Source organism: Pseudomonas sp. BIGb0164, from assembly GCF_024810135.1.
Taxonomy (GTDB): Bacteria; Pseudomonadota; Gammaproteobacteria; order Pseudomonadales; family Pseudomonadaceae; genus Aquipseudomonas.
This window is the reverse complement of sequence record NZ_JANUEA010000007.1, coordinates 56,983-439,239: the sequence shown is the minus strand read 5'-3', so window position 1 is coordinate 439,239 and position 382,257 is coordinate 56,983. Positions and strand designations below refer to the sequence as shown.

General features: G+C 61.3%; 332 protein-coding genes, 10 tRNA genes, 1 pseudogene and 1 riboswitch (1 of these 344 only partly in view). Of the genes and pseudogenes, 218 read left to right on the top strand and 125 right to left on the bottom strand.

Annotated elements, in window-relative coordinates; genetic code table 11:
* The 50 genes from M2394_RS20725 to yegS all read left to right on the top strand — a co-directional run.
* Positions 1 to 350 (top strand): hypothetical protein (locus tag M2394_RS20725; protein ID WP_259174345.1); only part of this gene is annotated, 350 nt, incomplete at its 5' end.
* A 619-nt stretch (positions 351 to 969) separates the two neighbouring features.
* Positions 970 to 1,710, top strand: coding sequence for a flagellar basal body rod protein FlgF (locus M2394_RS20720; protein WP_178919803.1), 741 nt, complete (start codon positions 970 to 972; stop codon positions 1,708 to 1,710).
* 68 nt (positions 1,711 to 1,778) lie between these two features.
* Positions 1,779 to 2,564, top strand: coding sequence for a flagellar basal-body rod protein FlgG (gene flgG / locus M2394_RS20715; protein ID WP_176996204.1), 786 nt, complete (start codon positions 1,779 to 1,781; stop codon positions 2,562 to 2,564).
* Positions 2,565 to 2,617: 53 nt separating this feature from the next.
* Positions 2,618 to 3,313, top strand: coding sequence for a flagellar basal body L-ring protein FlgH (flgH, locus tag M2394_RS20710; protein WP_176996203.1), 696 nt, complete (start codon positions 2,618 to 2,620; stop codon positions 3,311 to 3,313).
* A gap of 27 nt (positions 3,314 to 3,340) precedes the next feature.
* A complete protein-coding gene (locus tag M2394_RS20705) occupies positions 3,341 to 4,429 on the top strand; it encodes a flagellar basal body P-ring protein FlgI (protein WP_176996377.1) in 1,089 nt (362 codons plus the stop codon).
* A gap of 4 nt (positions 4,430 to 4,433) precedes the next feature.
* Entirely contained in the window at positions 4,434 to 5,702 is a 1,269-nt protein-coding gene (gene flgJ, locus M2394_RS20700; protein WP_178919802.1) for a flagellar assembly peptidoglycan hydrolase FlgJ, read from the top strand.
* 10 nt (positions 5,703 to 5,712) lie between these two features.
* Positions 5,713 to 7,749: a flagellar hook-associated protein FlgK gene (gene flgK / locus M2394_RS20695; RefSeq protein ID WP_178919801.1), complete on the top strand. Its 2,037-nt coding sequence runs from the start codon at positions 5,713 to 5,715 to the stop codon at positions 7,747 to 7,749.
* A gap of 14 nt (positions 7,750 to 7,763) precedes the next feature.
* Entirely contained in the window at positions 7,764 to 9,347 is a 1,584-nt protein-coding gene (locus M2394_RS20690; RefSeq protein ID WP_259174337.1) for a flagellar hook-associated protein 3, read from the top strand.
* A gap of 277 nt (positions 9,348 to 9,624) precedes the next feature.
* Positions 9,625 to 10,554, top strand: a complete 930-nt coding sequence (locus M2394_RS20685; protein ID WP_178919799.1) for a ketoacyl-ACP synthase III — start codon at positions 9,625 to 9,627, stop codon at positions 10,552 to 10,554.
* A gap of 267 nt (positions 10,555 to 10,821) precedes the next feature.
* Positions 10,822 to 12,267 carry a flagellin gene (locus M2394_RS20680; RefSeq protein ID WP_176996198.1) on the top strand — a complete coding sequence of 482 codons (1,446 nt, stop codon included), beginning with the start codon at positions 10,822 to 10,824 and terminating at the stop codon, positions 12,265 to 12,267.
* Positions 12,268 to 12,342: 75 nt separating this feature from the next.
* The gene (locus M2394_RS20675; RefSeq protein WP_178919798.1) at positions 12,343 to 12,702 is read left to right on the top strand and encodes a flagellar protein FlaG; all 360 of its coding nucleotides are present in this window, start codon (positions 12,343 to 12,345) and stop codon (positions 12,700 to 12,702) included.
* Positions 12,703 to 12,783: 81 nt separating this feature from the next.
* Positions 12,784 to 14,187 carry a flagellar filament capping protein FliD gene (gene fliD / locus M2394_RS20670; protein ID WP_259174333.1) on the top strand — a complete coding sequence of 468 codons (1,404 nt, stop codon included), beginning with the start codon at positions 12,784 to 12,786 and terminating at the stop codon, positions 14,185 to 14,187.
* A 137-nt stretch (positions 14,188 to 14,324) separates the two neighbouring features.
* Positions 14,325 to 14,714 carry a flagellar export chaperone FliS gene (fliS, locus tag M2394_RS20665; RefSeq protein ID WP_176996195.1) on the top strand — a complete coding sequence of 130 codons (390 nt, stop codon included), beginning with the start codon at positions 14,325 to 14,327 and terminating at the stop codon, positions 14,712 to 14,714.
* A 24-nt stretch (positions 14,715 to 14,738) separates the two neighbouring features.
* Positions 14,739 to 15,035 (top strand): flagellar protein FliT, encoded by a 297-nt coding sequence (locus M2394_RS20660; protein ID WP_176996194.1) that lies wholly within the window; start codon positions 14,739 to 14,741, stop codon positions 15,033 to 15,035.
* Between the two features lie 169 nt (positions 15,036 to 15,204).
* On the top strand, positions 15,205 to 16,680 hold the full coding sequence (locus M2394_RS20655) for a sigma-54 dependent transcriptional regulator (RefSeq protein ID WP_135310053.1): 1,476 nt from the start codon (positions 15,205 to 15,207) through the stop codon (positions 16,678 to 16,680).
* 110 nt (positions 16,681 to 16,790) lie between these two features.
* Positions 16,791 to 18,002, top strand: a complete 1,212-nt coding sequence (locus M2394_RS20650; RefSeq protein WP_218646972.1) for a PAS domain-containing sensor histidine kinase — start codon at positions 16,791 to 16,793, stop codon at positions 18,000 to 18,002.
* A 6-nt stretch (positions 18,003 to 18,008) separates the two neighbouring features.
* A complete protein-coding gene (locus M2394_RS20645) occupies positions 18,009 to 19,385 on the top strand; it encodes a sigma-54 dependent transcriptional regulator (protein ID WP_178919796.1) in 1,377 nt (458 codons plus the stop codon).
* 130 nt (positions 19,386 to 19,515) lie between these two features.
* A complete protein-coding gene (fliE, locus tag M2394_RS20640; protein ID WP_017134937.1) occupies positions 19,516 to 19,845 on the top strand; it encodes a flagellar hook-basal body complex protein FliE in 330 nt (109 codons plus the stop codon).
* Positions 19,846 to 19,861: 16 nt separating this feature from the next.
* Positions 19,862 to 21,637: a flagellar basal-body MS-ring/collar protein FliF gene (gene fliF, locus M2394_RS20635; protein WP_178919795.1), complete on the top strand. Its 1,776-nt coding sequence runs from the start codon at positions 19,862 to 19,864 to the stop codon at positions 21,635 to 21,637.
* Positions 21,630 to 22,649: a flagellar motor switch protein FliG gene (gene fliG, locus M2394_RS20630; protein WP_016972027.1), complete on the top strand. Its 1,020-nt coding sequence runs from the start codon at positions 21,630 to 21,632 to the stop codon at positions 22,647 to 22,649. The genes fliF and fliG overlap by 8 nt, the downstream gene beginning before the upstream one ends.
* A 10-nt stretch (positions 22,650 to 22,659) precedes the next feature.
* On the top strand, positions 22,660 to 23,424 hold the full coding sequence (fliH, locus tag M2394_RS20625; RefSeq protein ID WP_259174315.1) for a flagellar assembly protein FliH: 765 nt from the start codon (positions 22,660 to 22,662) through the stop codon (positions 23,422 to 23,424).
* The gene (gene fliI / locus M2394_RS20620) at positions 23,414 to 24,772 is read left to right on the top strand and encodes a flagellar protein export ATPase FliI (RefSeq protein ID WP_178919793.1); all 1,359 of its coding nucleotides are present in this window, start codon (positions 23,414 to 23,416) and stop codon (positions 24,770 to 24,772) included. Before fliH ends, fliI begins: the two co-directional genes overlap by 11 nt.
* Before the next feature lie 3 nt (positions 24,773 to 24,775).
* Positions 24,776 to 25,225 (top strand): flagellar export protein FliJ, encoded by a 450-nt coding sequence (gene fliJ, locus M2394_RS20615; RefSeq protein WP_065909807.1) that lies wholly within the window; start codon positions 24,776 to 24,778, stop codon positions 25,223 to 25,225.
* 182 nt (positions 25,226 to 25,407) lie between these two features.
* Entirely contained in the window at positions 25,408 to 25,713 is a 306-nt protein-coding gene (locus tag M2394_RS20610; protein WP_178919792.1) for an STAS domain-containing protein, read from the top strand.
* A complete protein-coding gene (locus M2394_RS20605; protein ID WP_259174306.1) occupies positions 25,710 to 27,428 on the top strand; it encodes a fused response regulator/phosphatase in 1,719 nt (572 codons plus the stop codon). The genes M2394_RS20610 and M2394_RS20605 overlap by 4 nt, the downstream gene beginning before the upstream one ends.
* A 30-nt stretch (positions 27,429 to 27,458) precedes the next feature.
* Positions 27,459 to 27,803 (top strand): Hpt domain-containing protein, encoded by a 345-nt coding sequence (locus M2394_RS20600; protein ID WP_259174303.1) that lies wholly within the window; start codon positions 27,459 to 27,461, stop codon positions 27,801 to 27,803.
* A gap of 950 nt (positions 27,804 to 28,753) precedes the next feature.
* Positions 28,754 to 30,109: a flagellar hook-length control protein FliK gene (locus M2394_RS20595; RefSeq protein ID WP_259174298.1), complete on the top strand. Its 1,356-nt coding sequence runs from the start codon at positions 28,754 to 28,756 to the stop codon at positions 30,107 to 30,109.
* 222 nt (positions 30,110 to 30,331) lie between these two features.
* Positions 30,332 to 30,832 carry a flagellar basal body-associated protein FliL gene (gene fliL, locus M2394_RS20590; RefSeq protein ID WP_178925707.1) on the top strand — a complete coding sequence of 167 codons (501 nt, stop codon included), beginning with the start codon at positions 30,332 to 30,334 and terminating at the stop codon, positions 30,830 to 30,832.
* Positions 30,833 to 30,841: 9 nt separating this feature from the next.
* Positions 30,842 to 31,810 carry a flagellar motor switch protein FliM gene (fliM, locus tag M2394_RS20585; protein WP_105523143.1) on the top strand — a complete coding sequence of 323 codons (969 nt, stop codon included), beginning with the start codon at positions 30,842 to 30,844 and terminating at the stop codon, positions 31,808 to 31,810.
* Between the two features lie 46 nt (positions 31,811 to 31,856).
* Positions 31,857 to 32,324 (top strand): flagellar motor switch protein FliN, encoded by a 468-nt coding sequence (gene fliN, locus M2394_RS20580; protein WP_003192941.1) that lies wholly within the window; start codon positions 31,857 to 31,859, stop codon positions 32,322 to 32,324.
* 1 nt (position 32,325) lies between these two features.
* Positions 32,326 to 32,769 carry a flagellar biosynthetic protein FliO gene (gene fliO, locus M2394_RS20575; protein WP_178925708.1) on the top strand — a complete coding sequence of 148 codons (444 nt, stop codon included), beginning with the start codon at positions 32,326 to 32,328 and terminating at the stop codon, positions 32,767 to 32,769.
* On the top strand, positions 32,769 to 33,512 hold the full coding sequence (gene fliP, locus M2394_RS20570) for a flagellar type III secretion system pore protein FliP (protein ID WP_259174277.1): 744 nt from the start codon (positions 32,769 to 32,771) through the stop codon (positions 33,510 to 33,512). Before fliO ends, fliP begins: the two co-directional genes overlap by 1 nt.
* A 4-nt stretch (positions 33,513 to 33,516) precedes the next feature.
* Positions 33,517 to 33,786 (top strand): flagellar biosynthesis protein FliQ, encoded by a 270-nt coding sequence (gene fliQ / locus M2394_RS20565; protein WP_003214552.1) that lies wholly within the window; start codon positions 33,517 to 33,519, stop codon positions 33,784 to 33,786.
* A 4-nt stretch (positions 33,787 to 33,790) separates the two neighbouring features.
* A complete protein-coding gene (gene fliR / locus M2394_RS20560; RefSeq protein WP_176999080.1) occupies positions 33,791 to 34,576 on the top strand; it encodes a flagellar biosynthetic protein FliR in 786 nt (261 codons plus the stop codon).
* A gap of 3 nt (positions 34,577 to 34,579) precedes the next feature.
* Entirely contained in the window at positions 34,580 to 35,716 is a 1,137-nt protein-coding gene (gene flhB / locus M2394_RS20555) for a flagellar biosynthesis protein FlhB (protein WP_176999079.1), read from the top strand.
* 321 nt (positions 35,717 to 36,037) lie between these two features.
* Positions 36,038 to 38,152, top strand: coding sequence for a flagellar biosynthesis protein FlhA (gene flhA / locus M2394_RS20550; RefSeq protein WP_218172831.1), 2,115 nt, complete (start codon positions 36,038 to 36,040; stop codon positions 38,150 to 38,152).
* A 12-nt stretch (positions 38,153 to 38,164) separates the two neighbouring features.
* Positions 38,165 to 39,481 carry a flagellar biosynthesis protein FlhF gene (gene flhF / locus M2394_RS20545; RefSeq protein ID WP_178925710.1) on the top strand — a complete coding sequence of 439 codons (1,317 nt, stop codon included), beginning with the start codon at positions 38,165 to 38,167 and terminating at the stop codon, positions 39,479 to 39,481.
* 106 nt (positions 39,482 to 39,587) lie between these two features.
* Positions 39,588 to 40,421 carry a flagellar synthesis regulator FleN gene (gene fleN, locus M2394_RS20540; RefSeq protein WP_003192912.1) on the top strand — a complete coding sequence of 278 codons (834 nt, stop codon included), beginning with the start codon at positions 39,588 to 39,590 and terminating at the stop codon, positions 40,419 to 40,421.
* Complete coding sequence (gene fliA / locus M2394_RS20535) at positions 40,418 to 41,158, top strand: RNA polymerase sigma factor FliA (protein WP_135292003.1); 741 nt, start codon at positions 40,418 to 40,420, stop codon at positions 41,156 to 41,158. The genes fleN and fliA overlap by 4 nt, the downstream gene beginning before the upstream one ends.
* Before the next feature lie 167 nt (positions 41,159 to 41,325).
* Positions 41,326 to 41,700 (top strand): chemotaxis response regulator CheY, encoded by a 375-nt coding sequence (locus M2394_RS20530; RefSeq protein WP_005790040.1) that lies wholly within the window; start codon positions 41,326 to 41,328, stop codon positions 41,698 to 41,700.
* An 18-nt stretch (positions 41,701 to 41,718) separates the two neighbouring features.
* Positions 41,719 to 42,507: a protein phosphatase CheZ gene (locus M2394_RS20525; protein WP_176999075.1), complete on the top strand. Its 789-nt coding sequence runs from the start codon at positions 41,719 to 41,721 to the stop codon at positions 42,505 to 42,507.
* A gap of 11 nt (positions 42,508 to 42,518) precedes the next feature.
* Positions 42,519 to 44,741, top strand: coding sequence for a chemotaxis protein CheA (locus M2394_RS20520; protein ID WP_259174251.1), 2,223 nt, complete (start codon positions 42,519 to 42,521; stop codon positions 44,739 to 44,741).
* Positions 44,742 to 44,789: 48 nt separating this feature from the next.
* Entirely contained in the window at positions 44,790 to 45,920 is a 1,131-nt protein-coding gene (locus tag M2394_RS20515; protein ID WP_178925712.1) for a chemotaxis response regulator protein-glutamate methylesterase, read from the top strand.
* Positions 45,920 to 46,660, top strand: a complete 741-nt coding sequence (locus tag M2394_RS20510; protein WP_010208778.1) for a flagellar motor protein — start codon at positions 45,920 to 45,922, stop codon at positions 46,658 to 46,660. The genes M2394_RS20515 and M2394_RS20510 overlap by 1 nt, the downstream gene beginning before the upstream one ends.
* Before the next feature lie 15 nt (positions 46,661 to 46,675).
* Positions 46,676 to 47,563: a flagellar motor protein MotD gene (gene motD / locus M2394_RS20505; protein WP_178925713.1), complete on the top strand. Its 888-nt coding sequence runs from the start codon at positions 46,676 to 46,678 to the stop codon at positions 47,561 to 47,563.
* A gap of 51 nt (positions 47,564 to 47,614) precedes the next feature.
* Positions 47,615 to 48,403: a ParA family protein gene (locus tag M2394_RS20500; protein WP_016976611.1), complete on the top strand. Its 789-nt coding sequence runs from the start codon at positions 47,615 to 47,617 to the stop codon at positions 48,401 to 48,403.
* Positions 48,403 to 49,203, top strand: coding sequence for a CheW domain-containing protein (locus tag M2394_RS20495; protein ID WP_178925714.1), 801 nt, complete (start codon positions 48,403 to 48,405; stop codon positions 49,201 to 49,203). The genes M2394_RS20500 and M2394_RS20495 overlap by 1 nt, the downstream gene beginning before the upstream one ends.
* Before the next feature lie 80 nt (positions 49,204 to 49,283).
* Positions 49,284 to 49,766 (top strand): chemotaxis protein CheW, encoded by a 483-nt coding sequence (locus M2394_RS20490; RefSeq protein WP_010564003.1) that lies wholly within the window; start codon positions 49,284 to 49,286, stop codon positions 49,764 to 49,766.
* Positions 49,767 to 50,159 carry a DUF2802 domain-containing protein gene (locus M2394_RS20485; protein WP_178925715.1) on the top strand — a complete coding sequence of 131 codons (393 nt, stop codon included), beginning with the start codon at positions 49,767 to 49,769 and terminating at the stop codon, positions 50,157 to 50,159. It begins immediately after the preceding gene.
* An 882-nt stretch (positions 50,160 to 51,041) separates the two neighbouring features.
* A complete protein-coding gene (gene yegS / locus M2394_RS20480; protein WP_259174228.1) occupies positions 51,042 to 51,962 on the top strand; it encodes a lipid kinase YegS in 921 nt (306 codons plus the stop codon).
* Here the strand turns inward: yegS and M2394_RS20475 are convergent.
* The 3 genes from M2394_RS20475 to M2394_RS20465 all read right to left on the bottom strand — a co-directional run bounded on the left by M2394_RS20475 (position 51,921) and on the right by M2394_RS20465 (position 54,288).
* Positions 51,921 to 52,580: a response regulator transcription factor gene (locus M2394_RS20475; protein ID WP_178925920.1), complete on the bottom strand. Its 660-nt coding sequence runs from the start codon at positions 52,578 to 52,580 to the stop codon at positions 51,921 to 51,923. The two genes, yegS and M2394_RS20475, sit on opposite strands and share 42 nt — an antisense overlap.
* Complete coding sequence (locus tag M2394_RS20470; protein WP_259174365.1) at positions 52,577 to 53,470, bottom strand: sensor histidine kinase; 894 nt, start codon at positions 53,468 to 53,470, stop codon at positions 52,577 to 52,579. The genes M2394_RS20475 and M2394_RS20470 overlap by 4 nt, the downstream gene beginning before the upstream one ends.
* A gap of 368 nt (positions 53,471 to 53,838) precedes the next feature.
* Positions 53,839 to 54,288: a hypothetical protein gene (locus M2394_RS20465; protein WP_178925919.1), complete on the bottom strand. Its 450-nt coding sequence runs from the start codon at positions 54,286 to 54,288 to the stop codon at positions 53,839 to 53,841.
* 553 nt (positions 54,289 to 54,841) lie between these two features.
* Here M2394_RS20465 and M2394_RS20460 point away from each other — a divergent pair.
* Positions 54,842 to 55,777, top strand: coding sequence for a chemotaxis protein CheV (locus tag M2394_RS20460; protein WP_178925918.1), 936 nt, complete (start codon positions 54,842 to 54,844; stop codon positions 55,775 to 55,777).
* Positions 55,778 to 55,940: 163 nt separating this feature from the next.
* On the top strand, positions 55,941 to 56,747 hold the full coding sequence (locus M2394_RS20455; RefSeq protein WP_259174219.1) for an MOSC domain-containing protein: 807 nt from the start codon (positions 55,941 to 55,943) through the stop codon (positions 56,745 to 56,747).
* Positions 56,748 to 56,797: 50 nt separating this feature from the next.
* Here the strand turns inward: M2394_RS20455 and M2394_RS20450 are convergent, their stop codons facing one another.
* The 8 genes from M2394_RS20450 to M2394_RS20415 all read right to left on the bottom strand — a co-directional run bounded on the left by M2394_RS20450 (position 56,798) and on the right by M2394_RS20415 (position 66,134).
* On the bottom strand, positions 56,798 to 57,082 hold the full coding sequence (locus M2394_RS20450) for a pyrimidine/purine nucleoside phosphorylase (RefSeq protein WP_176998029.1): 285 nt from the start codon (positions 57,080 to 57,082) through the stop codon (positions 56,798 to 56,800).
* Between the two features lie 222 nt (positions 57,083 to 57,304).
* A complete protein-coding gene (locus M2394_RS20445) occupies positions 57,305 to 57,847 on the bottom strand; it encodes an exonuclease domain-containing protein (protein ID WP_178925916.1) in 543 nt (180 codons plus the stop codon).
* Positions 57,848 to 57,920: 73 nt separating this feature from the next.
* Positions 57,921 to 59,804, bottom strand: a complete 1,884-nt coding sequence (locus M2394_RS20440) for an acetyl/propionyl/methylcrotonyl-CoA carboxylase subunit alpha (protein WP_259174216.1) — start codon at positions 59,802 to 59,804, stop codon at positions 57,921 to 57,923.
* Positions 59,805 to 59,921: 117 nt separating this feature from the next.
* Positions 59,922 to 60,683, bottom strand: a complete 762-nt coding sequence (locus M2394_RS20435) for an enoyl-CoA hydratase/isomerase family protein (protein WP_259174214.1) — start codon at positions 60,681 to 60,683, stop codon at positions 59,922 to 59,924.
* Positions 60,680 to 61,837 carry a citronellyl-CoA dehydrogenase gene (gene atuD / locus M2394_RS20430; RefSeq protein ID WP_259174213.1) on the bottom strand — a complete coding sequence of 386 codons (1,158 nt, stop codon included), beginning with the start codon at positions 61,835 to 61,837 and terminating at the stop codon, positions 60,680 to 60,682. Before atuD ends, M2394_RS20435 begins: the two co-directional genes overlap by 4 nt.
* Before the next feature lie 13 nt (positions 61,838 to 61,850).
* Positions 61,851 to 63,467 carry a geranyl-CoA carboxylase subunit beta gene (gene atuC, locus M2394_RS20425; protein ID WP_259174210.1) on the bottom strand — a complete coding sequence of 539 codons (1,617 nt, stop codon included), beginning with the start codon at positions 63,465 to 63,467 and terminating at the stop codon, positions 61,851 to 61,853.
* A gap of 3 nt (positions 63,468 to 63,470) precedes the next feature.
* Complete coding sequence (locus M2394_RS20420; RefSeq protein WP_259174207.1) at positions 63,471 to 64,343, bottom strand: SDR family oxidoreductase; 873 nt, start codon at positions 64,341 to 64,343, stop codon at positions 63,471 to 63,473.
* Between the two features lie 12 nt (positions 64,344 to 64,355).
* Positions 64,356 to 66,134: an acyclic terpene utilization AtuA family protein gene (locus M2394_RS20415; RefSeq protein ID WP_259174204.1), complete on the bottom strand. Its 1,779-nt coding sequence runs from the start codon at positions 66,132 to 66,134 to the stop codon at positions 64,356 to 64,358.
* A gap of 154 nt (positions 66,135 to 66,288) precedes the next feature.
* Here M2394_RS20415 and M2394_RS20410 point away from each other — a divergent pair, with 154 nt between their 5' ends.
* Both M2394_RS20410 and M2394_RS20405 read left to right on the top strand, forming a co-directional pair.
* Entirely contained in the window at positions 66,289 to 66,912 is a 624-nt protein-coding gene (locus M2394_RS20410) for a TetR/AcrR family transcriptional regulator (RefSeq protein ID WP_178921290.1), read from the top strand.
* Positions 66,913 to 67,005: 93 nt separating this feature from the next.
* Positions 67,006 to 67,794, top strand: coding sequence for an ABC transporter substrate-binding protein (locus M2394_RS20405; RefSeq protein ID WP_259174203.1), 789 nt, complete (start codon positions 67,006 to 67,008; stop codon positions 67,792 to 67,794).
* Positions 67,795 to 67,964: 170 nt separating this feature from the next.
* Here M2394_RS20405 and M2394_RS20400 read toward each other — a convergent pair whose 3' ends face one another.
* Entirely contained in the window at positions 67,965 to 68,516 is a 552-nt protein-coding gene (locus tag M2394_RS20400) for an RNA polymerase factor sigma-70 (protein WP_176998039.1), read from the bottom strand.
* A gap of 302 nt (positions 68,517 to 68,818) precedes the next feature.
* On the opposite strand from M2394_RS20400, the gene M2394_RS20395 reads away from it, so the two are divergent.
* The 3 genes from M2394_RS20395 to M2394_RS20385 all read left to right on the top strand — a co-directional run bounded on the left by M2394_RS20395 (position 68,819) and on the right by M2394_RS20385 (position 85,358).
* Positions 68,819 to 69,571, top strand: coding sequence for a thioesterase II family protein (locus tag M2394_RS20395; RefSeq protein WP_259174195.1), 753 nt, complete (start codon positions 68,819 to 68,821; stop codon positions 69,569 to 69,571).
* A 54-nt stretch (positions 69,572 to 69,625) separates the two neighbouring features.
* On the top strand, positions 69,626 to 82,504 hold the full coding sequence (locus M2394_RS20390) for a non-ribosomal peptide synthetase (RefSeq protein WP_259174191.1): 12,879 nt from the start codon (positions 69,626 to 69,628) through the stop codon (positions 82,502 to 82,504).
* 151 nt (positions 82,505 to 82,655) lie between these two features.
* A complete protein-coding gene (locus M2394_RS20385) occupies positions 82,656 to 85,358 on the top strand; it encodes a hypothetical protein (protein ID WP_259174187.1) in 2,703 nt (900 codons plus the stop codon).
* A 95-nt stretch (positions 85,359 to 85,453) separates the two neighbouring features.
* On the opposite strand, the gene dsbG is transcribed toward M2394_RS20385, so the two are convergent.
* From dsbG to dsbD, 3 genes are read right to left on the bottom strand one after another with little or no spacing between them, the layout of a single operon-like run.
* Positions 85,454 to 86,215, bottom strand: a complete 762-nt coding sequence (gene dsbG / locus M2394_RS20380; RefSeq protein ID WP_178921306.1) for a thiol:disulfide interchange protein DsbG — start codon at positions 86,213 to 86,215, stop codon at positions 85,454 to 85,456.
* Complete coding sequence (locus M2394_RS20375) at positions 86,191 to 87,033, bottom strand: TlpA disulfide reductase family protein (RefSeq protein ID WP_259174180.1); 843 nt, start codon at positions 87,031 to 87,033, stop codon at positions 86,191 to 86,193. Before M2394_RS20375 ends, dsbG begins: the two co-directional genes overlap by 25 nt.
* Positions 87,033 to 88,760 (bottom strand): protein-disulfide reductase DsbD, encoded by a 1,728-nt coding sequence (dsbD, locus tag M2394_RS20370; protein ID WP_259174178.1) that lies wholly within the window; start codon positions 88,758 to 88,760, stop codon positions 87,033 to 87,035. Before dsbD ends, M2394_RS20375 begins: the two co-directional genes overlap by 1 nt.
* A 174-nt stretch (positions 88,761 to 88,934) precedes the next feature.
* On the opposite strand from dsbD, the gene M2394_RS20365 reads away from it, so the two are divergent.
* The 5 genes from M2394_RS20365 to M2394_RS20345 all read left to right on the top strand — a co-directional run bounded on the left by M2394_RS20365 (position 88,935) and on the right by M2394_RS20345 (position 93,776).
* Positions 88,935 to 89,618, top strand: coding sequence for a response regulator (locus M2394_RS20365; protein ID WP_176998046.1), 684 nt, complete (start codon positions 88,935 to 88,937; stop codon positions 89,616 to 89,618).
* The gene (locus tag M2394_RS20360) at positions 89,615 to 90,937 is read left to right on the top strand and encodes an ATP-binding protein (RefSeq protein ID WP_259174171.1); all 1,323 of its coding nucleotides are present in this window, start codon (positions 89,615 to 89,617) and stop codon (positions 90,935 to 90,937) included. The genes M2394_RS20365 and M2394_RS20360 overlap by 4 nt, the downstream gene beginning before the upstream one ends.
* Positions 90,938 to 91,062: 125 nt before the next feature.
* Positions 91,063 to 91,830 (top strand): N-acetylmuramoyl-L-alanine amidase, encoded by a 768-nt coding sequence (locus M2394_RS20355; protein ID WP_259174165.1) that lies wholly within the window; start codon positions 91,063 to 91,065, stop codon positions 91,828 to 91,830.
* Between the two features lie 247 nt (positions 91,831 to 92,077).
* A complete protein-coding gene (locus tag M2394_RS20350; protein ID WP_259174163.1) occupies positions 92,078 to 93,472 on the top strand; it encodes an aspartate aminotransferase family protein in 1,395 nt (464 codons plus the stop codon).
* A gap of 82 nt (positions 93,473 to 93,554) precedes the next feature.
* Positions 93,555 to 93,776 carry an MbtH family protein gene (locus tag M2394_RS20345; RefSeq protein WP_135292242.1) on the top strand — a complete coding sequence of 74 codons (222 nt, stop codon included), beginning with the start codon at positions 93,555 to 93,557 and terminating at the stop codon, positions 93,774 to 93,776.
* A gap of 122 nt (positions 93,777 to 93,898) precedes the next feature.
* On the opposite strand, the gene M2394_RS20340 is transcribed toward M2394_RS20345, so the two are convergent.
* The 7 genes from M2394_RS20340 to minC form a co-directional block, all read right to left on the bottom strand.
* A complete protein-coding gene (locus M2394_RS20340; RefSeq protein ID WP_259174161.1) occupies positions 93,899 to 96,067 on the bottom strand; it encodes a mechanosensitive ion channel family protein in 2,169 nt (722 codons plus the stop codon).
* Between the two features lie 72 nt (positions 96,068 to 96,139).
* Positions 96,140 to 96,316, bottom strand: a complete 177-nt coding sequence (locus M2394_RS20335) for a hypothetical protein (RefSeq protein WP_176998052.1) — start codon at positions 96,314 to 96,316, stop codon at positions 96,140 to 96,142.
* Between the two features lie 209 nt (positions 96,317 to 96,525).
* Positions 96,526 to 97,815, bottom strand: coding sequence for a M18 family aminopeptidase (locus M2394_RS20330; protein WP_176998053.1), 1,290 nt, complete (start codon positions 97,813 to 97,815; stop codon positions 96,526 to 96,528).
* A gap of 195 nt (positions 97,816 to 98,010) precedes the next feature.
* On the bottom strand, positions 98,011 to 98,646 hold the full coding sequence (locus M2394_RS20325; protein WP_259174158.1) for an RluA family pseudouridine synthase: 636 nt from the start codon (positions 98,644 to 98,646) through the stop codon (positions 98,011 to 98,013).
* Between the two features lie 93 nt (positions 98,647 to 98,739).
* The gene (gene minE / locus M2394_RS20320; protein ID WP_010208824.1) at positions 98,740 to 98,994 is read right to left on the bottom strand and encodes a cell division topological specificity factor MinE; all 255 of its coding nucleotides are present in this window, start codon (positions 98,992 to 98,994) and stop codon (positions 98,740 to 98,742) included.
* 3 nt (positions 98,995 to 98,997) lie between these two features.
* Positions 98,998 to 99,810 (bottom strand): septum site-determining protein MinD, encoded by an 813-nt coding sequence (gene minD, locus M2394_RS20315; RefSeq protein ID WP_016970146.1) that lies wholly within the window; start codon positions 99,808 to 99,810, stop codon positions 98,998 to 99,000.
* A 165-nt stretch (positions 99,811 to 99,975) separates the two neighbouring features.
* Complete coding sequence (minC, locus tag M2394_RS20310; protein ID WP_034117002.1) at positions 99,976 to 100,713, bottom strand: septum site-determining protein MinC; 738 nt, start codon at positions 100,711 to 100,713, stop codon at positions 99,976 to 99,978.
* 119 nt (positions 100,714 to 100,832) lie between these two features.
* On the opposite strand from minC, the gene M2394_RS20305 reads away from it, so the two are divergent.
* Positions 100,833 to 101,768 carry a lipid A biosynthesis lauroyl acyltransferase gene (locus M2394_RS20305; RefSeq protein WP_176998054.1) on the top strand — a complete coding sequence of 312 codons (936 nt, stop codon included), beginning with the start codon at positions 100,833 to 100,835 and terminating at the stop codon, positions 101,766 to 101,768.
* 97 nt (positions 101,769 to 101,865) lie between these two features.
* Complete coding sequence (locus M2394_RS20300; RefSeq protein ID WP_259174121.1) at positions 101,866 to 102,996, top strand: patatin-like phospholipase family protein; 1,131 nt, start codon at positions 101,866 to 101,868, stop codon at positions 102,994 to 102,996.
* Positions 102,997 to 103,106: 110 nt separating this feature from the next.
* On the opposite strand, the gene M2394_RS20295 is transcribed toward M2394_RS20300, so the two are convergent.
* From M2394_RS20295 to puuE, 8 genes are all read right to left on the bottom strand, one after another.
* Entirely contained in the window at positions 103,107 to 103,892 is a 786-nt protein-coding gene (locus tag M2394_RS20295) for an outer membrane protein OmpK (protein WP_178921322.1), read from the bottom strand.
* A gap of 23 nt (positions 103,893 to 103,915) precedes the next feature.
* Complete coding sequence (locus tag M2394_RS20290; protein ID WP_178921324.1) at positions 103,916 to 104,284, bottom strand: hypothetical protein; 369 nt, start codon at positions 104,282 to 104,284, stop codon at positions 103,916 to 103,918.
* Positions 104,285 to 104,328: 44 nt separating this feature from the next.
* The gene (locus M2394_RS20285; protein WP_178921326.1) at positions 104,329 to 105,675 is read right to left on the bottom strand and encodes a nucleobase:cation symporter-2 family protein; all 1,347 of its coding nucleotides are present in this window, start codon (positions 105,673 to 105,675) and stop codon (positions 104,329 to 104,331) included.
* A 142-nt stretch (positions 105,676 to 105,817) separates the two neighbouring features.
* Positions 105,818 to 107,122 (bottom strand): urate hydroxylase PuuD, encoded by a 1,305-nt coding sequence (locus M2394_RS20280; protein ID WP_259174115.1) that lies wholly within the window; start codon positions 107,120 to 107,122, stop codon positions 105,818 to 105,820.
* Positions 107,123 to 107,173: 51 nt separating this feature from the next.
* On the bottom strand, positions 107,174 to 107,677 hold the full coding sequence (locus M2394_RS20275) for an ureidoglycolate lyase (RefSeq protein WP_016976354.1): 504 nt from the start codon (positions 107,675 to 107,677) through the stop codon (positions 107,174 to 107,176).
* Between the two features lie 120 nt (positions 107,678 to 107,797).
* On the bottom strand, positions 107,798 to 108,793 hold the full coding sequence (gene alc / locus M2394_RS20270; protein ID WP_178921328.1) for an allantoicase: 996 nt from the start codon (positions 108,791 to 108,793) through the stop codon (positions 107,798 to 107,800).
* Positions 108,794 to 108,873: 80 nt separating this feature from the next.
* Positions 108,874 to 109,389, bottom strand: coding sequence for a 2-oxo-4-hydroxy-4-carboxy-5-ureidoimidazoline decarboxylase (gene uraD / locus M2394_RS20265; RefSeq protein ID WP_178921331.1), 516 nt, complete (start codon positions 109,387 to 109,389; stop codon positions 108,874 to 108,876).
* Positions 109,386 to 110,312 (bottom strand): allantoinase PuuE, encoded by a 927-nt coding sequence (puuE, locus tag M2394_RS20260; RefSeq protein ID WP_178921333.1) that lies wholly within the window; start codon positions 110,310 to 110,312, stop codon positions 109,386 to 109,388. Before puuE ends, uraD begins: the two co-directional genes overlap by 4 nt.
* 429 nt (positions 110,313 to 110,741) lie before the next feature.
* Here puuE and uraH point away from each other — a divergent pair, with 429 nt between their 5' ends.
* Positions 110,742 to 111,095: a hydroxyisourate hydrolase gene (uraH, locus tag M2394_RS20255; protein ID WP_259174101.1), complete on the top strand. Its 354-nt coding sequence runs from the start codon at positions 110,742 to 110,744 to the stop codon at positions 111,093 to 111,095.
* 144 nt (positions 111,096 to 111,239) lie between these two features.
* Positions 111,240 to 116,402, top strand: coding sequence for a dermonecrotic toxin domain-containing protein (locus tag M2394_RS20250; protein WP_259174100.1), 5,163 nt, complete (start codon positions 111,240 to 111,242; stop codon positions 116,400 to 116,402).
* Here the strand turns inward: M2394_RS20250 and M2394_RS20245 are convergent.
* The 3 genes from M2394_RS20245 to M2394_RS20235 form a co-directional block, all read right to left on the bottom strand.
* Complete coding sequence (locus M2394_RS20245) at positions 116,341 to 116,967, bottom strand: LysE family translocator (RefSeq protein ID WP_259174098.1); 627 nt, start codon at positions 116,965 to 116,967, stop codon at positions 116,341 to 116,343. The two genes, M2394_RS20250 and M2394_RS20245, sit on opposite strands and share 62 nt — an antisense overlap.
* Before the next feature lie 11 nt (positions 116,968 to 116,978).
* Positions 116,979 to 118,325 (bottom strand): NCS2 family permease, encoded by a 1,347-nt coding sequence (locus tag M2394_RS20240; protein ID WP_178921341.1) that lies wholly within the window; start codon positions 118,323 to 118,325, stop codon positions 116,979 to 116,981.
* 241 nt (positions 118,326 to 118,566) lie between these two features.
* Positions 118,567 to 119,007, bottom strand: a complete 441-nt coding sequence (locus M2394_RS20235) for a MarR family winged helix-turn-helix transcriptional regulator (RefSeq protein ID WP_259174096.1) — start codon at positions 119,005 to 119,007, stop codon at positions 118,567 to 118,569.
* An 81-nt stretch (positions 119,008 to 119,088) separates the two neighbouring features.
* Between M2394_RS20235 and M2394_RS20230 the strand changes: the two genes are divergently transcribed.
* Both M2394_RS20230 and M2394_RS20225 read left to right on the top strand, forming a co-directional pair.
* The gene (locus M2394_RS20230) at positions 119,089 to 120,255 is read left to right on the top strand and encodes a PLP-dependent aminotransferase family protein (protein ID WP_178921345.1); all 1,167 of its coding nucleotides are present in this window, start codon (positions 119,089 to 119,091) and stop codon (positions 120,253 to 120,255) included.
* Between the two features lie 11 nt (positions 120,256 to 120,266).
* Complete coding sequence (locus M2394_RS20225; protein ID WP_178921346.1) at positions 120,267 to 120,869, top strand: glutathione S-transferase family protein; 603 nt, start codon at positions 120,267 to 120,269, stop codon at positions 120,867 to 120,869.
* Between the two features lie 118 nt (positions 120,870 to 120,987).
* Here M2394_RS20225 and M2394_RS20220 read toward each other — a convergent pair whose 3' ends face one another.
* Positions 120,988 to 121,884, bottom strand: coding sequence for a LysR family transcriptional regulator (locus M2394_RS20220; protein WP_259174095.1), 897 nt, complete (start codon positions 121,882 to 121,884; stop codon positions 120,988 to 120,990).
* 111 nt (positions 121,885 to 121,995) lie between these two features.
* On the opposite strand from M2394_RS20220, the gene M2394_RS20215 reads away from it, so the two are divergent.
* From M2394_RS20215 to M2394_RS20205, 3 genes are read left to right on the top strand one after another with little or no spacing between them, the layout of a single operon-like run.
* On the top strand, positions 121,996 to 123,288 hold the full coding sequence (locus M2394_RS20215) for a CitMHS family transporter (RefSeq protein ID WP_259174094.1): 1,293 nt from the start codon (positions 121,996 to 121,998) through the stop codon (positions 123,286 to 123,288).
* A gap of 1 nt (position 123,289) precedes the next feature.
* On the top strand, positions 123,290 to 124,615 hold the full coding sequence (locus M2394_RS20210; RefSeq protein ID WP_259174091.1) for an acyclic terpene utilization AtuA family protein: 1,326 nt from the start codon (positions 123,290 to 123,292) through the stop codon (positions 124,613 to 124,615).
* Complete coding sequence (locus M2394_RS20205; protein WP_259174090.1) at positions 124,612 to 124,932, top strand: hypothetical protein; 321 nt, start codon at positions 124,612 to 124,614, stop codon at positions 124,930 to 124,932. Before M2394_RS20210 ends, M2394_RS20205 begins: the two co-directional genes overlap by 4 nt.
* Before the next feature lie 108 nt (positions 124,933 to 125,040).
* Here the strand turns inward: M2394_RS20205 and M2394_RS20200 are convergent, their stop codons facing one another.
* The 5 genes from M2394_RS20200 to M2394_RS20180 form a co-directional block, all read right to left on the bottom strand.
* Positions 125,041 to 125,412, bottom strand: a complete 372-nt coding sequence (locus tag M2394_RS20200) for a glutathione S-transferase N-terminal domain-containing protein (protein WP_259174089.1) — start codon at positions 125,410 to 125,412, stop codon at positions 125,041 to 125,043.
* Positions 125,413 to 125,514: 102 nt separating this feature from the next.
* Entirely contained in the window at positions 125,515 to 126,060 is a 546-nt protein-coding gene (folE, locus tag M2394_RS20195) for a GTP cyclohydrolase I FolE (protein WP_003204506.1), read from the bottom strand.
* A gap of 78 nt (positions 126,061 to 126,138) precedes the next feature.
* Complete coding sequence (locus M2394_RS20190) at positions 126,139 to 126,696, bottom strand: Smr/MutS family protein (RefSeq protein WP_259174068.1); 558 nt, start codon at positions 126,694 to 126,696, stop codon at positions 126,139 to 126,141.
* A 75-nt stretch (positions 126,697 to 126,771) separates the two neighbouring features.
* Positions 126,772 to 127,092 carry a hypothetical protein gene (locus M2394_RS20185; protein WP_178921360.1) on the bottom strand — a complete coding sequence of 107 codons (321 nt, stop codon included), beginning with the start codon at positions 127,090 to 127,092 and terminating at the stop codon, positions 126,772 to 126,774.
* A gap of 141 nt (positions 127,093 to 127,233) precedes the next feature.
* The gene (locus M2394_RS20180; RefSeq protein WP_259174067.1) at positions 127,234 to 127,824 is read right to left on the bottom strand and encodes a cysteine hydrolase family protein; all 591 of its coding nucleotides are present in this window, start codon (positions 127,822 to 127,824) and stop codon (positions 127,234 to 127,236) included.
* A 239-nt stretch (positions 127,825 to 128,063) separates the two neighbouring features.
* Between M2394_RS20180 and prmB the strand changes: the two genes are divergently transcribed.
* The gene (prmB, locus tag M2394_RS20175) at positions 128,064 to 128,972 is read left to right on the top strand and encodes a 50S ribosomal protein L3 N(5)-glutamine methyltransferase (protein WP_259174066.1); all 909 of its coding nucleotides are present in this window, start codon (positions 128,064 to 128,066) and stop codon (positions 128,970 to 128,972) included.
* 123 nt (positions 128,973 to 129,095) lie between these two features.
* Here prmB and M2394_RS20170 read toward each other — a convergent pair whose 3' ends face one another.
* Both M2394_RS20170 and M2394_RS20165 read right to left on the bottom strand, forming a co-directional pair.
* Positions 129,096 to 129,902 carry a hypothetical protein gene (locus M2394_RS20170; protein WP_176998079.1) on the bottom strand — a complete coding sequence of 269 codons (807 nt, stop codon included), beginning with the start codon at positions 129,900 to 129,902 and terminating at the stop codon, positions 129,096 to 129,098.
* Positions 129,903 to 130,001: 99 nt separating this feature from the next.
* A complete protein-coding gene (locus M2394_RS20165; RefSeq protein ID WP_178921366.1) occupies positions 130,002 to 130,964 on the bottom strand; it encodes an alpha/beta hydrolase in 963 nt (320 codons plus the stop codon).
* A 143-nt stretch (positions 130,965 to 131,107) separates the two neighbouring features.
* Between M2394_RS20165 and aroC the strand changes: the two genes are divergently transcribed.
* The 4 genes from aroC to M2394_RS20145 all read left to right on the top strand — a co-directional run bounded on the left by aroC (position 131,108) and on the right by M2394_RS20145 (position 134,448).
* Positions 131,108 to 132,199, top strand: a complete 1,092-nt coding sequence (aroC, locus tag M2394_RS20160) for a chorismate synthase (RefSeq protein ID WP_016976377.1) — start codon at positions 131,108 to 131,110, stop codon at positions 132,197 to 132,199.
* A 79-nt stretch (positions 132,200 to 132,278) separates the two neighbouring features.
* On the top strand, positions 132,279 to 133,442 hold the full coding sequence (locus M2394_RS20155; protein ID WP_259174048.1) for an MFS transporter: 1,164 nt from the start codon (positions 132,279 to 132,281) through the stop codon (positions 133,440 to 133,442).
* Positions 133,439 to 133,969 carry an acireductone dioxygenase gene (locus M2394_RS20150; RefSeq protein ID WP_259174045.1) on the top strand — a complete coding sequence of 177 codons (531 nt, stop codon included), beginning with the start codon at positions 133,439 to 133,441 and terminating at the stop codon, positions 133,967 to 133,969. Before M2394_RS20155 ends, M2394_RS20150 begins: the two co-directional genes overlap by 4 nt.
* Before the next feature lie 209 nt (positions 133,970 to 134,178).
* Positions 134,179 to 134,448 carry a response regulator transcription factor gene (locus tag M2394_RS20145; protein WP_178921372.1) on the top strand — a complete coding sequence of 90 codons (270 nt, stop codon included), beginning with the start codon at positions 134,179 to 134,181 and terminating at the stop codon, positions 134,446 to 134,448.
* A 56-nt stretch (positions 134,449 to 134,504) separates the two neighbouring features.
* On the opposite strand, the gene M2394_RS20140 is transcribed toward M2394_RS20145, so the two are convergent.
* A complete protein-coding gene (locus tag M2394_RS20140) occupies positions 134,505 to 134,783 on the bottom strand; it encodes a DUF3509 domain-containing protein (RefSeq protein WP_016970113.1) in 279 nt (92 codons plus the stop codon).
* A 406-nt stretch (positions 134,784 to 135,189) separates the two neighbouring features.
* Between M2394_RS20140 and M2394_RS20135 the strand changes: the two genes are divergently transcribed.
* From M2394_RS20135 to M2394_RS20115, 5 genes are all read left to right on the top strand, one after another.
* On the top strand, positions 135,190 to 137,016 hold the full coding sequence (locus M2394_RS20135; RefSeq protein ID WP_259174042.1) for a long-chain-acyl-CoA synthetase: 1,827 nt from the start codon (positions 135,190 to 135,192) through the stop codon (positions 137,014 to 137,016).
* Positions 137,017 to 137,126: 110 nt separating this feature from the next.
* On the top strand, positions 137,127 to 137,642 hold the full coding sequence (locus M2394_RS20130) for an ankyrin repeat domain-containing protein (RefSeq protein ID WP_259174037.1): 516 nt from the start codon (positions 137,127 to 137,129) through the stop codon (positions 137,640 to 137,642).
* Positions 137,643 to 137,683: 41 nt separating this feature from the next.
* Positions 137,684 to 138,214: a hypothetical protein gene (locus M2394_RS20125; protein ID WP_178921377.1), complete on the top strand. Its 531-nt coding sequence runs from the start codon at positions 137,684 to 137,686 to the stop codon at positions 138,212 to 138,214.
* A gap of 68 nt (positions 138,215 to 138,282) precedes the next feature.
* Positions 138,283 to 138,474 (top strand): PLDc N-terminal domain-containing protein, encoded by a 192-nt coding sequence (locus M2394_RS20120; RefSeq protein WP_003192770.1) that lies wholly within the window; start codon positions 138,283 to 138,285, stop codon positions 138,472 to 138,474.
* A 423-nt stretch (positions 138,475 to 138,897) separates the two neighbouring features.
* Complete coding sequence (locus tag M2394_RS20115) at positions 138,898 to 140,988, top strand: LTA synthase family protein (protein ID WP_178921379.1); 2,091 nt, start codon at positions 138,898 to 138,900, stop codon at positions 140,986 to 140,988.
* Positions 140,989 to 141,042: 54 nt separating this feature from the next.
* Here the strand turns inward: M2394_RS20115 and M2394_RS20110 are convergent, their stop codons facing one another.
* Entirely contained in the window at positions 141,043 to 141,195 is a 153-nt protein-coding gene (locus M2394_RS20110) for a DUF3309 family protein (RefSeq protein WP_015885095.1), read from the bottom strand.
* A 326-nt stretch (positions 141,196 to 141,521) separates the two neighbouring features.
* Between M2394_RS20110 and M2394_RS20105 the strand changes: the two genes are divergently transcribed.
* The gene (locus tag M2394_RS20105) at positions 141,522 to 142,337 is read left to right on the top strand and encodes an SDR family oxidoreductase (protein WP_178921381.1); all 816 of its coding nucleotides are present in this window, start codon (positions 141,522 to 141,524) and stop codon (positions 142,335 to 142,337) included.
* Positions 142,338 to 142,465: 128 nt separating this feature from the next.
* Positions 142,466 to 142,663 carry a carbon storage regulator CsrA gene (gene csrA / locus M2394_RS20100; RefSeq protein WP_178921383.1) on the top strand — a complete coding sequence of 66 codons (198 nt, stop codon included), beginning with the start codon at positions 142,466 to 142,468 and terminating at the stop codon, positions 142,661 to 142,663.
* Between the two features lie 7 nt (positions 142,664 to 142,670).
* On the opposite strand, the gene M2394_RS20095 is transcribed toward csrA (M2394_RS20100), so the two are convergent.
* The 4 genes from M2394_RS20095 to M2394_RS20080 form a co-directional block, all read right to left on the bottom strand.
* The gene (locus M2394_RS20095; protein WP_064453367.1) at positions 142,671 to 142,898 is read right to left on the bottom strand and encodes a YheU family protein; all 228 of its coding nucleotides are present in this window, start codon (positions 142,896 to 142,898) and stop codon (positions 142,671 to 142,673) included.
* 69 nt (positions 142,899 to 142,967) lie between these two features.
* A complete protein-coding gene (locus M2394_RS20090; RefSeq protein WP_178921385.1) occupies positions 142,968 to 144,152 on the bottom strand; it encodes an osmoprotectant NAGGN system M42 family peptidase in 1,185 nt (394 codons plus the stop codon).
* A gap of 148 nt (positions 144,153 to 144,300) precedes the next feature.
* Entirely contained in the window at positions 144,301 to 146,034 is a 1,734-nt protein-coding gene (gene ngg / locus M2394_RS20085) for an N-acetylglutaminylglutamine synthetase (protein ID WP_178921387.1), read from the bottom strand.
* A gap of 3 nt (positions 146,035 to 146,037) precedes the next feature.
* On the bottom strand, positions 146,038 to 147,810 hold the full coding sequence (locus M2394_RS20080; RefSeq protein ID WP_259174006.1) for an N-acetylglutaminylglutamine amidotransferase: 1,773 nt from the start codon (positions 147,808 to 147,810) through the stop codon (positions 146,038 to 146,040).
* Positions 147,811 to 148,118: 308 nt separating this feature from the next.
* On the opposite strand from M2394_RS20080, the gene M2394_RS20075 reads away from it, so the two are divergent.
* Positions 148,119 to 152,969 (top strand): NEL-type E3 ubiquitin ligase domain-containing protein, encoded by a 4,851-nt coding sequence (locus M2394_RS20075; RefSeq protein WP_259173998.1) that lies wholly within the window; start codon positions 148,119 to 148,121, stop codon positions 152,967 to 152,969.
* Here the strand turns inward: M2394_RS20075 and mnmC are convergent, their stop codons facing one another.
* Positions 152,970 to 154,958 (bottom strand): bifunctional tRNA (5-methylaminomethyl-2-thiouridine)(34)-methyltransferase MnmD/FAD-dependent 5-carboxymethylaminomethyl-2-thiouridine(34) oxidoreductase MnmC, encoded by a 1,989-nt coding sequence (mnmC, locus tag M2394_RS20070; RefSeq protein WP_259173994.1) that lies wholly within the window; start codon positions 154,956 to 154,958, stop codon positions 152,970 to 152,972.
* A 141-nt stretch (positions 154,959 to 155,099) separates the two neighbouring features.
* Between mnmC and pap the strand changes: the two genes are divergently transcribed.
* The 3 genes from pap to M2394_RS20055 all read left to right on the top strand — a co-directional run bounded on the left by pap (position 155,100) and on the right by M2394_RS20055 (position 159,064).
* Positions 155,100 to 156,614: a polyphosphate:AMP phosphotransferase gene (gene pap / locus M2394_RS20065; RefSeq protein ID WP_259173993.1), complete on the top strand. Its 1,515-nt coding sequence runs from the start codon at positions 155,100 to 155,102 to the stop codon at positions 156,612 to 156,614.
* Positions 156,615 to 156,727: 113 nt separating this feature from the next.
* Entirely contained in the window at positions 156,728 to 157,912 is a 1,185-nt protein-coding gene (locus M2394_RS20060) for a thiolase family protein (protein ID WP_178921395.1), read from the top strand.
* 195 nt (positions 157,913 to 158,107) lie between these two features.
* Complete coding sequence (locus tag M2394_RS20055; RefSeq protein WP_178921397.1) at positions 158,108 to 159,064, top strand: DMT family transporter; 957 nt, start codon at positions 158,108 to 158,110, stop codon at positions 159,062 to 159,064.
* Here the strand turns inward: M2394_RS20055 and M2394_RS20050 are convergent.
* On the bottom strand, positions 159,061 to 160,443 hold the full coding sequence (locus M2394_RS20050) for a class II fumarate hydratase (protein WP_178921399.1): 1,383 nt from the start codon (positions 160,441 to 160,443) through the stop codon (positions 159,061 to 159,063). The genes M2394_RS20055 and M2394_RS20050 overlap by 4 nt on opposite strands.
* A gap of 181 nt (positions 160,444 to 160,624) precedes the next feature.
* Here M2394_RS20050 and M2394_RS20045 point away from each other — a divergent pair, with 181 nt between their 5' ends.
* From M2394_RS20045 to M2394_RS20015, 7 genes are all read left to right on the top strand, one after another.
* Positions 160,625 to 161,143 (top strand): DUF2059 domain-containing protein, encoded by a 519-nt coding sequence (locus M2394_RS20045; RefSeq protein WP_010567461.1) that lies wholly within the window; start codon positions 160,625 to 160,627, stop codon positions 161,141 to 161,143.
* Positions 161,144 to 161,149: 6 nt separating this feature from the next.
* Complete coding sequence (locus tag M2394_RS20040) at positions 161,150 to 161,446, top strand: BolA family transcriptional regulator (RefSeq protein ID WP_178921403.1); 297 nt, start codon at positions 161,150 to 161,152, stop codon at positions 161,444 to 161,446.
* A gap of 118 nt (positions 161,447 to 161,564) precedes the next feature.
* On the top strand, positions 161,565 to 162,506 hold the full coding sequence (locus M2394_RS20035; protein ID WP_178921405.1) for a rhodanese-related sulfurtransferase: 942 nt from the start codon (positions 161,565 to 161,567) through the stop codon (positions 162,504 to 162,506).
* A 36-nt stretch (positions 162,507 to 162,542) separates the two neighbouring features.
* A complete protein-coding gene (locus tag M2394_RS20030; protein WP_178921482.1) occupies positions 162,543 to 163,145 on the top strand; it encodes a DsbA family protein in 603 nt (200 codons plus the stop codon).
* On the top strand, positions 163,138 to 164,958 hold the full coding sequence (locus M2394_RS20025; RefSeq protein ID WP_259173984.1) for an ABC transporter ATP-binding protein: 1,821 nt from the start codon (positions 163,138 to 163,140) through the stop codon (positions 164,956 to 164,958). Before M2394_RS20030 ends, M2394_RS20025 begins: the two co-directional genes overlap by 8 nt.
* 198 nt (positions 164,959 to 165,156) lie before the next feature.
* Positions 165,157 to 167,631: an EAL domain-containing protein gene (locus tag M2394_RS20020; protein ID WP_259173983.1), complete on the top strand. Its 2,475-nt coding sequence runs from the start codon at positions 165,157 to 165,159 to the stop codon at positions 167,629 to 167,631.
* A gap of 78 nt (positions 167,632 to 167,709) precedes the next feature.
* On the top strand, positions 167,710 to 168,483 hold the full coding sequence (locus tag M2394_RS20015) for a TenA family transcriptional regulator (protein ID WP_218647053.1): 774 nt from the start codon (positions 167,710 to 167,712) through the stop codon (positions 168,481 to 168,483).
* Between the two features lie 22 nt (positions 168,484 to 168,505).
* On the opposite strand, the gene M2394_RS20010 is transcribed toward M2394_RS20015, so the two are convergent.
* The 4 genes from M2394_RS20010 to M2394_RS19995 all read right to left on the bottom strand — a co-directional run bounded on the left by M2394_RS20010 (position 168,506) and on the right by M2394_RS19995 (position 173,154).
* Positions 168,506 to 169,435, bottom strand: coding sequence for a GGDEF domain-containing protein (locus tag M2394_RS20010; protein WP_259173981.1), 930 nt, complete (start codon positions 169,433 to 169,435; stop codon positions 168,506 to 168,508).
* 307 nt (positions 169,436 to 169,742) lie between these two features.
* Positions 169,743 to 171,017 (bottom strand): MFS transporter, encoded by a 1,275-nt coding sequence (locus M2394_RS20005; protein ID WP_259173976.1) that lies wholly within the window; start codon positions 171,015 to 171,017, stop codon positions 169,743 to 169,745.
* A 55-nt stretch (positions 171,018 to 171,072) separates the two neighbouring features.
* Entirely contained in the window at positions 171,073 to 172,227 is a 1,155-nt protein-coding gene (locus M2394_RS20000) for an acyl-CoA dehydrogenase family protein (RefSeq protein ID WP_178921417.1), read from the bottom strand.
* Between the two features lie 69 nt (positions 172,228 to 172,296).
* A complete protein-coding gene (locus M2394_RS19995) occupies positions 172,297 to 173,154 on the bottom strand; it encodes an IclR family transcriptional regulator (protein ID WP_259173970.1) in 858 nt (285 codons plus the stop codon).
* A 262-nt stretch (positions 173,155 to 173,416) separates the two neighbouring features.
* Here M2394_RS19995 and M2394_RS19990 point away from each other — a divergent pair, with 262 nt between their 5' ends.
* The 3 genes from M2394_RS19990 to M2394_RS19980 are packed head-to-tail and all read left to right on the top strand — an operon-like array spanning position 173,417 to position 176,993.
* Positions 173,417 to 174,202, top strand: coding sequence for an enoyl-CoA hydratase (locus tag M2394_RS19990; RefSeq protein WP_259173967.1), 786 nt, complete (start codon positions 173,417 to 173,419; stop codon positions 174,200 to 174,202).
* A gap of 2 nt (positions 174,203 to 174,204) precedes the next feature.
* A complete protein-coding gene (locus M2394_RS19985; protein WP_259173966.1) occupies positions 174,205 to 175,734 on the top strand; it encodes a 3-hydroxyacyl-CoA dehydrogenase in 1,530 nt (509 codons plus the stop codon).
* A 26-nt stretch (positions 175,735 to 175,760) separates the two neighbouring features.
* Positions 175,761 to 176,993 carry a CaiB/BaiF CoA-transferase family protein gene (locus M2394_RS19980; protein ID WP_259173965.1) on the top strand — a complete coding sequence of 411 codons (1,233 nt, stop codon included), beginning with the start codon at positions 175,761 to 175,763 and terminating at the stop codon, positions 176,991 to 176,993.
* On the opposite strand, the gene lldD is transcribed toward M2394_RS19980, so the two are convergent.
* Positions 176,990 to 178,120 carry an FMN-dependent L-lactate dehydrogenase LldD gene (gene lldD, locus M2394_RS19975; protein WP_259173964.1) on the bottom strand — a complete coding sequence of 377 codons (1,131 nt, stop codon included), beginning with the start codon at positions 178,118 to 178,120 and terminating at the stop codon, positions 176,990 to 176,992. The two genes, M2394_RS19980 and lldD, sit on opposite strands and share 4 nt — an antisense overlap.
* A gap of 100 nt (positions 178,121 to 178,220) precedes the next feature.
* On the opposite strand from lldD, the gene M2394_RS19970 reads away from it, so the two are divergent.
* From M2394_RS19970 to M2394_RS19925, 10 genes are all read left to right on the top strand, one after another.
* The gene (locus M2394_RS19970) at positions 178,221 to 179,117 is read left to right on the top strand and encodes a LysR family transcriptional regulator (RefSeq protein ID WP_178921428.1); all 897 of its coding nucleotides are present in this window, start codon (positions 178,221 to 178,223) and stop codon (positions 179,115 to 179,117) included.
* 60 nt (positions 179,118 to 179,177) lie between these two features.
* Positions 179,178 to 179,253 (top strand) — tRNA-Asn (locus M2394_RS19965).
* 345 nt (positions 179,254 to 179,598) lie between these two features.
* On the top strand, positions 179,599 to 181,320 hold the full coding sequence (locus M2394_RS19960; RefSeq protein WP_259173958.1) for a ShlB/FhaC/HecB family hemolysin secretion/activation protein: 1,722 nt from the start codon (positions 179,599 to 179,601) through the stop codon (positions 181,318 to 181,320).
* 33 nt (positions 181,321 to 181,353) lie between these two features.
* Positions 181,354 to 188,436, top strand: a complete 7,083-nt coding sequence (locus tag M2394_RS19955) for a filamentous hemagglutinin N-terminal domain-containing protein (RefSeq protein ID WP_259173954.1) — start codon at positions 181,354 to 181,356, stop codon at positions 188,434 to 188,436.
* The gene (locus M2394_RS19950) at positions 188,433 to 188,861 is read left to right on the top strand and encodes a contact-dependent growth inhibition system immunity protein (RefSeq protein ID WP_258709673.1); all 429 of its coding nucleotides are present in this window, start codon (positions 188,433 to 188,435) and stop codon (positions 188,859 to 188,861) included. Before M2394_RS19955 ends, M2394_RS19950 begins: the two co-directional genes overlap by 4 nt.
* A 335-nt stretch (positions 188,862 to 189,196) precedes the next feature.
* A complete protein-coding gene (locus M2394_RS19945; protein WP_259173943.1) occupies positions 189,197 to 189,568 on the top strand; it encodes a hypothetical protein in 372 nt (123 codons plus the stop codon).
* A 266-nt stretch (positions 189,569 to 189,834) separates the two neighbouring features.
* Positions 189,835 to 190,161, top strand: coding sequence for a hypothetical protein (locus M2394_RS19940; protein WP_259173940.1), 327 nt, complete (start codon positions 189,835 to 189,837; stop codon positions 190,159 to 190,161).
* A 98-nt stretch (positions 190,162 to 190,259) separates the two neighbouring features.
* Positions 190,260 to 190,508: a hypothetical protein gene (locus M2394_RS19935; RefSeq protein ID WP_259173939.1), complete on the top strand. Its 249-nt coding sequence runs from the start codon at positions 190,260 to 190,262 to the stop codon at positions 190,506 to 190,508.
* A gap of 24 nt (positions 190,509 to 190,532) precedes the next feature.
* A complete protein-coding gene (locus tag M2394_RS19930; protein WP_178921455.1) occupies positions 190,533 to 190,835 on the top strand; it encodes a hypothetical protein in 303 nt (100 codons plus the stop codon).
* A gap of 18 nt (positions 190,836 to 190,853) precedes the next feature.
* Positions 190,854 to 191,096 carry a hypothetical protein gene (locus tag M2394_RS19925; RefSeq protein ID WP_176998600.1) on the top strand — a complete coding sequence of 81 codons (243 nt, stop codon included), beginning with the start codon at positions 190,854 to 190,856 and terminating at the stop codon, positions 191,094 to 191,096.
* Between the two features lie 155 nt (positions 191,097 to 191,251).
* On the opposite strand, the gene M2394_RS19920 is transcribed toward M2394_RS19925, so the two are convergent.
* Positions 191,252 to 192,151: a LysR substrate-binding domain-containing protein gene (locus M2394_RS19920; RefSeq protein ID WP_176998601.1), complete on the bottom strand. Its 900-nt coding sequence runs from the start codon at positions 192,149 to 192,151 to the stop codon at positions 191,252 to 191,254.
* 180 nt (positions 192,152 to 192,331) lie between these two features.
* On the opposite strand from M2394_RS19920, the gene M2394_RS19915 reads away from it, so the two are divergent.
* Both M2394_RS19915 and M2394_RS19910 read left to right on the top strand, forming a co-directional pair.
* The gene (locus M2394_RS19915) at positions 192,332 to 193,594 is read left to right on the top strand and encodes a dicarboxylate/amino acid:cation symporter (protein ID WP_259173930.1); all 1,263 of its coding nucleotides are present in this window, start codon (positions 192,332 to 192,334) and stop codon (positions 193,592 to 193,594) included.
* Positions 193,591 to 195,039, top strand: a complete 1,449-nt coding sequence (locus M2394_RS19910; RefSeq protein WP_259173926.1) for an amino acid racemase — start codon at positions 193,591 to 193,593, stop codon at positions 195,037 to 195,039. The genes M2394_RS19915 and M2394_RS19910 overlap by 4 nt, the downstream gene beginning before the upstream one ends.
* 11 nt (positions 195,040 to 195,050) lie before the next feature.
* Here the strand turns inward: M2394_RS19910 and M2394_RS19905 are convergent, their stop codons facing one another.
* From M2394_RS19905 to M2394_RS19895, 3 genes are all read right to left on the bottom strand, one after another.
* Positions 195,051 to 196,322: a cation:dicarboxylate symporter family transporter gene (locus M2394_RS19905; protein ID WP_259173923.1), complete on the bottom strand. Its 1,272-nt coding sequence runs from the start codon at positions 196,320 to 196,322 to the stop codon at positions 195,051 to 195,053.
* Positions 196,323 to 196,416: 94 nt separating this feature from the next.
* On the bottom strand, positions 196,417 to 197,625 hold the full coding sequence (locus M2394_RS19900) for a pyridoxal phosphate-dependent aminotransferase (protein ID WP_259173922.1): 1,209 nt from the start codon (positions 197,623 to 197,625) through the stop codon (positions 196,417 to 196,419).
* An 11-nt stretch (positions 197,626 to 197,636) separates the two neighbouring features.
* Entirely contained in the window at positions 197,637 to 198,302 is a 666-nt protein-coding gene (locus M2394_RS19895) for an RraA family protein (protein WP_176998606.1), read from the bottom strand.
* A 122-nt stretch (positions 198,303 to 198,424) separates the two neighbouring features.
* Between M2394_RS19895 and M2394_RS19890 the strand changes: the two genes are divergently transcribed.
* Positions 198,425 to 199,321 carry a LysR family transcriptional regulator gene (locus M2394_RS19890; protein WP_259173921.1) on the top strand — a complete coding sequence of 299 codons (897 nt, stop codon included), beginning with the start codon at positions 198,425 to 198,427 and terminating at the stop codon, positions 199,319 to 199,321.
* Here M2394_RS19890 and M2394_RS19885 read toward each other — a convergent pair.
* A complete protein-coding gene (locus M2394_RS19885; protein WP_259173918.1) occupies positions 199,318 to 200,211 on the bottom strand; it encodes a LysR family transcriptional regulator in 894 nt (297 codons plus the stop codon). The genes M2394_RS19890 and M2394_RS19885 overlap by 4 nt on opposite strands.
* Complete coding sequence (locus M2394_RS19880) at positions 200,208 to 201,113, bottom strand: LysR family transcriptional regulator (protein WP_259173916.1); 906 nt, start codon at positions 201,111 to 201,113, stop codon at positions 200,208 to 200,210. The genes M2394_RS19885 and M2394_RS19880 overlap by 4 nt, the downstream gene beginning before the upstream one ends.
* Before the next feature lie 154 nt (positions 201,114 to 201,267).
* Here M2394_RS19880 and M2394_RS19875 point away from each other — a divergent pair, with 154 nt between their 5' ends.
* The 7 genes from M2394_RS19875 (at position 201,268) to M2394_RS19845 (ending at position 213,732) form a co-directional block, all read left to right on the top strand.
* Positions 201,268 to 202,596: an MFS transporter gene (locus M2394_RS19875; RefSeq protein WP_259173914.1), complete on the top strand. Its 1,329-nt coding sequence runs from the start codon at positions 201,268 to 201,270 to the stop codon at positions 202,594 to 202,596.
* A gap of 8 nt (positions 202,597 to 202,604) precedes the next feature.
* On the top strand, positions 202,605 to 203,639 hold the full coding sequence (locus M2394_RS19870) for a hydroxyacid dehydrogenase (RefSeq protein ID WP_259173910.1): 1,035 nt from the start codon (positions 202,605 to 202,607) through the stop codon (positions 203,637 to 203,639).
* A 99-nt stretch (positions 203,640 to 203,738) separates the two neighbouring features.
* Positions 203,739 to 204,803 carry a hypothetical protein gene (locus M2394_RS19865; RefSeq protein ID WP_178921476.1) on the top strand — a complete coding sequence of 355 codons (1,065 nt, stop codon included), beginning with the start codon at positions 203,739 to 203,741 and terminating at the stop codon, positions 204,801 to 204,803.
* Positions 204,804 to 204,857: 54 nt separating this feature from the next.
* Positions 204,858 to 207,887 (top strand): porin, encoded by a 3,030-nt coding sequence (locus M2394_RS19860; RefSeq protein WP_259173909.1) that lies wholly within the window; start codon positions 204,858 to 204,860, stop codon positions 207,885 to 207,887.
* A gap of 10 nt (positions 207,888 to 207,897) precedes the next feature.
* Positions 207,898 to 210,819, top strand: a complete 2,922-nt coding sequence (locus tag M2394_RS19855) for a filamentous hemagglutinin N-terminal domain-containing protein (protein ID WP_259173908.1) — start codon at positions 207,898 to 207,900, stop codon at positions 210,817 to 210,819.
* The gene (locus M2394_RS19850; protein WP_259173903.1) at positions 210,816 to 212,735 is read left to right on the top strand and encodes a peptide transporter; all 1,920 of its coding nucleotides are present in this window, start codon (positions 210,816 to 210,818) and stop codon (positions 212,733 to 212,735) included. The genes M2394_RS19855 and M2394_RS19850 overlap by 4 nt, the downstream gene beginning before the upstream one ends.
* Before the next feature lie 73 nt (positions 212,736 to 212,808).
* A complete protein-coding gene (locus M2394_RS19845) occupies positions 212,809 to 213,732 on the top strand; it encodes a LysR family transcriptional regulator (protein ID WP_259173902.1) in 924 nt (307 codons plus the stop codon).
* On the opposite strand, the gene M2394_RS19840 is transcribed toward M2394_RS19845, so the two are convergent.
* The gene (locus M2394_RS19840; protein ID WP_259173900.1) at positions 213,635 to 214,339 is read right to left on the bottom strand and encodes a TetR/AcrR family transcriptional regulator; all 705 of its coding nucleotides are present in this window, start codon (positions 214,337 to 214,339) and stop codon (positions 213,635 to 213,637) included. The genes M2394_RS19845 and M2394_RS19840 overlap by 98 nt on opposite strands.
* Before the next feature lie 120 nt (positions 214,340 to 214,459).
* Between M2394_RS19840 and M2394_RS19835 the strand changes: the two genes are divergently transcribed.
* Positions 214,460 to 215,677: an MFS transporter gene (locus M2394_RS19835; protein WP_259173898.1), complete on the top strand. Its 1,218-nt coding sequence runs from the start codon at positions 214,460 to 214,462 to the stop codon at positions 215,675 to 215,677.
* Positions 215,678 to 215,771: 94 nt separating this feature from the next.
* Complete coding sequence (locus tag M2394_RS19830) at positions 215,772 to 216,563, top strand: DNA/RNA non-specific endonuclease (protein ID WP_259173894.1); 792 nt, start codon at positions 215,772 to 215,774, stop codon at positions 216,561 to 216,563.
* A gap of 3 nt (positions 216,564 to 216,566) precedes the next feature.
* Here M2394_RS19830 and M2394_RS19825 read toward each other — a convergent pair whose 3' ends face one another.
* The 4 genes from M2394_RS19825 to M2394_RS19810 form a co-directional block, all read right to left on the bottom strand.
* Positions 216,567 to 216,746, bottom strand: coding sequence for a DUF1289 domain-containing protein (locus M2394_RS19825; RefSeq protein WP_105695008.1), 180 nt, complete (start codon positions 216,744 to 216,746; stop codon positions 216,567 to 216,569).
* Between the two features lie 88 nt (positions 216,747 to 216,834).
* On the bottom strand, positions 216,835 to 218,103 hold the full coding sequence (locus tag M2394_RS19820) for an MFS transporter (RefSeq protein ID WP_259173885.1): 1,269 nt from the start codon (positions 218,101 to 218,103) through the stop codon (positions 216,835 to 216,837).
* Positions 218,100 to 218,429: a hypothetical protein gene (locus M2394_RS19815; protein ID WP_259173884.1), complete on the bottom strand. Its 330-nt coding sequence runs from the start codon at positions 218,427 to 218,429 to the stop codon at positions 218,100 to 218,102. Before M2394_RS19815 ends, M2394_RS19820 begins: the two co-directional genes overlap by 4 nt.
* A gap of 27 nt (positions 218,430 to 218,456) precedes the next feature.
* The gene (locus M2394_RS19810) at positions 218,457 to 218,906 is read right to left on the bottom strand and encodes a MarR family winged helix-turn-helix transcriptional regulator (RefSeq protein ID WP_178925622.1); all 450 of its coding nucleotides are present in this window, start codon (positions 218,904 to 218,906) and stop codon (positions 218,457 to 218,459) included.
* 167 nt (positions 218,907 to 219,073) lie between these two features.
* Here M2394_RS19810 and M2394_RS19805 point away from each other — a divergent pair, with 167 nt between their 5' ends.
* The 3 genes from M2394_RS19805 to M2394_RS19795 all read left to right on the top strand — a co-directional run bounded on the left by M2394_RS19805 (position 219,074) and on the right by M2394_RS19795 (position 221,720).
* Positions 219,074 to 220,285 carry a YeeE/YedE family protein gene (locus tag M2394_RS19805; RefSeq protein ID WP_178925623.1) on the top strand — a complete coding sequence of 404 codons (1,212 nt, stop codon included), beginning with the start codon at positions 219,074 to 219,076 and terminating at the stop codon, positions 220,283 to 220,285.
* Between the two features lie 23 nt (positions 220,286 to 220,308).
* Positions 220,309 to 221,184 (top strand): LysR family transcriptional regulator, encoded by an 876-nt coding sequence (locus M2394_RS19800; RefSeq protein WP_259173882.1) that lies wholly within the window; start codon positions 220,309 to 220,311, stop codon positions 221,182 to 221,184.
* Positions 221,185 to 221,294: 110 nt separating this feature from the next.
* Positions 221,295 to 221,720 carry a VOC family protein gene (locus M2394_RS19795; protein ID WP_178925625.1) on the top strand — a complete coding sequence of 142 codons (426 nt, stop codon included), beginning with the start codon at positions 221,295 to 221,297 and terminating at the stop codon, positions 221,718 to 221,720.
* Between the two features lie 41 nt (positions 221,721 to 221,761).
* Here M2394_RS19795 and M2394_RS19790 read toward each other — a convergent pair whose 3' ends face one another.
* Positions 221,762 to 221,929, bottom strand: coding sequence for a DUF2986 domain-containing protein (locus tag M2394_RS19790; protein ID WP_259173868.1), 168 nt, complete (start codon positions 221,927 to 221,929; stop codon positions 221,762 to 221,764).
* Positions 221,930 to 222,095: 166 nt separating this feature from the next.
* Between M2394_RS19790 and panB the strand changes: the two genes are divergently transcribed.
* Entirely contained in the window at positions 222,096 to 222,911 is an 816-nt protein-coding gene (gene panB / locus M2394_RS19785; RefSeq protein ID WP_259173866.1) for a 3-methyl-2-oxobutanoate hydroxymethyltransferase, read from the top strand.
* Here the strand turns inward: panB and M2394_RS19780 are convergent.
* Both M2394_RS19780 and M2394_RS19775 read right to left on the bottom strand, forming a co-directional pair.
* A complete protein-coding gene (locus tag M2394_RS19780) occupies positions 222,899 to 224,293 on the bottom strand; it encodes a PLP-dependent aminotransferase family protein (protein WP_259173853.1) in 1,395 nt (464 codons plus the stop codon). The two genes, panB and M2394_RS19780, sit on opposite strands and share 13 nt — an antisense overlap.
* Positions 224,294 to 224,392: 99 nt before the next feature.
* Complete coding sequence (locus tag M2394_RS19775; RefSeq protein WP_259173852.1) at positions 224,393 to 225,166, bottom strand: SDR family NAD(P)-dependent oxidoreductase; 774 nt, start codon at positions 225,164 to 225,166, stop codon at positions 224,393 to 224,395.
* 157 nt (positions 225,167 to 225,323) lie between these two features.
* On the opposite strand from M2394_RS19775, the gene gcvA reads away from it, so the two are divergent.
* Positions 225,324 to 226,247, top strand: a complete 924-nt coding sequence (gcvA, locus tag M2394_RS19770; protein ID WP_178925630.1) for a transcriptional regulator GcvA — start codon at positions 225,324 to 225,326, stop codon at positions 226,245 to 226,247.
* A 10-nt stretch (positions 226,248 to 226,257) separates the two neighbouring features.
* Here gcvA and cynR read toward each other — a convergent pair whose 3' ends face one another.
* On the bottom strand, positions 226,258 to 227,145 hold the full coding sequence (gene cynR / locus M2394_RS19765; protein WP_259173841.1) for a transcriptional regulator CynR: 888 nt from the start codon (positions 227,143 to 227,145) through the stop codon (positions 226,258 to 226,260).
* Between the two features lie 111 nt (positions 227,146 to 227,256).
* On the opposite strand from cynR, the gene M2394_RS19760 reads away from it, so the two are divergent.
* The gene (locus M2394_RS19760) at positions 227,257 to 227,898 is read left to right on the top strand and encodes a carbonic anhydrase (RefSeq protein WP_259173839.1); all 642 of its coding nucleotides are present in this window, start codon (positions 227,257 to 227,259) and stop codon (positions 227,896 to 227,898) included.
* A gap of 34 nt (positions 227,899 to 227,932) precedes the next feature.
* A complete protein-coding gene (cynS, locus tag M2394_RS19755) occupies positions 227,933 to 228,403 on the top strand; it encodes a cyanase (RefSeq protein WP_259173837.1) in 471 nt (156 codons plus the stop codon).
* Positions 228,404 to 228,458: 55 nt separating this feature from the next.
* Here the strand turns inward: cynS and M2394_RS19750 are convergent, their stop codons facing one another.
* The 3 genes from M2394_RS19750 to M2394_RS19740 all read right to left on the bottom strand — a co-directional run bounded on the left by M2394_RS19750 (position 228,459) and on the right by M2394_RS19740 (position 230,689).
* On the bottom strand, positions 228,459 to 229,085 hold the full coding sequence (locus M2394_RS19750) for a LysE family translocator (protein WP_259173832.1): 627 nt from the start codon (positions 229,083 to 229,085) through the stop codon (positions 228,459 to 228,461).
* Positions 229,086 to 229,163: 78 nt separating this feature from the next.
* The gene (locus M2394_RS19745) at positions 229,164 to 230,204 is read right to left on the bottom strand and encodes an alpha/beta fold hydrolase (protein WP_259173829.1); all 1,041 of its coding nucleotides are present in this window, start codon (positions 230,202 to 230,204) and stop codon (positions 229,164 to 229,166) included.
* Between the two features lie 101 nt (positions 230,205 to 230,305).
* On the bottom strand, positions 230,306 to 230,689 hold the full coding sequence (locus M2394_RS19740) for a RidA family protein (protein ID WP_259173824.1): 384 nt from the start codon (positions 230,687 to 230,689) through the stop codon (positions 230,306 to 230,308).
* A gap of 193 nt (positions 230,690 to 230,882) precedes the next feature.
* Here M2394_RS19740 and M2394_RS19735 point away from each other — a divergent pair, with 193 nt between their 5' ends.
* The 4 genes from M2394_RS19735 to M2394_RS19720 all read left to right on the top strand — a co-directional run bounded on the left by M2394_RS19735 (position 230,883) and on the right by M2394_RS19720 (position 234,652).
* Positions 230,883 to 231,797 (top strand): AraC family transcriptional regulator, encoded by a 915-nt coding sequence (locus tag M2394_RS19735; protein ID WP_259173815.1) that lies wholly within the window; start codon positions 230,883 to 230,885, stop codon positions 231,795 to 231,797.
* A 73-nt stretch (positions 231,798 to 231,870) separates the two neighbouring features.
* The gene (gene msrA / locus M2394_RS19730) at positions 231,871 to 232,377 is read left to right on the top strand and encodes a peptide-methionine (S)-S-oxide reductase MsrA (RefSeq protein WP_259173813.1); all 507 of its coding nucleotides are present in this window, start codon (positions 231,871 to 231,873) and stop codon (positions 232,375 to 232,377) included.
* 327 nt (positions 232,378 to 232,704) lie between these two features.
* Complete coding sequence (locus tag M2394_RS19725) at positions 232,705 to 233,211, top strand: hypothetical protein (RefSeq protein ID WP_259173808.1); 507 nt, start codon at positions 232,705 to 232,707, stop codon at positions 233,209 to 233,211.
* Positions 233,212 to 233,308: 97 nt separating this feature from the next.
* Positions 233,309 to 234,652, top strand: coding sequence for a hypothetical protein (locus M2394_RS19720; protein WP_259173807.1), 1,344 nt, complete (start codon positions 233,309 to 233,311; stop codon positions 234,650 to 234,652).
* On the opposite strand, the gene M2394_RS19715 is transcribed toward M2394_RS19720, so the two are convergent.
* The 3 genes from M2394_RS19715 to M2394_RS19705 form a co-directional block, all read right to left on the bottom strand.
* A complete protein-coding gene (locus M2394_RS19715; protein WP_178925635.1) occupies positions 234,649 to 235,899 on the bottom strand; it encodes an NAD(P)/FAD-dependent oxidoreductase in 1,251 nt (416 codons plus the stop codon). The genes M2394_RS19720 and M2394_RS19715 overlap by 4 nt on opposite strands.
* A gap of 152 nt (positions 235,900 to 236,051) precedes the next feature.
* On the bottom strand, positions 236,052 to 236,492 hold the full coding sequence (locus M2394_RS19710; RefSeq protein WP_259173805.1) for a type II 3-dehydroquinate dehydratase: 441 nt from the start codon (positions 236,490 to 236,492) through the stop codon (positions 236,052 to 236,054).
* A gap of 17 nt (positions 236,493 to 236,509) precedes the next feature.
* Positions 236,510 to 236,932 carry a RidA family protein gene (locus tag M2394_RS19705; RefSeq protein ID WP_259173802.1) on the bottom strand — a complete coding sequence of 141 codons (423 nt, stop codon included), beginning with the start codon at positions 236,930 to 236,932 and terminating at the stop codon, positions 236,510 to 236,512.
* A gap of 183 nt (positions 236,933 to 237,115) precedes the next feature.
* On the opposite strand from M2394_RS19705, the gene M2394_RS19700 reads away from it, so the two are divergent.
* The 8 genes and pseudogenes from M2394_RS19700 to M2394_RS19665 all read left to right on the top strand — a co-directional run.
* Positions 237,116 to 238,090, top strand: coding sequence for a LysR family transcriptional regulator (locus M2394_RS19700; RefSeq protein ID WP_178925638.1), 975 nt, complete (start codon positions 237,116 to 237,118; stop codon positions 238,088 to 238,090).
* 333 nt (positions 238,091 to 238,423) lie between these two features.
* Positions 238,424 to 239,941, top strand: a complete 1,518-nt coding sequence (locus tag M2394_RS19695; RefSeq protein ID WP_259173800.1) for an amino acid ABC transporter permease/ATP-binding protein — start codon at positions 238,424 to 238,426, stop codon at positions 239,939 to 239,941.
* A 27-nt stretch (positions 239,942 to 239,968) separates the two neighbouring features.
* On the top strand, positions 239,969 to 240,841 hold the full coding sequence (locus M2394_RS19690) for a phytanoyl-CoA dioxygenase family protein (RefSeq protein WP_178925640.1): 873 nt from the start codon (positions 239,969 to 239,971) through the stop codon (positions 240,839 to 240,841).
* A 29-nt stretch (positions 240,842 to 240,870) separates the two neighbouring features.
* Positions 240,871 to 241,701 (top strand): ABC transporter substrate-binding protein, encoded by an 831-nt coding sequence (locus tag M2394_RS19685; RefSeq protein ID WP_259173799.1) that lies wholly within the window; start codon positions 240,871 to 240,873, stop codon positions 241,699 to 241,701.
* 54 nt (positions 241,702 to 241,755) lie between these two features.
* Complete coding sequence (locus tag M2394_RS19680) at positions 241,756 to 242,487, top strand: class II aldolase and adducin N-terminal domain-containing protein (protein WP_259173797.1); 732 nt, start codon at positions 241,756 to 241,758, stop codon at positions 242,485 to 242,487.
* An 11-nt stretch (positions 242,488 to 242,498) separates the two neighbouring features.
* The gene (locus M2394_RS19675; protein WP_259173795.1) at positions 242,499 to 243,173 is read left to right on the top strand and encodes a DUF1028 domain-containing protein; all 675 of its coding nucleotides are present in this window, start codon (positions 242,499 to 242,501) and stop codon (positions 243,171 to 243,173) included.
* Entirely contained in the window at positions 243,170 to 244,327 is a 1,158-nt protein-coding gene (argE, locus tag M2394_RS19670) for an acetylornithine deacetylase (protein WP_259173794.1), read from the top strand. The genes M2394_RS19675 and argE overlap by 4 nt, the downstream gene beginning before the upstream one ends.
* Positions 244,328 to 244,452: 125 nt before the next feature.
* Positions 244,453 to 244,650, top strand: a pseudogene (locus tag M2394_RS19665) (DNA-binding protein); the annotation flags it as partial.
* A gap of 126 nt (positions 244,651 to 244,776) precedes the next feature.
* Here M2394_RS19665 and gudD read toward each other — a convergent pair.
* Positions 244,777 to 246,102 carry a glucarate dehydratase gene (gene gudD, locus M2394_RS19660; RefSeq protein ID WP_259173786.1) on the bottom strand — a complete coding sequence of 442 codons (1,326 nt, stop codon included), beginning with the start codon at positions 246,100 to 246,102 and terminating at the stop codon, positions 244,777 to 244,779.
* Positions 246,103 to 246,121: 19 nt separating this feature from the next.
* On the bottom strand, positions 246,122 to 247,483 hold the full coding sequence (locus M2394_RS19655; protein ID WP_259173777.1) for an MFS transporter: 1,362 nt from the start codon (positions 247,481 to 247,483) through the stop codon (positions 246,122 to 246,124).
* A 340-nt stretch (positions 247,484 to 247,823) separates the two neighbouring features.
* Here M2394_RS19655 and M2394_RS19650 point away from each other — a divergent pair, with 340 nt between their 5' ends.
* From M2394_RS19650 to M2394_RS19625, 6 genes are all read left to right on the top strand, one after another.
* Complete coding sequence (locus M2394_RS19650; protein ID WP_178925647.1) at positions 247,824 to 248,534, top strand: FadR/GntR family transcriptional regulator; 711 nt, start codon at positions 247,824 to 247,826, stop codon at positions 248,532 to 248,534.
* A gap of 6 nt (positions 248,535 to 248,540) precedes the next feature.
* Positions 248,541 to 249,239 (top strand): tRNA (adenine(22)-N(1))-methyltransferase TrmK, encoded by a 699-nt coding sequence (locus M2394_RS19645; protein ID WP_259173775.1) that lies wholly within the window; start codon positions 248,541 to 248,543, stop codon positions 249,237 to 249,239.
* A gap of 287 nt (positions 249,240 to 249,526) precedes the next feature.
* Positions 249,527 to 250,066, top strand: coding sequence for an ATP phosphoribosyltransferase regulatory subunit (locus M2394_RS19640; RefSeq protein WP_259174364.1), 540 nt, complete (start codon positions 249,527 to 249,529; stop codon positions 250,064 to 250,066).
* Between the two features lie 82 nt (positions 250,067 to 250,148).
* The gene (locus tag M2394_RS19635; RefSeq protein ID WP_178925649.1) at positions 250,149 to 250,442 is read left to right on the top strand and encodes a DUF3144 domain-containing protein; all 294 of its coding nucleotides are present in this window, start codon (positions 250,149 to 250,151) and stop codon (positions 250,440 to 250,442) included.
* A 284-nt stretch (positions 250,443 to 250,726) separates the two neighbouring features.
* Positions 250,727 to 252,784, top strand: coding sequence for a methyl-accepting chemotaxis protein (locus M2394_RS19630; RefSeq protein ID WP_259173769.1), 2,058 nt, complete (start codon positions 250,727 to 250,729; stop codon positions 252,782 to 252,784).
* Positions 252,785 to 252,934: 150 nt separating this feature from the next.
* Complete coding sequence (locus M2394_RS19625; protein ID WP_259173767.1) at positions 252,935 to 254,668, top strand: OPT family oligopeptide transporter; 1,734 nt, start codon at positions 252,935 to 252,937, stop codon at positions 254,666 to 254,668.
* Between the two features lie 38 nt (positions 254,669 to 254,706).
* Here the strand turns inward: M2394_RS19625 and M2394_RS19620 are convergent, their stop codons facing one another.
* Positions 254,707 to 255,147, bottom strand: coding sequence for a hotdog fold domain-containing protein (locus M2394_RS19620; RefSeq protein WP_178925652.1), 441 nt, complete (start codon positions 255,145 to 255,147; stop codon positions 254,707 to 254,709).
* 135 nt (positions 255,148 to 255,282) lie between these two features.
* Between M2394_RS19620 and M2394_RS19615 the strand changes: the two genes are divergently transcribed.
* Positions 255,283 to 255,906: a TetR/AcrR family transcriptional regulator gene (locus M2394_RS19615; RefSeq protein WP_259173766.1), complete on the top strand. Its 624-nt coding sequence runs from the start codon at positions 255,283 to 255,285 to the stop codon at positions 255,904 to 255,906.
* Here M2394_RS19615 and M2394_RS19610 read toward each other — a convergent pair.
* Entirely contained in the window at positions 255,887 to 256,342 is a 456-nt protein-coding gene (locus M2394_RS19610) for a VOC family protein (protein ID WP_259173764.1), read from the bottom strand. The two genes, M2394_RS19615 and M2394_RS19610, sit on opposite strands and share 20 nt — an antisense overlap.
* Before the next feature lie 127 nt (positions 256,343 to 256,469).
* Between M2394_RS19610 and M2394_RS19605 the strand changes: the two genes are divergently transcribed.
* Positions 256,470 to 257,096: a glutathione S-transferase family protein gene (locus tag M2394_RS19605; protein WP_178925655.1), complete on the top strand. Its 627-nt coding sequence runs from the start codon at positions 256,470 to 256,472 to the stop codon at positions 257,094 to 257,096.
* Between the two features lie 87 nt (positions 257,097 to 257,183).
* Positions 257,184 to 257,909, top strand: a complete 726-nt coding sequence (locus M2394_RS19600; protein ID WP_259173758.1) for a BPL-N domain-containing protein — start codon at positions 257,184 to 257,186, stop codon at positions 257,907 to 257,909.
* Positions 257,910 to 258,070: 161 nt separating this feature from the next.
* Here the strand turns inward: M2394_RS19600 and solA are convergent, their stop codons facing one another.
* Both solA and M2394_RS19590 read right to left on the bottom strand, forming a co-directional pair.
* Positions 258,071 to 259,240, bottom strand: coding sequence for an N-methyl-L-tryptophan oxidase (gene solA / locus M2394_RS19595; RefSeq protein WP_259173755.1), 1,170 nt, complete (start codon positions 259,238 to 259,240; stop codon positions 258,071 to 258,073).
* 68 nt (positions 259,241 to 259,308) lie between these two features.
* Positions 259,309 to 260,547 carry an epoxide hydrolase family protein gene (locus M2394_RS19590; RefSeq protein WP_259173753.1) on the bottom strand — a complete coding sequence of 413 codons (1,239 nt, stop codon included), beginning with the start codon at positions 260,545 to 260,547 and terminating at the stop codon, positions 259,309 to 259,311.
* A 106-nt stretch (positions 260,548 to 260,653) separates the two neighbouring features.
* Here M2394_RS19590 and M2394_RS19585 point away from each other — a divergent pair, with 106 nt between their 5' ends.
* Positions 260,654 to 261,241 (top strand): TetR/AcrR family transcriptional regulator, encoded by a 588-nt coding sequence (locus tag M2394_RS19585; RefSeq protein ID WP_259173752.1) that lies wholly within the window; start codon positions 260,654 to 260,656, stop codon positions 261,239 to 261,241.
* Here M2394_RS19585 and M2394_RS19580 read toward each other — a convergent pair whose 3' ends face one another.
* From M2394_RS19580 to M2394_RS19550, 7 genes are all read right to left on the bottom strand, one after another.
* The gene (locus M2394_RS19580; protein ID WP_259173750.1) at positions 261,242 to 262,498 is read right to left on the bottom strand and encodes a hypothetical protein; all 1,257 of its coding nucleotides are present in this window, start codon (positions 262,496 to 262,498) and stop codon (positions 261,242 to 261,244) included.
* A gap of 68 nt (positions 262,499 to 262,566) precedes the next feature.
* Positions 262,567 to 262,929: a hypothetical protein gene (locus tag M2394_RS19575; RefSeq protein ID WP_259173749.1), complete on the bottom strand. Its 363-nt coding sequence runs from the start codon at positions 262,927 to 262,929 to the stop codon at positions 262,567 to 262,569.
* A 163-nt stretch (positions 262,930 to 263,092) separates the two neighbouring features.
* Positions 263,093 to 263,557 carry a hypothetical protein gene (locus tag M2394_RS19570; protein ID WP_259173748.1) on the bottom strand — a complete coding sequence of 155 codons (465 nt, stop codon included), beginning with the start codon at positions 263,555 to 263,557 and terminating at the stop codon, positions 263,093 to 263,095.
* Between the two features lie 167 nt (positions 263,558 to 263,724).
* Positions 263,725 to 264,180 (bottom strand): SMI1/KNR4 family protein, encoded by a 456-nt coding sequence (locus M2394_RS19565; protein WP_259173745.1) that lies wholly within the window; start codon positions 264,178 to 264,180, stop codon positions 263,725 to 263,727.
* 231 nt (positions 264,181 to 264,411) lie between these two features.
* A complete protein-coding gene (locus M2394_RS19560; RefSeq protein ID WP_259173744.1) occupies positions 264,412 to 264,558 on the bottom strand; it encodes a hypothetical protein in 147 nt (48 codons plus the stop codon).
* A 16-nt stretch (positions 264,559 to 264,574) separates the two neighbouring features.
* Positions 264,575 to 265,111, bottom strand: a complete 537-nt coding sequence (locus tag M2394_RS19555) for a hypothetical protein (protein ID WP_259173742.1) — start codon at positions 265,109 to 265,111, stop codon at positions 264,575 to 264,577.
* A gap of 38 nt (positions 265,112 to 265,149) precedes the next feature.
* Complete coding sequence (locus M2394_RS19550) at positions 265,150 to 265,392, bottom strand: hypothetical protein (RefSeq protein WP_178925661.1); 243 nt, start codon at positions 265,390 to 265,392, stop codon at positions 265,150 to 265,152.
* Positions 265,393 to 265,556: 164 nt separating this feature from the next.
* Between M2394_RS19550 and M2394_RS19545 the strand changes: the two genes are divergently transcribed.
* Positions 265,557 to 267,395, top strand: coding sequence for an ATP-binding protein (locus M2394_RS19545; protein ID WP_259173741.1), 1,839 nt, complete (start codon positions 265,557 to 265,559; stop codon positions 267,393 to 267,395).
* A 187-nt stretch (positions 267,396 to 267,582) separates the two neighbouring features.
* A complete protein-coding gene (locus M2394_RS19540) occupies positions 267,583 to 269,343 on the top strand; it encodes a hypothetical protein (RefSeq protein ID WP_259173737.1) in 1,761 nt (586 codons plus the stop codon).
* Positions 269,344 to 269,538: 195 nt separating this feature from the next.
* On the opposite strand, the gene M2394_RS19535 is transcribed toward M2394_RS19540, so the two are convergent.
* The 4 genes from M2394_RS19535 to M2394_RS19520 all read right to left on the bottom strand — a co-directional run bounded on the left by M2394_RS19535 (position 269,539) and on the right by M2394_RS19520 (position 274,300).
* Positions 269,539 to 269,778 carry a DUF6124 family protein gene (locus M2394_RS19535; RefSeq protein WP_259173736.1) on the bottom strand — a complete coding sequence of 80 codons (240 nt, stop codon included), beginning with the start codon at positions 269,776 to 269,778 and terminating at the stop codon, positions 269,539 to 269,541.
* Positions 269,779 to 270,118: 340 nt separating this feature from the next.
* Complete coding sequence (locus M2394_RS19530) at positions 270,119 to 271,108, bottom strand: zinc-dependent alcohol dehydrogenase family protein (protein ID WP_259173732.1); 990 nt, start codon at positions 271,106 to 271,108, stop codon at positions 270,119 to 270,121.
* Positions 271,109 to 271,223: 115 nt separating this feature from the next.
* Positions 271,224 to 272,483 (bottom strand): serine hydrolase, encoded by a 1,260-nt coding sequence (locus tag M2394_RS19525; RefSeq protein WP_259173730.1) that lies wholly within the window; start codon positions 272,481 to 272,483, stop codon positions 271,224 to 271,226.
* Positions 272,484 to 272,599: 116 nt separating this feature from the next.
* Entirely contained in the window at positions 272,600 to 274,300 is a 1,701-nt protein-coding gene (locus M2394_RS19520; RefSeq protein WP_259173729.1) for a M24 family metallopeptidase, read from the bottom strand.
* Positions 274,301 to 274,377: 77 nt separating this feature from the next.
* On the opposite strand from M2394_RS19520, the gene M2394_RS19515 reads away from it, so the two are divergent.
* The 6 genes from M2394_RS19515 (at position 274,378) to M2394_RS19490 (ending at position 278,932) form a co-directional block, all read left to right on the top strand.
* Positions 274,378 to 275,868: a PLP-dependent aminotransferase family protein gene (locus tag M2394_RS19515; RefSeq protein ID WP_259173726.1), complete on the top strand. Its 1,491-nt coding sequence runs from the start codon at positions 274,378 to 274,380 to the stop codon at positions 275,866 to 275,868.
* A 90-nt stretch (positions 275,869 to 275,958) separates the two neighbouring features.
* Positions 275,959 to 276,192 carry a hypothetical protein gene (locus tag M2394_RS19510; protein ID WP_178924486.1) on the top strand — a complete coding sequence of 78 codons (234 nt, stop codon included), beginning with the start codon at positions 275,959 to 275,961 and terminating at the stop codon, positions 276,190 to 276,192.
* Between the two features lie 225 nt (positions 276,193 to 276,417).
* Entirely contained in the window at positions 276,418 to 276,987 is a 570-nt protein-coding gene (locus tag M2394_RS19505; protein WP_259173717.1) for a nucleotidyltransferase family protein, read from the top strand.
* A gap of 84 nt (positions 276,988 to 277,071) precedes the next feature.
* Entirely contained in the window at positions 277,072 to 277,512 is a 441-nt protein-coding gene (locus tag M2394_RS19500) for a tryptophan-rich sensory protein TspO (RefSeq protein ID WP_176998696.1), read from the top strand.
* Positions 277,512 to 278,450 (top strand): alpha/beta hydrolase, encoded by a 939-nt coding sequence (locus M2394_RS19495; protein WP_259173714.1) that lies wholly within the window; start codon positions 277,512 to 277,514, stop codon positions 278,448 to 278,450. Before M2394_RS19500 ends, M2394_RS19495 begins: the two co-directional genes overlap by 1 nt.
* Positions 278,447 to 278,932: a GNAT family N-acetyltransferase gene (locus M2394_RS19490; RefSeq protein ID WP_259173712.1), complete on the top strand. Its 486-nt coding sequence runs from the start codon at positions 278,447 to 278,449 to the stop codon at positions 278,930 to 278,932. The genes M2394_RS19495 and M2394_RS19490 overlap by 4 nt, the downstream gene beginning before the upstream one ends.
* Before the next feature lie 52 nt (positions 278,933 to 278,984).
* Here the strand turns inward: M2394_RS19490 and M2394_RS19485 are convergent, their stop codons facing one another.
* From M2394_RS19485 to M2394_RS19465, 5 genes are all read right to left on the bottom strand, one after another.
* Entirely contained in the window at positions 278,985 to 279,443 is a 459-nt protein-coding gene (locus tag M2394_RS19485) for a hypothetical protein (RefSeq protein ID WP_259173708.1), read from the bottom strand.
* Between the two features lie 177 nt (positions 279,444 to 279,620).
* Positions 279,621 to 280,385, bottom strand: coding sequence for an ABC transporter ATP-binding protein (locus M2394_RS19480; protein ID WP_259173707.1), 765 nt, complete (start codon positions 280,383 to 280,385; stop codon positions 279,621 to 279,623).
* Positions 280,382 to 281,386 (bottom strand): iron ABC transporter permease, encoded by a 1,005-nt coding sequence (locus tag M2394_RS19475; protein ID WP_259173706.1) that lies wholly within the window; start codon positions 281,384 to 281,386, stop codon positions 280,382 to 280,384. The genes M2394_RS19480 and M2394_RS19475 overlap by 4 nt, the downstream gene beginning before the upstream one ends.
* Positions 281,383 to 282,393: an ABC transporter substrate-binding protein gene (locus M2394_RS19470; protein WP_178924480.1), complete on the bottom strand. Its 1,011-nt coding sequence runs from the start codon at positions 282,391 to 282,393 to the stop codon at positions 281,383 to 281,385. The genes M2394_RS19475 and M2394_RS19470 overlap by 4 nt, the downstream gene beginning before the upstream one ends.
* Positions 282,394 to 282,507: 114 nt before the next feature.
* A riboswitch (cobalamin riboswitch) is annotated at positions 282,508 to 282,702 on the bottom strand.
* Between the two features lie 75 nt (positions 282,703 to 282,777).
* The gene (locus M2394_RS19465) at positions 282,778 to 284,160 is read right to left on the bottom strand and encodes an aldehyde dehydrogenase family protein (protein ID WP_259173704.1); all 1,383 of its coding nucleotides are present in this window, start codon (positions 284,158 to 284,160) and stop codon (positions 282,778 to 282,780) included.
* 103 nt (positions 284,161 to 284,263) lie between these two features.
* Between M2394_RS19465 and M2394_RS19460 the strand changes: the two genes are divergently transcribed.
* The gene (locus tag M2394_RS19460; RefSeq protein ID WP_259173702.1) at positions 284,264 to 285,136 is read left to right on the top strand and encodes a putrescine utilization regulator PtrR; all 873 of its coding nucleotides are present in this window, start codon (positions 284,264 to 284,266) and stop codon (positions 285,134 to 285,136) included.
* Between the two features lie 105 nt (positions 285,137 to 285,241).
* Here the strand turns inward: M2394_RS19460 and M2394_RS19455 are convergent, their stop codons facing one another.
* Positions 285,242 to 285,451 carry a hypothetical protein gene (locus tag M2394_RS19455; protein ID WP_259173700.1) on the bottom strand — a complete coding sequence of 70 codons (210 nt, stop codon included), beginning with the start codon at positions 285,449 to 285,451 and terminating at the stop codon, positions 285,242 to 285,244.
* Positions 285,452 to 285,550: 99 nt separating this feature from the next.
* Positions 285,551 to 286,747 (bottom strand): amino acid aminotransferase, encoded by a 1,197-nt coding sequence (locus tag M2394_RS19450; protein ID WP_259173698.1) that lies wholly within the window; start codon positions 286,745 to 286,747, stop codon positions 285,551 to 285,553.
* Between the two features lie 343 nt (positions 286,748 to 287,090).
* Between M2394_RS19450 and uvrB the strand changes: the two genes are divergently transcribed.
* From uvrB to M2394_RS19420, 6 genes are all read left to right on the top strand, one after another.
* Positions 287,091 to 289,106 (top strand): excinuclease ABC subunit UvrB, encoded by a 2,016-nt coding sequence (gene uvrB / locus M2394_RS19445; protein ID WP_176998708.1) that lies wholly within the window; start codon positions 287,091 to 287,093, stop codon positions 289,104 to 289,106.
* 199 nt (positions 289,107 to 289,305) lie between these two features.
* Positions 289,306 to 290,787 (top strand): glutamate--tRNA ligase, encoded by a 1,482-nt coding sequence (gene gltX, locus M2394_RS19440; protein WP_058427800.1) that lies wholly within the window; start codon positions 289,306 to 289,308, stop codon positions 290,785 to 290,787.
* Positions 290,788 to 290,934: 147 nt separating this feature from the next.
* Positions 290,935 to 291,010, top strand: a tRNA-Ala gene (locus M2394_RS19435).
* Between the two features lie 78 nt (positions 291,011 to 291,088).
* Positions 291,089 to 291,164, top strand: a tRNA-Glu gene (locus M2394_RS19430).
* A 50-nt stretch (positions 291,165 to 291,214) separates the two neighbouring features.
* Positions 291,215 to 291,290, top strand: a tRNA-Ala gene (locus M2394_RS19425).
* A gap of 79 nt (positions 291,291 to 291,369) precedes the next feature.
* Positions 291,370 to 291,445, top strand: a tRNA-Glu gene (locus M2394_RS19420).
* Between the two features lie 90 nt (positions 291,446 to 291,535).
* Here the strand turns inward: M2394_RS19420 and M2394_RS19415 are convergent.
* Positions 291,536 to 292,096: a hypothetical protein gene (locus M2394_RS19415; RefSeq protein ID WP_259173694.1), complete on the bottom strand. Its 561-nt coding sequence runs from the start codon at positions 292,094 to 292,096 to the stop codon at positions 291,536 to 291,538.
* A gap of 160 nt (positions 292,097 to 292,256) precedes the next feature.
* Here M2394_RS19415 and M2394_RS19410 point away from each other — a divergent pair, with 160 nt between their 5' ends.
* The 6 genes from M2394_RS19410 to M2394_RS19385 all read left to right on the top strand — a co-directional run bounded on the left by M2394_RS19410 (position 292,257) and on the right by M2394_RS19385 (position 296,536).
* Positions 292,257 to 292,796 (top strand): TetR/AcrR family transcriptional regulator, encoded by a 540-nt coding sequence (locus M2394_RS19410; RefSeq protein WP_178924469.1) that lies wholly within the window; start codon positions 292,257 to 292,259, stop codon positions 292,794 to 292,796.
* Positions 292,797 to 292,811: 15 nt separating this feature from the next.
* On the top strand, positions 292,812 to 293,645 hold the full coding sequence (locus M2394_RS19405) for an alpha/beta hydrolase (protein WP_178924467.1): 834 nt from the start codon (positions 292,812 to 292,814) through the stop codon (positions 293,643 to 293,645).
* Positions 293,646 to 293,684: 39 nt separating this feature from the next.
* Complete coding sequence (locus tag M2394_RS19400; RefSeq protein WP_259173690.1) at positions 293,685 to 294,116, top strand: thioesterase family protein; 432 nt, start codon at positions 293,685 to 293,687, stop codon at positions 294,114 to 294,116.
* Between the two features lie 66 nt (positions 294,117 to 294,182).
* The gene (locus M2394_RS19395) at positions 294,183 to 295,145 is read left to right on the top strand and encodes a tRNA-dihydrouridine synthase (RefSeq protein ID WP_178924463.1); all 963 of its coding nucleotides are present in this window, start codon (positions 294,183 to 294,185) and stop codon (positions 295,143 to 295,145) included.
* 120 nt (positions 295,146 to 295,265) lie between these two features.
* Positions 295,266 to 296,045: a hypothetical protein gene (locus M2394_RS19390; RefSeq protein ID WP_259173688.1), complete on the top strand. Its 780-nt coding sequence runs from the start codon at positions 295,266 to 295,268 to the stop codon at positions 296,043 to 296,045.
* Positions 296,021 to 296,536, top strand: a complete 516-nt coding sequence (locus M2394_RS19385) for a hypothetical protein (protein ID WP_259173686.1) — start codon at positions 296,021 to 296,023, stop codon at positions 296,534 to 296,536. Before M2394_RS19390 ends, M2394_RS19385 begins: the two co-directional genes overlap by 25 nt.
* Before the next feature lie 3 nt (positions 296,537 to 296,539).
* Here the strand turns inward: M2394_RS19385 and M2394_RS19380 are convergent, their stop codons facing one another.
* Positions 296,540 to 299,818, bottom strand: a complete 3,279-nt coding sequence (locus M2394_RS19380) for an EAL domain-containing protein (protein ID WP_259173684.1) — start codon at positions 299,816 to 299,818, stop codon at positions 296,540 to 296,542.
* Between the two features lie 66 nt (positions 299,819 to 299,884).
* Complete coding sequence (locus tag M2394_RS19375; protein ID WP_178924457.1) at positions 299,885 to 300,775, bottom strand: LysR family transcriptional regulator; 891 nt, start codon at positions 300,773 to 300,775, stop codon at positions 299,885 to 299,887.
* A gap of 140 nt (positions 300,776 to 300,915) precedes the next feature.
* Here M2394_RS19375 and leuC point away from each other — a divergent pair, with 140 nt between their 5' ends.
* The 19 genes from leuC (at position 300,916) to M2394_RS19280 (ending at position 319,998) form a co-directional block, all read left to right on the top strand.
* Positions 300,916 to 302,334 carry a 3-isopropylmalate dehydratase large subunit gene (leuC, locus tag M2394_RS19370; protein WP_178924455.1) on the top strand — a complete coding sequence of 473 codons (1,419 nt, stop codon included), beginning with the start codon at positions 300,916 to 300,918 and terminating at the stop codon, positions 302,332 to 302,334.
* A 10-nt stretch (positions 302,335 to 302,344) separates the two neighbouring features.
* The gene (gene leuD, locus M2394_RS19365; RefSeq protein ID WP_259173683.1) at positions 302,345 to 302,989 is read left to right on the top strand and encodes a 3-isopropylmalate dehydratase small subunit; all 645 of its coding nucleotides are present in this window, start codon (positions 302,345 to 302,347) and stop codon (positions 302,987 to 302,989) included.
* A gap of 131 nt (positions 302,990 to 303,120) precedes the next feature.
* Positions 303,121 to 303,885, top strand: a complete 765-nt coding sequence (locus M2394_RS19360; RefSeq protein WP_178924451.1) for a class I SAM-dependent methyltransferase — start codon at positions 303,121 to 303,123, stop codon at positions 303,883 to 303,885.
* Positions 303,886 to 303,938: 53 nt separating this feature from the next.
* A complete protein-coding gene (gene leuB, locus M2394_RS19355; protein ID WP_178924449.1) occupies positions 303,939 to 305,021 on the top strand; it encodes a 3-isopropylmalate dehydrogenase in 1,083 nt (360 codons plus the stop codon).
* Positions 305,022 to 305,085: 64 nt separating this feature from the next.
* Entirely contained in the window at positions 305,086 to 306,198 is a 1,113-nt protein-coding gene (asd, locus tag M2394_RS19350; RefSeq protein WP_178924447.1) for an aspartate-semialdehyde dehydrogenase, read from the top strand.
* Positions 306,199 to 306,452: 254 nt separating this feature from the next.
* Positions 306,453 to 307,463, top strand: a complete 1,011-nt coding sequence (locus M2394_RS19345; protein WP_259173665.1) for an aspartate-semialdehyde dehydrogenase — start codon at positions 306,453 to 306,455, stop codon at positions 307,461 to 307,463.
* Positions 307,464 to 307,625: 162 nt separating this feature from the next.
* Positions 307,626 to 310,217, top strand: a complete 2,592-nt coding sequence (locus M2394_RS19340) for a FimV/HubP family polar landmark protein (RefSeq protein ID WP_259173654.1) — start codon at positions 307,626 to 307,628, stop codon at positions 310,215 to 310,217.
* A 232-nt stretch (positions 310,218 to 310,449) separates the two neighbouring features.
* Complete coding sequence (gene truA, locus M2394_RS19335) at positions 310,450 to 311,274, top strand: tRNA pseudouridine(38-40) synthase TruA (RefSeq protein WP_178924501.1); 825 nt, start codon at positions 310,450 to 310,452, stop codon at positions 311,272 to 311,274.
* A gap of 64 nt (positions 311,275 to 311,338) precedes the next feature.
* Entirely contained in the window at positions 311,339 to 311,971 is a 633-nt protein-coding gene (locus tag M2394_RS19330; protein ID WP_259173650.1) for a phosphoribosylanthranilate isomerase, read from the top strand.
* A 244-nt stretch (positions 311,972 to 312,215) separates the two neighbouring features.
* Entirely contained in the window at positions 312,216 to 313,136 is a 921-nt protein-coding gene (gene accD, locus M2394_RS19325) for an acetyl-CoA carboxylase, carboxyltransferase subunit beta (protein ID WP_025856447.1), read from the top strand.
* Positions 313,133 to 314,440: a bifunctional tetrahydrofolate synthase/dihydrofolate synthase gene (folC, locus tag M2394_RS19320; RefSeq protein ID WP_259173635.1), complete on the top strand. Its 1,308-nt coding sequence runs from the start codon at positions 313,133 to 313,135 to the stop codon at positions 314,438 to 314,440. The genes accD and folC overlap by 4 nt, the downstream gene beginning before the upstream one ends.
* On the top strand, positions 314,424 to 315,086 hold the full coding sequence (locus M2394_RS19315) for an SPOR domain-containing protein (protein WP_178924438.1): 663 nt from the start codon (positions 314,424 to 314,426) through the stop codon (positions 315,084 to 315,086). The genes folC and M2394_RS19315 overlap by 17 nt, the downstream gene beginning before the upstream one ends.
* 257 nt (positions 315,087 to 315,343) lie before the next feature.
* The gene (locus tag M2394_RS19310; RefSeq protein WP_003212681.1) at positions 315,344 to 315,901 is read left to right on the top strand and encodes a CvpA family protein; all 558 of its coding nucleotides are present in this window, start codon (positions 315,344 to 315,346) and stop codon (positions 315,899 to 315,901) included.
* Positions 315,902 to 315,942: 41 nt separating this feature from the next.
* Complete coding sequence (purF, locus tag M2394_RS19305) at positions 315,943 to 317,448, top strand: amidophosphoribosyltransferase (protein ID WP_058426877.1); 1,506 nt, start codon at positions 315,943 to 315,945, stop codon at positions 317,446 to 317,448.
* A 65-nt stretch (positions 317,449 to 317,513) separates the two neighbouring features.
* Positions 317,514 to 318,725 (top strand): O-succinylhomoserine sulfhydrylase, encoded by a 1,212-nt coding sequence (locus tag M2394_RS19300; RefSeq protein WP_178924436.1) that lies wholly within the window; start codon positions 317,514 to 317,516, stop codon positions 318,723 to 318,725.
* Between the two features lie 11 nt (positions 318,726 to 318,736).
* On the top strand, positions 318,737 to 319,501 hold the full coding sequence (locus M2394_RS19295) for an SDR family oxidoreductase (protein WP_178924499.1): 765 nt from the start codon (positions 318,737 to 318,739) through the stop codon (positions 319,499 to 319,501).
* A gap of 107 nt (positions 319,502 to 319,608) precedes the next feature.
* A tRNA-Val gene (locus M2394_RS19290) sits at positions 319,609 to 319,684 on the top strand.
* Positions 319,685 to 319,739: 55 nt separating this feature from the next.
* A tRNA-Asp gene (locus M2394_RS19285) sits at positions 319,740 to 319,816 on the top strand.
* Between the two features lie 105 nt (positions 319,817 to 319,921).
* Positions 319,922 to 319,998 (top strand) — tRNA-Asp (locus M2394_RS19280).
* Between the two features lie 185 nt (positions 319,999 to 320,183).
* Here the strand turns inward: M2394_RS19280 and M2394_RS19275 are convergent.
* Positions 320,184 to 321,467: an FAD-binding oxidoreductase gene (locus tag M2394_RS19275; protein WP_259173617.1), complete on the bottom strand. Its 1,284-nt coding sequence runs from the start codon at positions 321,465 to 321,467 to the stop codon at positions 320,184 to 320,186.
* A gap of 184 nt (positions 321,468 to 321,651) precedes the next feature.
* Here M2394_RS19275 and M2394_RS19270 point away from each other — a divergent pair.
* The 3 genes from M2394_RS19270 (at position 321,652) to M2394_RS19260 (ending at position 323,532) form a co-directional block, all read left to right on the top strand.
* Positions 321,652 to 321,728, top strand: a tRNA-Val gene (locus M2394_RS19270).
* Between the two features lie 469 nt (positions 321,729 to 322,197).
* Positions 322,198 to 322,827, top strand: a complete 630-nt coding sequence (locus M2394_RS19265) for a flagellar biosynthesis protein (RefSeq protein WP_178924434.1) — start codon at positions 322,198 to 322,200, stop codon at positions 322,825 to 322,827.
* Between the two features lie 81 nt (positions 322,828 to 322,908).
* Positions 322,909 to 323,532 (top strand): DUF3969 family protein, encoded by a 624-nt coding sequence (locus M2394_RS19260; protein ID WP_259173615.1) that lies wholly within the window; start codon positions 322,909 to 322,911, stop codon positions 323,530 to 323,532.
* Positions 323,533 to 323,541: 9 nt separating this feature from the next.
* Here M2394_RS19260 and M2394_RS19255 read toward each other — a convergent pair whose 3' ends face one another.
* From M2394_RS19255 to M2394_RS19245, 3 genes are read right to left on the bottom strand one after another with little or no spacing between them, the layout of a single operon-like run.
* On the bottom strand, positions 323,542 to 324,573 hold the full coding sequence (locus tag M2394_RS19255) for an SIS domain-containing protein (protein ID WP_259173613.1): 1,032 nt from the start codon (positions 324,571 to 324,573) through the stop codon (positions 323,542 to 323,544).
* Between the two features lie 2 nt (positions 324,574 to 324,575).
* Complete coding sequence (locus M2394_RS19250) at positions 324,576 to 325,586, bottom strand: ROK family protein (protein ID WP_259173612.1); 1,011 nt, start codon at positions 325,584 to 325,586, stop codon at positions 324,576 to 324,578.
* Between the two features lie 8 nt (positions 325,587 to 325,594).
* The gene (locus M2394_RS19245; RefSeq protein WP_259173611.1) at positions 325,595 to 326,998 is read right to left on the bottom strand and encodes an APC family permease; all 1,404 of its coding nucleotides are present in this window, start codon (positions 326,996 to 326,998) and stop codon (positions 325,595 to 325,597) included.
* Positions 326,999 to 327,207: 209 nt separating this feature from the next.
* Between M2394_RS19245 and M2394_RS19240 the strand changes: the two genes are divergently transcribed.
* On the top strand, positions 327,208 to 328,410 hold the full coding sequence (locus M2394_RS19240; RefSeq protein WP_259173606.1) for an ROK family transcriptional regulator: 1,203 nt from the start codon (positions 327,208 to 327,210) through the stop codon (positions 328,408 to 328,410).
* A 57-nt stretch (positions 328,411 to 328,467) separates the two neighbouring features.
* Here the strand turns inward: M2394_RS19240 and M2394_RS19235 are convergent, their stop codons facing one another.
* Positions 328,468 to 329,013, bottom strand: a complete 546-nt coding sequence (locus M2394_RS19235) for a hypothetical protein (protein ID WP_259173604.1) — start codon at positions 329,011 to 329,013, stop codon at positions 328,468 to 328,470.
* Between the two features lie 331 nt (positions 329,014 to 329,344).
* On the opposite strand from M2394_RS19235, the gene M2394_RS19230 reads away from it, so the two are divergent.
* From M2394_RS19230 to pcp, 3 genes are read left to right on the top strand one after another with little or no spacing between them, the layout of a single operon-like run.
* Positions 329,345 to 330,061: a DUF969 domain-containing protein gene (locus M2394_RS19230; protein ID WP_178924420.1), complete on the top strand. Its 717-nt coding sequence runs from the start codon at positions 329,345 to 329,347 to the stop codon at positions 330,059 to 330,061.
* Positions 330,058 to 331,008, top strand: a complete 951-nt coding sequence (locus M2394_RS19225) for a DUF979 domain-containing protein (RefSeq protein ID WP_178924418.1) — start codon at positions 330,058 to 330,060, stop codon at positions 331,006 to 331,008. The genes M2394_RS19230 and M2394_RS19225 overlap by 4 nt, the downstream gene beginning before the upstream one ends.
* 8 nt (positions 331,009 to 331,016) lie before the next feature.
* Positions 331,017 to 331,658, top strand: a complete 642-nt coding sequence (gene pcp, locus M2394_RS19220; protein ID WP_259173603.1) for a pyroglutamyl-peptidase I — start codon at positions 331,017 to 331,019, stop codon at positions 331,656 to 331,658.
* A 14-nt stretch (positions 331,659 to 331,672) separates the two neighbouring features.
* On the opposite strand, the gene M2394_RS19215 is transcribed toward pcp, so the two are convergent.
* The 4 genes from M2394_RS19215 to M2394_RS19200 all read right to left on the bottom strand — a co-directional run bounded on the left by M2394_RS19215 (position 331,673) and on the right by M2394_RS19200 (position 334,926).
* On the bottom strand, positions 331,673 to 333,073 hold the full coding sequence (locus M2394_RS19215; protein WP_259173599.1) for a heavy metal sensor histidine kinase: 1,401 nt from the start codon (positions 333,071 to 333,073) through the stop codon (positions 331,673 to 331,675).
* On the bottom strand, positions 333,070 to 333,741 hold the full coding sequence (locus M2394_RS19210; protein WP_259173598.1) for a heavy metal response regulator transcription factor: 672 nt from the start codon (positions 333,739 to 333,741) through the stop codon (positions 333,070 to 333,072). Before M2394_RS19210 ends, M2394_RS19215 begins: the two co-directional genes overlap by 4 nt.
* A 42-nt stretch (positions 333,742 to 333,783) precedes the next feature.
* The gene (locus M2394_RS19205) at positions 333,784 to 334,044 is read right to left on the bottom strand and encodes a DUF2790 domain-containing protein (RefSeq protein ID WP_259173583.1); all 261 of its coding nucleotides are present in this window, start codon (positions 334,042 to 334,044) and stop codon (positions 333,784 to 333,786) included.
* A 111-nt stretch (positions 334,045 to 334,155) separates the two neighbouring features.
* A complete protein-coding gene (locus M2394_RS19200; protein ID WP_259173581.1) occupies positions 334,156 to 334,926 on the bottom strand; it encodes an alpha/beta fold hydrolase in 771 nt (256 codons plus the stop codon).
* A gap of 217 nt (positions 334,927 to 335,143) precedes the next feature.
* Here M2394_RS19200 and M2394_RS19195 point away from each other — a divergent pair, with 217 nt between their 5' ends.
* On the top strand, positions 335,144 to 335,821 hold the full coding sequence (locus M2394_RS19195; protein WP_259173574.1) for an HAD family hydrolase: 678 nt from the start codon (positions 335,144 to 335,146) through the stop codon (positions 335,819 to 335,821).
* A gap of 11 nt (positions 335,822 to 335,832) precedes the next feature.
* Here M2394_RS19195 and M2394_RS19190 read toward each other — a convergent pair whose 3' ends face one another.
* Positions 335,833 to 336,117, bottom strand: coding sequence for a hypothetical protein (locus M2394_RS19190; protein WP_259173573.1), 285 nt, complete (start codon positions 336,115 to 336,117; stop codon positions 335,833 to 335,835).
* Positions 336,118 to 336,685: 568 nt separating this feature from the next.
* Positions 336,686 to 336,880: a carbon storage regulator CsrA gene (gene csrA, locus M2394_RS19180; protein ID WP_003192511.1), complete on the bottom strand. Its 195-nt coding sequence runs from the start codon at positions 336,878 to 336,880 to the stop codon at positions 336,686 to 336,688.
* A 262-nt stretch (positions 336,881 to 337,142) separates the two neighbouring features.
* On the opposite strand from csrA (M2394_RS19180), the gene M2394_RS19175 reads away from it, so the two are divergent.
* Positions 337,143 to 337,508 carry an SPOR domain-containing protein gene (locus tag M2394_RS19175; protein WP_178924497.1) on the top strand — a complete coding sequence of 122 codons (366 nt, stop codon included), beginning with the start codon at positions 337,143 to 337,145 and terminating at the stop codon, positions 337,506 to 337,508.
* A gap of 31 nt (positions 337,509 to 337,539) precedes the next feature.
* Here M2394_RS19175 and M2394_RS19170 read toward each other — a convergent pair whose 3' ends face one another.
* From M2394_RS19170 to M2394_RS19160, 3 genes are all read right to left on the bottom strand, one after another.
* Positions 337,540 to 338,229 (bottom strand): endonuclease I family protein, encoded by a 690-nt coding sequence (locus tag M2394_RS19170; protein WP_259173558.1) that lies wholly within the window; start codon positions 338,227 to 338,229, stop codon positions 337,540 to 337,542.
* A gap of 4 nt (positions 338,230 to 338,233) precedes the next feature.
* Positions 338,234 to 338,485, bottom strand: coding sequence for a DUF1654 domain-containing protein (locus M2394_RS19165; protein WP_259173557.1), 252 nt, complete (start codon positions 338,483 to 338,485; stop codon positions 338,234 to 338,236).
* 173 nt (positions 338,486 to 338,658) lie between these two features.
* Complete coding sequence (locus M2394_RS19160) at positions 338,659 to 339,747, bottom strand: asparaginase (RefSeq protein ID WP_259173555.1); 1,089 nt, start codon at positions 339,745 to 339,747, stop codon at positions 338,659 to 338,661.
* A gap of 554 nt (positions 339,748 to 340,301) precedes the next feature.
* On the opposite strand from M2394_RS19160, the gene M2394_RS19155 reads away from it, so the two are divergent.
* The 7 genes from M2394_RS19155 to M2394_RS19125 are packed head-to-tail and all read left to right on the top strand — an operon-like array spanning position 340,302 to position 347,265.
* Entirely contained in the window at positions 340,302 to 341,258 is a 957-nt protein-coding gene (locus tag M2394_RS19155; RefSeq protein ID WP_259173554.1) for a sugar ABC transporter substrate-binding protein, read from the top strand.
* A gap of 57 nt (positions 341,259 to 341,315) precedes the next feature.
* Positions 341,316 to 342,869: a sugar ABC transporter ATP-binding protein gene (locus tag M2394_RS19150; protein ID WP_176998750.1), complete on the top strand. Its 1,554-nt coding sequence runs from the start codon at positions 341,316 to 341,318 to the stop codon at positions 342,867 to 342,869.
* Positions 342,866 to 343,843 carry an ABC transporter permease gene (locus tag M2394_RS19145; RefSeq protein ID WP_176998751.1) on the top strand — a complete coding sequence of 326 codons (978 nt, stop codon included), beginning with the start codon at positions 342,866 to 342,868 and terminating at the stop codon, positions 343,841 to 343,843. Before M2394_RS19150 ends, M2394_RS19145 begins: the two co-directional genes overlap by 4 nt.
* 3 nt (positions 343,844 to 343,846) lie before the next feature.
* Positions 343,847 to 344,869 (top strand): LacI family DNA-binding transcriptional regulator, encoded by a 1,023-nt coding sequence (locus M2394_RS19140; RefSeq protein WP_259173552.1) that lies wholly within the window; start codon positions 343,847 to 343,849, stop codon positions 344,867 to 344,869.
* Positions 344,870 to 344,892: 23 nt separating this feature from the next.
* Positions 344,893 to 345,810, top strand: a complete 918-nt coding sequence (gene rbsK, locus M2394_RS19135) for a ribokinase (RefSeq protein WP_259173551.1) — start codon at positions 344,893 to 344,895, stop codon at positions 345,808 to 345,810.
* Positions 345,807 to 346,211: a D-ribose pyranase gene (gene rbsD, locus M2394_RS19130; protein WP_176998754.1), complete on the top strand. Its 405-nt coding sequence runs from the start codon at positions 345,807 to 345,809 to the stop codon at positions 346,209 to 346,211. Before rbsK ends, rbsD begins: the two co-directional genes overlap by 4 nt.
* Positions 346,212 to 346,236: 25 nt before the next feature.
* A complete protein-coding gene (locus M2394_RS19125; protein WP_178925172.1) occupies positions 346,237 to 347,265 on the top strand; it encodes a nucleoside hydrolase in 1,029 nt (342 codons plus the stop codon).
* Positions 347,266 to 347,298: 33 nt separating this feature from the next.
* Here M2394_RS19125 and M2394_RS19120 read toward each other — a convergent pair whose 3' ends face one another.
* A complete protein-coding gene (locus tag M2394_RS19120; protein WP_176998756.1) occupies positions 347,299 to 347,511 on the bottom strand; it encodes a hypothetical protein in 213 nt (70 codons plus the stop codon).
* Between the two features lie 156 nt (positions 347,512 to 347,667).
* Here M2394_RS19120 and M2394_RS19115 point away from each other — a divergent pair, with 156 nt between their 5' ends.
* Both M2394_RS19115 and M2394_RS19110 read left to right on the top strand, forming a co-directional pair.
* Positions 347,668 to 347,976, top strand: coding sequence for a hypothetical protein (locus tag M2394_RS19115; protein WP_178925267.1), 309 nt, complete (start codon positions 347,668 to 347,670; stop codon positions 347,974 to 347,976).
* A 144-nt stretch (positions 347,977 to 348,120) separates the two neighbouring features.
* Positions 348,121 to 348,441, top strand: a complete 321-nt coding sequence (locus M2394_RS19110; protein WP_259173550.1) for an I78 family peptidase inhibitor — start codon at positions 348,121 to 348,123, stop codon at positions 348,439 to 348,441.
* Positions 348,442 to 348,514: 73 nt separating this feature from the next.
* Here the strand turns inward: M2394_RS19110 and M2394_RS19105 are convergent, their stop codons facing one another.
* Positions 348,515 to 348,727, bottom strand: a complete 213-nt coding sequence (locus M2394_RS19105; protein WP_003234260.1) for a cold-shock protein — start codon at positions 348,725 to 348,727, stop codon at positions 348,515 to 348,517.
* 292 nt (positions 348,728 to 349,019) lie between these two features.
* Positions 349,020 to 349,331, bottom strand: a complete 312-nt coding sequence (locus M2394_RS19100; protein WP_178925269.1) for a hypothetical protein — start codon at positions 349,329 to 349,331, stop codon at positions 349,020 to 349,022.
* Positions 349,332 to 349,696: 365 nt separating this feature from the next.
* On the opposite strand from M2394_RS19100, the gene thrS reads away from it, so the two are divergent.
* From thrS to M2394_RS19055, 9 genes are all read left to right on the top strand, one after another.
* The gene (thrS, locus tag M2394_RS19095) at positions 349,697 to 351,619 is read left to right on the top strand and encodes a threonine--tRNA ligase (RefSeq protein WP_178925176.1); all 1,923 of its coding nucleotides are present in this window, start codon (positions 349,697 to 349,699) and stop codon (positions 351,617 to 351,619) included.
* Positions 351,619 to 352,170 carry a translation initiation factor IF-3 gene (infC, locus tag M2394_RS19090; RefSeq protein ID WP_169850653.1) on the top strand — a complete coding sequence of 184 codons (552 nt, stop codon included), beginning with the start codon at positions 351,619 to 351,621 and terminating at the stop codon, positions 352,168 to 352,170. The genes thrS and infC overlap by 1 nt, the downstream gene beginning before the upstream one ends.
* 60 nt (positions 352,171 to 352,230) lie before the next feature.
* Positions 352,231 to 352,425, top strand: coding sequence for a 50S ribosomal protein L35 (gene rpmI, locus M2394_RS19085; RefSeq protein ID WP_002553160.1), 195 nt, complete (start codon positions 352,231 to 352,233; stop codon positions 352,423 to 352,425).
* 30 nt (positions 352,426 to 352,455) lie between these two features.
* On the top strand, positions 352,456 to 352,812 hold the full coding sequence (gene rplT, locus M2394_RS19080; protein ID WP_007913489.1) for a 50S ribosomal protein L20: 357 nt from the start codon (positions 352,456 to 352,458) through the stop codon (positions 352,810 to 352,812).
* 109 nt (positions 352,813 to 352,921) lie between these two features.
* Positions 352,922 to 353,938, top strand: a complete 1,017-nt coding sequence (gene pheS / locus M2394_RS19075; RefSeq protein ID WP_017737822.1) for a phenylalanine--tRNA ligase subunit alpha — start codon at positions 352,922 to 352,924, stop codon at positions 353,936 to 353,938.
* A 26-nt stretch (positions 353,939 to 353,964) separates the two neighbouring features.
* Positions 353,965 to 356,343: a phenylalanine--tRNA ligase subunit beta gene (gene pheT / locus M2394_RS19070; protein ID WP_259173548.1), complete on the top strand. Its 2,379-nt coding sequence runs from the start codon at positions 353,965 to 353,967 to the stop codon at positions 356,341 to 356,343.
* A 3-nt stretch (positions 356,344 to 356,346) separates the two neighbouring features.
* Entirely contained in the window at positions 356,347 to 356,649 is a 303-nt protein-coding gene (gene ihfA, locus M2394_RS19065; RefSeq protein ID WP_002553164.1) for an integration host factor subunit alpha, read from the top strand.
* Entirely contained in the window at positions 356,630 to 356,986 is a 357-nt protein-coding gene (locus M2394_RS19060) for a MerR family transcriptional regulator (protein ID WP_003174972.1), read from the top strand. The genes ihfA and M2394_RS19060 overlap by 20 nt, the downstream gene beginning before the upstream one ends.
* Positions 356,987 to 357,076: 90 nt before the next feature.
* Positions 357,077 to 357,153, top strand: a tRNA-Pro gene (locus M2394_RS19055).
* Between the two features lie 552 nt (positions 357,154 to 357,705).
* Here the strand turns inward: M2394_RS19055 and M2394_RS19050 are convergent.
* The 5 genes from M2394_RS19050 to M2394_RS19030 form a co-directional block, all read right to left on the bottom strand.
* Positions 357,706 to 362,811, bottom strand: a complete 5,106-nt coding sequence (locus tag M2394_RS19050) for a hypothetical protein (protein ID WP_259173547.1) — start codon at positions 362,809 to 362,811, stop codon at positions 357,706 to 357,708.
* Positions 362,812 to 362,814: 3 nt separating this feature from the next.
* Positions 362,815 to 367,065 (bottom strand): hypothetical protein, encoded by a 4,251-nt coding sequence (locus M2394_RS19045; protein WP_259173544.1) that lies wholly within the window; start codon positions 367,063 to 367,065, stop codon positions 362,815 to 362,817.
* A 24-nt stretch (positions 367,066 to 367,089) separates the two neighbouring features.
* On the bottom strand, positions 367,090 to 368,268 hold the full coding sequence (locus tag M2394_RS19040) for a hypothetical protein (RefSeq protein ID WP_259173543.1): 1,179 nt from the start codon (positions 368,266 to 368,268) through the stop codon (positions 367,090 to 367,092).
* Between the two features lie 312 nt (positions 368,269 to 368,580).
* A complete protein-coding gene (locus M2394_RS19035; RefSeq protein ID WP_259173540.1) occupies positions 368,581 to 368,976 on the bottom strand; it encodes a hypothetical protein in 396 nt (131 codons plus the stop codon).
* The gene (locus M2394_RS19030; RefSeq protein ID WP_259173539.1) at positions 368,963 to 369,424 is read right to left on the bottom strand and encodes a hypothetical protein; all 462 of its coding nucleotides are present in this window, start codon (positions 369,422 to 369,424) and stop codon (positions 368,963 to 368,965) included. The genes M2394_RS19035 and M2394_RS19030 overlap by 14 nt, the downstream gene beginning before the upstream one ends.
* A 537-nt stretch (positions 369,425 to 369,961) precedes the next feature.
* Between M2394_RS19030 and M2394_RS19025 the strand changes: the two genes are divergently transcribed.
* Together M2394_RS19025 and M2394_RS19020 are read left to right on the top strand one after the other, a co-directional pair.
* Complete coding sequence (locus M2394_RS19025) at positions 369,962 to 372,940, top strand: DEAD/DEAH box helicase (protein ID WP_259173538.1); 2,979 nt, start codon at positions 369,962 to 369,964, stop codon at positions 372,938 to 372,940.
* Between the two features lie 202 nt (positions 372,941 to 373,142).
* On the top strand, positions 373,143 to 377,366 hold the full coding sequence (locus M2394_RS19020; RefSeq protein WP_259173535.1) for a B12-binding domain-containing radical SAM protein: 4,224 nt from the start codon (positions 373,143 to 373,145) through the stop codon (positions 377,364 to 377,366).
* Positions 377,367 to 377,899: 533 nt separating this feature from the next.
* Here the strand turns inward: M2394_RS19020 and M2394_RS19015 are convergent.
* On the bottom strand, positions 377,900 to 381,163 hold the full coding sequence (locus M2394_RS19015; protein ID WP_259173534.1) for a hypothetical protein: 3,264 nt from the start codon (positions 381,161 to 381,163) through the stop codon (positions 377,900 to 377,902).
* A 301-nt stretch (positions 381,164 to 381,464) separates the two neighbouring features.
* On the opposite strand from M2394_RS19015, the gene M2394_RS19010 reads away from it, so the two are divergent.
* A protein-coding gene (locus M2394_RS19010) for a helicase-related protein (protein WP_310522024.1) crosses the window boundary here: on the top strand, positions 381,465 to 382,257 show its 5' portion. Its footprint extends 83 nt past the window's final position; only the first 793 of its 876 coding nucleotides appear in the window; the start codon lies at positions 381,465 to 381,467; its stop codon lies beyond the right edge, outside the window.

Sequence of the window (382,257 nt, the reverse complement as noted above, 5' to 3'; positions counted from 1 at the left end):
CGGTCAGGGCGGTAGTCCCGGTCATGACGGGTTTCGGGCAGTCGCCGGTCAGGGCGGTAGTCCCGGTCATGACGGGTTTCGGGCAGTCGCCGGTCGGGGCGGTAGTCCCGGTCATGACGGGTTTCGGGCAGGTGACGGTCGAAGCGGTGATCTCGGTCACGATAGGGGGCGGGGCGTTCACGGTCGTGGCGGTACCCGCGATCCGGTCCGAACTCCGGACGATCCCAGTTTGCATTGTGGTCGCGATCGCGGCGGTGGTAATGGGGTTCGGCAAGCGGGCGGTGAGTATCGTGCCGGCCGTAGTGCTGGTCGCGGTTGTTTGGGAAGTAAGGCTCCCTGAAATAGGTTGAGGGGGTGTCGTTGACTCTAAACATATTGTGGGCCTTGTGTAAGAGGATAAGTGTGTGTTGCGAAGTGAGCGGGTTGTTATTGGGTACCGCCGGTTAGGTGGCGAGCAAAAGTTACGCCGGGCGAGTAAGTGCAACAAGGGGGCTTTTTTGAGGAATTGTAAGTGTGTGTCGGGTGTGCCTGGGAAGTGTTGAACTTTATAAGTGATTTGCGGATTGCAAGTTAAAACACATGCTTTAACTATTTGCGCGAGTGTGGGTTGAGGGCAGTTTTAGCCGGGCGTGTAGTTTTTGAAATGATAAATACAGCGTGCTTGAAATTTATATCAATGAGTCTCGCTTGCGTTGAATCAATCAAGCCAGTTTTTTGCGGGGCGGGCTTGATGTGTGCTGGGGCGGCGTACTCTTTTTTGCGGGGATGGTCCTTGGCGCCGGTTTTTGCCGTTAGCGGCATAACTCCGCCGTTTTTTCGACTCGCTTGGCGGGCACGATCCTTGAGCAAAATCCGGAAACCCCTGTGTTCATTGGGTTTTTACGCCGTTTTGAAAGTTGGTTCGCAAATTGCTTAAGCCTCCTCAGTACAGCGGTGGGCGGCAAGCGTCCGTCAGAAAGAGGAAAGAGCGTGGACAAGTACCTTTATGTGGCAATGACCGGCGCCAGCCAGAATGCTCTGGCGCAAAAGGCCCATGCCAACAACCTGGCGAACATTTCCACCAACGGTTTTCAACGTGACCTGGAACAGGCGCGTTCGATGCCGGTGTTCGGTGACAGCTTTCCGGCGCGGGCGTTTGCCATGACCGAACGGCCGGCCACCGACTTTGCTCCTGGCGCGATGATCGAGACCGGCCGCGACCTGGATGTGGCGGTCAACGGCGATGGCTGGATGGCGGTACAAACCCCCGACGGCGGCGAAGCCTACGTGCGCAGTGCCAGCATGAACGTGGATGCGTTGGGTGTGCTGCGGGCCGGCAACGGCATGCCGGTCATGGGCAACGGTGGCCCGATTGCCGTGCCGCCCCAGCAGAAAATCGAAGTGGGCGCCGACGGTACCGTCAGCATTCGCGCCATGGGTGAAGGCCCGCGGGTGATGGCTGAGGTTGACCGTATCAAGCTGGTCCAGCCCGACCCCAAGAATCTGAACAAGGGCCTGGACGGCACCATCCACACCAAGGATGGCCAGCCTGCCCAAGCCGACGCGAACGTGCGGTTGACCTCGGGTTTCCTGCAGGCGAGCAACGTGAACGCGGTTGAAGAAATGACGGCGGTACTGGCGCTTTCCAAGCAATTCGAGCTGCACATCAAGATGATGAACAGCGCTAAAGAAGACGACCAGGCCATGACCCGCGTTCTGTCGATGAGCTGATTGCGGCCTCGTTGAACCACTAATTTTGCAGCGCAGCGCCAACAAACAGGCGCACGAAGGAGAACAGCATGCTTCCGGCTCTATGGGTTGCCAAAACCGGTCTGTCCGCCCAGGACACCAACCTGACCACCATTTCCAACAACTTGGCGAACGTGTCCACCACGGGCTTCAAACGTGACCGTGCCGAGTTCCAGGACTTGCTTTATCAGATCAAGAAGCAGCCGGGCGCCCAGTCGACCCAGGACAGCGAGCTGCCGTCGGGCCTGCAATTGGGTACCGGTGTGCAGATCGTCGGCACCCAGAAGAACTTCAGCGCCGGTAACCTGCAACAGACCGGCCAGCCGCTGGACATGGCCATCAACGGCAAGGGCTTCTTCCAGATCCTTCAGCCAGACGGCACCACCACTTACACCCGTGACGGCACCTTCCACCTGGACGCCAACGGCCAGGTCGTGACCGCCAACGGTTTTGCCCTGGAGCCGGCCATCGTCGTGCCGAACAACGCCCAGACTTTCACCGTCGGCAACGACGGCACCGTGTCCATCACCGTTGCTGGCAACCCGGCCTCGCAAGTGATCGGCAACCTGCAGACCGCCGACTTCATCAACCCGGCCGGCCTGCAAGCTATCGGTAACAACCTGTTCCTCGAAACCGCTTCCAGCGGCGCGCCGCAAATCGGCACCCCGGGGCTGAACGGTTTCGGCACGACCCTGCAAAGCACCCTGGAAACCTCCAACGTGAGCACGGTTGAGGAGATGGTCAACATGATCACCACCCAGCGCGCCTACGAGATGAACTCCAAGGTGATTTCCACCGCCGACCAGATGCTTTCGTTCGTAACGCAGAATCTGTAATCAAGTCTATGGGGCGCCTTTTCTGGCGCCTGCAACACCGTGAGGTAAGGGTCATGAATCGCTATGTTTCTGTTCTGGCATTGAGTGGGATCGCCGTGCTCGCGGGCTGTGTCGCCCCGACGCCGAAACCCAATGACCCGTACTACGCACCGGTGTTGCCACGCACGCCGTTGCCGGCAGCGGCCAACAATGGCTCGATCTACCAGGCCGGTTTCGAACAGAACCTGTACAGCGACCGCAAGGCATTCCGGGTGGGTGACATCATCACCATCACCCTGAACGAGAAGACCCAGGCCAGCAAGAACGCCAACTCGCAGATCGACAAGACCAGCAAGACCGGCATTGGCCTGACCTCGCTGTTTGGCGCCGTGCCCAATACCAACAACCCGTTGGGCAGCGGTGACCTGAGCCTGAGCGCCGGCTACAGCGGCGACCGCGCCACCAACGGCAAGAGCGCGGCGGCGCAGGGCAACACCTTGACCGGTTCGATCACCGTGACCGTGGCCGATGTATTGCCCAACGGCATCATCGCGGTGCGCGGGGAAAAGTGGATGACCCTCAACACCGGCGACGAGCTGGTGCGCATCGCCGGCATGGTCCGCGCCGATGACATCGCCACCGACAACACCGTGCCGTCCACGCGGATTGCCGATGCGCGCATTACCTACTCGGGTACGGGTTCGTTTGCAGATGCGAGTCAGCCGGGCTGGTTCGACCGTTTCTTCCTTAGCCCGCTGTTCCCTTTCTAGGTGATCATCTTGAACCTCAAACAGCTGATGGCAGCGGCATTGCTGTTGTCCCTGAGCGCAGTCGCCCAGGCCGAGCGCCTGAAAGACATCGCCAGCATCTCGGGCGTGCGCTCCAACCAGTTGATCGGCTACGGCCTGGTGGTGGGGCTCAACGGTACGGGTGACCAAACCACCCAGACCCCGTTCACCTTGCAGACCTTCAACAACATGTTGTCGCAGTTCGGTATCAAGGTGCCGCCAGGTTCGGGCAACGTGCAGTTGAAAAACGTCGCCGCGGTGTCGATCAGTGCCGACCTGCCTGCGTTCTCCAAACCGGGGCAGGTGGTGGACATTACTGTGTCGTCCATCGGTAACTCCAAGAGCCTGCGTGGCGGCACCTTGCTGATGACGCCGCTCAAGGGTATCGACGGCAACGTCTATGCCATTGCCCAGGGCAACCTGGTGGTGGGGGGCTTTGACGCCGAGGGCCGTGACGGCTCGAAGATCACCGTCAACGTGCCGTCGGCCGGTCGTATTCCGGGCGGCGCCACCGTTGAGCGCACCGTGCCGAGCGGATTCAACCAGGGCAACAGCCTGACCCTGAACCTCAACCGTTCGGACTTCACCACCGCCAAGCGTGTGGTCGACAAGATCAACGACATGCTCGGCCCTGGCGTGGCGCAAGCCATCGACGGCGGTTCGATCCGCGTGACAGCGCCGTTGGACCCAAGCCAGCGTGTCGACTACCTGTCGATCCTGGAAAACCTTGAGGTCGACCCGGGCCAGGCAGTGGCCAAGGTCATTATCAACTCGCGTACCGGCACCATCGTGATCGGCCAGAACGTCAAGGTATCGCCGGCGGCGGTGACCCACGGCAGCCTGACGGTGACCATCACCGAAGACCCGATCGTCAGCCAGCCTGGCCCATTGTCCAACGGCCAGACTGCTGTAGTACCGCGTTCGCGGGTCAACGCCCAGCAAGAAGCCAAGCCGATGTTCAAGTTCGGCCCCGGCACCACCCTGGATGAGATTGTCCGTGCGGTGAACCAGGTGGGCGCAGCGCCCGGCGACTTGATGGCGATCCTTGAAGCCTTGAAACAGGCCGGCGCCCTGCAAGCCGACCTGATCGTGATCTAAGGCCATGGCTATGGATATGCGCAAAAGCGGGCTGACCAGCACGGCGGACTCGGGGTCTTACTCAGACCTGAACCGGTTGAACCAGCTCAAGGTCGGTGCCGACAAGAACAGCGATGCGAACATGCGCAAGGTGGCGCAGGAGTTCGAATCGTTGTTCTTGAGCGAGATGCTCAAGTCAGCGCGCTCGGCCACCGAAGCGCTGGGCAAGGACAACCCGCTGAACACCCCAGCGGCCAAGCAGTACCAGGAAATGTACGACCAGCAACTGGCGGTCTCGATGTCACGCGAAGGCGGCGGCATCGGCCTGGCTGACGTGCTGATGCGCCAGATGCAGAAGAACAAACCGGTGGACCCTCAAGCGGCCACCTTGCAGGGCCCCGCAGCGGCGGAGCCGGCGAAGAAAGTCGACGTGCCGACCGCGATTGCCGCGGGCACCCAAGCCGAGGGCCCACTGGGCCGCTCCAACGGCCAGCGCCCGCTGTGGGCTTACCGCGTGGCGGTGCCCGAGGGTGGCGTGTCCCATTCCAACGATGTGGCGCTGATGAACCAGCGGCGTATCTCCTTGCCGAGCAAGCTGACCGATCGGCTGTTGGCCGGCATCGTGCCGAACACTGACGCCACCACGGTCAACAACGCCGCGCCGCTGCGTAACAGTGCGGCAGCCGACAACGTGATCAACAGTGCCGCGCGCGGGTTTGCCGTCGCGCCAAAAGGCCAGATGCAGGTCTACGGCCGCGCCATTGCCCAGCCACCGCTGGCACCGGCGAAGAAGGCGTTCAGTTCTCAGGACGAATTCGTCGCCACCATGTTGCCGATGGCCAAGGCTGCGGCGGCGCGTATCGGCGTCGATCCGAAGTACCTGGTGGCCCAGGCGGCCCTGGAAACCGGTTGGGGTAAATCGGTAATGCGTGCCGAAGATGGCAGCAGCAGCCACAACCTGTTCGGCATCAAGGCCGGGCAGAGCTGGCAGGGCGGTCAGGCGCGTGCGATCACCAGCGAGTTTCGCGATGGGGCGATGGTCAAGGAGACGGCGCAGTTCCGTTCCTACAACTCCTATCAGGACAGCTTCCACGACTTGGTGACGTTGCTGCAAAGCAATGATCGCTATAAAGAAGTTGTGAAATCGGCCGACAACCCGGAACAGTTTGTACGCGAGTTGCAAAAAGCCGGTTATGCAACCGACCCGGACTACGCCAGCAAGATTTCGCAGATCGCAAAAACGATGAACAGCTACCAGAACTACGCTGCCGCGGGCGCATCCACTCATTTATAAGGTCTGAATCATGAGTTTGCTCAATATCGGGATGTCGGGGCTCAACGCCGCTCAAGGATCGCTGTCGGTCCTGAGTAACAACATTGCCAACGTCAACACCCCGGGATACTCGCGTCAGCAGACCACCCAGAACACCAGTGCGTCGAACCAGTACGGCGGTGTCTACATCGGCAGCGGTACGACCCTGGCGGACGTGCGCCGCATTTATAACGATTTCCTCGGCGCTGCCTACCAGAGCAGCACCGCGCTCAACAGCGACGCCACCGCTTATGCGGGCCAGGCCGCTGCGGTCGACAAGACCCTGTCGGACAAGTCCACCGGCATGTCCCCGGCCCTCAGTGCGTTTTTCTCGGCGCTGCAAACGTCCGCCGCCAACCCTTCGGACATTTCCGCCCGGCAATTGCTGTTGACCAGCGCGCAGACCTTGAGCAACCGTTTTAACTCGATTTCCACGCAGTTGACCCAGCAGAAAGAAACGATCAACAGCCAACTCAAGACCATGAGCGATCAGGTCAACTCGCTGACGTCGTCGATTGCCTCGCTGAACAACCAGATCGCTCAGGCGAGCGGCACCTCCAACAGTGCGCCGAACAACTTGCTGGATGCGCGCAACGAAGCGGTGCGCTCGCTCAATGAGTTGATCGGCGTGACAGCCACCGAGAAAAACGGCCAACTGAGCATCACCACCGGTACCGGTCAGTCGCTGGTCGAGGGTGGCATTTCCAACCCGATTTCGGCGGTTCCGAGCAAGACCGACAACAGCCAGTACACCATTCAGCTGAACATGGGCGACACCGCAATGGACATCGGTTCGGTGGTCACCGGTGGCAGCATTGGCGGCCTGTTGCGTTATCGCAGTGACGTGCTGATGCCGGCGATCAACGACTTGGGCCGCATCGCCATTGCCACTGCTGACACCGTCAACCGCCAGTTGGGCCAGGGCCTGGACCTGAACAGTGACTTCGGCAGTTCGCTGTTCGGTGATATCAACAGTGCGGCAGCGATCTCCCAGCGCAGCCAGGCGGCCGCGGGTAACAGCGCAGGCTCCGGCAACCTGAATGTGACGATTGCCGACAGCAGCAAGCTGTCGACCTTTGACTACAAGGTCACCTTCACCAGCGCCAACCAGTACAACGTCGTGCGTTCCGACGGCAAGGCCATGGGCTCGTTCGACACCACCACCACGCCGCCACCGGTGATTGACGGTTTCACCCTGGCGCTCAACAGCGGCGGGCCTGTGGCAGCCGGTGACAGCTTCAAGGTCAGTCCGACGGCCACCGGGGCCAGCAATATCAGCGTTGAGCTCAAGGACCCGAACAAAATCGCGTACGCCGGGGCACTGGCCGGCAACGCCAGCAAGACCAACACCGGCACGGGCACGTTCACGCCGCCGACCTTGACGCTGCCGATCGATATCAACGGTGGCGCCGATACCGCGCAGTTGCGCACCGGGATCGAAAACTCGATGCCGGTGAAGATGGTCTACGGCGACGTGGCTGCCGATGGTACGCAGTCGTACAAGATCAGCGACGCCCAGGGCAACCCGATCGGTACCGGCAGCATCATCCCGGGGCAGGCCAACAAGATCACCATCAATGTGCCGATGCGTGATGCGTCCGGCGCGCTGATCCCGGGCAAGAGCTTCAGTTTCGATACCTCGGTGGGCGGTTCGCCGGCCAAGGACGACAGCACCACCTTCTCGTTCAACAGCGGCGCCACGTCCGATGGCCGTAACGCCCAGGAGTTGCTGGGGTTGCAGACCAAGGCGACCGTGGGCGCAGTGGATGGCAATGCGGGCATGAGCCTCGTCAGCGCCAACAGCCGACTGGTGTCGCAGGTGGGCTCCAAGGCGGCCCAGGCCAACACCGACAGCACGGCCACCGGCGCGTTGCTGGCGGCGAACAAGGCGGCCAGCAACTCCGTATCCCAGGTGAACCTGGATGAGGAGGCGGGCGACATGATCAAGTTCCAGCAGTACTACACCGCGTCGTCGCAGATCATCAAAGCCGCGCAAGAAACCTTCAGCACACTGATCAACGCCCTTTAAAGGAGTCTGGAACGATGCGTATCTCTACAGAGCAATATTTCAGCACCAGCTCCAGCGATTATCAGAAGAACTATTCTGGCGTGGTCGCGGCCCAGAACCAGGCGACGACCGGCGTGCGTGTACAGACCGCCGCGGACGATCCTGTGGCGGCCGCTCAGTTGCTGTTGCTGCAGCAGCAAAAAGACATGTTGGGCCAGTACACCGGCAACATCACCAGCCTGCAAAACTCGCTGACCAACGAAGAGAGCGTGCTGCAGAGCATCAATACCGCCATGCAGACTGCGCAGGGCCTGGCGTTGCAAGCCGGTAACATGCAGCTCAGCAATGATGACCGCAAGGCAATCGCCGCCCAGGTCGGCGCGATTGAGGATCAGGTGTTGGGCTTGCTCAACTCCAAGGATTCCAACGGCAACTACATGTTCTCGGGCACGAAGACCGATACGCCGCCGTACACCCGCAACAATGACGGCACCTACAGCTATCAGGGTGATGAGACGCCGCTGAGCCTGCAAGTGGGCAGCAACCTGTCGATCACCGCAGGCGACACCGGCAAGACGTTGCTGGAGAGTTCTACCAACGCCGGTCGCACCCAGGCGACGGTGATTCCGCCCACGGTCAATGACGGCAAGGTCTCGATCTCGGCGGGCCTGGTCACCTCCGGCACGGCCTACACCAAGAATTTTGCCGATGGCCAGCCTTACAAGCTGACCTTCGCCAGCAGCACCCAATACAGCGTCACCGACAAAGACGGCAACGACGTGACCTCCGAGATCACCGGCAACGGTACGTTCGATGCCACCAAAGAGGGCGCTTCCAGCGTCAACCTGCGTGGGGTCAAGTTCGATATCACCCTGAACCTGGGGGCGAATGTCTCGACGGGCGCGCCTTCCGATGCCTTGGTGGCGGGCAGGGAATTCACGCTGGAAAGCAAGCCGGACAGCTTCAGCGTCTCGCGCACGGCCAGCAATGCGTCGACGGCGCAGTTGACCGGTGGCAGCGTCACGGACCAGGCGGCGTACTCCAGCACCTTCCCGAACTCGGGCGCGGTCATCAAGTTCACCAGCGGCACCGATTACCAGGTGTTCGCCCAGCCCTACAGCGCCAACAGCAAAGCGATTGCCAGCGGCACCATCGCGGCGGGCGCGACGTCGATCACCACGGCCGGCGTCACCTTCGGCATCAGCGGCACGCCGGGGGCGGGCGACCAATTCTCGGTCAGCGCCACCAGCAACAAGAACATGAATGCCCTGGATACCCTGGGCAATTTGCGCAAAGCCCTGCTGACACCGGCCGATGGCGATCAGGTTGCCAAGAACAACCTCAAGGATGTGTTGAACACCTCCGTCGCCAACCTGGGTAACGCCACGGCGCAGATCGACCAGGTACGCGGCTCGATCGGGGCGCGGCAGAACGCCCTGGATGTCCAAAGCCAGGAGAACACCAGCCTGGGTCTGGCCAACACCTCCACCATGTCGTCACTGGCGAACGTGGACATGGGGCAGGCGGCTATCGACCTGACCTTGCAGCAAACCATGCTGCAAGCCTCGCAACTGGCCTTTGTGAAAATCTCCCAACTGAGCCTGTTCAGCCGCATGTAAAGGGCGCAAAACCAAACGGCCCACCCTGGCGACAGGGTGGGCCGTTGTCGTTTCTGGCGCCAGGAATGTTGCAGGGTTTTGCATAAAGCGCACAAAATTGAGTGACCTGTGAGTCATAAAGCGCATCTTCACTGTATCGTGTGAAAAGGATAAGTCGTCACAGGGTCCTTGCAGGGCGGCTTTCAGCGAGATTTTTACGGGGTTATCCCCTTTATTGTCAGCATCCCCGGCGTAGCCCGAGGGGTGTTCTCCAGCTATTTAGTATTGGGAAGCCACAATGATTGGCATAAAAAGCATCGCCAGTTACGTGCCGGCAGACGGGGTCGACAACTACGCCCAGGGTGCCAAATTCGCCAAGGATGAAGAATTCATCATCGGCAAGATCGGTTCGGCGTTCCTGCCGCGCAAGGATGCTGCGCAGGAAACCTCCGATCTGTGCGTCGAGGCGGTCAACGCCTTGTTTGCCAACAACCCGGAGTTGAAGCGCGAGTCCATCGACGCCGTGATCGTCGTGACCCAGAACGGTGATGAAGAAGGCTTGCCGCATACCGCTGCCATCGTTCAGGACAAGCTGGGCCTGCCGACCCACGTGGCCGCGTTCGACATCTCCCTGGGCTGCTCCGGCTACGTCTACGGGATCTACGCGATGAAGGGCTTCATGGAAGCCACCGGCCTGAAGAACGGCCTGCTGATCACCGCAGACCCGTATTCCAAGATCGTCGACCCGGAAGACCGCAACACCACCATGCTCTTTGGCGATGCCGCCACCGCCACCTGGATGGGCGAAGACGCGCCGTGGTTGCTCGGCAAGTCGAAGTTCGGCACCGACGGTTCCGGCGCGCCGCACTTGAAGGTCAGTGATGGCGTGTTTTTCATGAACGGCCGCCAGGTGTTCAACTTTGCCTTGCTCAAGGTGCCGGCACATTTGCACGAGCTGCTCAATGAGTCGGACCTCAAGGCCGATGAGATCGACGCGTTCTGCATCCATCAGGGCAGTGCGGCGATTGTCGACGCCGTGGCCCGGCGTTTTGAAGAAGCGCCGGTGGAGAAGTTCATCAAGGACATGGTCGAGACCGGCAACACCGTGTCGTCGAGCATTCCGCTGCTGCTGGAAAAGCACATGATGGATGCCGATTGGAAGCGCGTGGCAATCAGCGGATTTGGCGTGGGCCTGTCGTGGGGTTCGGCGATTCTCTATCGCCCGTGATGCCCAAAGCGTGCCGCATACAAAAACGCCCATGATTGAAAAATCATGGGCGTTTTTTATTTGGCGCCAGAAAACCCAGCAATTGCGGGGGTTTGGGCTATCGTAAATGCTTGAATTACAAGGGGTGGCACGGTGCTAGTAAAAATATTCAAAAAAGTCCTCAAGCAACGTGCATTCACGACGATAACTATTACGAAGGTTCTCTAGGCCACACCCGGCGGTTGCCAGGGCCGGAAGCCGCAGTACACCACCCACGAGGATTTCGTCATGGCATTAACAGTAAACACTAACCTTGCTTCGTTGACCGTTCAGAACAACCTGAACAAGGCCTCCGGCGCACTGCAAACTTCCATGCAGCGTCTGTCTTCCGGCCTGCGTATCAACAGCGCCAAAGACGATGCGGCCGGCCTGCAAATCTCCAACCGTCTGACCAGCCAGATCAACGGCCTGGGCGTTGCGATCAAAAACGCCAACGACGGTAGCTCGATTGCTCAGACCGCTGAAGGCGCCATGCAGCAGTCCACCAACATCCTGCAAAGCATGCGTACCCTGGCTCTGCAATCGGCCAACGGCTCGCCAAGCGCTGAAGACCGTAAGTCGAACCAAGCTCAATACGCAGCACTGACTGCTGAATTGACCCGTATCGCTACCACCACCACCTTCGGTGGCAAGAACCTGCTGGACGGTTCTTTCGGTACTACTTCCTTCCAGGTCGGCGCCAACGCCAACCAGACTATCGACATGAGCATCGGTAACGTTGCAGCCAACAACATTGGTTCGCAGCAACTGAAGAGCCAAGGCCTTACTCCAAGCGCAACGGGCGTTGCTGGCGGCGCGATCGCTGTTACCGGCGGTGGCCAATCGAAGAGCGTGACCATCGCTGCTGGCGCTTCGGCCAAGCAGATCGCTGCTCAGATGAACGGCGCTGTAGGCGGCCTGGCTGCTACCGCCAGCACCACTGCTCAGTTCACCGTTGACTCGGCTGCCATCGCTGCTGCAACCCCAGCAAGCGCCAACTTCACCCTGCAAGTCGGCAGCGGTACCGCAGTGCAGTTCACCGGCGTGACCAGCACTTCGGACCTGGCTGACCAGCTGAAGTCCAACGCTGCCAAACTGGGCATCAGCGTTAACTACGATTCGACCACTCAAGCGCTGTCGGTCAAGTCCGACACCGGTGAGAACCTGACCTTCAACGCTGGCGACGCCGGTGCTATCGCAGGCGTCAAGGTTGCTACTCTGGACGGTACTGGTACCGCGGGTACTGCTGTTGCTCTGGCTGCTACTGCCATCATCGCTACCGGTGCAGTTTCCCTGAACTCCTCCAGCAGCTACTCCCTGAGCGGCGCCGGTGTGACGGGCCTGTTCGCAGCAACTGGTACTGCTGCCAACTCCACCAAAACCACCGTTAACAACACCGACATCACCACTGCTGCCAACGCACAGAACTCGATCGACGTGATCACTCAAGCGATCTCCGACATCGACTCCCAGCGTGCTGGCCTGGGTGCTGTTCAAAACCGTTTCGACAACACCGTTGCCAACCTGCAGAGCATTGCAGACAACTCCAGCGCCGCTCGCGGTCAGATCCAGGACGTTGACTACGCTGCTGAAACTGCTCAGTTGACCAAGCAACAAACCCTGCAACAGGCTTCCACTGCGATCCTGTCCCAGGCCAACCAACTGCCGTCCGCTGTACTGAAGCTGCTTCAGTAATAGCCATCGGTAGATGAATGACGGAAGGGCGCGTTTACGTGCCCTTTTGTCTTTTGCGTGATGAGGAGATTGGACATGGACATGAGTGTGAAGTTGAACCTGTCTTATCCTGCAGTGGCGCCGCAGAGCGCACCTGCTCCCGTGAGCAATGACCCGCAGAAGGCCAAGGTCGATCCTGTGCCTGTGGCGGCTCAAACCCAGCAAGACTCGAAACCGTCCGACCTTGAACAGGCGGTCACGGATATTCGCAAATTCGTTCAGGCTGCCCAGCGCAACCTGGACTTTTCGATTGATGACTCCACCCATCAGGTGGTGGTCAAGGTGATTGCGACCGAAAGCGGCGAGGTGATCCGTCAGATCCCTTCGGAAACCGCATTGAAACTCGCACAAAGCCTTCATGATGCCAGCAGCTTGTTATTTGACGCCAAAGTCTGAGCTGGCATGAATTTTGTTGCTGTAGCTGCTTTAGGCGTCGTTCGTCAATAAAGCGCCAGCCCCGGATCAGGAGAAAACATCATGGGTGACATATCCATCAGCGGCCCGGTAACGGGCATTGATACCCAGTCGATCGTGACCGCCTTGGTGAACGCTGAGCAGGCGCCGAAGCAATCGCAGATCAACAAGCAGACGCAGACGCAGACCGCCCAGCTATCCTCGATCGGAAAGATTCAAGCGGCACTCGATGCGTTCCGCGGCGCCATGGACAACATGGCCAAGGACGCCAGTATTGGCGGCCTGACGGCGACGACTTCGGATAACAACGTTTCCACGGTTACTCTGGGCGCCGGCGCTTCGGCCGGTAGCTACCTGTTGGTCGTGAATCAGTTGGCAACGGCCTCAAAGATCTCCACCCAGAATTATCCCGCTGGAGCCAAGAGTGTCGTCAACAGCGGTACTACCGCAACGACCCTGGAAATTTCCCAGTCGGGTAAAAGCTACGGGGTCAGTGTTGCGCCGGGTGCCACGCTGCAACAGGTGCGTGACTCGATCAACGCGCAGTACAGCAGCGCAGGCCTGAGTGCCAACATCCTGACTGACTCCAACGGTTCACGTCTGGTTGTGACGTCGACCAACACTGGTGCCGGTACAGACATTACCCTGGGCGGCAACAGCGGCCTTCAAGCCAATACCTCGGTCGTCGGCGGCCCGCCGGTCAATGCCAAGTACACCATTGACGGTGCGGCGCAGGAATCCAAGAGCAATACCCTGAGCGACGCGATCTCCGGCGTGAGTATCAAGCTGACGGCGTTGTCGCCGTTGCCGTCGGGCGTTAATGACCCAAGTGCTGCTCGTACGGCCTCAACCATCACCGTCACCCGCAGTAACGACACGCTCAAAAGCTCGGTAAAAGGTTTTGTCGACACCTATAACGCCTTGATGACGGCGATCGGGACCGAGACCAAAGTCACCACAAACGCGGACGGCAGCACGACGCCCTCTGCACTGACCGGCGACGCCACCATGCGCTCGTTGCAGCAGGCGCTGCGCAGTGAGCTGAACGCAATGGGTGGTTCGGGCACGTTGAAGTCCCTGGCTCAATTTGGTGTGAACACCGACTCGACCACCGGCAAGCTGAGCATCGACGACAAAATATTTGGTGCCGCCATTCTCACCAACCCCACCGACATCGGCGGGATCTTCAACGGTGACACGGGCCTGTTGGCGCGCATGAAGTCGGCGACCGACAGCTACGCGTTGAGCAACACCGGCGTGCTGGCTTCGCGCTCGACGACGCTGACCAACAACCTCAAGGATCTGCAAACCCAGCAGGACGACCTGACCGCGCGCATGGCTGCTCTGAAAACCAGCCTGACCGCCAAATACACCACGATGAACAACCTGGTGGCTCAGCTCACCAACCAGCGCTCCAGCGTCATGACCACGCTCAACGCGCTGAACAAGAGCAATTCGGACAGTTGATCCGCCATGAAGCCGCCCGGTGATCCTGCGCCGGGCGCGGCCTTCAGCAGATCGACGGGTTAAAGTTTTTTGTGAGCCCGTCGACATATTAGTCAGAGCCCATCCAATTTTGCTGTTGCCTGTCACGAGGTAGAAACATGAATCCCATGCGAGCCCTTCGCCAATACCAGAAGGTCAATTCCCATGCCCAGGTCTCCGAGGCGAGCCCGCACCGTCTGGTCCAGATGTTGATGGAAGGCGCGCTGGATCGCATGGCGCAGGCCAAGGGCGCCATGGCTCGTGGTGATATCGCGCAAAAGGGTCTGCTGCTGGGCAAGGCGATCGACATCCTGATCGGCCTGCGCGACGGCCTCAACCCGGAAAAGACCGATGATCCGGCAGCGTTGCAGCAGTTGGATAACCTGTATGCCTACATGACCACGCGCCTGCTGGAAGCCAACAGCAAAAGCGATGTTGCCATGATCGACGAAGTAGCCGGCCTGATGATTACGCTCAAGGAAGGCTGGGACGGTATTGCACCACTGTAGGCCTGTCGGCCTGAGGATCATGTTATGAGCCACGCCCTGCAACGGATTGACGAGACCCGCGAAGCGTTGGTCGACGCCTTGGCCCAACGTAACTGGGATGCGATCGGCGAACTGGATATGGGCTGTCGTGCAGTGATCGACGAAGCACTGGCCAATGCGCCGGTGGACGAGGATGCCCTGCGGGAAAAGCTGGAAAGCCTGCTGGCGGTTTATCAGCAGTTGCTTGAAGTGACGACCGGCGAGCGCCAGGCGATTTTCGAAGAGATGTCGCAGATCAATCGAGCGGAAAGTGCGTCAAAGGTTTACCATCTGTTCGGCTGAACTGGCTCAGTTAATCCGAATGCGCGTCATAAATTTGACTGCGAGCGATTTTTTGACTTAACTAGTGCTGTTTTCAGATTTCAGACGGTTGTAACGCAGAAAATGCCTACGGCCATCTAGATTGCCCCTACTCGAGGGCATTTGAGTTAACTAGGGAAGTTGCTATTGCATGTGGCGTGAAACCAAAATTCTGCTGATTGATGACGATAGCGTCCGCCGCCGCGATTTAGCGGTGATTTTAAATTTTCTCGGTGAAGAAAATTTACCCTGCGGTAGCCATGATTGGCAGCAGGCGGTCAGCTCATTGTCGTCGAGCCGTGAAATCATTTGTGTGCTGATCGGGACGGTAAACGCTCCTGGCGCAGTTCTGGGCCTGTTAAAGACACTGTCGACCTGGGATGAGTTCCTTCCGGTGTTGCTGATGGGCGATATTTCTTCCATCGACCTGCCGGAAGACCAGCGCCGCCGCGTGCTTTCCACTCTGGAAATGCCGCCCAGCTACAGCAAATTGCTCGACTCCCTGCACCGTGCCCAGGTCTATCGCGAGATGTACGACCAGGCCCGCGAGCGTGGACGTCACCGCGAACCCAACCTGTTCCGCAGCCTTGTCGGCACCAGCCGTGCGATCCAGCACGTGCGCCAGATGATGCAGCAAGTGGCCGACACCGACGCCAGCGTGCTGATCCTCGGCGAGTCTGGCACCGGCAAGGAAGTGGTTGCGCGCAACCTGCACTACCACTCCAAGCGTCGCGACGGGCCTTTTGTGCCGGTCAACTGCGGCGCGATCCCGGCGGAGCTGCTCGAAAGCGAACTGTTCGGCCACGAGAAGGGCGCCTTCACCGGGGCGATCACCAGCCGTGCCGGGCGTTTCGAGCTGGCCAACGGCGGCACGCTGTTCCTTGATGAAATCGGCGACATGCCGCTGCCGATGCAGGTCAAGCTGTTGCGCGTGCTGCAAGAGCGTACCTTCGAGCGCGTGGGCAGCAACAAGACCCAGAGCGTCGACGTGCGCATCATCGCGGCCACCCACAAGAACCTCGAAAGCATGATCGAGGTGGGCAGTTTCCGCGAAGACCTGTACTACCGCCTCAACGTGTTCCCGATCGAAATGGCGCCGCTGCGTGAACGTGTCGAAGACATCCCGCTGCTGATGAACGAACTGATCTCGCGCATGGAACACGAAAAGCGCGGTTCGATCCGTTTCAACTCCGCCGCCATCATGTCCCTGTGCCGTCACGGCTGGCCGGGCAACGTCCGCGAGCTGGCCAACCTGGTGGAGCGCATGGCGATCATGCACCCCTACGGTGTGATCGGCGTGGTCGAGTTGCCGAAGAAATTCCGTTACGTCGACGACGAAGACGAGCAACTGGTCGACAGCCTGCGCAGCGACATGGAAGAGCGCGTGGCCATCAACGGCCATACGCCGGACTTCGGTTCCACCGCCATGCTGCCGCCCGAAGGCCTGGACCTGAAGGACTACCTCGGCAACCTGGAACAAGGCCTGATTCAACAGGCCCTGGACGACGCCAACGGCATTGTCGCCCGTGCCGCCGAGCGCCTGCGCATCCGTCGAACCACCTTGGTGGAGAAGATGCGCAAGTACGGCATGAGCCGCAAAGAAGGTGATGAACAGGCGGATGATTGACGCCTGTTTTCCAAACCGCTGATTCGTCAGCGGTTTTTTTTCGGCACAAGTATTGCTACAGCCCTCGCAACGTTCCGTTTAACTGACGGTCAGCCAAGCGAGAGAGCATGATGCCCCACGCCGCCCAACACTCTTCCAGCCCTGCTATCGCGGGGCTCGTTCCGTCCGTAGAGCAGCAAAGCCGGCAAGGCCTGGAACAGGCCTTTTCGCTGTTCAACCAGATGTCGAGCCAATTGACTGACTCCTACAGCCTGTTGGAAGCCCGGGTTTCCGAGCTCAAGGGTGAACTGGCGGTGGTCAGCGCCCAGCGCATGGAAGAGCTGGCCGAGAAAGAGCGCCTGGCCAACCGTCTGCAGAACCTGTTGTCGTTGTTGCCCGGTGGCGTGATTGTCATCGACGACCAAGGCCGTGTACGCGAAGCCAACCCGGCCGCCTGCGACATGCTTGGCCTGCCGCTGGAAGGCGAGCTGTGGCGCCACGTGATCGCACGCTGCTTTGCCCCGCGCGAAGACGACGGCCATGAAATCTCCCTCAAGGACGGGCGCCGCCTGTCTATAGCCACCCGTTCCCTGGACGCCGAGCCCGGCCAACTGGTGTTGCTCAACGACCTGACTGAAACCCGTCACCTCCAGGACCAGCTGGCGCGCCATGAGCGCTTGTCGTCGCTGGGCCGGATGGTCGCTTCTTTGGCGCATCAGATCCGCACGCCGCTGTCGGCCGCGTTGATCTACGCCAGTCATTTGACTGATGAGCAACTGCCGCCCGCCACCCACCAGCGCTTTGCCGGCCGCCTCAAGGAGCGCCTGCATGAGTTGGAGCATCAGGTGCGCGACATGCTGGTGTTTGCCCGAGGCGAATTGCCGCTGACCGATCGTGTCACCCCGGCCGAACTGATGCAGTCGTTGCAGGCCGCCGCCGCCACCCACATCCAGGAGGTCAGCGTGCGTTGGCAGTGCGACAGCCACCTCGGCGAACTGCTGTGCAATCGCGACACGTTGGTCGGCGCGCTGCTCAACCTGATCGAAAACGCCACCCAGGCCAGCGGCCCGGGCGCGCGCCTCAAGGTGCACCTGTATACCCGCGAGCAAACGCTGCGCCTGTGCATCAGTGACAGCGGCAGCGGCATTGATCCGGTGGTCCTGCAGCGCTTGGGCGAACCGTTTTTCACCACCAAGACCAACGGCACCGGCCTCGGCCTGACCGTGGTCAAGGCGGTGGCGCGTGCCCATCAGGGAGAATTGCAACTGCATTCCCGATTGGGGCGTGGCACCTGTGCATTGATGACCTTGCCGCTGTTTTCAGGCGCGGCAAGCGCGGAGTAAAGGAATATGGCTATCAAGGTTTTGTTGGTGGAAGATGATCGCGCCCTGCGTGAAGCATTGGCTGACACGCTGCTGTTGGCGGGCCATGACTACCGGGCGGTCGGTTCTGCCGAAGAAGCCTTGGAGGCTGTCGAGCAAGAGTCCTTCAGCTTGGTGGTCAGCGACGTGAACATGCCGGGCATGGACGGTCACCAGTTGCTCGGCCTGTTGCGGGCGCGCCAGCCACAGCTGCCGGTGTTGCTGATGACCGCCCACGGTGCGGTGGAGCGGGCAGTGGACGCCATGCGCCAAGGCGCCGCCGATTACCTGGTCAAGCCGTTCGAGCCCAAAGCCTTGATCGAGCTGGTAGCCCGCCACGCGCTCGGCGTGGTGCCGGCCGTCGAGGGCGAAGGCCCGATTGCTTTCGAACCGGCCAGTGCGCAACTGCTGGAGCTGGCGGCCCGCGTGGCCCGCAGTGATTCCACCGTGCTGATTTCCGGTGAGTCCGGCACCGGCAAGGAGGTGCTGGCGCGTTATATCCACCAGCAGTCCAGCCGCGCCAAACAACCGTTCATCGCGATCAACTGCGCGGCCATCCCCGACAACATGCTCGAAGCCACGCTATTCGGTCACGAGAAGGGCTCGTTCACCGGCGCCATCGCGGCCCAGGCCGGCAAGTTCGAACAGGCCGACGGCGGCACCATCCTGCTCGACGAAATTTCTGAAATGCCCCTGGGTCTGCAAGCCAAGCTGCTGCGCGTGTTGCAAGAGCGTGAAGTGGAGCGTGTGGGCGCGCGCAAGCCGATCCAGTTGGACATCCGCGTGGTCGCCACCACCAACCGCGATCTGGCGGGGGAAGTGGCGGCGGGGCGCTTCCGAGAAGATTTGTTCTACCGCCTCTCGGTATTTCCCCTGGCCTGGCGCCCGTTGCGCGAGCGTCCGGCCGATATCATTCCGTTGGCCGAGCGCCTGCTGAACAACCACGTCAAAAAAATGAAGCACGCCCAGGCGCGGCTGTCGGCCGAAGCCCAGGCATGCCTGATCGGCTACCCGTGGCCGGGCAACGTGCGCGAACTGGACAATGCGATCCAGCGTGCACTGATTCTGCAGCAGGGCGGGTTGATCCAGCCCCAGGACTTCTGCCTGGCCATGGGCAGTGGCGCTGCACCGTTGCCGAGCCTGGCGCCTGCGCCGGTCGTCGCCGAAGCCGAGTCTGCCGGTGCCTTGGGGGATGACCTGCGGCGCCGTGAATTCCAGATGATCATCGACACCCTGCGTTCCGAGCGCGGCCGCCGCAAAGAAGCGGCCGAACGCCTGGGCATCAGCCCGCGCACCTTGCGCTACAAGCTGGCGCAGATGCGCGATGCGGGGATGGACGTGGAGGCCTACCTTTTCGCCACCTGACAAAAAGTTAGGCCGACAGGGTTTGTCGCCTTTTCTTACGAGTCGCCACGGATCTGGCACCCTTGTTGCTACCACCCCAGTAACCGCTGCGTAGTGTCAAAAAATTGCGGGTCGTCGGAGAGAGAAGGTCATGAGCCAGGGTATTGAGTTCAATCGGTTGATGTTGGATATGCGCTCCATGCAAATGGATGCCATGGCTCAACCGAAATCCGTCGCGCCAGCGCCGGAATTGGGCCAAAGCAGTTTTGCCGACATGCTCGGTCAGGCAATCAACAAAGTCAGTGACACCCAGCAAGCTTCCAGTCAGTTGGCCACCGCCTTCGAGATCGGCAAGAGCGGCGTGGACCTCACCGATGTGATGGTCGCTTCGCAAAAGGCCAGCGTCTCCTTCCAGGCGTTGACGCAAGTGCGTAACAAGCTGGTTCAGGCTTATCAAGACATCATGCAGATGCCGGTTTAAGGACGAGATTTAAGTCATGGCAGAAGCAGTCGTGGACAACGCACCCGCCAAGGCAGACGGCAAGCCGCCGCTGTTTGGCCTGTCGTTCCTGGAAAACCTCTCCGAAATGACCATGTTGCGTCAGGTGGGCCTGATGGTCGGCCTGGCAGCCAGCGTGGCGATTGGTTTTGCCGTGGTGTTGTGGTCGCAACAACCCGATTACCGGCCGCTGTACGGCAGCCTGGCGGGCATGGATTCCAAGCAGATCATGGAAACCCTCGCCGCCGCCGACATCGCCTACACCGTAGAACCCAATTCTGGCGCGTTGCTGGTCAAGGCCGACGACGTGGCCCGTGCGCGCATGAAGCTGGCCGCTGCGGGCGTGACACCGTCCGATGCCAACATCGGCTTTGAAATCCTCGACAAGGACCAGGGCCTGGGGACCAGCCAGTTCATGGAAGCCACACGCTACCGTCGTGGCCTGGAAGGCGAACTGGCGCGCACCATCTCCAGCCTCAACAACGTCAAGGGCGCCCGCGTGCACCTGGCGATTCCGAAAAGCTCGGTGTTCGTGCGTGACGAACGCAAGCCAAGCGCCTCGGTGTTGGTCGAGCTGTTTGCCGGCCGCTCCCTGGAGCCTGGCCAGGTCCTGGCGATCATCAACCTGGTCGCCACCAGCGTACCGGAGTTGAGCAAGTCGCAAATTACCGTGGTGGACCAGAAGGGCAACCTGCTGTCCGACCAGGCCGAGAACTCTGCACTGACCCAGGCCGGCAAGCAGTTCGACTACAGCCGCCGCATGGAAAGCATGCTCACCCAGCGTGTGCACAACATCCTGCAACCGGTGCTGGGCAATGACCGCTACAAAGCCGAAGTGTCCGCCGACGTGGACTTCAGCGCGGTCGAGTCGACCTCTGAACAGTTCAACCCCGACCAGCCAGCCCTGCGCAGCGAGCAGTCGACCAACGAACAACGCACCGCCAGCAATGGCCCGCAAGGTGTGCCGGGCGCCCTGAGCAACCAGCCGCCGTCGCCGGCTTCGGCGCCGCAGACTACCGGTGGCGCCACCGCTTCGGCCGGTGCGGTACAGCCTGGCCAGCCACTGTTGGACGCCAACGGTCAGCAGATCATGGACCCGGCCACCGGCCAGCCAATGCTCGCGCCGTACCCGTCGGACAAGCGTAACCAGTCGACCAAGAACTTCGAACTCGACCGTTCCATCAGCCACACCAAGCAGCAACAGGGCCGTATCAATCGCCTGTCGGTGTCGGTGGTGGTCGATGACCAGGTCAAGGTCAACCCGGCTGACGGCGCTGTTACCCGTGCGCCGTGGAGTGCCGATGAATTGGCGCGCTTCACCCGCCTGGTGCAGGACGCCGTCGGTTTCGACGCCAGCCGTGGTGACAGCGTCAGCGTGATCAACATGCCGTTCTCCGCCGAGCGTGGCGAAGTGATCGCCGACCCGGCGTTCTACACCCAGCCGTGGTTCTGGGACATCGTCAAGCAAGTGCTGGGGGTGTTGTTCATCCTGGTGCTGGTGTTCGGTGTGCTGCGCCCGGTGCTCAACAACATCACCGGCAATGGCAAGAAACAGCTGGCCCTGGCAGGTGGCGACGTCGAGTTGGGTGGCATGGGCGGCCTGGATGGCGAACTGGCCAACGATCGCGTCAGCCTCGGCGGCCCGCAAAGCATCCTGTTGCCAAGCCCGAGCGAAGGCTATGACGCTCAGCTGAACGCAATCAAGAGTCTGGTGGCAGAAGACCCGGGCCGTGTGGCCCAGGTCGTGAAAGAGTGGATCAACGCAGATGAGTGATAATCGAGCCGCTGTTGCCAAGCTCACCAAGGTCGACAAAGCCGCTGTATTGCTGCTGTCCCTGGGTGAAACCGACGCCGCCCAAGTGCTGCGCCACATGGGCCCCAAAGAGGTTCAACGGGTGGGCGTGGCCATGGCGCAGATGCGCAATGTGCACCGCGAGCAAGTCGAGCAGGTGATGAGCGAGTTCGTCGAGATCGTCGGCGACCAGACCAGCCTGGGCGTCGGCTCCGACAGCTACATCCGCAAGATGCTCACCTCGGCCCTGGGTGAAGACAAGGCCAACGGCCTGATCGACCGCATTCTGCTGGGTGGCAACACCAGCGGCCTGGACAGCCTCAAGTGGATGGAACCGCGCGCCGTGGCCGACGTGATCCGCTACGAGCACCCGCAGATCCAGGCCATCGTGGTGGCATACCTCGACCCGGACCAGGCCGGCGAAGTGCTCGGCCATTTCGACCACAAGGTGCGCCTGGACATCATCCTGCGCGTCTCGTCGTTGAACACCGTGCAACCGGCGGCGCTGAAAGAACTGAACACGATTCTGGAGAAGCAGTTCTCCGGCAACTCGAACGCGTCGCGCACCACCTTGGGCGGTATCAAGCGTGCGGCCGACATCATGAACTTCCTCGACAGCTCGGTCGAAGGCCAGTTGATGGACTCGATCCGCGAGATCGACGACACCTTGTCCACCCAGATCGAAGACCTCATGTTCGTGTTCAACAACCTCTCCGACGTCGACGACCGTGGCATCCAGGCGTTGCTGCGCGAAGTGTCCTCGGACGTGCTGGTGCTGGCCCTCAAGGGGTCGGACGAAAACGTCAAAGAGAAGATCTTCAAGAACATGTCCAAGCGTGCCTCGGAACTGTTGCGCGACGACCTGGAAGCCAAAGGCCCGGTGCGCGTCAGCGACGTGGAAACCGCGCAGAAAGAAATCCTCACCATTGCCCGCCGTATGGCCGAAGCCGGAGAAATCGTTCTCGGCGGGAAGGGCGGCGAAGAAATGATCTAAGGCGCCCCTGATGTCGAACAAAGATGAGGCGCCCAGCGATCTGATTCGCGCGCGGGATGTCGGCGGGTTCGACATCTGGTCGTTGCCCAGCTTCGATCCCCATGTGCCCGAGCCTGAGCCGGAGCCGGAGCCAGAACTGCCGGTGGAGTCCGAGGAAGTGCCGCTGGACGAAGTCCAGCCACTGACCCTCGAAGAGGTGGAGGCCATCCGTCAGGAGGCTTACAACGAAGGCTTCGCTGCCGGTGAAAAGGACGGCTTTCGCAGCACCACCCTCAAGGTCCGCCAGGAAGCCGAGGCCGCGCTGAGCGTCAAGCTGGCCAGCCTGGAGTGCTTGATGGGCACGCTGTTCGACCCGATTGCCGAGCAGGATTCGCAGATCGAAAAAGCCATGGTCGGCTTGGTGGAGCATATTGCCCGCCAAGTCATCCAGCGCGAACTGGTGCTGGATTCCAGCCATATCGAAAGCGTGATGCGCGAAGCCCTCAAGCTGCTGCCCCTGGGGGTCGGCAATGTGCGCTTGTACATCAACCCCCAGGATTTCGAACAGGTCAAAGCCCTGCGCGAGCGCCATGAAGAAACCTGGCGCATCGTCGAAGACGCCTCGCTGCAGCCCGGTGGTTGCCGCGTCGAGACCGAGCACAGCCGCATCGATGCCACGGTGGAAACCCGCATCAGCCAGATCATGGCCAAGCTGTTCGATCAACTTCACGAACAGGCCCTGCACCCGGCCGAGCCTGACCTGAGCGTTGAGCTGGACGCCCCCGATGCGCCTTGATCGCACCAGTTTCGCCAAGCGCCTGGGCGGTTATGCCGAGGCCACCGAGCTGCCCGGCCAGCCGATCCTCGAAGGGCGCCTGTTGCGCATGGTCGGCCTGACCCTCGAAGCCGAGGGCCTGCGCGCCGCCATGGGCAGCCGCTGCATGGTGATCAACGACGACAGCTATCACCCGGTGCAAGTCGAAGCCGAGGTGATGGGTTTTTCCGGCAGCAAGATTTTCCTGATGCCCGTGGGCAGCCTGGCGGGCATTGCTCCCGGTGCGCGCGTGGTGCCCTTGGCTGACACCGGCCGCCTGCCCATGGGCATGAGCATGCTCGGCCGCGTGCTTGATGGCGCTGGCCGTGCGCTGGACGGCAAGGGCGGTATGAAGGCCGAAGACTGGGTGCCGATGGACGGCCCCACCATTAACCCGCTCAACCGCAACCCCATCAGCGTGCCGCTGGACGTGGGCATCCGCAGCATCAACGGATTGTTGACGGTCGGCCGTGGCCAGCGTTTGGGTCTGTTCGCCGGTACCGGCGTGGGTAAGTCGGTGTTGCTGGGCATGATGACCCGTTTTACCGAGGCCGACATCATTGTGGTGGGGCTGATCGGCGAGCGGGGTCGTGAGGTGAAGGAGTTCATCGAGCACAGCCTGGGTGAAGAAGGCCTCAAGCGCTCGGTGGTCGTGGCCTCACCAGCGGACGATGCGCCGCTGATGCGTCTGCGCGCGGCCATGTACTGCACGCGCATCGCCGAATATTTTCGCGACAAGGGCAAGAACGTCCTGTTGCTGATGGACTCGCTCACCCGTTTCGCCCAGGCCCAGCGGGAAATCGCCTTGGCCATCGGCGAGCCGCCTGCTACCAAGGGCTATCCACCGTCGGTCTTCGCCAAGCTGCCCAAGCTGGTGGAACGTGCCGGTAATGCCGAGGCCGGGGGCGGCTCGATCACCGCGTTCTATACCGTATTGTCTGAAGGCGACGACCAGCAGGACCCGATTGCCGACTCGGCGCGGGGCGTGTTGGACGGCCATATCGTGCTGTCGCGGCGCCTGGCTGAAGAAGGGCACTACCCGGCCATCGATATCGAAGCCTCCATCAGCCGGGTGATGCCGGCCGTGGTTACGCCGGAACACATGACCCGTGCCCAGCACTTCAAGCAATTGTGGTCGCGTTACCAGCAGAGCCGCGACTTGATCAGCGTCGGCGCCTACGTGGCCGGGGGGGATCGCGAGACCGACTTGGCGATTGCCCTGCAACCGCAGTTGGTGACCTACTTGCGCCAAGGCCTCAACGACAAGATCAGCATGGGCGAGAGCGAAGCGCACCTGGGTACGATCTTCGCCCCGGCGCCCGGCGGCTAAGCCATGGCCAGCACCCGTTCGTCGCGTCTGGCCCCGGTGGTGGACATGGCCGAAAAGGCCGAGAAAACCGCTGTGCAACGCCTGGGGTATTTCCAGGGGCAGGTCCGCCTGGCCGAAAGCAAGTTGGGCGACCTGGAGCGTTTTCGCAGCGAATACCAGCAGCAATGGATCGAGCGCGGCAGTAAGGGGGTGTCCGGCCAGTGGTTGATGGGCTACCAGGGCTTTCTCAACCAGCTGGAAACCGCCGTCGGCCAGCAGCGCCAAAGCCTGGCCTGGCACCAGAACAACCTCGATAAAGCCCGTGAAAGCTGGCAAGCCGCGTTCGCCCGCGTCGAGGGCCTGCGCAAATTGGTGCAGCGCTACATCGACGAAGCCCGCGCCATCGAAGACAAGCGCGAGCAGAAGCTGCTCGACGAACTCTCCCAGCGCCTCCCGCGCCAATCCCAATTCTGAACTCCACCCCCGCATAACTGTAGGCGCCGGCTTGCCGGCGATAACGGTTTACCAGGCGCTGATGAGCCCGCCGATAGACCGCCATCGCCGGTAAGCCGGCGCCTACAGTTGAGGTGGGGTGTTGCTCAGATGCGGTTCGCCTGCTAAACCTTGTGTCATTGCCAATGACAAGGAGCAGTCGCATGTCAGTCGAATCAGAAGTATCCCTGGACGGGAAGAAGTTGACGATCGCGATCAAGGGGCGGTTCGATTTCGGCAGCCACCAGACGTTTCGGGATGCCTACGAGCGCTTCTACAAAGTGCCGGAGCTGTACGTCGTCGACTTGAAAGAAACCACCTACATGGACAGCTCCGCGCTGGGCATGCTCCTGCTGCTGCGTGATCACGCGGGTGGCGATGAGTCGGAAGTGCGAGTGGTCAACAGCAATTCCGATGTGCGCAAGATCCTCGCCATTTCCAACTTCGACAAGCTGTTCGACATCAGTTGAGCACCCTGGCCCCCGTCCCGGAACCGCTCACGATCCTGATCGCCGAAGACAGCGCCACCGATCTGCTGTTGCTGTCGACGATTGTGCGGCGCCAGGGCCACCAGGTGCTCACGGCCACCAATGGCGCTGAAGCCGTCGAGGTCTTCACCCGTGAGCGCCCGCAACTGGTGTTGATGGATGCGCTGATGCCGGTGATGGACGGCTTCGAGGCGGCGCGCCGGATCAAGCAGTTGGCAGGCGAAGAGCTGGTGCCGCTGATTTTCCTGACCTCCCTGCGCGAAAGCGAAGCCCTGGCCCGTTGCCTGGATGCGGGGGGTGATGACTTCCTGCCCAAACCCTATAACCAGCTGATTCTCGCCGCGAAGATCAACGCCATGGACCGCCTGCGGCGGTTGCAAGCCACGGTCTTGCAGCAGCGCGACCTGATCGCCAAACACCATGACTATCTCCTGCACGAGCAGCGGGTGGCCAAGGCGGTGTTCGACAAGGTTGCGCACTCGGGCTGCATCAATGCGGCGCCCAACATCCGCTACCTGCAATCGCCCTATGCGCTGTTCAACGGTGACCTGTTGCTGGCGGCCTACACACCGTCCGGTGACATGCACGTATTGCTCGGCGACTTCACCGGCCACGGCTTGCCGGCAGCCGTCGGCGCCATGCCCTTGGCTGAAGTGTTCTACGGCATGACGGCCAAGGGTTACGGCCTGGCGCAGACCTTGCGGGAGATGAACGCCAAGCTCAAGCGCATCCTGCCGGTGGACATGTTCTGCTGCGCCACGCTGTTATGCCTGAGCACCCAGCGGCGGGTGGTGGAGGTATGGAACGGCGGCATGCCCGAAGGCTATGTGCATGAAGTCGCCACCGGCAAGCGTACGCCGCTTGAATCGAGGCATTTGCCGTTGGGGGTGTTGTCGGCGCAAGCGTTTGATGACAGCACCGAGGTGTGGCCCATGGCGTTGGGCGACCGGGTGTTTTTGCTGTCTGACGGCGTGCTGGATACCGCTGACGCCAATGACCAACTGTTTGGCGTCGAGCGCCTGCAACAGGTATTTGCCGCCAACCGCGAGCCCGACCGCCTGTTCGAAGACATCGAGCAGGCGTTGGCCGCGTTTCGCGGTGAAGTGCGCGATGACGTCAGTCTGGTCGAGATCACCTTGCAGCCCGGCCAGTCGTTGCGCACAGCGCAACCGCTGTATGCCGACAGCGGCCAGTCGTGCCCGCTGGACTGGTCGGTCAGTTTCGAATTCCGTGGGCAGACCCTCAAAAGCTACAACCCGTTGCCGTATTTGTTGCAACTGTTACTGGAGATTCATGGCTTGCGTGAGCAGAGCGGGGCGCTCTACAGCGTCATGGCCGAGCTGTACTCCAACGCGCTGGAGCATGGCGTGCTGGGCCTGGATTCGCGGCTCAAGCGTGATGCCGAGGGGTTCGCCCACTACTATCGCCAGCGCAACGAACGGCTGGCGCAACTGAGCAGCGGTTATGTGCGCGTGCATGTGCAGGTGGTGCCGACCGACACCGGTGGCAAGATGTTGTTGCGCCTCGAAGACAGCGGCCCCGGGTTCGACGTGGAAAAGATGCTGGCCCGGCCGTTGGACGTTGACCGTCTGTCTGGCCGGGGGTTGAGCCTGGTGCGTCAATTGAGCAGCAATGTACGCTGGTCTGACGGTGGGCGCAGTGTGTGCGTGGAGTTTTGCTGGGGGGCTCTGGCATAATCCGCCGATTCTTGATCAAGGAGCGAGCAAGTGGCTGAGATTCATCTGGACCCGGACGTGCTCTCGGGTTTGCAGGAAGTCATGGAAGGCGAGTACCCCAAGTTGCTCGATACCTTTCTCGATGATTCGCAAAAACGTGTCGAAGCGCTGCGCAAGGCGCGCGACGATGCCAAGGCGTTGGGGCGGATTGCCCATAGCTTCAAGGGCAGCAGCGGCAACCTTGGGGCGGTGCGGTTGGCGCAGTTGTGCCAGCGGCTGGAGGTTGAGTCGGCGGGGGCTGCGGCGGACCTTGGGGATTTGGTGGATCAGATTGATCATGAGTTTGCTTTGGTTCGGCCGCTTTATGAGTCGGAGCGGGGGCGGTTTGGGGTTTGATCTGGTTTGAGTTTGAGTACATATCCATTTCTACGGTAACGGCTGCTGGCGGTTCCGCTCTTACAGCGGGTCACTTTCGAAAAGCGCGAAAGTAACCAAAGCGCTCTTGCCCCAACACTCGGCACCTCGCCTAGGCTCGGTGTGCCCTCACTCCGGCTTTGGAGCGTGGGCCGCCGCGATGGGCCATCCTTGGCCCAGCGCGGCTAACCCGGCGTCCTGCCGGGTTACCCACGCTCCAAAGCCTGCGTTCGGCCAGCGTGTTTGACGGGGCGCCTCAGATCAAAATCAAAAGCAAGAGCACGGCGGCCTAGTAGCCGACCTGAGTGGTGAGGATCAAAGGCGAAGAACTATCGCTGGTTTGATTGGGTTTGTCGGGTGTATCAAGGTGTATGACGCGACGCCATCACTGTGGGAGCTGGCTTGCCTGCGATGGCATCTATGCGGTGTACCTGATTCACCGAGGTGTCTGCATCGCCGGCAAGCCAGCTCCTACACGTATCTGCTTTTGATCTAACCACTCAAGCCGGCTGTCAGGCCGCTGTGCTTTTGCTTTTGATCTTGATTTTGATTTTGATCTTAGGCGCCCCGTCAAACACGCTGGCCGGAATTCGGCAGGGATTTGGGGGGTAAGCCGGCAGGACGCCGGCTTAGCCGCCCCGCGCCATGGATGGCGCGTGGCGGCGGCCCCCCAAATCACTGTCGAATTACGGGTATGCCGAGCCTAAGCGAGGCACCGAGTGTTGGGGCAAGAGCCCTTTGGTTACTTTGGGCTGGGCCGGCATTCCGGCTTTTCCAAAGTGACCCGCCGTAAGGGCGGAACCCATACCAGCCATCACCCAAATAACGGATATGTACCCCGCAAACCCAACCAACCCCAAAACCTGGCCCGACTCTTGCTCTACCTCCCAATACTGCATCCCCGATCCCCAATGCAGTGGAGACCTTTACCTATGCCAGTCGCCCCGAACACCCTCCTTCAGGCTGCCCCCGCAGCCAAGCCTCAAGCGCCCGCCGCGACACCTCCGGCAGCGGCTGCGGCCCCACAGGACAAGGGCCCTGGCTTCGCTCAGGTGTTCGCCAGCCAAGGCGCCAAGCCGACGGTAAAGACCGACGACACCCCGTCCAAGCCTTCTCGTGACAAGACCTCCGACGCCAGCGCCAAGCCTGCTGACAACAGCAGCAAGCCTGCCGCCAGCACGCCAGCGGTTGCCGATAGCGGCAAACCCTTGCCTGCCACGCCGCCGGCCAAGTCCGATGACAGCGCCAGCAGCGACGACGACAAACCCACCGACCCGTCCCTGGTGCAGCAACCCCCGGTTGACCCCGTCGTCGACCCGGCGCTGATTGCCACCGTTACCCCTGTGGCCGTGCCGGTCCCTGTGCCGACGGTGACGCCGACGCCTGCCGCTGCGCCTGAAGAGCCCCAGCCGGTGGTGGCCGCTCCTGTGGCGGCCACCGACGAAGCCAAGCAACCCGCTTTCGACCCTTCCGCCGACCCGCTGGATTCGATGCCCGCCGTGCGCCTGGCGATGGAGCAGGGCGGTCACGTCTCCGCCAGCAGCCAGACGCCGCAAAAAGCCGCGCCTGCGCCGACTCAGGACCAGCCGACCGCCGCGCAAAACTTCGCCGCAGGCCTGGCCAACATGGTCGACCAGCAGGCCGCCAAGGACAGCACCGACACCGGTGGCGACAAGACCTTCAGCAGTCTCATCGACGGTGGCCTCAAGGACTTGAAGGACGCCAGCAGCGATACCCGTGTCGATGACTTCGCCAACCGTCTGGCGGCGCTGACCCAGGCCGCCACGCCGAAAACCGCGAACGCCTTGCCGCCCGTGGCCAACGCGCCGTTGGCCATGCACCAGAGCGGCTGGACCGAAGAAGTGGTCAACCGCGTGATGTACCTGTCCAGCGCCAACCTCAAGTCGGCCGAGATCCAGTTGCAGCCGGCCGAGCTGGGTCGCCTGGACATCAAGGTCAACATGGCGGCCGACCAGCAGGCCCAGGTCACCTTCATGAGTGGCCATGCGGTGGTGCGTGAAGCGCTGGAAAGCCAGTCCGGCCGCCTGCGTGAGATGTTCGCCCAGCAGGGTATGGGGCAGGTGGACGTCAACGTTTCCGACCAGTCCCGTGGCTGGCAGGGCCAGGGCCAGGAGCAGCAACAACAGCAGAACCAGGCCCGTGGCGTGAGTGGTAGCGGTGGCCGTGGTGATGGCGGTGATATGGCCGATCACGCCGAAGTCGCAGCGGCTGTCGCGCCGGTCACCTCCACCGTGATTGGCTCCAGCGCCGTCGATTACTACGCCTAATGTGAGCCCTGCAAAGATCTAAATGTGGGAGCGGGCTTGCTCGCGAAAGCACAGTGTCAGTCAACGGATTCGTCGATTGGCCCACCGCATTCGCGAGCAAGCCCGCTCTCACATTTGATTTGCGGCGTTCCTTCGTCCCCGATCACCAGACAACTCTGGCATAACACTTGCTCTTGCCTTTCCGTAGATCTATGAATCCCCGAATAGTGACGGATTATTGGCATGGCGAAGAGCGACGACGCAGCAAAACCCCCAGCAGCCAAAGGCAAGCTCAAGCTTATCTTGTTGATTGTGCTGGGCCTGGTCCTGGCCATCGGCGCGTCGGTGGGCGGCACCTGGTACATCATGCACAGCAGTGCCAGCAAACCGGCCCCTGCCGCCGAAACCGCCACCAACGTCAAGCAACCGGCAATCTTCGAGCCGATGCTTCCGGCCTTTGTCGCCAACTTCAATCAGAACGGTCGTCAACGCTACCTGCAGGTGAGCATCACCTTGCTGGCACGTAACCAGGCGGACCTGGATGCGCTCAAAGTGCACATGCCGGTGATCCGCAACAACCTGGTGATGCTGTTTTCCGGGCAGAGCTTCGACAGCCTGGCCACTCCGGTAGGCCAGGAAATGCTGCGCCAGAAGGTCACTGCCAGCGTGCAGGAAGTGGCCCAGAAAGAGCTCGGCAAAGTCGTGGTCGAGCAGGCGCTCTTCACTAACTTCGTATTGCAGTAGGATCACGACATGGCCGTGCAAGACCTGCTGTCCCAGGATGAAATCGACGCGCTGTTGCATGGCGTCGACGATGGTCTGGTACAGACCGAAATGGCTGCCGAGCCCGGCAGCGTCAAAAGTTATGACCTGACCAGCCAGGATCGCATCGTCCGTGGACGCATGCCGACCCTGGAAATGATCAACGAGCGTTTCGCCCGCTACACCCGTATCAGCATGTTCAACATGCTGCGCCGTTCGGCGGACGTGGCGGTGGGCGGCGTGCAGGTGATGAAGTTCGGTGAATACGTGCACTCGTTGTACGTGCCCACCAGCCTCAACCTGGTCAAGATCAAGCCGCTGCGCGGCACCGCGCTGTTCATTCTCGACGCCAAGCTGGTGTTCAAGCTGGTGGACAACTTCTTCGGCGGCGACGGCCGTCACGCCAAGATCGAAGGGCGTGAATTCACCCCGACCGAACTGCGTGTGGTGCGCATGGTGCTGGAGCAGGCCTTCATCGACTTGAAGGAAGCCTGGCAGGCGATCATGGAAGTCAATTTCGAGTACATCAACTCGGAAGTGAACCCGGCCATGGCCAACATCGTCGGCCCCAGCGAAGCCATTGTGGTGTCCACTTTCCACATCGAACTCGATGGCGGTGGCGGTGACCTGCACGTGACCATGCCGTACTCGATGATCGAGCCGGTGCGCGAAATGCTCGACGCCGGTTTCCAGTCCGACCTCGACGACCAGGACGAACGTTGGGTCAAGGCCCTGCGCGAAGACCTGCTGGACGTCGACGTGCCGCTGAGCGCCACCGTGGCCCGTCGCCAGTTGCGCCTGCGCGACATCCTGCACATGCAGCCGGGTGACGTGATCCCGGTGGAACTGCCGGAAGAACTGATCATGCGCGCCAACGGTGTGCCGTCGTTCAAGGTCAAGCTCGGTTCCCACAAGGGCAACCTGGCGTTGCAAGTGGTCGAGCCGATCAACCGTCGCTGATCCGCCCTAATTTTTTGATGAATTTTCGCTGCGCCGAGGACATGTAATGGCTACCGAACACGAAAACACTTCCGCCGAAGACCAGGCCCTGGCTGACGAATGGGCTGCGGCCCTGGAAGAAACCGGCGATGTCGGCCAAGACGACATCGACGCGCTGCTGGCCGCCGACGCTGCCACTGCACCGGCCGGCAACCGCCTGGCGATGGAAGAATTCGGCAGCGTGCCGAAGAACAACGACCCGGTGAGCCTCGATGGCCCGAACCTGGACGTGATCCTCGACATTCCGGTGTCGATCTCCATGGAAGTGGGCAGCACCGAAATCAACATCCGCAACCTGCTGCAACTGAACCAGGGTTCGGTGATCGAGCTCGATCGCCTGGCCGGTGAGCCGCTGGACGTGCTGGTCAACGGCACCCTGATCGCCCACGGCGAAGTGGTGGTGGTCAACGAGAAGTTCGGCATCCGCCTGACGGACGTGATCAGCCCAAGCGAACGCATCAAGAAGTTGCGCTGATATGAAGTATTCGATGGCGGGACTGTTTCTGGCGCTGCCATTGAGCGCCCTGGCGGCCGAGCCGGTGGCGCAGGCCACGACGGCGGCGGCGCCCGTGGTGAGCAGCGGCATCGGTGGGCAATTGACCCAGTTGGTGCTCGGCTTGCTGCTGGTGGTCGGCCTGATCTTCGTGTTGGCCTGGTTGATGCGCCGTGTGCAGCGTATCGGGCCGGGCAATGGCCAGGTCATCGAGATGATCGGCTCGCGCGCCCTCGGCCCGCGGGATCGCCTGGTGCTGGTGCAGGTGGGTGATGAGCAGATTCTGCTTGGCATCACGCCGGGCCGCATCACCCCGTTGCACGTGCTCAAGACGCCGGTGGAAGTGGCCCAGACCCAGGCCGCCACACCCGAATTCGCCCAGCGCCTGATGGAGTTGCTGGGCAAGGATCAGAAGGATAAGAAGTAATGCGCGTTTTATTGACGCTCATGCTGTTGCTGGCCGCGCCGATGGCGATGGCCGCCGACCCGTTGTCGATTCCGGCGATCACCCTGGGCACCAACGCGGCCGGGGCCCAGGAATATTCGGTCAGCCTGCAGATCCTGCTGATCATGACGGCGCTGAGCTTTATCCCGGCGTTCGTCATGCTGATGACCAGCTTCACGCGGATCATCATCGTGTTCTCGATCCTGCGCCAGGCCCTGGGCCTGCAGCAGACGCCGTCGAACCAGATCCTCACCGGCATGGCCTTGTTCCTGACGCTGTTCATCATGGCGCCGGTGTTCGACAAGGTGAACCAGCAAGCCCTGCAACCTTACCTGGCGGAAAAACTCACCGCCCAGGACGCCATCGACAAGGCCCAGGGCCCGATCAAGGACTTCATGCTGTCGCAGACCCGTTCCAGCGACCTTGAACTGTTCATGCGCCTGTCCAAGCGGACTGACATCGCCAGCCCGGACCAGGCGCCGCTAACGATCCTGGTGCCGGCGTTTGTCACCTCCGAGCTCAAGACCGCGTTCCAGATCGGCTTCATGATCTTCATCCCGTTCCTGATCATCGACCTGGTGGTGGCGAGCGTGCTGATGGCGATGGGTATGATGATGCTGTCGCCGCTGATCATTTCGTTGCCGTTCAAGATCATGCTGTTCGTGCTGGTGGACGGCTGGGCGCTGATCATCGGCACCCTGGCCAGCAGTTTCGGCGGGGTATAGCGCGATGACGCCAGAAGTTGCGGTCGACCTGTTCCGTGAAGCGCTGTGGCTGACCACTATGATGGTTGCCGTGCTGGTGGTGCCCAGCCTGTTGGTGGGCCTGCTGGTGGCGATGTTCCAGGCCGCGACCCAGATCAACGAACAGACCTTGAGTTTTCTGCCGCGTCTGTTGGTGATGCTGATCACTTTGATCGTTGCCGGCCCGTGGCTGGTGCAAACCTTTATGGAATACATCCTGCAGCTGTACGGCAGTATTCCGCAGTTGATCGGCTGAGCCCATGCAGTCTGTGCTGGCACTGACCGACACCCAGATCAGCACCTGGGTGGCGTCCTTCATCTTGCCGATGTTCCGTGTCACGGCCGTGCTGATGACCATGCCGGTGTTCGGCACCACCCTCGTGCCGCGCCGCATCCGCCTGTATTTCGCGTTCGCCATCACCGTGGTGATCGTGCCCGGGCTGCCGCCGATGCCGCCGGTGAATGCCTTGGACCTCAGTGCCCTATTGCTGATTGCCGAACAGATCCTGATCGGCGCGCTGCTGGGCTTTTCCCTCACGTTGTTTTTCCAGGCGTTCGTGATCGCCGGGCAGATCATCTCGATCCAGATGGGCATGGGCTTCGCGTCCATGGTCGACCCCACCAACGGTGTGTCGGTGGCGGTGATCGGGCAGTTCTTGACCATGCTGGTGACCTTGATCTTCCTGGCCATGAACGGCCACCTGGTGGTGTTCGAGGTGATGACCGAGAGCTTCACCACCTTGCCGGTGGGGTCCGGGCTGGTGGTGAGCCACTTCTGGGAGCTGGTCGGCCGACTCAGTTGGGTATTGGGGGCGTCATTGCTGCTGGTACTGCCGGCCATCACTGCGCTGCTGGTGGTCAACATCGCGTTTGGCGTGATGACCCGTGCGGCGCCGCAGTTGAACATCTTCTCTATCGGTTTCCCGTTGACCCTGGTGTTGGGCATGGGGATTTTCTGGATCGGCATGGCCGACATTCTCAATCAGTATCAACCGCTGGCGACCGACGCCTTGCAGTTCTTACGTGATCTGGCGCGGGCACGTTGAGCCATGGCCGAGAGCGAGAGTGGCCAGGACAAGACAGAAGACCCCACGGAGAAACGTAAAAAGGACTCCCGGGAAAAGGGCGAGATTGCCCGCTCCAAAGAGCTCAATACCCTGGCGGTGATGCTCGCCGGCGCCGGTGGCCTGCTGATCTACGGCGGTGGCCTGGCGCTGGACCTGATGGAGTTGATGAAGCTCAACTTCTCCCTGCCCCGCGAAGTGCTGCTGAGCCCCGGCGCCATGGGGCTGTACCTGTTGCACTCGGGGAAAATCGCGATTCTGGCGGTGCAACCGGTGCTGATTACGCTGCTGCTGGCGGCGCTGATCGGCCCGGTCTCCCTCGGCGGCTGGTTGTTTGCGCCCGGCAGCATGGCGCCCAAGTTCAGCCGCATGAACCCCGGGCCCGGGCTCAAGCGCATGTTCTCCAGCAAGGCGCTGGTGGAACTGCTCAAGGCCTTGGCCAAATTCATTCTGATCCTGTTTGTGGCGCTGACGGTGTTGTCGTCCGACATTGATGATTTGCTGCGCATCGCTCATGAACCGCTGGAGTCGGCGATCATTCACAGCGTGCAATTGGTGGGCTGGAGCTCGCTGTGGATGGCCTGCGGCCTGATCATCATTGCGGCGGTAGATGCGCCGATCCAGCTGTGGGAAAGCCACAAGAAGCTGCTGATGACCAAGCAGGAAGTGCGCGACGAACACAAGGATCAGGAAGGCCGCCCCGAGGTCAAGCAGCGTATTCGCCAGCTGCAGCGCGAAATGTCCCAGCGCAAGATGATGGCCGCGGTGCCCGACGCCGACGTGGTCATCACCAACCCGACCCACTACGCCGTGGCGCTCAAGTACGACCCGGAGAAGGGCGGCGCGCCGATGCTGCTGGCCAAGGGCAGTGACTTCACCGCGCTGAAGATCCGTGAAATTGCAGTGGCCAACGACATCCTGTTGCTGGAATCGCCCGAGCTGGCGCGGTCGATCTTCTACTCCACCGACCTCGATCAGGAAATCCCCGCCGGGCTGTACCTGGCCGTGGCGCAGGTATTGGCCTACGTCTATCAGATCCGCCAGTACCGCGCGGGCAAGGGCAAGCGCCCGGACCCGCTCAAAGACCTGCCTATCCCCCCAGAACTGCGCCGCGATTCCTGACAACCCGCTCACTACAAATTTACCGTTCGTCGGCGATTGCGGTTGACCTGTCAAAGTTGACAGGGGTTGTTGGCATGGCTTCGCGGTTTGATAGTGCTGCACGTTATCAAGCGGCAGTCGGGAGCACTGTGATGGCGACGGGTAGCGTCCCAAAGGGCTGCAAGCCGCGAATGTTTGTAGACGCTGAGTGACAAACGGTCTGGACTCGTACCTACCAAGCAAAAGTTGGAAGGCTTCTTGCAATACTGCCTGCAAGTCGCTTTTCGGCGTCAAAAGTTTGCTTCAAGGAAACGAGGAATACCGGTGGTGGATCGCTCTCAAATGCTCGGCACGGCCCGCAGCACCCTGACTGACCTTTCGCGAGGCAATCTGGGTGTGCCGTTGTTGTTGCTGGTGATGCTGGCAATGATGATGTTGCCGATGCCGCCGTTCCTCCTGGACGTGTTTTTCACCTTCAACATTGCGTTGTCGGTGGTGGTGCTGCTCGTCTGCGTCTACGCCTTGCGCCCTCTGGACTTTGCGGTCTTCCCGACCATCCTGCTGGTAGCGACCCTGCTGCGCCTGGCGTTGAACGTGGCGTCCACCCGGGTGGTCATGCTGCACGGCCAGGACGGCCACGCCGCCGCCGGTAAGGTGATCCAGGCCTTCGGTGAGGTGGTGATCGGCGGCAACTACGTGGTCGGTATCGTGGTGTTCGCGATCCTCATGATCATCAACTTCGTGGTGGTCACCAAGGGTGCCGGGCGGATCTCCGAGGTGAGCGCGCGGTTTACCCTCGACGCCATGCCCGGCAAACAGATGGCCATCGACGCCGACCTCAACGCCGGCCTGATCGATCAGAACCAAGCCAAGGCCCGCCGCCTGGAAGTGGCCCAAGAGGCCGAGTTCTACGGTTCGATGGACGGTGCCAGCAAATTCGTACGCGGGGACGCCATTGCCGGCCTGTTGATTCTGTTCATCAACCTGATCGGCGGTATGGCGGTCGGCATCTTCCAGCACGGCATGACCTTCGGCGATGCGGGCAAGGTGTACGCCTTGCTGACCATCGGTGACGGTTTAGTGGCGCAATTGCCATCACTGTTGTTATCCACAGCAGCGGCGATCATGGTGACCCGTGCTTCGGGCTCCGAAGACATGGGCAAGCAGATCAGCCGCCAGATGTTCGCCTCCCCCAAGGCGTTGGCCGTGGCGGCCGGCATCATGGCGATCATGGGCATCGTGCCGGGCATGCCCCACGTGTCGTTTCTCAGCATGGCGGCCATGGCCGCTGGTGGTGCTTACCTGTTCTGGCGCAAGCAAAACCAGGTCAAGGTGCTGGCCCAGCAGGAAATCGCCCGTCAGCAGGATTTGCTGCCTTCCCCGGCCCGCGCCCAGGAAACCAAAGAGTTGGGCTGGGATGACGTGACCCCGATCGACATGATCGGCCTGGAAGTGGGCTACCGCCTGATTCCGCTGGTGGACCGCAATCAGGGCGGCCAACTGCTTGCGCGGATCAAGGGCGTGCGCAAGAAGCTGTCGCAAGACCTGGGCTTTTTGATGCCCACCGTGCACATCCGCGACAACCTCGACCTGGCCCCCAGCGCCTACCGCTTGACCCTGATGGGGGTGATCCTCGCCGAAGCGGAGATCTACCCGGACCGCGAGTTGGCGATCAACCCCGGCCAGGTGTTCGGTTCGCTCAACGGCATCACCGCCAAAGATCCGGCTTTTGGCCTTGACGCGGTGTGGATCGAAGTCAGCCAGCGCAGCCAGGCCCAGTCCCTCGGTTATACCGTGGTAGACGCCAGCACGGTGGTCGCGACCCACCTCAACCAGATCCTCTACAAGCACTCCCACGAACTGATCGGCCACGAAGAAGTCCAGCAATTGATGGGGTTGCTGGGCAAAGCCTCGCCAAAACTCGCCGAAGAGCTGGTGCCGGGTGTGCTGTCGCTGTCGCAATTGCTCAAGGTGCTGCAGGCGCTGCTGGCCGAACAGGTGCCGGTGCGCGATATCCGCAGCATTGCCGAGGCCATCGCCAACAATGCCGCCAAGAGTCAAGATACTGCCGCCCTGGTGGCCGCAGTGCGCGTCGGATTGTCGCGTGCAATCGTGCAAAGCATTGTAGGGATTGACTCCGAGCTGCCTGTGATCACCTTGGAACCAAGGTTGGAACAAATATTGCTCAATAGTATTCAGAAGGCAGGACAAGGCCAGGAAGAGGGCGTTCTGCTGGAGCCAAGCATGGCTGAGAAGCTGCAGCGTTCGTTGATCGAAGCCGCGCAGCGCCAGGAGATGGCAGGCCAGCCGATCATTCTGCTGGTGGCCGGCCCCGTCCGCGCGATGTTGTCGCGATTTGGGCGCCTGGCAGTACCGAATTTGCACGTTTTGGCTTATCAGGAAATTCCTGACAACAAGCAAGTGACTATCGTCGCGACAGTAGGGCCCAACGGCTGAGGGTAGTGGGTTATGCAAGTGAAGCGTTTTTTCGCCGCCGATATGCGTCAGGCCATGAAACTGGTTCGTGATGAGCTGGGCGCCGACGCCGCGATTATCGGAAACCGCCGCATCGCCGGTGGTGTCGAGCTGACGGCTGCCCTGGATTACACCCCCCAGGCGCTGGCGCCGCGCGTGCCGAACATGGAACTCGAAGACGAGCTGCGCAAGACCGCCTCGCGCATTGTCTCGGCCCAGGCCGAGCTGAGCATGCGTGGCGACAGCGATGCCACCACCAACCGCCAGCTGTTCGCCGGCCTGCCGCTGACCGCTGCCGAGCCGCTGGTAGAGCCGACCTTCAAAGAGCCACCGCGTCCTGCTGCGCCAGCCCCGGCGCCGGCAGTCGACCCGCGTGTGTTTGACTCGATGCGTTTTGAACTCAATGGCCTGCGTGAGCTGCTGGAAGTCCAGCTGGGCTCCCTGGCCTGGACCCAGTTGCAAGGCAGCAAGCCGCAACAGGCCAACCTGTGGCGCCGCCTGCAACGTATCGGCTTGTCCGGCCCGTTGTCCCGCGACCTGCTGGCCCTGACCGCCGAAGTCGAAGAACCTCGCCAGGCCTGGCGCATGTTGCTGGCCCACCTGGCGCGCATGATCGTCACCCCGGAAATCGAGCCCCTGGAAGAGGGCGGTGTGATCGCCATGGTCGGCCCTGCCGGCATGGGCAAGACCACCACCCTGGCCAAACTGGCCGCGCGTTACGTGCTCAAGTACGGCGCGCAGAACATCGCGCTGGTGAGCATGGACAGCTACCGTATTGGTGCCCAGGAGCAGCTCAAGACCCTGGGGCGTATCCTCAATGTGTCGGTGACCCACGTCGACCCGGGCCAGTCCCTGGCCAACGCCCTCGACCCACTGCTGCGCAAGCGCGTGGTATTGATCGATACCGCTGGCCTGCAAGCCAGCGACCCGGCGTTGCGCATGCAGCTGGAAAGCCTGGCCGGGCGTGGCATCAAGTCGAAGAATTACCTGGTGCTTGCAACCACTAGCCAGAAACAGGTTCTTACCGCTGCGTATCATAGCTACAAGCGCTGCGGCCTGGCCGGTTGCATCCTGACTAAACTCGATGAAACGGCGAGTCTGGGCGAGGTGTTGAGCCTGGCCATCAGCCACGAATTGCCGGTTGCCTACCTGACCGACGGGCCGCGGATCCCGGATGATCTGCATCTGCCGCGCCGTCATCAGCTGGTCAGCCGTGCAGTCAGCGTGCAAATGCAAGAAGAGCCTAGCGAGGAAGCGATGGCCGATATGTTCGCTGACCTTTACCACAACCCGGCAAAACGGGTCGGTTGAGGGCAGCATGAACACCGTGAAATGTATCTACATCGATGGTCTGCAAGCGATTCACGCGGCCAAGCCATGTAGCCTGCGTCTAAGCAAGACAAGGTAAAGAAATAAAATGGGCAGCATGCATCCCGTACAGGTGATCGCGGTGACCGGCGGCAAAGGTGGCGTCGGGAAAACTAACGTGTCAGTGAATTTGTCCCTGGCCCTGGCAGAGCTTGGCCGTCGCGTCATGCTGCTGGATGCTGACCTGGGGTTGGCGAACGTCGACGTTCTGCTGGGGCTGACACCCAAACACACCCTCGCCGATGTGATCGAAGGCCGTTGTGAGCTGCGCGATGTGCTGCTCCAGGGCCCCGGTGGCATTCGGATCGTGCCGGCGGCCTCGGGCACCCAGAGCATGGTGCACCTGAGCCCGGCGCAGCATGCCGGCCTGATCCAGGCCTTCAGCGATATCGGCGACAACCTCGACGTGCTGGTGATCGACACCGCCGCCGGGATCGGCGAGTCCGTGGTCAGCTTCGTGCGCGCAGCGCAAGAAGTGCTGCTGGTGGTCTGCGACGAACCCACCTCGATCACCGACGCCTACGCCCTGATCAAACTGCTTAACCGTGACTACGGCATGAACCGCTTCCGCGTGCTGGCCAACATGGCCCAAAGCCCGCAGGAAGGGCGAAACCTGTTCGCCAAGTTGACCAAGGTCACGGATCGCTTCCTCGATGTCGCCTTACAATACGTCGGCGCAGTTCCTTATGACGAGTGTGTGCGCAAGGCCGTGCAAAAGCAGCGTGCGGTCTATGAAGCGTTCCCTCGTTCGAAGTGCGCACTGGCGTTCAAGGCCATTGCCCAGAAGGTCGATACCTGGCCGTTGCCCGCCAACCCACGGGGGCATCTGGAGTTTTTCGTCGAGCGATTGGTGCATCAGACGAGCGCAGGACCCGTGCTATGACAGCGACTGGCTACAACGCGTACAAGAAGTCTGCCCGTGACAGCCAGGGCGAGTTGATCGAGCGCTACGCGCCGTTGGTCAAGCGTATCGCCTATCACCTGCTGGCACGCCTGCCGGCCAGCGTCCAGGTCGAAGACCTGATCCAGGCCGGCATGATCGGCCTGCTCGAAGTGTCGACCAAATACGACGCGAGCAAGGGTGCAAGTTTCGAGACGTATGCGGGTATCCGTATTCGTGGCGCAATGCTCGATGAAGTGCGCAAAGGCGATTGGGCACCGCGTTCGGTGCACCGCAATACGCGCATGGTCAGTGATGCAATTCGCGCAATTGAAGCAAAAACCGGTCGTGACGCTAAAGATCATGAAGTTGCGGCCGAACTCCAATTGAGTCTCGATGATTACTACGGGATTTTGAACGATACCTTGGGCAGCCGCCTGTTCAGTTTCGACGACCTGTTGCAGGACGGCGAACACGAAGGGCTGCACGAGGACGGCGCGAGTGCACATCTGGAGCCGTCGCGTGACCTGGAAGATGAACGCTTCCAGGGTGCGTTGGCGGACGCGATCGCCAATTTGCCGGAGCGTGAGCGACTGGTGTTGGCGCTGTACTACGACGAAGAGCTGAACCTCAAGGAAATCGGTGAGGTCCTGGGGGTCAGCGAATCGCGTGTCAGCCAGCTGCACAGCCAGTGCGCAGCCCGCTTGCGGGGGCGATTGGGAGAGTGGCGCGCGCGCTGACAGGCAGTGTGGGGACACTGCAGACGCTACCGTGAAAGCCAACGCTTTCGCGGGTTCGTACCGTGGTGCCCTGGGCAGTCCTTTTTGTGTAACGCCTGTTGATTGAAATGGCGCGTCCAGGTGCTGGGCGCGTTTAAGACTGCTTGGAGGTCGAATTGGACAAGAACATGAAAATCCTCATCGTTGATGACTTCTCAACGATGCGGCGGATCATAAAAAACCTGTTGCGTGACCTTGGGTTCACAAACACGGTCGAGGCGGATGACGGCATTACAGCGATTCCGATCCTCAACAGCGGGAGCATCGACTTTCTGGTAACCGACTGGAACATGCCGGGCATGACCGGTATCGATTTGCTGCGCCACGTGCGTGCTGATGAAAAACTGCGCAGCCTGCCTGTGCTGATGGTGACCGCCGAAGCCAAGCGTGAGCAGATCATCGAAGCCGCCCAAGCCGGGGTGAACGGTTACGTGGTCAAGCCATTCACTGCGCTGGCCTTGAAAGAGAAGATCGAGAAAATCTTCGAACGCATCGGTCATTGATGCTGCCACGGGGGAGCTATGGAGCATAAAGAAACGTCACAGGGAGACTTCGAGTCGACCCTGAAAAAGCATGCTCACCAGTTGGTCGACAGCCTTGAAAAAGGCCAGTTCGGCGACGCGGTGCAGTTAATCCATGAGCTCAACCAGACCCGTGACCGCGGCCTGTACCAGGAAGTGGGCAAGCTCACGCGCGAGCTGCACAGTGCGATCGTCAATTTCCAGATTGACCCGCACATGCCCCAGGCCGAAGAGATTTCGCAAATCACCGATGCCACCGAACGCCTGTCCTACGTGGTCAGGCTGACCGAGGCGGCGGCCAACCGCACCATGGACCTGGTGGAGAACGCCACGCCCCTGGTCAATGGCATGGCCAATGAAGCCCAGGCCCTCAGCGTTGACTGGGGCCGCTTCATGCGTCGGGAAGTGGGCGCGGAGGAGTTTCGTGAATTGGCGCGTCGGGTCGACGGCTTTCTGTCGCGCAGCGAGCAGGAAAACCGCACGGTTTCCAGCAACCTCAACGACATTCTGCTGGCCCAGGATTACCAGGACCTCACCGGCCAGGTGATCAAGCGTGTGACCCAATTGGTCACCGAAGTGGAAAGCAACTTGCTCAAATTGGTGCTTATGGCAGGCCAGGTTGACCGCTTTGCCGGTATCGAACATGACCGCGCAGCGATCCTCTCGGAAAAAGATCCACAAAAACATCTCGCCAAGGGTGAAGGTCCGCAGATTCATGCCGATAAACGTGAAGACGTTGTATCGGGTCAAGATGATGTTGATGACCTGTTATCCAGTTTAGGCTTCTAAGGAGCACCCACATGAGCTTCGGCGCCGATGAAGAAATCCTTCAGGATTTCCTTGTAGAGGCCGGCGAAATTTTAGAGCAGTTGTCCGAGCAACTGGTCGAGCTGGAAAGCCGACCGGATGATGCGAACCTGCTCAATGCAATTTTTCGCGGTTTTCACACTGTAAAAGGGGGCGCCGGCTTCCTCCAGCTCCATGAGCTGGTGGAGTGCTGCCACATCGCCGAGAACGTGTTCGACATCCTGCGCAAGGGTGAGCGTCACGTTGACTCGGAATTGATGGACGTGATTCTCGAAGCACTGGATGCGGTCAACGGCATGTTCAGCGAAGTGCGCGACCGTGCACCGATCACTGCCGCCACCCCGGAACTGCTGGCAGCCCTGGCGCGCCTGGCAGAGCCTGCCGACACCTCGGCCGCACCCGTTGCGGCTGCGGCGCCCGAGCCTGTGGTGGAAGCCGAGCCGGATGTGACGGACAGCGAGTTCGAACAGCTGCTCAACTCCCTCAGTGCCGTCAAGGCCGAGGCTGAGGCCCCGGCTGCTCCGGCGGCTGAAGTCGCGGCACCGACCAGCGAAGACATCACCGACGCCGAGTTCGAGTCACTGCTCGACCAGTTGCACGGCAAAGGCCAGTTCGCCGCCGACGCCGTGGCGCCTGCCGCCGCGCCTGAAGCGCCGGCTGCGTCAGCCAACACCGACATTACCGACGACGAATTCGAAGCGTTGCTCGACCAACTGCACGGCAAGGGCACCTTTGTGGCCGACGCCTTGCCGGAAGTCGCCGCAACCGCCGCCGCGCCGGCCGCCAGTGCCGCGCCGGCCGCCAGTGCCGCGCCGGCCGACGACGGGCTGATTTCCGATCACGAATTCGAGTCTCTGCTCGACGAGTTGCACGGCAAAGGCAAGTTCTCCGAAGTGGCCCCGGCCGCTGCGGTGGCGACGGCTGCACCGGTGGCCGCCAAAGCCGCCGCGCCCGCCGCCAAGCCAGCCCCGGCCCCTGCAGCCGCTGCTGCACCAGCGCCTGCACGGGCGGCCGCCGCACCGGTGGCCGACAAGCCTGTCAGTGAAGCCGAAACCACCGTGCGGGTTGATACCGCGCGCCTGGACGACATCATGAACATGGTCGGCGAGCTGGTGCTGGTGCGTAACCGCCTGGTGCGTCTGGGCCTGAGCAGTGGCGATGAAGCCATGCAAAAGGCCGTGTCGAACCTTGATGTGGTCACCGCCGACCTGCAGACCGCCGTGATGAAGACGCGCATGCAGCCGATCAAGAAAGTCTTCGGCCGCTTCCCGCGTCTGGTTCGCGACCTGGCGCGCCAGCTCAAGAAAGAAATCAACCTGGAACTGGTGGGTGAAGAAACCGACCTCGACAAAAACCTGGTCGAGGCCCTGGCCGACCCGCTGGTCCACTTGGTGCGCAACGCTGTCGACCATGGCGTGGAAACCCCGGAAGAGCGCGAAGCCGCAGGCAAGTCGCGCAACGGCAAGGTGGTCCTGGCCGCCGAGCAGGAAGGCGACCACATCCTGCTGTCGATTACCGACGACGGCAAGGGCATGGACCCGACCATTTTGCGCAATATCGCGGTCAAGCGTGGCGTGATGGACAAGGACGCCGCCGACCGCCTGACCGACACCGAGTGCTACAACCTGATCTTCGCCCCGGGCTTCTCGACCAAGACCGAGATCTCCGACGTGTCCGGCCGTGGCGTGGGCATGGACGTGGTGAAGACCAAGATCAGCCAGCTCAATGGCTCGATCAACATTTACTCGACCAAGGGCCAGGGCTCGAAGATCGTGATCAAGGTGCCGTTGACCTTGGCGATCATGCCGACCCTGATGGTGATGCTGGGCAACCAGGCGTTCGCCTTCCCGCTGGTCAACGTCAACGAGATCTTCCACCTCGACCTGTCGCGCACCAACGTGGTGGACGGCCAGGAAGTGGTAATCGTGCGCGACAAGGCGTTGCCACTGTTCTACCTCAAGCGCTGGCTGGTGGCATCGGCCAAGCATGAAGAGCAGCGCGAAGGCCATGTGGTGATTCTCTCCGTGGGCACCCAGCGTATCGGCTTTGTGGTCGATCAACTGGTGGGCCAGGAAGAAGTGGTCATCAAGCCTTTGGGCAAAATGCTGCAGGGAACCCCGGGCATGTCGGGTGCGACCATCACCGGTGACGGCCGGATCGCGCTGATTCTCGATGTTCCGAGCATGCTCAAGCGTTACGCCGCTCGGCGTATTTGATTCTGGTGGGGCAGGGCGGTATTGCCCGCCCCGCCTAACGGAGTGTTTATGGCAGTCAAGGTCCTGGTGGTGGACGATTCGGGTTTCTTCCGCCGCCGCGTCTCGGAAATTCTTTCCGCCGATCCAACGATCCAGGTGGTCGGCACGGCCACCAACGGCAAAGAGGCGATTGATCAAGCCATTGCGTTGAAGCCGGACGTGATCACCATGGACTACGAGATGCCGATGATGGATGGCATCACCGCAGTCCGGCACATCATGCAGCGCTGCCCGACCCCGGTGTTGATGTTCTCCTCGCTGACCCACGAAGGCGCCCGGGTCACCCTGGATGCGCTGGACGCCGGCGCGGTGGACTTCCTGCCGAAGAACTTCGAAGACATCTCGCGCAACCCCGAGAAGGTCAAGCAGATGCTGTGCGAGAAGGTGCACAGCATTTCCCGCAGTAACCGTCGCAGCCTGTTCAGCACCCCGGCGCCAACGCCGACACCGGCTCCCGCAGCGGCCCCGACCAGTTCGTTCGGGCGTCCTGCGCCGGCACCGGTTGCGCGCCCTGTGGCGCCTGCGCCGGTGCGGGCTGCTGCGCCGGCTGCCGCTCATTCGCCTGCGCCCAAGCGCAAAGCCTACAAGCTGGTGGCCATCGGCACGTCCACGGGCGGCCCGGTTGCCCTGCAACGTGTGCTGACCCAACTGCCGGCCAACTTCCCGGCACCGATCGTGCTGGTGCAACACATGCCGGCTGCGTTCACCAAGGCCTTCGCCGAGCGCCTGGACAAGCTGTGCCGCATCAGCGTCAAGGAAGCCGAGGATGGCGACATCCTGCGTCCTGGCCTGGCGCTGCTGGCCCCGGGCGGCAAGCAGATGATGGTGGACGGCCGTGGCGCGATCAAAATCCTGCCAGGTGATGAGCGCCTCAACTACAAACCGTGCGTGGATATCACCTTCGGTTCGGCAGCCAAGTCCTACGGCGACAAAGTTCTGGCGGTGGTGCTCACCGGCATGGGCGCCGACGGCCGCGAAGGCGCGCGCCTGCTCAAGCAGGGCGGCAGCGCCATCTGGGCCCAGGACGAAGCCAGCTGCGTGATCTATGGCATGCCCATGGCCATCGTCAAGGCTGACCTGGCCGATGCGGTCTACAGTCTGGACGACATCGGCAAGCATCTGGTGGAGGCCTGCCTCTGATGGATGTCTTGAGCCTGATCGGCATCATCATGGCGTTCGTCGCGATCATCGGCGGCAACTACCTCGAAGGCGGCCACCTCGGCGCCTTGGCCAACGGCCCGGCCGCGCTGATCGTGATCGGCGGCACCGTGGGCGCGGCACTGTTGCAATCGCCCCTGAGCTCGTTCAAGCGCGCCATGCAGATCCTGGTGTGGATCATCTTCCCACCCCGCGTTGACCTGCCAGGCGGCATCGACCGCGTGGTCAACTGGAGCCTCACCGCGCGCAAGGAAGGCCTGCTGGGCCTCGAAGGCGTGGCCGATGCGGAGCCCGACAGCTACGCGCGCAAAGGCCTGCAGTTGCTGGTGGACGGCGCCGAACCGGAAGCGATCCGCAGCATCCTGGAAGTGGATTTCTACACCCAGGAAAGCCGCGACATCAACGCCGCCAAAGTCTTTGAAAGCATGGGCGGCTATGCGCCGACCATCGGCATCATCGGTGCAGTGATGGGCCTGATCCACGTGATGGGCAACCTGGCCGACCCTTCGCAACTGGGCAGTGGCATTGCCGTGGCGTTTGTCGCCACCATCTACGGTGTGGCCAGTGCCAACCTGGTGTTGTTGCCGGTGGCGAGCAAGCTCAAGTCGATTGCCATGCGCCAGTCGCGTTATCGCGAGATGTTGCTCGAAGGTATTTTGTCGATTGCCGAAGGTGAAAACCCGCGCTCCATCGAATTGAAGCTCCAGGGCTTCATGGATTGATGGGGGGTATCGACTATGAGCCGTCGCCGTCGCGAACCTGAAGAACACGTCAACCACGAGCGGTGGCTGGTGTCCTATGCGGACTTCATCACCTTGCTGTTCGCGTTTTTTGTGGTGATGTATTCCATTTCGTCGATTAACGAAGGCAAGTACAAAGTCATTTCCCAGGCGCTGATCGGCGTGTTCAACGATGCCGACCGCGCCCTCAAGCCGATACCCATTGGTGAAGAACGGCCCAAGACTGTGACCCCGGCCAAGCCGCTGGTCAACGACAGCGACGAAACCGCAGCCGGTGTGGGTGGCACCAGCGACCCGCTGAAAAGCATCGCCGATGACATCAGCGCCGCCTTTGGCGACCTGATCAGCTCCAACCAGATGACCGTGCGCGGCAATGAGTTGTGGGTGGAGATCGAACTCAATTCCAGCCTGTTGTTCGCCAGTGCCGACGCGATGCCCAGCGACCAGGCGTTCACCATCATCGACAAGGTGGCGGCGATCCTCAAGCCGTTCGAAAACCCGATCCATGTGGAAGGCTTTACCGACAATTTCCCCATCAACACCGCGCAGTACCCGACCAACTGGGAGCTGTCCTCGGCGCGTGCGGCAAGCATCGTGCGCATGCTCGCGATGCAGGGGGTGAACCCGGGGCGCCTGGCGTCGGTGGGCTATGGTGAGTTCCAGCCGGTGGCCAATAACGCCACGGCCGAGGGCCGTGCGAAGAACCGCCGCGTGGTGCTGGTGGTGTCGCGCAACCTGGATGTGCGCCGCAGTCTGACGGGCACGGGAACGGCAAATGCGACACCGGATGCGGCGTTGAAGCGGGCTGGCACACAAACTGCACCGGCCCCTGCAAAGCCGCCGGTTCGTTCGGGCAACGTCAATTCTCCGTCACCGGCTCAATAACCCTATGCAATGTCTCGGTCGCGCCTGTGCCCACCGGGAGGAACCAACCGAATGAGAGTCTGGGCAGTTGCCAATCAAAAAGGTGGGGTCGGCAAGACCACCACCTCCATCGCCTTAGCCGGCTTGCTGGCCGAGGCGGGCAAGCGTGTGGTTGTGGTCGACCTGGACCCCCACGGCTCCATGACCAGCTATTTCGGCTACGACCCGGATGCGCTGGAACACAGCAACTACGACCTGTTCCTGCACAAGGGCAGCGTACCGGCCGACTTGCCGGGGCAACTGCTGCTGCCCACCAGCAACGAAAGCATTTCCCTGCTGCCGTCCAGCACCGCCCTGGCCACCCTTGAGCGCCAGTCGCCGGGGCAGAGCGGCCTGGGCCTGGTGATCGCCAAGACCCTGGCGCAATTGTGGCAGGACTTCGACTACGCAATCATCGACAGCCCGCCGTTGCTGGGCGTGTTGATGGTCAACGCCTTGGCAGCCAGCCAGCAGTTGGTGATCCCGGTGCAGACCGAGCACCTGGCCGTCAAAGGCCTGGAACGCATGGTCAGCACCCTGGCGATGATCAACCGCTCGCGCAAGCAGGCGCTGCCGTTCAGCATCGTGCCGACCTTGTTCGACCGCCGCACCCAGGCGTCCCTCGGTACGCTGCGCGTGTTGCGCGATGCCTACCCGGACACCATCTGGAACGGCTACATCCCGGTGGACACGCGCCTGCGTGACGCCAGCCGCGCAGGCCTCGCGCCGTCGCAGTTCGACCCGAAAAGCCGTGGCGTGCTGGCCTACCGAGCGTTGCTCAAGCACCTGCTGTCCCAGCAGCTTGTGGCGCAGGTGGCGTGATGAACCGTCCCGTCGAACTCAAGACCCGGCCGCAACTGGCGCTGGAATCCTATCTGGATGCCTTGCTGCAGGATGCGACCGCGGAAGAACTGCCCGAACCGATCCTGGTGCTGGAGCCGGCCGTCGAACCAGACAGCACGTTGGATGAATTCCAGCTGGCCGTGCTGGAAGAACAAGCGCGTGACGCTCAGGTGGTTGTCGCCCCGGTCGTGGTGCCGATCGTCCCCGTGGTGGTGGCGCCGGTAGCGCCCGTGGTGGTCGAGCCCGTGGTCGAGGTGCACCTGCCGCCGAGCATCACACCGCCACCGGTGACGGGCGACGACCGACCGTCCTGGGCCGCCGAGCCGTTCGAGTGCCTGCTGTTCGATGTCGCGGGCCTGACCCTGGCCGTGCCGCTGGTGTGCCTGGGTTCGATCTATTCGCTGGAAGGCCAGGAACTGACACCGCTGTTCGGGCAACCGGAGTGGTTCCTTGGCATCCTGCCGAGCCAGGCGGGCAACTTGAAAGTCCTCGATACCGCGCGTTGGGTCATGCCCGACCGCTACCGCGATGACTTCCGCCAGGGCTTGCAGTACGTGATCTCGGTGCAGGGCTACGAGTGGGGGCTGGCGGTGCATCAAGTCAGCCGCTCGTTGCGCCTGGACCCGAACGAAATCAAATGGCGCAGCCACCGGGGCCAACGGCCGTGGCTGGCGGGCACCGTGATCGAACACATGTGCGCGTTGCTTGACGTCGCCGAGCTGGCCGAGCTGATCGCCAGCGGCGCCGTCAAGTCGATGCCACTGAACAAACACAGTTGATTGAACAATAAGGGTCGCATGCGAATGCGGCCAATGAAGCACACACGCCGTGTCATGCGGCATTTGAAGGGGTCAGGGGTATGAATAAATCAGCGTCCGCACAAGGTTTGGATGATCCGATCCTGCAATGGGTGACCTTCAAACTGGACAACGAGTCCTATGGCATCAACGTGATGCGCGTGCAGGAAGTGCTGCGCTACACCGAGATCGCGCCGGTACCGGGTGCCCCAAGCTACGTGCTGGGTATCATCAACCTGCGCGGCAACGTGGTGACGGTGATCGACACCCGCCAGCGCTTTGGCCTGGTGCCGACTGAAGTCAACGACAACACCCGTATCGTCATCATCGAAGCCGACAAGCAAGTGGTCGGGATCATGGTCGACAGCGTGGCCGAAGTGGTCTACCTGCGCCAATCGGAAGTGGAAACCGCGCCGAACGTGGGTAACGAAGAATCCGCCAAGTTTATCCAGGGCGTGTGCAACAAGAACGGCGAGCTGCTGATTCTGGTTGAGCTGGACAAGATGATGAGCGAAGAAGAATGGTCGGAACTGGAGAGCATCTGATTGTTCTTTGAGGCGGCGGTGATCGTCCTGGCCCTGTTGTGGGCCGGGACGCTGGCATTTGTGCTGCGTTATGTGCGTCAGCAGCGGGAATTGGCTTTGCAGCAGGCCGAGCGTGATGCCGTGCGAGACCGACGCCTGGTGGAGTTGGCCAAGCGGGTTGATCACTTCCAGCAGAGTGCGGTGAAGGTCGGGGACGAGGTGCACGAGTTGCGCGCGATCCTGGGGCCGTTGCCGGACAAGTTGGCGCAGTTGGAACAGCGTGATCCTTCCAGCCTTTCGTTTGCGCAGGCGGCGAAATTGGTGGGGATGGGGGCGACGGTGGATGAGTTGACGCAGTCTTGTGGGTTGACTCAGGCTGAGGCGCAACTGATGAGTAAGCTTCACAAGAGTTGACGGTGTACATATCCGTTATTTAGGTAACGGCGTCTTATGGTTCCGCTCTTACAGCGGCTCACTTTTGAAGAGCGCAAAAGTAAGCAAAACGCTCTTGCCCCAACACTCGGCACCTCGCCTAGGCTCGGTGTGCCCGAACGAAGGCTTTGGAGCGTGGGCCGCCGCGATGGGCCATCCTTGGCCCAGCGCGGCTAACCCGGCGTCCTGCCGGGTTACCCACGCTCCAAAGCCTGCGTTCGGCCAGCGTGTTTGACGGGGCGCCCCAGATCAAAATCAAAAGCAAGAGCACGGCGGCCTAGTAGCCGACCTGAGTGGTTGGATCAAAAGCAGATACGTGTAGGAGCTGGCTTGCCGGCGATGCAGACACCTCGGTGAATCAGGCATACCCGGTTGATGCCATCGCAGGCAAGCCAGCTCCCACAGTGATGGCGCTACACCCACAAACCCAATCAAACCAGCGATAGCTCTTCGCTCTTGATCTACACCACTCAAGCCGGCTGTCAGGCCGCTGTGCTTTTGATTTTGATCTGAAGCGCCCCGTCAAACACGCTGGCCGGAATTCGGCAGGGATTTGGGGGGTAAACCGGCAGGGATGCCGGTTTAGCCGCCCCGCGCCATGGATGGCGCGTGGCGGCGGCCCCCCAAATCACTGTCGGATTACGGGCACACCGAGCGTGAGCGAGGTGCCGAGTGTTGGGGCAAGAGCCCTTTGGTTACTTTGGGCTGGGCCGGCATTCCGGCTTTTCCAAAGTGACCCGCCGTAAGGGCGGAACCCATACCAGCCGTTACCTAAATAACGGATATACACCCGGTAAACCAAACCAATCCCCCTCCCCAAAGGTCCACATCCTCCAAGCACCTTCGAATCAGGAGATTCACCCCATGACCACCCCCAAAGCCCTACTCATCCTCCACGGCAAGCAAGCCCTGAACGAGGACGTACGCGCCGCCGTGCAAGCCCGGCGTGAACAAGGTTGGGAGCTGGCAGTACGGGTGACCTGGGAAGGCGGCGACGCCCAACGCCTGGTCAACGAAGCCCTGGAAGGCAACTACACCCATATCATCGCCGGCGGCGGCGACGGCACCCTGCGCGACGTGGCCGAAGCCATGGCCTTGGCCAAGACCGACGCCAGCCTGGTGATGATGCCCCTGGGTACCGCCAACGACTTCGCCAAAGCCGCCGGTGTACCCCTGGAGCCCGCCCAAGCACTGGCGCTGCTGGACGTGCCGCCCAGGGCGATCGACCTCGGCCAGGCCGGTGGGCAGATCTTCCTCAACATGGCCACCGGCGGCTTCGGCAGCCAGGTCACCGCCAACACCTCCGAAGACCTGAAAAAAGTCCTCGGCGGCGCCGCCTATCTGTTCACCGGCCTGACCCGCTTCAGCGAGTTAAAGGCGGCCTACGGTGAACTGGAAGGCCCGGGCTTCCATTGGAAGGGCGACCTGCTCGCGCTGGGCATCGGCAACGGCCGCCAGGCAGGCGGTGGGCATGTGCTGTGCCCGGGGGCGTTGGCCGATGACGGCCTGCTGGACATCAGCATCCTGCCGGCGCCTCAGGAGGTGGTCGGCACGCTGCTCACCCTGATGACCGATGGCTGGGGGTTGGACAACCTGTTTGTACGGGCGCGCCTGCCGTGGGTGGAGATCAAGGTGGCCGAAGGCTTGTACATCAACCTCGATGGCGAGCCGCTCAAGGGCGACGACCTGCGCTTCAGCGCCTTGCCCAAGGCGTTGCGCGTGCACCTGCCGGAGGGTTCGCCCCTAGTCGTCCAGGCTGATGATCTGCTCTCGCACGGCGAATAACACCAAACCCGCCACATCGAATATCTGCAGGCGTTTCATGATCTGCGAGCGGTGTGCTTCCACGGTCTTGATGCTCAGGCCCAGGCCGTGGGCGATCTCCCGGGTGGATTTGCCGCGCACGATCAAGCGCAGGATCTCCAGCTGGCGAGCGGTGAGGTTATGGCTGTGGGCGGCAGGGGAGGCCGGGCCCTGGCTGCGCACCAGCGCCTGGTTGATCACCGTGTGGGCGATGGCCGGGCTCAGGTAACGCTCGTTGTTGCGCAGGGCCGCCAGGGCGTGTTCCAGCTCGTTGGCGGTGGTGTCCTTGAGCAGGTAGCCATGGGCGCCGCATTCCAGCGCGCGCATGATCAGCTCGGGGTCGGTGTGCATCGACAGGATCAACACCTTGCTCTTGGGGTAGGCGGCCTTGAGCTGCTGCAGGGCGTCGAGGCCACCGGTGTGCTTCATCGACAGGTCCAGCAGCACAATATCAGGCTGCAGGGCGCTGAATTTTTCCAGCAATTGCGCGCCATCGCTGGCTTCGCCGATTACCGTATAGCCATCGATATCCTGGACCAGCGCGCGTACGCCGGCCCTGATCAGTGCGTGGTCATCCACCAGGAGTAATTTGCAGGTCACTCGAGAACCTTAGGGGAACTGGCCCGTTCGAGGGCGCGGGGCGCCCAGGGGAAAAGCGCGTCGATCCGTGTCCCTTTGCCTGGTTGGCTGCTGACGGTCAATGAGCCGCCAAGCTGATCGATCCGCTCTGACATGCCGGCCATGCCCCGTTGGCCTTCCAGGCCGGGGTTGATGGCGGGCGAAAAGCCCTGGCCGTCATCGCAGATACTCAGCGACAGGCCTTCGGGCAGGCGTTGCAGGCGTACCAACAGATTGCGCGCCTGGGCGTGGCGTAGCATGTTGGTCACCGCTTCCTGGGTGATACGAAAGGCCGCGACGGCCATTTCTTCCGGGATGCCGGTCAGCCGTTGCTGGCATTCCAGGCTCCAGTGAATCGAGGTGTTTTCCAGGGTCTTGAGCAGGTGCGCGCGCAGGCTCGCCTCCAACCCCAGGCTGGCCAGCTGCCGTGGGTTGAGGATGGCGGACACGTCGCGCACCTTGGCCAGGGTTTCATTGAGGGTGTTGCACAGCACGCTGCATTGGCTTTGCAGGTCTTCGGGCAGGCGACGCTTGAGCCATTCACTTTGCAGCTTGGCGGCGGTGAGCAACTGGCCGATGTCGTCATGCAGTTCGCGGCTGAGGCGATGGCGTTCGTTTTCCTGGACCTGCAGCAGGCGGTCGGCGAGTTCCTGCGGCTGGAACTTGATCGATTTGCGCGAGCTCCACTGTTGCAGGCCCACCACGATCAGGGTCGCCGCGTTGAGCAGCAGGATCAGCAACGGCAGCGGCGCCGAGCGCGCGTAGGCCCACACACTGACCAGCAGCGAACACAGGCACAGGGCAAGGACCATACGGCGTGCATTGCTGCGGGACACGGACCTTGCGATGAGTGACTTGAGGCTGGCGTACATAGCGGATGGAGCCAATGAAGGTTCGCTGCGGGAAGACCGGTCACGGCGGCTGACAGGGCTCTGTTTGGGATGCGGTGCCGAATCGTTTTTATACATGATGAAGTTGAGTCACTTCGAGCGGGGCATAGTACCACCACTATTACCGTTGGTCGCCTGGCGCCTCTCTTGGCCGGCTTAATTAACCACGCAGACGCCCTGGGCGGTAATCCCAGAGTTCTAAAGAGAGGGCAGTTGTATTTATAAAGTTGGTTTGTACCGTTATTGCGCTGATGGCTAATTGATATGTATTGCCCGCAATGACGTAGCGTCCGTTTAGGCTGACGGTCGTTTTTAGATAACTCGCCTATTAATTACGACCTGTTCGACACTCAAGACGCGTGGTGCATGCGCTGCTGCGGTTTATAACCGAAGTCTTTTTGTGGGATTTGCAAGGTGACAGTCGCAATCAGCGTTGTTTGCTCGGTTTCATCCAGCCCTAATTCTCCAGTGCGGATGTCGATCAACTCCAGTTGCCAGGCCAACAACCTCAAACAGTCCTGCAAGGCATCAAGCGCCTGGTCATGCAACTGCATGGGGCTTGCGGCATTGGCAATCAGGTACTGAATGTGACGCGAGAACTCGCTGATCGCCTGCAGGGCCAGGCCTTCGGCCTTTTCGGCCAGTTTGGCGAGGCTGGCTTTCATGCAGTCTATGGCGTCGCTGTCGTTGCGAATCAAGTGCAAATGGTTCAGGCACTCTTCCGACTTGGCCAGCAGCATTTCTGCTTCAAGCAAAAAATCGGGAAGTGCAGTTTGCCATTCGTTCGCGTTATTCATCATGCAAGTCTCCGCAACATTAGGTCCGGTGATGAGATGCCGCATCGGGTGAATGGCTTAAAACTACCGCTGAAATATGACTGAAATCTGTAGCCCGTTTCTGGGATTTCAGTAGGACGCTTATTTAAATGATCACGAAAGCCGTGCGCGGCCCTCATTATCAGGGGCGATTGCACAACTTCAGTTGCCGCCACGTGAATGTCTGGAAGACCCGTGGGCCGAGGGCTTGGGATGGCAAACAAAAGCCTGACTCCATTCATGCAATGAGAATGGCGTCACATTAATGGCTATTAGATATCGCGAATATCAGGTTGGGCCTGATTGTGTATAGGGGAATCCCTTACAGGGTGGAACCTCGCGTCGATTTGAATGTCGCGCGACGTCGCTGTGATGCCGTCTGGAGAGGCCGTTGCAGTAAAGCATGATGTCAGTGTGACATCAATGAATTTACGTGGCATTTTACGGGGGTCAAGGTCTGGCATTTGCCGCCGATAACAAACCTTAGTGAGCAGCACATTCTCTCAGCGCGGACCCACGCGCCCATCAGGAGCTTTTAATGGCCGGCATTCTCGACACGGTAGATCAACGCACGCAACTGGTGGGTGAGAATCGCCTGGAGATCCTCATGTTCCGCCTGTTCGGGCGCCAGCTGTTCGCGATCAACGTGTTCAAGGTGCAGGAAGTTCTGCAGTTGCCCAAGCTGACATTGATGCCCCAGCGCCACCCGTTCGTCTGCGGCGTGGTCAACCTGCGCGGCCAGACCCTGCCGGTGATCGACTTGTCCCAGGCCATCGGCATGCGCCCGCTGGTGCCGGGCCCGAACAGCACCATCATCGTCACCGAATACAACCGCTCGGTGCAGGCGTTCCTGGTGGGCGGCGTCGACCGCATCGTCAACATGAACTGGGAAGCCATCCTGCCGCCGCCGAGCAGTGCCGGCCGCCAGCATTACCTCACCGCCATCAGCAAGGTTGATGACCAACTGGTGGAAATCATCGACGTGGAAAAAGTCCTCGCCGAGATCGTGCCGTACAACGCCAAGGTTTCCCGCGAAAAACTCGAAGACCCGGTGCTCGAGCGCGCCCGTGGCCGCGAAGTGCTGCTGGTGGACGACTCCAACGTGGCCCTGTCGCAGTTGCGTGACACCCTTGGCCAACTGGGGGTGAAGATGCACATTGCCAGTGACGGCCTCAAGGCGCTGAACATGCTCAAGGCCTGGGCCGACAGCGGCCAGGTGATGACCGACAAGTTGCTGATGATCTTCACCGACGCCGAAATGCCCGAGATGGACGGTTACCGCCTCACCACCGAGATCCGCAACGACCCACGCCTGCGTGGGCTCTACGTGGTGCTCCACACCTCACTGTCGGGCAGCTTCAACGATTCGATGGTGAAGAAGGTCGGCTGCGACAACTTCCTGTCCAAGTTCCAGCCGGACAAACTGGTGGACGTGGTGCGCCAGCGCCTGATGCTCGACCACGCCCCTGCCTGACAGCCCGCACGGTAACTTGTAGTGAGCGGGCTCGCCCCGCGCGGCGTCGTGTCAGGCGGCCCAGCGTTAACTGGCACACCGCGGCGCGGGGTAAACCCGCTCACTACAAAGACGGGCGTGTTTGGGATAGGGTGGCGTTTTATTCTTGCAGGAAAGCAGGCCCATGCTTCGTCTCAGCGCGTTGTACCGTTACCCCTTGAAGTCCGGCAAGGCCGAAACCTTGCAGCAGATCGGCCTGGATAAACTGGGGTTGGACGGTGACCGACGCTGGATGCTGGTGGATGAAGCCAGCGGGCGTTTCCTCACCCAGCGCGCCGTGGCCAAGATGAGCCAGTTATCTGCCCTGTGGAACAGCAGCGGCGGCCTCACCCTGAGCACCCCGGGCCTGGCCTCGCTGGACGTGGCATTGCCCGGCAGCGAGGCCGAGTTGCGCGGCGTGACCATCTGGCGTGACACCCTGCGTGTACCGGACGCCGGCGATGAAGCCGCAGCCTGGGTCAGCGATTTCATCGGCAAACCCACACGCCTGGTGCAGGTGCCTTTGGAACGTGCACGCACCACCGAGGCCGGTTACGGCAAGGATGACGACCAGGTCGGGTTCGCCGATGGCTTCCCGCTGTTGCTGATCGGCCAGGCGTCGCTGGACGACCTTTCCCAACGCATCGGTCGCCCCATGGAAATGCTGCGCTTTCGTCCCAACCTGGTGATCGAGGGCAGCGAGGCGTTCGCCGAAGACACCTGGAAACGCGTGCGCATCGGCGACGTGGAGTTTCGCGTGGTCAAGTCCTGTTCGCGCTGCATCCTCACCACTATCGATCCGGCCAGCGGCGAACGCAGTGCCGACCGCGAGCCCTTGGCCACGCTCAAGACCTATCGCGAGCAGGGCGGTGACGTGATGTTCGGCCAGAACCTGGTCAACGACGGCATCGGCCAATTGGCCGTAGGCATGCCGGTGACGATCCTGGAATAAAAAATGCCCGTCTCGCGAGAGACGGGCATTTTTTTGACGGCCGGAGAAGGTTAGCCGCGGTATTCGCACAGGTAAGCGGTGTCGACGGCGACCTTCAGTTGGAACTTGCTGTTGGCCGGTACGTTGAACTGGCTGCCGGCGGCGAAGGTTTCCCAGTCGGCGGCGTCTGGCAGCTTGACGGTCAGGGCGCCGGACACCACGTGCATGATTTCACGCTGGGCGGTGCCGAACTCGTATTCACCCGGGGCCATCACGCCGATGGTCGCCGGACCTTCTGCGGTGCCGAAAGCGATCGACTTGACGGTGCCGTCGAAGTACTCGTTGACTTTGAACATGGGCGAATCCTCGGAAAATGGGTTAAGGCTTCCCGCCCCCCGTAGGAGCCGGCTTGCTGTGGCGAGGGAGCTTGCTCCCGTGGACTGCGTAGCAGTCTCCGGCTTTTGGGGGCGCTTCGCACCCCAGCGCAAGCAAGCTTGCTCGCCACAGTTTCCGGCTCCTACGGGTGAGCAGTATTTCGGAAAAAGGGCGGCCAGTATGCCCAAGCCAGCGGAGGCTGCCTAGACCGGCAAAATCAACGGCAGCAGGCGTGCGGTGTTGCGCGCGTCTTCCAGCGCCCGGTGTTGCTGGCCATGGAACTGCATGCCCGCCAATTGCAGCGCGCCGTTGAGCCCCAGCGGCTTGTCCAGGCGCCGGGCCTTGGCAAAGCGCTGCTTGAGGTTCACGTGGGGCGTATGGGCCAGCGCACTGGCCAGGCCATGGCGTTGCCACTCCAGCTCCAGCTGCGCGCGGTCGTAGTCGCCCCAGCTGGCCCAGCCTTCCAGGCGTGCCTGGTGCTGGCCCAGCCAGCGTTCGAACAACGGCCACACCTCGGTGATCGGCGCCGCAGCGTCGATGTTGGCCTGGGTGATGTGGGTCAGTTGGCGGCAGAAGGGCGTCAGCAATGGACGGCGCAACGGCCGCACAAAGCGCTGGAAGTGATCCAGCTCGCGGCCCTGGCGGTTCACCAGGCTCGCGCCGATCTCGATGACTTCCATCTCCGTCACGGGCCAGCCGCCTTCATCCGTTGTGGCTTCAAGGTCAATAATCAGCCAATGAGGCATCGCGCAGGTTCCCGTACTCATCCCTTCCTGATGGGGATAGAGCGTAGCCCGGTCGCGTAGTTCCGCCCAGGCCTTATTCGATCTCCAGCAACACCTGGCGATTGCGCACTTGGTCGCCCGTCACCACCTGCAGCGTCTTGACCACGCCATCGACCCCGGCAATCAGCGGGTGCTCCATTTTCATGGCTTCGAGCACCAGCAGCAGTTGGCCTTTGGTCACCCGGTCGCCATGGCTGACATGTACATCGACGATGGCACCGTCCATCGGCGCCTTGACCGTACCGCCGCTGGCATCGGCCTGGCGGCTGGCGACGTGCTGGGTGCGATTGATCACCGTAAGGCCGGGCAGCCACAGGTGGTTGCCGTCGAGGTGGTAGGCGATACGTCGACGTATGCCGTTGAGTATCAGGGTGGCGTGACGACCGTCGGTGCTCAATTGTAGCGGCTCTGCGGTGACGGTATGGATGTCGCCATGGGCTTCCAGGCGATAAGTGCTGGGGGCGCCAGCGTTGTTGCGCCATCCCGCAAGGCCCTGGGCATGCTGATTGGCGCCGTGCTGATAAAACAGCGCGGCGGCCAGGGCCAGTTGTTCGGCCGTCGCTTTCGGCTGGGTGATGTCACTGAAGTGCTCGGCGATAAATCCGGTGCTGAATTGACCGTCGATAAAGTCCGGGTGCTTGAGCAGGTCCACCAGCATCTGCTGGTTGGTGGTCACGCCCAGCAGCAACGTGTCTTCCACCGCCCGCAGCAGTTTGCGTCGCGCCTCTTCGCGGGTGCGGCCGTGGGCGATGATCTTGCCGAGCATGGCGTCGTAGAACGGGCTGATGCACTGGCCCTGGCTGACACCGTGATCAATACGGGCACCGGGGGCCGGCTCCCAGCGCAGCACTTCACCGGTTTGCGGCAGGAAACCCTGGGTCGGGTCTTCGGCGTACAGGCGCACTTCCATGGCATGGCCGTTCAGGGTCACCTCCTGCTGGGTCAGTGGCAACGCGTGGCCGGCAGCGATCTGCAACTGCCAGCCCACCAGGTCGAGGCCGGTGATCAGCTCGGTGACCGGGTGCTCCACCTGCAGGCGGGTGTTCATCTCCAGGAAGTAGAACTGGCCGCTGCGGTCGAGCATGAACTCCACGGTACCGGCGCCCACGTAGTTCACCGCGCGCCCGGCCTTGAGGGCGGCTTCACCCATGGCGTGGCGCAGTGGCGCGGTCATCACCGGGCAGGGCGCTTCCTCGATGACCTTCTGATGGCGACGCTGGACCGAGCAATCTCGCTCGCCAAGGTGGATCAGGTTGCCATGGCTGTCACCGAACACCTGGATTTCCACATGGCGCGGCTCGATCAACGCCTGTTCGAGGATCAGCTCGTCGCTGCCAAACGCGTTCCGGGCTTCGGAGCGCGCCGTGTGCAGGTTGTCCAGCAGGGCCTCGGCGCTGTGCACCAGGCGCATGCCACGCCCGCCGCCGCCGGCGCTGGCCTTGATCATCAGCGGGTAGCCGATGCGCTCGGCCTCGTGTTGCAACGTGGCGTCGTCTTGGGCGCTGCCTTGGTAACCGGCGATGCACGGCACCCCGGCGTCGAGCATGGCGAGTTTGGACAGGCGCTTGCTGCCCATCAGTTCGATCGCCTCGGCGCTGGGGCCGATAAAGGTCAGGCCGGCGTGCTGGCAGACGCGGGCGAATTCGGGGTTTTCCGAGAGGAAGCCGTAGCCCGGGTGGAGGGCGTCGGCGCCGGTGAGTGTGGCGGCGTTGAGGATGGCCTGAATGTTGAGGTAAGACTGTTGCACCGGGGCGGGGCCGATGCACACGGCTTCGTCGGCCATCTGCACGTGCGGGGCCTGGGCGTCGGCGTCGCTGTAGACGGCCACGGTGCGGTAGCCCAAGGCTTGGGCCGTGCGCTGGATGCGGCAGGCGATTTCGCCGCGGTTGGCGATGAGGATTTTGCTGAATGCGGGCATGGGGTTATCCCTTGGCTGGTGGGGTGTCGGGTTGGGCCTCATCGCCGGCAAGCCGGCTCCTACAGTTTGAATGTGTGAACACCTTTCTCTGTAGGAGCCGGCTTGCCGGCGATGGCGTCATCTGCACCACCTCGGCTTCCTTTTCTGCACAAACGCCTGTGTCCCCTCTATCCCTTCCTCACTCCTTACGGACTCGGCAAACCACTGCGCCCCGCGATCCAGCACAGCCTCCAGCGGCTCCTCCACGCTGGCCAGCAACAAGGCTTTGGTCCGCGCATTTGCTCCCGGTGCACATTTGAGCACCTGGCCCAATACCTCATCCAGCCGCTCCGCCAACGCCTGTGGATCGCGCTCGGTAAAGTGCACGACACCCAGCCGCTCGGCCTCCACCCCATCAAACCGCGCCGCCGTCAGCGCCAGCCGGCGAGCCTGGGTCAAACCAATCCTCTTCACCACAAACGGTGCAATCTGCGCTGGCAGCAACCCAAGGCTGGTCTCCGGCAAGCCGAACTGCGCCTGGTGGTCGGCAAGCGCAATATCACTCACACAGGCCAAGCCAAAACCACCCCCCAGCACCGCGCCTTGCAGCACCACGATGACGACCTGCGGCACGGCTTCGGCCTCTTGCAGCAAGGTGCCGAACGCGCGGTTCAGCGCTTCCAGTTGATTGCCTGCGGTGACCAGGTCCTTCACATCCGCCCCGGCACAGAAATGCCCGCCGGCGCCGCTGATCACCACCGCCCGGGTCTCACCGTCCAGCTGCGCCAGCACGCTGCGCAGCTCGTTGACCATCTCCAGGCTCATCGCATTGCGGCACTCAGGGCGGTTGAGGGTGATGTGCAGCACGCCGTTGTGAGGTTCGAGCAGCAGGGTGTTCATGATTTTTTCCCGGGCAGGGTGCCCATCAGTTTGCAGATGATGCCCAGCATGATCTCGTCGGCCCCGCCGCCAATCGACACCAAACGCACATCGCGATACGCCCGTGCCACCGGGTTGTCCCACATGAAACCCATGCCGCCCCAGTATTGCAGGCAGCTGTCGCTGACTTCGCGGCCCAGGCGCCCGGCCTTGAGCTTGGCCATGGAGGCCAGGCGGGTGACGTCCTGGCCCTTGATGTATTGCTCGGTGGCCTGATAGACCAAGGCGCGCAGGCATTCGATTTCGGTGGACAGTTCAGCCAGGCGAAAGTGGATGACCTGGTTGTCGATCAGCGCCTTGCCGAACGTCTGACGTTCCTTGCAGTAGTCGATGGTGCTGTCGATGCAATACTCCAGGCCCTTGATCATATTGGCCGCGCCAAACAGGCGTTCTTCCTGGAACTGCAGCATCTGCATCATGAAGCCTGCGCCTTCGTGGCCGATGCGGTTGCGCTGCGGCACGCGCACGCCGTCGAAGAACACTTGGGCGGTCTCCGAGCTGTGCATGCCGAGCTTTTCCAGGGGCGGGCTGACGCTGATGCCGGGGGTGTTCATCGGCACCATGATCAAGGATTTGTTGATGTGCGGCTTGTCGTCGGAGGTGTTGGCCAGCAAGCAGATAAAGTCGGCGCTGGGGGAGTTGGTGATCCACATCTTGCTGCCGTTGATGACGTAGTCGTCGCCGTCTTTGCGCGCATGGGTCTTCAACCCGGCCACATCGGAACCGGCCCCGGTTTCCGACACGCCGATGCAACCTACCTGCTCGCCGCTGATGGCCGGGCGCAGGAACTCCTCGCGCAGTTCATCGGAACCGAAGCGGGCGAGGGCGGGGGTGCACATGTCGGTCTGCACGCCGATGGACATGGGGATGCCGCCGCAGCGCACGGTGCCGAACTCTTCAGCGGCGACGATCGAATAGCTGTAGTCCAGGCCCATGCCGCCGAATTGCTCCGGCTTGGAAATGCCCAGCAGGCCGAGTTCGCCGGCCTTGCGGAAGATGTCGTGGATGGGAAAGCGCCCGGCTTTTTCCCATTCGTCCACGTAGGGGTTGATCTCGCGGTCGACGAAGGCACGCACGGTGCGGCGCAGTTCCTGGTGTTCCTGGGTAAAGATCATTTTTATTGTTCTCCTAAAAACGCGCTACACCGAAGGTATTGGCGTGCAACTCACGCACCTCGGCCTCGTGGCAGATATCCAACAAAAAGCCGAGCAAGGTGCGGGTGTCCCGAGGGTCAATCAGCCCGTCATCCCACAGGTTCGCGCTGCCATACAGTGCGGTGGACTGGCTGTCGAGCTTCTGCGCGGTGACCTGCTCCAGCATGTCCAGCACCTTGGGGTCGGGCACCAGGCCGTCTTTCAGCTGCTTGGACTCGGTGACGATGCGCAGCACCTTGCCCGCCTGCGCGCCACCCATCACCGCCGTGCGGCTGTTGGGCCAGGCGAAGATGAAGCGCGGGTCCAGGCCACGGCCACACATCGCGTAGTTGCCGGCGCCGTAGGAACCGCCAACCACCACCGTGAGTTTAGGCACCCGGGCGTTGGCCACCGCCTGGATCATCTTGGCGCCGTGCTTGATCACGCCTTGTTGCTCCGACTCGGTGCCCACCATGAAACCGGTGGTGTTGTGCAGGAACAGCAGCGGCGTGCGGCTCTGGTCGCACAGCTGGATAAACTGCGCGGCCTTGCTCGCGCCCTTGGGCGTGATGGGGCCGTTGTTGCCGATCACACCCACGGCGCGGCCCTGGATATGCAGATGGCCGCAGACGGTGTGGGCGTCGAACTCGCCCTTGAATTCGAGAAACTGCGAACCGTCGGCCAGGCGTGCGAGGATTTCGCGCACGTCGTAGGGTTTTTTCGGGTCGTCCGGGATCAGGCCCAGCAGCTCTTCGATGGGGTACAAAGGCGCTGCATAGGTCTTTTGGGGCGTCAGTGGCAAGCGATCATTCCAGGGCAACAGGCCCACGATCTCCCGGGCGATACGCACGCCGTCCGCATCGTTTTCCGCCAGGTATTCGGCGGTGCCGGCGATTTGCGCGTGCATCTCGGCGCCGCCCAGTGCCTCATCCGTGGCCACTTCGCCGGTGGCGGCTTTAAGCAGCGGCGGCCCGGCGAGAAACAGCTTGGCCTTGCCGCGCACCACCACCACGTAATCCGACAGCCCCGGCTGATAGGCGCCGCCCGCCGTGGCCGAGCCGTGCACCACGGTGATCTGCGGCAGGCCCATGGCCGACATGCGTGCCTGGTTGGCAAAACTGCGTGCGCCTTCGACAAAAATCTCGGCGGCGTAGTTGAGGTTGGCGCCGCCGCTTTCGGCGAGGGTCACCACCGGCAGTTGGTTTTCCATGGCGATCTGTTGCAGGCGCAGGGACTTTTTCAGGCCGGTGGGGGAAATGGTCCCGCCCTTGATTGCGCTGTTGTTGGCCACCACCAGCATGCGCACGCCGCTGACGTAGCCGATGCCGGCGATCAACCCGCCACCGGCGGCGCTGCCATCCTTGTCGTCGTGGAGTTTGTAGCCGGCCAGGCCTGCCAGCTCCAGGAAGGGCGCGCCGGGGTCGAGCAGCAAATTCAGGCGCTCGCGGGGCAACAGTTGGCCGCGCTTGTCGAACTTGGGCTTGGCCTCATCGGCCTTGGCCAGCAGGTCTTGTTCCAGCTGACGCAGGTGGGTGAGGGCGGCGAGCATGGCCTCGCGGTTTTGGGCGAACTGGGCGCTGTGGCTGTCGATCAGGGATTCAATCACCGGCATGGTTTATTGCTCCGCCTTGAGTACATCCGGCAGGTACGCACGGTGGAAGCCATTGAACGGCTCGCTCGGCGGCTGCGCCTTGTGCAGCGGCCAGGCGCGGTTGCCCAGGCTGGCGGCGCCGTCGATGCGCAGGGTGCTGCCGCTGATGAAGGCGGCGGCGGGGCTGAGCAGGAACACAATGGCCGCGCTGACTTCCGACTCAGTGCCGATACGCTTGAGCGGCACATGCTCCCGCAATGTCGGGATCACGGCCTTGAACGCGCCTTCGTAGGTGTCCATGCCGCTGGAAGCAATCCAGCCCGGCGCCACGGCGTTGACCCGTACCCCGGCATAACCCCACTCGAAGGCGGCGGTCTTGGTGAAGTTGTCCATGCCCGAACGTGCCGCGCCCGAGTGGCCCATGCCGGGCATGCCGCCCCACATGTCGGCGAGCATGTTGACGATGGCGCCGCCGTGTTTGCTCATCGACTGGTTGAACACCTCGCGCGCCATCAGGAAGCCGCCCACCAGGTTGGTGCGCAGCACGGTTTCAAAGCCCTTCTGGTTGATCGAGGCGAGCGGCGACGGGTACTGGCCACCCGCGTTATTCACCAGACCGTGGATCGGGCCATACTCGTGCAGGACCTGGCTGACCAGCGCCTTCACGGCGTCTTCGTCGCGAATATCGCACGCCAGCCAATAGGCCGTGCCGCCGTCTTCGCTGATTTCGGCGGCCACCTGCTGCAGCTTCTCGGGCTTGCGTCCCACCAGCATCACCGTGGCGCCGAGTGCCGCCAGTTCATGGGCGGTGCAGCGGCCAATGCCACTGCCGCCCCCGGTGACTATCACGGTTTGCCCCTGGAACAGGTCGGCTTTGAAGATCGAGTCGAAGGCCACGGTGACGGTCCTTTAGCGGAGTTGATCGGCGATGTGTTGCGGCACGGCGATGGGTATTTCCAGCAGTTGCTGGGCGAAGGCCTTGCCCTGGGGGTCGATGCGCAGGCTGGCGATACCGCCGCCGCCCAAGGCGTTTTCCAGCAGGAAGTTGAGGCTGTGGCTGCCGGGCAAATACCAGCGTTCGACGCGGCCCTGCACAGGGTCGAGCACGTGGCCCATCCAGTCGACGATCACTTCCGGGGTCAGCGCCTCGGCGATCCACGGCAGGTAGTCGGGGTGGCGGGCGATCACGCCGATGTTGCTGTGGTTGCCCTTGTCGCCGGAACGCGCCACCGCCAGTTTCACCAGCGGCACGCTGGCGTCGGCGGCGCCTTGGGGTTTGGGCGGATCAACCGGTGCGGCGAGCGGAGCGAGGGCGGTGTCGGCAGGCAATACGCAAACGTGGCGCGCACCTTGGAACTCGACTACGGGCTCGCAGTGGGTTTTGTCGATCAAGAAGGAAAACAGCCGAATCAGCGGGTACACCGTTGGCCGCCCGCCGACGATGCCCGTCAGCCCTGGCGCCATGCCGGTGGCCGCCTGGGCGATCTCGCGGGCGAACAGCACCAGCGCCTGCTTGTTCGGGTGACGCACCGCCAGTTTCACCACCACCTCGCGGCAGTCGCGGCGCAAGGCGTGGGCGCCGTAGGTGGCTTCACTGCCGAGCAGTTCGATATTCACTTCGGTGTAGGGCGCCCAGCCGCGCTGGCCGAACAGCTCCGAGGTCTTGTTGATGATCGCCTGGCTGACGCGCTCGGCCTTGGCCACGGCGTCGATCCCCGCCAGCAGGCAACTGGCGGTGCAGCGAAAACCATCCGGGTAAGTGGCGCTGACCTTGTAGTGAGCGGTGGGCGGCGAGCCCTTGGCGCCGTGCACGCGCACGCAATGGAGGCCGTGTTGCTGCAACTGGACCTGGCGGAAATCGCAGATCACGTCGGGCAGCAAATACGCACGCGGGTCGCCGATTTCATACAGCAGCTGCTCGGCCACACTCAATTCGCTGATCAGCCCGCCGGTGCCGTCGGCTTTGTTCACTGTGAACGTCCCGTCGGCGCTGACCTCGACGATGGGAAAACCGATGTGCTCGTAGTCGGGGACGTCGCGCCAATCGGTGAAATTGCCACCGGTGCACTGGGCGCCACATTCGATGATATGCCCGGCCAGCGCGGCGTGGGCGAGGCGGTCGTAGTCTTGCCAGGACCAGTTGAATTCATGCACCAGCGCTGCGCTGACCACGGCGCTGTCCACCACGCGGCCGGTGATCACGATGTCAGCGCCCAGTTCAAGCGCCTGGGCGATGCCGGGGGCGCCGAGGTAGGCGTTGGCCGAGACGCACATGGGTGGCAACGGCGCGCCGTTGAACATGTCGTGGATGCCGTGCAGGTGCTTGAGTTGGGGGTGCAGGTCGTCGCCCAGCAGCACGGCGATTTTCAGCGGGACTTGCGCCTTGTCGCAGGCAGCCTGGAGGGCGGCGGCGCATGCCTGGGGGTGAATGCCGCCCGCGTTGCTGATGACGCGAATGCCCTGGCGCTGGATATCGGCCAGCAGCGGTGTGAGCACCTCGACAAAGTCCGTGGCGTAGCCGGCCTGGGGATCTTTCATCCGGGCGCCGGCGAGGATCGACATCGTGACTTCCGCCAAGTAGTCGAACACCAGGTAATCCAGCGCGCCGCCGTGTACCAATTGGGCGGCGGCGGTGCAGGTGTCACCCCAGAACGCGCTGGCGCAGCCGATACGAACCGTCTTGCTCATGAGAAGTCCTTCTCCAGAGGGCTGGCGTCGAGACTACCAAGCAAGCGCTTGGTTTGTAAACTCTCGACACAAGTTTTGACCCAAGCGCTTGCTTGGTTGGCGACCACGGCCTAAATTGCCGGCCAAGACGTCAGTAGCAGTGAAGGAGAGAGACATGGATGAGCACAAAGCCCTGCGGGTGATGCGCACCATGGTCGACGAAGGCCGTTTGACCGACCCTGACAGTGCGCGGGGCAAGTTGCTGCAAACCGCGGCCCACTTGTTTCGCAACAAGGGCTTTGAGCGCACCACGGTGCGCGACCTGGCCAGTGCGGTGGGCATTCAGTCCGGCAGCATCTTTCATCACTTCAAGAGCAAGGACGAGATCCTGCGGGCGGTGATGGAAGAAACCATCCACTACAACACCGCGATGATGCGTGCCTCGCTGGAAGAGGCGAAAGACGTGCGCGAGCGCGTGCTGGCCCTGATTCGCTGCGAATTGCAGTCGATCATGGGCGGCAGCGGCGAGGCCATGGCGGTGCTGGTGTACGAGTGGCGTTCGTTGTCGGCCGAGGGCCAGGCGCAGGTGCTGGCATTGCGGGATGTGTACGAAGAGCTCTGGCTGCAGGTGCTGGGCGAAGCCAAGGCGGCGGGCTATATCAAGGGCGATGTATTTATTACTCGACGCTTCCTGACCGGCGCCCTGTCCTGGACCACCACCTGGTTCCGCGCCCAAGGCAGCTTGACACTCGAGGAGTTGGCCGAAGAAGCCCTGTTGCTGGTTCTGAAAGCCGACTGACGCGCAAGCTATTAATTTGGCGGTGGAAAGTTGTCTCGCCTGACAAAAACGCCTAGCTTATCGCCATCAATGTGTTGAACGGTGTGTGCCTCGATGTTTTCGCCATGGCGGCTGGCTGCAGGACTAACTCTATGGGCACTGGGTACCGCGGGGTGGATGCCGGCTTCGGCTGCGCAATTGGTGAGGATTGGGGCGGCGCATTTTCCGCCGTACACCGTACGCCCTGAACAAGGCGCCGACACCGGTTTGTTGCCGCAACTGGTGGAAGCCCTGAACGCCTTGCAAACCGACTACCAGTTCGTGCTGGTGCCCACTTCCATTCCGCGTCGCTTCCGTGATTTCGAACAGGGCCGGGTCGACATGGCCATCTTCGAAAATCCCGAATGGGGCTGGAAGGCGATTCCCCACACCAACGTCGACATGGGGCTGGAAGATGCCGAAATCTTTGTTGCCCAGCGTGCGACCGGTCGCGATCAGAGCTATTTCGCCGACCTGACCGGCAAGCGCCTGGCAGTGTTCAGCGGTTATCACTACGCCTTCGCCAACTTCAATCCCGACCCCAAGTACATGGCCGAGCACTTCAACGCCACGTTGACCTATTCCCATGACAGCAATTTGCTGATGGTGGCGCGCGGGCGGGCCGATATTGCGCTGGTCACGCGCTCGTACCTGAGTGATTTCATGGTGCGCAACGCGGACATGGCCGGGCAGTTCCTGGTGTCCGAGCGTATCGATCAGGTCTACCACCACTACGCGTTATTGCGACCGAAGGCGCCGATTACCGGCGAAGCGTTTTCCGCGTTGCTCAAGCGCTTGCGGGACAACGGGCAGATGCTGAAGATTTTCGAGCCGTATCGCATCGACGTGATGGCGACGCCCTGATAGGTACACCACATAACCAAATGTTGGGGCTGTTTTTTGTGGGAGCGGGCTTGCTCGCGAAAGCGGTGCGTCATTCAACCGATTAGTGACTGAACTACCGCATTCGCGAACAAGTCGAGTCGTCGCACCGCCGCTCCCACAAGCTGGCCCCTACAGGTTCCTGTGGCGTGTCAGACGCGGCGCGCAAACGTATCGCTATGGCTGCCCGACACCTTGCGGCAGTGCACCAGCGCATCGCGGATCATGAAGTTCACCAGCGTGGGCGAGACGCCCAGTTCCTTGGCGATGTCCTTTTGCGGTACGCCGTGCAGGCGGTACATCTCGAACGCGTAGCGGGTGCGTTGTGGCAGCTCCGTCAGGGCGTCGGCGATGTTTTCCAGGGTGTTGAAATTGATGTGGGAGGTTTCCGGTGAAGCGCCGTGAATGACCACATTCAAGCCTTCCTCTTCCGTCCCGGAGTACTTGAGCTCCAGGGCTTGCTTGCGGTAGTGATCGATCGCCAGGTTGCGCACGATCTGGAACAGGTAACTCAATTGGGCCTTGAACGATGAGGTGATCGTCGGCGCCGATTGCAGCCGGAAGTAGGCGTCCTGCACTACGTCTTCGGCACGGGAGCGGCACCCGGTGATGCGTGCCGCGATCTTCACCAGAATCAGTCGATTGTCGACGAATGCCTGGAGAAGCGGTGAGTCGCACCTGCCTGTGGTTACTTGTTCCGTCATGGAAATCACCTTGTCGCAAAAGAGGTTAGGGGAGGGCGTCCTTGCTGAGGCCTCCTACACATCGGGCAACAAATTATGCTTAATGATAATGATTGTCAAATGAGAAGGCGAACTAATCTTATGCTTTCTTGTTCGGTGTGAACCACGTCTCGCTCGTCCCCGGCGACTAATTATTTGTCGGGGCCGTCCGTTCTTCTGGGTGACAGGCCCGTTAGCCAAACGGCCAAGGATCCGTACCCGCAGGAGAACGAAATGGGTTTTTATCGTGCATACAGCGTGTTTCAGTTTGGAGTCGTCACGCGATGACTACGCCGACTCGACTGCGCCTGTTCTGCCTGCCCTATTCGGGCGCCAGCGCCATGGTGTATGCGCGCTGGCGTCGAGCCCTGCCTGACTGGTTGCAGGTGTGCCCGCTGGAATTGCCCGGCCGTGGCATGCGTATGGATGAGCCTTTGCAGCGCGATATCAAGGCCTTGGCCGCGCAACTCGCCGATGAAATCAGCCGCGACCTGGTCGGCCCTTATGCGCTGTTCGGCCATAGCCTCGGTGGCCTGCTGGCGTTCGAATTGGCGCACGCGCTGAACGCACGCAATGTTCCCGCACCACTGGCCTTGTTTGCGTCCGGCACTGCCGGCCCTGCGCGTCGCGACGTCAGCGAATACGCCATCGAAAAGACCGACGAACAACTGATCGCCCGCCTGCGCGAGCTGCAAGGCACCGCCGAAGAAGCCCTGGCCAACCCCGAACTGATGCAGTTGATGCTGCCGATCCTGCGCGCCGATTTCCTGCTGTGCGGCAGCTTCACCTATGGCGAACGTGCGCCGCTGGGCATGCCGATCCATGTGTTCGGCGGCAAGCAAGACAGCGTGCGCGCCGACCAGTTGCTCGACTGGCAGGCAGACGCCGCCAGTGGTTTCTCCCTCGACCTGTTCGACGGTCACCACTTCTTCCTCGTGCAGCACGAAAGCGCCGTGCTGCGCTGCATACGCCGTTATGCCGACGAACACCTGGCCCGCTGGCGCAATGGCGCAGCGCGGCAACGCGTAGCTGGCTGAACACGCCCCACGAATTCCCGATTTTCCCGTAAGCCGCTTTCAGGCAGGAACCCCATGATGGACGCCTTCGAACTCCCCCAAACGCTGGTCCAGTCCCTTCAACGTCGCGCCGCGCAGACCCCGGACCAGGTCGCCCTGCGCTTCCTCGCCGACGCTGCCGAGCACAACGTGGTGCTCAGCTACCGCGAGCTGGACCAACGCGCCCGCACCATCGCCGCCGCCTTGCAGGCCAATGCGGATTTGGGCGACCGTGCCGTGCTGTTGTTCCCCAGCGGTCCGGACTACGTCGCGGCGTTCTTTGGTTGCCTGTACGCGGGCGTGATCGCGGTGCCGGCGTATCCGCCGGAATCCACGCGCCGTCACCATCAGGAGCGCCTGCTGTCGATCATCAGCGACGCCGAGCCGCGCCTGCTGTTGACCATCGCAAGCCTCGCCGAGGGCTTGTCGCAGATTGAAAACGCACCTCCGGTCTTGAGCGTCGACAGCCTGGAAAATGACGGCGATTGGACGGCTCCCGACCTGCACCCCGACGACATCGCCTTCCTGCAATACACCTCCGGTTCCACTGCCTTGCCCAAAGGCGTGCAAGTCAGCCACGGCAACCTGGTGGCCAACGAAGTGCTGATCCGTCGCGGGTTTGGCATCGACCTCAATCCGGACGACGTGATTGTCAGCTGGCTGCCGCTGTACCACGACATGGGCTTGATCGGCGGCCTACTGCAACCGATCTTCAGCGGCGTGCCCTGCGTGCTGATGTCGCCGGCCTACTTCCTCGGCCGGCCGTTGCGCTGGCTTGAAGCGATCAGTGAATACGGCGGTACCATCAGCGGCGGCCCGGATTTCGCCTACCGCCTGTGCAGCGAGCGGGTCAGCGAATCGGCCCTGGAACGCCTGGACCTGAGCCAATGGCGCGTGGCCTATTCCGGCTCCGAGCCGATCCGCCTCGACACCCTGGAACGCTTCGCCGAGAAGTTCGCCACCTGTGGGTTCACCCCGAACAATTTCTTCGCCTCCTACGGCCTGGCCGAGGCGACGCTGTTTGTCGCCGGTGGCACCCGTGGCCACGGCATCCCGGCACTGCGTGTTGATGAGCAAGCCCTGGCCGCCAACCGCGCCGAACCGGGGCAGGGCAGTGCGATCATGAGCTGCGGCACCCGCCAGCCGGAACACGCGGTGCTGATCGTCGACCCGCACACCCTCTCAGAACTGGCCGACAACAGCGTCGGCGAACTCTGGGCCACCGGCCCGAGCATCGCCCACGGCTACTGGCGCAACCCCGAAGCCACCGCCAAGACCTTTGTGCAGCACGCCGGCCGTACCTGGCTGCGCACGGGCGACCTGGGTTTTATCCGCGACGGCGAGGTGTACATCACCGGTCGCCTCAAAGACCTGCTGATCGTGCGTGGCCACAACCTGTACCCGCAGGACATCGAGCAGACCATCGAGCGCGAAGTGGAAGTGGTGCGCAAGGGCCGTGTCGCGGCATTTGCCGTCAATGACCAGGGCCTGGAGGGCATCGGTATCGCCGCTGAAATCAGCCGCAGCGTGCAGAAAATCCTGCCACCCGAAGCGCTGATCAAGGCGATCCGCCAAGCCGTGGCCGAGGCCTATCAAGAGGCGCCAAGCGTGGTGGTGCTGCTCAACCCCGGCGCGCTGCCCAAAACCTCCAGCGGCAAGGTGCAACGTGCGGCCTGTGCCCTGCGCCACGCTGATGGCAGCCTCGACAGCTACGCACAATTCCCCGACCTGCAGGCGCACGCTGGTGACGCCGCGCTGGAATCCGAATTGCAGAGCCAGATCGCAGCGATCTGGTGCGAGCAACTGCAGGTTGCTACGGTCGCGGCGGATGATCACTTCTTCCTGCTCGGCGGTAACTCCATCACCGCCACCCAAGTCGTGGCGCGCCTGCGTGAGGCCCTCGGCCTGGAGCTGAACCTGCGCATGCTGTTCGAAGCGCCGACCCTGCAAGGTTTTGCCGCCAATATCGCGCAATTGCAGCAGGACGGTGGCGTCGCCCAAGGCGCGATTCATGCGTTGTCGCGCCAGGACGAGTTGCCCCAATCCCTGGCACAGAACCGCCTGTGGATCACCTGGCAACTGGACCCGCAGAGCAGCGCCTACACCATTCCCGGTGCCCTGCGTTTGCGTGGCGAACTGGACGAAGACGCGGTGCGCGCCAGCTTCCAGCAGCTGATCGAGCGCCATGAAGCCCTGCGCACCCGCTTCTACGAACGAGACGGGCAAGCCTGCCAGCGTGTCGACGCAACCACCGGGTTCGACCTGCACGTCATCGACCTCAGCGACCTGCCCGCCGCCGAGCGTGAGGCCCGCGCACAACAGATCCGCGAGGACGAAGCGCGCACCCAGTTCGACCTGGAAAAAGGCCCGCTGCTGTGGGTGACCCTGCTGCGCCTGGACGATGAAGAGCACCACCTGCTGGTGACGTTGCACCACATCATCGCCGATGGCTGGTCGCTGAACATCCTGATCGACGAATTCTCCCAGCTGTACGCCGCGGCCACCCAAGGCCAACGCCTGGAGTTGCCGGCACTGGCCCTGCAGTACGCCGACTACGGCAGTTGGCAGCGCCAATGGCTGGCTGAAGGCGAAGGCCAGCGCCAACTGGCGTACTGGAAAGCGCAATTGGGCGATGAGCATCCGACGCTCAGCCTGGCCACCGACCATCCGCGCTCGGCACAACACCGCCACACTGCCGCGCGCCACACGGTGCGCCTGGGCGCGAGCCTCAGCGAAGCCATTCGCCAGACCGCCCAGGCCAACGAATCCACGCCGTTCATGCTGTTGTTGGCCGCGTTCCAGAGCCTGCTCTATCGCTACAGCGGCCAGCGTGATATCCGCATCGGCGTGCCCAATGCCAACCGCCCACGCCAGGAAACCCAAGGCCTGGTCGGCTTCTTCATCAACACCCTGGTGTTGCGTGCTGCGCTGGATGGGCGCCTGCCGTTCACTGAACTGCTGACCGCAACCCGCCAAGCAGCGCTGGGTGCCCAGGCTCACCAGGACCTGCCGTTCGAACAGCTGCTGGAAGCCTTCCCCCAAGCCCGCGAGCAAGGCTTGTTCCAGGTCATGTTCAACCACCAGCAACGCGATTTGAGCGCCTTGCGCCGCCTGCCCGGCATGCTCGCCGACGAGTTGCCGTGGCACAGCCGCGAAGCCAAGTTCGACCTGCAACTGCACACCGAAGAGGACCGCAACGGGCGCCTGAGCCTGTCGTTCGACTACGCCGATGAGTTGTTCGAAAACGCGACCATCCAACGTCTGGCCGAGCACTACATCCACCTGTTGCAGGCCGTCTGCGAGCACCCCCAGCAAGCCATCGGCGACCTCGTGCTGATGCAGCATGATGAGCAGGCGCGTTACAGCGAGGCTCCCTGCGCGCCGGCCCAGCAGTGGTTGCCCGAACTGCTCAACCAGCAGGTCTCGGATAACACCGCCGTGGTCTGGGACGGCGGCAGCCTGACCTTCGCCCAACTGCACACCCAGGCCAACCGCCTGGCCCATTACCTGCGCGACAAAGGCGTCGGCCCGGACGTGTGCGTGGCCATCGCCGCCGAGCGTTCGCCGCAGTTGCTGATCGGCTTGCTGGCGATCATCAAGGCCGGTGGCGCCTACGTGCCGCTGGACCCGGATTACCCCGCCGACCGCCTGGCCTACATGCTCAAGGACAGCGGCGTACACCTGCTGTTGACCCAGACCGCGTTGCTGGAACACCTGCCGACGGCCGAGGGCGTGTGCGTCATCGCCATGGACAGCCTGCACCTCGATAGCTGGCCGACCCAGGCCCCCGGCCTGCACCTCGACGGCGATAACCTTGCCTACGTGATCTACACCTCCGGCTCCACTGGTCAACCCAAAGGCGTGGGCAACACCCATGGCGCCTTGGCCGAGCGTTTGCAGTGGATGCAAGCCACGTATCAACTCAACGACACCGACGTGCTGATGCAAAAGGCGCCGATCAGTTTCGACGTGTCGGTGTGGGAATGCTTCTGGCCACTGATCACCGGTTGCCGCCTGGTACTCGCTGGCCCGGGTGAACACCGTGATCCGCACCGCATCGCGCAATTGGTGCAAGAACATGGCGTGACCACGCTGCACTTTGTGCCGCCGCTGTTGCAGCTGTTTATCGATGAGCCGTTGGTAGCCGAATGCACCAGCCTGCGTCGCCTGTTCTCCGGTGGCGAAGCCTTGCCTGCCGAATTGCGCAACCGCGTGTTGGCGCAGTTGCCGGCGGTGCAATTGCACAACCGCTATGGCCCGACCGAAACCGCGATCAACGTGACCCATTGGCACTGCACCGCTGCCGATGGCGAGCGCTCGCCGATTGGCCGCCCGCTGGGCAATGTGATCTGCCGCGTGCTGGATGAACAGCTCAACCCCGTGCCGCTGGGTGTACCGGGCGAGTTGTGCATCGGCGGTATTGGCCTTGCCCGGGGTTACCTGGGGCGCGCCGGCTTGACCGCCGAGCGTTTTGTCGCCGACCACCGGGGTGCACGCCTGTATCGCACCGGTGACCGTGCCCGTTGGACGGCCGATGGGGTCATCGAGTACCTCGGCCGCCTCGATCAGCAGGTCAAGTTGCGTGGCTTCCGGGTGGAACCGCAAGAAATCGAAGCACGCATGCTGGCCCTGGACGGCATCGCCCAGGCCGTGGTGCTGGTGCGTGATGCGCAACTGATCGGTTACTACACCGCCCACGCCGAGCGGGATGAAGTCGATGTAAAAACCGCCCTGGCCGCCGAACTGCCGGAGTACATGGTGCCCGCGCTGTTGATGCGCCTGGAGCACATGCCCCTGAGCCCCAGCGGCAAGCTCGACCGCCGTGCGTTGCCCGAGCCCGTGTGGCAAACCCGCGAGCACATCGAACCTGAAACGCCGTTGCAACAGCAGATCGCTGCAATCTGGCGCGAAGTCCTTGGCGTGCCACGCATCGGCTTGCGTGATGACTTCTTCGCCCTCGGTGGGCATTCGTTGCTCGCCACCCAGATCATCTCCCGCACCCGCCAGGCGTGCGATGTGGAGCTGCCGCTGCGCACCCTGTTCGAAGCCAGTGAGCTGGGCGCCTTTGCCGAGCAGGTCGGGCAGATCCAGGCCTCGGGCCAACGCAACCAGCAAAGCGCAATCGCCAAGGTCGACCGCCGTCAGCCTGTGGCGTTGTCCTATTCCCAACAGCGCATGTGGTTCCTCTGGCAGATGGAGCCGGACAGCCCGGCGTACAACGTGGGCGGTATGGCGCGCTTGCGCGGCGTGCTCGACGTTGGCCGTTTCGAGGCCGCGTTGCAAGCGCTGATCATGCGCCACGAAACCCTGCGCACCACCTTCCCGAGCGTGGATGGCGTGGCGTACCAGAAGGTCTCGCCACAGACCGGCCTGCGCATGGACTGGCAGGACTTCTCGGCGCTCAACGAAACCGAGCGCCAGCAGCGTCTGCAGCAACTGGCCGATGTTGAAGCCCACACCCCGTTCAATCTGGAAACCGGGCCGCTGTTGCGCGCCTGCCTGGTCAAGGCCGGCGAGCAGGAACACTACCTGGTGCTGACCCTGCACCACATTGTCACCGAAGGCTGGGCCATGGACATCTTTGCCCGTGAACTCAGCGCGCTGTACGAAGCCTTTATCGATGAGCGTGACTCGCCGCTGGCGCCGTTGCCGGTGCAATACCTCGACTACAGCGTGTGGCAGCGCCAGTGGCTGGAGTCTGGCGAGCGCCAGCGCCAACTCGACTATTGGACGCAGCAGTTGGGCAACGAACACCCGCTGCTGGAACTGCCCGGCGACCGCCCACGGCCACCGGTGCAAAGCCATCAGGGCGAGCTGTACCGCTTTGACTTGAGCGATGACCTGGCCGCCCGCGTGCGTGCCTTCAATGCCGAGCGCGGCCTGACCTTGTTCATGACCATGACCGCCACCCTGGCCGTGTTGCTCTACCGCTACAGCGGCCAGACTGACCTGCGCATCGGCGCGCCGGTGGCCAACCGTATCCGTCCGGAAAGCGAAGGGCTGATCGGCGCGTTCCTCAATACCCAAGTACTGCGTTGCCAGCTCAACGGGCAGATGAACGTCGGCGAGCTATTCGAGCAAGTGCGTCACACCGTAATCGAAGGCCAGTCCCATCAAGACCTGCCGTTCGACCACGTGGTGGAAGCCCTGCAACCGCCGCGCAGTGCGGCGTACAACCCGCTGTTCCAGGTGATGTGCAACGTGCAGCGCTGGGAATTCCAGCAAAGCCGGCAACTGGCCGGCATGACCGTCGAGTACCTGGCCAACGATGCCCGCGCCACCAAGTTCGACCTCAACCTGGAAGTCACCGACCTCGACCATCGCCTGGGTTGCTGCCTGACCTACAGCACCGACCTGTTCGACGAGCCGCGCATTGCACGCATGGCCGAGCATTGGCGCAACCTGCTGGAAGCGCTGATCGCCGATCCGCAGCAGCGACTCAGCGAACTGCCCTTGCTCACCGTCGTCGAGCAACACGCGTTGCAAGACAGCCTGGGCATCGAAAAGGGCGAGCATCGCCTCGACCAGTGCATTCATCAGCTGTTCAGCCAACAGGCCGCAGCCCGTGGCGATGCCCCTGCACTGACCTTTGCCGGCGCTACCCTCAGCTACCGCGAACTGAACGAACGCGCCAACCGCCTGGCCTGGATGCTGCGCGAGCGTGGCGTGGGCCCGCAGGTGCGTGTCGGCCTGGCGTTGCCGCGTTCCCTGGAAATGGTGGTCGGCCTGCTGGCGATCCTCAAGGCCGGCGGCGCCTATGTGCCGCTGGACCCGGAATACCCGCTCGACCGCCTGCACTACATGATCGAAGACAGTGGCATCGGCCTGCTGCTCAGCGACGCGGCGATGTTCGAAGCCCTCGGCGAATTGCCGGCGACGGTGGCGTGCTGGTGCCTGGAAGATGACCTGCCGGTGCTCGCCAACTACTCGTCGGATGAGCTGCCGTTTATCAGCCTGCCGCAACACCAGGCGTACTTGATCTACACCTCCGGCTCCACCGGCAAACCGAAAGGCGTGGTGGTGGCTCACGGTGAGATCGCCATGCACTGCGCGGCAGTGATCCAGCGCTTCGGCATGCGTGCGGACGACTGCGAGCTGCACTTCTACTCGATCAACTTCGATGCCGCCACCGAGCGTTTGCTGGTGCCGTTGCTCAGCGGTGCCCAGGTGGTATTGCGCGCCCAGGGCCAGTGGGATGCCGAGGAAATCTGCGGGCTGATCCGCACTCATCGCATCAACATCCTGGGCTTCACGCCCAGCTACGGCAGCCAGTTGGCGCAATGGCTGGCGACCCAACAACAGACCTTGCCGGTGCGCATGTGCATCACCGGCGGTGAAGCACTGACTGGCGAACACTTGCAGCGCATTCGTGCGGCCTTCCAGCCCGAGGTGTTCTTCAACGCCTATGGCCCGACGGAAACCGTGGTCATGCCGCTGGCCAGCCTTGCGCCCGAGCAACTGGAAGAGGGCGCTGGCAGCGTGCCGATCGGCAGCATCATTGGCGATCGCGTGGCCTACATTCTCGACGCCGACCTGGCGCTGGTGCCCCAAGGCGCGACCGGCGAGCTGTACGTCGGCGGCGCGGGTTTGGCCCAGGGTTATCACCAACGCCCGGGCATGACGGCCGAGCGTTTTGTCGCTGACCCGTTCGCCCATGACGGCGGGCGCCTGTACCGCACCGGCGACCTGGTGCGCCAACGCGCCGATGGCTTGGTGGAGTACCTGGGGCGGATCGACCATCAGGTGAAGATCCGTGGTTTCCGCATCGAGCTGGGCGAGATCGAAACCCGCCTGCTGGAGCACGAAGCCGTGCGTGAAGCCGTGGTGCTGGCGCTGGATTCGCCGAGTGGCAAACAGCTGGTGGCGTACCTGGCCAGCGATGCCGAACACGGCGCGCTGCGTGACGCGCTGAAGGCTCATCTCAAGGCGCAACTGCCGGACTATATGGTGCCCGCGCACCTGATCGTGCTCGACAGCATGCCGCTCACCGCCAACGGCAAACTCGACCGCCGTGCCTTGCCGCAACCGGACCCGGAGGCCAACCGTCAACACTACGTGGCTCCGCGCAATGAACTGGAAAGCACGCTGGCCGCCATCTGGTGCGCGGTGTTGAACGTGCAGCAAGTCGGCCTGGACGATAACTTCTTTGAACTGGGCGGCGACTCGATCCTGTCGATCCAGGTGGTCAGCCGTGCGCGGCAGGCGGGCATTCATTTCAGCCCCCGCGACCTGTTCCAGCACCAGACCGTGCAAACCCTGGCGGCCGTCGCCACGCGCTCCGAGCAAGTCACCGCGGAGCAGGGCGTGCTCACCGGCCGCTCGGGGCTGACGCCGATCCAGCATTGGTTCTTTGACACCGAGATCCCGAACCGCCAGCACTGGAACCAGGCGCTGCTGCTCAAGCCGTTGCAATTGCTCGACCCACACCGCCTGGAGCAAGCGCTGTTGGCGGTGCTGGAACACCACGACGCCCTGCGCCTGAGCTTCACCTCGCGTGATGCGCAATGGCACGCCGAACACTTGGCGGTGCCGCAAGGTGGCGTGTTAATGCAGGCGCAGGTGCGTGACATGGCTGATTGCACCGCGCTGTTCACCGACACCCAACGCAGCCTCGACCTGGAACACGGCCCGCTGTTGCGCGCCTTGCTGGCGGACGGTCCCGAGGGCCAACAACGCCTGCTGATTGCGATTCATCACCTGGTGGTGGACGGCGTGTCCTGGCGTGTGTTGCTTGAAGACCTGCAAAATGTCTATCGCCAACTGAGCGACGGCCAGTCCGTCAGCCTGCCGGCCAAGACCAGCGCGCTGCGTGATTGGGCCGCCCGCTTGCAGGCCTATGCTGGCAGCGAATCCCTGCGTGAAGAGTTGAGTGTGTGGCAACACCAGTTGGCCGGACCTGACGCGGCATTGCCGGTGGCGCGCCTTCAAGGTTCGCTGCGCAATCGCGATGCCGACACCGTCAGCGTGCGCCTGGATGCCGAGCGTACCCGCCAGTTGCTGCAACAGGCCCCGAGTACGTATCGCACCCAGGTCAACGACCTGCTGCTGACCGCCCTGGCCCGTGTGCTGTGCCGTTGGAGCGGCCATGCGTCGGCGCTGATCCAGCTGGAAGGCCACGGCCGCGAAGCGCTGTTCGATGACATCGACCTGACCCGCAGCGTCGGCTGGTTCACCAGTGCTTACCCGCTGCGCCTGACCCCGCAAGCCGGGCAGGGCGACTCGATCAAGGCGATCAAGGAGCAACTGCGCGGCGTGCCGCACAAAGGCTTGGGGTATGGCGTGCTGCGTTACCTCGCGGAGGACGGGGTCAAGCACGCCATGGCGGCATTGCCGACGGCAAGCATCACCTTCAACTACCTCGGCCAGTTCGACCAGAGCTTCGGCAGCGATGCGCTGTTCCACCCGCTGGACGAATCCGCAGGTTTGGCCCACGACCCCGACGCGCCGCTGCCCAATGAGTTGAGCGTCGACAGCCAGGTGTACGGCGGTGAACTGGTATTGCGCTGGACCTTCAGCCGCGAACGCCACGATCAACACACCATCCGTGAACTGGCGGATGCGTACCTGGCCGAGTTGCAAGGCCTGGTCGCCCATTGCCTGCAGGACGATGCCGGTGGCCTTACGCCGTCCGATTTCCCCCTGGCGCACCTGACCCAGCTGCAACTGGATGCGCTGCCGGTGCCGGCCGGCGTCATCGAAGACGTGTACCCGCTGACCCCGATGCAGGAAGGCCTGCTGTTGCATACCTTGCTGGAGCCGGGCACCGGCCTCTATTACATGCAGGATCGCTACCGCATCAACAGTGCCCTGGACCCCGAGCGTTTCGCCCAGGCCTGGCAGGCAGTGATCGCCCGTCATGAAGCCCTGCGCGCGTCGTTCTGCTGGAACGTCGGCGAAGACATGTTGCAAGTGATCCACAAGCCGGGCAGCACGCCGATCGAATACCTGGATTGGAGCAACGACCCGGAAAGCGAACAGGAGCCGCGCCTGCAAGCCTTGCTCAAGGCCGAGCGGGAAGCCGGGTTCGATCTGCTCAACCAGGCGCCGTTCCACCTGCGCCTGATCCGCGTCGGTGCCGAGCGCTACTGGTTCATGATGAGCAACCATCACATCCTCATCGATGCCTGGTGCCGTTCGTTGCTGATGAATGACTTCTTCGAGATCTACAGGGCCCTTGGCGAAGGCCGCGACGCGCAGTTGGCCACGCCGCCGCGCTACCGCGACTACATCGCCTGGCTGCAACGCCAGAACCTCAATGAAGCGCGCCAGTGGTGGCAGCAGAACCTGCAAGGCTTCGAGCGCACCACGCCGATCCCGAGCGACCGGCCATTCATGCGTGACCACGCCGGCCACGGCGGCATGGTGGTGGGCGACTGCTACACCCGCCTCGATGCCCGTGACGGCGCACAACTGCGTGAGCTGGCCCAGGCTCACCAACTGACGGTCAACACCTTCGCCCAGGCGGCATGGGCCTTGGTGCTGCGCCGTCTGAGCGGCGATCGCGACGTGCTGTTCGGCGTCACCGTGGCGGGGCGCCCGGTGGAAATGCCGGAGATGCAGCGCACCGTCGGCCTGTTCATCAACAGCATCGCCCTGCGGGTGAAGCTGCCCGAGGACGATCAACCCTGCAGCGTGCGCCAGTGGTTGAGCAGCCTGCTCGACAGCAACATGCAGTTGCGCGAGTACGAATACCTGCCGCTGGTGACCATTCAGGAGCACAGCGAACTGCCCAAGGGCCAGCCGCTGTTCGACAGCCTGTTCGTGTTCGAAAACGCCCCGGTGGAGGTCTCGGTACTGGACCATGCACAAAGCCTGAATGCCACCTCGGACTCCGGCCGCACCCACACCAACTTCCCGCTGACGGCCGTGTGTTATCCGGGCGATGACCTGGGCTTGCACCTGTCTTACGACCAGCGCTACTTCGACGAAACCACCGTGCAAGGCATGCTCGGCGAGTTCAAGCGCCTGCTGCTGGCGTTGGTCCAAGGCTTCCATGGCGACATGGCCGACCTGCCGCTGATTGGCGAGCAGGAGCGTGAGTTCCTGGTGGAGGGCTGCAACCAGAGTGAGCATGTTTACCCGCTGGAGCGCAGCTACATCGAACTGTTCGAAGAACAGGTCGCCGCGCATCCACAGCGCATTGCCGCCAGTTGCCTTGATCAGCAATGGAGCTATGACGAACTGAACCGCCGCAGTAACGGCCTCGGCCATGCGCTGATAGCCGCGGGTGTCGGTCTGGATCAGCCGGTGGCATTGCTGGCCGAACGTAATCTCGACCTGCTCGGCATGATCATCGGCAGCTTCAAGGCCGGTGCAGGCTACTTACCGCTGGACCCAGGCCTGCCGGGCCAGCGCCTGCGCAGCATCATCGACTTGAGCCGCACGCCGTTGCTGGTGTGCACCGAGGCATGCCGCGAGCAGGCCATCGAGCTGCTGGACGGCTTCGACTGCCAGTTGCTGGTGTGGGAAGAAATCCCGGCGCGTGGCGAAAATCCCGGCGTCTACAGCGGCCCGGACAACCTCGCCTACGTGATCTACACCTCCGGCTCTACCGGCCTGCCCAAAGGCGTGATGGTGGAACAGCGCGGCATGCTCAATAACCAGTTGAGCAAGGTGCCGTATCTGGACCTGAGCCCGGTGGACGTGATCGCGCAGACTGCCTCGCAAAGCTTCGATATTTCCGTGTGGCAGTTCCTCGCTGCGCCGCTGTTTGGCGCCCGCGTGGACATCGTGCCGAACACCCTGGCCCATGATCCCCAGGGCCTGCTGGAACATGTGCAGGCCCAGGGCATCACGGTGCTGGAAAGCGTACCGTCGCTGATCCAGGGCATGTTGGCCCAGGACCGCATCGGCCTGGACGGTCTGCGCTGGATGCTGCCGACCGGTGAAGCCATGCCGCCTGAATTGGCGCACCAGTGGTTGCTGCGTTACCCAGGGATTGGCCTGGTGAACGCTTATGGCCCTGCGGAATGCTCGGATGACGTGGCGTTCTTCCGTGTCGATCTGGCCTCTACCCGTGGTACTTACCTGCCAATTGGCACGCCGACCGACAACAACCGCTTGTACCTGCTCGATGGCGCACTGGAGTTGGTGCCGCAAGGCGCCGTGGGTGAGTTGTGCGTGGCGGGCACCGGTGTCGGTCGCGGTTACGTCAGCGACCCATTGCGCACGGCACCGGTGTTTGTGCCGAACCCGTTCGGCGCACCGGGTGAGCGACTGTATCGCACCGGCGACCTGGCGCGCCGCCGCAGTGACGGCGTGCTGGAATACGTCGGGCGTGTCGACCATCAAGTGAAGATTCGCGGCTACCGCATCGAACTGGGTGAAATCGAAGCGCGCCTGCACGAACAACCGGAAGTGCGCGATGCGGCGGTAGGCGTGCAGGAAGGCGTCAACGGCAAGCATCTGGTCGGCTACCTGGTGGCGGCGGATGAGGCACTGAACCCAAGCGAACGCCTCGACCGCATCAAGCAACGCCTGCGTGCTGAACTGCCGGAATACATGGTGCCGCTGCACTGGCTGTGGCTCGACCGCCTGCCGCTCAACGCCAATGGCAAACTCGACCGCAAGGCGTTACCTGCGCTGGAGATCGGCCAGTTGCACAGCCAGGATTACCTGGCGCCGCGCAACGAGCTGGAAACCACCTTGGCCGCGATCTGGGCCGAAGTGCTGAAGGTTGAGCGGGTAGGGGTGCAAGACAACTTCTTCGAGCTGGGCGGGCATTCGTTGTTGGCCACGCAAATTGCCTCGCGCGTACAGAAGACCTTGCAGCGGGATGTGCCGCTGCGGGCGATGTTCGAGTGCAGCACGGTAGCGGAGTTGGCCGAGTATATCGACGGGTTGGCGGCCAATGAGATCAGTGCCGAGAAGGTGGATCGGTTGAGTGATTTGATGGCGGAGTTGGAGGGGTTGTAAATCTGCCGTTGATCGGGAAAGCCGATGTGTTTCGTCAGACCTGTCAGTTCTCACAGTTGGCGAAGGCATGTTTCAAGCGCTCACTTCAGGAGGAAACCCTGGGCCTTTATCGGGCTCGGGGCACTCCCTCTTCGAACACGGAGTTCTTACCATGGCTAAAAAGATTTCAGCACCTGAAGCGCGATCGGCCATTGTCAAAGCACCACCCAAAAAAGCGGTGAAGCCCAAGGCGGTGGAGGTTGAAAGCCCTTCAATCTCCAGTGAATTGGAGGGTGTCGTCGAACCTTCCCGGATGGTGGTGAGTTACCTGACCGTCGATTCACGCATGGACGACAAACCGATCACCGTTCACTTCAGCACAAAAGAACAGCCTGGGCCGTTATTTGAAGACATCGTGGACGACAGCGAAGAGCCGGGTGCCAGGAACATTGATATTCCACTGGACTACCTGACGAGCGCCATGGGGTTCACGCTGTTGGTGTCCTATATAGGGACGTCACAGGGACAGGCCGCTGCTTCACGGGTCAAGGAAGTCGGGATTTCGTTCTATCCGGCCAGCGAAAGCGAAGAGCTGGCACCTCGGCTACTGCATGAAAAAATCGTCCATAACACGCCTACTTACGACATGCATGACCATACAGGGGATGAAACAGTGCTTGTGCCTGTTACTCCTCTGGCCAAAAAGGGTGACAAGGTTTATTGCACGGCTGTCACTGAGCAGGACGCTATTCCCTATACGTTTTATACCGTGGTGTATGGACATGTGTTAACGGAGGAAGAGGCCGTCGCCGGGCACGTACTCAAATTCTTTATTGCCCGTGGCTGGCTGGCACGCCGCAAGCCTTGGCGCTCTATCACGCTTCAAAGTGCCTGGGTCACCAGCGGTTTGCCAGCTGAGCCTCCTGCTGACGTCGACCCGCACCTTGAAACACGATTGCCGGCGAATGCTCTAGAGATCCAACACCGTCGGACCGCAGCGTTGATTGTGGCACCCGGACTGGACTTGCCTCCTCCACATTTGCGGCAGTCTGTGAACTACAACGACGGGTGGTGCCTTAATCCCGAGCTCACTAAAGAGGGGGGCGATGTAGACGTTCCCGGTCTGGCTACCTGTGCGGGCGATCGTGTCTGTTTTTTTGTGAGTGGGCCGGGATACGCGAAGAAGCCGCTGGGCTGCGTGGCCATTGAGCACGACGGGGATCCGGCGTCGGTCAAGCTATCGGCCTGTATCGTTGCGTGTTTGTTCAACAAGTCGATGACGCTGATCTACACCCTTGCCTTCAACGAAAGTGAACAGTCATCACCTGCACAGGACATCAGTGTTCCGGTGCCCCAGTTCACACATCCGAATATTGAAGAGGCAACCAACGGCACAGTGGATCTCAACACATTCACAGGACCTGCATTGGCTACAGTGCCTGTATGGGCCTATGCCGAGTGTTCGAATCTTTGTTGGATGTGGATTTCAGGTGAACACGACGACGGCAGTGCCTACCGGTATGACATTTTGCTGGATGAACCCGTGACAGACGATTGGAAGGCTAAAGGAGTGGGGGTGTCTGTTCCAAGGGCTGAACTGCAAAAAATGGCCGATTGCAGCACGTTTGAACTGCACTTCGCGACGAGCTTTTGTGAGGCCAATGGGCTACAAAGCGCCCACGAGTTTCCTGCTCAGGCTTTCAAGATTGAGCAAAAGCCTCTAGATCTTTCTAAGCCTTCGGTGACCGAAGCAGTGGGCGATGAGCTGACCGTCTGGAATGGGCGTGACGGTGTCCATGTCGAAGTGGATTACGTCGGAATCAGCTCCCAACACACCGTCACCGTGTGCTGGATGCAGCCAGATGGTAGTTGCTTGCCGTTGGCTGCCCAGCCTGGCAGTGATGCGGGGCCTGTGCGCTTCTTCATGCCACGGGAAGCGGTGATCGAAAGTATCGGTAAAACTGTAAAGATCACTTACACCGTTGCCACTGCGTGCAAGGTGCAGACCTCACCGCCTTTGAATTTGAAGATTAGTAAACCGACACGTGTGCCAACGCCCGTCGTGGAACAGGCTACCCCACGCGCAACTCAATACGGCATTCTAGATCTGGGCACTTTCGCGGGTAATGCGTTAATCACCGTTGAAAAATGGTGGTTTGCGCTAAAGGGGAGCCTTTTCTGGCTGAAATGCACAGGCATTAAAAGGGAGGGGGGCAGTCATACATTCTATGTGATTAACGGTAGGCCACTCACGGATACGGAGGCCAGGGATGGGCTTTCCGAGACACTGAACCGATCAGAGCTTCAGTTGTTAAAGCATGATTCCCCCCTGACCGTCACCTGCATTACGTCGCAAAATTCCAACGAGTTTGGAAATGAAGCCGTCGTTTTTCCGGTGTTGAACCTGATTTTGAAGAGGGCTTTGATTTGCCAGCAGGAACGCTTCGAGTCACTGCCGTTAGGGACTTTTGGCGTAGGAAGTAGTATCCAGACGGATCTGATGAAAATAACCTTTGAGTCTGGATCAGGTTTGGCGGGTATCGTTAATTACGGCAATGATGAGTACTACTCAGGTAAGCACTTTGTCATGTGTGAGAATTCCGATCATCAAATTCCACCACAGTTACATCGGTTTGATTTCAGTCGTGAACTGGAATCTGTCAGGTTCAGTTGGGCATGGAAACAACGACCAGCGACGGTCACCTTTTATGATCGCACCGGTAATGTAGTCCAGGAACAGACCTACCCTGACGATTGGCGAGGCGGATTTTGGGTCGAATTGGTAACGTCGCCTGGCACCGCTGTTGCGTGGATGACAGTTCTTGTACAGGATTACTCGTTTATCGATAACTTCAGCATGTGCTATCGAGAGTAAACCCTATTCGCTAATTCGCCGTTGGCGGATCCCATGATTCGTCGTTCACAGAGAGTGCCCGCTCAGAGCGGGCATTCTCTTGACTAATGCAGGTGTTACCTCGGCCCAAGAATCTTCACCAGCTTCTCCGGCGACGGTGCCCCTTGCTGCTGCTGCAACCCACCCTTGTCGTCCAGATAGAAAATCGCCGGCGTCGCCGACAATTCCAGCTCATCCATCAACTTCATGTTGGCATCCAGCTTGGCTTCGATATCGGCCGGGATCTTGTCCAGTGCCTGCAACTTGCTGCCTTTGCCAGCGGCTTCGTGTTCTTCCAGGGCTTTTTGCGGGTCTTTGGCGGCGAACAGCGCGGCGGATTTGCCCGGGCTGTCTTCGCGGATGATGCCGACCATGATGTGGCGCAACTGCACCTTGCCGGCCTTCACCCACGGGCGAGCCTGTTCCCAGAACATGTTGCAGTAGGGGCAGTTGGGGTCGCTGAACAGGTAGACGATGCGCGGCGCTTTCACGTCGCCATCCTGGATCCAGCTGCTTTTTTCCATCTTGGCCCAGACTTCCTTGGCCATCGGCGCGTACACCAGTTTGTCCAGGGGCGCGCTGCTCAGGTCATTGCCCTGGGCGTCGTACAGGTTGCCGGCGATTACACTTTTGCCGTCGGCGGTCAGGTACAGCGCCATGCCCCGGTTCTGGTATTGCGCGGCGTAGCCGGTGAGGCCGCTGGGGGCGTCGAATTTGCCGAGGATCTTGGCCCCCTTGGCCTCGATCTGTTTGATCGGAGCGGGCCACTCTTCGGCCTGGGCCAGGGTGGCCGCGAGCGTCAGCGGCAGCGAGATCAGCAGGTGGCGGAGGCTTGGCATGTCGGTTTCCTTATTGTGGCGTCGAAGGGTTCCATGGCACGGGCCAGGCTGGCCTGGGACAGTTCGCCCAGATGGCTGTTGATCAGCCGCCCATCGGCTTGGTAGAAGAGGGTAGTCGGCAACGCCATGGAGCCCACGGCCTGGCCGAGGCGGCCGCTGGCGTCGAATAGCACGTTGTCGAGGGTCAGGCCCTGGGTGGCGAGGAAGGTGCTGACGCTCTGCATGCTTTCGGCCTGGTTGACGAACAGGAAGGTCACGTCGGGGCGTTGGTGTTGCGCGCGCTCCAGTACCGGCATCTCGCGCCGGCACGGCGGGCACCAGGTGGCCCACAGGTTGATCACCAACGGGCCGCCTTTGTAATCGGCCAGTTGCACCACGTCGCCATTAGCATTGCGCAAGGTGATGTCCGGCAGCTGCGAGCCCTTGTCGTAGAGGCTCAGGGACAAACTGGTCAGGCCCCAGAACACCAGGCCTGTCACCACTCCGGCACCCAGCGGCTTGCGCAGGGCCGGGCGGCGCCAGCCGTAGGCCAAGGCACCGAGTATCAGCACGATCACGCCGGGCCAGGCGAGGAAACCCCCGTCGCGCAGGTCGACCATCTGCAGCCAGTCGTTGCGGTAATCGCTCCAGTACATCAGCACAAAGCTGATGCGCGCCGCCAACATGCCCAGCAGGAACAGGCTGAACAGCACCGATTCCGGGTTCTCGCCGCCACGCTTGGCCACGCGCCAGCCCACCACGGTGGCCAGGATCAGTGCGCTGATCAGCAGGATGTGATTCAGGGCGATGGCGAAAGTACCGATGGTCAGGGTCAGCATCAGCGCGCGTCTCGGGTTTGCGTCCAGCGTTGCAGGAAGGCGGCGGCATCCACTTCGCCGGTGATGCGTTGGGCGCGGCGTTCTTCACCGTCCGGGCCGATCCACACAAAGCTTGGCGGCCCTGGCACTTTGTAGCGGCCGAGCAGCTCGCGGCTGGCGGCGTTGTCGGCGGTGACGTCCAGGCGCAGCAGGCGCACGTCCTTGAGGGCGTCCATCACCTCAGGTTTACCGAAGACCTGTTTTTCCATGATCTTGCAGGACACGCACCAGTCGGCGTAGTAGTCCACCAGCACCCACTGGCCCTGGGCCTTGGCGCTGTCGAGTTGGCTTTGCAGCACGGCCGGGTCGTTGATCGTCATGAAGGCGTCGTGGGCGCTAGGCGCAGCCGCCATTTTCGAGCCGCTGTAGACCTTCAGCGGTTGCCACAGGTCATCGCTGCCACCGGCCGCACCCACCACCAGCACCGCGCCCCACAGACCTAGCACCAGGGAGCCGGCACCGAACACCTTGGCGGCCAGGCCGTATTCGCGGGCCAGGGTCCAGCCGCAGTAGGCCATCACCAGCGCCAACACGCCCCACAGGCCGAGCCACAGGCTTTCGCCGATGACCGGGCGAATCATCAGCACGGCAGTGCCCAGGAACAGGAAACCGAAGACGCCCTTGAGCACGTTCATCCAGGTGCCCGGTTTGGGCAGGAAGCGGTTGCCCACGGTCACCAGCAGCAACAGCGGAATGCCGATGCCGATGCCCATGGCGAACAGGATCAGGCCGCCGTGCAACGCGTTGCCGCTCTGGGCGATGTACAGCAGGGCGCCGGCCAGGGGCGCAGTCATGCACGGGCCCACCAGCAGGCCGGACAGCGCGCCAAGGATGCCCGCACCCACCAGGCTGCCACCGCTTTGCTGGCGGCTGACGTTGTCCAGGCGATCACGCAGGAAGGCGGGCAGTTGCAGTTCAAAGAAGCCAAACATCGGCAGGGCGAGGATCACGAAGAGAGCGGCGAAACTGCCGAGGATCCACGGCGTTTGCAGCAGGGCGGCCAGGTTGCTGCCGGCCAGCGCGGCCAATACACCCAACGCTGCATACACCAGCGCCATGCACACCACGTAGCTGCTGGCCAAGGCGAAACCGCGACGCGGGCTGGCGCCACTGCCTACCACCAGGCCGGCCAGGATCGGCAGCATTGGCAATGAACACGGGGCAAATGCCAGCAACAAGCCGAGGCCAAAGAACACCAGCAGGCTCCAACCGAGGCTGCGCTGTTGCAGGCCGCTGGCCAGGCTCTGGTCCTGGGCTTGGGCGGTGGCAGCCACGGCAGGGTTGCCGCCCAGGTCCACGGTGATCGACTGCGGCGGGTAGCACAGGCCAGCATCGGCGCAGCCTTGCCAGCCCAGCTTGACCTGACCGGTGACGCCGGCCGGGATCTTCACTTCCAGGCCCTGGCGATACACTTGCTGTTCGCCAAAGAATTCGTCGCTGTGGGCTTCACCCTGGGGCAGCGTCGGTTTTTCGGCCAGGCCGTCGAACTTCATGCGCTGCTGGTACAGGTAATAACCGTCGGCAATCTGCCAATACAGCTGGGTTTCGCCACTTTCCAGGCGTTCGGAGGTAAAGGTGAAGGCTTTGCCCACCGGGAGGAAGTCGGGTTTGGTCTCAAACGGATTGCCCGGCGCTGCCTGGGCGAATCCCGCGAACAACACCAGCAAAAAGGTAAACAGATGCCGCATGGTCAAGCCTTAGTTCGTTGCAAGTCAGCACACAATGTGTGGCGTTGATTAACCGATGATTAACCAAGGCTATTCTAAAGTGTAGGGAAAGTCTGAGCGCGCCTCTTTTCACGGCATAATCGGCGCTTAATCCGTGGCCTCTTTAATCCTCCCATCTTTCATGAAGGGTTCAGCATGCACGTACTGGTCTGTGAAGACGACGAACTGATCGCCAGCGGTATCGTGGCCGGCCTCACCGCCCAGGGCTTTACCGTGGAGCGCGTGGGTACAGCTTCTGCCGCGCGCGCGATGCTCAAGGCGGCCACGTTCGACATCATGGTGCTCGACCTTGGCTTGCCCGACGAAGACGGCCTCAAGCTGCTGCAGCAACAGCGCAGCCAGGGCCTGGAGATTCCGGTGCTGATCCTCACCGCCCGCGACTCGGTGACCAACCGTGTCGACGGCCTGCAAGCCGGTGCCGACGACTACCTGCTCAAACCCTTCGACCTGCGCGAACTCGCTGCGCGCCTGCAAACCCTGCTGCGGCGGGTGGCGGGGCGCAGCGTCAACCTGATCGAGCATGGCCGCCTGGCCTATGACCCAAGCAGCCGCGAGACTTTCCTGGGGGGCGAGCCGGTGGACCTGTCCCGCCGCGAGCAGGCGCTGTTGCAAGCCCTGCTGCACAACAAGGGCCGCGTGCTGTCCAGCGAACAGCTCAAGGACAGCGTCTACGGGTTCAATGACGAGCTGGAAAGCAACGCCTTGAACGTGCACATCCACCACCTGCGCCGCAAATTGGGCAACGGCATCGTCGAAACCGTGCGTGGCCTGGGTTACCGCCTTGGGCCGGCAGATGCGGGTGGAGAGGACGCTTCGTGAAAAGCCTGCGCCTGCGCCTGACGTTCAAGCTGGGCGCTGCCTTTGTATTGATCTGGGCCCTGGCGGCCGCCTGGATGCTCAACGACCTGCGCAACCAGATGATGTTTTCCCTCGACCAGCGCCTGGTGGCGTCGGCGCGCATGGTGGCCGGGCTGACCGAGCAGATGCCCGGCCTGGCCAGCGTGAGTGGCGGCACGCATCTGCGCACCGAGCAATTGAACGTGCCGGGCGGCATGGCCTGCCAGGTCAGCTCCCTGCGCGGCGAAATCCTGGCGCGCAGCCACACCACGCCGGATGAAGGGCTGGAGTCACGCAAAAGCGGTTTTCGCGACCAGGTGATCGACGGGGTGGGCTGGCGCAGTTTCACCCTGTCCCGGGGCGACCTGCTGATCACCACCGCCGACCGCCAGGTGGAGCGTGAGGCGCTGAACCTGTCGATCCTGCTCGCGGCCTCGGTGCCGGTGGGCGTGGCGTTGCTCGGTTGCCTGTGCTTGCTGTGGCTGGGTATTGGCCAAAGCCTGTTGCCACTCAACCGCATGCGAGACGCCTTGATGCGCCGCAGTGCCGATTCCCTCGAACCGCTGCAGATCCATCCGTTGCCCAGCGAGCTCAAGCCGCTGCTCGACACCCAGAACCAACTGCTGCAACGCATCGCCAAGACCATCGAGCGCGAGCGCCGCCTTACCGGTGATGCCGCCCATGAGTTGCGCAGCCCGTTGACGGCGATCAAGACCCACCTGCAAGTGGCGCGCATGACCGACGGCGCCGCGCGGGATCAATCCCTGGCCCACGCCGAGGAGGGGGCCGACCGCCTGCACCGCACCCTCGAACAATTGCTGCTGCTGGCGCGGGTGGAAGGCAGCCTGTCGTTCGACGACGGCTTGCAGTCCAGTGCCGAACAAGTGGCACGTCTGGCGATCCAGGACGCCAACGCCGGGGACAACTCGCGCATCGACCTGATCCTGCCGGAAGGTCTCAGTGACCGGCCGGTGGAAATGCCCGTGGGCCTGGCGGTTGCGGCCCTGCGCAACCTGCTGGACAACGCCTTGCGCCACACGCCAGCCGATACCCGCGTGGAACTCAGTGTGTCCACCGACGCCGAGCACGTGGTGTTCCGCGTGCGTGACCATGGCAAGCAGATCTCTGCCGAAGACCTGCAGTACCTCACCCAGCGTTTCTGGCGTAATGGCAACAGCGAAGGCTGCGGCCTGGGCCTGGCCATCGTGCAAGCGATTGTGCAGCGCTGCTCCTGCTCGCTGAAGTTCGACAGCCAGCCCGATGGCCTGCGGGTCGACCTGGGTATGCCGCTGCGTCGCTGATCAACGTTCTTTCAGGTGCCAATTAGTTACCGCCCGCTTGAGGTTCAACGCTTCAGGATGGCGGTAATTTTTTTGTGCTTGAACGGGCCGAATGAGTCGGCCTGTAGTGAAAAGGACGGCTTTTTATGTTGGTCATCGATACCAGTTTTCCTGCCATCGGCTTCAACGAACGGTGCGGTGAGCCCGTGCAGCAGGTGATTTTGCATTACACCGCGGCGCCCTTTGCGTCATCCCTGCGCACCCTGACCCAGGACGGGGTGAGTGCGCATTACCTGGTGCCCGACCCGGAAGAGCCCAGCTATCGCGCGGCTGGCTATGACGAGTTGCGTGCGTTCCGCCTGGTGGAAGAAAGCCAGCGAGCCTGGCATGCCGGGGTCAGCCACTGGAACGGGCGCGACAACCTCAACAGTCGCTCGATCGGCATCGAGCTGGTCAATCTGGCGCGGGATGACGCGGGCGTCGTCACCTTCCCCGCGTACGTCGAGGAACAGATCGAGGTGCTGATCGCGCTGCTGCGCGACATCGTGAGTCGCTACCCACAGATAGAGCCTGTGGGCATCCTTGGGCATTCGGATGTGGCGTATGGGCGCAAGAGCGATCCAGGGCCGAGGCTGCCGTGGTGGCGTCTGCACGAAGCAGGCATCGGCGCCTGGTTCGATGAGGCGACGCGGGCAATGTACCAGCGCCGGTTTTGCGTCGGGTTGCCGCCAGAGGTGGAGCTGGAGCGGGCGTTCCAGCGCTATGGGTATGCACCTGCGAAGAATCGGCAAGGCTTTGAACAGCGCACGCGGGCGTTTCAGATGCACTTCCGGCCCCGGGATTATTGCGGTTTCCTGGACGCGGAAACCTGCGCGATTTTGTACGCACTGAATGAAGAATACCGAGGTCTCTAACGTCTGGCTCCTACGGGTCTATGGATTCACACCGTCCAAATGTGGGAGCGGGCTTGCCCGCGAATACGGTGGCCCAGACAACATTTCTGGTGGCTGACACTGCGCCTTCGCGAGCAAGCCCGCTCCCACCTCTGGATCTTCACCCCTCAGTTAAAGATCAGTGGCCACTAAATCCCTCCCGCGCTGATGCGTTTCCAGAACAGGAAATCCGTGCGCATGCCCCTTGGGCCCGATGAGGGATCTTGTAATGTCCGTCGCTATCAGCCATATCGAAGACACCCCGCTTCAAGAAACGCTTTACCAGTTTGACGAGTCCCCGCTGCTGGCCCGCCAGCGCCAGCAGGAGTCCAACGCCCGCAGCTACCCTCGGCGTATCCCCCTGGCGCTCAAGCGCGCCAAGGGCCTCTATGTGGAGGACGTGGAAGGTCGTCGTTTCATCGACTGCCTGGCCGGCGCTGGCACCCTGGCGCTGGGGCATAACCACGCGGTGGTGATCGAGGCCATTCAGCAGGTGTTGAGCGACGAATTGCCGTTGCACACCCTCGACCTGACCACGCCGGTCAAGGATCAATTCGTGCAGGACCTGTTCGGCCTGCTGCCGGCCGAGTTGGCGCGCGAAGCGAAGATCCAGTTCTGCGGCCCCACGGGCACCGATGCGGTGGAAGCCGCGTTGAAACTGGTGCGTACCGCCACCGGTCGCAGCACAGTGCTGTCGTTCCAGGGCGGTTACCATGGCATGAGCCAGGGCGCGTTGAGCCTGATGGGCAGCCTGGGGCCGAAGAAGCCGCTGGGCGCACTGCTCGGCAATGGCGTGCAGTTCCTGCCGTACCCGTACGACTACCGTTGCCCGTTTGGCCTGGGCGGCGCCGAAGGGGTTCGGGTGAACCTGCATTACCTGGAAAACCTGCTGAACGACCCGGAGGCGGGCGTGTTGTTGCCGGCGGCGGTGATTGTGGAAGTGGTGCAGGGCGAAGGCGGCGTGATCCCGGCCGATCTCGATTGGTTGCGCGGCTTGCGGCGTATTACCGAGCAGGCGGGCGTGGCCTTGATTGTGGATGAAATCCAGAGTGGTTTCGGCCGTACCGGCAAGATGTTTGCCTTTGAACACGCCGGCATCATCCCGGATGTGGTGGTGATGTCCAAGGCCATCGGCGGCAGCCTGCCCCTGGCCGTGGTGGTGTACCGCGACTGGCTCGACACCTGGCTGCCAGGCGCCCATGCCGGCACGTTCCGTGGTAATCAGATGGCGATGGCGGCGGGTTCGGCGGTGATGCGCTATCTCAAGGAGCACGACCTGGCGGGCCATGCCGCCGCCATGGGCGAACGCCTGGGTGAACACCTGCGCATCCTGCAACGGGATTTCCCGCAACTGGGGGATATCCGTGGCCGTGGGCTGATGCTCGGCGTGGAGCTGGTGGACCCGAACGGCAAGCCCGATGTTCAGGGCCATCCACCGGTGCATCGCCAACTGGCACCGCTGGTGCAGCGCGAATGCCTCAAGCGCGGCCTGATCCTGGAGTTGGGCGGGCGCCATGGCAGCGTGGTGCGCTTCCTGCCGCCGCTGGTGATCACCGGCGCCGAGGTCGACCGCGTCGCCGAGATTTTCGGCCGGGCGTTGGCCGCAGCGGTCGCCAGCCTCTAATTTTTTTGCCGTTTGGTACGTTTCTACAGATATCAGCGCTGCGCAGTGTGCGCAGCCAGCCTTTTTGCGATGGAGAACAGCAATGACCTCAGTATTTGACCGCGACGACATCCTGTTTCAGGTAGTGGTCAACCACGAAGAACAGTATTCGATCTGGCCCGACTACAAAGCCGTGCCGGAAGGCTGGCGCACCGTGGGCAAGAGCGGCCTGAAGAAAGAATGCCTGGCCTACATCGAAGAAGTCTGGACCGACATGCGCCCGTTGAGCCTGCGCCAGAAGATGGACAGCGCCGCGCTGGCCTAAACACCACCCATCCCATGTGGGAGCTGGCTTGCCTGCGATAGCGGTGTGTCTGGGCCAAATCTACTGGCTGGCCCACCGCTATCGCAGGCAAGCCAGCTCCCACATTAAGGTTGCGTTGCCTTTTAGGTGTTCTTCTCTTTTTCCAGCCCGCCAGAAGCCCCCGTCACCACCTGCACGCTCAAGCGCGGCGTCGCCAGGTCCAACCCCGCTTCATCCAGATGCCGCTTCAACGACAAGTTGAACGCCCGCGACACTTCCCACTGCTTGATCGGCGCCGTCTTGAACCGGGCGCGCAGGATCGCGCTGCCCGACTCGAAACTCTCCACGCCCTGGATCTCCAGCGGCGACCAGATATTGCGGCGTTGCAGCGGATCGTTGCGCATTTTCTGGCCGACGTCGCGCATCAGCTTGATGGCATCGTCGATTTCCATGTTGTACGGGATCGCCACCCGGAAGATCGCGTAGCCGAACTCCCGCGAGTAGTTCTTGATGCTCTTGATCTCGCTGAACGGGATGGTGTGCACGATGCCGTCGATGTCCCGCAGGCGTACAGTGCGGATGGTCAGGCCTTCAACCGTGCCGAGGTGACCGCCGACATCCACGTAGTCATCGATGGCCAGGGAGTCTTCGATGATGATGAACAAGCCGGTGATCAAGTCTGCCACCAGCGATTGCGCACCAAAACCGATGGCCAGGCCGATCACACCGGCACCGGCCAGCAGCGGCGTGACGTTCATGCCCATGTTCGCCAGGGCGACGATGGCGGCGATGATGAAGATGGTCACGAACAGCACGTTACGGATCAACGGCATCATCGTTTGCGCGCGCGCGTTGGCCAGGCCTTTGCGCGAGCGGGTGAGGGCATGGTGGATGGCGGTGTCGCTGAGGATCCAGATCAGCCAGGCGAACAGCAAGGTCCCGGCCAGGCCGAACAGCTTGACGCTGACTTCATGGCCATCGCCTTCGGTAAAACGGATCAGTGACAGGCCCCACACCCGCAGGCCCAGTTCGATAAACACCAGCCACACCATCAGGTGCGCCAGGGTGTAGACAAAGCTTTTAAGACGTTCGGAGTACAGCGCATGGCGCTTGTGGCCGCGTTGCGGCTTGAGGGCGTGGCGGCGTACCAGGCCGTTGATCACCATGCACAGCACCAGCAACACCGTGCATAACAGCGACTGACGCAGGGCGGTGCTGGTGTCGCCGGCCGACACGAAGGTGGCGAACAGCGAGATGCCCACCAGCAGCAGGGCCGGGATGTACCAGAACGAGCCGATGATCTCGATGGTGTCACTGAGGGCGCGGCGGGTCAGGCGACGCGACAGCGGCTGGTTGCGGATCAGGTGGGCGATGGGGCGGCGGAAACGCAGGATGAACACGCCGGTAGACAGCGCTGCCATCACATTGGCCACCGTCGCGGCCGTGTGGGACAAGTGCTGGCCCAGGGCCTGGACCAGTCGCGGGTCGCTCAGGGCTTCACCAAAGGCGGCAAAGCTGCCGATCCACCACAGCGGGCGGAAGGCCTGGTGGCGCAGGATGTACAGCGCGCGATGGCGGTGCGGGCCGTCGAGCAGGGAAAACGCGATCACACAGATGGCCGAGAAGCAGGTGCCCACCACCAGCGCGTAGGCCAATACCATCGCCAGGGACTTGCCCAGGGAGGAGGGCAGGGCGTAACTCAGGTACACCGTGATCACCAGGGCGATCAGCCAGGGCCCCAGTTTGCGCAGGGCGAAACGCACCATGTCCCAGGTGCGCGGGTGCTGCGGCAGTTCTTCGGGCAGGCCGAAGCGTTCGCGCACCCGGTGACTGAGCCAGATCAGCGCGGCGGCCAGCAAGCTCCATACGGCCAGGATCAGGGCAAAACCGAAAATGATCGGCAACCATTCGCTCGCCGGCAACATCAGGGCGTCAAGTTCGTCCTTGGCCTGGTCGATTTCATTGGACCAGCGCCCCAGCGGGCTGTCGGCCCCGGAAAACTGCGCTTCGAGGTTGGCCAGGGTGCCGCCGATCAAACCCAGCACACCTTCTTCGGTGGCCGGTTGGGCTTTTTTCGTGGCTTCACGGAGTTTTTTCAGGTCGCTCAGCAACTGGGTGCGCTGTTGGTCGTTTTCCAGGGTCTTGATCACTTCGTCCAGCGACTGCCCCAGCGGCACATCCGCCTGGGGTTGGGGCTTGGTGGCGTTACCCAGCAGACCGGGCAGGCTCACGGCCTGGGCAGGCGCGAGCGGCAGCAACATGAGCAGGGTGATCAGCAGGGTGCAGGGCAGGGCGAACAGACGGGAGAACACTAGGCGGTCAACCTTGGAAACGACGGGTTGATCGAGTGTACGAGGCCGCTATGCCAGATGCGAGTGCATTTGTCATTCCGCCAGTTTGGCGAGGATCTTGTAGACCACGGTGCCCAGGATCAGCAGCATGCCGATCCACATGCCAAACACGCCCAGGGGCTTGTCGCGAAAGTTGAAGCCCGTCGCCAGCAGGATCATACCGATCAGGATCGGGATAAGCATGGCGTGGAACGAAGACATGGAGATCATGGGACGACGGCCTTGTCGGAGTGGGAATACTGACAAGTCTAGGTCGGATTACAGAAAGTGCAGGTGATGTAGATCAGGTGTACACAACACTCAATGTGGGAGCGGGCTTGCTCGCGAATGCAGGGCGTCAGTCAATACAAGTGTGACTGATCCACCGCTTTCGCGAGCAAGCCCGCTCCCACATTTTTTGACCGTGTCAGCCCAAATTATTAGGGCAAATCACGACTGGCGTAAAACGCCCCCAACACCTTCACCAGATGCGCCAAATCATGGCTGCCGCACAACTCACGAATGGAATGCATGGCAAACGTCGGCAAGCCGATGTCCACGGTGCGCACACCCAAATGGCTGGCGGTGATCGGGCCGATGGTGGAGCCGCAACCCATGTCGCTGCGCACCACGAAGCTCTGCACCGGCACTTCCTGGGCCATGCACAGGTGGCGGAAGAAGCCTGCGGTTTCGCTGTTGGTGGCGTAGCGCTGGTTGCTGTTGACCTTGATCACCGGGCCGGCATTGAGCTTGGGGCCGTGGTTGGCGTCATGCTTCTCGGCGTAGTTGGGGTGCACGCCGTGGGCGTTGTCCGCCGACACCAACAGTGATTTCTGGATGGTGCGTACGAACTCATCACCTTCGGGCAGCAGGCGGCGCAGGGTCTGTTCCAGCATCGGGCCGTCGGCACCGCAGGCCGAGCAGGAGCCGACTTCTTCGTGGTCGTTGCACACCAGCACGCAGGTTTCATCGCTGTCGCTGGTGAGCAAGGCCTGCAGGCCGGCGTAGCACGACAGCAGGTTGTCCAGGCGTGCGCCGGCGATGAAGTCGCCATTGAGGCCGATCACTGCGGCGCTCTGGGTGTCGTAGAAGCTCAGCTCGTAGTCGAGCACCACGTCGGCGTTCAGGCCGTGTTCGCGTGCCAGCTGCTCGGTGAGCACGGCGCGGAAGTCCACGCGCTCGTCACCGGCAAATTGCGCGAGGATCGGCGGCAGCTCGGTCTGGGCATTGATCGCCCAGCCCTGGTTGGCTTCACGGTTCAGGTGGATGGCCAGGTTGGGGATGATGGCGATGGGCAGCTTGAAGTCGATCAGCTGGCTTTCGACCTTGCCGTCACGGCGGAAGGTGACGCGGCCGGCCAGGGACAGGTCGCGATCGAACCACGGCGCCAGCAGCGCGCCGCCGTAGACTTCCACGCCCAACTGCCAGAAGCCCTGGCGTTGCAACTCGGGCTGGGGCTTGACCCGCAGGCACGGGCTGTCGGTGTGGGCGCCGACCAGGCGAATCCCGCCCAACAGTGGCGAGTGGCGGCCCAGCTTGAAGGCAATGATCGAGGAATCGTTACGGGTGACGTAATAGCGACCGTTGGCCTCGGTGGCCCAGGTTTCGCGCTCGTCGAGCCGCTGGTAACCCGCCGCTTCCAGGCGCTGGGCCAGGGCAGCAGTGGCATGAAAAGGAGTAGGGGAGGCCTTGAGGAAGTCGATCAGGCCTTGATTCAACGCTTCGCGCATAAATAGCTCCAGACAGCAGTGCGCGGAGTTTACCGTATTGGCTCTACATTTGAAGTGAAGCTACCTTCTTGAGCACAACACAAAACCACTGTGGGAGCTGGCTTGCCTGCGATAGCGGTGTGTCAGTTCCACATTTTTTGCAGAAAGACCGCTATCGCAGGCAAGCCAGCTCCCACATTGAATGCGTTTGCAGCTTTAGAAGGGCGCCGGGCACTCGAAGCGCAGGCGTTCGCCACTCTGAGGATGGGTGAAGCTCAGCATGCTTGCATGCAGGCACAGGCGCGGCCAGGCGGCCAGGGCTTGTTCGTGGGCATAAAGGCCATCACCCAGCAGCGGGTGGCCGATGGACAACATGTGCACGCGCAGTTGGTGCGAACGCCCGGTGATCGGCGTCAGTTCCACGCGGCACCAGTCGCCGCAACGTTCCAGCACCTTCCAGAAGGTCAGCGCATGTTTGCCCAACTCATGGTCCACCACGTGGCGTGGCTTGGTCGGCGGGTCGTAGCGCAGGGGCAGGTCGATGCTGCCGCTGTCCAGCGCCGGTTGGCCCCAGGCCAGGGCGGTGTAGGCCTTTTCGGTTTCGCGGTCATGAAACTGGCGGGACAGTTCGCGGTGGGTATCGGCGTCCCGGGCCAGCAGGATGATCCCCGAGGTTTCCCAGTCCAGGCGATGCACGATGCGGGCTTCGGGGTAGCCGTTTTCCTGCAGGCGGGTGATCAGGCAATCCTTGTTGTCATCGGCGCGACCGGGCACCGAGAGCAGCAGGGTGGGTTTGTTCACCACCAGGACGGCGTCGTCCTGGTGAAGGATGTGGATATTGGACAACGGCATCAAACAGCCTCGTAACAAACGCCAACGGCGGCACGGTCACCGGTTCCCTTGCGGGATCCTGTGACCGTGCCGCCGTGGCGGCCGCCTGTTCGATCAACGATCAGGCAGGGTGATATTGAGTTCCAGAATCGAGCAGCTGCCGTCGTTTTCCAGGGCGACATGCACATCGTCGTTCCCGATATTGACGTACTTGCGGATCACCTCGACCAGTTCCTTCTGCAAGGCTGGCAAGTAGTCCGGCGTGCTGCGTTGGCCGCGTTCGTGCGCCACGATGATCTGTAGACGCTCTTTCGCGACCGACGCGGTCGTAGGCTTTTTGTTGGCGCGAAAGAAGTCGAGAAATTTCATTGTTTAGTTGCCTCCAAAGATACGCTCGAAGAATCCCTTCTTCTTGACATCGAGGAAGCGATGTTCCACGGACTTGCCCAGCAGGCGGTCGACGGCATCGCTGTACGCCTGGCCGGCGTCGCTCTGGTCGTCGAGGATGACCGGAACACCTTGGTTGGAGGCTTTGAGCACGGCCTGGGATTCAGGGATCACGCCCAGCAGGGTGACGGCGAGGATTTCCTTCACGTCTTCAACGCCGAGCATTTCGCCGTTGCTGACGCGCTCAGGGTTGTAGCGGGTGAGCAGCAAGTGTTCCTTGATCGGGTCTTCGCCTTTTTCGGCGCGCTGGGACTTGCTGGCCAGCAGGCCCAGCATGCGGTCCGAGTCACGTACCGAGGAGACTTCCGGGTTGGTCACCACGATGGCTTCGTCAGCGAAGTACATCGCCAGGTGCGCACCGGTTTCGATACCGGCCGGCGAGTCGCAGACCACGTATTCGAAGGTTTCCTTGAGCTCGGCCAGGACTTTGCCTACGCCTTCTTTGGTCAGCGCGTCCTTGTCACGGGTCTGGCTGGCGGCCAGCACGTACAGGTTCTCAAGGCGCTTGTCCTTGATCAGGGCCTGTTGCAGGTTGGCTTCGCCGTTCACCACGTTGACGAAGTCGTACACCACGCGGCGTTCGCAGCCCATGATCAGGTCGAGGTTACGCAAACCGACGTCGAAGTCGACGATGACTGTCTTGTGGCCGCGCAGTGCGAGGCCGGTACCGATAGCGGCGCTGGTGGTGGTCTTACCCACACCACCCTTGCCGGATGTAACCACGAGAATCTTGGCCAAGGTGTTTCACCCCTAAGGAAAAAGGACTTTTCGGTCCCTGAAAAACATCTCTTGGAACTCGCTGCAGGCGGACAGCCTTGTAGGAAAAATAATTCCTACACAAGTAATGCCGGTTTCGCTGTGCTATCAGAGTCTAGAGATGCTTGGAAAATGCGGCAGTATCCGTTAAAGACGGATGATGTTCAACACATCGCCCGACAGGTTGACCTGCACCGAAGCCCCCCACAGCGGATCACGGCGCAAATCTTCTGAAACCTTGTACTGGCCTGCGATGGACACTAGCTCAGCGGTCAACTGCTGGCAAAAAATACGGGCCTTGGTATCACCCTTGATGCCGGCGAGGGCGCGTCCGCGCATCGGGCCGTATACATGGATGTTGCCATCGGCGAGAAGTTCCGCCCCTGGGCTGACCGAGGAAATCACCACCAGGTCGCCGCCTTGGGCGTAAATCTGCTGCCCGCCGCGTACGGGCGAGGTGATGATCTTTGTAGGCTTGATCGCAGGCTCGGGTGGTTTTTCCGGTTTTTTCTTCTCTTCACCGACCAATGGTTCCAGCGGACGCTCGCGCGCACCGGACGGTGGCAATACTGGCAGTTCAATGGCGATGGCGGCGGCAATGTCTTCGATACGGCTGGCACGGATCGCCAGGGTACGCAGGCCATGGGAGCGGCACACACGCATCAGGCCGGGCAGGTCGATGGCGCCCTGGCCGGCTGGCAGTTTGTCCAGGGCCAGCACCAACGGGGCATTGTTGAAGAAGTTCGGCGCCAGGGCGACCTTGGCGGCCAGTTGGCGGTCCAGGGCATCGAGGTCGTTGCGGGCCAGTTCCAGCACGGTAATGGCGAGCATGCTGCCTTTTAACTGGAACACGGGATCTTGGTCTAGCGGTTCGGTTTGGCTCATGGTCGGCAAAAGCGGCTTGTCACGAAAAGTGTCGAGACTTATAACGAGAACATCCACGGGCCGCAAGCCGGGTCGAACCGTTGTAGAATGCGCGGCCCTTGTCTTTACCGGAATCTGTAATGGATCGCCCGCGTTTTCGAGCTGTATTTTTTCACCCGCGTTTTTGGCTGTTATGGCTGGGACTCGGCCTGTTGTGGCTGATCACCCAATTGCCCTACCGCGCCTTGTTGACCATTGGTCGCCTGCTGGGCGCCGGCATGTACCGTGTGGCCGGCGAACGCCGCCGCATCGCTGCGCGCAACCTGGAGCTGTGCTTCCCGGAAATGTCCGCCAAAGCACGCAAGCAACTGCTCAAGGAAAATTTCGCCTCCACCGGCATTGCCTTCTTTGAAATGGCCATGAGCTGGTGGTGGTCACGCCAGCGGCTGGCACGCCTGGCCCATGTCGAAGGGCTCGAGCACCTCAAGCAGGCGCAGCTGGACGGCAAGGGTGTGATCCTCATGGCCCTGCATTTCACGACCCTGGAAATCGGCGCAGCCCTGCTCGGGCAAAAGCACACCATTGATGGCATGTACCGCGAACACGGCAATGCGTTGTTCGACTTCGTGCAGCGCCGTGGCCGTGAACGCCACAACCTCGACTCCCTGGCCGTCGAGCGCGAAGATGTGCGCGGCATGCTCAAGCTGCTGCGTGCCGGCCGTGCGATCTGGTACGCGCCGGACCAAGACTACGGCGCCAAGCAAAGCATCTTCGTGCCGCTGTTCGGCATCCAGGCAGCCACCGTGACCGCCACCAGCAAGTTTGCCAAGCTGGGCAAGGCGCTGGTGGTGCCGTTCACCCAGGAGCGCCTGGCCGATGGCAGCGGCTATCGCCTGGTGATTCACCCGCCGCTGGAAGACTTCCCTGGCGAATCCGATGAAATCGACTGCCTGCGGATCAACCAATGGGTCGAAGCCTCGGTACGTGAATGCCCCGAGCAATACCTGTGGACGCACCGGCGCTTCAAGAGCCGGCCACCGGGTGAGCCCAAGCTGTATGAGAAACGCCGTCGATAAAGTTATTGCAATTGTAAGGACCAGGACTGCTGCGCAGTCGAACGGGAGCAAGCTCCCTCGCCACACATAACGACCCTTCCCCACATGGAGTGACGCGATGCGCCCAGCTGAACCGGTTACAGGCTTGATTCTTTCCGGTGGCGGGGCGCGGGCGGCGTATCAGGTGGGGGTGTTGGCGGCGATTGCCGAGTTGCTGCCGCCGGGGGCCCCCAACCCTTTTCCGGTGATCGTCGGTACTTCGGCCGGTGCGATCAATGCGGTGAGCCTGGCCAGCGGCGCCATGGACTTCACCGCCGCCATCGGGCGCCTCACGGCGTTCTGGCAAGGCTTTCGCAGCCACCTGGTGTTGCGCAGCGACTGGCCCGGGGTGATCCGCCAGGCGGGTCGCTTTTTTATCCATAGCCTGCTGGGCTTTGGCGCACAGGTGCCCGTGGCGTTGCTCAACAGCACGCCGCTGCGCGATCTGCTCAACGACAAACTGCACCTGCACGGCATTGATGAAGCCATCCGCAATCAGCACCTGCACGCGGTGGCGGTCACGGCGTTCGGCTATGAGTCCGGCCAGGCGGTGACCTTCTACCAGGGCGGCGGCACCATTGACGCCTGGCTGCGTCATCGACGCATCGGCGTACCCACCCAACTGACGGTTGAACACCTGCTGGCCAGCTCGGCGATCCCCTTGCTGTTCGCCCCGGTGAAACTCGACCAGGAGTATTTCGGTGACGGCGCCGTGCGCCAATCGGCGCCCATCAGCCCTGCCTTGCACCTGGGTGCCAGCCGCGTGCTGGTGGTGGGTGTCAGTGGTAACCCGCGTGGCAACGAGCCGGCCACACAACGCACTTTCACCGGCCAGGAGCCGACCCTGGCGCAGATCGGCGGGCACATGCTCAACAGCACGTTCATTGACAGCCTGGAAAGCGATATTGAACTGCTGGAGCGCTTGAACCAGTTCAGCCATGCCGCACCCGGGTTGGCGGCGGTGGACGTGCTGGTGATTGCGCCGAGCCAGCCGATCGACGAAATCGCGGCACGGCATCGGCAGGAATTGCCGGCGGCACTGCGCCTGTTCCTGCGCGGGCCGGGGGCGACCAAGACGAGCGGGGCGGGGGTGTTGAGCTACCTGCTGTTCGAGGCGGGGTATTGCAGCGAGTTGATCGAGTTGGGGCGACGCGATGCGTTGGCCAAGCGCGAGGAAATTACTCGGTTTCTGGGACTACCCCCAATCTAAATGTGGGAGCGGGCTTGCTCGCGAATGCGGTGTGCCAGTCGACTAATGTGCTGACTGATCCACCGCATTCGCGAGCAAGCCCGCTCCCACAGGGGGGATGCGGTTTTCAGTTAGAAATGGTATTTGACCAGCAGGCTTGCCGTGTCCTGGTTGGTTTCGAACGCACCGGTATCCTGGATCCCGTACTTGTTCTTCCAGTAGTCATACTCGATACCCACGTACAACTGTTTGTCGCCCCAGTGCAGCGCCTTGCCCAAGTCATATTTGATCTGTGGGTTGAAGTGCAGGTTGGCGTGGTAAGTGCCACGGGCGTTCTTGTCGTTGTCCACGACCCAGTCCATGAAGCCGTCGATCAGCACGTTGGAGTTGCCCACGGGAATGGTGTACGACCACACCGGCGTGATCTGCCACACGCCGTCACCCGGGCGATTGCCTTCGGTCTGGCGCTGGTAGAAGTTCAGCTGGAAGTAGTCGAAACCCGGGATGTTCAAGTCAAAGCCAGGGCCGAGCAGGTAGGACTCGTTGTCGCCTTCGCCGAACTCGTAAGTGAAGGCCAGCAGCACGTCCTTGATCGGGCCGAACGACAGGTCCTTATCGAAGATCTTGCCGAACGACAGGCGTGGGCTGAACTCGCCGTAGTAAGTACTGGGGCCGACGTTGCCGTCTTCCTTGCCGTTGTAAAAGATGCGGTCGACGAACAGGAAGTTGTCGCCGTACTTCCATGCGTCGGCATGTTCGAACGTAACGGTCTGCTGGATCTGCGGGTTGACGGTGAAGTTCTTGCCCCACAGGTAAGTCAGGCTGTTGTTCTGCCACTGCAACAAGTCACCGGCCACGGCTTGGCCACCGGCCAGCAGGGATCCCGCCAGCATCAGGCCTTTGAACATAGGTTTCATTCGGTTGCTCCCGAGTTAAAGTTTTATGGTTTTTCTTCTACGCAGGCGCTCTGATGTGGCGCCTTTTGGTTCGCTGCAAAAATCGTCTGTTTGGTCAGCTTTAGTGCTTTTAGCAAGACCTGCGCCAAGGTATTTAAAAAGCCAAAAAATCCCCGTCGGCTGCATGAGATGCAGTCGATCCGGAGGACTTTTTGCGTAGGTTGGCCGCAGACAACAGGCCGGGATAAGTTGGCCTTGCAGTCAGCTTTTACATCTGCTGTTTTTTTTTGAGTCGATTCGAGCGGGCGCGGAGAATACTGGCTCCCAGGCCTGGGCTCAAGTGCGCTGTAACAGAGCGCGTGGGGCGAGAATGGGGCGCGGCTTGTGGCCGGCCCCAGGTGGAGGATGTGCATGCGTGTGTTCCCGTTTCGTTATTGTTTTTGTGCGAACGAAGGAATCAATGCGTGTGGGCAACGGCAGGTCGTTCAGAACCACCGAGAATGTTGAACAGGATATTCAGCGACAACGCGCTGAGCGTGGCCATGGCGATACCACTGTGGGTAATCGGGCTCATCCACAGCGGCAACTGTGCGAAGAATTCCGGGCGTACCACGGGGATCAGGCCCATGCCGATGCTCACCGCCACCAGCAACTGGTTGCGGCGGTCGGCGATGTCGGCTTCTTGCAGGATCTTGATCCCGGTGGCCGCTACCATGCCGAACATGGCAATCGCCGCGCCGCCCAGCACCGCCGGTGGAATCGACGCGACCAGGTAGGCCGCCTTGGGCAGCAGGCTCAGCACAATAAGGAACACCCCGGCCATGATCGTCACCGAGCGGCAACGCACGCCGGTCATCTGCACCAGGCCGATGTTCTGGGCGAACGAGGAGTGGGTGAAGGTGTTGAAGAAGCCGGCGAAGAACGACGCACCGGCATCACACAGCAGGCCACGGCGCAGCATCTTCGGCGTCACGTCCTGGCCGGTGATCTTGCCCAGTGCCAGGAACATCCCGGTGGACTCGACAAAGATGATCACCACCACCAGGCACATCGACAGGATGGGGGCCAGCTCGAACTTGGGCATGCCGAAGTGCAGCGGCGTTACCACTTGCACCCAGGGCGCCATCGCCAGGCCACTGAGGTCGACCATGCCGAGCGCACCGCACAGGGCGTAGCCCAGGCCCATGCCGATCAGCACCGAGATATTCACCCAGAAGCCGCGCATGAAACGGTTGATCAATAGGATGGTGGCCAGTACCAGTGCGGCAATGGCCAGGTAGATCGGCGAGCCGAAGGTGGCGGCCGCGCTGCCGCCACCCGCCCAGTTCACGGCCACTGGAAACAACGACAGGCCGATGGCGGTAATCACCGTACCGGTCACCAACGGTGGAAAGAAGCGCACCACCTTGGACATGAACGGTGCGATCAACATGCCGAAGAACCCGGCGGCGATGGTCGCGCCGAAGATCCCCTGCAGACCGATGCCGGGCATGCCGGCCATGGCGACCATGCTGCCGACGGCGGCGAAACTGGCGCCCATCATCACCGGCATGCGAATGCCCACCGGGCCGATACCGAACGACTGCACCATGGTGGCGATGCCGGCCACGAGCAGGTCGGCGTTGATCAGGAAAGCGATTTCTTCACGGCCGAGGCCTGCGGCCTGGCCAATAATCAGGGGCACGGCGACGGCGCCGCCGTACATCAGCAAGACGTGTTGCAGGCCTACCAGAATCAGTTGCAAGAGGGGCAGCCGCACCATGGCGGGCGCGGCAGGAATCTGCGGTTCGGCTAACTCGGTCATGCAACACCTCGAATCTTTTTTATTGTTGTGTTGTTTGGCAACCGCTGCGCGGTTGATCGCTGGCAAGCCAGCTCCTACAGGTTTGCGAATCCCCTGTAGGAGCCGGCTTGCCGGCGATAGCGGCCGTCAAGCCACCGAAAATCTAATTGGTACGCGCCCCCTGGTTGATCCAGGTGCCAATCAAATCCCGCTCCTGCTGGGTCATCTGGGTGATGTTGCCCAGCGGCATGATCTGGCTGGCCACGGCCTGCGCTTGGATGCGCGCCGCCTGCTGCTGGATCTGCGCCGGGGTGTCGAACATCACCCCGGCCGGCGCGGTGCTGAACAGCGGGCTGGTCGGCTTGGCCGAGTGGCATACGGCGCAGCGTTCCTGGATCACACCGTGCACCTTGTCGAAATCAATCGTGGCCTGTGCCGGGGCAGTGGGCGCTGCAGCCGGTTCGGCAGGTGCGGCGGGAGCGGCCGGTTTCAAGCCACCGCCCAGCGCCGTTTCCGGCAACGGTTGGTACTCGATGGCGGCAGGCGCCTTGGCCACATCCGGTGCGATCGACACCGGTTTCGGGCCGGTCACGTAGGCCAGGCAAATCATCGCCAACGCGCCGACGGGCAGCGTCCACGCATATTTCTGGCTGTCATGACGGGTGTTGAAGTAGTGACGCACCAACACCGCTGCCACGGCGATACCGGCCAAGATCAGCCAGTTGTATTGGCTGCCGTAGGTGCTCGGGAAGTGGTTGCTGATCATGATGAACAGCACCGGCAGGGTGAAGTAGTTGTTGTGACGTGAACGCAGCAAGCCCTTGGCCGGCAGCGCCGGGTCCGGTGTGCGGTTTTCGGCGATCGCCGCCACCAATGCGCGTTGCGCCGGCATGATGATGCGGAACACGTTGCCCACCATGATGGTGCCGATCACCGCACCCACGTGCAGGTAGGCGCCACGGCCGCTGAACACCTTGCTGAAGCCATAGGCCGCCGCAATCAACAGCACGAACAGGATGAAGCCGAGCAGGGCAGGGCGTTTGCCCAGAGCCGAGTCGCACAGGAAGGAGTAGATGAACCAGCCGGCGAACAGCGAGCCGATGCCCAGCAATACGCCTTCAGGCCCACTGAGGCTGCTGCCCGGGGCCAGCAAGTACAGGGTGGGGTTGGAGTAGAACACCACGCACAGCAGCGCGATCCCCGACATCCAGGTGAAATAGGCTTCCCATTTGAACCAGTGCAGGTTGTCCGGCATGGTCGGCGGGGCCAGTTTGTATTTTTCCAGATGGTAGATACCGCCACCGTGGATTGCCCACAAGTCACCGGCCAGGCCGTCCTTGGGGTTGACGCGATTGAGGTTGTTTTCCAGCCAGACGAAGTAGAAAGAAGCGCCGATCCACGCGACGCCAGTGATCATGTGAACCCAGCGCACGCTCAGGTTCAGCCATTCCAACAGATGTGCTTCCACAGTCTTTACCTCTCGCCTGTCACCCTTGTTGTCGGGTGATCAGACCTTCTCTTATTGGTGGGGGGCGAGGATCAACCGCTCATCCTCTTTGAAAAAATGCTCATCGCAGTTATTGCCTGTGCCACTGCGATCAACCACCAGGAAGTCATCCCGCTTTTCGATCGTCAGCACCGGGTGGTGCCAGACGCCGCGATGGTAATTAATGCCCTGCCTGCCGTTGGTAACGAAGGCGCGGACCAAGCCCGATACAGGTTCATCGCCAAGTGGCGCGACCACGATCAGAAAGGGGTTGCCGAGCAGCGGAATGAAAGCCTGGCTGCCCAGCGGGTGTCGTTCCAGCATGCACACGGTCAGCGGCATGTCCTGCGCGTCGGCGCGGAAGATGCTGATGATCGCGTTGTCCTCAGGCTTGGCGGTTTCCACCGTGGCCAGTTTATGGAAGCGCATGGTCGACCCGTTGTTGATCATGAAGTGATCGCTGCCATCGGTTTCGATAACGTCTCCGAAAGGGGCGAAGGCTTCTTTGGTCAGGGGTTCGATCACGAGTGTGCGCATGGCTGTCTTCTTATCCGAATTTTGTGTTGTTTGATCTGACGCCTTCGCGAGCAAGCCCGCTCCCACAGGGGAATGCATTTCAAATGTGGGAGCGGGCTTGCTCGCGAATGGCATCACCGCTTACTTCGCTACCTTGCCCAAAACGCGCAGGCGGCTCACGCCACCATCCGGGAACACGTTCAGGCGAATGTGGGTGATGGGCCCCAGCGCCTTGATCTGCTCGACGAAGGTGTGTTCAGCGTGCATTTCCAGTTTCTGCGCCGGCAGCAGTTCGCGCCAGAACAGCGATTGGGTTTCGATCTGGCTGTCGGTGCCGCCCTTCACGAAGGCGCCCTGGATCGAGCAGGTGTCCGGGTAGTTGCCCTTGAAGTGCAGGGTGTCGACGATGATTTTCTCGATCTCACCCGGGTGGCCCAGGGCGACGATCACCCAGTCATTGCCCGGCGTGCGACGACGTGCGGTTTCCCAGCCATCGCCCATGTTGATGCCACGGCCCGGGTTGAGGATGTTGCTCATGCGGCCGAAGTGTTCGTCGGAGCAGGCCAGGGCACGGCCGCCGTTCAAGGCGGCGGCCAGGTCGACCTGTTCGTTGTCGCCCACCGAGGACCAATCGCGGAACGGCACGCCGTACACACGCAGACGGGCCACGCCGCCATCCGGGTAGATGTTGAAACGCAGGTGGCTGAACGCCTGGTCGTTGTTGATCTCGTGGAAGTGATGGCTGTTGCCTTGCAACTCGACGGCCGACAGTACTTCTACCCACTGGGTGTTTTCATCAGGGTCGCCCGAGGCCAGGAAGCAGGCTTCCAGGGAGGCCGACGGCGGGAAGTTGCCGGTGAAGAATGAAGTGTCGATGTCCACGCCTTTGATCGAGCCCGGTACGCCCAGGCGGATCACGGCGCTGTCGTAGCCTTCGAAGCGCTTGCGGCGCGATTCCCAGCCGTCCATCCACTTGCCGTTGTCATCGAAAACGCCCTCCTTCCACACGGCCGGGGTCGGCTGGAACAGGCGGTTGGCGTCGGCGAACCAGTCATCGGTCACGGAGAGGATCTTGGTGCCCAGGCGGGCGTCGGCCAGGTTGACGAACTTCTCGAAAGGTACGGGTTGCGCTTTCATTCTTCTTGTCTGCCTTAAATAGAGTGGCTTGGGATGCTCACCAGGCCCTGGGTGCTCATGAACACTCGGGCGAGGGTTGCTTAAAGAGTCAGTAAACGGAACAACGCGATCTTGTTGATCTCGGCCAGTGCGCATTTGAACTCGGTGTCGACCGAGTGGTGGATGCGCGTTTCGAACGCGGCAAGGATCTGATGCCGGTTGCTGCCTTTTACCGCCATGATGAAGGGAAACTTGAACTTGGCCTTGTAGGCATCGTTCAGCTCGGTGAAGCGAGAAAACTCTTCGGCCGTGCATTGGTGAATCCCCGCGCCAGCCTGTTCATCGGTGCTGGCTTGGGTCAGTTGGCCCTGGACGGCGGCTTTGCCGGCCAGGTCCGGGTGAGCGTTGATCAGGGCCAGCTGACTGGTGTGATCGGCGCTCAACAGGATGTCGCTCATGCGTTGGTGCAGGGTTTCGATTTCGTCAATCGAAGGGTCCTGGCCCAGGTCGAAGGCCTTTTCGGCCACCCATGGCGAGTGTTCGTAGATGTCGGCGAAGGCCTGGACGAATGCGTCGCGGCTCAAGGTCGAGGGCTTCAGGGTGTGGAACGCAGTCATTTCGCCGCTCCCGTGTGGGGGTGGGTTTGGTGCCAGTGACGGGCAATGTCCACTCGGCGAGTGAACCAGACCTGCTCGTGACCTTTGACGTATTCAATAAAGCGCTTCAGCGACGCCAGGCGCGCAGGGCGGCCAATCAGGCGGCAATGCAGGCCGATGGAGAGCATCTTCGGTGCCTCGGCGCCTTCAGCGTAGAGCACGTCGAACGCGTCCTTGAGGTACTCGAAGAAGTCGTCGCCCTTGTTGAAGCCCTGCACCTGGGTGAAGCGCATGTCGTTGGTGTCCAGGGTGTAAGGGATCACCAAGTGCGGCTTGCCAGTGGGGGTGTTGGGCTCCCAGTAGGGCAGGTCGTCGTCGTAGGTGTCGCAATCGTAGAGGAAGCCGCCTTCCTCCATCACCAACCGGCGCGTGTTGGGGCCGGTGCGCCCGGTGTACCAGCCCAGTGGGCGTTCGCCGGTCAGTTCGGTGAGGATGCGGATGGCTTCGAGCATGTGCTCGCGCTCCTGGGCCTCGTCCATGTACTGGTAGTCGATCCAGCGATAGCCGTGGCTGCAGATCTCGTGGCCGGCCTCGACCATCGCGCGGATCACGTCCGGGTGGCGCTGGGCGGCCATGGCCACGGCGAAGATGGTCAGCGGAATGTCGAACTCTTTAAACAGCTTGAGGATGCGCCACACACCGGCACGGCTGCCGTATTCGTACAGCGACTCCATGCTCATGTTGCGCGCGCCTTGCAGCGGCTGGGCCGAGACCATTTCCGACAGGAAGGCTTCGGACTCTTTGTCGCCGTGCAAAATGTTGCGTTCGCCGCCTTCTTCGTAATTGAGTACGAAAGACAGCGCAATGCGTGCCTTGCCCGGCCAGTGGGGGTGAGGAGGGTTACTGCCGTAACCGATCAGGTCGCGTGGGTAGTCAGCGCTCACTGCAGTCTTCCTTCTTGTTCGTGATCATTCATGTGGCGGCCGGGCAGTGAAATGACTGGGTGGCGTCACAGCGATGAGTGATTGTATACAACTTATTGCCAACTTTGTAAGCCTGCATTTCTGCATTTTTTCTGTCACACCCCACTCAAAGGTACTGCAAGAAACTTGCCTGCCTGGTCAGCTAAACCACAAAATCTTTCTACACAACACCGATTTGTAAGAGCCGGCTTGCCGGCGATCGCCTCCCAAGGGACTATCAGGCACACCACCCCCGTCGGCAACCCGGTTCGAATGGCGATCCGGTAATTTGTTTAATTTATTGTGTACAATTTTTTTAAAAAGTGTCTTAATCAGTCATCGCCGGCTTTTTTGATGCCCCGGAAAAGTGCGGACCTTTCTTCTACTGGCTTAAGGAGGCGCGTAGACGCCATGGGACGTTTGACCACACACGTTTTGGACGCCGCACACGGCTGCCCCGGCAGCGCAATCAAGGTCGAGCTGTACCGCGTCGATGGCGCGCAGCTGGAACTGGTTGCCACGGCCCTGACCAACAGCGATGGCCGGTGCGACGCCCCCTTGCTGCAAGGTGACGACTACCGCAGCGGTGTCTACCAGCTGCAGTTCGGCGCCGGCGATTACTACCGCGCCCGCGGCGTGCAATTGCCTGAACCGGCTTTCCTGGATGTGGTGGTGCTGCGCTTCGGCATCAACGCCGAACAGGATCACTACCATGTCCCGCTACTGATTTCGCCCTACAGCTACTCCACGTATCGCGGTAGCTAGCGTCACCTCGCTTCACACCCCCAAAGCTCTTCGTTGGATTTTCGCCCGCCCACACTGCGGGCTTTTTTTCGTCTGCCAATTATGTAACGCACCGGCACAGGAGAGAGTGCCTAGGCTCGGCTGTTTCAGCCTTGAAGAGCCGTCATGAGTCCAGACACGCCCGATCCTATCTCGCCCGCCTTCGATTTCGACGATCCCGCCGTGACCCGGGAGCAGCGCCTGGCGGCGATTCGCGCACTGCTGACACGGCGGGTCAATCGTGCGCGCGAACCCAGCCGTACGATCAACCAGATCCATGCCGCCCACGCGCGCTGCATGCACCACGCGAAAGAGCTGGGGCACCTGGCGGGGCGGGCGCCGCGCATTTTGTCCATCATCCGCCATGCCTTGCGCGAAGCGTTCGCCCTGGACCCGGACACCCTGCTCTTCAGCGAACCGCCACCGCCCCAATCGCCCCTTCACGTCAACAGCTTGACCGATCGGGCGCTGGCCTTGTTCAGCGACCCCGGTGTGCCGATCAACCTGCACCATTTCACCGCCTTGAGCGTGCAAGGCCAGCCTACGTGCGCGCTGGCGTTCAATGCCTGGCAGGCGCTGGAGCGTGTCCGACAGTTGCGGCTGTTGGACCGTATCAATAGCGCCACGGCGGACTACTGGCAGCAACTGGCCCAAGGCACCTGGCTTTCGCGTCGCGAACGCTGGGTCGAATTGCGCAAGGCGTTGTTTGCCGACCAGGCTTTCCTCGCGCATCAGCTGTTCCACCTGTCGGATAACGGTTACGCCATGCTCGGGCAACTGATCGACGCCCCCGACGCAGAGACGCGCCAGCGGGCCGGAGGGGCCTGGGCGACGGTCCAAGTGGCAACAGTCTCATGGCCCCATGCCGAGCACGGGGTGCTGGCGCTTCCGGGTGCCTTGCACATCAGTCGGGCAGGGGCCGTTGATGGGCTGCAGGTCATCTACCTGCCAGGGTTATCGCGCGGGTTTCATGAGTTCAGTTCTGGGGCCCAGATGCAGGCGCAGTTACCCGACCTCGTGCATCGATCGTTGTTGGGGCAATGGTGGCACTACCTGCCACTGCATCGTCAGGTGCAGGCGCCGATGCCGGTCGGGAGTGCACTCACGCAAGACGCGTTGGCCCACAGTGCGCAGGCCTTGCTGGAGGGCCAATGGAACAATGAATGGGGCTGCGTGCTGTCCCTTCATTACGCTGCGCCGACAGCGCCTGACGATCCGTTGCCGAGTCGATGGCTCGCGCGCCTGCTGCGGACGGTTGAGCAGGGCCGCACGCGCCTGGGCAACGGCCTGCCATTTGAGACGGTCCTGGACACCTTGCTGGAGTGGGATCGCCAGCGTCGCCAGGCAGACATCGTGTTCTCCCGAGTGTCGGGCGACCTTTCGCGCGGTGCCTGTGAGCGTCAGGTACAGCGTTACGAAAGTGGCATGGAGGCCTTGCTGCAGACGCCCGGTGACGATACGGCCTACCAGGCCTTTGCACGCCGCGAAGCCCAGCGCCAAGCCCAGGCGCAGATCATCGGGCATTCGACCCAGGCTGAGGAGGGGCGTCTGTTCGAGACAGGGTTCTGGCTGGAACGGCTTGATGACACCCACAAGCGCGCCACGCGGGTATTGAATGCCCGGCGCCTGGCGTTGCGCCTGGACGCCCAGCTTGATCACAGCCTTGGAATCATCAAGCAGACCCACCTGGACCGGTTGCTGGAAGTCCTCAGCAAGCCTCTGGCCAGCCAGCGCCTGGGCAGTGACACCCGTGTGCTGCGTATCGCGATGGGCAGCCACCGTTTGCAGGGGGCTTTCGTGGTGACCACCGCCCGCGCAGTGATCGAACCGACCTGGGTGCAACCGGTGATCCTGGTGGTGGCGGGCGGCTTCGGCGGGACTGCGGTGTTCGATCACTTGGAGGCCTTGTCCCAAGCGCTTCGGGCCAGCTTTGCCAGCCGTGACGGCTCGGTGTTGTGGCGGTGCATCGCTCGGGATGAGCGCGCCGCTGCACGTTTGGCCTTCTCCCGACCGACCGTGCCGGACTATCGAATCACTGAAAATGACGTACTTCACGAAGACTTCAAGGCAACGGTTGAACACTATGCGCGGTTGCGCAAACAGCTGGAGGCGGACAGGCGAGTGTTCAGTGAGGTCAGTGACCCGGCCCAGGGCCTGCAATGGCTGGCGATGGAACTGCGCGAGCACCTGCAGGTGCCGGGCAATGATGCGCGGACCCTGGCCCTGGCCAACGTCGACTTTGTTCGTTTTGCCGCCGAGCAGGCGAAAAGCCGACCGGCCTGGCTGGCCACGGCCACCACCGCCCAGCGTCAGGTCTATGGACGTTTGCAGCGGCGCTACCTGTCCAGTGCCCTGGCGCTTGAGGATCGGCTGTGGCAGGTCCTGCCGCCGTTGCACACCTTTGCACGCGAGCGGCTGGTAGCCCAACTGACCCAGGATGGTTTTTACCCGGAGCTGGACGTGGACCAGCCGCTGCTGGAGATGCCGGATGATGTCAGTGCCCAGTTCTGCGGTTGGTCGAGCCAGTGCGTGCCCGGCGAGCGCCAGGTCAAAAAGGTCGCCAGCGCACAGCGCACGCCGTTCAGCCTGCTGGACCTGGCATTGCACAATCTGGACGCCCAGGCGCCGTGGACCGAATGGCGACTCAATCGCGCGCGTTATCTGCAACCTGCGTGGAAACAGCGCCTGACCCCGCGTTACCTGATCAAGACCCTGTCGGCACTGGACCTCGGTGGCCAATACCAGCGCTTGATCCAGCGCGTATTTGCGCCGGGCCCGCGCGCGCTCCCACCAGGGCTCATCGATCGCACCACCTTGCAGCTGGCGCAGATGCAGGTGTATTCGGCGGTGCGCCAGGGGCTTTCGGCAGCCGGTAAAAGCCTGTTCGACACGGCCATGACCACCAGGGGTGCGGATCACGTCAGCCTTGGTTTCTTGCGCTTGCGCGGCCATACGCTCGCCCATGACCGACATATTGCCGGCGTGCTGGTCATCACCGATACCCTGTCCCAGCGTTGCCTGGTGTATTGGCCGGGTGCCATGGGCTACCCGGTGCTCGCCGAATACAGCAGCCAGGCCGAGGCCCTGGCGCATTTGAATCGAGCAGGTGCCAACGCAGACTGTATCAAGGCGTTGGCGCAACGGGTCGCACCTGGCTGGGAAGAGGACGCCTTGGCCACTTATCCCGGGCAACCGGTACCCTTGCGAACGCCCCTGGTACTGTTGATTGCCGTCGGGTCCAGGCCTGTTCATGGCTATGGGATTCTCAGGGTGTACGAAGCGATCCGACGACTGGTGCGCAGCTTCAAGATCAGGCACAAACTGCCGGTTGCCACGCTGTCCGCCATCGAGGCGCAAATCCAGGAACAGATCGATGCGCAGCCGGGCGCCTGGTTGGCGATCGTGCCCACCTCCCAGCGCGACGCCCTGGCCCTGTTCGCCCACGCGCGCAGGCTTGAGCTTCAGCAGCAGGCCCACGCCAGTGCCAACACCCGTGCGACGCTGGCGCGCTACCGCGAGCTGCGTCTGGGCGAACAGGCGGACGCCACGGTGCGCGGTCTTTTGTCCTTCATTCCGGTGATCGGTACGGTTGTCAGCCTGTATGAACTGTTGCTGGCTGCCGGGCGCTATCACCTCAGCGGCACGCCCGAGGATGCGGTGGACGTGGCGTTTCTGACGCTGATGGCGTTTATCGATGTGCTGACGGCATTTGCCCCCGGCACCCGACCAGGCGGCAGCACCGGACTGCGCAGAGGGCTGCGCCAGCTCCATCGCCGGGGGCGCGGGTTGACTCGGCTGCCGCCAGCCCCGCGCCCCCTCACGTTGCTGGAGCGCTTCAGGAAACCCTTCTCCAGCGACGGCGCCGTGCCCCTGAGTGGGCCGGGCAACAAGGGCGTATACGTTAAAAACGGCGAGCTGTTCATGGCCGATGGCGAACACCATTACCCGATCTATCGGCGCGGGGATGAGCAAGCATGGCGGGTGAAAAGCCCGGGCGGCGAAGCGGAGGGGGAGCTGGTGCTGCAGATCCGCGAGGATCGCGACTGGGCGCTGGGCGCGGATGCGCCACCGCCATCCCCACAACCCGGCCCGAGTTCAGCGGTATGGCGGCCTTTTGCAGCGTCGCACACCACAGAGTGGGTGCCGCCGTCATTGGGGGCGCTAGAGCAACGCCTGTCCCAGGTGACCATGGCGCCCAAGACCTTTGAAGCCTGGGCGATCAATACGCCCATGACCTTGACCAACGCTGTCCCTGAACTCGGGATCTTCGACGTGTCCGGGCCGCCCTCGGCGCAGCGTTACAGGGTGCTTCAGTATGACGCTCGCCACTACCGACTGCTGCCTGACGGTTCCCAGGTGTCGCCACGTAAAGTGGTGTTCATCATTCGTGATCGTCCGCTGGAACATGCGGCCTCGTTGGACATTGCCTATTGGCTGGAGGCCGGGACCTTTGATCAACCGATACCGGCCACCTTGGGGGCGGACGGTCGCTGGACGTTCCATCGCCCGTTGTTCAGCGAGTCGTTACGGGTGTCGCTGGCGCGGGGCTTTCCGGGCATGACCGCCAACAGTCGTACGTTCCTGATCGATCGCCTGCTGGAGTTGTCTGACCCCAGCCGCCGCCTGACCGCTACCCATCTGCTGCGCCTGAAGGCGACCCTGGAGCGGTGGGGGGTGCCCGGCACTGCCGGGCAAACCGATGATCTGCTCAAGTTGTTGCGGCCCCTGCACAGTGCCAGCAGTACCAGTGTCTATATTGGCCGCGAATCGACCACACCGGGGTTTGACCGGTTGGACTTCATCCTGCGGCAACCGCCGCCACTTGATCTGCGAGCGCCCACCCAGCACAACCTGCTCGAGCGGTCCCATATGATGCAGCATGCCGTCAGGGATATCCTCGAACAACAGGGGTTCAGCGTACTTAGCGTCGAAAAGAAAGCCGGCTCTGGCGCGACCGTGGATTTCAGCTGTACCCATCCACAGTCCAACAACCTGTATTTCGTGCTCACACGCTGGGCCAATACCGCTAGCTTCAAGTTGTATGCGGCGCGTGCCATGCAACTGACTGACGAGTGGTTCAACTACCGCGCCGCCACAGCGAGCTTTGCCACGGCGTTCGCGCCCATCAAGCAAGCGATGGACGAAGGGCGCCTGGTGAGGATCATCGCAGGCATCCAATGGACACCCACGACAGCCCCGACGGTGTTCTTCGTGCGGTTCGGCAGCCTCAGGCCCGCGCCAAGGCCGCACCGCCGGCGCCAGCAAACAAGGCCGCGCTCACGCGATTGAACCAGCCCTGGCCCTTGCCGCTGCGCAAGTAACGCGCAGCGCCGTGGGCGCTGAGTCCGTAGAACACCTTGCACAGCAGGTCCAGTACGGTCCAGGTGGCGATCATGATCAGCAATTGCGGGATGAAGGCCTGCTCACTGTGGAGGAACTGCGGCAGGAATGCGGCGAAGAACAGGATGTCCTTGGGGTTGCTGGCGCCGAGTACGAAAGCCCGGCCAAACAGCGCACGAAAGCGTGGAACCGGCGCGCTGTAGGGCACTTCTGCAGCCTTGGCCGGTTGCCGCGATTGCTGCCAGCTCTGCCAGGCGAGGTAGAACAGGTACACCGCGCCGACGATCTTCAGGGCGCTGAACAACTGTTCCGATGCCAGCAGCAGCGCACCAAGGCCCAGTGCCGAAGCACTGAGCAGGAGGATCGAAGCAGATACCCCACCGAGAAACGCTGGATACGAACGGCGCAGGCCGTAGTTGAGACTGTTGCTGATCATCAACAGTGACAGTGGCCCGGGTATCAGGATCACCACCCATGCTGCGCCGCTGAACAGTAGCCAGGTTTCCAGGTTCATCCGTTGCTCCTTTATAGAAATATGAATTTGGCGATAAAGATCGCGCACAGCACCCACAGGCTCGCGGAGATTTCACGGTACTTGCCGGTGCCGGCCTTGAGCGCCACATAGGTGATGAAACCGAGGGCGATCCCGTCGGCCACCGAGAAGGTCAGCGGCATCATGATCGCGGTGACAATCGCCGGGATGCTGTCGGTGGCTTCATCCCAGTTGATGTGCGCCATGCTTGCCATCATCAGCATTGCCACGTAGATCAGCGCACCTGCCGTGGCGTAGGCCGGGATCATGCCGGCCAGCGGGGCGAAAAACATCGCCGCCACAAACAGCACACCCACGGTTACCGCCGTGAGTCCGGTACGACCACCGGCTGCCACACCGGCAGCACTTTCCACGTAGCTGGTCACGGGCGGCACGCCGACCATGGCACCGAATACGCTGGAGGCGCTGTCGGCCTTCAAGGCGCGGGACAGGTTATCGATGCGCCCATCGGCGTTCACCAGGCCGGCGCGCTGCGCGACGCCCATCAGTGTACCTGCAGTGTCGAACATGTGTACAAAAAGAAAGGCAAATACCACGCTGATCATGCTGATATTGAATACACCTTTCACGTCCATGGCCATCCAGGTCGGTGCCAGGCTCGGTGGGGTGGAGATCATGCCGTTGTAATGCACCAGGCCCAGGCCCCAGCCCGCGAAGGTGACGGCGATGATGCTGATCAGGATCGCGCCGAACACACGGTGATAGCTGAGGATGGCGATCAGCAGGAAGCACACGGCTGCCAGTAACGGTGCGGGCTCATGCAGCGAACCGAGCTTGATCAGGGTGGCGGGGCTGTCGACGATGATGCCGGCGGTCTTCAAGCCGATTACACCGAGGAACAGGCCGACACCGGCGCCCATGGCGTGGCGCAGGCTGACCGGAATGCTGTTGAGCAGCCATTCGCGCACGCGGGACAGGGTGAGGCCCATGAACAGCACGCCGGAGATAAACACCGCACCCAGCGCGGTTTCCCAGTGGTAGCCCATGGTGCCGACCACGGTGTAGGTGAAGAACGCGTTCAGGCCCATGCCGGGCGCCAGGCCCACGGGCCAGTTGGCGTACAGGCCCATCAGCAGGCAGCCCAGCGCGGCGGCGATGCAGGTGGCGACGAACGCGGCGCCGTGATCAATGCCGGCGTCGGCCATGATGTTGGGGTTGACGAAGATGATGTAGGCCATGGTGATGAAGGTGGTGAGGCCGGCGATCAGCTCGGTCTTCACTGTGGTGCCATGCACGCTGAGCTTGAACAGGCGTTCTAGCCAGCTGTTGTTGGGCGGGGCGATGTCCAGCGTCGGGGCTTCGGATTTGCGGCTTTCCACAGCGAGTACTCCTCAAGAGTTTTATTGTTATTTCCAGCGCCGGTCACAAAGGTGGGCAACAGCGCTTTGAGGTGCTGGCAAGTTTGTTGACCAATAGGTCAAGAACTCACTCGATGTGGATTATGCTTTTGTATACAAATAAAGCAAATAATGTTTTCAGTACGGCAGATGAATGGCTCCTGTAGGAGCCGGCTTGCCGGCGAAAAACGCTTGGGCGCCAGGTTTATCAGGCATGCGACCGTTACACATTACGGGTAGCACACAACGCTTGATTGACCGCCAGCCAGCCACTGACCGCCTCTTCCCCCGCGTCGCTGAAGGCCCGCTGCAACAGCTTCACCTGCTCACGCCGCAGCGACTGCTCCAGGCGTACGCCTTCCTCACTCAATTGCAGCAAGCGTTTGCGCTTGTCAGTCTCGGACGCGACGCTGTCCACCAGGTGCATTTCCTGCAATTGGCGCAGCGGGATGTTCAGCGCCTGCTTGCTCACGCCGAGCAGTTCCAGCAACTCCTTCACGCTTAAGGCCGGGTAACGCGCAATAAAAAACACGATGCGCTGGTGCACCCGGCTCAGGCCACGGCGCTCAAGCATTTCATCGGCCTTGGCGGTAAAGGCCTGGTAGCCGAAGAAGAAGGCTTCCATGGCTTCTTGCTGGCTGGCGGGATTTTTAAGGTCAAGCATATTGACGTATCCGTTGAAGTCGTCGTAATTTCGGTCAACCAGTTTGACGTATTTCCCACAGGCTTCGCTAGCGGTGACCTTATGGCCTTCTCAGAACGTGTTACGCGCCTCAAAAGCTCCTTGATCCGTGAAATCCTCGCGGCTGCCCAGCGTCCGGAAGTGATGTCGTTTGCCGGCGGCCTGCCGGCCGAAGCGATGTTGCCGGCATTGAACTGGGACGCCATGCCATTGACCATCGGCCAATACGGCATGAGCGAAGGCGAGCCGCAACTGCGCGAATTGCTCGCCGCCGAGGCCCGCGCCCTGGGCGTGCCGTGCCAGGCCAGCCAGGTGCTGGTGGTCAGTGGCTCCCAGCAAACCCTCGACCTGGCGGCCAAGCTGTACATCGACAAGGGCACGCCGATCCTGCTGGAAGGCCCGACCTACCTGGCCGCGCTGCAAATCTTCCAGCTGTTCGGCGCCGACTGCCTCACCGTGCCGTTGGAAGCCGATGGCCCCGACCTGGCGGCCTTGCGTGCCAGGCTTGAGCGCCACCGCCCGGCGTTCATCTACCTGATCCCGACCTTCCAGAACCCTTCGGCCGTGCGTTACAGCGAGGCCAAGCGCGCGGCGGTCGCAGCCTTGCTCGATGAATTTGGCGTGACGCTGATCGAAGACGAGCCTTACCGCGAGCTGACCTTCGACGGCGGCAGCGCCAAACCCATCGCCGGGCGCCTGAAAAAAGCCAGCTGGATCTACACCGGCACAGTGTCCAAGACCTTGCTGCCGGGCCTGCGTGTCGGCTATTTGATCGCCAGCCCGGACCTGTTTCCGCACCTGCTCAAGCTCAAGCAGTCGGCGGATCTGCACACCAATCGCGTCGGGCAATGGCAGGCAATGCAGTGGATCGGCAGCGAAAAATACCAGCAGCATCGGGTGGAACTGCGCAGCTTTTACCGTGAACGCCGCGATGCATTCCAGGCTGCGCTGGAGCGTCATTTTGCGGACCTGGCCGACTGGCAAGTGCCCCAGGGCGGATTATTCTTCTGGCTGACCTTGAAACAGCCGCTGGATACCCGCACTTTGTTGGCTCCATCGCTCGATCAGGACGTCGCGTTCATGCCCGGTGAACCGTTCTTTTCCGAGCCGGACCAGCACCATGGTTCGCTGCGACTCAATTTCAGTCATATCGACCCGGCCCGTTTGGACGAAGGTCTCAAGCGTTTGGCCGCAGTGGTCCGTCAAGCACAGCACGCGCAAGCGGCATAAGGGGAAGGTCCATGTACAAGGTTTATGGCGATTACAAGTCGGGCAACTGCTACAAGGTCAAATTGATGCTCAACTTGCTGGGCATCCCGTATCAATGGATCGATGTCGATATTCTCAAGGGCGACACCCAGACCCCTGAATTCCTGGCCAAGAACCCCAACGGCAAGATCCCGGTGCTGGAGCTGGAAGACGGCACCTGCCTGTGGGAATCCAACGCGATCCTCAACTTCCTGGCTGATGGCAGCGAGTTCCTGCCCAGCGAGCCACGCCTGCGCACCCAGGTGCTGCAATGGCAGTTCTTCGAGCAGTACAGCCATGAGCCGTATATCGCAGTGGCGCGCTTCATTCAGTTTTACCTGGGACTGCCAGAAGATCGCCTTGAGGAATACAAGAAGCTGCACAAAGGCGGCTACAAGGCGCTGAAAGTCATGGAGCGCCAGCTGCAACTGACGCCGTACCTGGTGGGTGAGCAGTTCTCCATTGCCGACGTGGCCTTGTATGCCTACACCCACGTGGCTCACGAGGGTGGTTTTGACCTGGACGCCTACCCGGGCGTGCAGGCGTGGCTGGCTCGCGTTGCCAACCATCCAAAACACGTCGCGATGCTGGACTGATAATACGGTTCAGATGTGGGAGCTGGCTTGCCTGCGATGCGGGCAACTCGGTCTGTCAGTTGTGCCGAGGTGATGCCATCGCGGGCAAGCCCGGCTCCCACACAAGCCTGCTCTAATTTTAGTTCTGCGGTGTATCAGATAATTGCTCGTTCAGCAGGTCAAAGCACCGCTGCGCCGCCGGGCTCAAGCCCATCCCGCTGCGCGTGATCAAGCCGATTTCCCGGTTCACGCCGGGGTGATCGATGGGGATGCGCTTCAACCCCTCCAGACTGTCCGCCGCCGATTCCGGCAGCACACTGATCCCCAATCCCTGACGCACCAGTGCCAATACTGTCGACATGTAGTTGGCTTCCATGCCCGCGTTCAGCGTCAGTCGCGTCTCATCGAACAACCCATCCACTTGCTCACGCACGCTGCTGTCGCGCCCGGTCAGGATGATCGGCTGGTCTGCCAGTTGCTCAAGGGTCAGTTGGCGGTGACGAGTGAGGGGGTGGCTCACCGGTACAAACGCACACAGGCGATCATTGAGCACCGGCACGAACCCCAGCCCATGGCTGAGCCGCGCCCGCACGCCAATACCAAAATCCACTTCGCCGGAACGTACCTGGGCGTGAATGCGGTGGGCTACCAGGTCATGCAGGCGCACTTCGATCCCGGCAAAACGCTCGCGGAACAGGCGCAGCACGGGCGGCAAGGTGCCGGCGCATACCGAGGGCAGGGCGGCAAGGGTGACCACGCCCCGGCGCAAGGCCGCCAGGTCGCGGGAGCCGGTGACGATGTTGTCCAGGTCCAGCAGCAGTTTTTCCATGGGCCCACGGGCGTCCTGGCCGGCCGCAGTGAGGCTGACATGCCGCGGGCTGCGGTCGAGCAGGGCGACACCGAGCCAGTCTTCCAGCTGTTGCACCTGCACAGTCAATGCCGAAGGTGACAGGTGCAGTTCGTTGGCCGCCTTGGTGAAACTGCCCGTACGGGCCACGGCAAGAAACGCTTGAATGTGTTGGATGCTGTTCTTCATTTTGTTTTTCCGAACACTGACCGGTGAATATTCCAATTTACAAAGACTAACCCGCTTCCAATACTCCAGGGAAAACAATAACCGGCCACCAAGGCCGCTCTGGAGTAACCCATGCTCGCAACCCTGGGTGTCATCACCATCCTGTGCCTGCTCGCTGCCGTCATGAGCAAACGCCTCTCGCCCCTGGTAGCCCTGATCGCCTTGCCGATCATCGCTGCGCTGCTCGGCGGTTTCGGCCTGCAAACCAGCGCCTTTATCATCACCGGCATCAAGAACGTCGCCCCCGTGGTGGGCATGTTTGTGTTTGCCATCCTGTTTTTCGGGATCATGACCGACGCCGGCATGCTTGACCCCATCATTGATCGCATCCTGCGCACGGTAGGGACGCGTCCTACGCGCATTGTTGTAGGCACCGCCACCCTGGCGTTGCTGGTGCACCTGGACGGTTCCGGCGCAGTGACCTTCCTGGTCACGGTGCCGGCGATGTTGCCGCTGTATACGCGGCTGGGCATCGACAAACGCATCCTCGCCTGTGTGTGTGCGATGGCGGCCGGGGTCAACTTCCTGCCATGGACCGGCCCCGTCCTGCGCTCCTCGGCGGCCCTGCATGTGCCGGTGGCTGACCTGTTCCAGCCGTTGATTCCGGTGCAGATCGTCGGTTTGATCTTTGTGTTCGCCTGCGCCTGGTGGCTGGGGCGCCATGAGGAAAAACGCCTGGGCCTGGGCGCCGGTTCCTCGGTGGACGCGGTGCCGCAGCGGGTGCTCAGCGACGATGACATCAAGCTGCGTCGCCCGCGCCTGTTCTGGGTCAACCTGGTACTGACCGTGCTGGTGATGGTGGTGATGATCGCCGGCTGGGTCGATCCGGTGGTGATGTTCATGCTCGGCACCGTGGTCGCGCTGTGCATCAACTACCCGAACGTGGACGCCCAGCGTGCACGCATCGACGCCCATGCGAAAACCGCCCTGACCATGGCCAGCATCCTGCTCGCCGCCGGCGTGTTCACCGGCATCATGCAGGGCACCGGCATGCTCAAGGCGATTGCCGAAGTGGCGGTGGCGCAGATCCCGGCCGGCCATGGCAAGTTGATCCCGGCGGTGGTGGGTTTTATTTCCATGCCGCTGAGCATGCTGTTCGACCCCGATTCCTACTATTTTGGCGTGATGCCGGTGATCGCCGAAGTGGGCAAGGCCCTGGGCGTCGACCCGCTGCAAGTGGCCCAGGCCTCGTTGCTGGGCGTGCACACCACCGGTTTCCCGGTCAGCCCGCTGACCCCCGCAACCTTCCTGTTGGTGGGCCTGTGCAAGATCGAATTGGCCGATCACCAGCGCTTCACCATTCCGTTTCTGTTTGCCGCGTCGGTGTTGATGACCCTGACCGCGTTGCTCCTGGGAGTGATTTGAGATGAAAACCTTGCGCATCGGTTCCGGCGCCGGCTACTCCGGCGACCGTATCGAGCCCGCCGTGGAACTGGCCGAACAAGGCGACCTGGATTACCTGGTGTTCGAGTGCCTGGCTGAACGCACGATCGCGTTGGCGCAACAGGCACGGATCAACGACCCACAGGGCGGCTACGACCCGCTGCTGAGTGAACGCATGCGCCGCGTGCTGCCCTTTGTCGGCACGAAGGCCGGGCGCCGACGCTTGCGAGTGATCACCAATATGGGCGCGGCCAACCCGGTGGCGGCGGCTGATGAAGTGCGACGGATTGCGGCTGAGCTGGGCCGGGTTCTCAAGGTGGTTGCCGTGGTCGGCGATGACGTATTGCAGGCCTTGCAACCCGAGTTTGTGCTGGATAATGGCCAGACCGTTGGCTCCTTGGGCGAGCGGCTGCTTTCGGCGAACGCCTACCTGGGCGTCGACGGCATTCTGCAGGCGTTGCACGCGGATGCGGACGTGGTGATCACCGGGCGCGTGGCTGACCCTTCGCTGTTCCTGGCGCCGCAGATGTTTGAATTCGGCTGGGCGCAGGACGATTGGCAGCGCCTGGGGCGCGGCACGCTGGTGGGGCATTTGCTTGAGTGTGCCGGGCAGGTCAGCGGTGGTTACTTCGCTGACCCCGGGTTCAAGGATGTGGATGACCTGGCGCGCCTGGGTTTTCCGTTGGCCGAGATCGATGCCGAGGGTGAAGCGCTGATCACCAAGGTCAACGGTTCAGGTGGTCGCGTCAGCCGCGCGACGTGTACCGAGCAATTGATCTATGAGGTGCATGACCCGTCGGCGTACCTGACGCCGGATGTGACGGCCGATTTTTCCAAGGTCGGGTTTGTTGAAGAAAGCGTTGATCGGGTGCGTGCCCAGGGCGCGGGAGGGCGTTCGCGGCCCGAACAGTTGAAAGTCAGTGTCGGTTATCTGGACGGTTGGATTGGCGAGGGGCAGATGTCCTACGGCGGGCCTGGCGCTGTCGCACGGGCCCAACTGGCGCGGGATGTGGTGCTCAAGCGCCTGGAATTGATGGGCGTGAAGATGCAGGACGTACGCGCCGAATTGATCGGCATGGACTCGCTGCACGGCCCGCGCAGCGGCGTTGAACCCTGGGAAGTGCGCCTGCGCGTAGCGGCCCGTTGTGAAGCGCGCAGCGAAGCGGTGCGCGTGGGCAATGAGGTGGAAACCCTCTACACCAACGGCCCGTCGGGCGGCGGTGGGGCGAGTAAAAGCGTGCGGCAGGTGGTGGCGGTGGCGTCGTTATTACTGCCACGCGATAAGGTCAATCCGAGGATTCAAGCATGAAGCTGCACACGCTGGGCCATTCCCGTACCGGGGACAAGGGCGACACGTCGAACATCTCGATCATTGCGTACCGGGCCGAAGATTATCCATTGCTGTGTGAGCACCTGACGGCTGAGCGTGTGGCCGAGTACTTCGCGGGCTTGCGCGAGCCAGGGGCGGCGCCAGTGCGACGGTATGAATTGCCCAATGTGCAGGCGCTGAACTTCGTGCTGCCGGGGATTTTGCGTGGCGGGGTGACGCGTTCGCTGGCGCTGGATGCCCATGGCAAGTGCCTGGGGTCGGCGCTGCTGGAACTGGATTTGATAACACCGAACTAAATGTGGGAGCTGGCTTGCCTGCGATAGCGGCGGGTCAGCTTGCACTTTTGCTACTGATACACCGCTATCGCAGGCAAGCCAGCTCCCACAAGGGTTAACTCGCGTGTATCAGACCGCGGCGAAGCGCTTGTCCAGGTAGTCGATGATCACCTTGGAGTCGTACATCCAGGTGGTCTGGCCGTTCTCTTCGATGCGCAGGCACGGCACTTTGATCTTGCCGCCTTGCTCCAGCAGGGTCTGGCGGTCCTGCTCGTTGTTCTTGGCGTCCTTCAACGCCACCGGCACATTCAGGCGGTGCAGGGTGCGGCGGGTCTTCACGCAAAACGGGCAAGCGTGGAACTGGTACAGGGTCAGGTCCTTGGCGGCCTCGTTCACCTGTGCCTGCTGTTCGGCAGGGCGCTGCTTTTTGCGTGGTCGGGTCAGGAAGTCGCCCGCGATGATGACGTGGCCGAGGCCCACTCGAAGTGCTTTGACGAACATGGCTTGAACCTCTTGCCCAGGACAGAAGGGGTCGCAGCTTACAGCAATTCTGCGGGCGAAAAAAAACCGGCGATGAACGCCGGTCTTTTCCTGCCCAGCCGATTACTTGATCAGGCTGAGGAATTCGCTGCGGGTGGCCGCGTTTTCGCGGAACTCACCGAGCATCACCGAGGTGATCATCGACGAATTCTGTTTTTCGACGCCACGCATCATCATGCACATGTGCTTGGCTTCGATCACCACGGCAACGCCCAGGGCACCGGTCACCTGCTGGACCGCATCGGCGATCTGGCGGCTGAGGTTTTCCTGGATCTGCAGGCGGCGGGCGTACATGTCGACAATCCGCGCGACCTTCGACAGGCCCAGCACTTTGCCGCTCGGGATATACGCCACGTGGGCCTTGCCGATGAACGGCAGCAGGTGGTGTTCGCACAGCGAGTACAACTCGATGTCCTTGACCAGCACCATTTCGCTGTTGTCGGAGCTGAACAAGGCACCGTTGGTGACTTCTTCCAGCGTCTGTTCATAACCGCGGCAGAGGTACTGCATCGCCTTGGCGGCACGCTTTGGCGTGTCGAGCAGGCCCTCGCGGGAAACGTCCTCGCCGAGCTGGCCGAGGATCGCGGTGTAATTCTGTTCCAGGGACATGAAACTACCTGTGGGATTTTCGCAAAGCGCAAGGTTACGGTGGCGGACACATCGCTGCAAGCCTGACGATGGCAGTTGTTACTCGTCGCGGCCTTCCATCATGGTGCGCTTGAGCATCACATACACGGCACCCGCGCCGCCGTGGCGGGCCTGGCACGAGGTAAAGCCGAGCACCTGGGCGTGTTGGCGCAACCAGGTATTGACGTGACTCTTGATCATTGGCCGCTTGCCATCGAGCCGCACGGCCTTGCCGTGGGTGACGCGCACGCAGCGGATTTCGAACCGGGTGGCTTCGGCCAGGAAGGCCCAGAGGGTCTCCCGGGCTTTTTCCACGGTCATGCCGTGCAGGTCCAGGCTGCCCTCGAAGGGGATCTGGCCGACCTTGAGCTTGCGCATCTGGCTTTCCTGCACGCCATCGCGGGCCCACATCAGCTCGTCTTCGGGGCCGACGTCGATCACGAACTGGTCCGACAGGCCGTCCACGGTGGTGGCATCGGTGCGCACGGTCGCGGCCTGGCGCAGCTTGGCGATCTGCGCGCGGTCAGCCTTGGGTTTACCGGTGTCGGCACGGTCGTGCTTGATCGGCTTGACGCCGCGCAGCTCGTTTTTGAACAGGGAAAAATCGTCGTCTTGCATGTCAGCCTCCGCGAAGGGCGGGCAGTTTACCTAAATCGCGGCGGCCGGGGCGCAGGAAACGCTATCCAAGCGCCATCAGTCGTGCTTTTTCATCAGGTGCGAAGCGATATTGAGCGACAACGGCTGGCGCATTTTTCGACGACTACGGCGCCACAACCAAATGCCCAACCACAGCACCAGCAGCCCGATCGCCAACAGGATAGCCGAACCGCCAGGGCTGGCGTTCAATTCGCCCAGGGCGGGCGAGTGACCTAACAACCCGGCGCCACCCGCGCCAGCCATCAACAAACCTACAATCGCCAGCAGCGCGGCAAAGCCAGCCACCAGGCGCAGACGCCAGTTGCTCGGGCCCTTGGGGCGCAAGCGACGAGCATCAAAACCATCGGATATCTTCATTCCGACCTTTCCTCCAGGGTATCGGCCCTTCGACCGGACAATACACAGGTTGTTCCGGGGGGAGGGGTAAATGCGCCAAATGAGAGGGCTTTGCGGATGAGCGGGGCCGTAGACAGGCCGCGCCGCTCACCGGAAGGTCGATCAGATCAGATCTTTGGTCAACGCCAGGGTGGCGAAGTTGTCGGCCATGATGGCCATTTCGGTCTGTTGCACGTGCTCGGCGCTCAGGATGCCGCCTTTGTAAGGCAGGTCGCGGGTGGCGCAGGCGTCTTCCACCAGGGTGCAGCGAAAGCCCAGGTTCTTGGCGGCACGCACGGTGGTGCTGACACTGGAGTGGCTCATGAAACCGCACACGATCAGGTCCAGGGAGCCAAGGTCTTGCAGGTGTTTTTCCAGGCCGGTGCCGTGGAATGCGCTGGGCAGCAGCTTGCCGATGATGGTTTCGTCACCTTCGGGTTCCAGGCCGGGAATGAACTGGCCGCGCTCGCCCTGGGGGTCGAACAGGCCGCCCACGGTACCGAGGTGGCGCACATGCACGATGGGACGTCCGGCGTTACGTGCTGCAGCGACCAGCTGCTTGATGTTGCCAACCGCCGCATCCATGCCCGAGAGGGCGAGTGGGCCGCTGAGGTATTCCTTCTGGGCGTCGATGATCACGAGGGTCGCATGGTTCAGGTTGGCTGCTGCGTAACCGCGACCGCTGAGTTGAAACATCGTCTTTGGAACGGACATTCTGGGGCTCCTGTGAGGGGGGCTTTTGCGACATTGTCCACTGGCTGAGCGGTTCTGTGAACCGCTACCATCGTAAGGTACGCCGTTGTTGGCGTGCAGCCATGTCAAGTGGGCGGGTTGTTTAGCGCAATGATGGCAAAATGGATGAAATCCGACGGATGGCGAAGGATTTTCGTACATCGAAGGGACAGGCGAAGGCTGTTAGAATCGCCCGTCGTTTTTTCCAGGAGTTCTCCCCCGTGATCACATCCCGCCTGCGCACCTTGCGCGACCACATCCGTTGGGCTGTCAGCCGTTTCCATGGGGAAGACCTGTTTTTCGGCCATGGCAGCGATAATGCCTGGGACGAAGCCCGGCAATTGGTGCTCGGTGCCTTGCACCTGCCATGGGAAATTGCTGACAGCTACTTGGATTGCAATCTCGAAGAAGAGGAAATCTCCCATGTGCAGCGTCTGCTGCATCGTCGTATCCATGAGCGCGTGCCCACCGCCTACCTGCTGAAAGAGGCGTGGTTCTGCGGGCTGTCGTTTATTGTCGATGAACGCGTGTTGATCCCGCGTTCCCCGATTGGCGAACTGATCGAAAACCGCTTCGAGCCTTGGCTGGGGCAGCCACCCGCGCGCATCCTCGACCTGTGCACCGGTTCCGGTTGCATCGGCATTGCCTGCGCCTATGAGTTCCAGGACGCCGAAGTGGTATTGGGGGACTTGTCCTTCGAAGCGCTGGAAGTGGCCAACCAGAACATCGAACGTCATGGTGTCGATGAGCGCGTGTACACCGTACAGGGCGATGGCTTCGACGGCCTGCCGGGCCAGCGTTTTGACCTGATCGTGTCCAACCCGCCGTATGTCGATGCCGAAGATTTCGCCGATATGCCCGACGAATACCAGCACGAACCGGAACTGGGCCTGGCCTGCGGTGATGATGGCTTGAACCTGGTGCGGCGCATGTTGGCCGAAGCGGCAGACCACCTGACCGAGAAGGGGTTGCTGATCGTTGAGGTGGGCAACAGCCAGGTGCACGTCGAGGCGTTGTACCCGGAAGTGGACTTTGCCTGGCTGGACTTCCAGCGCGGCGGTCACGGCGTATTCATGTTGACGGCCGAGCAGTGCCGCCAGCATCAGGCCGTCTTCGCCGCTCGCATTTAACCCAATCGCAAGATAGAACGCGGTCAATGTGGGAGCTGGCTTGCCTGCGATAGCGATGGTGAATTCACTGCCGCTATCGCAGGCAAGCCAGCTCCCATCTGTTTGACCGCATTTCAGCCGCTGTCAGCGGTGCGTGGCAATCCAGATCAACAGCCCCGCCTGAAACACGGTAAACGCCACCAGGCAGGTGATGGTAAAGCGCAAGCCGCTGTCTTCACGCTTGAACTTGGTGACCTTTTCCTCTTCCTTGCGCAGCTTCACTTCCTGCTCTGCCAGGTTCTGTTCGGCCTGCTGCAGCATCTGCGCGGCTTCGAGGATCTCCACGAACTGCAGCTTCTCAGTGTTCCAGCTGTCCAGTACGTCGCTGACCTTGCCCGGTTGCACGTTGCCCTTTAGGTGCTGCACATCGGCGTAAGCCACATCAAACCCCTGGATACGCAGGAAGTGGTCGCGGCGCAGGCGCGTGGCTTCGTTCAGTGCATCCTTGTTGGCCAGGTCCACACCGTCGACGCGGTAGTGGGACCACTTCTTCTTCGCCCACGCCGCCCCTTGTGCCACCAGGAAACGGCCGATGCCACGGTTGGCGGGTTCGATTTCCAGGCTGTTGCCCGGGCCGAAATGCACACGATGGGTGTCGTGGTCGACCCAGATGTCCAAATGGTTCTGCTCGCGGCGCACCCGTTGCCCCGGCAATTGAATCACCATGCGCAACAGGCTGTGGCGTTTATCGTGGCGCTCGGCGTAGCCGAACTGCACGAAGCGCAGTGGCCGCACGCCGGTGGCGCGATCCGTGGCCAGGGGCGCCAGGCGCAGCATCTTGAAATGTTCGGCCTGCACGTCCGCCCACGGCAAGGCGGCCGCGTCGTTGGCCTCGGTTTTTTCAGCCGGGGTTTCGGCGGTCGGTTCCGGTGTTGCTTCAGTGGTTGTCATGCGGCGCGATCCTGTCCAAGCCCAGCGAGTCGGCAGTCTTTTTACTGTCGACACTGGGCTTATCGGCCGCTTTCTCCAGGACTGGAGGCAAATAGTCGCTTAACGGGGCCCAAGTCCGCCGATAAAGCGCACCACACGCTCACCCAGCTCGGCGGCCAGGGGTAATTGCGGGTCGTTGTAGGAGGCCAATTGTTCCTTCACGTTGTTGGGCACGATGCGCATCACGTGGTTCATGCCTTCGATCACCGCCAACTGCGCATCGGGCTTGGCCTTTTTCAGTTGCCGGGCATCGCCCACGCCCACCTGGATATCGTTGGTGCCCTGGAGGATCAGGGCCGGCATCTTCAACTTCGCAAAGGCGGCAGAGGGATCGGCGCGGAACAGGCTGATCAGGTAAGGCTGTACGCTCGGCCGGAAAATCCCCTCCAACGGGCCCGGCACATCGGCATCCACCTGGCCAGCCTTGAGGTGGTCGAGGATTTCATTGCTGCGCAGTAGCAGGGCAGGGGGCAGATGGTCGGCCAGTTGCTGGCGGATCACCTGGTCGACCGGGCGGGCGCTGCCGGACAGGGAAATGACCCCGGCCGGGTCGAGTTGCGGTGCGGCAAGGGCCGCCACCAACGCGCCTTCACTGTGGCCCAGCACGATCAGCGGGCCCATGCGTTTGTCGGCCTTGAGCAGCTTGCCCCAGGCCACGGCGTCAGCCACATAGGCGTCGAGGGTCAGGTTGCGTTCGTCCGGGGTGGCGGCCAGGCTGGCGGCCACGCCGCGCTTGTCGTAGCGCACGCTGGCGATGTTATGCCGGGCCAGCACCCAGGCCAGGCGCTTGAGGCTGTCATTGCGTGCGCCGTCGGCGCTGTTGCCATTGCGGTCCGTGGGGCCGGAGCCGGCGATGATCAGCACCACCGGCACCGGGGTGTCGGACTGGGGCAGCAGCAACGAGCCAAACAGCTCGCCGCTGCCGGTGTCCAGGCTGATGGGACGTTGCAGCACGACGGGGGAGGCGGCCTGGGCCACGGCGGTAAACAGGGTGAGGGTAAACAGCAGAACTCGCAGCATCATCGCGCCATTATGAGAGAGGTGCCGGTTGGACAGAGGTCTACCGGTAAGGTTTCGAGGATGAACTAGTCGATTAGCCTGCGTATACTGGCGCCCTTAAGTTATTACGGTTGACTTGATTCAACTGATTTCACGGAGCGCCCTGCATGTCCGGCAATACCTTCGGCAAACTGTTCACTGTCACCACCGCGGGCGAAAGCCATGGCCCGGCGTTGGTCGCCATTGTCGACGGCTGCCCGCCGGGTCTGGAGCTGTCTCTGGAAGACCTGCAGCGTGACCTCGACCGCCGCAAGCCCGGCACCAGCCGCCACACCACCCAGCGCCAGGAGCCCGACGAAGTCGAGATCCTCTCCGGCGTGTTCGAAGGCCGCACCACCGGTTGCGCCATCGGCCTGCTGATCCGCAACACCGACCAGAAGTCCAAGGACTACTCGGCCATCAAGGACCTGTTCCGCCCGGCCCACGCCGACTACACCTACCACCACAAATACGGCGAGCGTGATTACCGTGGCGGTGGCCGCAGTTCCGCGCGCGAAACCGCGATGCGCGTAGCAGCCGGTGCGATTGCCAAGAAGTACCTGGCCACCCAGGGCATTGTGATCCGTGGCTACATGAGCCAGCTGGGCCCGATCGAAATCCCGTTCAAGACCTGGGACAGCGTCGAAGACAACGCCTTCTTCAGCCCCGATCCGGACAAGGTGCCAGAGCTGGAGGCCTACATGGACCAGCTGCGCCGCGACCAGGACTCGGTCGGTGCCAAGATCACCGTGGTGGCCGAAGGCGTCAAGCCTGGCCTGGGCGAGCCGATCTTCGACCGCCTGGACGCCGAACTGGCCCACGCGCTGATGAGCATCAATGCCGTGAAAGGTGTGGAAATCGGCGCCGGTTTCGCCTGTGTGTCCCAACGTGGCACCGAGCACCGCGACGAGCTGACCCCGGAAGGTTTCCTCAGCAACAACGCGGGCGGCATCCTCGGTGGCATTTCTTCCGGCCAGCCGATCGTGGCGCACCTGGCACTCAAGGCCACGTCGAGCATCACCACGCCGGGCCGTTCGATCGATGTGCACGGCAACCCGGTGGACGTGATCACCAAGGGCCGTCACGACCCCTGCGTGGGCATCCGTGCCACGCCGATTGCCGAGGCGATGATGGCCATCGTGCTGATGGACCACCTGCTGCGCAATCGCGGACAAAACGCCGACGTGCGCGTGAGTACCCCGGTGCTGGGCCAATTGTGACAGCCCTGTGTGATGAGCGAGCTTGTTGTGGCGAGCGAGCTTGCTCGCGCTGGGCTGCGAAGCAGCCCCTTAATACACCATGACCCAAGCCCTCCCCTACTGGCGCCTCTCCAGCTTCTACCTCTTCTACTTCGCCCTGCTGGGCGCGACGGCACCGTTCCTGGCGCTGTATTTCGATCACCTGGGGTTCTCCAGCGCGCGCATCGGCGAGCTGGTGGCCATCCCCATGCTGATGCGTTGCGTGGCGCCCAACCTGTGGGGTTGGCTCGGAGACTACACCGGTCGGCGCCTGGCCATCGTGCGTTTCGGCGCGGTGTGCACCCTGGCCAGTTTTTCGCTGATCTTCGTCAGCAAGACCTACGCCTGGCTGGCGCTGGTGATGGCGCTGCATGCGTTCTTCTGGCACGCGGTGCTGCCGCAGTTTGAAGTGATCACCCTGGCCCACCTGCACAAACAGACCTCGCGCTACAGCCAGGTGCGGCTGTGGGGCTCCATCGGTTTTATCCTCACCGTGGTCATCATGGGCCGTCTGTTCGATTGGCTGAGCCTGGACATCTACCCGGTGGTGGTTGTGGTGATCATGGCCGGTATCATCGGCGCCAGCCTGTGGGTACCAAACGCACAGCCCGCCACCCACGGCAATCGCCTGGCCGGTGATGGTTTCCTCAAACAACTGCTCAGCCCCGGCGTGCTGGCGTTCTATGCCTGCGTGGCGCTGATGCAACTGAGCCACGGCCCGTATTACACCTTCCTCACCCTGCACCTGGAACACCTGGGCTACAGCCGTGGTGTGATCGGTATGCTCTGGGCGCTGGGGGTGGTGGCTGAAGTGCTGATGTTCCTGGCCATGAGCCGTATTCTCACGCGCTTCTCCGTGCGCCGCGTGCTGCTGGCCAGCTTTCTGTTGGCCGCGCTGCGCTGGTTGTTGCTGGGCTCGTTTGCCGAATACCTGTGGGTATTGCTGCTGGCGCAAGTCATGCACGCCGCGACGTTCGGCAGTTTTCATGCGGCAGCGATTGCTTTTGTGCAACGCAGCTTCGGCGACCGCCAGCAAGGCCAGGGCCAGGCGTTGTATGCCGCGCTGGCCGGCACCGGTGGCGCGTTGGGCGCCCTGTATGCCGGCTACAGCTGGAACCTGCTGGGGCCGACCCTGACATTCAGTATCGCCAGCGTCGCGGCCCTGGCGGCCGCCGTTATCATTGGCCTGCGCTTGCAAGAGCCGAATAGAGGAACCGTGCAATGAGTTATGTCGCCGTTTATCACATCGCCACGCCTGATACCCCGAACAAGGTGCTCACCCACTTCGACGATATTGTGTCGACCCTGGCCGAGCACGGCGTGCGGTTCGAGCGTTGGCAGCCCGGCCCGATAGAGAAGGGCGCCAGCGCGGCTGAAATGATTGCGGCCTACCAGCCGCAGATCGACGCCCTGGGCTACCGCTCGGTCGAGCTGCTGAGTGTCACGGGCGACCACCCGCAAGCGGCCGAAATGCGCGCCCAGTTCCTGGATGAACGCCGCTACAGCGAAGACGATGCGCGTTTTTTCCTGGCTGGCCAGGGCCTGTTTTGCCTGCATGTGGGTGACTATGTCTACGCCGTGCGCTGCGAAAAGAATGATTTGCTGCTGATTCCGGCCGGCTTGCCGCACTGGTTCGACATGGGTGAAAACCCGCACTTCGTGGCACTGCGCATGTTCGATACAGCCCAAGGCTGGGTACCGATGTTCACCGGCGACACCCTGGCCTCGGGCTTTCCAGGGTTGGATGACTAGGCGCAAACGTAAGAATGATCAACCCCGGCCAGTTGGAAGTTGGTGTGGGAAGCGGCCTAACAATCTGTGAGACCCAGCTGTTTATTCGGCACCCTATGCTTTCATTCCTTTCATTATGTAACTCTCTCCTGCCCCTATGTTTATAACGTCTGTCAATCGGAGGAATCCGAAGATGGGCGGGGGCATCCGATAATAAGAAGGAGAGAGTCATGAGCGGCCCCGAGGATTCATGCCGTAAGCCGGTTACTGCGCCGATCGCGACAAGAAGGCGCCTGAGCCAGTCGGGCAAAACCCTTACGGTTAGAGAGCTTGAGATCTTGCGCTGGGCGGCAGAAGGGAAAACCGTCTGGGAAATCAGCCAGATTCGCGCGGTCTCCGAAGCCACCGTGAAGTTTCACCTGCGTAATATCTACGGCAAGCTGCAGGTCACCAATCGTGTGCAGGCAATGAACGAAGCGGCCCGCCTGGGGCTGTATTGAGGGCGAAAAAAGGGCCGCGACGCTCAACGGCGTCGCGGCCCTTTTTGTGCCGGTGCTTAGGCCGAATGGTAAGTCGGCAGGGCAAAGCGGTTCTGGCTTTGCAGCATCGAAATCTGTGGCAGCTCGCTGGCTTGCTCGGCCAGGTCGCGGCGAATGGCGCTGATCACCCAGGTCAGTTGATCGGCGGTGTGCAGCTGTTGGTACGAGATCGAGCGCTTGACCTGTTTGCCTTCGCTGTTGCGCAGGGTCAACAGGATGCCGCCGTCCGGGCGCGGTTGGGTGGTGACGTCGTATTGGGAGAATACAGAAGCGAATTTATCTTGGATCAGGCTCATGTCTATCAGCTCCGTTGGCTCAAGTTGGCAAGCATGGAGTGATAGGTGCAGTGATTGTGCCAGTATTGGCTCTCTATAAAAAACCTTATAAATCAATTACTTATAAAAATATGCGATTTTCGTTTTCGTGCAATTTGCATGAATGGCCATCGTGCATCCTGCATTTTGCGCTATCCGGGCCGGGTTTTTTCCGTGACGTCTCGGCGTCCTGCCCTTCTATCGACTGCTGCCTGCGGGGGTAATTCCATTTAACTGAACGCAGGGGTTCGGGATACAAAACTTTTCAAATCCCGCATGTACAGTCCAAGAATGGCTGGCGTATTTTCCTGCAAGACATTCGACCTCCTGCCTACAGAAGCGTCGCTGTTTCAGGATCCTACGAAGAATAAGAAAAAGGACGTTCCCCATGAGCCAACCGCCAAACGACATGATCACCTGGGGCATGATGCTGCGTAAGGTGCCCACCATTGTCCGGGCCCTGCCTCGGGTGGTGCGCGGCATGCGCGCGGCCAATGTCACCGACCCCGCGCAGCCCTGCGGCCTGGGCTGGCATTTTGAGCAGGCCACATTGCGCAACCCCGATGGCGTCGCGCTGCTGTATGCCGATACCTGCCTTACCTACCGTGAGGCTAACGGTCGCGCCAACCGCATTGCCCACTACCTGCATGACCAGGGCATCCGCAAGGGGGATGTGGTGGCGTTGTTCATCGAGAATCGCCCCGAATTGCTGCTCAGCGTGCTGGCCGTGGCCAAGCTGGGCGGTATCTGCGCCATGCTCAATACGGCGCAGACCCAGGCCGCGCTGGTGCACAGCCTGAACCTGGTGAGCCCGGCAGCGATTGTGGTGGGGGCGGAACTGGTGGCGTCCTATGAAGCGGTGTGTCATCAGGTGCAGATTCCCGCCGAGCACACCTGGTTTGTCGCCGACCAGCAGGCCAGCGCAGTGCCCGACGGCTACGTCGACCTGATCACCGCCAGCGCCGAGTCCCCGGCGGACAACCCGCCGAGCACCGCGCAAATCTTCTTCAACGACCCCTGCTTCTATATCTACACCTCCGGCACCACGGGGTTGCCCAAGGCCGGCATCATGAAGCATGGCCGCTGGACCAAGACCGCCGTCAGCTTCGGCAGCATTGCCCTGGACATGGGGCCGGAGGATGTCCTTTATTGCACCCTGCCGCTGTACCACGCCACCGGCCTGTGTGTTTGCTGGGGCTCGGCGATTGTCGGCGCCTCGGGGTTCGCCATCCGGCGCAAGTTCAGCGCTAGCCAGTTCTGGGATGATGCCCGCAGGTTCAAGGCCACCACCCTCGGTTATGTCGGTGAGTTGTGCCGCTACCTGCTCGACCAGCCTGCCAGCGAAAAAGACCGTGATCACAGCGTGACCAAGATGGTCGGCAACGGCCTGCGACCGGGGGTGTGGGCGCAGTTCAAGGCGCGTCATGGCGTGGCGCATATCTGCGAGTTGTATGCCGCCAGCGACGGCAATATCGGCTTCACCAATATCTTGAATTTCGACAACACCGTCGGCTTTTGCCTGCAGCACTGGGCGCTGGTGGACTACGCCCACGACACGGGAGAGCCGGTGCGTGGCAGCGATGGTTTCATGCTGAAAGTGAAAAAAGGCGGGCAGGGCCTGTTGCTGGCCAGGATCGATGAAAAGTCACCCTATGACGGCTACACCGACCCGGAAAAGAACCGCAAGGTGATCCTCACCGACGTGTTCGAAAAGGGCGACCGCTACTTCAATACCGGCGACCTGGTGCGCAGCATCGGCTTTGGTCACGCGCAATTCGTCGACCGCCTGGGGGACACCTATCGTTGGAAGGGGGAGAACGTGTCCACAACCGAAGTCGAGAACGTGTTGCTGCAACACCCGCAGATCGCCGAAGTGGTGGCCTATGGCGTGGAGATCGAAAACACCAACGGCCGTGCCGGGATGGTCGCCATCACGCCGAGCGAGTCCCTGGCCTCACTGGACATGCGTGAATTGTTGCGGTTCGCCCACGGCCAGTTGCCCCACTATGCGGTGCCGCTGTTCCTGCGGATCAAGGTGAAGATGGAAACCACCGGCACGTTCAAGTACCAGAAGGTCAAGCTCAAGGAGGAGGCCTTTGACCCGGAGAAGGCGGGCAATGACCCGGTCTATGCGTGGCTGCCGGGTTCGGACTGCTACGTGCCGGTGACCGGTCAACTGTTGGCGCAGATTCAGGGTGGGCACTTTCGTTATTAAAGGCGGCGTTATTGATTCTGCCTATGGCCGCTTTTGACAAAAAAGCCATGACAGGTGGGAACTCCCTCGCGACACTGGGCGCCTATAAAGCACCAGACAAGGAGCCCCACATGTCAGACCACGCCAAACAAATGACCGAAGACGAAGCCGCCGAATTTGCCGAACAGGTCTTCGACGTGGCCCGCCGCGGCGACGCAGCCATGCTCGCAGCGTTGCTGGCCAAGGGCTTGCCCGCCAACTTCCGTAACCACAATGGCGACACGTTGCTGATGCTCGCGGCCTATCACGGCCACGCCGACGCGGTGAAAGTGCTGCTGGAATTCAAGGCCGACCCACAGATCGCCAACGACAAGAACCAATTGCCCATGGCCGGTGCGGCGTTCAAGGGCAACCTGGCGGTGGTCAAGGCGCTGATTGAAGGCGGAGCGCCGGTGGATGCGGCCTCTTCCGACGGGCGTACGGCGTTGATGATGGCGGCGATGTTCAACCGTGTCGAAATGGTCGAGTACCTGCTCGGTCAGGGCGCCAACCCCAAGGCCGCTGATGCCCAGGGCGCCACCGCGTTGGCAGCGGCGCAAACCATGGGCGCGGTGGATACGGCGGCGCAGCTGCAGAAACTGGTGTAGGCTACGCGCCCTCGAAAACCCGCCCGCCACAGGATCGCCCCATGAAAACCGCCCTCGTCGAACTCATCAGCAAAATCAGCGCCGGCGTCATGGGCGAGGACGAAGTGGCGCGCATCGCCGATGAAGCGGCCCAGGCCTACGCCGACCCTGCGGCCTTTCTGGCGGCCAACCCGGATATCAACTACGACGACACCTTCCCTATTCCGCTGGGGGAGTGGGTCGTGGTCGGCAGCCTGCCCGATACCGTGCTGTTCCAGGCCGACACCTACGGCGACCTGTTCGCCCAGATCGTCGCCTCGTTCGGCCCTGGCGTGGCGTTCAACCTCAAGCCCAAGCAACTGGCCAAGACCGAAGACCTCACGGCGCTCAACCGTATCCAGATCCAGATGAGCGCCCTCAGCCCGGAAGACGGTGGCTACGTGCTGCTCAACTTCAGCCAGTTGCTCGATGACGAAATCCAGGCGGTGCTGGTCTACGGCAACGACTTGCCGCGCGTGCTGGAGCTGTGTGCCGAAGTGGGCATCAAGGGCGAGCCGTCGTTGGAAGCGTTGCGCATTGCCCTGCACGTCTGAAATAAAACGGAACCCCTGGCAGGGCTGACTATCCTACAAGTGCATGCCCCTCACTAAGGAGCGACACCATGGGTTCCACGTTTAATAGCCTGATCGGGCTGATCATCCTCGCCCTGGATATCTGGGCGATCATCAACGTGTTCAAAAGCGGCGCGAGCACGGGCGCCAAAGTGCTGTGGATCCTGTTGATCCTGTTGTTGCCGGTATTGGGCCTGATCATCTGGGCGATTGCCGGGCCGCGTGGCAACGTGCGGATCTGATCCCCCCTCGATTCGAAGCGGACACAGTCAATGTGGGAGCGGCGGCGCGACGATTCGACTTGCCCGCGAATGCGGTGGATCAGTACCAGAAACTCAGGCTGACACACTGTTTTTGCGGGCGGCTCGTTCCCACGTTGTTTTGTGTGCGTCCAGAAATTTATGTGTCGAAATATTCGCTGCACAGAATTTTCACAACTCCCCTCGGATAATTCCCACGCTTCGACTCTCTGCCGGAAAGATCTTTTTCATGCCAGGGAAAACACCACAAAGAAGCGCTAACCCTCAGTAAACCATAGCGTTGCTGGCAGTGATGGGGCACCATTCGCGCCAAAGCGCCGCCTCTGTTTTCCTACATGCTTGAGTGTCGGTAGGAAGACGCTGCAATATTTCGCAACTTTAACTTCCAATGGGTCCTTAAACGACATGGCAAACCCGGACGCCCTGAGTCAGCAGCGAGCTTCTAATCGCTTGCTGCAACCGACCGTCAAATCCCATCTGGCGTACACGCTGCTCTGCGCACTGGTCATGATGGTGATGTTCTCCCTGCTGCGCCTTGCGCTGCTGGTCTACAACCGCGAGATGATCCTCGACACACCGGCCTCGACATTCCTGGAAGCGTTTGCCAACGGCCTGCGCCTGGATATCCGCCTGGTGATGTACGTGCTGGTGCCGCTGCTGTTGGCTCTGTTCAGCGTGCGGGCCATGGCGGCACGTGGGTTCTTCCGTTTGTGGCTGACCGTCGCGTCCAGCATTTGCCTGTTCCTGGGCCTGATGGAAATGGACTTCTACCGTGAGTTCCACCAGCGCCTCAATGGCCTGGTTTTCCAGTACGTGAAGGAAGACCCGAAAACCGTGATGAGCATGCTCTGGTACGGTTTCCCGGTGGTGCGCTACCTGCTGGCGTGGGCCGTAGGCACGCTGATCCTGAGCATTGCCTTCAAGGGCGCCGACCGTGCAACGCGCCCCCGTGGCCCGTTCAGTGGCGGCAGCATCGGCACCCGCCAAGTGGCGCCGTGGTACACACGCATTGCGGTGTTCGTGGTCTGCCTGTTGATCGCCGTGGTCGCCATCCGTGGCACCCTGCGCCAGGGCCCGCCACTGCGTTGGGGTGACGTCTACACCACCGAATCGAACTTCGCCAACCAACTGGGCCTCAACGGTACTCTGTCGCTGATCGCCGCCGCCAAGTCGCGTTTCTCCGAAGAGCGTTCCAACATCTGGAAGGCCACCCTGGAGCAGCCGCTGGCCACCCAGACCGTGCGCGACATGCTGGTACTGCCGGCCGAGAAGCTGGTGGACACCGACACCGCTGCCGTGCGCCGTGACTACACGCCACCGGCCGAGAAAACCCTGCCGATCAAGAACGTGGTGGTGATCCTGATGGAAAGCTTCGCCGGTCACTCGGTGGGCGCCTTGGGCCGTCCCGGCAACATCACGCCTTACTTCGACAAGCTGTCCAAGGAAGGCCTGCTGTTCGATCGCTTCTTCTCCAACGGCACCCACACCCACCAGGGTATGTTTGCCACCATGGCCTGCTTCCCGAACCTGCCGGGCTTCGAATACCTGATGCAAACCCCGGAAGGCAGCCACAAGCTGTCGGGCCTGCCGCAGTTGCTCAGCGCGCGCAAGTTTGACGACGTGTATGTCTATAACGGCGACTTTGCCTGGGACAACCAGTCGGGCTTCTTCAGCAACCAGGGCATGACCAACTTCATCGGCCGCAATGACTTCGTCAACCCGGTGTTCTCCGACCCGACGTGGGGCGTGTCCGACCAGGACATGTTCAACCGTGGCCTGGAAGAGCTGAAAACGCGCGGTGAAAGCGGCAAGCCGTTCTATGCGCTGCTGCAGACCCTGTCCAACCACACCCCGTATGCCTTGCCGACGCCTTTGCCGGTCGACAAGGTCACCGGCCGTGGCAGCCTGGACGAGCACTTGACCGCCATGCGCTACTCCGACTGGGCCTTGGGCCAGTTCTTCGAGAAGGCGCGCAAAGAGCCGTACTTCAAGGAAACCCTGTTCGTGGTGGTGGGTGACCACGGGTTTGGCAACGAGCAGCAGATCACCGAAATGGACCTGGGCCGTTTCAACGTGCCGATGCTGATGATCGCACCGGGTATCCAGGAAAAATTCGGCCAGCGTGACCACACCGTGGGCACTCAGATCGACATCGTGCCGACCATCATGGGCCGCCTCGGTGGCGACACCCTGCACCAGTGCTGGGGCCGCGACCTGCTGAACCTGCCGGAAGGCGACAAGGGCTTCGGCGTGATCAAGCCATCGGGCAGCGACCAGACCGTGGCCTTGCTCACTGCTGATCGCGTGCTGGTATTGCCCAAGGAAATGCCACCCAAGCTGTGGGAATACGAATTGGGTGAAAACCCCACGGGCAAAGTGATTCCTGAATCGCCGGACGAGGCGGCGCTTAAGCAGAAACTCGAGTCGTTCCTGCAAACCGCTACCAAGAGCCTGTTGGATAACACCGCGGGTGTGGTTGATGGCAAGCCGGACTAACTAATCGGCAATAAAAAAGAGGCCTCTTGGAGGCCTCTTTTTTTTGCCTGGGTTTTATATCCGACCGAGTAACAACAGCACCAGAAGCACCACCAGTACAACACCGAGGATACCCGAGGGGCCGTAACCCCAGTTACGCGAGTGCGGGAACACTGGCAGGCCACCGACCAGCAGGAGGATCAGGATAATGATCAGAATGAGGCTCATGGTTTATCTTCCTTATAGGCCTTCTGCAAAGACCGGTTATTTAAAGTAAGGTCCGTTTATTTACGAACGCCTTAACAACTCCGACTCTGGCACTTCACAGAAAATTCACTATTTTTTTAAAGCATTTTGCACGCCGTGTTATTTCTTTTAATACGCTCGCAACTTCATCTGTCTAGTTGAAAATTATTGAACTTGCGCTATAGGCCGCCCTCGCACCCGGGCGCCGGTTTGCCTGAGGCATTCATCAATTGGATGGTACGTGGGTGTAGGAAAAACCTTCGCTACACTGCCGATCACTTCTTCCGTGAACCACAAGGCTACTTCCTATGCAAAATCGCATGATGATCACTGGCGCCGGGTCCGGCCTGGGTCGCGAAATCGCTCTGCGCTGGGCGCGCGAGGGTTGGCAACTGGCCTTGTCGGACGTCAGCGAGCCGGGCTTGCAGGAAACCCTGAAGCGGGTGCGCGAGGTCGGCGGTGACGGCTTTGTGCAGCGTTGCGACGTGCGCGACTACAGCCAGCTCACGGCATTTGCCCAGGCCTGCGAGGTCAAGCTCGGCGGTATCGATGTCATCGTCAACAACGCCGGCGTGGCCTCGGGCGGCTTCTTCGCCGAATTGTCCCTGGAGGACTGGGATTGGCAGATCGCAATCAACCTGATGGGCGTGGTCAAGGGCTGCAAGGCGTTCCTGCCGCTGCTGGAAAAGAGCAAGGGGCGCATCATCAACATCGCGTCGATGGCGGCCTTGATGCAAGGCCCGGCGATGAGCAACTACAACGTGGCCAAGGCCGGCGTGGTGGCTTTGTCGGAAAGCCTGCTGGTGGAGCTCAAGCAGCAGGAGGTGGGGGTGCACGTGGTCTGCCCGTCGTTCTTCCAGACCAACCTGCTGGATTCCTTCCGTGGGCCAACCCCGGCAATGAAAGCCCAGGTGGGCAAGTTGCTGGAAAGCTCGCCGATCTCAGCGGCCGATATCGCCGATTACATTTACCAGCAGGTGGCCCAGGGCGAGTTCATGATCCTGCCTCACGAGCAGGGCCGCATGGCCTGGGCGCTGAAGCAGAAAAACCCGCAGCTGCTGTACGACGAGATGACAAGCATGGCGGACAAGATGCGCGCCAAGGCCCAGGCAGCCAAAGGCTGATTGGGTCGCAGTCTGTCAGGTAAGTTACCTTGTGGTGTAGGTACGGCCTGATTTGGCCGCAAGGCATTGATGCCCGCCTGCTCTAGCGCGCATGGTCAAGGTCCTGTCACTGAATAAGGACAACCGCCATGCTGGTCTTAAGCCGCGCCGTAGGCGAAGTCATCTCCATCGGCGATGACATCACCCTGCACATCCTCGAGTTGAATGGGCCCCAGGTGAAATTTGGTGTGGAAGCACCGACCGGGGTGCACGTGCACCGGGCCGAGGTGTATCAGAAAATCCTTGAGCGCCAGGGCACCGCTGCCCACGCGGTGCCCAACCCCTGAGCCTCCCTCAGTCGAACAGATGCTTGGGCACATCGTGCTTGAGCATCAATTGGCATTGCTCGCTTTCAGGGTCGAACACGATCAGCGCCTGGCCCTTGGTCAGTGCCTGACGCACACGCAGAACACGCGTTTCCAGGGGCGTTTCATCGCCGTTGTCGGTGCCGTCGCGGGTGACGAAGTCTTCGATGAGGCGGGTCAGGGTATCGACTTCAAGTGCGTCGTAGGGAATCAGCATACAAGCCTCGGGTAGTGAGTCCCGGCGATCCTACTGCGCCGGGGCCCTTGTGACCAGCAGTTGCCCGTGTCAGGACTTCTGTCCGACCAGGCTGTCCACCGACGGCACCCGCGTGTCGCTCTCCATCTGTGTCTCATGTTCCAGCTGGTGGCTGAACCGGTCCAGGGAGCCCTGGGCGGGCTGCGCATCGCTGGCGAACACGGGCGGGCTGAGGATGTAGGCCCCCAGCAAGCGGCTCAGCGCCGCAAGGCTGTCGATGTGCGTGCGCTCGTAACCGTGGGTCGCATCGCAGCCGAATGCCAGCAAGGCGGTACGGATGTCGTGGCCAGCCGTGACCGCCGAGTGCGCATCGCTGAAGTAATAACGGAACAGGTCACGACGCACCGGCAGCTCGTTGTCCGAGGCCAGGCGCAGCAGGTGACGGGACAGGTGATAGTCATAAGGGCCACCGGAATCCTGCATCGCCACACTCACCGCATGTTCGCTGGAATGTTGCCCGGGGGCGACCGGGGCGATGTCGATGCCGACAAACTCACTCACGTCCCATGGCAAGGCGGCTGCCGCGCCGCTGCCGGTTTCCTCGGTGATGGTGAACAGCGGATGGCAGTCGATCAGCAAGGGCTCGCCGCTGTCGACGATCGCCTTGAGCGCGGCGAGCAGGGCGGCCACGCCGGCCTTGTCGTCGAGGTGACGGGCGCTGATGTGCCCGCTTTCGGTAAATTCGGGCAGGGGGTCGAAGGCCACGTAGTCACCGATGCCGATCCCCAGGGAGTCGCAGTCGGCGCGGGTGGCGCAGTAGGCATCCAGGCGCAGCTCCACGTGGTCCCAGCTCACCGGCATTTCATCCACGGCGGTGTTGAACGCATGCCCGGAGGCCATCAGCGGCAGCACGCTACCCCGGATCACGCCGTTATCGGTGAACAGGCTGACGCGGCTGCCCTCGGCAAAGCGGCTCGACCAGCAGCCCACCGGGGCCAGGCTCAGCCGGCCATTGTCCTTGATGGCGCGCACGGCGGCACCGATGGTGTCCAAGTGTGCCGACACGGCACGGTCGGGGCTGTTCTTCTGGCCTTTGAGGGTGGCGCGAATGGTGCCGCGCCGGGTCATTTCAAAGGGAATGCCCAGTTCTTCCAAGCGCTCGGCGACGTAGCGCACGATGGTGTCGGTAAACCCGGTGGGGCTGGGAATGGCGAGCATTTCCAGCAGGACTTTCTGCAGGTAGTTGAGATCGGGTTCGGGGATGGTTCGGCTCATAAAGACTCCTATTGGCTTGTCAGGATGTAGTGCCTGTAAAGGCCTCATCGCGGGCAAGCCCGGCTCCCACAGGTGATCGCATTCCAATGTGGGAGCTGGCTTGCCTGCGATAGGGCCAGTGCAGGCACCCCACCTCTCAAGCAGTCAGCTAACTGTGGGGAAACAGCAGGTCCACAAACCGCTCAGCCGTTGGCTGCGGCTCATGGTTGGCCAGTCCGGCCCGTTCGTTGGCTTCGATAAACACGTACTCGGGTTGATCGGCGGCCGGCACCATGAGGTCCAGGCCCACCATGGGGATATCCAGTGCACGGGCGGCACGCACGGCGGCGTCCACCAGCGTGGGGTGCAGGATCGCGGTGACGTCCTCCAGGCAGCCCCCGGTGTGCAGGTTGGCGGTGCGGCGCACGGCCAGGGTCTGGCCACGCGGCAGGATGCTGCTGTAGTCGTAACCGGCGGCGTGGAGGGTGCGCTGGGTTTCGGCGTCGAGGGGGATCTTGCTCTCGCCATCGGTGGCCGCCTGGCGGCGCCGGCTCTGGGCCTCGATCAGCGCGCCAATGGAGTGATGACCGTCGCCGGTCACCTCGGCCGGACGGCGGATCGCGGCGGCGACCACCTCAAAACCGATCACCAGGATGCGCAGGTCCAGGCCTTCATGAAAGCTTTCCAGCAGCACGCGGCTGTCGAACTGGCGCGCCGCTTCAATGGCTTTCTGCACCTCTTCGATGTTCTGCAGGTCCACTGCCACACCCTGGCCCTGCTCGCCATCGAGTGGCTTGACCACGATGCGCTGGTGCTCGTCGAGAAACTCCAGGTTGTCATCGGCACTGCCCGCCAATTGCTGCGACGGCAGTTTCAAACCGGCGGCCTTGAGCACCTTGTGAGTCAAACTCTTGTCCTGACAAAGGGTCATGCTGATGGCGCTGGTCAGGTCGCTCAACGACTCGCGGCAGCGCACACGGCGCCCGCCGTGGCTCAAGGTGAACAGGCCGGCATCGGCGTCGTCCACCTGCACATCGATGCCGCGCCGATGGGCTTCCTCGACGATGATCCGCGCATAGGGGTTGAACCCTGCCTGGGGGCCCGGGCCAAGGAACAACGGCTGGTTGATGCCGTTCTTGCGCTTGATCGCAAAGGTGGTCAGTGCGCGAAAACCGAGCTTGGCGTAGAGGCTCTTGGCCTGGCGGTTATCGTGCAACACCGACAGGTCCAGGTAGCTCAGGCCACGGCTCATGAAATGCTCCACCAGGTGACGCACCAGTACCTCACCGACGCCTGGGCGCGTGCATTGCGGATCGACTGCCAGGCACCACAGGCTGCAACCGTTTTCCGGGTCATGGAAGGCCTTCTGGTGGTTGAGGCCCATCACGCTGCCGATCACCGCGCCGCTGTCTTCGTCTTCGGCCAGCCAGTACACCGGGCCACCTTGATGGCGCGGCGTAAGGCGTTCAGCGTCCACCGGCAACATGCCGCGTCCCTGGTACAGCTGGTTGACCGCTGCCCAATCCGCCTCGGTCTGCACCCGGCGAATGCGAAAGCCGCGAAACACCCGGGTGGCCGGGCGGTAGTCGGTGAACCACAGGCGCAGGGTGTCGGAGGGGTCGAGGAACAGTTGCTGCGGATCGATCCCCAGGATCTGCTGGGGCGCGGCCACGTACAGCGCGATATCCCGCTCTCCGGGCTGCTCGTTGAGCAGCTCCTGGGCCAGGCTCGCAGGGTCGGGGAAGGTATGCCCGATCAGCAACCGGCCCCAACCGCAGTGCACGGCAATCGGTTCGGCGCTCGAAGGGCTGCCGTCTTCGGCCAGCCGGGCTTGCAGGCGCTCGTAGGAGGGCGCCTGGCCCTTGAGCAGGCGTTGGCTGTAAGCCGCTGCATGGGGTTTCATCGATCAGATTCCTTGTTCACTGAGCCACAGGTTCAGCGCCGCCAGTTGCCACAGCTTGGAGCCGCGCAGCGGTGTCAGTTGGCCTTGCGGGTCGGTGAGCAGGCGGTCGAGCATCGCAGGGTTGAACAGGCCACGATCCTGACTCGGGTCCAGCAGCAGTTCGCGCACCCAGTTCAGGGTGTCGCCTTGCAAATGCTTGAGGCCCGGCACCGGGAAATAGCCCTTCTTGCGGTCGATGACTTCACTGGGGATGACCCGGCGCGCGGCTTCTTTCAACACCTGTTTGCCGCCATCGGGCAGCTTGAACTTACCCGGCACACGGGCCGAGAGTTCCACCAGGCGGTAATCGAGAAACGGCGTGCGCGCTTCCAGGCCCCAGGCCATGGTCATGTTGTCGACGCGTTTGACCGGGTCGTCCACCAGCATCACCGTGCTGTCCAGGCGCAGGGCCTTGTCCACCGCCGCATTGGCACCCGGCATCGCGAAATGCTCCCGCACGAAGTCACCGGCCGCGTCGTTGGCGGTCAGCCACTTAGGCGCGACGGTGGCAGCGTAGTCGTCGTAGCTGCGATCAAAGAACGCCTCGCGGTACGCCGCATACGGGTCGCTGGCGCCGTCTACCTGTGGATACCAGTGGTAACCGGCAAACAGCTCATCGGCGCCCTGGCCGCTTTGCACCACCTTGCAATGCTTGGCCACTTCCCGCGACAGCAGGTAGAAGGCGATGCAGTCGTGGCTGACCATCGGCTCGCTCATGGCACGGAACGCGGCTGGCAGTTGCTCGATGATCTCGCGTTCGGCAATCCGCAACTGGTGATGGCGTGTGCCGTAGTGCTTGGCGATCAGGTCCGAATACTGGAACTCGTCACCGCGCTCGCCGCCGGCGTCTTCAAAGCCGATGGAGAAGGTCGACAGGTCGTCCACGCCGACTTCGCGCAACAAGCCGACGAGCATGCTCGAATCCACACCGCCTGACAGCAGCACGCCCACGTCCACCGCCGCACGTTGGCGGATGGCCACGGCTTCGCGGGTGCTGTCCAGCACGCGGTCGGTCCAGTCTTCCAGCGTCAGGTGTTTTTCATCCTCACGCGGGCCGTAAGGCAGGGTCCACCAGGTTTTCTGCTCGGTCTTGCCGCTGGCGTCGATGCGCATCCAACTGGCCGGTGGCAGTTTTTCAATGCCCGCCAGCAGGGTACGCGGGGCCGGCACCACGGCGTGGAAGTTCAGGTAATGGTTGAGCGCCACCGGATCGAGGATCGGGTTGATATCGCCGCCCTTGAGCAAGGCTGGCAACGCGGAAGCAAACCGCAGGCGCTGGCCGGTGCGCGACAGGTACAACGGCTTCACGCCGAGACGGTCGCGGGCAATGAACAGCCGCTGAGCGTCACGCTCCCAGATGGCAAAGGCAAACATGCCGTTGAGCTTGGGCAGCAGGGCTTTGCCCCAGGCGTGGTAACCCTTGAGCAGCACTTCGGTGTCGCCACCGGAATAGAAGGCGTAGCCCAGGGCTTCCAGCTCTTCTCGCAGTTCCGGGAAGTTGTAGATGGCGCCGTTGAAGGCCAAGGACAGGCCCAGGTGGGCGTCGACCATCGGTTGGGCCGAGCCGTCCGACAGGTCCATGACTTTCAGGCGTCGGTGGCCCAGGGCAATCGGCCCTTGGGCGTGGAAGCCCCAGGCGTCGGGGCCACGGGGGGCCAAATGATGGGTGATGCGCTCAATCGCAGCCAGGTCGGCAGGTTGGGCATCGAAACGTAATTCTCCAGCTAATCCGCACATAAATTCCTTACCGGTTTTTCCGTTGGGGAGGTTTTTAAACTCAATACGCCCTGAGGGCGCGTACCCAGAAACTGACCCAGTGCTATCCGTGGAGTTTTAGACCGATAAGTTATAAGGCGCATAGCCGTAGGCGCCGCGACTGCTGTGCAGGCGTTGCGCGGGCTGCACACCTGTGGCGGTAACAGCTGCTGGTTTAGAACCAGAATCTTGAGCCTGTGGGCGCGCAAAGCATGGGAATTTGAATCTTTCAGGGCGACAGCCGGGCTTATCGTATCCGGTCATCATTGACGGCATGAGGGACGGTTGGGATGACTGAAACACGAGATGTACAGGCGCTGGTTGCGCCGATGACCGCCGATGAGCTGGACGCGGGGTTGCTGGAGATCACCGGCGACCTGGACAAGGCCCGGGTGTTGCGCGAGCGACTGCCGCTGTGGATGGTTCAAGCGCCACCGCAGACGCTGTCGGCCATCGAGCAGGCGCACAGTCACAGTGAAACGTCGAGAAGGGAATTGACCGAACGCCTGCGCGCGCTGCAGCCACTGGATCGTTTTTGCGCGGAAAAACTGCGCGCTTACCTGATCGCCCAGGGGCATATCGGGCTGGATGTGCGCCGCGATTACCTGGAGCGACCCCGACGCCAACCCTTCGGAGTGGGGCTCTACGTCACCGGCGTTTTGCTGGAAACGGCGAGAGTGGAAAGGCCCAGCCTGTTGCAGGCGGCCATGCAGAACTTCACGGCCGCGGAAGCCGAACCCGGTGGGTTGCCGGACGATACCGTGATTCGCCGGGGCGAGGACGCAAGCCTGGCGCCTGGAATGACCGCGCGACAGTTCGTGGGCTATTGCCGCGCGCTGGACCTGGGCAGTGCCTACCAGGCCCATCTGCGAGAAGTGTTCAGTTTGCCGGCCCCCGGTGAACCTCCACTGGGGCTGAGCTACAACGCGATGGCGGTGGCCGTGGGTTCGGTCAAGCGTTCAGACGTACTGATCGACCTGCATATTGCCCTGGGCAAGCAACATATCAGCGCGGCCATCCATGCCCGGTTGCTGTCGTTGATCAACGCCGATGTTCCGGCCGGCCAGGTCGTCCAGGCGACGGCCGCGCAAACGCCTCTGATCTGGCAAGGCTTGAACATCGACGGCGCCTGCCTGTGGAGCGTCGTGGTGTTCGGCGAGGCTTCGCCGGGCGAGTTGCCGGCCAGAGACCTGATCGTCTACATGCCCAATGAACCCGTACGCCCCTGGTATGAGTACCCGTCCCTACAGGATTTCGAGCAATACCTCACCCTGAAATTGCAGGTGGCCTCGTATCGACAGGTGTTCGGGCAATACCTGGACGAATCCGAGCGCCTGAATTTTTTCACGCAGTTTGATCAGCGCCAGGCCTTGGGCGCCATTACGGCGGTGCCGGTGCTCAGTAACCTCAGCGATTTTTTCTTTCGTGCCTATGTCGGCAAGCTCCAGTTGGACGCCCGGTTGCTGGCCGTACCCGTCGAGCAGGTGGATGAAGATGCCCGGCAACAACGCTGGCTGGATTACCTCGGCGTTGGGTTGGACGTGTTGAATGTGGCGTCCTTCGTCGTGCCGGTGCTGGGGCAATTGATGATGGGCGTGGCCATTGGGCAGCTGCTGGGGGAGGTGTTCGACGGGGTCGAGGACTGGAGCCACCACGACAACGCCCAGGCGCTCCGGCATCTGGTGAACGTGGTGGAGGACATTGCGGCCATGGTGCTGTTTGCGGCAGGAGGGCGCGTGGTGGGTTCGCTCAAGCGTAGCCTGAGTGCCTCGACACCCTTTTTCGACGGGGTGGAGGCGGTCAGGCATGTGGATGGCCAGCCACGCCTGTGGCGCCCACGCCTTTCATCGTACCGGCCGGGGGTGGACCTGCAGGTGCCCAGGGTCAATAACAGTCGCGGGGTGTACCAGGCCAATGGCAAGTCTTACATCCGCATGGATGGGCACGTCTATGACATCAGCTATGACCCCGCCATCGGCCTGTGGCGGATCAACCATCCGCGGAACCCGAAGGCGTATCGGCCGCCGCTCAAACATAACCACCAGGGCGGATGGCAGCAAACTCACGAGCGTCCGCAAAGCTGGACCGACCCTGTGTATCACCTCCGGCGCCTTGCACCAGGTCTGGCCGACGTGCCTGCCGAAAGCCTGCAGCGTATTGCAGCCATCAACCAGGTCGACCTGGAGGTGCTGCAGCAGTGGGCGCAGGATCACCAGGCGCTGCCACAACGCTTCCAGGACGGCGTGGCCCGATGGCGCCAGCACCGCAAGGTGCTGGACCTGATCGAGACCCTGGAAAACGGCCACGCCCCGGATCCCGTCACCGCACGCACCCAGATTCTGGCCCTGGCGCTGATGCCCGGGTGGCCGGAAGGGCGTTTCTTTGAGGTGTTGGACGAAGAGGGCTACCTGTTGGTCAGCTACCCGGACCTGGCGCCGTTCGACTACGAAGACCGGAGCATCCATATCACCGAGCAGCAACTCAGGGACGGCCAGGTCACCGACACCTTGCTGCTGGCCTTGACCGAGGATGAGCGCCATACGCTGCTGGGGCAAACCGTTGAACTCAAGGAGGCGCCGGCGTTGCTCACACGCCGTTTGCTGGACACCGTGAAAGATCAGCACCACGTCCTCTATCGCAAACTGTATGAACACTACAATGGCTTCGCCTTTGGCGAATGGGCGGCCCTGTGTGCGCACTTTCCACGTTTGCCGCGTCGCGTCGCCTGGGAATTGTTCTGCGATGCCCCTGGGGTGGAACGTCATTACCTGCGCAAAACCGGCCGAGTGTCACTGGGGTTGGCGCAGCGCAGCCGAGTGATGCTCGACCTGATCGATGAGGACCAGGCCCTGATGGGCCTGTACTGGCCTGAGTTGGCCGATGCGTCGACCCGGCGCGCGGTGTTCGGCATGCTCGGGCGCCTGGCGCATTGGCCCAAGGACCTGCTGCTACAACTGCGCGAGGGAAGCCTGGCCGGGCCTGTGCTGGATCAGGTCGGCGCTGCCACTGCCGCAGTGCGCCGGACGATCTTGCACACGGCCGAGGGCTTCCAGGCCTTCGATGAGCGCGCAGCAGACCTCAATACCCGCGTCAACGGGCCCGATGGCCTGCTCCAGGCCGTGGTGGATTGTCTGTCGGCCGCCGAGCGCCGGACGATGAACCTGGTGGGTGAGCAGTCGGTCGATCACCTGCGCAGCCAGTTACGCTTCAAGAGTCAGGATGAACGTGGGCGCATTGCGCGTTACCTGTGGCCTGAACGGGTGCAGATGGAAGAGGACGAGCCCGTTGTGTGCATTCAAAGCCAGTTGCAAGGCAAGCCCGGCCCCGCGGTCGAGTTTGCTCCGGCGCTGGTGCGCAAGGTCGGCAAGCTTTACCCGGGCATGTCTCCGGCACAGATCTGCGTGTTCCTGCAGGGGGTAGGCCACGATCACTTGAGCCGCGCCAAGGCTGTCCAGGGGCTGGAGGTGGAACTGGGCGCGCTGCAGCAGGCACTCAAACGCTGGGCCAGCGACCGTCGTGGCCACACAGACGCCGATGGCCCCTTGTGGGACTACCGCCTGCGACGTGCCCAGGCCAGTAAAGCCATAGAGCGTTGCTGGCGCGGCCAATTCATCGTGCATGACGCGCAGCGTCTCGATGTGCCCGGCTTGACGCTGGATGGCATGACACTGGGCAGCCTGCCGCCTCTGCCGCCCCAGGTGCGTTTCGACAGGGCCCGGCAGGTGTCCCTGCGCAACATGGAGTTGGGCGATGACGTGACCTACTTTCTCAAGCACTTCACTCGCCTGCGTTCGGTGGACCTGGCGGACAATCGGCTGACGCGCCTGCCAGAGGCGCTGTCCCTGATGCCCGATCTCGACCATCTGCGCCTGGCTCGCAACCGCCTGCAACTGACCCAGCACACGCGCAAGAAACTCGCCGAAATGCGTGGCCTGAAAAGCCTCGACCTGGCTGGCAACCCGCTGATCGACTCCCCGGATGTAGGCCAGTTGCGGGGCTTGCGCGAATTGATCCTGCGGGACTGCCGGCTCAAGGACTTTCCCGCCAGTGCCCGTGGCTTACCCTATCTGGAACAGGTTGACCTGCGCAAAAACGACATCGCCGAGTTGCCCGACTGGCTGCTGGCGTTGCCCCGGGAGAGGGCTCGGGCGTTCAACCTGCGCCATAACCCGTTGTCCACCGTCAGCCGCGCGGCGCTGGGCGACTACCGTCAGCGCGTGGGTGTCGGCATGGGGTTCCTTGAAGATGACATCAGCCGCTTGAACGAACAGCGGGCCCGGGATACTTGGCTGGCGGATGAGCATGTGGCGGATTACGCCGACAAGGACCTGGCCTGGTCCGGCCTTAAAAACGAACCCGGCAGTGACGGGTTATTCACCTTGCTGGCTGAACTGGGCCATACCTCGGATGCCCGGCAGGTGCGTGAGGACATGAACCGACGGGTGTGGCAGGTACTCGACGCTACGGCGGCCGATGCCGATCTGCGTGAAGAGATTTTTCAGCGCGCGGCCACGCCCCTCAATTGCGACGATGCGGCGTCCGTGAATTTCAGCAGCCTGGAAGTGCTGGTGGAAATCCATCAGGCGTCGCGTGCGATCAATGGCAAACCCCTGACTGCCAAGCCGCTGTTGAAATTGGCCAAGGGCTTGTTTCGACTCGACCAGTTGGAACACATCGCCCGGCGTCATAGCCTGGAGCACCCGGGCGCCGACCCGTTGGAGGTCAGCCTGGCGTTTCGCACCGGGCTGAAGAGCGTCGTGTATCTGCCAGGGCAGCCCCAGGGCATGCTCCACAGCGATTTGGCCAAGGTTTCGCGCACGGCACTCGACCAGGCGCAACTGGATCTCAAAGCCGCAGAGCTGTCACCGGCGCTGTTGAAGTACATCGTCGAATTGCCGTTCTGGCGGGAGTATTTGAAGCGCACCCATGCCAGCCGTTTCGAGGCGTTGAATGCGCCATTCAGCCAACGCATGCAAGACGTCTTCGACAACGCGCTGGAACTGCAGGATGCCGAGTATCGCGCGCGCATGAACGAGGTCCATAGGGATCAGCGCCAGGCCGAAGTCAGGGAAGTCGAAACCCTGACTCAGGATGCGTTGCGCCTGGACGACTTCAGCCTGTGCGCGCCGTCGGCCAGTTGATCAACGCGCTGGCGCCTTGCCACGGATCAACGTGCGCAAGGCAAACCGGTTCGGATGGCACGCCTCGGCGACACTGGCCGGCACGGGCAGCGGTTCGTCATTGAGCCAGGCTGCCAGCAGTTCGCCGCACAACGGTGCGGTGATCAGCCCGCGCGAGCCATGGCCACTGTTGATGTACAGGCCAGGCAGCCAGGGGCAGGGAGTGTCCGGCACTTGCCGGGCATCCTTGCCCAGTACGGCATAGGCCTGGTTGAACGCAGTGAAATCGGCCAGTGGCCCGACGATGGGCAGGTAGTCGGGGCTGGTGCAACGAAACGCGGCGCGGCCTTCCATGTGTTCGGGCGCCAGGGTTTCGGCGCCCAGGCGATGCAGCAAGTCTTCGGAGATCTCCCGCAGCATCGTCAGGTTGCCCGCGTGCTCGGCGGCTGTGGGTGTCAGGTCGTCGTTCTTGAAGTCGAAACTGGCGCCGAGGGTATGCTCTCCCAGGCGTGCTGGCGCGACGTACCCTTCGGCGCACACCACCGTAGTCAACGCTTCGCTCGCCGGGGTTTGCGCCAGCCGCGTGATCTGCCCGCGAATGCGTTTGAGGGGTAGCTCGCGGCTGGCGGGGAACTGTCTGATCTCGGCGGCGCCGGCCAGTACCACCACGCTGGCGCTGGCCAGCAGCGTGTCGCCGTCATGGGCCTGCCACTGCTGATCGACGCGCTGCAACTCGACGGCATGGTGATGGGTGAGGACATTGATCAACGGGTGCGTCGCCTGCCATTGGCACAGCGCCGGCGGGTGGACCCAGCCACCTTCGGGGAAAAACAGCCCACCGTGGGCCAGCTCGATGCCGGCTTGTCGCTGAGCCTGGTCGCGGTCCAACAGGTGCAGCAGCTCAGGCGCAAAGGCCTCGGCCAGTTGCGCCTGACGCTCGGCTTCCTTGGCGTCGAACGCCAGTTGCAACACGCCGCAGCCCTCCCAGTCGAGACCCCGGTGCAGGTGTACCAACAGACGCCGGGTGTGGCCGAAACCACTCAGGATCAATTGCGACAACGCCGTGCCGTGGGCCGACAGCTTGAGGTACAGCACACCCTGGGGGTTGCCTGAGGCTTCCTGGGCCAGGGCGGCATGCCGCTCCAGCAGACTGACACGCCAGCCACGGGCGGCAAGGCTGGCCGCGGTGGCGCAACCGGCCAGGCCGCCGCCGATGACCATGGCATGGCGTTCGCCATCGAGTGCCGGCGGGCGTGAGAACCAGGGTTTGGCGGGCGGCGGCGCAGGTGCTTGCGAGGGCCAGCCGAGGAACTCACCGCGCAGGATCTCCCACTTGTGGCCGATGCCTGGCGTGCGCTTCATCTTGAAACCGGCCGCATTGATCAAGCGGCGAACCCAGCCGGTGCTGGTGAAGGTGCTGATGGTCGAGCCGGGGGCTGCCAGGCGTGCCAGTTGGGCGAACAGCTCGGCGGTCCACATCTCAGGGTTTTTTGCCGGGGCGAAGCCGTCGAGAAACCATGCATCGATTTGCGCGTCCAGCTGCGGCAATTGCTCCAGCACGTCGCCGATCAACAGGGTCAGGGTCACGCGGCCGTTGTCCAGCACCAGGCGTTGGAAGCCCTGGTGGATGGCGATGTACTGCGCCAGCAATTGCTCGGCAAAGGGTTGCAGCTCGGGCCAGAGGGCGAGGGCCCGTTGCAGGTCGGCGTGGCTCAGCGGGTATTTCTCCACGCTGACAAAATGCAGGTGCGCACCGGCCACCGCCTGCTGCTCGAACAATTGCCAGGCGCACAGGAAATTCAAGCCGGTGCCGAACCCTGTTTCACCAATCACCAGCCTCCCGCCCACCGGCAAAGCCGCAAAGCGCTCCTGCAAGCGGTTTTGTTCAAGGAACACATAGCGGGTTTCTTCAAGGCCGGACTTGTCGGAGAAATACACATCGTCGAAGACCCGCGAGTGCGGGCGGCCTTGTTCGTCCCAGTCGAGCTGGGCAGGGGTGATGGGGGTCATGGGCGGCTCGGTAAAGGCAAGGCGGCCATTCTAGCTGATCAATGGGCTTTGAATTGACCCACGGCAAGCGCAGGTGGAATTTCCTGCCGCGCGTTGTTGCCCAATCCGCTAGTCTTGATCCATCTTGACACGGAGCTGCCCATGTTCGAATCCGCCGAAATCGGTCACGCCATCGACAAAGACACCTACGACGCCGAAGTGCCGGCGCTGCGCGAAGCCTTGCTGGAAGTGCAGTACGAGCTGCAACAGCAGAAGCGCTTCCCGGTGATCATCCTGATCAACGGTATCGAAGGCGCTGGCAAGGGCGAGACCGTCAAGCTGCTCAATGAATGGATGGACCCGCGCCTGATCGAGGTGCGCACCTTCGACCAGCAGACCGACGAAGAACTGGCCCGCCCACCGGCGTGGCGCTACTGGCGGCAGCTGCCGGCCAAGGGGCGCATGGGGGTTTTCTTTGGCAACTGGTACAGCCAGATGCTGCAAGGCCGGGTGCACGGGCAGATCAAGGACGCGCGCCTGGACCAGGCCATCGCCGGTGCCGAACGCCTCGAAAAGATGCTCTGCGACGAAGGCGCGCTGATCTTCAAGTTCTGGTTCCACCTGTCCAAGAAACAGATGAAGGCGCGGCTCAAGGCCCTGGCCGACGACCCGCTGCACAGCTGGCGCATCAGCCCGCTGGACTGGCAGCAATCGGAGACCTACGACAAGTTCGTGCACTTCGGTGAGCGCATCCTGCGCCGCACCAGCCGCGACTACGCGCCCTGGCATGTCATCGAAGGGGTGGACGCCCATTACCGTGGGCTCACCGTGGGCAAGCTGCTGCTGGAAGGTCTGCAGAATGCCCTCAAGCTGCCCAAGGGCAAGGCCAGCGGCATGAACCCGGCGCCGCTGATTGCGTCGGTGGACAAAAAGAGCCTGCTCGACAGCCTGGACATGACCCTGCGCCTGGAGAAGGGCGACTACGAAGAACAGCTGATCACCGAGCAGGCGCGCTTCTCTGGCCTGATGCGCGACAAGCGCATGCGCAAGCACGCCCTGGTCACGGTGTTCGAGGGTAACGATGCGGCGGGCAAGGGCGGGGCGATTCGCCGTGTGGCCGCAGCGCTGGACCCGCGCCAGTACCACATCGTGCCGATTGCCGCGCCCAGTGAAGATGAACGCGCCCAGCCTTACCTGTGGCGGTTCTGGCAAAAGATCCCGGCGCGGGGCATGTTCACCGTGTTCGACCGCTCCTGGTACGGCCGCGTGCTGGTGGAGCGCATCGAGGGTTTCTGCACCCCGGCAGACTGGATGCGCGCCTATGGCGAGATCAACGATTTCGAGGAGCAGCTGCGCGATGCGGGGGTGATCGTGGTCAAGTTCTGGCTGGCCATCGACAAGGACACCCAGCTGGAACGTTTCCAGGCCCGCGAAGAGATCCCGTTCAAGCGTTTCAAGATCACCGAGGACGACTGGCGCAACCGCGACAAATGGGACGACTACCGCGCGGCAGTCGGCGACATGGTCGACCGCACCAGCACCGAAGTGGCGCCCTGGACCCTGGTGGAAGCCAATGACAAGCGCTGGGCGCGGGTCAAGGTATTGCGCACCATCAACCTGGCGCTGGAGGAGGCCTTCGCCAAATCCGACAAGCACGACAAAAAGAAAAAGAAATAACCCGTGGCCCGTCATCATGGGTTTGCATATCCGGGGTGAATGATCGTCGCGGTTGGCGGGAGCGGGATCTATCCTCGATCCATCTCCTGACAACCACAAGATCGAGGTAGCCCATGCGTGAAGTAGTGATCGTCGACAGCGTGCGAACCGGCCTGGCCAAGTCCTTTCGCGGCAAGTTCAACCAGACGCGCCCGGATGACATGGCGGCCCATTGCGTCAACGCGTTGCTCACCCGCAACGGCATCGACCCGGCGACGGTGGAGGACTGCATCGTCGGCGCCGGCTCCAACGAAGGCGCCCAGGGCTACAACATCGGGCGCAACGTGGCGGTGCTCTCGCAATTGGGCACCGGTACGGCCGGGATGACCCTCAACCGTTTCTGCTCTTCGGGGCTGCAGGCGATTGCCATCGCGGCCAACCAGATTGCCTCGGGGTGCAGCGATATCATCGTTGCAGGCGGTGTGGAATCCATCAGCCTGACCATGAAAAGCGTCAACACCGATCACCTGATCAACCCGTTGCTCAAGGAGCAGGTGCCGGGCATCTATTTCCCCATGGGCCAGACCGCCGAGATCGTCGCTCGTCGTTACAACGTCAGCCGCGAAGAGCAGGACCTGTACGCGCTGCAAAGCCAGCAGCGCACGGCCCAGGCGCAGGCCGACGGCTTGTTCAACGATGAAATCGTGCCCATGGCCGTCAAGTACAAGGTCGAGGACAAGAACACCGGCGCCGTGCAGGTGCTCGACGGCGTAGTTGATCGCGATGACTGCAACCGCCCTGACACCACCCTGGCCAATCTGCAAAGCCTGAAACCGGTGTTTGCCGAAGACGGCTCGGTGACGGCGGGCAACTCTTCGCAGCTCTCCGACGGTGCGTCCATGACCTTGGTGATGAGCCTGGAGAAAGCCCTGGCCCTGGGGCTCAAGCCCAAGGCGTTTTTCCGAGGTTTTACCGTGGCCGGCTGCGAGCCGGACGAGATGGGCATCGGCCCGGTGTTCTCGGTGCCCAAGCTGCTCAAGGCCAAGGGCTTGCAGGTGGCGGACATCGATCTGTGGGAACTCAACGAAGCGTTTGCGTCGCAGTGCCTGTATGCGCGTAACCGCCTGGAGATCGACAACGCCAAGTACAACGTCAATGGCGGCTCGATCTCCATCGGACACCCGTTCGGCATGACCGGCTCGCGGCAGGTGGGGCACCTGGTGCGTGAGTTGCAGCGACGTAACCTGCGCTACGGCATCGTCACCATGTGCGTCGGCGGCGGCATGGGCGCGACTGGCTTGTTCGAAGCCGTTCGCTAAATCCCACTGGAGAAACGGGATCAAAATGTGGGAGCGGGCTTGCTCGCGAATGCAGGGTGTCAGTCGCTAGATGTATAGGCTGATACACCGCATTCGCGAGCAAGCCCGCTCCCACATTTTAATGTGTGGCGTATCCCGAGTCTGGCTATTACCCCTAGAATGCCCCTTCCACTTCCTCTGGTATCTGGGGCATTCATGCACATCTCTTCCGGCCGCTGGGTCTACGGCTTTTGCTTGACCCTGTTGACCGCGCTGCTCTGGGGCATCCTCCCGGTGAAACTCAAACAGGTGTTGCAGGTGATGGACCCGATCACCGTGACCTGGTTTCGCCTGATCGTCGCCGGCAGTTGCCTGTTCATCTACCTGGCGCTCACCAAACGCCTGCCCAGCCGCAAGGTGCTCGGGCCCAGAGGCGGTTGGCTGGTGGGCATGGCGGTGTGCGGCCTGGTGGGCAACTACGTGCTGTACCTGGTGGGCCTGAAAATGCTCAGCCCTGGCACGGCGCAGTTGGTGGTGCAGATGGGGCCGATCTTCCTGATGATCGCCAGTGTCTTTGTGTTCAAGGAGCGTTTCAGCCTGGGGCAAGTGGCCGGGCTGGTGGTGCTGGTCGTGGGGTTCGGCCTGTTCTTCAACCAGCGCCTGGAGGAAATGCTGACCTCGTTGGGCACCTACACCGCCGGCGTGTTGACCATCCTGCTCGCCACCACCATCTGGGTGTTCTACGCCCTGGGCCAGAAGCAATTGCTGACGGTGTGGAATTCGCTGCAGGTGATGATGGTGATCTACCTGTCTTGCGCCGTGCTGCTCACGCCCTGGGCCCATCCTCTGGAAGCCCTGGACCTGAGCCCGCTGCAAGGCTGGCTGTTGCTGGCGTGCTGCATGAATACCCTGGTGGCGTATGGCGCGTTCGCCGAGGCTTTGGCCCATTGGGAAGCCTCGCGGGTGAGCGCCACCCTGGCCCTCACGCCGTTGGTGACGTTTGTCGCCGTGGCGCTGGCCGCCTGGCTGTGGCCGGACTTTGTGCAGGCCGAAGAGATCAACGCCCTGGGCTATGCCGGGGCGCTGGTGGTGATGCTGGGGTCAGCGACCGTGGCGCTGGCGCCGTCGCTGATTGCCGGGCTCAAGGCCCGGCGCATGCGCTTGGCGTCTTAGTTGCCCAGCATGTTTTCCGGGCGTACCCACTGGTCGAACTCTTCATCCGTGAGGTAGCCCAGCTCCAGCGCGGCTTCGCGCAGCGTCAGCCCCTCGGCGTAGGCCTTCTTGGCAATCTCTGCCGACTTGTCATAGCCGATATGAGGGTTGAGTGCAGTCACCAGCATCAGCCCACGCTCCAGATGTTCGGCCATCTGCGCAGCGTCGGGCTCAAGCCCGGCCACGCAATGCTCTTGGAAGTTATTGCAGCCGTCCGCCAGCAAGCGGATCGATTCCAGCAGGTTGTGGATGATCACCGGCTTGTACACGTTCAACTGCAAATGCCCCTGGCTGGCGGCCATACCGATGGTCACGTCGTTGCCCAGCACTTGGCAGGCCAGCATCGACAGCGCTTCGCACTGGGTAGGGTTGACCTTGCCCGGCATGATCGAGCTGCCCGGCTCGTTGGCCGGCAACTTCACTTCGGCCAGCCCCGCACGTGGACCGGAGCCCAGCAAGCGCAGGTCATTGGCGATTTTCATCAGGGCCACCGCCAGGGTTTTCAGCGCGCCGTGCAGGGTCACCAGGGGTTCGTGGCCGGAGAGGGCGGCGAACTTGTTCGGCGCGGTGACGAACGGCAAGCCCGACAACGCAGCCAATTCGGACGCAATGGCCTCGCCAAACCCGTGAGGTGCATTGAGCCCGGTGCCCACGGCGGTGCCGCCCTGGGCCAGCTCGCACACGGCGGGCAGGGCGCTGCGAATCGCGCGTTCGGCGTAATCGAGTTGGGCAATAAAGGCTGAGAGTTCCTGGCCGAAGGTGATGGGCGTGGCGTCCATCATGTGGGTGCGGCCGGTTTTTACCAGGGTCATATGGCGCGCAGCCAGCTCGGCCAGGCCACCGGAAAGCGTGGCGATGGCCGGCAGCAGGCGCTGATGCACGGCCTGCACGGCGGCGATACTCATGGCCGTGGGGAAGCAGTCGTTGGAACTTTGTGAGCGGTTCACATGGTCATTGGGGTGCACCGGGCTCTTGCCGCCACGGGTCTTGCCCGACAGCTCGTTGGCGCGGCCGGCGATCACTTCGTTGGCGTTCATGTTGCTCTGGGTGCCGCTGCCGGTCTGCCAGACCACCAGCGGGAACTGGTCGTCATGCTGGCCTGCGAGCACTTCATCGGCGGCCTGTTCGATCAGGCGGGCGATGTCGGCGGGCAGGTCGCCGTTGCGGTCGTTGACCCGTGCGGCGGCCTTCTTGATCAGGGCCAGGGCGTGCAGTACCGCCAGGGGCATGCGCTGTTCGCCGATGGCAAAATTCACCAGCGAACGTTGGGTCTGGGCGCCCCAGTAAGCGTCATCCGGGACATGGACTTCTCCCAGGCTGTCGGTTTCGATACGGCTCATCGGGCACACTCCTTCAGGTCTGTTTGCGCAGTTTAGGCCGTGATCGACCGGGCGGGTTCCCTAAAAGACTTTTCATCGGGCAATCCAGGCTCTACCAGGCTCGGGGTTGAGCCATAAGGTTTTTTAGGCGCAGAATGGGCGCCCTTGGGGTCTTACCTCGCCTGCTAGAAAAGGAAACTCGATGACTCGTCTTCGTGCCATCTGTACCGCGGTTGCTCTGGTTTGCGCCAGCGGCCAGGTTTTTGCCGATACCGCCAGCCACAACGCCAGTGCCGAAGCCTTCCTTACCCTGGCCCATGCCGACAAGCTGGGTACCCCGGTGTACATGCAAGTGCAGCAAATGTTCGCCCAGCGGTTCGAACAGACCAAGGCGCCTGCCGCCAAGCAGTCCGTACTGGACAGCTACCAGGCCAAGGCCAACGCCGCCCTGGACCAGGCCATTGGCTGGCCCAAGCTGAAGCCGGACATGGTCAAGCTCTACACCAGCAACTTCAGCGAGTCCGAGCTCAAGGACCTGGTGGCGTTCTACCAGTCGCCACTGGGCAAGAAAGTCCTGGAAAAAATGCCGCAGCTGACCCAGCAATCGGCCCAGATGACCCAGGCCAAGCTGGAAAGCGCCGTGCCGGTGGTGAACAAGCTGCTGGAAGACATGACCAACGAGCTGACGCCTAAAGCCGCCGCTCCGGCCAAGAAGAAGTAAGCAGGAATGACCATGCAACAGCGTATCGAAACGGCGCTTGCCGCCCTGGGCACCGACCATTTGAGCGTGCTGGACGAAAGCCACATGCACAGCCGTGGGTTGCAGACCCACTTCAAGGCCGTGCTGGTCAGCTCGCAGTTCGAGGGGCTCAACCGCGTCAAGCGCCACCAGAAGGTCTACGCCACCCTGGGTGACCTGATGAGCGAGTTTCATGCGCTGGCGCTGCATACCTACACGCCTGAAGAATGGGCGAAAATCGACGCAGCCCCGGCCTCGCCGACCTGCGCCGGCGGGCATGACTGACGCACGGGTGTCTCTGGCCCCGGGCATTTGTTAGAATCCGCAACGCGCCGCTTAGCCGGCGCGTTTTTTTTGCATCCGGTTCACCCCTTACGAGGGTAGCCACCTGGAGAGAACACCCATGACTCAACCGATTGTCGTGGCGGCACTGTATAAGTTCGTCACCCTCGAAGATTACGTCGCCCTGCGCGAGCCCCTGCTGCAGGCGATGGTCGACAACGGCATCAAAGGCACCTTGCTGATCGCCGAAGAAGGCATCAACGGCACGGTTTCCGGCAGCCGCGAAGGCATCGATGGCCTGATCGCCTGGCTCAAGACCGACCCGCGCATGGTCGACATCGACCACAAGGAATCCTACTGCGACGAGCAGCCGTTCTACCGCACCAAGGTCAAGCTCAAGAAAGAGATCGTGACCCTGGGCGTTGAAGGCGTGGACCCGAATAAAAAGGTCGGCACCTACGTCGACCCGCAGGACTGGAACGCGCTGATCAGCGACCCGGAAGTGCTGCTGATCGATACCCGTAACGACTACGAAGTGTCCATCGGCACCTTTGAAGGCGCGATCGACCCGAAAACCACCAGTTTTCGCGAATTTCCCGACTACATCAAAGCCAACTTCGACCCGGCCAAGCACAAGAAGGTCGCGATGTTCTGCACCGGAGGCATCCGTTGTGAGAAGGCGTCGAGCTACATGCTCAGCGAAGGCTTCGATGAGGTCTACCACCTCAAAGGCGGCATCCTGAAGTACCTCGAAGAGGTGCCGCAGGAGGAAACCAAATGGCAGGGCGACTGCTTTGTGTTCGACAACCGTGTGACCGTGCGCCACGACTTGAGCGAAGGCGACTACGATCAATGTCATGCCTGCCGCACACCGGTGAGCGTGGAAGACCGTGCGTCCGAGCACTATGTGGCGGGCATCAGCTGCCCGCATTGCTGGGATAAGCTGCCGGAGAAGACCCGTCGCAGCGCGATCGACCGGCAAAAGCAGATCGAACTGGCCAAGGCTCGCAATATGCCGCACCCGATTGGCTTCAACTATAAGCAATCACCTTCCGAGGCCTGACCCATGCCCGCACGCCTGCTCTATGTGATGGACCCGATGTGTTCCTGGTGCTGGGGCTTTGCCCCGGTGGCCGAGGCGTTGGTGGAGCAGGCCCAGGCCGCTGGCGTCGAGCTGCACCTGGTGGTGGGCGGCTTGCGCACCGGCAGTGGCGCGGCCCTGGAGCCGGCTACCCGGCGCTACATCCTCGAACACTGGCAGGCGGTCACCGAGGCCACTGGCCAGCCGTTCAACCGTGAAGGCGCGCTGCCCGACGGTTTTGTGTACGACACCGAGCCTGCGTGCCGCGCGATCGTCACCGCGCGCAGCCTGGCGCCGGATTGTGCCTGGAAGCTGCTGGGGCTTATCCAGCGGGCATTTTATGTCGAAGGTCGCGACGTGACCCTCGCCAGCGTGTTGGTGGAATTGGCCGAAGAGGCCGGTATCCCGCGTATCGAATTTGCTGGCGCCTTCGACCGCGCCGAGCAGCACGCCGCCACGGCCGCTGACTTCACCTGGGTGCAGGACCTGGGCATCGCCGGTTTCCCGACGCTGCTGGCCGAGCGCAATGGTCAACTGGCCTTGCTGACCAACGGCTACCAGCCGTTGTCCGAGCTGTCGCCGCTGTTGGGCCGATGGCTGGAGCGAGCAACCTGTGCATGACCAGCCCGACCTCACCGAGCGGCCCAAACGCACTGATCGTCTGACCTGGGCGGAAATTCGCCGCCTGGCCCTGCGTCACAAGAAATCCCTGTGGATCGCCAATGGCGTCGCCGTGCTGGCCACCCTGTGCAGCGTGCCCATTCCTCTGCTATTGCCGTTGCTGGTAGACGAAGTGCTGCTGGGCCATGGTGATGCAGCCTTAAAAATCATGAATCACGCGCTGCCCCTGGGGTGGCAAAAAGCGGCGGGCTATATCGGCCTGATGCTGCTGGTGACCCTGCTGCTGCGTTGCGGCGCGCTGGTGTTCAACGTGGTGCAGGCGCGGTTGTTCGCACGGTTGGCCAAGGACATCGTCTACCGCATCCGCGTGCGCCTGATCGAACGGCTCAAGCGCATTTCCCTGGGCGAGTACGAAAGCCTGGGCAGTGGCACGGTCACCACGCACCTGGTTACCGACCTGGACACGCTGGACAAGTTTGTCGGCGAAACCCTCAGCCGCTTCCTGGTGGCGATGCTCACGCTGGTGGGCACTTCGGCGATCCTGGTATGGATGCACTGGCAGCTGGCGTTGCTGATCCTGCTGTTCAACCCGTTGGTGATCTACGCCACGGTGCAGTTGGGCAAACGCGTCAAACACCTGAAAAAACTGGAGAACGACAGCACCTCGCGCTTCACCCAGGCCCTGACCGAAACCCTGGACGCGATCCAGGAAGTGCGCGCCGGCAACCGTCAGGGCTTCTTCCTCGGCCGCCTTGGCCAGCGTGCCCAGGAGGTGCGTGATTATGCGATCAACTCCCAATGGAAGAGCGACGCATCGAGCCGCGCCAGCGGGCTGCTGTTTCAGTTTGGTATCGACATCTTCCGCGCGGCGGCGATGCTCACCGTGTTGTTTTCCGACCTGTCCATCGGCCAGATGCTCGCGGTGTTCAGCTACCTGTGGTTCATGATCGGCCCGGTGGAACAACTGTTGAACCTGCAATACGCGTACTACGCGGCAGGTGGGGCGCTGACGCGGATCAACGAGCTGCTGGCGCGTGCCGACGAGCCCCAATATCCCGGCGGTGAGGACCCGTTCATCGGGCGCGAAACCGTCGGTATCGAGGTGCGTGGCCTCAACTTCGGCTACGGCGAAGACCTGGTGCTTGACCAGCTGAACCTGGCCATTGCGCCCGGCGAGAAGGTGGCGATCGTCGGTGCCAGCGGCGGCGGCAAGAGCACCTTGGTGCAACTGCTGCTGGGGCTCTACACCCCGCAGGCGGGCAGCATTCGTTTCGGTGGGGCGACCCAGCAGGCAATCGGCCTGGAGACCATTCGCGAGAACGTCGCCGTGGTGCTGCAACACCCGGCGCTGTTCAACGATACAGTGCGCGCCAACCTGACCATGGGCCGCGAACGCTCGGACCAGGCCTGTTGGCAGGCACTGGAAATCGCCCAGCTGGATGCTACCGTCAAGGCATTGCCCTTGGGCCTGGACAGTGTGGTGGGGCGCTCGGGGGTGCGTTTTTCCGGGGGCCAACGCCAACGCCTGGCCATCGCGCGGATGGTCCTGGCCGAGCCCAAGGTGGTGATCCTGGACGAGGCCACTTCGGCCCTGGATGCGGCTACCGAGTACAACCTGCACCAGGCGCTGGCGCGGTTTCTCAGTGGCCGTACTACACTGATCATCGCCCACCGGCTTTCAGCGGTGAAACAGGCTGACCGGGTGTTGGTGTTCGATGGAGGGCATATTGCCGAGGATGGCGACCATCAGCAGCTGATCGCCGACGGTGGTCTCTACGCCAAGTTGTACGGGCACTTGCAGCAAGTTCGTTGATGTCGGGTGTGCACGGGTTTTTATGTAATAAGTACGAGAGTCTCCCCAGGAAATAGTGGCCTTCCCTCTCCGGACGACGGCGTGGGCACGTAAATCGGCGCGATCCGTTTGGTCGGTTCGAGCGAATTCAGCCAAGGCCGTGCTGTCAGGAGCGTTAACCACTCGCCGTTTTTTGGTAGTGCTTGTGCAAGGGACCTCATGAAGCAAAAGCGGACTCTCGGAACGACGTTAAGCACGCCTCGACTATTGGGCATCGTCTGGCCCTTTATCGCGGTGGTGCTGTTCCAGGCATTATTGGGCTGCGTCAGCCTCTACGTGCTCTCGGCCGTGCGCGGTTATGTGGCGGGCGAAAGCTTGTGGTCCAAGGGCCAGAAAGACGCCATCTACTACCTGACGCTGTACGCCGACAACCGCGACGAAGCCACGTTCCTCAAATACCAGCAGGCCATCGCCGTGCCCCAGGGCGGGCATGAGCTGCGCATTGCCCTGGATCATTCCACGCCGGACCTGACCGCCGCACGCCTGGGCATTCTCAAGGGCGGTAACCACCCGGATGACGTGTCCAGCCTGATCTGGCTGTACCTCAATTTCCGTCACTTCAGCTACCTGGAAAAAGCCATCGAGCTGTGGACCGTGGGTGACGGCTACCTGGTGCAATTGGATGACCTGGCGCAGACCATGCACCGGGCGATCAGGGCCAATCAAGTCAGCAGCGGCGATGTGCGAGAGTGGAAGGCGCACATCATCGGCATCAACGACGGCGTCACCCCGGCTGCCAAGGCCTTCAGTGATGCGTTGGGCGAAGGCTCGCGGGTCATCCTGAGGTTGCTGTTGATCACCAACCTGGCCACCGCCCTCGGCCTGATCGCTCTGGCATTGTTGCGCACCCATAAATTGCTGACCCAGCGCCACGCGTTTGCCGACGCCCTGCAGGTGGAAAAGGAGCGGGCGCAGATCACCCTCGAATCGATTGGCGACGGGGTGATCACCACCGACGTCGACGGCGCCATCGCCTACATGAACCCGGCCGCCGAGGCGCTCACTCACTGGAAGTCAGCCCAGGCCCAGGGCTTGCCGCTGGCGGCGCTGTTCAACCTGCTGGATGAGAACGCCGAGCCTGACGGCTTCACCTTGATCGAGCACATCATCAAGGGCCAGCTCAGTGGCGGCAGCGAGCATTCCAAACTGATCCAGCGCCTGGACGGCAGCACGGTCTCGGTGACCCTGGTGGGGGCGCCGATCCGCAGTGCGGGCAAAGTCAGCGGCGCGGTGCTGGTGCTGCATGACATGACCCAGGAGCGGCAGTACATCGCCAACCTGTCCTGGCAAGCGACCCACGATGCGCTGACCGGCCTGGCCAACCGCCGCGAGTTCGAGTTCCGCCTGGAGCAGGTGTTGCAGCAGGTGGGGCGTCAGCCGGGCGGGCGGCATGCCTTGATGTTCCTGGACCTGGACCAGTTCAAGCTGGTCAACGACACCTGCGGCCATGCGGCCGGTGATGAGCTGTTGCGGCATATCTGCGCGCTGCTGCAATCGGACCTGCGCGAGGGCGATACCCTGGCACGGCTGGGGGGCGACGAGTTTGGCATCCTGCTGGAGAACTGCCCGGCGCCGGTGGCGGAAAAGATCGCCGAGAGCCTGCGCCATACCGTGCAGAGCCTGCATTTTGTATGGAAGGGCCGGCCGTTCATGACCACGGTCAGTATCGGGCTGGTGCATATCTCGCAAGCGCCCACCACCCTGGAGACGTCACTGCGCGCCGCCGACATGGCCTGCTACATGGCCAAGGAAAAAGGCCGCAACCGCGTGCAGGTCTATCACGCCGATGACTCGGAACTGTCGCTGCGTTTTGGTGAAATGGCCTGGGTGCAGCGTTTGCACATGGCGTTGGAGGAAAACCGTTTTTGCCTGTATGCGCAGGAAATCTCGCCTCTGGGCCACACCGACGGCGGGGACGGCCATGTCGAGATCCTGCTGCGCCTGCACGATGAGGCCGGCCGGATCATCCTGCCGGACAGTTTCATCCCGGCCGCAGAGCGTTACGGCTTGATGACGTCGCTGGACCGCTGGGTGGTAGAGAACGTCTTCAAGATCATCGCCAACTGTATGCGTGAGCGCCCAGGCCGGCCTATGGCGATGTGTGCGATTAATCTGTCAGGCATTACTATTGGTGATGATGACTTTCTTGGTTTTCTGCATGAGAAGTTTGCCGCTTATAACATTCCACCGACGATGATCTGTTTTGAAATAACAGAAACCAGCGCTATAGCGAATTTAGGTAGCGCGATCCGTTTTATCAATGAACTCAAGGCGTTAGGTTGTCATTTCTCCCTCGATGACTTTTGTGCCGGTATGTCCTCATTCGCCTATCTCAAACATTTACCTGTAGACTTCCTGAAGATCGATGGAAGTTTCGTAAAGGATATGCTGGACGACCCGATTAACCGCGCGATGGTCGAAGTGATCAATCACATTGGCCATGTCATGGGTAAGCGCACAATTGCCGAGTTTGTTGAAACACCGCAAATCGAACAGGCTTTACTTGAGATAGGTGTGGATTACGCTCAGGGTTACCTGATTGAACGACCGCAATTGTTTACCTTTGATAGCTTGCAGTGTCGACCTGTGCGGCCGCAGCCTCTGCTGTTCAAGGCGCCCGGCACATTCCGCTGAAAACTTTGCTGGTCTGTACAATCACACTTAAAAAGGAGCCCTATAGTGATCGACACATTCAACAGAACCGGCCCGCTTATGGAAGCCTCGAGTTACCCCGCCTGGGCGCAGCAATTGATCCAGGACTGTAGCGAGAGCAAGCGCCGAGTTGTCGAGCACGAACTGTACCAGCGCATGCGCGACAATACGCTCAGCGCCAAGACCCTGCGTCACTACCTGATCGGTGGTTGGCCCGTGGTGGAACAGTTTGCCTTGTACATGGCACAGAACCTCACCAAGACCAAGTTTGCCCGCCATCCTGGGGAGGATATGGCGCGCCGGTGGCTGATGCGCAATATTCGCGTGGAACTGAACCATGCCGACTATTGGGTGCATTGGGCGCGGGCTCACGGTGTCAGCCTCGAAGAACTGCAAGCGCAGAATGTTCCGCCTGAGTTGCACGCACTGAGCCATTGGTGCTGGCACACCAGCTCGGCCGACGCGTTGATCGTGGCGATTGCCGCGACCAACTACGCCATCGAGGGGGCTACTGGGGAGTGGTCCGCCGTGGTGTGCTCCACCGGTGTGTACGCGGCAGCCTTCCCTGAGGAAGACCGCAAGCGCGCGATGAAGTGGCTGAAGATGCACGCCCAGTACGACGATGCTCACCCGTGGGAAGCCCTGGAAATCATCTGCACCCTGGCCGGAATGAACCCGAGCAAGGCCCTGCAGGTTGAGTTGCGCCAGGCGGTGTGCAAGAGCTACGACTACATGTACCTCTTCCTGGAGAGCTGCATGCGTCTGGAAAAAGAAAAGGAAAAGGCGCCCGTAGCCGTTCGCGAGCGTCAGGCGCGCGTGGCCAGCGAAGCGTGATGTAAGCGTGATGGCGGGGGACTTACCCCGCCATTGCCAAGCGGTTGCGGCCTTCGCGCTTGGCCACGTACAGCGCATTGTCGGCGCGGCGCAGCAAGCTGTCGGCCGTCTCCGCCGCCAACAATGTCGAGCAACCCAGGCTCACCGTCAATTCGATTCGCGTACCGTCCGCCCAATAATCCTGGGCCTGTGCCGCCTGGCGCAGGCGCTCACCGACCATCGCCGCCGCCTCCCGGCCGGTGTTCGACAGCAGGATCAGAAACTCTTCCCCGCCAAAGCGAAACACCATGTCCACATTGCGCAACTGGCTTTTGATTGCTCCGGCCACGGCGCGTAGCACGTTATCGCCGGCAGCATGGCCGTGGGTGTCGTTGATTTTCTTGAAGTGGTCGATGTCCAGCATCAGCAAGGACAGCGGGCTCAGGTGTCGGCGTGCCATGTCGATTTCCCGTTGCAGGGTCTGGTCCATGGCGATGCGGTTGCCGGTTTCGGTCAAGGGGTCACGCAGGGCGCTGCGGGTGGCGGCGCGGTAGAGCAGGGCGTTGCGCATCGGGTACAGCAGGGTGGCCAACAACGATTCGAGCTGTCCGAGTTCTTCTTCGACCAGGCGTTGGTTGCGACGGAAAATCAGCTCACCCAGGTGCTCGCCTTCATGGCTCAAGGTGTAGCTCACCGAGTGATGGCCGCGATGACCAAACTCCAGGCGCAGGTCGCTGGCTTCGTGACGATAGTGCAGGGCATCCAACGGCACCAAGCGTTGGACCTCACGGAAAAACAGGCCGAGGATGCGCTCCGGTTCCAGGCTGGTCTGCAAGTGCGGGCCCAATTGCTGGCGCAATTGAGCGATCGACGCGGGACGGCGAATGGGGAGGAGGGAAGGCTGACCAAAGCCCAGGCGTTGCAATTTGGCACTGTCGAAGTCAATTGCGTGGGTCTGGGTCGGTGTTTTCATAAGCGATCGGCCTCTAAGCACTTACTGTCTTACAGGCTCGATGAGAGTGGCGAGTGCCAAGCGTCTTACTGTTCCTTCAGTTCCGTAAAACATTGGAAACAGTTTAAACCGCTTTGCCAAGGGTTATAACCCCTGGGTACTGCCGCACGTCTTGTCATCGCTTAACCTGCTTGAAAAAGGTTAGAGCGAGATTCATGCCAAATCGTTGTATAAAAATAAAACCCTTTATAAATCAAGCGACTGTTTTCAGATTCGAAAACAGTCGCTGAATGATGACGCCAGTTATTTGGCAACTAAGCGGACGGCCTTACTGTTTCTGTGGGTCGAATTGCTTATCGCGAATAAACAACGCGGGGATCACACCACAAATAAAGTACGCGCCCCCCATTACCAGGAAACCCATGCCGATGGAGCCATGGGACGCCAGGAAACCGATGGCCGCGGGCGCTACGGCCGCGCCAATACGCCCGATGTTGTAGGCCCCGCCCACCGCCGAACCGCGAAATTTCGCCTCGAAGCTTTCAGTCATGTAGGTGGCGTTCACACCATAGGGAATCCCGTACAGGAAGCCGAACACCACCAGCATCCACAGGATGTTCTCAGGGCTCTGGTACAGCACGATCACCGGCAGGAAGATCGCTGTGCCCAAGGCACCGAACGCGAACACGGTGCGCCGGCCCAGGCGGTCGGCCGCGAGGCCGGCGAGGATCTTGCCGAAGATCATCGCCGCGTAGGTGCCGACCATGTAGCTGGTCATCGACTTGAAGTTCATCCCCAATTCGCTTTCCAGGTAGGACGGCATCCAGTTGTTCACGCCGTAGTAGCCGAACTGCAGGAAGCCTGCGGTCAGCGCCCACAACAGGAACATGCGGCTGGCTTTCGGGTCGCTGAAGATCAGCTTGAACATGCCGTCGGGCTTTTTCTGCGTGGCTTGGCGTATGCCGTTGGCTTTCTGCTGGGCGCGTTCAGCCTGGGCAGTGATCCAGGCCTGGGGTTCCGGCACCAGGCGTTGCATGAGCACCGCCAGGATCACCGGGATGATCGCCACGTAGAAGAGCCAGCGCCAGCCGTGCTCCGGCAGGATCCAGCCGGCGAGCAGGGTGGCGACGATGTAGCCCACCGACCAACCGGCTTGCAGCGTACCGAGCACCGTGGTGCGGTAGCGAGTGGGCACGTATTCGGCCATCAGGGTATTGCACGCCACGTAGAGGGCGCCCAGGCCCAGGGAGGCGAAGAACCGTGTGCTCGCGAACTGCCAATAGCTGTGGGTCATGCCCAGCACCGCCGTACCGACGGAAAACAGCAGGATGCTCCACACCACGGTTTTCACCCGGCCGAAACGGTCGCAGGCCCAGCCGCCGTAGATGCCGCCGATGGCCATGCCGGCCAGGGTGAAGCTGCCCAGGCTGCCGGCTTCGACGCTGGTCAGGCCGAACTCGGCTTTCAGGCTGCTGAGGCTGTAGGACAGCAGCATCAGGTCTGCACCATCGATCAACAGGCCGAGGAAGCAGAAGGCGAACACAACAATCCACAGTTTGCTTTTTGCAGGCGACAACGCGCCCGCCGATGCGGCGACTTCCATAGCGATACCTTGTTTGTAGTTGTTAGGGCATTGGGTATGGGTGAAGCGGTGAAACCTAGCGTTGCGCCGCGCGAATCATGTTGCGGGCAATCACCAACTGCTGGATTTGCGTGGTGCCCTCATACAGGCGGAACAAGCGCACATCCCGGTAGAAACGTTCGATGGCGTATTCGCTGATGTAGCCGGCGCCGCCGTGGATCTGCACGCAACGGTCGGCGACGCGGCCGCACATCTCGGTGGCGAACATCTTCGAGCACGAGGCTTCGGTGCCGATGTCCTGGCCTTCGTCACGCTTGCGCGCAGCGTCCAACACCATGCAGCGGGCGGCGTAGATCTCGGCCTTGCTGTCGGCGAGCATCGCCTGGATCAACTGGAACTCGGCGATGGGCTGACCGAACTGCTTGCGTTCGATGGCGTAGTTCAGCGCGTCATTCAACATGCGTTCGGCGGCGCCGACGCTGACGGCGGCGATGTGCAGGCGACCCTTGTCGAGCACCTTCATGGCGGTCTTGAAGCCCACGCCTTCCACGCCGCCAATCAGTTGGCTGGCCGGCACGCGCACGTTGTCGAAAATCACGTCGCTGGTGTGGGCACCTTGTTGGCCCATCTTGTGGTCGCGCTTGCCGAGGGACAGGCCGGGAGTATCGCGCTCGACGATAAATGCGCTGATGCCGCCCGAGCCTTTGATCGCCGGGTTTGTGCGCGCCATCACGGTGAAAATGCCGGCGTGGGGCGCGTTGGTGATAAAGCGCTTGGTGCCGTTGATCACGTAGTGGTCACCCTCGCGCACGGCAGTGGTTTTCAACGAGGCGGCGTCGGAGCCGGAGTCGGGTTCGGTGAGGCAGAACGAACTGAGCAACTCGCCGCTGGCCAGCAACGGCAGGTAGTGTTCCTTCTGTGCGTCGGTGCCGTCGAGCAGGATGCCGATGGACCCGATGCCATTGTTGGTGCCGAAATAGGAACGGAAGGCCGGGGAGGTGCGTCCCAGTTCAAAGGCGATGGTCACCTCTTCTTCCATGGTCAGGCCCAGGCCGCCGTAGGCTTCGGGAATGGTCAGGCCGAACAGGCCCATGTCCTGGAACTGGCTGACGATGTCCGCCGGGATGTCATCGGTCTCGGCGACTTCGTTTTCCCGTGGGATCAGCGCTTCATCGACGAACTGCGCGATGGCGTCCACCAGGATATGAAGCGTTTGTGCGTCTCGGATCATGTGCATTCCTCAGCGGCCCGTTCGGCGGGCCTGTTATCGTCGATCTGCCGAGGCCATGCACCGGTCCAGCTAGCGGGTGGCGGCCTCGATGTTGTTCACCATGTGCTTGAGGCGTGGGCCGATGTCGTCTTCGAGTTTCTCCCGCGAGAGGTGGAAACTCGGTCCGCCACAGTTGAACGCCAGCAAGCCGTGTTGTGCGTGTCGCAGTGGTACGGCGATGGCGTTGACATCGCGGTGCCACTCACCGATCGACATGCAATAGCCGAAGTCGGTGTAGTCCCGGAAGGCGCGTTCCAGCCCCTTGCGGATGTTCGGCCAGTCCTCCAGATGGCGCTGGCGGATGTGGTCGAGAATGAACTCCCGCTCGTTTTCCGGCATTGCTGCCAGGCAGGCGCGGCCTGCTGAACTCAAGTGCAACGGCAACCGCGTGCCGACCTGGCGGCGCATGGTCATGTTCGCTTCACCCTGGACCACGTCCAGGTACACCGCATCAAGGCGGTCCCGGGTGGCCATTGCGACGGCGGCCTGGGCGTACTTGGCCATGGTCTCCATCAACGGGTGGGCCACGGCCCGGATCGACAGGTTCGACAACATGGCGTAACCGAAGGCCATCACCCCCACGTCCAGCTGATACCGACCCGACTGCGGCATTTGCTTGAGATAACCCAAGCGCGTCAGTGTGTGGGTCATCCGCGTGATCGTCGGCTTTGGCAGCCCGGTCTTGCGCGCCAGTTCCTGGTTGCCCAGCACACTCTCGCTCGGCGTGAAGCAACGCAGCAGTTCCAGGCCGCGCGCCAGGGCGGTGACGAACTGACGGTCCTTGTCTTCCTCCTCATCGTTGTTCATCGGGTCAATCAACACATGCTCGAAGGCGGTGTTGCCTGCAGGCACTTCGGTGCTGTCCGCATCCAGGTTTCGACGGCGCATGGTAAGCCTCATTTTTTTATAAAATCAACAAAACAAAATAGTATTCCGCACAGCGAAACTAAGCAAGTTTTCGAAACCTGCACCTGGCGACTGATAAATACCTTTAAAACAAAGGTTTATAGGCCGTTTTCAAATGTGTTCTGGTTTTTACGTTTACACCTGCAGAGTCGATACCTATGATTATCGCTAAATACGGAATGTTATTTCGCATAGCGAAACAAATGACAGTCCCACTAACAAGAACGTTGCAGCAGGAGTGAATGTGACCAGCGCAAACCCATCTGTGGTGACCCTCGACGTCCATGACAATGGCGTGGCCGTAGTACGTATCCACCGCCCCGAGGTGAAAAACGCCCTCAATGCCCAGGTGCGCGAAGCACTGGCCGAGCACTTTCGTGACTTGGCCAAGCGTCGGGAGGTGCGTGCCATCGTGCTCACCGGTGGCGAGCAATTCTTCGTGGCCGGCGCGGACATCAAGGAGTTCGCCAGCGCAGGCGCGATCGACATGTACCGTCGCCACACCGAGTACCTGTGGGAAGCCATCAGCCGCTGCCCCAAGCCGGTGATTGCGGCAGTCAACGGGTTTGCGCTGGGCGGTGGTTGCGAACTGGCAATGCACTGCGACCTGATCGTGGCCGGCGAGTCGGCGCGCTTTGCCCAGCCGGAAGTGAAGTTGGGCCTGATGCCGGGGGCGGGCGGCACCCAACGCTTGATTCGGGCGGTGGGCAAATTCCAGGCGATGCGCATTGCGCTCACTGGCTGCATGGTGAGTGCGCCGGAAGCCCTGGCCATCGGCATGCTCAGCGAGATGGTCCCAGACCACCAGACACTGCCCCGCGCCCTCGAATTGGCCGCGCAGATCGCTGCCTTGCCGCCCTTGGCGGTGGAGCAGATCAAGGAGGTGATGTTGGCCGGCGCCGACTTGCCGCTGGAAAGCGCCCTGGTGCTGGAGCGCAAGGCGTTCCAATTGCTGTTCGATTCCAAGGACCAGAAGGAGGGCGCCGCCGCGTTCTTCGAAAAACGCGCGCCGCACTACCGAGGGGAATAAGCATGAGCCACACGATCAATACCTTGGGCCTCGTGGGCACCGGCGTCATGGGCGCCGGCATTGCGCAGATCGCCGCCCAGGCGGGCGTGACGGTACGGTTGTTCGATGCGCGTGAAGGTGCAGCGCAATCGGCACGGGAAAACCTCGGCGCGACATTCGCCAAGCTGGTGGGCAAGGGCAAGATCAGCCAGGCGGTGATGGATGAGGCACTCACTAACCTGCAGATCGCTGGCGTGATCAACGACCTGAAGGATTGCGACCTCATCGTCGAAGCCATCGTGGAAAACCTCGACGCCAAGCGCGGCCTGTTGCAACAGCTGGAAGGCATCGTCAGCCCGGCCTGCATCCTGGCCACCAACACCTCTTCACTGTCGGTCACGGCCATTGCCACCGGTTGCCAGCGCCCCGAGCGTGTGGCCGGGCTGCACTTCTTCAACCCGGTGCCGTTGATGCGTGTCGTGGAGGTCATCGACGGCCTGGCCACCGCGCCCGCCGTCGGCGATGCGCTGCTGGCGCTGGTCGCACGCACCGGCCATCGCGGCGTGCGCGCCAAGGACACCCCCGGTTTCATCGTCAACCACGCCGGTCGCGCCTACGGCACCGAAGCCTTGAAGATGCTCGACGAGGGCATTGCCGAGCGCGGTGATATCGACCGCATCCTGCGTGACGGCGCCGGGTTTCGCATGGGGCCGCTGGAGTTGCTGGACCTCACAGGTTTGGACGTGTCCCACCCGGTAATGGAGTCGATCTATAACCAGTTCTACCAGGAGCCGCGCTACCGGCCATCTGCCCTGACCCGGCAGATGTTGGTGGCGGGTCGCCTGGGGCGCAAGACGGGGCAGGGCTTCTATCACTATGAAAACGGCCAGCTCATCAACGGCCCGCAACCTCAGCCTGTGCCCACGGTACAGCCGCAGCCACCCGTGTGGATCGCCACCGAGAACAGCGAAGACTACGAGCGCCTGAGCGCCTTGGTGATCGACCTCGGCGCCCATCTGGAGCATGCCGCGCAGCCGTCGGCCCAGGCACTGTGCCTGCTGGCGCCGTACGGCCGTGACGCCACCAGCGCCTGCGTGCGTTTCGACACCGACCCGGCGCGCACCCTGTGCATCGACCTGCTGACGGACCTGTCGCGTCATCGCACCCTGATGCAAAACCCGCTCACATCCCCCGCCATGCGCGACGCTGCCCATGCCTTGCTGGCAGCGGATGGAGTAGGGGTGACGGTGATCGGTGACAGCGTGGGTTTTGTCGCCCAGCGCACCTTGGCCATGGTGGTCAACCTGGCCTGCGATATTGCCCAGCAGCGCATCGCCAGCGTCGACGATATCGACCAGGCGGTGCACCTGGGCTTGGGCTATCCACAGGGCCCGCTGGCCTGGGGCGATGCCCTAGGGCCACGGCGCCTCCTCACGATTTTGCAGCGCATGAGCGAACTCACCCACGACCCGCGCTACCGCCCCAGCCCCTGGCTGCGGCGGCGGGCGATGCTGGGTGTTTCCCTGCGCCATGAAGAGCCGACTGCCGGCTGATTTGCCAACCTCACAGGATAAGAACAATGGGTGCTTTGACAGGTTTGCGAGTATTGGATTTAAGCCGGGTGTTGGCCGGCCCCTGGTGTGGGCAAGTGTTGGCGGACCTGGGTGCGGAAGTGGTGAAGATCGAGCGCCCTCAAAGCGGTGACGACACCCGTGGTTGGGGCCCGCCCTGGATGAAGACCGACACCGGCGAGTCGTCCGGCGAGGCGTCGTATTATCAATCGACCAATCGCGGCAAGTTGTCGGTGGCCATCGACCTGGCCAGCCCTGAAGGCCAGGAGCTGGTGCGGGCGCTGGCGGCCAGTTCCGATGTGCTGATCGAGAACTACAAGGCCGGCTCCCTGGCGCGCTACGGCCTGGACTACGCGACCTTGGCCGAGATCAATCCGCGCCTGGTGTACTGCTCCATCACCGGCTTCGGCCAGACCGGCCCGCGTGCCGAAGAGCCGGGTTATGACTTCATCATCCAGGGCATCGGCGGCTTGATGAGCATCACCGGCGAGCGTGATGACTTGCCGGGCGGCGGTCCGCAAAAAGTCGGCGTGGCGTTTTCCGACCTGATGACCGGCCTGTATTCCACCGTGGCGATCCAGGCCGCGCTGCTCAGCCGGGAGCGCACTGGCGTCGGTCAGTACATTGATATGGCATTGCTGGATGTGCAGGTCGCCACCTTGGCCAACCAGAGCATGAACTACCTGGCCTCGGGCAAGGTGCCGCAGCGCTACGGCAATGCCCACGCCAATATCGTGCCGTACCAGGTGTTCCGCGCCGCCGACCGCAACTTCATTATTGCCTGCGGCAACGACAGCCAGTTTATCGCCCTGTGCCAGAGCATCGGTTTGCCGCACTTGCCGGATGACCCGCGCTTTCGCCGCAATGCCGACCGCGTGGCCCACCGTGAAGAAATCGTGGCGTTGCTTTCGGCGCACTTCCTCGGGCGCAGCGCCGATGAGTGGGTGGCCTGCATTCACGCCTCGAAAGTGCCGGTGGGGGCGATCAACTCCATCGCGCAATCCCTGGAAGAACCCCAGGTGATTGCGCGCAATCTGATGGTGAAGATTCCCCACCCGCAGAACCCGGACTTCGCCATGGTCGGCAGCCCGATCAAGATGTCCGGCACCCCCGTGGAATACCTGCGGCCGGCGCCGAGGCTGGGGCAGCACACCGACGATATCCTCGGGCAGCGCTTGGGCCTGTCAGCCGAGCAACTGGCCCAGCTCAAGGCCCGTGGGATCGTCGAGCAGCAGGGCTAGACCAGCGTCGAGCGGTCGATCTGCGCGATGGAGGTGACCCCGGTAAGGGTCATCGCCACGCGCATTTCCTTGGCGAAGATGTCCAGCAGGTTTTCCACGCCGCTCTGGCCATCGGCGGCCAGCGCGTAGGCGGTGGCGCGGCCCAGCAAGCACGCCTTGGCACCCAGGGCGAGCATGCGCACCACATCGAGCCCGGAGCGGATGCCCGAATCCACCAGCACCGTGAGGTCATCGCCGACCACGTCGGCAATCGGCGGCAACGCCTTGGCGGTGGACAGCACGCCGTCCAGCTGGCGTCCGCCATGGTTGGACACCACGATGCCGTCGGCGCCGAAGCTCACCGCGTCCTTGGCGTCCTGCGGGTCGAGGATGCCCTTGATGATCATCGGGCCCTTCCAGAACTCGCGGATCCACTCCAGGTCTTTCCAGCTGATGGACGCGTCGAAATTATTCGCCAGCCAGCCGATGTAGTCTTCCAGGTGCGTAGGTTTGCCCAGGTACTTGGAGATGTTGCCCAGGTCGTGAGGGCGGCCCATCACGCCCACATCGAAGGCCCATTGCGGTTTGGTGACGGCCTGCAACATGCGTCGTGAAGCCGCGAACGGCCCGGACATGCCCGAGTGCGCATCCCGATAACGTGCGCCTGGGGTCGGCATGTCGACGGTAAATACCAGGGTGGTCACGCCCGCCGCTTGCGCACGCTCCAGCGCATTGCGCATGAAACCGCGGTCCTTGAGCACATAGAGCTGGAACCAGATCGCCCGGGCGCTTTGTGACGCCACTTCTTCAATCGGGCACACCGACACGGTCGACAGGCAGAACGGAATGCCCTTGTTTGCCGCCGCCTTCGCCGCCTGCACTTCACCGCGTCGCGCGTACATGCCGGTCAGGCCCACGGGGCTGAGGATCACCGGCATGTCCAGTTCCTCGCCGAACAGCGTGGTCTTGAGGCTCAGGTTGTCGACGTTGCGCAGGATGCGCTGGCGCAGGCTGATCTCGGCCAGGTCCGAACTGTTCGCGCGCAGCGTGTGTTCGGCGTAGGCGCCGCCGTCGATGTAGTCGAACAGAAAGCGCGGCAGCTTGCGCTGGGCGGCTGCGCGGTAGTCGGAGGCGGACGAAATGATCATGAACAGTGGCTCCACAAGGCAAGGTGGCTCAGGATAGGCAAACTTCTGGCATGATAAAAACAACTTTTATCGCTAGTAGTCAGTCGAGAAAGGAATACCGATGAACCTCAGAACATTACGCGCCTTTGTCGAGGTGGTGCGCCAAGGCGGCTTCTCCCAGGCGGCTGAAGTGGTGTCGTTGACTCAGTCGACGGTGAGCAAGGCGGTCAAGACCCTGGAAGACGAACTGGGCGTGCCGCTGCTCAATCGCCTGGGGCATCGCAACGAACTCACCGCGGCCGGCGAAATCGCCTACCGCCGCGCCCTGGTGCTGCTTGCCGAGCGCAACGACCTGGTCGCTGAAATCAACGACCTGCGCGACCTCAAGCGCGGCCTGCTGCGCATCGGCTTGCCACCGGTGGGCTGCGGTGTGTTGTTTGCGGCGATGTTCGCCACTTACCGCAGCCGCTACCCGGACATCGAAATCGAACTCACCGAATACGGCAGCAAAAAACTGCGCGAATGCCTGGAAGCGGGGGAGATCGACCTGGCGGCGCTCTTGTTGCCTATAGATGAAGGCTTCGACTATCAGCCGGTGCGCAACGAGCCGTTGATGGCAGTACTGCCCGTGAGCCACCCGCTGGCGCAGCGCACACGTATCGACTTCACCGACCTCGCGGATTCGCCGTTTATTCTGTTCGAAGCCGGTTTTGCCCTGAACGCCAAGATCCTCGCCGCCTGTGAGCGCAAAGGTGTCACGCCCCGGGTGACCGCCCGCAGCGGGCAGATCGACTTTATCGTCGACCTGGTGTCCGCCGGGCTGGGCGTCGCCTTCCTGCCGCGCATGCTCGCCCACAAACATCAACACCCCGGCATCGCCCTGATCCCCCTGGACGAACCCCACACCGACTGGCACATCGCCCTGGCCTGGCGCGCCAGCGCCCACCTGCCACCGGCCGCGCTGGCCTGGTTGGAGTTGGCCAGGGAACACCCGCTTTCAACCGGCCATCCGGTTTAATCGACCCAATTGCCAGAGAAAGCTTGACTTCCCCTTTTTAATCAGTAACATACGGCGCATTCCGCGATAGCTCAGTTGGTAGAGCAAATGACTGTTAATCATTGGGTCCCTGGTTCGAGTCCAGGTCGTGGAGCCAGATAGCGACATAAAGAGAAGCCTGCAGAGATGCAGGCTTTTTTTTGCCTAAAATTCCGTGCTTTCGGGTTTGCCCCGCGCTGCGGTGTGTCAGGTAGACATGCGGGGTCTCAGACATCGCGGCGCGGGGCAAGCCCGCTCACTACAGTTAGTCATGTGTACATCCCAGGCGTGGAACCCGATAGAGCAAAGCCTGCAGAAATGCAGGCTTTGTTGCCTTGGGTTTTATCAGTCCACGTTACGTACCAACGCTGAAACAAATTTATACATTTTGTTGACGCCATCAAAACGCCACCCTAAGATCGCCGCCCATTGATGGCACAGTGCCACGTAGAGGGATCTAAACATGTGGCGTTCGGTACGTCGGACCAGGCTCAGCCTGCTGTCCGCTTTTTTTTGCCTGGGCACAGCCAGCTTGGCTCAAGGCGCCACTCCACCGAACACGCCAGGCGTCACTGACCTGATCCGCGATCGCCAGGACCGTCTGCTCGAAGAGCAGCAACGCCGCCTGGAAGAACTGAAAGACCTGCCCGGAAAAACTGCCGCCCCAGCCAAACCATCAGCACCTGCCGACACCCGCTGCTTCCCCATCAACACCATCGAACTCACCGGCGCCGACGCCCTGTCCGAAGGCGAACGCGCCAGCCTGCTCAAACCCTACATCGGCCAATGCCTCGGCGTGCCGCAGCTCAACGAGCTGCTCAAGGCCATTACCGATCATTACCTCGGTAAAGGCCTGGTCACCAGCCGTGCCTATCTGCCACAACAGGACCTCTCCAGCGGCAACCTGAAGGTGCAGGTGATCGAAGGCCGCCTCGAAGGGATGAAGGGCGAGCAGGGCAGCGGCATCAGCGATCGCCAACTGGCCATGACCTTCCCCGGCAAACCCGGCGACCTGCTCAACCTGCGTGAAATCGAGCAGATGGTCGACCAGTTGAACCGCCTGCCGTCGAACCAGGCACAGATGGAGTTGGCCCCCGGCAAGGCCGTCGGCGGCAGCGACGTGCTGGTGAAGAACGCCCCGCAGAAACCGTGGCGCGTCGGCCTGTCGCGCCACAACGGCGGCCAACGCAGCACCGGCGAACAGCAGTGGGGCGCCAGCCTGGATTGGGACAACCCGCTCGGCCTGGCCGACCAACTGTCCCTGCGCGGCGGCCATGATGCGGTCAGCGACCACCAGAAAACCTCGCGCAACTCGATGCTCAATTACAACCTGCCCTTTGGCTGGTGGAACCTCAATTACAGTTACAGCGAGTCCGAGTACCGCTCCCTGGCCCAGGCCAGCAACTTCAATTTCAAGCAGTCCGGTGACAGCCAGAACCACCAGCTGCGCCTGGAGCGGGTGATCCACCGCGACTCGCTGAGCAAGACCTCCCTGAGCACTGGCGTGGCCTACCTGCGCACCAATAACTTCATCGAAGACAGCAAGCTGGCCCTGAGCAGCAACCGCCTCAGCGAAGCGCAGTTCGGCATCAACCACGGCCGGCGCATTGGCGGCTCATTCCTCAACATCGACCTGGGCATGCAGGACGGCATTGGCGCCTTCGATGCCCAGGCCAATCACAACCCGCGCCCGGGCCAGCCGGATGCGCGCTACCGCAAATACACCGCGACGCTCAGCTACTTGTACCCGTTCAAACTGTGGGGCGAGTCGTTCAGTTTCAGCAGCCTGATGACCGGCCAGCGAAGTGAAGACGTGCTGTTCAGCCCGCAACGCATGAGCCTGGGCGGGCAGTCGTCGATTCGCGGCTACAAGGACCAGACCCTCAGCGGTGACAGCGGCGGTTACTGGCGCAACGACCTGCGCTGGAGCCGCCCGGTGACCTGGACGTGGTTGCAGCCCGTGTTCAGCGAATACGGCACCAGCCTCGGTTACGACCAGGGCGTGATCAGCCACGGCCGTTACAACGCCGAGCAGCATGGGCGCATGAGCAGCAACTCGGTCGACTTGTTTGCCCGCGGCCAGAACGTCGCCGCCACGGTCACCTTCGCACACTCTTTGGAAAGACCGGGGCCGATCACCGAGCGTGAAGCGCCGATCTATTTTCGCCTGGATTTCTTCCTTTAAATCTTTACTGCCCTTTGGGCATCGAGACATCACATGGACGTTCGCCAGTTCGCCTTCCTTGCGCGCCAACCTTCTGCGGCCGTAAAAAGCCGCTCTACCTTCCTGGGCATGCCCAAGCGCGGGTTGGCATTGGTGCTGGCCAACGCCATGTTCTGGCAACCGTTGTTGGCGCAGGCGGACGGCATTGTGGTCAGCGCACCCGGCACCAGCCTGGGACAGGCAGCGAATGGCGTGCCCATCGTCAATATCGCTGCACCCAATGCCAGCGGGCTGTCGCACAACCAGTTCAAGGACTACAACGTTGGCGCCAACGGACTCATCCTCAACAACGCGACGAATCGCACCGAGTCCACGCAGTTGGGCGGGATCATTCTCGGCAACAGCAACCTCAACGGTCGCTCCGCCAGCACCATTCTCAATGAAGTCAACGGCGGCAGTCCGAGCCAGCTACGCGGCTACACCGAAGTGGCGGGGCAGTCGGCTCATGTGATCGTTGCCAACCCCTACGGCATCACTTGCAACGGCTGCGGTTTTATCAACACACCGCAAGCGACGCTGACCACCGGCAAGGCGGTGATTACCAACGGCCAGGTATCGAGTTATCAGGTCGACCAGGGCGGCGTGTCCATCGAGGGCGCCGGGCTTAACGCCAACAATATCGACCGCTTCGAAATCATCACCCGCTCGGCCAAGCTCAATGCCGAGATCCAGGCCAAGAACCTGGCGATCATCGCCGGCGCCAATGACGTCGATGCCAAGACCCTCAAAACCACGGCGCGTGCCGCTGACCCGGCGACCGCCCCTCAACTGGCCATCGACTCTTCGGCGTTGGGCGGTATGTACGCCGGCGCAATCAAGCTGGTCAGCAGTGAAGCCGGTGTGGGGGTAAAGCTCGACGGCAAGATGCTCGCCAGTGGTGGCGACATGCAGCTGGATGCCAATGGTCATTTGAGCCTGGTGCAAGCCACCGCCGCCGAAGCGGTTGTCATCAAGGCCCAGAGCCTCGACGCTCAGGGCAAGATCTACGCCGGCACCCGTGTTGAAGCGACCACTCAAGGCACGTTGACCAATCGCAGTGCCATCGCTGCCCAAGACAGCGTTGCGCTGACCAGTGCGGGTCAGCTTGAAAACCTGGGCATGATTGAAGCCGGCGTCACCCCGGAGAACACCCGCAACCAGACGGGTGACGTGGTGCTCACCGCCAAGCGCATCGACAACCGTGGCCAAAGCGTTGTCGCCAGCCGCGACCTCAAGGCCACCGCCACCGAAGCACTCGACAACCGGGCGGGTATGCTTTCAGCCAACACCCGCCTGACGCTTGACGCGCAGGATCTGGACAATCGTGGCGGCACCTTGACGGGGCAGGGCGCGGTCAAGACCACCCTTAGCGGCATGCTCGATAACCGAGACAAAGGCACGCTCGCCAGCGGCGGCGAGCAAACGTTGAACGCGGCGGCGGTAAAAAACACTGATGGCGTGATCAGCAGCCAGGACACGCTCGGCCTGGATGTAGCCAGCCTCGACAACACCAGCGGCAAGATCACCGCCAAAAACACCCTGACCCTTGATGGCACGACCATTGAAAACGCCAAGGGTCAGATCACCAGTCAAGGAGACATCCTCGCCACGGCCAAAACGTTCAGCCAGCAAGGCGGCAAATTGATCAGCCAGGGCCAGCTCACGCTGGTAGCCGACACCCTTGATAACAGTCTTGACGGCTACATCGCGTCCGCCAATGCCATGAGCCTTACGGCGCACCAGCAATTGATCAACACCGGCAAAGGCATTATCAGCACCCAGCAGAGCCTGACGATCAACGGCGGTGCGGTGGACAACACCACCGGCAGCCTGCTCAGCCAGAGCGGTATCACCGCTACGTTGAGCGAGGGGCTCAACAACCGGGACGGTAGCGTCATCACGCAAACGGACGACCTCACGATTGATGCTGACGGCGTCGATAACCGTGGCGGCGTTTTGGCGAGTGTCGCGGGTAAACTCAAGGCCACCCTGGCGTCTGTTTTGGATAACGGCAAGTCGCTCAGCACGCCCGGCGAGGCGGGACTGATTCAGGCTCAGTCGCTCAACCTCGGTGCCCAGCAGGCCGTGCTCAACAACGGCGGCCAGGTCTCTGCCTTGAATGGCGATGCCCTGATCACCACCGCCACCCTCGACAACCAGGGCGGCGCCTTGCTGGCCAAGCAACAGCTGGTGGTACGCGCTCACGACCTCAACAACACCCAAGGCCGCGCGGCCGGCGACGCCATCGATTTCGGCCTGACCGGCGCACTGAGCAACCAGTCAGGCCTGGTCGAGGGCAGCAGCGGTTTGCTGATCGACGCCGCCTCCATCAACAACCAGAACGGCAAGTTACGTTCCCTGGGCCAACAAGGCACCGCCAGCGTGGCCAGTGCGCAGTTGCTGGATAACCAGAGCGGCATGATCGAAGCGGCTAACCATGACGTCTCGTTGCGCATGGCCAGCTTCAATAACGCGGGGGGCAATATCCAGCACGTCGGCACCGGAACCTTTGGCGTCGATCTGGCGAAGTTCAGCAACATCGGAGGCAGCGTCGCCACTGCCGGCACACTGACCATCGATGCGGCCAAGTGGGATAACAGTACCGACGTTCAAGCCGTTGTACTGAACGTCACCGTAGGCCAGTTCAACCAGGCCGCTACCGGCAAGCTTGCCGCCAGCCAGCGTTTCACCGGTCAGGGCGACACCTGGACCAATGCCGGGCGTATCACCAGCGGCGGGGCGTTCTCCCTGACCGCGACCAACGTCATCAACACCGGTACCCTCGGTGGTGCCGGCAAGGTGGATCTGAACGCCGAAGCCGTGCGCAACGACCATGGCCTGATCTTCAGCGGCACCGACATGGCGCTGCGCTTCAAGAACCTGACCAATTACTACGCCGATATCTACAGCCTGGGCGGCCTGAGCATGATGGCTCGCGACGGTGTGGCACGCAGTGCGTCGTTGGAAAACATCTCCAGCCATATCGAAGCCACCAACGATGTGCTGGTGCGCAGCGACAGCGTCATCAACCGCAAGGACGTATTCAGCACCGTCGACGAGGCGGTCTCGGGCTACCTCAGCGTGACCTGCTACGACTGCGGTGGCGACCATCACAACGTCGACTATGTGGCACACGAAGTCTCCAAGAGTGTGGTGGCAACGGATTCAGCCAGTTCCTCGATCCAGAGTGGCGCCAAGCTGACCGTCGAGGGGTCAAGTGTGCTCAATAAATACAGCACCATGGCTTCGGGCGGGGACCTGCTGATCACTGCTGACAACTTCGCCAACATCGGCGCGACTACCGGCACCAGCACGCGCACACGTACCTGGAACACAGGCCGCATAACTGACGGTACCGATGACCGCTTCCGTGCGAACTGGATCTACCCCTACAACGCCCAACCCAACCCCAAGGTATTGCCGGTTGGCGCACTCAACTCCTTCAGCCTGGTAGGTGATACCACCACCGTGACCCCGGGCGACCCGATCGCCTCGGTGATTCAAGCGGGTGGCAACGTCAGTATCTTGGCTACTCAGCAACTGGAAAACAGCAGCATCGTACAGTTCGCGCCGCCTACACCTGTTCCGGACAAAGGCGGCGCCACAGCGGTGACCAAACCCGCCGTGGTCGTGCTGAACCCGCAATTGCCACCCGACCTGGCACAGCAACAAGTCAACCCGACCACCCTGCCAGGCTTCACGTTGCCGAGCGGTACGAATGGCTTGTTCCATGTGGTCGATAGCGCCGCTGCCGCCAAAAACAGCCAGGACCTGAGCAAGGCCAACATCCAGGGCTCGGACGCCAGCCGCGTGGTTGTTGGCCCTAAATACCTGGTCGAAACCAACTCTGCCTTCACCGACCTCAAGCAATTCATGAGCTCGGACTACCTGCTCGGCCACCTCGGCTATGACCCCGAAACCAGCTGGAAACGCCTGGGTGACGGCCTTTACGAACAGCGCCTGATCCAACAAGCCGTCACTGCCCGAACCGGCCAACGTTTCATCGCTGGCCAGACCACCGATGAAGGCATGTTCAAGTACCTGATGAACAATGCCATTGCCAGCAAGGATCAACTCAACCTTTCCGTGGGTGTAAGCCTCACCTCACAACAAGTCGCCGCACTGACCCACGACATCGTCTGGATGGAAGACCAGGTGGTCAATGGTGAACACGTGTTGGTGCCCGTGTTGTACATGGCCCAGGCGAACAATCGCCTGACGGCGGATGGCGCGCTGATTCAAGGCAAGGATGTGACGCTGATTGCCGGTGCGGACTTGAAGAACGCCGGGACCTTGCGCGCCAGTGAAAGCCTGTCGGCAGCGGCGGGCGGCAATCTGGTGAATACACGCCTGGCTGAGGCTGGTGAAAAGCTCAAGCTGGTCGCAGGCAAGGACCTGGTGAACATCCAGGGCGGCATCCTCAAGGGCAAGGATGTTGAGCTGAACACGTTGACCGGCGATATCCGCAACGACCGAACCATCACCACTGTTGAGAACAGTGGGAAGGGTTTCAGCTCCAGGACTGCAGTCGTAGATAGCGCTGCGAGCATTGAAGCTGGAAACAACCTGACGATGCATGCCGCTCGCGACCTGCTGAACGTGGGCGGGGCCATTACGGCAGGCAAGAGCGCGTCGTTGAGCGCGGGTAACGATGTTGTTATCGCGGCGGCTCGCGAAGAAACCGGGTCGATGCGCCAGGACAAACGGCATTTCTGGGATCAAAGCCAGACGGTGCAGCACGCCAGTGAGATTAAGGTCGGTGAAGATCTTGAGGTTAATGCGACGAATGAACTGACGATGGTTGCCAGTCACGTTAAAGCCGGCGGCGACGTCAACTTGTCAGGCAGTGACGTGAACCTCCTCGCGGCTGCCAACGAGGAGTCGAGCGAATATCGCTACAAGCGTAGCGGCAAGAAGATCAATCAGGAAGAAGAGCATGCTCGGCAGCAGGGCACAACGATTGAGGCCGGTGGGGATGTAAAAGTCGCTGCGCTGCACGATGTGACGATGGTCTCCAGCAAGATCGACGCCGGAAATGAGGCCTATCTGGCTGCCGGGAACAAGTTGAATTTGTTGGCAGAGCTCAACCGCGACTACTCCCTTTATGACATGACCAAAAAGGGCAGTTGGGGGAGCAATGCGGCGAAACGCGATGAGGTAACGCAGCACACGAACGTCGGGAGTGAAATCAAGACGGGTGGCAATCTCACACTCAAAAGTGGCGGCGATCAGCGTTACCAAGTGGCAACCCTGGACAGCGGTAAGGACCTGACGCTGGAGAGCGGTGGCCGCATCGTGTTCGAGGGCGTGAAGGACTATCACGACGAGAGTCATACCAAGAGCAAGGGCGACTTGGCTTGGTACAAGATGAAGGGCGAAGGAAAGACAGACGAGACGCTACGGCAAAGCGCCCTGATTGCTCAGGGTAAGTTGGTGATCAAGGCTGTTGAAGGCGTGCGAATCGACATCAAACAAGTCGACCAGCAGAGCGTCAGTCAAACCATTGATGCGATGGTTCAAGCCGACCCGAATCTCGCCTGGATGAAGCAAGCAGAAGCGCGTGGCGACATCGATTGGCGTCAGGTCAAGGAAATTCACGATAGCTTCAAGTACGAGTCTTCCGGGTTGGGGGCGGGGGCGAAGATTGCCATCGCAATCTTGATGTCGTTCATCATGGGCCCAGCAGGTTTCGGGTTAGAGGGCGCCAACTTGGCCGTGGCGACAAGCCTGGGGACAACTGCTGTCACGAGCACCATCAACAACAAGGGCAATCTTGGGTTGGCGGTGAAAGAAACGTTCAGTGCGGGCAGCTTGAAAAACGCTGCTGTTGCGGGCGTGACGGCGGGTCTAATCGACTACGCAGACACCAAGTGGTTTTCCGATGCGAGTGGAGCGACTAATGGCGGCTCAACAGTTGTCTCCAGCGGGCCGATACAGAATCCTGGCTACGCCTCAAGCATGCTCAAACCGGAAAACTGGGCCGATACTCTCCTGAGAAGTGGCACCCATGCACTCATCAACGGCAGCGTTTCTACAGTCATTACCGGCGGAAGCTTAGGTTCGAATCTGGGGGAGGCGTTCATTGGTGAAGGCATTGAGCTAGGTGCCGCAATTGGGAACAAGAAAATTGGTGACTTGGCGGCGAATCTGGACGTTGCCCCCAAAATAGCTGAGAAGCTGGTACTGCATGCGGCATTGGGTGGCTTGATCGCCAAGGCTCGCGGAGAGAGTTTTGCCAGTGGAGCAATTGCAGGCGGTGTGGCTCAAGGGCTGACACCCATTGCGAATGGCTTGTTGGCAGAGTATGTCAGCTCACGCTTTGAGGCGGCTGACCTAAGCGATGCGGGAAGCCAGCTGAAGATCGGAACAGCGCAGATCATTGGTTTGATTGCTGCGGGAGCCGCAGGTGGAAACCCGGCGACAGGTAGCCTGATTGGCGGCACGGCGGAAAAGTACAATGATCAGGGGTTTCACCTTGACCCTACCGATCAGTTTAATGACCATGGCTTGCCACCGCAGAATACGCCGTCTGACGTCGATAAGCTCAAAGCGGAAATATCGTTATTCATCCTGATGGGGCTTGTCCCCGAATTGTTGGTCGGGGCTGCTGAGGGGTTCATAGCTAGAATCACTGGGATGTTCAGCAAGTCTCCAAGTGAAGCATTGGCTGGGGCGGGGACCAGGGCTGGTGCAGGTGGCGCGTCAGAGATTGGTGCGAATGCTGGCGGTGCAGTTGTTGGGGATACGGGAGCTGCGGCAGAGGAGATAGTAGCCGGTGCAAAAGAGGCTGGAAGCTCTGCGACTAAGTTGAGTCAGGGAGAGCAGAAAGCGATTGCTAGAATTAATAACATAATAAAAAACTTCAAAGATCATGATATCGAAGGTACATTGAAAGACATGGCTGGAGATCCAGTTCCTCGGAAAAATGGCAGTGGTTACTATGATCATTTGAACGAAATGCAGGAGCGGATAAGAGGGCTTACCAACCATGCAGAAACGCTTAAGAATGTAAGTAACCCAGAGGCGCAAGCGGCCCGACAGGCAGCTTTGGATGCTTTAAAACGTATTTCTGACTCTCTAAATGGTGCGGGTATATGAAAAAGACATTTCGTCAAATAGATGAGAGTAATGGTTTTAAGTGGGAAGTTGAGCCTGATTCTGATGAGTCTGCGCTGGAGTCATGGCACAGGTCGATTCTGGACACTCCGATAAACGAGCTTGAGATCGGCGACCTTTGCAGATCGGTCAGGCAAGATATGTATACGTCGGAATTATTGCCTGTCGTGGTTCGCGAGTTGGATAAGGAAGTGCTGGTAGGATTTCTGGATGACGCCGAGTTGCTAAAAGGAACCTCAAAATTATCGGAGGCAGTCTGGGCGAAGAATTTACTGCTGACGCAAAAAATGTTGAATATTCTGCGGCGAGATAAAGAGCTTATTGCTGCGGAGCCTCGCGCTGTCGAATATGTCGAATATGCTCAGGCGCTAGAGAGGAAACTGCTGGCAGCGCTTAATGGTAAATGACACAAGGTGCAAAAGCTAGCGTGGATGCGCCCAAGGGTGGATTTGGGCCTACTTATCGGCCAGCAGATAGCGATCAGTTTGAAAAGATTCTGACTTCGTATTACGGTGCGGTTAAAACTGGTAGCAGGGTCGGAAACGGCGGATTGGCCGACGCTGTGCGTTATGAAAAAGCTACAGGCGAAATGTTATCTCCTGCTGGCCATGAGCAAAAGGTATCGAGGTCAGCAATAGACTAAGTGAACTAGTCAGGAATGCAAATAATCAGCCGCCGGGCAAATATCCTTACAGTTAGCGTGATATTGATTTCGCTAAACAATTAATAAAGGATCTCGACAATGTTCTTGGCCGATGAATGTTTAAAAAGGTTTGTTTTGTGGCTGGTTTCTTTGCCTTTCCTTTCTGCCGAAGTTTTGGAGGACTCATTGCAAGACCTAGGCGGGATGGATGGCATTATTGAAAACTCATATTGTATATCTGCGTACGAGTCTTTAGGTCGGGCTCTGGTGCAAGAAAACTCATTTCAAAGTATTTTAGAGTTTTTTCGAGTTTTTGAATTGGAGTTGAGAGTGTGCCCTGAGCATTTGTACTACTTTGTCGAGTCAATAGTTGATTGGTCTTTAGCTCGTGGTGACCAGTTGGAAGAGCTAATAAGTGTGGTTCCTGAAAATTATAAAGAATTTCTGCATAGAAGATTTTCTCCGAGATAAGCTGATTCGTTGCTGCAAAGGCGAATGCTGGCTTTTTCAAAACACTAAGGTTCAGTGTGGACTATGCCGGTAAAACTATTAATTTAGATCGCGGGGCTAAGGGGAACAAATGTGATGGTCGTGGAGCGTATGCCGGTGCTCAGAATCCATTGCAAGGGAAAATTCCAAATTCATGGCTGACCATATGTGTCCCCTGTTCCTACAGATCATTGATTTCCCCTGCTTTGACAATCCAACCCAACTAACTTTCCTGGCGTGACGCATTCGTGAGTTTTATGCAAGTTGACCAGTTTTGTGATGAAATTAAGTCATTGTTGGGTGATTTTATGTTGGAGCGCTCGTCATTTGCCAATGGAGAGTTTGGGGACCTTGAAAGAGTTGAGTTGGAAGGTCTGAACAAACTCGTAACCGTCGATTTTTGGTCTAAGGGGTGGATTGCTATCGATGTTTATGACTGCCCGAGTGAGCAGCAGATAATGAATGTGCTACTGTCCCCAGAGGAGGTAGGTTTTGTTTCTGAAGCGTTTGACAGGCTTATGAATATATTAGTGGCATCAAAGCGTAAGATTATCCATTTGAATTTGTTTGGTTGAAGGGTCGTAGCACTAAAAATACTTGTGTTTTTTAGAAGGTGCGAGAGATATGTGACAGTGTTTTATACTCCAACTCCACGCGCTAGAAAGGGGGCAGCATGATTGATTCGATAACCGGCCAAAAAATCTTCCTGATCGAACACCCTACGTATGGTCCCTATGTTCGCGTGTCGAGCTACGAAGACAGTATGGATCTTGAAGACTTGCTAGATGAAAAGTATTACGTAGCTTACTGGATAGGCAAGCCCAAAGATTTACAGTTTCTCGGAGGGGCTGAGTACTATTTTGGCCCGGTGGTAGATGTGGAAAAGCTGCAAGCAATACTTGACTTGATCGATTCGGATTAGCGCGAGCTAAAATAGGGGGGGCGTATGATTCACAGTGTGTCTGGTAATCGGGTTCTTGTATGTGTAGATCTGACATATGGACCTTATTTTGAGATGGTGGCAGACGCTGAGCCGCTTTGGTTAGAGGCTATCCTTCAAGGACGATTTTATATTCCTTATTGGGTCGTTAAGAAAAAGTCTGAAGAAACCCCTACGAAGCTGGCTTATCATTTCGGTGCTGCTGCTGATCCAGAAAAATTACAGAAAATTTTAGATATGATTGATTTTGAAAGAAAATCTATCTTTCAAGGTGGCGGCATTGTATTGCGTTGGCCAGGGAAATGTTAGCAGGTGGGAGCGAAGTCTATGCAGAGAATTAATTGCATCAATGGAAGTGAAGCAGTGATGCTGCTTATTATCGAGCCCTGGGCTGAAGAATACCTGATTAAGCCTGGAGCGTCAGTTGACATTGTTGGGCAAGGAGGGTGTTTTGAAACGGGATTCGAGGTGGAGCATGTTGATAAAGGTATGATTGTCTATGGCTGGGAAGGATCTATAGTCTCTGTCTTTTCGAATGGAGAAATAGTTGAGCCTGGTTTTCAACAGTAATGGGTCATGATAGTTGTCCGGCGCGACTAACTTTCGTGTTCCAGGTGCGCTAGCAATTAGCAAGTCCGGGTTAGAGCGAGTCAGTACTTTTTAAGCGCCTGCGTCCCAGAAGACGTATCACCAGCGGTTTCAACGAGATTTCAGTCGCACTCTATTCAGAGCCCCTCCAACGCCCGCCACAACTTCCTCATCGTCGGATTCTGATTCTCCACCGCGCAATACGAGCGAATCTCCAACCGCGTACTCCATTCCTCCCCCCCAGCCCTTACCAGCACCCCTCGCTCCAATTCATCCACTACCGCACTCTGCGGCAGCCACGCCACGCCATAGCCCTCGATGGCCATACGCATCAGCAACATCGCCATATCCGCCTCATAACAGCGTTCCAGCACAACGGGTGACGGCCCATTCTTGATCACGATTTCAGCCACTCGCCCCAAAAAAGTCGTCGCGGTGTACGCCAAATGCGGCACCGGTTTGCCGGCCGTTCCGGGCAAGCGGTACAGCGGGCGACCGCGTTTATCCGGAGCACACAACGGGATAAATGCATCGTGCCCCAGGGCCAGGCTGCCGAAGCGTTGCGGGTCGAGCAGGATCGGCGCCAGCGGGTGGTGGTAGACGATCATCAGGTCGCAGCTGCCTTCTTCCAGCGCGATCACCGCGTCATGAATATTCGCGGCAACCACGCGCGCATTGAATTGTTCGGTCTGGCGCTGAAACTGCGCCAGCCATTTGGGCAGGAAGGTCATCGACAGGCTGTGTCCCGCTGTCACCTGGATCGAGCGCCCGGGCATGCGTTCCACTTCGCGCAGGCTGGCGCGCAGGCGCATCAGGCCGGCAAGGGCGTCGCGGCTTTCGGTGCAGAAAGCTTGGCCGGCGGCGGTGAGTTGCACGGGGTAGGTGCCACGGTCGACCAGTTCGGCGCCCACCCATTCTTCCAGTGAGCGGATGCGCCGCGACAACGCCGATTGGGTCACGCACCGCACTTCGGCGGCGCGGGAGAAATTCTTCCACTCGGCGATGGCCAAGAGGTCGTCCAACCATTTGATCTGCATGCCCGGTCTCCAGGGTGTGAGCCTTGAGTGTATGCCGCCGCGCCCAGGCCAGGCGTGGCTTTTCGCTAACTATTCCAAAAGCGCATGGGGTTAGCCGGATTACTCATCAAGAGGCCTGTGAGCTGTCCCTAGAATTTCTGCCCATCACCCACACAACAAAAACCACATGAGGGCAGCACTGTGAAGCACAACAAACTTCCCCGTCGAATTGCAGCCGGCATCGCCTTGGGCGTGCTGGTGGGTTGGGCGTGTCATCACTATGCAGGGAGCGAGCAGGGCGCCAAGGAGCTGGCCGGGTATTTCTCGATGGTCACCGACATCTTCCTGCGCATGATCAAGATGATCATCGCGCCGCTGGTCTTCGCCACGTTGGTGGGCGGCATCGCCAGCCTGGGCAGTTCGCGTTCGGTGGGGCGTATTGGCCTGCGTGCGATGCTGTGGTTTGTGACGGCATCGCTGGTCTCATTGCTGCTGGGCATGGGTCTGGTCAACCTGTTCCAGCCCGGTGCGGGGATGAACCTGCAAGTGGTGCAAAACGCGGCGGCGGCGGTGCCGGTCAATACCGGTGACTTCAGCCTCAAGGCGTTTATCAGCCACGTGTTCCCGCGCAGCATCGCCGAAGCCATGGCCAACAATGAGATCCTGCAGATCGTGGTGTTTTCGCTGTTCTTCGGCTTTGCCCTGGCGGGTGTGAAGCGCGCCGGTTACACGCGCATTACCGACACCGTGGATGAGCTGGCCAAGGTGATGTTCAAGATCACCGACTACGTGATGGCCTTCGCGCCGATCGGCGTGTTCGCGGCGATTGCGTCGGCGATCACCACCAACGGCCTGGGCCTGCTCGCCGATTACGCCAAGCTTATCGCCGAGTTCTACTTGGGGATTGTTCTGTTGTGGGGGGTGCTGTTCACGGCCGGCTACCTGTTCCTCGGGCGCTCGGTGTTCACCCTCGGCAAGTTGATTCGCGAGCCCATCCTCTTGGCGTTTTCCACCGCCAGCAGCGAGTCGGCCTACCCGAAAACCATGGAGGCCCTGGAAAAATTCGGTGCCCCCAAGCGCGTGTCGAGCTTCGTGCTGCCGCTGGGCTATTCGTTCAATCTCGACGGCTCGATGATGTACCAGGCCTTCGCGATCATGTTCATCGCCCAGGCCTACAACATCGACCTCAGCTTCACCCAGCAACTGCTGATTTTGCTCACGCTGATGATCACCAGCAAAGGCATGGCCGGCGTCGCCCGGGCGTCGGTTGTGGTGGTGGCGGCAACCTTGCCGATGTTCAACCTGCCCGAAGCCGGCTTGCTGCTGATCATTGGCATCGACCAGTTCCTCGACATGGCCCGCACCGCTACCAACGTGGTTGGCAACAGCATCGCCACGGCGGTGGTGGCGCAATCGGAGGCCGAAGAAGAGCCCGCCGAAGCGCCACAGGCGGTGCGCACATGAGCAGTACCCGACGGCTGGGCATCGTCGGCGGGCTGGGCTCGCTGGCCGGGGCAGACCTGTTCTACAAGCTGGTCAAGTCCCGGGTGGTGCTGGAGGACCAGGGCCGCTATCACTTCCTGTTTGAGCAGCACCCGTTCAAGGATGTGCTGCTGCCGCTGGACCGCAACGCCAGCATGACGTCGCGCAAGTTCTACGTGTTCCAGGTGTGCAAAACGTTTGAGAACAGCGGCGTGGACGCGGTGCTGCTGCCGTGTTTCGCCAGCCAGACCTTTCGCGAGGAGATCCAGCAGGAGCTGGGTACTCCCGTGCTGGACATGATGCAAGCATTGGTCCGGCACATCACCCGCAGCGTTGCGCCTGGCACGCGCCTGGGCGTGATTGCATCAGACTTCGTGCGCCACTGCGGCCTGTTTGAACAGCACCTCGGCCAGCACTTCAACTTGCTGTACCCCGACGCCGAGGCGCAGGCGGCCTTTATGGAGGCGATGTACGGCGTCAACGGCATCAAGGACGGCCACCTGGAAGGCGTACCGCTGGAGGGCGTGTACCAGGCGTGCCTGTCCTTGCAGGAACAGGGCGCCACGCTGATCGTGCCGGGTATGACCGAGCTGTCACTGGTCTGCGGCGACTTGCAGCGGCGCGGCATCAGCGCGCTCGACATCAACCAGCTCTACGCTGACTTCGCCACCCAGGCCGATGGCCCGGCGCGCCAACCGCCGTTCAAGCTGGGCATCGTCGGCGGCGTGGGCCCGGCCGCCACCGTGGACTTCATGGGCAAGGTGGTCGCCCACACGCCGGCTGGCAAAGACCAGGACCATATCAAGATGGTGGTCGAGCAAAACCCGCAGATTCCCGATCGCACCGCCAACCTGCTACGCGATGAAACCGACCCGACCCTGGCGCTGTACGCCACCTGCAAGCGCTTGGAAAGCGCTGGCGCCCAGGCCATTGCCATTCCGTGCAACACCGCCCATGCGTTTGTCGAGTGCCTCCAGCCGCACCTGCGCGTGCCCATCGTCAACATGCTCAGCGAGACCGTGGAGTGGATCGCGCAGCACTACGGCAGTGGCCAGGCGGTCGGGCTGCTGGCCACCTCCGGCACGGTGCAAAGCCAGGTCTATCACCACGCGGCGCGGCGTGTGGGGTTGCAGCTGATCACGCCGGGCTTTGACTACCAGGCGCTGGTCATGGAGGCGATCTACGGTGAGCGGGGGATCAAGGCGGGGTTTACTGAAGGCATCTGCCGCGAGCAATTGCTGCTGGCGGCCGAGCATTTGTGTGAGCAAGGGGCGAAGGTGTTGATCCTCGGCTGCACCGAGTTGCCGCTGGTACTGGCCCACAGCGAGGCTTTCGAGATCAACGGTCACCGCGTGGCGCTGGTGGACCCCACCACGATCCTTGCGCGCCAGTGCATCCGGCTGTCACAGGTGAGCGTTGATCGATAGGTGTTGCACCCCTATCCCCGTCGCACAGGCACTGCCTCTATGACCGGTTGACGATCATGCCCCTCCCATTTGGCAATCACCAGCGGCGCCAAGGCATTGCCCAGCACGTTCAACGCCGTGGTGGGCATTTCCATCAAGCGGTACACCCCGGCGATAAACGCAATGCCTTCCAACGGCAGGCCGGCGCTGGCCAGGGTGGCCGAGAGAATCACGAACATGAAGCCCGGCACCCCGGCCGCGCCTTTGGAGGTGAGCACCATGGTCACCACCAGCAAGGCCTGGTCGCCCAGGCTCAGGTCGATACCGTAGAGCTGCGCGACAAACAACGTGCCGATGCCCAGGAACAACGAGGCGCCGTCCAGGTTGAACGAGTAACCCACCGGCACCACAAAACTCACCAGCGAGGGTGGCACGCCGTAGGTTTCGAGCTTTTTCATCAGCTGTGGCATCACCGCTGCGGAGCTGGCGGTGGAGAAGGCCAGGGCCAGTTCGTCCTTGATATGACGCATCAAGGCAAACAGGTTGATCCCGCACAACCGTGCAATCAGGTTCAGCACCACCAGCACAAAAAACACGATGGACACATAGCTCACCAGGATCAGCTTGGCCAACGGCAGCAGCGAGCCAAACCCGAAGTTGGCCACGGTCACTGCGATCATCCCGAACACGCCAATCGGTGAGTACGCCATGATCATCGACGTGACCTTGAACATTGCATCGCTGACACCACGCAGCAGCGCGATCACCGGGTCTTTGCGTTCGGCGGGCAAGCGCGACACGCCCAGGCCGAACATCACCGCAAAAAACAGCACCGACAGCAGGCTGCCCTGGGCCATGGCGCTGATCACGTTGTCGGGGATGATCCCGACGAGAATCTGCCCCAGGCTATGCCCGGCGCCGCTGCTGGTGGGCAGGCTGATGCTGGCCGCCTGCAGGCTGGAAAGCTCGGTGCCGGCGCCAGGCTTGAGCAGGTTGCCCAGCACCAGCCCGACGATGATCGCCAAGGTGGTGATGCAGAAGAAATAGCCCAGGGACCTGACCCCGATGCGGCCCAGGGATTTGCCGTCACCGTGGCCGGCAATGCCCACCACCATGCAGGAAAACACGATCGGCACGACGATCATCTTCATCAGCTTGATAAAGATGTCGCCCGCCGGTTGCAGCACGTTGTCCACCAGCCATGGGCGGGACTCGGGAAAGCGGTGCAACAGGGCACCAATGGCGATGCCGGTGAGCAAGCCGATAACGATTTGCCAGACCAGCGCGATGCGGGGCGTGTGCATAGGAATGCCTCATTTGAGATCAATGATTTTTAAGTTGTTGTTCTAGGCAGTCGAAAGGCGGCCGTGGTGGGCCGCCGGGTGCAGCGAGAAGCCGTCAGCGCAGGTCGTGGCATGCGTCTTTGAGACGACGGCATCCTTCTTCGATCACGTCCAGGGCGCTGGCAAACGACAGGCGCACATACGGCGACATGCCGTAGGCCGCGCCGCTGACCGTGGCCAGGCCGTAGTCACGCAGCAGGTAGTCCACCAGCTGCGTGTCGTCCTCCAGGCGGTCGCCCGCCGGGGTGAGCTTGCCCATCAGCGCGCTCACATTGACGAACACGTAGAACGCGCCGTCCGGTGGGGTGCAGCTCACGCCGGGGATGTCCGCCAGTAACCCCAGCATGTGCGCGCGACGTTGCTGGTATTGCGCACGCATGTCGGCGATGGGCGCCTGCTCGCCGGCAAAGGCGGCCACGGCGGCGGCCTGGCTCAGTGAGCTGGGGCAGGTGGTGGTTTGCGACAGCAGCTTGGCGATGGCGCTGATCAACCATGCCGGGCCGGCACCAAACCCCAGGCGCCAACCGGTCATGGCGTAGCCCTTGGACGCGCCGTTGACGATCAGCGTGCGCGGCTTGAGGTCGGGCGCCAGGCGCGTCAACGGCACATGCCGGGCGTCACCGTAGACGAAGTGCTCGTAGATCTCATCGGCCATGACCAGCACATGGGGATGGCGCCGCAGCACGTCGGCCAACGCCAGCAGTTCGGCCTCGCTGTACACCGCGCCGCTGGGGTTGTTGGGGCTGTTGAGGATCACCCATTTGGTGCGTGGGGTGATCGCCTGCTCCAGGGTGTCGGGCGCGAGTTTGAAGCCCAGGCTTTCATCGCCGGGGATGATCACCGGCGTGGCATCGTTGAGCCGCGCGATGTCCGGGTAGGACACCCAATAGGGCGTGTGCACGATCACTTCGTCGCCACGGTTCAAGGTGGCGGCCAGCGCGTGATAGATGATGTGCTTGCCGCCACAGCCGGCCACGACTTCGTCCAGGCCATAGACCAGGCCATTGTCCCGTGCGAGCTTCAGGCAGATGGCCCGGCGCAGGGCCAGGGTGCCGGTGGTCGGTGTGTAGTGGGTGTCGCCACTGTGCATCGCCAGGCTGGCCGCTTGCAGGATATGCGGCGGGGTGTCGAAGTCCGGCTCGCCCACGGTGAAATTGACGATGTCACGGCCCTGGGCACGCAGCTCGCTTACCAAGGCATTGGCGGCAACGCTGGGGGAGGGCGCAATGCCCAGGACGCGGTCGGAAAGAAATGCAGTGCTCATCAGGGTGTCCTTCAGTCCGCCAGGCCGGCGTTGGCCAGCACCTTGTCGATCCAGCTCTGGCGCACCGCGCCGGTGGCGATTTCGGCCTTCACCGCTTCTTCATGCTCGGCATGTTGCCCGGCGCGGCGCAGCACCTCGGCGGCATCGGCTTGGGAGAACGCCACCAGGCCATCTTCATCGCCCACCAGCAGGTCGCCCGGGTTGATCAGCATGCCGCCGATGGACACCGGCACGTTCACCTCGCCGGGGCCGGTCTTGTAAGGGCCGGTGTGCACCACCGCACGGGCGTAGCAGGGCGTGTCGTCGAAGCTGGCGACGTCGCGGATCGCGCCGTCGATCACAAACCCGACGCAGCCGCGCTGCTGGGCGTAGAGCTTGACCAGCTCGCCGATCACCGCGTTGTTGGTGTCGCCCTGGCCGTCCACCACCAGCACGTGGCCGGGTTGCATCATGCTCATGGCTTTGTAGATCAGCAGGTTGTCGCCGGGCCGCGTCTTCACGGTGATCGCCGTGCCCACCAGCTTGCCGGTGCGGTTGTAGCGCGTCAGGCCACGGGCGCCGATGTGCCGGCCCAGGTTGTCGCTGATGTGCGGCGTGACCACATGGGCGAACGCCTCCACCAGTTCGGCCGGGGCCATCGGTGCGTTGGGAAGGATGCGGGAACCGGGCAAGGACATGGCAAATCTCCAGAATCGTTGGATAGCGACGGGCTATGGCCAAATCTTAGGAGCGATGAACGGACAGTTTTAGCGATATTTTATGATGTGTTAGCATCGCTTTTTCTCATGAGTTGGCCGGCATGATCACCTTCAAGCAAATCGACGCGCTCTACTGGATTGCCGAACTGGGCAGCTTCGAGGCGGCGGCGAACAAGCTGAACATGTCGCAGTCGGCGATCTCCAAACGCATCCAGGAACTGGAAGAAACCTTCGATGTGGAGATCTTCGACCGCAGCAAGCGCAATGCGCGGCTGACTGAAAAGGGCGGCGAGCTGCTCGACTACGCCCGCGACCTGCTCAACAGTCGCGATCAGTTGCTCGAACGAGTCAGCGCGCGCAACGTGCTGGTGCGCAGGTTTCGCCTCGGGGTCACCGAGCTGACCGCGCTGACCTGGCTGCCGGCCCTGGTGGAGGCGTTGCGCCAGGCGTATCCGAAGGTGCAGATCGAACCGTCGGTGGAACTGAGCAGCGAGCTGTTCCGCAAACTGGAAAGCGACCAGCTGGACCTGGTGATCGTGCCCGACGCCTACAGCGACTCGCGCTTTCACAGCACCCCGCTGCAAAGCGTGGACAACGCCTGGATCTGCTCGCCCGGGCTGATCCCCGACGCCGACCCGGTCAGCCTGGAAACCCTGGCCAGCTACACCGTGCTCACCCAGGGCTCGCAGTCGGGCACCGGCTTGATCTACGAGCGCTGGATGGCCACCCACAACGTGCAGATGCCGCGCACGCTCACCAGCCACAACCTGCTGGTGCAAGTGGGCTTGGCGCTGTCGGGGATTGGCGTGAGCTACCTGCCCAAGGCGTGCCTTTCCCATCTGATCGAGCAGGGTTCGCTACGGGCATTGGTCACCGAGCCGGAACTGCCCAGCGTGCGTTACGTGGCGTTGCACCGGGTCGATCGCCAGTTCGGCTTGAACCAGGACGTGGCGCAGATGGCCCAGGCCTGCTGCGATTTTTCGCGGCTGTTGCTCTAACGGCGGGCATCGCCCTGGGTCGACTGGCGCGCCAGGTCGGCCAGGGTGTCAATCAGCGCGGTGCGCCCATGCTTGAGAAACGCCAGGTGATAGTTCACGGCGGCCGGTGGCACTTCCAGCGTCACCTCCTGGAACTCCCCGCGCTCGATCTCGTCCACGAACAAACCCCTCGGCAAACAACTGATGCCCACCCCCGCACGGATCAACGCCAGCAGCGCGAACAGGCTGTTGCTGCCGTACACGTGGTTGAACTCGATACCCTCCTGGGCAAACAGCTGCTCGCAGCGTTGGGTGATCCCCGAGTCCGGGCCTTGCACGATGATCGGCCACAGCGCCAGTTGCTTGAGGGAGAGGGTGGTGCCTTCGGGGAACAGCCGTGGCGGTGCCAGCCAGGTGAAGGTGATCGATTGCAGCGGGATCGAGGCCATGGCGGCGGTGACGTAGTCCTGCGGGATCACGACCAGGTCCAGGTCACCGTCGAGCAGCTTGCGTTGCAGGCGTGCGGACAGGTCCACGTCCGGGTGCAGGCTGATGTCCGGCAGCTCGGCCTTGGTGCGCGCAACGAAGTCGGTGAACCAGGTGATGGTCACCAGCTCCGTCAACCCCATGCGTACGGCGCGCTGCACCTGGTGGGCGGCGCCGCGCAAGGCGTCCAGTCGGGCCAGGCTGGCGATCAGGCCTTCGCTGGCCTCCAGCAATTCGGCGCCCTTGGCGCTCAGTTGCACCTTGTGGCTGCCGGGTTCGAACAACGGCAGGCAAGCCTGTTTTTCCAGTTCCTGCAGGCGCTTGGTGGCGGCGGACTGGGTGATGAACAGGCGCGTGGCGGCGCGCTGCAGGGTGCCGAGCTTGAGGGTCCAGTAGAAGGTTTCGATCTGCTTGATGTTGATCATGCCGGGCGTCCATAGGCCTGTTGCAGGTCGCAGTGCTCGCCGAGCAATTCCATCACATGCCGGTGAAACGGGCTGTAGCTGTCGGCCCGTGCCAGCGCTACATAGGGCGTGGTGGGCAGCGGCGGCGTCACGTCGAGCTTCACCAGTTGCCCATTGAGCAAATAGGGCGCGGCCGTGATGTCGGGCAGGTAGGTCACGCCCAGGCCGGACACCGTTAGGCCGATCAGGGCCGCCAGGCTGCTGCACGGAATGTGCGCGCTGGGGCTGGCCTGGTGCGTGGCGAGCCAGGTGTCTACCAGCAGGCCGGAACCCGACAGCCGGCCCTGGGCGAGCAGGGTGCAGTGGCTCAAATCTTCCAGGGTCAGGGGTTGCTGGTGATTGAGCAGGCCCGGTGCGCAGAACCAGTTGTTGCGCACCTCATCGAGTGCCACCTTGATCAGGCCATTGCTGCTGAACGCATCCGGCACCACGATCACATCAACCTGGCCGGCCATCAGCAACCCATGCAGACGTACGCTGAGGTCGACCTCCGGCTCGATGCGCACCTTGGGGTAGTGGCTAGAAACCGCCTTGATCAGCCGCGGCAGCCAGGTCAGGGCGCTGAGTTCGGTGATGCCGATGCGCAACCGACGGCTGAGCACCTGCGGGCTGATCAGGCAACTGTTGACGATGTCGCGCTGCAACAGCACGTCGCGGGCCTGGGCCACCACCGGTGCGGCCAGCGCGGTGAGCCGGGCGCCACGGCCGCTGCGGTCGAACAGCGCGAACCCCAGCCAGTGCTCCAGTTCCTGGATCTGCCGGGAAATGGCCGACTGCACCTGGCCCAGGCGGTTGGCCGCGCCGTCGAAGGTGCCGTGGTCGACCACGGCAATCAGCGCTTCGAGCTGTTTGAAAGTAGGCACAGGGTGAATCTCATCTGGTTTTGGAATGTTTTTAGTTCACGGAATATCTCTATGTCTACTTAAATTTCCTCGGCACTATCCCGCTCACGGCCTACTGGCGTGAGGGTTTCTTCACGGCGTACCGACCATAACTCCAAGAAAGATCGGTGAAGAAATGAAAGCTGACTCCAAATCCACCAGCCGTTTTCGCTGGGTCGTGGCGGCGCTGTTTTTCCTGGCCTACATGGTGGCCGGTGCCGACCGTGCCAACATCGGCGTGGTGGTGCCCTTCATCAAACAGGAATACCACCTGAGCAACACCGACATCGGCGCCCTGGCGAGCCTGTTCTACCTGACCTACGCCATCGTGCAGATCCCCGCTGGCTACCTGTTCGGCCGCTACGGCATCCGCAAGCTGCTGACCGGTTCGCTGGTTTTGACCTCCCTGGCCACCTTGCTCATCGGCTTCACCTCCAGCGTGCTGCAACTCAAGCTGGCGCGTGCGTTGCTGGGGGCGGCGGAAGGGCCGATCAACATCGGCATCGTGTCGATCATCAACCGCTGGTTTCCGCCGAGCGAAAAGGGCCTGGCCACCGGCATCTTCATGTCGTCGATCAAGGTGGCGCCGGCCATCGTGCCGCCGCTGTGTGCCTACATCGTGCACCTGTACGGCTGGCGCGAAGTGTTCTTTTTCTTCGCCATCCCGGGGTTCTTCGTGGCCCTGTTGTGGTGGTGGCTGGTCAAGGACGACCCGGCTGACAGCCCGCACTGTTCGGCCAGCGAGTTGCAGCATATCCAGGGCAGCCACGCCCAGGGCGCGGCCTCGGTCCAGCCGATGGTACGCATCCCGGTGTGGTTCGACCGGCTGATCCGCACCCGCCAGGTGCCGCTGCTGGCCGACAACAAAAGCATCCTCGCCTCCTGGAACGTGTGGGCCTGTGCCATGGGCTACTTCCTGATGGTGGGCATCACCTATTCGATCATGACCTGGGTGCCCACCTACCTGATCACCGTCAAGCAGTACTCGGTGTTGAAGATGGGCATGGTCGCCTCCGCGCCGTGGGTCGGCGCGATCATCGGCAACCTGCTGGGCGGCTGGCTCTCGGACCGGGTGTTCGACCGTCGGCGCAAACCGGCGATGCTGATCGGTTCGCTGGCCACGGTGCTGATGATGGTGGTGCTGCTCAACGCGCCCAGCGACCCCTTGCTGTTGTCGGCAGTGTTCCTGCTGGCGGGCATCCTGCTCAACATCGGCTACTCCACGTTCCTGGTGTACCCCATGGGCCTGGCCACCAAAGAGCGCGTGCCGTTCGCCGCGTCCATCGTCAACACCGGCGGTTCCCTGGGCGGTGCCTTCACGCCGTTCGTGGTCGGCATGTTGCTCGATCATTTCAATTGGGACTACGTGTTTGGTTTTCTCGGAGTGAGCTCGCTGATCACCTTCGCCATCGTGCTCACCATGGTCGAGCCACGCCCTCCAACTGCCGCCAACCCACAAGCCTAGGAGCCCGGATGAACCGAGTGATGCAGGTGTGCCGCCTCGATTTCTGGATCAACCCCGTCTTTGACGAAATGATCCAGGCCAACCCCCAACTGGCGCTGCAGGTGCTGCCGCGCCAGGGGGACGATGAACGTACTCTGGCCGCCTTGCGCCAGGCCCACGCGTACCATGTCTCGGCCGCCAAGGACGAGTTGCCCTGGCACTGGTTTGCCGGCCAGGCGTTGATCGAGCAGTGCCCGGCACTGCTCTGCGTGTCGTCGGGCGGCGCGGGGTTCGATACGGTGGATGTGGCCGCCTGCAGCCGTGCGGGCATCGCCGTGATGAACCAGGCGGGTGCCAATGCCCACTCGGTGGCCGAGCACACCTTTGGCCTGCTGCTGGCGGTGGTCAAGCGTATCGTCGAGTCCCACAACACCCTGCGCCACGCCACGGGTTTCAGCCGCGAAGACCTGATGGGCGAGGAGATCCATGGGCGCACCCTCGGCCTGATCGGCCTGGGGGAAATCGGCCGGCGTGTGGCGACCATCGCCCGGGGTTTTGGCCTCGAGGTGCTGGCCTACGACCCCCATCTGCGCGATGAGCAGGTGCAGGCCCAGGGCGCGCAACCGGTGACCTTGGCCGAGCTGTTGCGGCGCAGTGATTTTGTGTCCCTGCATTGCCCGCTGGATGCCAGCACTCGCCACTTGATGGGCGCCGAGCAGTTCGCGGCGATGAAGCGGGGCGCGGTATTCCTCTCGACCGCCCGGGGGGGCATCCATGATGAAGCGGCGTTGTACGTGGCCCTCAAGAACGGCCATTTGAGCGGCGCCGGGCTGGATGTGTGGGCCTGCGAACCCCCGCCCCAGGATGCACCGCTGATGAGCTTGCCCAATGTGGTCGCGACCTTTCACACGGCAGGCGTTACCCACGGTGGCCGGCGCAACGTGGCGCGTTCATCGGCGGCGCAGATCGCGGCGTTGCTGCGCGGCGAGCGTCCATCCCATCTGCTGAACCCCGAAGCCTGGGGGCTGATCAGCGAGCGGGTAGGGCGTGTGGTGGGTGTTTGATTGGCATATCTTTAAAGTATCCAAACCCCGTTATTTAGATATTTTTAATAGGTGGACAGCACTGATAGGCTCTTAAAAAAACAAGAGAAGTGCCCGGTCATGTTCATAAGCCTGCCCACCGCCTTGAAACCCTTTACCGCCGTTTTGGCCTCCCTCGCCCTGATGGGCACCCTGAGCAGTTGCGCCAAGGTCGACGTGCACAGCGAGGGCGTCGACAAGCCTGAAGCCGATGCCCGCCAGGTTTTGCGGCTGGGCCACGATGACCGCGCCTACCCGTTCCCGATCTACGCCAACGCCGACCTCTACAACCCGCCCAAGACCCTGGAGCGTGCGGTGGTGATTTTGCACGGCGTGCAACGCGACGCCGACCAGTACTTCAACACCGGTCGCAAGCTGCTGGGCAACGCCCGTCTGCCGAGCACCACCACCTTGTTGCTGGCGCCGAATTTCCTCACCCCCACCGACGCCGGTGTCAGCAATGACATGCCGCTGTGGCCCCGCGACAAGTGGATGCACGGCATCGAATCGCAATTCGGGCGCAAGGGCATTCCGGCGTTCCAGGTGCTCGACGATGTGGTTGCCTACCTGTCCGACCGCCAGCGTTACCCGGCGCTCAAGGAAATTGTGATGGTCAGCCATTCGGCCGGTGCGCAGCTGATGCAACGCTACGCGGTGATGAATGACCTCGACGCCAGCCTCAAGGCCCACGGCCTGACGATCCGCTACGTGGTCGCCAGCCCGTCGAGCTACGTGTACTTCGACGAAAACCGCTTGCAGGACGGCGTGTTCAAGCCGGTGGTGAGCATCATGTGCCCCAGCTACAGCCGTTATCGCTATGGCCTCGACAATGCACCCGCCTACCTGCAGAACCAGCACCTGACGAACCGCCAAGTGTTTGCCCGCTATGCCGCGCGCGACATCACCTACCTGGTCGGTGCCCAGGACAACAACCCCACCAGCCGCGTGCTCGACAGCTCCTGCGGGGCCAATTACCAGGGCGATACCCGGCTCGACCGGCAACTGAATTTCGTCAGCTACGAGCAGTTCCTGTCGAGCCAATGGCAGATTCCTTTGCGCCATCCCCAGCACACGATTCCCGGTATCGGCCACAACGCGGCGCGCCTCCTGGGTGACAAGGCGGTGGCGCGAATGCTGTTTCCCTGAGTTTCACGCTGTTTGCCCAACGCTGCGTCTCGATAAAAACAATAAGAGAACTGTATGAGCCCAACTCTCCCCACTGCCCGGGCGCCGCGCGCCTGGGGGCCTGGCGCATTGTCGCTGCTGGCCGCCGCCCTGATCGCTGCCCAGGCCCAGGCCGACACGCTGCCCTCGTCCGGCACCCTGTTCGATAACAGCCGCTCGGTGCTGCGCCCCACCGACAATGCCCAGCCGGCTACCCCTGGCAGCGTGCGCATCGAAAGCCAGGACGACACGCCAGCGCCCAAGGTGGGCAATTCAAGCGTGCAGGTGCAGGTCAAGCGCTTCGTGGTGAAAGGCAACCGCGAACTCAGTGATGCCCAGTTGCAGCCGGTGCTGCTGCCCTACGCCGGCAAGACCCTGAGCCTGGATGGCCTGCGTGACGCCGCCGCGCAGGTCACGGCGCTGTACCGGGCGCGGGGTTACCTGGTGGCGCGGGCCTACCTGCCGGCCCAGGATATTCAAAATGGCCAGGTGACCCTCGGTGTTTCCGAGGGCGTGATCGGCCAGGTCAGCGCATTGCCGGACGCCAATGTGCGCCTGCGCCCCGAAGTGCAGCAGCAGTTCGTCAACGCGCTGCCTTCCGGCACCATCATCCGAGAGCAAGATCTGGAGCGTGTGTTGCTGCGCCTGTCGGACATCACCGGCGTGGCCGTGCACGCGATCCTGCGGCCGTCGCAGCAGCCCGGCGCCGCCGACATCGTGCTCAAGCTCAGCGAGATGACCGCCTGGACCGCCCGCGCCGCCATCGACAACTACGGCAACTACTACACCGGCAGCAATCGCCTGACTTCAAGCGTCAGCCTCAATGATGCGCTGGGCCTTGGCGACAGTTTTACCGCCACTTCGCAGAACTCCTTTGAAGGCCTGGACATCAAGGGCATCGGTTACCAGCAACCGCTGGGCGCCACCGGGATCTCGGTGGGCGCCAACTACGCCGAGCTGGAATACAGCATCGGCAAGAACCTCAAGGGCCTGGATGCCGACGGCACCGCGCAGGTGTCTTCGGTGTTTATCAACAGCTCGCTGTTGCGCTCGCGTGACAGCAACATCAGCTTCAACCTGGCCGAAGATCACCGGCGTTTCGAAGACTCCGCCGGTGGTTTTACCGTGAACAAGTCGGCGGTGTTTCGCAGCGCCACGCTGTACGGCAACTGGCGCGATGACTGGCAGGGCAGCAACACCTGGAGCCTGGCCTACGGCATTGGCGACCTGGATAAAAAAACGCCGGCCGACGCCGCGTTGGATGCGCTCACCGCCAACGCCGCCGGGCACTACAAGAAAGCCAACCTGAGCTTCAGCCGCCTGCAATACCTGGGCAATGGCTACTCGCTGTTTGGCTCGGTGACCGGGCAGTGGGCCGACAAGAACCTCGACTCCTCGGAAAAACTCAGCCTCGGCGGGCCCAACGGTGTGCGCGCCTACCCCGTCGGCGAAGTGGCCGGCGATGAAGGCGTGCTCGGCCGCTTGGAGCTGCGCAAATACCTCGGGCGCTTCAACGGCGCCATCGCCGAGGGCACGTTGTTTGCCGATGCGGGCAAGGTTACGGTCAACAAGAACCCGTGGGACGCCAGCGAAAACACCCTCACACGCTACGGCTACGGCGTGGGCTTGAACCTCTATCACCGCGACCTGGTGATGAACACCAGCCTGGCGTTCTCCCCGGGTACCGACCCCACCAGCGACGACCGTGCGGCCAAGCGCCTGTGGTTCTCGATTTCCGGTTCGCCCCAGGCGTTCGCCGGGCTGGCCAGCGACATCGGCTCCAAGGGCGAAGACTTCGAAGTGGCCGAGACCGACACCGTCATCTACGGCAACTTCGGCATCGTTCCTGAATACGTCGACCGCCATGGCTCCACCCCGGCAGCACCGGCTGACCAGAGCCGCCTGGCCACGCCGAACGGGCGCAACATGGCGAGCTTCTGGCGCGCCCGCGACAACGTGTCCGCCCTCGGCGTGCACGGCGGCTACGGCCTCAGCGATGACTGGAAGCTGCTGTGGCAGCTGGAATACGGCATCTCGATGAACTACACCGCGAGCAACGACAAGTCGGTGAACCCTTCGGCATCGCCGAGCACCAAGCTGCGCAACACCGGCGCGGCGTTCAATAACACCGACTACGGCACGTTGCTGTATGGCGTGTGGGACATGCCGATGAAAGAGTCCACCACCACCCTGGATCCGTTCAACGGCAAGACCAGTGCGGCGTACTTCAACATCATCGGTTCGCCGGGCTTCAGCGCTGGCCTGTCGACTAACGTCAACGGCCCGCAGAGCTACAACGACACGGCGGTAAATGGCGACGCGGCGTTCAACCGCCGCCAGGCCGGTGTGGTGGAATACTGGACCCCGGAGTGGAACGGCCTGCAACTCAAACTGGCGTATTCGAACAACGGCATGAGCGCCGCCAGTGATGTGGACAAGGGCTATGTCTACGGCAGCAGCCTGACCTACAACAACGGCGGCTTCACGGCGGTGTTCGCCACCGAGCGGCACATCAATTATTTCGGCATTGCCGACTTGGGCCGCAACGCGCGCGGGCTGGGCAGCAGCACCCACGTCACCGATGGCACCTCGTCGGATGATTTCAGCTTCCGCTACGGCCTGGCCTACGACTTTGGCGCGACCAAGCTGTCGCTGATCGCCGATGACCTGTCCTATTCCGAAGACGGTGTGATCAACACCAGCACCACCACCAGCGACCTCTCCAAGTACCGCCGCCGGGCCTACCTGGTGGGCGCGTCCCACAAGATCGGCCCCTGGACATTGAAGGCCAGCTACGGCAAGGCCTTGCCCGGCAAGTGCGAGATGATCCGCGCCACCCCGGTGGAATGCGACACCCACGGCATGGGCGCCACCCAGTACGCCATCGGCGCCAACTACAAGCTGACCAAGCGCATCGACCTGTTCACCCAGTACGTGCTGCTGAAGAACAACTCCCTGGCCAACTACAACTTCGCCCTCACTGGCGTCACGGCGGCCAGCGGCTACTCACCCGGCGCGGGCACTACCATCAGCGCCGTCGGCACTGGCATCAACTATTCGTTCTGAGGAGAAGGCTGTGAGCACACAACAATTCCAAACCGCGCTGCCTGTTCTCAAACCCCTGAGTTTCGCCGTGCTCTGCGCGCTCTACAGCCTGACGCCGCTGCCCGCGCTGGCCCTGGACAGCAACGCGTTGCCCACCAACGGCCAAGTGGTCGCCGGCAGCGGCACCATCAGCAGCAGCGGCAATGTGATGACCGTGCACCAGGGCAGCGACCGCCTGATCACCACCTGGGACACGTTCAATATCGGCAGCGCCGCCCAGGTGAATTTCCTGCAGCCGGGGGCGTCTTCGGTGGCGCTCAACCGGGTCACCGGCAGCGACGGTTCGCAGATCCTTGGGCACCTGAATGCCAATGGCCAGGTGTTCCTGATCAACCCCCAGGGCGTGCTGTTCGGCGCGGGGTCGATGGTGGACGTGGGTGGGCTGGTGGCCAGCTCGCTGAACATTTCCAACAGCGACTTCATGGCCGGCAAATACGTGTTTTCCGGGCCCAGCGGTGGCGCGGTGATCAACCAGGGCACGATCAGTGCGCGGGATGGCGGCAGTGTCGCGTTGCTGGGCAGCCAGGTGCGCAACGAAGGCACGGTGGTCGCCAAACTCGGCTCGGTGGTGTTGGGCGGTGGGGAAAAAATCACCCTGGATTTTACCGGTGACGGCCTGATCAACGTCGAGGTCAACGACCCGGCGATCGGCGCCAGTGTGATCAACCGTGGGCTGCTCAGTGCCAACGGCGGTGCCGTGGCCATGACCGCCCGCGACTCCCAGGCCATGCTCAGCAATGTGGTGAACAACGAAGGCGTGATCGAAGCCCGCAGCCTGCAACAGCGCAACGGCCGCATCATTCTCGATGGCGGTGACAGCGGGGTGGTGGTCAACAGCGGCGTGCTCGATGTGTCGGGCAAGAACGCCGGCGAGCGCGGCGGCAACGTGACCATGACCGGCCAGTACGTGGGCCTGTTCGACAGCGGCCGCATCGACGCCGATGGCGACATCGGCGGCGGCACGGTGTTGATGGGCGGCGATTACCAGGGCAGCGGCAACCTGCACCAGGCCGACAGCACCTTCATGGGCAGCGATGCGCGCATCAGCGCCAATGCGTTGAGCCAGGGAGACGGCGGCAAAGTGATCCTATGGTCCAAGGACAACACTCAATTTTATGGCGGCATCAGCGTGCGCGGCGCCGGCAGCCAGGGGCGTGGCGGGTTGGTGGAAACCTCCGGGCATGCGCTGGATGTGATGGGCGTGGTTGACCTCAGCGCGGTGTCGGGGCAGGGCGGCACATGGCTGATCGACCCGTTCAACATCAACATCACCCGCACCGCCAGCACCGGCACCTCCAGCAGCACACCCTTTACGCCGAATGCGGGGGCCAGCTCCAACCTCAGTTCAGCAACCCTGAATGCCTCGTTGTCGGAAGGCGCGAACATCCTGGTGACCACCTCTTCCGGGGCGGGCACGTCCGGGGACATCAACGTGCTCGACAACGTCAAGGGCGTGGGCAACGCGACCCTGACCCTGCAGGCGCACCGCAATATCGTGATGACCAACACCAGCATCAGCAATGGCACCGGCAAGACCCTCAACGTGTCGCTGGTTTCCAACTTCAACAACAGCGGCAACGGCTCGGTGGCCCTGAGCAACGCGAGCATCAGCACCAACGGCGGCAACCTCACCATCAGCGGCGCGGTCGACCCGGCGACCTCCTGGGCCAGCACCAACGTCAGCAATGGCGTGGGTATTTCGTTGACCAACGGCACGCGCATCAGCACCAGCGGCGGTGACATCACCTTGCGCGGCGCCACGTCCGCCAGCCTGGCCGCCGGCTCCACCGCGACGGCGATCAACATCAGCCGCAGCACCCTGGACGCCGGTGGCGGCAACATCAGTATTACTGCCGTGCAGGCCAGCAGCACGGGCAGCGGCGATGCCTTCGTGCTGACCGGTGGCAGCAATATCGTGACCTCGGGTGTGGGCTCCATCACGGTGGACAGCACCAACCTGGGCAGCGGCAACGGCACGCGGATCTTCAGCACCAGCAACACCATCGCGGCCACCGGCAGTGGCAATGTCACCCTGCGTGGCAGCGCGGTGTCGGGCAGCGGTGTGCTGGTGTGTTCGACGGCGGCGTCGTCGGCTCAAATTCTGAGTGTGGGCAGCGGCACCTTGACGGTCCAGGGCGCTGCGACATCGGGCCGTGGCGTATTCCTGGCGGCCTCCACCACCGGCGCGGTGACGCTGAGCGCGGGGGCGGGGGGCGATATTGTGGTTGATGGCCGCAGCGCCGGCGACTCCGGCACGGTGGTCAACTCCACCGGCACCGCGTCGGTGATCAACCTGACCACCCTGGACGGCAACCTGTCGCTGAGCGGGACGGCCGGCGCGGCGTCTGCTGCGCCGGGCTTGAGCATTCGCAGCGGGGCGTCGGGGGCGGGCAATGGGGTGAATATCCTGTCGGGCAGCGGCGATATCCGCCTGCAAGGCACGGCGCTGGGCTCGGGGCCGGGGCTGCAATTCACGGCCACCAACGCCCGGGGCTTTAACAACGTGATGACCGGTGGCAGCGGCGACCTCACCGTCACTGCGCGCAGTGCCAGTGGCGCGGCGTTGAGCTTCGACAACGGCACCAACACCTTGCAAGTGGTGGACGGCACCCTGCGCCTGGACCTCGACACGCCGTCGGGCAATTACCTCAACCAGGGCAACGGCACCTCCTCCATCCTGGCCACCGGCAGTGGCGCGGTGCTGATCAGCCGTGGCGGGCTGATCCACAACAGCCTGCTGGACACCACCTCCGAGCCGACGCGCCAGTATCACCAGAGCCAGATGGTCGGTGATACCTGGCGCCAACCGCTGACCGGTGACTACCACCTCACACCGCTGGGCAGCGCTGCGGACCAGGTGAACATCGACGTGGCCCAGGGCACCGCACCATGAACGACCCGGTGTTTTCCCTCGAAGCCTTCGAGTACCTGTGCTACAGCCGCGACCACGAGGGTGGCGCCCGTGAACTGGTGCGCCTGCTGCAATTGATCGACCGCAACTACGGCAAGCTGTCGGAGCAGTTTTCCCTCAGCGTGTCGCCTGCGCTCACGCCCGGGGAGCTGGAAAGCCATGTGCTCACGCGGCTGACTTGCGCGATTACCGCGTTGTTCTCCGACCCGGGGTTCAGCATCAGCCCGGGTGGGTTCGGCCAATTGATCAACCTGCAACGCTGGCTGTCCTCGTTGTTTGCCGCCAGCGCCTTTATCAACGCCGACCACATCCTGCGCTCACTGAATTTGCTCGGGCCTGGGGGCAACGGCTACCGCATCGCCGAACAGGACCTGGTGAAGTTCTGCCTGCTGTATTCACCGGAATCCCAACTGCCGCTGGATGTGGAACTGCTGTGGGCACAGAACCCGACCCTGGCGGCGGCGCTGTTCATGGCGCTGATGTCGCCGCGTTTTCTCGGCACGCCGGCTGCGCACTCCAAGCGTGAAGCGCTGCTGGCCTGGTTGCCCGGGCGCCTGGAGCAGCTGGATAGCCTGGATACGCTGCCGCTGAACGTGCTGCACGACGTGTACATGCATTGCAGTTACGCCGACTTGCCGCAACGCCACCGCATCAAGGCCTCGATCAATACGCTGATCGAACGCAAGCTCGACAGCGTGGGCATTCACAGCGTGCCTACGGGCGTTGCGCCGACGCGTGAAAAACCGTTGATGCTGGTGTTGCTGGAATGGTTCTCCGGTGGGCATTCGATCTATCGCACCCACTCGTTGACGCTGGAAGCGGCGCGGCGGGATTTTCACGTGGTGGCGGTGGGGTATGCGGCCAATGTGGATGCTCTGGGCCGCGCCGTGTTCGACGAATTCATCGAATTGCGCGAGCCCGACGACCTGTTTGCCTGCCTGCGGCAACTCACCAACCTCGCTACCGTGCGCCAGCCCGACGTGTTCTACATGCCCAGCGTCGGCATGTTCCAGATCACGATGTTTGCCAGCAACCTGCGCTTTGCACCGTTGCAGGTGGCGGCGCTGGGGCATCCGGCGACGACCGCGTCACGCCATATCGACCGCATCAGTGTCGAAGCGGATTTTGTCGGCGACCCGGCGTGTTTCACCGAGCGCCTGCTGCAACTGCCCGCCAATGGGCAACCCTATCGGCCCTCCGCCATTGCGGTCGACCTGCCGGCTGCCGTGCGCGAAGACACGCCCTGGGTCAACATCGCCGTCGCCGCCACCACCATGAAACTCAACCCGACCTTCCTGCGCGCCTGCCAGGCGATTGCCGTGCGCACCTTGCACAGCAGCGGCAAGCGCGTGCGTTTTCACTTTCTGGTGGGGCAGGCCCAGGGCTTGTTGTTCCCGCAACTGGTGCGGTTGATCGAGCGCTACGTCGGCGACGCCACGGTGTACCCGCACCAGCCCTACGCCGACTACATGGCCACGCTCAATGGCTGCGATATGTTCCTCAGCCCGTTCCCGTTCGGTAACACCAACGGCATCATCGACGCCTTCACCGTCGGCCTGCCGGGCGTGTGCAAGACCGGGCCGCAGGTATTCGAACATATCGACGAAGGCCTGTTTCGCCGCGTGGGGTTGCCGCTGTGGAGCATTGCGCCTACCCATGAAGACTACGTGGACGCGGCGGTACGGATGGCGGGGAGTTATGCCGAACGCAGTGCCCTGTATCGGCACCTGGAAAGCTGCAATCCACTGGGCGTGCTATTCAACGGTGACCCCCACGCCCTAAGCGCCGCCCTATCGACGGCTGTAGTGAGCGGGTTTACCCCGCGCCGCGGTGCGTCAGATACACATGAGGTACCTGACACACCGCGGCGCGGGGCAAGCCCGCTCACTACAAACTGATTCAGGCCCTTGTGGTGAAGGGCCATTGAGCAGGATCATCACCGCCTCAATCGTCGTGGAGCCGGTGTCACTCATGAAGCGCCATTTCGAAGACTTGCAGCTGGGCAGCATCGAGTTGTTCTGCCTCGCCGCCGAAGCCAGCAGTTTCACCGCCGCCGCGCAGGTGGCGGGCGTGACGCCGGCGGCCGTGAGCCGCAGTGTCTCGCGCTTGGAAGAGCGCCTGGGCTCGCGCCTGTTTGTGCGCACCACCCGCAGCATCCGCCTGACCGACAGCGGCCGCACGTTCTTCGAACAATGTCGCCAGGCGTTGGGCCAACTGGTGGAAGCGCAACAGGAAGTGATGGGCGCGCAGTCCGTGCCGTCCGGCCTGTTGCGCATCAGCATCCCCACCACCTATGCGCACCACCGCTTGCTGCCATTGTTGCCGACGTTTCGCGCGCTGTACCCGCATGTCAGCGTGGACATCCACGTCAGCAACCGCAATATCGACTTCGTCGCCGAAGGCTACGACCTGGCGGTGCGTGTGCGGGCCCAGCCGGACTCATCGCTGATCGCGCGCCTGCTGGAAGACGCCGAACTGGTGGTGGTCGCCGCGCCGTCCTACTTGCAACGCGCCGGTGTGCCGCAGAGGCTGGACGACCTGCCTGGGTTCGAATGCATCCAGTACGAACTGCCGAGCAATGGCCGGCGCATTCCGTGGCTGTTCCAGGTGGACGGCAAGGATCGAGAGTACGCGGGGGAGGCGGGCTACAGTTGCTCCGACGATGTGCTGGGCGGGGTGACCCTGGCCAAGCACGGCGCCGGGTTGTTTCAGACCTACAAGTTCATCGTCGAGCAAGAGCTGGCCGACGGCAGCCTGGTGGAAGTGTTGAAACCCTTCGGCGGCCGCTCGCGACCGTTTACCTTGCTGTATCCCCATGGGCGCTTTGTGCCCCATCGGGTGCGGGCGTTTGTGGATTTCCTGATGGCGTGTCGTGACGAGTGGGCGGCGCCGTAGAGGCGGCAATGTCCCATGTCAGCAGGAGCTGGCTGATCGCCGCGTTGATGGTTGCGTGCGGCACGTTATCCCGCGCCAAAATCGAAACGCCCTGCAAAAAGCTGTCAAACACCGACGCCATCGCCGCCACGTTGAGCGTGTTCGGCAACTGCCCCGCGTTCACCGCCCGTTCAATGCACGCCACGATGCCCGCCCGGGTTCGTGCCCGTGACTGGGTCAACGCGTCGGCTACCCGCGCATTTTCCGGGCTCGGGGCGCTCATCACGCCCAAGGCCACCATGCAGCCTTTTGGGTGCCCATCCTCACACTGCATGCGGGCCGACTGGCGCAAGGCGGTTTCGACGGCCTGGCGCGGTGGCAGGGTTTCGTCCCACAAGCATTCGGTGACTTGGGCGTAGGTCGCCAGGTAGCGCTGCACGCACTCATCGAACAGCGCCTCCTTGGAGCCGAACGCGGCGTAAAAGCTCGGCGCGGAAATGCCGCCACCCAGGCCGGCCTTGAGCTGGGCGAGGGAGGTGGCGTCATAACCGTGCTGCCAGAACAGGTGCAAAGCCTGGTCCACAGCCTGGTCACGGTCGAAATTGCGGGGGCGGCCCATGGTTGCCATTACCGATCTCCGGTGGAAAACGAGATAAATACTAGTCGATACATAAGTCGTTGACAACGCGTCGTGTGCGCCTGCAACATTTGTATCGATCAGTATTTAAGTCTGCCCAAGGAGTTTACCGTGACCCCCTCAATCACCTTATCGGCCGCGTCCGACCGCCTGCCTATCGGCGCCTTGCTTGCCCTGGCGATGACTGGCTTCATCTGCATCGTCACCGAAACCCTGCCGGCCGGCCTGTTGCCGTTGATCAGCGACGGCCTGGCGATTTCACCGTCGATGGCCGGGCAGATGGTCACCGCCTACGCCCTGGGCTCGGTGCTGGCGGTGATTCCCATGACCATCGCCACCCGGGGCTGGCGTCGGCGCAATGTGCTGCTGCTGACCATCGTCGGGTTTCTGCTGTTCAACTCCATCACGGCGCTGTCGTCCCATTACGGCGTGACCCTGGTGGCGCGGTTCTTTGCCGGTGTCGCAGCCGGATTGGCCTGGAGCCTGCTGGCCGGTTACGCCCGGCGCATGGTCGCGCCCCATCAGCAGGGCAAGGCGTTGGCCCTGGCGATGGTCGGTACGCCGATTGCGCTGTCGCTGGGCGTGCCGCTGGGCACCTGGCTGGGTGGGCTGGTGGGTTGGCGCACCACGTTTGGCCTGATGTCGGCGCTGACGTTGATGCTCATTGTGTGGGTGCTGGTGAAGGTGCCGGACTACCCGCCACAGGCTGCGCACCAGCGCTTGTCCCTGGGCAAGGTGCTGACTACCCCCGGCGTGCGCCCAGTGTTGGCGGTGGTGATCAGCTGGATGCTGGCGCACAACATTCTGTACACCTACATCGCGCCGTTCGTGGCGCCTGCAGGGTTGGCGGAGCGGGTCGACCTGGTGCTGCTGGTGTTCGGTATCGCCGCGCTGGCCGGGATCTGGCTGACCGCCAGGCTGGTCGAACCGCTGCTGCGCAACACCGTGCTGGTGAGCCTGGCGACCTTTGCCGCGGTGAGTGTGTTGTTCGGCTTGCTGGGCAACGTGCCCCAGGTGATTTACCTCGGGATCGCCGTGTGGGGCCTGAGCTTCGGCGGTGCCGCGACCCTGCTGCAAACCGCCCTGGCGGACGCGGCGGGCGACGGCGCGGATGTGGCACTGTCGTTGAATGTGGTGGCGTGGAACAGCGCCATCGCCGGCAGCGGCGTGGTGGGCGGGGTGTTGCTGGATACCTGGGGCGTTGCATCGTTTCCGTGGGCGATGGTGCTGTTGATCGGTGTGTCGTTTGCGATTGCCTGGGGCGCGCGCAGCCATGGGTTCAAGCCAGGGGCGCGAGCGGTAGGAAAACCTACAGTCGTCGGGCACTAATCGTACAATGCTCTGTCAATAATTCCCGCAATATCATCCACTTGGCTCCGCACCGCGGAGCCTGCCGCTTCATTCCTATTCGAAGATTTAATGCATGCACCTACGCAAAATTGCCGTTGGGCTGTCCGCCCTTGTTTTGCTCTCCACCGGGGTCAGCGCCCGCAGCCTGCCCGACCTGTATTCCGCGCAGGAAAAACGCCTGTCGTTCGACGCCTGTGCCGACCTGTTTCCCGCTGCAACGCCCATCAACACCGCCTCCGTGCCGGCCAGCATGAAACCCCTGGCGTTGTGTTCCGATCACTTCGCCGTGCTCTACTCGCAAACCAGCAAGACTCCGCTGGTGGTGGTTGAACGCCTGAACGCCGCGCAGTTGAAAGACGCCAAGGGCGAAGAGCGCACCAACCAGTTCTACGCCGACCCGCGCATCCCCAAGGGTGGGCGTGCCGAGTTGAGTGACTACCGCGCCCAGCACATGGACCGTGGCCACCAGTCCCCGGCCGCTGATGCGCCGAATGCCAATGCCATGGCTCAGTCCTTTGCCCTGTCGAACATGGTGCCCCAGGACCCCACCAACAACCGCAAGATCTGGAGCAAGGTCGAGGCCGACGTGCGCAAGTTCGCCGTGCGTGCCGGCGGCGACGTGTATGTGTTCACCGGGCCGCTGTTCGATGCCGGTTACGGCACCATCGGCGACAACCAGGTCTGGGTGCCGACGCGCCTGTTCAAGCTGGTGTATGACGCGTCAAGCCAACGTGCCTGGGCCTATGTGTTGCCCAACGCCGAGACGCGCATTCAAAAACCGATGGACTATGAGACCTTCGTGAAGAGCACCGGGCTCAAGTTGCTGGGCAACCTTCCGGTGTCGGGATCGGTCGGGCGCACCTGACCGTCATTTGGACTTTTTCAACGCCTTCAGACGCTGGGTCGCCCGTTGTACGGCGGCCATCTTCTCGGGGCGTTTCATGCGTTTCCATTTGCGGATGTCATCCTTGCTGCGTCCGCAACTGACGCAGAGGTCGCCGCTGAGTTGGCAGATGGAAATGCACGGGTTCTCGATGTCTTTGGCCAACGTATTTTCACCAAAAAAATAATTGTAGTGAGCGGGCTTGCCCCGCGCGGCGGTGTGTCAGGTACAACGCGGCGCGGGGCGAGCTTGATCATTGGGGTGTATCGGGTGGATCGGGTGTACCGCGGCGCGGGGCAAGCCCGCTCACTACAGGGTCCAGGTGGTGTTTGAGGGTGTAGAGGGCTACGCCGACGGCCAGGATACCTGAGACGGCGCCGACGACCAGCGCCCAGCGCGGGCCTAGGTGGTCGGCGACCCAGCCGACGATGGGCGCGCCGATGGGGGTGCCACCGAGAGCGACGGCGACGCGCAGGGCGATCACCCGGCCGCGCATGTGCGGTTCGGTGGTCAGTTGCATCAGGCTGTTGGTGGTGTTGCTGAAGGTCATCGCGCCGACACCGATGATCACCAGCGCAATCGCGAAGGTCCAGTAGTTGGGTGCCAGGGCCGCCAGGGTGCAGCCGACCCCGAACACGGCCGCGCCACTGAGCAGTGATTTGAACTGCGGCCGCTCGCGACCGGCAGCGAGCAGGGCGCCGGCGATGGTGCCGATGGCCAGGGTCGAGGTCAGCAGGCCGTAGCCGCGTGCATCGGCGTGGAACACGCTGACGGCCATGGTCGAGATGAAGATCGGGAAGTTCATGCCGAAGGTGCCGATCAGAAACAGCATCAGCAGAATCGCCTTCAGGTCCGGCCGTGCCCACACGTAGCGGATGCCTTCGGTGAGGCTGCCCTTGGTGCGCAGTGCCCGCACCTTGGTGCTTGGGTCCGAGACCCGCAGGAAGAACAGCGACATCAGCACGGCAAAGAAACTCGAACCATTGAGCAGGAACGCCCAACCGGTGCCCACTGATGCAATCGTCACACCGGCCACGGCCGGGCCGATCATGCGCGCCATGTTGAACGAGGTGGAGTTGAGCGCGATGGCGTTGGACAAGTCCTTCTCGGCCACCAGTTCGGCGACGAAGATCTGCCGCACCGGCGCATCGAACGCCGACGCGCAGCCGGACAAAAACGCGAACACATACACCTGCCACAACTGCACCAGGCCGGTGACGGTCAGCACGCCCAGGGTCAGTGCCAGCAGGCCCATGACCGCCTGGGTCACGATCAGCATTTTGCGCTGGTCAAAGTGGTCGGCGGCAAAGCCGGTCCAGGGCAGCAACAGCAGTTGCGGGCCGAACTGCAGCGCCATGACGATGCCCACGGCCGACGCGTTGTGCGGCGTCAGTTGGGTGAGGACCAGCCAGTCCTGGGCGGTGCGCTGCATCCAGGTGCCGATATTCGACACCAGTGCGCCAGCGGCCCAGATGCGGTAGTTGGCGCTGCGCAGGGAACGGAAGGTGCCAAGAGCACTCATGATGGCTGCGACGTGTTGCCACCGTGGAAACGGCCAAAGTGCCGCGCCATGAACAGGCTCATCAACAGCGCGCCAAGCCCGAGCGCGAGCAGATGGCTGGTGGGCTTGAGGTCGAACTCACCGACGCGGCCGAGCAGCAGGTAGGCGACCAGCAGGTTGAAAAAGCCCCACACCACGTTCACCGTCGACGACGACAAGCCTTCACCACGAGGCCGCGCAAAGGGCGTCTGGAACGCTTCGCCCCTCACGCCACTGACGCAATGCGGCACCGCATTCGCCAGGAACGCGCCACCAAAAAAGTAGGACAGCAGGTCAAGCCATTGCATGGTCAGGCACCTCGTGTGGCAGGTCGGTCAAAAATCGGCGAGACGCTCCAGCAGTTTCACCGCAGCGGCGAGTTCATCGTGTTCATGGGGCGACAGTTGTTCGTGCAGGGCGCGCAGCAGCCAGTCGTCTTTGGCGGCGCGGCTTTCGGTCAGGTGCTTGCGCAAGGCGGGCGTCAGGGTGATCAGCGTCTGCCGGCCATCGCTGGGGTCTGGCTGGCCGCTGACCGCCTGCATGGCCTCAAGCCCGGCCACGGTGATGCGCATCGATTGCGGGCGCACGCTTTCGGCGCGGGCGAGGGCGGACACGGTGGCCGGGCCGTCGCGGTCCAGGCGCAGCAGTACGGACTTTTGCGCCGAGGTGAAATCGTTGGGGTGGGTCTGCTCGCGCAGGCGGCGGCTCAGTTTGCCCAGGGAAATGCGCAGTGCCGCGGCCAGGGCGGCGGAGTGGGGGGCGGACGTTGCAGAAGAGTCGGTCATGCCTGAACCCTAGCACCCATGCAGGAAAACTGTACAGTTTGACTGCATTAAACTTTTTTCATAAAACGCAGTGCTTCATCAAAGGCCAATAAACCAAGGCTGGCGCCACCTTGCGGTTTATACTTGCCCCCCTCGCAACCCACCCATTCACACGAACCGAGAACCCCATGAGCACCTCTCTTCCCATCGCCCCCGTGCGCAAGCCCGTCGCGCCGTTGGTGGCCTTTATTTTCCTGGTGCTTGGCGCCGTGTTCCTGCAAACCAGCGTGGGCGCGCACCAGGTGCTGTTGCTGGTGGTCGGTGCGGCGCTGGGCCTGACCCTCTATCACGCCGCCTTTGGCTTCACCTCGGCGTGGCGCGTGTTCATCAATGATCGGCGCGGCGCCGGCTTGCGCGCCCAAATGGTGATGCTGGCGGTGGCGGTGTTGCTGTTCTTCCCGGCGTTGGGAGCCGGCACTTTGTTTGGCCAGCCGGTGGTCGGGCTGGTGGCGCCGGCCGGGGTGTCGGTGGTGTTTGGTGCATTTATCTTCGGTATCGGCATGCAGTTGGGCGGCGGCTGTGCGTCGGGCACCCTGTTCACGGTGGGCGGCGGCAATGCGCGCATGCTGGTGACGCTGTTCTTCTTTATTTGCGGTTCGTTGATCGCCACCCACCACGTGGACTGGTGGTTCTCGCTGCCGGCGTTCCCGGCGATTTCCATCGTCAAGAGCTTCGGCGTGGCGCCGGCCATGGGCCTGAGCCTCACGGTGTTTGCCCTGATCGCGGTGATCACCGTACGTCTGGAAAAAGGCCGCCACGGCCAGTTGGAAGCAGGCGTCACCAGTGAGCACACTGGCCTGCGCCGCTTTCTGCGTGGCCCGTGGCCGTTGGTGTGGGGCGCGATTGGCCTGGCACTGCTCAACTACGCGACCCTGGCCCTGGCCGGTCGCCCATGGGGCATCACCTCGGCGTTCGCGCTGTGGGGCGCCAAGGTGGCGAGCGGCCTGGGGGTGGACGTGGCCAGTTGGGCGTTCTGGCAAATGCCGGGCAATGCCAAGGCCTTGGCCGCGCCGGTGTGGGAAGACATCACCAGCGTCATGGACATCGGCATCGTGCTCGGTGCGCTGCTGGCGGCTGGCCTGGCCGGGCGTTTTGCGCCGAGTCTCAAGATCCCCACGCGCTCGCTGGTGGCCGCGGTGATCGGTGGCCTGCTGCTCGGCTATGGCTCGCGCCTGGCGTATGGCTGCAACATCGGCGCGTACTTCAGCGGCATCGCCTCGGGCAGCCTGCATGGCTGGGTGTGGCTGGTGGCGGCGTTCATCGGCAACAGCGTGGGCGTGCGCCTGCGCCCGTTCTTCTTTGCTGGCGAGCGGCCGCAGGTCGCCTTAAGCGGCTGCTGAACCTTCAACCACAGGGTGCCTGGATGATTCGAGAACTGCGGACTTTCGTATGCGCGGCGCGCAAGGGCACCTTTGCGGCCGCAGGCCAGCAGGTGGGGCTGACGCAATCGGCGGTGAGCGCGCAGATCAAGCACCTTGAAGACGCCCTGGGGGTCAAGCTGTTCGACCGCACCGGACGCTCCGCCACCCTCAATGCAGCGGGGCAGCGGGCGGTGCCGCTGGCGGAAGAGATCCTCGATATCTTTTCGCGCATGGGCACGCCCGACAGCGCCAACAACTTCCAGGGTTCGTTGCGCATCGGCGCCATCGGCAGCGTGCAGACCGGGCTGCTGCCTCAGGCGTTGGTGGCCTTGAAGCGGCACGCGCCGTTCATCGAGGTCAGCCTGGTGCCCGGCGTTTCGCTGAACCTGCTCAGCCAGGTCGACGCCGGTGAGCTGGACCTGGCGATCATGATCAACCCGCCGTTCAACCTGCCCAAAGACCTCAACATCGAAGTCATCGCCCGCGAGCCGTTTGTGCTGATCACCGCCAATGACGTGCCGGGCGATGACCCGTTGCAGATCCTGCGCGAACAGCCCTTCGTGCGCTACGACCGGGGCTCGTTCGGCGGGCGGCAGGTGACGCAGTTCCTCAAGGAGCAAAAAATCCAGACCCAACTGGCACTGGAACTGGATGAGCTGGACGCCATCGTCAAGATGGTGCGCAGCGGCCTCGGCGTGTCCCTGGTGCCCCTGGCCGGGTTGTGGCTGGAACATGACAGCGACGTGCGGGTTTTGCGATTGGACAAACTGACGTTTTTCCGCGAAATCGTGTTGCTGACCAAGTACACCCAGCGCCAACTGCCACTCTTCGAATTATTTCGTTCGTGCGTCATCAGTGTGCTGGACGCGCCCCAATAGGGCGCGAGCATCGAAATGATTGAGGCTCAGGACCAAGGATATGCGCTTTATCCCCCGGTCTTTCTGGTGAAGAATCGAGTTCTGAATAACCGAACCAGCAGGTAGCCACCGTGAGCCTTTCTCCTTTCCACCTAGCGATTCCCGTGTATGACCTGGCCGCCGCGCGTCACTTCTATGGTGATGTCTTTGGCCTTTCCGAGGGTCGCTCCAGCGCGCAATGGGTCGACTTCGATTTCTACGGCCACCAGTTGGTGATCCACGAACACCCCAAGACCCACTCCCAGGCGTCGGTGCACTCCAACCCGGTGGATGGCCACGATGTGCCGGTGCCGCACTTCGGCATCATCCTGCACTGGGAGCAATGGGAAGCGCTGGCCGATAGGCTGCGGGCACGTGAGACTCAATTCGTCATCGAACCTTACGTGCGCTTCAAGGGCCAGGTCGGCGAGCAGGCCACCATGTTCCTGTTCGACCCCTGTGGCAACGCCCTGGAATTCAAGGCGTTCAAGGACATGAGCCAGCTGTTCGCCAAGTAAGGGGAGGGGGCACGCGAGCGGGGGCGAATCCCGTGTGCCGTTCAGTCGTTCGCGTCAGAGGCGGTGGTGGGGGCTTGATCGGCTTCGGCCGCCAGCTTCGCGCGGTCGGCTTTGCTGATGTAGCGGTCCTTGCTTTTCGGCGCCAATTTGGCGCTGGCCTTCTTGGCCTTGGCCTTGAAGAGCTGCTGGAGTTTTTTCTGGCGGTTCATGGTGATCTATCCGGCGGGTAATGGGCGCGATGATACCAGCTAACCCTCCCGGCAGATTCCTTCCTGGGTCGCTTTTTAGCGCGGATCTGTGCATTGAATCAGGCTGCGTTTGGCCAATAATCAGGCCGGGTAAGCCTTGATCAACCTGCGTAAACGGAAGACCTCGATGAGCACCCATACCCGCACCAAACGCATGACCGTCCCTCAATTGGTCGCCATGAAGGGCCAGCAGAAAATCGTCTCCCTTACCGCCTATTCCAGCCCGATTGCCAGGCTGATCGACCCGCTGGTGGATTTCATCCTGGTGGGCGATTCGACGGCCATGGTCGGCTACGGCCGGGCGTCGACCTTGAGCATGCAACTGGAAGAAATCATCGGCCACACCCGGGCGGTGGTCGACAGCACGCGCCTGGCGTGTGTGGTGGCCGACATGCCGTTTGGCAGTTATCAGGAATCCTGTGAGCAAGCCTTTCGCAACTGTGCCCAGGTGTTGGCACGCACCGGTTGCGATGCGGTGAAGCTGGAGGTCAACCAGGCGTTGGCGGGCACCGTCGAGTTTCTGGTGGCGCGGGGTATTCCGGTGATGGCCCATGTGGGGCTGATGCCGCAGTTCGTCAACGTGATGGGCGGCTTCAAGGCCCAAGGCCTTACGGCGCACACCGGCGCGGTGATCGCCGAAGACGTGCGGGCCAACCTGGCGGCGGGCGCCTTCAGCGTGGTGCTCGAAGGCGTGGCGGAAGGCCTGGCGCGGCAGATCACCCTGGACTCGGCCATGCCCACCATTGGCATTGGGGCGTCACCGGCCTGCGACGGCCAGGTGCTGGTGACGGAGGATGTACTGGGCCTGGGTGGCGATCACGTGCCGCGTTTCGTCAAGCAGTACGCCGACGTCGGCGCGGTGATCCGTGACGCCTGCGAGCGGTTTGCCGATGAAGTGCGAAATGGCCGCTTTCCCGAAGCGCGGCATTGCTACGGGCTGTGACGGATCGCGTCGGCCAGTTGCCTGATGGCCTGGGCGACATCTTTGCTCCAGTCGAGGGTGTAGCTCAGGCGCAGGTGGTGCGACCAGTGGCCTTGTCGGCTGAAGAGTTCACCGGGGGCGATGACGATGTGCCGGGCCAACAACTGGTCGAATACCTGGCGCATGTCCACCGGGCGTGTTGCCTTGAGCCAGAAGGTCGCGCCGCCCTGTGGCACCAGAATCTCCCATAGGCCGTTGCCTTGTGCTTGCAGCAGGGCATTCATCTCGTTCATGCGCGCAATCAATTGGGCCCGCAGCGCCTTGAGGTGTGGGTCGATGCGTTTGGTCGTGAACAGCCGGGCGATAGCCTTTTGGCGAATCGGCGAGAGGCGAAACCCCCGTGCCAGGAACAGCTCACGCCACCGTGCGCCGTGTTCGCGGCACAACAGGTAACCGAAGGGCGCTTCTGCGCCGATCACTTTCTCAAAGGTTGAGAACACCAACAGCCTCTGCGGGTCGGCGAAGTCGCGATAACGGGGAGGCTGGGTGTCGAAATACAGTTCGCCGTAGGTGTCGTTTTCAAACAGCCAGATTGAGCGTTCCGCCAGCCAGTCGCAGATCTGTTGCTTGTCCTCGGCGGGCATCCGGCTGCCGTGGGGCATGTTGACCGTGGATGACAGCACGGCCAGGCGAATAGGCTCACACTTGAGCCGTTCCTTGAAGGCGGCCAGATCGAAGCGCCCATCAGCGCCCAACGGCATTTCGATCACACGGATATTCGCCGCCTCCAACTGCCGCAGCACCGCCCACGAACAGGGCGACTCCACCAGCGCCACCGTGCCGGCCAGGTCGAGGGCGTTGAGTGCCAGGTTCAGCACACTGTGCAGGTCCGAGCCGATATACACCTGGTCAGCCTGCCAATAACGCTCGGCCGACTGGGTATAACGCTCGGCCAATGCCCCGCGCAATTCGGGCCCGCCGAACGGCAGGTAGGGCGGCGAGGGCGCCCGGGTGTATTGCCGCGTCAGTTCGCGCTCGATCATCAGCAACGGGTTTTCCAGTGACAGCAGCATCGCCGGTGCATCACTGCTCAAGGCCATCATCCCAGGCGTGCGCGCGTGGGCGAACGCCTGGTCGAGCAGGCTGGGTGTGTCGCTCTCCAACGGCGGGGCGGGCGCCGCCTTGATGAAGTAGCCGAACTTGGGTCGGGCGACGATCCGGCCTTCGTCTTCGAGCAAGGCGTACGCGTATTTGGTGGTCGAGACCGACACACCCAGGCGCTGGGCCAGTTGGCGCAGCGATGGCAATTTCTGCTCCGGCTGTGCCGGGCTGGCCGCGATCAACTCGACGAGGTAGCGGTACACCGCCTGGTAGGCGAAGGGGGTAGTTGAGGGCCTGTCCATGATCACTCGCGCCGCCTTGTTGGGTGCGGGCGAGTATCGCGCAAGCCACCGCCGAACGCATTTATTTGGCGATGGCAGGTCTTCCCAGGGGAGCGATGATCAGATGCGGCCCGCCGTGACGCCGCCGTCCACTGGCAGCACGGTGCCGGTGATCCACGCTGCCTGTTCCGAGGCAAAAAACAGGATGGCTTCGGCGACATCGGCCGGCTGGCCATTGCGCCCCAGCGGGTGGAAGGCATTGAAGGTGGGCAGCACGGCCTTGACCTGTTCGCTGTCCATGAAGGTGTTGTACACCGGCGTTTCCACCACGGCCGGCGCCACGGTGTTGATGCGAATGTTCGAGGACGCCAGTTCAATCGCCAGGTTGCGGGTCAGGGCGTGCACACCGGCGTTGGCTGCCGAATACGCCGCCGACGGTGTGGCGCCAATGGCTTGCAACGCCCAAAGCGAACCGGTTTGTACGATGGCACCGCCGCCCCGTTTCAGCATGGCGTTGGCCGCCGCCTGCGCCATGAAAAATTTGCCCTTGAGGATGATATCGACGAAGCCGTCGTACTCGTGTTCGTCCAGCGCCAGGAAGGGTTTTGGGTTAAAGACGCCCGCGTTGTTGATCAGGATGTCCACGCCGCCGAACGCGCTGGTGGCCAGTTCCACCAGCGCTTTGGCGGTCGCGGGTTTGGCGATATCCGCCGCGAGGGTACGAACGTACTGGCCGCTGGGATCGATCTGCGCGGCGGCTTTTTCAAGTTTTTCCGCATCGCGACCGCTGATTACGACGCTGGCACCTTCGGCGACCAGGCGTTGTGCGACTTCCTTGCCGATACCCGAACCGCCGCCGGTGATAATGGCAATCTTGGAAGAAAATCTTTTCATGGTGAGAGTGTCCTGTGGGGTATGACAGAAAAAGTCCCTGAACGGATCGATCGCTATCGAAGCTGATCTAGTTCGTCCTTGGCTGCTATTCTTCGCCCCGGGCATCGTTGCCCACAAACCAGAATTCATTGCCGCCTACTAAAGAAAAACTTTAACGATGAATACGCCCGCCTACCTCAATGCACTCAAAGCCTTTGAAGCGGCTGCCCGGCACCTGAGCTTTTCAGCGGCCGCAGCAGAATTGCACGTGACCTCGGCAGCGGTGGGGCAGCAGGTGCGAACCCTGGAATCCTGGCTTGGCGTGCCGTTGTTCACGCGCGGGTCCAGCGGCGCTGCGCGCTTGGTGCTCACCGAGGTGGCGCGCCAGGCATTGCCGGATATCCGCGAGGGGTTTGATCGCTTGAGGCTGGGGGTGGCGCGGTTGAAGGAGGGGGCTCTCAGCACAGGGCTCACGGTAACGGTCAGCCCGGCGTTCGCGGCCAAGTGGCTGCTGCCGCGTATCGAGCATTTCCAGCGGGCTCACCCGCAGACCGATGTGCTGCTGGACACCAACCTGCGGCCGGTGGATTTCATCGCCGAAGGCATGGACATCGGCGTGCGTTACGGGGCGGGCCATTGGCCTGGGCTGGTCGCCACCCACTTGATGGAAGAGGACCTCTACCCGGTGTGTGCGCCCACCTATCCGTTGCTGGAGCAGGGCCGGCTGCCACCGGAAAAGCTCGCCGAGGCGACGCTGATCCACGACCTGTCGATGGCAGGCGACCCCCACTACCCGACGTGGCGCACTTGGCTCGATGCTTCGGGGTTCCCCGGGATCAATGCCGAGCACGGGTTGCGCATCAACAACTCGGCGGCGGTGCTACAAGCGGCGATTGACGGCCAGGGGCTGGCGCTGGGGCGCAGCGTGATGCTGCGCGATGACCTGCAAGCGGGGCGGTTGGTCCGGCCTTTTGGTGAGGCCAGCCGGCCGCTGGCGTTCGCTTACTACATCGTGCACCGGCCCGAAGTGGCTGACCTTGCCAAGGTGAAGGCGTTTCGGGAGTGGCTGCTGGCCCAGGCTGCAAGCGATCGCCAGCCCTGACAGGTTTGGTTTAGGCTTCCAGCCCCATCGCCACCTCATTCGCGACCGCCATAAACGCCCGCGCTGCTGCCGACCGATACCCCCCTCTGCGCTGCATCAGCACCGCCGTGCGCTGCAGTTTCTGCGGGCCCAGCTCAATCGCGACCAGGTCCGGGTGCGCCTGCGCAATCGCGGCCGGCAGGATGGTTGACAGCGTGGTCCTGCGTACCACCTCGATCAGCGCACCAATGGCATTGGCCTCCATCACCACGCGCGGTCGAATGCCGTGCTGGCGACAATAGCGGTCGATCTGTTCGCGCGTGGCGAACTCGGCGCTGAGCAGGATCAGCGATTCGGCGTTCAACGCGTCCAGCCCGATGGCGCGCTCGTTGGCCAAGGGGTGTTGGCGGCCGACCACCAGGGCGAGGGTTTCCACCCGCAGGGGGGCGGCGTCGATGTCCGGGGCGTGTGCTTCGTCGAAGGCAATGCCCACATCCAGTTCATCGGCCAGCAGTTGGTGCTCCATGGCGTCCTGGGCCACTTCACGCACGTTCAGCGTGATGTTCGGATAGCGCCGGTGAAACGCTTCCACCAGCGGTCCCACCAGGTAGCTGGTGAAGGTGGGCGTGACCGCGACCCTTAACGTCCCCCGGCTGAGGTCGCCCACGTCATGGATTGCGCGCTGGCCCTCTTGCAGTTCCTGCGCGGCCCGCAGCGCGTAGCGCAGGTAAACCTCGCCGGCGTCGGTCAGGCGTGTCTTGCGCCCTGAGCGGTCGAACAACTGGGCACCGAGGCTTTCTTCCAACTGCCGGACCTGCTGCGACAGCGCAGGCTGCGACACATGCAGGGCCGCCGCCGCTTTGGTGAAACCCTCGTGCTGGGCCACGGCGAGGAAGTAGTGAATGTGTCGTGCCAGCATGCCATTACTCATAAGATTATCTGATGTGGTTGATCATATATCAGACTTTTACCTTATTTAATGGGCTGCGTAACCTCTGCTTCATCGCATCGCGATCCAAGGGAGTCACCCATGAAAGACATCATCGACGGTTTTCTCAGGTTCCAGCGTGACGCGTTCCCCGAGCGCGCCACGCTGTTCAAGGACTTGGCCACACAACAGAGCCCGCGTGCGCTGTTCATTTCCTGCTCCGACAGCCGCCTAGTGCCGGAACTGGTCACGCAGCGCGAGCCGGGCGACCTGTTTGTCATCCGCAATGCCGGCAATATCGTGCCGTCCTACGGGCCGGAGCCAGGCGGTGTGTCGGCCTCAGTGGAGTACGCCGTGGCGGCCCTGCAAGTGCGCGACATTGTGATCTGCGGGCATTCCGATTGCGGCGCCATGACCGCCATCGCCAGCTGCAAGTGCCTGGATCACATGCCCGCCGTGGCCAGTTGGCTACGCTATGCCGACTCGGGCCGGGTGGTGAACGAGGCCCGCAAGCATCAAGACCCGCAGGCCAAAGTGGCGTCAATGGTGCGTGAGAACGTGATCGCGCAGTTGGCCAATCTCCAGACCCACCCCTCGGTGCGCCTTGCCCTTGAAGAGAAGCGCGTGGCGCTGCACGGCTGGGTCTACGACATCGAAAGCGGCTGCATCCAGGCCTTTGACGGCAGCACCGGCACGTTCGTGTCCCTGGCCGAAAACCCGGATGTACGCGCCGTTTCGCATTAACCCCCAGACGATTTTTACCCACGGAGATAACACCATGATCCAGTCACAAATCAGCCAGAACAGCCGTCTTGCCCTGACCGACGTCATCCTGTTGGCCAAGGCTCGCAAAGACCTGTCGTTCGCCCAGATCGCCGAGGGCACCGGCCTGTCCGAAGCCTTCGTCACCGCCGCCTTGCTGGGGCAGCACCCGCTGCCGGCCGACGCTGCTCAGGCCGTCGCCGACATCCTGGGCCTGGACGCCGACGCGGTGGCCCTGCTGCAAACCATTCCCCTGCGCGGCAGCCTCGGTAACGGCGTGCCGACCGACCCGACCATCTACCGCTTCTACGAAATGCTGCAGGTCTACGGCACCACGCTCAAAGCCCTGGTGCACGAGAAGTTTGGCGACGGCATTATCAGCGCGATCAACTTCAAGCTCGACATCAAGAAAGTCGATGACCCGGAAGGCGGTTCCCGCGCGGTGATCACCCTGGATGGCAAGTACTTGCCGACCAAGCCGTTCTGATCGTCAGTGGGAAGACCCGGCGCCGAGAGGTGGCCGGGTCTTTTTCCGTGGGTGGTTATCGTTGCTGAAAAGCAATCTTCAACCCCAGCCCCATGAACAGCGTACCGATGATCTTGCCTTCCCACCGACGCAGTTTGGAAAGGCTGGCAAAGCATTGGCTCAGTGGGCGGATGGCGATGGAAATCAGGCTGGTGTATACCGCGCTGAGGGCGGAAAAAATCAGGCCCAGCACGGCGAACTGCGCCAGGGAGGAGCCCGATTCCGGGTGAACGAACTGCGGCAGGAAGGCCAGGAAGAAGAGGGCGGTTTTCGGGTTCAGGACTTCGGCCCCCACGGCCTGTAAAAACGCCTGGGTCGACGTCACCGTGGGCAGGCTTTTTTGTGTGGTTGCGCCAGGTCGTGCCAGAAAGGCCCGCACGCCGAGGTAGATCAGGTAGCAGGCGCCCACCGTCTTGACCACGTTGAACGCCGTGGCCGAGGTCATCAGGATCGCCGAGAGGCCCAGCGCCGCGCACAGCGTATGGATCAGGTCGCCGGTGGCAATGCCAAGCCCGGTGGCGATACCGGCCTTGCGCCCGCCCTGCAGCGTGCGGGTGATGACCAGCAACACCGCAGGGCCCGGGATCAGGAACAGGCCGATGACCACGGCGATATACGTGAGGATAGGGGCCAGTTCGAACATTGCAGGTCACCTCGGCAGTAGAGTCGACCTACAGTAATCCCGAAGCTTGGGCTTAAAGCAACACGCCTGAACGGACGGTTATTGGCGAAAAGACTGCGCGAGAAACCCGCTGATCAGGGTAATGACCTGTTGCTGGATCACTGCCCGTGGGCGAGCGCCTTCGCCATCGCCGCAAATGATGCCGTCGCCGGGTGAGCTTTCCTCGATCAACGCCACGGCCGTCGGCTTGCATATCGCCATGAAGCTGAAGTGGGTGGCGTCACTGATCTCGACGTACTGGGTCGAGGTTTTGGGCAGGCGCAGGGCCAGGTCGGCCGATTCCAGCTGGGCGGGAAGTTCGTCCGATGGCACCCCTGCGGCCAGCACCAACACCGGCACGTGCAGCGCCGCCAGGCTTGCGTCGGTCATGCCGCGAGACAGGCCCAGGTCCAGGGACACAATGGCGGTCACACGCTTGTCGCTCAAGTCTGCCGCCAGTTTGGCCTTGTCCTCCGGCGTGCCGGTAGGGTTCATCTGTGTGTAGACCGTGCAAGGGGTTAATTGGGTGTGGACGCTGCAGTCGCGGGTGAAGAGGTCCGGGTCGAAACGGGCGCCGGCAATTTCCAGTGCAGTCCAGCCGCCGAGGGAATGGCCCACCACGGCAATCTGCTGTTTTTTTACCTCGCCAAATTGTTTGGGGTGGGCCAGCACCGCGTCGATGGCGCGGCTCAGGTCGGCAGGCCGCTGCCACAACTGCGCGGCGGCAGCCGGGCTGCGGTCCTTGCTCGTGGTGCCGGGGTGGTTGACCGCCGCCACGATATAGCCCTGATGCGCCAGGGCGCTGGCCAGCCACAGCTGGTTGCGCCAATTGCCGCCGTAACCGTGAGAGATCACCACCAGAGGGTGTTCGCCGCTGGACGGTGGCGCATCGGGTACGGCAAGGGTGCCGATAAAAACTGCGTCATCGGCGATCGGCTCGGGCTGGCTTTTGGTCGCGGCGGGGTACCAGACCACCATGTCGACGGGGCGGTTGTGTTGCGCGTCAGGCAGGGTGGCGGTGCGAAAACCGATGGGGCTTTCCTGCGCGAGTACGGGGGCGGTCACGCACAGCAGAAGCAGGGTGATAAGGGTGTTTTTCATTGTTGTTAATCATCCTTGATTTTTTGTTGGCGCATCATGCCGGGAGCCGATCTCCTTGGGTAGAGGGCTCGCGTGAGTTTGGCACGCGAGCCTCGTGGCCATTACACCCCGAAAATAGCCTCGATCTCGATGTTCAACTCTGGGGAAAACAGCTTGGAGACCTCAACCAAGGAACTGGCCGGCAGGTTTCCGGCGTAGTGATGCGCCAGCACCTTGCGCAGGTCGCCCACCTGGCTGAAGTCGGTGATGAACAGGGTGACCTTCAGCAGTGAGGACATATCGGTGCCTTCGTCGGCGGCCACCACCTTGATCTGTTCCAGGATGGCGTTGGCCTGTTTTTCCAGGCTCTGGCCTTGGGCTTCGGTACCAAAGGCGGTGAAGCCGGACAGATAGAGCGTGCTGCCATGCTTCACCGCGTGGGAATAAGGCCCGACGGCTGGGGGAAGGGCGGCGTACGTTTTACGTTCAATAGCAGTGCTTGGCATGATAATTACCGAAGTGGGTGAGGGGTTGAGTAGGGCGTGTTGTTGTAGTTGCCTATATTTCCATGAGCAGGAGCGTCGCAATAGTCACGTTTCTCCGGGGTTGCTGCCTGATTCTCTACGCACCATAAAAGCATTGAGTGCCCTATAACGGCGGCGCATGATTCCCGCATTCCTGCGCCGGAGGTCATCGTTGGTGAAGTACGCTCGTTATACATTCGAAGAGGGCTGCAGAACGCTCAGGGAAGCACTGCTTGAACTGCTCCCGAAGGCAGGCCGTTTCCCAACGTCGATAGACGGATTTACCCTCCACCGCTATGACCATTCCGATACAGCCACGCCGCATTTCTACGACCCGATACTCATCATTGCGGTGCAGGGGAAAAAGTGGGTGCGTATCGGCATCCAGGACCTTTCTTTCGGTGAGCACACCTGCTTTATCGCCGGTGTGAACATGCCCGTCACCAGTTGCCTGGTGGAGGCGACCCCACAGCAACCCTACCTGTCGATGTCGCTGGCACTGGATCGAGGCTTGATGGCTGAGTTGGCCGCTAAACTTCCGCCGCCCCAGGAGTACGGCGTCGACAGCGCTGTCGGCGCAGCGGTGCAAGGACTCAACCCGGAGTTGCTCGATGCTTTTTTGCGGCTGCTTGAATTGCTGGATAAACCCGATCAGGCGAAGGCACTGGGCGAATTGATCCATCGGGAAATTCACTACCGACTGCTGATGACCCCCTTTGGTCATCAACTTCGCCTTCTTAATACGCTGGGTTCTCAAAGCAATAAGATTGTTCAGGCGGTTATCTGGCTGCGTGAACATTATCGGGAAACACTGCAAGTGGATCAGTTGGCCGCGCGGTTGAATATGGCGCCTTCAACGCTTTATAAGCATTTCAAAGAAGTCACGACGCTCAGCCCGCTGCAATATCAAAAACGTCTACGCCTGGATGAAGCCCAGCGCCTGATGCTGGTGGAACACTATGATGTGATCCAGGCTGCTTTAACGGTCGGTTATGAAAGTGCCAACCAGTTTGGTCGCGAATACAAACGGCTGTTCGGCGCACCGCCTCGACAGAATGTGGTGGCTATCAAGGCCGGCCGGTCAGCGTGAAACCGACGCCCGGGACTTGGGATTGGCTCACGGAGCCCCATAACTACGCGTGTATCCATCGAGGTGACAGACCATGACCAACACAACCGAAACCGCCATTCTTGCCGGCGGCTGCTTCTGGGGTATGCAGGACCTGTTGCGGCGCTACCCCGGTGTGCTGCACACACGCGTCGGCTACACCGGCGGCGATGTGGCGAATGCCACCTACCGCAACCATGGCAACCATGCCGAAGCGATCGAGATCGTGTTCGACCCGGCTGTGATCGGCTATCGGCAGATCCTTGAGTTCTTCTTCCAGATACACGACCCCAGCACGCCGAACCGCCAAGGCAACGACCTTGGGCCCAGCTACCGCTCTGCTATCTATTACCTCAGCGAACAGCAACGGGACATTGCCGAAGACACGGCGGCTGACGTCGATGCCTCCAAATTGTGGCCGGGCCGCGTGGTCACTGAAATCGAACCGGCCGGGCCGTTCTGGGAAGCGGAGCCGGAGCACCAGGATTACCTGGAGCGCATCCCCAACGGCTATACCTGCCACTTCATACGCCCGAACTGGAAACTGCCCAAGCGCGCGTGAGCGTGCCCTGCCTTCGACCCCCCCCCTTGTCCCGCCGAGTCGTCTCCCCGTGACGGCTCGGTACCTTGCCCCGCTTTTCCGTCCGTTGCCCAGTGCTGCGGGCTTCTACTGTGCACGTATGAAATAAGGATTTTAAGTAGAGGGTGAGGCGGACTAGGAAGTTGCCCACAGCTTCTTACTTTCTAGTATGACGGAGTCTTCTTTCGTTATTTTAGGAAGTGCGTGGGTTTATCCGGTTAATTATTCGTGCAATCGTACTGGCGTGGTTCTTACAGTTGGCTTGAGTTTAATTCCAGGTGTTGGTTTCTGACTCTGTGGGGGTAAATGATGAAAAGCTTGAGTGTGGTTCCGTTGGTGAGAGTTGCGAGGGGTTTTCTTCTCGGCTTAGTGGCTGCTTTTGCAGCGATTGCAGGTGGCTCAGTGTTCGCGGAAGAAAGGGTTTTAACCAAGGCGGATGCACCCATGCCTGTGCTGGTGCTATCTATGTCTGATGTTTATCCGGGTACTGGATTTTCTACGTTTAATGTTTTGTCCACAGATATACCCGCAGGGACGCTTACTCTCCCGAAAAAGTTATTAGGGATTCAATGGAGTACGACGTACTACCCTAAGACGATTCGCGATGCTGTGGAGCTCTGTTACTACCGACCTTTTAGTTCTGAAAAAACTTGCCAGGATATTCAGCCAAGCTCTTCCGGGACATTAGATTTTTTTAACGATCAAGCTTTTGGTCACGGCTCTAAAGTTGTTATCAATCATAGTGTGCTAGGCGGAGAACCACCGTTCGCTCGTCCTGCCGGTGTCGATTCGGTAACGTTTAAATATCAATATTGATCTGTTGTATAGCGCTCGCGGTCGGCTCGATTGCGAGTGCTCTCTAAAAAGAACAGATCTGTATAGAAACCGCATGTTTTTATGCAGGTACATACTCATGAACACGATCAGCCCCTATACAACGTCGCTTCACAGTCGAGTGGCCAGCCATCCCGTAGACGAGATTACGCCACCCGTTGCTTTGCCCGAAGCAGGCGAGGCCGATTCCTCTACTTCCAATAACGGCGCCACCACCGTCTCGCTGCTGGCCGGCCAATTGAGTGCTGCGGCCATGCGCGCTGAAATGCGTGGGGGGCACACTGGTGCCGACCTGCTGGCACCTATCACCGATGCCAAGTATTTCGCCCATAAGGCGCAACATGATGCGCAGATTCCAACCACCGACAACCCGGAACATTTGGCACGGGCGCGGCAAGCGACGGCGTTTCTCAACGGCACTGACGGCAACCCCTTCAAAGGTCTCGCGCGTGATCAACTCAGCCTGATCGCCCACGACGACGGCGGCTCCTTCACCATTAATGAACGACGTGCCGCTTGGCAAACGTTGCAATCAACTGAGGCCCCTGTAAGTTCCAGTCCGGAGCCAGAGTTTGCTAACGGTCGTAAAATCATGATCTCGCGCTTGTTTGGTGGCAGAGAGCCGCCGGTCGCGCTCCCGCCTGCCACGGCCTACAACGAAAGGCAAAATCGCTGCGAGTTCCTCACCCTCGAAGACCGCGCGGTGATTGCGGATATGTACGGATATGCACAGGCCGAAGGTGCAGACCTGTACTTTGTCGATAGTTTGGTCATGGCGTACAGCACCTACCGCTATTACACCGACGGCAGCCAGATGCTCGGTGGCAATAGCGGCTACGACCTGGACGGGCATCCGGTGAGGTACGATTTCAAGCCAGACGATGCCGCCACCGCCGCGGGTATCCTGAACGGCTCGGCAATCAACAGCACGCGCATCGACCCGGGCTTTTTGCGCTACATCCTCAACCCCGATCATGGCGCGTTTTCCAACGTGGGCGGCATACCGTTCCTGGAACGGATGGTGAACAAGTTCTCCGATGAAGGTGCCGACCAGCCGCCGCTTGGCAGTGAGTTCGCGGTCTTGAACCCAATCGTTATCGCGGACCATATCGTCAAAACCACGAACATGAGCATAACGCTGCCGCCTTTCAATCCTGTCCTTGTGAAGACTGACGACGGCTGGACAGTGACGGAAGAAGGCAAGGCCGCCGGCTACGTGTTGGATCCGGCCACTGGCAGGCCGTACAAACGTGAGGCCCCCTCGACACGTCAAAACGAGCAGTACTTGATCTCGGATACGCTTTCCAGCCAAGCACCCAATCGCACCCTTCTCGATGCGCTGGCCGTACCCTCCGACCTACCCACCCCGCGATGGAGCTTGACCGGCCAACTCTTCACCTTGCTGAAAAACCTCAAGCCTTAAGGCCTGTTGTAAGCCCTGTATTCATTCTGCAAGACGATATGGTCGGCCACGTACTTCGCGTCGTGCCACACCCCGTAGATAAATGATGAGGCACGGTTCACCAGGTTCGGCAGGCCCAGGAAGTAAATCCCGCTCTGGGCCGAGATCCCGCGTTTGTGGAAGGGCTCGCCTTTCTCATCGAACGCGTCGACTTTCAACCAGCCGAAATCGAACGTGAAGCCGGTGGCCCACAGGATCGTGGTCACGCCGGCCTCGGCCAAATCCAGGCTCAGGATCGGGTTGAGCAGGCATGGCGGATCGGGCAGCAGGTCCCAGGCCTCGGGCTCCAGGGGGAAGGGCAGGCCGTTGGCTTCGATGTACGCGTCGGCATCGCGCAGCACCTCGAAATACGCACGGTCCCCTTCGGCCACGTTATCGGCCAGGCCTGGGGCAAAGGTCATCACGCCTGCGTCCCAGCCTTGGGTGACGCCCACCAGATGAATGCCTTGATGGGCCAGCCGACGGAAGTCCACGGTCTTGCCACCTTCATAGCCGCTGACGGCAAAGGCCACGTGTTTTTTCTTCGGCTGGATCTTGACCTCATCCCACAAGCCCAACGCGCCCAGCCACCAGCAGTAGTCACGGCCCCGGTACGCGCGGGGAGGGCGGTAGTGTTCGCCCACCGAGAGGTACACGGTCTTGCCGGCTTTTTGCAGTTCTTCGGCGATCTGAGAACCGGAGGCACCGGCTCCCACCACAAGCACCGCGCCCTCGGGCAATTGGCCGGGGTTCTTGTAGGAAGAGGAGTGCAATTGATACAGCGGTGCCGACGCCGGAACGAGGGCGGGGATAGACGGGCGCTGAAACGGGCCGGTGGCCGCCACGACGTTGGTGGCTTCGATCACGCCAGCCGAGGTCGTGACCTTGAAACCGGGGCGACCCACATGGCGTTCCACTTGCTGCACCTCGACACCGGTGCGCACCGGCGCCTGCAGTTTGTCGACGTAGGCTTCGAAGTAGTCGGCCATGCGCTCTTTGGGAGGAAAGGCTTCGGGGGAAATGCCCTCGAATGTCAGCCCGGGAAAGCGGTCATGCCAGGCCGGGCCGTTGGCGACCAGCGAGTCCCAGCGCTCCGATCGCCAGCGCTCGGCGATGCGGTGGCGTTCCAGCACGATGTGCGGCACGCCCATCAGGGACAGGTGCTCACTCATGGCAACCCCGGCCTGGCCTGCGCCGACCACCAGGGTGTTGATTGTTTCGACGGACATAGGCGTTTCCTGAAAATAAGAAATTTATCTGCCACACCGAAGATCAACTGTGGGAGCTGGCTTGCCTGCGATTCGGGCACCGCGGTGCATCAGGTGGACCGGGTTGATGCCATCGCAGGCAAGCCAGCTCCCACAGTTGAGCGGTGGTGTTTTTAAGGTTTCAGCAAGGTGGCCACCGCTGTGAGGGCCAGTTCGTAACCCAGCGCCCCCAACCCGGCGATCACGCCGGTGGCAGCCTTGGATACATACGAGTGGTGCCGGAAGCTTTCGCGCTTCCAGATGTTGCTCATGTGCGCTTCGATGATCGGCCCGTCGAACGCCAGCAGCGCATCGAGGATCGGCACCGAGCTGTACGTCAGCCCGGCCGCATTGATCACAATGGCATCGCTGCTCAGCCGCGCCTCCTGGATCCAGTCCACCAGCACGCCCTCGTGGTTGCTCTGGCGAAAGTCCAGGGTCAGGCCCAATTCAGCGGCGTGGCGTTGGCAGCGCGCTTCGATGCTGGCAAAGCTCTCGCTGCCGTAGGTGCCGCTTTTATCCAGCCCATACAGGTTGGCGTTCGGCCCGTTGAGGAACATCACACGGTGGCTCATGGCGTACTCCAGGTCATTCAGGGCTGCCAGTCATCTGGCACCACGGCGATCACATCGATCTCCATCAGCCACTCCGGCTGGCCCAGGCCGGAGATCACCAGCCCGGTGGAAATCGGGAACACGCCCTTGAGCCACTTGCCGACCTCCTGGTACACCGGCTCGCGGTAGCGTGGGTCGATCAGGTACGTGGTGGTCTTGACGATGTGCGACAGGTCGGAGCCCGCCTCCTCCAGCAGTTGCTTGACGTTTTTCATCGCCTGTTCGGCCTGGGCACGCGGGTCGCCGAGGCCCACCAGGTTGCCATCGAAATCGGTACCGATCTGGCCGCGCACATAAATGGTGTTGCCGGCGCGCACGGCCTGGCAGAGGTCGTTGTCCAGGCTTTGGTTGGGGTAGGTTTCCCGGGTGTTGAACATGCGGATTCGAGTGTGGGTGGGCATCGCAGGCGGCTCGCTGAAAACGGGATGACCGCAGCTTCACACCACCATGGCTGTAGCGAAACCAGCATTTGTGCAGGGTAGTGCTTAGGAAAAACCGAAGCTCGTGCCCCTCATCGGCAGGCGCAGTGACCCGGCACGAACCCTGCACTATCGATCACGTACACCCATTGTTGTGGAGGCGTGATGCTCAGTCGAATTACTCAGCGCCAACTGGAATATTTTGTCGCGTCCGGCGAGGCGGGCAGCATCAGTGCTGCGGCTGAACGCATTCATGTGTCGTCGCCGTCGATCTCGGCGGCGATCACCCATATGGAAGCGGAGCTGGGCATCCAGCTGTTTGTGCGGCACCACGCCCAGGGCATTTCCCTCACGGCCGTCGGGCGCCAGGTGATGCAGGAAGCCAAGCTCATCCTGGAGCAGATGACCAACCTCTACACCATTGCCTCGGAGTCGTTGAACACCGTGCGCGGGCCGCTGCGGGTGGGCTGCCTGGAGTCGCTGGCGCCGATGATCACGCCGGAACTGGTGTTTGGTTTTGGTCGTGCGTTCCCCGGTGTGCGGCTGACCCAGGCCGAAGGCAACCACGAGGAACTGCTGGAGAAACTGCGCAGCGGCGAGCTGGACATCGCCCTGACCTACGACCTGGTGACCAGCCCGGACATCGACTTCCAGCCCCTGGCCCAACTGCCGCCCTATGTGATGGTCGGCGAATACCACCCGTTGGCAAACCTGCCGGCGGTGAGCATGCAGGACCTCGAAGCCTACCCGGTGGTGCTGCTCGACACGCCCTGGAGCCGCGATTATTTCCTCAGCCTGTTCATCCAGGCGGGCACCACGCCGAACATCATCATGCGCTCCACCAACCTCGAAACGGTGCGCGCCATGGTCGGTAACGGCATCGGTTATTCCTTCGCGAATGCGCGGCCCAAATCCAACGTGTCCCAGGACGGCAAGCGCGTGATCCGCCTACGCCTGGCCGGCGCTCATCGCCCGATGCGCCTGGGCTACGCCACGGCCAGCAACACCCAGCTGTCGCGGGTGGTGTCGGCGTTTGCCGAGCGGTGCCGCATGTTTGTCTCCGACCAGTACATCCCCGGCATGGCACCGCCGAGCTTTTTCGACCCGCATGCGGTGCGGGTGATGAGTGGTGTGAGCTGACGTTGCACCAATAAGTGGCGTGTTCGACGTGGTGGGTTCAGGTGCGCACCATTTTGGCTAATGCGCATGATCCCAGAACAATGGAGATCAAAATGTGGGAGCGGGCTTGCTCGCGAATGAGGTTTATCAGTCAGCACATCAGTAACTGACAGACCGCCTTCGCGAGCAAGCCCGCTCCCACATTGGATCTTCGTTCATTGGTTTTTTGCGTGGTTTTTGGCTGCATAGGTTCTGCCTACCCAGTGCCCCGGCTTTTACGAATTGACCCTGACCACCTCCCGCCACGACTCTCAACCCATCGATGTAGATCAACTTATTCAGGGCACCACGACGATGACATTCGACTGGCACTACATGTTTGGTTTGCTCGGCGACGCCGAGTTCTGGCGCGCGACGTGGACGGTGATCAAGCTCAGCACCCTGACCTGGTTGTTGAGCATCGTCTTCGGGTTCGTGCTGGCGCTGGCCAAGCAATCCAGGCACGGCCTGCTCAGCGTGCCGGCCCGTGGTTATATCTGGTTGTTCCGCAGCCTGCCGCTGCTGGTGCTGCTGATCTTCATCTACAACTTGCCCCAGGCGTTGCCCGGCACGTCGGCGATTTTGGCGGACCCATTCTGGTCCGGCCTGCTGGCCCTGGTGATCTGCGAAAGCGCCTACGTCGCCGAGATCCATCGCGGCGGCCTGCTCTCGATTCACAAAGGGCAGGGCGAAGCAGCACGGGCGTTGGGCCTGCGCTTCCTCGGTACCCAGTGGCGTGTGGTGATCCCTCAAGCCTTGCGGGTGGCGCTGCCCTCGCTGGCCAACGAATACATCTCCATCGTCAAGCTCACCTCCCTGGTGTCGGTGATCTCCCTCACGGAGATCCTGATGGTCGGCCAGCGCCTGTATTCGCAGAACTTTTTGGTGATCGAAACCATGGCGGCGGTGGCGTTTTTCTACGTGTTCATCGTCACCGTGTTCGACTTTCTGCTTAAACGCCTGGAGCGCTTTCTCGACGTCAACCAACGCAACGTGTCCCGTGTGCCGGACGCTGAAGTGCTGGCGCTGGCCACCCAGCAGCGCACGGCGTTGGTGCGCCCAGCCAGCAACGGCGAACCGGCGTTGCAGGCGGCGCGGCTGCACAAGGCCTACAACAACGTTGAAGTGCTCGGCTCGGTGAACTTGCAGATCCAGCCCGGTGAAGTGGTGTCGGTGATCGGCCCGTCCGGCTCCGGCAAAACCACGTTGATCCGTTTGCTCAACGGCCTGGAACAACTGGATAACGGCGAGATCCGGATCAACGGCCAGCCGTTCATTCACCTCGACAAGGTCGGCGCGCAGAAGCCGCAATTTATCGAGCATGCCGAGCACCGCCTGAACATCGGCATGGTGTTCCAGAGCTTCAACCTGTTCCCGCATTTGAGTGTGCTCGACAACCTGCTGATGGCGCCCAAATACCACCGCCTGGGGCGCCTGGCCGACCTCAAGCAACAGGCCTACGCGCTGCTGCACAAGGTGGGCATGCTCGACCACGCCTGGAAGTTCCCGCACCAGCTGTCGGGCGGCCAGCAGCAACGGGTGGCCATCGCCCGCGCCTTGATGATGCGCCCGCAAATCATGCTGTTCGACGAGCCCACCTCGGCGCTCGACCCGGAAAAAGTCAACGAAGTGCTGCAGGTCATCGAAGCCTTGGCCGAGGAGGGGATCACCATGGTGATCGTCACCCACGAGATGAACTTCGCCTTCAAGGTCTCCGACCGCATCGTGTTCATGGAGAAGGGCCGCGTGGTCTGCGACGACACGCCGGGCGCCCTGCGCAGCGGCCACAACCCACGCGTGGAGGCGTTCCTCAAGGACGTCTCGCTGGCGTGACCCCCTCAACGTTCAGGAAAAAATACAATGATCGAGCAAGCGCAAATCGAACAATTCCAGCGTGACGGTTTCCTGGTGGTCGAAGACGTGTTATCGCAGGACGAAGTGGCCGCACTGCAACACGATTTCGACCAATGGGTAGAAGAAAGCCGAAGCCACCAGAAAGGCTGGGGCGCGACCGTCGATGGTCGCGAACGCTTCGACTTGGAGGGCGATCACCGCGCCGATCACCCGTCGTTGCGCCGGGTCAGTTCGCCCACCGAGATTTCCCCGGCGTATGAGCGTGTGGCATTGCACTCACGCATGGCGGCGATTTGCGCGCAACTGATCGGCGCCCAGGGCACGCGTTTTCACCACAGCAAGATCAACTCCAAGCTGCCTCACACCGCGACCCAGGTGAAGTGGCACCAGGACTTTCTGTTCACGCCCCACAGCAACGATGACATCGTCACCGCCTTGCTGATGGTCAGCGAAGTGACCCCGCAAAACGGCCCGCTGAACGTGATCCCCGGCAGCCATAAAGGCCCGCTGTGGTCGCACTGGCAGCATCAGCGTTTCACCGGTTCGGTGGATGACGCGGTGGTCGAGGAACACTGCCAGCAGCCGGTGGCCTGCTACGGCCCGGCCGGCTCCGTGTGCTTCATGCACACCCGCCTTTTGCATGCTTCCAGCCCTAACGAGACCGAACTCCCGCGCACTTTGTTCATCAGTGTCTACGCCGCTGAAGACGCGCTGCCATTCGGCGAAAACCCCTTGCCCAGTGCACACGCCGGCCTGCTGGTGGCCGGTGAAGAGAGCGGCTTGGTGCGCTCCACGGACAACCACATGCGCTTGCCGCAGAAACCCCGTGGCGCCTCGTTCTTCGTGCAACAGGCCGGACAAGATTCAGCCACTGCCTAACCCAACTCAAACCCTTGCAGGTAAAAACCATGACAGCGTTTCGTATGAGTGTTCGTCCCCTTGCCGCATGCCTGTTGGGCGCCGCGGTTGCGATGACTTCGTTGGCGGCTTCGGCGTTCCAGCAGGACGGCAAGATCATCGCCGGTTCCGATGTGACGTTCTTCCCCTATGAGTACATGGATAACAACAAGCCGGCAGGTTTTGACATCGAGTTCATGGACGGCCTGGGCAAGGTCATGGGGCGCAAGGTCGAGACCCTCGACACGCGTTTTCCCAACCTGATCACCGGCCTGCAGGCCGGCCGTTTCGACCTGACCAACTCGTCGATGTACATCACTGCTGAGCGGGTCAAGGTCATCGACATGATCCCTTACCTCAAGAGCGGCGAGTCGATCCTCACCCTCAAGGACAGCGCCTTCCAGCCCAAGACCCCGGAAGAATTCTGCGGCCATAAGATCGGCTCCATGGGCGCCACGTCGTGGTTGGCGCAGATGAACAAACTGTCGACTGAGTATTGCGTGGCCAAGGGCTTGAAGCCGATCCAGATCAGCGAATACAGCACCGACCCGCAAACCACCCAGGCCTTGCTGGCTCACGCGGTTGAAGCCCAGATCACCGACGCCGCCGTGGCCCGTGGCGTGATCGACAAGCTGGGCAACCGCGTGGTGATTTCTTCCGACAGCCTAATCTACCCGGTGCTCAACGGCTTCGGCGTGAAGAAGGGCAATGACACGGTGAAAAAAGCCCTGGTCGAGGGCCTGGAAAAATACCGCGCCACGCCTGAATACGCGGCCTTGCTGAAGAAGTACAACTTCCAGGCGCCCACCGAGGCCGACATCGCGGCGTTGATGCCGCAGTAAACCTACCCGCGCGTGCCGCATTCGCGTGCGGCCGCGCCCTGCGGAGTCCGATTCATGGCGTTATCCCTCGAAGAACAGACGCGCATCGACCTGGCCGCGACCTTTCGCATCATCGCGCACCTGGGCATGCACGAAGCGGTGGCCAACCACTTCAGCGCCGCCGTGTCGGCCGATGGCAAAGAGTTTTTGCTCAACCCCAAGTGGAAGCACTTCTCGCGCATCCGCGCCAGCGACCTGTTGTTGCTCAACGCCGATGACCCGGCCTGCGCCGACAACCCGAACGTGGACGCCACCGCCTGGTCGATCCACGGGCAAATCCACCGCCTGTTGCCGCACACCCGCGCGGTGCTGCACCTGCACCCGGTCTACACCACGGCGGTGGCGTGCCTGGCCACGCCCCAGGTGCCGCCGATCGACCAGAACACCGCGCGTTACTTCAACCGCGTGGCCGTGGACGAGTTGTACGGCGGCATGGCCGATACCGAAGCCGAAGGCGCACGCCTGGCCGGCTTGCTCGACGGCAAGAGCCGCCTGCTGATGGGCAACCACGGCGTGATGGTGACGGCGGCGTCCATCGGCGAAGCCTTTGACGATATCTGGACCCTGGAGCGTGCTTGCCAGATCCTCGTGACGGCGTGGTCCACCGGGCAACCGTTGCGGGTGCTGTCGGATGACGTCGCGGAAAAAACCGCACGGGGCTGGGAAGGTATTGCGGATTTTTCGCGCCAGCACTTTGAAGAAATGAAGCAGTTGATGATCGACGCTGACCCTTCCGTGCTCGACTGAGGAGCCTTTCCATGACGTTTTCCGTTGTCGCCCGCTGCACAGAAACCGGCCAGTTGGGCATTGCCATCAGCTCGTCGAGCATTGCCGTGGGCGCGCGTTGCCCGTGGCTGCGGCCCGGTGTGGGCGCGGTGGCGTCACAGAACATCACCTTGCCCAGCCTGGGGCCCCAGGTGCTGGACCTGCTGGAGCAAGGCGCAACACCCGGTGAGGCGCTGGCGGCCATGGCCGGGCAGGCCCACAGCGAATACCGCCAGGTGACGGTGATCGACAGCCAAGGCCGCACCGCGCATTTCAGTGGTGCCCAGACCCTCGGCATTCATGGCGCGGTCAGCGGCGAGCAGTGTGTGGCGGCCGGCAACATGCTGGCGGCCCCGGGGGTGATTGACGCCATGGTGCGCGCGTTCGAAAACGCTACCGGGCCCCTCGCGGATCGCCTGCTGGCCGCCCTGCACACCGGGCAGGCGCGGGGCGGCGAAGCGGGGCCGGTGCATTCGGCGGCGCTGGTGGTGGTCGACGACTTGCTCTGGCCCATCGTCAACCTGCGGGTGGACTGGGCCGAGGAAGACCCGATCGGCGCCCTCGACCAGCTCTGGCAGGCCTATCGCGGGCAATCGCAGGCTTACATCGACCGCGCCCTCAACCCGCACATCGCCCCAGGCTATGCCGTGCCGGGGGATGACCGATGAACAGCCGCGACCTGCTGGCGCAGCTGGTGCGTTTTGACACCACCAGCCGCGAGTCCAACCTGGCCCTGATCGACTTTGTGCGCACCTACCTGCAGGACCTCGGCGTGGCCTGTGAGCTGGTCTACAACGAACACAAGAGCAAGGCCAACCTGCTGGCGACCATCGGCCCGACAGATGTGCCGGGCATCGTGTTGTCCGGCCACACCGACGTGGTGCCGGTAGACGGCCAACGCTGGAGCGTGGCGCCGTTCGAACTCACGGAAAAACACGGCAAGTTGTATGGGCGCGGCACGGCTGACATGAAGGGCTATATCGCCTGTGTGTTGGCGAGCGTGCCGGCGTTGCTGGAGGCGCCGTTGCGTATGCCGGTGCATATCGCTTTGTCCTATGACGAAGAGGTGGGCTGCCTGGGCGTACGTTCGCTCATCGAACGGTTCCATGGGCAGGCGGTCAAGCCGCTGCTGTGCGTGATCGGCGAACCTACCGAGCTCAAGCCGGTGCTGGGCCACAAAGGCAAATTGGCGGTGCGTTGCGAGGTGCAGGGCGCGGCGTGCCATTCGGCGTATGCGCCGTCCGGGGTCAACGCCATTGAATACGCGGCGTGCTTGATCAGCGAGCTGGTGCGGCTCGGCGAAGAACTCAAGGCGCCACCGCAGTTGGATGAGCGTTTTGATCCGCCGTTTTCCACGGTGCAGACCGGGGTGATCAGTGGCGGCAAGGCACTGAATATCGTCCCGCAAAATTGCACCTTTGATTTTGAAGTGCGCTCGTTGCCGGCCCAGGATCCCTGGCAGGTTGCCCAGCAGTTGCAGCGCTATGCCGAACAGACCTTGCTGCCGGTGATGCAGGCGGTGAGTGCACAATCGGCGATCAGTTTCAGCGAGCTGTCCAGCTACCCGGGGTTGGCCACCTCCCTGGAAAGCCAGGCTGCTGAATGGGTGGCGCAGTTCTGTGACTCCCGTGCATTCGGCACCGTGGCTTTTGGTACGGAGGGCGGGCTGTTTGACCGGGCCGGTATTCCCACCGTGGTGTGTGGCCCCGGCAGCATGGAGCAAGGGCACAAGCCGGATGAGTTCATCAGCGTGGAGCAACTGGCGGCGTGTGACCGGATGTTGGCGCGGGTGGTGGAGTTCGTGAGCGACGGTCACCCCTAGACCTTGCTGGCGATGGCGGTGGGTCAGTTAACGCTGTGTCAGCAGGTATACCGCTATCCCAGGCAAGCCAGCTCCCACACAGGAATCTGCGCTAACACAACCTCGTAGGAGCCGGCTTGCCGGCGATGGCGGCGTTTTCCGAAGTGGCCAAGGCCCAAGGCGTGAACAAGGTGGCCGAGGCGGCGGGGGGCAATCGAGAGAGTCTGTACAAAACCCTGAAGGGCGGCTCGAAAACCCGTTATGAAACGGTCCAGAAACTGATGCTGGCGTTGGGTGTCGAGCTCACGGTACAACCGATTGCAGCCCGCAAGACGCGGACTTGAACAAGACGACGATCAACGGTGGGAGCGGGCTTGCTCGCGAATGCAGTGTGTCAGCCAGCACATCTGTACCTGATCCACCGCATTCGCGAGCAAGCCCGCTCCCACCGTTGTTTACCTGTGTTGGCCTTACCGCACTAGACACGGCGCCTTGTTGTTGAATGCCCAACCCGGAATCAGGAACTGCATCGCCACACTGTCATCCCGGGCACCCAGGCCCATGCCCTTGTACAGTTCGTGGGCCTTGGCCACGGCGTCCATGTCGATGTCCACGCCCAGGCCTGGCTTGGCCGGCACCTTCACGTAACCACCTTCGATCTTCAGCGGTTCGCGGGTCAGGCGCTGGCCGTCCTGCCAGATCCAATGGGTGTCGATGGCGGTGATATCGCCCGGTGCGGCGGCGGCCACTTGGGTGAACATCGCCAGGGAAATGTCGAAATGGTTGTTGGAGTGCGAACCCCAGGTCAGGCCCCATTCGTTGCACATCTGCGCCACGCGCACCGAGCCTTGCATCGTCCAGAAGTGCGGGTCGGCCAGGGGGATGTCCACCGATTGCAGTTGGATCGCGTGGCCCATTTCGCGCCAGTCGGTGGCGATCATGTTGGTGGCGGTTTTAAGGCCCGTGGCGCGACGGAATTCGGCCATGACTTCGCGGCCCGAATAGCCGTTCTCTGCGCCGCACGGGTCCTCGGCATAGGCGAGTACCTTGTGCTGGTCACGGCACAGGCGGATGGCTTCCTTGAGTGACCACGCGCCGTTCGGATCAAGCGTGATGCGCGCGACCGGGAAGCGTTCGGCCAGGGCGGTGACGGCTTCGATCTCTTCATCGCCACTGAGCACGCCGCCCTTGAGCTTGAAGTCATTGAAACCGTATTTGGCCTTGGCCGCTTCGGCCAGGCGCACCACGGCCTCGCTGGTCAGGGCTGTTTCGTGGCGCAGGCGGAACCAGTCATCCTCGGCGTCGGCCTCGTTGCGGTAGGCCAGGTCGGTTGCGTTGCGATCGCCGACGTAGAACAGGTAGCCGAGCATTTTCACCGCATCGCGCTGCTGGCCTTCGCCGAGCAACGCCGCCACCGGCACTTCGAGGAACTGGCCGAGCAGGTCGAGCAGCGCGGCTTCCATGGCGGTGACGGCATGGATGGTGATGCGCAGGTCAAAGGTTTGCAGGCCGCGACCGGCCGCGTCCCTAGAGGCAAAGGTGCTGCGCATCTGGTTGAGGATGCGCTGGTACTGGCCGATGGGTTGGCCGATCACCAGGCTGCGGGCGTCTTCCAGGGTTTCGCGGATGCGTTCGCCGCCGGGCACTTCACCGACGCCGGTGTTGCCGCTGCTGTCCTTGAGAATCACGATATTGCGTGTGAAGTAAGGGCCGTGGGCGCCGCTCAGGTTGAGCAGCATGCTGTCGTGGCCGGCCACCGGAATGACCTGGAAGTGAGTGATAACGGGAGTGGTCATGGCACGTTCCTAAATAAGCTCAAAGAGGTTTGCTGAGTGCTGCGCCGGTTGGCACGCCGCCGGGCGGCGTCAACACGGCAGAGGGCGAGGTCTTGGCAAAGAACACCAGGATCGCGGCGAGGATCGAAGTGCCCGCCAGCCCGTAGAGGCCGCCCTGGATCGAACCGGTGGTCTGTTCAAGAAAGCCGAACGTGGTCGGCGCAACAAAGCCGCCAAGGTTGCCGATGGAGTTGATCAGCGCGATCACGGCCGCGGCGATACGCACGTCCAGGTAGCCCTGGGGAATCGGCCAGAACAGCGACGAGGCCGACTTGAAGCCGATGGCCGCAAAACAGATCGCCACAAAGGCAAAGATCGGCCCGCCCGTGGTGGACATGAACATGCCCGCTGCGGCAATCAACAGCGCGGCGGCGACCCAGGCCTGCTGGAACTTGAATTTGCCCGACAGCGACGCGAAGGCGTACATGGCGATGATCGAGATCAGCCACGGGATCGAGTTGAAGAAGCCCACCTGCACGTCGCTGAGATCGCCCATCTTCTTGATGATGCTCGGCAGCCAGAACGTGGCGGCGTAAATCGTCAGTTGGATGCAGAAGTACAAGACGCAGAACAGCAGGATCTGACGGTCTTTGAGCAGCTTGCCGAGGCTGGGTTTGACGGTGGTCAGGGCTTCACGCTCGAGCTGTTCCTGATCGATGGCGTCTACCAGGGCGTCCTGTTCTTCGCGGGTCAGCCATTTGGCGTCGTGGGGTTTGGAGTCGAGCCAGAACCACACGAAGAAGCCGAGCGCCACCGAGGCCAGGCCTTCGATGGCGAACATCCATTGCCAGCCGTGGAAGCCAAAGCCTTCGATCTGCAACAACGCACCTGACAGCGGGCCGGAGATCAGCGAAGCAACGGCCGAGCCGCTGAGGAAGATCGCAATGGCTTTGCCACGCTCCACGCCGGGCAGCCAGCGGGTGAAGTAGTAGATCACGCCGGGGAAGAAGCCTGCTTCGGCGACGCCCAGCAGGAAGCGCAGGATGTAGAACTGGGTTTCGTTCTGGATGAACGCCATCAGCGTGGCGACGATGCCCCAGGTGAACATGATGCGGGTCAGCCAGATACGCGCGCCGACCTTTTGCAGCAGCATGTTGGAGGGCACCTCGAAGAGCGCGTAACCGATGAAGAACAGCCCGGCACCGAGGCCGTAGGCCGCCGCGCCGATGCCCAGGTCATGCTCCATGTGCGTACGCACGAAGCCGATATTGACCCGGTCGATGTAGTTGAGGATGAACATGATCACGAACAGTGGGAGCACATGGCTCTTCACTTTGCTGACGGTGCGCGCGAGCACGGACTCTGTTTCTGGCGTGGCAGCTGCATGGTTTGAATTGTTCACAATTCAAAACTCCCCCTGATTATTTTTATGCGGGTTTGCGTGTTTTGTTGATAGACATCATACAAGTGGTTTTCTTGAGTTCGCAATGCAGTGTGGTGTGAATTTGTTCTTATAAGGCCATGGTGGAATCGAGTGATCTGGTTATTTGTCCCGTATTTATTGGGCTTATTTGGGGTTGTGCAAGCAGCCTTGAAGGAGGCGGGCTGCTGTGCGGTTGTCAACATGAACTGCAGCTTTAATATTGGTTGTCATACAAGTTGAGGGTTTTTTGCATCTGGCCAGCGTGGGCTCCGAGCAGGGTGTTAAGCTCCCACCAGCTCAGCCCCGTGGACCCGTCGCGATGCCCATTGAAAGCCGAACCCTTGTCCGTAAGCGCTCCAACAACCTGGCCCAAGGCGTGGTCGACGCGCTGACTCAGCGCATCCTGCTCGGGCAGCTCAAGCCCGGTGAAAAACTGCCGTCGGAATCCACCATCGTCGGTGAACACGGCGTGAGCCGCACGGTGGTGCGCGAGGCGATTTCCAAGTTGCAGGCCTCGGGCCTGGTGGAGACGCGTCACGGCATCGGCACCTTCGTGCTGGCGCCAAGTGCCCAGCAGGGATTGCGCCTGCACGTGGACACCGTCGCCAGCGTGCGCAACATGCTGGAGTTGCGACTGGGGCTGGAGGTGCAGGCCGTGGCCTTGGCCGCGCAGCGCCGCAGTGATGAACAGCTCGCCCACATGCGCCAGGCGCTGGATGACTACCAGGCCTCGCTGGCCAACAACGACAGTTGCGTGGAGGAAGACAAGCGCTTCCATCAACTGATCGCCGAGGCCACGGGCAATACCTTTTTTACCGAGATCATGCTGCACCTGGGCAATGCGATGATCCCGCGCACCCAGGTCAAGGGCGCCGAGCGCGGTGGCGCCGACTTCGCCAAGCTGGGGCAGTTGGCGAACCTGGAGCATGAAGCGATCTTCAATGCGATCAAGCGCCAGGACCCGGATGCCGCGCGGGCGGCGATGGTGTTGCACCTGACCAACAGCCGTGATCGATTTTCTGGAGAGTAAAACCCGTTGAACGAACACACTTTGTCCCAGCGCTTGGAGCGCGTGGCTGCCAACGTGCCCGCGGGCGCACGCCTGGCTGATATCGGCTCGGACCACGCTTACCTGCCGGTGGCGCTGATGCGTCGCGGCGCGATCACGGCGGCGGTGGCGGGGGAGGTGGCGGCGACGCCGTTCCACGCAGCCCAACGAACCGTGCGCGACAACGGCCTGGAGGCGAACGTGACGGTGCGCCTGGCCGATGGGCTGGCGGCTATCGAGCCCCAGGACGGCATCACTGCGATCAGCCTGTGCGGCATGGGCGGCGAAACCATCCGCGACATCCTCGACGCTGGCCAGGCGCACCTCAATGGTCACGAACGCCTGATCCTGCAACCCAATGGCGGCGAGCAGCCGTTGCGCCAGTGGCTGATGGAGCAGGGCTACCACATCCTGCGCGAAGAGTTGCTGCGGGAAAACCGCTTCTACTACGAAATCATCGTGGCTGAACGCGCCGAGCCTGTGACCTACACCGGCGAAGAACTGTACTTCGGCCCGCTGCAGATGCAGGCGCGCAGCCCGGTGTTCCTGGCCAAGTGGCAACACTTGCTGCGCCAGAAACAGAAAACCCTGGCCAGCTTTGAGCGCGCACGCCAGGCGGTGCCGGACGAGAAGCGGCAAGAAGTCGCCAGGCAGGCGCAGTGGATTGCGGCGTTGCTGGGGTTGTAACTTTTCCTACAAATGTGCCAGGATCGGGCATGACTCAATTTCCTCAAAGCAACCGCCATCACCACCACGGACCTTTCCCAAGGGGCCGCGGTTGCTTGCATTCACGGATTGATCAAACCTTCTGATCACTCAATGAACCCAACCCAAGGCGCCCCTCCCGGCGCCTTTTTTATTGTCTGTAGAAATGGAGATTTACCCCATGACCATGTTGCGCGGAACCCGAATCGTGACCGGAACAGAAGCGGCACTGATGCGAAAAATCGAGGGGCGCTTTCGGAGCTGGCTTCATCGAAGCGGGCGCTGAAGAAGTCATTGTGCCCGCGCTGTGGGGCCAGGACACGTTCATCGAAAAGGCCGGTGGCAGTGAAATCATCGGGCAGATGTGGGCCTTTGATGACAAGGCGGGCCGCAAGTGTTGCTTAATCCCCGAAGCCACGGCGCTGTTCCAGGAGCGCACGGCCGAATTGCTCGGTGGTCGGGAAGAAGCGATGTTCTTTTATGTGGCGCGCTGTTATCGCTACGAGCGGCCGCAAGCCGGGCGTTATCGAGAATTCACCCAGTTGGGTCTGGAGATTCTCAGCCCATTGCCCGCGTTGGCGTTGCAGCGCAGCCAGGCACTGTGCACCGGTTTTTTGGATTCGCTGGGGCTCGACTATGAGTTGAGCCTGGCGGTGAAGCGTGGGCTGAGTTACTACCTGGAGGGCAACGGTTTTGAAGTGCGTTGCCCTGCGCTGGGCGCGCAGCAACAGGTGGTCGGCGGCGGTGCGTACCGGGAAGGTGCCGGGTTTGGTATCGGGCTTGAGCGGTTGGTGCTCGCATTGAGCTGATGCAACGGGCGCCTCCTGCTTGGGGGCGCCTGGCGGATATGTTCCAATGCCCGCCATTCTTCGTTCACCCAGGAACCCCGCCATGGCAGATGCCACTGATCAAGCTTTCTATGACCGTGCTGATGCACATATCGAACTGTCGAACGAGCAGCTCAAGACCTGCGAGAACCTTGGCGAAGTCAGCGCCTCGATGACGTTCGGCGCCACCCGCTTCAGCGCCTGGGCCAGCGCGCGCAACTTCAAGTCCGGCGCAGAAATGGCCGATGCGCGGGAGGCGATGCTCAAGTATTTCTGCGACCAGTACCGGATGATGCTGGAAGACAACCTGGATGATCACATCAACAACTTCGAGCGGTACATGGGCAGCACCCGTTGAAACCTGGATAGCTGACCCACCGCCATCGCCGGCAAGCCGGCTCCTACCGTTGATCGGGGTGTTTATCCGTTACAGGTCTGCCCTCAGGGCTGAGTGCTTTTGCCCCATTTCGGGGCGTTGGCTGTGCACCTGTAGCGTGCAACCCCGCTGATCTCCTGCGTCTCAACCAACGGCCCGTATCTTGCTAGAGCCAAGCTAATCAATGACATGGCATTTTGCTGCTAGTCATTTCAAGGCTTCGCCCCTCGGTGCACCGTGTGGGTTGTTTTAGGGAGTGGTCGGCCATGCACAGTCTTTTGTCCCCCGGTATCCGCCTGCTCGGGCGCTTGGGTTTTGCGCGTAAGTTCCAGGTGCTGTTCTTCCTGTTCATGCTGCCCCTGGCCGGAAGCTTGTGGATGATCGGCCAGGACTACCGCGACAAGCTCGCGGTGATTTCCAGCGAGCAATCCGGCGTGCGCCAACTGTTGGCCCTGGACGCGCTGGACGCCCAGCTCACCGCCCAGCGCAACCTGGCCGCGCGTTGGAAAGCGGTGGACATCCTCCACGCGCCCACCCCAGCAGCCCAAGCGGCGATGGACAAGGTGGACGCCGGCAGCCCGATCATTCTGCAAAGCCTGCAAGCCCTGGGCGAGGCCCTCAAAGCGCAGAACGCCAGTGCTGACACGATGGCGCGCTTCGAAGCGTTGCAGGCCACGGTCAAGGGCATGGACACCCAGTCCCTGCGCACCGTGGGTTGGTGGCCGGACGGCTATGACCGTTTCACCGCCGCCCTGACCGCCCTGCAAGCCCTGCGTGAACAGATCACCCTCGACGCCGGCTTGATCCTCGACCCGTGGCTGGAAACCTACCTGCTGATGCAGATCTCCACCCAGCACACCCCCGACCTGATCGAGCGCATCGGCCGCACGGCGAGTGTGGGTGAGTCGTCCATTGCCTCCGGGCAGTTCACCTTGCAAAGCCGCCTGCAGATGCGTGACCTGCGCGGGCGCATCGGCGATGCGCGGGACCAGTTGGTCAAGGCCGCCGCCTCGCTCAAGGCCAAGCAATACCCAGGCCTGGAGCCATGGACAGCGCAATACGACAACAGCCTGCAACTGCTCGACACCCAACTCAAGGCCCTGGATGAAGGCGTGTTCGGCGGTACCATCAAACTCGACATGGCGACGTTCGATGGCAGTGTCGACAGCATGCTCGGTGCGCTGGGTGCGTTGCGTAGCCAGTCGCTCAATTCGCTGGACGAACGCCTGGGTTATTACCGTGACCGCTCGCTCAAGCGTTTCATTCCGGTGGTGGCCACCTTCAGCCTGCTGGCCCTGGCGGCGCTGTACCTGTTCATGTGCCTACAAGCGTCCATCCGCCGCAGCGCCAGCGGCATCACCACCCTGGCCGAGTCCCTGCGTGACGGCAACCTGTGCGTAGAAGTGGCGGTGGAAGGCCGCGACGAATTGGCGGCGATCAGCACGGCGCTCAACGTCGCGGTGGTGCAGTTACGCACCAGCCTGCTGGGGGTCAACCACGAGACACAGCAGTTGGGCACCACTGTGCTCACCCTCAACACGCAGTCGGGCAGCACCCTCACCGAAGTCGAGGACCAGCAACAACAAATCAGCCAGATCGCCGCAGCAGCCACGCAACTGGCCGCCACCTCCATGGGCGTCGCCAAAAGCTGCGAGCAGGCCTCGGGCAGCGCGCAACAGACCCGGCGCATTGCCGAAGACAGCAGCCGCGACAGCCAGCGCACCACGGCGAGCATCCAGCAACTGAACCAGCGCCTGGGCGACACCGCCAACGCGCTGGAACAGGTCAGCCAGCAAGGCCAGCAGATTCAGTCGGTGGTCGACACCATTCGCGGCATCGCCGAACAGACCAACCTGCTGGCGCTCAACGCCGCCATCGAAGCCGCCCGCGCCGGTGAGCAGGGGCGTGGGTTTGCCGTAGTGGCCGATGAAGTGCGCAGCCTGTCGCAACGCACCCAGGCTTCCACCGCGCAGATCGCCGGCACGGTGGACAGCCTGCGCGCCACCGTGAGCCAGGCCGTCGCGTTGATGGGCGCTGCCTGTGAACAAGCGCTGACAGATGCCGAATCCGTCACCGGCCTGGGCACCCGCCTGGGCGAGATCGCCGGGGCGGTGCAGCACGTCACCGACACCCTGGCGCAGATCGCCACGGCCGTGGAGGAGCAGGCGGCGACGGCGGATGAAGTGAGCGGCAATATCCAGCAGGTGGATCAGGCGGCAGGGCGTTTGTTGGACGGTGCGCGCGCGGTGAACCGTGCGGCGGATACCTTGAGCAAGGGCAGCCAGGCGTTGAGTGATAACACCGCGCGGTTCCGCCTGGGTTGAGCTGACACAACTCACCCCTGTGGGAGGGGGCTTGCTCCCACAGGATGTTCTCAGGTGTTTTCAGGGGCCGGTCAGGTCTTCCACCTGAACCTTCGGTACAGACTAGGCTCACTTATCAGGTAGCCCGTTCCCTTGCCGAAAGGAATCCGCATGCCTGCAACGACCCTGCCGCATGGCCCCGTCACCCGCGAACTCAGCCTGCGTGCCGTCATCACTGGCAGCGTGCTCGGCATTCTGCTCACTCCCTCCAACGTGTACGCCGGCCTGAAGATCGGCTGGTCGTTCAACATGTCGATCATCGCCTTGCTGATCGGCTACGCGATTTTCCAGGGCTTGGCCAAGCGCTCCGGCGAGCAGCTGCCGTGGACGTTGCACGAAAGCAACATCAACCAGACCGTGGCGTCGGCCGCCGCGTCGATCATCTCCGGTGGGCTGGTGGCGCCGATCCCGGCCTACACCTTGTTGACCGGTAACCAGCTGGACGCGCTGCCGATGATTGCCTGGGTCTTCTCGGTGAGTTTCCTGGGCATCTGGATCGCCTGGTACCTGCGCCCGTCGTTGCTCAATGACAAGGCGCTGAAATTTCCCGAAGGCATGGCCACCCTGGAAACCCTGCTGCACATCTACAACCACGGCCGTGAAGCCGCAACGCGCTTGAAAGTGCTGCTCAGTGCCGCGTTGCTGTCGGGGCTGGTCAAGTGGGTGGACACCTTTGTGTGGGCCTTCCCACGATGGTCGCCCAGCGCCGCGTTGGAACGCCTGACCTTTACCGCTGACCCGTCCCTGTTGCTGGTGGGCTTCGGCGGCATCATCGGCATTCGCGTGGGCCTGACCCTGCTGCTCGGCGCCTTGCTCGCCTGGGGTGGCCTCGCCCCCTGGCTATTGGCGCAGCACCTGGTGACCCTGCCGGCAGACAGCAGCGGCCCGCAATTCGCCGCGCTGGTGGAGTGGTTGCTGTGGCCGGGGGTGAGCCTGATGGTGTGTTCCACCCTGGCCTCGTTGACGATTCGCTTGTGGGCGTTGCATCGCTCGACGCGCGCCAGCGGCGCGGCCACCTGGACGCTGCCCAAGCCAGGGCCGGCCGCCGGCTTGGCGCTGTCGATCGTGTTGGTGGTGAGCCTGCAGGCGTTGCTGTTCGGCATCCACCTGGGCATGGCCTTGCTCACCATCCCCTTGGCAATCTGCCTCGCGGCCGTCGCCGCACGCGTGGTGGGCGCCACCGGCATTCCGCCGATTGGGGCGATTGGGCAACTGTCGCAACTGAGCTTTGGCATCGCCGCGCCGGGGCAGGTGCCGATCAACCTGATGAGCGCCAATACGGCTGGCGGTTCAGCCGGGCAGTGCACCGATTTGATGAATGATTTCAAGGTGGGCAAGGCCATTGGCGCCACGCCGCACAAGCAAGTGATCGCGCAGATCCTGGGGATTTTCATCGGCAGCATCGTCGGTGTGTTCGCCTACCTGGCGCTGATCCCTGACCCGTCCTCCATGTTGCTCACCGAGGAGTGGCCGGCACCGGCCGTCGCCACCTGGAAGGCCGTGGCGCAAACCCTCACCCATGGGCTGGATTCGTTGTCGACGAGTGTCCGCTGGGCCATCGCCCTTGGCGGCTTGGTCGGCGTGCTGCTGGGCATTCTGGACAGCACCTTGCCCGCCCATCGTGCCCGTTATCTCCCGAGCGCCGCCGCGCTGGGCCTGGCCTTTGTGCTGCCGGCCTCGGTCTCGCTGATGATGGCCCTGGGCGCGATCCTCACCTGGCTGGTGAGCTGCCGCTGGCCGAGCCTCACCGAACGCTTTGCGATCACCGCGGCTGCGGGGTTGATTGCGGGGGAGAGCATCACCGGCGTGGGCGCGTCGTTGTGGTCGATGGTGGCGGTTGGGTGAAGCGAGGCTCGGCCCAGGCCGAGCCTGCCGCCCGGGCCTCAGGCAAGCTTCACATTCATGGTGATCCTGGCGGTGAACACCTTCACCTCGCCCTCGTCGAAAATGTCCACCGGCACGATCTTGTCCCCGGCCGTTGTCCAGTCAATGCCACTGCCATCGGCCACGGCGCGGATGTTCGACTTGGCCTTGGCCAGGTATTCCACGGTCATGCCTTTGGGAATCCATTTGGCCCCTTGAGGGATCGACACGTCGGTCATGGTGCCGCCGGCCAATTCCGCCGCGTTGCACAAGGCAATGGCATGCACGGAGGCCAGGTGGTTGGTGATTTCCTTGCGAAACGGCACGTTGACCACCGCGTGCCCGGGGCGCAGCTCGGCGATGTGCGGGTTGATGGTGCTGAAGTAGGGCGCCACCTGGCAGGCCATCTGGCTGAACGCGGCAGGGCCTGCGCTGTTGAACATAGTGAGAAACTGGCTCATGGGTTTTCCTCTGGGTGATTTACAGAATAATATTCTGTGACGGAACAATATTCTGTAAATTCCAGAGGTGTCAAGGCCATGCCTTCTCTCTGGGCCGCTGTCGCTTTAGACTCCGTACATTTGCCGAGCCACTTCATGCACGCACCTGATCTGTTCGAGCGCACCTTCCCAGGCCGGCGCAGCGACCTCAAACGCAGCATCCTGCGCGAGGCCCTGGCCTGCTTTAACGAAGTGGGCATTGAAGCGACGACCATCGACACTATCCGCGCCCGCTGCGAGACCAGCGTGGGCGCGATCTACCATCATTTCGGCAACAAGGAAGGCATCGTCGCCGCGCTGTTTTTTGCCGCGCTGGAAGACCAAGCGGCTTTGCGCGCTCACCATCTAGAGCAGGCGCAAACCGCCCAGGCCGGTGTGGAAGCGCTGGTGCGCAGTTATGTGGAATGGGTCGACGCGCAACCTGAATGGGCGCGCTTTGTGTTCCAGAGCCGGTTCGCCGTGGCCAACGGCCCGCACAAGGACGAACTGCTCACCCGCAACAAACAGCGCAACCGGCAGTTGACCGAGTGGATGAGCGAGGCTGAGCGCCGCGAAGCCTTCAGCCATATTCCGCCTGAGCTGTTGCTGTCGCTGATCGTCGGTGCGGCGGAGAGTTACGCCCGGGCGTGGTTGTCCGGGCGGGTCAAGAACAGCCCGATTGACCATGCGCCGTTGCTGGCGCAGGCGGCATGGGCGTCCATCAGTCAAACGCGTCCTTGATGAAGGCTTCCAGCGTGGCTTCTTCGAGGATCTCCATGGAGAAGTGCCCGAAGCGCTTGGGCAGCCAGATGATGCGACCACCGGAAGGCGACTGCAGGTTCTCGCGGGCCAGGGGCACACCGTTTTCATTTTCGGGCTGCACACCGGCGGCGACCAGTTCGTCGTAGGCGACTTCGACGTCCGGCGTGGTGTAGCAGTGGCGGTAAATCATCCCTTCGCCGTGGGCGTCCAAGAGTTCGCGCAAGTTGCCCGCAATTGGTTGGACCAGCATGAAGCGCTCCTGGCCCAGCAGCACCACGGCATAACGCACATGCAGGCCGCCACGCTCCCAGACGAAGGTCTTGGAGATACGTGCTTTGAGGATGTGCGCGTAGTAGGCGCAGGCGTCTTCGAGGTGTTCGACGAGTATGTCGACGTGGCTGAATTTCAGGTCCATGGCGGGCTCCTTGTAGATCGATGCCTATCCTAACCATGGCGCGTATCGCCTAGAAATTTATTTGCCGGCACTCTCGGCTGCTGGCGTAGTCTCTTGCCAAGACCCCACTGGCCCTTCGGAGCACGTCATGATCATTGTTCACCATCTCAACAACTCGCGCTCGCAGCGCATCCTGTGGCTGCTCGAAGAACTCGGCCTGCCGTATGAGATCAAGCGCTACCAGCGCGACCCGAAAACCAACCTCGCCCCCCCGGAACTCAAGGCCATCAATGCCCTGGGTAAATCCCCGGTGATCGAAGACGGCGACCTGAAGCTGATCGAGTCCGCCGCGATCATCGACTACCTGATCCGCCGCCACGGCCAGGGCCGCCTGCAGCCGGACCCAACCACCGCCGCGTACGACCAGTACGTGCAATGGCTGCACTTCGCCGAAGGCTCGGCCATGTTGCCGCTGATGCTCAACCTCTACGTCGGCCGCCTGGGCGAAGCGGGCGCGCCGCTGCACCCGCGTATCGAGTCGGAAGTGGCCAATTACCTGGGCTATTTGAACGAAGCGCTCGGGAAAACGCCGTACCTGCTGGGGGATGAGTTGAGTGGGGCGGATATCCAGATGAGTTTCATCGGCGAAGTCGCCAAGGCCCAGGGCAAGTTGCCGACGTACCCGAACCTGGCGGCGTGGGTACAACGCTTCCAGGCGCGGCCGGCGTATCGCAAGGCGGTGGAGCAGGGCGGTGAGTACGCGTTTGCTCGGTGACGCTGGGCGGGATTGCTTACAACTGTTAACGGATTGGACGACGCAATCGCTATAGGCTTTGGGCTGTCTGCCCTGGAGCCCATTGCCATGAACCTGCGAGCCATCGCCGCGCCGTTGTTTGCATTTGCCCTATTGCTGCCGTCACTGGCCGACGCCGCGACGTCCATCACCCGTGTCGCCATCTATCGGGGGCCGGCGGGTTGTGACGACTGTTCCGAGAACGTGGCGAAGGCCCTGCAACGGGTCAATCCCGACGTCCACATCGATTTTGTGGGGGCGGATGAGCCTGTCGACATCACGCCTGAAACCCTGGCGCGCTACGACCTCTATGTACAGCCGGGCGGCGGCCAGGACATCCCCGGCGCCTTGCGCAGCCTGGGTGAGGCGCGCAGCGAGGCCATCCGTGATTACGTCGCCAACGGCGGCCGCTACCTGGGGTTGTGCATGGGGGCCTACCTGGCGGATGACACCAACCTCGGCCTGATCCCCCAGGATCTTGACGGCGAAGCCGGCCGCCCCGGTTTCGAAGTGCCCGGCATCGCCGACGCCGCCGTGCAGGTCACGTGGGGCGGCAAGGCGGACCAGGTGTTTTTCCAGGATGGCCCTTATATGCCCAAGGCTGGGCACTATACGACCCTGGCGACCTACCGCAACGGCGACGTCGCGGCGGCGCGGTATACCTTTGAAAAGGGCGTGGTGGTGCTCAGCGGCCCGCACCCCGAGGCCAGCCGGGAATGGTTCGAAAACGCCGAGATCCCGCTGAACAAAATGCCCAAGAACGACCTCTTCAGCACCCTGATCCACAGCTTCTAATGTAGTGAGCGGGCTTGCCCCGCGCGGCGGTGTGTCAGGTTTATCGGTGGGTCAGGTATACCGCGGCGCGGGGCAAGCCCGCTCACTACAGGCGATGGCGGTAGGTGCATCGGTCAATGACCCACCGCCATCGCCGGCAAGGTTGCGCGGTTCCGGGTGGGTTAGGGGGCGTTGAAGCGGGCCAGGGAGAACGAGGACAAATCCAGCTCGCTCTTGCCGTGCATGCACCATTGGGCAAACGCTTCGCCCAACGCCGCCGAATGCTTGAACCCATGCCCCGAACACGGCGACGCCACCAGGGTGTGCTGCAACGTCGGGTGTTGGTCGATGATGAAGTGATGATCCGGCGTCACCGTGTAGGCGCACACGGCCGACTTGACCACCTTGCCCGTCAGCCCGGCAATACGGCCCTGCACTTGGCGCTCATACATCTCCCGTTCCTGCGCCGGGGATACCGTGCGGTCCAGCGTTTCCGGCGTGGAGTGGGTGTGATACTGCGCCGTGGCAACCTTCAGGCTGCCTTCGCCGGGCAGCGCGGGGAAGCCGTAGTGGTTCTGACTGTCGCCCCGGCCGTGGGTGAGGATGTAGGTGGGCGATTTCCCCACCAGGTCGGCACCCGGTTCCAGCTCGAACCAGAACAGCTGCTGCCGGTACACCTTGAGCAACTGATCAAACGGCGCGCCCAACAACCCGCCCGCCCAGTTGCCGGCACTCACCACCAGCTTGTCCGCCTGCAACGTGCGCCTGTCGGTGGTCACCGTCACACCGTGCTCATCCGAACGGATGTGGGTCACAGTCTCGCCTTTGTACAGCGTGGCGCCGTGCTGCTCGGCCAGCTTGAGCTGCACGTCGATGCAGCGCTCCGGCCGCACAAACCCGCCACCGGGCTCGTAGTAGCCGATGGCGTCGTCGGCCACCGTGACAAATTGCGGGAAGCGCTGGCGAATCTGCGTGGCATCCAGCACCTCGTGTTCGATGCCGTAGGTTTGCGCCAAAGCGATGGTGCGCAGGGTGAAGTCTGTGGCATCACTGGGGTCGAAATCCTCGCTGGACGTAAGCACCAACAACCCCGACTGCTCGAACAACGCCTCCCCCGACACCGCCTCCAGCTCGCGCCAGATACGGTGCGAGTTACGCACGATAGGCACGTACGGCGCGCCTTCGCCCACCGACAACCGCGTGATCCGCGTGTCGCCATGGCTGGAACCCAGCGTGTGCGGCGGGTGATGACGGTCGATGCCGGCGACCTTCACGCCGGCCTTGGCCAATTGGTACACCGTGGCGGCACCCATGGCGCCCAAACCGATGACCAGCGATTCATAACGTTCCACTGTCGATACTCGCTAGAGGGGAGGGCGCTTAGTTGAGTGCAACCACGGCTAAAACACAATGGCCGCGATCAACCGGCGCTGGCGCGAAACGGTCGGAACGCCTTCCACAGTTCCTCGGCAAACACCTGCGGCTGTTCGAAGGCTGCAAAGTGCCCGCCCTTGTCCACGGCATTCCAATAGAACAGGTTGGCCCACGCCGCCTCTGCCCAGGCGCGTGGCGGCTTGAAGGTTTCGGCGGGGAACAGGCTCGCGCCCATCGGCACCTGGATGCGCTCCACACCGCCCCTGGCCGACGAGAAAAAGTCCGCGCCACGAATGGTCGCGCCCACGCCTTCCCAGTACAGGCGAGCACTTGAGGTGCCGGTGCCGGTAAACCAGTACAGCGAGATGTCATCGAGCATCTGGTCACGGCTGAGGGCGTCTTCGGGGCGGCCGTTGTTGTCGGTCCATTCCCAGAATTTTTCATACATCCACGTGGCCAGGGCCACCGGCGAATCGTTCAGGGCATAGCCGATGGTTTGCGGGCGCGTGTTCATCTGGTTGGCGTAGCCGGCCTTGTCGCTGACGTAACGCTCGATGTCTTCCAGGGCCTGGCGTTCTTCCTCGGTGGGGTGGGCGGGCAAGTGCGCCGGCACCACCATCGGCAAATTCACGTGCGCTGCCTTCAAGCCTTCGGGGGCCTGGCCGGCCAGCGCCGTGGTGATGGCCGCACCCCAGTCGCCGCCTTGGGCCACCCAGTGTCTGTAGCCCAACCGCTCGCGCATCAGCACCGCCCAGGCCCGGGCGATACGCGCCGGGTTCCAGCCCTGCTCGGTGGGTTTGTCGGAAAAGCCGTAGCCGGGAATCGCCGGCACCACTACATCAAACGCGTCTTCAGCCGTGCCGCCGAAGGCGACCGGATCGGTGAGGCGCTCGATCACCTCCAGAAACTCCAGCACCGAGCCCGGCCAGCCGTGGGTCAGCAGGATCGGCGTGGCATTTGGGTGCGGCGAGCGGGCGTGGATGAAGTAGATACCCACGCCGTCGATCCGCGTGCGGAACTGGGGGAAGCTGTTCAAGCGCGCTTCAAACCGGCGCCAGTCATAACCGTTGAGCCAGTAGTCCACCAGCGACTTCGCCGCCTCCAGCGGCACACCTTGGGACCAGTCCTCCACCAATTCCTGATCGGGCCAACGCACCAGGCGCAAGCGCAGCTGTAAATCTTCGAGGGCGGCCTGGGGCACGTGCACTTCAAACGGCGTGACGTCCTCGGTGGCAGGCGGCAAGACCAGGGGGCGATGGGCGGAAAAATCGTATGTTGCGGGCATTTCTGTCTCCAAGGGAATTGTTTGTAACGACCGCTACAAAATAGCCCGAGCAGAAATCCCGCGTCAATGATATTGTATCGGCCGATACAGAATCGGCAGGTGCCCCATGGCAAGAAAAATAGCGTTTGATTACGACCAGGCGGTCGAGAAGGCCAAGGTGTTGTTCTGGCAGCGTGGCTACGTGGCCACCGGCCTGCGCGACTTGCTCAAGGTGATGGACATCGGCGAAAGCTCCTTCTACAACTCGCTCAAGAGCAAGAAGCAGCTGTACCTGGCCTGCGTGCAACGCTACGAAGACGACGTGGTGGCGCGGCGCCTGGAAGCCCTGGTGGCGGCGCCCACGGCGGCCGAGGGCATCCGCGCATTTTTCAGCGTGATCCTCGATGACCTGGAAGGCGCACAGATGCCATCGCCCCTGTGCATGGTGGCGGCGATGGTGACGGACGTGGTGTTGTCAGACCCGGAGCTGCGCGAGCGCGCCGAGCAAGGGTTGGAAGCGGTGCGCGGCATCATGGCCGAGCGCCTGGGCGAGGATCAGGCCCAGGGCCTGTTGCCGGCCTCGTTGGACCCGCAAGTGACCGCCACGGTGATCCTCACCTACCTGCAAGGCCTGTGGCGCATGGCCTTGGTGAAGTTCGAGCGACCTGGCTTCGAGCGCCAGGTCGACACAGTGTTGCAGGGGCTGGGGCTTTAGTCAGCGCACCACATCAAAGGCTGTGTATTCATTCACAATACGCGCCTTGCTCGACACCGACTCCAGCGTCAGGGCGACACCCAGGTCTTCGATGAACGCACGGGTGGACTTGTAGTCGCCCTGCTCGCAGGTGAGCCGGATCGCATCGCCCGTCAACGACGTAAACACTTGGCTTGCCGGGAAGCGCTCGCCCACCTGGCAGGTCAAGGTCGTGTCGGTCGGTTTGTCGGTGGGCTTGACGGGCACATAGGCCATTTTCATGTAAGCGCTCAGCGTTTGGCCGGGGGCCCAACTGCTCGGCACCTTCAATTCAGCCGACTGGGTTTGCATGACCTGGTCAGCGCCCAAGCCGTTCATTTTTGATTTCAACTGGACCAGATCGGCCAGCATCAGGCGGTCCACATTGAACGCCTCGCCGTAGGCTTCGTTCTTGCGCAGCAAGCCGCCCTCGGCGTTGAAGGTGACCCTGACCGGGTTGTCCTTGCCACTGCCGTCCTTCGACACGTAGCTGTAGCTCAAGGTCTTGAACCTGGGTTGCAACAGCGGCACGTCCAGTTGCTGGCGCACGTTGGCGGGCACCGGCACGTCGCCGATGGAGGTTTCGACGACGGTGCGCGGGTAGTTCACCGGCGCGATGTCCGGGCGCAACTCGGCCAGGATCCCGGCGTTGACGCCACCCTGTACCGAACAGCTCACCCGTGTTTGCGTACCTTGCGTGTTCTCTGGCTCTACGATCAGCACACGCTCCACATGGCGCAACCCCGGCGCCTTGCCCGGCATGGGTTTGATCGACTGCCAGCCGTTGCCCACCTTCAGCTCGCTGCGGCTGTATTGCCCCTCGGTTTTAATCAGCGCGCCGCGTTGTTCCATCAACGGCGCGAGGCGTTGGGCGACCTCGTCGAGACCGCCGTCCACCACGAAGCCCCAGTAATAGTAGAGGCCCAGTGGGCCGAGATCGGCGACTTCATCGTTGTACGACAGCAGCTTCAACCCTGCGATGGCCGGCGCACTCACCGGCACGGCATTGGCTTGGCGGTTGGTGCGATCCCGCACCGCGATCCAGCTGAAATTCTTGTCCTGCTTGAGCGGCGCATAGGCCTGCCAGGCATCGCGGTGGGTGTTCAGGTTGCTGAAGAAACGCTCGTCGCAGTGGGTGAAGGCCTTGAGCGTATCGGTGAGCGCGGCATCGTCGGCGTGGGACACGGCTGGCACCAGCAAGGCAGCAGCGAGCAGGGCGGCGGAAAACGGCAACTTCATGGGGCGGAACTTCCTTTTCGACGAGCAGGGAGCAGGGCGGGCATTATCCAGCAGTTGGGCGCCGGGCTCTAGTTGGCTGAGCGGGTGAGGCGCAAACGCCAATTGCCGCCGTGCTGGGTTTGGCAGGCTTCTTCGCTGTCCAGCTCAATGCAGCGCTGCAACGGCACGGGCGGGAGCTGGGCGGCTTGCAGGGCGGTGGCGGTCAGCTCGCGGATGCGCGCGTCCAGCCCGGTCGCCACGGCGTGGTCCTTGTTGGCGCGGGTGTCGAAGACCCAGGTGATGCGCAGGCTGCCGGGGAAGTCGGCGTGGTTGACGGTGTGGGTCAGCCATTCAAACCCGGGGATTTCGGTTTTGGCGGTGTCGCAGGCGTCGGTGAGCGCTGTGACCAGCTCGCGTTCGAGGCCCGTGATGTCGCGTTTTGAGAGGGCCATGGGACGCTCGGGAAAGGGGCAGGCGCAGCAGGTTAACAGAGTCTCCTGGGTTGGGGCTGTTGGGGTTTGGTGGGGCGGTGATGGCGGTGGGGCAGGTGACATATGTGTTGGATGTGCCGCCGCTTTCGCGGCCTCGCTGGGGCTCGACGGCTCCCACAGGGGGTTATGGCACGGGCGCGAAATTTGTGAAGGGGCAGCCATCCTCTGACGTTGCGCGGCAGAAGTCGTCCGCGTTCCAGTTTGGCCCTACGGCAGTCGGCCGTTGCGGGAAGCGCTGCGACATCCTCAAAAATGCAAATTGCTCCGGCCCTTCGTAGTCACAGGCCACGAAGTAGTACTCCCGCTCGCCTGGGCCCGCCTGGCCCGTGCGGATGGCGGCCGACTCGAACTTCATCCCCTTGAGGTAGTGCTCCTGTGCATACGGGTTTTCGCCTTTCCATCCACTGCCAGGTGATATCGAGGTGTAGCTATAGCCCTGTTCCTCTTTGGTCTGCTGGATGCTGGCGATGGCCGGGCAGAACGTGGCCGTCTGGGTCGTCGCGTGGGGGGCACAGGCCACAAGGCTGGCCAGCGCAGTTGGACACAGTAGCGCCATGGCGGCTGTGCGAAGGGACATCAGGGTAGGCATGGTGAGCTCCTCGGTTGACCGACCTTCACTCTAAAGGGCAGCCACCGAGGTGGGTACTGTGATTTCTGACAGTTTTACAGGCCCATTCGGAATAAGGCTGCTGTGCCGATGTTCTGGAAGCGTCGACACCCAACGGGCAGCGCGAGGGTGAAGCCCAAGTGCTGGGCTTACGCCTCGGGTTGCAACATCCCCAGCAAGGCAGTGAAGGACTGCGCGACATCAAACATGCCTTCCGCCACCTCCAGTTCATGAAAGTAGAACACCACCGTGGGGGAGGCGGGCGTTTTGGAATAATCGAAGCACAGGTAATCACCGCCGCCGCCCACCACGATCGGCAAGTAGTGTTCAGGCAGTTGATGATGTTCTCGCAGCGTCACCAGCGCGGTGATGATGTTCTCCGCGCTCTCGAAGGGGTCCAGGGTTAACAGCATGCCGAAGCCGATGTTCCAGGGCGTGCCATCCACCTCGATGGTCAAGGTCCGGTCTTTTGGTTGCCCGCCGTGATAGCGCTTTACGCAGTCAACGTAGTCGTTGGGCAGGGTGAAGCGGATGACTTTTTGAATACCGTCAACCAGATCATCGGATAACGGTTGATGGGTCGGTGAATAGGTATTCCATTGCATTGAAGGGCTACTCCGGCGGTGCTTTAGAAATTATCGGCCCAATTGCACAACGTGCTCTCGCTCAATGGCATGCGGCTGCTTTTGATCTCACCAACCCAGCGTTGACCGAGTACATCCGCTGACCTGCACCCACTGTAGGAGCCGGCTTGCCGGCGCCTACAGTGGATCTTCGTCGTTACGCAGACCCCTGTGGGAGGTGTCGAGCTTTAGCGAGGCGGCGAAGGCGGTGGGTCAGGCGACAACACTGTTGACTGTGCCGCCGCCTTCGCGGCCTCGCTGGGGCTCGACGGCTCCCACAGGGGGCGCAGTGGGGTAGTAGACGTCGTAGTAAAACGCCCATTCCCCCGCCAGGCGTTGCTGGATCTCGTGGATATCCATGGCGTGTGAGCCTTGCTTAGAAATTATCGGCCCAATTGCACAACTTGCTCTCACCCAATGGCACCAGGGAGCCTTTGATCTCACCGACCAACATGCGCTTGAGCGTCACCCCGCATTTATAGCGGTTGGCGGCGTCCAGCTCGTAGTCCATCCCCGCTTCCGGCACGAAGCTGAACATGTTGTAGCAACGGTCGCCGATGTAATGAAACGCGATGGGCTGCCCAGCGGGCACCAACAGTTCGGTCATCACCGTGTTACTTGAATAGCGCGCGACGGGCGCCATGCCCAGGGTTTCGCCATTGCGGTCGGCGTAGCCGTCGCGGTTGGCCACCATCACACCCGCGCCGGGCAGGCGGAAGTTGATGCAGTCGGACTTGGGCACGCCCCGCACCATGCCATCGCTCATGACCCGCAGGCGCGCGGTCTCGCCGCTGGTGGGGGAGGTGTAGGGGGTGGAGAACGAGCGCACATCGGTGATAGCGCCGCAGGCGGTGAGGGTGGCCAGCAGCGTGAGGCCGGCGAAGGTTTTTAACGGGCGTAGCGATGTGAACATAGGGGGTCGATTCCATTCGTAGCGGGCAAAAAACGGGGTTACGAAAGCGAAGGGCGCACGCGTTGCCACTCGTTCCAGCAGTCTTCCGGGACGATATCCGGATAACCGCGCTCGGTTTCCATTGCCAGCGCGGCGCTGAACGGCAGCGCAATACAGGTGGCTGCGTCTCGGACCGCACACACCTCGGTTTCGTTCAGTGGCGCGCCCTTTGCCGCCTCGGCTGCCGTGAGGATGGCCACCAGGGCAGGCACGAAAACCAGGCATAACGGATCGGTAGACATCGACTTCTTCCCTGAGTGATTGGCACAAAACCGCCAGTGTAAACACCTCTGTCTGCGCACACACGCGTTCTGCCGCGATCACCACCGAACGTCTGCCCATAGCGCGTGGTCACAGCTTTGCTGATAACCTGCTAATAGCTCAATGCCATTCCCTTGGTAGCCCCATGAAAACCCTACGCACCGCCTTCCCGGCCGCCTTTCCCAGCGCCGCCTCCCGCGACTCGGAAACCGCCCTGTCGGACATCGAATTCCTGCACCGCATCAGCCTCGACCTGATCGGCGAGCAAGACCTCGAAGCCCTCTACGGCAAGATCGTCGACGCCGCCGTGTCCATCACCGGCTCGCAGTTCGGCACCATGCAGCTGCTGTGCCCCGAGGGGCACCCGTCCGGCCATGGCGGCCAGTTGCAGCTCCTGTGTTCGCGCGGCCTGCCACCGGAAGCGGTCGGGTTCTGGCAATGGGTGAGCCCCATGGCCTACAGCAGTTGCACCATGGCCCTGCAGTTGGGCCAGCGCGCCATCATCCCCGACTTCGAAGAATGGCCTGACATCGCCGGCACCGACGACCTGCAAGCCTTCCGCAACACCGGCATCCGCTCGGCCCAGACCACCCCGTTGCTGTCCCGTGATGGCCGCCTGCTCGGCATGATCTCCACCCACTGGAGCACACCGCACCAGCCTTCGGAACGCGACCTGCGCCTGCTCGACATCCTCGCCCGCCAAGCCGCCGACCTGCTCGAACGCACCATCGCCGACGAAGCCCTGCGCGACGCCCAGGCCGAACTGCGCGCCCTCAACGAAACCCTGGAACAGCGCGTGGCCGAACGCACCGCGATGCTCATGCAGGCCGAAGAGAAACTGCGCCAGTCGCAAAAGATGGAAGCCGTCGGCCAACTCACCGGTGGCCTGGCCCACGACTTCAACAACCTGCTCGCCGGCATCTCCGGCGCGCTGGAGCTGATGAACCGCCGCATCGCCCAGGGCCGCCTGGCCGATGTGGACAAATACATGGTCGCCGCCCAAGGCTCGGCCAAACGCGCCGCCGTGCTCACCCAACGCCTGCTGGCCTTCTCGCGCCGGCAAACACTGGAACCGCGCGCCACCAACGTCAACACCCTGATGTACGGCATGGCCGAACTCATCCAACGCACCGCCGGCCCCGGCATCCAGATCGAAACCACCGGCGCCGCCGACGCCTGGACCGCCTTCGTCGACGTCAGCCAACTGGAAAACGCCCTGCTCAACCTGTGCATCAACGCCCGCGACGCCATGCCCGAAGGCGGCCGCATATTGCTTGAAACAGGCAACCACTGGCTCGACGCCAACGCCGCCCGCGCCCTCGACCTTAGCGAAGGCCCGTACCTGCGCCTGAGCGTCACCGACACCGGCACCGGCATGTCCCCAGACGTGATGGCCCACGTGTTCGAACCGTTCTTCACCACCAAACCCATCGGCCAAGGCACCGGCCTGGGCCTGTCGATGATCTACGGCTTCGCCCAACAATCCGGCGGCCAAGTGCACCTGCACTCCACCGAAGGCGAAGGCACCTGCGTGTCCCTCTACCTCCCACGCCACCACGGCGCCGCCCCGGGCGACGACCTGCAACCCGGCCAAACCGCCCTCGAAGTCGCAAGGCACGGCGAAACCGTACTGCTGGTCGACGACGAATCCACCGTGCGCATGCTGCTCGCCGACGTGTTGGGCGAACTGGGCTACACCGTGATCGAAGCCGCCGACAGCGCGGCGGGGCTGAAACTGTTGAGGTCGGATGTGCATATTGATCTGCTGGTGACGGATGTGGGGTTGCCGGGTGGGATGAATGGGCGGCAGATGGCGGAAGCGGGGATGGAACTGAGGCCGGGGTTGAAGACGTTGTTTATTACGGGGTACGCGGAGAATGCGGTGATGGGGTATGGGCAGTTGGGAGCGGGGATGGGGGTGTTGACGAAGCCGTTTGCGGTGGAGGTGTTGGGGGGGAGGGTTAGGGAGTTGTTGGGGAGGTAGGGACGCAATTCTGCAACTGGGCTACATCGCTCGTTAACCAGACTGGATCACGATGTACTGGCTGAGTCGGGCGGCGTGCTTCAGTGTTAGGTGATTGAAATTGTTATTTTCATCGGTGCGGTTTTCTATGATACAAACGATGGCGCTATGATGGCCCATATAATTGTCCATGGACGGAGGTATCAGAATGCCCGAACGCCTGAGCTTGACTCAAAATGCCCAGTTCTACCGAGAGGATGTCCCTTTAACGGATGTAAAGCTTCGCGAGATTCTAGACGCGGCATCAGACAATAAAACAGTTGGGTCTGCTTTTATTGTTGATATTTTTAATGAGACTCGTGAGTTGGATGACGGCACGGCATATATTTTTAGTCTTCGCGTATTTAACACCCATAGGCCCGTCCATTTTTGGGAAGAGCCTCTATCTGATCTAATTCATGCGCTTATTTTAATCGTTAAAATAGATGGGTATTTGGCCGTTCTGAAAAAATCTTGTGCGAGCGTCACGGAGATTCTGAATAAATACCTTACCCCGATAAAAAGTACGGAGTTGACGTCGTCGTTCAGTGATGAAGATGCGGAATTTCAAAAAATCGCCATGCGTAATATGACCGTCTCTGACCGTGCTATGCGCACAAAGGCTTATGAGGCTGCAGATTTAAGAGGGTTGCTTTCTTTGCATGCTGCCGGCCGATCAATACCATATTTTTTTAAGTTGAAATTACATGGAAGAATAAAAACTATCTCTTCGCAGAGTGGTCGGGTTGTTGAGTCATCTGAACGGAAGTCACTTGATGATGTTGTGAGTTGGGTTTGCTCGCAAATTGAACAAATTAAAAATCCATCCATGAGTAAAGAGTTTTTAGGGTCGTTTGCGCAGTTTGTTGATTTGAATGTTGTTTGGAGTACTGCTCAGCCCACTGCAGTGTTGGTAGAGTCATCTTATATAGTTGATAACCTTGTTGAGAAAAGAGTCCCTCTTATCTATACAACAAAGAAAGGCAAAAATCTTGAACTGAAAGGGTCGCGATTAAGTACTTTGATTGCGCAGCTTGAAACGGTATATGAAATTGGTGCCGCTCCTGGCCTTCTGTTGCGAGGGACTAGCAGGCCGGCGAGTTTGAGTAAAAACAAAAGCTCTCTGTCTTTGAGTTCTTCCGTGCTGCGTCGGATAAAATTAGATGAGAACGGGAAAGAGCTGACGCTGCAAAGTTACATAAATAAAAATAACCTTACGACGATTAGCTTTTCTGATCCTCAGTATATGTATTTTATGGGGCAATGCTTCAAGGATGGAAGTGGCGTAAATGAAATTCCAGCCCTTCTGAAAGCTTTGGTGGTTGTGGATGAGTTGGTGCTTGCTACCTCGGAGAAAGGAGAATTCAAACCTGCAAGGAAAAGATTTGATTCTGACTCGGTTTTTGGGATTGTAGAAGCACATTATAAGAAAAGTGATTACATTTTTTGTGACGATCTGGGCGATGAATGGGCCGATCACATAATTTTTAATAGAAAAGATTTTTCTGTAAGCTTTGTGCATTCGAAGCATGGCGATGTGAGTAAGTCTGCTAGTAATTTGCATGATGTTGTTGGGCAGGCAATAAAAAATATCGGAAACATGGATATAGATTTGCGTGCTTTTAATAAGAAGTATGATGATAAAATGTCGGAGACTTATCGGGGTGGTGCGATGTCACGCATCAGAAGGCAGTTGCGTGGGGATTTTAAACTTTACCTTTCGGAAATGCGACAGGACTATAGGTTCAATAAGCGTTGTGTGATTTGTTGTTCGTTTCTCTCTAAGGAAGTGGTTGCACGTGAATTTGATAAGATTCGACGGGGCGTTAGGGTGCCAGGCAATATAACTCAGATGTTTTGGATACTTTCATCTTTTGTTCACGCTACAAAAGAAGCAGGTGTTTCACCTATTATTTACTGTAGGCCGTAATTTGCATTGAGGCTGATAGATAATGAACAAGGTAATACGCGATTGAAATGGAGGAGGTAGTCTACTTACGCTGAGGGTGCGCGATTTTTTTCAAAAAAGCAGGGGCGGATTTATTTTCCTAAAATTAAAGCCGCCCCTTCTTCTTCGCTCTGAAGCTTTATGGTCGATCGGGCTTGCGTTTGGGGTGGCTAACAATCAGCCAGTGCAAGGAACTTCACGATCTAGAAGCTTCTCTGTGAGCAGCACGCCTAATTCACTCAGTTGGTAAATTGCCAGCGCAGTATCGCGGTGTTTGCCATTCAGTCCCTCGGACAGATCGAGCAGTAAGGCGCTGACTGATGTGAAGGTTTCATAGCTGTTGGTGACGAGGATTTCAGTGCTGGCGTCGGGAGCGACGGTGAAGAGGGGAGTTGGGCCTGGTGTGGCTTTCAACATGCTCGTAATTCCTGATTTTGGCCGCCACCTCATCGCTACTAAACGAAAGGGTGGCAGCTGTACGCAGGTTAGTAGACCGGGGAATTACGCAAAGCCGGCGCGCCCTAAGGCGCCCTACGCACAGCCACCATCAAGCACCGACAGGAATGTCAGATTGATGAAGCTCGTGCACTCGACGTAATTGAACCATCAGGCTACTAAACCCGATCACCAAAAAATTCAGCGACCGCGCAACCTTAGATTCCACCACCCCAGCACACAAGCCAGCGGATTCTGGGCTACGCGTAGGCCATCGGGCAACCCGCTCTCCACCTTTGGGAAATGTCCTAGGACGATTCCCTTATACCGTCACCACCACTTTGCCCACTTGCTGGTTCGCCTCCAAATACCGGTGCGCGTCCTGCACCTCATCCAACCCAAACGTCTTCGCAATCACCGGTGCCAACGCGCCCGACGCCAGCCCATCCAAAATAAACGCCTTGGCCCGCGCCAACACCAAAGGGTCAGCGACGATTTCGGCGTACAGGTACCCCTTGAGCGTCAAACATTTCCCCAACACCGTAAACAACGGAAACGGCGTCGGCTCCGAGCTGAGTGCGCCGTACTCGAGCAAGATCCCGCCCTGGGCCATGCTTTGGGTGAGGGCTTCGAAGCCTGGCCCGCCGATGGGGTCGAACACCACGCGGGCGCCTTTGCCGTTGGTGAGTTGCATCACGTGTTCTACCAGGTCTTCTTCATCGCTGACGATGACGTGGTGGGCGCCGGCGTCGAGCAGGGCTTTTTGTTTGGCGCGGGTGCGGGTGACGGCGATGGCGGTGGCGCCGACGCTGCGGGCGATCTGGAAGGCGGCGAGGCCGACGCTGCTGGAGGCGGCGGTCACCAGGACGACGTCGCCGGTGGTGAGTTTGGCTTGTTCCACCAGGGCGCCCCAGGCGGTGACGTATTGCATCCACGAGGCGGCGGCCTGGACGAAACTGAGGGTGTGCGGGTGTTTGACGGTGAGGTGGGCGGGCACGTTGGCCACTTCGCCGTAGGTGCCCCAGCGAGCGATGTCGAGCGGCGGGATGAGGCTGACGGCGTCGCCGACTTTAAGGTCGGTGACGTGAGCGCCGACGGCGGCGACCACCCCGGCCGCTTCGTAGCCCAGGCGGCTGGGGAATTCGGCTTCTTGCAGGTAGGCGTGGTTGCGGAACATCACTTCGGCGCGGTTGAGGCCGAAGGCTTTGACGTCGATTTGCACTTCATCGGCAGCGGGGGCGGGGACGTCGATGTCTTCGAGTTTCAGGACGCTGGCGTCGCCGTAGGCGTGGAGTCGGACAATGCGTGCCATGGGTGATGACCTCGGTGTTGATCAATGAGGCATTCACTGTAGGTGTGGGACAGCTGTGGGGCAATGCGCGGAAAGGGGGCAGGCCAGCGTCAGAATGGTCCGCCCCCTTTTTTCGTTACGGCAACACCTTGGCGATGGCGTCAAACGCGACCATGTCGTCGATCACCTCGCCGCCAGTCGGCTGGGTCTGGGCCTGCCACACCACGATCACCACGTTTTTGGTCGGGTTGATGTAGACGTACTGGCCAAAGGTGCCGGCGGCGGTGAAGGCTTTGTCGGCCTTGGACGCGTCGGTCCAGCCGGGCCACCACATGGAGGCGAACTCGCCGTAGGCAGCGTCTGAACCGGTGACCGCGCTGGCGAAGCTCAACCAGCCTTCCGGCAACACTTGCTTGCCACCGGCCTTGCCGCCGCTGAGTACGAATTGGCCGAAGCGGCCGTAGTCTTCAAGCGTGGCGCTGATGCCGCTGCCGCCGACTTCGTTGCCGTTGGCGCCGTCGAGCCACCATTTGGCGTCGGTCTGCATGCCGAATGGGCCCCAGATTTTTTCGCTGAGGTATTGGGTGAGCGGCTTGCCCACGGCGGCGCTGACCAGTTGGCCCAGCACTTGGGTTTCGCCGGTGCTGTAGTTGGTGCGCGTACCGGGTGGCGCGGCGGTGCTGAGGGTGGCCATGAACTTGAGCAGGGAGCCGGGCACTTGTTCGCTGCGCAGCTGGATCAGGTGGCGTTCGTCGGAGGACGGGTCGGTGTATTGCTCGTTCCACTTGACCCCGGAGCGCATCGCCAGGATCTGCCGCACGGTCACCTGGTCGTAGGCGCTGCCGGCCAGGGCGGGCAGGTAGTGGGTGACTTTGTCGTCCAGGCTTTTGATGGCGCCGTCCTGCAGGGCCGCGCCGACCAGGGTGGAGGTGACGGATTTGGCCACCGACATCGACATCCAGCGGGTCTCGGCGGTGTTGCCGTGGGCGTAGCGCTCGTCGACGATCTTGCCGTCCTTGAGCACCAACAGGCCGGTGACGCGGTTGGTGGTCACGTAGTCGTCGAGGCTGTAGTGCTTGCCTTTGAACTCGAACGCCACGGGGGCCAGGGGTTTGGCGCTGCGCGGCAGCGGGAACGGGTGGCCGCCCGCCTTGATGGTGCGCACCGGGAACAGGCGGTCGGTGTTGCGGAAGGTGGTGATCGCCAATTCCGGGCTGAGCCGGCCGTCGTAGATGGCTTGCACGTCGCCAATCGGCTCTTGTGCGTGGGGGTAGGGTTTGGCGGTGTCGGCGTGGGTGGCGCTGGCGGCCAGCGACAGCGCGAGAGTGGATGCGCACATCAGTACCCGCAGCGGGCGGCGCTCAAAGCGCGAGGACGGGCGAGGGAGCACGGGCATAAGAACCTCTTTGTTGTTTTTGGTCGGTCTTAATGGGCTGCGACGCCTCAGGGCTGAGGCGTCGCGAGCCAGCATGCTCGGAAGGGCGGGAAATTGGCGCGCGGGATCGGGCCGGTTTATGCGTGGGATTGGGCCATGGCGTTAGGGCGCTGGTAGGTGGGCTCGCCAATCAGGATGTCTTCAAAGAACGCGCCGATCGGCAGGGTGGGGTGGCACAGCTGTATCTCCAGCACCCAGACCATGTCGCTGGGCACGATCTCGACGTCGGCGAGTTTGTCCTGACTGAACAGGGCGTGGGGGAAGTCGGCGATGCGGTGCCCGGCCAGGTTACGTTCCAGGCGCCAGCCTTTGGCGCGGGCGCTGTCTTCGGCGAAGTCATACAGCTGGCGCCCGGTGAGCCCTTGGTGCCAGGCGTCGCGGGTTTCGTCGAAGACTTGGTGCAGGGCCTTGACGCAGGCTTCATGCAACGGGTGCCCGCCGAACACGAAGGTGTCGCCGTAGTCGCCTTCATAGCCGTCCCACACCGGGCCGAGGTCGACCACGGCGATGTCGGTGGCGCGCAGTTGGCGCTGCGGGTCGATGCCTTGGCGGGGTGTGCGCACGGTGTCGTCGCCAAAACGGATGTAGGTGGGGTGCCAGGTGTGGGACGCGCCCATGGCCTGCAAGGTGTGGCTGGCCATGTCGAGGGCTTGGGCGGTGGTCATGCCCACCTTCAATTGCTCGGCGATGGCGGCCAGGGCCCGTACGGTTTGTTCGCGGGCGGCGAGCATGCCGTCCAGCGAGTAGCGCGGGCCGACTTTTTCCAGCACCGGGTCCAGGGCGTTGAGTGACGCGGTGGGCGCCAAGGCGCCGCTGGGCACGAAGGCTTCGGCGACAAAGCGATGGGCCTGGGCGCCGGCGGCCAGGCAGGTTTCGCGCACCTGGCTGATCATGCCGCTGTTGCCGCAGGCGTAGATCTGGCTGTCGGGCCAGTCGTGGGGCTGCGTGAGGGCGACCTGCTGCACGCGGGCGTCGACGGACAGCACCCGATGCCAGCGAAAACGTGGGTGCGCCTGGCTGGCCTGGTCGAGAAACGCCGCGTCGTAGAAATCCGCCGACGCTGCGTTGCCCCAGTACAGGGTCACCTCGGCCCCGCGCTCCAGGGCAGTCAGCAACAACGGCTTGATGCCGGCATACCCGGTGCCGGTGGCGAACAGCACCACCGGGCGCTCCCCCTTGTGTTGCCAGGTGCAGGCGCCCACCGGGCCTTCGAGGTTCACGCTAGCGCCCGCGTGCAGGTTTGGCAGGATGCCTTCAGAAAACCGGCCGCCGCGCACCTGGCGGATATGGAACACCAGCTGGCCCTCGTCCTGGGCAGGCAGGTTGGCGACGGAGAAACAGCGGCTGTCGCCATCGTCCAGGCGGAACCGCAGGTACTGGCCGGGGCGTACGTCCAGGGGCTGGGCGGTGCGCAGCACCAGTTCGATGATATCGGCGCTCAATGGGCGATTACTGACGACGTGTGCGGTAGTTTCCAGCGTCGGCGTGTCCAGTGACCAGCCGGGGATTTCCAGGCGCATGTCGCTGCAGGCGTGGCTCTGGCACAGCAACATCTCATCCGCCGCGAGGGGGTAGGAGGGCGTGGGGGCGTCGGGTGCGAGCTGTTTGGCGCGGTACTCGCCGGCCACCACCTTGACCTTGCACGAACCGCAGGCGCCGCGACGGCAGGAAAAGGGCACGGCGAGGCCGCTGGCGAGCATGGCGTCGAGCAGCAAATGGTCGGCAGCTTCGAAGGATTTGCCCGAGGGCAACAGTTCAACAACATGGCGGTTGTGCATAAACACCTCGGGGCAATTGAGGCTCGATTGTTGCGGTAGACTAGGACCAGAAGAACCTCCAGTTTTGGATAATTCACATGGTCCAGCTTCGCAAATGGCGCCCGTTGCTCAAACTCGATGGCGCGCAGCCCCAGGCGTCGTACCGCAAGATCATCGAGGGCCTGGTGAGTGCGATCACCGAAGGCCGCCTGCGCCCCGGCACCTTGCTGCCCGGCACGCGGGAGATGGCGCAGCTGCTCAACGTCAACCGCAAGACGGTGATCCTCGCCTACGAAGAGGCGGTGACCAAAGGCTGGCTGGTGAGCATCCAGCGGCGCGGCACCTTTGTGAGCACGCAACTGGCCACCGGCGTGGTGGCGGCGCCCAGCGCGCCCCAGCCTTTTGCCCTGGCGCTGCGCGACACGCCGGCGGCTGATTATTTCTCCCCGGGCGAACAGGCCGTCGCGCTGCAACACCGGCCGGGTGCGCTGTTTTTCGATAACGGCGCCAGTGACCATCGGCTGTTGCCGCAAGCGGTGCTGCACCGTTATTACCGTAATGCGCTGCGCCACAGTTTCACCACCAACACCGTGCGTCACGGCAGCGAGGGCAGCAGTGCCTACCTGCGTCGGGCGCTGGCGGAAATGCTGCGGCATAACCGTGGCCTCACGGTGGGCGCTGAGCAGATTTGCCTGACCCAGGGCGTGCAGATGTCGCTGTACCTCACGGCCAGCGTGTTGCTCAAGCCCGGTGATGTGGTGCTGGTGGAGCGCCTGAGCTACCCACCGGCCTGGGAGATTTTCCGCCAGTTGGGTGCGCAGTTGGTCACCGTGGACCTGGACGACGAAGGCTGCCGGGTTGATCAACTCGATGCGCTGTGCCGCCAGCACGATGTGCGAATGATGTACCTCACGCCCCACCACCAATTCCCCACCACCGTCAGCCTGCGCGCCGGGCGCCGCCAGCACTTGCTGGAACTGGCGCGCCTGCATGACTTCTGCATCGTCGAGGAAGACTATGACCACGAGTATCACTTTGCCGGGCGGCCTTATCTGCCGCTGGCCAGCGACAGCGCGCAGCGGCATGTGATCTACATTGGTTCGCTGTCCAAGTCCCTCGGCAGCACGTTCCGCTGCAGCTATATCGTGGCGCCGTCGAATGTGATCCAGGTGCTGGAGCGCACGGCGGCGGTGAGCCTGGGGCAGGGGGATGCGGTGATGCAGCGGATGCTGGGGGACTTGATCAACGATGGCGAGTTGAAGAAGCACCTGCGCCGGGTTTCCAAAGAGTACCGTCAGCGCCGTGAGGTGTTGTTGACGGGCCTGCGGGAAGCGTTTGGCGAGCTGATCAGCGTGCAGGAGCCGGAAGGCGGGCTGGCGCTGTGGGTGAAGTTTGCCGACGCCATCGATGTCGACCGGCTGTGTGAAAAGGCGCTGGCGCTGGATTTGGTGGTGCGCAGCGGTCGGCTGTTTTCGCCGTTTGGCGAGCGGGAGAATGCCCTGCGGCTGGGGTTTGCTTCGCTCGATCAGGCGGAAATCCGCACCGCGATCCAGCGGCTGGCGTTGGCGGCGAAGGCGATTGCCGGCTGAACTGGCCCCCCTTGGTGCGCAAACAGGACTACCATGCCACCCCGGCAGTGGTTACACGCGCTACCGATTTTTCTCTTTGAAGGTATCGCCATGTCCATCGACCAGATCAGCCTGCCCAAAGGCGTAGGCCCCCACGCCACCAAGCTCCTCGACGCCATCACCGGCGCCGCCACCCACGAAGCACTCAACCGCGCAGGCGGCAAGGCGGAAGGGTTTGTGTTGGGGCTGGAGTCCACCAAGGCCATCAAAAGCCAAATCGCCGAAGCGCTTTACGTGGCCTACGACGACGCCGCGAGCCACCGCGCCACCGAACTAAAAAGCTGACACCACCGCCCCCTGTGGCGAGGGAGCTTGCTCCCGCTGGGTCGCGAAGCGGCCCCTGGGCTATCGAATTTTACCCCTGCATTACGCGGCGTCAGGTTTTGGGGCCGCTGCGCAGCCCAGCGGGAGCAAGCTCCCTCGCCACGAGGGAGTGGAGCTGTCACGAAACTCATCATGGGAAAGTGTAAGGTTGCATGCTCCAGCGCATCTGCTTTCAAAGGACTGAACATGACACTGACCGTCGACACTCTGCTCGAACTGGCCATGGCCAACCCCATCAACGCCGAAATCACCGCACGCCTGCCAGCCCTCGGTGTCGAGCAGTGCATGCTCACGGCGGGCTGCCTGTTCCAGGCGGTGTGGAATCATCAGTCGAATTTGCCGGCCGATCATGGGGTGAAGGACTACGACGTTTTTTACTTCGACACCGACCTGTCCTACGAGGCGGAAGATAAAGTCATCCGCGCCGCCGAGCGCTTGTTCCAGGACTTGGGCGTCAACGTCGAGGTCAAAAACCAGGCGCGGGTTCATCTTTGGTATGGCCAGCGCTTTGGCCGGCCTTACCCGCAATTGCACACGGCCAAGCAGGGCGTGGACCGTTACCTGGTGGCGGGCACCTGCATCGGCCTGGAGATTGAAACGGGCGAGTTGTATGCGCCGTATGGCTTGGAGGATGTGGCGCAGGGCGTGCTGCGCATCAACTCGTTGCACCCGGAGCCTGAGTTGTTTGCGCACAAGGCCCTCAGTTATCAGGCGCGCTGGCCCTGGTTGAAGATCGTGATGCCGGAACATTCCTGAAACCTGCGGTGAACTTTTACCCATTCTTCAGGCGTCCTATTCTGAAACACACCCTCTACAGCTGATCCCAGCTAAGGACAGGCCATGATCTTCCTGATTTTCCTTATCGCCTGCGGCGCCGCCGCCAGTACGGGCCTGATCTTCAAACCGGGCCAATGGTACGAGTCCCTCGTCAAACCCAGCTTTACCCCGCCCAATTGGCTTTTCCCCGTGGCCTGGACAGTCATCTATCTGCTGCTGGCCTGGGCCGGTTACCGCCTCACGATGATCCCCGGCAGCCAACTGGCCTTGGGCTTATGGGCGGCGCAGATTGCGTTGAACACACTGTGGACGCCGGTGTTTTTCGGCGCCCATCACATCGTCGCGGGCATGGTGGTGATTGTGCTGCTGTGGCTAGTGGTGGCGGCGTTGGTGGTGATGGCGTTGCGGCTGGACTTGATCACCGGCTTGATCCTGTTCCCGTACCTGGCGTGGTTGAGTGTGGCGGTGGCGTTGAATTTCTCGATCCTGCGCAGTAACCGCTGATGGCTCATACCCCTTGGCCGGCCAGCGAGCCCGAGTTGGCGCAGATGCGCGCGTTCAACAAGAAGCTGGCCTGGATGCCACGCTTTAAAATCCGCAACCGTGTGACGCCGCGTGTGATCCAGGCGTTGTTGCGCGTCAGTCAAAAAGTCAGGACACAACACCCTGCGCAAACCCGGCTGATAGGCGTGGGCAGCCAGCAGGTGCCGGTGCGCATCTTGCTGCCGAGCGGCCAGCCCAAGGGCGTGGTGCTGGATATCCACGGTGGCGGCTGGGTGATTGGCAATGCGCAGATGGATGACGATTTGAACCTGGGCATGGTCAACGCCTGCGACGTGGCGGTGGTGTCGGTGGATTATCGGCTGGCGGTCGACACGCCGGTGGAAGGCTCGATGGAGGATTGCCTCACGGCCGCACGGTGGTTGCTGACGACCGATGAGTTTGCCGGCTTGCCGGCGATTGTCGTCGGCGAGTCGGCCGGTGGGCATTTGGCTGCGGCGACGTTGCTGGCGCTGAAACAATGGCCGGCGCTGCTGCAACGGGTGAGCGGGGCGGTGTTGTATTACGGCGTGTACGACCTGACCGGCACCCCCAGCGTGCGCGCGGCGGGGCCGGACACCTTGCTGCTGGACGGACCGGGCATGGTCACGGCCCTGGCGCTGCTGACGCCGGGGTTGAGTGATGAGGCGCGCCGGCAGCCGCCGTTGTCACCGTTGTACGGGGAGTTGAGCGGCCTGCCCCCTGCGTTGATGTTTGTCGGGGCGCTAGACCCGCTGAAGGATGACACGCTGTTGATCGCCGAGCGCTGGCCGGGGGCGCAGGCACATGTGTTGCCGGAGGCGGCGCACGGGTTTATCCATTTTCCGGTCGCGATGGCGGGGAGTGTGCTTGCTTATAGCCGCAGGTGGATCAGTGCCCGGTTGGAGGGGACGGCGGGATGATCATCCAGCCCGTCACGCTGGAATGTATTCCTGAGGTGCTGACCTTTGTGCTCAACGCCCGTGCCGAGCTGTTTCCAAAGCTCAGCGCGAGTGGCGTGCCGGATGACCTGGCACGATTTGAGGCGACCTATATTCAGGGCGACGGGCGATTTCTGGTGGTGCGCCATGACGACCACTTCGTCGCGGCCATCGGTTATCTGCCGTATGACCATCGCTTCCCACAGCTGGATTACCGTGCCCGCAAGACAGTGGAAGTGGTGCGCTTGTTTGTGTTGCCCGCCTTTCGCCGGTTTGGGCTGGCGGGGATGTTGTATCGCGAATTGGGAGCGCTGGCGCGGGCAGACGGGGTGGAGGTGATGTACCTGCATACCCACCCGTTTCTACCGGGCGCCATTGATTTCTGGGTTCGCCAAGGATTCACCATTATCGACGTCGACCCCGACCCCGTCTGGCAGACCACCCACCTGCATCGCCCCCTGTAACAACCGTCAACACCCCGCCCCCTGTAAGCGCTGGCTTGAACTGGCGCAATGATCAAGGTGTGGGCAACCCCAGGCGATGCGCCTCTTGGCTCACATTCATCTTGTTACCCTCGAGTGCGGGCGGGTGGCCGAGCAGGCGTGTGGCCGGTTCCAGGCTGTCATCGGCGGGAATGAGCAGTACCTGCAAGGTCTGGGGATTGATCACGCCCCAGTTCGACAAGTCGTGGCAGCCGCTGCCGTTGCATACGGCCTGGTAGACGATGCGTGGCCCGCCTGTAGCGCGGGTGTCGCAGGCGCCGCCGATGGAGTCGATACCGTAGTAGCGCAGCAGGGTTTCCCGGGGGCCGCGTTTTACCCGCAGCAGGACTTCGGCGCTTTCGGTGGTGAGCAAGGGCAGGGTTGGGTCAACGCCGATTGTCACGCTGGCGCCGGCGCAGTCGAAGGTTTGCTCGGCGAAAGCCGGTTGGGCGCACAGGGTGGCGAGGAGGGTAAAGGCTGCAATCCGTAGCATGCGGGCCACTCGATAAAAGGCAGGCGGCGATGCTAGCAGAACGGCCCGCGATGAAAATGAAACCGTACCTGTAGTGAGCGGGCTTGCCCCGCGCCGCGGCGTGTCAGGCCCTTTATGTACACCTGACACACCGCGGCGCGGGGCAAGCCCGCTCACTACAAGATGGCGGTAGGCTGTTTAATGGGGGCGTAGTCGCAGGATTTGCGCGCCGTCGAACGGGTCGGTGAGGTAGTGCGCCTGCACGCCGAACGTGTCTTGCAATCGCTGTGGCGTCAGTACGTCCAGCGGTTTGCCGAGGGCGACCAAACGGCCGTGGTCGAGCACGGCCAAGCGATCGCAGGTCAGCGCCTGGTTGAGGTCGTGCAGGGCAATCAGCGTGGTGACGGGCAGCGCTTGCACGCCCTTCAAGATGCCAAGCTGATGCTGGATGTCCAGGTGGTTGGTCGGCTCGTCCAGCAACAAAATCTGCGGCCGTTGTGCCAGGGCGCGGGCGATGTGCACGCGTTGGCGTTCGCCGCCGGAGAGGCTGCGCCAGGCGCGCTGGCTCAGGTGAGTGGCGTCGACGTCGTGCAGGGCCTGGCGCACGATGGCGTCGTCTTCCGCCGACCACGGGCTCAGCGCCGACAGCCAGGGCGTGCGACCCAGGGCCACGGCGTCGAAGACGCGGATGGCGTCGTCGGTGTCGGCCTGTTGTTCCACCACCGCCAGCTGTTGCGCGATGGTGCGGCGGGATAAATTCCCCAGGCGTTGGCCGCCCAGCCGCACGTCGCCGCTCACTGGCGTGCGCAACCCGGCGAGCAACTTGAGCAGGGTGGATTTGCCGGAGCCGTTGGGGCCGACGATGCCGAGGGTTTCGCCTTTTTCGACGTCGAGGTGAATATCACGCAGCAACTCCGCGTCGCGCACCTTGAAGCCCAGGCCGCTGCAACTGAGCACGCTCATCGCGGGTGCCTCCGGCCGATCAGGATCAGCGCAAACACTGGCGCACCAACCAATGCGGTGACCACGCCGACCGGAATCACCTGACCCTTGATCAGGGTGCGCGACAGCACGTCCGCCGCGATCAGGAACAGCGCACCACCCAACGCGCTGGCCGGCAATAGGCGCGAGTGCCCGGTACCCAGCAGCAGGCGCACGGCGTGGGGGATCACCAGCCCGACAAAGCCGATGGAGCCGACAATCGACACCATCACCGCCGTCACCAGCGCCGCACAGCCCACCAACACGAACTGCACGCGGCGCACCGGGATGCCCAGGGACGCCGCCGAGTCAGTGCCGAAGGTAAATGCATCCAGCGCACGGCGGTGCCACAGGCACACCGCCAAGCCCGCCACGGCCACCGGCACCGCCAGCCACACCGACGGCCAACGCACGCCGCTGAGGTTGCCCAGCAGCCAGAACAGGATGCCGCGCGCCTGTTCGGAGCTGGCCGACTTGGTGATCAGGAATGCCGTGAGGGCGTTGAACAACTGCGAGCCGGCAATGCCTGCGAGGATGATCTGGCCGGTGCCGCTGGCCGAACCGCTGGCGTGTGCCAGCAGAATCACCAGGGCAAACGCCGCCATCGCCCCCACGAACGCCCCGGCCGACAACGACACCAGCCCGCCACCGACGCCGATCAACGCCACCAGCACTGCACCGGTGGAGGCGCCGGCGCTGATGCCGAGCAGGTACGGGTCGGCCAACGGGTTGCGCAACAGCGACTGCAGGATCACCCCGCAGGTCGCCAGGCCCGCACCGCACGCGGCGGCCACCAGGGCGCGGGTGAGGCGGTAGTTCCACACCACGCCTTCGTCGATGGGGTCGAGCACGTAGCCCGCCGTCCACAGTTTATTGGCGAGCACTTGCAGCACCACCTTCGGCGAGATGGCGGTTTCGCCGATGGCCACGCCGGCGAGCACGGCGGCCAGGAGCAGGGCCAGGGCGAGCAGGGTACGGGTCATTTGAGTGGGTCGTAGCCGTCGATGGCCGTGGCCAGTTGTTCAAGGCCGTCGAACGTACGGAGGCTGGCTTGCAGCGCCAGGGCGTCGAGGATGATGATGCGGTTGTTTTTCACCGCGTCCATGTTGCGGGTCACCGGGTCGCTGCGCAGGAAAGCCAGTTTCTTTTCATGGTCGTCGGCCGGGTAGCGGCGGCGGTCCATGCGTGCGATCACCAGGAACGTGGGGTTGGCCTTGGCGATGGTTTCCCAGCCGACGGCGGGCCACTCTTCATCGGACTGCACCACGTTGGTCAGGCCAAGGGTCTGCAGCATGAATTCCGGAACGCCCTTGTGGCCGGCCACGTAAGGATCGGCGGCCATCTCGGCGCTGGAGAACCACACCAGCGCACTGGCCTGCTTGAGGCCTTTGCCTTGGGCGGTGGCGACCGACTTGGCCAGGCGCGCCTTGAGTTCGTCGTTCAGCTGTTGGCCACGGTCCTGCACGTCGAAGATCTGCGCCAGCTGGCTGATGCTTTTGTAAATGGTCTCGATGCGGAATGGCTCCAGCCGCGTGCCGTCGGCGCCCACCAGGTTGTCCTTGCCTTCGCAGTCGGAGGGCAGCAGGTAGGTGGGGATCTTCAGTTCCTGGAATTGCTCGCGGGTGCCGACCACGCCTTGGGGGCCGACCACCCATTCCAGCTCGGCGGCCACCAGTTGCGGGCGCTTGGCGATCACCGACTCAAAGCTCGGCTCGTTGTTCGCCAGGCGCTCGATGGTGTCGTTCTGGGCCTTGAATTGCGGCAACACATTGTTGAACCACAGCGAAGTGCCCACCACTTTGTCGCCCACGCCCAGGGCGTAGAGCATTTCGGTGGCGGCCTGGCCGATGGTCACGCTGCGGGCGGGGGCTTGCTGGAAGGTCTGGGGGCTGCCGCAGTTTTCCAGCGTCAGCGGGTAATGGGTGGGCGCAGCCTGGGCCAGGGTGCAGAAGCCGAGGCCGGTGAGCAGGGCGGTAACGCGTGGCAGCATGGGGCAATCTCCGTTTGAACCGTACAGTGAGCAGGGGGAGGTACGGTCGTGGAAATACAGCCATGGACGCTGCCGGGGGCAGGGCAAGGATGTCCTTCCCGGACACCCCGCCGGTCGTGATAACGCTTGGCCGGCAGGTCTCCTGACTCGTGCGTCGTCGCCACGCTCCGGCCTTCCCGAGCAGCGCTCAGTGGCAGTGTGGAGCAGGCTCAGCACCTACAGTTGCGGGGGCAGTTCCGATTGACGCGGGGGGCCGCGCTTCGGATTCCCTATTAGTCCCGTTTGGGAACCGGCGCGGTATGGTAGTCGATCGTACTGCCAAGGGGGAGAGAAAACCCGATCCCCCGTAGGAGCCGGCTTGCCGGCGATGGCGCCGGCGGTGGGTTATTTGCGGTTCAGCCACACGGTTTGGGCGTTGCAGAATTCGCGTACGCCGAAGTGCGACAGTTCACGGCCAAAGCCGCTCTTTTTCACGCCGCCAAACGCCACCCGAGGGTCGGACACGCTGAAGGCGTTGACGAAGATCCCGCCGGTTTCCAACTGGTTGGCGATGTCGCGGGCCTTGGCCGCATCGGTGGTGAAGATGCTGGCGGTGAGCCCGAATTCGCTGTCGTTGGCCAGGGCCACGGCGTGGTCGGCGTCGCGGGCGGTGATGATCGAGGCCACCGGGCCGAACAGTTCCTGTTTGAACGAGGTCATCTGGTCGGTGACGCCGGCCAGCACGGTCGGCTCGTAGTAGTTACCGGCCCCCGCGACTTTATTGCCGCCCAGCAGCAGGGTGGCGCCTTCTTCGAGGGTGGCCTGGACCTGGCCGTGCAGTTCGTCGCGCAGGTCGAAGCGCGCCATCGGGCCCACATAAGTGGTGGCCAGGGTCGGGTCGCCTATCACCAGGGCACGGCTGGCTTCGACGAATTTGGCGGTGAAGGCTTCGGCCACGCCGGCTTCGATGATCAGGCGCTTGGCGGCGGCGCAGACTTGGCCGCTGTTCTGGAAGCGGCCGATCAGGGCGGCTTGCACGGCGGCGTCGAGGTCGGCGTCGTTGAGCACGATGAACGGGTCGGAGCCGCCCAGTTCCAGCACGCATTTTTTCAGCGCAGCCCCGGCCTGGGAGCCGATGGCGATACCGGCGCGCACGCTGCCGGTGAGGGTCACGGCGGCAATGCGCGGGTCGGCGATGGCGCTGGACACGCCCTCGTTGCCCACGTTGATCACTTCAAACAGGCCTTCGGCAAAACCGGCTTTGTGGAAGGCCTGCTGGATCAGGTAGGCGCTGCCCATCACGTTTGGGGCGTGCTTGAGCACGTAGGTGTTGCCGGCGAGCATGGTCGGCACGGCGCCGCGCAGCACTTGCCACACCGGGAAGTTCCACGGCATCACGGCGAGGATCGGGCCCAGCGGGCGGTATTCGATCTGGGCGCTGCCGTTGTCCACCAGGGTCGGTTCCGGCGCCAGCATGGCCGGGCCGTGAGCGGCGTACCATTCGCTGAGCAGGGCGCATTTTTCGATTTCGGCACGGGCCTGGGCGATGGGCTTGCCCATTTCCAGGGTGATCATCTGCGCCATGTCTTCGGCTTGTTCACGCAGGGCGGCGGCCAGGGCCAGCAGCAGTTCGGCGCGCTGGCCGACCGGCTGGCGGCGCCAGGTGCGGAAGGCGGCGGTGGCGCGGTTCAGGGCGGCGTCCAGTTGTGCGGCGCTTTCGTAGGGGTAGCTGCCGACGGTTTCGCCGGTGGCCGGGTTGATCGAGAGAGCGTGGGTGGTTGCGTTCATGGCACCGTCCTGCTGAATGAATGGATTGGGTTCAGGCTACGGGGCTATCTCTTTTCTGGAAACTGAATAATATTAAGCAATACATTCACGATTGGAGAATGATGTGGATCTGGTGCAGCTGGAAATCTTCAAGGCCGTTGCCGAGCAAGGCAGCATCAGCGCCGCCGCGCAGTTGATTCATCGTGTGCCGTCGAACCTGACCACGCGCATCAAGCAATTGGAGCAGGACCTGGGCGTTGAATTGTTCATCCGCGAGAAGAGCCGCCTGCGCCTGTCGCCGGCCGGCTGGAACTTCCTCGGCTATGCGCGGCGCATTCTGGACCTGGTGCAAGAAGCCCGCGCCACGGTGGCGGGGGAGGAGCCCCAGGGCGCGTTTGCCCTGGGTTCGCTGGAGAGCACGGCGGCGGTGCGCATCCCGGCATTGCTGGCGGCGTATAACCAGAAGCACACCAAGGTCGAACTGGACCTGAGCACCGGGCCCTCAGGCACGATGATTGAAGGGGTGTTGTCGGGGCGACTGGCGGCGGCGTTTGTGGATGGGCCGGTGTTGCACGCGACCCTGGAAGGCGTGGCGGTGTTCGAGGAGGAAATGGTGGTGATCGCACCGCTGCACCATGCGCCGATTACCCGGGGGCAGGATGTGGCGGGGGAGAGCATCTATACGTTCCGCTCGAACTGTTCGTACCGCCATCACTTCGAGCGCTGGTTCTCACAGGATGGCGCGGTGCCGGGCAGGATCTTCGAGATGGAGTCCTACCACGGCATGCTCGCCTGCGTCAGCGCCGGTGCGGGCCTGGCGCTGATGCCGCGCAGCATGCTGGAAAGCATGCCGGGGTTCACGGCGGTGAGTGTGTGGCCGCTGAGCGATAGCTTCCGGATTCTGCACACGTGGCTGATCTGGCGGCGGGGGACGGTGTCGCAGAGCCTGAACAGTTTTGTAAAACTGCTGGAAGAGCGCGTTCTAGAGCCAGCATAGATCAACTGTGGGAGCTGGCTTGCCTGCGATGGCATCTACTCGGTCATGCAGGAAGATCGAGTCGTCTGCATCGCAGGCAAGCCCGCTCCCACATTTTGATCTTCATCAGCCGCCGAATTGCAGGGTGCCCATGGCCAGTTTTGCCATGATCGCTGCGGCGCCCAGTTGCACCAGCCACAGGGCCAGACCACCGAGGAATACACCCAGCGCCACCTGCAACACCAGACTCTTCTGCCGCTTAACCTGCGGCGCGCGCGGGGCGTAGTCATCCAGCTCGTCGCGGTCGGCGCGCAGGTCCAGGTCGTCGTTTCTCATAAGGCTCTCACAGCAAAGGGGCGGGCAAGGTTCAGTCTAGGGGCTGGCGACGAAAAAGGGGAAGCCATTGGCTTCCCCTTCTGTGCAACGGTTACCGGCTTAAAGCACCTGAACAATTGCCTTTGTGACCGCATCAATGTTCGACTGGTTCAACGCCGCCACACAGATACGGCCAGTGTCGAGGGCGTAGATGCCGAACTCGCTGCGCAGGCGGGTGACTTGCTCAACGGTCAGGCCGGAGTAGGAGAACATCCCGCGCTGGCGACCGACGAAGCTGAAGTCGTGGCCCGGAGCAGCCTTGGCCAGGTCGGCCACCATCTGCTCGCGCATGCCGCGAATGCGCAGGCGCATTTCGGCCAGTTCGGCTTCCCACTGGGCGCGCAGCTCAGGGTTGTTCAGCACCGCCGCCACGATCGCGGCGCCGTGAGTCGGCGGGTTGGAGTAGTTGGTGCGGATCACGCGCTTGACCTGGGACAGGATGCGCGCGCTTTCTTCCTTGGACTCGCCGACGATGGACAGTGCGCCCACGCGCTCGCCGTACAGGGAGAACGACTTGGAGAACGAGCTGGACACAAAGAAGGTCAGGCCCGATTCAGCGAACAGACGCACTGCTGCGGCGTCCTCGTGGATGCCGTCGCCGAAGCCCTGGTAGGCCATGTCGAGGAACGGTACCAGTTTCTTGGCCTTGACCACGTCCAGCACGTTCTGCCAGTCGGCCGGGCTCAAATCGACGCCGGTCGGGTTGTGGCAGCAGGCGTGCAGCACCACGATGGACTGTGGCGGCAGGGCGTTGAGGTCTTCGAGCAGGCCGGCACGGTTCACGTCGTGGGTCGCGGCGTCGTAGTAGCGGTAGTTCTGCACCGGGAAACCCGCGGTTTCGAACAGGGCGCGGTGGTTTTCCCAGCTTGGGTCGCTGATGGCAACGACGGCGTCTGGCAGCAGTTGCTTGAGGAAGTCTGCGCCGATCTTCAGTGCGCCGGTGCCGCCGACCGCTTGCACGGTGGTGACGCGGCCAGCGGCCAGCAGGGGCGACTCAGCGCCGAACAGCAGGGTTTGCACGGCCTTGTCGTAAGCCGCGATGCCGTCGATTGGCAAGTAGCCACGCGCGGCGTGTTGCGCCACGCGAATGGCTTCCGCTTCGGCAACGGCACGCAAGAGTGGAATCTTCCCCTCTTCGTTGCAGTAAACGCCCACGCCAAGGTTGACCTTGGTGGTTCGTGTGTCGGCGTTGAATGCTTCGTTGAGGCCCAGGATAGGATCGCGTGGTGCCATTTCGACAGCGGAGAACAGGCTCATTTTTGCGGCAGCTCTATGGGGGAAGGGAGGGACGTGTCGCGCTCCAGCCGAATGCACTAGAGCGGTGCACAAACGGGGAGCTAGTATAGAGGCCATCACCGCCTGAGGCGACAACCGAAACGGCTTTTCGGCCAAGTTTTTCGGTTTATTTGCTGACCGTTAGTCTTATTGCAACATTGATCCTGAGCGGCAGGTAGGACGATTGCCTTGAAACCCGTCACATTCGGCACCACTTCTACAGCTATCATGGTTTTTTCCTGCAACCTGCGATGACTATTCGCGGGTTGCTGAGCTATTTCGTCCCTGGCGGTTTTGAGTCTGGGGTGACTTCACGAGGTACGTTATGTCGGATTTCCAGCTCGTCACCCGCTTCGAACCCGCCGGCGATCAACCGGAAGCCATTCGCCAGATGGTCGAAGGCATTGAAGCCGGCCTGGCGCACCAGACGCTGCTCGGGGTGACCGGTTCGGGCAAGACCTTCAGCATCGCCAACGTGATCGCGCAGATCAACCGGCCCACCCTGGTGCTGGCGCCGAACAAGACCCTGGCCGCGCAGTTGTACGGGGAGTTCAAGTCCTTCTTCCCGAACAACGCGGTGGAGTACTTCGTTTCCTACTACGACTACTACCAGCCCGAAGCCTACGTGCCGTCCTCCGACACCTTCATTGAGAAGGATGCGTCGATCAACGACCACATTGAACAGATGCGGCTGTCGGCGACCAAGGCGTTGCTGGAGCGCAAGGACGCGATCATCGTCACCACAGTGTCGTGCATCTACGGCCTGGGCAGCCCGGAAACCTATTTGAAGATGGTGCTGCACGTCGACCGTGGCGACAAACTCGACCAGCGCGAACTGCTGCGCCGCCTGGCGAGCCTGCAGTACACCCGCAACGACATGGACTTTGCCCGCGCCACCTTCCGCGTGCGCGGCGATGTGATCGACATCTACCCAGCCGAATCCGACCTGGAAGCGATCCGCATCGAGCTGTTCGATGATGAAGTGGAGAGCCTGTCGGCCTTCGACCCGCTGACCGGCGAGGTCATCCGCAAGTTGCCGCGTTTTACCTTCTATCCGAAAAGCCACTATGTGACGCCACGCGAAACCCTGATGGGCGCCGTCGAGGGCATCAAGGTGGAACTGGCCGAGCGCCTGGAGTACCTGCGTTCCAACAACAAGCTGGTGGAAGCCCAGCGCCTGGAGCAGCGCACGCGCTTTGACCTGGAGATGATCCTGGAGCTGGGCTACTGCAACGGCATCGAAAACTACTCGCGCTACCTGTCGGGTCGTGAATCCGGCGCGCCGCCGCCGACGCTGTATGACTACCTGCCGCCTGACGCACTGCTGGTGATCGACGAGTCCCACGTCAGCGTGCCGCAAGTGGGCGCCATGTATAAGGGCGACCGTTCGCGTAAGGAAACCCTGGTGGAATACGGGTTCCGCCTGCCGTCGGCCCTGGATAACCGGCCGATGCGCTTTGACGAATGGGAAAGCATCAGCCCGCAGACCATCTTTGTGTCGGCGACGCCGGGCAACTATGAGGCCGAGCATGCGGGCCGTGTGATCGAACAGTTGGTGCGCCCGACTGGCCTGGTGGACCCGGAAATCGAAATCCGTCCGGCATTGACCCAGGTGGACGACTTGCTCTCGGAAATCACCAAGCGCGTGGCCTTGGAGGAGCGGGTACTGGTCACCACGCTGACCAAGCGCATGTCCGAAGACCTGACCGATTACCTGGCCGACCACGGCGTGCGCGTGCGTTACCTGCACTCGGACATCGACACCGTGGAGCGCGTGGAGATCATCCGCGACCTGCGCCTGGGCACCTTTGACGTGCTGGTGGGCATCAACCTGCTGCGAGAGGGCCTGGACATGCCGGAGGTGTCGCTGGTGGCGATCCTCGATGCGGACAAGGAGGGCTTCCTGCGTTCTGAGCGTTCGTTGATCCAGACCATCGGCCGTGCGGCGCGTAACCTCAATGGTCGCGCGATCCTGTATGCGGACCGTATCACCGGCTCCATGGAGCGGGCGATCGGCGAGACCGAGCGTCGGCGCGACAAGCAGATCGCGTTCAACCTGGCCAACGGCATCACGCCCAAGGGCGTGTTCAAGGACGTCGCCGATATCATGGAAGGCGCCACCGTGCCGGGCTCGCGCAGCAAGAAGCGCAAGGGCATGGCCAAGGCGGCCGAGGAAAGCGCCAAGTACGAGAACGAATTGCGCTCGCCGAGTGAGATCACCAAGCGTATTCGCCAACTGGAAGAGAAGATGTACCAGCTGGCGCGGGACCTGGAGTTCGAGGCGGCGGCGCAGACGCGGGATGAGATTGGCAAGTTGCGCGAGCGTTTGCTGGCAGTGTGATTTGCGGTGACGAGGCTGACGCCTTCGCGAGCAAGCCCGCTCCCACACTTGACCGCATTCTCATGTTGGAAATCGGTTGAATGTGGGAGCGGGCTTGCTCGCGAATGCAGGCACCTCGGTCTGCCAGAATCACCCAAGCTGGTGTTACCATTCGCCCCTTGTTTCAATTTTCAGTTTTATCGCCCATTCGAGACCTGCCATGACCACCGTCCGCACGCGCATCGCGCCATCGCCTACTGGGGATCCCCACGTCGGTACTGCTTACATCGCCTTGTTCAACTACTGCTTCGCCAAGCAGCACGGCGGTGAATTCATCCTGCGGATCGAAGACACCGATCAACTGCGTTCCACCCGCGAGTCGGAACAGCAGATCTTCGATGCCCTGCGCTGGTTGGGCATTACCTGGGCCGAAGGCCCGGACGTCGGCGGCCCGCACGGCCCGTATCGCCAGAGCGAGCGCAGCGACATCTACAAGCAGTACACCCAGCAGCTGGTCGACATGGGCCATGCGTTCCCGTGCTTCTGCACGGCTGAAGAGCTGGACCAGATGCGCGCCGAGCAACAGGCCCGTGGCGAGACCCCGCGCTACGACGGCCGTGCGTTGCTGCTGTCCAAAGAAGAAGTGGCGCGCCGCCTGGCGGCCGGTGAACCCCATGTGATCCGCATGAAGGTGCCGAGCGAAGGCGTGTGCGTGGTGCCGGACATGCTGCGTGGCGACGTCGAGATCCCGTGGGACCGCATGGACATGCAGGTGCTGATGAAGACCGACGGCCTGCCGACGTACTTCCTGGCCAACGTGGTCGACGACCACCTGATGGGCATCACCCATGTGCTGCGTGGCGAAGAATGGCTGCCGTCGGCACCGAAGCTGATCCTGCTCTACGAGTACTTCGGTTGGGAACAGCCGCAGCTGTGCTACATGCCGCTGCTGCGTAACCCGGACAAGAGCAAGCTGTCCAAGCGCAAGAACCCGACCTCGGTGACCTTCTACGAGCGCATGGGCTTCATGCCTGAGGCGATGCTCAACTACCTGGGCCGCATGGGCTGGTCGATGCCGGACGAGCGCGAGAAGTTCTCGTTGCAGGAAATGGTCGACAACTTTGATTTGTCCCGCGTGTCACTCGGCGGGCCGATTTTCGATATCGAGAAGCTGTCGTGGCTCAACGGCCAATGGCTGCGTGACCTGCCGGTGGAAGAGTTCGCCAGCCGTGTGCAGCAGTGGGCGCTGAACCCTGAGTACATGATGAAGATCGCGCCGCTGGTGCAGGGCAGGGTGGAGACCTTCAGCCAGGTCGCGCCGTTGGCGAGTTTCTTCTTTGCCGGGGGCGTGAACCCGGATGCCAAGCTGTTCGAGTCCAAGAAGCTCTCGGGCGACCAGGTGCGCCAGTTGATGCAGTTGATCCTGTGGAAGCTCGAAAGCCTGCGCCAGTGGGAGAAGGACGCGATCACCGCGACGATCCAGGCGGTGGTGGAGTCCCTGGAGCTGAAGTTGCGTGATGCCATGCCGCTGATGTTTGCCGCGATCACCGGGCAGGCGAGTTCGGTGTCGGTGCTCGATGCGATGGAAATCCTCGGTCCGGACCTCACGCGTTTCCGTCTGCGCCAAGCCCTTGATTTGCTTGGTGGTGTGTCGAAGAAAGAAAACAAAGAGTGGGAAAAGCTGTTGGGCGCTATCGCTTAATCAGCCTGCTACAACGACGAAACCCCGGTTTTCCGGGGTTTCGCCGGTAAGTGATTGTTATCCCGGCAAAAAATTTTGAAAATTGTTGAAAATAAATTTGACACGTTTCCAAAGCGCCATTAAGATTCGCCCCGTCCTCACCGATGAGGGGCTATAGCTCAGCTGGGAGAGCGCTTGCATGGCATGCAAGAGGTCAACGGTTCGATCCCGTTTAGCTCCACCAATTTACAGGTTCAAGGTCTGGCCACACCGTCCTTGAATCGATCAGTTCTCAGCGCTGATCAGTTGTACAGAAGGTTTTGTCCCCTTCGTCTAGTGGCCTAGGACACCGCCCTTTCACGGCGGTAACAGGGGTTCGAGTCCCCTAGGGGACGCCAGTTTCAACAAGCAGTTCGAAAGGCCTGCTGCGTCGCGAGACGAAAAATCTGGGGCTATAGCTCAGCTGGGAGAGCGCTTGCATGGCATGCAAGAGGTCAACGGTTCGATCCCGTTTAGCTCCACCAATTTACAGGTTCAAGGTCTGGCCACACCGGCTTTGAATCGATCAGTTCTCAGCACTGATCAGTTGTATAGAAGGTTTGTGTCCCCTTCGTCTAGTGGCCTAGGACACCGCCCTTTCACGGCGGTAACAGGGGTTCGAGTCCCCTAGGGGACGCCACGATTACCCGCTCTGCGGGATTTTTAAGGGTCATTCAATTATTGAATGGCCCTTTTGTTTGTCTGGCGTTTGGGTTTTTACCTCACCTGGTTACGGCATTCGTCGAACCACATGGGCGGTGCGCAAGGATTTGTTGATGCGCGCCAGTTCCTGCGCAGGGCTGACTTCCGGGCCCTGGTTCTGGGCGTTGATCAGTGCGACGTTCCACATCTCCACGCGAATGCCGGGCAGGCGTGACAAGGCGCGCAGGCAGGCCTGGTCTTGCGGGTCGTTCGGGTGATAGATGTTGGCGGTCTCGATGACCAGCGTGGTATTCGGGAAGCGCAGCTGAATCTCTTCCATGTATTGCTTGAACAGCACGCAGCACTGGCGGCACGGCGAGTTGTTGATGCTCACCACGATCTCCTGATAGCCCGCATCGAATACCCATTCATTGGCCCGCAGCGCCTCCAGGAAGTTGGCTTCAGCGTGCCCGTCCCGGTCGTTGAAGAATTTGCCGAACGGTTGGTTGCCCACGCCTTCGGCTTCGATCTTCGCGATCAGCACCGTGCGAAAACCGCTGATGAAGTTGGCCGTGTATTCATTGTCGAAAACATAGGGTGCCTCGCCGGCCACCCATGCGCAGTTCTCGTTTTGCTGCGTCCAGGCCATGACGTTCTCTCCGCTGTAGGGTGTGTTGCATCGACAACGGCTGAAGCGACGGTTTTATTCCATTATTTGCAGAGGGGGCGCTCAGACGAGCGGTCATGCTGGTGGCTTGCCAAATATTATTATGGCAATAATATTCAACCCATGAGAAACGGAGGCTTTGATGAGCGATAAAAAAGCGCAAACCCGCGAACGCATTTTGCAGGCTGCCAGTGCGGCGTTGATCCAGCGCGGCCCGGCCGAGCCGAGCGTCGGGGAAGTCATGGGAGCGGCAGGGCTCACCGTCGGTGGGTTCTACGCGCACTTTGAAAGCAAGGACGCGCTGATGCTGGAGGCTTTCACTCAACTGTTGGCCAAGCGCCGCGCGTCGATCGACGACATGGACGAGCAACTGACCGGTGAAGAGCGCAGGAGCCTGGTAGCCGCGTTCTACCTGTCGCGCAAGCACCGCGACTCCACGGCCCAGGCTTGCCCGATCCCCGCCACTGTCGGCGAGATGGCGCGCCTGCCGGACACCTTCCGCGACGCCTTGAACGAACACGTGGAGCTGATGGCCGCCCAATTGGCCGCCAGCCCCGAAGACACCGACAAGGCCCTGGCCGACATGGCGTTGATGATCGGTGGCCTGGCCCTGGCTCGCGCCTTGGGCCCGGGTGAGTTGTCCGACCGTGTGTTACGCGCAGCCAAGTCGGCCGTGCGCTAAGAGAGGATTCGCATCATGGGCGCCCTGACCTGGATTCGTGGTTTCAATAACACCGTTGGCCGCCTGGCGCCGCACACGGTGGCGGGCAGAATGCGGCGTACCTTCATGACCCCGCGCGACCTGCCGCCGCGTGACTGGGAGTTGCCACTGCTCGCGCAATCGGAGCGCATCACCTTGCGTTTCGGTCTGTCCGCCCTGCGTTGGGGGCAAGGTCCTGCGGTGCTGTTGATGCACGGCTGGGAAGGGCGCCCTACACAGTTTGCCAGCCTGATCACCGCCCTGGTGCAAAACGGGTATTCGGTGATTGCTTTGGATGGCCCGGCTCATGGTCGTTCGCCGGGGCGTGAGGCGCACGTGCTGCTGTTCGCCCGAGCCATGCTGGAGGCGGCCAATGAGTTGCCACCCTTGCACGCCGTGGTCGGTCACTCCATGGGCGGCGCCAGCGCGATGCTGGCGGTGCAACTGGGGTTGCGCACCGAGGCGCTGGTCAGTATTGCTGCGCCGTCGCGCTTTCTCGATGTGCTGCGCGGCTTTACCCGAATGGTGGGTTTGCCGCCGCGTGCGCGCTCGGCGTTTATCCAGGAGGTCGAGCTGACCTTCGGCATGCCGCTCAAGCACCTGGATGTGGCTCACTACCAGATGAATATGCCCGGCCTGATCGTGCACGCCGAAGACGACACGTTCGTACCGGTCAAGGCGTCCCAGGCCATCCACGAGGCCTGGTTCGACAGCCGCCTGCTGCGCCTGGAGCAGGGCGGGCACCAGCGCGTGCTGGCCGATCCCCGCGTGATCGAGGGCGTATTGGCCCTGCTGGCCGGTCGTCGTGTGCAGGAGCGGCAAACCGCCTGATACACTGCTCCCGCCGACATCAATCGACTGGAGCAAGGCATGGGCTGGGATCTGGCAACACCGTTTATCATCGACCTGCAGGTCGCCGCTGAAGACATCGACGGCCTGGGGCACGCCAATAACGCGGTGTACGTGTCCTGGCTGGAGCGCTGCGCGTGGCGCCATTCCCAGCGCCTGGGGCTGGACCTTACCGAGTACCGCCGCCTGGACCGTGCCATGGCCGTGGTGCGCCATGAGATCGACTACCTGGCCGCCGGCTATGAGGGCGACGAGCTGCAACTGGCCACCTGGATCGTCGACTGGGACCAGCGCCTGAAAATGACCCGTCGCTTCCAGCTGATGCGCCCTCGCGATGGCGCGACCCTGCTGCGTGCGCAAACCACCTTTGTGTGCATCGAACTGTCCACTGGCAAGCCCAAGCGCATGCCGCCCGAGTTCCTCGACGGTTACGGCCCGGCGCTGCGCAACTGACGGGGGGTTAGCGGTTGCGGTGGGAAACCCAGTAAACTGCGCCACGATTTTTGTTGAGTGTTTTCCATGCAAATTGCTTTGGCGCCCATGGAGGGGTTGGTCGACAACATCCTGCGGGACGTGCTGACCCGTGTCGGCGGTATCGACTGGTGTGTGACCGAGTTCATCCGCGTCAATGATCGCCTGCTCACCCCGGCCTATTTTCACAAGCTCGCCCCGGAGCTGCTGCACGGTGCCCACACCGCGGCGGGTGTGCCACTGCGCGTGCAATTGCTCGGCTCCGACCCGGTGTGCCTGGCGGAAAACGCCGCCCTGGCCTGTGAGCTGGGTTCGCAGGTGATCGATCTGAACTTCGGCTGCCCCGCCAAGACGGTGAACAAGTCTCGTGGCGGTGCGGTGCTGCTCAAGGAGCCGGAGTTGCTCAATCAGATCGTTGAGCACGTACGTCGTGCGGTGCCTGCGCACATCCCTGTGACTGCCAAGATGCGCCTGGGCTTCGACAGCCCGGACGGCGCGCTGGTGTGCGCCACGGCCTTGGCCGAAGGCGGCGCGGCGCATATCGTGGTGCATGCGCGCACCAAGACCGATGGCTACAAGCCGCCCGCCCATTGGGAGTGGATCCCGCGTGTGCAGGACGTGGTCAAGGTGCCGGTGTTCGCCAATGGCGACATCTGGAGTGTCGAAGACTGGAAGCGCTGCCGTGAAGTCAGCGGCGCCGAAGACATCATGCTCGGCCGTGGCCTGGTGGCACGTCCCGACCTGGCGCGCCAGATTGCCGCCGCGCGCGCCGGCGAAGAGGTGGTGGAAATGACCTGGGCGCAGATGCAACCCATGCTCCAGGATTTCTGGACCCAATCGGTCGAGCAACTGACCGAGCGCCAGGCGCCGGGCCGCTTGAAACAATGGCTGGCAATGTTGACACGCAACTACCCCGAGGCGGTGGAGCTGTTCACGGCCTTGCGCCGGGAGACCGAGCTGGAGCAGGTCAGCCGCTTGCTGGGCATGCCACATCCCGCCGTCGCGGCGTAGCGATACCTCTTCAAGAAAGGGCGCCATTGGCGCCCTTTTCTTATTGTGAAATGGGATGGTCGGAACCGAATAACGCTGGAGCCCACGAACCTCGGGTACATCCCTCTGGAATCATGGTTCATGAATGCTCCGGTATTAAACGCCCCCGCTTTTGCATCACCGCCTCAGTACCCGTTCTCCGCCGGGCAGCCTTCAGTGCCGGTGGCGGAAAAAACCACCAACTGGGCTAACGCTTTTAATGTCGCCGAGCGACGGTTTGGTGAGAACTTTGACGGCACAAGCCATGCTGCCGTGATCAAAATGATGATGGCGACACTGGGTCCTACGCCGGCCGACATGTTCGATCAAGTCACGTCTTCTGGTAGCGGCTACGACGTGACGATGAAAGATGAATTCAAAGTGCATGTCTCGCAGGATGAATTGAGCCAAGTGGCCCAGGCATCGAGGTTTGGTGGTGATGACGTTGAGGTGGTCAGGGCTGCCAACTTTGCATTGGCGGTCTTTGTGAAACGCAAGCAGAGCGTCGGGGGGTATGCGAGTTTTGCGGCGGCGCTGGCCAAGACGCTCCAGGGTGAAACCACATTGAGATGCTTGCAGGGGATGGGGGTGTATGGCCTGTCCCAATATGTGTCGCCGGGTGAGATGGTGGGCGAGGGCGTGGTGGCGGTGATGGGTACCCACAACTTTGGCAGCACATTGGTCGTGGACGGGGTCGGTCGCCGCGATGGCTTTCCAATGCCAGTCGGTAATCGCTATGGCTACAGATTGTTCCCAGTACTTCGCGGTCGAGTTCGGCTGGGGCAGTGCCCACCAGTGAAAAGCCTAAGGATATCTGGAGCGGCTTTTATCAGGGCGCCAATGGCAATTGCGCGACAGTGTCGGCGATCAAGGCTGCGATGATGAGATTTGGGCAGAAACCGAAGGATATTTTTCGTACGGTGACTGAGCGCCCCGAGGGTTTTGAAGTCACTATGCGCGACGGCTTCCCCTTAACGCTTACTCATGAAGAACTGGCCAAGGCCAGGCGGGTGTCGCAATTGACGGGGGCTGATCCGGTGTTGCTGGAGGATGCCAACTTCTTGTATGCGGTGAGCGCAAAGCGAGCGCAATCGGAGAACAACGACTTTCGCGCAAGGCAGAGTTTCGAAGTGGCCATGCAGACGCTCAACGACGGTGATTTCCCTGGTAATGCACTGCGCCGATTGGGCTTGTTTGCCTACATACGCGAAAGCAATGCGGAGGAACTGGCCAAGGGCGCCATTGGTACCTTGGCCGGTAATGGGCATTCAGTGGCCGTGATTGATGGCGCCCTCGACCTGTTTGGGAAGAAGGAAAGCCTTCTTTCATCGAGTTGGATGAGCAATAGTTTGTGGGCGCAGAAGTTGGTATGACGGCTACCCCAACAACCGCCTGAACCCCTCGATCGGCAACGGCCGGCTATGCAAATACCCCTGGAACACGTGGCAACCCAGCCTCTGCAAAAACGCCAATTGTTCCGGGGTTTCCACGCCCTCGGCGATCACCTCCAGGTTCAAGCTGCGGGCCATGGCTACGATGGCGCGGATGATTTCGGCGTCGTTGGGGTCGTGGGTTGCATCGCGCACAAACGATTGGTCGATCTTCAGCGCATCCACCGGCAGGCGCTTGAGGTAGGTGAGCGAGGAGTAGCCGGTACCGAAGTCATCCATCGCAAAACTCACGCCGAGTTTTTTCAGGCGGCGCATCTTGGCTACGGTGTCGTCCAGGTTCTGGATCACGATGCCTTCGGTGATCTCCAGTTTCAGCAGGCTGCACGGCAGCTGGTGCTGGCTGAGGCTGCGCTGCACCCGTTCCACAAAGTCGTTCTGGCGAAACTGGCGCGGGCTGATGTTCACGCACAGGCTGAACTTCAGCGGGTCTACCAGGCCGTCGGCGATCAATTGCTGAAAGGCGGCACACGCTTCGTCGAGGATCCAGGTGCCCACTTCCAGGATCAGGCCGCTGTCTTCCAGCACTTTGATGAATTCCGTGGGCGATTGCGCGCCCAGTTGCGGGTGCTGCCAGCGCACCAGGGCTTCGGCGCCGATGATCTTGTTGCCACGCGCATCCACCTGAGGCTGGTAATGCACGCTGAACTCGCCACGTGACAAGGCCAGGCGCAGGTCGGTTTCCATGCGCAGGCGTTCGCTGGCGGTTTTCTGCATGCTGTTGTGGAACATCTGCGTGGTGTTGCGCCCCGAATCCTTGGCGCGGTACAGGGCAATGTCGGCGCGCTTGAGCAGGTCGGCCGGGGTGGAGCCGTGATCGGGGATCAGCGCCACGCCAATGCTCGGCGTGACCTGCAGGCGGTGGCCGTCGAGGAACATCGGTTCCGAGAGCAGCTCGCGCAAGGTGTCGGCCAGTTCCTGCACCTGGGCGCTGACTTCGGTGCGTGTGCCGTCCAGGCCGCTGAGCAGCACCACAAACTCGTCACCGCCCAGGCGCGCCACGGTGTCTTCCATGCGCACGCTGGCTTCCAGGCGCGCGGTGACGATTTTCAACACGGTGTCGCCCACCGGGTGCCCGAGCGAATCGTTGATGTGCTTGAAGTGGTCCAGGTCCAGGAACAGCAGGGCGCCGCGCAGGTTGTGACGCTTGAGCAGGGCGATCTGCTGGCTCAGGCGGTCCATCAGCAGGGCGCGATTGGGCAGGTTGGTCAGCGGGTCGTGGTAGGCCAGGTGGCGGATCTGCGCCTGAGCATTTTTCAGCAGGCTCACGTCGCGGGCGGTCAGCAGCAGGCAGGGCGTCTCGTTGAGGGTAATCGGTTCTACCGACACTTCCACCGCCAGCAACTCGCCGCGCTTGTTATGCCAGAGCATTTCCAGGTGATGGATGCGCCCCTTGATCTGCAACTCCGCCAGCAGCGCAGCGCGCTGGTTTTCATCGGCCCAGATGCCGATCTGGTACAGGGTGAGGCCGATGGCTTCTTCGGCGCGATAACCGGTCAGTCGGCAGAACCCGTCATTGACCTCCACGTACCGGCCGGTATCGCGCTCGGTGATGGAAATGGCGTCGGGGCTGGAATGGAAGGCCTTGGCGAACTTCTCTTCACTGGCCTTCAGCGCCGCTTCCGAACGCTGTTGCTGGGTAATGTCGCGCAGCGTGGTGACGATGCACGGTTGGTCGCCGACCTTGATCAGCCGGCTGGAAATCACGCAGGTCAGGCTCTGGCCGTTCTTGTGGTGCACCACAATCGCCACATTGCTCAACGATTGCTCGCGAATCACCCGCTCGATGCGCTGCAGGCGTTTGCTGGAGTCGTCCCACAGGCCGATCTGGTCGGCGCTCTTGTCGATGACCTCGGCGGCTGTCCAGCCGAATGTTTGGGTAAAGGCCGGGTTGATCTCGATGAATTCGCCGCTGTCCAGGCACGTGACGCAAATGGGGTCGGGGCTGGCCTGGAACAGGCTGGCGAACTTTTCTTCAGAAGCAGTCAGGCGTTGCTCGCGTTCCACCTGGTCGGTGATGTCCAGCAAGGTGCCGGCCATGCGCAGCGGCTTGCCGGCGTCATCGCGGTACAGGCGTGCGCGGCTTTCCAGGTAGCGCGGGCTGCCGTCCTCCATCAGCACGCGATAGGTCAGTTGATAGTTACCTTCAGGGCCTTCGCGCAGGCTGCGGTAGGCGTTGCGCATGCCTTCGCGGTCTTCATCGGACATGCCCTCGAAAAATGCATCGAAGGATTCATGGAAGGGTTCGGGCGGCAGGCCGTGCAATTGGGCGGCGCGGGCCGAGCCGTAGAGCATGCCGGTGGGGATGTGCCAGTCCCAGGTGCCCAACTGCGCCGAGTCCAGGGCCAGGTCGAGGCGCTCCTGGCTGTCCTTGAGGGCCTGCTCGGCGTTTTTGCGCTCGGTGGTGTCCAGGAACGTACTGATCAGGTAGGCCTCGCCCTCCAGCTCGACTTTCTGCGCGCTGAGGGTGCCATCGTGGATCTGGCCGTTGCTGGCACAAAACTGCACCTCCATGGTGATCGGCTCGCCTTTGCGCTGGGTCGCCTTGACCAGCAGCGCACGCTGTTCGGGGTGGCGCCACAGGCCAAGGTCGAGGGTGGTACGGCCGATGACGTCGGCGACCGGCCAACCGAACAGCATCTCGAAATACTGGTTGGCCTCGCTGATCAGGCCGTCGGACTGGCGGGTGAGCAACACCATGTTCGGGCACAGGTGAAACAGCGTGGCGAAGCGTTTTTCGGAGTGGCCAAGGGCATTTTCCCGTTCGCGCTGGTGGGTGATTTCGCGGATCACCCCGATCATGCGACGGCGGCCGGCCTTGTCTGGCGCCAGGCTGCCGTTGATTTCCAGCCAGTGCAGGCTGCCGTCGGGCCATTGGATGCGGTGGTGCATGGCCTGCTCGAACGGTTCGCCGGCCAGCACGGCATGAAAGGCCCGCACCACACGGGCACTGTCTTCGGGGGCGAGCAGGTCGAGGTAGTCCAGGTCCTTGGGCAGCGGCTGCCGGGGGTCGAAGCCGAACAGCGCCTGGGTGCCCCGCGACCAGCTGATGCGCCCGCTGTCGATTTCCCAGCACCACGCACCCAGCCGGGCAGCGTTCAGCGCTGCCAGCAGCTGTGGGGCGCTGTCCCAGCTCTGTTCCGCCTCTTGAGGGTCAAGGGCGTAGATGCGGGGCAGGGGTGGCACGGAATCGACGGGGTTGCGCATTATCAAAGGGCCTTGGCTCGATGGGCGTTCGGCGCGGGTTGGTTCAGGCCTTGAGGCCGCACAGCTTCATGCCGGTATCCCTGGCAGATCGACCTGTGCATCCAATAGGCTCATGAAAGCCCGCGCAGCGTTCGACAGCGTCCTTTCGGTGTGCACGATATAGCCTAGCTGGCGACTGAGCTGTATGCCCGGCAAAGCGATACTTGCCACCTGATCATCGAGCATGGTGCGCGGCAACACGCTCCAGGCCAAGCCGATGGAGACCATCATCTTGATAGTTTCCAGGTAGTTAGTGCTCATCGCGATGTTCGGCGTGAGGCCCTGGGCTTCGAACAGCCGGCTGACAATATGGTGGGTAAAGGTGTTGCCACCGGGGAAAACTGCCGGGTGCTTGGCGATATCCGCCAGGCTGACGGTGCCGTTGCTGGTGAGGCTGTGTTCCGGCGCGACCACGAAATCCAGCGGGTCATCCCAGACCGGCGTGGCGCGGACGAGGTTGTGCGGGTCGGGCGCCAAGGTGATCACCGCCACTTCGGCGCGGCCGTGGAGGATTTCTTCGTAGGCCACTTCCGAATCGAGGAACTGAATATCCAGCGCCACGTTGGGGTATTCCCGGGTAAAGGTGCGCAGCACCGGGGGCAGGCGGTGCAAGCCAATGTGATGGCTGGTGGCCAGAGTGAGCCGCCCGCTGACTTCGCCGGTGAGGTTGGTGAGGGCGCGGCGGGTGTCATCCAGCACGTTGAGGATCTGATAGGCGCGGGGCAGCAAGGCCCGCCCGGCCTCGGTCAGGCCGACTTCACGGCCCAGGCGATCAAACAGGCGCACCTTCAATTGTTGCTCAAGGCCGGCAATGCGCTTGCTGATGGCCGGTTGGGTCAGGTGCAGGCGTTCGCCGGCGCCGGAGAAGCTGCCGGTCTCGGCGATGGCGATAAAGGCATTGAGGTTGGCCAGGTCCATATGCTGTATTCCAGTTGGTAATCCAAAGCATAAAAAATATGAATTTGAGTTATTTAATGTAGCGCCATACCATCAGCCTCACAAGCCAAAGGGTTATTGAAAAGCCCGGCGTATGAAACACCGCTGATGAGGACCGACTGATGGCCGGCAAAACGCTTTACGACAAGCTTTGGGATTCCCATGAAGTGAAACGGCGCGACGATGGTTCGTCGCTGATCTATATCGACCGTCACATCATCCATGAAGTGACCTCGCCCCAAGCGTTCGAAGGCCTGCGGCTGGCCGGGCGCAAGCCTTGGCGCGTCGACTCCATCATCGCCACACCGGACCACAACGTACCGACCACTCCCGAGCGCAAAGGCGGCATCGACGCCATCGCCGACCAGGTGTCGCGCTTGCAGGTGCAGACCCTCGACGACTACTGCGACGAATATGGCATCACCGAATTCAAGATGAATGACGTGCGTCAAGGGATCGTTCACGTGATCGGCCCGGAGCAGGGTGCCACCTTGCCGGGCATGACCGTGGTCTGCGGTGACTCCCACACCTCCACCCACGGTGCGTTCGGCGCCTTGGCCCATGGCATCGGCACTTCCGAGGTGGAACATGTGTTCGCCACCCAGTGCCTGGTCGCCAAAAAGATGAAGAACATGTTGGTCAAGGTCGAGGGCACCTTGCCGTTCGGCGTGACCGCCAAGGACATCGTGCTCGCCGTGATCGGCAAGATCGGCACCGCCGGCGGTAATGGCCACGCCATCGAGTTCGCCGGCAGCGCGATCCGCGACCTCTCCATCGAAGGCCGCATGACCATCTGCAACATGTCCATCGAAGCCGGTGCCCGCGTGGGCATGGTGGCGGCGGACGAAAAGACCGTTGAATACGTAAAAGGCCGTCCATTCGCTCCGCAAGGTGCCGATTGGGAGGCCGCTGTCGAAGCCTGGAAAGACCTGGTCTCCGACGCCGATGCGGTGTTCGACACCGTGGTCGAGCTCGACGCTGCCCAGATCAAGCCGCAAGTCAGCTGGGGCACCTCGCCGGAAATGGTGTTGGCCGTCGACCAGAACGTGCCGGACCCGGCCAAGGAAACCGACCTGGTCAAGCGCGGTTCCATCGAGCGCGCCTTGAAGTACATGGGCTTGCAGGCCAACCAGGCGATCACCGATATCCAGTTGGATCGCGTGTTCATCGGTTCCTGCACCAACTCGCGGATCGAAGACCTGCGCGCCGCAGCCGTCATCGCCAAAGGCCGCAAGGTGGCCTCGACCATCAAGCAAGCCATCGTGGTGCCGGGTTCGGGCCTGGTGAAAGCGCAAGCCGAAGCCGAAGGCCTGGACAAGATCTTCCTTGAAGCCGGTTTTGAATGGCGCGAGCCAGGCTGCTCGATGTGCCTGGCGATGAACCCGGACCGCTTGGAGTCGGGCGAGCATTGCGCCTCCACCTCCAACCGTAACTTCGAAGGGCGCCAGGGCGCCGGTGGGCGTACTCACCTGGTCAGCCCGGCCATGGCGGCTGCCGCTGCCGTCAACGGTCGTTTCATCGACGTTCGCGAATTGATCTGAGGAATACCCGATGCGTGCTTTTACCCAACACACCGGCCTTGTCGCCCCTTTGGATCGTGCCAACGTCGACACTGACCAGATCATCCCCAAGCAGTTCTTGAAGTCGATCAAGCGCACCGGTTTCGGCCCCAACCTGTTCGACGAGTGGCGCTACCTGGACGTGGGTTACGCCTACCAGGACAACTCCAAGCGCCCGCTGAACAAGGACTTCGTGCTCAACGCCGAACGCTACCAAGGTGCCAGTGTGCTGCTGGCCCGCGAGAACTTCGGTTGCGGTTCCAGCCGTGAACACGCGCCATGGGCCCTGGAAGAATATGGCTTTCGCAGCATCATCGCGCCGAGCTATGCCGACATCTTCTTCAACAACAGCTTCAAGAACGGCTTGCTGCCGATCATCTTGAGCGATGCCGAAGTGGATGAGCTGTTCAAGCAAGTGGAGGCCGAGGAGGGCTACCAGCTCACCGTCGACCTGGCCGCGCAGACCGTGACCCGTCCGGATGGCAAGGTGTATCACTTTGAAGTGGACGCTTTCCGCAAGCACTGCCTGCTCAATGGCCTGGACGACATCGGCCTGACCTTGCAGGACGGCGACGCGATTGCCGCGTTTGAAGCCAAGCACCGGGCGAGCCAGCCTTGGTTGTTTCGCGATGCTTGATTGGCGGTAGACCGTGCAGGCCCCATCGCGGGCAAGCCCGGCTCCCACATTGGAATGCATTCCAACTGTAGGAGCTGGCTTGCCGGCGATAGCGCCCGTACAACCACCCCAAAACCCAAGGAAAAACCACCATGACCACCACCGCCCACACCCAAGTCGTGCAAAAACAATTCGGCGAGCAAGCCTCCGCCTACCTGAGCAGTGCCGTGCACGCCCAAGGCACCGAATTTGCGCTGCTGCAGGCCGAGCTGGCCGGGCAGGGCAGTGCGCGATTGCTGGATTTGGGCTGCGGTGCCGGTCATGTCAGCTTCCACGTTGCGCCGCTGGTCAACGAAGTGGTGGCCTACGACCTGTCCCAGCAGATGCTCGACGTGGTCGCCGCCGCTGCGAAAGACCGTAACCTGGGCAACATCCGCACCGTGCACGGCGCCGCCGAACGCTTGCCGTTCGCCGATGGCGAGTTCGACTTCGTGTTCAGCCGTTATTCGGCCCACCACTGGAGCGACCTCGGCCTGGCCCTGCGTGAAGTGCGCCGGGTGCTGAAGCCGGGCGGCGTGGCGGCCTTTGTCGACGTCTTGTCACCGGGCAGCCCGCTGTTGGACACTTACCTGCAAACCGTCGAAGTGCTGCGCGACACCAGCCACGTACGTGACTACAGCGCCGCCGAGTGGATGCAGCAGCTCAGTGAGTCCGGCCTGCATGTGCGCAACAGCAGCCGCCAACGCTTGCGCCTGGAATACACCTCATGGGTCGAGCGCATGCGCACGCCAGAGGTGCTGCGCGCAGCCATCCTTGAGCTGCAACAGGCGATGGGTCAGGAAGTGCGTGACTACTACGACATTCAAGCCGACGGCACCTTCAGCACCGACGTGCTGGTGGTGTTTGCCGAGCGCTGATCGATTTTTCCCGACCTGCCCGCGGGCAGGCCGCTTGATGAAATGAGGAACCCATGAGCAAGCAGATTCTGATTCTCCCTGGCGACGGTATTGGTCCGGAAATCATGGCCGAAGCGGTCAAGGTCCTGGAATTGGCCAACACCAAGTACAGCCTGGGCTTCGAGCTGAGCCACGACGTGATCGGCGGCGCCGCCATCGACAAGCACGGCGTACCGCTGGCCGATGAGACCCTGGACCGCGCCCGTGCGGCGGACGCCGTACTGCTCGGCGCCGTGGGTGGCCCGAAATGGGACAAGATCGAACGTGACATCCGCCCTGAGCGCGGCCTGTTGAAGATCCGTGCGCAACTGGGCCTGTTCGGCAACCTGCGCCCGGCGATCCTCTACCCGCAATTGGCTGATGCGTCGAGCCTCAAGCCGGACGTGGTCGCGGGCCTGGACATCCTGATCGTGCGTGAACTGACCGGCGGTATCTACTTTGGCTCGCCACGTGGCGTGCGTGAGTTGGAGAATGGCGAACGCCAGGCCTACGACACCCTGCCGTACAGCGAAAGCGAAATCCGCCGTATTGCCCGTGTCGGCTTCGACATGGCCCGTGTGCGTGGCAAGAAGGTCTGCTCGGTGGACAAGGCCAACGTGTTGGCCTCCAGCCAGCTGTGGCGTGAAATCGTCGAAGAAGTGGCCAAGGACTACCCGGATGTCGAACTGAGCCACATGTACGTCGACAACGCCGCCATGCAACTGGTGCGCGCACCCAAGCAGTTCGACGTGATCGTCACCGACAACCTGTTCGGCGACATCCTGTCCGACCAGGCCTCGATGCTCACCGGCTCCATCGGCATGCTGCCGTCGGCGTCCCTGGACACCAACAACAAGGGCATGTACGAGCCTTGCCACGGTTCGGCGCCAGACATCGCAGGCCAAGGCATTGCCAACCCGCTGGCGACCATTCTGTCGGTGTCGATGATGCTGCGTTACAGCTTCAACCTGAGTGAAGCGGCCGACGCCATAGAGAAGGCCGTGAGCCTGGTGCTGGACCAGGGTTTGCGCACCGGCGACATCTGGTCGCAGGGTTGCACCAAAGTTGGAACGCAAGAAATGGGCGACGCAGTAGTCGCCGCGCTGCGGAATCTGTAATCTCTCGGGCCCCCTTGCAGAAGTTTGCTGCAGGCGGCCCACTTTTTAACAAGGTGTAGTTGCGATGAAACGTGTAGGTCTGATCGGTTGGCGCGGTATGGTCGGTTCCGTGCTCATGCAGCGGATGCTGGAAGAGCAGGATTTCGATCTTATTGAGCCGGTGTTTTTCACCACTTCGAATGTGGGTGGCCAAGGGCCGTCTGTGGGCAAGGATATTGCCCCGCTCAAGGACGCCTACAGCATTGAAGAGCTGAAAACCCTCGACGTGATTCTGACCTGCCAGGGTGGCGACTACACCAGCGAAGTCTTCCCCAAGCTGCGCGAAGCCGGCTGGCAGGGTTACTGGATCGACGCCGCGTCGAGCCTGCGCATGCAGGACGACGCGGTGATCATCCTCGACCCGGTGAACCGCAAGGTCATCGACCAGCAGTTGGATGCGGGCACCAAGAACTACGTCGGCGGCAACTGCACCGTCAGCCTGATGCTGATGGGCCTGGGTGGCTTGTTCGAAGCCGGCCTGGTCGAGTGGATGAGTGCCATGACCTATCAGGCGGCCTCCGGTGCCGGCGCGCAGAACATGCGTGAGCTGATCAAGCAGATGGGCGCGACCCACGCGGCCGTGGCCGATCAACTGGCCGACCCGGCCAGCGCGATCCTCGACATCGACCGCCGCGTGGCCGAAGCCATGCGCAGCGATGCCTACCCGACCGAGAACTTCGGCGTGCCATTGGCCGGTAGCCTGATCCCGTGGATCGACAAAGAGCTGCCGAACGGCCAGAGCCGCGAAGAGTGGAAGGCCCAGGCCGAGACCAACAAGATCCTCGGTCGCTTCAAGAGCCCGATCCCGGTGGACGGCATCTGCGTGCGTATCGGCGCGATGCGCTGCCACAGCCAGGCACTGACCATCAAGCTGAACAAAGACGTGCCGATCGCCGATATCGAAGCGTTGATCAGCCAGCACAACCCATGGGTCAAGCTGGTGCCGAACAACCGCGACATCAGCATGCAGGAGCTGAGCCCGACCAAGGTCACCGGCACCCTGAATGTACCGGTGGGCCGCCTGCGCAAGCTGAACATGGGCACCCAGTACCTGGGCGCGTTCACCGTTGGCGACCAACTGCTGTGGGGCGCGGCCGAACCGCTGCGCCGCATGCTGCGGATCTTGCTGGAGCGTTGATCGCGTAAGGCAATAAGAAAAACCCGCGTTCTGGTGACAGGCGCGGGTTTTTTGTTGTTCTTGAGGTCGCCATTGCAGGCAAGTCGAATCGTCGCACCGCAGCTCCCACATTTTGATTTGTGAACACGGTCAAATGTGGGAGCTGGCTTGCCTGCGATAGGGCCATCAGCTCCACCGCATAAGCCGGTTCAATTGCCTCACCCCCAGCCACCCGGTAAAGTGCCGCTCCCCCCGCAATGCCCGAGGCAGCCCCCATGACCCAGACCTTTGATATCGCCGTGATCGGCGCCACCGGCACTGTCGGTGAAACCCTGGTGCAGATCCTCGAAGAACTGGACTTCCCGGTCGGCGCCCTGCATTTGCTGGCCGGCAGCAACTCGGCCGGTGCGTCGGTGCCGTTTCGCGGCAAGAACGTGCGGGTCAAGGAAGTCGACGAGTTTGATTTCAGCAAGGTGCAGCTGGCGTTCTTTGCCGCGGGCCCGGCTGTAACCTTGAGCTTCGCCCCGCGTGCTACGGCGGCGGGTTGCTCGGTGATCGATCTGTCCGGTGCGTTGCCGGCCGAACAAGCGCCTCAGGTTGTGCCGGAGGCCAATGCGCACGTGTTGAACGGGCTGAGCAAACCATTTCAGCTCGGTAGTCCAAGCCCATCGGCCACCAATCTGGCAGTGGTGCTGGCGCCGTTGCGCGGGTTGCTCGATATCCAGCGCGTCAGCGTCACCGCCAACCTGGCGGTGTCGGCCCAGGGCCGCGAAGCCGTCAGTGAGTTGGCCCGGCAGACCGCCGAGCTGTTGAACGTGCGACCGCTGGAGCCGCAGTTCTTTGATCGGCAAATGGCCTTCAACCTGCTGGCCCAGGTCGGCAAGCCAGACGCCCAAGGTCATACAGCCCTGGAGAAACGCCTCGTACACGAGCTGCGCGCAGTACTGGACATGCCGTTGCTGAAGATTTCCGCAACCTGCGTTCAAGCCCCGGTGTTTTTTGGCGATAGCCTGACTGTGTCATTGCAACTGGGGGCGCCGGTCGATCTGGCGGTCGTCAACCGCGTGCTTGAGGCTGCACCGGGTATCGAGCTGGTCGAGGAGGGCGATTACCCAACGGCCGTGGGCGATGCGGTGGGCCAGGACGTGGTCTACGTGGGCCGGGTTCGTGCAGGTGTGGATGACCCCGCGGAACTAAATCTGTGGCTGACGTCAGATAACGTACGCAAAGGCGCCGCCCTGAATGCGGTGCAGCTGGCGCAGTTGTTGATAAAAGGCCTTGCGTAAAAGATACTTGGCGGCAATTTGTAGATTGATTCTAGCCAGGCGCTATGCTTGGCCCCAAGCAGCAAAAGATGCGCGTCGGTGACCTATCGGCTCGCCATGCCTTATGGCAGCGGTTACCAACCTTCTCGCGGGCCGGGGAGTGTTCAGACAAAGGATGAGGCTATGGTTCAAGTTCGCAAACTGGTGTTAGCAATAGCGGCTGCCTCGGCGCTGTCCTCCGGTATGGCGCAGGCGCTGCAGCTGGGGGAAATGACCCTCAAGTCGAAGTTGAACCAGCCGTTGTCGGTGGAAATCGAACTGCTCGATGTCGGTGGCCTCACCGCGTCCGAGATCACCCCGAGCCTGGCGTCGTCCCAGGCGTTTGTGGATGCGGGCGTCGATCGCCAGGCATTCCTCAATGACCTGACGTTTACCCCGGTCATCAACCCTAATGGGCGCAGCGTGGTGCGTGTCACCTCCAGCAAGCCGTTGCCCGATTCCTACATACGCTTCCTGCTGCAGGTGCAATGGCCCAATGGCCGCCTGATGCGCGACTACAGCGTGCTGCTCGACCCGGCCAAGTTCGATCAGGCAACACCTGCACCGACGGCAGCGGCTCCTGCGCCGACAGTGCGTTTGAGCGCGCCGGCGAATACCGCGCCTGCCGTCAGCAAACCGGCCCAGCACACCACGACTTCGCGCGACACCCTGTGGGAAATCGCCGAGAAGAACCGTAATGGCGCGTCGGTGCAGCAAACGATGCTGGCGATCCAGGCGCTCAACCCGGATGCCTTCATCGATGGCAACATCAACCGTTTGAAAACCGGCCAGGTCCTGCGCCTGCCGGATCGTGTGCAAGCCACCAGCCTGCCGCAATCGAAGGCCATTGCCGAGGTGACTGCGCAGAACAATGCCTGGCGCCAGGGCCGTCGCGCGGCGACGAACCCGGTGGCCGGCAAGCAACAACTGGACGCCACCAAGCGGACCCAGGCGGGCAGTGCACCCTCAAGCACCAACACCCAGGACAACCTGAGCCTGGTCTCGGCCGAGTCCGCCAAAAAAGGCGCGAAGGGCAAGGCGGGTGACAACCGCGCCCTGAGCGACAAGCTGGCGATGACTCAGGAACAACTGGACACCACCCGTCGCGACAATGAAGAACTGAAAAGCCGTGCGGCCGATCTGCAAAGCCAGTTGGACAAGCTGCAAAAGCTGATCCAGCTGAAAAACGATCAGCTGGCGCGCTTGCAGGCCGAAAAAGGCGACCCGTCTGCTGCCCCTGCGACGGCAGCGATGTCGGCGCAGTTGGCCAACGCTCCGGCCGCCGCGGCACCTGCCACGCCTGCGCCTGCGACCCCGGAAGCCACTGCGCCAGCCCCTGAGCCGATCAAGCCGCAAGCCGCGCCTGCCTCGGCCGAAGACAAATTCAACGACCTGCTGACCAACCCGATCGTGCTCGGCGTGGTCGGCGGTGCGGCGGGCCTGGTGGTGTTGCTGCTCCTGCTGCTGTGGGCGCGTCATCGCAACGCTCGCCGCGAAGAGGAAAAACACCTGCGCATGGCGCGGGCGCTGGCGGAAGAGCCGGAGTTCACCTCCAACCTCGATCATGACCTGCCACCAGACAGCTTCGAAGGCCTGGAGGTGCCAGCTCCCAATGTAAAGCTGGCAGCGGCCCCAACCCCCGCCCTGGTGGTTGAGGAGCCGGTAATCACACCAACCGTTGCCTCCGTGCTCGCGCCTTTGGCCGTTGCAGTGGCCCCGATGAATTCCAGCGACGCCCTGGCGCAGGCCCAGTCCCATATCGATCGCGGCCACCTGAACCAGGCCGCCGATGTGCTGGAGCAGGCGATCAAGCACGAGCCCAAGCGCAGCGACCTGCGTTTGAAGCTGATGGAAGTCTACGGCCTGCAAAACGATAAGGACGGTTTCGTGACCCAGGAGCGTCAACTGGTAGCCAATGGTGAAAACCATGCCCAGGTTGAACAGCTCAAGTCGCGCTTCCCGGCCATGGCCGTGTTGGCGGCTGGTGTCAGCGCCGCGGTTGCCGCCGCCGCGCTGGACGCCCAGTACGTCAAGGACCTGCTGGAAGACAAGCCGGCCGCACCGGCGCCGACGCCTGCTCCCGAGGCTGATGCGTTCGACACCGATTTCGACCTGAGCCTGGACGACCTGGAAGCGGCTTCCCCGGCTGTGGTCATCCCGGATGATGAGTTGAGCTTTGAGTCGGTGCTGCAACAGCAGACCGATGCCAAGGCCAGCCCGGACGACCTGTCGGACTTTGACCTGGACCTGCAACTGGACGCGCCGGGCTCTGCGCAGTCCGATGACGACTTCCTCTCGGGCCTTGAAGACCAGATGAAGGACGTGCCAGCCGTTGAACCGCCCACCCTCACGCCGGCTGCGCTGGACGATTTCGACCTGCCGGAAGACTTCGACCTGTCCCTGGCCGATGAGCCAGAGACGCCTGGCGCTGCCAAGCCCGATGCGTTTGCGTCGGAGCTGGATGACGTCAACGCTGAGTTGGATCGTCTGTCCCAGAGCCTTGAGCATCCGCCCATCGAGCCGTCCTTTACTGCTGAAGACGCGGCGCTGGGGGGCGATGAGCCGGAATTCGATTTCCTCTCCGGCACCGATGAAGTCGCGACCAAGCTGGACCTGGCCCAGGCCTATATCGACATGGGGGATGCCGACGGTGCGCGGGACATTCTCAGCGAAGTGCTGACCGAAGGTGACGAGGTTCAGCGCGGCGAGGCCAAGGAAATGCTCGGCCGTATCTGACGGGCGACGAAACTCTAATGTGGGAGCGGGCTTGCTCGCGAATACGATGGTTCAGTCACCATTTGCAGTGACTGACACTGCGCATTCGCGAGCAAGCCCGCTCCCACATTTGGCTCGGCGCCAGTCCTTAACAAAAGCGCCCATCTCGCTATTTCGGCCTTTATAATGGCCACCTTTGCGCAACTCATCAGGCTCTCAGTTCTTGGCAAATATAGATAACCCGGCTGCCGAAATGGCGGCCGCAGGCTTTTACCGCATCGCCCTGGGCGTGGAATACAAAGGCTCGCGCTATCGCGGCTGGCAGCGCCAGGCCTCGGGTGTACCGACGGTGCAGGAAACCCTGGAAAACGCCTTGTCGAAGGTCGCCGACTCGCCGGTGTCGTTGATGTGCGCCGGGCGTACGGACGCCGGTGTGCACGCCTGTGGCCAGGTGGTGCACTTCGATACCCAAGCCGAGCGCTCAATGAAGGCGTGGGTCATGGGCGCCAATATCAACTTGCCCCATGATGTCAGCGTCAGTTGGGCCAAGGTCATGCCTGCGCACTTTCATGCGCGCTTCAAGGCCATCGCCCGGCGCTACCGCTACGTGATCTACAACGATCAGATCCGCCCGGCGCACCTCAACGAAGAAATCACCTGGAACCACCGCCCGCTGGACGCAGACCGCATGGCCGAGGCCGCGCAGTATCTGGTAGGCGTGCATGACTTCAGTGCGTTCCGCGCCGGCCAGTGCCAGGCCAAGTCGCCGATCAAGGAAGTCCACCACCTGCGGGTGACCCGTCACGGCAAGATGATCGTGCTGGATATCCGCGCCGGGGCGTTCCTGCATCACATGGTGCGCAACATTGCCGGTGTGTTGATGACCATCGGCACGGGCGAGCGCCCGGTGGAATGGGCCAAGGAGGTGCTGGAAAGCCGGATCCGCCGTACCGGCGGCGTGACGGCTCACCCTTTCGGCCTGTACCTGGTGGATGTGGAGTATCGCGACGAGTTCGAATTGCCGGAACGTTTCATCGGGCCACACTTCCTCACCGGTTTCAGCGAACTTGGCGGCTGACGCCCGGAAAAGCTTTTGTTACCATCCGGGACTTTATCGGTCCGATGCCTGAGGTTTTCACGACATGTCCGCCGTTCGCAGCAAGATTTGCGGGATTACCCGCATGGAAGACGCGCTGGCGGCAGTCGAGGCGGGAGCGGATGCCATCGGTTTCGTGTTTTACGCCAAGAGCCCGCGTGCGGTGAATGTCTTGCAGGCACGGGCGATCATCGCCGCGCTGCCGCCGTTCGTGACCACCGTGGGCTTGTTCGTCAACGCCAGCCGCTGTGAACTCAACGAAACCCTGGATGCCGTGCCGCTGGACATGCTGCAGTTTCACGGTGACGAAAGCCCTGATGAGTGCGAAAGCTACCAGCGCCCTTACATCAAGGCGTTGCGCGTCAAGGCCGGCGACGATATCGCGGCGGCATGCGCGGCCTACACCGGCGCTCGCGGGATTTTGCTGGACACCTATGTCGAAGGCGTACCCGGGGGGACGGGGGAGGCGTTCGATTGGTCGCTGATTCCCGAGGGCCTGAGCAAGCCGATCATCCTGGCGGGCGGGCTCAACCCCGCGAATGTCGGGGCTGCGATCGAGCAGGTGCGCCCGTATGCCGTGGATGTCAGCGGTGGGGTGGAGCAGGGCAAGGGCATCAAGGATCACGCCAAGATTCGCGCATTCATGCAAGCCGTGCGCAACAGCAGTGGCGGGATGTGACGGCTGGCAGTCTGCCGCCGTCCATAACTACCACTGTGTAAAACAGCCCGGCGCCGCCTGCGGGAGGCCCGGAAATGAAGTGGCAACCTTGCACGGGCAGGTTGTCTGGAAGGCTGAGGAAGTGTGCAGGAAATGGCCGGTCGAACACCTGACCCCGTCCTGCATGCGTCATCGCCACATATGAATTTAGCTCAAGGGCATACGCGGGGCTGTGTTCAAGCCACCGGTACTGGAGAAAGAAAGCATGAGCAACTGGTTAGTAGACAAACTGATCCCTTCGATCATGCGTTCCGAGGTGAAGAAAAGCTCGGTTCCTGAAGGTCTGTGGCACAAGTGCCCATCCTGCGACGCGGTGCTGTACCGCCCGGAGCTGGAAAAGACCCTGGACGTTTGCCCCAAGTGCAACCACCACATGCGTATCGGCGCCCGCGCCCGCATCGACATCTTCCTTGATGCAGAAGGTCGCAACGAGCTGGGTGCTGACCTGGAGCCGGTCGACCGTCTCAAGTTCCGCGACGGCAAGAAGTACAAGGACCGCCTGACCGCTGCGCAAAAGCAGACCGGCGAGAAAGACGCGTTGATTTCCGTCAGCGGCAAGCTGCTGGGCATGCCTGTCGTGGTGTCGGCGTTCGAGTTCTCGTTCATGGGCGGCTCCATGGGTGCCATCGTCGGTGAGCGCTTTGTGCGCGCTGCCAACTACGCCCTGGAAAACCGTTGCCCGATGATCTGCTTCGCCGCCTCCGGTGGTGCGCGCATGCAGGAAGCCCTGATTTCCCTGATGCAAATGGCCAAGACCTCTGCGGTACTGGCGCGTCTGCGTGAAGAAGGCATCCCGTTCATCTCCGTGCTGACCGACCCGGTCTACGGCGGCGTTTCCGCGAGCCTGGCGATGCTGGGTGACGTGATCGTTGGCGAACCAAAGGCCCTGATCGGCTTTGCTGGTCCGCGCGTGATTGAGCAGACCGTGCGTGAAAAACTGCCGGAAGGCTTCCAGCGCAGCGAGTTCCTGCTGGAGCACGGCGCCATCGACCTGATCATCCCGCGTGGCGAGCTGCGCCCACGCCTGGGTAACCTGCTGGCACAGATGATGGGCCTGCCTACCCCTGTGTACGTTGCGCCTAAAGTCGAACCGATCGTCGTGCCACCGGTGCCAGCAAACCTATGACCCAACGTACCCTGGGCGAATGGCTCGCCTACCTTGAGCAGTTGCATCCGTCCGCCATCGACATGGGCCTGGAGCGCTCGCAACAGGTAGCGGCCCGCCTCGGGTTGGGCCGCCCGGCACCGCGCGTGATCACGGTGACCGGTACCAACGGCAAAGGCTCTACCTGCGCCTTTGTCGCCGCGCTGCTGCAAGCCCAAGGGCTGAAAGTGGGCGTGTACAATTCCCCGCACCTGCTGCGTTATAACGAGCGGGTGCAGCTCAATGGCGTCGAAGCCACTGATGAGCAACTCTGCGAAGCCTTCGCCGCACTCGATGCCGGGCGTGGCGAGATTTCCCTGACTTACTTCGAAATGGGCACCCTGGCGGCGTTCTGGCTGTTCGAGCGTGCCCAGCTGGATGTGGTCGTGCTGGAAGTTGGCCTGGGCGGGCGCCTGGACACGGTCAATGTGGTGGACGCCGACCTGGCGTTGATCACCAGCATTGGTGTGGACCACGCCGATTACCTGGGCAATACCCGCGAGTCCGTCGCCTTTGAAAAGGCCGGGATCTTCCGCCAGGGCAAGCCGGCGCTGTGTGGTGATCTTGACCCGCCGCACACCTTGCTCGACAAGGTGCGTGAGCTGGATTGCCCGTTCTTCCTGCGTGGCCGCGAATTCAGCCTGGAGATCGGTGAGCAGCGCTGGCAATGGTGTGGGCGTGATGGGCGCGGCCAAGTTGTCGAGTTACGCGACCTGCCGTTGCTGAACCTGCCGATGGAAAATGCCGCACTGGCCCTGCAGGCCTATCTGCTGCTGGACCTGCCTTGGAATGCCGAGCAGATCGCCGCTACCTTGCTGGCGACTCGCGTGGTGGGGCGTCTGGACCGTCGTGAGTTCGAATGGCAGGGTAAGCGCCTGAACCTGTTGCTTGACGTGGGGCACAATCCCCATGCGGCCGAGTACTTGGCGCAGCGTTTGTCCCGCACGCCGCCGGCCGGTCGTCGACTGGCCGTGTTTGGCTTGCTGGCCGACAAAGACCTGGAGGGCGTGGTTGCGCCCTTGCTGGGCAATGTCCAGGCCTGGGCTGTAGCGCCGCTGGATACGCCGCGCAGCCGCCCGGCCGCCGAGCTTGAAGCGGCCTTGCAGAACCTTGGTGCGCCGGTGGCGTCGTATGCAAGCGTGACTGATGCCCTTGAGGCGCAGTGCGCCGTTGCCACACCTGACGATGAGATTCTGTTGTTCGGATCATTTTATTGTGTTGCCGAGGCGCTTGAGTGGTTGGCCCGGCGCTCCACGGAGGAAGCTGCACATGGCATTACTGGATAGCGCATACAAGCAGCGAATGGTCGGAGCCCTGGTTCTGGTGGCGTTGGCGGTGATTTTTTTGCCGATGCTGTTTTCCCGCCAGGACGAGCAGCGCCAGGTTGTCGTAGAGGCCCCGGCTGCGCCCCAGGCGCCTGCAGTGCCCCAGGTACAGGTCGAGCCGGTGGTGGTGCCCGAGCCCCAAGCATTGCCGGAGGAAGAGCCGGTGCCGAGCGATGCGGAAGTGGCTGCCCAGCAGCCGCCTTCAGCGCCTGTGCAGCCGAGTGTGCCAGTGGTCAAGCCAGCGCCTGCTGCGCCGGTGGCAGCCGCGAAGCCCGCTGCCCCAGCACCTGCGCCCAAACCGGTAGCGCCGCAACCGGCTGCGCCGGGTAAGCCGGATGTGGGTCAGAGCCGCATCGACCCGAATGGTTTGCCGATCAGCTGGTCCATCCAAGTGGCCAGCCTGGGCAACCGTGAAGGTGCTGATGCCTTGCAGAAAAAACTGCGCAGCCAGGGCTATAACGCCTATATCCGCAGCGCCGATGGCAAGAACCGCGTGTTTATCGGGCCGCTGATCGAGCGTGCCGAGGCGGACCGGCTGCGGGACCTGCTGGATCGCCAGCAGAACCTCAAGGGTTTCGTGACCCGTTTCCAGCCTGAGCGCGGTTAATACCGCCAGTCTCTGATTGGAATGCAAGCCAAATGTGGGAGCTGGCTTGCCTGCGATGAGGGTGGGTCAATCAACAGTAATGTTGAATGTGCCGGCCCTATCGCAGGCAAGTCAGCTCCCACATGGGTTTTGGGGTGTGGTTGAAATCGGGTTTTCTAACCCCAACCTATTGATTTGCAACGCAGCCGTAATCACAGCTTACCGACAGCCCAGCGCTCTGCTAAAATGCGCCGCCTCATCTGTCCGTAGGCTGCACTGTGCCATTTACCTGGGTTGATTGGGCGATCGTTGCCATCGTCGCCATCTCCGCTTTGATCAGTCTAAGCCGCGGCTTCGTAAAAGAAGCACTGTCGTTGCTGACCTGGATCATCGCAGGAGTCGTAGCCTGGATGTTCGGCGGTTCACTGTCGGTCTACCTGGCCGGATACATCGAGACACCTTCGGCTCGCGTCATCGCGGGCTGCGCCATCATGTTCATCGCCACGCTGCTGGTGGGGGCAATGGTCAATTATCTTATTGGCGAGTTGATACGTGTCACCGGCCTCTCCGGGACCGATCGATTTCTCGGCATGGCCTTCGGCGCCGCACGTGGCGGCTTGCTGGTGGTTGTGGCGGTCGGACTGTTGAGCCTGGGGCCAGTACAGCAGGATTCGTGGTGGCAGGAGTCGGTACTCGTGCCAAAATTTCTATTGGTTGCAGATTGGTCCAAGAACCTCATATTGGGGTGGAGCAGTCAGTGGCTGGCCAGCGGAATCAGCGTACCCGCTGACCTTCCGTTCAAGGAGCACCTCTTACCGGCCAAAACGCCTCAGTAAGTTGTGTTCAGTCAAGATTCATTAAGTAGGGGTTGCGTCGCATGTGTGGCATCGTCGGTATCGTCGGTAAGTCGAACGTCAATCAGGCGCTGTATGACGCGCTAACCGTCCTCCAGCACCGCGGCCAGGACGCTGCCGGTATTGTGACCAGCCACGACGGCCGGTTATTCCTGCGCAAGGACAATGGCCTGGTTCGTGACGTGTTCCATCAGCGTCACATGCAGCGCCTGGTCGGGCACATGGGTATTGGCCATGTGCGTTATCCGACTGCCGGTAGCTCGACTTCGGCCGAAGCTCAACCGTTTTACGTCAACTCGCCTTACGGCATCACCCTGGCGCACAACGGTAACCTGACCAACGTTGAACAGCTGGCCAAGGAGATTTACGAATCTGACCTGCGCCACGTCAACACCAGCTCCGACTCGGAAGTGCTGCTCAACGTGTTCGCCCACGAGTTGGCCCAGCGCGGCAAGCTGCAGCCGACCGAAGAAGACGTGTTTGCCGCCGTGACCGACGTGCACAACCGTTGCGTCGGTGGCTACGCCGTCGTGGCCATGGTCACCGGTTATGGCATCGTTGGTTTCCGTGACCCCCACGGCATCCGCCCGATCGTGTTCGGCCAGCGTCACACCGACGAAGGCGTCGAGTACATGATCGCTTCCGAAAGCGTGTCCCTGGACGTGCTCGGCTTCACCCTGATCCGCGACCTCGCGCCGGGCGAAGCGGTGTACATCACCGAAGACGGCAAGCTGCACACCCGTCAATGCGCCGTGGCGCCGAAACTCACCCCATGCATCTTCGAACACGTCTACCTGGCGCGTCCGGATTCGATCATTGACGGCGTTTCGGTCTACAAAGCGCGCCTGCGCATGGGCGAGAAGCTGGCCGAGAAGATCCTGCGCGAGCGTCCTGAGCACGACATCGACGTGGTGATCCCGATTCCGGACACCAGTCGTACCGCTGCGCTGGAGCTGGCCAACCATTTGGGCGTCAAGTTCCGCGAAGGCTTCGTGAAGAACCGCTACATCGGCCGGACCTTCATCATGCCCGGCCAGGCAGCGCGCAAGAAGTCGGTGCGTCAGAAGCTCAACGCCATCGAGTTGGAATTCCGCGGCAAGAACGTGATGCTGGTGGACGACTCCATTGTGCGCGGCACCACCTGCAAGCAGATCATCCAGATGGCCCGCGAAGCCGGTGCGAAGAACGTGTACTTCTGTTCCGCAGCGCCAGCCGTGCGTTACCCGAACGTGTACGGCATCGACATGCCGAGCGCCCACGAGCTGATCGCTCACAACCGTTCGACCCAGGACGTGGCCGACCTGATCGGCGCCGACTGGCTGATCTACCAGGACCTGCCGGACCTGATCGAAGCGGTTGGCGGTGGCAAGATCAAGATCGAGCAGTTCGACTGCGCCGTGTTCGATGGCAAGTACGTGACCGGTGACGTCGACGAGGCCTACCTGAACAAGATCGAGCAGGCGCGTAACGACTCGTCGAAGATCAAGACCCAGGCGGTCAGCGCGATCATCGATCTGTACAACAACTGAGTAAACACCGGCCCTGAGGGGCCGGTTTTGTATCTTAAATAAAGAATTGAGTAAGGAGTGGCAGCATGAGTCAGGAATGGGATGCCGGTCGGTTGGACAGCGACCTCGATGGCGTAGCTTTCGATACCCTGGCTGTGCGCGCTGGCCAGCACCGCACCCCGGAAGGTGAGCACGGTGATCCGATGTTCTTCACCTCCAGCTATGTGTTCCGCACCGCGGCCGATGCGGCTGCGCGGTTTGCCGGTGAGGTGCCGGGCAACGTGTATTCGCGCTACACCAACCCGACCGTGCGTGCGTTCGAAGAGCGTATCGCGGCGCTGGAAGGGGCCGAGCAGGCGGTGGCGACGGCAACCGGCATGGCAGCGATCCTGGCGGTGGTGATGAGCCTGTGCAGCGCGGGCGACCATGTGTTGGTGTCGCGCAGTGTGTTCGGCTCGACCATCAGCCTGTTCGAAAAGTATTTCAAGCGCTTCGGTATCGAAGTGGACTACGTGCCCCTGGCGGACTTGTCTGGCTGGGATAAGGCGATCAAGGCCAATACCAAGCTGCTGTTCGTCGAGTCGCCCTCCAACCCGCTGGCCGAGTTGGTGGATATTGCCGCGTTGTCCGAAGTGGCTCACGCCAAGGGCGCGATGCTGGTGGTCGATAACTGCTTCTGCACGCCGGCACTGCAACAGCCGTTGAAGTTGGGCGCAGACATCGTCGTGCACTCGGCCACCAAGTTCATCGACGGCCAGGGTCGTTGCATGGGCGGTGTGGTGGCCGGTCGCAGCGAGCAGATGAAAGAAGTCGTCGGCTTCCTGCGCACCGCTGGCCCGACCTTGAGCCCGTTCAACGCCTGGATTTTCCTCAAGGGCCTGGAAACCCTCAACCTGCGGATGAAGGCCCATTGCGCCAACGCCCAGGCCCTGGCCGAATGGCTGGAGCAGCAGGATGGGATCGAGAAGGTGCATTACGCCGGCCTCAAGAGCCACCCGCAGCACGAGTTGGCCCAGCGCCAGCAGCGTGGTTTCGGCGCGGTGGTGAGTTTTGAAGTGAAAGGCGGCAAAGAGGGCGCCTGGCGCTTTATCGACGCCACGCGGCTGATCTCCATCACTGCCAACCTGGGTGACAGCAAGACCACCATTACCCACCCGAGCACCACGTCCCACGGGCGCTTGGCGCCGGCGGAGCGTGAAGCGGCCGGTATCCGCGACAGCCTGATCCGCATCGCGGTCGGCCTGGAAGATGTGGCCGACCTGCAGGCGGACCTGGCTCGCGGGCTGGCAGCCTTGTGATCGAGTGGTCCATGGAAGCAGCGACGGCCAGTAACGGCCGTGTAGCGCTGGTGACAGGCGCCGCGCGGGGCATCGGCCTCGGTATCGCGGCGTGGCTGATCAGTGAAGGCTGGCAGGTAGTGTTGACCGACCTTGACCGCGAGCGCGGTGCCAAGGTGTCCAAGGTGCTGGGCGACAACGCCTGGTTTATCACCATGGACGTGGCTGACGAGAAACAGGTGGCCCAAGGCGTTGCTGAAGTGCTTGGTCAGTTCGGGCGCCTGGACGCGTTGGTGTGCAACGCTGCCGTAGCCGACCCGCACAACATCACCCTGGAAAGCCTCGACCTGGCTTACTGGAACCGGGTGCTGGCGGTGAACCTGAGCGGGCCGATGCTGCTGGCCAAGCACTGTGCGCCGTACCTGCGCGCTCACGGCGGGGCGATCGTCAACCTGGCCTCGACCCGTGCCCGTCAATCGGAGCCGGACACCGAAGCCTATGCGGCGAGCAAGGGCGGCTTGCTGGCCCTGACTCACGCACTGGCCATGAGCCTGGGGCCGGAAGTGCGGGTCAATGCGGTCAGCCCGGGCTGGATTGACGCGCGTGACCCGGCTGCACGGCGTGCCGAGCCGTTGAGCGATGCTGATCATGCCCAGCATCCGGCAGGCCGGGTGGGCACGGTGGAGGATGTGGCCGCGATGGTGGCGTGGTTGCTGTCGCGCCAGGCCGGTTTTGTCACCGGACAAGAGTTTGTCGTGGACGGTGGCATGAGCAAGAAGATGATTTACAGCGAGTAGGGCGGATGGCCGTCTTGAAGCAATTTTGTCTTTTTCAGAAAAACTTCAAGCAGGGTATTGACTTAGGTCCGTTACCTGCGTAAATTTCGCGGCCTCAACGAAGCAAAGGGTGATTAGCTCAGCTGGGAGAGCATCTGCCTTACAAGCAGAGGGTCGGCGGTTCGATCCCGTCATCACCCACCACTTCTTGAGAGTTTTGCTTTAGGGCAAGACGCAACGTTAAAGGTTGCACCGACGCGCAGCGGTAGTTCAGTCGGTTAGAATACCGGCCTGTCACGCCGGGGGTCGCGGGTTCGAGTCCCGTCCGCTGCGCCATATTTTCCAGGTTCGATACGTCGGGCTTGAGATTGAACAGCCAAGGCTGGTCGATCAGATGTTTAAAGACGGTTGAGGGGTTTCGCTCAATCAGTCAAGCGATACGCAGCGGTAGTTCAGTCGGTTAGAATACCGGCCTGTCACGCCGGGGGTCGCGGGTTCGAGTCCCGTCCGCTGCGCCATATCTGCCTCAAGGCCCACTGAACGCCTTGAAGCACAAAGAAAGCCACTGGCTACTTTGATCCGATAGCAAAGACCCTGGTCGAAAGACCGGGGTTTTTTGTTTCTGCGATTTGATAAATACGATCTGTAGGAGCCCGCTCGCGGGCGATGGCATCCGTGAAATCGCCATCGCCCGCAAGCTGAGTCAGAATCCCAATTTGTCGCGCAGGCCGTAATACCAGGCGCCCATGGCGGCAAACGGTGTGCGCAGCAATTGGCCGCCCGGGAACGGGTAGTGCGGCAGGTCGGCAAACGCATCAAAACGCTCTGCCTGGCCTCTGAGCGCCTCGGCCAGCACCTTGCCTGCCAAGTGCGTGTACGTCACGCCATGGCCGCTGCAGCCCTGCGAATAGTAGATGTTGTCGCCCAGGCGACCCACTTGCGGCAGGCGCGACAGGGTCAGCAGGAAATTGCCGGTCCAGGCATAGTCGATCTTCACGTCCTTGAGCTGCGGGAACGCTTTGAGCATTTTCGGCCGGATGATGGCTTCGATGTTGGCCGGGTCACGCGCGCCATACACCACACCGCCGCCGAAGATCAGGCGCTTGTCGCGGGTGAGTCGGTAGTAGTCGAGCAGGTAGTTGCAGTCCTCGACGCAGTAATCCTGGGGCAGCAGCGTTTTAGCCAGCTCATCACCCAGCGGCGCGGTGGTGATGACTTGCGTGCCGCAGGGCATGGACTTGGCCGCCAGCTCCGGCACCAGGTTCCCGAGGTAGGCGTTACCCGCGACAATGATGAACTTCGCCCTGACCTTGCCTTCTGCGGTGTGCACCACCGGGTTGGCGCCGCGCTCGATGCGCACTGCTGCCGATTGTTCGTAGATGGTGCCGCCCAGGGATTCAACGGCCGCCGCTTCGCCGAGTGCCAGGTTGAGCGGGTGGATGTGGCCGCCGCTCATGTCCAGCAGGCCGCCGACATAGTTGTCGCACGCCACCACTTCGCGGATACGGCGTTCGTCCAGCAGTTCCAGCTGCGTATGCCCGTAGCGTTCCCACAGGCGCTTCTGTGACTCCAGGTGGCCCATGTGCTTGCTGTTGAGGGCGGCGAACACGCCGCCGTCCTTCAAGTCGCACTGGATCTGATACTTGGCGACCCGCTCGCGAATGATCTTGCCGCCTTCAAACGCCATCTGCCCCAGCAGTTGCGCCTGCTTCGGGCCCACGCTGCGCTCGATCACGTCGATATCGCGGCTGTAGCTGTTGACGATCTGCCCGCCATTGCGGCCCGAAGCGCCAAACCCGACCTTGGCGGCTTCCAGTACCGTGACGCGAAAACCGTTCTCCAGCAGGAACAGCGCACTGGAGAGGCCGGTATAGCCAGCGCCAATGATGCACACATCGGTTTCGACTTCCCCTTGCAGCATTGGGCGAGGCGGGACCGCATTGGCGGACGCGGCGTAATACGACTGGGGGTAGGGGGTGTTCGCCATCCTGGAACCTCTGTTTTATATTTTTTACGAGTGCCCAGATCCTACCTGAGTTGAAAATTGCCTGCCAGCCACCCGAAAACCACGGGTGTACCCCACGCAAATAAAAAATTCGCATATTCATAGGGTTAGCTGCAAAAAAGATGTTGACACCCCTTCGGAATTCCGTAGAATGCCGCCTCACAGCAGGCACGTAGCTCAGTTGGTTAGAGCACCACCTTGACATGGTGGGGGTCGTTGGTTCGAGTCCAATCGCGCCTACCAAACAAAATCCGCTCTGCTGGGCGGTCTAGAAGGGCTCACCGAAAGGTGGGCCCTTTTTTGTTGTCTGAAATTTGGGCGAGCACCTGCCTTGGCCCGAATCGCCAATATCGGTTGCTACAGGAGAGTCAGCAGAAAAGCGTAGCCACCGACAGCAGGCAGATGATTTGTACAACCATCTGGCAGCGTATTTCACCATTCGTTGTCGCCATTCCCATTTGTCCGGCGTACATAGCGGCTACCCTCTTTGTCGGCAACAGTGCCGTCAGCGATGCGCGGGAACGCGCAAGGCCTGAATTGAGTATAGGTCTGTAACAGAATTCGTCACTGTTGGGCTGGCACTGTGCCTGCGAGGCGATGGAAGCCCTGTATTTTCACATCTGATCAGTAATGCCTAAGTGCCATCATCTATGTACAATTGCCCCCGACCGATACCCGGTCGAGCCAATGATGGCGATAGGGAGTGGTGGTTATGAGCGTTCGGATTGCGTTTGGGGTTGCAGCACTGGTGATGTTGGCAGGTTGTGCCACTAGCCGCTCGGAAGTGGATGTCAATGTTGCACCGCTGAGTGCCACGCAGGCGGCTGCCGCCAGCAATGGCAAGAAGGTGCTGATCAGCACCGTCGATGATCGTGTCTTCCAGATCTCCCCTCGCAGCCCCGATGTCCCCTCCCTGAAAAACGATGAAGTGACGGACAAGTCGATCACCGAGCGCGCCATTGCGCGCAAGCGCAACAGCTATGGCAAAGGCCTGGGCGATGTGCTGCTGCCGTCGGGGCGCACGGTGTCCCAGTTGGTGAATGAGTCGGTCGCCGCTGCCTACAAGCAGGCTGGCTACCAAGTGGTGACCGAGCCGGGCACCGCCGATGCAACGGCCGTGAAGGTGCACATCGTTGAGTTCTGGTCGTGGTTCACCCCGGGGTTCTTCTACGTCGACGTCAGCAACAAGTCTCACCTGCGCATCGAAACACCGGGCGCCACTGAGCTGAATGTGGTCACCCGTAAAAACGAAAGCATGCAGGCAGTCACTGAAAACGACTGGAAGAAGATCACCGAGGCCGGTTTGCAGGAAGTGTCGCGCGAAACCCTCAAGCAGCTCTGATCCTGGATAAAAAATGGGCCAACCGAAAGGTTGGCCCATTTTTGTATCTGCCACATAAACCTGCTGGAGGCCCTTGCTGACATGATTGATCACAACACCGGTGAACGCGTCATCATCACCAGCGGCCCCAGCGGCGCGTTTTTCCGCATTCTGGGTGAGCGCAGGTCCGTGTGGCTGGACAAGGTGCTCAGCGCAGACCTGTGCCTGTGCTACCGCGTTGAACGGCATGAGACGCCTGAAGGCGCCAAATACCTGGAGTACCATTTCGGCCGTGCTGCTGACCCTGAAAAACTGCAGGGGATTGTGGACTCCATGACCTTTGATACCCACTACCTGGCAGGTGACAACGCCAATGCGCTGGCCCCGTTTTCACTGGTCTCGGAGGTCTTTGGCGCCGAGGAAGTGGTGCGGTTTTTGTCCGCCTTGGCGATTGGCCTGCTGACCTCCGTGCAGCGGGGCGTGATGAGCCTGGAGGAAGCCGAACAACTGCTTTTTACCCCCAGGACCTACGAGCTGTTGATGGACCGAGGGATTTCCCCGGACCTCTGCAACCTGGTGATGGAAGCGTGCGAGCTGGAGGATGTGCTCAGCCTGATCCCGTCGAAGTTCGACGAGAACGTGCTTCGCAGCATCGATCAGTTTGTCGCGCTACTGGGCCGCTCCGAGGCGCCCGGGCCCTACGACTGGCACGCAGAGTTCCGCTAACGGCTGGCATCAGCGAGTCTGGGTCACCTTCTTCAAAAACCTCGGCTGATCGGGATTACGCCCGCGCGCCACCGCCAACAGCGCAGCACTCAGATAAAACCCCTGGATCATCGTGAACGGCTCCAGCAATGGATGCGCCGTCGGTACGCTGGGCAACAAGCCTTCGCAGGCGGTACCGCGCGGGGCCACCACCAACACCTGGGCGCCACGGGCGCGCATTTCTTCGGCAAACGCCAGGCTGCCCGGTTGCTCCGGGCCTGAGGGGGCAAAGACCAGCACGGGGTAGCCTTCCTCGATGATCTCCATCGGGCCATGACGCACTTCGGCACTGGAAAACGCCTCGGCCTGGATGCCAGAGGTTTCCTTCAATTTAAGCGCGGCCTCTTGCGCGATAGGCAAGGCTGCTCCTCGGCCGATCACGATCATCTTGTCGGCGCTCGCCAATACCTTGTGCAGCGCCGACCAGTCTTCGTTAGCCGCCTGGCGCATTTGCTCCGGCAGCGTGTGCAGGGCTTGGCTCAACCCGCTGTCGATGGCCAGCGCGTCGGCCAGGTAGGCCACGGATTGAGCGCCCGCCATCAACATCGCCACATAGCTCTTGGTGGCGGCCACGCTTTGTTCCAGGCCGGCCGGCAACAGCACTTCATGATCGCTCACCGCCGCCAGCGGCGAGGCCGGTGTATTGACCAGCGCCACCGAGCGCGCACCGCGTTGCTGCAGGTAGTGCACACTGTCGATCAGGTCCGGGCTTTTGCCGGATTGGGAAAAGGCCGCGACCCACGCGTTTTTCAGGCGCAGTGGCGGCTGTTGCAGGCTGACCAGCGACAACGGAATCGACAGGCTCGGCACGCCCACCTGGCTCATCAGGGCGTAGCTGAAATAGGCGGCTGCATGGTCCGAGCTGCCGCGTGCAACGGTGATCATCAGTTCGGGCAGCGCCTGCGCCCATTGCTGGCTCAGTGCACGCACGGCGCTGTCCTCGTCGAGCATGCGCTGCAGGATCGCGGGGATGGACAGGGTTTCACTCAACATGAACGACATGATCAATCTCCAAGGGCGTCGATGGACTCGCCAGCGGCGATCAACTGGTGGGCGAGGGCGTTCAACCCGGCGGCGTCCATGGCCATGCTGAAGGCGCCCCAGAGCGGCGCATCGTGGGTGAAAAACGCGGTGGTGAGCGCGGGTGGGAAGGGCACCACGCGTTGGATCAGTTGCTCGATCATCGGTGCCAGCAGGGAGGCCTGGCGATACAGGCCGCCGCCAATCGCGATGCGCTCCACATCCAGCGCTACCGCCAGGTTGGCGACCTGCACGGCACATGCGGCGATGCGCAGCTCAAGGGCTCTGCGCACCTCGGGGTTGGCGCTGGCAAACAAATCCAGGGGCTGGTGCCCGTGCCCGAGCATTTCATCGGCCAAGCGGCTCAGCGCGTTGCCGGAAAACAGTTCTTCCAAAGGCGCGTTGCCGGCCTGGAACGTAGCCCACTGCTCAGGGTGCGCTGGGTCGATAAAGGGCGAGAGCAAGTAGCCGATTTCCATCGCGGCGCCGTTATGCCCGCGTATCAGCTTGCCATTGGCGATGGCGGCGGCAGAAAGCCCAGTGCCCAGGTTCAGGTAGATCGCGTTGTCGACACCGGCCAACGAGCCCCAGCGTACTTCCGCCAGGGCGCCGGCTTTCACATCGTTGTCCAGGGTGACGCAGACGTTGCCGAAGGCCCGGGCGATCAATGCCTGTAAATCGAGGCCCTCGAAGCCTGGTGTGTTGGGCGCCATCAGCAAGGTCGGGCCGCGAACCACGCCGGGGAACACCGCAGCCACGCTCAGCACTTGGGCGCTGTCGAATTCCGCCACGCAGTCGCGCGCGGCGTCGAGGATGCGCTGCAGGGCCGGCACGCCAGACAAACCGTCGGCGTGGGTGGCGAGGATCCGCGTATTCATACGTTGGCGAGCGGTGTCGTAGCAGGCCACCTGCGTCTTGGTGCCCCCCACGTCGATCGCCAGCAGCAAGCCTTGCCGGGGCGCCGCAGCGCCCGTTGATTCCATTGTCTGGTGCATTGCATTGATCACTTATTGAAAGGCCACAACCGCTGGACCCGTGCCCAGAACAGATAGGCCACGCTGCCGGCCAGCACCCACACCAGTGACCACTGGATAGGGTAGGCGCCGGGCGCATTGTGGTTGGACGCCATATAGATATAGACCCAGCCCAGCAACGCAATCAGCGCGGGCACTGGGTAGAGCCACATTTTGTAAGGCCGTGCCAGGTGCGGCTTGGTCTTGCGCAGCACCAGCAACGAGACGATCTGCGCCACCGACTGCACCAGAATCATCACCGCCGTCAGCAGTTGGATCAGGGTGTTCAAGTCAGTCAGCCGGCCGATCATGAAACCCACGGAGGTCAGCAGGCCCATGCTCAAGATGCCCCAGGTGGGGAACTCATGCTTGGGGTGGGTCTTGCTGAAAGCGCTGAAGAATACGTTGTCCTTGGCCGCTTCGAAGGGCACGCGGGAGCCGCCGAGCAAGCCGGCGAACACCGAGGCAACGGCGGTGATCAGGATCAGCACGGTAACAATGCCCGCAGCGGTGCTGCCCCAGGTTTCGCTGAGCACCACGGAGGCGACGGATTTATACGCGGCAGATTCCGGATCGAGCATGCGGTGCCAGTCCACCACGCCCAGCACACCGACTTGCATCACCAGGTAGATCGTCAGGATGCCGACGATCGACAGGATGATCGACTTGGGAATCACACGGCCCGGCTGCTCGACTTCGCCAGCCAGGTAAGCCGAGGTGTTATAGCCCAGGTAGTCATAGATGCCGATGGTCAGGCCACCCGCCATGCCGAACCAGAAACCGCTGTCGGCCAGGTTGAACGCGCCTTCCGGGAAGGTGAACGCCAGGTCGGCGTGGAAGTTGGAGAGCGCGGCGGCGATCAGCGCGCCGATGCTGATTAGCATGATCACCCAGAGCACGATGCTCAATTTGGCGATGGATTCGATCTTGCGCCAAAGCATCACGACGATCAGCCAGATGACGGCCAGGCCGATCAGGTTGCCGGCCGTCGGGCTCATGTCGGGCCAGAACCAGGTGAGGTATTGCACGAAGCCGATGATGCCGGTGGACATGATCAGCGGGATAAACAGCATCGCCGTCCACACGAACAGGAATGGCAGCAGCTTGCCGGTGCGTTTGCCAAAGGCTTCGCGAAGGTAGACGTAAGTGCCGCCCGCACCCGGCAGCGACGCACCGAGTTCGGCCCAGACCAGCCCGTCACACAGCGCCAACAGCGCGCCGAGGATCCAGCCCAGGTAGGCCTGGGGGCCACCCATGATCACGATCATGGCCGGGATGGTAATGAAGGGGCCCACGCCGCACATCTGGCTCATGTTCAGGGTGATGGCGGGGAATAGGCCGATTTTGCGTTTGCCGTTGGGCAAATCCGGATCGACGGGTGTCAGCGTGCTCATGGGGACGACCTCTTGTTCGAGTGACAGACGCGTGAGGGCAGATTGCAAAAGGGCCTGCTTGCCATCGAGGGTGCTGTCGACCCGTCATTGTTTTTATGGGGCGTAACCGGCATTCGCAGTGGGTGCGAGAGACCGAGGCGCCTAGAAAACCACAGCAGGAGTATTAATTCAACTTGATTTAATTAATCGCCTGCACGGATTATCGGCCCATGAAAAACCTCCCGAACACACGCACCGTCACCACCGGCACCAACGCCGAACACGCCCGTTTGCATAATCGTCGGGTGATTCTCGAAGCCATTCGCCAGAGCGGACGCCTGACCCGTGCCGACCTCACGCGGCTGACTTCGCTCACCGCGCAGACGATTTCCAACATCGTCACCGAGTTGCAGGAGGAGGGCGTGCTACTGGCCCACGCGGCCGAGAAGGGCGGGCGGGGCCAGCCGCCGGTGCCGTTGTCGTTGAACCCTGAGGGCGGTTATTCCATTGGCTTTCATATCGAACAGCACCGCATCATCGGGGTATTGCTAAACCTGCTCGGTGAGACGGTGGCTCAAGTCACCCTGACGGTCAGCTATCCCACTTTCGAGCAGGCGTTGCCGCTGATCCTTGAGCACGTCAAAGGCTTTCGGCAGCAAAGGCCTGGGGGCCGCTTTCTCGGTGTGGGCATTGCGTTGCCCGGGCCTTTCAGCGTCGAGGGCATGACGGCCGTGGGGCCGACGGCGATGTCTGGCTGGGACGATCCCGCTATCCCGTTGCGCTTGCAGCAAGAGATCGCCCTGCCGGTGCTGATCGAAAACGACGCCACCGCCGCAACCATGGGCGAGCGCCTGTACGGTATCGCCAGCGACCTGAACAATTTTGTGCACTTGTTTATCGGCAGCGGCCTGGGCGCCGGCTTGTACCTGGGTAACCGTTTGTATTCCGGCCATTGGCACAATGCCGGTGAGATCGGTCACATGACCGTCATTCCGGGTGGCAAGGCGTGTTTCTGCGGCAACCAGGGGTGCCTGGAGCGCTACATTTCCATCGCTGCGTTGCTGGAGCACCTGGGGTATCCAGCCGATCATGACCTCGGCACCTGGGACGCCAACGATCAGGTGCTCAACGCGCGCGTAGAGGGTTGGCTGGATGAGGCGGTGCCGGCGTTGCGCCAGGCGATCAACATTCTTGAGTCGGTGCTCGACCCGCAAACCATCCTGATCAGCGGCTTTCTGCCCGACGCCATTCTGGCGCGCTTGATCACCCGCCTTGAGCCCTTGAGCCGTTCGATCAGCAGCCGTTCGGGCCGCCAGTACCCGCGTATTCAGATGGGCGCGGCGGGGCAGGATGCGGTGGCGTTGGGGGCGGCGGCCTTGATGATCCTGGCCGAGATCAGCCCGGATTATGAGGCGTTGCTCAAGCCGGAGTGAATGAGGAGGGCTCGCTGATGACCTTCAGGCCATCAGCGAGGCTTTCTTGCAGGCGAATTACTTGGCTTTGGCGCTCTTGATGTCGCTGATCAATTGCTTGGCAATGGCCTGCACTTGTTTCTGGGTCATCGCCGAGGCAATCCCTTCCCAGGCGGACGACGAGGTGTCGTAGGTGCGTGAGCCGATGGGCGCACCGGATTTCAAATCGGAAAAGTCGGCACGCGAGAATACCCAGGCATTGCCCACCAGGGCGCCGGCGACGTAGCGCGAACCCGGTTCGATGTAGCGGAACTTGCTCACGTTGATGCTGATACCGACGCCGTCTGCGGCACCAGTGGTGACCGACGGGCTTTCCGTCAGGTTGAAACCGGCCTGGCGCGCTTCAACCGCAAGCGCGTTGTTCCAATCACGCTTGAGCAGGTTCCAGTCCGGGTTCTGCTCCACCTGGTTTTCGCCTTTGATGCTGACCACAAGGTTCTGCTTGGCCGATTCGGGGATGGCCAGCGCGCCGCTACCGCCGCTTTTTACCTTGGCGGCGCAACCACCCAGCATGGACAGGGCTACAGCACACGAGAGAGCGATCAAGACCTTTGGGGCTTTCATTGAATTTCCATATCCACAGCAGGTTGGGGCGCCGGTGTCGGCGCCGCACCCGAGAATCGGGCGGCGCTACGATGCTCGACCACCCGGTTGTTTGTCCACATCTTGTTACTTCCGGCCCTGCAATCACCCACAAGAATTATTGGTTTGCAGCAACAATTTTTCTTGTTGGACACCCCCGTCCCCAAGCAGCAAAGTTGCCGCCACTGACGCTCGACCTTCAAGGTCAACAATAAAAAACCGCGCCGGGCTGCACGCCACCTTCATGCTGTGAACCCTTGGTTCACAACCTGCTATCACGGCGCCGCAGCGCGCATTCAAGGACCTCACCGTCATGCAAACTGTTGTGAACCTATGGCCGTTGATCGGCGTACTCGTCATCGTGGTTGGCTTTGTCTTGCGCTTCAATCCGCTGCTGGTGGTCACCGCAGCCGCCATCGCCACCGGGCTGGCAGCGCAGTTTCCGCTGGAGAAAATTCTCGCCAGCATGGGTGAAGGTTTCCTTCAGACCCGCGCCCTGCAACTGATCCTGTTATTGCCCCTGGCGGTCATTGGCCTGCTGGAGCGCCATGGCCTGCGCCTGCACGCACAGAACTGGATCGCGCGGTTCGAGCGTGCGACGGTCGGGCGTCTGCTGATCATCTACCTGTTTGTGCGCGAATCCACCGCGGCCATGGGCTTGACCAGCCTGGGCGGGCATCCGCAAATGGTGCGCCCGTTGCTGGCGCCGATGGCGGAAGGCGCGGCGGAAAAACGCTATGGCAAGCTGCCGGATAAACTGCGCCACAAAGTGCTGGCCATGTGCGCGGCGACCGACAACGTCGGCCTGTTTTTTGGCGAGGACATCTTCGTCGCCTTTGGTGCGATTGCACTGATGCACACCTTCCTGCTGGGCTCAGGTATCGACGTGGAGCCCCTGCACATCGCCGTGTGGGGCATCCCGACGGCGATCTGCGCCTTCATCATCCACGCGATCCGCCTGCATCGATTTGACCGAAGGCTCACCCGCGACATGACGCCGGCAGCCACCTCGGCGGAGGCTGCGCAATGATCATCTCCATTCAATACCTGTACTGGCTGGCCGGTGTGTTGCTGCTGATCACGGCGGGCATGATCCTGCTGGATCGAACCCACCCCAAACGCTGGTCCACTGCGTTGTTCTGGTTACTCTTCGCCATCCCGTTTTTGGTGGGCGAGCGCCTGCCGCCGGTGGTCATTGGGATGGGCGTGGTGGTCATGGCGCTGATCGCAGGGTTGGGTGGTGTAGGGCGCGGGGCCCATGGCCAATTGCACGACAAGGCTGCCCGCGCCAGTGCCGGTCGCCTGGGCCACAAACTGTTTATTCCGGCGCTGGCGATCCCGTTGACCACGGTGATTGGTTCTGTACTGCTCAAGAACACCCAAATCGGCGGCGTGGCGTTGCTGGACCCGAAGAACACCACGTTCGTCTCCCTCGGCATTGGCTGCCTGATCGCCCTTGGCCTGGCGTGCTGGCTGACCCGTGACACGCCGGTGCAGGCCCTGCGCGAGTCACGACGTCTGACCGAAGCCTTGGGCTGGGCCATGGTGCTGCCGCAGATGCTGGCCATGCTCGGGTTGTTGTTCAACGAAGCCGGGGTCGGCACGGCGGTGGCGCATGTCACCACCACTTACATCAACCTGGATTTCAAGCTGGTCGCGGTGATGGTCTATGTGCTGGGCATGGCCTTGTTCACCGTGATCATGGGCAACGGCTTTGCCGCGTTCCCGGTGATGACCGGTGGTGTGGGCGTTCCCGTGCTGGTAGGAATTTACGGCGGTAACCCGGCCGTGATGGCGGCGATCGGCATGTTCTCCGGCTACTGCGGTACGCTGATGACGCCGATGGCGGCCAATTTCAACATCGTGCCGGCAGCGTTGCTCGAATTGCCTGACAAGAATGCCGTGATCAAGGCGCAGCTGCCGACTGCCTTGATGATGCTGGTGGTCAATATTGTCCTGCTCTACCTGTTGATGTGAGGCTAACGATGCACACTGTTTTGCTGACGGGCTTCGAGCCCTTTGATCAAGACGTGGTGAACCCTTCCTGGGAGGCGGTTCGCCAGCTGGATGGCATGCAAGTCGGTAGCGATGTGCAAATTGTTGCGCGTCGACTGCCATGCGCTTTTGCCACGGCGGGAGATTGCCTGGTTCAGTTGATCGACCAGTTGCGACCGTCGATGGTGATTGCGACAGGTCTGGGGCCTGGGCGTAGCGATATTTCAATCGAGCGAGTGGCAATCAACCTTAACGATGCGCGAATCCCGGATAACCTGGGGGCGCAGCCGATTGATACGACCGTGGTGCCTGATGGGCCGGCTGCCTATTTCTCCACGTTGCCGACCAAGGCCATGGTCAGGGCTGTAAGAGAGGCGGGCATTGCGGCTTCAGTCTCGCAAACGGCAGGGACCTTTGTGTGCAACCTGGTGTTCTATCGATTGCAGCACGCGTTGGTTGAGTCTGGCGTGCGCAGTGGCTTTATTCATGTGCCGAACCTGCCGGAGCAGGTGATGGGAGTGGGGCTGCCTTCGATGGCGCTGGAAACGGTGGTTGAAGGCTTGCGGGTGGCAGTCTTGGCGGCCTGGCAAACAACAGTGGATATCAGTGAAGCGGGCGGGCAGGTCAGTTGACCGGCCCGTGACGCTCACGCCTCCCGACGCGGAAAGAACAATTCGAACCGCGTCACTCCCGCCTCACTGCTCACACTGTACCGCCCGTTATGCAACTGCATGATGGTCGCCACGATCGACAACCCCAGCCCGTTGGACTGAGCCGAACGTTCCCGCGACTCATCCACCCGGTAGAAGCGTTCAAACAGCCTGGGCAAATGCTCCGCCGCAATGGTTTCCCCTCTGTTGCTGACGCTCAGGTTGATGCCTTCGGCGTTCGGCACTGCCGCAATCACCAGCTCGGAACTCGGCGCGCCGTATTTGATGGCGTTGGCACACAGGTTGGCCAGGGCGCGGCGCAGCAACATCGGCTCGGCCCAGATCACGCCGTCACCTTGCGCGAGAATGCTGATGTCCACATCGCTCGCCGGCCCTTCGAAGTAATCGGCCATGCGCTCCACTTCGTCGGCTGCGCTCAGCTCCTGGCGCTGGCGCAAGGCGCTGGCGGGGTCGGTGCGGGCCAGGAACAGCATGTTGTCGAGCATCCGCGCCAGGCGTTCGAGTTCTTCGACGTTGGAGGCCAGCAGTTGCTGGTAGCTCTCGATGCTGCGGTGCTGTTGCAGCGCCACCTGGGTTTCCCCCAACAGGTTGTTGATGGGGGTGCGCAGCTCGTGGGCCATGTCGGTGGACACTTGGCCCAGTTGCACAAAGCCCTTGGCCAGTCGCTCCAGCATGGTGTTGAAGGAGTCGATCATCGGCAGCAGTTCTTTGGGCGCACCGTGGCTATCGAGGCGTTCGGCCAGGTTGCCCACGCCGATGCCTTGGGCGTGCTTGGCCAGGCGCCGCAGAGGCACGAGACCGCGGTGGACCAGCAGGTAACCCGCCAGGGCGAGGATGATCGCGGCGATGGTCGCCAACACAAATACGCTCAGGCGATAGCTGGCGAGCATGGCCGTGCGTTCGGTCATCAAGCGCCCGGTGGTGACCTGCAGGCTGCCCAGGTCGCCGGAGTCGATGGAGGCGGCCACGGTTGCGAAAGGCACGCCATTCACGCCAGGCAAATGGTGCACGTCGGAAAAGCCCAGCTCATGGCCCCGTGGCACCGGGGTCACGGTAGGCATTTCGATGTTGCCCGGGTTGACCAGCAGCAACGGTGTCTGGCCCGGTGCGGCGATACTCAGCACTGACTCGCTGTTGCCCAGCATGTTCTGGAACAGCTCCGGCTTGGTCTTGATCAGGTCCAGCGTGTTGCTGTCGTTGAGCAGGTTGCGCAACTGGTCTGCGCGATAGATCAGCGCGGCGTCGTCACGTTTGATCAACTCGCGTTCCAGCTCGCGATACAACGCCACGCCCAGGGTGGCCAGGAGCGCAAAGGCGAGCAAGGCGAAGATCAACGCCAGGCGCAGGGTCAGGGAGTAATGGCGAGTGCGGTTCATGGCTGGGTATCGAAGCGGTAGCCGATGCCCCGCACGCTGTGGATCAACCTGAGCTGGAACGGGTCGTCGATTTTCAGGCGCAGGCGCCGCACGGCCACGTCCACCACATTGGTGTCGCTGTCGAAATTCATGTCCCACACCCGCGAGGCGATCATCGAGCGCGACAGCACCTGGTCCTGGTGCGTGGCGAACAGATGCAGCAGGGCGAACTCTTTGTTGGTCAGGGTGATGCGCGTGCCGGCGCGGGTAACGCGGCGCTTGAGCACGTCGATTTGCAGGTCGGCGATCTGCAGCTGTTCCTCTTCGCGGCTGGGGCCACGACGGGTCAGGGTACGCAGGCGTGCGACCAGTTCGGCGAAGGAAAACGGTTTGATCAGGTAATCGTCGGCACCCAGTTCCAGGCCCTTGATGCGGTCGGCGATGTCATCGCGAGCGGTGAGAAACAACACGGGTGTATCCGCTTCCTTGCGCAAGCGACGCAACACTTCCCAGCCGTCCATTTTTGGCATCATCACGTCCAGTACAATCACGTCGAACGGCGTTTCCAGCGCCTGGTGCAACCCGTCCACGCCATCACGGGAGAGGCTCACGGAGTAGCCCAGTTCTTGCAGGCCATTGAGCAGGTAATTGCCGGCCTTGGGTTCGTCTTCGACTACGAGAATATTCATGGGTAGTGCCTTGGTTCGTCGCGTTGCGCAAGTGTAGCCCGATCAATTGTCACTGGCGCAACCGATGCCTTGCACCTGGTAGTCCAGCACGTGTTCGCGACCCTGGTGGTCCAGGTAGTCGAGGCGGGCGGGGACGATGCCGCATTGGCCGTAGGTGTCGGTGCTCGACAGCACTTTGTCGACATCCAGGTGGACAAAGAAGCCGACCTTGTCGTGGATCACGTTGGTGGCGGAGGCGGTGTCGGCAGCAAACACTGAACCGGTGGCGAGCAAAGCGGCAAAGCCGAGGATAAACAGTTTCATGGCGGTATCTCTCTTTAAGGGTTGGCTGCCAGGTCCTGGCAGTGAGTTCACGGTAACCAGGTGACGCAAACAGCCAGCCAACAGGATGATGACAAGTTCGTAATGAAGGGCTTAAGGCTGGCGGCCGGACGCTTCGAGGATCAGGTCGGTGATTTCCTTGGCGTGGGAGACCAGCGACAGGTGGCTCGACGGCAGCTCGATGGTGGTGGCGTTCATGCGCTTGGCGAGGAAGCGCTCCAGGTCCGGGTTGATGGTCTGGTCATTGGCCGACACCGCGTACCAGGACGGCTTGGTGTGCCAGGCGGCGTTCACCGTGCGGCCGCTGAACAAGGTCTTGGTGATGGGTTGCTGCACGGCGTACAGCTCAAGGGCCTTGGCCCGTGGCACGTCGGCGGCGAAGTACTTGAGGAACGCGTCCTGGTTCAGGGTAAGGTAGCCATCGTGGTCTTCCACGCCGGCACGTACTGGCATGGTCGGGTATTTGGCCGAGAGGGCGACGAAGTCTTCGTTGGCGTCCGGCGCGCGGGCGGCGACGTACACCAGCGAGCTGACTTTCGGGTTCGCGCCAGCGTCACTGACCACGGTGCCTGCGTAGGAATGGCCGACCAGCACGGTAGGGCCGTCCTGTTGATCGAGTACGCGATTGGTCGCGGCAACGTCATCGGCGACCGAGGTCAGCGGGTTTTGCACCGCGGTGACGTGCAGGCCAGCCGCTTGCAGGCGAGTGATCACTTCGGACCAGCTCGACCCATCGGCCCAGGAGCCATGCACCAGTACGACGTTTTTGGCTTTGACCGGCGCGACGGTGCCGGCCATGGCGGTGCCGGTTCCCAGCATCAACAGGCTGGCGGCGATCAGGCAAAGTTTGCTTGCAGGCTTCATGGGTGGACCCTTTTTCATCAGTGGGAAGTGGCGTCAACCGGTGTGGCTGACTGACGACTCCACTGTATGAAGTGAGGGTGCTGCCTAGACTGACAGCTTCATTACAAAGCTGTAATCCAATCGGCCCGGTTTGCGCCGTCGTCGTTTACAAGCGCGGGTGTGATCCGTAGATTGCATCGGGCCTTTTACGTGTCCCTGCCCAAGAGGAAGTCCAGCAGTGTCCATCTCCGCCCCTGCCATTTTTGCCCGACGTTACCGCGCCTTTCTGTTCGACATGGACGGCACCTTGCTCAATTCCATCGCGGCAGCCGAGCGCGTGTGGAGCATTTGGGCGGCGCGTCATGGCCTGGATGTGGCGGCGTTCCTGGCAACCATTCACGGGGCAAGGGCCATCGATACCATTACTCGCCAGGCGTTGCCGGGCGTTGATCCAGAGGTTGAGGCGCAGTGGATTACCGAGGCTGAAATCAAGGATGTCGAGGGGGTCGTGGCGATTCCTGGTGCTGTCGAGTTCCTGAAGGGCTTGCCTGGCGATCAATGGGCGTTGGTGACGTCTGCGCCCAGGGAACTCGCGTTGCGACGCCTGCTAGCGGCCGGTATCAGCCCGCCGTCGGTGCTGGTGACCGCCGAGGATGTGGCAGTCGGCAAGCCGGATCCGGCGTGTTATGTGCTGGGCGCGCAGCGTTTGGGCGTGCCGGTGCAGGATTGCCTGGTGTTCGAAGACGCAACGGTCGGTATTCGGGCGGGGGAGGCTGCGGGGGCAGATGTGGTCGTGGTGACGTCGACGCACCTGAAGCCGATGCACACGCCGCACCTTTCGATCGATGGGTATGGGCAGTTGCAGGTACGGCGCGACGATGGCGGGTTATTGTCGATATCGAACCGTGTGGGCTGAGGCTCCGGCTGCTAGTGGCCCTCGTTGCTGTCGAGAGGCGATGTTTGTAGCCGGCTGCTCTTCATGCCCTGGCGCGACAGCACCATCTCCCTGAGGATTTCATTGGCGAGCCGGGCAATGGCTTCGGCACCACGATAGTGCGCGCGGACGATGCCGGTGATTGCGAAATGATCTGTTTCGGGACCACTGAGAATGGCCGACAGCGTGCCGTCGGCGTGCAGCGTGCAGGCGATCTTGTAACTGGGCAGGCGCGCTGCCAGTGCGGATTCGATTTCGGATTTACTCAGGGTATCCATTTGTTTTTGCGCCTTTTACGGACCGTGCAAACCCAAGCATAGAACTTGCCGTGAGGCTGTAAATACCCGCGATCCAATCGCGATGCAGGGCCTGTCAGCGTGCGGTTTTAGGGCGTGAGGCGTGGAGCGCACGCTGGCACAGTTTGCGCTGGACGGCCCTCTGGATTGGCTTCAGGCAGAACATGAACAGGTAGGCACAAAGGAATAACGTCAGGTCCAGCCAGGAGTGGGCCTGGCGTGCGTCAGCCGTCTGAACTTTACACCTCAAGCCATATTCCAGCCCCACGAAGGCCAGTCCTATCAGCAGCGTGATCGCCCAGGACCTGGATGCAAAGGGCTGCGCAGTGCTTCGCCTCATCGATATGCTCCCGGGTGCACTCGGATGGCAGGGAGTGGGTCAGGAGTTTCGGCTACAAATGGCGCAACAAGTTCCGGGTGTTAAAACAGTTTCATCTTGCGGAGAAGTCAGGGGGAGGAGGCACTGATCACGCGATAGCGCCGTAAACAGTCCAAAAGGGGTTTTCGCCAGCCGTTACAGTGAACGAAAGGGCTGGCTACTGAGGGGGCATCAAGGCGTCTGGTTTTTATCCGGAGCAGTCAGGCCAGCCTGGATGCGCTGGTAAATCTCCTCGCGATGCACGGCAACATCCTTGGGAGCGTTGATGCCGATTCGTACTTGCTGGCCGCTGACGCCCAGGATGGTGATCGTGATGTCATCACCGATGTTTATGCTTTCACCAACTTTGCGGGTGAGTATAAGCATGGACTTCTCCTTGATTACTTTTAAGGACACATGTTTCAGACAGGGCAGGTGTCGGATGTGTGTAGCTTACTGCTAAGCGCTTCCCTGTGACTGCCTCTTTTAAGACGCATAGAGGCGACATTAATTCCCATGGCGGCATCATACAGGTCTGCGGTACATCATTCGCATTGTTTAAGCCAACGTTTATGACGGCCAGAATAGACAGTGAATGATAAAGTTGCCTCTTTATCCTTAAAGGAGCAGGGCAGTGCGTAAAGTAGCGATGGCAATTGCGGTGTTGGCCTTGGCCGGTTGCGGTGAAGGCAAAAGCGTCGACGCCCCCAAGGCCAAGCCTGCCGTGACCGAAAGCCAGCCACAGACCGGCGCGATTGCTGCCCAGGAATGGGATGTATGGGTGGGCCCGCCGGATCACAAGCTGCAGGCGCTTACCGACCTGACCGCCTGGCTGCTGGAACATGGTTTCAATTTTTATATCGTGAAGGAAGACGGCAAGGACCAGGTGTTGCTGGGGCCGTTCGCCAGCAAGTCCGAAGCCGAAGCCAAGCAGGCGCTGTTGACCGAGAAGCTGGCCCGCGCCAAGAAAAACGATACCGAGTCGCAGGTCATCGAACACAAGACCGCGCAGTAAGCGGAAGGCTGGGCGGGTTACCCGCCCCCTTTCAGCCGCAGGCCTTGAGGTTCACCGGGCCGACAAATTCGTTGCCGCGCCCCATCACGCAGGCGACAGTCTGGTTGCGCTGGCGCTCCCAGGGTTGCACCGGGTAGGTCTTGTTCCAGGCTTCATAGAGTTGGCGATCCTGTTTTGACAGGCGCAAACCGTACTGTTTGCTCATATAGAAATAGGTGCGGGCGATCATGCCTCGGATGGAAGGGCGCGGCATCACCTTCTTGGCCTTGAAATCCACCTGAGTCAGGCAGGAGCCGTACTGCCCGCTTTGCACCGGCAACCAGCCAAAACTGAAGTTGTTACGGTCGCCATTCACCTCGCCGATACTGGGAACCAGATTGTGCAGGTCGGCCTCGGCGCGCTTGAACACATCATCGTGTCGTGTGCAGTTCTTGCGTCCTCCAGCTTGCCAGCACTGGCGTTGATGGCCGATCTGCCAGGCTGGGACGATGTGTTCCCACTCGATACGAGCGGCGCGGCTGGCGTTTTTGCGCGGGACGTAACCACAGGCTTTCAGGTCTACCCGATTACCGTTGTATTTGCAGCCGCAGTAAAACTCAGTGGATTGTGGGGCGTAGAGTTTCCAGGCGACCTTCTTGGCCTCGCTGAAGGTTCGGGGCGCCTGGGCGTGGGCGGTGACGGCAAACAACAAGCAAACCACAGCGGTAAAACGGACACTCATTGAATCAATCTTCCTTCGGCACAACCCAGAAAATCTGCACGCCGCCGTCATCCCGGTAGGCGAGGGTGACGTTGTCGTTCTCCGCGATTTCTTCCAGCAGCCGTTCCCATTCCTCCTCCGGCTCATCCGGTAGACGAAAGATCAGGGCGGCCTTGGCTTTCTGCGCGGGGGTCGAGTTGATGATCTTTTGCACCCGAATGGCCAGGCGCTCGTAGGCATCAGGTGGAGTCGGCAGTGCGGAAGAGGACGTTGCCACGGAGAATTCCTTAATAAGCTGTACGTGCATACAGTATTTAACTGTGGGCAATTTCGCAACTGCTTAAACTTCAGGAGTTAGATCTGACGGCTGTTTGGGCGAATTCATGCAAGGGTGTAGGGGGGGAGGTGGCACGGGCGGTTGATCCGCCCGTGCCGAGAGGTTGTCAGGAATCAATATTCCCAGAACATCCGTTGCAGCTCTTTGCTGTCCTGAGTCTTGGTCAGGGCAACCATGGCCAGGATCCGTGCTTTCTGAGGGTTCAGGTCATGGGCGGCAACCCAGTCGTACTTGTCGTCAGGCTGTTCGGCATTGCGCAGAACGAAGCCGCCGGCATTCACGTGGGAAGAACGGATGATCTGCACGCCTTGCTTGCGCAGTTCCTGCAGGGCCGGTACGACCTTGGACGACACCGAGCCATTGCCGGTGCCGGCATGGATGATGGCTTTGGCGCCAGCCTGGGCCAGGGCCTTGACGGCGGTGTCGCTTACGTTGCCGTAGCCGTAGGCGATTTCAACATCGGGCAGGCTCTTGATGGTCTTGATGTCGAACTCGGAATCCATGGTGTGGCGCTTGGCAGGCAGGTGGAACCAGTAGGATTTGCCTTCGACCACCATGCCCAGTGGGCCCCATGGGCTCTTGAAGGCTTCGGTCTTGATGTTGATCATCTTGCTGACGTCACGACCCGACTGGATCTCGTCGTTCATGGTCACCAGTACGCCTTTGCCACGCGCGTCTTTGCTGCCGGCGACGGCCACGGCGTTATACAGGTTGAGCATGCCGTCCGCCGACATGGCGGTGCCTGGGCGCATCGAGCCGACCACGACGATTGGCTTGTCGGTCTTTTCGACCAGGTTCAGGAAGTAGGCGGTTTCTTCAAGGGTGTCGGTGCCGTGGGTGATCACGATGCCATCCACGTCCTTGCTGTCGGCCAGTTCGGCCACGCGGCGACCCAGTTGCAGCAGGTTTTCGTTGTTGATGCTTTCGGATGCAATTTGCATCACTTGCTCGCCGCGAACGTTGGCGATCTGACTAAGCTCAGGAACACCGGCGATCAATTGTTCGATGCCAACCTTGGCCGCCTGGTAGGTGGCACTGTTGGCCGCGCTGGCGCCAGCGCCGGCAATGGTGCCGCCGGTGGCAAGGATGACCACGTTGGAAAGTTTGGCCTTGGTTTCAGCTTCCTTTGCCTGGGCGGCAAGGGGGAACAGCAGCAGGAGGGCTAACGCGCCCGGAACAAAGTTCTTCAGTGCAGATTTCATTATTTTTCTCTCTGGTTTTTGATGAGTGCTGGTGCAGGTTCATCTAGAACACCCGGGCAGTTCTGAATGCCTCGAGGTGCAGGGAAAGAGCAGGATTTGTACCAGGCTGATTGTGTCGGTGGCTATAAATTAACTTATTGATATTAATCAGGTTATTTTTGAATTTTGGGCTTTTCATTTGAGTGGGTGTCCGGCTTTCCGAACGTTAGGGTAGTCTGGCGTTCGGTTGTCCGAAAACGGGCTCGGTCAGCGTCAGGGGCTGGCGGCGCCGCCTGTCGTTTTAGAGAACGACCCAAGCAGTTGAAGGTTTAACAGGATCAACCATGGGGCCCGAGGACCGGGGTGGGAGGGCGTGGATGAAAGGCTGTTTTCTCCCGTTGACAAATCTCGACAAGGTTCTCATAGTTTGGTGTAACGCAAACGTTTGCGAGATGTTTCACGATGCACCCTTGGCGTATCGTGACAGCTCGTATCAGCCACCCGGGTGGGCCGGCTGCCGAAGCGTTCTTCGGTGCAAGCGTTGCTCACAATAATCATAAGATCGGAGTGAACCCATGAAGCTGCCATTTGCCGGACGTCTTCTTGCTGTCGCTGTGCTTGCTGCCGCATCCGCTGCCCTGCCTCTCTCCTCTGCATTTGCCGATGACGCCGCCAAACCCAAGGTCGGCCTGGTCATGAAATCCCTCGCCAACGAATTCTTTGTCACCATGCAAGACGGTGCCAAAACGTACCAGAAAGAACATGCCGCCGATTTCGACATGATCACCAACGGGATCAAGAACGAAACCGATACCAGCGCGCAGATCGATATCGTCAACCAGATGATCCTCGCCAAAGTGAACGCGATCGTGATCGCCCCTGCCGACTCCAAGGCACTGGTCACCGTGCTGAAGAAGGCTTCGGATGCCGGTATCAAGGTCGTCAACATCGACAACCGTCTTGACCCGGACGTGCTCAAAAGCAAAAACCTCGACATCCCGTTCGTAGGCCCGGATAACCGCAAAGGCTCCAAGCTGGTTGGCGATTACCTGGCCAAGCAGCTTTCCTCGGGGGACAAGGTCGGCATCATCGAAGGCGTTCCGACCACCACCAACGCCCAGCAACGTACCGCAGGCTACAAGGATGCGATGGACGCTGCCGGCATGAAGATCGTCTCCACCCAGTCCGGTAACTGGGAGATCGACCAGGGCCAGAAAGTGGCCTCCGCCATGCTGAGCGAGTACCCGGACCTCAAGGCCTTGTTGGCCGGTAACGACAACATGGCTCTGGGCGCCGTTTCTGCCGTACGTGCGGCAGGCAAGGCCGGCAAAGTGCTGGTGGTAGGCTACGACAACATCGAAGCCATCAAGCCGATGCTGCAGGACGGCCGTGTCCTGGCCACCGCCGACCAGGCTGCGGCCCAGCAGGCTGTGTTCGGTATCCAGAACGCACTTAAGCTGGTCAAGGGTGAGAAAGTCGATGCCAAAGACGGCGTGATCGAAACCCCGGTCGAACTCGTCCTCAAGAAGTAATCCTGGCAGCACCCAACAGCGCCCGCTTGTCCTGAGCGGGCGCCTGGAGATTTTCCTATGTCATCTTCCGCCCCGAACGCTGTCCTCTCGGTCAGCGGTATCGGCAAGACCTATGCCCAGCCGGTTCTGTCCGACATCACCCTGACGCTCAACCGTGGGGAAGTGCTGGCGCTGACCGGTGAAAACGGCGCTGGTAAAAGCACCTTGTCGAAGATCATCGGCGGGCTGGTCACGCCCACCACCGGGCACATGCAGTTCAATGGCCAGGACTTCCGTCCAGGCAGCCGCACCCAGGCTGAAGAGCTGGGCGTGCGCATGGTCATGCAGGAACTCAACCTGCTGCCGACCCTGACCGTGGCTGAAAACCTGTTCCTGGACAACCTGCCCAGCCACTGTGGCTGGATCAGCCGCAAGCAACTGCGCAAGGCCGCCATCGAGGCCATGGCCCAGGTCGGTCTGGACGCGATTGACCCGGACACCCTCGTCGGTACCCTGGGTATCGGCCACCAGCAGATGGTGGAAATTGCCCGCAACCTGATTGGCGATTGCCATGTGCTGATCCTCGACGAACCCACGGCGATGTTGACCGCCCGTGAAGTCGAGATGCTGTTTGAACAAATCACCCGCCTGCAGGCCCGCGGCGTGGCGATCATTTATATTTCGCACCGGCTCGAAGAACTCGCCCGTGTCGCCCAGCGCATTGCGGTACTGCGTGATGGCAAGCTGGTCTGTGTCGAGCCGATGGCCAATTACAACAGTGAGCAACTGGTCACCTTGATGGTCGGTCGCGAACTGGGTGAGCAGATCGACCTGGGGCCGCGCACTATCGGCGGCCCGGCCCTGACGGTGAAAGGCTTGACCCGCTCGGACAAGGTCCGCGATGTGTCCTTTGAAGTGCGTGCTGGCGAGATCTACGGCATTTCCGGCTTGATCGGCGCCGGACGCACTGAATTGCTGCGCCTGATCTTCGGTGCTGACCTGGCAGACAGCGGCACCGTTGCCCTGGGGTCTCCAGCCCAGGTGGTGAGCATCCGTTCGCCGGTGGACGCGGTCGGGCATGGCATCGCCCTGATCACCGAAGACCGCAAGGGCGAAGGCTTGCTGCTGACCCAATCCATCAGCGCCAACATTGCCTTGGGCAACATGCCGGAAATCTCCGGCGGTGGCGTAGTGAATGCACGCGATGAAACAGCGTTGGCCAAGCGCCAGATCGATGCCATGCGCATCCGCAGTTCCAGCCCGGCCCAACTGGTGTCCGAGTTGTCGGGCGGTAACCAGCAGAAGGTCGTAATTGGCCGCTGGCTGGAGCGTGATTGTGCGGTGATGCTGTTCGACGAGCCGACCCGGGGCATCGACGTGGGGGCCAAGTTCGACATTTATGCCTTGCTCGGCGAACTGACTCGCCAGGGCAAAGCGCTGGTGGTGGTGTCCAGTGACTTGCGTGAGCTGATGCTGATCTGCGATCGCATCGGTGTGCTCTCGGCCGGGCGCTTGATCGAGACATTCGAGCGCGACAGCTGGACCCAGGATGAATTGCTCGCCGCCGCCTTTGCCGGCTATCAGAAACGTGATGCGCTGCTCAACGACGCAGTGCTTAGGGATACCCCATGAAAACAACAACTTCCCCTGGTAAAACCGGCGGCAATTTCTACGGCCTGGGCACTTATCTTGGGCTGGCGGGTGCGTTGCTGGCGATGATTGCGCTGTTCTCGGTGCTCAGCGATCACTTCCTGTCCTATGACACTTTCAGCACCCTCGCCAACCAGATTCCGGACCTGATGGTGTTGGCGGTGGGGATGACGTTCATCCTCATCATTGGTGGCATCGACCTGTCGGTAGGCTCGGTGCTGGCACTGGCTGCGTCGGCGGTCAGCGTGGCGATCCTGGGCTGGGGCTGGAGCGTATTGCCGGCCGCTGTGCTCGGCATGGGCTGTGCGGCATTGGCCGGCACTATCACCGGTTCGATCACCGTGGCGTGGCGGATTCCGTCGTTTATCGTGTCCCTCGGCGTGCTGGAAATGGCCCGCGGCGTCGCTTACCAGATGACGGGCTCGCGCACGGCGTACATCGGTGATTCCTTCGCCTGGCTGTCGAACCCGGTGGCGTTCGGCATTTCGCCATCGTTTATCATTGCGCTGCTGGTGATCATCGCGGCTCAGTTGGTGTTGACCCGTACGGTGTTCGGTCGTTACCTGATCGGCATCGGCACCAACGAAGAGGCCGTGCGCCTGGCGGGGATCAATCCCAAGCCCTACAAGATCCTGGTGTTCAGCCTGATGGGGCTGCTGGCCGGCGTGGCGGCACTGTTCCAGATTTCACGCTTGGAAGCGGCTGACCCGAATGCTGGCTCCGGCCTGGAGCTGCAGGTGATCGCCGCCGTGGTGATCGGCGGCACCAGCCTGATGGGCGGGCGCGGTTCGGTCATCAGCACCTTCTTTGGTGTGTTGATTATTTCGGTACTGGCGGCTGGCCTGGCGCAGATCGGTGCCACGGAGCCCACAAAACGCATCATTACCGGTGCCGTGATCGTGATCGCCGTGGTCCTCGATACCTACCGCAGCCAGCGCGCCAGTCGACGAGGCTGAACCATGGCAACGATCAAGGATGTGGCAGCGCTTGCAGGTATTTCCTACACCACGGTGTCCCATGTGGTGAACAAGACGCGCCCGGTCAGCGAGCCTGTGCGGATCAAGGTCGAGGCGGCGATCAAGCAACTGGACTATGTGCCGAGTGCGGTTGCGCGCTCGCTCAAGGCCAAGACCACCGCCACCATCGGCCTGTTGGTGCCCAATAGCCTCAACCCGTATTTCGCGGAGCTGGCGCGGGGCATCGAGGATTACTGCGGGCGCAATGGCTACTGCGTCATCCTTTGCAACTCCGACGACAACGCTGAAAAGCAGCGCAACTATTTGCGTGTGTTGCTGGAGAAACGCATCGACGGCTTGATCGTGACTTCGGTGGGCGGTGACGACAGCGGCCTCGCGGCCGGCTTGAGCGCGGTGCGTACGCCCATGGTGATTGTCGACCGGGCACTGGACGGTATTGATGTCGACCTGGTGCGCATCGACCATGAAGAGGGTGCCTACCTGGCAACCCGGCATTTGCTTGAGCTTGGTCACCGGGACATTGCCTGCATCGGCGGCCCGGGGCACACCCGCGTGGCGCAGATGCGTCTGGCGGGCTATCACCGTGCGCTGCGTGAGGCGGGCGTAGAAGTGGCAGCGGGGCGCACCGAAGAAAGCGATTTCACCAGCACCGGTGGTTATGCCGCAGCGGTGAAGCTATTGGCGCAGAACCCGCCGAGCGCGATCTTCGCCAGCAACGACATGATTGGCTTCGGCGTGTTACGCGCGGCGGCCGAGCGCAACATCCGCGTGCCTGGCGAGCTGTCGGTGATCGGTTTCGATGATATTCAAATGGGCCGGTACGTGTACCCGGCGCTGACCACGGTCGGGCAGTCGATCGTGCAACTGGGCGAGACGGCGGCCGAGCTTTTGCTGCAACGAATTGCAACCCCCCAACTGCCGATCGATCAACGCATCGTGACGCCGAGTATTGTGTTGCGAGAGTCCACGGCACCGTTTGCCGGGGTTTTCGCCCAATACCGCTGAACCGAATTGATGAGTATTGATGTATGCCAGCAAAAGTAGTGGTAATAGGCAGCTTGAACATGGACCTGGTGACCCGTGCCAGCCGGTTGCCGCGTGCCGGTGAAACCCTGATCGGCCAGACGTTCACCACGGTGCCTGGCGGCAAGGGTGCCAACCAGGCGGTGGCGGCAGCGCGTTTGGGGGCCGAGGTGGCGATGGTCGGTCGCGTGGGTACTGATGCGTACGGCACTCAGTTGCGCGATGCATTGCGGGTGGAAGGCATTGATTGCCAGGCCGTCGCCACGGTGGAGGGCTCCAGCGGCGTGGCATTGATTGTGGTGGACGACAGCAGCCAGAACGCGATCGTGATCGTGGCTGGTAGCAATGGCGAGCTGACCCCGCAGTCCCTGCACGCCGCGGACGCCGTTCTGCAGTCGGCGGATGTGATCATCTGCCAGCTTGAAGTGCCGATGGCCACCGTTGGCCATACGCTCAAGCGCGGGCGTGAACTGGGCAAGACGGTCATTCTGAACCCGGCGCCGGCTAGTGGCCCTTTGCCGGGCGATTGGTATGCCTCGATCGATTACCTGATCCCCAATGAGAGCGAAGCCACGGCCCTCAGCGGCGTGACGGTGGACTCCCTTGATAGCGCCAAGGTTGCCGCGACACACCTGATCAAGGCCGGCGCCGGCAAAGTCATCATCACCCTGGGTGCGCAGGGCGCGCTGTTTGCCGATGGCACGGGCTTCGAGCACCTGGTGGCGCCAAAGGTCAAGGCTGTGGATACCACGGCGGCCGGTGACACCTTTGTCGGAGGCTTTGCGGCGGCACTGGCCAATGGCAAGAGCGAAGCCGAGGCCATCCGATTTGGCCAAGTGGCAGCGGCGCTGTCAGTGACGCGTGCCGGTGCGCAACCCTCTATTCCTACGCTGCACGACGTTCAAGGTTTTGTACCCTCATGAAAAAGACACCATTGCTCAATATTGCGCTGTCACGCGTCATCGCATCCCTGGGTCACGGCGATGTGCTGGTGATCGGTGACGCTGGCCTGCCCGTGCCACCAGGGGTCGAGTTGATCGACCTGGCGCTGACCCAAGGCATTCCGGACTTCATCAGCACCTTGCGCATTGTGCTCAGCGAGATGCAGGTGGAAAGCCATGTGCTGGCCGAGGAGATCCTGCTCAAGCAGCCACCGGCGCTGGCGGCACTCAATACCCTGACCGAGCAGGCGGCCCTGGGCGAGCGCCGCCTGGTCAGCCATGAAGAATTCAAGCAGCTGAGCCGCAAGGCCCGCGCCGTTGTGCGCACTGGCGAGTGCCAGCCTTATTGCAACATCGCGCTGGTGTCCGGCGTCACTTTCTAGCGTTACCCATGACAAGGAGTGTTTTATGCAACGTGGTCTACCCACCCTGAAAAACCTGTTCCGGAGTGTCCTGCTCTTGTCCGCACTCACTGCAGCCAGCGCCCATGCGGCGGAAAAAATCGACCTGATCATCGACACCGACCCGGGTGCCGATGATGTGGTGGCCTTGCTGTTTGCCATGGCTTCTCCTGAGGAGTTGCACATTCGAGCGCTGACCACTGTTGCCGGCAACGTGCGCCTGGACAAGACTTCACGCAACGCGCGGCTGGCTCGCGAGTGGGCAGGGCGCGAAGATATTCCGGTCTACGCCGGCGCGCCCAAGCCGCTGCTGCGCACGCCGATCTACGCCGAGAATATCCACGGCAAGGAAGGTATCTCCGGCGTTACCGTGCACGAGCCGAAGAAAGGCCTGGCCGAAGGCAATGCGGTTGATTACCTGATCAAGACGCTGAGCAGCGCCAAGCCCCATAGCATCACGATTGCCATGCTTGGTCCGCAGACCAACCTGGCGCTGGCACTGACCCAGGCGCCGGAGATCACTCAAGGCATCAAGGAAGTCGTGGTGATGGGCGGTGCGCACTTCAATGGCGGCAACATTACGCCAGTGGCTGAATTCAACCTGTTCGCCGACCCGGTTGCGGCCGAGATTGTGCTCAAGAGTGGCGTCAAGTTGACCTACTTGCCGCTGGACGTGACCCACAAGGTCCTGACCAGCGAAACGCGCTTGAAGAAGATCGCCGATCTCAACAACAACGCGAGCAAGGTGGTCAGCAATATCCTCAACGAATACGTCAAAGGCGATATGGAGCACTACGGCATCCCCGGTGGCCCGGTGCACGATGCCACGGTGATTGCGTATCTGCTCAAGCCTTCGCTGTTCAGCGGCCGTCAGGCCAATATGGTGGTCGATAGCCGCGAAGGCCCCACGTTCGGTCAGACCATCGTCGACTGGTACGACGGCCTGAAGCAGGAAAAGAATGTGTTCTGGGTCGAGAATGGTGACGCCCAGGGCTTCTTCGATCTGCTGACTGAGCGCCTGGCACGCTTGAAGTAAGGTGTTTGCCGGTCGACGCTCGTCGACCGGTTCTTATTCCCGCTCGGGGTCGTGTGCGCCCATGTGATCGGCCGGGTATTTTTCGAATACCTGGCCGATAAAGGCTTGCGCCGCTTGGGTGCCCAATTCCTTGACCAGCAGGTCGATGCCGATGATTGCCAATTCTTCCGGGCTTCCGGGGCTGTAGGAGCTTTGCCCTTGGGGCCACTTGGCTTTGATATCGGCTTGGAGGGTTACAGTGCTCATGGCTGTCTCGCGGTGTTGAAAGTACTGGGTAGTGCGCTGGAACGCGGTTCTTGCCGGCGCAGTTAACCATTTTGCGCCGCGTTTGGCACTGCTACTTAGGCATGAAGGAAGGGCTATGCGACACTGATGCCCTGTTTAATTGCCGGGGATGACCACGTGCAGATCGATTTGAACAACCCCGAAAACCTGACTTTGGCAACAGTGCGCCAGTTGATTGCCAGTGCCAGTGACGATGAACATGCCCAGTTGCGGGTGACCAAGGCCGGGATCGCTTATCTCTCTTCTGGCAGGGCGGTGGGCGGCGTCGAGATCGAAGGGCTGCTGTTTCGCCTGGAGACCTGGGCCAAGGGCTCAGGCTACGTCGGTAACGTGGCTGCCAGTGATGAGGTCTGGGTCACCCAGATTTTCAATGCGCTGAAGCAGAACTGGCCAAAGCCTTCGTCCGACTACATCGATATCTACTGAGTGCGTTCATATCTGGTGACGATTGATCGGGCGAATGCCGCTGGAGAGTAGGGCAGACTTGCCCTGCGGCGGTTTACGTCTTGAAACCAATCCGTCATATCGCTGTCGCACGATCTCTGTCCATTTTTTATCATAGGAGGCTTCATGCCTTGGAAGCTCGCATCATTCGGTACTTTGTTGGCAGCACTCGCGTTGGCGGGTTGCAGCACCCCGGGTGCCTCTGAGCCAGGCAAAGCAACCGCCGCAGCTGACGTCGCTCATACCCGCTGTGAGTCGAAAGCTGCCGAGTTTGCAATCGGCCAGAAGGCCTCGCCCCAGTTGCTGGAGCAGGCGCGTACCCGTGCCGGTGCGCAGAGCGCACGGATTCTCAAGCCAAACGACATGATTACCCTGGAATACCGCTCCGACCGCCTGAACCTGAACACCGACGACAACCTGGTGATCACGCGGGTCAATTGCGGCTGATAGCTTCAAGGCTTTTGCAGCACCCATAAAAAACCCCGTCACATGGACGGGGTTTTTTTAGCTCAGCGGAGAATTACTCGCCGCGAACCTGTGCAGCTTGCATACCCTTTTGGCCTTTCTCAGCCACGAAGGAAACGGTTTGGCCTTCTTTCAGGCTTTTGAAACCGTCGCTTTCGATAGCTTTGAAGTGTACGAACAGGTCGTCACCGCCACCTTGAGGAGTGATGAAGCCGAAGCCTTTTTCATCGTTGAACCATTTAACGGTGCCGGTTTGGCGATTAGACATGGTGTATCTCCAAGAAACATATATTTTCAGTAGTGCTGTGCTGCTCAGGCCAACTGGGCACACCGGGCTATCATAGTCGAAATGTTCGGCTTGGGAGCCCCCCCAAGGCATTGTTTGCTAATCAATAGCGTTGCGTTTAGTGCGTCGATCGCCTGAAAGCCCCGATCTACGGGGCTTTGGAGCGAAATGTCAGCTGTTAAAAAAAGCCGTAAAAGCTGCGTAATTTGTGAGAAATGGCAGTTTTCAGGGTGTTTTTTCAGTGAAACGACCGTCTGAACAGTGATGCGGCTGCTTATTTCTTTACGACTTTGCAGGACGAAATCGCCGCGACCGCTTTGTTTTTGAGCGCTGGGCTGGCATTCGGGTTTTTCATGAGCTCCGTGATTTCCGCCGTGGTCAGTTCGGCGTTGATCTTGTCGGCGCCACATTCGCAATGGTCTTTGGCGGTTTTGGCGTCGACGTTCTGCTGGGCTGCTGCGCTGCAATCCTTGACGAAGCTATCGCGGGCGCCGGCAGGCCAGTTCGAGGGGGCGGCGGCTTGTGCGCCAAGGGAGAGGAGGGTGAGGGATGCTGCAAGAGCGAAGGTCGAGGAAAAACGCATAATTAAATGCTCCTAAGGTCGTGAGGACGAACGGCAATTCTCGATGGGTTTGAGGGGTGGCGTACAGCTCAAGTTCACTTTCACCGCTTCAACGACTAATTTGTAATTACATAACATGGCGCAAGCCCGACGACCGTTCATCTGTGCTAGCATCGTCGACCTGGCTATTTCCAGGCGCGCCATTTGCCGCCTTGCCATGTTCTTTTTAGCTCACTCCAGTCACTCTGGTTCGATTATCGGTTGGCCGAAAGGCTCCTGCCGCTGTAAGGCAGGCGTTCATCACTGAACGGCCTGGTATTGGATCTTGTACTGGCTCATCCCAACCCACGTGACCTTTGGTAGGGGTCACCACTAGGAGAGGAGGCGCCATGCCAACTATTACTCTTCCCGACGGCAGTCAACGTTCATTCGATCATGCGGTTTCCGTAGCCGATGTCGCCGCATCCATTGGTGCTGGCCTGGCCAAGGCCACCGTGGCCGGCAAGGTCGACGGCAAGCTGGTCGATGCCAGCGACCTGATCACCACCGATGCCAGCCTGCAGATCATCACGCCCAAGGACCAAGAGGGGCTGGAGATCATTCGCCACTCTTGCGCTCACCTGATTGGCCACGCGGTCAAGCAGCTGTATCCGACCGCGAAAATGGTGATCGGCCCGGTCATCGAAGAAGGCTTCTATTACGACATCGCCTATGAGCGTCCTTTCACGCCGGACGACCTGGCGGCGATCGAGCAGCGTATGCATCAGCTGATCGAAAAAGATTACGACGTGATCAAGAAAGTCACGCCGCGCGCCGAAGTGATCGACGTGTTCACCGCCCGTGGCGAAGACTACAAGCTGCGCCTGGTGGAAGACATGCCGGACGAGCAGGCCATGGGCCTGTACTACCACGAAGAATATGTCGACATGTGCCGTGGCCCGCACGTGCCGAACACGCGCTTCCTCAAGTCGTTCAAGCTGACCAAGCTGTCCGGCGCCTATTGGCGTGGCGATGCAAAGAACGAGCAACTGCAGCGCATCTACGGTACTGCCTGGGCTGACAAGAAGCAGCTGGCTGCCTACATCCAGCGCATCGAAGAAGCCGAGAAGCGCGACCACCGTAAGATCGGCAAGCGCCTGAACCTGTTCCACCTCCAGGAAGAAGCGCCGGGCATGGTGTTCTGGCACCCGAACGGCTGGACCCTGTACCAGGTGCTTGAGCAGTACATGCGCAAGGTTCAGCGCGACAACGGCTACCTGGAGATCAAGACTCCGCAGGTTGTTGACCGTAGCCTGTGGGAGAAATCCGGGCACTGGGCCAACTACGCCGACAACATGTTCACCACCCAGTCGGAAAACCGCGACTACGCCATCAAGCCCATGAACTGCCCATGCCACGTGCAGGTGTTCAACCAGGGCCTGAAAAGCTACCGCGAGTTGCCGATGCGCCTGGCCGAGTTTGGTGCCTGCCACCGCAATGAGCCATCGGGTGCGTTGCACGGCATCATGCGTGTACGCGGCTTCACCCAGGACGATGCCCACATCTTCTGCACCGAAGAGCAGATGCAGGCCGAGTCTGCTGCGTTCATCAAGCTGACCATGGATGTCTACCGCGATTTCGGCTTTACCGAAGTCGAAATGAAGCTGTCCACTCGTCCGGAAAAGCGCGTCGGTTCCGACGAGCTGTGGGATCGCGCCGAATCGGCACTGGCCGCAGCGCTTGACAGTGCGGGCCTTGCGTACGACCTGCAGCCGGGGGAGGGTGCTTTCTACGGTCCGAAGATCGAGTTCTCGTTGAAAGATTGCCTTGGTCGTGTCTGGCAGTGTGGTACCCTGCAGCTCGATTTTAACCTGCCGATCCGTCTGGGCGCCGAATACGTGTCCGAAGACAACAGTCGCAAACACCCGGTTATGCTGCACCGGGCGATCCTCGGTTCGTTCGAGCGGTTCGTCGGGATCCTGATCGAGCACTACGAGGGTGCATTCCCTGCGTGGCTGGCTCCGACCCAGGCAGTGATCATGAATATCACTGATAAACAGGCAGATTTTGCCGCTGAAGTTGAAAAAACTCTCAACGAAAGCGGGTTTCGTGCCAAGTCCGACTTGAGAAATGAAAAGATCGGCTTTAAAATCCGCGAGCATACTTTGCTCAAGGTTCCCTATCTTTTGGTTATCGGAGATCGGGAAGTCGAGATGCAGACTGTCGCTGTGCGTACTCGTGAAGGTGCTGACCTGGGCTCGATGCCCGTCGCCCAGTTCGCTGAGTTCCTCGCGCAAGCGGTTTCCCGGCGTGGTCGCCCAGATTCGGAGTAATTATTATTAAGCGTGAAATGAGACAAGATAAACGAGCTGCACCGAAAGCCCCGATCAACGAGAATATCTCGGCACGCGAGGTTCGGTTAATTGGCGCTGACGGCGAGCAGATTGGCATCGTCTCGATTGATGAAGCGCTTCGTATCGCTGAAGAGTCCAAGTTGGACCTGGTGGAAATCTCCGCCGACGCAGTCCCGCCTGTTTGCCGGGTGATGGACTACGGCAAGTCGATCTTCGAAAAGAAGAAGCAGATTGCTGCGGCGAAGAAGAACCAAAAGCAGATTCAAGTAAAAGAAATCAAGTTTCGTCCAGGGACGGAGGAAGGGGATTACCAGGTAAAACTGCGCAACCTGGTACGTTTCCTGAGTGATGGGGACAGGGCCAAGGTATCCTTGCGATTCCGCGGCCGTGAGATGGCCCACCAGGAGCTGGGGATGGAACTCCTCAAGCGGGTTGAAGCTGACCTGCTGGAGTACGGTTCCGTCGAGCAGCATCCTAAGATGGAAGGACGCCAGCTGATCATGGTCATCGCCCCGAAAAAGAAGAAGTAATCAACAGGGCACGGCAGGCCTTCTGATTATGTTTATCAACTGAATGCGGAGTATCCGAACATGCCAAAGATGAAGACTAAAAGTGGTGCTGCTAAGCGGTTTCTGAAAACTGCTAACGGTATCAAGCACAAGCACGCTTTCAAGAGCCACATCCTGACCAAAATGTCGACCAAGCGTAAGCGTCAACTGCGCGGTAGCAGCTTGCTGCATCCGTCTGACGTGGCAAAAGTCGAGCGCATGCTGCGCCTTCGTTAATTTTTGGATCAAGAATAGAGGAAGTAACTCATGGCTCGTGTAAAGCGTGGCGTCATTGCCCGTAAACGTCACAAAAAAATTCTGAAACTTGCTAAAGGCTACTACGGCGCGCGTTCACGCGTATTCCGTGTTGCCAAGCAAGCGGTAATCAAGGCAGGCCAATACGCCTACCGTGACCGTCGTCAGAAAAAACGTCAGTTCCGCGCTCTGTGGATCGCTCGTATCAACGCTGGTGCACGTGTTAACGGTCTGTCCTACAGCCGTTTCATCGCTGGCCTGAAAAAAGCGTCCATCGAGATCGACCGTAAGGTTCTGGCTGATCTGGCAGTGAACGAAAAAGCGGTGTTTGCCGCGATTGTCGAGAAAGCTAAAGCCACCTTGGCTTAAGTACCCCCGACAGTCATTCTGGGTTGCTCCTGCAGCCCAGGGTGGTAAACGTCATAAATAGGGGAAGAGCCTTCAAGCTCTTCCCCTATTTTGTATCTGGAGTCTGTACATGGAAAACCTGGACGCGCTCGTCGCTCAAGCTCTTGAGGCTGTGCAAAGCGCTGAAGATATCAATGCCCTGGAGCAAATCCGGGTTCACTACCTTGGCAAAAAGGGTGAATTGACTCAGGTGATGAAGACCCTGGGGAATTTGCCGGCTGAAGAGCGTCCGCAAGTCGGTGCGCTGATCAACGTCGCCAAGGAGCGTGTCACAGAGGTTCTCAATGCGCGCAAGGCGACGATGGAGGAGGCCGATCTCGCGGCCAAACTCGCCGCCGAGTCCATTGACGTAACCCTGCCTGGCCGTGGCCAGGCCTCGGGCGGCCTGCATCCGATCACCCGGACTCTGGAACGTATCGAGCAGTTCTTCACCCACATTGGCTACGGCATTGCCGAGGGCCCTGAGGTCGAAGACGACTATCACAACTTCGAGGCGCTCAACATCCCTGGCCACCACCCGGCCCGGTCGATGCACGACACCTTTTATTTCAACGCGAACATGCTGTTGCGCACCCATACCTCGCCGGTACAGGTCCGCACCATGGAAGCGAACAAGCCGCCGATCCGCATCGTCTGCCCAGGCCGTGTGTACCGCAGCGACTCCGATATCACCCACTCGCCGATGTTCCACCAGGTCGAAGGCCTGCTGGTTGATCGCGACATCAACTTCGCCGACCTCAAGGGCACCATCGAAGAGTTTCTTCGCGTGTTCTTCGAGAAAGAGCTGGCGGTGCGTTTCCGTCCATCGTTCTTCCCGTTCACCGAGCCATCCGCTGAAGTGGATATGGAATGCGTGATGTGCAGCGGCAAAGGCTGCCGTGTGTGCAAGCAAACCGGCTGGCTGGAAGTGATGGGCTGCGGCATGGTTCACCCGAACGTGCTGCGCATGTCCGGGATCGACCCGGAAGAATTCTCGGGCTTTGCCTTCGGCATGGGCGTTGAGCGTCTGGCCATGCTGCGTTACGGCGTGAACGACTTGCGTCTGTTCTTCGACAACGACTTGCGGTTCCTCGCGCAATTTCGCTAGTCGTAACGAACCTTTAGGAGAGCAGGATGAAATTCAGTGAACAATGGCTGCGTGGCTGGGTAAGCCCGCAGGTAGGTCGCGACGAGCTGGTCGCTCGTCTGTCGATGGCCGGCCTTGAGGTCGATAGCGTTACCCCGGCCGCCGGTGTTTTCAGCGGTGTGGTAGTGGGCGAGGTGCTGAGCACCGAGCAACACCCCGATGCCGACAAGTTGCGTGTGTGTCAGGTCAGCAATGGCGCGGAAACCTTCCAGGTCGTGTGCGGAGCGCCCAACGTGCGCCCGGGCCTGAAAATCCCGTTCGCCATGATCGGTGCCGAGTTGCCAGGCGACTTCAAGATCAAGAAAGCCAAGCTGCGTGGCGTTGAGTCCAACGGCATGCTGTGCTCTCAGGCCGAGCTGCAAGTGGGCGAGGGCAATGATGGTCTGATGGAGCTGCCGGCCGATGCGCCCGTGGGCCAGGACATCCGCGTTTACCTGGAACTGGAAGATGCCAGTATCGAGGTCGACCTGACCCCGAACCGCGGCGACTGCCTGTCCCTGGCCGGCTTGGCCCGTGAAGTGGGCGCGCTGTACAACGCCCCGGTCACCCGCCCGGTCGTTGCGGCCGTGCCTGCGGTGCACGACGAAGTGCGCCCGATTGAAGTGCTGGCGCCAAACGCCTGCCCACGTTACCTGGGTCGTGTGATCCGTAACGTCGACCTGTCCAGGCCAACCCCGCTGTGGATGGTTGAACGTCTGCGTCGCGCCGACGTGCGCAGCATCGATGCGGCCGTCGACATCACCAACTACGTGATGCTGGAGCTGGGTCAGCCGCTGCACGCTTTCGATCTCGCCGAAATCAACGGTGGCATCCGCGTGCGCATGGCCGAAGAAGGCGAGAAGCTGGTGCTGCTCGACGGCCAGGAAGTCAGCCTGCGCGCCGACACCCTGGTGATCGCCGACCATTCCCGTGCCCTGGCGATTGCCGGTGTCATGGGGGGCGAGCACAGCGGTGTGTCCGACACCACTCGCGACATTTTCCTTGAGAGCGCGTTCTTCGACCAGATCGCCATCGCTGGCAAGGCCCGCTCCTACGGCCTGCACACCGATGCGTCGCACCGCTATGAGCGTGGCGTGGACTGGAAGCTGGCCCGTGAAGCCATGGAGCGCGCCACTGGCCTGCTGCTGGAAATCACCGGTGGCGAAGCCGGCCCGATCACTGAAACCGTCAGCGAGCAGCACCTGCCGTCCGTTGCGCCGATCACCCTGCGCGCCAAGAGCGTAGAGCAGATGCTCGGCCTGGTGATCGAGCCGGCTGAAATCGAGCAACTGTTGTCCGCCCTCGGCCTGGGTATCACTGCCGGCGGGGAAGGGCAGTGGCACGTTGAAGTGCCAAGCCATCGCTTCGATATCAGCCTGGAAGTCGACCTGATCGAAGAACTGGCCCGCCTGTATGGCTACAACCGCCTGCCGGTTCGTTACCCGCAAGCACGTCTGGCACCGCAACCCAAGGCCGAAGCGCGTGCGCACCTGCCTGAGCTGCGTCGCCTGCTGGTCGCCCGTGGTTACCAGGAAGCGGTGACCTACAGCTTCATCGATCCCAAGCAGTTCGAACTGTTCAACCCGGGCGTCGAGCCGCTGTTGCTGGCCAACCCGATCTCCAATGACATGGCTGCGATGCGTTCGTCGCTGTGGCCAGGCTTGGTGAAGGCCCTGTCCCACAACCTGAACCGTCAGCAAGACCGCGTGCGCATGTTCGAAAGCGGCCTGCGTTTTGTCGGTCAACTGGACGGCCTGAAGCAAGAGCCGATGCTGGCGGGCTTGGTGTGCGGCAGCCGCCTGCCGGAAGGCTGGGCGCAAGGTCGCGATGCGGTGGACTTCTTCGACGTCAAGGCAGACGTGGAAGCGGTGCTGGGCTTCGCCGGTGCCTTGGATGCCTTTACTTTCCTGCCTGGCAGCCACCCGGCGTTGCACCCTGGCCAGACTGCGCGTATCGAGCGTGAAGGTCGTTTGGTGGGCTTTGTCGGCGCCATTCACCCTGAGCTGTCGAAAACCCTCGGCCTGGACCGCCCGGTCTTCGTTTTTGAGCTAGTCTTGGCTGAAGTCGCGTCGGGCAAGATGCCTAAATTCAGCGAGTTGTCGCGCTTCCCTGAAGTGCGTCGTGACCTCGCGCTGATTGCCGACCGTGAAGTGGCCGCCACTGCCGTTCTGGATGTAATCCGTGAAAATGCAGGGGAATGGCTGACAGACCTCAGGCTATTTGACGTCTATCAGGGTAAAGGCATTGATCCGCATAGAAAAAGCCTTGCAGTTGGCTTGACCTGGCAGCATCCATCGCGCACTCTTAATGACGATGAGGTGAATACCACGACACAAAATATCCTCACCTCGCTCGAACAAAGGTTGAACGCCACGTTAAGGAAGTGACGTATGGGGGCTTTGACGAAAGCTGAGATGGCGGAACGTCTGTACGAAGAGCTGGGTCTGAACAAGCGCGAGGCCAAGGAATTGGTCGAGCTGTTTTTTGAAGAGATCCGACACGCTCTGGAAGACAACGAACAGGTCAAATTGTCCGGTTTCGGCAATTTTGACCTGCGGGACAAACGCCAGCGGCCTGGCCGCAATCCAAAAACGGGAGAAGAAATCCCGATCACGGCTCGCCGTGTGGTCACCTTTCGTCCAGGGCAGAAGTTGAAGGCCCGAGTTGAGGCTTATGCTGGAACCAAGTCATAACGACGAGCTACCCGTCATCCCAGGCAAACGCTACTTCACCATTGGTGAAGTCAGCGAGCTCTGTGCGGTCAAGCCGCACGTGCTGCGCTATTGGGAGCAGGAGTTTCCTCAACTCAACCCCGTCAAACGCACCGGGAACCGTCGGTATTATCAGCGCCAGGATGTGCTGATGATCCGACAGATCCGTGCGTTGCTGTACGACCAGGGGTTCACCATCAGCGGCGCGCGTCAGCGTATGTCCGGTGATGAAGCCAAAGACGACACCACCCAATACAAGCAACTGATCCGCCAGATGATCTCCGAACTCGAAGATGTGCTGGTGGTGCTGAAAAAATAATTTCAGCTTTTAAAATACTTCCACATTTCAAAAGCTTGCGGTATATTCCGGTTCGCTTCGTCAAGAAGCGAACCCAGTAACACGCCTAGTCGGGGCGTAGCGCAGTCCGGTAGCGCACTAGCATGGGGTGCTAGGGGTCGAGTGTTCGAATCACTCCGTCCCGACCATATAAATCAAGGGGTTGCGAGATTTTATCTCGCGACCCCTTTTTATTTTAAGGCGTTTTTACCCCTACAAAACGACTGGCTCTCGGTGGAGCCTTGGTCGCGCGTAGTTTCTGGAAAGGCTGAAAAAGGGGGGGCGCGTAGGAAATCCCACTCGAGGTTCGCCCCAGGTCCGAACGTTTTGCTGTAAATCGATCAGGCACTCAAAGAACAGGTGGCCGACGCACTGAATAGCACCTCGGATAAGATCTGTTCTGCGCAACTCACAGTTCACCGAACTGTAGCGAGGAGGGTAAGTAACTTTGGGTTTACGCTTATAGAGCTTTGGATGTTCGTTGATCAGCGCTGGAATGATTTCGCTCTGCAGTCCCAGTGACTGAACTTGGGGCTGCGGGGCTTTGGGGCTGAAACAGTCTCCGGACGAACGCCCGAAAGCGGCCGTTCATGAATGACCGCTATTGGCTGTGGATTCAACCGGTCGATGCAACAAATTGGCTCCCTAAAACATGACAGGGGGATTCGGCGCGCGCGGGAAATTCAGTGCGAGCGGCGCAGTTACGGTTCAATTCGGCACCTTACTCCTTTGATGCTAAAGAAACGAAGGTTGGTTGTTGAGGACCAGTGAAACTCGACTTGATAGTCGACGACCCCCGGCACCCACCAGTCGCGCAATTGATTGACCGGCCCGTCTTTGTCGATATTGACGTTCCTGAATGGAAACAATGGGCGATTCGCGGGTAGCGCCACATCAACTGACGACGCCTCGCTTCCATCGCTCCTGAAGTAGGCTTGTGGTGTCTCGACACGCTGTTCGTGCGATATCGTGATGCTGAGATCGTGTGATCGCCACTCGCTGTCATTCGTGAGGATGGCCCGCCGGCCGTTGAGGCCGTTGTCGTTTGTGAAGTCGTGTTCCGCAAGCAGGAGTTCTGAGATGAGTTGCTCGACGGTAAGCGAGCTGGCGGCCAATTCAATGGACTCGTTCTGATAAACATCGACCACCGCTTCGATTGACAGTGGATCCGTGTTCGAAAGCTGTTCGCTGCTCATCCCGAACTCCGGAGCAAAAATGCGCCCCGGTGCAGCGCTGCCCGCAGTCATCGAGTTACGGGTTTGCAGCGCTTCAACCTGGTAACTGCGCCATACGGGTAGCTCCGCAAGAACGATCAGGACCAACGTACGTGCGGCCGCGTCTGCGTCATTGCGCAGTAAATGGGCTGTCACCCCTCCCTCCTTGTGCGGCCACTCGTTGCGGACAATATCAATGTCAATTGTGTTGAATGTCGATGCAGTCTTGAAATTGAGTGTGAGCCACTTCTCGCTTTCCTGTAGCGACGGAATTGTTGCAGGCAGAGCACTTTTACTCATCTGTATGAAGATGTCAGGTGATATTGCGAGATCGAAATCGTCCTTGGCTCTGTTGAAATCGACGGTGTCCGATAGCCGTTTGGCGAAATCGCTTTCGGCCTTCTGGGCCATGTTGGAGTTTTCAGGCTGATCCGGCATTACGGCGTCGAGATTGATTCGCAGGGAATCGCTGTTCAGGCTTTCCATAAGCGTCTCTTCGTCGCCTTCGATCGTTATGATGAGGGCGACCATCGGATCGTCGAGACGATTGCTCAGCGGGGCAGGGGATGAGGAGCCGATCCAGCGGTACGCGTTGTTCTCATCCTTGTCTTTATCCTCCAGTCGGCCGTGCTTAAGCGCCGTGAGACCGAATAGTTTGGTCCTGTCGAGATTGGTCCAGCCTTGCACTTCTTCAATCTTGATCGGGAGCGCCGCTAGCAGCTGAGGCATCTCGACTCGTTTTCGCGACGCCAGGAAAATGGAAGGCTGGGTAGCTGCTCCCATGACCCCATTCGGGATCGTGCATCGCGCGATGGGAATCGCAACGGTCGGTGAATCTTTATCAAATTGGCCGATCGACTTGTCGATGATAGCTTCGAAGGTTTGAAGCACCGGCACGGCCACTGTGAATTCATCGTCATAGCGGCGATCAGACAAGGGTTCGAGAAAGCCGAACTGCTCGACAGTTGGGGAAAAACTTTCTGACACAGAAAGTGTGACCTGATCCTCGACGGCTGCAGTAGGGCCATCCTCTTTCGCGATCTGCCTGGAAGCCGACATTCGAAAGAAACTTGCGGGCAGTATTTTGTCAGCCGCTTCATCACCCGCGAGGCAGGAGTAGAGATAGGCTTTGGAGTCAAAAAATACGCTTGGATCGCGTTTGAAGTCCATTGCGATATGCGCGACCAACTGGCCCCGGACAACACCGCCGGTCGCCGTTGCTCGTGCCAGATCGATAATGGCTGTTGGAAAAATCGGCTTGCCCTGGGCGTCAGCGCAAGCCGGATCGTGCATCGGCCACGCCAGCGCGGCGAGATTGTCCATAAGTGCCGAATAGCCGTGAGCATCCTGTCCGTAGTCATAAAGCGTCTTGAAGTATTGCGACCAGTTTGACGCCGTGTTGGTCCCCGCGAGCTCTATGTTGCTGCAGTTGATCAGGCATCCAACCCACTGCAGGTAACGACGGTACATCGTGTCGGTTTTCGCGCCAAAGAGGGTATGAAACTGGAGTGGCCGGAATCCGATCGGCATCAACGTGATTTCCGCTTTGCCGGGTGCCGGGTCGACCGGCCCCTCGGGCACGATCCAGTCGTCAACGTCTACAGCCTCTTGCGGCAAGAGCCTGGTATCAGCGCTACTCGCCGCGCTTCCGCCGAGAAGACTGCGAAAAACCCGAGTTTCGGCCGTTTCCGAGCTGTCTGCATCGATGCCATCCGATCGATTCTTGAGATGGCCGAGCCAGTCTGCGAACCCTGCTTTGATCCGCGAATCATCCGGGTCCGTTGTATCGATGTTGCGCACCAAGCGACCTTCATGATCGTAAGTCTCGTCCAGTGGCAACGGTTCACCGTCATCTTTCGTTGTCACAAGACGCACCAGAGTCCAGGAAGATGGCCCCCCGGCGGGAGTCTTCTTCGCCGGCCGCTCGATTTCGAGCCGGAACTCGACCGCGTTTGAAAGCCGGTAGATGCGGTTCGCGTCACCGCTACGACTCAGTACCACCTGGACTTCCAGATCATCTTCCGGGATGGCGTTGTTGGGAATGCTGTAGACCCTGGAGAGTTTGCTCTGCACCGCTGTCTTGATGTCATGAACGAATTGTCCACGCGCCACCGGCTGGAGGGCGTCTCCCAACCTGAACTTGCCCTCCGGGCCAAGACCGGAACGGAAATCGTAGCGGGCGAGGTGAGGGGCGAGAAGAATTTTGTCCGCCGCGCAAAGCTCGGCCACCGCATTCCAGGCCTCGACAAAAAGTGCTTGTCGATCAGTGTTCGCGCCGACGCTATTCACTTTCAAAAAGCGTTGTCTGAAAATCAGCGTGGCGACCTCGTCATCCGTGTATGGCTCGGTTGTCGGGCTCGAGAATTTTACCGTCAGGAACTTGAGCGCTTCCTGACTCGTGCCGCTTTCAACCTTGGTGCGGACAGTCGTGGCCATGTTGATGGGGAAGTCGAGCGGGCGCGCAACGTCAAGGTCTGGAAGCATGACCTGCGCCGCACCGGAGATGTCGTCGTGTCCGTCCAGCTCCGGCCCGAGTACGTGGGCAAGGCGCGGTGACAGGGTGTAGGCCGTAGACTGCGATGATGCGCGGTCATACAGCACCTTGAAATGGTCAGGAATCGAAGGGAGATCCAATTCCTTTCCATCGGTGGCCATCGCACTGGCCGCCGTCGCAAACTGATAGGTGTGCAATCGGCACTTCGCGTTCGCAATGTCCTCTTGGTAGACGGGATAGAGGTTCCCTCGGCCGGTCAGATCCTCAATCGGTTCGCTTGAAACACGGCCGGCAAGCCGCAAATTGACGAAGCTCACAAGATCGTCCTGGAACTCATCGGACGGCGTGACCGTTTCTATCGCCTCGTGTTTGTCGTGGATGAGTGGATAAGTGACCTTTGCCACGGCCTCGACACGGCTTGACGATTGTGCGAAATGGAAAGTGATGTCCCCCGCCAATCCGATCGACGGAATCAGGTACTTTCGTTCATCCTCCGGCACCTGCGTGACAAGCCGGAGACGATGAAATTCCTCCTTGTTGTTCGATCCTCCGGGAGGTACCGGATATCGAGTTTCCCAATAGGGCGGATCAGCAGAACGCTGCTGTGCGGTCAGTCGTATGGATCTGCCGATAAGTAACGTGACCCCGTTGCCGTTTAAGTCGGCGTCTGTTTTTGGCTTTACAAAGAACACAAGTGTCGGCAATGCATCGCCGTCGATAGCATCCCAAGGCAGCTTCCCCCAGAAGACAAATTGGGGCTTTGCGCCCAAAGGAAGGTCGTTCTCGTCCTCCCAGCGAACCTCATTGGTGAAGAACTGATGTAGCCTCGTCTGTTGCGCGGCCCAACCAAGGCCTTGTATGACGCGATCCAGTTCCGCGAGGAAATCGGCACGATCCTCGGCATGGGGTACCAGCCGCATGAGCGCGAAACCACTCGGGCCAGCTTTCTTTGGGAAACCGCGATAGAGGCGTAGCCGGCATTGCAGCGCAACAAATGGCTGGAACTCCAACAGAGCCGGAATCACCGAGAGCCCGGACGCAGTTGATGGTGTGCGAGCGCTCAACTTGTCCGGCAAACGGACATCGACCCTCAAGCGCCGGACATCAGCCAGAGACAGGTCATTCTCGGGCATCCCGGGCGCAGCTTCGCGGCGGCGCACGAAACATTCACCGGCGGCGCGATAGGGAAACGTCATAAGCCCGTCGTTTACGTAGATACGCCTGGCAAGGTCCGGCATCCAGTTCAGCTCTACCTTGCCGGGATACTGTGTATCGAGAGCGGCGAAGAAGCTTGCGATGCTGTCCTGCCCTGGTGTAACGAGGGCCGAAAAACGGAACTCCTTCAATGCCACACCAGCGCTTTCGAGCGTGATCTTGAGGTCGGTGACGGTTTTCAGCTTCGCGAGGTCGGATCGTGACCCCAGGCGTAATGTATGGCCAAGCAGGCTATGAAGGCTCGCAGCCGTTAACCCTTGACGCGGTGCAGTAATAGGAATGATGGCTGTGTCTGTAGATACTCCCGCGATCATTGCATCAGTCGCGAGAAATGTCCGTCCGAGTGTCTGAGCGCGCATCATTTCGTCGGCAAGGGTCGCAAGCGGCGCATTCTCGCTCAAAGCATCCTTGAGACTCTCGACGTAACCATAGGCAAACGGTTTCCCCTGTTCCGGAGGCCGAGGGGGTTCGGACTTGATCTGGTTCTCTCCTTCGCCGTCGACACCAGGTTTGTTCAGTTGCCACAGCTCGTCGGGATCGACGACGCTCAGGCGTTGCGATCGCTGAACAATGTCGATTTCCGACCACGCACCGCCGTCGTATTGAATTGCAACCTTTATGTCCACATCGCTGGGAAACGTAACTGGCTGGAAGCGTGCGGGAGGGTGGGGCACTACCACTTCCGAGACCATCTTGTAGTCGACGCCATTGCCGGTATGGCCGGCGACGATCCAGTCCTTGAAGTCTTCTTCGAAGGCATCGGGATGGTTGACGTCGCCAATGATCACATGCGGCCGGAAAGAGAGCCACAACCCGCCGCGGGCAGGGCTCCCCCAGTCGGCAAAGAAGAGGTCTGAGGCGATCAGAAGAAGAGGGCGGCTCATTTATTACCTCAGTACGAGGCGATGCCTGAATGGCATCGAGATTGAAGTGCTGATGCCGCGGCAAACTTTGAACCAGCCTGAGCCGATACAAGCACTTGCTGACGCGCGAGCGGAAAGCATGAAGTCGAGCTGTAAGGCGACATCGTTGACTCTGGGGAGGTTGACGTTTTCCGGATCTAATCCCCAGAGAATGGTCGCGCGCGCTTCCGCCTGAGCAATCACGGAGACATGCGCCGAGATGATCCACCAGCGCAGAGATCCATGACCTTCTACAAGAATGCCGACTGCGCCGACGAGCCGAAGCCCTTCGAGAGCTTTGTTGTCAAGGTTGAGCACCACGGCGCCTTCGGCGACGACGTAAATCCCCGCTCTCACCCAGACTTCGAAAATCCCACCGCCGAAGCTTGCTCCCAGACCCGCCTGCAGCGCGTAGCCGCCGGCGAAAATGAGGTGCTTGTCGTTAGTGTGGACGACTGTTGTCTTGCGATATCTAACGTAGAGGCCGCCAGAACCCTGAAACGGCGTACAGATCGCCCCGAAGGTCCGGTTCCATGCACGTATACCGTTGGGTGTCATCCACGGGAAACCGACGTCGAGTACAAAGCTGCCATTCGCTGCGATCTCAACCGACACCACACCGCCCATGAAGCGAAACGACCCCGTCTGGACCGCCGGCACCGTAAAGGAAACGATGAAGCTGTCTTCCTCGGGTCGCTCGCGCTTCAAATAGAGGCAGGAAATCGCGAATGGGTAGCCGAACCATTCATCGAACAGCGTGCCGCGCAACATCAGGCCGTAGAAAGCGCGATCCTGGAACAGGAATTTGCCGTCCAGAAGACCTTTCAGAACCGAAAAACCGGCGGCGAATAACCAAGGCTCCGCATTCTGATTGATGTCGAGCGGGAAGATACTTTCGTCTTGTATCGATTTCGCAATGCTGGTTCTGGTTTCGTCCGAAGTGCTCCATTTGCTGGTATCGGTGTCAATGCTGATCAAATCCTTCGCGAGCGTTTTATCCAGCGTCAAATTGTTACCGATGAGCAACCAGGAGAAGTCCAGGAAATTGTTCCCCGGCGGAGGAGGCTTTGCCGTTCCATCCAGGGGGTTGCCGAAGAAGCAGACAAATCCACGGCGTCCGGTTTTTGGTACCGAGAAGAAGGCAAGCGTGAGATCCGAGAGGATAGTTTTATCCAGAATCTTCAGTTCGACGCCTTCCATGATGATCCAAGGCGTTTCGGTGCCGTCCTTGTAGGTTTTCTTCTCGAGTGCCAGCTTCGTGATATGCAGTTCGATAATGCGGGCGAGATCCAGATGGAAATTATCGAAGCCGGCGGCGGAGAGTCCGATCTTCAAAGCGTTGGGTGAAAAGCTGAAATCGGAACCCGACAGCAACTGTCCAAGGCCGAGCGAGAAGTCGAGGTTCAGTTTGTCGAAAAGCTTGCCTGCCAGCTCCGGCAGGTCGGCGGCGGTGAGGCGGATATCGACGAGAAAGATGCGCTTTGAGGGAACATTCCAATCCTTCAGAACCAATGTCTTTTCCCATCCAAACTTGTTTTCCCAATCCACGCCGATGCTGCGGATCTTGAGGGCAAGCTGCGGCAGGTTGAACAACTGAAAATGCGGAACGTTGACGTCGAGCTTGATGGCGGGGTAGCTGATCCGTAGCCAGCTGAGGTCCAGGCTCATTGTTTCGGGCAGGCCGATTCCCAGCTTCTCGAATGAGATCCGGCCGTTGCCGCTCGAGCCGACATTGAAGAAATCGTTGAATTTTGGATCAAGATCAAGCTTGCCGAGCTTGATGTCTCCATCGAAATCGATCCGCGCTCCTTTTCCCGGGTCGTAAACGACTTCGGAACCTTTGAACCAAATTTGCTCAATGAGGCCAGGCGGGTTGCGTGGTTCAAGAAGTGCGATCTCTTGTTCGATCTCGCCACTGAAACGGATACGCGGCTCCCCCTCGTTCCTCGGAGGGACTTCCAGGCGTCCACGCAGCTTGACACTGTTCCAATCTTTGGGCTGCCCCTTATGTTTGGGGTGCTGCATACCGAAGACACTCTGGAAAGAAAGCGTTGCTCCGGCATCGAAGCGTACGAGCCGACTGTCGCGCCACAAAGCGTCGACAAAATCGAACCTGTAGGTCGTCTCGTCGTCATCGTCCTTCAGGACAGGCAGTTTCGGATCCTCTTGGTTCTGGTACCAGACCCGTCCGTTAAGACTGGTACCGTTCTCATCGCCTGACTTCGACGGTGTAAGGGCGAGGTAGCGGAAGCGGAGAGTAGGGGGGATGCCAGGAGGGGGAGCGGGCAGCAACGACCGAATGACTGGATGGTCGGAAAAAATGAAATCCAGGTTGAAGAGGATGAGTCCGAGCCAGGCCTTGGCTTTGATGGGTTGATCGACCACGTCGTTCAGAAAGTCTGCTGAACGCCCTTGAATTTCGAGATCGCGAACTGGCTTGAGACCAAGGCTTTCGCGCTCGAAAATTTCTTTAAGCGAGTAGCGTTCACTGAGTTTCAACACGGCGAGCGGAAGATCGGTTGCGGGCTCATCGTGAGCCACCGGCATTTCGAATTTCAACTCAGGGAAACGGTGCGAGTCTGGTGCAAGGGGTGTGGCTGGTGGGTGGATTGTGAAGTCGGCAGTGCCTGATTTTCGGAGAATCAGGTAGTCGGGCGCTTTTCCCGCCGGAATTTTTACCTCAACCTTGAACAAGCCGTAGTCGCGAATGACCTCATAGGGTGCGGGCTGCAAACCGTCTGCCTGAACATTCACGGACGCGACCGCGACTATTACCGCGGAGTGTGTTTCTGGCGCAAAGAGCTGCGTCAGCGTCATCCTTTGTACTCCGCCCGCCGGACTCTCGATTAGCGAGGTATCGTGCCTGGCAGAACCCAGCTGATGCGACAACGTGGCGGCGCGAGCATTTAGGTGGGCGTAGTGCAGTTGGCGGACATCGTTCGTTCTGGTTACCGCGTGCCGGGCGAGATTGTCCGCAATTAAAGCGAGGCCGATCTTGCCGCCTGCGAACTTCCAGACGTCTACACATTCAGAACCCGCCGTGTAAGCATCGCCCGCCTTGGGATGTTCAAGACAGGTATCGAACTCGATCCACGGCAAAGTGACATCGCGCAGCATCCGCAATGCAATAGGCGGAAACACTGCGCCGGGGAAAGCGTGGGATTGCGTTTCATGCTCACAGCAGAGATGGGCGACTCCTTTCGACTCTACGCGTGCCTTGGCGAGTAAACCGTGAACCGCCCCGCACGCCAGCTTGACGCGAACACCTTTCTCGGCGGGAAGTGACGCCGCGACCAGCAATGAGCCAATCTGCTTGTTTTGATGCAGCCTGGCCGACAAGGACAGCGGCTGACTCAGTTCTACTTCGATCGGTTTGTTGTTTGCCGACAAAAGCCCGAACAGTGTCATCGTCGGGCCACCGGCTCCGCCTGATCCGGCCAAGGTGGTGGCCGACAAAATCGTGCCGCTGCCGTTGCGCTCCAGATCGGTGATCAGCCGATAGTTATCCGCCCGAATCGGAACCCATACTGGATTTTCGGCAGACACAGCGGCTGCCCGGTCGTGGATATCCGCATTGAGCGGCAACCCGAACTTGGCCGGCTGCGAATCGAACTCGAGTTGCAATGTTCCGATGGTGGCTGACAGATCGAGAGTATGCGCGCGAGAGATATGCCTGCGCTCGAACAACCAGGCTGTTATACCGTCCGGACGCTTGGCGACGATCCCTGTCTGCGCGGCACAGAAATTTTCTTCCAGCTGGATGCACATCGCGCCGAGGTTGGGCACGGCTCGGCCCTTCTCCAGACTTATCTCCAAGGGTAGTTCGCTGGACTGCAGGATGTGGGTTGCCGCCGAGCCAAAGCTTTGCCCGATCCAGCCCCCCTTCACGGTAACTGCATTCTTTGCCGTCGCATTGCCTGCGAGTTGCAGCGGGGGGACGAAGAGCGAAAGAGTGCCGCTTCCCTGGCCATTTTGTTCGATCGTTAGGCGACTGATAGATTCCGGAACGCCATCCTCGAGACGCCAGGTAACACCGTTTTTCACAACACGCATCGTGGCGCGCATGATGATCTTTATGGACGAGGCTTCGACCTTGAGTTCGAGGTCGGTTTTGAGTTTTTTATCGGCGATGTGCACGGCCCAAGCGTTAACCGTGAGGCCGTGAATCGCAGGGGGGCTGACCGTTCCGTCCTGCTCGACGGTGAGATCGAGGCCGAGAAGTGAAATAGTTGACATAGAACTCCTTTCCCCGCCCGTGCGTTATTGAGCCCAGAAGGAACCAAGGATCTGTTTGCGATGACCTACAAGCAGGACGTCGCGGTGTGCAAGTAGCACGCGTTCCGGGCAAGAGTTCATCTCTGCGCAGAGATTGGTTGCGTCGACCAGCCTGCCGCCGGGCGCCGCTGTCGCGCCAGAACGAAGCTCGATTGAGTAATAACCGTCGGGGCTCACTGTCGATTTATCGCTCCCTCTCAAAGTGATGAGTCCGTCAGCGGTAGCGTTGCTTTCGTTGCCCTTCATCGCAAAATTGGATTGTTCTCGCCAGAGGCCAACAATCTCCACTCCGAACATGCGCTCTATGTCCGCGACCGTGGTGCATGGCGGGACAAAACGTACTCCCTCCTCACGGCTCAAACGAACGGCGATACTTAGCTCAATGTTATTGCGCGCGCGCGCAGGCGCCGAAAGCGTGTACTTCATAAATTCGCTTCCCTGTTTTGCATCGATGACACCCACTTGATCGGCGTAAAACCAGTCGTCCGATCCAATGGCAATGGCGCGACTACCGTCTTTTCCAGGGGGGAGTGTCACATGCAGGGTCCGGCTCGCAAGGCCGTTTCCTATCGTAGGATCTTGCTCATCGGCGGAGCAGAACACACGCTTTGCGAGTTGAGACGTGGTTCTCTTCGGGATACCGCTCTTTTCTACAAACTGATAGTCGACACGCATCTTTTCCAGAAATGGTTTGAGAATACGGGTGGTATATATTCCTGGCGCAGTCTTCACTCGACTGGAATAGGATTCGCTGTCGTTGCCATACATGAGCTGCCACGTGCCCGGATCATCGCGATCCTGTTCGGACATCGAGAGCAACGTTGTCATGAAGAAGGCATTTTCGCGCCCAAGAGCGAGGCCGTCGGCCATCGCTCCATCCACATCAGGCACCGTGTAGGTGTACGACGAAGGGAGGGTTTGTTGCTCTACTTTTTCGTTGCCGGAGGGGAGGGCAATTGAGTCGAGGCGGATCCTCATCCCGGCTCCAACATCAAGCTGACAGGAGCGCGCTGATTCCTGATTGTCGGGGTTCCAACAGTTCTTGTCGTTCAAACCCAGATAAGCGATGCGCTGATTCAGTGCATCCACTCCACCAGTAAGTCTTGCTGTGCATCCGGTCAAAGCCATTGCCATGACCACAGCAAAAAGAACTCCGTTCTTCATTATCGCCTCCGTTCCAACTCAGGAAATGTTCGCCACCATCGTTTCTCTAAATAGCGGGCAAGCTTCGGTCAGGCTGTTATTGACGTCTGTATAAACCGACCAAGAACGGCAGGTCGTTTTCTAACGGCGAAATACGGATGAAATTGCTCTGTTGGGTTTGTTCTTTCTAGCGCAGCGCAATATTAAAAAGTAAGTGACGATGCCAATCCTTGTCTGTAAATCTATGCCAATGTGCTTTGCAATCCAGTTCGAGGACTGCACTTATCAGATGTAAACCAGACCTGGCCCTATAAAACGTCAGATGCGTCCCACCTAAATGACGCCCCGACTGGCGTAGGTAACACTATCGCGAGAAGCTTGGTCCCAGGCCCAGTTTACCGTCTTGTTGAATCCGGCATTCGCCGGGTCATTGAGCTTGCCCCAGTAGGCAAACGGGTACTTTCCGTGTGCGAGGGGGGAGCCTGCTACAACAACCACAACGTGTCCGTTACCCGTCTCCTTCCGCGCTCCGATCACGAACTCGCCTCTTGCGGCAGCTGTAGCAGCTCTTTGTCCAGCCTGAGCATCCGATCCCAATTCTGTCCAGCCATTGGCTGAGGTCAACTGACCGACAATGTCATTGGCCTGTCCGGTCAATGTGATTGCAAATTCCTGAGCTACTGCCTTGGCGAAACCTGAGCAATCGGAAGCGTTTTCAGGGATTTTCAAAAGCTTCTCGCAGCTTTGCTTGATTCGGTCTGTGCTTGAGATGGTGGTGAAGAACTCGGTAGTAGAATGAAGGGAGCGCGGACTCATGGTCGGGACAAATGGTTGCCTCCCCCCATTTCGGTAGTTGTGTGCGGACAAATCCCTCAATGAAATCGGTACCCGCATAGCCAATTCCCACAACACCGAAGAACATCTCGGCAGAGATATTGACAGCGGCGCTTGCTTGGAAACCAGTTATGGTGAGAATGCCGATGCCGCCAGCGATCGCCCCAATAAAGAGACTGAAGATTAAACGAGAAACGTCCAGCCCTTCCGAGCGAAGTGTCGTTCCTTCTGCCGCTGCTTCATCGCTCGCCTTCTTGAGGCCGACGATCGTGCGTAGCCCTTGCCCAAATGCGCCGGCAATGACACCGATCACGATAAGCTGCAAAAGCTCATATCCATCCATGGCTTTTTCCTCTCATCCTTAATATTTGGTAGATGGTAGACGAACCTTTCGATTGGTCAAAAAAAGACCTACCAGAGATGGTTTGAAGTAACCATGTATTTAGGCCGACTTGATCCATCAAGCGATTCTGAAAGAGTAGAATCCACCGTAACGCGCCGACACACCGCTCGATTCTGTGTTTCAAGCCGATGCAAGCACCTCCTAGCAGCCATGCCCCAGCATCGGTTCGGAATAGTCCTCCGGTAATGTTCCGACGCCACTCAGTCCGGGGTGTTGTTCCTAGATTTGTGGACGACTGGCCGCCTTAGGTTGGTTTCAATCGGTTCCAAGAGGCAGCTATTGGCCGACTCTGTTGAAAAAGTCGGATTTTCGGCTTGCTTGAACTCAGGCACGCCAACCACTGGAGAACCTTGTAGACCGGTGGTAATCCGTCGTCGGTGCTGAATTCACTTGCCCCGCGACCCATCCACACCCCTTATCACTTGCACAAAAACGGCACCAGAGTACGCTTCAATCGGATCCAAAGGAGGGATTGCGGTGCCGAATTTTTTTGTTGAGCAAGCGGGGACGCTGGATCTGTTTCAACAGCAGCGCACTCCCAATCATGGATTCAGACCTGGACAGTTGGGTGCGTTGCACGCCGTTTTGGCGCATTTCTCCGTACAGGACGACCCTGCCATCGTCTGTTTACCCACAGGCTATGGAAAGACCTCCTTGATGATGGCGCTTCCCATGCTGCTGGGGCCGGCGCGTGTACTGATAGTGGAACCTTCAAGCGCCTTGAGAAAACAGGTGCATTCGCATATTTCAGTTATGTCCACGCTCCGTCGGATTGGTGCGCTGGCTGAAGATTGTCCGCTTCCCGACGTGCACCTGCATATCGGCCGTCCTCAGTCCCTTGAAGAATGGCAATCGCTTCGAACCTACGACGTCGTCGTTTCGACACCTTCAAGCTCATCACCCGACCTAGCCCTCGGTGCGCCCCCGGATCTCTTCGATCTTGTGATTTTCGATGAAGCGCATCATGCCCCGGCCGATTCCTGGATGGCCTATGTCGAACACTTCGCAAATGCCCGGTTTTTGTTTCTCACTGCAACGCCCTTTCGACGAGATGGGCGCGTCATTCCAGGGAAGCTCGTTTATCGATATCCGGTAATGCGGGCTGTCGATGAGGGGGCCTTTGAGCCAATTAACTTCTGTGCGGCGCCGATCGAGGACGAACTCGATGATGAACACGTTGATCAAGCCATAGCTCGGGCGGCTGTTCAGCAGCTTAACGAGGACAGGGAAAACGGTTTCGATCATAGGCTGTTTATACGCGCAGGGACTATCAAGGCCGCGCAGGATCTAGTGCCGCTCTATCGAGGCCTGGGCATAGCGGTCGAGGCCATTAGCAGCAAACTTACGAAGCGTCAGCAGGAGGCGATTGAGGAAAGGCTGATCACCGGTACGCTGGCAGCGATCGTTTGCGTGGACATGTTCGGGGAGGGTTATGACTTTCCGAAACTCAAGGTGGCGGCGCTCCATGCTCCCCACCAGTCTCTGGTGCCCACAATTCAATTCATTGGACGTTTCGCCCGTGTGGACGAAACTACAGGCCCGCCAACGCTGATTGCACCAACTTTCCGTATCAAGGAGGCAACAGCGTCTCTTCTCAAGGAAGGCGTAAATCTTGCGCAGATGATTGATGAAGCTGCGATCGCTCAACTGGCGGGATCTCTGGAGGAGCAGGAGTTTATGGAAAGGCTCCCCGTGAGGAAGATTGCCGAATCTGACTATGAATCCGTCTCGCCACTGTCCTTTAATTTGTATGCCCATGTACGTGTTTTCGAGTGTGACGAGCCACCGAATCTTGGGCTCCTTGACTCCTCGATTGGGCGGCATTTGCGGATTGTGAAGCAGTGGGGAACCCAAGATGGGACAATCTCGTTGGTTTTGACGGCAGACGAGACGTCTCCCAATTGGGCCATCTCTGATGCTCTGATTGATGTGCGTCACGACGTGTTTCTCTTGATGTTTTTCGAGGCGGCAAAGCTCTGCTACATAGGGTCGACCCGTCGAACGGAAAAGCTTTACCTCAGCATCATGGACACGATTTCTCCCGGTGGCTGCAGACCGCTCAGCTACCAACAGACCAGCAGGGCGCGCGCGGGCTTGGAGGAGGTCAAGTTTTACAACGTTGGGCTGAAGAACACGACGTTCAACTCGCAGGGAGAGACTTATCGAACCCTCACTGGCCCCCAGGCGGAGAGGGCGGTGACAGCCGGCGACAGTCGAGTCTTCTCCCAAGGACACTTCTTCGGCTGCGGTATGAATGGGCAGGTCAAGGAAACGATTGGCGCAAGCAGCAGTTCCCGGATCTGGAGCAATCAGCGCCTCTCGATCCTTGATTTCGTTGAGTGGGTGCAAACCCTGAACGGACGCCTCTCCGGTAATGCACCGTTTAGCGCAACCCAGTTAGACATCGTGCGCTCTAGCAAGCCTTTGAGTCGGTTACCAGATGTGGTCATAGCGGCGAACTGGCCTAAAAGTGGATTCAAAAACAACCCGAAAGTCCGCTTTCGGGCTGCCGCCCAGCAGCGCGTTCAATATTCGAGACTGGTTGAGTGGGACATCCAGAACTTTCAGTGCGACGTACAGGCGGGGCAACTAGCCTTTTCGCTGGTTAGCGCCTTCGGCGTGGTGCCAATGCGATTTCACTTGGCAAACGCACGGATGGTGACGTGTCTGGATCCTGACGTCTCCATCGAGATCGAGTCTGCCCACGATTCCTGGGTTGCAATGGCGGACTGGCTCTGCGAACACAGTCCAGTGTTCTACGCCGCCGACAAATCATCCTTTGAGGGAATGAATTTGATGGCCGCACCGTTGCTGCAAACCGAACGTTTGGCCCCTGGCGATGCAGAGATAATCGATTGGAGGGGCTGTGGTATACACATCGAATTCCTACCCCAGGATCAATCCCCCGAGACGTTGCGAAAGCGAGCCCAGCTCGCCGGAAACCTGACCGTGCAGGAGCACCTAGAGCGACACCTGGTCAACTTGCCGGATGTTCAAGGACTCTTCTATGACCACAGGGCGGGGGAGGCCGCCGATTATATCTGCGTCACCAAGAATGCTGAGGATGAGGTCAACGTCAGCTTCTACCACTGCAAAGGTGCGGGTGGGCCACCAAGTGGAGGCCGTGTGGGCGATGTCTACGAGGTGGCAGGACAGTTGGTCAAGTCGGTCTATTACTGCAACGTGCCGACGATTGTTCAGCACATGGAGGATAGGATGCTTCCAAGACACACATCACCCTCCTACTTTGTTCGCGGCAATAGAGCCGACGTTACTCAGCTGTTGAAAACTACACAGGCCACCAAGCTCACGTTTTCCGTGATCGGCGTTCAGCCTGGCATTCGCCGCTCGGCGATCAATGCTCACTTGAGTGATCTTATGGCGTTCTGTATCAGTTACGCGAGGCAGGGAGGGGCAGCGAAAGCTTACTGGCTGGTCAACGAACCAGAGAATTGATTCACGAAGCGGCTGAGGAGTACGTCTGGTTGCTTCTTGTATTTCGCCATCGTGGATGACCTAGATTTACATAGTGCCGCGCATCAGGGGCGGACCGCTAAGATAGATACCTTTACGAACGTCACTTCTTTCCGTTGGCAGGCACGTACGCTGGCGGCGAATGCCTAGTGCCATTGAGATTAAGACGGACGCTGGAGGATGCATGGCTTATATGGTCGTTTTTATTGCAACGCGCTGGGGTAGTGAAGAGGGCGGCCTAAACGTCTTCAATACGGGAGTCGCCCTAGGTATGGCTAAGGTGCTTCCGAAAGGGAGTCGATGCCTTTGTTTTGTAGAAGTACTGCCCAGCGGCGATGCCATACCACCTAGAGGTATTGTTCTTCTCCCGCATGATTTCAAGCCTGACTCGATCGTCGATGATATCCGGCAGAACCTTTCGGATGTATCGGAGGGTATGGTACGTGGTGTCTTAGTCCTCGGCCACGATGTTAAGACGGGCGATCTCGCTATTCAGACAGCGAAGTTGTTAAAGGGGGGGCTTGCCAAAGTTCAGGTTTTGTCAGCGGTCATCAGCCACATGGACTACGCCGCCTATGCCCGACAGAAAGGGCATGACCTCGTGGTGGTGGAGCAACGTGCCGAGCAGCAGCGAATGATTATTGCGTCTGCGGACTTGACGTTTGCCGTCGGGCCATATCTTGCAGCTCGCTTCAGACAGTCATCTCAAAGCCAAGACGAGCGCCCTTTTCTAAAGCAGTTGACTCCAGGAGCCGCCGAAATTCAACCGGTGAATGTTGGCGAAGGGATGTTGCAGGTCTTCGTTTCGGGCCGGTTGGGGCTTTCCGATGACACCATCAAGAATGGCATTCTTTCCGTGGAGGCATTGCTACGAGCATACGACAAGGCGAGGAAAAGCAAACTTAGCTTCTTCCGAGCTAGAGGCCGACTTTTTGTCTGTGGTGTGGAAAGTGATGGAGGTTCTTCGCTCCTGTCGAAATTGGAGAGGAGGGCGGCTGAAAATGCAATGTTCTCGATTGAACCAGTGATCTTCACGCCCGAACAGCACGAAAATTACAAGCTTTTGGCTAGCTCTCACATTGCCCTGATGCCTTCATGGCACGAAGGCTTCGGTCTGACGGGGTGGGAGGCCCTTTGCGCAGGCGTGCCGCTAGTGTGCTCCAAACAGTCGGGGCTCGCCATGCTCATTGAAGAGCTCAGAATTCAGTTACCCGGACAGTCATTTAGCAACGTCGAATTGATCGAGCTTCGAGGTAGCAAAATTGCGGGTGAACCTCAGGAAAGCGATGTTGATATCTTGTCGGAAGCTATCGTTCGACTCGCTGAAAACTATGGTCAGCGTAAACACGATGCCCTTTCGCTAGCAAAGCATCTCAAGGTTAAGTTCTCTTGGGAGGACTGTGCGTTTCAAATTCTTTCTGAGACGGGTTGGCCAATGGCCAATTCAGTTTCAGTTCAGTGGACTGTTCGACGGAACATGGCTAGGGAAGCGGCCGAGGGGCGGGAGGAGGTAGCATTTTTGCTAGAGCTTTTAGACAGTCCTGACCGCGTCGACATCGGCAGAGATTGGAGTAAGTTGTGCTCGGCATTCAACTATGTGAGCGATGCCGGTAAGAGCATGAACGCCGCCGAATGCAAGACACTGCTTGCTCAGCTTAGACCTTTGGCGGACTTCATCGGTAATGTGTTGAAGCACAATTTTGGCGGCTATCCGCGCGAGACAAATGCACTCCGTGATTCCGGTGGGTTGGACGTATGCTGGAGGTACATGGCTGCATGTAAGGGAGTGTCGTCGTCTTTCAGTCAATTTACCGGATTACTGCCGACCAATCTCTTGGATGTGATCCTGTCCGACGGCTTCCTTCGGAAAGAATTGTTGTTCTACTTGTCGGATTTCTCGACCGAATTCGGCCGCTCGGCTAAATCCCTGGCGCAGGAATTCTGTCTCCACTTCCGTGAGCTGCTGACGTCGGACCTCAAACTCCAGATCCGTCTTGCCCGATTGACGGCGGTAAGGCCGGATCTGTTGATCGCATTCGAAAACGAAATGCCGGAGTCACCGGAGATGACGTTGTGGCAAGAGTTAGATGCCTATCGAGAGGAAAGCGAGCGATGTCGTACTGTGGAAATGATGTCATACGATATTGCTTATTTAATCGATAAGGATCCACTTCTCGCGCCGACGGTTCTTGCACTTACCACCTTGAGACCGCGCTACGAAGGGCAGGCAGTAGAGCAGGCAATAAGTTTTTTTAATGTATTACAAGGCCAACCGGTGACCAAGGAGTGGCGGGGTGATAAACGGCTATATGCGGCCCTGTTGAGCGTTACGATGCCTACAAGCAAGCTATTGGCTGTGCTAGAGGCGATGGCATCAGACGAGGAAGAGGCAATCCGTTGGGCTGCGCTTGATTTAGCATTTTCCCCAGTATTGCGCACACGTTTGGAGGCGGCTCATGCAGCACAGGGAGACGACTTCGGTTCGCTGCTTCGGAAACTAGGTCGTATTATCGACTTGGCGGTAACCGCCGATGGAGGGCATCCTTGGCTTGCTCGTGAGTTTTTAACTCACTTTGGTGCGGAGTTCATTGATCCTTCCCAGGGGACCGCGTCGAGACGGTTTTCCGTCTTGGACTTTCCGCAATCGCGTATATTAATTGGCCCAATGCCGGGTGTACGTTTTGAGTCGCTGACTGGCTCGGAGCATCCGGAAGTCGTGGCCGCACGAAAGGAGGTCCGCAGTTCCGTTCGGCGTGTTCTGCTTGTGCTGCCTCCGCTTTCCGTCACTTCGGGTGAATCTCGGGGTGCCTCTGCTACTAGTACGCCTCCGCTCGGTCTTGGCTTGTTAGGGACTCATCTTGCGGTCAAGGGGCACGATATCCATCTGGTTGACTGTCATCGCTTCCCCGAGTTACTGGATGACATAATTGAGCTCGCTGACAGCTACGACATAATCGGCTGCAACGTAGTGATTAGCACGTTACGTTCCACGATGGAGCTCTTCCAAGCGATACGACGTAAGACAGCCCATCCGCTACTGATCGTCGGTGGTCCTGCAGCGAACCTCGACGTATGGCGCTTCTCTGCGAAGTCTGATGAGGAAAGTGAAGCATGGGATTTTGCGATTCCTTCGGCGGCAGTTAATGCGCTGGACGATCTCCTCCAGGCGTTAGGCTCTACTGATCCATGGCCCTCAACACAGCACCTTGTAGCGAATCCGCTGAGTCAGATACTTTCATTTCGAGGTATCCGTGAATCGCTAGGGAGTCTTCCTAAGCAACTAGACCTATCCTGGATGGAGATTGACGTTGACAGGCGTATCTACCAAGGACCTGATGGTGTTTATGAACCGGCACATACCCGTGACCTAAGCGGTTCAGTCCATGAGGCGCACGTTGTGATGTCGCAAGGGTGTGATTGGAACTGTGCCTTCTGTACTGAACGGAAAGACCTCAGCGGTGGCGAACGGAGAAGGTCGGTTGAGCAAGTCCTAGCTGAGCTTGAGCGCCTTTCATCCTCCTACCGTGACCTGCGAATTCAGTTCATTGATGACAACTTGCTGCCCCAGATCTCGGCGCTGGCGACGCACGATCTTACGGGACAGGCGCAAGCCAAAGTTTGGACCAGCGCGTTCCTGAACGGCCTTCGGGAAGTCCGAGAGGGGCGCCAAGGTTCGTTCGGCTGGCGAGGAATCTTCCGGGTCGAGGACTTTTTCTCCTACGAGGAAAGTTTTGGAACGCATGAATTTGTTGCAAAGTTGGTCTCTTCCGGATGCCGCATGCTGGCATTTGGTTTGGAACATGGCGACGAAACTCGAAGGAAGCGCCTAAAGGCGGGGGCAGACTACAAGAACGCCGAAATCGTGAGCTTATTTAAGCGACTTAGGGACGCAGGTATTCAGACAAAAGCATATTTTATGATCGGTGGACAATGGGAGACGGCCGAATCGGCACTGGATACTATCCGTTTCGCGCTAGACTGCGGTGCAACGCTCGCCTATTTCGCCCTCTACAAAGAGTTCGTGAAGGCAGTGCACGTGCTAAGTGAAGAGCGCGGGCCATCCTCACGACATGATGCCTTTGCCGAATATAGCCAGATGGCCGTCGTGTGGGATGCCACCTACTCCGCTTACCTAAGTGACCCCTCTATGAAAGGCTTGTCATCTCCGGCCACTCAAATAGAGATTGAAAGCTATGCGCAGCTTGCGAAGCTGGGCTTCCGGTTCAGCGATATAGTTAAGTACAACGACCATCATGCCGACAGCGATTCTTCCAGTTCAATCTTATCGAATGTTACATGGGGTGAACCGAGCGAGTACTTCAGTATTATCGAAACGGCATATCGACGGTTCTACCTGCGTCCTGAGTTCGTTCACGAATACAGTAAATTGGTTCGTGAGGGATATTGATCCTAGGGCGTACTCTTGTCACCGGGCGCATGCTGCTCGCGCAAGATGGTCGAGGCGAGCGAACGCAGCGTTATACGAGTGGCCGTCTCAAAGTATTAGCCTTCCAACGCAGCCTAGCGCTGCGTTCCTTTTGGCGCTGATACGATTTTGACCCAGGCTGCTGATTTTGACTGAACCACATGCTGCCTCCGAGATCACCCGCAAGGTCATCATTTTTTGAATACTCGGGTGGGTCAATGAATTCCGGTAGCCTGGTTCAAAATTCCATCAGCGCCAACAGTCTGTGGGAGAAACGGAGAACCAACTGACCGAGGAGGCGATGCTGGAAAAAAGGGTAAGGCCGGCAACAAACCCGTAAGCGGATGGCGAACACACCTACCGAACTCCAGTATTTAGGGCGATGGTGTCCGCGTATTTATAAGCGGACGCGATCACCCTTATCGCGAGGACTCCATGCAACGTCCGCGTAATTCACCTAACGCAAGTCAGGCAATCAATGATTGGCCTGTTTAGGAGCCTGGCTTGCAAGGTCCTCACGTCACGGCCAATTGTTTCTTTTCGCACTCCTTGGAGTGCCAGACGGTGTAAAGCGTATCGACACGAACCTCTCCAGTCTTATAAGCATAAAAGTTTGCCGTCACCCTATGTGGCTGTGTGAGCAAACGCTGCCCCTCCTCGAACGTCCCTGCCCAGTGCGTCGCACGCTTTATGAAGCGCTTATCTATTTCGCCCTCGATGTCCTGATGGTTCGACATCAAGTGCATGCCCAGAGGGGTGGGGAATGCGACTGCGGCCAGGTCATTTGCTTGAGCAATTCGGATAGCGACATCGAAGTAGGCATCGACGATGGAAGACACGGTGTGCGTGGCTAAGAATGTTCTCACCGGATTAATCGCGCGAATGATCAGCGTATCTCTGTCTGCATCCAGCGCAGGAACTCGTTCGAAATACAGTAACGCCATTCCCGCCAGCCGCCTTTGGCCAGGAGCGAACACCAGCAAGTGCGAATGCCTCTTCTCCTGCCACATTTCGGTATTCGAGGACGTGCACAGACCAGTCGCCTCTTTGGCGAAGAATGCCGCAGGAGCCTTAGAGACGATGGCCTGCATCTGAGTTTGCAAGCCGTTCAAAGTCTTCTGCTTGAAGCGTTTTTTCTGCTTTGCGGTCCAAGACTGATAAACGTTCAAGACGACTTGGCGTGCTTTGGCCAGGGCCTTGCGTAAGTCCTCCTTCGCTGTGGCAGAGGCAGTGTTGAAACCCACATCTAGCCGGGATGCCAGAATGCCTGCTGCAACATCATCCAAGCCCTCGACGAAAGTGGCTTCCTGCGAATCCAGGGCATCTGTCAACTGAACATGGAACAGGGCATGCAGTGACTCGATATGTTGATAGGCAAGCGGATGGGCCTCTGCCATCGCAGTAATAGTCTCAGTCCCTTGATCGAACCAGTAGCGAACATTAGGTTCAGAACCGGCGATAGCCATGAGTACACCGAGGTGCAATGCCAGCGACCAGACGTCGGCAGCTACATCTTCCAACCGTTTCGGACTTAGGCCATGACAAGCTTTGTGCATGTCTTCCCGGTAGCCAGCGCTAAAGCATGCTGAAAAACGTAATGATTCCGACAGCGCCTGTAGACCGCGCGAATCCACCGCACTATCAAGCCGCTGCTCGGTTCGGTCCCAGTTCATCGAGTATTGAGCGCCGGTCACAAGACTGGCGACGTCTTTTTCGCGGCCGATCACCTCAGACCAGCGGCTACGGATTGTGCTTGAAGTGGTGTGATATACGATCGCTATCAGATCTGCCTCCAGATCGCTCAGAGCCGCCCCGCTAGGACCGCGACCGCTGAGCAGATCACCCAGAAGAGGCGCTAGATCGGCAATTCTCTGTCGAAGTTGCTCAAGTGGCTCATCGATATGCTCCATCAAACTTTTAACAAGCACACCGTTGGTCTCTGTAAGCATGTTCTTCAAGCGAGGAGCCAGTTCGACAACAATTTGTTCCAGCAGGATGCGCTTGGCCTCGCGGTAGGTCCCCAACGTCGCCTCGTCGGACGGGAACGGAATCGCCCCAATGGAGGTGACAATGCGTTGATTGATAAGTCGCTCGACACATTCTCGGTTGCCATCCAGCAATGTGAAATTCTTGCGTTCGAAAGCATCATCCAAGAGTACCCTTTGGATCTCATCGAGCACACTCCAGAACCGCAATTCGTTAATACCTGGTGCCTCTTCGTAGTACCACTTGCGCAAGGCCGGCAAGTTGGTGACACCGCGATCCTCACGGATATAACGCAGCATCGGAACCCCCAGTGGGGCCAAGGTAAGGGTCTGTTGCAAATGGTGGAATGTACGTAACTCTCCTGACTGCAGCAGATACTCAAAGCTATCAATGTGACCACCGGCTCCAGCCTGCGCCACCCATTGTGCGACGATCGCCGGCGTTTCTGCACCGACACAAGTACCGGCGATTTGCAGGCAGCGATGGAGTACGTTTGCGCCGATCCTTCTGTAGCAGTGCTGAAAATCCAGAATATCGTTTGCACTGCCATATCCGTGCTGAACCAGCACTTGCAGAAAGGCCTCCAGATCATGCTCCAACATCAAGTAGTCCTCGGCCTTGGACAACTCGGCAAATGTGAGCGAGTGAGGGACGGCAAGCAATCGCTGCAGAGCAGAGATAGGTATCGACACATCAACCCGTTCGCTCACCGAGAGAATGAGCGACTGGCAGACTTCGAGTGCAGCGACATCAGCACCGGCCGCAAGTAAGGCCAACGAGAACTCTCGGCTTGGGGTTCGCCCCGAATCGAGCAAACGTCTGAACCGGCCCATCTCGGCGGCAGACTGAAGCCTCAGCACTTCACACAGAAATGTCCATTGCTCTGTTTTTGCCAGTAGTAATTGCTCGCCGGTGGTCTCGATCAGCACCGAAAGCTGGGGACCGTTTAATTTAAGGACCGCCAGCGTGGCAGATAAGCGTTGTGGGTCGAGGCGGCTCACGGGGTACTTGAGCAATTGCACGATGGCCGTGGGGTCCGCGCCAGCATTACCCAGCACCTGAACGACTTGGCGGAATTTTCGCAGCGTATCCTGAGTAAGGCAGTTTTCGTCGTAGAACCAATCAATACGTCTCGGCAATTGTTCCAGGGCTTTCGTTGAGCGGATCATGCCCAGCTCCACTAGAACACGCACGAGAGCCCCTTTGGCGCCTCCATACTGCGTCTTGGCAACGCGATCCATTTCATCCATTCGTTGAACGCCCAGTCTGTAGCAGGCCTGCATCAAGTCGAAGTCCACGTGAACCATATCGCGCAATGCCTCGAATGTCCGAGGGGCCTCCAGCCTGAGCAACGCGAAGTCGAGAGACGGGTTGAAATAGTATTGGCCTGGTAGGGTTCGGTTGACCTGCAGCCCAAATAGCAGTTTGCGCCCCTCATGGGTGCCAATCGATTGAAGCAGCGCTTGAGCCCTTCGGGCCATGAGCCAAAAGGGCAGAAAAAACATCAGATTCTGCCTCAATTTCTCCGATTTCGTAGGCAGTAGTCGAATCTCATCAGGTATGGCCAATGCCTTACGCAACAGAGGCTCGACCTCCGGGTCTTGCGCGAGCATTTGCTCGCCGTTACACGCCAGATGCTCACGAAATGCAGTGACCTTCAGGCGAAGTCGCTGCAGGGGATGGGGCTCTTCGAGCGAGTAGCTATCCTGCACCTGCTGGGGTTTTAAGCTGTCGATGATGCGTTCACGAAACTCTCGATAGGTCTTGCGCGCATTAGCCGTTGGCTCTCTCAATTTTTCTCCTTGCGGCCTGGATGGCATTTAGAATGAAGGCACATCGCCATGTTTAGAGGCTGCCAGAAGCATTGCCTTTGTACAAACCAAAACAGGGGCTGTTTTTCCAACAACTACGGCGCGTGAGTCCTAACCGTCAGCTCAGCTCACCCGTGCGTTAGGAAGGCGCAATCCATTGATGCAGTGAAAGTATCCTGTTCGCTCGTCCGTTGTGTCGGCAGGGTATTGCCGTTGTGTAAGCGCAGCACCGTTGAATACCTGGAGGTGAGCGGTTACAGCCTAGTTGGATTGACAAGAGTGACTGCTATCAGCAGATGGCATTCGCTCAAGCCACCATGCGCAGCTTCTGAAAAACGAGCGTCTTCTGCATGAATCGCTGTTCAAGCGGCGCGATGGTATTGATGCGCTTTTCGCCACTTCGACCCTCACGCGAGGCATGAATCTTCCGAGTGATATTGTCTTAATTGCGGGCGACAGCCGATGGGACGTCGCTGGCGATAGGATGAAGCAACTCGATGCCCATGAGTTGCTGAACGCCGCTGGAAGGGCGGGCCGGGCAGGTGAGGGAGGCCAAGGATTCGTGTTAATCATCCCTAGCAAGATCATCAATATCAACGATGCGAAGAACAACATCGCTAGCCATTGGATGACGTTGCAGGGGATCTTTTCTCAATCGGATCAGTGCCTGAAAATTGATGATCCGCTAATGGGTTTGCTCGACCACATCCATTTCGGAATGCTTGAGGATAACGAGGAGTACCTCCTCGCTTGGCTTCCCGTCGGTGAAGAAGATGCCCCGGACGAGCCGGCGAAAGCGATGATCCGTAGGACTTTCGCTGCGTACCGTAAGCGCCAAGCGAACGATGTAGAGTGGATTGAAAGTCGTGCGGCGTCAGCTATGCAGCGGCGTGTCGATCTTGCTCCAAAGCAAGAGCTCTCGTGGCTTGAGCGCGTGGCGGCCTCATCCGGACTTCCATACGAAATCGTGGCGAGCCTGAAAGGGCTCATAGAGACCGGTGCGTTTTCCGGAAAATCTACCGACTGCATTCAGTCATTATTCTGCTGGATTGAAACGCGCCCAGAATGGTTGCTTC

Bases quoted from the DNA above. Each gene is read 5' to 3' on its own strand.
- M2394_RS19155 (WP_259173554.1), top strand. From the start codon at position 340,302: ATGAAGCTGCCATTTGCCGGACGTCTTCTTGCTGTCGCTGTGCTTGCT.
- fliO (WP_178925708.1), top strand. From the start codon at position 32,326: ATGAAGTATTCGATGGCGGGACTGTTTCTGGCGCTGCCATTGAGCGCC.
- M2394_RS19830 (WP_259173894.1), top strand. From the start codon at position 215,772: ATGCACCTACGCAAAATTGCCGTTGGGCTGTCCGCCCTTGTTTTGCTC.
- M2394_RS19530 (WP_259173732.1), bottom strand. From the start codon at position 271,108: ATGGCACGCATTGTCCGACTCCACGCCTACGGCGACGCCAGCGTCCTG.
- fleN (WP_003192912.1), top strand. From the start codon at position 39,588: ATGGGCAGCATGCATCCCGTACAGGTGATCGCGGTGACCGGCGGCAAA.
- M2394_RS19380 (WP_259173684.1), bottom strand. From the start codon at position 299,818: ATGCGCAACCCCGTCGATTCCGTGCCACCCCTGCCCCGCATCTACGCC.
- pheT (WP_259173548.1), top strand. From the start codon at position 353,965: ATGAAATTCAGTGAACAATGGCTGCGTGGCTGGGTAAGCCCGCAGGTA.
- M2394_RS20205 (WP_259174090.1), top strand. From the start codon at position 124,612: ATGAAGCTGCACACGCTGGGCCATTCCCGTACCGGGGACAAGGGCGAC.
- fliN (WP_003192941.1), top strand. From the start codon at position 31,857: ATGGCTACCGAACACGAAAACACTTCCGCCGAAGACCAGGCCCTGGCT.
- M2394_RS19720 (WP_259173807.1), top strand. From the start codon at position 233,309: ATGAACACGATCAGCCCCTATACAACGTCGCTTCACAGTCGAGTGGCC.
- uraH (WP_259174101.1), top strand. From the start codon at position 110,742: ATGGGACGTTTGACCACACACGTTTTGGACGCCGCACACGGCTGCCCC.
- M2394_RS20375 (WP_259174180.1), bottom strand. From the start codon at position 87,033: ATGCTGACCCTGACCATCGGTACTTTCGCCATCGCCCTGAATCACATC.
- lldD (WP_259173964.1), bottom strand. From the start codon at position 178,120: ATGATCATTTCGTCCGCCTCCGACTACCGCGCAGCCGCCCAGCGCAAG.
- M2394_RS20690 (WP_259174337.1), top strand. From the start codon at position 7,764: ATGCGTATCTCTACAGAGCAATATTTCAGCACCAGCTCCAGCGATTAT.
- M2394_RS20685 (WP_178919799.1), top strand. From the start codon at position 9,625: ATGATTGGCATAAAAAGCATCGCCAGTTACGTGCCGGCAGACGGGGTC.
- M2394_RS19745 (WP_259173829.1), bottom strand. From the start codon at position 230,204: ATGAAAAACACCCTTATCACCCTGCTTCTGCTGTGCGTGACCGCCCCC.
- M2394_RS20200 (WP_259174089.1), bottom strand. From the start codon at position 125,412: ATGTTCGTCAAAGCACTTCGAGTGGGCCTCGGCCACGTCATCATCGCG.
- M2394_RS20675 (WP_178919798.1), top strand. From the start codon at position 12,343: ATGGACATGAGTGTGAAGTTGAACCTGTCTTATCCTGCAGTGGCGCCG.
- M2394_RS20305 (WP_176998054.1), top strand. From the start codon at position 100,833: ATGGATCGCCCGCGTTTTCGAGCTGTATTTTTTCACCCGCGTTTTTGG.
- yegS (WP_259174228.1), top strand. From the start codon at position 51,042: ATGACCACCCCCAAAGCCCTACTCATCCTCCACGGCAAGCAAGCCCTG.
- alc (WP_178921328.1), bottom strand. From the start codon at position 108,793: ATGAAAGCGCAACCCGTACCTTTCGAGAAGTTCGTCAACCTGGCCGAC.
- fliG (WP_016972027.1), top strand. From the start codon at position 21,630: ATGAGTGATAATCGAGCCGCTGTTGCCAAGCTCACCAAGGTCGACAAA.
- M2394_RS19905 (WP_259173923.1), bottom strand. From the start codon at position 196,322: ATGCACACGCCCCGCATCGCGCTGGTCTGGCAAATCGTTATCGGCTTG.
- M2394_RS20125 (WP_178921377.1), top strand. From the start codon at position 137,684: ATGAAAACCGCCCTCGTCGAACTCATCAGCAAAATCAGCGCCGGCGTC.
- M2394_RS20090 (WP_178921385.1), bottom strand. From the start codon at position 144,152: ATGAGCCGAACCATCCCCGAACCCGATCTCAACTACCTGCAGAAAGTC.
- M2394_RS20185 (WP_178921360.1), bottom strand. From the start codon at position 127,092: ATGAAGATATCCGATGGTTTTGATGCTCGTCGCTTGCGCCCCAAGGGC.
- M2394_RS20525 (WP_176999075.1), top strand. From the start codon at position 41,719: ATGGAGCATAAAGAAACGTCACAGGGAGACTTCGAGTCGACCCTGAAA.
- M2394_RS20060 (WP_178921395.1), top strand. From the start codon at position 156,728: ATGCGTGAAGTAGTGATCGTCGACAGCGTGCGAACCGGCCTGGCCAAG.
- M2394_RS20300 (WP_259174121.1), top strand. From the start codon at position 101,866: ATGCGCCCAGCTGAACCGGTTACAGGCTTGATTCTTTCCGGTGGCGGG.
- M2394_RS19860 (WP_259173909.1), top strand. From the start codon at position 204,858: ATGAGCCCAACTCTCCCCACTGCCCGGGCGCCGCGCGCCTGGGGGCCT.
- panB (WP_259173866.1), top strand. From the start codon at position 222,096: ATGAGCACCCATACCCGCACCAAACGCATGACCGTCCCTCAATTGGTC.
- M2394_RS19815 (WP_259173884.1), bottom strand. From the start codon at position 218,429: ATGCAATGGCTTGACCTGCTGTCCTACTTTTTTGGTGGCGCGTTCCTG.
- M2394_RS19450 (WP_259173698.1), bottom strand. From the start codon at position 286,747: ATGAGCCTGTTCTCCGCTGTCGAAATGGCACCACGCGATCCTATCCTG.
- M2394_RS20245 (WP_259174098.1), bottom strand. From the start codon at position 116,967: ATGAACCTGGAAACCTGGCTACTGTTCAGCGGCGCAGCATGGGTGGTG.
- M2394_RS19845 (WP_259173902.1), top strand. From the start codon at position 212,809: ATGAAGCGCCATTTCGAAGACTTGCAGCTGGGCAGCATCGAGTTGTTC.
- M2394_RS19230 (WP_178924420.1), top strand. From the start codon at position 329,345: ATGCAAACTGTTGTGAACCTATGGCCGTTGATCGGCGTACTCGTCATC.
- M2394_RS19850 (WP_259173903.1), top strand. From the start codon at position 210,816: ATGAACGACCCGGTGTTTTCCCTCGAAGCCTTCGAGTACCTGTGCTAC.
- M2394_RS20250 (WP_259174100.1), top strand. From the start codon at position 111,240: ATGAGTCCAGACACGCCCGATCCTATCTCGCCCGCCTTCGATTTCGAC.
- M2394_RS19780 (WP_259173853.1), bottom strand. From the start codon at position 224,293: ATGGACAGGCCCTCAACTACCCCCTTCGCCTACCAGGCGGTGTACCGC.
- M2394_RS20335 (WP_176998052.1), bottom strand. From the start codon at position 96,316: ATGATCTCCATGTCTTCGTTCCACGCCATGCTTATCCCGATCCTGATC.
- M2394_RS20170 (WP_176998079.1), bottom strand. From the start codon at position 129,902: ATGACAACCACTGAAGCAACACCGGAACCGACCGCCGAAACCCCGGCT.
- M2394_RS20390 (WP_259174191.1), top strand. From the start codon at position 69,626: ATGATGGACGCCTTCGAACTCCCCCAAACGCTGGTCCAGTCCCTTCAA.
- M2394_RS20000 (WP_178921417.1), bottom strand. From the start codon at position 172,227: ATGATCCGAGACGCACAAACGCTTCATATCCTGGTGGACGCCATCGCG.
- M2394_RS20290 (WP_178921324.1), bottom strand. From the start codon at position 104,284: ATGCACATCCTCCACCTGGGGCCGGCCACAAGCCGCGCCCCATTCTCG.
- M2394_RS19760 (WP_259173839.1), top strand. From the start codon at position 227,257: ATGAAAGACATCATCGACGGTTTTCTCAGGTTCCAGCGTGACGCGTTC.
- M2394_RS19505 (WP_259173717.1), top strand. From the start codon at position 276,418: ATGACACTGACCGTCGACACTCTGCTCGAACTGGCCATGGCCAACCCC.
- flgG (WP_176996204.1), top strand. From the start codon at position 1,779: ATGCTTCCGGCTCTATGGGTTGCCAAAACCGGTCTGTCCGCCCAGGAC.
- M2394_RS19810 (WP_178925622.1), bottom strand. From the start codon at position 218,906: ATGACCGACTCTTCTGCAACGTCCGCCCCCCACTCCGCCGCCCTGGCC.
- pap (WP_259173993.1), top strand. From the start codon at position 155,100: ATGTTCGAATCCGCCGAAATCGGTCACGCCATCGACAAAGACACCTAC.
- M2394_RS19540 (WP_259173737.1), top strand. From the start codon at position 267,583: ATGCCCGAACGCCTGAGCTTGACTCAAAATGCCCAGTTCTACCGAGAG.
- M2394_RS19260 (WP_259173615.1), top strand. From the start codon at position 322,909: ATGATTGATCACAACACCGGTGAACGCGTCATCATCACCAGCGGCCCC.
- dsbG (WP_178921306.1), bottom strand. From the start codon at position 86,215: ATGCCAAGCCTCCGCCACCTGCTGATCTCGCTGCCGCTGACGCTCGCG.
- M2394_RS19620 (WP_178925652.1), bottom strand. From the start codon at position 255,147: ATGAGCCAGTTTCTCACTATGTTCAACAGCGCAGGCCCTGCCGCGTTC.
- M2394_RS19675 (WP_259173795.1), top strand. From the start codon at position 242,499: ATGACGTTTTCCGTTGTCGCCCGCTGCACAGAAACCGGCCAGTTGGGC.
- M2394_RS20165 (WP_178921366.1), bottom strand. From the start codon at position 130,964: ATGATGCTGCGAGTTCTGCTGTTTACCCTCACCCTGTTTACCGCCGTG.
- M2394_RS20220 (WP_259174095.1), bottom strand. From the start codon at position 121,884: ATGAAGAACAGCATCCAACACATTCAAGCGTTTCTTGCCGTGGCCCGT.
- M2394_RS20210 (WP_259174091.1), top strand. From the start codon at position 123,290: ATGAAAACCTTGCGCATCGGTTCCGGCGCCGGCTACTCCGGCGACCGT.
- M2394_RS19175 (WP_178924497.1), top strand. From the start codon at position 337,143: ATGGCAATTGCGGTGTTGGCCTTGGCCGGTTGCGGTGAAGGCAAAAGC.
- gudD (WP_259173786.1), bottom strand. From the start codon at position 246,102: ATGACCACTCCCGTTATCACTCACTTCCAGGTCATTCCGGTGGCCGGC.
- cynR (WP_259173841.1), bottom strand. From the start codon at position 227,145: ATGCTGGCACGACACATTCACTACTTCCTCGCCGTGGCCCAGCACGAG.
- M2394_RS19875 (WP_259173914.1), top strand. From the start codon at position 201,268: ATGAAAGCTGACTCCAAATCCACCAGCCGTTTTCGCTGGGTCGTGGCG.
- M2394_RS20180 (WP_259174067.1), bottom strand. From the start codon at position 127,824: ATGTCCGTTCCAAAGACGATGTTTCAACTCAGCGGTCGCGGTTACGCA.
- M2394_RS19650 (WP_178925647.1), top strand. From the start codon at position 247,824: ATGCCCATTGAAAGCCGAACCCTTGTCCGTAAGCGCTCCAACAACCTG.
- thrS (WP_178925176.1), top strand. From the start codon at position 349,697: ATGCCAACTATTACTCTTCCCGACGGCAGTCAACGTTCATTCGATCAT.
- M2394_RS19235 (WP_259173604.1), bottom strand. From the start codon at position 329,013: ATGAAAGCCCCAAAGGTCTTGATCGCTCTCTCGTGTGCTGTAGCCCTG.
- M2394_RS19125 (WP_178925172.1), top strand. From the start codon at position 346,237: ATGCAACGTGGTCTACCCACCCTGAAAAACCTGTTCCGGAGTGTCCTG.
- flhB (WP_176999079.1), top strand. From the start codon at position 34,580: ATGGCCGAGAGCGAGAGTGGCCAGGACAAGACAGAAGACCCCACGGAG.
- M2394_RS19205 (WP_259173583.1), bottom strand. From the start codon at position 334,044: ATGAAACTGTTTATCCTCGGCTTTGCCGCTTTGCTCGCCACCGGTTCA.
- M2394_RS20645 (WP_178919796.1), top strand. From the start codon at position 18,009: ATGGCTATCAAGGTTTTGTTGGTGGAAGATGATCGCGCCCTGCGTGAA.
- fliQ (WP_003214552.1), top strand. From the start codon at position 33,517: ATGACGCCAGAAGTTGCGGTCGACCTGTTCCGTGAAGCGCTGTGGCTG.
- rbsD (WP_176998754.1), top strand. From the start codon at position 345,807: ATGAAAAAGACACCATTGCTCAATATTGCGCTGTCACGCGTCATCGCA.
- M2394_RS19690 (WP_178925640.1), top strand. From the start codon at position 239,969: ATGATCGAGCAAGCGCAAATCGAACAATTCCAGCGTGACGGTTTCCTG.
- M2394_RS20705 (WP_176996377.1), top strand. From the start codon at position 3,341: ATGGCAGCGGCATTGCTGTTGTCCCTGAGCGCAGTCGCCCAGGCCGAG.
- M2394_RS20130 (WP_259174037.1), top strand. From the start codon at position 137,127: ATGTCAGACCACGCCAAACAAATGACCGAAGACGAAGCCGCCGAATTT.
- M2394_RS20145 (WP_178921372.1), top strand. From the start codon at position 134,179: ATGAGCGGCCCCGAGGATTCATGCCGTAAGCCGGTTACTGCGCCGATC.
- M2394_RS19510 (WP_178924486.1), top strand. From the start codon at position 275,959: ATGTCCATCGACCAGATCAGCCTGCCCAAAGGCGTAGGCCCCCACGCC.
- M2394_RS20500 (WP_016976611.1), top strand. From the start codon at position 47,615: ATGAGAGTCTGGGCAGTTGCCAATCAAAAAGGTGGGGTCGGCAAGACC.
- M2394_RS19410 (WP_178924469.1), top strand. From the start codon at position 292,257: ATGAGCGATAAAAAAGCGCAAACCCGCGAACGCATTTTGCAGGCTGCC.
- leuC (WP_178924455.1), top strand. From the start codon at position 300,916: ATGGCCGGCAAAACGCTTTACGACAAGCTTTGGGATTCCCATGAAGTG.
- M2394_RS19565 (WP_259173745.1), bottom strand. From the start codon at position 264,180: ATGCAATGGAATACCTATTCACCGACCCATCAACCGTTATCCGATGAT.
- M2394_RS19150 (WP_176998750.1), top strand. From the start codon at position 341,316: ATGTCATCTTCCGCCCCGAACGCTGTCCTCTCGGTCAGCGGTATCGGC.
- M2394_RS19475 (WP_259173706.1), bottom strand. From the start codon at position 281,386: ATGACCCGTACCCTGCTCGCCCTGGCCCTGCTCCTGGCCGCCGTGCTC.
- M2394_RS19775 (WP_259173852.1), bottom strand. From the start codon at position 225,166: ATGAAAAGATTTTCTTCCAAGATTGCCATTATCACCGGCGGCGGTTCG.
- M2394_RS19515 (WP_259173726.1), top strand. From the start codon at position 274,378: ATGGTCCAGCTTCGCAAATGGCGCCCGTTGCTCAAACTCGATGGCGCG.
- M2394_RS19255 (WP_259173613.1), bottom strand. From the start codon at position 324,573: ATGTCGTTCATGTTGAGTGAAACCCTGTCCATCCCCGCGATCCTGCAG.
- M2394_RS19465 (WP_259173704.1), bottom strand. From the start codon at position 284,160: ATGAACGCAACCACCCACGCTCTCTCGATCAACCCGGCCACCGGCGAA.
- M2394_RS20030 (WP_178921482.1), top strand. From the start codon at position 162,543: ATGTGTTCCTGGTGCTGGGGCTTTGCCCCGGTGGCCGAGGCGTTGGTG.
- M2394_RS20120 (WP_003192770.1), top strand. From the start codon at position 138,283: ATGGGTTCCACGTTTAATAGCCTGATCGGGCTGATCATCCTCGCCCTG.
- M2394_RS20350 (WP_259174163.1), top strand. From the start codon at position 92,078: ATGTCCGTCGCTATCAGCCATATCGAAGACACCCCGCTTCAAGAAACG.
- cynS (WP_259173837.1), top strand. From the start codon at position 227,933: ATGATCCAGTCACAAATCAGCCAGAACAGCCGTCTTGCCCTGACCGAC.
- M2394_RS19345 (WP_259173665.1), top strand. From the start codon at position 306,453: ATGACCCAGACCTTTGATATCGCCGTGATCGGCGCCACCGGCACTGTC.
- M2394_RS19820 (WP_259173885.1), bottom strand. From the start codon at position 218,103: ATGAGTGCTCTTGGCACCTTCCGTTCCCTGCGCAGCGCCAACTACCGC.
- M2394_RS20080 (WP_259174006.1), bottom strand. From the start codon at position 147,810: ATGTGCGGATTAGCTGGAGAATTACGTTTCGATGCCCAACCTGCCGAC.
- M2394_RS19300 (WP_178924436.1), top strand. From the start codon at position 317,514: ATGAGTCAGGAATGGGATGCCGGTCGGTTGGACAGCGACCTCGATGGC.
- M2394_RS19920 (WP_176998601.1), bottom strand. From the start codon at position 192,151: ATGCAGATCAAATGGTTGGACGACCTCTTGGCCATCGCCGAGTGGAAG.
- M2394_RS20135 (WP_259174042.1), top strand. From the start codon at position 135,190: ATGAGCCAACCGCCAAACGACATGATCACCTGGGGCATGATGCTGCGT.
- flgH (WP_176996203.1), top strand. From the start codon at position 2,618: ATGAATCGCTATGTTTCTGTTCTGGCATTGAGTGGGATCGCCGTGCTC.
- M2394_RS19045 (WP_259173544.1), bottom strand. From the start codon at position 367,065: ATGTCAACTATTTCACTTCTCGGCCTCGATCTCACCGTCGAGCAGGAC.
- M2394_RS20215 (WP_259174094.1), top strand. From the start codon at position 121,996: ATGCTCGCAACCCTGGGTGTCATCACCATCCTGTGCCTGCTCGCTGCC.
- M2394_RS20465 (WP_178925919.1), bottom strand. From the start codon at position 54,288: ATGATGAATAACGCGAACGAATGGCAAACTGCACTTCCCGATTTTTTG.
- M2394_RS20410 (WP_178921290.1), top strand. From the start codon at position 66,289: ATGGATGAGCACAAAGCCCTGCGGGTGATGCGCACCATGGTCGACGAA.
- flhF (WP_178925710.1), top strand. From the start codon at position 38,165: ATGCAAGTGAAGCGTTTTTTCGCCGCCGATATGCGTCAGGCCATGAAA.
- M2394_RS19590 (WP_259173753.1), bottom strand. From the start codon at position 260,547: ATGCCCGCAACATACGATTTTTCCGCCCATCGCCCCCTGGTCTTGCCG.
- fliE (WP_017134937.1), top strand. From the start codon at position 19,516: ATGAGCCAGGGTATTGAGTTCAATCGGTTGATGTTGGATATGCGCTCC.
- M2394_RS20345 (WP_135292242.1), top strand. From the start codon at position 93,555: ATGACCTCAGTATTTGACCGCGACGACATCCTGTTTCAGGTAGTGGTC.
- M2394_RS19145 (WP_176998751.1), top strand. From the start codon at position 342,866: ATGAAAACAACAACTTCCCCTGGTAAAACCGGCGGCAATTTCTACGGC.
- M2394_RS19140 (WP_259173552.1), top strand. From the start codon at position 343,847: ATGGCAACGATCAAGGATGTGGCAGCGCTTGCAGGTATTTCCTACACC.
- msrA (WP_259173813.1), top strand. From the start codon at position 231,871: ATGACCAACACAACCGAAACCGCCATTCTTGCCGGCGGCTGCTTCTGG.
- flgK (WP_178919801.1), top strand. From the start codon at position 5,713: ATGAGTTTGCTCAATATCGGGATGTCGGGGCTCAACGCCGCTCAAGGA.
- M2394_RS20040 (WP_178921403.1), top strand. From the start codon at position 161,150: ATGACCATGCAACAGCGTATCGAAACGGCGCTTGCCGCCCTGGGCACC.
- fliH (WP_259174315.1), top strand. From the start codon at position 22,660: ATGTCGAACAAAGATGAGGCGCCCAGCGATCTGATTCGCGCGCGGGAT.
- minC (WP_034117002.1), bottom strand. From the start codon at position 100,713: ATGAGCCAAACCGAACCGCTAGACCAAGATCCCGTGTTCCAGTTAAAA.
- M2394_RS19630 (WP_259173769.1), top strand. From the start codon at position 250,727: ATGCACAGTCTTTTGTCCCCCGGTATCCGCCTGCTCGGGCGCTTGGGT.
- M2394_RS19395 (WP_178924463.1), top strand. From the start codon at position 294,183: ATGCAAATTGCTTTGGCGCCCATGGAGGGGTTGGTCGACAACATCCTG.
- M2394_RS19700 (WP_178925638.1), top strand. From the start codon at position 237,116: ATGCTCAGTCGAATTACTCAGCGCCAACTGGAATATTTTGTCGCGTCC.
- M2394_RS19545 (WP_259173741.1), top strand. From the start codon at position 265,557: ATGAAAACCCTACGCACCGCCTTCCCGGCCGCCTTTCCCAGCGCCGCC.
- M2394_RS19725 (WP_259173808.1), top strand. From the start codon at position 232,705: ATGAAAAGCTTGAGTGTGGTTCCGTTGGTGAGAGTTGCGAGGGGTTTT.
- csrA (WP_003192511.1), bottom strand. From the start codon at position 336,880: ATGCTTATACTCACCCGCAAAGTTGGTGAAAGCATAAACATCGGTGAT.
- M2394_RS19250 (WP_259173612.1), bottom strand. From the start codon at position 325,586: ATGCACCAGACAATGGAATCAACGGGCGCTGCGGCGCCCCGGCAAGGC.
- M2394_RS20105 (WP_178921381.1), top strand. From the start codon at position 141,522: ATGCAAAATCGCATGATGATCACTGGCGCCGGGTCCGGCCTGGGTCGC.
- M2394_RS19040 (WP_259173543.1), bottom strand. From the start codon at position 368,268: ATGAAGAACGGAGTTCTTTTTGCTGTGGTCATGGCAATGGCTTTGACC.
- M2394_RS19910 (WP_259173926.1), top strand. From the start codon at position 193,591: ATGAGCAGTACCCGACGGCTGGGCATCGTCGGCGGGCTGGGCTCGCTG.
- M2394_RS20190 (WP_259174068.1), bottom strand. From the start codon at position 126,696: ATGCAAGACGACGATTTTTCCCTGTTCAAAAACGAGCTGCGCGGCGTC.
- M2394_RS20050 (WP_178921399.1), bottom strand. From the start codon at position 160,443: ATGAGCCGTATCGAAACCGACAGCCTGGGAGAAGTCCATGTCCCGGAT.
- M2394_RS19925 (WP_176998600.1), top strand. From the start codon at position 190,854: ATGCAGAGAATTAATTGCATCAATGGAAGTGAAGCAGTGATGCTGCTT.
- M2394_RS19120 (WP_176998756.1), bottom strand. From the start codon at position 347,511: ATGAGCACTGTAACCCTCCAAGCCGATATCAAAGCCAAGTGGCCCCAA.
- M2394_RS19485 (WP_259173708.1), bottom strand. From the start codon at position 279,443: ATGCTACGGATTGCAGCCTTTACCCTCCTCGCCACCCTGTGCGCCCAA.
- M2394_RS19610 (WP_259173764.1), bottom strand. From the start codon at position 256,342: ATGGACCTGAAATTCAGCCACGTCGACATACTCGTCGAACACCTCGAA.
- M2394_RS19840 (WP_259173900.1), bottom strand. From the start codon at position 214,339: ATGGCAACCATGGGCCGCCCCCGCAATTTCGACCGTGACCAGGCTGTG.
- fliM (WP_105523143.1), top strand. From the start codon at position 30,842: ATGGCCGTGCAAGACCTGCTGTCCCAGGATGAAATCGACGCGCTGTTG.
- M2394_RS19600 (WP_259173758.1), top strand. From the start codon at position 257,184: ATGAACCTGCGAGCCATCGCCGCGCCGTTGTTTGCATTTGCCCTATTG.
- M2394_RS20595 (WP_259174298.1), top strand. From the start codon at position 28,754: ATGCCAGTCGCCCCGAACACCCTCCTTCAGGCTGCCCCCGCAGCCAAG.
- M2394_RS20295 (WP_178921322.1), bottom strand. From the start codon at position 103,892: ATGAAACCTATGTTCAAAGGCCTGATGCTGGCGGGATCCCTGCTGGCC.
- M2394_RS19625 (WP_259173767.1), top strand. From the start codon at position 252,935: ATGCCTGCAACGACCCTGCCGCATGGCCCCGTCACCCGCGAACTCAGC.
- M2394_RS19295 (WP_178924499.1), top strand. From the start codon at position 318,737: ATGGAAGCAGCGACGGCCAGTAACGGCCGTGTAGCGCTGGTGACAGGC.
- M2394_RS19790 (WP_259173868.1), bottom strand. From the start codon at position 221,929: ATGAACCGCCAGAAAAAACTCCAGCAGCTCTTCAAGGCCAAGGCCAAG.
- pcp (WP_259173603.1), top strand. From the start codon at position 331,017: ATGCACACTGTTTTGCTGACGGGCTTCGAGCCCTTTGATCAAGACGTG.
- M2394_RS20460 (WP_178925918.1), top strand. From the start codon at position 54,842: ATGGCCGGCATTCTCGACACGGTAGATCAACGCACGCAACTGGTGGGT.
- M2394_RS19885 (WP_259173918.1), bottom strand. From the start codon at position 200,211: ATGATCAACATCAAGCAGATCGAAACCTTCTACTGGACCCTCAAGCTC.
- uvrB (WP_176998708.1), top strand. From the start codon at position 287,091: ATGTCGGATTTCCAGCTCGTCACCCGCTTCGAACCCGCCGGCGATCAA.
- folE (WP_003204506.1), bottom strand. From the start codon at position 126,060: ATGTCCCTGGAACAGAATTACACCGCGATCCTCGGCCAGCTCGGCGAG.
- asd (WP_178924447.1), top strand. From the start codon at position 305,086: ATGAAACGTGTAGGTCTGATCGGTTGGCGCGGTATGGTCGGTTCCGTG.
- dsbD (WP_259174178.1), bottom strand. From the start codon at position 88,760: ATGCGGCATCTGTTTACCTTTTTGCTGGTGTTGTTCGCGGGATTCGCC.
- pheS (WP_017737822.1), top strand. From the start codon at position 352,922: ATGGAAAACCTGGACGCGCTCGTCGCTCAAGCTCTTGAGGCTGTGCAA.
- M2394_RS19900 (WP_259173922.1), bottom strand. From the start codon at position 197,625: ATGAGCACTGCATTTCTTTCCGACCGCGTCCTGGGCATTGCGCCCTCC.
- motD (WP_178925713.1), top strand. From the start codon at position 46,676: ATGAGCCGTCGCCGTCGCGAACCTGAAGAACACGTCAACCACGAGCGG.
- accD (WP_025856447.1), top strand. From the start codon at position 312,216: ATGAGCAACTGGTTAGTAGACAAACTGATCCCTTCGATCATGCGTTCC.
- fliI (WP_178919793.1), top strand. From the start codon at position 23,414: ATGCGCCTTGATCGCACCAGTTTCGCCAAGCGCCTGGGCGGTTATGCC.
- M2394_RS19560 (WP_259173744.1), bottom strand. From the start codon at position 264,558: ATGGATATCCACGAGATCCAGCAACGCCTGGCGGGGGAATGGGCGTTT.
- M2394_RS20490 (WP_010564003.1), top strand. From the start codon at position 49,284: ATGAATAAATCAGCGTCCGCACAAGGTTTGGATGATCCGATCCTGCAA.
- ngg (WP_178921387.1), bottom strand. From the start codon at position 146,034: ATGAAACCCCATGCAGCGGCTTACAGCCAACGCCTGCTCAAGGGCCAG.
- M2394_RS19215 (WP_259173599.1), bottom strand. From the start codon at position 333,073: ATGAACCGCACTCGCCATTACTCCCTGACCCTGCGCCTGGCGTTGATC.
- M2394_RS19985 (WP_259173966.1), top strand. From the start codon at position 174,205: ATGAGCCACACGATCAATACCTTGGGCCTCGTGGGCACCGGCGTCATG.
- M2394_RS20470 (WP_259174365.1), bottom strand. From the start codon at position 53,470: ATGTACGCCAGCCTCAAGTCACTCATCGCAAGGTCCGTGTCCCGCAGC.
- M2394_RS20435 (WP_259174214.1), bottom strand. From the start codon at position 60,683: ATGAACACCCTGCTGCTCGAACCTCACAACGGCGTGCTGCACATCACC.
- M2394_RS20495 (WP_178925714.1), top strand. From the start codon at position 48,403: ATGAACCGTCCCGTCGAACTCAAGACCCGGCCGCAACTGGCGCTGGAA.
- M2394_RS20150 (WP_259174045.1), top strand. From the start codon at position 133,439: ATGAGTTATGTCGCCGTTTATCACATCGCCACGCCTGATACCCCGAAC.
- M2394_RS20655 (WP_135310053.1), top strand. From the start codon at position 15,205: ATGTGGCGTGAAACCAAAATTCTGCTGATTGATGACGATAGCGTCCGC.
- M2394_RS19695 (WP_259173800.1), top strand. From the start codon at position 238,424: ATGACATTCGACTGGCACTACATGTTTGGTTTGCTCGGCGACGCCGAG.
- M2394_RS20155 (WP_259174048.1), top strand. From the start codon at position 132,279: ATGACCCAAGCCCTCCCCTACTGGCGCCTCTCCAGCTTCTACCTCTTC.
- M2394_RS20115 (WP_178921379.1), top strand. From the start codon at position 138,898: ATGGCAAACCCGGACGCCCTGAGTCAGCAGCGAGCTTCTAATCGCTTG.
- M2394_RS19680 (WP_259173797.1), top strand. From the start codon at position 241,756: ATGGCGTTATCCCTCGAAGAACAGACGCGCATCGACCTGGCCGCGACC.
- M2394_RS19980 (WP_259173965.1), top strand. From the start codon at position 175,761: ATGGGTGCTTTGACAGGTTTGCGAGTATTGGATTTAAGCCGGGTGTTG.
- ihfA (WP_002553164.1), top strand. From the start codon at position 356,347: ATGGGGGCTTTGACGAAAGCTGAGATGGCGGAACGTCTGTACGAAGAG.
- M2394_RS19935 (WP_259173939.1), top strand. From the start codon at position 190,260: ATGATTGATTCGATAACCGGCCAAAAAATCTTCCTGATCGAACACCCT.
- fliF (WP_178919795.1), top strand. From the start codon at position 19,862: ATGGCAGAAGCAGTCGTGGACAACGCACCCGCCAAGGCAGACGGCAAG.
- M2394_RS19635 (WP_178925649.1), top strand. From the start codon at position 250,149: ATGGCAGATGCCACTGATCAAGCTTTCTATGACCGTGCTGATGCACAT.
- flgJ (WP_178919802.1), top strand. From the start codon at position 4,434: ATGGCTATGGATATGCGCAAAAGCGGGCTGACCAGCACGGCGGACTCG.
- fliS (WP_176996195.1), top strand. From the start codon at position 14,325: ATGAATCCCATGCGAGCCCTTCGCCAATACCAGAAGGTCAATTCCCAT.
- M2394_RS19750 (WP_259173832.1), bottom strand. From the start codon at position 229,085: ATGTTCGAACTGGCCCCTATCCTCACGTATATCGCCGTGGTCATCGGC.
- mnmC (WP_259173994.1), bottom strand. From the start codon at position 154,958: ATGACCCCCATCACCCCTGCCCAGCTCGACTGGGACGAACAAGGCCGC.
- fliL (WP_178925707.1), top strand. From the start codon at position 30,332: ATGGCGAAGAGCGACGACGCAGCAAAACCCCCAGCAGCCAAAGGCAAG.
- M2394_RS19550 (WP_178925661.1), bottom strand. From the start codon at position 265,392: ATGTCTACCGATCCGTTATGCCTGGTTTTCGTGCCTGCCCTGGTGGCC.
- M2394_RS19685 (WP_259173799.1), top strand. From the start codon at position 240,871: ATGACAGCGTTTCGTATGAGTGTTCGTCCCCTTGCCGCATGCCTGTTG.
- M2394_RS20520 (WP_259174251.1), top strand. From the start codon at position 42,519: ATGAGCTTCGGCGCCGATGAAGAAATCCTTCAGGATTTCCTTGTAGAG.
- csrA (WP_178921383.1), top strand. From the start codon at position 142,466: ATGCTGGTCTTAAGCCGCGCCGTAGGCGAAGTCATCTCCATCGGCGAT.
- leuB (WP_178924449.1), top strand. From the start codon at position 303,939: ATGAGCAAGCAGATTCTGATTCTCCCTGGCGACGGTATTGGTCCGGAA.
- M2394_RS19535 (WP_259173736.1), bottom strand. From the start codon at position 269,778: ATGTTGAAAGCCACACCAGGCCCAACTCCCCTCTTCACCGTCGCTCCC.
- M2394_RS19330 (WP_259173650.1), top strand. From the start codon at position 311,339: ATGTCCGCCGTTCGCAGCAAGATTTGCGGGATTACCCGCATGGAAGAC.
- M2394_RS19715 (WP_178925635.1), bottom strand. From the start codon at position 235,899: ATGTCCGTCGAAACAATCAACACCCTGGTGGTCGGCGCAGGCCAGGCC.
- rplT (WP_007913489.1), top strand. From the start codon at position 352,456: ATGGCTCGTGTAAAGCGTGGCGTCATTGCCCGTAAACGTCACAAAAAA.
- M2394_RS20660 (WP_176996194.1), top strand. From the start codon at position 14,739: ATGAGCCACGCCCTGCAACGGATTGACGAGACCCGCGAAGCGTTGGTC.
- M2394_RS19050 (WP_259173547.1), bottom strand. From the start codon at position 362,811: ATGAGCCGCCCTCTTCTTCTGATCGCCTCAGACCTCTTCTTTGCCGAC.
- M2394_RS19520 (WP_259173729.1), bottom strand. From the start codon at position 274,300: ATGCACAACCGCCATGTTGTTGAACTGTTGCCCTCGGGCAAATCCTTC.
- M2394_RS19950 (WP_258709673.1), top strand. From the start codon at position 188,433: ATGAAAAAGACATTTCGTCAAATAGATGAGAGTAATGGTTTTAAGTGG.
- M2394_RS19870 (WP_259173910.1), top strand. From the start codon at position 202,605: ATGAACCGAGTGATGCAGGTGTGCCGCCTCGATTTCTGGATCAACCCC.
- M2394_RS19580 (WP_259173750.1), bottom strand. From the start codon at position 262,498: ATGAAGTTGCCGTTTTCCGCCGCCCTGCTCGCTGCTGCCTTGCTGGTG.
- M2394_RS19160 (WP_259173555.1), bottom strand. From the start codon at position 339,747: ATGAAATCTGCACTGAAGAACTTTGTTCCGGGCGCGTTAGCCCTCCTG.
- M2394_RS19170 (WP_259173558.1), bottom strand. From the start codon at position 338,229: ATGAGTGTCCGTTTTACCGCTGTGGTTTGCTTGTTGTTTGCCGTCACC.
- M2394_RS20075 (WP_259173998.1), top strand. From the start codon at position 148,119: ATGACTGAAACACGAGATGTACAGGCGCTGGTTGCGCCGATGACCGCC.
- M2394_RS20440 (WP_259174216.1), bottom strand. From the start codon at position 59,804: ATGCCCGCATTCAGCAAAATCCTCATCGCCAACCGCGGCGAAATCGCC.
- M2394_RS20045 (WP_010567461.1), top strand. From the start codon at position 160,625: ATGACTCGTCTTCGTGCCATCTGTACCGCGGTTGCTCTGGTTTGCGCC.
- M2394_RS20365 (WP_176998046.1), top strand. From the start codon at position 88,935: ATGCACGTACTGGTCTGTGAAGACGACGAACTGATCGCCAGCGGTATC.
- M2394_RS20455 (WP_259174219.1), top strand. From the start codon at position 55,941: ATGCTTCGTCTCAGCGCGTTGTACCGTTACCCCTTGAAGTCCGGCAAG.
- M2394_RS19525 (WP_259173730.1), bottom strand. From the start codon at position 272,483: ATGCCCGTGCTCCCTCGCCCGTCCTCGCGCTTTGAGCGCCGCCCGCTG.
- M2394_RS19495 (WP_259173714.1), top strand. From the start codon at position 277,512: ATGGCTCATACCCCTTGGCCGGCCAGCGAGCCCGAGTTGGCGCAGATG.
- M2394_RS19020 (WP_259173535.1), top strand. From the start codon at position 373,143: ATGGCTTATATGGTCGTTTTTATTGCAACGCGCTGGGGTAGTGAAGAG.
- M2394_RS20650 (WP_218646972.1), top strand. From the start codon at position 16,791: ATGCCCCACGCCGCCCAACACTCTTCCAGCCCTGCTATCGCGGGGCTC.
- fliR (WP_176999080.1), top strand. From the start codon at position 33,791: ATGCAGTCTGTGCTGGCACTGACCGACACCCAGATCAGCACCTGGGTG.
- rpmI (WP_002553160.1), top strand. From the start codon at position 352,231: ATGCCAAAGATGAAGACTAAAAGTGGTGCTGCTAAGCGGTTTCTGAAA.
- M2394_RS19390 (WP_259173688.1), top strand. From the start codon at position 295,266: ATGAATGCTCCGGTATTAAACGCCCCCGCTTTTGCATCACCGCCTCAG.
- M2394_RS20415 (WP_259174204.1), bottom strand. From the start codon at position 66,134: ATGAGCAAGACGGTTCGTATCGGCTGCGCCAGCGCGTTCTGGGGTGAC.
- gcvA (WP_178925630.1), top strand. From the start codon at position 225,324: ATGAATACGCCCGCCTACCTCAATGCACTCAAAGCCTTTGAAGCGGCT.
- M2394_RS20395 (WP_259174195.1), top strand. From the start codon at position 68,819: ATGACTACGCCGACTCGACTGCGCCTGTTCTGCCTGCCCTATTCGGGC.
- M2394_RS19945 (WP_259173943.1), top strand. From the start codon at position 189,197: ATGTTCTTGGCCGATGAATGTTTAAAAAGGTTTGTTTTGTGGCTGGTT.
- M2394_RS19400 (WP_259173690.1), top strand. From the start codon at position 293,685: ATGGGCTGGGATCTGGCAACACCGTTTATCATCGACCTGCAGGTCGCC.
- M2394_RS19455 (WP_259173700.1), bottom strand. From the start codon at position 285,451: ATGAGAAACGACGACCTGGACCTGCGCGCCGACCGCGACGAGCTGGAT.
- flhA (WP_218172831.1), top strand. From the start codon at position 36,038: ATGCTCGGCACGGCCCGCAGCACCCTGACTGACCTTTCGCGAGGCAAT.
- M2394_RS19265 (WP_178924434.1), top strand. From the start codon at position 322,198: ATGAGCGTTCGGATTGCGTTTGGGGTTGCAGCACTGGTGATGTTGGCA.
- rbsK (WP_259173551.1), top strand. From the start codon at position 344,893: ATGCCAGCAAAAGTAGTGGTAATAGGCAGCTTGAACATGGACCTGGTG.
- M2394_RS20325 (WP_259174158.1), bottom strand. From the start codon at position 98,646: ATGCCGTTGTCCAATATCCACATCCTTCACCAGGACGACGCCGTCCTG.
- M2394_RS19800 (WP_259173882.1), top strand. From the start codon at position 220,309: ATGATTCGAGAACTGCGGACTTTCGTATGCGCGGCGCGCAAGGGCACC.
- M2394_RS20005 (WP_259173976.1), bottom strand. From the start codon at position 171,017: ATGGAAGTCGCCGCATCGGCGGGCGCGTTGTCGCCTGCAAAAAGCAAA.
- M2394_RS20355 (WP_259174165.1), top strand. From the start codon at position 91,063: ATGTTGGTCATCGATACCAGTTTTCCTGCCATCGGCTTCAACGAACGG.
- gltX (WP_058427800.1), top strand. From the start codon at position 289,306: ATGACCACCGTCCGCACGCGCATCGCGCCATCGCCTACTGGGGATCCC.
- M2394_RS19340 (WP_259173654.1), top strand. From the start codon at position 307,626: ATGGTTCAAGTTCGCAAACTGGTGTTAGCAATAGCGGCTGCCTCGGCG.
- M2394_RS19555 (WP_259173742.1), bottom strand. From the start codon at position 265,111: ATGTTCACATCGCTACGCCCGTTAAAAACCTTCGCCGGCCTCACGCTG.
- M2394_RS20400 (WP_176998039.1), bottom strand. From the start codon at position 68,516: ATGACGGAACAAGTAACCACAGGCAGGTGCGACTCACCGCTTCTCCAG.
- M2394_RS19110 (WP_259173550.1), top strand. From the start codon at position 348,121: ATGCCTTGGAAGCTCGCATCATTCGGTACTTTGTTGGCAGCACTCGCG.
- M2394_RS19245 (WP_259173611.1), bottom strand. From the start codon at position 326,998: ATGAGCACGCTGACACCCGTCGATCCGGATTTGCCCAACGGCAAACGC.
- M2394_RS20225 (WP_178921346.1), top strand. From the start codon at position 120,267: ATGTACAAGGTTTATGGCGATTACAAGTCGGGCAACTGCTACAAGGTC.
- purF (WP_058426877.1), top strand. From the start codon at position 315,943: ATGTGTGGCATCGTCGGTATCGTCGGTAAGTCGAACGTCAATCAGGCG.
- M2394_RS20405 (WP_259174203.1), top strand. From the start codon at position 67,006: ATGTTTTCGCCATGGCGGCTGGCTGCAGGACTAACTCTATGGGCACTG.
- M2394_RS19470 (WP_178924480.1), bottom strand. From the start codon at position 282,393: ATGCTGCCACGCGTTACCGCCCTGCTCACCGGCCTCGGCTTCTGCACC.
- M2394_RS19575 (WP_259173749.1), bottom strand. From the start codon at position 262,929: ATGGCCCTCTCAAAACGCGACATCACGGGCCTCGAACGCGAGCTGGTC.
- truA (WP_178924501.1), top strand. From the start codon at position 310,450: ATGGCGGCCGCAGGCTTTTACCGCATCGCCCTGGGCGTGGAATACAAA.
- M2394_RS19315 (WP_178924438.1), top strand. From the start codon at position 314,424: ATGGCATTACTGGATAGCGCATACAAGCAGCGAATGGTCGGAGCCCTG.
- M2394_RS20275 (WP_016976354.1), bottom strand. From the start codon at position 107,677: ATGCGCACACTCGTGATCGAACCCCTGACCAAAGAAGCCTTCGCCCCT.
- M2394_RS20445 (WP_178925916.1), bottom strand. From the start codon at position 57,847: ATGCCTCATTGGCTGATTATTGACCTTGAAGCCACAACGGATGAAGGC.
- M2394_RS19405 (WP_178924467.1), top strand. From the start codon at position 292,812: ATGGGCGCCCTGACCTGGATTCGTGGTTTCAATAACACCGTTGGCCGC.
- M2394_RS19200 (WP_259173581.1), bottom strand. From the start codon at position 334,926: ATGAAGCCTGCAAGCAAACTTTGCCTGATCGCCGCCAGCCTGTTGATG.
- M2394_RS19805 (WP_178925623.1), top strand. From the start codon at position 219,074: ATGAGCACCTCTCTTCCCATCGCCCCCGTGCGCAAGCCCGTCGCGCCG.
- fliA (WP_135292003.1), top strand. From the start codon at position 40,418: ATGACAGCGACTGGCTACAACGCGTACAAGAAGTCTGCCCGTGACAGC.
- M2394_RS19615 (WP_259173766.1), top strand. From the start codon at position 255,283: ATGCACGCACCTGATCTGTTCGAGCGCACCTTCCCAGGCCGGCGCAGC.
- M2394_RS20530 (WP_005790040.1), top strand. From the start codon at position 41,326: ATGAAAATCCTCATCGTTGATGACTTCTCAACGATGCGGCGGATCATA.
- M2394_RS20095 (WP_064453367.1), bottom strand. From the start codon at position 142,898: ATGCTGATTCCCTACGACGCACTTGAAGTCGATACCCTGACCCGCCTC.
- fliD (WP_259174333.1), top strand. From the start codon at position 12,784: ATGGGTGACATATCCATCAGCGGCCCGGTAACGGGCATTGATACCCAG.
- M2394_RS20235 (WP_259174096.1), bottom strand. From the start codon at position 119,007: ATGCTTGACCTTAAAAATCCCGCCAGCCAGCAAGAAGCCATGGAAGCC.
- M2394_RS19585 (WP_259173752.1), top strand. From the start codon at position 260,654: ATGGCAAGAAAAATAGCGTTTGATTACGACCAGGCGGTCGAGAAGGCC.
- M2394_RS20510 (WP_010208778.1), top strand. From the start codon at position 45,920: ATGGATGTCTTGAGCCTGATCGGCATCATCATGGCGTTCGTCGCGATC.
- M2394_RS19960 (WP_259173958.1), top strand. From the start codon at position 179,599: ATGTGGCGTTCGGTACGTCGGACCAGGCTCAGCCTGCTGTCCGCTTTT.
- M2394_RS20610 (WP_178919792.1), top strand. From the start codon at position 25,408: ATGTCAGTCGAATCAGAAGTATCCCTGGACGGGAAGAAGTTGACGATC.
- M2394_RS19895 (WP_176998606.1), bottom strand. From the start codon at position 198,302: ATGTCCTTGCCCGGTTCCCGCATCCTTCCCAACGCACCGATGGCCCCG.
- leuD (WP_259173683.1), top strand. From the start codon at position 302,345: ATGCGTGCTTTTACCCAACACACCGGCCTTGTCGCCCCTTTGGATCGT.
- atuD (WP_259174213.1), bottom strand. From the start codon at position 61,837: ATGATCTTTACCCAGGAACACCAGGAACTGCGCCGCACCGTGCGTGCC.
- M2394_RS19375 (WP_178924457.1), bottom strand. From the start codon at position 300,775: ATGGACCTGGCCAACCTCAATGCCTTTATCGCCATCGCCGAGACCGGC.
- M2394_RS19030 (WP_259173539.1), bottom strand. From the start codon at position 369,424: ATGGATGGATATGAGCTTTTGCAGCTTATCGTGATCGGTGTCATTGCC.
- M2394_RS20035 (WP_178921405.1), top strand. From the start codon at position 161,565: ATGACTCAACCGATTGTCGTGGCGGCACTGTATAAGTTCGTCACCCTC.
- M2394_RS19930 (WP_178921455.1), top strand. From the start codon at position 190,533: ATGATTCACAGTGTGTCTGGTAATCGGGTTCTTGTATGTGTAGATCTG.
- M2394_RS19605 (WP_178925655.1), top strand. From the start codon at position 256,470: ATGATCATTGTTCACCATCTCAACAACTCGCGCTCGCAGCGCATCCTG.
- M2394_RS20330 (WP_176998053.1), bottom strand. From the start codon at position 97,815: ATGCGCGAAGCGTTGAATCAAGGCCTGATCGACTTCCTCAAGGCCTCC.
- M2394_RS19500 (WP_176998696.1), top strand. From the start codon at position 277,072: ATGATCTTCCTGATTTTCCTTATCGCCTGCGGCGCCGCCGCCAGTACG.
- fliJ (WP_065909807.1), top strand. From the start codon at position 24,776: ATGGCCAGCACCCGTTCGTCGCGTCTGGCCCCGGTGGTGGACATGGCC.
- M2394_RS19480 (WP_259173707.1), bottom strand. From the start codon at position 280,385: ATGAGCGTGCTCAGTTGCAGCGGCCTGGGCTTCAAGGTGCGCGACGCG.
- minE (WP_010208824.1), bottom strand. From the start codon at position 98,994: ATGAAATTTCTCGACTTCTTTCGCGCCAACAAAAAGCCTACGACCGCG.
- M2394_RS19105 (WP_003234260.1), bottom strand. From the start codon at position 348,727: ATGTCTAATCGCCAAACCGGCACCGTTAAATGGTTCAACGATGAAAAA.
- M2394_RS19705 (WP_259173802.1), bottom strand. From the start codon at position 236,932: ATGCCCACCCACACTCGAATCCGCATGTTCAACACCCGGGAAACCTAC.
- M2394_RS19955 (WP_259173954.1), top strand. From the start codon at position 181,354: ATGGACGTTCGCCAGTTCGCCTTCCTTGCGCGCCAACCTTCTGCGGCC.
- M2394_RS19210 (WP_259173598.1), bottom strand. From the start codon at position 333,741: ATGAATATTCTCGTAGTCGAAGACGAACCCAAGGCCGGCAATTACCTG.
- M2394_RS20230 (WP_178921345.1), top strand. From the start codon at position 119,089: ATGGCCTTCTCAGAACGTGTTACGCGCCTCAAAAGCTCCTTGATCCGT.
- M2394_RS20010 (WP_259173981.1), bottom strand. From the start codon at position 169,435: ATGAAAACACCGACCCAGACCCACGCAATTGACTTCGACAGTGCCAAA.
- fliP (WP_259174277.1), top strand. From the start codon at position 32,769: ATGCGCGTTTTATTGACGCTCATGCTGTTGCTGGCCGCGCCGATGGCG.
- M2394_RS20680 (WP_176996198.1), top strand. From the start codon at position 10,822: ATGGCATTAACAGTAAACACTAACCTTGCTTCGTTGACCGTTCAGAAC.
- M2394_RS19240 (WP_259173606.1), top strand. From the start codon at position 327,208: ATGAAAAACCTCCCGAACACACGCACCGTCACCACCGGCACCAACGCC.
- M2394_RS19360 (WP_178924451.1), top strand. From the start codon at position 303,121: ATGACCACCACCGCCCACACCCAAGTCGTGCAAAAACAATTCGGCGAG.
- M2394_RS19995 (WP_259173970.1), bottom strand. From the start codon at position 173,154: ATGCGCCGTCGAAACCTGGATGCGGACAGCACCGAAGTGCCTGCAGGC.
- M2394_RS20385 (WP_259174187.1), top strand. From the start codon at position 82,656: ATGGCTAAAAAGATTTCAGCACCTGAAGCGCGATCGGCCATTGTCAAA.
- M2394_RS20110 (WP_015885095.1), bottom strand. From the start codon at position 141,195: ATGAGCCTCATTCTGATCATTATCCTGATCCTCCTGCTGGTCGGTGGC.
- M2394_RS19060 (WP_003174972.1), top strand. From the start codon at position 356,630: ATGCTGGAACCAAGTCATAACGACGAGCTACCCGTCATCCCAGGCAAA.
- M2394_RS20450 (WP_176998029.1), bottom strand. From the start codon at position 57,082: ATGTTCAAAGTCAACGAGTACTTCGACGGCACCGTCAAGTCGATCGCT.
- M2394_RS19970 (WP_178921428.1), top strand. From the start codon at position 178,221: ATGAACCTCAGAACATTACGCGCCTTTGTCGAGGTGGTGCGCCAAGGC.
- M2394_RS20515 (WP_178925712.1), top strand. From the start codon at position 44,790: ATGGCAGTCAAGGTCCTGGTGGTGGACGATTCGGGTTTCTTCCGCCGC.
- M2394_RS19740 (WP_259173824.1), bottom strand. From the start codon at position 230,689: ATGCCAAGCACTGCTATTGAACGTAAAACGTACGCCGCCCTTCCCCCA.
- M2394_RS19225 (WP_178924418.1), top strand. From the start codon at position 330,058: ATGATCATCTCCATTCAATACCTGTACTGGCTGGCCGGTGTGTTGCTG.
- atuC (WP_259174210.1), bottom strand. From the start codon at position 63,467: ATGCCGGTGATTGAATCCCTGATCGACAGCCACAGCGCCCAGTTCGCC.
- M2394_RS19190 (WP_259173573.1), bottom strand. From the start codon at position 336,117: ATGGATACCCTGAGTAAATCCGAAATCGAATCCGCACTGGCAGCGCGC.
- M2394_RS19415 (WP_259173694.1), bottom strand. From the start codon at position 292,096: ATGGCCTGGACGCAGCAAAACGAGAACTGCGCATGGGTGGCCGGCGAG.
- M2394_RS20015 (WP_218647053.1), top strand. From the start codon at position 167,710: ATGGAAGCCTCGAGTTACCCCGCCTGGGCGCAGCAATTGATCCAGGAC.
- M2394_RS19490 (WP_259173712.1), top strand. From the start codon at position 278,447: ATGATCATCCAGCCCGTCACGCTGGAATGTATTCCTGAGGTGCTGACC.
- uraD (WP_178921331.1), bottom strand. From the start codon at position 109,389: ATGACTGCGTTCCACACCCTGAAGCCCTCGACCTTGAGCCGCGACGCA.
- argE (WP_259173794.1), top strand. From the start codon at position 243,170: ATGAACAGCCGCGACCTGCTGGCGCAGCTGGTGCGTTTTGACACCACC.
- M2394_RS20020 (WP_259173983.1), top strand. From the start codon at position 165,157: ATGAAGCAAAAGCGGACTCTCGGAACGACGTTAAGCACGCCTCGACTA.
- M2394_RS19710 (WP_259173805.1), bottom strand. From the start codon at position 236,492: ATGAGCCACCGTGTGATGTTCCTCAACGGGCCGAACGCCAACCTGTAT.
- M2394_RS19890 (WP_259173921.1), top strand. From the start codon at position 198,425: ATGATCACCTTCAAGCAAATCGACGCGCTCTACTGGATTGCCGAACTG.
- M2394_RS20055 (WP_178921397.1), top strand. From the start codon at position 158,108: ATGCACATCTCTTCCGGCCGCTGGGTCTACGGCTTTTGCTTGACCCTG.
- M2394_RS19570 (WP_259173748.1), bottom strand. From the start codon at position 263,557: ATGCCTACCCTGATGTCCCTTCGCACAGCCGCCATGGCGCTACTGTGT.
- folC (WP_259173635.1), top strand. From the start codon at position 313,133: ATGACCCAACGTACCCTGGGCGAATGGCTCGCCTACCTTGAGCAGTTG.
- M2394_RS20140 (WP_016970113.1), bottom strand. From the start codon at position 134,783: ATGAGCCTGATCCAAGATAAATTCGCTTCTGTATTCTCCCAATACGAC.
- aroC (WP_016976377.1), top strand. From the start codon at position 131,108: ATGTCCGGCAATACCTTCGGCAAACTGTTCACTGTCACCACCGCGGGC.
- M2394_RS19275 (WP_259173617.1), bottom strand. From the start codon at position 321,467: ATGGCGAACACCCCCTACCCCCAGTCGTATTACGCCGCGTCCGCCAAT.
- M2394_RS20285 (WP_178921326.1), bottom strand. From the start codon at position 105,675: ATGACCGAGTTAGCCGAACCGCAGATTCCTGCCGCGCCCGCCATGGTG.
- M2394_RS19865 (WP_178921476.1), top strand. From the start codon at position 203,739: ATGTTCATAAGCCTGCCCACCGCCTTGAAACCCTTTACCGCCGTTTTG.